The sequence below is a fragment of the Pseudomonas sp. CFBP 8772 genome (assembly GCF_014841665.1).
Taxonomy (GTDB): domain Bacteria; phylum Pseudomonadota; class Gammaproteobacteria; order Pseudomonadales; family Pseudomonadaceae; genus Aquipseudomonas; species Aquipseudomonas graminis_B.
Genome location: NZ_JACYUI010000002.1, coordinates 342,651 through 706,048, shown reverse-complemented (window position 1 = coordinate 706,048; position 363,398 = coordinate 342,651). Strand labels below are relative to the sequence as shown.

Genomic DNA, 363,398 nt, shown 5'->3' with positions numbered 1-363,398 from the left:
TTTAGCCGGGAAGAGGCCCGCATTTGCGCCCTCAATTTTTTGCGGTGTGGCGAATGACGCCTTCCAGGCTGGAGGCGGGCCTACAGGTTCGCTCCTCATCCCGTGCGTTAACTATTTAGCACCACGCGCTCCGGTGTTCTGATTGATTGATCGCTCGACGAATCATCGGGCTCTCGCCCGGCTCGCGCCTGCCATTTTGCGCAGAGCTCACTCAGGAATGCTTAACGCCATGGAAACATTTTCACCCAACCCGCCGGCGCTGGATCGGCTGACGACGCTGGCCACCGTACTCGACGCCGAGCTCCAGCATCTTCCGGATGCAGAGGCTTGCCTCAATACCCTGCCCCAGCCACTGAGCGCGGCGCACCAAAGGTTGTTGCTCTCGGCCATCGAGCGCTTTTGGGCCCACGCCAGCGCCCGTGACATTTCGCGCCGCGAGCTGTTCGTGACCTGCATCGAATTAACCCTGCGCGATGACCTGCTGCTGAACATCGAAGAAGGCGAACTGCACCGCGACTATGCGCGCTGCCTGCCTGGCATGGAGGCTCGGGAGCATGTCGTGTTCAGCGCACTTGAGCTTCAGCTCGATGCACAGCGCAGCATCGAATTCGCCGGAGCGATCGTTGCGACCGCCCAACCGGGGCACACGCTGCTCTGGTTGCCGGGACAAGCCGTCGAATGCTTCGTGTCGAACGAGGCATTGCGCCAAGAGCTCGCCCGTCGAACCAACCACCCACTTCTGCGGTTGCCCCTCCTGCGCCTGATGCAAGACAGCACGCGCGACGCCTGGCTCGAGATCTCATCCGGGGGCGATGTCTTTCTGGAACCGGCCCAGCCTTCGGACTTTCAACTGAAGCCCATCAAAGGCTCGCCCTACGACCATGCCTTTGATCGCCTGCTGGCCAGGCAGCGTGTGGACATTGACGCGCTGTTCGCGACCGCCCACAACCTGTCGCATCAAACCCTTCAGGCCCGACTTGAAGACCTGCTCCACCAGCCGAAATCCTGGGGCCCCGACGGCGCCATTGCCGCTGCAGAGGAACGCCGCGCCCACCGCGATCAACGCCGCGTACGCCCCGGCTGGCTGGAAATGGCCAGCACCGAGCAGCGGGAGCGTTATGCCTCGGGCCTGATGAATTACGAGCGCGCGCGCAGCGTGTTGATGAGCGTCATGGACGGTGCCGCGTCCCCGGAGCAGTTCGCACGCAGCCGTCTGCGCGCGCGACTGGCCAATGACTTGGGTATCGACGTCAATCCTGACGACATCCTGATCAGCACCCAACGAACGCTCCCCATCACCGGTACACCCTTCACAGCCATCCGTACGCTGACGAAGCTGGCGCTTTACGGCCTGCACCCGGGCGACGCAACGCCAGGTTCGGCATTCCAGATGAGCACCCGCCTGACCCGCAACGGCCAGCCGCTTGAGCCTGAATACAGTGCCCTGACGCCGGCCTACCTCGTCAACGTCGTCAACGAGCAGGACCTGCGGATCCAATTCGGGCCCGCGCAACGCGAATCCCTCGGCTCGCCGACCACCCAGCGTCTGATGGCCGAGGCCATGCATCATCAACTCATCGCTCAAGCCCGCGGTGCGGAGTTGCAAGGGCACATTCAGCCCTCCGATCTGGCCCTCATCGAGGCACTGAATCCGGACACCGTCGCGCCGAGAAACCCCGCAGTGGCCGTTCAGCAGATCAAGCTGAATGTGCACGATACCCTGAGCAGCGTGCTGCTGTTGCGTACGCTCGATGCCTCGGGGCAGTCGGACGGGTTGCTGATGTTTACCCCGGACAGCCCACTGCCTCGGCAGTTTTACCGCTTAGAGAACGAACGCCAATTGCTGGGCGAACTCGTGAGCTGGAGTCGGTCCGCAGATCTGAGTCGATTCTTGCTGGAGCAGATCACCGTCGGCAGACGCGAAGCCCTGGAAGACCAGTTGCGCGACTTGAGCGAAAAACCGGCGCCGGCTCAGGACTGGATCAGCTACGCGACCCTGCCCGATTACAACGCCGGTTTGCGCGCACTGGTGTCGGCACGGGTAAAGGTGAAACTGTCCGAACAACGGCTGCACACGCCTGACTGGTTCCTGCGAGCCTCCGCCGAACACCGCAGGCAACTGGTAGCACTGGAAGATGCGATTGTGGGTGCAGGTGAAATCTATCAGGCCGCTCCGCACACGCAGGTGACCGAGTTCGACGCCTACGCCCATCAGACAGCCACCCGCAAGATCAACGAGCTACTTGGTCTGCCGCCCGCCACGGTGGACCCTGACCGAATCATGATTCATACGCCCCGCGAAACCCTGTCCTACACCCAGATGCTGCGCGACGGTTACGACGACACGCTTGGGCTGCTCAAGGCATCTGCCGACACCACCGCCACCTTCAGTGGCCCCGAGGGCATCGACCTTACGCCACTGAGTCCGGAGAAAGTCGCCGGTTCGGTTCGTGGCCAGTGGCTGTCCGATCAGTACATCACGATGATTCGTCAGCAGCTGCTGGCGCCCGACAGCGAGGGTTATGACTGGCGCCGTCAACACAGCCTGGTGCTGACACAGCTGCAAATGCGCGCTGACGCGCTGCGCAGTTTTCTCCAGGGACACATCGACGCTTCACAACTGCGCTGGCTTAGCACTTCCATTCTCAACATGCATCAGGGCAGCCCGGCGGAGCGCCTGCACTACCCCGTCTATCCACTGAAGTTGAATGTGGACGTGATGGGCGTCGCCTCACGCGCCGAGACCATTCAAGGCTGTTTCCTGCTAACACCGCCTGAGGCGAGCACGCTGGGGCAGGTAACGCTGTATACGCCTCAGGCACCCGATGGCCGCGCCTTCCGACTGCTAAGCACTTTCAGCAACACCCTGTTGAGCCCGGGCATGGGCGACTACTACTTGAAGCGAGCCCGTGTGAAGGCCGGGATGCCGCTGGCATTTGCCCTGGCTGAACTGAAGAAAGGCGGCGGTCACAAACCTGCGTTGCCGAGCAAGCCGTTCAGCAACCTCCACGAGGTGTGCTTCAACCACGTTATCGAGCGCAAGATCCGCGATGTCGAGGACACCACGACCGGTCGTGCCGACATGCTCTGGCGACAGGTCTGGAGCAGCCTGGAGCTGATCGCGACCGCAGTGACCTTGCCCTTCCCCCCTGCCAGCTTTGCCGTCGGCATGGTCATCGCGGGCGCTGACGGTTATCGCGCACTGCAAGCCCTCGACGAGCGGGATCACGCGACCGCCAGCTTCTACGTGCTCAGCGCCTGGCTGAACACGGCGGGCGCTGCGGGTGATCTGCACTCGGGGATGAAAGGATTGGGCGGCGTGCTCAAAGACCTGACCGACCAAAATGCGGGCGGCAGGTATGCCCGGTCGGTTGCCCATGCCACCGATGAGACGCTGCAACCGATCGTGGTGGAGAACGAACTCTTCTGGGCCCCGCCACAATCTGCCAACCGCCACGTTCCGCTCCACAGAACCCGCGCGCTGATCCCCGAAACGCTTCAGCCCACCGGGCGTTATGCGCAAACCGATGTGACCGGTGTGTGGAGAGCCTTGCAGCAGGACAACCCGCCGGTGCGCGCCGCAGACACACTCGTCCATCCGCTTCACGCCGTTGATGTCTCTCTGGCGGACGCCGTGCCTCTGACCCGTCCGCACGGGCAGGGTGTCAGCGTCGTTCGCGGGAATTGCTACATTTCCCTGCAGGGCCAGACCTACCAGGTCCAGTACGACGCCCGGCTCGCCATTTGGCAGATCGTCGATCCGCGTAACCCGTTCGCCTTCTTTGGCCGCCAAACGGTGCGCCTCAACAGCCAGGGGCACTGGCAACTGCTTGAGCCAGCGCGGTTGCGCGGCGGCGTTCTGCCTTCATTCCGCCGGCTGGACGAAACCCCGGCAGGCCCCTCCACGGCGGTGGGTGACTTGAGCGATTACGAAATGCCGGAATCGCTGCAGCCCTACGTCTTCGGCATCGTCAGCCCAAAGCAGGCTGAACACTTTGAAGAAGGCCCGTTTGGTCTGCATGAGTTTTTCGACGACATTTTCCAGGGCGGTCGCTCGACCTACAGGACCCTGCGCCAGAATCTGTACCGCGATGCGAAAGCGTTCTTCGAGCAGCCGCCCCTCCCGGGCAAACCCGAGCTGCCAGTGCTCGCAGATGGCGTGACGACCCAGGGCTTCTTTGATGCAGTACTTGAGAAATCGAGCGGCCTGGTGATTGGTGAGGCACCGACGTCCATCGCCAGCAAGCAACTGCTGATCGATAACATGCCGTTGCTGGCAGAGCGCAAGGTCGAGGTGCTGTACATCGAGCATCTGCAGACCGACCAGCACACGCACAAGCTGCAGAAATACAAAGCGCTCGGCAGCAAGACGCGCAGCGGCTCCCACATGCTCAAGCATTATCTGGAGACCGTGAACGAGGGCGCACTCAAAAACGGCAGCGACCGATACGACTACTACCATCTGATCAAAGCGGCCCACCGAAACGGCATCGACGTTCGGCCGTTCAGCTCCTCGGTCAGCTATGACTACGCCGATAACGAAGTGGCGTCCGCTGCTGGTGACGCGCTTGCGCCGCAAAAGATGGCAGTTTTCTTCGGTCACAAAGTGATCAGTGGCGACGTGCAGACGCATCCTGGCAGGCGCTGGATCGCGCTGCTCGACCACCGCACCGCCAACACCTGGCAGCAACAGCCGGGTATCAGTGAACTGCAAGGCGTACTCAGCGTGCGCGTCGAAGACGTGCCGGTGGGCACACCACCCCAGATATCCCTGGACAGCGATGCCGTCATCAGCAGCGCTGCCTCGCGCGCAGATTTCAAAGTGCAGATCGGCAACCCGACTGTCCACAACGTGGCCGGCGCATCATCGCCCGACAGTCCGGCCGGCACGTCACTGGACGACGCGCTTTACAGCTTTTTCGAACGACGCTCGCCCATGGAATGGGGCCTGGACCCTAACCGCCGCGCCATCGTTTCCCATCGCAGAAGCGAGGTAAACCCGTACATCGGCGAGCACGGCTTTGAATGGAATCCGGCCGGTTACTGGACCCGCGCCGAGGCGGCGAACTGGAGCAGCGACTATCCTCTGGGCGCCATTCAGCAGTCACTGATCGATGACCGCTATCAACTGCCTGGCGACATGCAGAGCATCTTCCATGACCTTGCTCACTTCCGTCACAGAGGCCTGAATCCTGATTACTCTTTCATCGAAAGTCATTTGATCGAGGTGCGTGAACGGTTCTTCGAATTGGCGAATACGCTGCAAAAAGACGCGCGCTCGGTGCTCAACCTCGCCCTGCCTGAGCGCGTGATGTTGCCTGAAGTAAAAGCCGACACGCCGTTAAGCATGTTCATCGAAGAGTTGTACGAGAACACGTCCGGCGTGGTCATCGGGGAATCCCATTCGGCACGCGCCAGCAAGCGCTTCATCCTCGACAACATGGAACATCTGGCGCGCCAGGACGTGCGCACGCTGTACATGGAGCACCTGTTGACCGACCTCCACCAAGCCGATCTTGATCGCTTCGCTGAAACCGGCCTGATGAGCAAACGTCTGCTGCACGACCTCAAGCACATGGACAAAACATTTCTGACAGACCCGACTGGCGCCTACTCATTTGAGAATCTGGTGATTCAGGCCAAGCGGCACGGCATTGAAATCCGTGCCATCGACTGCACCGCCAGCTATTTCATCCGCCATTTGCCGAGCAGCTCCAACACCACGCGCCAACAGGTGCTCAGCTATTTTGCGTCTCGTACGATACGCAAGCACCAGCAGGTGATGGGGCCACACAAGTGGATTGCCCTGGTGGGTGAAAGCCATGCCAATACGTTCAAGAACAGCGTGCCGGGCATCGCTGAACTGGAGCAAGGGATTGGCGTGCGGGTGATGGACGTGGCCCCGGGCAAGGCGCGCGGCATCATGATCGATCCGGGTGAACAGGTCGCTGCGGGGCTGGGACACGAGCCGGTGCTGGTGAAGAATGACTTCCGCGTGGAGATCGAACTGCCCGCGCGACCTCAACTCGCGACCCCGGTGGGCGGCAGATTGCACAGTCCGGGCATGTTCCTGCTCGACGAATCCGTGGCCTTGCGGCCAACGATCGTGCATCGCTCAAGGGACCGCACGCTCAAGCACACGCCGGTGCGCTTCAATACCGCGGGCAAAGCCTACGTCGAGCGCGAGTCATGGCCGCAGGTCAATCGTCAGCCGTTCGATGACGTGCAGGCCCTGATCGACGCATTGGTGGAGATGAACCTCAATCACGTGAGCTGATGGGTCAGTCCGGCGCTTTTGAAACCGTCGGAATGCGCTGCTCCAGCAACTGGTGCAGCGCGCTGTCCGCCGGCCAGTTGCGCATGAAGCGCGCGCGATCTTTGGCGAACGCCGCCGCGAACGAGGTCTGGGAGCCATGCTGACACATGGCGTCCAGATCGATGAGCGACCAGCGATCGTTGTGCCAGAACACGTTGTGGCCTTTGAGATCGCCGTGGCTGATGCGCTCGCGGATCAACTGCGCAAACAACAGATCCAGCGCCTGCAACTCGGCTTCCGGCGCATCGCCGCTGGCCACGTAGGGCGCAAAGCGCTCGATGATGTCGGGGCCGGGCAGAAACTCGGTGACCAGGAACGCCTCTCGGCGCAGCCATACGAAGCGTTTTTCCAGCAGCGCCAGCGGTTTGGGCGTTGCGATGCCGAGGAACCGCAGCCGATTGCCTTCGCGCCATGAGTGCCAGGCGCGGGACGGTCGCCAGAACCGTTTGAGCCAATGCGCCAGGTTCTTGATGTTGTAACGCTTGATCACCAGCTCGCGGCCGGCGACGTCTACCTTGGCAACGCTGGCCGCCCCCCCGGTCTTGTACAGATGACCGCCCTCGACCAGCGCGTCGGCCTTTTCCAGCACCGGCAGCATTGACGCCACTTCCTCACGACGAATCGCGCGCAGGGCGAACGGCCCGTCTTCGACGCTGAACAGGCTGCATTCACGGCCGATCTTGTTCAGGTAATCCCGCAAGCGCCAACTGCGTACCTTGTCGATCTGCTTTTGCAGCGCTTCGACCGGCAAGCCGTGCTCGCCGTTGCTCAGCAGGTAATAGACGAGTAATTCTTCGGTGAACGGCTCCAGCGACTTGGGCAACTGGGCGAAGAACACGCCGAGGTTTTCCAGCACTTTTTGCCGCGACAACGGCTTGCCGGCTTCCTCAACGCGAATGCCTGCGCCGTCGATCACGTACAAGGTCGAGCCCTGGCGCAGCAGATTGTCCAGGTGCAGGTCTTCCTGCCACAGGCCTTTGGCGTGCATCTGGCCCACAACGGCGAGCGCATCGCCGAGCACCGACTGTTGTTCATCGGCCAGCGGCGGCAGCGCTTCCACCGATTTCCAGGCATCGCCCAGACTTTCGGCCTGATCCAGAAACTCGAACAGCAGCCAGCCGCCCTCACCTTCCTGCAGCCCGTCGGCCAAGAGCAACGGCGTTGGCAAGCCTTGCTTTGCCAGAGCCTGCACGCCGTCGCGCTCGCGCTGGAAATGCCGCGGGGCTTTCGGCCCGACCAGCAGCTTGGCCAGGACAGTGCGCCCGCGCCAGATGCCGGCGCCGACGTAGCGTTGCCCGGGCAGGACGCGCAGCAGGCTGAGCAATTGCAGCTCGGCAGGACCGGCCGCATCCTCCAGCGCAATGTTCATCGGCAGCGCCGGAGTCCGACCGGCGTTTTTCAGTTCAGACAAACGCATCGGCGCCCTCTTTGATCAAGCCTGTCCAGATTGCAGATCTGACAGGCAGTGAATCTCGTGTGTATCAAAACCGGAAATCACCGATCACGGCGCTTGTGACTGCCCCGCTTGGCAACCCGCTGCCACCAAGCGTCAACCAGCCCGCTGTCGGTCGGGGCGTGCAGATAAGCGCCGAGCAGTTCGCGGATTTCCGTTTCGTTCCAGACCGGTGCGCGGCGCAGCAAAGGCTCGATGTCCTTGACCCGGTCGCGCTGGCCGAAGATCGACTTGCGCGTCTTCTCCAGGTCGATCAGCTGCGCCATGTACTCGCCGCCCCGCGCACGGATGAAAATATGCTTGGGGTAGAAACAGCCGTGCACCTGGCCGGCCTTGTGCAGCGTGCGCGCCAGTTGCCCGCAGGCCTGCAGAATCGCCAGACGCTCGGTGGCCGGCCGCTCGTGCCAGTCCTGCAACAGCGTGTCCAGGTCTGTCCAGCCATCCAGCGCCCGGGTCATGAGAATCGCGCGGCGCTCGCCGTCGACTTTCCTGTCGGCGTAAAACACCGCATGCAGCGCCGGAATGCCCAGCTTCTGATACAGGCTGATGTTGCGAAACTCCCGGGAAAACGAAGGCTCGCCGAACGGGTGATGCAGGGTGTACGTCAGGTAGTTGCTCTGGCGCTTGAGGTAATAACCGGAGCCTTCCAGCTCCAGGCGAAACACACTGCTCCAGCCGCCGCGACCGGTGTTGGGTTCATCCACCGCGTCGAGTTCGACGTTCCACAACGCATCGAAGTCCGCCAGACCGTGCCGCTCCAGCAGCCCCCTGTCGGCGTCAGCAATGAAAACACTCATTCACGACCCTCAAAAAAACTGACGATGTGGCGGATGCGCTTTTTGTCTGATTCGTTCAAGCGTTCGCGCCCACGGTATTGCAGATAGAAGCGCAGACGCTGAGTGGCCGACAGATGATATTTAGCCACCTTGTCCAGGCACGCAAGGTCTTTGGTGATCCGGTAGCGCAGCATGAAGCTGACCCAGAACGCCCCGTTGGGGCAGTCGATCAAGAACACCGTTGCCTGATCGTCCACCAGCAAGTTGCGCCACTTCAGATCGTTATGGGTGAAGTGATGGTCGTGCATGGTTCGGGTGTAACGCGCCACCTGCTGGCTGACGCCGTTGACCCATGAACGGCTGTCCAGGCGCGTGTCGTTGACCCGCGCCAGTTCGGACAAATCTTCGGTGCGCGGCAGCTCGCGGGTGATCAGCGCGCCGCGATCATACGCAGCGCCGTTGCGCTCCAGGCCCCAGGCGACGACTTCTGCCGTCGGAATGCCCCACTTGGCGAAGCGCTTGAGGTTCTGCCATTCGGACTTGACCCGTGGCCGTCCCAGATACCGGCGCAAACCCTTGCCCGCCGCGACGTAGCGCTTGACGTAGTAGTTCACGCCACCGCGTTCGACGCGGATGACTTCGGACAACGGATCGCGGGTCAACCGCTCGCCTTTCAGGGCGAACACGGCATCGAGGGTGCCGAAGTCGTCCGTCAGCGCGGCGTAGCCAGGCTCCAGCTTCCAACCCGCCATCAGAGCGCATCCCCGTAACGCAGTTTGCGCTGATAGAGCTTCTCGGCCTTGCCTTCAAGCCAGCTCAACAGCGCCGATTCCTGGGCCAGGATCTGCCGCAGCGGCTGCTGGAAATAGCCCTTGAGAAAGCGCAGTTTGTCGCGCCGGGTCAGGCCGATGTCCATCGCAGAGAAATACAGCGCGGCGAGGTCTTTGTTGCGCCAGCGCTGGGTAATCGCCGGGCGCGTCTGGGCGCGGTGCAGGTCGATCACCGAGAGCCTGAAATCATCAGGCGTGACCGGCGTGTCGGTGTGCAGCAGAAAATGACAGATGTAGCAGTCGCGATGATTAACCCCGGCGCGGTGCATCATGCCCACCAGCCGAGCGACTTCAGCGATGTACGCGCGCTTCATGCGCGGCTCGGGCGGCTCGGTGCGCCAGTTGAGGCTGACGTCTTCCAGGCTCTCGGTCGGCGCCAGTTCTTCGGTGATGATGAACGAATGCTGCGTGGCTGGATTGTTGCCGCGCTCGCCGTACGCCACAGCGGTCATGGTCGGCACGCCGACTTCATGCAGACGGTTGACCGCGTCCCACTCCTGACCCGCGCCGAGCACCGGCAGTTTGGCGGTCAGCAGGTTCTTCGCCACTTCACCCCAGCCGATGCCGCGATGGATCTTGACGAAGTAACCGCGCCCGTTGACCTCGGTGCGCAACGTGCGCCGGTTTTCGAGCTCGCGATAGACCTGGCCTTCAAGCGCCTCGACGGCTTCGAACGCATCGCGCCCGGCCCAGAGGCTCTTGAAGGGTTCAGCAAGGATCAGTTTCATCCGTGGTGCTCCGCCAGAATCACATCCGCAGCGTGCTGCGGCATGCTGTAAAGATCAGCCGTGTCGGCGAATGTCAGCCCGTTGCGGCTCCAGGTGCTGCGCGCGGCGTCGTCCTTGAGGATGCGGGCCAGGTACTGATTGAGCTGGTTCTGTTCGAACGGCTCATCGAGCACCAGACCGCTGTCGGCCTCGGCGATGTAATGGGCGTAGCCGCACACCGCGCTGACCAGCACCGGGAGTCCTGCCACCAGCGCTTCAAGCAGCACGGTGCCGGTGTTTTCGTTGTACGCCGGATGAATCAACAGGTCAGCGCCCAACAGAAAACGCGGAATGTCGCTGCGCCCTTTCATGAAGGTGACGTGATCGCCCAGGCCCAGCGTCGTGCTTTGCAGCTGGAATACCTTGGGGTCGTCCTGGCCGATGACAAACAGTCGCGTGCGTTTTTTCAGTTCAGCAGGCAGCGCCGCCAGCGCCTTGAGGCTGCGGTCGACGCCCTTGGTCTTGAAGCCGGAGCCGATCTGCACGAGCAACAGGTCATCGTCGGCCAGCTTGAACTCGCGACGGAATTCAGCGCGGATTTCAGCCGCATTCGGCGGTGCGCGGCGGTCCTGAGAGATCCCCGGCGGCAGCAGATGAAAGCGCGCGAGCGGCGTGTCGTAATGCTTGATGAAAAGCGGCTGCTGCACTTCGGAGATCATCAGCACTTCGGTCTTGGCGTCTTTGCCGAACACCGCGCGTTCGTAGTCGGCGAAGTGACGGTAGCGGCCCCAGTATTTGTACAGGCCGTGGCGCAGGTTCTGGGCCTTGTCTTCGTAGCAGCCATCGGCGGCGTAGTACACGTCCAGACCGGGCATCTTGTTGAAGCCGATCAACCGGTCCACGGGACGCTTGGCCAGGTCGGCATTCATCCAGTCGGTGAGCTTTTCGTTGCGGCGGTGGTTGAAGATCGCCTTGACCGGCGCCACCAGCACTTCGAAGCCCGGCGGCACGTCGCCCTCCCAGATCAGCGTGTACACACGGATTTTATGGCCGCGCTGCTGGCACTCCAGGGCGATGCGCATGAAGTCACGCTGCAGGCCGCCGAAGGGGAAGTATTTATAAAGCACGAATGCCAGTTGCATCAGGGATGTTCCTTTGCCAGCAATAGCGCGCCTAACTGGTTCGCTACCCGCTCGGGATTCAGGCGAGTAAAGCACATGGGCCACTCGCGTTCGGTATCGACCTGACGCTGATCTTCAGGCGTCGGTCGGTAGGTGCATTTCTTTTGCAGGCACGGCGCGCAGGCGGGGTAATCGGCCGCCAGATGAACCTGCGACCGGCCGTAGGCGCCGGTCAGGCCCGGATTGGTCGGGCCGAACAACGAAAGCGTCGGTACGTCCAATGCGGCAGCCAGATGACCAAGACCGGTATCAACGGCGACGCAGCCCTGGGCGCTCGCCAGTACGCGAGCCACCCCTGCCAGATTGAGTTTGGGCAACACGACGGCATTATCAAGGCCATCGGCAATGCGCTCGGCACGCGCCTTCTCGGCCGGGTTGCCCCACGGCAGTCGCACTTCCAGTCCTTGGCCGATCATGCGTTCGGCCAATTGTCGCCAATACAGCTCGGGCCAGTGCTTGGTGTCCCACGTGGTGCCATGCAGGAACAGCACGAAGGGCGCGTCGTGTGTGGCAGTGAGCAGGCGGCTGCGATCAAGGCCGTAATCGCCCAGTCCCGCAGGCACCTGATAGCCCAGCGCCTGGCCGAACAGCTGACGCAAGCGCTCTACCGCATGCTGGCCCCGGGCAACGGCGTAGGGGCGATCGTAAAAACGAGCGGCCATGGGCTCGCGCGCAGAAGTCTTGCCCAGCCCGGCGACAGGCGCTTTGACATAGCGGGTGAGCCAGGCACTTTTCAGCAGGCCCTGAGCGTCGATCACCAGATCGTAGCGGGTGTCGCGCAGGCGCTGTTTGAACTGGCGCCATTCGCCATTCTTGACGGTCTGCCAGAGGTTCTTGCGCCAGCGACGGATCGCCACCGGAATCACGTTGGCGACCGCCGGATGCCAGGTCGGGATCTCGGAGAAGCCCTCTTCCACCACCCAGTCGAACTGGATGCCCGGCAGCGCGCCCATGGCGTCGGTCAGCGCGGGCAAGGTGTGGATCACGTCACCCAGTGACGAAGTTTTGATCAGCAGTACCCGCAAGTCAGGCGACCTCGACCGGGGCGGCGCCAATGCGGCCGAGGGCCTGGATCACCGAATCCGGCTCCAGCAGGCGCAGGCAGTTGTAATGGCCGAAGCGGCAGGTGCGCTCGAAACACGGGCTGCACTCGATGCCGAGGCGGACGATCTCGACTTCATCGGCCAGCGGCGGCGTGAAGCCCGGCGAGGTCGAACCGTACACCGCCACCAGCGGACGATTCAGCGCGGCGGCCACGTGCATCAGCCCCGAATCGTTGGAGACCACGGCGTCCGCGCAGGACAGCAGGTCAATGGCTTCGGCCAGTGACGTGCCGCCGCTGAGGTTCATGGATTCTTCGCGCAGGCCCGGAATCAGCCGCTCACGAATGCTTTCGCCCACCCCATGGTCGTTCTTGGAGCCGAACAGCCAGACTTGCCAGCCTTCACGAATCTTCGCTTCGGCGACCTTGGCGTAATGCTCGGAAGGCCAGCGCTTGGACTCACCGAACTCGGCGCCCGGGCACAGCGCGAGCACGGGCCGATCAAGGCTCAGACCGAACTTGGTTAGCGCCGCGTCACGGCTGGCGGTTTCGATTTGCAGGCTGGGTTTGGGATAAGGGCGCGGCAATTCAGCGCCCTTGTCGTAGGCCAGCGCCATGAAACGTTCGATCATCAGCGGGTAACGCTGTTTGTCGAGGGTGCGCACGTCATTAAGCAGGCCGTAGCGAAACTCGCCACGCCAGCCGGTGCGTTTGGGAATGCCGGCGAAGAACGGCACCAGCGCCGACTTCAGGGAATTGGGCAGCAGAATCGCCTGATCGTACTGGCCCTTGAGGGATTTGCCGATGCGCCGGCGCGTGGCCAGTTCCAGCGCGCCATGGCCGAGCGGGAAGCTCAAGGCCGTGCGCACTTCAGGCATGCGCTCAAGAATCGGCCGGCTCCACTCGGGCGCCAGCACATCGATTTCGCACTGCGGGTGACGCTGTTTCAGGCACTGGAACAGCGTCTGCGCCATCACCATGTCACCCACCCAGCTGGGCCCTACGATCAGAATTCTCATGCTCATCCAAAAACGACCAGAAACGAGCAGGGAGGCCCATCAAACTGCGTGATGCTTGCACACGCAGCCTGACGCCTCCCTGTCATAGCTTTATATAGATCCGTCAGATCCGGACCCTGCCAGCAATCAACCCAGCCCCAGCTGCCCCCAGAGCCGCATCACTTCGCGCCGCTCGGTGACGAACTGGTCGCCGGCCACAACACCCGGATCGTTCTGCAACGCCTGTCGGTGAGCGGCCGAGCGGTAGGCCTTGTAGGCCTCACGCAGCAGTCCGGCATCGGCGGCGGCCATCAAGCCCGCCTCTTCAAGGCCTTCGAGAATACGGATGTTATCGGTGTAACGAAGTAGCGCGGTGTGCTCTCTGGACCACGCCAGAGCCGCGTATTGCACCATAAATTCAATATCGACGATACCTCCGGCGTCCTGCTTGAGGTCGAACCGCGCCGTCGGTTCAAATGCATTCGCCCCCTTGCCGGCCGCCGTTGCGCGGGTGCCGAGGTTGTCGCGCATCTTGGCGCGCATCTCGCTGACCTCCTGACGCAGCTTCGGCAGATCCCGCTCACGGCCCAGCACCAAAGCGCGAACGGCTTCGAACTGCCGGCCGACATCGGTGCTGCCCACCAGCACCCGCGCGCGCACCAACGCCTGATGCTCCCACGTCCAGGCCTCGTTCTCCTGATACCGGGAAAACGCCCCGAGCGAGCTCACCAGCAAGCCCGCCGCGCCAGACGGGCGAAGGCGCATGTCGACTTCGTACAACTGCCCGGAGTTGGTCTGGGTGGTGATCAGGTGAATGATCCGCTGACCAAGCCGGGTGAAAAACTGCGCGCCATCGATCGGCTTGGCGCCGTCGGTCTCAGCCTGGGGATCGCCGTCGTGGATGAACACCAGGTCCAAATCAGAGCCGTGTCCCAGCTCAATGCCGCCGACCTTGCCGTAGCCGACGATGACAAAACCGGGATCGCACAAGGTGCCATCCGGACGCCGCGGCGCGCCATGGCGGGCAACAGTGTGGCGCCAGGCGAGCGCCAGCACTTGCTCCAGAATCGCCTCGGCGAGCCAGGTCAGGTAATCGCTGACTTTCATCAGCGGCAGGCTGCCGGTGATTTCCGACGCAGCCACGCGCAGACGGTGCGCCAGCTTGAAATGCCGCAGGGCTTCCATTTGCTGTTCGAGATCGTCCTCGGGAATTCGCGTCAGACGCTCGCGCAGCTCAGCCGCCAGTTCAAGCGCCTGGGGCGGGCTGAACAGGCGACCTTCGTTAAGCAACTCATCGAGCAGCAACGGAAAGCGGGCGATCTGTTCGGCAATCCACGGGCTGGCTGCGCACAGGGTCAGCAATCGACGCAGTGCGCCGGGGTTCTCGGTGAGCAACACCAGATACGCCGAGCGACGGGCCACCGCTTCCACCAGCGGCAGTACCCGCTCCAGCACCAGATCGGGATTGTCGTGCTCGACCGCTTGGGCGAGCAGGCGCGGAATAAAGGCATCAAGCCGTTCGCGCCCGAGACGCTGCATTGAGCGCAGCTGTGAACTGTTGCGCAGGTTGCTCAGATTTTTCAGGGCCTTTTGCGCGTCGGCGAATCCGCCCTCCTGAAGCTGGAGGCAGGCGCTTTCCTCGTTCTGCGACTCTTCCCACAGCGGCAGCCACTCGCCACCGACGATTTCTTCGCCGTGGTCCTGCTGCCCGTCTTCCTCGTCCGGGTCCGCGATGACCTGCCGGAAGTGCCACGCGACCCGCTCACGCCAGTACATCAGTCGTTCATGGAAACTCGCCCAGTCGGCAAAGCCCATCATGAAGGCGATGCGCGATTTATCCTGCGGGTCGTCGGGGAGCATTTGCGTCTGCCGATCGGCGATCGCCTGAATGGCGTGCTCGGTGTAGCGCAAAAACTGGTAGCCCTCACGCAACTCATCGATGACCGCAGCCGGCAAATAGCCCTGGCCTTCCAGGGTTTTCAGCACCTTGAGCAGCGGCCGCTGCTGCAGACTCAAATCGCGCCCGCCGTGAATCAGCTGGAACGCCTGGGCGATGAATTCCACTTCGCGGATGCCGCCGGAACCGAGCTTGATGTTCTCGGCCATGCCCTTGCGGCGGACTTCCTGCTGAATCAGCTGCTTCATGGTGCGCAGCGCTTCAATGGCGGAGAAATCCAGGTAGCGGCGATAGACAAACGGCCGCAGCATGTCGAGCAACTCGCTGCCCTTCTCCTGATCGCCGCCCACCACCCGCGCCTTGATCATGGCGTAGCGTTCCCAGTCGCGGCCCTGATCCTGGTAGTACTGCTCCAGCGCGTTGAAACTGAGCACCAAGGCACCGGAAGACCCATACGGCCGCAGGCGCATGTCGACACGAAAGACAAAGCCGTCGACCGTGACCGGGTCCAGCGCCTTGATCAATCGCTGACCCAGTCGGATGAAGAATTCCTGATTGTCCAGCGGCCGCTTGACGCCCTGGGTTTCGCCGCCTTCGGGGTAGGCAAAGATAAGATCGATGTCCGAGGACAGGTTCAGCTCGACGGCGCCCAGCTTTCCCATGCCGAGGATGACCATCTGCTGCGGCTCGCCGGTCCGACGGCCGGTCGGCGTGCCGAATTGCTGGCAATGCCGCTCGTACAGCCACTTGTAAGCCAGATCAATGCAGCCATCTGCCATGTCCGAGAGATCGCGGCAGGTTTCCACCAGATCGGCCTGCCGGGTCAGATCCCGCCAGATAATTCGCACTTGCTGGCGCGTACGTTGACGACGTAGATTACGCCCCAGTTCATCGTCGCTGGCAGCCTGAATGACGGCACTGGCGATGTGCCCAAGCAGCTCGCCGGGCGCAAAACTGCGCTCCAGCTCACCGGATTCAGCGAGGTCGAGCAACATCAGCGGATCGCGCGAAACCTGATCGGCAACAAAATCGCTGGCCGCACAGACGCGGTCGAACGCCTGCAGCCGCGCCTCCGGCCAGGTCTGAAACGACTGCCTGGCTTCACCTGTCAGGGAATCAAGCGCGGTGCGCCAGGATTGGCCGGCCCGCGCGACCAACGGCATAAGGACAGCCGGCAGCTCGGCCAGCAGGGGAAGGCTCATGTTCTATCCTTGATCGGCGTTCAATTGCCAGCCCGACAAGGCGGTCGTAAACACGCCACGGACGGACTGTCGAACAAAGGTTAAAAATTGCTGATGGCTGGCGTTTCTTGGCTGCCAGCAGGTTATATCAGGCGATTCGTCAGATTTTTGCACCGACAACACTGCTTTATCGGACACTGCAACACGAGCGAAAACATCGCTGCGCTGTAGTTTTACTACTGTATATACAAGTCAAAAAGCTGAATTAGCCCAAGATTTGTAGTAAAACTACACAACGCCGGGAACCCATCCGGCCATCCAAGAATTTACATCGTCTGCCCACAAGGCCAGTCGTAACAAACTCAGGCAACCGATTCTGGAAGCCTTTCCGCCCTGGAGCAAGCCATGCAAGACCTCGATCCCGTCGAAACCCAGGAATGGCTGGACGCCCTGGAATCGGTTCTCGACAAAGAAGGCGAAGACCGTGCTCACTACCTGATGACCCGTATGGGTGAGCTGGCCACACGAAGTGGTTCGCAACTGCCTTACGCCATCACCACGCCTTATCGCAACACCATCCCCGTTACCCACGAAGCACGCATGCCTGGCGACCTGTTCATGGAACGCCGCATTCGCTCGCTGGTACGTTGGAACGCATTGGCGATGGTGGTCAAGACCAACATCGGCGACCCGGATCTGGGCGGCCACATCTCCAGCTTCGCTTCCAGTGCAACCCTGTACGACATCGGCTTCAACTACTTCTTCCAGGCCCCGACCGACGAACACGGCGGCGACCTGATCTACTTCCAGGGTCACGCATCGCCAGGCGTTTACGCCCGTGCGTTCATGGAAGGCCGTATCACCGAAGACCAGATGAACAACTTCCGTCAGGAAGTCGATGGCAACGGCCTGTCGTCTTATCCACACCCGTGGCTGATGAAAGACTTCTGGCAGTTCCCGACCGTTTCCATGGGTCTGGGTCCGATTCAGGCGATCTACCAGGCGCGCTTCATGAAGTACCTGGAGCACCGCGGTTACATCCCTGAAGGCAAGCAGAAAGTCTGGTGCTTCCTGGGCGACGGCGAGACCGACGAGCCGGAATCCCTGGGCGCCATCGCCCTGGCCGGTCGCGAGAAGCTCGACAACCTGATCTTCGTCGTGAACTGCAACCTGCAACGTCTGGACGGTCCGGTTCGCGGCAATGCCAAGATCATCCAGGAGCTGGAAGGCGTGTTCCGCGGTGCTCAGTGGAACGTGAGCAAAGTCATCTGGGGCCGTTTCTGGGACCCACTGCTGGCCAAGGACGTCGACGGCATCCTGCAACGTCGTATGGACGAAGTCATCGACGGCGAATACCAGAACTACAAAGCCAAAGACGGCGCGTTCGTGCGCGAACACTTCTTCAACTCGCCAGAACTCAAGGCGATGGTTGCGGATATGTCCGACGACGAAATCTGGAAACTCAACCGTGGCGGTCACGACCCGTACAAGGTCTACGCGGCGTACCACGCAGCGGTGAACCACAAGGGTCAGCCGACCGTGGTTCTGGCCAAGACCATCAAGGGTTATGGCACCGGCGCCGGTGAAGCGAAAAACACCGCGCACAACACCAAGAAGGTCGATGTCGACAGCCTGCGTCACTTCCGTGACCGCTTTGACATCCCGATCAAAGACGATCAGCTCGAAGCCCTGCCGTTCTACAAGCCGGAAGAAGGCAGTGCCGAAGCGCGCTACCTGTCCGAGCGTCGCGCTGCACTGGGCGGCTTCGTGCCACAGCGTCGCGCGCAGAGCTTCAGCCTGCCGACCCCGCCACTGGAAACCCTCAAGGCGATCCTTGATGGCTCCGGCGACCGCGAAATCTCCACCACCATGGCCTTCGTCCGCATCCTGACCCAACTGGTCAAGGACAAGGAAGTGGGTCAGCGCATCGTTCCGATCATTCCGGACGAAGCCCGTACCTTCGGTATGGAAGGCATGTTCCGCCAGCTCGGCATCTACTCGTCCGTAGGCCAGCTGTACGAGCCGGTCGACAAAGAACAAGTGATGTTCTACCGCGAGGACAAGAAAGGTCAGATCCTCGAGGAAGGCATCAACGAAGCCGGTGCGATGTCTTCGTTCATCGCTGCAGGTACTTCGTACAGCAGCCACAACCAGCCGATGATTCCGTTCTACATCTTCTACTCGATGTTCGGTTTCCAGCGTATCGGCGATCTGGCATGGGCCGCAGGCGACAGCCGCACCCGTGGCTTCCTGATTGGCGGCACCGCCGGTCGTACCACCCTGAACGGTGAAGGTCTGCAGCACGAAGACGGCCACAGCCACATCCTGGCTTCGACCATCCCGAACTGCCGCACCTTCGATCCGACCTACGGCTACGAGCTGGCGGTGATCATTCAGGACGGCATGAAGAAGATGTTCGAAGAACAGCAGGACGTCTTCTACTACCTGACCGTGATGAACGAGTCCTATACGCAACCTGCCATGCCGGCCGGTTCCGAGGAAGGCATCATCAAGGGCATGTACCTGCTCGAAGAAGACACCAAGGAAGCCGCACACCACGTACAGCTGCTCGGTTCGGGCACTATCCTGCGTGAAGTGCGCGAGGCGGCGAAGATCCTGCGCGAGCAGTTCAACATTGGCGCGGACGTCTGGAGCGTCACCAGCTTCAACGAGTTGCGTCGCGACGGCCTGGCCGTAGAGCGCAGCAACCGCCTGAAGCCCGGCCAGAAGCCACAGTTGAGCTACGTTGAAGAATGCCTCAACGGCCGTAAAGGTCCGGTGATCGCTTCGACCGACTACATGAAACTGTTCGCTGACCAGATCCGTCAGTGGGTTCCGACCAAGGAATACAAAGTTCTGGGCACCGACGGCTTCGGCCGTAGCGACAGCCGCAAGAAGCTGCGCAACTTCTTCGAAGTTGACCGTCACTTCGTGGCGCTGGCCGCCCTGGAAGCCTTGGCCGATCGCGGCGATATCGAACCTAAGGTCGTGGCGGAAGCCATTGCCAAGTTCGGCATCGATCCTGAAAAGCGCAACCCGCTGGACTGCTAAGGTCTGCGTAACGATCGAATAGAGCGCTGAAATGTGCGCGAAACAGCCGCCGATGCGGAATTTACTTCGGTAAATGAGCATCCAGGCTGTTTCGTCGCAGATGAATCAGCGCAGTCGAGGAACAGGTTCTCCTAAGGAGAGACATTGTGAGTGAGTTAATTCGGGTACCCGACATCGGCAACGGTGAAGGTGAAGTCATTGAGTTGATGGTCAAGGTCGGTGATCGCATCGAAGCTGACCAGAGCGTGCTGACGCTGGAGTCGGACAAGGCAAGCATGGAAATCCCTGCGCCTAAAGCCGGTGTCATCAAGGCGATGAAAGTGAAGCTGGGCGACCGTCTGAAAGAAGGCGACGAACTGTTTGAGCTGGAAGTGGAAGGCGAAGCGGCGGCCGAGCCTGCTGCTGCACCTGCTGCCGCCGCGCCCGCCCCTGCTGCTGATAAGCCAGCCGAGAAGCCAGCCGAAGCCGAAGCAGCCCCTGCCGCAGCGGCTGCACCTGCTGCGTCGGATACGGTCCAGGATATTCACGTTCCGGACATCGGTTCGTCGGGCAAGGCTCGCATCATCGAGCTGATGGTCAAAGTGGGCGACAGCATTGAAGCTGATCAATCCCTGATCACTCTGGAATCCGACAAAGCCTCGATGGAGATCCCGTCTCCTGCCGCAGGCATTGTCGAAAGCATCAGCGTCAAGGTTGAAGACGAAGTCGGCACTGGCGACCTGATTCTGAAACTGAAAGTGGCGGGTGCTGCACCGGCTGCCGCGCCTGCTCAGGCAGCTGCACCGGCTCCGGCCAAGGCAGAAACGGCTGCTCCGGCTGCCGCTGCTCCCGCACCGGCTGCCAAAGCTGAAAGCGCTCCTGCACCTGCCGCTGCACCTGCGAACAATGGCGCCAAGGTTCACGCTGGCCCGGCGGTTCGTCAGTTGGCTCGCGAGTTCGGCGTCGAGCTGAACGCTGTTTCGGCAACCGGCCCTCACGGCCGTGTGCTGAAAGAAGACGTGCAGGCGTACGTCAAATCGATCATGACCAAGTCCAAGGACGCGCCTGCTGCTGGCGGCGCTGCCGGCGGCATGGGCATCCCGCCGATTCCGGAAGTCGATTTCAGCCGTTTCGGCGAAACCGAAGAAGTGCCGATGACGCGTCTGATGCAGCTGGGCGCAACCGGTCTGCATCGCAGCTGGCTGAACATTCCGCACGTCACGCAATTCGACCAGGCCGACATCACCGACCTGGAAGCTTTCCGTATCGCGCAGAAAGCCGTCGCCGAAAAAGCCGGCGTCAAGCTGACCGTGCTGCCGCTGCTGCTCAAGGCCAGCGCGCACATGCTCAAGGAGCTGCCGGACTTCAACAGTTCGCTGGCACCGAGTGGCAAGGCGATCATTCGCAAGAAATACTTCAACATCGGTTTCGCGGTGGACACACCGGAAGGGCTGCTGGTCCCGGTCATCAAGAACGTCGATCAGAAGAGCCTGCTGCAACTGGCGGCCGAAGCAGCTGAGCTGGCTGAGAAAGCGCGCTCCAAAAAGCTGTCGGCCAACGACATGCAAGGCGCCTGCTTCACCATTTCCAGCCTGGGTCACATTGGCGGGACCGGCTTCACGCCGATCGTCAACGCGCCGGAAGTGGCGATCCTTGGCGTGTCAAAGGCCACCATGCAACCGGTCTGGGACGGCAAGGCTTTCCAGCCGCGCTTGATGCTGCCGCTGTCGCTGTCCTACGATCACCGCGTGATCAACGGCGCCGCTGCTGCACGCTTTACCAAGCGTCTGAGCGAATTGTTGGCGGACATCCGCACAATTCTGCTCTAAGCCGCCAACGGACGGTAAAGGGGACTGATTTATTTACAACGCTCCACCGTAAATGAATCTGTCCCCGTTCAGCGCCCCCGTTCAGCGCCAGGTTTAACGAGCTGCCACGCTCGTACCTCAACCCCGCTCACTGGCGGGGCTTTTTTTGCCGTTTGAAAAGCACTCATTCACGGCAACAAGTTCCTACAGTATTCGGTCGCGCTGCCGATAGCTGATCATGCACAAACACCAGCCGCTTGACCCTCACCCCGACAATCCGACCAATTACCTCCAGTAAATCAACCGTCTGCCGACAGATTTATAGCACTAAGCCATCGCGCTCACTTGTCAGCCCGTGCGCCATGATGCAACCTTGCGGCACGCGACTTAAAGACGGGCTCCTTGCCCGCGCGACAGCACCCTGAAAGCGAGTTCCTTCCATGAAAAGCCAACCTGATGCTGCCGGAAGACCGGCGGCCGAGGTCGTGACGCAACTACCGGTGCCCTCGCGGCTCGGCATGCTGCGTTTCGAGCGGCTGAATGAACCCAGCTGGGCCATGCTGTACCTGGACCCGAACTGCGAAAAGCACTTCAGCATGCCTGCCGTCGAACTCTGCGCGCTGGTGGGTACGCCTTACGCCAGTCTCATGGAGCCCGAAGCGCGCTATCAATTGCACGACGCCGTGCAGATGCAGCTGGCGGGCAGCGCCCATTACCTGATCCGCTACACCCTGCACACGGCGCGCGGCCCATTGGGTCTGGTGGAGATTGGTGAAGGGTACAAGCAACACAATCGGCATCTGCTGCGAGGTTACCTGATGGTGGTCGATGGGCAGGTCGAGCCCGGCCAACTGATCATCAGCCCCGATCTGGAGGTGCAGAACTCCCGCCTGCAGATCGCGCTGGAACTCAATCAACGGGCCCAGCACGAACAGTTGCTGCATCTGGAGCGGGTCCGCGCGCAGCAAAGCCTGATCCTGCGCCTGGCGCGCCATCGTTACAGTTCGAACAATTCGCTGCAGGAAGCGGCGGAGCTGATCACCAAAAGCGCCTGCGAGATCTACAACATCTCCTGCGCCAGCCTGTGGAACCTCAACGGCAAAACCCTTGAGCCGATTGCCGAGTATCGCCGCGATACCAGCACATTCCCCAAGACCGGCGCGATAGATATCAGCGAATTTCCCAGCTATCTGGACGTGCTGCACACCAGCCGCGCCATCGACGTCAACGATGTCGAGCAGGACCCGCGCACGCGCGAGCTGGTTCAGCGACTGCGAACCCAGGACATCACCGCCATTCTCGACGCTGCTGTGCGCATCGATGGCCAGGTGGTGGGCGTGCTGTGCCTCGAGCAAACCGGTATGCCACGGGAATGGCAGTCCGATGAGATTGCTTTTGCCGGTGAGCTCGCCGATCAGTTTGCCCATGCGATCAACAACCACAACCGCCGCACCGCCACCAGCGCCCTGCACCTGTTTCAGCGTGCCGTGGAGCAGAGCGCCAATGCGTTTTTGCTGGTCAATCGGGACGGCGTGGTCGAGTACGTCAACCCGAGCTTCACCGAGATCACTCAATACCCCGCCGAGGAAGTCCACGGACAGCAACTCTCGGAGCTTCCGGCGCTGGAGAATCTCAGCACGCTGCTGCTCGATGCGAACTCCAGCCTGGTCAACGGAAACAGCTGGCAGGGCGAGTTCAAGAGCCGACGCAAAAACCTGGAACCGTACTGGGGCCAGCTGTCGATTTCCAAGGTGTACGGGGATAACCGCGAGCTGACCCATTACATCGGCATCTACGAAGACATCACTCAGGCCAAGCTCTCCCAACAGCGGATCGAGCGCCTGGCGTACACCGACAATCTGACCAGTCTGGGCAACCGTCCGGCGTTCATCCGCACCCTGGACGAGCACTTTGCCCGCGACGTCGAAACGCCGATCAGTCTTTTGCTGGTGGACATCGACAACTTCAAACGCATCAACGATAGCCTCGGCCACCAGACCGGCGACAAGCTGCTGATCAGCCTCGCCCGTCGTCTGCGCAACAGCCTGAGCCCGACCGGCATTCTGGCGCGCTTCGCCAGCAACGAATTCGCTGTACTGCTCGACGACACCAGTCCCGAAGAAGGCCAACGCGTTGCCAGCCAAGTGCTGAGCACGCTGGACAAGCCGATGTTCGTCGACAATCAGTTGATCAGCGTGACCGGCTCCGTCGGACTCGCCTGCGCCCCCATCCATGGCCGCGACCCGCAGACGCTGATGAAGAACGCCGGCCTGGCGCTGCACAAGGCCAAGGCCAACGGCAAGCATCAGGTGCAGGTGTTCACTGAAGCGCTGAACGCCGAAGCAAGCTACAAGCTGTTCGTCGAGAACAACCTGCGCCGCGCGCTGACGCAGAACGAACTGGAAGTCTTCTACCAGCCGAAACTATGCTTGCGCAGCGGCCGCTTGTTGGGCATGGAAGCGCTGTTGCGCTGGAATCATCCGGAAAAAGGCATGATCCGCCCGGACCAGTTCATCAGCGTCGCCGAAGAGACCGGCCTGATCATCCCGATCGGCAAATGGGTCGCGCGTCAGTCCTGCCGCATGAGCAAGCAACTGACTGCTGCCGGCTACGGCAAGCTGCATGTGGCCATAAACGTCTCGCCGAAGCAGTTTTCCGATCCGGAGCTGGTCTCGTCGCTGGCCAGCATTCTGCGTGACGAACAGCTCGACCCGTCCCTGCTGGAACTGGAACTGACTGAGGGCTTGCTGCTGGAAGCGACCGAGGACACGCGATTGCAACTTGAGTCGCTGAAAACCTTGGGCCTGACCTTGGCGATGGATGATTTCGGTACGGGTTATTCGTCGTTCAGCTACCTGAAGAAATTCCCCATCGACGTGATCAAGATCGACCGCAGCTTCATTCGGGACATCCCGGATGATCAGGACGATATGGAAATCACCTCGGCGGTCATCGCCATGGCCCACAACCTCAAGTTGACCGTGGTCGCCGAAGGCATCGAGACGGCGGAACAACTGGCGTTCCTGCGTCGCCATCGTTGCGATGTGGGTCAGGGCTATCTGTTCGACAAACCGATTCCTGGCGAAGAGCTGATCGAGAAGCTGCGTCGCTACCCGCGTGGCCCACTGGCCTGACCCCCTTCCCCGCATCACACCAGTGCGGCACACTTGCCGCCCTGCATTTGCATCAGCCGATTCTGACCCCATATACGGTTTTCACTGACAACGCATGTTGGTTGTCCTGCCCCAGAGAGGATGTGCCTCATGGTTTTGCGCTCGGAAATTCTTGTGAATAAAAACGCTCTCCCCACCGCTCAGCAGGCACTGCCAGGGCGCGAAACCCCCATGGCCCTGCCCGAAACCCATTTCGTCAACGGCACTCCTCTGCTTGGGCCGTTCTTCAACGACGTTGAGTTCGCGATCTTCGGTTTGGGCTGCTTCTGGGGGGCTGAACGGCGCTTCTGGCAGCAAGAGGGTGTGGTCAGCACCGTCGTGGGCTACGCGGGCGGCTTCACGCCGAACCCGACGTACGAAGAAGTCTGCTCGGGGCTGACAGGCCACTCCGAAGTGGTCCTCGTGGTGTACGAACCTGCGAAGGTCAGCTATGAGCAACTGCTGGCGATGTTCTGGGAATTGCACAACCCGACACAGGGCATGCGTCAGGGTAATGATATCGGCACGCAATACCGCTCGGTGATCTATGCGACAACGCCTGATCAACTGCAGGCGGCCAAGGCCAGCGCCGAGGTTTACCAGGCCGAGCTGAGCAAGGCCGGCCTGGGGGAAATCACCACCGAGATCGACCAGGCGCCCACCGTGTACTTCGCCGAGGCCTATCACCAGCAATACCTGGCGAAAAACCCCCAGGGCTACTGCGGTATTGGCGGCACCGGCGTCTGCATGCCGCCGAGTCTGGCGGGGAACTAAGCCAAAACCGCTGACATCCATGACACCGCGCGTAACCATTGTAGGACCGGCTTTAGCCGGGAAGACGCCGGATGTCACGCCGCAAATTTGATGGCGTTTATACCGGCCTCTTCCCGGCTGAAGCCGGTCCTACTGATCGATCGCGTATTCCTTGTAGGACTGGCTTTAGCCGGGAAGGTGTCGGTCGTCACGCTGCAGAATTGAGGGTGCTGCAACTGGCCTCTTCCCGGCTGAAGCCGGTCCTACTGAACATCACCGGCCGCCAGAAATCTTCTGACAATCACTCGCCATCCTTGAATCCGCTTTCTGCCTTTATTGTTTGCCCTCACACGAAGAGGAGCAATGGAATGCAGGAACTCAAACATGCTCGGTCTCTGCGCATCGGTCGAGCCTCCCAGCCAGGGAACGTCTATCTCGTGACCTCTGTGGTCAAGAATCGCCTGCCTATATTCAGTGATATTCAGATAGCTCGCAGGGTCGTCGCGGAAATGGAGCACCTGCATTCCTCAGACCTTGTGCACTCGATGGCGTGGGTAGTTATGCCCGACCATCTGCATTGGCTGTTCGAGCTCAAGTCAGGATTGCTGCCCACGCTCATGCAAGCACTGAAGGGTAGAAGTGCCTTCGCAGTGAACAAGGCTCACGGCACAAAAACACTCACATGGCAGAAGGGTTATCACGATCACGGGGTCAGGGCCGAAGAGGACCTCGTCGAGATGGCTCGCTACGTCGTGAATAACCCAATACGGGCAGGTCTGGTCAGGCAGAGGGAGGACTATCCATTGTGGGGTTGTGAATGGGTGCTCGAGTAGAACTGGCTTTAGCCGGGAAGACGCCGGTTGTCACGCCGTAGAATTGAGGGCGCTGCAACCGGCCTCTTCCCGGCTGAAGCCGGTTCTACTGACAGATCGCGTTTCCCTTGTAGGACTGGCTTTAGCCGGGAAGACGCCGGTTGTCACGCCGCAGAATTGAGGGCGCTGCAACTGGCCTCTTCCCGGCTGAAGCCGGCCCTACTGACACCGCGCGCAACCCTTGTAGGACTGGCTTTAGCCGGGAAGAGGCCGGTTGTCACGCCGCGGAATTGAAGGTGGTGCCACTGGCCTCTTCCCGGCTGAAGCCGATCCTACTGACACCGCGCGTAACCATCGTAGGACTGGCTTCAGCCGGGAAGGCGTCGGTCGTCACGCCGCAGAATTGAGGGTGCAGCAGCTGGCCCCTTCCCGGCTGAAGCCGTTCCTACGGACACCGAGCGTAACCCTTGTAGGACTGGCTTCAGCCGGGAAGACGCCGGTCGTCACGCCGCAGAATTGAGGGTGTTGCCACTGGCCTCTTCCCGGCTCAAGCCGGTCCTACGGACACCGCGCGTACCCCTGTAGGACTGGCTTTAGCCGGGAAGGCGTCGGTTGTCACGCCGCGGAATTGAAGGTGTTGCCACTGGCCTCCTCCCGGCTGAAGCCGATCCTACTGACACCGCGCGTTTCCCTTGTAGGACTGGCTTTAGCCGGGAAGGCGTCGGTCGTCACGCTGCAGAATTGAGGGTGTTGCAACTGCCTCTTCCCGGCTGAAGCCGGTCCTACTGACACCGCGCGTACCACTGTAGGACTGGCTTTAGCCGGGAAGACGTCGGTCGTCACGCCGCGGAATTGAGGGCGCTGCAACCGGCCTATTCCCGGCTGAAGCCGGTCCTACTGACACCGCGCGTAACCCTTGTAGGACTGGCTTTAGCCGGGAAGGCGTCGGTCGTCACGTCGCAGAATTGAGGGTGTTGCCACTGGCCTCTTCCCGGCTGAAGCCGGTCCTACTAACACCGCGCGTAACCCTTGTAGGACTGGCTTTAGCCGGGAAGGCGTCGGTCGTCACGCCGCAGAACTGAGGGTACTGCAGCTGGCCTCTTCCCGGCTGAAGCCGGTCCTACTGACACCGCGCGTAACCCTTGTAGGACTGGCTTTAGCCGGGAAGGTGTCGGCTGTCACTCCGCGGAATTGAAGGTGTTGCCACTGGCCTCTTCCCGGCTGAAGCCGGTCCTACTAACACCGCGCGTAACCCTTGTAGGACTGGCTTTAGCCGGGAAGAGGCCAGCCGTCACGCCGTGGAAATCAGGAGTGGTTACTCCGCAATCAGCCAATCCATCTTCCAGTCACCCTGGGTCTGGCCAAGCTTCTTCGCCAGCCATGGCATCAACTCGCGCAGCTCCTCTTCCAGCCCCCAAGGCGGATTGGCGATTGCCAGGCCGGAGCCGTTGAGGCTGTTGGGCGTGTCCAGCGGATGCACGAACAACTCGACCCGCAGCAGCTTCGGCGCGCCGGTTTCGGCCAGGTCCTGATAGAAGCGCTTGAGCGCGCGCTGGTCCTTGATCGGGTACCAGATGGCGGCGACGGTCTGGCGCATCCGTGCGATGGTTTCCTTGAGGGCGACGGAGCAGCGCTTCATCTCGTCGAGCTGCTCGAACGGGGGATCGATCAGCATCACCGCGCGCTTCTCGTGAACCGGCAACAACGCGCGGGGCACGTGCCAGCCTTCTCCCAGGTGCACGGCGACACGGCGGTCGTATTTCATGTTGTCTTTGAGCAGCGCGCCGTCTTCCGGGTGTTTTTCGTTAAGCAGCACGCGGTCCTGCTCGCGGGTCACGCGGCGGGCCAGTTCGGGAGAGCCCGGGTAATAACGCAGTTCACCGGTCTTGCGGTTCATGTGGCGGATCGCGTCGATGTAACCAGCCGCCATGTCAGGCACGTCATCGGCATCCCAGAGACGACCTATGCCTTCGATCCACTCGCCGGTGCGCGTGGCCTGATCACCCTGCAAGTCATACAGGCCGATGCCTGCGTGGGTGTCGAGGTAAGCGAGTGGCTGCTCCTTGCGCGACATGAGTGCGATCAAGCGAGTCAGAACGATGTGTTTGAAAACGTCGGCGTGGTTGCCGGCGTGGAAGGCGTGGCGGTAGTTCATGGCGGCTCCTGGAAGGCTGCGGAGTTTAGCAAAACAGCTGAAGCTGCGCAGACCGCTCATGCCCTGACAACCGGAGGAGCCCAAACGACAGGCAAAAAAATCCCCGGTTAAGCCGTTACAAAACCGGGGTGAGGCATTTTCGCGGGCCAGAGGGTGACCAAACCGTACCCCGCGCAATGTAAGTGATCGGATTATGCCAAATGAACTAAACAGTTACATAGCCGAAAACGACACGGTGATGTGTATGCCAGACATCCGCAACCTCGACACTTGCCGAGCCACCATCGGCGCGACCAGAATCGGTTCAATCTGAAAAAACGGAGCGCACGTCATGATGCACGCAGACCTCATCGACCAGGACGACCTGATCAGCCAGCTCAGGGCGATCGGTTTAGACGTGCCTTCCGGTCTCAGCGCCGAACAGGCGTGCGCCCAGGCGGTGCGCGGACTGAATGACGATCGCGCCCGCGAACTGCGCAAGCTGGTGGAGAAACTGCTGAGCGGCAGCGCGACGATCCTGCCGGCCGTGCGCCAGGCGATTGATCAGCAGTTGTTGCCCGCGTTGGCGGCATACAACAAAGACATTCCACGTTAGTCCATGCATTAAGACGGTCATCTACATAACGCCAGTTACAGGCAGGTCGTTGCACCGGGCTGGCAATATTGATCCGCCGGGGAATACACAAAACTGGCGCTTCCTGTAGACGCAGCGGGCAGCGCCATATGAACGATCGGCATGAACGCACCGCCCGTACTCCTGAAGAAATCCCACTGATCATGCCTTGCGCCCTTCAACCCACTCGACGCTGTATAAAAGAACGCCTGAATGGGAAGTCGGGTCGGAATGTTCTGTGCCCATGCCTGAACCATTATTTCGTTATAACGGTGTGGCAAACTGGCCGGCACCAAGTGCATGGCTTGCAGGGATTGATAGAACGACTCCGCTCCCAACTCGTTCATCGCATCTCGCACATCGAATGAACAGACATACCCGTAAATATTATTTTGACTTGCACCTGAAGGGCCTTTATCGAAATGAGCCTTCCACTGCTCTGCGGTCGAGATGCCCTGCGATTGGCAGCGCTTGCTCACGCCGGGGTACTGGGTGCTTTCGCCGCAACCCGGCTGAGCCCGTATCCAGGTGAAACCATCTATGGGAAAAGAACAGAGCACTTGCAGATGGTCCTTGCCAGCAGGGGCCGCGAAGGTGGGGTAGAGGATAAATCCATTGTCGATGTTGCCGGCCAGGTGATCGAAATTCGCGTCTTTACGCAGGTAGGAGAACGACACCCCCTGCTTCCCTGGTACGGGGTTCCACGCATGATAGTCGAAGGATTCATTAGTAGCCCTGAGCAATACACCCGAGCATAAAAACGCCGGCATCGACTCACTGCCGCAGTTGCGCCGAGTGTCCTGATAGTTCGCCTGAATGGCCGCCGCCACCGCCGGGCCATCTAATGTATTAACGCTCTGACTCTTCTGAGGAGGCATTGTTTGACTGGTGCAACCGCAGACCAGCGCAATGGATAAAAGCAGGACGGACAGTTTCATGATGAGCGCTCCTTGCCACAAACCAATTCCTTAACCAACGAAGGCCTTAAGGGTGTGGAAGTTTTTATACGCGCGCTATCGACTCACGAAAACTGTCAGAAATGACAGTGCCACCGAGATGGTTTTTTGAATTTAGCTACTTTTGCCGCAGGGGCCTGATTCCGTCATTCAGAACTGACCGGAGCGATCATTCAGGACGGGGAGCTATTTCGAATCAATCTAACTGGCAGGAAATACGCCGGGCGGGCATGTTCTGCCGGGGAAGAGCTCCCCGGACAGACTCACAGGTGTGATGGCCGTACTTTGCGTACCAGCCGCGGTATTACAACCGCACACTCGCAAACGTCGACTCGTTACGCGCCTGACTCAGCGCCGACAGCGGGCCTGACAACGGTGCGAGAACGATCGACTGCGGGATCGGCAGCATTGCCACCTGCTGCGTGGTATTGGAGCCGACGCGTTCGTCCCGTGGCGGAATGCCAAAGTATTCGCGGTAGCATTTGGAGAAGTGCGGCGTGGACACGAAGCCGCAGACCGAGGCCACTTCGATGATCGACATCGGCGTTTGCTTGAGTAACTGGCGGGCGCGGATCAGGCGCAGCTTGAGGTAATAGCGCGACGGCGAGCAGTGCAGGTATTTCTGGAACAGTCTTTCCAGCTGACGCCGGGACACGGCGACGTACACGGCAAGCTCATCCAGATCGATCGGTTCTTCGAGGTTGGCTTCCATCAGCGCAACGATTTCCTGCAGCTTCGGCTGATTGGTGCCGAGCATGTGCTTGAGCGGCACACGCTGGTGGTCCTGTTCGTTGCGGATGCGTTCGTAGACGAACATTTCCGAGATCGCGGCGGACAATTCGCGGCCATGATCGCGGCTGATCAGGTGCAGCATCATGTCCAGAGGCGCGGTGCCGCCGGAACTGGTGAAGCGGTTGCGGTCGAGGGTGAACAGCCGCGTGCTCATGGCGACGCGGGGGAAAGCTTCCTGCATCGCGGCCAGACATTCCCAATGCACGCTGCAATCGAAACCGTCCAGCAAGCCCGCGCAGGCCAGTGCCCAACTGCCGGTGCACACCGCGCCCAGACGACGGGACTGGCGCGCCTGGCTTTGCAGCCAACTGACGTGTTCGCGGGTCACGGTGCGCTGAATGCCGACGCCACCGCAGACGATCACGGTGTCAAGCACCGGTGCTTTGTGCATGGCGGCGTCCGGGGTGATCTGCAGGCCGTCGCTGGCCCAGACCTGGCCGCCATCCGCCGTCAGTGTGGTCCAGCGATACAGCTCGCGGCCCGAGAGCTGGTTCGCCATGCGCAGTGGCTCGACCGCTGACGCGAGGGAGATCAGTGTGAAGTTGTCCAGCAGCAGGAAGCCGATGGATTGGGGCGCACGGTTCTGGGGTTGAGCCCCGGAGTTGAACGTAGTCATCACACTTCTCCTCACGCGTAAAACGGTTGAAGGCCTCAGCAGAGGCTCTCGTTGTATCGCCCTCATCTGCGGAGAGCTTGGTCATTGCAACGCAAATGCCATGCCTAAAGTTGAATGGGCATTCAATAACTCCCGATTGCGACGTCGCGAAGCGTCTATTCGGGAGCGACACAACGATTCAAATCGCGACCCCCGGAACGGCTGGGGCGCAGGCGCGGCGGGCGGGATGAGCAATTCCGTAGCACTTGTGTGAACCATCGAATCGGCGGGCGGTCCGGGAGTGTCACCCGATGCACGGGGTGATCGACAGTCGGCGTTGGACCATGGGTACGGATGGCATCCCGCCAGCTCAAGAGTGAGCGCGCGCCAAAACGTAGCGGGCTCAGTGGGGCGTGGGCGAAAAGCGAGCAGGCGGCTCTTATGCACCTGCTCCTGTCCCGGGGCTGTCCCGGGCGCTGGCGTTACCGACTCAACATTCGACGGCGCTGACCGCCAGCCCGCCGCGGGACGTCTCTTTGTATTTGTCGTGCATATCGGCGCCGGTGTCGCGCATGGTGCGAATGACGCGGTCCAGCGAGATGAAGTGCTGACCGTCGCCGCGCAGGGCCATTTGCGCGGCATTGATGGCCTTCACTGCAGCGATGGCGTTGCGCTCGATGCACGGCACCTGAACCAGTCCGCCCACCGGATCGCAGGTCAGGCCGAGGTTGTGTTCCAGACCGATTTCAGCCGCGTTGCACAGCTGTTCGGGCGTGGCACCCAGAATGTCCGCCAGCCCGGCCGCCGCCATGGCGCACGCCGAACCGACCTCGCCCTGGCAGCCGACTTCGGCGCCGGATATCGATGCATTCTTTTTGCACAAAATGCCGATGGCCGCGGCGCCCAACAGGTAGTCGACCACGTTGGCTTCGCTGACCTCGTCGCTGAATTTGACGAAGTAATGCAGCACCGCCGGAATGATCCCCGCCGCGCCATTGGTGGGCGCCGTGACCATGCGACCTCCCGCCGCGTTTTCTTCGTTGACCGCCAGCGCGAACAGGTTGACCCACTCCATCGCGCTCAACGTCGAGCCAATCACGTTCGGCTTGTTCAATTCCAGAAGGCTGCGATGCAGACGCGCTGCACGACGACGCACGTTAAGGCCGCCCGGCAAAATACCCTCATGCTTCAGGCCCAGCTCGACGCACGCTTGCATGGCACGCCACAGGTGCATGAGCCCGGCACGGATTTCGTCTTCGCTGCGCCAGACCTTCTCGTTTTCCATCATCAGCTGCGAGACTCGCAAGCCGTGTGTTTCGCAGAGCACCAGCAGCTCATCGGCACTGGAGAAATCGTAAGGCAGCACGGTTTCGTCGCGATCCAGCACGCCACTGGCGGCCTGGGCTTCATCGACGACAAAACCGCCGCCCACCGAGTAGTAAGTGTCGCGATGAAATTCGCCGTGCTCATTGAACGCGACCAGAGTCATGGCATTGGGATGGAACGGCAGGTTTTCGTCGATGAGCAACATGTCGCGCTGCCAGACGAAAGGGATCGGGTGATCGCCGTTGAGCTTCAAGGTGTCGGTCTCACGCAGTTCGGCGATGCGCTGACCGATCAGCCCGGGATCAATCGCATCGGGCCATTCGCCCATCAGGCCCATGATCACCGCGCTGTCGCTGCCATGGCCGACGCCGGTTGCCGACAGCGAGCCATACAGCCGCACTTCAACGCGACTCACCTGCTCTAGTTGATCGCGTTCGCGCAGGCCCTGGACGAACAACGCGGCAGCGCGCATGGGGCCGACGGTGTGTGAGCTGGAGGGGCCGATACCGATCTTGAACAGGTCGAACACGCTGATAGCCATTAACCGCAAACCTCCGAAAACAGGGCTCCCGGCGCGCCGCGCGGCCGGCGACGGAGCTGCTACGCTCAAGCAGCGATCCATCGAGATGGCGGCATCATCAGCCTTTTGTTTTACGAGGCGGCGTCTCACACCGACTCACCCATGCCCACCAACGTCGCGTCTGCTTTAACCGATACCTGAACACGATCGGCTGCCGATTCCGGCACTTTTTGCCGTATCGTCACTCTGCTTTTGTCCCGGGAATCATTCGGCGAGCAGGGAAAAAACCTGTAAGCGACGTCACTGATACTGGATACGACGCCCTGTGTACTGGATACGACGCCCCCTGTAGGCGTTTGTTTTTCCCTGTTACATGATCGTTGTCGACTCAATCGCCAGACGCAGTGATGGAGCTGTTTTCCCAACTTGACTCGCCGACACCAGAAAACGCATCAGCTGCGGTTGATGCCGAGAAGAAAACACCAAAGGAGTCCAACATGAAAGGTTCACAAAGGCTGTTGCTGGGCGTTGCGCTGAGTCTTCCTATCCTGGCCCAGGCCGCAGAGCCCGCCGCTTGCCAGATGGTCAATTTTTCCGATGTGGGCTGGACCGACATCACGGCGACCACCGCCGTCACCAGCGTCGTGCTGCAGTCGTTGGGCTACAAAACCAAAACCACGATGATTTCCGTGCCCGTGACCTACAAGTCGCTGGCCGATGGCAAGAACATGGACATCTTCCTCGGCAACTGGATGCCGACCATGGAAAACGACATCAAGGCCTACCGCGACGCCGGCACCGTCGAAACGGTCCGCGCCAACCTTGAGAACGCCAAGTACACCCTCGCCGTTCCCCAGGCGCTGTACGACAAGGGGCTTCACGACTTCGCCGACATCGTCAAATTCAAGAAAGAACTCGACGGCAAAATCTACGGCATCGAGCCGGGCAACGACGGCAACCGCCTGATCCAGAGCATGATCGACAAGAACGCCTTCGGCCTGAAAGACGCAGGCTTCAAGGTCGTCGAGTCAAGCGAAGCGGGCATGCTGTCCCAGGTCGACCGCGCCTCGCGACGCAACACCGACGTGGTGTTCCTGGGCTGGGAACCGCACCCGATGAACACCCGATTCAAGATCAAATACCTCACCGGCGGCGATGACTTCTTCGGCCCCGACTTCGGCAAAGCCACCGTCTACACCAACGTGCGCAAGGGCTACACCACCGAGTGCAGCAACGTCGGTCAGTTGTTGAAGAATCTGTCCTTCACCCTGCCAATGGAAAGCGCGCTGATGGGCAATATCCTCGACGACAAGAAAAAGCCTGAAGTGGCCGCCAAAGCGTGGCTGAAAGCCAACCCTCAAGTACTCGACACCTGGCTGGCGGGTGTCACCACCGTGGACGGAAAACCTGGCCTGGAAGCCGCAAAAGCCGAGCTGACGAAGTAACTCGACAGGCAGGCGGGTACGCCCGCCTGTTGTCTTCTTTTCATCCCGCACGCGGACAACCGACATCATGCTGACTGATCATAAAATCCCTCTGGGCGAGTACATCGCCGGCTTCGTCGAATGGCTGACGCAGCACGGCGCCAGCACCTTCGACGCCATCGCTTCGTCACTGGAAACCATGATTCACGGCCTGACCGGCGGGCTGACCTGGTTCAACCCCTTCGTGCTGATCGGCCTGGTTGCCCTGCTCGCTCACTTCATTCAGCGCAAATGGGGCCTGACCGCATTTGTGATCATTTCCTTCCTGCTGATCCTCAACCTGGGGTACTGGCAGGAAACCATGGAGACCCTGGCGCAGGTGCTGTTCGCCACGGCGGTCTGTGTGGTGATCGGTGTGCCGCTGGGCATCATTGCCGCGCACAAGCCGATGTTCTACACCTGCATGCGACCCGTCCTCGACCTGATGCAGACGGTGCCTACGTTCGTTTACCTGATCCCGACCTTGACGCTGTTCGGCCTCGGCGTAGTACCGGGCCTGATTTCGACGGTGGTGTTCGCGATCGCTGCGCCGATCCGCCTGACCTACCTGGGCATCTGTGATGTCCCGCAAGAACTCCTCGACGCCGGCAAAGCTTTCGGCTGTTCGCGCCGTCAATTGCTCTCGCGCATCGAGCTGCCCCACGCCATGCCGAGCATCGCGGCCGGCATCACCCAGTGCATCATGCTGTCGCTGTCGATGGTGGTGATCGCCGCACTGGTGGGCGCGGATGGCCTGGGCAAACCTGTGGTCAACGCACTGAACACTGCTGATATCGCTCTGGGCTTCGAAGCGGGCCTGGCGATCGTATTGCTGGCGATCATGCTCGACCGGATCTGCAAACAACCGGACGCCAAAGTGAGGACCGACGCATGAGCATCATCAAATTCGATCAGGTTGACGTCGTCTTCTCCAAAGACCCGCGTGAGGCACTCAAGCTGTTGGACCAGGGCCTTACGCGGGCCGAAATCCTCAAGAAAACCGGCCAGATCGTCGGCGTCGAAAAAGCCACGCTGGAGATCAACAAAGGCGAGATCTGCGTGCTGATGGGCCTGTCCGGCTCGGGCAAATCCAGCCTGCTGCGCTGCATCAACGGCCTGAACACGGTCAGCCGCGGTTCGCTGTTCGTCGAGCACGAAGGGCAGCAGATCAATATCGCTGCCTGCACCCCCGCCGAGCTGAAGATGATGCGCACCAAGCGCATTGCCATGGTGTTCCAGAAGTTCGCCCTGATGCCGTGGCTGACGGTGCGCGAGAACATCAGCTTCGGCCTGGAAATGCAGGGCCGCCCCGAGAAAGAGCGGCGCGCACTGGTGGACGAAAAGCTGGAGCTGGTCGGCCTGACCCAATGGCGCAACAAGAAGCCGGATGAGCTGTCAGGCGGCATGCAGCAGCGGGTCGGCCTGGCCCGCGCGCTGGCGATGGACGCTGACATTCTGCTGATGGACGAGCCGTTTTCGGCCCTTGACCCGCTGATCCGCCAAGGTTTGCAGGACGAACTGCTGGCGCTGCAGAAGAAGCTGAACAAGACCATCGTGTTCGTGAGTCACGACCTGGACGAAGCGCTCAAGCTCGGCACCCGCATCGCGATCATGAAGGACGGCCGGATCATTCAGTACAGCGTGCCGGAAGAGATCGTGCTCAATCCCGCCGACGAGTACGTGCGTACGTTCGTCGCCCACACCAATCCGCTCAACGTGCTGTGCGGCCGGAGCCTGATGCGCCCGATCACCCAATGCACGCGCATTAACGGTTCTCAGGTCTGCCTGGACCCGAGCGACGACACGTGGATAGATCTCTCTGAAGGCAACGCCATCACCGGCGCCCACCAGCATGGCGCGACCCTTGATCTGCAAAGCTGGGAGCCGGGCCAGTCAGTGGAAAGCCTCGGCCGCAAACCGACCGTTGTCCACTCCGACATCGGCATGCGCGACGCCTTGCAGATCCGCTACCACACCGGCAACAAGCTCGTCTTGCAGGAGAACAACCAGTTGGTCGGCATCCTCGGCGACAGCGAGCTGTACCACGCATTGCTGGGCAAGAATCACGGCTGATTGCAGCTGCAAGCTTCAAGTTTCAAGCTGCAAGAAAAAGGCCGCCACGCCTCGACTCTTGCGGTTTGGAGCTTAAAGCTTGTGGTTGCCTTTCTGCGCCTGCAACTTTTTGTTGATTGAACGTTCAATTAAAAAGCTTTACAGTGAACGCCGTTTCCAGCCACCCACGATCACCCGGCAGATCAAGGAGCCCTACAGATGCCCAAGGTCGGTATGCAACCCATTCGGCGTCAACAGTTGATCCAGGCCACCCTTACGGCGGTCGATCAGGTGGGGATGGGCGATGCCAGCATTGCGCTGATCGCCAGACTGGCGGGGGTCTCCAACGGCATCATCAGTCACTACTTTCAGGACAAGAACGGCCTGATCGCCGCGACGATGCGCCACTTGATGAATGCGCTGATCGCCAGCGTCGCCGAACGGCGCCGGGCATTGAACGACGACAGCCCGCGGGCTCACCTGAAAGTGATCATCGAGGGCAACTTCGATGCCAGTCAGGTCAACGGTCCGGCGATGAAAACCTGGCTCGCCTTCTGGGCAACCAGCATGCATTCGCCCTCGCTGCACAGGTTGCAGCGGATCAATGATCACCGCCTGTATTCCAACCTCTGCTGCCAGTTCCGTCGCGTATTGCCGTTGGATGAAGCACGCAGCGCAGCCCGAGGGCTGGCGGCATTGATCGACGGATTGTGGCTGCGCGGCGCGCTGTCGGGCGACGCCTTCGACACCGAACAAGCGCAACGGATCGCCTACGAGTACATGGACTTTCAACTGGCAAAAGCGCCGAGCTGAAGCAGCCGGCATCACGACCAAGGCAGCGCACGGCGCACTCGGTCGTCACCCACCCAGATTACTGCGAGGATTTTATGGCCCGTTTCGAACTGCAAAAACTCTACATTGACGGCGGCTACGTGGACGCCAGCAGCAACGCGACCTTCGAGGCTATCAACCCAGCCAATGGCGAAGTCCTGGCCCAGGTCCAGCGCGCGACCCAAGAAGACGTCGAACGCGCTGTCGTCAGCGCTGAAAAGGGCCAGAAAATCTGGGCCGCCATGACCGCCATGGAGCGCTCGCGCATCCTGCGTCGTGCCGTCGACATCCTGCGTGAACGCAACGATGAGCTGGCCGAACTGGAAACCCTGGACACCGGCAAAGCGATCTCCGAAACCCAATACGTCGACATCGTCACCGGCGCCGACGTGCTGGAGTACTACGCCGGCCTGGTGCCCGCCATCGAAGGCGAGCAGATTCCGCTGCGTGACACTTCATTCGTCTACACCCGCCGCGAGCCGTTGGGCGTCACCGTCGGCATCGGCGCGTGGAACTACCCGATTCAGATCGCCCTGTGGAAGTCCGCCCCTGCGCTGGCAGCCGGCAACGCAATGATCTTCAAGCCGAGCGAAGTCACCTCGCTGACGACGCTGAAACTGGCCGAAATCTACACCGAAGCCGGCGTGCCGGACGGCGTGTTCAACGTGCTGACGGGCGCCGGCAGCGACGTCGGCAGCTGGCTGACCGAGCACCCGCGCATCGAGAAGATCTCCTTCACCGGCGGCGTACAGACCGGCAAGAAAGTCATGGCCAGCGCGTCGAGCTCGTCGCTCAAGGAAGTGACCATGGAGCTGGGCGGCAAGTCCCCGCTGATCATTTTCGACGACGCCGATCTGGATCGCGCCGCTGACATCGCGATGATGGCCAACTTCTACAGCTCCGGTCAGGTCTGCACCAACGGCACTCGCGTGTTCGTGCCGAGCGCCCTGAAGGCTGACTTCGAAGCGAAAATCCTTGAGCGGGTCAAACGCATCCGCGTCGGCAATCCGCAGGACGACACCATCAACTTCGGCCCGCTGGTGAGCTTCGCGCACATGGAAAATGTGCTCGGCTACATCACCAAGGGCAAGGAAGAAGGCGCCCGCCTGCTGATCGGCGGCGATCGTCTGACCGAGGGTGAGCTGGGCAACGGCGCGTTCGTTGCGCCGACCGTGTTCACCGACTGCACCGATGAGATGACCATCGTCAAAGAGGAAATCTTTGGCCCGGTCATGAGCATCCTCAGCTACGAAACCGAAGAAGAAGTGATCCGCCGCGCCAACGACACCGAAATGGGTCTGGCTGCGGGCATCGTGACCAAAGACCTGAACCGCGCGCACCGCGTGATCCATCAACTGGAAGCCGGTATCTGCTGGATCAACGCCTGGGGCGAATCCGACGCGAAAATGCCGGTCGGTGGCTACAAGCAGTCGGGCGTGGGCCGCGAAAACGGCATCAGCTCGCTGGCGCAGTACACACGCACTAAGTCTGTGCAGGTTGAGCTGGGCGACTACGCGTCGGTGTTCTAGAAGCAGTTTTAAGCGGCAAGCGGCAAGCGGCAAGCCTCAAGACAAAGCAACTGCAGTCCTGGTCTGCCGCTCACCCCCATCAATCTCGCAGGCGCCGTCTCGCTGCTTTTTCTTGCAGCTTGAGGCTTGACGCTTGCAACTCCCAAGGAGATTTATCTTGGAATACGACTACATCATCATCGGCGCCGGCTCGGCCGGTAACACCCTCGCCGCCCGTCTCACCGAAGACGCAGGCGTCACTGTGCTGTTGCTTGAAGCCGGCGGCCCGGACTATCGCGCCGACTTCCGCACTCAGATGCCGGCCGCGCTCGCATTCCCGCTGCAAGGCCGTCGCTACAACTGGGCCTACGAGACCGAGCCAGAGCCACACATGAACAACCGCCGTATGGAGTGCGGTCGCGGCAAGGGCCTGGGTGGCTCGTCGCTGATCAACGGCATGTGCTACATCCGCGGCAACGCCATGGACTACGACGGCTGGGCAAAAAACCCGGGCCTGGAAGACTGGTCTTACCTCGATTGCCTGCCGTACTTCCGCAAGGCCGAAACCCGCGACATCGGCCCTAACGACTACCACGGTGGCGAAGGCCCGGTCAGCGTGACCACGCCTAAAGCGGGCAACAATCCGCTGTTCGCCGCGATGGTCGAAGCAGGCGTGCAAGCCGGTTATCCGCGCACCGACGACCTCAACGGTTATCAGCAGGAAGGTTTCGGCCCGATGGACCGCACCGTCACGCCGTTCGGCCGTCGCGCCAGCACCGCCCGTGGCTATCTGGACGAAGCGAAGAAGCGCTCGACCCTCACCATCGTCACTCACGCGCTGACCGACCGGATTCTGTTCGACAACAAGCGCGCCGTCGGCGTGGCCTACATGGTGGGCGACAGCGACACCCGCATCGAAGCCCGCGCTCGCAAGGAAGTCCTGCTGTGTGGCGGCGCCATTGCTTCGCCGCAGATCCTGCAGCGTTCCGGCGTCGGCCCTGCGCCGCTGCTGAAGAAGCTCGACATTCCGGTCGTTCACGACCTGCCGGGCGTTGGCGAAAACCTGCAAGACCACCTGGAAATGTATTTGCAGTACGCGTGCAAAGAGCCGGTCTCGTTGTACCCGTCGCTGCTGTGGTGGAACCAGCCGGCCATCGGTGCCGAGTGGATGTTCCTCGGTAAAGGGATCGGCGCCAGCAACCAGTTCGAAGCGGGCGGTTTCATTCGTTCGCGCGAGGAATTCGAGTGGCCGAACATTCAGTACCACTTCCTGCCGGTCGCGATTAACTACAACGGCAGCAAGGGCGTGCAAGAGCACGGTTTCCAGGCGCACGTCGGCTCGATGCGTTCGCCAAGCCGTGGTCGCGTGCAGCTGAAATCGAAGAACCCGCGTGAATACCCGAGCATTCTTTTCAACTACATGGCGTCCGAGCAGGACTGGCAGGAATTCCGCGACGGCATTCGCCTGACCCGCGAGATCATGCAGCAGCCAGCGCTGGACCAATACCGTGGCCGCGAAATCAGCCCGGGCATCGACGTGCAGAGCGACGAGCAGCTGGACACGTTTATCCGTGAGCATGCCGAGACTGCGTATCACCCATCCTGCTCGTGCAAGATGGGCACCGATGAAATGGCCGTCGTCGATGGCGAGGGCCGCGTGCACGGGATGGAAGGGCTGCGCGTGGTGGATGCGTCGATCATGCCGCTGATCACCACCGGCAACCTCAACGCACCGACGATCATGATGGCCGAGAAAATCGCCGACAAGATCCGTGGCCGCGCCCCGCTGCCGCGCAGCACCGCCGACTACTACGTCGCCGGCGACGCGCCCGTGCGTGGCAAGCCGATGCGTAAAGTGGGCCCGTTGGCGCAGTAACAGGCGCGACGTGGGCATATGTCAGTCCCACTAACGGCGCGCAGTGTGTCAGTGGGACCGGCTTCAGCCGGGAAGAGGCCGGTGGATACACCCTCGATTTTGCGGTGTGACACATGGCGCATTCCCGGCTAAAGCCGGTCCCACAATGGTCGTGCGCTGTGTCAGTGGGACCGGTTTCAGCCGGGAAGAGGCCGGTGGATACACCCTCGATTTCGCGGTGTGACACCTGACGCATTCCCGGCTAAAGCCGGTCCCACAGTGGTCGTGCGCTGTGTCAGTAGGACCGGCTTCAGCCGGGAAGAGGCCAGTGGCTACACCCTCGTTTTTTCGGTGTGGCACCTGACGAATTCCCGGCTGAAGCCGGTCCCACAATGGTCGTGCGCTGTGTCAGTAGGACCGGTTTCAGCCGGGAAGAGGCCGGTGGATACACCCTCGATTTCGCGGTGTGACACCTGACGCATTCCCGGCTAAAGCCGGTCCCACAGTGGTCGTGCGCTGTGTCAGTAGGACCGGCTTCAGCCGGGAAGAGGCCAGTGGCTACACCCTCGTTTTTTCGGTGTGGCACCTGACGAATTCCCGGCTGAAGCCGGTCCCACAATGGTCGTGCGCTGTGTCAGTAGGACCGGCTTCAGCCGGGAAGAGGCCGGTGGATACACCCTCGATTTTGCGGTGTGACACATGGCGCATTCCCGGCTAAAACCGGTCCCACAATGGTCAAGCGCTGTGTCAGTGGGACCGGCTTCAGCCGGGAAGGGGCCGGTGGGTACACCCTCCATTTTGCGGTGTGACACCTGACGCTTTCCCGGCTGAAGCCGGTCCCACAATGGTCGTGCGCTGTGTTAGTAGGACCGGCTTCAGCCGGGAAGAGGCCGGTGGGTACACCCTCGATTTTTGCGGTGTGACACATGGCGCATTCCCGGCTAAAGCCGGTCCCACAATGGTCGTGCGCTGTGTCAGTGGGACCGGCTTCAGCCGGGAAGAGGCCGGTGGCTACACCCTCCATTTTGCGGTGTGACACATGGCGCATTCCCGGCTAAAGCCGGCCCCACAATGGTCGTGCGCTGTGTCAGTGGGACCGGCTTCAGCCGGGAAGAGGCCGGTGGATACACCCTCGATTTTTCGGTGTGACACCTGACGCATTCCCGGCTGAAGCCGGTCCCACAATGGTCGTGCGCTGTGTCAGTGGAACCGGCTTCAGCCGGGAAGAGGCCGGTGGATACACCCTCGATTTTGCGGTGTGACACTTGGCGCATTCCCGGCTGAACCCGTTCCCACAATGGGCACGCGCCGTGTCCGTGTCATCCATCCCTCCCCCGCTGCAGTGATCATCCGCGCTATGATTCGGGCCGTTGCCTGTCCGAATCGCCAAGGAGCCTTCCTGCATGTTCGACTTCTCCGCTCAGCTCAAGCAGCGGTTCGCCGCTCTGCAGAGCAGCGCCCCGTTTTTCTCCCTGCGTTACGTCAAACAGACCAGCCAGCATTTGTCGGTGCGCAAGAACGTTGCCGAGCCGCCGCAATTGAGCATCGACGAAGGCGCGATGCTCACCGTGCGCGTCAATGGCGTCGAAGCCTATGCGGCCACCAACGACATTTCCCAGCGCGGGCTTCAATCGGCGCTGGAACAGGCGGAGATTCAAGCGCGGCAACTGGCCCCGCATTCCCTCCTCGACCTGCACGACCACGCTGTCGCCACCGCCCGTGCCGATTACCTCTCGCCCCACCTGCAGAACGCGTTTCCATCGCTCAGTGATTGCTACGCCCTGCTCAATGCCGAATCCGCGTCGGTACCCAGGGACGAACGCCTGGTCAACTGGCAGGTGAGCCTGGGGCTTGAGAACGTCGAGCAGATCTACCTCAACAACGCCGGCGCCGAGATTCGCCAGGCCCAGCGATTCGTCTTCCCCGGCCTGACCGTCACGGCTTACGACGGCCAGGACAGCCAGACCCGCAGCCTCGGTCGCGAGAACTTCGGCCAGCAGGGTGGCGCGGAAGTCATCGCGTCCTGCGGGATCATTGGCGCCGCAGTCAACGTCGCCGATCAGGCGCTGCAACTGGTCATGGCGCCGAACACGCCCACCGGGCCGCGCGACCTGCTGCTGACGCCCGACCAGATGACCCTGCAAATCCACGAATCCATCGGCCACCCGCTGGAGCTGGACCGCATCCTCGGCGATGAGCGCAACTACGCAGGGACCAGCTTCGTCAAAGCCAGTGACTTCGGCAGCCTGCAATATGGCTCAAGCCTGCTCAACGTGACCTTCGACCCGGAGATCCCCGAGCAACTGGCGAGCTACGGCTTTGATGACGATGGCACGCCGGCGAGCAAGCAATTCCTGATCAAGGACGGCGTACTGGTGAGGCCGCTGGGCGGCGCGCTGTCGCAATACCGCAGCGGTATGGAAGGCGTCGCCAACAGCCGCGCGTCGAGCTGGAACCGCGCGCCCATCGACCGCATGGCCAACCTCAACATCGAGCCGGGCGACAAGTCGATGGCGCAGCTCATTGGCGACACCGAGCACGGCATTTTGATGAGTACCAATCGCTCATGGTCGATCGACGACGCGCGCAACAAATTCCAGTTCGGCTGCGAGTGGGGTCAGTTGATCGAGAACGGCGAACTCAAGGGCGTGGTGAAGAACCCGAACTACCGCGCGATCTCTGCCCAGTTCTGGCGCAACCTCAGCGCGGTCGGCGACGCCAGCACCTTCAAGGTCCTTGGCACACCCAACTGTGGCAAAGGCGAGCCCAATCAAGTGATCCGCGTGGGCCATGCCTCGCCCGCTTGCGTGTTCGCGAGCGTTGATGTTTTCGGAGGTGACGCATGATGTCCCATCAAGCGCAATTCAAGGCCCTGGCCGAGTGGCTGCACGGCGCAGTCACCGCGGACGAGCGCTATACCTTGAGCTACGACGCCGAAGCGTCGGACTTTATCCGCTTCAACCACGCCAAAGTGCGTCAGGCCGGCCGCGTGCAGCAGGCCAGCGTGACGTTCAAGCTGATCGCCGCAGGCCGTCACGCCAACCTTAACCTCACGCTGTCAGGCGACGGCGAGGTGGATCAGCAACGCCTGAGCGAAGCCCTGCTTCAGTTACGGGAAACCCTGACGCTGTTGCCGGAAGACCCGTATCTGCAACTGAACGACGAGGCGTGGCAGAGCAGCAACGTGCAGGAGACGCCGTTGCCGGACAGCGCCCATGTCGTCGAGCAGATCGCGCAACTGGGCGAGGGGCTGGATCTGGTCGGCATCTACGCGGCCGGGCCGATCTATCGCGGCTTCGCCAGTTCCAGCGGTGCGCTGGGCTGGCATCAGGCCAACAGCTTCAATGTCGACTGGAGCCTGTTCCACGAGAACGGCCAGGCGGTGAAAGCCAACTACGCCGGGCACACCTGGACCGACGACGGCTTTGCACGGCGCTTCGCCCTGGCCCGTGAGCAATTGACGTTTCTTGGACGCCCGGCCCACGTCCTCGCGCCCGGGCAATACCGCGCCTATCTGGCGCCTGCCGCGCTGGAAGAAGTGATGGGCATGCTGTGCTGGGGTGGATTCTCTGCGCAGTCGCTGGCCGACAAGACCAGCCCCTTGCAGCGGCTGTACGACGGCCAATCCACGTTGAGCCCGTTGGTGAGCCTGAACGAGCAGGTCAGCGGCTCGTTGTCCCCTGCGTTTTCCGGTGAAGGTTATCCGCGCATGGACCTGTCGCTGGTGGCCGGGGGCGTGGCCCGGGATCGCATGATCGACTCGCGCAGCGCCGCCGAATACGGCCTTGTGGCCAACGGCGCGGGCTGGGGCGAGTCGCCAAGCGCGCTGAGTATGGACGGCGGTTCCTTGGCGCTGGATGAGGTGTTGAAAGCATTGGGCACGGGCCTGTACATCAGCAACCTGTGGTACCTGAATTTCTCGGATCGCACCGCCGGACGCATCACCGGAATGACGCGCTTCGCCACGTTCTGGGTCGAAGACGGGCAGATCAAGGCACCGGTCAACACCATGCGCTTCGACGACAGTCTCTTCAGCCTGCTGGGCACGGCACTGGAACAACTGACCACAGAAAGGGAACTCCTGCTGTCGACGAGCACCTACAGTCAGCGCCAGACCGCCTCGAATCTGCTGCCGGGCGCGCTGCTGAGTGGGTTGACGCTGACGCTGTAACGCCGACGTCTACCTGTGGGAGCCGGCTTGCTGGCGAAAGCGGTGGTCAGTCACCTCAAGGGTGTCTGATTTAATGCGTTCGCCAGCAAGCCACCTCCTACGGAATGCGACCACAAGCGGGACCTGCCGCGCGACAGGCAGCCCGCGATAGCAACAATCGATCAAGCACGAGCAACCACAAGGACCCTCGATCCACATGCCGACCTCAACACCGCAGCTGGACGCCCGCACCCTGCGCTGGATGCCATGGGTCATTGCCATCGCCTTTTTCATGCAAAGCCTGGACGGCACGATCCTCAACACCGCGCTGCCTTCCATGGCCGGCTCGCTGGCGGAAAACCCGCTGCGCATGCAGTCGGTGATCATCGCTTACATGCTGACCATCGCCCTGCTGATTCCAGCGTCGGGCTGGATTTCCGACCGTTTCGGCATCAAGCGCATCTTCTTCAGCGCCATCCTGCTGTTCAGCTTCGGCTCGTTGCTGTGCGCGGTGTCCAACTCCCTCGGCATGCTGGTGGGCGCACGGGTGATTCAGGGCCTCGGCGGTGCGTTGATGATGCCGGTCGGCCGGCTCATCGTGCTGCGCGCCTATCCCCGAACCGAGCTGGTGCGCACCTTGAGCTTCATCACCATGCCCGCCTTGCTTGGCCCGCTGATGGGCCCGACGGTCGGCGGCTGGCTGGTGGAATACCTGAGCTGGCACTGGATCTTCCTGATAAATCTGCCGGTGGGGATTCTCGGCTGCTTCGCCGTGCGCAAGTTCATCCCCGATCTTCAGGGCGGCGGACGCACGCGCTTCGATCTGGCGGGGTTTGGGCTGTTTGGCGCCTCGATGGTGCTGATCACGATTGCCATGGAAGGGCTTGGCGAACTGAACCTCCCGCACTTGCGGGTGGTGATGCTGCTGTTTGGCGGCATGGCGTGTCTGGCGGCGTACTGGTTGCGCGCCAGTCACGTGGAAGCGCCATTGTTCTCTGCTCGGCTGTTCAAAACCCGCAGTTTTGCGGTGGGCATCATGGGCAATCTGTTTGCCCGTCTGGGCAGCGGCGCCTTGCCGTTTCTGCTACCGCTGATGTTGCAAGTCGCCCTGGGTTACTCGCCGTCTCACGCCGGTATGAGCATGATTCCCCTGGCCCTTGCGGCGATGTTCGCCAAGCCTCTGGCAACCAAAGCTATCGAGCGATTGGGTTATCGCATCGTGCTCACCGGTAACACGCTGCTGCTGGGTATTCTGCTGGCGAGCATGGCATTGGTCAGTGCCGACACGCCGTACTGGCTGCTGCTGATTCATCTGGCGTTTCTGGGCGGGGTGAACTCGCTGCAGTTCTCGGCGATGAACGCGGTGACGCTGATCGATCTCGATGACGCCAGTGCCGCCAGCGGCAACAGTCTGCTGTCAGTAGTTGCGCAGTTGTCCCTGAGTCTCGGCGTCGCCTGTGCGGCGGCGTTGCTCGGTGGGTTCAGCGACGACGTGGCCACGGGCGACGTCAGCGACGTACTCGGCGCGTTTCAGCTGACCTTCCTGTGCGTCGGCGTGCTGGCGATGCTGGCGGCGTCGATCTTCCTGCAGCTGTCGCCCCGCATGGCCCCCGAAGCACCGGCGCGCAAACCGCAACCGGAGCCCGAGATCGAGGCGTGATTGACTCACCATTTATCGCGCGCGCCCCCAAGGCGGGGGCCGCGACCTGATACACTGCGCGACATTTTGTTTTGCAGGCCCGTCCCGTGACTAACACCGCTTTTAACTCACTGCCCCTTTCCGCCGCCATGCTGGCTAACCTGGAGTCCCTTGGTTATGCCGAGATGACGCCGATTCAGGCGCAGAGCCTGCCGGTGATCGTCAAGGGGATGGACCTGATTGCGCAGGCCAAGACAGGCTCCGGCAAGACCGCTGCATTCGGCATCGGCCTGCTCAATCCGATCAATCCGCGCTACTTCGGCTGCCAGGCGTTGGTGCTCTGCCCAACCCGCGAGCTGGCCGACCAGGTGGCCAAGGAAATCCGTCGTCTGGCGCGTTCCGAAGACAACATCAAAGTCCTGACCCTCTGCGGCGGCGTGTCGTTCGGCCCGCAAATCGGCTCGCTGGAGCACGGCGCGCACATCATCGTCGGCACGCCGGGTCGCATTCAGCAGCATCTGCGCAAGGGTTCGCTGGTGCTGGACGGCCTGAACACGCTGGTGCTGGACGAAGCCGACCGCATGCTCGACATGGGTTTCTACGACGCCATCGCCGACATCATCGAGCAGACGCCCAAGCGTCGCCAGACTCTGCTGTTCTCGGCCACCTATCCGGTCGGCATCAAGCAGCTGTCCTCGAAATTCATGCGTGACCCGCAGACCGTCAAGGTCGAAGCGCTCCACGCCGACAGCCAGATCGAACAGATCTTCTACGAAATCTCCCCCGAGCAACGCCTCGAAGCGGTGGTCCGTGTGCTCGATCATTTCCGTCCGCAGTCCTGCGTGGCGTTCTGCTTCACCAAGCAGCAGGTTCAGGAAGTGGTCGATCACCTGACCGCCAAAGGCATATCCGCTGTCGGTCTGCATGGCGATCTGGAACAGCGTGATCGCGATCAGGTGCTGGCGATGTTCGCCAACCGCAGCACCTCGGTGCTGGTGGCCACCGACGTCGCCGCGCGCGGTCTGGACATCGATGGTCTGGACATGGTGCTCAACGTCGAATTGGCGCGGGATTCGGAAATCCACATCCACCGCGTCGGCCGTACCGGTCGTGCGGGTGAGACCGGCATCGCCGTCAGCCTCGTTGCTCCCGGCGAAAGCCAGCGCGCCCGCGCCGTTGAAGAGCTGCAGAAAGCGCCGCTCAACTGGCAGCAGTACGACCAACTGGAGCGCAAGGAAGGCGGCAAGCTGCTGCCACCGATGACGACGCTGTGCATCGGCTCGGGCCGCAAAGACAAACTGCGCCCTGGCGACATTCTTGGCGCGCTGACCGGCGAGGCAGGCATTCCAGGCACTCAGGTGGGCAAGATCGCGATCTTTGATTTCCAGGCCTACGTCGCCGTGGAACGCAGCATGGCCAAGCAGGCACTGGAGCGTTTGAACAACGGCAAGATCAAGGGCAAATCGCTGCGCGTTCGGATTCTGTAATTATCCGCAACACCGCATCACGCCCATTCGCGAGCAAGCGCGCTCCCACGGAGCCCCGCGAACCAGCGGGGGTGGAGTTCACTCACAAGTGAGCGACATCATGACTCCCTGTGGGAGCGAGCTTGCTCGCGAAGGCGTCAGCGCAACTTACATAGATCAATAGCTGTTAGAGGACACCGCTTTGCCCGTTACTGACGTTGTGATCATCGGCGCCGGCGCCGCAGGTTTGATGTGTGCATTCACGGCCGCCCGGCGCGGGCGCAAGGTCATGTTGATCGATCACGCCAACAAGCCAGGCAAGAAAATCCTCATGTCGGGCGGCGGGCGCTGCAACTTCACCAACCTGTACACCGAGCCCGCCAACTTCCTCTCGCAGAACCCGCATTTCTGCAAATCGGCGCTGGCCCGCTATACCCAGTGGGATTTCATCGAACTGGTGGGCAAGCACGGCGTGCCGTACCACGAGAAGAAACTCGGCCAGCTGTTCTGCGACAACAAGTCCAGCGACATCCTCAATCTGCTGCTCGCCGAATGCGACACCGCTGGCGTGAGCCTGCACATGGACACCTCGGTGCAGAGCATCGATAAAGCCGACAGCGGTTACCTGTTGAAAACCACCCTGGGTGAACTCCGTTGCGAGTCGCTGGTGATTGCGACGGGCGGTCTGTCGATTCCAACGCTGGGGGCGACCGGTTTCGGTTATCAGGTCGGCAAGCAATTCGGCCATACGCTGTTGCCTACCCGGGCGGGCCTGGTGCCGTTCACCATCACCGATCAGTTGAAAGAGCTGTGCACCGAGCTGACCGGCACGTCGGTCGACTGCCTGGTGAGCTGCAACGACGTCAGCTTTCGCGAAAACATCCTGTTCACCCACCGCGGTCTGAGTGGGCCGGCGATTCTGCAGATCTCGTCTTTCTGGCAGCCGGGCGATACGGTGGAAATCAACCTGATGCCCGACCACGACGCCCCCAGCTGGCTGACCGAGCAACAGGCCGAACGCCCGAACAGTGAACTGAAAACGCTGCTCGGCGAGATTTTTACCAAGAAAATGGCCAACCTAATTGCAGAGCAGTGGTTCGTGTCCAAGCCGATGAAGCAGTACACCCACGCCGAACTGGCCGACATCGCCACCAAACTGGCGAGCTGGCAGGTGGTACCGGCGGGCACCGAAGGGTATCGCACGGCGGAAGTGACACTGGGCGGCATTGACACCCGTGAAGTGTCGTCGAAGACCATGGAATCCCTTAAATCGCCGGGCCTCTACTTCGTCGGCGAGGTGCTGGATGTCAGTGGCCATCTGGGCGGTTTCAACTTCCAGTGGGCCTGGGCGTCAGCGTATGCGGCGGCGCAATTCGTCTGACACTTATCAGGGAGGCCCGCTACGACAGCTGCCGACCCCGATCCGTGGGAGTGAGCTTGCTCACGAATAGGCCGGTGCAGTCGATACATCTCCAGAGACCGGTCCTCAGCCTTCGTGAGCAAGCTCACTCCCACAGGTTTGTGTTCGCCAGCAGGATCGGAGGCGCCCCGGAATAAATTTTGCTAACCGGATGTACAGCGCGCATCCGGCGCTGTACATATCCCTCAGCAAAATCAATCGCGAACAAGGCCGTCAGCGTTCATGGCATCGACATCGTTGCGCAATACATTCCGCCGTCTCTGGGCGCTGGACAAGTTTTCCTACAGCGTGCGGGTTTTCATCGCGCTGACCGGCAGCATGGCGGTGTGCTGGTACCAGAACGAGATGTCCCAGTTGATCCCGCTGTTCCTCGGGATTATCGCCAGCGCCCTGTCGGAGACCGATGACAGCTGGCAAGGCCGCCTCAATGCGCTGGCCGTGACGCTGGTGTGTTTCAGCATCGCGGCGCTGTCCGTGGAGCTGCTGTTCCCCTACCCGGTGGTGTTCATCTGCGCGTTTGCCTTCGCGGCGTTCTGCCTGACGATGCTTGGCGCGCTGGGTGAGCGCTATGGCGCGATTGCCTACGCGACGCTGATTCTCTCGGTCTACACCATGATCGGCGTCGACCAGCGCGGCGGGGAAGTCACCGATTTCTGGCACGAACCCATGCTGCTGGTCGCAGGCGCCGCGTGGTACGGCCTGCTGTCGGTGCTGTGGCAGATGCTGTTTTCCAATCAGCCGGTGCAGCAGGCGCTGGCCCGACTGTTTCGCGAGCTGGGCCTGTACCTGAAGCTCAAATCAGAGCTGTTCGAGCCGATTCGTACTCTGGATATTGAAGCCAAGCGCCTGGAGCTTGCCAAGCAGAACGGCAAGGTCGTCGGCGCGCTCAACGTGACCAAGGAAATCATCCTTAACCGCGTCGGCAGCGGTCGCCCGGGCTCGAAGGTCAGTCGCTACCTGAAGCTGTACTTTCTGGCCCAGGACATCCACGAACGGGCCAGTTCGTCGCACTATCCCTACAACTCCCTGGCCGAAGCGTTTTTCCACAGTGACGTGCTGTTCCGCTGCCAGCGCCTGCTGCGCCAGCAAGGCCGCGCCTGCCGTGACCTGTCGGCGTCGATCCAACTGCGCCAGCCGTTCATCTATGACGACAGCTTCGCCCACGCGCTGAATGATCTGCGCGCCTCCCTCGAACACCTTCGGATTCAGAGCAATCCGGCGTGGCGCGGGCTGCTGCGTTCGTTGCGGGCGCTGGCCAATAACCTTGGCACCCTCGACCGGCTGCTCAGTGATGCGAGCAATCCCGACGCCCTGGCCGACGCTACCGACAGCAGCCTGCTGGACCGTTCGCCGCGCAACCTCAAAGACGTCTGGACGCGCCTGCGCCTGCAACTGACGCCGACCTCGCTGCTGTTCCGTCACGCCCTGCGCCTGCCGTTGGCGCTGGTCATCGGCTACATCATGGTTCACCTGATTCACCCGTCCCAAGGGTACTGGATCATCCTCACCACGGTGTTCGTCTGCCAGCCAAGCTACGGCGCCACGCGACGCAAACTCGGGCAGCGCATCATCGGCACGGCCATTGGCCTGACGGCGGGCTGGATTCTGTTTGACCTGATCACCACGCCGGTTCTGCAATCGATGTGCGCGGTGCTGGCCGGCGTGGTGTTCTTCGTCAACCGGACCACGCGCTACACGCTGTCGACGGCGGCGATCACGGTGATGATTCTGTTCTGCTTCAATCAGGTCGGCGACGGTTACGGCGTGTTCCTGCCGCGCCTGCTGGACACGCTGCTGGGCAGCCTGATCGCCGGCCTGGCGGTGTTCCTGTTCCTGCCGGACTGGCAAGGTCGCCGGCTCAACAAGGTGCTGGCCAACACGCTGTCGTGCAACAGCATTTACCTGCGTCAGATCATGCAGCAATACGCGAACGGCAAGAGCGACGACCTCGCCTATCGACTGGCCCGCCGCAACGCCCATAACGCCGACGCGGCGCTTTCCACCACACTGGCCAACATGCTCATGGAGCCGGGGCATTTCCGCAAAGAGGCCGACGTCGGTTTTCGCTTTCTGGTGCTGTCACACACCCTGCTCAGTTACCTGTCGGGGCTGGGCGCGCACCGCGACGCACCGCTGCCGCCTGAAGTGCGCGAGCAACTGATCGAGGGCGCCGCAGCAAGCCTTGCCGCGAGCATCGATGAGATCGCCCAAAGCCTGGCGATGCGTGAGCCGGTTGCCGTGCAAAGCGATGCCGAAGAAGCGCTGGCGACGAGCCTGGAACAGATGGCGGAAGAGATCGACGAGGGCCAACGACTGGTGCAAACCCAACTGGCGCTGATCTGCCGTCAGCTAGGCCCACTGCGCACGCTGGCGGCGCACTTGATCAAAGAGCCGGTCAAAGAACCCGACATCACAGACCGTGCAGCTTGATGAGCTTGTCGTACGTGCCGTCCGCTTTCATGTCGGCGATCGCCTTGTCGAAATCCATAACGATCTGCTGGTGATCCGCCCGCTTGAGGCTCACCAGCACATGCAGACTGTTTTCGCTGAGTGATTTGGGCAGGAATTCGACGTCGGCCTGCACGTCTGCAGGCTCGCGTTTGAGGGCAAACCGCGCAGCGTACTCGTCTTCCACCGTCAAGCCGACCCTGCCCGCAGCGAGCATCCTGACGGCGATCGAGAAACTCGCCACCGGCACCTTTTCCAGGTTGGCATCGGCGTCGAATTCCGGCGAATAGGCGTAGCCGCGCACCACTGCAATCGAATAGCCGTGCAGCTGGGACAGGTTCTGAAATTCAATGGAGGCGTCTTTGCGTTTCAGAAAACGCAGGCGGTTGATCAGGTACGGCGCGGAGAACACGCCAATGCGCGTGCGGTCTTCGCTGTACCAGGCGTTGATGACGATGTCATACCGCCCTTCGCTCAATCCGTGAATCGCCCGCGCCCACGGGACTTGTTCGTATTCGGTGTCATAACCGGCGCGGCCCAGTGCCGTGCGAATCAGGTCAGTGGAGAGCCCGTCGTGCAGCAATGACACGTCGGCATAGGGCGCCCACGCATCGCCGGCGAGACGCAATGTCTGCGCGACCGCGCCTTGGGCTATCAGCATCATTCCCAACAGCCCTGCGGCGCACAGCAAACGCGTCATGCTCAGCTTCCTTGTGGCAACTGGCCTTCAGTGAAGACTCATTTTGAGCTTTGCACAACTGGTAACACTGTGATGTTTGTGCAGCAGTTCAACAAAATGACACACCGTTAACCGCACCCTCCGTCTCGCCCGGTTTGCCCCGAATTTGGGCTTGCGCCGATATGCGTTTAGTATCCGGCATCCACTTCTTCTCGCAGGCCGGCGTCATGTCTATCAACTGGATTTGCAAACACCATACCGACCTTGGAAAAGAGCAGCTGTACGCCATCCTGCAACTGAGGGCGCAAGTGTTCGTGGTGGAGCAGAAATGCTGGTATCTGGACGTCGACGGTCAGGATTTGCTGGGCGATACCTGCCATCTGATGGCTTGGCAGGATGATCAGCTGGTCGCTTACCTGCGCCTGCTGGACCCGATTCAGCAGAACGGTGACGTGACCATCGGCCGGGTGGTAACTGCACCATCGATGCGCAACAAGGGAATGGGCCATGAGCTGATGGTTCAGGCGCTGAAGCACGCTGAGCTCCAATGGCCGGACCAGCCGATATTCCTCTCGGCCCAGGCGCATTTGCAGGGCTACTACAGCCGCTACGGTTTCAATCCGGTGGGCGAGGTCTACGTCGAGGACGGCATTCCTCACATCAGCATGCGTCGCGATCTGGACTGATCCGGCATCTGAACCCCGATGGCTCTTGCCGGGCCGGATCCATCCGGACTCGGACGACTTGTAGGACCAGTTGTAGGACCGTTGTAGGACCGGCTTTAGCCGGGAAGCTCTTGAATCAACGCCCCTGACACGACGTCACGGATACCCCAGCACCGTCTTGATGGTCTGCAGATTCCCTTCGATCCAGCGACGGTCAATCGCGCCCCAGTCACGAACCCGGTAACCGCCGGCATGATTGCGGGCGCCATCAAGTTGCTCGAACTCGCAGACAATATCCAGATCAGCCAGCGCCGCAATGGTGTCCTGGGCGGTGCGACGGGGCATGCCGGTGACGTCGGTCAGGGCCGGGACGCTGCTGGCGATGCCGCTGTCGATCAGATACGCCACATACAGGCGGCGATAAAAACTGCTCTTGGTCTTGCTGACTTCCATCAAAACTTCCTTGAAAAGCGTTAGCGGTTGATCAGCGCACGGCCGTCTGCATGTCTCGCCAGGTCAGGTAGATGCGCAGGTCGAATTCCAACTGGTGATAGCCCGGCTGCATGTGTTCGCACAATTGATAAAACGCCTTGTTGTGGTCCGACTCTTTGAAATGCGCCAGTTCGTGGACCACGATCATCTTCAGAAACTGCGGCGCCGCCTCCTTGAACAACGCCGCCACCCGGATTTCCTTTTTGGACTTGAGCTTGCCGCCCTGCACCCGCGACACCGTGGTATGCAGGCCCAGCGCTCGGTGGGTCAGGTCGAGGCGGTTGTCGAACAGCACTTTGTCGATGTTTGGCGCGTTGCGCAGGTATTCCTGTTTGAGCGACAGGGCGTAGGCATACAGCGCCTTGTCGCTCTGGATTTCGTGACGATCCGGGTAACGCTGCTGCAGATAATCCGTCAGCCGGTTCTGCGCGATCAGTTGCCGAACCTGATCCTGCAGGCCTTCGGGATAGGCCTGCAGGTATTTGAGCGGCATGGGCGTGGTGACAGTCATGGTCGAACCGGGTCGCAGGAAAAGCGCGAGTCTACCGCGTCAGTCCTGGCCGAGCAGCTGTAACGCGATCGGCAGGTCGACCGGCTCGACGAAACGCTCTGCCTCCAGGGGCGGCATCGGGTGAGCGATGAGAAAGCCCTGAATGATCTGGCAGCCGTTGTCGACCAGCCACTCATACTGCTCGTAGGTTTCGACGCCCTCGGCAATCACCTCGATATCGAGCATGCGACACAGGTCAATGATGCTGCGCGCGACGGCCAGGTCTCGGGGCGATCCCAGCATGCCGCCAATGAAGTGCCGATCGAGCTTCAGAGTGTCCAGATCGAGGTTGCGCAGGTGGGCAAGGGAGCTGTCGCCTGCACCGAAATCATCCAGCGACACCCGCACGCCGATGTCATGCAGGTTCTGCAGCTGCTTGCGACTGTGCACCAGGTTATGGACAAGCGATGGCTCGGTGAGCTCGATTTCCAGCTGCCGGGGTTTCAGGCCATGTATCTGCATCGCACGTTGCAGCTCGGCCGCGAGATTGGGCAGGCTGAATTGCGCCGGGCTCACGCTGACGCTCATGATCAGATCGTCCGGGAATACGTCGCTCCAGCGTTGGCGCTGCGCCGCACCCTGCTCGAAAATCCAGCTGCCGAGCTTGTTGATCAGCCGCGTCTCTTCCAGCAGTGGGATGAACACGCCTGACGGCACGTCGCCCGCGTCCGGATGGTGCCAGCGCAGCAGCGCCTCGAAGCCCCGGGTCTTGCCGGTGACGACATTGACCTGCGGCTGGTAGACCATGGAAAAGTCTTTGCCGTCGATTGCCGTGCGCACGCTCTCTTCGAGCATCAGACGCGAGCGCGCGCGACCGTTCATGTACTGATCGAAGAAACGATATTGCTGACGCCCTGCCCGCTTGGCTTCGTACATGGCAATGTCCGCCGCACGCAGCAGGCCATCCAGATTGGCGCCGCAGTCCGGGTAGACCGCGATGCCGATACTGGCTCCCAGCGTGGCTTCGACCCCGTCCACCAAACGCCGCGCGGACACACGCTCGATCAGCTTTTCGGCGACCTTGGCAGCGTGTTCGGGGAAATCCAGCCCGTCGATGACCACCACGAACTCGTCGCCGCCCATCCGCGCAAGCACGTCGTAAGGACGCAGGCAGTCTTTCAACTGCGCGCCGACCCACTGCAACACCTGATCGCCGGCGTCATGGCCCAGAGAGTCGTTCACATCCTTGAAGCCGTCGAGGTCCAGGTACAGCACAACCAGGTATTTGCCGGCATGCTCATTGCGCAGCAGCATCCCTTCGACCGTCTGATAGAAACCACGGCGGTTCAGCAGACCGGTGAGCGAATCCGTCACGGCCTGGTGCTCGAGCTGACTGTAGAGGTCACGCACCACTGACATGTCGAGCACGCTGAGCACCATGGCACGCTGCTCGGCGGGCAGCGGCGCGCAGGACAACGAAACCGGGACCTGACGCCCCTCGGGTGTTCGCAACACGGCGTCGTGGACGCGGTAGGTGTCGGCACGGCGATAGTGATGATAAAAGCCGGAGTCGACCCATTCCCCGACGCTGGGCTCGTGCAAATAGGCGCGCAACGCGGTGCCGCGCAGCTCGCCGTCAGTCATGCCCAGCAAGCGGCAGATCGCCGGATTGGCGAAACTGACAACGCCGTCTTCGGACACCACAAGAATGCCTTCGGCCACGTTCGCCAGCACCGAGGCGTTGAATGCCCGCGCCGATTCCAGCTCGCGGCTCAGCTTCTGCAGGGCACGCCGATTGTGCTGCTGCTCCAGAAGCGCCTGAACCTTGGGCCTGAGAATATTGGGATCGAAGGGCTTGAACAGGTAATCGACTGCGCCGCTGGCGTAGCCCTTGTGCACCGAGTCGCGGGATTGTTCGTTGGCAGTGAGGAAGATGATCGGCGTCAACCGCGTTCGCAGACTGCCACGCATAAGGCGGGCGACTTCGAAACCATCCATGTCCGGCATCTGCACATCAAGCAGCACCAGATCGACATCTCGGTCCAGCAAAATACCCAACGCTTCCATGCCTGAGGCGGCGGTGATGATTTCCCGGTCCTGTCGCTGCAGGACTGCGCACATGGTCACCAGATTTTCCGGGTAATCATCAACAACCAACAATACTGATTTGCCACTTAGTGGCAGGGACTGCACGCATTCCATGCTGCTACTCATCATTCACTTTACTGCCCGGGGAACGTCCCCGCTGAGGGCCTGATAGGCCATTACTCTAGCTTCGATTGGGGAAAAAAGAAGGCGGCCATAGTAGCGCCATCCAAAAAGTGCCATCCAACCGACTAACGGTAACGGCGCTGAATGTCAGGAGGACTCTGCGCTGCGGCTCAAATAGCGGCACTTTGACGTCAACCATCCGACAGATTCACGTTAACAAACGCGCCGTGGAACCGTATAAAAAGCTGCCCCCAACCCCCTTTCGCCCGCAACTTTGCTGGCAATGAGACATATCGGACGACTAGACATGATTGATTTGGGAACGTGGAATCTGAGCATTCCAGTGGGCTCGCCCCCCGCCACTATCGAGACACAGCAACTGCTTCAAGGTTACGACGGCAAGTACTTCAAGTCCGGCTCATCGAACATCACATTCTGGGCACCGGTCACCGGAAGCAAGACCGCCAATGCGATCTACCCACGTACCGAATTGCGCGAGACCTGGTCCAACGGCACGCTGCACAACTGGTACTACCAGGACGCCGACAATTACCTGAATGCCAAGCTCAAGGTCCTTCAGGTGCCGTCCTCCGGCAGGGTGGTCATCGGTCAAATCCACGTCTACGAAAGCACGCAGCCCCTGCTGAAGGTCGAATATCAGTACCTGGAAGCGACGCACATGGGCAACATCGTCGCAAAGGTCCGCTATCACCCCGACGACAAAAAAGCGCGCGTAATCACGGTGGCGGAAAACGTCAGCCTGAACGAGACGTTCAATTACGTGATCCACCTGAATAAAGCCGGGTTGCTCAGCGTGACCGCCCACGGGATGGGCTGGAACGACCGGATCAGCGCCACCTGGAGTAAACAGCAGCTTTACTTCAAGGCCGGGGTCTATACCCAGGATCACACTGGCTATACCAGCGAAGGCGGCAAGACCATGTTCTTCAACCTGGACGCCGACCACAACTAAATCGGGTGCGGTCGCTCAAGAGCCCGAGCGTTGACGTCGCGCGGGCTTTGAGCAGGCGGCCTTTACGCCGCCTTGTACTCTTTTTCTGCTGCTTCGAAGCGCGTCAGCATGCCCGGCGTCGGGCCTTTACCGACGACGCTGAACAGCACGATCGCGATGCTGGCGAAGATGAAGCCGGGGATGATTTCGTACAGGCCCAGCAGCTCGAAGTGCTTCCACACCACGACGGTAATCGCGCCGACGAGAATCCCCGCCAGCGCGCCGTTGCGGGTCATGCCTTTCCAGATCACCGAGATCAGCACCACTGGCCCGAATGCCGCGCCGAACCCTGCCCAGGCGTAGCTGACCAGACCCAGCACGCGGTTTTCAGGATTTGCGGCCAAGGCGATCGCGATCAGCGCAACCAGCAGCACCATGGCCCGGCCTACCCACACCAGCTCTGTCTGGGACGCGCTTTTGCGCAGAAAGGCTTTGTAGAAGTCTTCGGTCAGCGCACTTGAACAGACCAGCAACTGACAGCTCAGCGTGCTCATGACCGCCGCAAGAATCGCCGACAGCAGCACACCGGCGATCCACGGATTGAACAGGATCTTGGCCAGCTCGATGAAGACGCGCTCGTGGTTTTCAGTCACGGGCCCTGCCACCTCCGGATGCGCCGAAAAGTACGCGATGCCGAAGAAACCCACGGCAACGGTGCCACCCAGACAGAGGATCATCCAGGTCATGGAAATACGGCGGGCCTTGGCAATCGACCTGACCGAGTCAGCGGCCATGAAACGCGCCAGGATGTGCGGCTGACCGAAGTAGCCTAGGCCCCAGCCCATCAGCGAAATGATGCCGATGAAAGTGGTGTTCTTGAGCATGTCGAAGTTGCTCGGGTCCTGCGCTTCGATGGCCATGAACGTGGTGTCGACGCCACCGGTCGCCAGCAGCACGATGATCGGCGTAAGGATCAGCGCGAAGATCATCAGGGTGGCTTGCACGGTGTCTGTCCAGCTGACGGCCAGGAAGCCGCCGATGAAGGTGTAGGCGATCGTCGCCGCAGCGCCGGCCCACAAGGCGGTTTCGTAGGACATCCCGAACGTGCTTTCGAACAGCCGCGCGCCAGCGACGATGCCGGAGGCGCAGTAGATCGTGAAGAACACCAGAATCACGATGGCGGAAATCACCCGCAGCAGGCCGCTGTTGTCTTCAAAGCGGCTGGAGAAGTAATCCGGGAGGGTCAGCGCATCGCCGTTGTGCTCGGTCTGTACCCGCAGGCGACCGGCGACGAACAGCCAGTTCAGGTAGGCCCCGATGATGAGCCCGATGGCGATCCAGCTTTCCGACAGACCGGACATGTAGATCGCGCCCGGCAAGCCCATGAGCAGCCAGCCGCTCATGTCCGATGCACCGGCTGAAAGCGCCGTGACCACACTGCCGAGGCTGCGCCCGCCGAGAATGTAGTCCGAGAGATTATTGGTGGAGCGGTAGGCCATGAGTCCTATGAGGACCATCGCGGCGATGTAGATCACGAAGGTGATCAAGGTAGGGTTGCTGACACTCATCGGTTAGGTTCCGGCGTTGTTTTTATAGGCGCGAGCAGAGCGACGTTCTCCTGAGGCATCAGGTTCGCAGCAAGGCTGCTCGCGTATGTTGCGGGCTGGCAAAAAGTTCGCCGCTGCACACCGCTTGAATGCACCAAAGCGGCGCATCCTAGAGGACATCCCGGAGCAGGTGCAACCCGAAAAAAGACTTCACTGAGCTTTTTTACAAATTAGATCAAAGTGCCACATGTGCCGTGTTTACGGGGAGCCGCCAAATAGAGCCCTGCCCTGCGGGGCACCTCAACGGAGCTGAATCAGGGCGGTTCGGCTCAATACGGGGCACCCGTGAAACACTTTGAAAAAAGCGGTTGCACCCGGTTGCACCCTTGCAGTCGCACAGCTAATCTTGCCGCAGCTAAGCCACATGACCGTGGCTGTCATGAGGATAAGAAATGGCCACCACCACCCTCGGTGTCAAACTCGACGACCCCACCCGTGAGCGATTGAAAGCGGCGGCGCAGTCCATCGACCGGACGCCCCACTGGCTGATCAAGCAGGCGATCTTCAATTATCTGGAGAAGCTCGAGGGCGGTGCGACGCTGAATGAACTCAGTGGACAAGGTGGCAAAGACGCCGACGATCAGGGTGACCTGCCCGCCGACAATGGCCATCAGGCGTTTCTAGAATTCGCCGAAAGCATTCTTCCCCAGTCGGTGTTGCGCGCTGCGATCACCTCGGCCTACCGCCGCCCCGAGCCTGAAGTGGTGCCGATGCTCATCGAGCAGGCGCGCCTCCCTGCGCCGATGGCCGATGCAACGCACAAGCTCGCCGCGTCGATTGCCGAAAAGCTGCGTAACCAGAAGAGCGCCGGCGGGCGCGCCGGCATCGTCCAGGGCCTGCTGCAGGAATTCTCGCTGTCATCCCAGGAAGGCGTGGCACTGATGTGCCTGGCTGAAGCCTTGTTGCGCATCCCCGACAAAGGCACCCGCGACGCGTTGATCCGCGACAAGATCAGCACCGGCAACTGGCACCCGCATCTGGGCAACAGTCCGTCGCTGTTCGTCAACGCCGCCACGTGGGGCCTGCTGCTGACCGGCAAACTGGTCAGCACCCACAACGAGGCTGGCCTGACCTCCTCGCTCAGCCGCATCATCGGCAAGTCCGGCGAACCGATGATTCGCAAAGGCGTGGACATGGCCATGCGCCTGATGGGCGAGCAGTTCGTCACCGGCGAAACCATCGCCGAAGCCCTGGCCAACGCCAGCAAGTTCGAGGCGAAAGGTTTCCGTTATTCCTACGACATGCTCGGCGAAGCAGCGCTGACCGAGCACGACGCGCAGAAATACCTGGCGTCCTACGAGCAGGCCATCCACTCGATCGGCAAAGCTTCCCACGGCCGTGGCATCTATGAAGGGCCGGGCATCTCCATCAAATTGTCCGCCCTGCACCCGCGTTACAGCCGGGCGCAATACGAGCGCGTGATGGACGAGTTGTACCCGCGCCTGCTTTCGCTGACCTTGCTGGCCAAGCAATACGACATCGGCCTGAACATCGATGCCGAAGAAGCCGACCGCCTGGAGCTGTCGCTGGATCTGCTTGAACGCCTGTGCTTCGAACCGCAACTGACCGGCTGGAACGGCATCGGTTTTGTCATTCAGGCGTATCAGAAGCGCTGCCCTTACGTGATCGATTACGTCATCGACCTGGCACGCCGCAGCCGTCATCGCCTGATGATCCGTCTGGTTAAAGGCGCGTACTGGGACAGCGAAATCAAGCGCGCTCAGGTCGAGGGCCTGGAAGGCTACCCGGTCTACACGCGGAAGGTTTACACCGACGTTTCCTACATCGCCTGCGCGCGCAAACTGCTGTCGGTGCCGGAAGTCATCTACCCGCAGTTCGCGACCCACAATGCCCACACGTTGTCGGCGATTTACCACATTGCCGGTCAGAACTATTACCCCGGTCAGTACGAGTTCCAGTGCCTGCACGGCATGGGCGAGCCCTTGTATGAGCAGGTCGTAGGCAAAGTCGCCGACGGCAAGCTGAACCGGCCGTGCCGGGTGTATGCACCGGTCGGCACCCACGAAACGCTGTTGGCGTATCTGGTGCGTCGACTGCTGGAAAACGGCGCCAACACTTCCTTCGTCAACCGCATCGCCGACCAGTCCATATCGATACAGGAACTGGTGGCTGACCCAGTGTCCAGCATCGAGCGCATGGCGACTCAGGAAGGTGGTTTCGGCCTGCCGCACCCGCGCATTCCGTTGCCCCGCGACCTGTACGGCAGCGAACGCGCCAACTCGGCCGGCATCGACATGGCCAACGAACATCGTCTGGCGTCGCTGTCTTCGGCCCTGCTCGCCACGGCGCACAACGACTGGAAGGCCGGCCCGATGCTGGGCAGCCCGGTCAGCGTCGGCACTGAAGCGCCAGTCCTGAACCCGTCCGATCTGCGTGACGTGGTTGGCCACGTGCAGGAAGCGAGTCTGGAAGACGTCGATAACGCCCTGCTCAGCGCCCTCAGCGCCGGCCCGATCTGGCAAGCGACGCCGCCTGCCGAACGTGCCGCGATCCTTGAGCGCGCCGCCGACCTGATGGAAGCCGAGATTCAGCCGTTGATGGGCCTGCTGGCTCGCGAAGCCGGCAAGACCTTCGCCAACGCTATCGCCGAAGTGCGCGAAGCCGTGGATTTCCTGCGCTACTACGCGGTGCAGGCGCGCAATGATTTCAGCAACGACGCTCACCGCCCGTTGGGCCCCGTGTTATGCATCAGCCCGTGGAACTTCCCGCTGGCGATTTTCAGCGGTCAGGTCGCCGCAGCCCTGGCGGCGGGCAATCCGGTACTCGCCAAACCCGCTGAACAGACACCGCTGATTGCCGCGCAGGCCGTCCGCATTCTGCTCGAAGCCGGTATTCCCGAAGGCGTGGTGCAACTGCTGCCAGGCCGGGGTGAAACCGTCGGCGCGCGACTGGTCGGCGATGATCGCGTCAAGGGCGTCATGTTCACCGGCTCTACCGAAGTTGCCCGCTTGCTGCAGCGCAACGTCGCCGGCCGTCTCGATGCCCAGGGCCGGCCGATTCCGCTGATCGCTGAAACCGGTGGCCAGAACGCGATGATCGTCGATTCCTCGGCGCTGACTGAGCAAGTGGTCATCGACGTGGTGTCCTCGGCGTTCGACAGCGCCGGTCAACGCTGCTCAGCGCTGCGCGTGCTGTGCCTGCAGGAAGACTCCGCCGATCGTGTCATCGAGATGCTCAAAGGTGCGATGGCTGAGAGCCGCCTCGGCAACCCGGAACGCCTGTCGGTGGACATCGGTCCGGTGATCGATCAAGAAGCCAAGGCCGGTATCGAGAAACATATTCAGGCCATGCGCGACAAAGGCCGCACTGTGTATCAGGTCGCCATTGCCGACAGCGACGAGATCAAGCGCGGCACCTACGTGATGCCGACGCTGATCGAGCTGGACAGCTTCGACGAGTTGCAACGGGAAATCTTTGGCCCGGTACTGCACGTCGTGCGCTACAAGCGCCGTGAGCTGGACATGTTGATCGCCCAGATCAACGCCTCCGGTTATGGCCTGACACTGGGCGTGCACACGCGCATCGACGAGACCATCGCCAAGGTCATCGACAACGTCAACGCCGGCAACATGTACGTCAACCGCAACATCGTTGGCGCCGTGGTGGGTGTGCAGCCGTTCGGTGGCGAAGGTCTGTCGGGGACCGGTCCGAAAGCCGGTGGACCGCTGTATCTGTACCGTTTGCTGTCGACGCGCCCCGCCGACGCCGTGCAGAAATCCTTCGCCGCCCGCGATGCACAACAGGCGCCGGACACCCGCATGCAAGAGGCGATGCTCAAGCCGCTGAATGCGCTCAACGCCTGGGCAGGCACTCAGCAACTCAGCGGCCTGGAAGCACTGTGCAGCCAGTTCGCCGAGCAATCCCAAAGCGGCGTGACCCGCACGCTCATGGGCCCCACCGGCGAGCGCAATAGTTACAGCATCCTGCCCCGTGAACACGTGTTGTGCCTGGCCGAGGATGAGACGGATCTGCTGGCGCAACTGGCCGCCGTGATGGCGGTGGGCAGCACGGCGATCGTGCCGGACGTTGAGCCGGCCAAGTCGCTGCGCAACCGTCTGCCGAAGGACGTTCAGTCGCGCATCAAGCTGGTCGCCGACTGGCACAAGGACGAGGTCGCCATTGACGCGGTATTGCACCACGGTGATTCCGATCAGTTGCGCGCCATCTGCGAACAGGTCGCTCAACGCAGCGGCGCTATTGTCGGCGTTCACGGCTTGTCCAAAGGCGAAACCAACATTGCATTGGAGCGCCTGGTGATCGAGCGTGCGCTGAGCGTGAATACCGCAGCAGCGGGCGGTAACGCGAGTTTAATGACGATTGGTTGATCGTTTGATTGGCAATAAAAAAGAGTGCCTAGGCACTCTTTTTTATTTACACCTTGACAGTCACCCATGCACGCGCAGAGCAACATTTTCAGACCGGAAAAGTCACCAAAACAATACCCACTCCCGGAGACTCATAACCCTGCCCAGACAGAGGGTCACCTATCCAGTAGCTAAGCTGGACTAAAAGCCCTGCATTCTGCGTTATCACATGATTCGGTATGGTCCATTTAAGAGGGAAAGACAGAGGCGGCGTCAAAATCTCGGAACTCGCATTGGCTTTGGGCCCCTGCGCCTGGAATCGGATACCTTCAGACGGTAGCAACTCGATGGAATCCAACACCATGGCGGCGCCGGAAGGGTCAGTAAAATCCAACTTCGGGGGGGCTAGATCGGCTCGAACTTGATCATTCCTTGCGTCACTCATAATTAATACTCCTGTAAGAATCATAAAAATTCTGCCGCACCAGACAAAAAACTGGTACTTGATTTAGCTTAGCCGACAGCATTTCTTTCGCACATATAAAAAAAACACCCAGCCATTTTCAAAATCGCTGAAACTTATAAAAAACAAAGTATTGACCGCCACTATAAGATGCTTGGCTATAAGGTTAATCGCCAATTAATCTAATAAGTTATGCTTCGAGCAGGACCAGACCATGAAATGTCTCTCGACACACAATGTATTTCAGACCTGGTCTATTGAGCAGATTTTAGGAAAACCTGGATCTGATTATTTCAGGGGGGTCGGCAGGACCGGCTTTGGCCTTTGAATGGGCTCCGCCCATTCACAACATTGCCATGCGTAGGTAAGGAGATCTTCCGGGCTAGAGCCGGTCCCACGTTGAACTGCCCCTAACTCACCGTTCTGCCCGAGCATCACCCAAATCAATCTTGCTATTCACTTCATATAACCCCTCTTAGACTCGACGGCATTCCCAAGAAAGGTACGCCGCCATGTCCGAGACGCTGCTCAGTTCCCGCAATCTGGCTTTCGAGCTGTATGAAGTGCTGGACGCCGAGGCGCTGACCCAACGCGAGCGTTTCGCAGAGCACAGTCGGGAAACCTTCGATGCGGCGATCAGCACGGCACGCAACGTCGCGGAGAAATACTTCGCGCCCCACAACCGTAAAAACGACGAGAACGAGCCGCGCTATGAGAACGGCGCAGCGGTGCTGATCCCGGAAGTAAAACCCGCCGTGGACGCTTTCCTCGAGGCTGGTTTTCTCAATGCCGCCCGGGACTTCGAAGCCGGTGGCATGCAGCTGCCGACCCTGCTTTCTCAGGCCTGCTTTGCCCACTTCCAGTCCGCCAATGCCGCGACGGCGTCCTACCCCTTCCTGACCATGGGCGCGGCAAATCTGATCGAAAACTTCGGCACCGATGAGCAAAAGCGGCGCTTTTTGCAACCGATGATCGAGGGTCGCTTCTCCGGCACTATGGCTTTGACCGAGCCCCACGCGGGCTCGTCGCTGTCAGACATCCGCACCCGCGCCGAGCCCGCCGCAGACGGCAGCTATCGCCTGCGCGGCAACAAGATCTTTATCTCGGGCGGCGATCACCCGCTCTCCGAAAACATCGTCCACCTGGTCCTCGCCAAACTGCCCGACGCACCAGCGGGCGTTAAAGGCATTTCCCTGTTCATCGTCCCCAAGTTTCTGGTTAACGACGACGGCAGCCTCGGTGAGCGCAACGACGTCCTCTTGGCCGGCCTGTTTCACAAGATGGGCTGGCGCGGCACCACGTCTACCGCGCTGAACTTCGGCGACTACGGCAACTGCGTCGGCTTCCTGGTTGGCAAGCCCCATCAAGGCCTCAGCTGCATGTTCCAGATGATGAACGAGGCGCGCATCGGCGTCGGCATGGGCGCAGTCATGCTGGGTTATGCCGGTTATCTGTATTCACTGGAATACGCCCGCGAACGCCCCCAGGGCCGACTGCCTGACAGCAAGTCACCGGACGGCGCGCCGGTGTCGATCATTCAGCACGCCGACGTGAAACGTATGCTGTTGACGCAAAAAGCCTACGTCGAAGGCTCGTTTGACCTGGGTCTGTACGCCGCTCGCCTGTTCGACGACACGCAAACGGGCGAGAGCGAGGAGGTGCGCAAACACGCCCACGAGCTGCTCGACCTGCTGACGCCCATCGTCAAGTCCTGGCCCTCGGAGTTTTGCCTGAAGGCCAACGAACTGGCGATCCAGATTCTCGGCGGCCATGGTTACACCCGGGAGTACCCGGTGGAGCAGTACTACCGCGACAACCGCCTGAACCCGATTCATGAAGGCACCCACGGCATTCAGTCGCTGGACCTCCTGGGCCGGAAACTGGCGCAAAACGGAGGCGCCGGGCTCAAGCAACTGATTCGTTTGATCGCTGATACCTGCGAGCGCGCGCAGGCCCATGAATCGCTGACGGTATTGCGACAACCCTTGGAGCAACTGGTCACCCGCCTGCAAGGGGTCACCCTTGGATTGCTCACCGATCTGGGCCAGGGCAAGGTCAACGCGACACTGGCCAACTCGGCGCTGTACATGAAGGCGTTCGGGCACGCAGTGATTGGCTGGCGCTGGCTGGCGCAGGCGATTCGCGCCCAGGAAGGGTTGGAGAAGAACGACGAAGCCGATAGCGACTTCTACAAGGGCAAGTTGCAGGCCGCCCGGTACTTCCTGACATGGGAAGTACCGGCCTGCCATCATGAACTGGCGATCCTCGAGCGCCGGGATGATGCGTGCCTGACGATGCACGACGCGTGGTTCTGAGTGCCGCGCTCACCTGCTACCAGTCGTGTCCATTTCCGATTTCGACAGGCGCTTTGCGTTTGAACGGGAAGAAGTGATCCTGCAATGCTTCCAGCTGCCGCTGAAACGCGGCGGAGCGAACGGGCAGGTGACTGGGCGGATCGATGCCCAGGTGATAGTAGTCCGGCCGCTGCTCTCGCAACACATCGTTGAACAGCGCCGGGCCCGTCAGCTCGAACACGGTTTTGCGGTACCCCTTCATCGCCTGCGAGGTCAGCAACTCGGTGACCGGCGTGGAACGATCAACCGTGGGAGGGGGCGTCTCGAAAAACCCGGGCTGCGCCTGGTTTCGCAAGGCCAGCTCTTCGCTGAGACGAGCAAGCACAGGGTTTCCCGCATGACTGGCGAACAGGCTATTGCCATAGCCGCGAAAATCCAGCGAGGGCACAGCAACCGCTTTGCCGAGCAGCAAGTCGCCATGGGCCGCCTCAAGATGAACACCGTTGATGGAAGCGGTCAGCACATCATCGGAGTCCATGTAGATGCCTCCGTAGGCGTCGATCAGGGGATAACGGAGGATGTCGGAGGCGGCAGCATAGTTTTTACCTGCACCGCCTCGTGCCTCGCGATACAGCGCCTGATGCCTGCCGCGAAGGAACGCGGCGAAGAAATTCTCATCCTGCAGGTTCGACACCGCCAGCGACGGCGCACGACTTTTCACGCTTGCGCGAATGCGATTCAGCGTTTCCTGACTGTCGACATCCACATGCAAAACAGACTGAAAATCCGGGCTGCGATTTGCGTTTCTGATGAGGTTTTCCATGCGGGCTTCCTCCAGCGGCTGATCGCCCACCCAGATGTAGTGAATCTTTCTCGGTATCGGCTTGAGGTGAGTGGGCATCGTGGGCAGCCGTGGCAGTTCGACCACCTCGACGTTGGCGTGCGGGTTGATAGGCTGGGGTTCATCCAGCACGCTTCGCGACTGCCAGTCTCCATTCTGGTCCAGCCTCAGCCCTCTTGAGTCGGTGCCCGGAAGCTTCCAGGTTTTCGCGTCGTCATCGTAAATGACCCCGCGCTGTCTGCCATCGATCATGATCGAATAACGCCCGCCAGACGTGCTGACGCCGTCGATGGGAATCGCCACCTTGATCGCGGGGGCATCCGGCTGCAGGAAACCACTCTGGGTCGGTGGCAGGACCTCGGGCAGATCAACGATCGAGACGCCCTCAGTGGGGCCCGCCGCCTCTCCCCGGAGGTTTTCGCCACCCGGCTCGATTTTCAGTCGGTTGGCGAAGGGCAGATAAAACCGCTCCACTTCCTCCAGACGTTCCGAATACGCGACGGAGAGTATGTTGCTGGTCGCCCGATAGTTTCCGGTCAGCAGCCCCGCATAATCGGGCCGGGACGACTTAATGACGTCCAGGAACAAACCGGGTCCCGTGATACGGGACACTTCGGCGAGATACCTCTTGGCGTCCGAGGACGAATGTTTGAGGGCCCTCAACGCCTCTTCCCCCAGCTTGAATCTCTGGTGCAACGCTGTCTCCATCGCTCTGAGCACCGGATTATCCCGATGGCTGGCAAAGTGACTGTTTGCAGGGCCGACGTGCATGAGCGTTTCGGAGCTGACTGACCTGCCCACCAGCACATCGGAAGGGCCTGCGGCAAGTGCCTGGCCCTTGAACGACTGGGCCAGGACATCATCGCAATCCATGTAGATGCCCCCGTACTCCCTGATCAGGCGGTACCTGAGCACATCCGCAGCGGCCGCAAGGTTCTGGTTCTGGCCATGCCGGAAGTAGGCGTACGGCTCGGCACTTTCCTGCTCGTACAGGGAAAAGCCATCGAAGAACTGCTCGTCCTGGAGGCTCGAAATGGTCATCTGGGGAAAGCTGGAAAATTCAGCCTGCAACTGCTGCTCGGCGGTCAAGCCGTCCACTGTTGCGGAGTAATCGATATCGACATGAAGTGCGAACTTGAGATCCGGACTGGTCCTGATGTTCTGTTTGATCGTTTCGATCAGGTGTGGTCCGGGCAATCTATCGCCTAGCCAGATCTGATGAATCGTACGATCGATGGGCAAAGACTTCGCAGACACGCCTGGCAGCCGCGGAAATGTGTAAACCGTGTCATTCACACCGGCGCGAAGGCGGCCTTTGACGCTCAGATAACGACGCTCGTCCCCCACGCTCCACTTGCCGTTGTTATCCAGCCAAAGCAGCTCCTCAGTGACTTTATGTCTCCAGCACGCGACGTCAGCATCATAATAAACGCCCGTACCTTCCGGCGTATTCATGGCGTAAAACCGATGGACCTGATGACCGGAACTGTCAGTCAGCGTCCTCTGCTCAATGCCGTCCATCGGCACATCGATCTGAACCCGGGGCTGTGCCCGAACGCGCTCGACAGGCGCAGTCACGCCCTGGTCTTTCGTGGAAGCCGCTGTGACGGCATCGCCATAGCTTTCCCCTCCCCGCAGTCCTGGCCTCAGGTCCAGGTCTGAATAGAATCCATTAAGGCGCTTGATATAAGGACCTTTGATGGCCGCGTCTTCGGGAGAGAAAATCCTGTACTGCTTGACCGAATCGACCCGCTCGACCCGGTAGATCTTCGAATGAATCCTGGCGAAATAAACGGTCTCGCCTGACGCTGGATCGACGGATTTGTACACGGCGCCGACGTCATCGCGTGTCCAACTGCCCGAAAGATCAAGGGGCTCGCTGTACTCGAACCGGGTCAGTTCCGCCCGTAAACGTGGGGGTAACGATCGAAGGCCCTCTGGCTCAACACCAAACGCCTTCGCGCTGTCATAACCTGCTTCGTGCTGGGCTTTGCGCAGCAGGCGACTGTGCTCTTCCTGCGCCAGTCGGGCCTCTCGTGCGCTTGCATCTTCGTTGGCTCGCTCGTGCGCCTGCTGCGCAATCTCCTCATCGATCTCCTGCTGTTGTGCAGACGCTGCCGCTTTCTGCTCGGCGCTCCGACTGTCGATCACCTGCCCCACTTCATCTGCCGCACCCGGAACGACTTCGCCTGCACGCTGCGCCGCAGCCGCTGCGTCAATAATCTCCACGGCGCCCTGGGCAATGGCCGGCACCGCATTCAAAACACCGAAGACAAGGCGGCCAACACCGTTTTTTCGTTCTTCATAGGTCTTGCCCTCGATCACCTCGTCTGCCCCTAGCCCCAGAAGCGCGACCGACATCGCCGCCAATGGCAGCCACAGCTCGGGCACGACCATTGCGATGGCTCCCGTGACGCTGATGGCGGTGGACAACCGCTGCGCGAGCACCTCTTTGCGGTAGTCGCTTTGCGTGCGAATACTCAGCGCCGCATCAGAGCGCTGACGATCCTGCAGGCTTTGGCGAAAGTGGGAAAACGGCCAAGGGGAAAGTGCGGCCCCGAGCGCGATCTCCCGATAAGGGGGCCAACTGCCTGTCGCACCGTTCAGCAGGTGCGGAAAGACCGCAAGACCGGCCAGCGTCGTATGGAGACCGCTCAGAAAAAGACCGTCGCTGTCGTCTTCAAGTTTGAAGTGACGCTCCAGGGCCTGCCGTTTGCGGGTGTCTTTACACTGCAGCGCGATCCAGTTCTGTAGCGCTGTGAGATCGTTGAAGCCATGAAAAGGCGACGAGTTGCCGGGGATATAAACCACTAGCCGGCCTGTCTGTTCATCCCTGATCACAATGATGTCGGTCGCTGCATAGCGATACAGAATGAGTTCGCGGAACGTGAACGCATGGGAAAGAGGTGCATCGCGGAATGATTCGAATGTCAGTTGCTCCCAGGCTTGTGACGGATCGAGGCCCAGGGACTTGAGCACCAGCGCTTTGTCCTCCTGGCTCATCGAGCCTTCGGAATGCTGGATGTAGGCTGACTTGAGCAAGGCAGCCTTGAGAAGCAGGTTGTAGTCACCGCCATGCTGTTCCCAGAACGTGTCGAGCGTCCTCTCGTAGTGATCGAGCAATGCGTTATCCCAGACGAAGGCCTTGAACGCCTTGGGGTCGATGGACGTGTGGGTGGAGGCATCAAATCGCTGCGGGGAGGTTCTGCGATAAACGGCCTCATAGGCGAAACAATCCGGAAGGTTCAGAGGCGTGGGCGAGACACGTGCGGGATACCCTCCCTCGCGATACGACTGCACGTGACCCAGATGATCAAACCAGTCGCCGTTACCTGCCTGCTGCCAGTTATGCATCAGCGCGTCGGTCAGCGTGAAGGCGTGAGCGATGTTGGCTCGCTGGGGCGCAGCATCCTGACCATTGAGGTACAGCGTGGTGATCAGCAATTCATCAGGGTCAGTTTCTTCCGGGAAGTGCTGGAGCAGGTAGGCTTGCGCCTGCGTGCGTCCATAGTCATGGGGCGACTCGTACCGCACGTGCTGCTGACCGAGCCAGTCGCTCAGCAGCGTGGCGTGAGCGTCGACTTCTTGCCCGGGGGCAGGCTCGACGGGCCACCCGTCTTCGTCGCGCGGCACGGGTGGCTCATTCCAGCCACTGTCTTCCCAGTCTTCGCCTCGCTGGCCACCCCAGCCCGAAGGTCGCGAGCTGTCGCGGCTGCGCCCAGGCGCGTCAGCTCTGCGCTGCGGAGCGGTCGTATCCTTTCTGTCTTTCATAACCCGACATCCTGTCAGTGAGTGAGCTTTTAGAGTCCACCGACAGGCACGCCGGGCCGCCATAGATAATTATTGCTTACGAAATGAGCAGGCAGTTCAGGGTTGTTGAGACGGGAAAAAACAATCGACCAACACCCGCCCGGCGCTTCCCAGTCGGGCCGCGTAACCCTGGCGACTGAAAGGCTCTGCGGTTCGCATGTCGAGCAATTTTCGGCCCGGGACCGGACCGGTGACTTCGCGCAGCTGTACTTTCATGAACCGGTAAAACGTCCCGATCACTTGCTCGATGCTGTCGATCTGAAAATAGTGCCCGGGCAAAAAGATAGCCTCAGCCTCGTCCGGACTCGCGGAGAACGGCGCGATGGGTGCCGCGCTCAAGTACTGTTTTTCCGGCAGCACAAACACCACGCTGGTGTCGTCGAAACGGACCGGGGTATTCGTGGCACTGGCATGGGCGCCTGCCTGACTGCTGGCAAAAGTGCGCGCCTGATAGGGATTTTCGCTAAACGAGGTGATGTCGGTATTGACCAGCACATCGCCCACGGTCACCTCGCCGGTGCGAAAAAAGGCCCCCGACGTCCCACGCGCCCCACTGCCGCCGCGATACAGTGCGACGTCGTTGTTGTACCCCAGCGTGCTGACGTCCTCGACGAGCTTTTGTACCAGCGCGACTTGATCGGAATAGATCGCCACGCCGGTTCGCAAAAACTGGTTATACGCATCGTCTTCGTGGGTGTAGTGCTTGATGGAAGAGCCGACGTATTCACCGTCTGCGGTCTTGAACACGCGATGTCTGGCGCCCCACTGATCAAAATGCACGTCTTCACCCTCGGAGTCGGTCGAGACTATTTCCTGTGGCTCCATGCAGAACACTTCCACCACGGCCTTTTGCCGGGCCAGAGCGGCCTCGGAATACAGCTGCTCATCAAACAGGTTGAGCTGCATGAAGCGATCCCAGAATGCCGATTGCACGCTGGAAAAGGGCGTCGCAGGCGGCGAAGTGACCGCCAGGGCGCCGGCGTCCATGGGTGCACCGCCAGCAAGGCCCGGGATGGGAAGCCGTTCCCACCGGCCTTGCCCATCGAACCGAACCGGGCATCTGCCACTGAACGCAAACGGGTTCTGGGGATCGACGATGACCCAGCTGCCCAGGCTTTCATCGAGGCTCAAACGATGCGCCTGCCCGTCGATGAACGCCCATGTCTCGCCATTGCCCAGCCGATATGTCCCTTCATGGAGCCCTTGCTCCGAGACCGGCGTCAGCGATTCAAGGACAACGTTGTGGCTCATGCCGGACAAAGGATCGGTGGCCACGGGAGTCGGCATGGCATCGGCACCTGCGCTCATCCCCGTCGGGCTTCGGGGTCTCATGGGTTCCCTGACATCAGCCCCCAGGCGCGACAGCAGCGGCAGGTTCACGAACAGATAAATAGCGCTGGCGATGGCGCCCAAGATACCCCGCCTGCGTTGTTCGGCGTTTTTAGCGTTGACCGCCTGATCGATGCTTAATCCGGTGCTGATCAGGCTCGCGCCCACCACAGCCAATGCCAGCGGCCAACCCAGCGGCGCCAGATTGCCGAACACGGAGAGAAAGGCGTTCAGATACCCCAGCCAGATCTGCTTGCGAAGATCGCTGTTATCGGTCAGCAGGGTGGTGGCGTCAGCGGTCATGTCGTGACGGGCGACATCACGAAGATAGGCGAACGGATCACCCGGAATCGGTGCCGCCCCGCGATTGACGAGTCGATCGACCCCCGCGTTATCGTGGTCGCTCATCAGCAGTTGAGTCACATCGCGCTGAAACGCACCGCGGTGCGTGTCCCAATCGCTCGCCGAATGCAGAAAGCGAGCGCAAATAGCCTCTCGAGTGCCAAGGGAAAGGAACTGCGCCTTCAACCATTCGTACACCTGTTGATGGGTATCGAAGCAGTAGAAAGGGGTTTGCGCACCGCAGACATAGAGGATCTGACGGCCACCCTCATCGACAACACGCAAAATGTCCCGAGCCTTGAACGCGCCCAGTTCCAGATGGAACACCGATACCGCTGACGTCGCAGGCGCGGGCTCACGCAGCTGCTCAAGCGTCCCAGAGTCACCCCCGGCAGTCAGGGCGCTGCGCAGTGCGTCGAAATCCGTCGCCGACAACAGACCTCTGCTCAGGCTTTCTCCCGCAGACGCCAAGTAGCGCACCTTGGCAAGCACGCAGAAGTTGTCGCTGTGCTGAGCCCAGAACCGGTCCATCTGGCGCCGGTAGCCCGCACTGAAATCGAGGGCCCAGAAATCGTTGAGCACCTCTGCCGGAAGCATGCGCACTTCATTCTGTTCATTGAAAACGCCATGTTCGGGGCCGTCAGTGTAGAAACCGCCATACACCGCCAGCTCGTCCGGGGCTTGCTGCTCGCTAACGTCGAAACGGCGAATCACCAACTCGGTCATCGTCATCGACGCCACCGCCTTACCAGCATGCTGCCATCCGGTAAAAGACCGTGAACTGCTGCTGGCGGCTGAGAAACGATGCCAATACACCTGATCAGGATCCAGATGCTTACCGGTGTGCCTGAAAATGATGTTCTGCGCAGCGGACCTCGCCAGCGCGTTGAGATCGGGGTAATCGGCGACATAACGGCTCGCCATTTTTTTGAGCTGACGCTCATCCGATTCGGGTAATGGGTGGGCTTGGACGTTCATGGTGATCACTTCTTCTGGATAGAAAAAGAAGGTGACCAGAGTCCACGCCAGTGACTGGCATAAATATGTATTACCGCCGTCATCTGGGAAACGTGTATGCACAGCGGCATGCGAGTGGCAGGGCGGGCCCTGCGGCAACATTAGCCCACCCATCTGGAATTACGCTTTGACAGCCATGCAATTCAACAGGTTAAATCCCTTGGCACGCGGACTGCATGGTCAGTTCGCGCCCTCGTCTGTTTGAATTCGTTTTCTGGAGTACCGCCCTTGGATGCCACGACCATCAACAGCCTGTTCCTGATCGGCGCGTTGCTGGTGGGTGCAAGTATTCTGGTCAGCTCGCTGTCCTCCCGCCTCGGCATTCCCATTCTGGTGATCATCCTCGCCGTCGGCATGGTGGCGGGCGTCGATGGCGGCGGCATCATCTTCGATAATTACCCAACGGCCTATCTGGTCGGCAACCTGGCGCTGGCGGTCATCCTGCTCGACGGCGGCTTGCGCACGCGGGTGGCGAGCTTCCGGGTTGCACTTTGGCCCGCCTTGTCGCTGGCGACGGTCGGGGTGCTGATCACCACGGGGCTGACCGGCATGGTTGCCGCCTGGCTGTTTGACCTGAACATCATCCAGGGCCTGTTGATCGGCGCCATCGTCGGTTCCACAGACGCCGCCGCCGTGTTCTCGCTGCTGGGCGGCAAAGGCCTCAACGAGCGGGTGACCGCCAGCCTTGAAATCGAATCCGGCAGCAACGACCCGATGGCGGTGTTCCTCACGGTCACGTTGATCGACATGTTGTCCAGCGGACAAACCGGCCTGCACTGGAGCCTGCTGGGCCACCTGATTCAGGAATTCGGCATCGGCGGCATCATCGGGCTGGGCGGCGGCTGGATCATGCTGCAACTGGTCAACCGGATTAATCTGGCCAACGGCCTGTACCCAATCCTGGTGGTCGCCGGTGGTCTCGTCGTCTTCGCACTGACCAACGCCATCCACGGCAGCGGCTTCCTCGCGGTTTACCTGTGCGGTCTGGTACTGGGCAACAAGCCGATTCGCAGCCGCCACGGCATTCTGCACATGCTCGACGGCATGGCCTGGCTGGCACAGATCGGCATGTTTCTGGTGCTGGGCCTGCTGGTCACGCCCCATGATTTGCTGCCGATCGCGCTGCCGGCGCTGGGCCTGGCGTTGTGGATGATTCTGGTGGCGCGGCCGCTGTCGGTGCTGGCGGGGCTGCTGCCCTTCCGGGTGTTCCACGGTCGCGAAAAAGCCTTTATCGCCTGGGTAGGCTTGCGCGGCGCGGTACCGATCATTCTGGCGGTGTTCCCGCTGATGGCCGGCCTGCCCCATGCGCAGCTGTACTTCAACCTCGCGTTCTTCATCGTGCTGGTGTCGCTGCTGGTTCAGGGCACGAGCCTGCCGTGGGTGGCGAAATGGCTGAAAGTGACGGTGCCGCCTGATCCGGCGCCGATCTCCCGCGCGGCGCTGGAGGTGCATGTCACCAGCGAGTGGGAGCTGTTCGTGTATCGCCTTGGCGCCGAAAAGTGGTGCATCGGCGCCGCGTTGCGCGAGCTGAAAATGCCCGAAGGCACGCGGATCGCAGCGCTGTTCCGTGGTCAGCAACTGCTCCACCCGTCGGGTAGTACGGTGCTGGAAGTCGGCGATCTGCTGTGCGTCATCGGCCACGAACACGACCTTCCTGCACTCGGCAAGCTGTTCAGTCAGGCGCCGCAGCGGGGTCTGGATCTGCGCTTCTTCGGCGACTTCGTTCTCGAGGGAGACGCTGAGCTGGGGGCTGTCGCGGCACTCTATGGCCTGAAACTCGACGGGCTGGATCCGGGGATGCCGCTGAGTCAGTTCATCATTCAGAAGAATCGCGGCGCGCCGATCGTGGGCGACCAGATCGAATGGAATGGAACTATTTGGACGGTTGCGGTTATGGACGGGAACAAGATCCTCAAAGTGGGCGTCAGATTCCCCGAAGGAAGCCGCCCGGGCCCCGGGCTGTTCCTTTAAACTGCCCCCCATTTCTGCTCGCTCGACCCGGTGTCTATGTTCACGCTGCGAAACCTTTTTGCCTCGGCCCTGCTTGGGCTTTGCCTGTCGTCCGTACCGGCGCATGCCGCCGATACGCCTCCCCTGTCCAGCGAGGCCGTCCAGCGCAGTCTGGACAAGATCGCCGACCGCAAGCTGACCGCTGACGACCAGAAAGCGCTGCAGCAGGTGTTGGAACAGACGCTGACGTTTCTGTCCAGCCAGAAGGACAACCAGCAGAAGCTGGAAGACCTGAAAAAGCAGCTTGCCGATGCACCCCGACAGACCACCGAGAACCAGCGCGAGCTGACCAAGCTCAAAGCCAGCAAAGTCATACCGGTCGCGCAGCGTTACGCCAATCTGGACGTGCCGCAGCTTGAGCAAGTACTGAGTCAGCGCAGCGCCCAGCAGGCTGATCTGCAGAAAGCCCTCAATGATGCCAACAGCCTGACCATCACTGCGCAAACCAGACCAGAGCGCGCCCAGGCCGAGATCAGCAGCAGCCAGACGCGCATTCAGGCCATTAACAGCATCCTCAAGTCCGGCAAGGACGGTGGCAAGACCATCAACGCCGACCAGCGCAACGCCTTGAACGCTGAACAGGCCTCGTTGAATGCATTGATTGCCCTGCGTCGTCAGGAGCTCGCCGGCAACAGCCAGTTGCAGGACCTCGGCGGCAGCCAGCGCGATTTGCTCACGGAAAAGGTCAATCGCCAGGATCAGGAAATCCAGGACCTGCAAACGCTGATCAACGAGAAGCGTCGCGCCCAGTCCCAGGAAACCGTGGCGCAGTTGTCCCTCGAAGCGCAGAAAGCAGGCGGCAGCAGCCTGCTGGCGACCGAAAGCGCCGCCAACCTCAAGCTCTCGGACTACCTGCTGCGCGGCACAGACCGCCTCAACGAGCTGACCCAGCAGAACCTGAAAACCAAGACCCAGCTGGATGCCATCACGCAAACCGATCAGGCGCTGGACGAGCAGATCAACGTGTTGAGCGGCAGCCTGCTGCTGTCGAAAATCCTCTACAAACAGAAGCAGTCGCTGCCCAAGCTCAAGCTCGACAGCGGCCTGGCTGACGAAATCGCCGACATTCGCCTGTACCAATTCGAGGTCAATCAGCAGCGCGAGCAGATGAGCAGCCCAAGCGCTTACGTCGACACGCTGCTGGCGACGCAGAAGCCGGAAGACGTCACGCCTGCGCTGCGCAAGACGCTGCTTGATCTGGCGACCACGCGCAGCGACCTGCTGGAGCGGCTGAACCGCGAGCTCAGTGCGCTGCTCAACGAATCCATCACCCTGCAGCTCAATCAGAAACAGCTGGTCAGCACGGCCAACAGCCTGCGAGCCACCCTTGATGAGCAGATGTTCTGGATTCCGAGCAACAAGCCGCTGGACCTGGAGTGGTTCGAGCGCATTCAGCCGCGACTCGTCAAACAGGTCACCACCCTGCCCTGGACGTCCAGCGTCAGCGAGCTCTACGACGGACTGACCCAGCGTCCGCTGATCTTCCTGCCGCTGTTTCTGGTGATCGGCGCGCTGATGTGGAAACGCAAGGCGCTGTACGACAAGCTCAATCGACTGCACGCCGACATCGGCCACTTCAAACGGGACCGGCAGTGGCAGACGCCGCTGGCCATTTTCATCAACGTGCTGCTGGCGATGCCGTTGTCGCTGACCCTAGCGGTGTGTGCATTCGCGCTGCAGATCGACGCCCGCGGGCAGAACATCAATCTGGGTTCGGCACTGCTGCAAGTGGCGCTGGCCTGGCTGGTGTTCTACACCGCCTACCGGATTCTCGCGCCGGGCGGCGTGGCGCAATTGCACTTCCGCTGGGAAAAACCGCAAGTGGAATTCCTGCGCGGCTGGATCCGTCGTCTGGGGCTTGTGGTGCTGGCGCTGGTGACAGTGGTCGCGGTGGCCGAGCACGAACCTTCAGCGCTGGCCGACGACGTGATCGGCATCGCCGTGGTGCTGACGTGCTACGCCCTGATGACTTGGCTGCTCGCGCGCCTGCTGCTCACCAGCCCGACCCACCACAGCGCTTCACTGTTTCGCCGCGCAGTGGGGCTGGCCTTTACCGCCCTGCCCGTCGCGCTGTTCGTCGCCGTGTGCTTTGGCTATTACTACACCGCGCTGAAGCTCAGTGATCGCCTGATCGACACGCTGTACCTGCTGATGCTGTGGCTGGTCATCGAAGCCGCCTTCGTGCGCGGGCTGAGCGTCGCCGCGCGCCGTCTGGCGTATCAGCGTGCGCTGAGCAAGCGTCAGGCCGCGAAAGAAGCCGGAGAAGGCGAAACACTGATCGAAGAGCCGACGCTGGACATCGAGCAGGTCAACCAGCAGTCGCTGCGACTGATTCGTCTGGCACTCATCGCAGGCTTCATCGGCGCGCTCTACTTCGTCTGGGCCGACCTGATTTCGGTGTTCTCGTACCTCGATAACATCACGCTGTACGAGTACACCAGCGGCACCGGCGCCAACATCAGCATGGTGCCGATCAGCCTCGGCGATTTGATCGGCGCCCTGGTGATCATCGGCATTACCTTCGTATTGGCCGGCAACTTGCCGGGCCTGCTGGAGGTGCTGGTGCTGTCGAAGCTCAACCTCAAGCAGGGCAGTTCGTACGCGACCACCACGTTGCTGTCGTACACCATCGTCGGCGTGGGGTTTGTCTCCACGCTGTCGGCCCTCGGCGTGAGCTGGGACAAGCTGCAATGGCTGGTGGCGGCGCTGTCACTGGGCCTGGGTTTCGGCATGCAGGAGATCTTCGCCAACTTCATCTCCGGGATCATGATCCTGTTCGAGCGCCCGGTGCGGATCGGCGACACGATCACCATTGGCGCCCTGTCGGGTACGGTGAGCAAGATCCGCATCCGCGCGACCACCATTACTGACTTCGACCGCAAGGACATCATTGTCCCGAACAAGACGTTCATCACCGGACAACTGATCAACTGGTCGCTGACCGACACCATCACCCGCGTGACGCTGAAGCTGGGCGTGGATTACGGCTCGGATCTGGACCTGGTGCGCAGCCTGCTGCTCAAGGCCGCCCGTGATAATCCGCGGGTCTTGAAAGAGCCCGAACCGATCGTTTACTTCCTCAATTTCGGTGAAAGCGCCCTCGACCACGAGCTGCGCATGCATGTGCGTGACTTGGGCGACCGCAATCCAGTGCTCGACGAGATCAACCGGTTCATCAACAAGGAATTCAAGAAGCAGCACATCAATATCTCGTTCCGGCAGATGGAGGTTTACCTCAAGAATATGCAGGGACAGGAGTACAAGATGGTGCCGGTCGAGCCCGAGCAGAAAACCATCACGCCGACCACTGTTGTGTCTCCAGCGCCAAAAGATGCTCCGGAGCCGCCCGAAGTCAGGCTCGACTGACCATGGAAAACCCAGCAGAATGGTCGGACATTCTGCTGGAGGCATCCCTTGAAAGCCCTCGACGAGCTGACTTTCGATAATCGTTTTGCCCGTCTGGGTGATGCGTTTTCCACCACCGTGCTGCCCGAGCCCATCGCCGAACCGCGGCTGGTGGTTGCCAGCGAAGCGGCCCTCGCGTTGCTCGATCTGGACCTCGCTCAGGCAGAACAACCTCTGTTTGCTGAAATTTTCAGCGGTCACAAACTGTGGGCCGAAGCCGATCCGCGGGCGATGGTTTATTCGGGTCATCAATTCGGTTCGTACAACCCGCGCCTGGGTGATGGCCGCGGTTTGCTGCTCGGCGAGGTATATAACGACGCCGGCGAACACTGGGACCTGCACCTGAAGGGCGCCGGACAGACACCGTACTCGCGCATGGGCGATGGTCGTGCTGTATTGCGCTCGTCGATCCGCGAGTTTCTGGCCTCAGAAGCTCTGCATGCCTTGAGCATCCCGACCAGCCGCGCGGCCTGTGTGATCGGCTCCAGCACCCCGGTGTGGCGTGAAACCCAGGAGCGTGCGGCGATGGTGCTGCGATTGGCGCAAAGCCACGTGCGCTTCGGCAGCCTCGAGTATTTCTTCTACACCAAACAGCCGGAACAGCTGAAGCAACTGGCCGATCACGTGCTGTCCCTGCACTACCCCGAGTGCCTGGAACAGCCCGAACCGCACCTGGCGATGTTTCGCGTGATCGTCGAGCGTCAGGCCGAGCTGATTGCCAAATGGCAGGCCTATGGCTTCTGTCATGGCGTGATGAACACCGACAACATGTCGATTCTCGGCATCACCTTCGACTTCGGCCCGTTCGCGTTTCTGGATGACTTCGACCAGCATTTCGTCTGCAACCATTCCGATCACGAAGGCCGCTACTCCTTCAGCAATCAGGTCCCCATCGGCCAGTGGAACCTCAGCGCATTGGCGCAGGCGCTGACGCCCTTTGTCAGCGTCGAGGATTTGCGCGGGGCGCTGGACCTGTTTCTGCCGCTGTATCAGGCGCATTACCTGGACCTGATGCGCCGACGTCTGGGCCTCACAACGGCGGAAGAGGATGACGCTGAGCTGATCGCGCGCTTACTCCAACTGATGCAGAACAGCGGCGTCGACTACACCCTGTTTTTCCGCCAATTGGGGGAGGAGTCAGCCGACGTCGCGGCAGGCACGTTGCGCGGCGACTTCGTCGACATGCTCCGCTTCGACGCCTGGGCCGACGCCTACAAAGCCCGCATCGCCCGCGAACCCGAGTCCAGTCAGCAGGATCGCCGCACGCGCATGCACGCGGTCAATCCGCTATACATCCTGCGTAACTACCTGGCCCAACGCGCCATCGAAGCGGCCGAACAAGGCGATGACAGCGAAGTCCGCCGCCTGCATCAGGTGCTGTGCACACCGTTCGATGAGCAGCCTGGAATGGAGAGTTATGCACAGCGTCCGCCGGATTGGGGCAAGCATCTGGAGATCAGTTGCTCGTCGTGAGTGGGGGTGAGTTGAGGTCAGATAAAGACCTCTGCCGGCACGCCGAAACGTTCCGAAATCTTGCGGATCTGCTTGAGGGACAACTGGCGCTCGCCCGAGAGTATTTCGGAAATGACGGACTGATTCCCCACTTCAGGCATGTCGCCTTGGCCAAGGTTGTGCTCGTGCATCAGGTAACGCAGCGTCTCGGAGCCTGAGGCCATAGGCATGGGCCGATGCTCATGGTCATAGGCTTCAATCATTTCGCTGACCAATATGGCGAGACGATTCAGAGGGTGCTGCTCATCCTCTCCGATGATCTCCAACAGTTCGTCGAGCCCGCTGACAAGCAGGTCATATTCAGCTTCCGTTTCAGGCCGAGTCAGCAATGGCGCCAAGTGATGCCAGTGCTCCGCAGCCTGTTTAATGAGCGCGCTCATTGCTCATCCCTCCATTTACCTTTGTCGTATTCACGATGGTCGAACACATGCTTTATGTACAGCCGCTGCGCTGAGTAGTTAACCGACGCAATCAGCCGGATCTTGTTCCCGCCGATATCAAAAACATGAAATCTTCCCACTTTATCTGTAGAGGGCAACATCGTTCTCATCGCACTAAAATCGTTCAGCCTGGATGCTTTGATTAAGCGGTACCAAGCGTCCAGAGCCGTTGCCGATTGTGGCCATCTCTTTTTTGCCTCCCAGATTCGCTTTTCAGTGATGACGTGCATTTCCCTACCGTTGTGCGTGCAATATCCAGCTTAGCGACCCATCCGACCATTACCAACTGCAATGGCCGGAGCATTTTTTATCCTGCTGCCTTCTCATTCCTGGTCGTGGTACTCACTTGCTCAACTTGCGTACCGGCATTCGCAGCCGCTGGCTTTTCAAGCCCGTGCGCCGCCGTAGCTGGCTCAGGTGAACTACGAGGCGCGAACTTCTTCGTGTAGGCGATGTTGTTTGGGTCGGCTTTCTTGTCTTTGCTGGTGTCGACGATGCCGGCCAGAATGTCATAGAGGATCAATTTGCGGTCCGCCGCCTGACGTCCAAAAGCGCCCGGCAGGCTGGGCAGCGTCGGGTCACTCTTGATTCGCGCCTCCAGAATGGCTTGCGCTCCCTTGGGATAACTCACCGCCCTTTCAATCGCGGGCAGCGACTTGAGGTAGCTCAGAGCGTCGTTATAGAACCGGGATGCCTGGCCCGTCCGGGCTTGCTCGATCACTCCCCCGTTTATCGCAACCTTGCGCCAGTCCTCGTCCATCTTCTGCACGCCCTGCCAGGCCGCACGCCGTTCGTTGAGCGTGAAGCTTGCGCTGTCGTCAAAGGCAATCAGGTTCAGTTGTTCGCGGGAGAGATTCTCGAACAGGCTCTTGGCGTTCTTGTCGCCCGCCAGCGTCCGGGTCACGAACGCACTGGCCTCGCGCGCACGGTCCAGCAACTCAGGGTCGTTCGTCTTGGGCACTTCCATCGCCCGGGTGCCGCTGTTGGCCGCGCGGCCTTCGATCAAAAACTCATTGATGCGATTACGCCCGTATTGCCCCAATTCGGCATGGGTCATCCCTGCGTCTCTCTTCTCGGCTCGCGCTGCGCTCTCGTTCAACTGAGCCGCCAGTGTCGAAAACGTCGCTTTGTCGGCAGTCGCCGGTGCGGCCTTGTCGACAGCTTTTGGATCGCTGGTCGCGACAGTGCCGAGGGCTTGTGTTTTGTTCGCGACAACCGCTGCAACGGCGGCCTGGATCTGGCTGATCATGGGCGACTCCCTGGCTATGAGATGACAGGGGCCGACGCGCATATTCGTCAGTCAGCCCCTCGCGTCGACACTAACGACGGGCAGGGAGGGCGAACAGTTGGGCGAACGGGGGATGCTTTCGGATAATTAGCGCTTGGGGATTCGGCTTAACGCGCGCAGTCAGGGGCTGGGACCAAGGATGAAAGGGGAGCTTGTTGCTTCTTCAGGTTTGAGATTTTGTGAGCGAGGGGTACCCCAGCGAGGGATGAAAAGGTGAGCCAGCTCACACCTCGGATTTGAGGTGGCCAACGAAGCCAGCCATTTACGACGACCCGGCGATCACGGTGAAACCGTAAAGCTTGATAACTCACCCCGCCGGCTCCACCTAGTAGTCATCAACCCTACTCAGGCCTCTGCCATGTCCGATTCCCTGCTGATCCCCTGCCCGCATTGCAACGGGCTCAATCGCATCCCTGCCGCGCGGGTGTCCGACCAGCCGAAATGCGGGCGCTGCAAGCAGCCGGTTTTGCTGAGCAAGCCGTTCAACCTGACGCAGGGCGACTATGCCAGCCAGATCAAGGGCGATCTGCCGTTGCTGGTGGACGTCTGGGCGGAGTGGTGCGGGCCGTGCAAATCCTTCGCGCCGACGTTCGAGCAGGCGGCCACTCAACTGATCGGGCGTGTTCGCCTGGCGAAGCTGGACAGCGAGGCAAATCAGCAGCTTTCCGCGCAGCTGGGCGTTCGCTCGATCCCGAGTTTGATCCTGTTTAAGGACGGTCGTGAAGTTGCCCGGCAGAGCGGCGCGATGCCGTTGCAACAGCTGATGGCCTGGCTGACCAGTCAGGGAATATGAAAGGCGTTTCCTCGGCGATCGAAGTGCGTGACAGCCAGCGCTGTAGGGATGTTCTGAAAGCGCTTCTTTGCCCCGAGTCCGTCGAATTCTGCGTCTAGGCTTCGCCATTCCTATCGGCACCCTGGAGTGGTTAGCAATGACATACGTGGTCAGAGAGGGCGATTCAACGACAACCGGCGGCGTGGTGTTGAGCGCTTCAGGCTCGCACACATGGGAGGAGCGGCGCCTGGCGCGGATGGGCGATCCGGTCTGGTGCGAGGGCTGTGCACAGATCGGCTTCATTGCCCAAGGCAATCCGACCTTCATCGACGAACTCGTCGCCGTGGCGACCCACGGACAGACGGTGCGCTGCGGCTGCGCGGAAGGCACCCATCGCCTGATCGCCAGCCAAGATCAGCTTCAGGCCGACATGGACGCGACCATCGACATTCCCAAGGACATGGCCGAAAAGGCGCGCAAGCGAGCCAAGCACATGACCCGAGCCCGTCGGGAAAGCCACGCGCCGCTGGCCTGAGCCTTGATCTTGCCTCGCATCTCGTCAGTCAGCGATTCCCGGCACCCGTTTCCAGCAAATGATGCAGCTCAATAAACTGCTGAGTCAGCTTATGCCGCGGTTCCAGATGGATCAGCGGCATGTTGGCCTGGTGGGATTCACGCATCTTGATCGAGCTGGTGAGGTAGACCGGCAGCACCGGCAGCCCTTCCGCGATGAGTTCATCAAGGATCTGCTGGGGCAGGCTCGCCCGCGCCTGGAACTGGTTGACGATAATGCCCTCCACCTCCAGATCCTCGTTGTGATCTTCCTTGAGCTCTTCGATTTCTTTCAGCAGCCCGTAAAGCGCCTGACGGGAGAAACTGTCGCAGTCGAACGGAATCAGCACCCGATCCGCCGCGATCAACGCCGACACCGCGTAAAAATTCAGCGCCGGGGGCGTGTCCAGGTAGATGCGCTCGTAATCTTCGCTCAGCTCATCCAGCAGTTTGCGGAGCTTGTTGATCTTGTGCTTGGCTTCCAGCTTGGGCTGCAGATCAGCCAGCTCCGCCGTAGCGGTCACCACATGAAGGTTGTCGAAGGGCGTCTCGTAGATGTCAACCTGGTTCTTTTTAGCCCCAGGCCCGGACGACAAGGTCTGCTTGAAGAAATCGGCGATGCCCATGGGAATCTCGTCGCCAGTCAGCCCGGTCAGGTACTGCGTCGAGTTGGCCTGGGCATCAAGATCGATCAACAGCGTCCGATAACCTTCATGAGCACTGACAGCCGCCAGATTGCAGGCGATGCTGGATTTGCCAACGCCGCCCTTCTGATTGAACACCACACGCCGCATGTAAGACTCCCTGTTGCTGTCTAGCCGTGAAGGATCGCCTGCGACCCGATGAATGGTCCCGAGTCTAGGCAATCGCGATGAGTAGGGCGAGTCTCTCGGAAAAATCTGACGGCAAGCACCCAGCTTGGAACATCAGAAGTCTGGTTGCACCTACAAAATGATGTCAGACGCCACTGCTCTGCCCCTAAGAGTAGTCCTCAGTAAACTCACTATTTGTTTCAACGTTTGCCTCAGTGCGCTGGCATCGAGATAATGCCCGTCACTCGGTGATGGCGCCGCGCCATAGCCTGTGTCATTTCGGCGACTCGAAGCCCGGGAATACAAATTGTCGGCACACCTGGAAGGTAAAGCTTCATGATTCGCGCTTTGTTGCTGTTATGCGTGCTGTTAGTCAGTGGCTGCGCCAGCCATGCGCCGCTGCCTGCGCAAATACCTCACATCAAATTCCCCGTGCAGCTGCAGGTCCAGCGTGAGCAAGCCAGTCAGCGCGAAGAGTGGCTGATGACGATTCAGAAGGAGCGCCACGGCCTGCGCTTCTCGTTGCTGGACACCCTCGGTACTCCCGTGGCGCGTCAGCAGCTTCGCGAAGAGCGCTGGAAGGCAGACAGCCAACTGCCCCCCAACCACGAGGCAAGGGAGCTGTTCGCCGCCGTGCTTTTCGCCCTGACGTCCCTCGAGGAAGTGCGCTTTGACTACCCTGGCGTGCAGCTGCGTCCCTATGGTCGCAGCCTGGACGATCGCTGGTTTGTCGATTACGCCTCCGCGGGTGTGTTCCGGATCAGCATGGAGAGCGGTGAACTGAAATACGTGGTCACTCCACTCCAGGGCAAGGTGAGCAAATGACGGCGTTGCCCTGCACTCTGGACCATCTGCAATAACGCCTTCGGCTTCTACACCGTGCCTCGGTTCAGCCCGCCTTGCGCGTCACCAGCTCGACAAACGCCTTGGCCATGGGCGACTTCTGGTCCTTGCGTTGCACCAGCCACACCGCTGACGTCGCCTGGGCATCCAGCAGCGTCCGGTACACCACCCCCTCGATGCGCATGCGTTGATAGGACGCCGGCAGCACCGTCACGCCCAGTCCGGCTGCCACCAGACCAATGATGGTCATCGCCTCGCCCGCCTCCTGGGTGAACAACGGGCTGAAACCCGCCTCCCGCGCCAGATCCAGCAACTGTGCGTAGAGCCCGCTGCCGTAACTGCGCGGGAAGAACACAAACGGCTCACTGGCCAGTTCCCGCAGATAAATGCCGCGTTCCGAGCCCTCGGCCAGTGGATGGTCCGAGCGCAGGATTGCCACCAACGGCTCGTGCAACAGCTCCACGGCGACCAGTGAATCCGGCAGCGGCAGGGGCCGCATGATGCCCACTTGCATCGACTCGTTCTCGAGCCGCTCAGCGACTTCCCGACTGCTCATTTCCTGAAGTGCCAGGTGCACCGCCGGATAGCGCTGGCGAAACGCGAAAATGGCCTGCGGGATGCTTGAGGTGAAAGGGGCGGATGCCGTGAAGCCGATTTTCAGTTCGCCCAGCTCTCCCAACTGCGCGCGCCGAGCGACGTCCGAGGCCTTCTCGACCTGCGCCAGCACCAGACGGGCTTCATCGAGGAACAACCGGCCCGCCTCGCTCAGTTCCACCCGGCGATTGGTCCGCTCAAACAGACGCGCGCCGAGCTCTTGCTCCAGGGCCTGAATCTGCTGGCTCAACGGCGGTTGAGAGATGCCGAGCGCCTGAGCAGCGCGTCCAAAATGCAGCTCTTCAGCGACAGCGATGAAGTAACGCAGGTGTCGTAATTCCATGGTCATCCCAGTAGGTCGTGAAACCTATCAAACAGGTCGAACAATATATTGGAAGCAATCGTTAGCCGACTATATTCTTTTGCCACTGCTCCCCGCTCTCCCGTCTGAGGTCACCCGTGAATACTGCTGCATCCCCTTCTGCGTCCGCCGAGTTCACCACTGCGGCCATCCCGTTGGGCGACACGTACATCGAGAAGGACACGCCCGCTTTCATTCGCACGGTGCTGGCGCTGTTTTCTGGCGGTTTCGCGACGTTTGCGCTGCTGTACTGCGTGCAGCCGATGATGCCGGTGCTGTCGCGGGACTTCTCCATCAACGCCGCCCAGAGCAGCATGATTCTCTCGGTGTCCACCGCGATGCTGGCGATCGGGTTGCTCATCACCGGCCCCGTTTCCGACCGCCTCGGGCGCAAATTGGTGATGGTGTTCTCGCTGTTTTCGGCCGCCCTCTTCACCATCGCCAGCGCACTGATGCCGACCTGGGAGGGCGTGCTCATTACACGGGCGTTCGTGGGTTTGTCGCTGAGCGGCCTTGCCGCCGTTGCCATGACCTATCTCAGCGAAGAGATCCACCCGCAGCACATCGGCCTGGCGATGGGTCTGTACATCGGTGGCAACGCCATCGGCGGCATGAGTGGCCGGGTGATCACCGGGGTGTTGAGCGATTACGTCAGCTGGCACACGGCACTGTTGATCATGGGCATCATCGCGCTGGGCGCAGCCGGTGTGTTCTGGAAAATCCTGCCACCGTCGCGCAATTTCCGCGCACGACCGCTCAATGGCCGCAGCCTGCTGGAAGGCTTCGTCCTGCAGTTCCGTGATGCCGGGCTGCCGTGGCTGTTTCTAGAAGGCTTCCTGCTGATGGGCGCGTTCGTGACGCTGTTCAACTACATCGGCTACCGCTTGCTGGCAGACCCATACAACCTGAGCCAGGCCGTGGTCGGGCTGTTTTCGGTGGTGTACCTGTCCGGCATCTACAGCTCGGCGAAGATCGGCGCACTGGCCGATCAACTGGGCCGGCGCAACGTCTTGTGGGCCGTGATCGTGCTGATGCTCGTCGGCGTGGCGCTGACCCTGTTCACCCCGCTGCTGGTGGTGATCGTCGGCGTGCTGATGTTCACCTTCGGCTTCTTCGGCGCCCACTCCGTCGCCAGCAGCTGGATCGGCCGCCGCGCCATCAAAGCCAAAGGCCAGGCATCCTCGTTGTACCTGTTCAGCTACTACGTAGGCTCCAGCGTTGCCGGCACCGGCGGCGGCGTATTCTGGCACTACGCCGGCTGGAACGGCATTGGCGCCTTCATCGGCACCCTCCTGCTGATCGCCCTCGCCGTTGCGCTGAAACTGGCGAAGGTAAAACCGCTGGCGGTGAATGTGCAGGTTTGAGCCAAGGTCATATTGGGCAATGCGCGCGCTGTTTTAGTGGGACCGGCTTCAGCCGGGAAGAGGCCCTTATGCGCGCCGTCAATTTTGCGGTGTGACGCTTGACGTCTTCCCGGCTAAAGCCGGTCCTACATTTGCGTTCACAGGCGCTTTCACTGACTGCACGCGCTACCGGTTCGCGATCTAAGCTAACCGCAGCCTGAACCCCACACAAAAACGCCCGGCATGTGCCGGGCGTTTTCATAGCTGCAAAGCGCTTACTGGTGATACTTCGCCGACATTTCGTGAACCGCTTCGATGAAGGCGCCGGCATTGGCCGGATTGACTTCGGGGGTGATGCCGTGGCCAAGGTTGAAAACGTGGCCGGTGCCGCTGCCGTAGCTGGCGAGGATGTTCGAGACTTCCTGGCGGATGGCGTTTGGGTTGGCGTAGAGCACAGTCGGGTCCATGTTGCCTTGCAGCGCGACCTTGCTGCCGACGCGGCGGCGGGCTTCGCCGATGTCGCAGGTCCAGTCCAGGCCCAGCGCATCGGCGCCGGCGTCGGCGATGCTTTCCAGCCACATGCCGCCGCCTTTGGTGAACAGGATGACCGGCACTTTGCGCCCGTCGTGCTCACGGATCAGGCCGTTGACGATCTTGCGCATGTAAGCCAGTGAGAATTCCTGATACGCCGCAGCCGAAAGGCTCCCGCCCCAGCTGTCGAAGATCTGCACCGCCTGGGCGCCTGCCAGAATCTGGCCGTTCAGGTACGCCGTCACCGACTGCGCGAGCTTGTCGAGCAGCAAGTGCATGGCGTGGGGGTTGTCGTAGAGCATGGCCTTGGATTTGCGGAAGTCCTTGGACGAGCCGCCTTCGACCATATACGTCGCCAGGGTCCACGGGCTGCCGGCGAACCCGATCAGCGGCACACGGCCGTTGAGCTCGCGGCGAATGGTGCTGACCGCGTCCATGACGTAGCCGAGGTCTTTCTGCGCGTCAGGGATCGGCAACGCTTCGATGTCAGCCAGGGTGGTGACGGTTTTGCGGAAGCGCGGACCTTCGCCGGTTTCGAAGTACAGGCCCAGGCCCATGGCATCGGGAACGGTGAGAATGTCGGAGAACAGAATGGCGGCGTCGAGCGGATAGCGCTCAAGGGGCTGCAGGGTGACTTCGCAGGCAAACGCCGGGTTCATGCACAAGCTCATGAAGTCTCCGGCCTTGGCGCGACTGGCGCGGTACTCCGGGAGGTAGCGGCCGGCCTGGCGCATCATCCATACAGGCGTGACGTCAACAGGCTGCTTGAGCAGGGCGCGAAGGAAACGGTCGTTCTTCAGGGCAGTCATGTCGGCATCCGGAAAAAAAGTGCGGGCATTTTCTCAGACACCAACATAAAAGGCACGGTCGGTGCCGTGCCTTTTATTTATCGGGGCGATTTGTCGCATCAATTCAGCGGCAAGCGGCAAGCTTCAAGTAAAAGCAGATCAGCGTCTGCCATTGGCTTGTGGCTTGTGGCTTGGCGCTTGGCGCTTGGCGCTTGGCGCTTGGCGCTTGCAGCTTGCAGCTTGCAGCTTGCGTCAATCAGACGCCCAGATAATCCAGAATCCCTTCAGCCGCGTTGCGGCCTTCAAAGATCGCCGTCACCACCAGATCAGACCCGCGCACCATGTCGCCGCCGGCGAAGATCTTCGGGTTGCTGGTCTGGTGCTTGAACTGGCCCTGCTCCGGCGCCACGACACGGCCCTGGCTGTCGACCTGGATACCCTGCGGATCGAACCACAATGCCGGGCTTGGCCGGAAGCCGAAGGCGATGACCACGGCATCCGCCGGGATGATCTCTTCGGAACCCGGAATCGGCTCCGGGCTGCGACGGCCTCGCGCATCCGGCTCGCCCAGGCGCGTTTCGACGACTTTCACGCCTTCGACCCGATCCTCGCCCACGATGGCGATGGGCTGACGGTTGTACAGGAACCTTACGCCCTCTTCCTTGGCATTCTTCACTTCCTTGCGCGAGCCCGGCATGTTTTCTTCGTCGCGGCGATAGGCGCAGGTCACTGACTTGGCGCCCTGGCGGATCGATGTGCGGTTGCAGTCCATCGCCGTGTCACCGCCGCCCAGTACCACGACTTTCTTGCCCTTCATGTCGACGAAATCTTCCGGCGACTTTTCAAAGCCCATGTTGCGGTTGACGTTGGCGATCAGGAAATCCAGCGCGTCGTGCACGCCCGGCAAGTCTTCACCGGGGAAGCCACCCTTCATGTACGTGTACGTGCCCATGCCCATGAACACCGCGTCGTACTCTTCCAGCAACTGCTCGACGGTGATGTCCTTGCCGATCTCGGTGTTGAGGCGGAACTCGATGCCCATGCCGGTGAACACTTCGCGGCGATTGCTCAGCACGCTCTTCTCGAGCTTGAACTCGGGAATACCGAAGGTCAGCAGACCGCCGATCTCCGGGTTCTTGTCGAACACCACCGGCTTCACGCCGCCACGCACTAGAACGTCAGCGCAACCAAGACCCGCAGGCCCTGCGCCGATGATAGCCACGCGCTTGCCGTTGGGCACGACGCGGGACATGTCCGGGCGCCAGCCCATGGCGAAGGCCGTATCGGTGATGTACTTCTCGACCGAACCAATGGTCACCGCGCCGAAGCCGTCGTTGAGGGTGCACGCGCCCTCGCACAGACGATCCTGCGGGCACACACGGCCGCAAACTTCCGGCAGGGTGTTGGTCTGGTGCGACAGCTCGGCGGCCGCGAGGATGTTGCCCTCGGAGACCAGCTTCAGCCAGTTGGGAATGAAGTTATGCACAGGGCATTTCCATTCACAGTACGGGTTGCCGCAACCCAGGCAACGGTGCGCCTGATCGGCGGACTGCTGAGGCTTGAAAGGTTCGTAGATCTCCACGAACTCTTTCTTGCGCTGACGCAGCAGTTTCTTCTTCGGATCTTTACGCCCGACTTCGATGAACTGGAAGTCGTTACTGAGACGTTCAGCCATGGTGTTAGAACTCCTGACTACAGCCCCAAGCGCCACGCTTGGAGCTGCAAGAAAATCATGTTCGCAGGCACTCGCGCGCTGCCGTTAACTTGCGGCTTGAAGCTTGCCGCTCGCAGCTGCTGTTATTGCGGATTCGCGCGGGTGCTGGACAACAGCGACTTCAAGTTGGCGGCCTTCGGCTTCACCAGCCAGAAGCGGCGCAGGTAGTCGTCCAGGTTTTCCCAGAGATTGCGGCCCCACTCACTGTCGGTTTCGGTCACGTATTCGGCCAGCACGCGCTCCAGATGGCTGCGATAGGCTTCCATCGCTTCGCCGCTGATGCGCTGGATCTCGACCAGTTCGTGGTTGACCCGGTCAACGAAGGTGTTGTCCTGGTCGAGCACGTAGGCGAAGCCGCCGGTCATGCCTGAGCCGAAGTTGTAGCCGGTCTTGCCCAGCACGCAGACGAAACCGCCGGTCATGTATTCGCAGCAGTGATCGCCCGTGCCTTCCACAACGGTGTGAGCGCCGGAGTTACGCACCGCGAAACGCTCACCTGCCGTGCCCGCCGCGAACAGCTTGCCGCCGGTAGCGCCGTACAGGCAGGTGTTACCGATGATGGCGCTGTCCTGGGTCTTGAACGGGCTGCCTTTCGGCGGCACGATCACCAGCTTGCCAGCGGTCATGCCTTTGCCGACGTAGTCGTTGGCGTCGCCTTCCAGGTACATGTTCAGACCGCCTGCGTTCCACACGCCAAAGCTCTGACCGGCCGTGCCCTTGAAGCGGAAAGTCACCGGCGCGTCGTTCATGCCCTGGTTGCCGTGGAGCTTGGCGATTTCGCCGGAAATCCGCGCACCGATGGAGCGGTCGCAGTTGCAGATATCCAGTTCGTAGTCGCCGCCGCTCTTGGCCTGAATGGCAGAGATCGCCAGTTCCACCATCTTCTCGGCCAGCAGGCCTTTGTCGAACGGCGGGTTGCGATCAACCTGGCTGAACTGCGGTTTGTCGGCCGGAATGTGGTCGCTGCCCAGCAGGGGCGTCAGGTCCAGATGCTGCTGCTTGGCGGTTTCACCCGGCAGGATGTCCAGCAGGTCGGTACGCCCGATCAGCTCTTCCAGCGAACGAACGCCCAGCTTCGCCAGCCACTCGCGGGTTTCTTCAGCCACGTAGGTGAAGAAGTTGATCACCATGTCGACGGTGCCGATGTAGTGGTCCTTGCGCAGCTTGTCGTTCTGGGTCGCGACGCCGGTGGCGCAGTTGTTCAGGTGGCAGATGCGCAGGTATTTGCAGCCCAGCGCGATCATTGGCGCCGTACCAAAGCCGAAGCTTTCGGCGCCAAGGATGGCTGCCTTGATCACATCCAGGCCGGTTTTCAGGCCGCCGTCCGTCTGTACCCGGACCTTGCCGCGCAGGTCGTTGCCGCGCAGGGTCTGGTGGGTCTCAGCCAGGCCGATTTCCCATGGCGAGCCCGCGTATTTGATGGACGACAGCGGCGACGCACCGGTGCCGCCGTCATAGCCGGAGATGGTGATCAGGTCGGCGTAGGCCTTGGCCACACCGGCCGCAATCGTGCCCACGCCTGCTTCAGCCACCAGCTTGACCGAGACCAGCGCGGCCGGATTGACCTGCTTGAGGTCAAAGATCAGCTGCGACAAGTCTTCGATGGAGTAGATGTCGTGGTGCGGCGGCGGCGAAATCAGCGTCACGCCCGGCACTGCGTAACGCAGCTTGGCGATCAGGCCGTTGACCTTGCCGCCCGGCAATTGACCACCCTCGCCCGGCTTGGCGCCCTGGGCGACTTTGATCTGCAGCACGTCGGCGTTGACCAGGTACTCAGGCGTTACGCCAAAACGGCCGGTCGCGATCTGTTTGATCTTGGAGCTGCGGATGGTGCCGTAGCGCGCCGGATCTTCGCCGCCCTCACCGGAGTTGGAGCGCGCGCCCAGACGGTTCATCGCCTCGGCCAGCGCTTCGTGGGCTTCCGGCGACAGCGCGCCCAGCGAGATACCCGCCGAGTCGAAGCGCTTCAAAATGGCTTCAAGCGGTTCGATTTCATCGATGCCCAGCGGCGTGTCGAGCTCTCTGACCTTGAGCAGGTCACGGATCATCGACACCGGACGGTTGTCCACCAGCGCTGTGTATTCCTTGAATTTAGCGTAATCACCCTGCTGAACGGCGGCTTGCAGCGTCGCCACCACATCAGGGTTATAGGCGTGGTATTCGCCACCGTAGACAAACTTCAGCAGCCCGCCCTGCTGGATCGGCTTGCGCGCGCTCCAGGCTTCGAAGGCCAGAGCTTTCTGCTCGGCTTCGATATCGACGAAACGCGCGCCCTTGATGCGGCTCGGCACGCCACGGAAGCTCAGGTCACAGACTTCTTCCGACAGGCCAATGGCTTCGAAAAGCTGCGCGCCACGGTACGAAGCGACGGTCGAGATGCCCATCTTCGACAGGATCTTCAGCAGGCCTTTGGTGATGCCTTTGCGGTAGTTCTTGAAGACTTCGTACAGATCGCCCAGCACTTCGCCGGTACGGATCAGGTCGCCCAGCACTTCGTACGCCAGGAACGGATAGACCGCCGAGGCGCCGAAGCCGATCAGCACGGCGAAATGGTGCGGGTCGCGTGCTGTTGCGGTCTCGACCAGGATGTTGCTGTCGCAGCGCAGGCCTTTTTCGGTCAAACGGTGATGCACCGCACCGGTGGCCAGCGACGCGTGAATCGGCAGTTTGCGCGGCGCGATATGGCGGTCGCTCAAGACGATCTGGGTCTTGCCCGAACGCACGGCCTCTTCAGCCTGATCGGCGATGTTACGCACGGCCGCTTCCAGGCCCATGGCTTCGTCGTAGTTCAGGTCGATGATCTGACGATCAAAGCCCGGACGATCCAGGGTCATCAGCGAGCGCCACTTGGCCGGGGAAATGACCGGCGAGCTGAGGATCACGCGAGACGCGTGCTCAGGCGATTCCTGGAAAATGTTGCGCTCGGCACCGAGGCAGACTTCCAGCGACATGACGATGGCTTCGCGCAGCGGGTCGATCGGCGGGTTGGTGACCTGCGCGAACTGCTGACGGAAATAGTCGTACGGCGTGCGGACACGACGCGACAAGACCGCCATCGGCGTGTCATCGCCCATGGAGCCGACCGCTTCCTGACCCTGCTCACCCAGTGGGCGCAGGATCTGATCACGCTCTTCGAACGTGACCTGGAACATCTTCATGTACTGCTTGAGCTGATCCGGGTTGTAGAACGCCGAACCGTGGTCGTGGTCTTCCAGCGTCGCCTGAATACGCAGGGCGTTTTTGCGCAGCCACTGCTTGTACGGATGGCGCGACTTCAGACGGCTGTCGATGGCATCGGTATCGAGGATCTGCCCGGTTTCGGTGTCCACGGCGAAGATCTGGCCCGGACCGACACGGCCCTTGGCGATAACGTCTTCCGGCTTGTAGTTCCACACGCCGATTTCCGACGCGAGGGTGATGTAGCCGTTCTTGGTGGTGACCCAGCGCGCAGGGCGCAGGCCGTTACGGTCCAGCAGGCAGACCGCATGGCGACCTTCGGTCATGACGATGCCGGCCGGGCCGTCCCACGGTTCCATGTGCATGGAGTTGAATTCGTAGAACGCGCGCAGATCCGGGTCCATGGTTTCGACGTTCTGCCACGCCGGCGGCACGAGCATGCGCACGCCACGGAACAGGTCGATGCCACCGGTCACCATCAGCTCGAGCATGTTGTCCATGCTCGAAGAGTCGGAACCCACGCGGTTGACCAGCGGGCCCAGCTCGTCGAGGTCCATCAGGTCGTTGGTGAACTTGGTGCGACGGGCCTGGGCCCAGTTGCGGTTACCGGTGATGGTGTTGATCTCGCCATTGTGCGCGAGGAAGCGGAACGGCTGTGCCAGCGGCCATTTCGGCAGGGTGTTGGTCGAGAAGCGCTGGTGGAACACGCAGATCGCGGTTTGCAGGCGTTCGTCGTTGAGGTCCGGGAAGAATGCCGTGAGGTCACGCGGCATCATCAGGCCTTTGTAGATGATGGTCTTGTGGGAAAAGCTGCAGATGTAGTGGTCAGTGTCGGCGGCGTTGGCCACCGAGGAGCGACGACGTGCGCAGAACAGCTTGATTGCGAATTCCTGATCGCTCAGGCCTTCGCCGCCGATGAACACCTGCTCGATCTTCGGCAGACGCTCAAGGGCCAGACGACCCAGGACGCTGGTGTCGATCGGCACCTGGCGCCAGCCGATCAGGGTCAGGCCGGCCGCCAGGATTTCACGGTTCATGTTTTCGCGGGCGGCTTCGGCCCTGGCGTCGTCCTGATTGAGGAAGACCATGCCAGCGCAATACTGACGCGGCAGGTCAACGCCGAAATGCTCGGTGGCCACTGCACGCAGGAAGGTGTCCGGTTTTTGCATCAACAGCCCGCAACCGTCACCGGTCTTACCGTCGGCGTTGATACCACCACGGTGGGTCATGCAGGTCAGGGCTTCGATAGCCGTCTGCAACAGGTGATGACTGGGCTCGCCTTGCATATGGGCGATCAGGCCGAAACCACAGTTATCCTTGAATTCTTCTGGATGGTACAGACCTGCTTTCATAGACACATTCTCACCAGGCTGCCCCTTAACGAGGCAAATTTCTTTTCAATTCAACCATTTACCATCCACGCCGAACGTATGCCGGCTTTGCGGGAGCAAAAGGGAGGTCATTGTACACAGCGACACAAGTCCTCACAAATTTGACGACGAAGTGTCGCAAATTTATGTCGCATTCATGAAAGGTTTTATATCGATTCTCGTGCTAGCCAGAGCTTTTTTGCGAGTCTGACCAATGAGAGCCCGAAGATCAATGCGCGTCTGAGACGCAGACACCGCAAGGCGCGCTGCTCGTTGGCAGCGCGCTCATGCGTGATATCGGGAGGGCCAAGCGAGGGACCTGGATAAGGTCCCTGCGTCATCAGCGGGCGGCGGCGAGTTCCTGTTGGATACTGCCGACAGTACGAGGCCAAGGTTTACCAGCCTGAACCTTCTCTGGCAAGGCCTTGATAGCGGTCAGTGCCGCATTGCGGTCTGCGAAGCTGCCGTACGTCACCACGAACAGAGGCTTGCCCTGCAGGGTTTTCTTGAAGTAACGGTACTCGGCGCCCTGCTCTTTCACGTAGCTCTGAGCGGTGGCTTCGGAGCTGGTGCCGAGGATCTGCACCACGTAATGCGTCGGTGCCTGACCCGCATACCAGCCGCTGCCCGCCGCGCCAGACGCTGCAGCTGCCGGCTTGGCCGCCGGTGCCGGGGCAGGTTTGGCGGTGGCCACCTGGGTCGGCGCCGGCGCAGGTTTCGCGGCAGGGGCCGGAGCGGGCGTCGGCTTGGCGGCCGGGGCCGGACGCGTTGCCGGGACCGGCTGCTGCGCCACGGTCGGCGCAGGACTTGCCGTCGCGCCCACCGGTGGCGCAGTGGTGGTCACGGTCGGCGGCTGCAGCGATTGATTAGCCGCAGGACCGCCATCTTCGCCATCACCCTCGCCCGAGCCCGCAGCTTCAGCCAGCGGCGCGCGGGTCGCAGGCTGCGAGCCATTCATGGGCAGCGGCATCGGTTGCGAATTACCGGCGAACTCGATGGCCGGGCCACCGTTGTTCGATTGTTGCGCAGGCGCCTGGCCCTGACCCAGAGGCAGTTGAGCCTGGGAGTTGGCTGGCGCCGTGGCAGGAGCGTTGCTGCGGCCTGGAATCAGCCACGCCGCCAGAACGGCTGCGACAACAACCCCACCCAAAGCCAACACGTGTTTCTTAGGCATTTTGAACCCCATACTTGGACGCTTGACCGCAGAGCGGCTGGCAATCATGGCTTCGATCATCGAATCGCGCGCGACCTGGTTGATCGCGCCTGGCCATCCACCGGACTGCTCGTGGATATCAGTGATCTGCGCGGCGCTGAACAACTCAACACCCTGCCCTGCGCCGTCGAGACGCTGAGCCAGATACTCACGGGTTTCTTCTTCGGTATACGGCGCCAGCTCGATAACGTGGAAGCGTTCTTCCTCGGTACCGCTCTCGGCGCACAGCTGATCCAGGCGATCAATGATCGAAGCCTCGCCGAACAGGAAGACATGCGGACGCCCTTCCGGGGTGCCTGCTGCCAATCCCAACAACGCTTCGAGTGCGGATTCGCCCAGTTGTTCGGCATCGTCCACCAGGATGTAGACTTCCTGGCCGGTCAGCGCCAACTGCACGACCTGCGCCAGGATCGGGCGCATTTCCGCTTGAGCGACGTTCAGCGCCTGGGCAACCTGGCGCAGCACGCCCGTCGCATCACCGGCGCCACGCGCCGACACCACAACGCTCTGCACCGACTGCTTGTTGGTGCTCGCCACCAGCGCCTGACGCAACAGCGTTTTGCCGCTGCCCTGAGGCCCGGTCACGACCAGCAGCAGCTGGCTGTAGCGCGCGAGGTGATGCAGCTGGCCCAGCACGGGCTTGCGCTGTGCGGGGAAGAACTTGAAGCCGGGAACCCGCGTTGCAAAGGGGTCATGACTCAACTGGTAATGACCGAGGAAGGCCTCATCGGCGTGCAAACTAGTCATGGATTTCTCATTAACCTCTAAGCTGATCCACCAAGGCGCGGTAGTCCGCGACCAGTGTGGCCTGTAGTACTTCTTGTGGATATTCGTCAGTTACCACTGCTTCACCGATGCGACGCAACAGCACCAGACGCAGACGACCGTCAATGACCTTTTTGTCCACCGCCATGTGCTCGAGGAAGTGCTCGGGCGTCATGTCTTGCGGCGGAACCACCGGCAAGCCGGCGCGCTGAAAAATACGGATGCCGCGGTCACGTTCCTGCTCGCTGATCCAGCCCAGACGCGCCGACATTTCCAGCGCCATCACCGTGCCTGTCGCCACCGCCTCGCCGTGCAGCCACACGCCGTAACCCATGTGGGTTTCGATGGCATGGCCGAAGGTGTGGCCGAGGTTCAGCGTGGCACGCACGCCGGACTCGCGCTCATCGGCGCCAACGACAGCCGCCTTGGCGGCGCACGAGCGCTCGATTGCCCTCGTCAGAGTGACCTGATCCAGCCCGCGCAGCTTGTCCATGTTCTCTTCGAGCCACGTCAGGAACGGTTCGTCACAGATCAAACCGTATTTGATGACCTCGGCAAGACCGGCGGACAGTTCGCGTTCAGGCAGGGTGTTCAGCGACAACGTGTCGATCAGCACCGCATTGGGCTGATAGAAAGCACCCACCATGTTTTTGCCCAGCGGGTGATTGATGCCGGTTTTGCCACCGACCGAAGAATCGACCTGGGAGAGCAGTGTGGTCGGCACTTGAATGAATTCGACGCCGCGCTGGTAACAGGCAGCCGCAAAGCCGGCCATATCACCGATAACGCCTCCGCCCAGCGCAATCACCGTGGTGCGGCGGTCGTGGCGTGCGGTGAGCAACGCGTCGAAGATGGTTTGCAGGGTTTCCCAGTTCTTGAAGGCTTCACCGTCGGGAAGCACGATCGGCAAGACGCTGTAACCGGCGAGGGATCGGGTGAGGCGTTCCATGTAGAGCGGCGCAACGGTGGCGTTGGAGACGATCGCCACCTGTTTACCGGCAATGTACGGCTTGAGCAACTCGGGCTGATCCAGCAAGCCTTCGCCGATATGGATCGGGTAGCTGCGTTCGCCAAGCTCGACCTTGAGTGTCTGCATGTGTCCCCACGCTGTTAACAATTGGTTGCCTGTGCACGTCTTGAAAAACGCCAACACCGGCTATGGCGCAAGGCCATGTAGCGACCCCACTTTTGATGGTCGCCGAGGATAGCGCATTTCCGTCTGCGCTTTAACGGGGAGGAAGCTCGGCCAGCAGAGCGAGGATGTCGATAACCACCATTCGCGGGGGCCGCTCATCGGTTTCGATGATGACATCGGCGATCTCGCGGTACAGCGGATCGCGGATCGCCAGCAGTTCGCGCAGCACCCGGGCCGGGTCAGCCGTGCGCAACAATGGGCGATTGCGATCCCGCGAGGTCCGGCCCACCTGCTGCTCAACGGAAGCGTGCAAATACACCACCCGACCACCGGCATGCAGGGCGCGGCGATTTTCTTCGCGCATGACTGCGCCTCCGCCGGTGGCCACGACTACGCCGTCCAGTGCGGAGAGCTCGGCGATCATCGCCTGTTCACGATCACGAAAACCCGCCTCGCCTTCCTTGTCGAAGATCCAGGGAATATTGGCGCCCGTTCGCAGCTCGATTTCCTTGTCGGAATCCTTGAACGGCAGTCGAAGCTCTTTGGCCAGCAAGCGGCCGATGGTGCTTTTACCAGCCCCCATCGGCCCCACAAGAATTAAATTTCGCACAGAATCAACGACTCACAGCAATCGCCTGGTTGTTCATGATACGCGGAGTGAGAAACACCAACAGCTCGGATTTTGACTCCGAAACCACATCGCGCCGGAAAAGGCGGCCAACATACGGCACATCGCCTAAAAATGGCACCTTGTCGACGACTTTACTCTGCGTATTCGAGAACACGCCACCAATTACGATGGTCTCGCCATCGGCCACCAGCACCTTGGCGTTGACTTCGTTTTTCTTGATCGGTGGCACACCCAGCACCGTATTCACGTAGTCAGGCTCATCTTTCGTGACCTTGACCTCCATGATGATGCGGTTGTCAGGCGTGATCTGCGGGGTCACTTCCAGGGACAGCGACGCCTCTTTGAACGACACCGACGTCGCGCCGCTGGAACTGGCCTCCTGATACGGCACTTCCGTACCTTTCAGGATTTTCGCGGTTTCCTTGTCCGAGGTAACGACCTTCGGCTGCGAGACCACTTCGCCGTTGCCGCTCTTTTCCATCGCGGTCAGCTCAAGGTCAAGAATCGTGTTGTTGGTCAGGAAGCCCAGACCGATCGACGAGGTGGCGTCGGTTACGCCCATGTCGACATAGGGACCGTTGGTCGCTGCTGCGCCGGTCACGGTGCCGCTGCCGCCGGTGGTGAAATTGCCCTTGCTGCTCGAACCACCCCAGCGCACGCCCAGAGACTTGTCGTAATCGACGTTGGCCTCGACGATGCGCGCCTCGATCATCACTTGGCGCACCGGAATGTCCAGTTGCGAAACGATGCGGCGCAGCTCGTCCAGACGGTCCTGGGTCTGGTAGGCAATGATGTTGTTGGTGCGCTCATCGACCGTAATCGAACCGCGCTCATCGGTCTTCGATTCAGCGCTGGTGACCGACTGGAACAGCTTGGCGATGTCGGCGGCCTTGGCGTAGTTAACCTGCAGCAACTCGCGACGCAGTGGGGCCAACTCGGAAATCTGCTTCAGGGACTCCAGCTCTTGACGCTCCCGCGCGGCGATTTCGTCGGCCGGCCCGACCAGCAACACGTTGCCGATCTTGCGCTTGTCCAGGCCCTTGGTCTTGAGCACAAGATCCAGCGCCTGATCCCACGGTACGTTTTGCAGGCGAAGGGTGATGCCGCCCTGAACGGTGTCGCTGGCCACCAGATTGAGGTTGGTGAAATCAGCGATCAGTTGCAGCACCGAACGCACGTCGATGTCCTGGAAATTCAGCGACAGCTTCTCGCCGGTGTAGACCAGTTTTTCCGAATTGCGGCGCTCCTGATCTTCGTTGGTCAGGGGACGCACGCTGATGGTCAGCTTGTTGTCGGTCTGGTAAGCGGAGTAGTCGAACGCGCCGGACGGCTCGATGGAAATACTGGCCTTGTCACCCGTGGCGCTGGAATTGACGAACTGCACCGGGGTCGCGAAATCCTTGACGTCCAGACGTACGCGCAGGGGTTCAGGCAACTGGGTTTTGGCGAAGTCGACGCGGATCTTGCCGCCCTGCTCCTGAATGTCCGGGGCAATGCCGGTGTCGCTCAGCTCGATGATGACGTTGCCTTCACCCAACTCGCCGCGCTGGAAGTCGACGTTTTTCACCGACCGTGGGCCTGGCGCGTACGAGCGGGCAACAGGTTTTGCCGATTGCGCGGCAGGCACACTCACTCGCGCCGCGCCCATGGCGGTACTTGGCTGCGAGCCCTGGGCCGCAGCAGCGCCCTGGCCCACGACGACGAACAGGTTGTTGCCGTCGACACGCGAGCTATAGGGCGCGAGCGTGGTGAGGTTGATGATCACCCGCGTGCGGTCCTTGGCTTCGACGACCACAACGCTGTGGGCGTTGCCTGAACCCAGGTCACGGCTTTTGATCGCCAGTTGGCTGGTCACCCCAGGCAGGTCCAGCGCGATTCGTGCCGGCTGCTCGGTGGTGTAGCCGCGCGGCGCCGCCACCGGACCGTCGAAGGACAGTTTCAGTTCGACTCGATCCCCCGGCAATGCGGCGACATCCAGCGTCTTGAGGTTAGCCGCCTGGACAACCGGTGAAAGCATCGCCATCCCTAGCGACAGGCCGATAATCGAAAGAATCCTGTTCATGTTCACATTCCACCACTGTGCAGATCCGAAGGTGCTTCGCTTGCTTGCCGTCTTCATGAGCGTTCCTTGAGGGAAATACTGAGCGGTCGCTCAAGCCACGCGCCCTCTCCATCCGGAACGATTTCCATCACTTGCACCGCCGAGTCGGTGATCGCCGTGATCCGGCCATCGTTACGCCCCAGGTAATCGCCCACTTTCACCCGATGCACGCCCCCCGCTCCGCGAAGCAGCGCGAACGTGCCGGTTTCATTGCTCAACGTGCCGACCATTTCGAAGGAGTCGATGTTGAAGCCTTCGAGGAACTGCTTCACCCGCGTCGGATCAGGCTGCACCAGGTGCGAGCCCTTCGGACGGTTAACCAGATCGATCTTGATCGGCGGCTGAAACGGACTGCGCAAACTCGCCGCCGCATAGGTAAAGGCCTCATACGGCCGGAACTTGGGCATCGGCTCGATGGTGCCCACCGGCCGTGCGCGCACCTCGGCCATGAACTGCTTGAGATCGTCAAATTCGTTCGAGCTGTCGCAACCCGCCAGCCCCATCAGCGTGACGCCTACGCACAACCAACGCACCGCGCTCATTTCGCTGGCCCTTTCGTGTCGACGTTCTGAAGACCTTTGTCGTTATACCGGTAGGTCTTGGCAAGGATGCTCATGCGCAGCTTTCCGGGGGACTTGGCGTCCAGCGGTTTGATCTCGAAGTCATGCAGCGTCACGATTCGTGGCAGGCTGGCGACGCCACTGGCGAAGGTCGCGAGGTCGTGATAACTGCCTGTTACGGTAATCTGGATCGGCAATTCAATATAAAACTGCTGAGCCTCTTCAGGGAGCAGCTTGATCTCCTCGAACTCCAGGCCGCTGCCCAGACCGGTGCGGGTGATGTCTTCAAGCAGGCCGGGGACTTCAGTGTCGCTCGGCAACTGCCGCAGCAAGGCGCCGAAGGTGTTTTCCATCTCCACCATCTGGCTCTTGTAGGCCGCAAGGTTGGCAGCCTGGTAGGCCTTGGTCGCGAACTGCTCTTTCAGCGCCGTCTCTTCGCCACGGGCCTGATCGAGCTGAGTCTGCATGTCCTGGATATAGAAGAAGTACCCACCGGCCAGCACCAGCGCCAGCAACAGCGCGCCGGCAATGGTCTTGACCGCAGCAGGCCATGAACCCAGGTTATTGATGTCCAGGTCGTTAAGGTCGATCTTTTTGAGGCTATCGAGCCAATCATTCATGCTCATGGCTTGACCCCCTCAACGGCTGGCTGCGTCTGGCGCACCGTCAACTGAAAGGTGTTGGTCTGATCCACGCCACCCGCCGCAGTGTTCGCCTTGACCTCGGTCAGACTCGGCGACTCCAGCCAGTCAGAGGCATCCAGATTCCGCAGCAGGTCCGACACCCGGTTATTGGATTCGGCAGCGCCGGAAATGCTGATCATCTGGCCGGTCATCTTCACGTCGTTGAAATAGACGCCATCGGGGAGGGTACGAGCCATCTGATCGAAGATGCGCCCGATGATCGGCCGGTTGCCCTGCAGGTCCTGAATGATCTTCATCCGCTCCAGCAATTGTTTGCGACGCGCCTTGAGCTCACTGATCTCTTTGATGCGCGCGTCGAGCTGGACGATTTCGGTCCTGACGAATTGATTGCGGGCGTTCTGATGGGCGATGGCACTGCTCAAATATTGATCAGCCAAAAGAATGGCGCCGATGCCCAGCACCAGCACACCGGCCAGCGCCAGAATGAAGCGCTTCTTGCGCTCCTCGCGCTGCTGCTCACGCCAGGGAAGTAAGTTGATCCGTGCCATCAGTCGAAGCTCCTCAGGGCCAGACCGCACGCGATCATCAGTGCAGGCGCATCGCTGGCGAGCGCGCCGGCGTTAACCTTGACGCTCAGCGCCATGTCGGCAAAGGGGTTTGCCACCAGCGTTGGCGTGCCCAGGCGCTCCTGGATCAGCCGATCAAGACCGGAAATAGAGGCGGTGCCGCCGGCCAGCATGATGTAGTCGACGCGGTTGTACTGCCCGGCCGCGAAGAAAAACTGCAGCGAACGGGACACCTGCTGCACCACGGCGTCTTTGAACGGCTGCAGAACTTCCATGACGTAGTCGTCGGGGAGCCCGCCCTGCTTTTTCGCAAGCCCGGCCTCGCTGACGGACAAACCATAACGGCGCTGGATTTCTTCGGTGAGCTGGCGACCGCCAAATAATTGTTCGCGGGTATAAATGATGCGGCCATTGTGCAGCACGCTGAGGGTGGTCATGGTCGCGCCGATGTCGATGACGGCGACCGTCAACTGTTCGTGATCTTGGCCCAGTTGCGCAGACAACAGACCGAACGAGCGCTCCAAGGCATAAGCTTCAACGTCGACGACGCGAGCGGTCAGCCCGGCCAGTGCCAGCGCGGCTTCGCGCACTTCTACGTTTTCCTTGCGGCAAGCCGCCAGCAATACTTCGACGCGTTCGGGATTACGCGTCGAGTAGCCTTGGACTTCGAAATCGATGGCGACTTCTTCCAGCGGATAGGGAATGTACTGGTCGGCCTCGATCTTGAGCTGGTTTTCCATCTCGTCGTCGGAAAGGCCTGCGTCCATCTCGATGGTCTTGGTAATAACAGCCGAACCTGCAACGGCAACCGCCGCGATTTTGACGTTACTCTTGGCTTTTACCAGCAGGCGCGTCAAAGCACTGCCGACACCTTCGAGCTCCGCGATGTTCTTTTCGACCACTGCGTTGGCCGGCAGCGGTTCGACCGCATAAGACTCGACCTTGTAACGGTTGCCGGACCGACTTAGCTCCAGGAGCTTGACCGAGGTGGAGCTAATATCGATCCCTAGAAGGGTGTTGGCCTTCTTACTGAAGAGTTCGAACACAACCGATTCCCTATGCGTTTCCGTCACTTACGGATGATTTCTAGTCCAGTGCCACTGTCGGCTGACTTGACAGTAGCGCAAATAACGCTCGACGACGAAAAATGCTTATAATGCCCAGCGTTTTTTTCGTGTAGCGAAGCTTCAAGGCGTGTTCATTTGTAAATGCCTGCGTCTAACTCATTCTTTTTTCTGGAAATCCAAAAGCCTTGATACGCCTGCTGAAGTTTGTCTGGTGGTCCATCGTCGCGGTCGTCTGCGGGCTGGTGCTCGGCCTGAGCGGCGCCTTCCTCTACCTGGCCCCGAACCTGCCCTCGGTCGATGCGCTGCGCAATATCCAGCTGCAGATCCCGCTGCGAGTGTTCAGCAGCGACGGCAAGCTGATTGCAGAGTTCGGCGAAATGCGCCGCTCTCCCATCCGTTTCGCCGACATTCCCCCCAATTTCATTCACGCCTTGCTGTCTGCCGAAGACGATAACTTCGAGAACCACTACGGCGTGGACCCGAGCAGCCTGATGCGCGCGGCCAGCCAATTGGTCAAGAGCGGTCACATTCAGTCCGGCGGCTCGACCATCACCATGCAGGTCGCGAAAAACTATTTCCTGACCAGCGAGCGCAGTTTTTCGCGCAAAACCACCGAGATTCTCTTGGCCTTGCAAATCGAGCGCCAACTTACCAAGGACGAGATTCTCGAGCTGTACGTCAACAAGATCTATCTGGGTAACCGGGCTTACGGCATCGAGGCCGCAGCACAGGTGTACTACGGCAAATCCATCCGCGACCTGAGCGTTGCGCAGATGGCAATGATTGCCGGCCTGCCCAAGGCGCCGTCACGATTCAACCCATTGGCCAATCCGGTGCGCGCCAAAGAGCGCCGCGACTGGATTCTGGGCCGCATGTTCAAGCTGGGGAAAATCGACCAGAACACCTACCAGACCGCCCTTGTCGAGCCGATCAACGCCAGCTACCACGTTCAGAGCCCTGAAGTGAACGCGCCGTATATCGCTGAAATGGCGCGCGCCGAAATGGTGGGTCGTTATGGCAGCGCAGCCTACACAGAAGGCTTCCGGGTCACCACTACCGTGCCGAGCGGCTTGCAGGAAGATGCCAACAAGGCGGTGCAGGACGGCCTGATCGAATACGACCAGCGCCATGGCTATCGCGGGCCTGAGAGCCGATTCCCCGGCCTGACCCGCGAGGGCTGGGTGCAGGAACTGAGCAAACAGCGTCCGATCAGCGGTCTGGAGCCGGCCATCGTCACCCAGGTCGACAAGACCGGCATTCGCGTACTGACCCGCAGCGGCGAGAACGAAGAAACCGTCGCCTGGGACAGCATGAAGTGGGCCAAGGCGTTCCTGAACACCAACAGCGTCGGTGCCAATCCCAAGCAGCCTGGCGATGTGACCCACGTCGGCGATCTGGTGCGTTTGCAGCGTCAGCCGGACAACTCGCTCAAGTTCAGCCAGCTTCCGGTGGCGCAGAGCGCGCTGGTTTCGCTGGATCCGCAGAACGGCGCGATTCGCGCGCTGGTCGGCGGTTTCGCGTTCGAGCAGAGCAACTACAACCGGGCAATGCAGGCCAAGCGTCAGCCGGGCTCCAGCTTCAAACCGTTCCTGTACTCGGCAGCGCTGGATAACGGCTACACCGCCGCCAGCCTGGTCAACGACGCGCCGATCGTGTTCGTCGACGAAACCATCGACAAGGTCTGGCGCCCGAAGAACGACACGGGCACCTTCCTCGGTCCGATTCGGCTGCGCGAGGCGTTGTACAAGTCGCGTAACCTCGTGTCGATCCGCCTGCTGCAAAGCCTGGGCGTGAACACGGCCATCAACTACATCACGCGCTTTGGCTTCAACAAACAGGACTTGCCGCCCAACCTGTCCCTGGCCCTGGGCACAGCCACCCTGACGCCGATGGAAATCGTCGGCGGCTGGAGTGCGTTTGCCAACGGCGGCTACAAGATCAGCCCGTACCTCATCCAGAAGATTGAGGACCGTGAAGGCAAAACCCTGTTCGTCGCCAACCCGCCGACGGTGCCCGCCAATGACCCGAATCCGAAAGCGGTCAGCGAAGCGGCCATCAGCAGCGCAGCGACCTACGCAGCGCCAGACACGCCACCGCTGACTGCCAACGTTGTGCCGAACGCACTGGATACTTCGGGCGCAGCGCCGGCCCCTGTGGTCGCGGAGCGGATTGTTGACGGTCGTACGGTTTACATCCTCAACAGCATGCTGCAGGACGTGATCAAGCGCGGCACCGGTCGCCGCGCCCTGGCCATGAACCGTCCGGACATCGCAGGCAAAACCGGTACCACCAACGAATCGAAAGATGCGTGGTTCACGGGATACAACGCTGACTACGTGACCACGGTGTGGACCGGTTTCGATCAGCCTGAAAGCCTCGGTCGTCATGAGTTCGGCGGCACGGTCGCGCTGCCGATCTGGATGAAGTACATGAGCGCCGCGCTGAAGGACAAGCCACCACACGTTCAGGCAGAACCGGACGGCATCCTTAGCCTGCGCATCGATCCGGTCAGTGGCCGCTCTGCGACGCCAAGCACGCCGGGTGCGTTCTTCGAGCTGTTCAAGAGCGAAGACACGCCGCCTAGCGTGAACGAACTCGGCGGCAGCCCACCCCCAGGCAGCCCGCTGCCAGCGGACGAATCGGCGCCGATCGATCTGTTCTAGGGGAGCAGCCGCAAGCCTCAAGCGGCAAGCTCCAAGTAAAAGCAGCGGCGATCAGTTGCACTGCTGGTAGCCTCCAGCCATAAAAAAACCCAGCACTTGGCTGGGTTTTTTATGGGCGCTTGTATCAGCCGTTGAACACTTCGTCCACGCTCTTCAGCGGGTAGTGCTTTGGATACGGCAGGGTCGCGACACCGCTCTCGATGGCTGCCTTGGCAACTGCATCGGAGATCAAGCCCAACAGGCGTGCGTCCATTGGTTTCGGGATGATGTACTCACGACCGAATTCCAGGGCAATGCCGCCGTAGGCGTCGCAGACTTCCTGAGGCACCGGCAGCTTGGCCAGTTCGCGCAGAGCGTTGGCCGCTGCGATCTTCATCTCTTCGTTGATACGCTTGGCGCGAACGTCCAGTGCGCCACGGAAGATGAACGGGAAGCCCAGCACGTTGTTGACCTGGTTCGGGTAGTCCGAACGGCCGGTCGCCATGATCACGTCGTTGCGGGTGGCGTGAGCCAGTTCCGGCGAGATTTCCGGATCCGGGTTCGAGCAGGCGAACACGATCGGATTGGCCGCCATCGACTTCAGGCCTTCAGCGCTCAGCAGGTTCGGACCGGACAGACCGACGAACACGTCAGCGCCTTCCAGTGCATCGGCCAGCGTGCGCTTGTCGGTGGTGTGAGCGAACTGGGCCTTGTACTGGTTCAGATCGGTACGTCCGTCGTGAACCACGCCGCTACGGTCGATCATGAAAATGTTTTCGATCTTCGCGCCCATGCTCACCAGCAACTTCATGCAGGAGATGGCCGCAGCGCCAGCGCCCAGGCAGACGATCTTCGCCGTTTCCAGGGTTTTGCCAGCGATTTCCAGCGCGTTGATCATGCCGGCCGCGGTAACGATCGCGGTGCCGTGCTGGTCATCGTGGAAAACCGGAATGTCGCATTGCTCGATCAGCGCTTTTTCGATTTCGAAGCACTCAGGTGCCTTGATGTCTTCCAGGTTGATGCCGCCGAAGGTGATGGAGATGCGTCGCACAGTGTCGATGAAGGCCTGCGGGCTTTCCGAATCGACTTCGATATCGAACACGTCGATACCGGCAAAGCGCTTGAACAGCACACCCTTGCCTTCCATGACCGGCTTGGAGGCGAGAGGCCCGAGGTTACCCAGACCCAGAATCGCGGTGCCATCAGAGATCACCGCTACCAGGTTGCCTTTGCCGGTGTACTTGTAGGCAAGTTCCGGATCGCGACCGATTTCGCGGACCGGCTCAGCCACACCCGGGCTGTAGGCCAGCGACAGATCGCGAGCGGTTGCAGTGGCTTTGGTGAGCTCGACGCTGAGTTTCCCGGGACGGGGATGAGCGTGATATTCGAGAGCGGCAGTTTTCAAATCTGACATGGGGGCATTCCGCTTTTTTGCTGTTGGACAGACGGACCGCCGAGCATACGCAAGTCATAAAGTCCTAACAAGACTGGCGGGTCACCTGTGTCAAGAGGCCGCATCTACGACTTTCAGCGTAGAGACGCAGAACACAAGGCCTCCAGCGGCGACAATCCTGACCAAAACTGTCTACAATTTATTTATTGACTGTATCCAACATTGCAGGATGAGTGATCGGCATCATCCAGCGAGGCTGACCTGATTTAAGGCTGCCCCGACGCGAACGATCGACTACCCAGCCACGCGCCTCGATTCGCTGACCTTTCAAGCGCTGCAACGCGGCAGTGTCAAACTGGCCGAGCAGCCTGGGCGCAATGCGCAGCACCAGCGCATCGCCGAATTCGATCCACAGGCCGCCGCCATTGCGCTGCACGCTGGTCACGCGCCCAGTGACCAGCGCAAACCCGCCCGTGCTGATCTGCTCGACCAGCTGAACCGGCGAGTTGCGCCACAGGCCCCGTCCGGCCTGGCGTGCTGACGTCTCTGCGGCCTGCTGGCAGCTCACCAGTGCAACGTTAGGGGAGACTGCGACGAGATAGCCTAGGCCGTCCGCCAGCAGTTGCGCCTCGAGATTGGCGCCATCGCGGCCATAGACGTTGGCGAGGGTGCGTCCGTAGTGATCGGTTGGCTCTTCACCGACACGTAGCCTGACCTGCCCGTCACTGGCATCCACCAATGCCTGCAAACGACGCTTGGCCGCTTCGGCAAACGGTTGGGCGGACTGGCCCTTTTTGCCGGTTTCTGGCGTATTCAGGCCAATCATGCGAACGCTGCGACCATCGCTCAGGCGCACCGTGTCGCCATCGACCACTCGCTGCACCTGAACCACAGGCAGAGACGGCGGCGCAGGGCACAAGGCCTGGGCCGACGAAAGCCAAATCGCAGACATAAAAAAGGCGCCCGCGAGGGACGCCTTTTTAAGCAGCCTGGAGAAACGCATCGGCGACTCCAGAACGGCCAACCTTACTCTGCAGCAGCAGGAGCTTTGGTAGGACCGAACGCACCGAAACGCGACTTGAACTTGTCGACACGACCGCCGACGTCCAGAGTTTTTTGCTTGCCGGTGTAGAACGGGTGGCACTCGTTGCACACGTCCAGGCTCAGAGGCTTGGCCAGTGTGGAACGGGTTTTGATGACATTGCCGCAGCTGCAGGTTGCGTCAATGGCTTCGTAAACTGGATGGATATCAGCTTTCATGGGTATTTCCTCAGGCTATCGTGCCGCCACCCAACACTATTGTTGAATACCGCACGGAATTAGGCCGCGCATATTAACAGACAACGCCAATCACGCAAGGGAACGTTCACGCCGGTCGTCTGCTAAGATCGCGCCCTTCGTCATACTCCGTAACAGGATATCCCCCGCGTGCCCGATGCCATCTTGCGCCTCGCCCTGCCCTCGCCGCTGCGTCGCCTGTTCGACTACCTTGCCCCCGCAGGTGTGGCCCGCAGTGCCTTGCAGCCAGGGATGCGTCTGCGCGTGCCGTTTGGCCGTCGGGAAATGATCGGCGTGCTGGTGGAAGTCGTCGATCACAGCGACGTGCCGGCCGACAAGCTCAAGCCGGCCATTGCCGTGCTGGATGCCGAAGCGCCGCTGCCGCCCGCACTGTTCAAGCTGTGCCTGTGGACGGCCCAGTATTACCAGCACAGCCTGGGCGACACGTTCAACTGGGCGTTGCCGGTGTTGCTGCGCCAGGGGGAACCTGCGGAAGCGCGGCAGGAGCGGTTCTGGCACGCAGCCCCGGACGCCAGCGTCGATGACCCGCGCATCGCCCGGGCGCCGAAACAAAAGGAAGCGCTGCGCACCCTGGCCCAGCATCCCCACGGCGTGGCTCATCAGTTGCTGAGCAAGCTGATGCTCAACCGGGACAGCCTGAACTTGCTGCTCGCCAAAGGACTGGTGACCGTCGAGGTGCGCGGTCATGGCCCGGTCGAGCGGCACGAGCACTGGCTGGCGCAGCCGGAATTGCCGCTCAACACCGAGCAACGGGCCGCCTATGAAGCCATTCGGTCGGGGTTCGGCAGCTTTCACGCCTCACTGCTGGCGGGGATCACCGGCAGTGGCAAGACCGAGGTTTATCTGCAGCTCATCCGCGAGACGCTGGAAGCGGGCAAGCAGGCGCTGGTGCTGATTCCGGAGATCAACCTCGGCCCGCAGACCCTCGCGCGCTTCGAGCAGCGTTTCAACGCGCGCATCGCGCTGCTGCATTCGGCGGTCAACGATCGCGATCGGCTGGACGCCTGGCTGGCAGCACGCGATGGCGAAGCCGACATCATCATCGGCACCCGTTCGGCGCTGTTCACCCCCATGAAAAACCCCGGGCTGATCATCATCGACGAAGAGCACGACGGCTCCTATAAACAGCAGGAAGGCCTGCGCTATCACGCCCGGGACCTGGCGCTGGTGAGGGCGCATCAGGAGGACATCCCGATCGTGCTCGGCTCGGCGACGCCTTCGCTCGAAAGCCTGCACAACGCCCACACCGGTCGGTACGCGCTCCTGCGCCTGAATCAGCGCGCAGGCGGTGCGCAGCAACCTCGCTTCCTGCGGCTGGATGTGAAAAGTCGTCCCCTCGACAGCGGCATCTCGGGCCCCATGCAGCAAGCCATCGCCCAGACCCTGGCGGCGGGCCAGCAAGTGCTGGTGTTCCTCAATCGCCGCGGGTTTGCCCCTACTCTGCTGTGTCACGACTGTGGCTGGTTGTCGGAATGCCCCCGTTGCGACGCGCGCATGACCGTTCACCAGCGCTCGGGCGAGCTGCGGTGTCACCACTGCGGCCATGTCGAGCGCGTCCCACGCAATTGCCCGGCATGCGGCAAGGTTGATCTGCGCCCCGTGGGTGCAGGGACCGAACGTGCCGAGGAGCGGCTGGCGATTCTGTTCCCCGACTACCCGGTGTTGCGCGTCGATCGCGACAGCACTTCGCGCAAGGACGCAATGAATCAGCTGTTTGCGACCATCCAGAAAGGCCAGCCGTGCATTCTGGTGGGCACGCAGATGCTCGCCAAAGGGCATCACTTCCCGCGTGTGACGCTGGTGTCGATTCTCGACGCCGATGGCGGGCTGTTCTCCGGTGACTTCCGCGCCAGCGAGCGCATGGCGCAATTGATTGTGCAGGTCGCAGGCAGGGCCGGGCGCGCCGAAGAGCCGGGCAAGGTGATCATCCAGACCCACCTGGCCGACCATCCTTTATTGATTCAACTCACCGAGCAGGGTTATTTCGCCTTTGCCGAGCAGGCGCTGAGCGAACGTCGCGCCGCCGGGCTGCCGCCGTTTTCACACCTGGCGCTGTTGCGCGCGGAAGCGCACAAGCCGGGTCAGGCCGAAGGGTTTCTTGACGAAGCCTGCACCGAAGCCGAGCGGTTATTGAAGGACATGGCGCTGGGCGGCATCGAGCTGCTGGGTCCGGTTCCGGCACCGATGGAACGACGCGCCGGACGCTATCGCGCTCAGTTGCTGGTCCAGGCCAACGCCCGCGCGCCACTGCACAAGCTGCTCGCGACCTGGCTGCTGACGCTGGAAAACATGCCGAGCGGGCGCCAGGTCAGATGGTCGCTGGACGTGGACCCGGTGGACCTTTATTGATTCGCATCGATTGACCGCGCATCCAGCGCGGTTGGCAAGGCGGCTCCGGCCACGGATAATGCCCAGTTTTTCCACCCGCGCATCCAGGCGCGGCCGCGCTTGCGGTCGAAAGAGAGCACCATGAAAGACACCATCCGCCAGCTGATTCAACAAGCTCTGAGCCAACTCGTCACCGATGGCGTCTTGCCGGAAGGGCTGACGCCGGCGATTCAGGTGGAGAACGCCAAGGACAAGAAAAACGGCGACTTCGCCAGCAATATCGCCATGATGCTGGCCAAGCCTGCCGGCTTGAAACCTCGCGATCTGGCCGAGAAAATCGTCGCCGCGCTGCCCGCCGACGAGCAGATCACCCAGGTCGACATCGCCGGCCCCGGCTTCCTCAATTTTTTCCAGAACACCCAGGCCCTGGCTTCGCGCCTCGACGAAGCGCTGGCCGACGCGACCCTGTCCGTGCGCAAGAATGGTCCTGTTCAACGCGTTGTGGTCGACCTGTCCGCGCCGAACCTGGCCAAAGAGATGCACGTCGGCCACTTGCGCTCGACCATCATTGGCGACGGTGTGGCCAGCGTCCTTGAGTTCCTTGGCGACACCGTGATCCGTCAGAACCACGTGGGCGACTGGGGCACCCAGTTCGGCATGCTGCTGGCCTATTTGCAGGAAACCCCGGCGACCAGCGACGAGCTGGCTGACCTCGAAAACTTCTACCGCGCTGCAAAGGGCCGTTTTGACGAGTCGGAAGAATTCGCCGAGCGCGCTCGTGGGCTGGTGGTCAAGCTCCAAGCAGGCGACGCCGAGTGCCTGAGCCTGTGGACGCGCTTCAAAGACATCTCCCTGTCTCACTGCCAGGAAGTGTACGAACGTCTGAACGTCAACCTCACGCCGAAGGACGTCATGGGCGAAAGCGCCTACAACGACGACCTCGCCAATGTCGTCGCCGACCTGAAGAAAGCCGGCCTGCTGGTCGAAAGCAACGGCGCGCAATGTGTGTTTCTTGAAGAATTCAAAACCGCTGAAGGCACGCCGCTGCCGGTGATCGTGCAAAAGGCCGGTGGCGGTTATCTGTATGCCACCACCGACCTCGCCGCCATTCGCTACCGCAGCAACGTGCTGAAAGCTGATCGCGCGCTGTATTTCGTCGATCAGCGTCAGGCCCTGCACTTCCAGCAGGTCTTCGAAGTGGCGCGCCGCGCAGGCTTCGTCACCAACGGCATGCAGATGGAGCACATGGGCTTCGGCACCATGAATGGCGCCGATGGCCGTCCGTTCAAGACCCGCGACGGCGGCACGGTCAAGCTGGTCGACCTGCTCGACGAAGCCGAAGAACGCGCCTACACGCTGGTGAAAGAGAAAAACCCGGACGTCGCCGAAGACGAGTTGCGCTCGATCGCCAAGGCCGTGGGCATCAGCGCGGTGAAATACGCCGACCTATCCAAGCATCGCGCCAGCGACTACAGCTTCAACTTCGACCAGATGCTCAGCTTCGAAGGCAACACCGCGCCTTACCTGCTGTACGCCTACACCCGTGTGGCCGGCGTATTCCGCAAGCTCGAAGAAAAGGGCGAAACCTTCGACGCGAGCCAAGGCCAAATCATCCTGGACGCACCTCAGGAGCAAGACCTGGCCGCGCGTCTGGCGCAGTTCGGCGAGACCGTCAACACCGTCGCCGACAAGGGCACGCCCCATGTGCTCTGCGCCTATGTGTACGACCTCGCCGGTCTGTTCTCCAGTTTCTACGAGAACTGCCCGATCCTGGCGGCAGAAAGCCCTGAACAACAGCAAAGCCGTCTGCGCCTCGCCGCCCTGACCGGTCGCACCCTCAAGCAAGGCCTGCAGTTGCTGGGTCTGGACACTCTGGAGCGTATGTAAGTTGGCCGTTAAAAAGAAACCTGCTCCCAAGCGCGGCGCCAGCCGGTATCAGGCACCCGCAAAGACGCCGATTCCGGGTTGGGTGTGGATGGCGATCGGCCTGACCGTCGGCGCTTTCGTTGTTTTTCTGATGAAGCTCGAACCCGGCAGTGGCGACGATATCAAGCGCGTCAAGGCTGAAGCCAAGGCCGCGAAGATCGCCGAAGCGAACAAGACGCCGCCCAGCCCGACCGCGCCCGTGAAGCCGAAGTACGACTTCTACACGCTGTTGCCTGAGTCAGAAGTCATCGTGCCGAATGAAGCGGTGCCAGAGAAGACGCCACCGGTCGTTGCACCAAGCACGCCGGTTACGCCTGAAGTGGCCGCGAAGATCGATACGGCTCGCGCCCAGGCGGCACTCAGCGGTCTGACGCCACCGCCAGCGCCTCCGGTGGCCAAGCCGGCGGCCGTGACGACGTTCTTCCTGCAAGCGGGCTCGTTCCGCAAACAGGCCGACGCAGAGAAAGTGCGCGCGCAGATTATTCTGCTGGGGCAAACCTCGACCGTGGAGTCGGGCACGGTCAAGGATGAAACCTGGTACCGCGTGCTGGTCGGCCCGTTCAGCAACCGCGAACAGCTGACCATCGCGCAGAAGCAACTGGCGGGCGGCGGCTTCAGCAACCTGCTCCTGCAACAGCGCCAGGCTCGCTAGGGCACTGTCGCCCACCGCAGGACCAACGATCGGTCCCGCTCCACGCGGGCACGATCAGTTGTAGGAGTGAGCTTGCTCGCGATGACATTGGCACATCCAACATAATGGGTGCCTGATTCACCGCAATCGCGAGCAAGCTCACTCCTACACAAACTTGAAGCAACCTGACGCACCGCCATTCATCCCTCAACCCACTCAACGGTTGAAATACCCGCCCCCACCCCCATATGAGTTTCCATCAGGGCATTTTCGCCCCGCAGCGTGGAGACTCTCCCCTTGACCACCATCGTTTCAGTGCGCCGCCAAGGCAAAGTCGTCATGGCCGGTGACGGCCAGGTTTCCCTGGGCAATACCGTCATGAAAGGCAACGCCAAGAAAGTCCGGCGCCTTTACCACGGCCAGGTCATCGCCGGTTTCGCAGGCGCCACCGCTGACGCCTTCACCCTGTTCGAGCGCTTCGAAGCCCAACTGGAAAAGCACCAGGGTCACCTCATTCGCGCCGCCGTAGAGCTGGCGAAAGAATGGCGTACCGACCGTTCCCTGAGTCGCCTTGAAGCCATGCTGGCTGTTGCCAACAAAGACGCCTCGCTGATCATTACCGGTAACGGCGACGTGGTTGAGCCCGAAGATGGCCTGATCGCCATGGGCTCCGGCGGTGCCTTTGCCCAGGCCGCGGCCCGCGCGCTGCTGCTGAAGACCGAACTCTCTGCCCGTGAAATCGCCGAAACCGCCTTGCACATTGCCGGCGACATCTGCGTCTTCACTAACCACAACATCACCATTGAGGAGCAGGACCTCGCCGAGTAAGCCTGAGGTAATGGCCGCCGTTCATCGCGGCCTGCCCGACTTGCACTCTGCCGAGGACCGTTGAAAACCATGTCCATGACTCCCCGTGAAATCGTCCACGAACTCAATCGCCATATCATCGGCCAGGACGATGCCAAGCGCGCCGTCGCCATCGCCCTGCGTAACCGCTGGCGCCGGATGCAACTGCCTGAAGAGCTGCGCGTCGAAGTCACCCCGAAGAACATTCTGATGATCGGCCCGACCGGCGTCGGTAAAACCGAGATCGCCCGTCGTCTGGCCAAGCTCGCCAACGCGCCTTTCATCAAAGTCGAAGCGACCAAGTTCACCGAAGTCGGCTACGTGGGTCGCGATGTCGAGTCGATCATCCGTGATCTGGCTGACGCGGCGATGAAGCTGCTGCGTGAACAGGAGATCACCAAGGTCCGCCACCGCGCTGAAGACGCCGCCGAAGAGCGCATTCTCGACGCCCTGCTGCCACCGGCGCGCGCGGGCTTCAACGAAGACGCGACATCGGGCAGTGATTCCAACACCCGTCAGTTGTTTCGCAAGCGCCTGCGCGAAGGTCAGCTGGACGACAAGGAAATCGAGATCGAGGTCGCGGAAATGGGCGGCGTCGATATTTCCGCGCCGCCGGGCATGGAAGAGATGACCAACCAGCTGCAGAGCCTGTTTGCCAACATGGGCAAGGGCAAGAAGAAAAGCCGCAAGCTGAAAGTCAAAGACGCGATGAAGATGGTTCGCGATGAAGAGGCAGGCCGTCTGGTCAACGACGAAGAGCTGAAAGTGCAAGCGCTGGAAGCGGTCGAGCAGCACGGCATCGTGTTCATCGACGAGATCGACAAAGTGGCCAAACGCGGCAATGTCGGCGGCGCCGATGTGTCACGCGAAGGCGTTCAGCGCGACCTGCTGCCGCTGATCGAAGGCTGCACCGTCAACACCAAGCTGGGCATGGTCAAGACCGATCACATCCTGTTCATCGCGTCCGGTGCGTTCCACCTGAGCAAGCCGAGCGATCTGGTGCCTGAACTGCAGGGTCGTCTGCCGATTCGCGTCGAGCTCAAAGCGCTGAGCCCGCAGGATTTCGAACGCATCCTGACCGAACCCCATGCCTCGCTGACCGAGCAATACCGCGAGCTGTTGAAGACCGAAGGCCTGAACATTGCGTTCCTGCCGGATGGCATCAAGCGTCTGGCCGAGATCGCCTGGCAGGTCAACGAGAAGACCGAGAACATCGGTGCGCGTCGCTTGCATACGCTGCTTGAGCGGTTGCTGGAAGAGGTTTCTTTCAGTGCCGGTGATCTGGCGGGTGCGCAGGATGGCGGGACGATTCAGATTGACGCTGAGTACGTGAACAGCCACTTGGGTGAGCTGGCGGAAGACGAAGATCTGTCGCGTTATATCCTTTAAAGCAGCTGCAAGCGGTTAGCTTCAAGCGGCAAGCAGATTTCACTGGCTGCACGAATCTGCTTCGCTTGTAGCTTGTAGCTTGTAGCTTGTAGCTTGTAGCTTGTAGCTTGTAGCTGAGATTACCTCTATGACCCGCATGCCCACCGCTGTCCAGCTGCACAAAGCGTCGAAAGTCCTCAGCCTGAAATACGGGCCGGACGAGGAATACCGCCTGCCGGCGGAATTTCTGCGTGTGCACTCGCCTTCGGCGGAGGTGCAGGGCCATGGCAACCCGATTTTGCAGTTCGGCAAGCTGGGCGTCGGGCTTACCAAAGTGGAACCCGCCGGCCAGTACGCGCTGAAGCTGACCTTCGACGACGGTCATGACAGCGGTTTGTTTACTTGGGAATACCTGGAGCAACTTGCGCAACGCCAGGCGCAACTGTGGGAGGAGTACCTGGCCGAGCTCAAGGCCGCCGGCAAATCCCGCGACCCTTCCGAGCAAGTCATCAAGCTGATGCTCTAGCCGTCGCTCCAGACGTCAGGCGGTCAGCACCTTGTCCAGCTGCCGTTCAACTTCCGACTGAATCGAACCGCTCATGGCGGAGAGGAAGAAGTTGAGATCGATGTTCACCCGCACCCATTCATCTTCGACCGCGACAGTGCCCTTGGCGCCCTTGCCTTCCAGGGCCACGGTGTCGCCTGTCCACTCGTGCTCGATGCCGTACTTGTCGGACAGTTTCTGCAGCATGATCTCAGCCTTCTCGCGGGCCTTTTCCTTTCCCAGCGTGTGCTGGCGTTCCACGGTAATTCTGGCCACTGACGGGCTCCTGCTTCGGCTTAAATCGTGGAAGCACTATACCAGCGGCCCGAAGCGAAGAAACTGTTGGCCGTGCGCCTTGTCAAGACAAAGCCAGCCCCGACGATTAGAATGGCGCCACTTTATTCCGGTGACAGCGATATGAATGATCCGCGCAAAGGCAGCGATGCCGAACCCATCACCCACTTCGGTTACAAAAACGTACCGGAAAGCCAGAAGGCCGAGAAAGTCGCCGAGGTATTTCACTCCGTCGCGGCCAAATATGACCTGATGAACGACGTACTGTCCGGCGGCATGCATCGCCTCTGGAAGCGCTTCACCATCGAACTGTCCGGCGTTCGCAGCGGCAACCGCGTGCTCGACATCGCAGGCGGCACCGGTGATCTGGCGAAGAAGTTCTCCCATCTTGTCGGCCCGACCGGTGAGGTCGTACTGGCTGACATCAATGCATCGATGCTCAAGGTCGGTCGTGACCGCCTGCTGGATCGCGGGGTGGCCGGCAACATCAAGTTCGTCCAGGCCGACGCTGAAAAGCTGCCGTTCCCTGACAACCACTTCGACTGCGTGACCATCGCCTTCGGCCTGCGCAACGTGACGCACAAGGAAGACGCCATCCGCTCCATGCTGCGCGTGCTCAAGCCGGGTGGTCGTTTGCTGGTACTGGAATTCTCCAAGCCAACCAGCAAAGTCATGTCCAAGATCTACGACGCCTACTCGTTCGCTTTCATGCCGCTGGCGGGCAAGCTGATCACCAACGATTCGGAAAGCTACCGCTATCTGGCAGAGTCGATCCGCATGCACCCTGATCAGGAAACCCTGAAGTCAATGATGGTTCAGGCCGGTTTCGACCGCGTGACCTACCACAACATGACCTCCGGCATCGTGGCGCTGCACCGGGGCATCAAGCCCTGATGCTGATCAACGGCTTGCTCGCCAGTGCCGAACACGGCATCAACCGCGTGCTGCGCATGGACAGCACCGCCTTGCCGCGCCTTGACCGGCTGAGCGGCAAGGTCATCGCGATCGAGTGCACCAGCCCGACGTTTCATCTGCACGTGCTGCCCGGCGACGACGGCTTGATGCTGGCGGCGAACTGGGAAGGCGGTGCTGATGTGACCCTGCGCGCGCCCGCTGCGAGCCTGATGCGCCTGGCGATGAGCAAAGACAAAAATGCCGTGCTGCACAGCCCGGAAGTCGAGCTGGAGGGCGAAAGCGCCGTGCTGCTTGAGCTGGTGGGCGTGCTGCAGGACCTGGACCTCGATTGGGAGTACGAGCTGCAACGCTGGCTCGGCCCTGTCGCGGCGCCCCTGATCGGCGGGCACCTGCGCAACAGCGCGCGCTGGACCCGCGACAGCGCGGCCAGCCTCAGCCACAACCTGGCCGAATACCTGGCCGAAGAATCCCGCACGCTGGTCGGCAAACGCGAGGCCGAAGCCCGCTTCGCCGAACTGGATCAGACCAAACAAGACCTGGAACGCCTCGAAGCCCGCTTCGAGCGTCTGGCCCACTCCCTCACATCCAGCGATAACGCATGAGCCTGCTTGCCGTCCGCCGCCTGTTTCGCATCCAGCGTGTCGTAATCCGTTACCGCCTCGATGACCTGTTGTTCGCCCTGCCCTTGCCGTGGTGGCTGCTGGCTGTGCGCTTCGTGCTGCCATGGCGCTGGTTGCCGCGGCGCAAGAACGAACTGAGCCGTGGTGCCCGTCTGCGACTGGCGTTGCAGGACCTGGGGCCGATTTTCATCAAGTTCGGGCAGTTGCTGTCCACTCGCCGGGATCTGCTGCCTGAAGACGTGGCCGACGAGCTGATGATGCTGCAGGACCGCGTGCCGCCGTTCGACTCGGCCAAAGCCGTGGCGCTGATCGAGTCGCAGCTGGGCGCGAAGATCAGCGAAGTGTTCAGCCGTTTCGATGTGGCCCCGCTGGCCTCTGCTTCTGTTGCTCAAGTCCACGCCGCGCGCCTGAAGACTGGCGAGGAAGTGGTGGTAAAGGTCGTACGGCCAGGCTTGAAGCCGATCATCGGTTCCGATCTTGCGTGGCTGTTCATTCTGGCAAAGATTGCCGAGCGTGTTTCCGCAGACGCCCGCCTGCTGCACCCGGTGGACGTGGTCGCCGATTACGAAAAAACCATCTACGACGAGCTCGACCTGCTGCGCGAGGCGGCCAACTCCAGCCAGCTGCGCCGCAACTTCGAGGGCTCGCCCATGCTCTACGTGCCGCAGGTCTACTGGGACTGGTGCCGGCCGAAGGTGTTGGTCATGGAGCGCATTTACGGCGTGCAAGTGACCGATCTGGCGACCCTCGCCGATCAGCGCACCGACATGAAGAAGCTGGCGGAGCGCGGCGTCGAGCTTTTCTTCACCCAGGTTTTTCGTGACAGCTTTTTCCACGCCGACATGCACCCCGGCAATATTTTCGTCAGCACGGTCACGCCGTGGGATCCCCAGTACATCGCCATCGACTGCGGAATTGTGGGCAGTCTGACCCCTGAGGATCAGGACTACCTGGCGCGCAACCTGTTTGCCTTCTTCAAGCGCGACTACCGCCGTGTGGCTCAGCTGCACATCGACTCGGGCTGGGTGCCGGCCGAGACCAAGCTGAATGAATTCGAAGCGGCCATCCGTACAGTGTGCGAACCGATATTCGAGAAGCCCCTGAAAGACATTTCCTTTGGCCAGGTACTGATGCGCCTGTTCCAGACCGCTCGCCGCTTCAACATGGAAGTGCAGCCGCAACTGGTGCTGCTGCAAAAGACGCTCCTCAATATCGAAGGCCTCGGCCGTCAGCTGTACCCGGAGCTGGATCTCTGGGCGACTGCGCAGCCGTTCCTCGAACGCTGGATGCGCGAGCGCGTCAGCCCGAAAACCCTGCTGGGCAACCTGCAGTCCCAGGTTGAACAGATTCCGCATCTGGCCAACATGACCCGGGATTTGCTCGAGCGTCTGTCGCAGCCCCATCGGCACGATCCGCCCCCGCCCTACCGGCGCGATGGCGATCATTGGGCCCTTCGGCTGCTCGGCGCGGGCCTGCTGGCCGGCGGGGTGCTGCTGGCAATCACCCATACCCAGACCGGCGCAGCGCTGAACACCCTGAGTGCCTGGCCTGCCTTGCTGATGCTGGCGGCAGGCGTCTATCTGGTCGTTCGCCGATAGCCATCGGCGCAAGCCGCTGGCACACTAACCCTCCCCTGGAACGGCCGGAGCCGATGATGAAAGACTGGCTGGACGAGATTAAGTGGGACAAGGACGGCCTGGTGCCCGCCATCGCACAGGACCACAAGACCGGTCGCGTGCTGATGATGGCGTGGATGAACCGTGAAGCCTTGAGCCTGACTGCCAGCGAACAGCGCGCTATCTATTGGTCACGTTCGCGTGGCAAGTTGTGGCGAAAGGGCGAAGAATCGGGCCACGTGCAGAAGCTTCATGAGCTGCGTCTGGACTGCGATGCCGACGTCATTATCCTGATGGTCGAGCAAATTGGCGGCATCGCTTGCCATACCGGCCGCGAGAGCTGCTTCTACCGCGTCTACGATGATGCCGGCTGGAAGACCGTGGACCCGGTGCTCAAAGACCCGGAAGCCATTTACCGAGCAGGACACTGAACATGACTGATACCTTGTCACGCCTTGCCGAGGTGCTCGAATCACGCAAGGGCGCGGCTGCCGACTCGTCATACGTCGCCAGCCTGTATCACAAGGGACTGAACAAGATTCTGGAGAAGGTCGGCGAGGAGTCGGTCGAAACCATAATCGCTGCCAAGGACGCTGCCATCAGCGGTGACTGCAGTGATGTCGTCTACGAAACCGCCGACTTGTGGTTCCACAGCATGGTGATGCTTGCCCAGTTGGGCCAACACCCGCAAGCCGTGCTCGATGAGCTGGACCGCCGTTTCGGCCTGTCCGGCCACGCCGAGAAAGCATCTCGCTCGGCCGAATAAACACAGGGGCTGCGGCCCGAAATTTCTTGTGAGGAACGCGTTATGGGCATTTTTGACTGGAAACACTGGATCGTCATTCTTGTGGTTGTCGTGCTGGTCTTCGGCACCAAGAAACTCAAGAACCTGGGGACTGACGTGGGTGAGTCGATCAAAGGCTTTCGCAAGGCCATGAATGACGACGACAAACATCCGGAAGAGCCAACCGTGCAGCCGCCGGTTCAGCCACAGCCAACCGCGCAGCCTGTCCCTCCGACTCAGCCGCTGCACCAGCCGCACACCATCGACGCTCAGGCGCAACGAGTCGAAGACCCCCTCCGCAAAGACTAGGTCGTGACGCATGTTTGGTATCAGCTTTTCTGAACTGCTGCTGGTCGGCCTCGTTGCCCTGCTGGTTCTGGGGCCCGAGCGTCTGCCGGGCGCAGCACGGACGGCCGGACTCTGGATCGGCCGCCTGAAACGCAGCTTCAATGCGATCAAACAGGAAGTTGAGCGCGAAATCGGCGCTGACGAGATTCGGCGTCAGCTGCACAACGAGCATATCCTTTCGCTGGAAGAGGAAGCTCGCAAGATCATGCAGCCACAGCAAGCGCCTGTAGCTCCCGCGACGCCGGCACCGGCTGAACCCGCTGCCGAGACGCCGATTCCACCGGCTCCGGCCTCTACAGCGCCGGTCATGGGTGCGGCCTCACCGGCCCAGAGCGCCGACATTGGCCCGGCCGCTCCGGCGGAAAGCGCGTCGGTCACGCCGCCGCCCGTTCATGTCGAGCCTGCTGCGCCTGCACCTTCGCCTGTCGGGCCGGATTCTGCACCCGCACCTGCGCCGGTCATCACCCCTGCGACCGCGGTGCAAAGTGCGCCTTCTGCCAACGATTCGTCACTGCCACCACGAGCCCCATGAGCGAAATCCCGGAAAACGACCAGCAAATGCCGCTGGTCTCGCACCTGACAGAACTGCGCTCGCGCCTGCTGCGCTGCGTGCTGGCGATCTTCGTGATCTTCGGCGCGCTGTTCTACTTCACCCAGAAGATCTACACCTTTGTTTCAGCCCCGCTGCGCAAGTTTCTGCCTGACGGCGCCACGATGATCGCGACCGATGTGGCCTCGCCGTTCATCACACCGTTCAAGCTGACGATGATGGTGGCGCTGTTTCTGGCGATGCCGGTGATCCTGTATCAGATCTGGGGCTTCATTGCGCCAGGCTTGTACAAGCATGAAAAGCGCGTGGCAGTGCCGCTGCTGATCTCCAGCATCATCCTGTTCTACGCCGGGATGGCGTTTGCCTACTTCCTGGTCTTCCCGCTGATCTTCCACTTCTTCGCCAGCGTCACGCCGGAAGGCGTGTCGATGATGACGGACATCGCCAGTTACCTGGACTTCGTGATGACGCTGTTCCTGGCATTCGGGGTCGCGTTCGAGATTCCGGTGGCGGTTGTACTGCTGGTGTGGATCGGCATCGTCGACGTCAAATACCTGAAGAAGATTCGCCCGTACGTGGTGATTGGCTGCTTCGTGGTCGGCATGATCCTCACCCCGCCGGACATCTTTTCCCAGACCCTTCTGGCTGTGCCGATGTGGCTGCTGTTTGAAATCGGCGTGCTGTGCAGTTCGATGATCACCAAGCGCGGCGATCATGAAGACGACGAGAAAGCCGAAGACGAACAGAGCCAACCGCCAGCGACCCAGCCGTGAACCTGCTGTTGCTTGAGGACGCCGACTTCATCGCGGCGGATCGGGTCGTGCTGCGTGATCGGCGCCTCAAGCACATGCAGGAAGTGCATCGCAGCGAAGTCGGCGACAGCCTGCGGGTCGGTCGAGTGAACGGCTTGCTGGGCAGTGCGCAATTGCTGCGTCTGGAAACTCGTGAAGCCGAGCTTTCGGTGAGCTTCGAGCACGCCCCGCCGGCCAAACTCCCCCTGACGCTGATCCTCGCCCTGCCGCGCCCGAAAATGCTGCGTCGGGTGTTTCAGACCGTGGCGACGATGGGTGTCCCCCGAGTCATCCTGGTCAACAGTTACCGCGTCGAAAAAAGCTTCTGGCAGACGCCCTTTCTGGAGCCGGCTGCCATTCACGAGCAGTTGATTCTCGGACTGGAGCAGGCCCGGGACAGCGTGCTGCCTGAGATCGTCATCGAGAAGCGCTTCAAGCCGTTCGTTGAGGACCGCCTTCCCGCTGTGGTTGAAGGGACGCTTGGATTGGTCGGCCATCCGGGTGATTTCCCCGCCTGCCCACGCGCGGTCGAGCAGCCCGTCACCCTGGCCATCGGCCCCGAAGGCGGCTGGATTCCCTACGAAGTTGATTTGCTGCAGGCCTCGGGGCTGAATCCAGTCCAGTTGGGTGCGCGGATCCTGCGCGTTGAAACCGCCGTGACCGCGCTACTCGCCCGATTGTTCTAGAACATGGCGACACCGATTCCCCCACAGACATAGAACCTGTGGGAGCGAGCTTGCTCGCGAAGGCTCAGTTTCAGTCACCCGAGAACGTTACTGACTGTCCCGGCCTCGTCCTGAGCACGCTCAGTCCCACACACGGCCCATGTCTGCTGCTCCGCCGCGCGGTGTCAGAACGGCGGGCAATGTCCTTGCCCCCCCCGAGCTACCTCCCGTCCTCATCAAGCACTTCAGTTTGCCGCGCGACAGCCGATGCACAAGCGTCTATAAAAAAATTCGCAGGAATTATCATGTCTCGCTGGTTTACCCAACGCCTTGGAAATATGAGCGTCCGTCTCAAACTGGGTGTCGGTTTCGGCCTTGTGCTGTTGCTGACGCTACTTATCACGGCGACGGGCTGGTCCAGCGTGAAGGCGGTGATCGAGCGTGGCGACAAGCTGGGGATGATCTCGCAGATCAGTGAGCGGACGATGGATCTGCGCACGGCAGGCATGGTGTATGAAGCTCAATACACCGCTGAAGCCGCGACGGCGGTCATGACCGCGCTGGACAAGCTCGACGCTGACCTGAAAACCGGCCAGAGCATGGTCAAAGGCATCGGCGATCTCAAACTGATGGACGCTCAGGCTCAGGCCGCCAGCGAATACCGCCGTGCCTTTGGCGACATGACCAAAGCGATCCAGACCCGCGAAGCCAGCCGAACCATCTTGGGCGCGTCCGCCGACGCCGCTGTCGATACCGTCAACCAGATCGAACAGGCGTTGCTGCAGCACGACAACATCCTGCAATTCAACAGCGCGGTGGATGTCAGCAAACAGATCCAGCAGGCACGCTTCCAGGTGCGCGGTTACACCTTCAGTGGCAAACCGGATTTCGAAAAGAACGCCACCGCCGCCATCGATGAAGCCATCGTCGGGGTCAACACGCTGGCCGGCGACGTTTCCTCCCAGTACATCCCGCAGCTGCAAAAGGCCAACCTGGCGCTCAAAGGCTATCGCGACGCTGTCGGCCAATACCGTGAAGCGCAACTGGTCAGCGTTCAGGCCCTCGCCAAGATGACCGAGCTGGGGCAACAGCTGCTGGACGCCAGCGAACAACTGAACATTTCGCAAAACGCCAAACGCGAGGCAGACACCCGCCAGGCCCAATCGACCCTTGGCATTGCCACGATAGTGGCCCTGATCCTCGGTGTTTTCGCCGCCTGGGTCATCACCCGCCAAATCACGGTGCCGCTGGGGCAGACGCTTGTTGCGGTCGAGCGCGTGGCGTCCGGTGATCTGACCCACAACTTGAGCGTCGACCGGCGCGACGAGCTTGGCCAGTTGCAGGGCAGCATCCAGCGCATGACGGTGGAGCTGCGCCAATTGATCGGCGGCATCGGCGAAGGCGTGACCCAGATCGCCAGCGCTGCCGAAGAGCTGTCGGCGGTCACTGAGCAGACCAGTGCCGGGGTCAACAGCCAGAAGGTCGAGACCGATCAGGTAGCGACGGCGATGCACGAGATGACCGCCACGGTGCAGGAAGTGGCGCGTAACGCCGAAGAAGCGTCCGAGGCCGCCGTAGCCGCTGATCTCCAGGCGCGTGAGGGCGACAAGGTCGTCAACGAGGCCATCGCGCAGATCGAGCTCCTCGCGACCGAGGTCGGTCACTCCACCGAGGCGATGGCCGAACTCAAGCGCGAGAGCGACAAGATCGGCAGCGTCCTCGACGTGATCAAGTCCGTTGCGCAACAAACCAACCTCCTTGCCCTGAACGCGGCCATCGAGGCCGCCCGGGCGGGTGAGGCCGGTCGCGGATTCGCTGTGGTCGCAGACGAAGTGCGCAGCCTCGCGCAACGCACGCAAAAGTCCACGGAAGAGATCGAAGAGCTGATTTCCGGCTTGCAGAACGGCACCCGACAAGTCGCGACAATCATGGACAACAGCCGCGAACTGACGGTCAGCAGCGTCGAACTGACCCGCCGCGCTGGCACTTCACTGGAAAACATCACCCGGACCGTGTCTGCGATTCAATCCATGAACCAGCAGATCGCCGCGGCCGCCGAGGAGCAAAGCGCTACGGCCGAAGAGATCAACCGCAGCGTGCTCAACGTACGCGATGTGTCGGAACAGACCTCCGCCGCCAGCGAGGAAACCGCAGCGTCGAGCGTCGAGCTGGCGCGACTGGGCAGCCATCTGCAAGGGCTGGTGAGTCGCTTCCGGATCTGATCCGCTTGCCCGGTTCGCACCCGCATCAGCCACCGGCCTGCCGGCAAAGCCTCCAATAGGGGCGGAATCTGTGACACGCGTCACCCCTTCCCGCCCCTCGGAAATCTCCTACGACCTGATCAGGTCACGCCTCCGCCTCCCCTGCCGATGCGCGTTTATCGCCCATCCGCAGGAGACGCATCATGTTGCAACGCATCAACCGGGCGCTGGCCAACACCAGCGTCAAACTCAAACTCTCGCTGGGCTTTGGCCTGGTTCTGCTTCTGACCCTGGCCATTACCCTGACCGGGTGGCATGGGCTCGACACGATGATCGAGCGCTCGGAGTCACTGACCTCCATCGCTCAGCTCAACGCGATGACCAAGGACCTGCGCGCCGAGCGCATCGTCTTTCGGGTCGAAAACACTGCTGACAGCGCCTCGCGCGTCGTTGCCCGCATCAATGAAATCGAAGCGCATCTGGTGGTGCTGCGCGACGATGCTCCTCCCGCCGACATCCTCAAGCTGCTCAACAGCCAAAGCGACACGGTCAGGGCGCTCGAAGCCACCTTTGCCAATCTGACCACGCTGTTGAGTGCGCGAGCCGACTCGCGTGCGCAGCTGGCGGTTCTCTCGGACGAGGCGATCAAGTCCATCGGCCAAGTGGAAAGCGAGGTCTTGAAAGCCGTCAGCCAAGAGCAGGACAGCAGCGAGCGCCTCGGTGAGTTCACCAACATTCAGCAATTGCGCGAGCAAGTGCAGAACGCCCGTTACGAAGTTCAGGCGTACGTGTTCAGCGGTAAAGAGTCCTATGAAATTGCCGCCATTACCGCCATCGACGAAGCGCTGAAGGAGGTCGAGCAGATCGCCAGCGATCAAGCCGATGGCAACGTCAGTGAATTGCTCACGGCGCGTAAGACGCTGCTCAAGTACCGCGAGCACATGGGCCAGTTCAAAGACCTGCAGGTCAAGGTTGAAGCGGCCCAGGAGTCCATGGAGGCGCTGAGCGAGAGCCTGCTCACCTCGACCGGCGAGATCACTGCGCTGCAAGGCCAGCGGCGTGATGCCGAAGCCACTCAGTCGCGGCAGACGCTCAGTGGCGTGGCCGGGCTGGCGATGCTCCTTGGCCTGCTCGCGGCGTGGCTGATCACCCAGCAGATCATCGCGCCGCTACGGCTGACCTTGAGTGCGGCGGCGCGCATCGCCAACGGTGATCTCAGTCAGGACCTGGAGCTCGGCCGCCGCGACGAGATGGGCATGCTTCAGCGCAGCATGCAGGAGATGACCCTGAGCCTGCGCAAGCTCATCAGTGGCATCAGCGACGGCGTGACCCAGATCGCCAGCGCGGCCGAGCAACTGTCCGCTGTCACGGCGCAGACCAGCGTGGGCGTCAACAGCCAGAAAGACGAAACGGACTGCGTCGCGACGGCGATGAACCAGATGACCTCGACCGTGATGGAAGTGGCCCGCAATGCCGAAGAAGCCAGCGAGGCGGCGCGGCACGCTGATCAGCAGGCGCGGGACGGCGACAAGGTGGTCAACGACGCCATCGCGCAGATCGAGCGCCTGGCGCTGGAGGTGAATAATTCCACCGAAGCCATGGGCAAGCTGAAGCTGGAGAGCGACAAGATCGGCGGTGTGCTCGACGTCATCAAGTCAGTGTCGCAGCAGACCAATCTGCTGGCTTTGAACGCAGCGATCGAAGCCGCCCGGGCAGGCGAAGCGGGACGCGGTTTTGCGGTCGTTGCCGATGAGGTTCGCGGACTGGCCCAGCGCACCCAGGAATCCACCGAGGAAATCGAAGTGCTTATCGCGGCGCTGCAAAGCGGCACCCAGCAAGTGGTGATGACCCTCGATGCCAGCCGAACCCTGACCGACAGCAGCGTGGAGTTGAGTCGCCAGGCCGGCAGCGCGTTGGGACACATCACACGGACGGTGTCGACGATTCAGACGATGAACCAGCAGATCGCCGCGGCGGGCGAGGAACAGAGTAGCGTGGCGGAGCAGATCAACCGCAGTGTGCTGAACGTTCGGGATGTGTCCGAGCAAACCGCAGCGTCCAGCGAGGAGACGGCCGCGTCGAGCATCGAACTGGCGCGGCTGGGTGTGCAGCTGCAGGAGCTGGTCGGGAAGTTTCGGGTGAGTTGAGGCGAAACCGGCTGCGACGTCGAGTTGTAGGACCGGCTTTAGCCGGGAAGGCGTGTGCATTCACACCGCAGAATTAATAGCACGCGCGCTNGCCGAAGATCACTCTTCGGCGGCGTTTTGTTCAGCGTATGAATCAGGCGTTGACGAGGGTCGCGTCATTCACATGGGTCGCTGGCTGCAAAGGCAGCAGCGGCGCATGGGGATCGGCTTCCACCGACGCGCGCCAGGCATTGAGCCAAGCGGAATTGCCTTCGCTCCAGACCATTTCGTGCAACCGAGCCAGCGCAACCGGATCACTGAGCAATTGCAGGCGTTCGTGGTTGTTCAGCAGCTCAGGGCCACCCTTGATCGCGTGACGCACACGCTCGACACGCATCCACTCGATCGGCTCGGCCTCGCGATGGCGAGAAGTCGCCAGCGCGCAGGCCAAGGCGTTCTGCTGTGGATCGACCACGGCGCGAACAAAGCCGTCGTTCAGCGCATGCCAACGGTTCTCGTGGGTGTACTTGTCAGTGGACACCAGCTCTTGCGGCGGCGTGTGCTCTTCCGGGATCAGGAACAGCTTGGTGTCGCGCGCTTTCAGGCCCAGATTCGTGCGGCTGGAAATCACCGACACCGGGATCGACAGCATCAACGAACCCACGATCGGCACCAGCCACCACAGGAAGCTCGGGTTCAGCCAGGCCACCAGCAGCGCCCAGCAGAAGCCCAGCAGCGTCTGCGGCCCGTGACGTTTGACCGCTTCGCTCCACGGCGTCGAGTCATCATCACGCTGCGGCGAGTTCCACGTCGCAGCCCAGCCCAGGAACGCGGCCAGTACGAAGCGGGTGTGGAAGATCATGCGCACCGGCGCCAGCAGCATGGAAAACAGCATTTCCAGCAGCATCGACAGGGTGACCTTGATGCGGCCACCAAAACCGGTTGCGCCCTTGGCCCAGATCAGGATCACGCTGAGCAGTTTCGGCAGGAACAACAGCACGACGGTCGTGGAGAACAACGCAACGGCTTTTTCCGGGTGCCACTGTGGCCACAACGGATACAGCTGGCGCGGTTCCATGAAGTACGTCGGTTCCATCAGCGTGTTCACCGCCAGCAGCGCGGTCGACAGCACCAGGAAGAAGAACCATAACGGAGCCGACAGATAGGACATCACGCCGGTCAGGAACACCGCACGGTGCACCGGGTGCATGCCTTTCACCAGGAACAGGCGGAAGTTCATCAGGTTACCGTGGCACCAGCGACGGTCACGCTTGAGCTCATCCAGCAGGTTCGGCGGCAGCTCTTCGTAACTGCCCGGCAAATCGTAGGCAATCCACACACCCCAGCCGGCACGGCGCATGAGCGCAGCTTCAACGAAGTCGTGGGACAGAATTGCACCGGCAAACGCGCCCTTACCGGGCAGCGGCGCTAGGGCGCAGTGCTCGATGAACGGCTTCATGCGGATGATCGCGTTGTGACCCCAGTAGTGGGATTCACCCAACTGCCAGAAGTGCAGGCCGGCGGTGAACAACGGGCCGTACACCCGGGTCGCGAACTGCTGCATGCGTGCATACAGCGTGTCCATGCCCGAGGCACGCGGCGCGGTCTGGATGATACCGGCGTCCGGCGTCGCTTCCATCAAACGCACGAGGCTGGTAAGGCATTCGCCGCTCATCACCGAGTCAGCGTCAAGCACGACCATGTAGCGGTATTCACCGCCCCAGCGACGGCAGAAGTCATCGAGGTTACCGCTCTTGCGCTTAACGCGACGGCGGCGACGACGATAGAAGATCTTGCCGAAACCACCGGTTTCACGGCACACGTCGAGCCAGGCTTGTTGCTCGGCCACACAGATGTCGGTTTCGTTGGAGTCGCTGAGAATGAAGAAGTCAAAGCGGTCCAGATCGCCTGTGGCTTTGACCGATTCGAACGTCGCCCGCAGACCGGCGAATACGCGAGGCACGTCTTCGTTGCAGATCGGCATCACAAGCGCAGTGCGCGCGCCCGCTTCGATCGGCTCATTGCCCGCGCTGGCACCGGAAATACGGTACTTGTCGTGGCCAGTGAGCAGTTCGAGGAAGCCCATCAGCGCGGTCCAGAAACCGGCCGACACCCAGCAGAACAGAATCCCGAACAACAGAAGGATGCTGGTCTGCAGCGCATACGGCATGACCTGAACAGCGGTCTGCCACAGGGTTTGATGACTGATTTCGTCGAATGAAACCAGTGACCAGCCCTGATACGGCAGGATGCCCTTCATGTAGAAGCCGGCGACGATGGTCTGGCCCAGCATGAGGATCAACAGAATGTAGCGACGGATTGAACCGACGGTACGCCAGCGCGCCTTCGGCAGATCGCGTGGCAGATCGTCCTTGGGCGGAGGAGGATTGCTCTTGCCGGTCAGTCGACGCCAGCCGCGGTGCAGGATGTTGGTCCGCCACGGCTCCGGCACGACTTTGGTCCGACGAATCGGCGGCGTGGCTTTCAGGACAACGCGGCCACTGGCGTCGACACTCAGCATCTCGGCTTCGTGCAGCTCATCAGCGGTCGTCAGGGTCAGGCGACGACCCACCGAGGCCTGGGAGGCCTCGGCAGGATCAGCGACGGTTTGCGCCGAAAGGCGTTCGTGCAGCTCAGCGAACGAGGTGCAGCTGGCAAGTTCTGCCCGCTGCGCGTCGGTCATCGGCAGATGCGCCAGGTACTCGCTGAGAGACTCATTCAAAGGCTCTGGCACCGCGTGTGAATTACTCATCGGCTGGCAACTGGTAGCTCCAGGTTTCGGTCAGGATTTGTTGAATCATGGCCGGCCCCTGTTGGGTGGATGCAGCCTCTACCGCTGGCTGCGGGGTCTCTTTCATGCCTTTGTTGGCCTTGGCAGCGTCGCCCAGTGCGGCTTCAGGCTTGGACGCCTCATCCGACTTGGCTTCGGCTACCTTGGTAGCTTCGGCCGACTTGGCGGCATCTTTGCTGTCGGCTTTAGGGCCTTTAGCGTCCTTCATGTCTTTCGCGTCTTTCGCATCGCCGGCCTTCAAGGCATCGGTCTTAACGAGTTCAGCTTTCTCGTCCTTCGGTGCAGCAACCACTGGCGCCGCAGCAACAGCAGCCTTGGCATCAGCCTTGGCGGCCGGCTTCTTGTCCGACTTATCGGCAGTGATGACCGCTGGCTCCTTGCCCGGCTCGGCAGGGGTTTCGCGCAGCAGGTAAGCACGCATCTCAACCGCCTTGCCCGGATCCTTGACCTTCAGGCGAAGCGTCAGACGCCAGCCTTTGGTCACCGGGTTGTAGCGCAGGTTGTTCTCGACCAGATCGGTGTTGTCATCGGTGATGACCTGACTGCGGATCGACGGATCTTCGCCCAGCTTGGCGAGGGTCGGGCCAACGAAATCCACCAGATAAGCAACGCTGCCGTCCGGTTGACGAATCAGGTTCGACTGCTTCACGTCACCCGTCGAGCGCAGGGTCTGCTTGACCCAGCCCAGATCTGGCGAGTGAATGGCATCCTCATCCATGGTCCAGTGCAGACGGTAGTTGAAGTCAATCGACTGACCCGGCTCTGGCTGGGTTTCCGGCTTCCAGAACGCAACGATGTTGTCGTTGGTTTCGTCAGCAGTAGGGATCTCGACCAGGTCAACGGTGCCCTTGCCCCAATCGCCCTTCGGCTCGATCCAGGCGCTTGGACGTTTGTCGTAGCGGTCATCCAGATCCTCGTAATGGCTGAAGTTGCGGCCACGTTGCAGCAGACCGAAGCCGCGCGGGTTCTCTACGGAGAAGCTGCTGACCGAGAGGTGTTTAGGGTTGTTCAGCGGGCGCCAGATCCACTCGCCATTGGCTGCCTGGATCGACAGACCGCTGGAGTCGTGCAGCTCGCGACGGTAATTCAGGACTTTCGACGGCTGATTGGCGCCGAACAGGTACATGCTGGTCAGCGGCGCAACGCCCAATTTGCCGACCTTGTCACGCAAGTACATGCGCGACTGGACATCAACCAGTGTGTTGGTGCCCGGACGCAGGGTCAGCTTGTAAGCGCCGGTGGCGCGAGGGGAGTCGAGCAAGGCGAAGATGACCAGATGGTTGTCATCCGGGCTTGGCTTCTCGATCCAGAATTCGGTGAAGCGAGGGAATTCCTCACCTGATGGCATGGCCGTGTCGATCGCCATCCCGCGCGCAGACAAGCCGTAAACCTGACCTTTACCGATGACGCGGAAGTAGCTCGCGCCCAGCATGGTCATGATTTCGTCTTGCTTGTCGTCTTTGTTGATCGGGTAGGTGACGCGGAAACCGGCGTAGCCCAGGTTCTCGGTCGACTTGGGATCGAACTTCACGTCACCGAAATCGAAACGAGTCGGGTCGTACTTGATCTCGTTGACGGAGTTGGCGGTGACTTCGTTGATTTTGACCGGGGTGTCGAAGTGCATGCCCTGGTGGTAGAACGACACCTTGAACGGGGTCTTGTCATTCGCCCATTCGGCTTTGTCTTGCAGGAAGCGGATCTTTTGATAGTCCGCGAACTTCATGTCGCGGAATTCGGCCGGAAGATTGCTCTTCGGCGCGGTGAATTTCTGTCCGGCCAGATCTTTGGCCTTTGTCGCCACGTCGTCTAGATCGAACGCCCAGAGCTGACTGGCGCCGAACAGACAAAACAAAGCCGACCCTGCCAGCAGCGCGCTGCGCAAGCGCCCGCCCGGGTTCTTTGGTGCATTACATGGACTAACAATCACGAGCAACCCTCGCCGAAAACAGATGAAGAAACCAACGGCCAGCTATCAAATGCCGGGTTGGCGAGCACTGTTCCGACTCCAAAAGGGGCCAATGATTCCCCAAGCGGTGCCGGACCAGTCTGCGTTTTACCGATTTAACGGGCTTTGGCCCGTCCTTGTAGCGCGCGATTATCCAGTAGCTCGCGTTACAACGCATCAGGGGACGCAAACTATTTATTGCGTTTGAAGCCAGTAAATCCGGGGCCATCAAAAAGACCGGGGTGCTCAGGTTTCAAGCAAAAATGTCACAGGGCCATCATTGATCAGGTGCACCTGCATATCTGCACCAAACTGGCCCGTTTCCACCGTCTCGTGGGAGCTTTTGGCCTTCGTCACCAAATAGCCAAACAGCTCGGCGCCGAGGGCCGGGGGTGCAGCTTTTGAAAAGCTCGGCCGCATCCCGCTCTTGGTATCTGCCGCCAGTGTGAACTGAGAGACCAGCAGTAAGCCGCCATTAACGTCGATTAACGAAAGATTCATCTTCCCGTCGGCGTCACTGAATACCCGATAGTTAAGCAGCTTGTGCAACATCTTGTCGGCGCTGGCCGGCGTGTCTTGAGGCTCGATGCCAATCAGGACCATTAAACCTTGATCAATCGCACCAATGGTCTGGCCGGCAACGTCGACGCGCGCCTGGGAAACGCGCTGAAGCAAGGCCTTCATTTATGCCTCTTCCGGCGGCAGATCCAGCAAACGGCGCGCCACTTCTGACGCCGCCCGCACCAGCGCATCGGTGATGCCCGGCTCGGACGCCGAGTGACCGGCTTCGCGGATGACCTGCAGTTCACTGTTCGGCCACGCCTGGTGCAGCTCCCAGGCGTTGTCCAGCGTGCAGATCATGTCGTAGCGGCCATGGACGATGATGCCCGGCAGATGGGCGATTTTCGGCATGTCGCGAATCAGCTGGTTTTCTTCGAGGAACGCACCATTGGTGAAGTAATGGCATTCGATGCGCGCAATGGACAAGGCGCGATGGGGTTCGGTGAAGCGGTCGACCACCTGCGGGTTCGGACGCAATGTAGCGGTGCGCCCTTCCCATGTGGACCACGCCTTGGCGGCGTGCATCTGGGCGATCTGATCATTGCCGGTGAGGCGTTTGTGGAATGCGGCGAGCACGTCGTGGCGCTCGTCCGGCGGGATCGGCGCCATGTAGTCCTGCCAGTAATCCGGGAACAGCCGGCTCGCGCCTTCCTGGTAGAACCACTTGATGTCCTGGGGCCGGCTCAAAAAGATGCCGCGCAAAATCAAAGCATGGACCCGATCCGGGTGCTTCTGCGCGTAGGCCAGGGAGAGCGTCGAACCCCACGAGCCACCGAACACCACCCATTTGTCGATGCCCAGGTGGGTGCGGATGCGTTCGAGGTCATCGACCAGGTGCCAGGTGGTGTTGTTTTCCAGGCTGGCATGTGGCGTTGAACGACCGCAGCCGCGCTGATCGAAGGTGATGATGCGATAGAGATTAGGATCGAAATAACGGCGGCTCTGTGCATCGCATCCCGAACCCGGCCCCCCGTGAATGAATATGACGGGCAGGCCGTCCGGCGAGCCGCTTTCATCGACATACAGTACATGCGGCTCTTCCACCGCCAGATCGTGCCGGGCGTAAGGTTTGATCTGCGGGTACAAAGTCTGCATAGGTGCTCCAAAAGTCCAGTTCAGGGGCTGCGGTCTATCTGCCGTTGGGCATCATAAACCTGAATCGGCGAATGAACATGCCCGCCTCATTCCGGCCAACTGTTATCCCCTGTTTCACAGGCACATGCCCGCTGACAGCAAAACATGAGCAAGATCAACGCCAGAGTGGAACGATCAATGCAAGGCGTCTCCAGATACGGGGGAATGCGCCAGAGAATTGCCTTCGATGTGCAATGACGGCGAACCGGGGTAGCTTGTTCGAGTCGAACCGAGGGTTGTGCAACCGCGTATTTTCCGTCCGACCGGGAGGAAATAACCAGTGACACGCCCTACAGTCAACCCACCCATTTAATCGTCAAACCAACTTGAGGTCGTACCCGATGTCTCCGGAACCCAACGTTCGTGACGCTGAAGTGGCAGCCTTCCGAGAAGCTGTGCTGAACAAACTCGAGTATGCCGTCGGTAAAGACCCCGACCATGCCTTCGACCATGACTGGTTCATGGCCATCGCGCTGGCGACTCGCGACAAAATGGCCGAGCGCTGGATGAACCACACGCGCTACGTCTATCGGCAGGAAAAAAAGCGTGTCTATTACCTTTCCCTCGAGTTCCTGATCGGCCGTCTGATGTTCGACAGCCTGAGTAACCTGGGCATCCTCGAAACCGCGCGCGAAGCGTTGAAAGGCCTGAACGTCGACCTGGAGCAGATTCGCTCGCTGGAGCCTGACGCTGCACTGGGCAACGGCGGCCTCGGTCGTCTGGCCGCCTGCTTCATGGAAAGCATGTCGACCCTCGGCATTGCGGGCCATGGCTACGGCATTCGTTACGAGCACGGCCTCTTCCGTCAGGCCATCGTCGATGGCTGGCAGCAGGAGCAGACCGAGAATTGGCTGGACTTTGGTAACCCGTGGGAATTCGAACGTCCTGAAGTGATTTACCAGATCGGCTTTGGCGGCAGCGTGCAGCCTCTGCTTGATGCAGCCGGCGCACCTGTGCTGGACGCCTCGGGCGAAACCCGTCAGGTCTGGACCGCAGGCGAAACCGTTCGCGCGATTGCTTACGACACGCCCGTCGTGGGCTGGCGCGGCAAAGCGGTGAACACGCTGCGCCTGTGGCGCGCGCGCGCCGTGGAAGACCTGCATCTGGAACGCTTCAACGCCGGCGACCACGTCGGTGCGGTGGCGGAAGTGGTGCGGGCCGAAAGTATTTCCCGCGTGCTGTATCCAAACGACAGCACCGAGGCCGGCCAGGAACTGCGCCTGCGTCAGGAATTCTTCTTCGTCTCGGCGTCGTTGCAGGATTTGCTGCGCCGCCACAAGAACATGGGCTACAGCATCGGCAGCCTGCCGGAACACGTTGCCATCCAGATGAACGACACCCACCCGTCGATCGCCGTGGCGGAGCTGATGCGCGTCCTGATCGACCTGCACGACGTGGAATGGGATGAGGCCTGGCGCATCACCGTCGGCACCCTGGCGTACACCAACCACACGCTGCTGCCTGAAGCGCTGGAAACCTGGTCGGTCGGCCTGATGGAACGCATGCTGCCGCGCCACATGCAGATCATTTACATGATCAACGCCCAGCACATCGACAAGGTCCGCTTGGACTTCAAAGACGATCCTGGCCTGTTCGACCTGTTGCGCGCCGTCTCGCTGATCGAAGAAGACAACGGCCGTCGCGTGCGCATGGGTAACCTGGCGTTCCTTGGCTCACACAGTGTGAACGGTGTGTCGGCGCTGCACACGCAGCTGATGCGCAAGACCGTTTTCGCTCATCTGCACAAGCTGCACCCGGACCGCATCAACAACAAAACCAACGGCATCACCTTCCGCCGCTGGCTGTTCCAGTCCAACCCGCAACTCACTTCCATGCTGGTCAAGGAGCTCGGCGAGCAGGTACTCGACAACCACGAGACCGCGCTGCTGAAACTGGAGCCGCTGGCTGAAGACCCACGATTCCAGCAGGAATTTGCCGCTCAACGCCTGCAAAGCAAACAGGCTCTGGCCACGATCATTCAGGACCGCCTGGGCATCGTGATTAACCCTGAGGCGATGTTTGACGTACAGGTCAAGCGCATCCACGAGTACAAGCGTCAGTTGCTTAACCTGTTCCACACCGTGGCGCTGTATCAGGCCATGCGTGCCGACCCGAGCACCGATTGGGTGCCGCGCGTGAAGATCTTCGGCGGCAAGGCGGCGGCCAGTTATCACTCGGCCAAGCTGATCATCAAGCTGACCAACGACATCGCGCGCACGGTCAACAATGACCCGACGTTGCGGGGCCGTTTGAAAGTGGTGTTCATGCCCAACTACAACGTCAGCCTGGCGGAAAGCATCATTCCGGCGGCGGATTTGTCGGAGCAGATTTCCACGGCGGGCCTGGAAGCGTCCGGCACCAGCAACATGAAGTTCGGCCTCAACGGCGCACTGACCATCGGTACCCTCGACGGCGCCAACGTGGAGATGAGCGAGCAGGTCGGTCTGGAGCACATGTTCATCTTCGGCATGACCTCGCAGGAAGTCGAAGCACGCAAGCATGCCGGTGAGTTCAACGCGCATCAGGACATCGCAGCGTCCGGGCGCTTGAATGACGTGCTGCAAGCGATCCGGGGCGGGGTGTTCTCGCCGGATGATCCGTATCGCTACGCCGGGCTGATCGATCAGTTGATCAACTACGACCGCTTCTTCGTGTGCGCTGACTTCGAGTCGTACTGGCACGCCCAGGCCAAGGTCGAAGCGCGCTGGCACGATTCGAAAGAATGGTGGCGTTCGGCGGTGCTCAACACTGCGCGCATGGGCTGGTTCTCTTCGGACCGGACCATCCGCGAGTACGCGACCGAAATCTGGAACGCGCTGGATTAAGGGCGTGTGAGGTGATTGTCTCAACCGAGACGATCACCTCGATGTGACCGCTCGCTCTCGCAGCAAGTACAAATCCTGTGGGAGCTTGCTCGCGAAGACTTACTTTCATCCACCAGAAATGCTTGGCCGGGGACAGATTAATTTACGGTGAAGCGTTGTAAATAAATCAGTCCCCTTCCACCCCGCTTCCACCCCGGCCACACCGCTCGGTTTCGAGGCAGATGCAAATCCTGTGGGAGCGAGCTTGCTCGCGAAGACTTACTTTCATTCACCAGAAACGCTTGGGCGGGGACAGATTAATTTACGGTGAAGCGTTGTAAATAAATCAGTCCCCTTCCACCAGTAAATAAATCAGCCCCCTTCCACCAATCCCCCTTCCTCCGCACTTCCACCGCAGTCCTTTTTTACTTGGCTCCCCTCCCCAACACAAAATGTTTCCCCTTTCCTGATGCCCGATATACTTTTCGCCATCGCTGTTGATCGGCTGAAAAGGGATGTCGTCGCGTGCAATGGATTCTTCTGCTGGCCGGTCTGGTGATCGGAGCGCTTCTTGATGGGTCGCTGTTGGGCGGCGCGGTCGGGGCGGTCATTGGCCTGGCGGCGGGCTTGAGCTTCCGGCTGAGTGCATTGACGCGGGAAACCGCCGTGCAGAAAGCCGAACTTGCCAAGACCCGGCAGGACCTCGACGCCGTACAACAACGCCTCAGCCAGCTGGATTCCGCCGCCGCCCAGTTGCCGGATGCACCCGTGTCCGCGCCGTTGAATGTTCAGCCCATCGCAAACGATGGCCCGGAGCTGCTGTGGGATCTACCGGACCTCGAGCCGGCCGCCTCGGACGTTGGCGATTCGGAATGGAGTCGCCCTGCACCGGCGCCATCACCCACAGCCCCGAGCTACGCGCCCGCTGCTGCATCCGCCTCCCTGCCCGCTTCAACCCAGCCCGCCCCTGCCGAGCAAAACCTGTTCGACAGCGCCTTCATGCGCGCAAAAAACTGGCTGCTCGGTGGCAACACCGTGCTGCGGGTCGGCGTCGTATTGCTGTTTCTCGGCCTGGCGTTCCTGCTGCGCTACGCCACCGAAGGCATGGTCGTCCCGATCGAAGCCCGTTATGCCGGTGTCGCGGGGGCAGCCTTGGCGCTGCTGGGGTTGGGTTGGGGGCTGCGTCATCGCAATGAATCCTTCGCGCTGATGCTGCAGGGGACGGGCGTTGCGGTGCTGTACCTGACCGTGTTCGCCGCCATGAAAGTCCACACCTTGCTGGCGCCGGGGATGGCATTCAGCCTGCTGGTGGCGGTCACCGTGTTTTCGGCCATTCTCGCCGCCACGCAAAACTCTCTGGCCCTCGCCTGCGTCGCCGCTCTGGGCGGATTTACCGCGCCGCTGCTGACATCCTCCGGCGACGGCAGTCACGTCGCGCTGTTCAGTTATTTCGCCCTGCTCAACGCCGGGATTTTCGCCATCGCGTGGTTCAAGGCCTGGCGCCCGCTGAACCTGATCGGCTTCATCGGCACGTTCGGCATCGGCTTCGCCTGGGGCATGGGCGCGTACACGCCCGAGCTGTTCTGGAGCACGGAACCCTTCCTGATCCTGTTCTTCCTGATGTACTTGGCCATCGGCCTGCTGTTCGCCCGGCGCACGCTGCAAGAACACGCCGCCGGGCCCGACGACGACAGCCGGGAAGCCATCCTGCGCGGGTCCTCGCGTCAGACCCACTACGTCGACGGCAGCCTGTTGTTCGGCACACCCATCGTCGGCTTCGGCCTGCAGTACGCGCTCGTTCAACACAGCGAATTCGGCGCTGCGTTGAGCGCACTGGCGCTGGGCTTGCTGTACATGGGCATCGCTCGGTTCCTGGCCGGGCGCGCACCGGGTCGGGCGTTGCTGCTGGTCGAAACGTGCCTGTCGCTGGGCGTTGTCTTCGGCACGCTGGCGATTCCCCTCGGCCTCAGCGCGCAATGGACGACGGTCGCCTGGGCGGTCGAAGGCGCGGCGGTGTTCTGGCTCGGCATGCGTCAGAACCGCTTGCTGGCACGGGGTTTCGGCCTGCTGCTGCAACTGGGCGCGGGGATCGCGTTTCTGGGCGTGGTCGGGCGCTGGTATGTGCCGACGTTCAATAAGGGGGATTTCTGGACCCCCTTGATCATCGCACTCGCTGGTCTGGTCAGCGCGTTCTCCGTGGAGCGCATCGGGACTTTGCGTCTGTCGCTAAGCAAGCGTGTATTGCAACCTGCGTTGCTGATGTGGGGAACGCTTTGGTGGTCCGTAGCGCTGTTCATCATGACTGACTACGTAGCAGGCCCGAACGTGTTCTCGACGTTGCTGGTGCTGGGCGCCGTTAGCGTTGGGCTGTGGACCATGGCAGCCCTGCGCCTGAACTGGACCGGAATCGCTCAACTGTCCACGCTGCTGACGCCGATGAGCGCTGTGTTGCTCGTGCTGATGAGCTTCAACGCCTATTACAACCCTGCCGCCGATTGGGGCTGGCTGGGCTGGCTCGCGGTGTTTGCGGTTCACCTGTGTTCCTTGAAGAAGCTCGACAAACTGCTGCTCCCGCGCCTGCGCAGTGGAGCCCATGTGCTCGGCTGCTGGCTGATCATCAGCGTTTTCTCGCTGCAACTTCGTTACGGACTGCTGGTGTTGTCGGAGGCGTACAACGCCTGGCGCTGGCTGGGCTGGGCGTTGCTGCCGAGCCTGTACTTGCTGGCGATGACGGCTTCCCGCACGTGGCTCTGGCCTGTCAGTGCGTATCCGCGTGAGTACCGCGTCTGGGCTGCGGCGCCGCTGGCTGCATTGATGCTCGCCTGGTTCTGGCTGGCGAACGGGTTCAGCGAAGGCGCTGCCGCCCCCCTGCCCTATCTTCCATTGCTGAACCCGCTGGAACTGGGCCTGTTGATCACGCTGACCGGCATCGTCAGCTGGACCCGCCAGCAACTTCCGCAATTGGGCGTCAGCGAGGGGCGTGCTCAGAAAGCGGCGCTGGTCATTGCCGGCGCATCGCTGTTCGCACTGATCACCACCATGGTTTTGCGCACGGCCCATCACTGGGCCGGCGTGGCCTGGTACCCCGACGCGCTGTTTGAATCGATGCGTGTGCAGGCCGGGCTTTCCATCGTCTGGACGCTGACCGCGCTGGCGCTGATGATCGGCGGCCATCTGCGCGCGCGTCGGGACCTGTGGATTGCCGGCGCCGCACTGATCGGGGTCGTCGTGGCCAAACTGTTCTTCGTCGAGCTGAGCAATCGTGGTGGTCTGGAGCGGATCATTTCCTTTATCGGCGTTGGCGTTCTGTTGCTGGTGGTGGGATATTTCGCCCCCCTGCCGCCCCGGCATCCGGCTCGAAGCGAGGGTCTGACCGACGCCGACGCGGCGGACCGGGCATCGAAATGAAGCGCGTAAGGAGTGTTCAGTTGAGTCGTCAGTTCGTCATCAAGGCCGCCCTGCTTGCCCCGTTGCTGGGCTCGCTGCTGTGCGCGGCCCCGCTCAGCCAGGCGGAGGATCTGCCGGATGATTTCACCACCCACGCGCCGCTGACCGTCAGCGGCGAAGGGCCCTGGTATCGGCTGGAATTGCCCCTCGGCGTGCAGTTGAACGCGCGCCAGAGCACTCTCAACGATGTGCGCGTTTTCAACGCAGACGGCCAGGCCCAACCCTACGCAATCACCCAAAGCCCGCCCCAGCGTGCAGCCGACGCAAGCCCGGTCTCGGTGAAGTGGTTCCCGCTGTACAACAGTGATGCCGCGAAAGACGCCGAGCCGAAAATCCGCGTCGAGCGAACGCCCAACGGCACGCTGGTGGAGGTGCAGCCCCAGGGTGAGATCGAGGCGGGCGAAGAGATTCTGCGCGGCTGGTTGCTCGACACCAGCGCGATCAACGCGCCGCTGGATCAATTGATTCTGGACTGGAGCAGCGAGCGCGACGGCTTTCAGCGGTTCAGCATCGAGGCCAGCGACGACCTTCAGCACTGGCAGCGCTGGGGCGAGGGTCAGGTCGCGAGGCTGTCATTTGCTGAAGAGTTGGTTGAGCAGCGCGTCGTCAATCTGCCGGGGCGCAGCGCCCGCTATCTGCGTCTGCTGTGGAAATCGCCCCTGTCCGCGCCGACGCTGAACGCCGTGCAACTGATCAGCACGCAGCCCGGCGTGCTGCCGTTGAGCTGGTCGCCGGCCATCAATGGCCGCGTCGAAAAACCTGGCGTGTATGTGTGGCAACTGCCGGTGGCCCTGCCGCTGGAACGCATGCGGATCGACATCGCGCAACCCAACAGCCTCGCGCCTGCCACGCTCTATGGGCGTCGTGACAGCAACGCAGCGTGGGAGTTGATCGACAACGGCCTGCTTTATCGGCTCAGCCAGAACGGTCAGGACGTTGTGCAGGACGAAATGGAGCTGCCCGGCAATGTCGTGCAGCAGCTTAAACTTGAGGTCGATGACCGCGGCGGCGGCCTGGGCAATGACGCGCCGACGCTGAGCTTTGCCGTGCGCGCCACGCAACTGGTCTTCCTCGGTCGCGGCGCGCCGCCTTACAGCCTGGCCGTCGGCAACGCCACGGTGAAAAGCGCGGCGTTGCCACTGGCGACGCTGATTCCCGGTGTCAGCCCGGAGAAGCTGGCAGCACTGGGCAGCGCGTCCATGGCCGCCACACCTGTGGCGCCGGTTGCTCCGGCAGCGCCCGTGGAGGCCAGTGGTCCCGACATGAAGCGCATCGGTCTGTGGGCCGTGCTGATACTCGGGGTGATTTTTCTGGCATGGATGGCGCTTGGCACACTGCGCGGGTCGCGTAGAAAGTAACGCGCAAAACAACGCGCCAAATTATAAGTGTCGGGGTGATGACGCTGAATCGCCCCGGCATCGAAAAAATTGCAGACGATGCCCGCCAATTCGTCACCCTGATCGCGTTACGCTTAACGTACAACCGATGCGACTGGGTACGGCGATCCCTTGTGGGACCGGCTTCAGCCGGGAAGGCGTCGGTCGTCACGCTGCAGGATTTTTGGTGTTCACACTGGCCTCTTCCCGGCTAAAGCCGGTCCCACCAGGATGTAGCCCGTGAACTGAATCACTACCTACCCGGTCTGACAGGCAGTATTAAATTTCCGCTCACGCTAGACTGTGCGCGTTTTTATCCCCCATTTCGGAGCTCTCCATGTCCCGCGTTACCTTGAGTCGTTATCTGATCGAGCAGACCCGCACCAACAACACCCCTGCCGATCTGCGCTTTCTGATTGAAGTCGTGGCGCGCGCGTGCAAAGAGATCAGCCACGCGGTATCCAAAGGCGCCCTGGGCGGCGTGCTTGGCAGCATGGGCACTGAGAACGTGCAGGGTGAAGTGCAGAAGAAACTGGACGTGATGTCCAACGAGATTCTGCTCGAAGCCAACGAATGGGGTGGTCACCTGGCGGGCATGGCGTCCGAAGAAATGGACAACGCCTACCAGATCCCCGGCAAATACCCGAAAGGCGCCTACCTGCTGGTGTTCGACCCACTGGACGGCTCGTCCAACATCGACATCAACGCGCCGGTCGGCACGATCTTCTCGGTGCTGCGTTGCCCGAACGAGTACCTGAGCCAGAACGAAGCGCTGAACGAGAAGGCGTTTCTGCAGCCTGGCACTCAGCAAGTCGCCGCCGGTTACGCCATCTATGGCCCGCAGACCATGCTGGTGCTGACCCTGGGTGACGGCGTCAAAGGCTTCACCCTGGACCGTGAGATGGGCAGCTTTGTCCTCAGCCACGAAGACATCAAGATCCCGGAGTCCACTCAGGAATTCGCGGTCAACATGTCCAATCAGCGTCACTGGGAAGCCCCGGTCAAGCGCTACGTCGAAGAGCTGCTGGCGGGCGAAGACGGCCCGCTGAAAAAGAACTACAACATGCGTTGGGTCGCGGCGATGGTGGGCGACGTCCACCGCATCCTGACCCGTGGCGGTCTGTTCATGTACCCGCGCGATTCCCGCGAGCCGTCCAAGCCGGGCAAGCTGCGCCTGATGTACGAAGCCAACCCGATGTCGTTCCTGGTTGAACAAGCCGGCGGCGCGTCGACCGACGGCCATCAGCGCATCCTCGACATTCAGCCCGAAGGCCTGCACCAGCGTGTTGCTGTGTTCCTGGGTTCGAAAGAAGAAGTGGAACGCGCAACGGCGTATCACAAGGAATAAGGTTCTGAATGGCCGCCTTTTGCGGCCATCACCCTTGTTGGCGGATTTATGTCATTTCGCAATCTGAATTCCAGATCTCGCAACAGCCATGACCAAAGAACCGCGATAAAACGTTAATGACTGATGTGTAGCAGGCGCTTCGTCAGCTGCGAGACCATATCTCGGCGTACATCAATTATTGCGTGAATAAATACAAGCTCCTGCCTGATCTCATAAATAATGCGGTTTTTACCGGACACAACCTGGCGATATTCATTCAGGTTCAGCATCTCGATTTCTTCAGGGACGGCCCCTGCGTATGGGGCAACGGCCAGCAGCTGCATCGCTTTCTTTAGCTGCATCGAGGTATCTGACCATACTGAGTCAGAGAATCTGGCCAATACATAACTGCGGAGCTCTTTCAAATCCTGCTTTGCGGAGTTGAGAATGACGACCTTCAAACTCATTCCTTGCCAATCCTTTCTAGCTCATCAAAAACATCTTCAACGCTTTCATACTCGCCCTTCTCGATTTCCCTGCTTCCTAACGCCAATATTTTCAGCAGTGCGAAAGTTTCCATTTGCTCTTCGTAGGACTTGACGTCCATCACCACAAGCTTTGCCTCACCATTTTGGGTGATCAGCATAGGCTCCCTGCTTTCTGAGATGTTTTTTACGATTTCTGCAGTGTGACTTTTCAAATAACTGATCGGTTTGACTTGCGATGAAAATTTCATCTGTCCGACTCCCCTGCCAAAAAACTGATTTTAGTCTGAATTTGGTTCATACCGTGAGGCTGTTTGTCTGGTGGGGGGCACGCCCGATGGATAAATCTATGCCCCTCGGAACCAGTCCTCGCCTTTTCTCTTCTAAACTTGCGGCATCACGTCGGCGCTGTGCGGCTATCGCCGGGCGCTGCGTCGCTGCCTCCCCCATTGGATTCAGGAGTTTCATCTCATGTCTTTGCGCACTCTCGCGGTGTTGTCGTTCTGCGTATTGCTGGCGGCCTGCAGCAAAGTGACTCAGGAAAATTACTCGAAAATCTCGGCCGGCATGGCTAAGGCGCAGGTCGAGCAATTGCTCGGCAGTCCAACCGAGTGCTCCGGCGCGTTGGGGATGTCCAGTTGCACGTGGGGCGATGCGAAGACATTCATCAGCGTCCAGTACGCCGCCGACAAGGTCGTACTGTTCTCAGCGCAGGGGCTTGAATGAATATTCGTCAGGCACTGAAGCTCGGCGCCGTGGCGATAGCGGCAGTTTGGCTGGCTGGCTGTGCGGTCAAGCCTGAAAGCGAATCCATGGCGCCTAAGACGGTTGATCATGTCGATCTCAAGCGTTATCAAGGCACCTGGTACGAGGTGGCGCGGCTGCCGATGTTCTTCCAGCGCAACTGTGCGCAGTCCGAAGCGCACTACACGCTGAAGGCTGACGGGAACATTGCCGTCACCAACCGTTGCCGCACCCTCGAGGGCAAGTGGGAGCAGGCAACCGGGACCGCTTCACCGCAGATTCAGGGCAAGACCGACAAGCTGTGGGTCGTATTCGATAACTGGTTCTCGAACCTCTTCCCGGGCGTGGCGAAGGGCGATTACTGGGTGCTGTACGTGAGCCCCGACTACACAGTGGCGCTGGTGGGCAGCCCGAGCCGCAAGTTCCTGTGGCTGCTGTCGCGCACGCCTCACGTGCCGGATGGGGTGCGCAACGACCTGCTGATGAAAGCGCAGCAACAGGGTTACGACACGACCAAGCTGATCTGGCGGGTAGCGGATTCGAAAGTAGGCAAGGCTGCGGACTGACTCAGCCCAGCAACTCCCGCAACACCTGAGCGAACGCACGGCTGCTCTGCCCTTCATCGGCATGGTGGCCGTCGCGGATCACCCAGCGACCATTGACCATCACATCCCTGATCTGACGATCACTTCCGGCGAACAGCCAGCGATTGAGAATGGCATCACCCGAGGCGGTTGCCAGATACGGATCGTTGCCGTCGAGCACCAGCCAGTCCGCACGCTTGCCCACTTCCAACGCGCCCACCGGTTGCCCCATCGCCTGCGCACCGCCCACCAGCGCCGCGTCGTACAGCGTACGTCCGACCATCGGCTGATCCGGCCGGTACAGACGATTACGACGCTGATCGCGCAGACGTTGGCCGTATTCCAGCCAGCGCAACTCTTCGACCACGCTCAGCGACACATGGCTGTCGGAACCAATGCCCCAACGCCCGCCTTGTGCGATGTAATCCACCGCCGGGAATATCCCGTCGCCCAGATTTGCCTCGGTGGTCAGGCACAGCCCCGCGACCGCATGACTTTGCGCCATCAATGCCACTTCGTCCGGCTCGGCATGGGTCGCGTGAACCAGGCACCAGCGCCCATCGACCTCGACGTTTTCATACAGCCACTGCAGCGGCCGGCGACCGCTCCAGTTCAGGCAATCGTCGACTTCCTTTTGCTGCTCGGCAATATGGATGTGGATGGGGCAATGAGGGTCGCTGGCGGCCGTCACTTCGCTGATCTGCTGCGGCGTCACGGCGCGCAACGAGTGAAAGCACAGCCCCAGCGCCTGGGCGGGTTCCGCGGCGATGACGGGCTTCAGGCGGGACTGCAGATCCAGGTAACTGTCGTTGCTGTTGATGAACCGGCGCTGGCCCTCGTTCGGCGTCAGGCCGCCAAAACCAGAGTGGCTGTAGAGCACCGGCAGCAGGGTCATGCCGATGCCGACCGAACTCGCGGCCTGACTGACCTGCAGCGCCAGCTCGGCAGGGTCGGCGTAGGGCTTGCCGCTGGTGTCCTGATGGACGTAGTGAAACTCCGCGACCGAGGTAAAACCGCCCTTGAGCATCTCGATGTACAGCTGCCGCGCGATAACGCCGAGCTGCTGCGGGCTGATCTGCCCGACGAGGCGATACATCAGGTCGCGCCAGGTCCAGAAACTGTCATTGGGATTGCCGGCCACTTCTGCCAGACCGGCCATGGCGCGCTGAAAAGCGTGGGAGTGCAGGTTGGGCATGCCCGGCACGACCGGCCCGTTGAGCCACTCGGCGTCACCACGTTCGGCGTCGGTCTGCACCTGGCTCAGCAGGCCATCGGCACCGACCTCGAAACGTACGTTGCTGGCCCAGCCGGTGGGCAACAACGCGCGTTCGGCAAAGAAAACGGACATGACTCGGCACCCCTTGCGTGAAATTGTCTATACATATACAGACGTTTACATGGCCGGTAAACTGCGCCGCGCTTGTCGGCACACGTGTTAATGGTTAGCGTGGACGCTGTAACCTCTCTCGCCTGAATAACGCCATAACAAGGATTTCTCCGTGCCGACTCCGCCTGCCAATTTGCCGCTGGCTTCCCAGATGGGTGACAGTCCGGCGCCGCTGTACGCCAGGGTGAAGCACATGATCACCCAGCAGATTCAGAACGGCACCTGGCCGCCGCACCACCGCGTGCCGTCCGAGAGCGAACTGGTGACGCAACTGGGCTTCAGCCGCATGACGATCAATCGCGCCCTGCGCGAGATGACCGCCGAAGGGATGTTGGTGCGCATGCAAGGCGTCGGTACGTTCGTCGCCGAGCCCAAGACTCAATCCGCGCTGTTCGAAGTGCATAACATTGCCGATGAGATCGCCGCTCGCGGACATGTCCACACCTGCCAGGTCATCATTCTCACCGAAGAAGCCGCCGGTTCCGAACGCGCGCTGGCGCTCGACATGCGTGAAGGCCAGCGCGTGTTTCACTCGCTGATCGTGCATTTCGAAAACGATATTCCCGTGCAAATCGAAGACCGCTTCGTCAACGCCCTCGTCGCGCCGGACTACCTGCAGCAGGACTTCACCCAACAAACGCCCTACGCCTACCTTTCCCAAGTCGCGCCGCTGACCGAAGGCGAGCACGTGGTCGAGGCGATTCTCGCCGAGCCCGACGAGTGTAAATTGCTGCAGATCGAAAAGGGCGAACCGTGCCTGCTGGTGCGTCGGCGCACCTGGTCCGGCCGCCAGCCGGTGACTGCTGCCCGCCTGATTCATCCCGGCTCACGCCACCGCCTGGAAGGACGCTTCAGCAAATGACTCAACTGACTGTTCTGCGCGCTGCGGACTACCCGCGAATGCCTTGGAAAAACGGCGGCGGCAGCACCGAGGAAATCACCCGCGATGCCGGCGAAGGCCTGGAAGGTTTCGGCTGGCGGCTGTCGATTGCCGACATCGCCGAGTCGGGCGGCTTTTCGGTGTTCGCTGGCTATCAGCGCATCATCACCGTGCTGCAAGGTGCAGGCATGACGCTGACTATCGATGGGAAGGACAGCGAGCCACTGCTGCCGTCCGATCCGTTCGCGTTCAGCGGCGACAGCGCGGTGTCGTGCACGCTGCTCGACGGCCCGATCCGCGACTTCAACCTGATCTATTCGCCAGCCCGTTACCGCGCGCGCCTGCAGTGGATCGACGTGATGCAGCCCCAGCGGTTTTTCAGTTCGGCTGACGTGTTCGTGGTGTTCAGCACCGCCGAGCAGATGGCCGCCAATATCGGCGAGCACCCCCCGCAAATGCTCGAAAAACATGACTGCTTACAATTGGAGAACGCCCCGGGCGCGCTCGTGGAAGCGGTGCTCTACGCCCCGCGCCCCAGCCGCGTGTGCGTGATCGAGCTGTCGCGCGTCTGAGTCCAGCCGTCCCTGTGTTAGATTGCGTTTTTTTCGCCAGCACAAGGACGACCATGACGATGCTCAACGACAATAAAGAAAGCCCACGAGCCCTCGCCATTCTTGCCAGTTTCCTTGCATCGGAGTCGGCAGGCGGCCTTGTGCTGATGGGCGCCGCCCTCGCCGCGATCATCGTCGCCAACTCCCCCCTCGCCCCCTCGTATTTCGCCGCACTGCACAGTGTCTGGGGCGGGTTGTCGATCGAGCTGTGGATCAACGACGGGCTGATGGCGATCTTCTTTCTGATGGTCGGCCTGGAAATCAAACGCGAAGTATTGGCCGGCGGTCTCGCCAGTTGGGGTCAGCGTGCGCTGCCCGGTTTCGCGGCAGCGGGCGGCATGCTGGTGCCGGCGCTGATCTACATCGGCGTCAACATGGGCAACGCCGAAACCATGAGCGGCTGGGCGATCCCGGCAGCCACTGACATCGCCTTCGCCCTTGGCGTGCTGTCGTTGCTGGGCAAGCGGGTGCCGACCTCGCTGAAGGTGTTTCTGGCCGCGCTGGCGATTCTCGATGACCTGGGCGCCGTCACCATCATCGCGCTGTTCTACAGCACCGGCCTGAACATGCCGATGCTGGGCGCCTCCTTCGCGACGCTGGCCGTGTTGGTGATCATGAACCGCATGGGCGTGCAGCGATTGCTGCCATACCTGCTGCTCGGCCTGTTGTTGTGGTTCTTTGTGCTGCAGTCAGGCGTGCATGCAACGTTGGCGGGTGTAGCCCTGGCGCTGTGCATTCCGCTGGGCACGCGCAAGGAAGAAGCCCGCTCGCCGCTGCTGTTTCTTGAAGAGAAAATGCACTACTGGGTGGCGTTCGCGGTGGTGCCGATTTTTGGATTTGCCAATGCGGGCGTGTCCCTGTCGGGCATTACTCTCGGCAATCTGGTCGACCCGGTGCCGCTGGGTGTGGCGCTGGGGCTGTTTGTCGGCAAGCAGATCGGCGTGTTCCTCGCCGCGGTGCTGGCGATCCGGTCCGGGCTGGCGACGCTGCCGGAAGGCAGCAACTGGCCCCAGCTGTATGGCGTGGCCCTGCTCTGCGGCATCGGGTTCACCATGAGTCTGTTCATCGGCAACCTGGCCTTCCCGGGCGCAGCGCATCTGATCGATGAAGTGAAAGTGGGCGTGTTGCTGGGCTCGATCGCGTCGGCGCTGGCCGGGGTGTGGCTGTTGCGCAGCAAGCTGGCCCAGCACTGATTGAGTCCAGACACAACGGTATCGCGCTGCAGACACTGGCCCTGTGGGAGTGAGCTTGCTCACGAAGATGGCAGTACATCAGCAGGAGATTTTGCGGATGTATCAACCGCTTCGCGAGCAAGCTCGCTCCCACAGGTCAGTGGCTCCGTAAATAACTCTTCTGTTACCCCAGTCATGCACTGAGCTGGGGCGTTCGCACCGAAAAGTAACAATTCCCTTCTTTTCACCTTCCTTGAATCCGTAAGCCTTCGCACGGCTGAAACCTTGGCAAGCGCGCAGCAATGCGGGCCGAAGGGGTTTCTGCACCTGCAAAAGCAACGTTGGCCTCTTGGTTGCATATGCTTGTATGTACAAGTAAGCATGAGTCGATAAAAGCTGTTCCCAGCCGGTTCGGATTACAACGGCAGCACTCATGCAGAACCTTATTCCCACGTTCGTCACGGACTCCCGCGTCCAGGCCGGATCGATCATCGAGGACTGTTAAGTGACTACTGACCACAACACCCCTGCTCAGCAATGGACCAAACGCCGCGATGTGGAAATCCGCGCAGCCCGTGGCACGCAACTGACCGCCAAGAGCTGGATGACCGAGGCGCCGTTGCGGATGTTGATGAACAACCTCGACCCGGAAGTCGCCGAGAACCCGAACGAACTGGTGGTCTACGGCGGTATCGGTCGAGCAGCGCGCAACTGGGAGTGCTACGACAAGATCGTCGAGAGCCTGACGAACCTGAACGACGACGAAACCCTGCTGGTGCAGTCCGGCAAACCGGTCGGCGTGTTCAAGACCCACAGCAACGCGCCCCGCGTGCTGATCGCCAACTCCAACCTGGTGCCGCACTGGGCGAGCTGGGAGCACTTCAACGAACTGGATGCTAAAGGCCTGGCGATGTACGGCCAGATGACCGCCGGCAGCTGGATCTACATCGGTAGCCAAGGCATCGTCCAAGGCACCTACGAAACCTTCGTCGAAGCCGGTCGCCAGCATTACGACGGCAACCTGAAGGGCCGTTGGGTACTGACCGCAGGCCTGGGCGGCATGGGCGGCGCGCAGCCACTCGCGGCAGGGATGGCGGGCGCCTGCTCGCTGAACATCGAATGCCAGCAGAGCCGCATCGATTTCCGCCTGAAAACCCGTTACGTCGACGAGCAAGCCACGGACCTCGACGACGCCCTTGCCCGCATCGCCAAGTACACCGCCGAAGGCAAGGCGATCTCGATCGCCCTGTGCGGCAACGCCGCCGAGATCCTCCCGGAAATGGTCCGCCGTGGCGTGCGCCCGGACATGGTCACCGACCAGACCAGTGCCCACGACCCGCTCAACGGCTACCTGCCCAAAGGCTGGACATGGGAGCAGTACCGCGAGCGCGCCGCCACCGAGCCTGCCGCCGTGGTCAAGGCCGCCAAGCAATCCATGGCCGAGCACGTCGAAGCCATGCTGGCGTTCCAGAAAATGGGCGTGCCGACGTTCGATTACGGCAACAACATCCGTCAGATGGCCAAGGAAGTTGGCGTGACCAACGCGTTCGATTTCCCCGGTTTCGTGCCCGCTTACATTCGTCCGCTGTTCTGCCGTGGCGTCGGTCCGTTCCGCTGGGCCGCGCTGTCGGGCAATCCTGAAGACATCTACAAAACCGACGCCAAAGTCAAAGAGCTGATCCCGGACGATGCGCACCTGCACAACTGGCTGAACATGGCCCGTGAGCGCATCAGCTTCCAGGGTCTGCCGGCACGTATCTGCTGGGTCGGCCTGGGTCAGCGCGCCAAGCTGGGCCTGGCCTTCAACGAAATGGTCCGCAGCGGCGAGCTGTCGGCGCCGGTGGTGATCGGCCGTGATCACCTGGACTCTGGCTCCGTCGCCAGCCCGAACCGCGAGACCGAATCGATGCAGGACGGCTCCGACGCCGTGTCCGACTGGCCGCTGCTCAACGCGCTGCTCAATACCGCGAGCGGCGCGACCTGGGTCTCGCTGCACCACGGCGGCGGCGTCGGCATGGGCTTCTCGCAGCACTCGGGCATGGTCATCGTCTGCGACGGCACCGATGAAGCTGCCGAACGTATCGCCCGCGTCCTGCACAACGACCCGGCCACCGGCGTGATGCGTCATGCCGATGCCGGGTATCAGATTGCGATCGACTGCGCCAAAGAGCAGGGCCTGAACCTGCCGATGATCTGATACTTCAGTGGCCATCGCGCTGAACCCTGTGGGAGCGAGCTTGCTCGCGAATGCTGAATGTCAGACGCAGGTGATGCTGCGGATGTACCGTCCCCTTCGCGAGCAAGCTCGCCCCCACAGATCCGCGTAGAAATGTGCCTGACGACTAGCGCTTCCAGAACTGTTTCGGGGATGTTTGAGATGGCTGTTCCAGATGATCGTGCTGCACCTGCTTCCGTGATCGAGCGGCGTTCGATCGATTACATCCCTGATGCCGAACGACACGGCCGTCTGTTCAGTCAGTTCACCCTCTGGCTGGGCGCCAACCTGCAAATCACAGCGATTGTCACCGGGGCGCTGGCCGTGGTGCTGGGCGGCGATGTGTTCTGGTCGCTGATCGGGCTGTTCATCGGGCAACTCATCGGCGGTGGCGTGATGGCACTCCATGCAGCACAAGGCCCGAAGCTCGGTCTGCCGCAGATGATTTCCAGTCGGGTGCAGTTCGGCGTTTATGGCGCGGTGATTCCGCTGGTGCTGGTGTGCCTGATGTACATCGGTTTTTCCGCCAGCGGCTCGCTGCTCGCGGGCCAGGCGGTGGCACAACTGATCAACGTGCCGGACTGGCAGGGCGTGGTGATCTTCGCGGCGGCCATCGTGGTACTGACCATTCTGGGCTACCGGGTCATCCACCTGATCGGCCGGGTCGCCAGCCTCATTGGCGTGATCGCGTTCGTCTACCTGTTCGCCGCACTGCTGGCGGGCAACGACGTCGGCGCGCTGTTGGGCAATAAGCACTTCTCGCTGAGCAGCTTCCTGCTGGCGATTTCCCTGTCGGCGTCCTGGCAGATCGCCTTTGGCCCTTACGTCGCGGACTACTCGCGCTATCTGCCGCGTAGCACCTCAGCCGGCAAAACATTCTGGGCGGTAGGTCTGGGGTCGGTGATCGGCGCGCAGGCGTCGATGGTGTTCGGCGTGTTCGCGGCGGCGCTGGCCGGTAAAAACTTCGCCCATCACGAGGTCTCGTTCATCGTCGGCCTCGGCGGGACCGGCGCGGTCGCAGCAGCGCTGTATTTCAGCATCGCGTTCGGCAAGGTGACCATCACCACGCTCAACGCCTACGGTAGCTTCATGTCCATTGCCACCATCGTCAGCGGCTTTCGCGGCAACCGGCACATCTCCGGCGCGCTGCGGCTGACGTACATCTTCGCCATGGTCGGTATCGCCACGGCCCTGGCGCTGCTGGGCAAGGACTCGTTCCTCAAGGACTTCTCGGCGTTCATCCTGTTTCTGCTGGCGTTCTTCACGCCGTGGAGCGCGATCAATCTGGTGGATTTCTACTGCATCACCAAAGAGCGCTACGACATCCCGGCGCTGTCGGACCCGAACGGTCGCTATGGCCGCTGGAACGGGATGGGCATCGGGATATACGTGCTGGGCGTGCTGATTCAAATGCCGTTCATCTCCACGCATTTCTACACCGGCCCACTGGTGGCGAGCCTCGATGACACTGACATCTCATGGATCATCGGTCTCATCGTGCCTGCTGTGCTGTACTACGTGGCGGCGAAGACGTGGCCGGGCAACGTGGCCGATCGTTTGATCCTGCCAACGGAGCAAAACGCGTCTCCTGCAAGCGGCAGCGTTGCTCCTGCGCACGTCGAGGTGAACTGACCGTTCGTCATGCACGTCTGTTGCAGGGGGCATGTTGGAGAGAGAAGCGGGAAGAGGCCGACAAGTGCCTCTCCCCTTGGCTGGAAGCCGTCTGTTTTCGTTACTGCCGTCATCCACTACAAGACCGGAGCGTCACTCAATGAACACGAAAAAGGCCCTGCTATCCACGTTGCTCACCGCCGGCGTGCTCGCCAGTGGCGCCAGTCAGGCTGCAGGATGGTGTGAGTCCGGCAAGCCGGTGAAATTCGCCGGCCTGAACTGGGAGAGCGCAATGCTGTTGACCGATGTGCTGCAAGTAGTGCTGAACAAGGGCTATGGCTGCGAAACGGACAGCCTGCCGGGCAACTCCATCACCATGGAAAACGCCCTGAGCACCAACGATATTCAAGTGTTTGCCGAAGAGTGGGTCGGCCGCAGCGAAGTCTGGAACAAGGCTGAAGCCGCCGGCAAAGTGGTCGGCGTCGGTTCGCCGGTCAAGGGTGCGGTGGAAGGCTGGTACGTGCCGCGCTACGTGATCGAAGGCGACGCCAAGCGCAAGCTGGAAGCCAAGGCACCGGACCTCAAGTCCATCGCCGATCTGGGCAAATACGCAGCCCTGTTCAAGGACGCCGAAGAGCCGGAAAAAGGCCGTTTCTATAACTGCCCGGCCGGCTGGACCTGCGAGCTGGAAAACAGCGAAATGCTGAAGAGCTATGGCCTGGAAAGCAAATACACCAACTTCCGCCCAGGCACCGGCCCGGCGCTGGATGCGGCGATTCTGTCCAGCTACAAGCGTGGCGAGCCGATCCTGGCGTACTACTGGTCGCCGACCCCGCTGATGGGCCAGGTGGACATGGTGCGTCTGGACGAGAAAGCCGGCGTGAACAAGACCATCGAGATCAAGGTCGGCCTGTCCAAGGCGTTCCACGAACAGGCGCCTGAACTGGTGTCGGTGATGGAGAAGGTCAACATCCCGATCGACCTGCTCAACCAGAATCTGGCGCGCATGACCAAAGAGCGCATCGAGTCGCCGAAGCTGGCGAAAATCTTCCTCAAGGAGCACCCGGAAGTCTGGCATCAGTGGGTGAGCGAGGATGCGGCGAAGAAGGTGGATGCCTCTCTCTGACAGGCTCCGCTGTCTGTAGGAGCGTGGCTTGTCCCGCGAGCGGCCGGGAACCGGTCGTAGATAAGCCGAACGCGGTATGTCAGACACACCGCAGCGTTTGATTTTGCTGCCGCTTCGCGACAGATCGCGGGACAAGCCACGCTCCTACATGAACCAGGCCGCCACTCTAAACATCGAGATAACGATATGTTCCCCGAAAGCTTCACGTTCTCCATCGCCGACTGGGTCAATGACTGGGTCGACAAGCTGGTCACCAACTACGGCGACGTGTTCCGGCATATCTCCGACACGCTGCTGTGGGCCATCGTCAAGCTCGAAGGCCTGCTGCGCGTTGCGCCGTGGTGGCTGCTGCTGGCCATCGTCGGCCTGATCGCCTGGCACGCGACCCGCAAGATCACCACCACGGTGGTCATCGTCGGCCTGCTGTTTCTGGTCGGTGCCGTTGGCCTGTGGGACAAGCTGATGCAGACCCTGGCGCTGATGCTGGTCGCCACGCTGATCTCGGTGATTATCGGCATACCGCTCGGCATTCTGTCGGCGCGCAGCAATCGCCTGCGCTCGATACTGATGCCGCTGCTGGACATCATGCAGACCATGCCCAGCTTCGTGTACCTGATTCCGGTGCTGATGCTGTTCGGTCTGGGCAAGGTCCCGGCGATCTTCGCCACGGTCATCTACGCCGCGCCGCCGCTGATTCGCCTGACCGATCTGGGCATTCGTCAGGTCGATGGCGAGGTCATGGAAGCGATCAACGCCTTCGGCGCCAACCGTTGGCAGCAACTGTTCGGCGTGCAACTGCCGCTGGCCCTGCCAAGCATCATGGCCGGGATCAACCAGACCACGATGATGGCGCTGTCGATGGTGGTGATCGCCTCGATGATCGGTGCTCGCGGGCTGGGCGAAGACGTGCTGGTCGGCATTCAGACCCTCAACGTCGGACGCGGCCTGGAAGCGGGCCTGGCCATCGTCATTCTGGCGGTCGTGATCGACCGTATTACGCAGGCCTACGGCCGTCCACGGCATGAGGCGAACAAATGAGCGTCGAGACTATCAATCCAGCGAGCTCGGGCAATCCAGCGAACACAGGCGTTCCAGAGAACACGGGCGGCAAGATCGTCGTCAAGAACGTCTACAAGATCTTCGGCAACCGCGCCAAGGATGCCCTGGCGATGGTTCAGAACAACCAGAGCAAGGATCAGGTCCTGGCGCAGACAGGCTGTGTGGTCGGCGTGAACGACCTGTCGCTGTCTATCTCCAGCGGCGAGATTTTCGTGATCATGGGCCTGTCGGGCTCCGGCAAATCGACCCTGGTGCGCCACTTCAACCGCCTGATCGACCCCACCAGCGGCGAGATTCTGGTCGATGGCGAAAACATCCTGACCTACGACATGGAAGCGCTGCGCAACTTCCGTCGACACAAGATCAGCATGGTGTTCCAGAGCTTCGGCCTGCTGCCGCACAAGACCGTGATCGACAACGTCGCCTACGGCCTGACCATTCGTGGCGAGAGCAAAACGCAATGCGCCGAACGCGCGCAGCACTGGATCACCACGGTGGGCCTGAAGGGCTACGAGAAAAAGTACCCCCATCAGCTCTCCGGCGGCATGCGTCAGCGTGTCGGCCTGGCACGGGCGCTGGCGGCCGACACCGACATTATCCTGATGGACGAAGCGTTCAGCGCACTCGATCCGCTGATCCGCGCCGAGATGCAGGATCAGTTACTGGAGCTGCAATCGAACCTGAAGAAAACCATCGTTTTCATCACCCACGACCTCGACGAAGCCGTGCGCATCGGCAACCGCATCGCGATTCTCAAGGACGGACAGCTGATCCAGGTCGGGACACCGAAAGAAATCCTCTACTCGCCTGCCGACGATTACGTCGATCGCTTCGTGCAGCGGCGCGTGGCGACTCTCTAAGGACGCTGCGGTCATGTCGCGAGCAGAACAGATCATCATTGGCGAAGGCCCGCTCAGTTGGCGGGACGTGACCGCCGTTGCCCGCCATGGCGCAACGCTGTCGTTGTCCGAAGGCGCGTGGGCGCGGATCGACAATGCCCAGGCGATCGTGCAGCGCATCGTTGCCAGCGGCGAGCGCGCCTATGGCGTGAACACCGGCCTCGGCGCGCTGTGCAATGTGTCGCTGGCGGGAGAGCAACTCGGCCGGCTGTCGCGCAACACGCTGCTCAGCCATGCCTGCGGCGTCGGCCCGGCGTTGCCAGACGAGCAGACCCGCGCGATCACCTGCGCCGCGATCATCAATTACAGCCAGGGCAAGTCCGGGATTCACCGCCAAGTGGTCGAGGCCTTGCTCGCCTTGCTCAATCGACACATCACCCCGCAAGTGCCGTCCCAGGGGTCGGTGGGTTACCTCACTCATATGGCGCACATCGGCGTTGCCCTGCTCGGCGTGGGTCAGGTCAGTTATCGCGGGCAAGTGATGTCGGCGTTGCAGGCGCTCAGCGAAGAAGGCCTGTCGCCGGTGGAACTGGGTGCGAAGGACGGTCTGTGTCTGGTCAACGGCACGCCGTGCATGACCGGCCTCAGTTGCCTGGCGATTGCCGACGTGAATCGCCTGATGCAGTGGGCCGATGTCATCAGCGCCATGACCTTCGAAGGCCTGCGTGGGCAACTCGACGCCTTCGACGAAACCATCATCGCCCTCAAGCCGCACCCCGGCATGCAACAGGTCGGCAAAAACCTGCGCGGTCTGCTCGCCGGCAGCGAGGTGCTCGCCAACAGTCAGGGCATCCGCACCCAGGACGCCTTGAGCATCCGCTCTATCCCCCAGGTCCACGGCGCCACCCGCGACCAGTTGGCCCACGCGACGCGGCAGATCGAGATCGAGCTGAATTCCGCCACCGACAACCCGCTGCTGCTGGGCACACCGGAAGCGTATCGGGTGGTTTCCCAGGCCAACCCCCACGGCCAGTCCGTGGCGATGGCCGCTGATCTGTTGGCGATTGCCATGGCCGAACTGGGCTCGATTGCCGAGCGACGGCTGGACCGGCTGATCAACCCGACAGTCAGCGGGCTTCCGGCGTTTCTGGTCAGCCAGCCGGGGGTCAATTCCGGGATGATGATCACCCAATACGTCGCCGCCTCGCTGTGCGCGGAAAACCGCCAGCTGGCACAACCGGCGGTCATCGATAACTACGTGACGTCCGGCCTGCAGGAGGATCATCTGAGCATGGGCACCAGCGCCGCCTTGAAGCTGCACAAGGTGCTGGAGAACGTGACGCAGATCCTCGCCATCGAGTATTTGCTGGCCGCCCAGGCGTTCGAGTTTTTCAAGGGCCCGCGCTTTGGCGTCGGCACCGAGGCGGCTTGGCGTTTGCTGCGCGAACGCGTGCCGGCCTACGACGAAGACCGCTGGCTGGCCCCGGACATTGCCAGCAGCGTGACGCTGCTGAGGAACGAAGAGTCATTGGAAACCGTATTCCAGCGCTGCCGCGACTACGCGGCAGACGCTAGTCCCGACACCGACAACAACGGTCGCAGCGCAAGCGCCTCCCGCGCGGGACAGGCAGGAGCCGGTTCAGCGCAGACGACCGATACCCATTCAGGAGTAGCAGCATCGTGACCGACACCCAACAGGCGACCCCGCTGAATCTGATCCCTGGCCAGTTGAGCCTCGCCCAGCTGCGCGCGATTTATCAGCGACCCGTCACGCTGACCCTCGACGCCAGCGCCCATCGGCAGATCGAAGACAGCGTGGCCTGCGTCGAGCAGATCCTCGCCGAAAACCGCACCGCCTACGGCATCAACACCGGTTTCGGCCTGCTGGCCTCGACGCGCATCGCCAGCGCCGACCTCGAAAATCTGCAGCGCTCGCTGGTGCTGTCCCACGCCGCCGGCGTTGGCGGGCCGATCAGCGATGAGCTGGTGCGCCTGATCATGGTGCTCAAGGTCAACAGCCTGAGCCGGGGCTTTTCCGGGATTCGCCGTCAGGTCATCGACGCACTGATCGCCCTGATCAACGCCGAGGTTTATCCGCACATCCCGCTCAAGGGTTCGGTGGGCGCGTCCGGCGACCTCGCGCCATTGGCGCACATGTCGCTGGTGCTGCTGGGCGAAGGCAAGGCACGCCACAAGGGCGAATGGCTGAACGCCGTGGAAGCTCTGGCGATTGCCGGGCTCACGCCGCTGACGCTGGCGGCCAAAGAAGGCCTGGCGCTGCTCAACGGCACCCAAGTGTCGACGGCGTACGCGCTGCGCGGCCTGTTCGAAGCCGAAGACCTGTTCGCCGGTGCCCTGAGCTGCGGAGCGCTGACCGTTGAAGCCGTGCTCGGCTCCCGCGCGCCGTTCGACGCACGCATTCATGCGGCTCGCGGTCAGCGCGGCCAGATCGATTCGGCTGCGGCCTATCGCGAGCTGCTCGGCGAGGGGAGTCAGGTCTCCGACTCCCATCGCGACTGCGACAAGGTTCAGGACCCCTACTCCCTGCGCTGCCAGCCCCAAGTCATGGGCGCTTGCCTGACCCAACTGCGTCAGGCCGCCGAAGTGCTGGCGATCGAATCCAACGCAGTGTCGGACAACCCGCTAGTCTTCGCAGCCGAAGGCGAAGTCATTTCCGGCGGTAACTTCCACGCCGAACCGGTTGCCATGGCGGCCGACAACATTGCCCTGGCCATCGCTGAAATCGGCTCACTGAGCGAACGCCGCATCTCGCTGATGATGGACAAGCACATGTCGCAGCTGCCGCCGTTCCTGGTGGCCAACGGCGGCGTGAACTCAGGTTTCATGATTGCCCAGGTCACGGCTGCAGCGCTGGCGAGTGAAAACAAGGCACTGTCCCACCCGCACAGCGTCGACAGCCTGCCCACGTCTGCCAACCAGGAAGACCACGTGTCGATGGCGCCTGCGGCCGGCAAGCGGTTATGGGAAATGGCGGAGAACACTCGCGGCGTGCTGGCTGTAGAATGGCTGGCTGCGTGTCAGGGTCTGGACTTGCGCAACGGTCTGAAGACCTCTGAAAAACTGGAAATCGCCCGCACCACGCTGCGTGGCAAAGTCCCGTTCTATGAGAAGGACCGCTTCTTCGCCCCTGATATCGAGGCCGCCATCGAGCTGCTGGCTTCCAACTGCCTGAGCGACCTGGTTTCTGCTGACCTGCTGCCGAGTTTTTGATCGGGACAGGCCAGGATGGCCTGTCGTTGAAATGAGTGTGGGGGGATCGCCCCCCTGCAACCGCTCATTTCGCAGCAAAAAGTAAGACTAGGAACGTGTGAAATGACATCGCAAAACGCTACAGATCTTAAACGCGGGCTCAGCGCGCGTCACATACGCTTCATGGCGCTGGGCTCGGCCATTGGCACCGGGTTGTTCTACGGTTCCGCGTCGGCGATCAAGCTGGCTGGCCCCGCCGTGCTGCTGGTGTACATCATCGCCGGCGCTGCCGTTTACATGGTCATGCGCGCCCTCGGCGAGATGGCCGTGCGCAACCCGGTGTCCGGCTCGTTCGGCGAGTACGCCACCACGTACCTGGGCCCCCTCGCCGGGTTTGTCCTTGGCTGGACCTACGCGTTCGAGATGGTCATCGTCTGTCTGGCCGATGTCACCGCGTTCGGCATCTACATGGGCTTCTGGTTTCCCGAGGTCCCCCGCTGGATCTGGGTGCTCGGCATCGTCTTTCTGATCGGCGCGCTTAACCTGTGCAGCGTCAAAGTCTTCGGTGAAACCGAGTTCTGGCTGTCGCTGCTCAAGGTCGGCGCGATCATCGCGATGATCCTCGCGGGCTTCGGCATCATGCTGTTCGGCATCGGTTCGGTGTCGGGCGGCGGCGTCAGCAGCGTGAGCAATCTGTGGGCCTACGGCGGCTTCATGCCCAACGGCATCAGCGGCCTCGTGGCCTCGCTGGCGGTCGTCATGTTTGCCTTCGGCGGCATCGAAATCATCGGCATCACTGCCGGTGAAGCACGTAACCCGGAGCGGGTGATTCCCCGCGCGATCAACGCGGTGCCGCTGCGGATTCTGTTGTTTTACGTGCTCACGCTGTTCGTCCTGATGTCGCTGTACCCGTGGCAGCAGATCGGCAGCCAGGGCAGCCCGTTCGTCCAGATCTTCGATCACCTGGGGATTTCCTCCGCCGCCACCGTCCTCAACATCGTGGTCATCACTGCAGCCGTCTCGGCGATCAACAGCGACATCTTCGGTGCCGGACGCATGATGTACGGTTTGGCCATACAGGGTCAGGCGCCCAAGGGTTTTGCTCAGCTGTCTGCTCAGGGCGTGCCGTGGATGACGGTGCTGGTGATGGGCGTCGCGCTGCTCTGCGGCGTCGTGCTGAATTACCTGATTCCCGAAAACGTGTTCCTGCTGATCGCCTCGATTGCGACCTTCGCGACGGTCTGGGTGTGGCTGATGATTCTGGTCACGCAGATCGCCATGCGCCGCTCCATGAGCGCAGAAGAAGTCGCCCAGCTGAAATTCCCGGTGCCGTTCTGGCCCGTGGCGCCGATTGTTGCCACCTTGTTCATGGTGTTTGTGTTTGGCGTGCTGGGTTATTTCCCGGACAGCCAGGCCGCGCTGGTGGTGGGGGCGGTGTGGATCGGGTTGCTGGTGGTTGCGTACTGGATCTGGGTGAAGCCGAAGCAAAACCTGATCAAGGCCACATCAAACAGCTGAGGCAAAACGTGTAGGCGCCGGCTTGCAGGCGAACGTGTTGAATCAGGACAGGTTGCTTTGAATGACGCAGCCGGTTCGCCAGCAAGCCGGCTCCTGCGGTCCGTGTCTGAGGCAGGATCTATTTGTTCTCTGGAGGTACTGATGAAAACGCTCTGGCACCACTGTCACGCAGCAACCATGGCGAACGGCACGTACTCGATCATCGAGGACGCCGCCATCGTGACCGATGCAGCACAGATCGTCTGGATCGGTCCTCTCCACGAACTGCCGGATCAGGGCGACGTCAAGCGCGTCGACCTGAACGGCGCATGGGTGACGCCGGGCCTGATCGACTGCCATACCCACACCGTGTTCGGCGGTAACCGCAGCGGTGAATTCGAGCAGCGTTTGCAGGGCGTCAGCTACGCCGAGATCGCCGCAGCGGGTGGCGGCATCGCCAGCACCGTGCGCGCTACCCGGGCCGCCAGTGAAGAAGAACTCTACGCCAGCGCCGAACGTCGTCTGCTTCATCTGCTCAGGGATGGCGTGACCACGATCGAGATGAAATCCGGCTACGGCCTGGACCTCGCCAGCGAACGCAAAATCCTGCGGGTCATTCGCCAACTGGGCGAAAACCTGCCGGTCACCGTGCGCAGCACCTGCCTCGCCGCCCATGCCCTGCCCCCCGAATACAAAGACCGCGCCGATGACTACATCGCCCACATCTGCAGCGAGATGCTGCCGGCGCTGGCGGCGGAAAATCTGGTGGATGCCGTCGATGCGTTCTGCGAATACCTCGCCTTCTCGCCGGCACAGGTCGAACAGGTGTTCATCACCGCGGGCCAATTGGGCCTGCCGGTCAAGCTGCATGCCGAGCAGTTGTCCTCGCTGCATGGCTCGAGTCTGGCGGCGCGTTATCAGGCGCTGTCGGCTGACCATCTGGAATTCATGACCGAAGAAGACGCCATTGCGATGGCAGCCTCAGGCACGGTCGCCGTCTTGCTGCCGGGTGCGTTCTACTTCTTGCGCGAAACTCAGTTGCCGCCAATGGATGCCCTGCGCAAACACGGGGTGAAGATCGCCATTTCCACCGACCTCAACCCGGGCACGTCGCCGGGCCTGTCGCTGCGGCTGATGCTGAACATGGCCTGCACGCTGTTCCGTATGACGCCGGAAGAAGCCCTGGCCGGCGCAACCATCCACGCCGCTCAAGCGCTGGGCATGGCGGGGACCCATGGTTCGCTGGAGGTGGGCAAGACGGCGGATTTCGTCGCCTGGCACATCGAACGGCCTGCCGACCTCGCCTACTGGCTGGGCGGCGATCTGGACAAACGCGTCGTGCGTCATGGCGTGGAACGCACTCTCTAATCAGGGGAATACTGTGGACAAGGTTCTGAGTTTCACTCGCGGTCGCGTACCGCTGCTGATCAGCATGCCGCACCCGGGGCTGCACCTGACGCCCGTTGTGCGTGACGGTCTGGTGGATGAGGCCGTGAGCCTGCCGGACACCGACTGGCATATTCCGCGCCTGTACGACTTTGCGTCTGATCTGGGGGCCAGCGTGCTGTCGGCGGAATATTCGCGCTTCGTCATCGACCTCAATCGCCCGTCCGACGATACGCCGCTGTACGCCGGCGCGACCACCGGGTTGTTCCCCTCGACGCTGTTCGAGGGGGATCCGCTGTTCAGGGAGGGTTTGGCGCCGAGCAAGGAGGAACGCGCGAGCTATCTGGAGAAGATCTGGACGCCGTATCACGACACGCTGCGCAGCGAGCTCGAACGCCTGCGCGCCGAGTTCGGCTACGCACTGCTGTTCGATGCGCATTCCATTCGTGGGCACATCCCGCACTTGTTCGATGGTCGACTGCCCGACTTCAACCTGGGCACGTTCAACGGCGCGAGCTGTGATGAAGCGCTGGCCCAGCGTCTGGACACCGCATGCGCTGCCGCGAAGCTTTACAGCCATGTGCTGAATGGGCGCTTCAAGGGCGGCCATATCACCCGCCACTACGGCGATCCGGCCAACCATATCCACGCGGTGCAACTGGAACTGGCGCAGAGCACCTACATGGACGAGTTCGTGCCCTTCCACTACCGCCCGGATCTGGCCGAGCCAACGCAGGCGGTGTTGAAAGGCTTGCTGGAAGAAATGATCGCCTGGGGGCGGGAGAAGTACGGGAAGTAGCCCCGGGTTGATGATTTTCTTGATGGTTCCCACGCTCTGCGTGGGAACCAATCCCCCGGACGCTCCGCGTCAAAGGACGCGGAGCGTCCGCCACCCGCGTGCCCACGCAGAGCGCGGGCACGATCATCACTGGATGCGCACGCGGCGTTAGTGGGACCGGCTTTAGCCGGGAAGAGGCCTGACTGAGCACCATCAGTCTCCTGATGGTGAGTGTTACTTCTTCAACAACCGCAACCCGTTGGCCACCACCAACAGACTCACGCCCATGTCAGCGAACACCGCCATCCACATGGTCGCCATGCCGGCGAAGGTCACTGCCAGAAAGATCAGCTTGATCACCAACGCCAGCGCGATGTTCTGCTTGAGCACCGCCGCCGTGTCCCGCGACAGGCGAATGAAGCTCGGGATCTTGCGCAGGTCATCGTCCATCAGCGCCACGTCGGCGGTTTCGATGGCGGTGTCCGTGCCAGCCGCCGCCATGGCGAAACCGATCTCCGCCCGGGCCAGCGCCGGCGCATCGTTGATGCCGTCGCCGACCATGCCCACGCGATGGTTCTGCGCGTACAGGGCTTCGATGGCTTGCAGCTTGTCGGTCGGCATCAGATTGCCCTGGGCCTGATCGATGCCCACCTGAGCGGCGATGGCCTTGGCCGTGTGCGGGTTGTCACCCGTCAGCATCATCGTCTTCACGCCCAGCGCATGCAGCTGCTCAATGGCCTCGCGACTGCTGTCCTTGACCGTGTCGGCCACCGCAAACAACGCCAACGGGCCGGAGGCATCGAACAGCAGCACCACGGTTTTTCCCTGGCTTTCCAGCGCTTCAAGTTGCGCTTCCAGCTCCGGCGAGCAATACCCGGCGTCATGCACCAGACGGTGGTTGCCCAAATGGTACAAACGCCCTTGCACTTCGCCCTTCACGCCAAGCCCCGCAAGGGCTTCGAACGCCTCCACCGGCAACCGAGCGCCTTCCTGCGCGGCCTTGGCGATAGCCTGAGACACCGGGTGATCCGAGCGACCGGCCAGACTCGCCGAGATCGCCAGCGCCTGCTCGCCCAGTGACGCATCGAGCAACACGTAATTGGTCTGCACCGGCTTGCCGTGGGTGATGGTGCCGGTCTTGTCGAGGGCCAGGTAATCGAGCTTGTGCCCCATCTCCAGGTACACGCCGCCCTTGATCAGAATGCCTTTGCGCGCCGCTGCCGCCAGACCACTGACGATCGTCACTGGCGTGGAAATCACCAGCGCACACGGGCACGCGACCACCAGCAACACGAGCGCGCGGTAGATCCAGTCAAACCACACCGCCCCCATGAACACCGGCGGGATGATCGCAATCGCCAGCGCCAGCGCGAACACGGCGGGCGTGTAGATTTTGGAAAAGCTGTCAACGAAACGCTGAGTCGGCGCACGCGCACCCTGGGCCGCCTCGACAGCATGGATGATCCGCGCCAACGTCGAGTTGCTGGCGGCGGCGGTCACTTTGTATTCCAGCGAACCGTCCTGATTGATGGTGCCGGCAAAGACCTTGTCGCCCACGGTTTTCTCGACCGGCAGGCTTTCACCGGTGATCGGCGCCTGATCGATACTCGACTGGCCGGCAACCACTTCACCGTCCAGCCCGATGCGCTCGCCCGGCTTGACCCGGACGACGCTGCCCAACGCAATATCCTTGACCTCAAGCTCAAGCCACTCGCCGTTCTGCTGCACGGTGGCGGTTTCCGGCGTCAGCTGCATCAGGCCGCCGATTGCGTTGCGGGCACGGTCCAGCGACTTGGCTTCAATCAGCTCGGCGACGGTGAACAGAAACATCACCATCGCCGCTTCCGGCCATTGCCCGATCAGCACTGCACCGGTAACGGCAATGCTCATCAGCGCGTTTATATTCAGGTTGAAGTTTTTCAGGGCGATCCAGCCCTTTTTGTAGGTGGTCAGGCCGCCGCTGAAAATGGCGATCAGCGCGACGATGGCGACCACCCAGGTGGGTGCGGCGTTGGTGAAATGGATGACTTCCGCCGTCAACGCAGCGACACCCGACAACGCCAGCGGCCACCACGGTTTGTTGGCGGGCGGCAGCGACGCGGTTTCCTTGTCGGCGCCTTCCTCGATCAAGTCCGCCTGCATGCCCAGCGCGCCAATGGCGTCGCGGATGGGATCGGTAGACGGCAGCTCATGCCACACGCCCAGCACCCGGTTGATCAGATTGAATTCAAGCTTCTGAATACCCTTCATCTTGCCGAGCTTGTTCTGGATAAGCGTCTGCTCGGTGGGGCAGTCCATGGCTTCGATGCGGAAGCTGCTGAGCTGACCTTCAGCGTCTGATGCGCCATCGATGGTCACGACGGACGGTGCGCTGTCATGGGAGCAGCACGCGTGGGCAGCGTGGTCGTGTTTGTGCACGGGCGTGAGTTTGGCATGGCCGTGGTCATGACCGGCGTGATCGTGATCGGCGTGGTCATGGCCGGAATGATCATGGGCAGCGTGCTCGTGCTCGTGCTCGTGCTCGTGCTCGTGCTCGGCATGTTGGGGCGCGTCGTGAGCGGGTTTGTGCGAGGAAGATTTGTGTACAGAGTCACTCATGGATTGAGTCTCTAAATGTGCGTGTTGCCAAGTGAACACCCTGTAGCCACTATAGGGTCAAGCGTCCTATTGAGGTCTTGCGCATGAATCCTTCATTTAAAATCGGCGAACTGGCGAAAATGACGGACTGCCCGGTGGAAACCATCCGCTATTACGAGCGCGAAGGACTGCTCAGTGAGCCTGCACGCAGCGAGGGCAACTATCGGCTGTACACCCAAGAGCACGTCGAGCGCCTGACCTTCATCCGCAACTGCCGCAGCCTGGACATGACGCTCGACGAGATCCGCAGCCTGCTGGCGCTGCGCGACAGTCCGCGGGACCAGTGCGAGAACGTCAACGCGCTGATCGACGAACACATCCAGCACGTGAACGCCCGCGTCGCGAGCCTGCAAGCGCTGCAGGAGCAACTGGTTGACCTGCGCCAACGCTGCAGCGAAGGCGCGCCGGATCACTGCGGGATTCTGGATCGACTGGAAATCAGCGGGAGTGTCGTGGCTGCCGATGTCGAACACTCTCACGTAGGGCGCAGCCACGGGCATTGAACGGCTTGTGGTATGGCATACGACGCCTTCCCGGCTAAAGCCGGTCCTACGATGGATACGCGGTCCCACAAGTCAGGGCGCCAACCAGACCATTGAATGCACGCGAATGATTTAGTAGGACCGGCTTTAGCCGGGAAGAGGCCCGTCTGAGCACCATCACTTTTGCGGTGAGGCACCTGACGCATTCCCGGCTAAAGCCGGTCCTACAAGTCGGCGTTCCAGCCAGTCCTATTGAATGCACGCGAATGCTTTAGTAGGACCGGCTTTAGCCGGGAAGAGGCCAGTCTGCACACCGTCACTTTCGCGGTGTGGCATACGACGCCTTCCCGGCTAAAGCCGGTCCCACTGTCAGGATGGGCGTAGGAGCGCGCTTGCCCGCGAACGCAGTGTGTCAGGCAATGTCGAGGCGCAGGCAAATCGCAATCGCGGGCAAGCGCGCTCCTGCAGGTCCAGCGAATGGCTTCGGATCAGCGCTTAAACAGCCACTGGCGCCTTGATGCTCGGATCCGCGTTATAACCCACGATCTCGAAATCTTCGAATCGATAGTCATAGATGCTTTCAGGGCGACGCTTGATGCTCAGCTGCGGCAGCTGTCGCGGGGTGCGGGTGAGCTGCGTCGCGATCTGCTCCTCGTGGTTGGAGTAAGCGTGAGTGTCGCCCAGGCTGACGATGATCTCGTGGGGGATCAGGTCGCATTGCTGAGCCAGCATATGGGTCAGCAGCGCCAGCGCGGCGATGTTGTACGGCAGGCCGAGGAAGACGTCGGAACTGCGGATGTACAACTGCATCGACAGCTTGCCGTCGGCCACGAAGGCCTGGTACAGCAAATGGCACACCGCAAGCGCTTGGCGCCCGGCCTTGACGTTCTCCTGCGGCGACAGCTTCTCGTCTGGCAGGTATTCGGTATTCCAGCCGTGGAACAGGATGCGGCGGCTGTTTGGGTTGTTCTTCAGGCAGTCGACCATGTAGTCGATCTGGTTGATCTTGCCGCCATCCTTGGTTGGCCAGCCGGTCCACTGCGCGCCGTACACCGGGCCCAGATCGCCGTCTTCAGTGGCCCACTCGTCCCAGATGGTCACGCCGTTTTCGTTGAGCCATTTGGTGTTGGTGTTGCCGCTGAGCATCCAGATCAGCTCGTTGGCGATGCTTTTGAAGTGCAGCTTTTTGGTGGTCAGCAGCGGGAAGCCATCGGCCAGGTTGTGGCGAATCTGCCGACCGAACACGGCCGTGGTGCCGGTCCCGGTGCGGTCGCCCTTGCGGGTGCCGTTGTTGATGACGTCCTGCAGCAGTTCAAGGTATTGCTTCATGACCAGAGGCCCTCTGTTTCGGTGAATCCGCCGAACCCATAAGGTCCGGCGTTCAGCAGATGTACCCGGCGCGTCACACCGCAGCGTTGTTGGCAGCGGGCGCGCGGTGGTAAGCAAGCCAGATCAGCACCAGGCCGCCGATGATCATCGGCAGGCTGAGGATCTGCCCCATGGTGACCCAGCCCCAGGCCAGATAACCGAGCTGGGCATCCGGCACGCGGACGAACTCCACCACGAAGCGGAAGATGCCGTAGAACAGCGCGAACATCCCGGAAACAGCCATGGTCGGACGCGGCTTGCGGGAGAAGAAATAGAGAATGACGAACAGTGCCACGCCTTCCAGCGCGAACTGGTAGAGCTGTGATGGGTGGCGCGGCAGCTGCGCAGGGTCGGTGGGGAACACCATGGCCCAGGGCAGATCAGTCGGCTTGCCCCACAGTTCGGCGTTGATGAAGTTGCCGATGCGCCCGGCGCCCAGACCAATCGGCACCATGGGCGCGATGAAGTCCATGAGCTGGAAGAACGACTTGCCGTTGCGCTTGCCGAACCAGTACGTCGCGATCATCACGCCGATGAAGCCGCCGTGGAACGCCATGCCGCCCTTCCACACTTCAAAGATCAGCAGCGGGTTGGCGATGTAGTTGGGCAGATCGTAGAACAGCACGTAGCCCAGCCGTCCACCGACGATGACGCCCATGGCGACCCAGAAAATCATGTCCGAGAGCTTTTCTTTGGTCCACGTCGGGTCAAAGCGATTCAAGCGACGGGATGCCAGGTACCAGGCACTGCCGATACCGACCAGATACATCAGGCCGTACCAATGGATTTGCAGCGGACCGATGGCCACGGCTACCGGGTCAATCTGCGGGTAAGGCAGCATTGCGACTCCTTGAAATAGAAGCGCTCATTGAGCGACGAAGCAGAACTATGCGGCGGCGGCAGCAGGTCGTGCCACCCAATAATGATGAAATCTGGTGTAAGAGCGACCGCGATGAAAGCCTCGCACGCCGACGATGCCGCTCTCACTAGCACGGACATCTCTCAAAAACAGTGCGGCATGTTACCGGACCGCGCCGATCCGCTCTAGCAGCGTGCGATGGATGTCGGCGTGCGGGGTGGGTAAAGTGGCGCAAAAAGGAGTCATCCATGTGCCTTATCGTCTTCGCCTGGCGGCCGACGCACGCTCAGCCGCTGATTCTGGCGGCCAATCGTGACGAGTTCTACGCCCGTCCTACTCTGCCGCTGGCCCAGTGGGAAGACGCGCCGCAGGTGTATGCCGGGCGCGATCTAGAAGCGGGTGGAACGTGGCTGGGTATCAACGCTGGCGGACGATTCGCAGCGCTTACCAACATCCGCGAGCCGGGCAAGCCGCCTGGCCGTCGTTCGCGGGGCGAATTGGTTGCTCGTTTTTTGACCAGCGATGTGTCCATAGATGAGTACCTGAGTGAGATCGCAGCGAGATCAACGGAATACGGCGGGTTCAATCTGCTGGTGGGTGATCGTCAGCAGTTGCACTTCCTCAACGGCAACGATTCGACACCCCGCTGCTTGGAAGCAGGCGTTTACGGTGTGTCCAACGCCGGGCTCGACACGCCGTGGCCTAAGCTGGTGAAAGCCAAAGCCGCCCTGTTCGAACAGCTGAACAATCCTGATCCCGACGCGTTATTTGGCTTTCTCAGCGATCACGCGCCTGCGCCGGACGCTGAACTGCCAAGCACCGGCGTTGGGCTTGCGACGGAGAAATTGCTGTCGAGCGTGTTCATCACCAGCCCCAATTACGGCACGCGGGCGAGCACGGTGTTGCGGGTGAATGCGGATGGCAGCCGGCGGCTGATCGAGCGTAGCTTTGGGCCGTATGGCGGGAGATTGGGTGAGGTGGACCTGCAGATTTGACTCCACCTCTTCCCGGCTGAAGCCGGTCCCACTAAGAGCAGCGCAGCGCCAGCCCTTAGTGCCCCTTCACAGACCCCGGATTGATCATCCGCGACAGGCCCAGATTCCTCAGCGCCAGCTGCAGCGAGCTGCTGATGACTTGCGGGTTATCGTTCTTCATCAGTTGGGCCAACAGGTCCTTGGCCATGCTCAGGTTGATCTGACGCAGCATCCACTTCACTTTCGGCAAGTTGGTGGCGTTCATCGACAGGCTGTCGAAGCCCATCGCCATCAGCAGCACCGCCGCCGCAGGATCACCGGCCATTTCGCCGCAGATGCTCACCGGCTTGCCTTCGGCGTGGGCATCGCGCACCACGCTCTGCAGGGCCTGGAGCACCGCCGGGTGCAGGTAGTCGTACAAATCCGCCACCCGCGGGTTGTTACGGTCGACCGCCAGCAAATACTGGGTCAGGTCGTTGGAGCCGACAGACAGGAAATCCACCTGACGCGCCAGCTCACGGGTCTGATAGACCGCTGCCGGCACTTCAATCATCACGCCCACTGGCGGCATCGGCACGTCGGTGCCTTCATCGCGCACTTCGCCCCATGCCCGGTGGATCAGGTGCAGCGCTTCTTCGGTCTCGTGGGTGCCGGAGATCATCGGCAGCAGAATCCGCAGGTTGTTCAAGCCCTCGCTGGCCTTGAGCATGGCGCGGGTCTGCACCAGGAAGATTTCCGGGTGGTCCAGCGTGACGCGAATGCCGCGCCAGCCGAGGAACGGGTTGTCTTCCTTGATCGGAAAGTACGACAGCGACTTGTCGCCGCCGATGTCCAGCGTTCGCATCGTCACCGGTAACGGGTGAAACGCCGCCAATTGCTCACGGTAGATGGCGAGCTGTTCCTTTTCGCTGGGGAACCGCTGCTGAATCATGAACGGGACTTCGGTGCGGTACAGGCCGACGCCTTCGGCCCCTCGCTGTTGCGCGCGAGCAACGTCTGCCAGCAGACCGGTGTTGACCCACAGCGGCATACGGTGGCCGTCGAGGGTTACGCAGGGCAATTCACGCAGCGCGTCGAGGCCTTGAGAGAGCTGGCGCTCCTCTTCGACGACGACGGAATACTGTTTGATCAAAATCTCTGACGGGTTGGTGAAGACCTCCCCGTGGTAGCCGTCGACGATCAGCTGGATGCCGTCGACTTTCGAGTACGGCAGGTCCACAACGCCCATGACCGTGGGGATCCCCATGGCCCGGGCCAGAATGGCGACGTGGGAGTTACCCGAGCCGAGTACCGAAATCAGGCCTACCAACTTGCCTTCCGGCACCTCGCCGAGCATGGCGGGCGACAGCTCTTCGCTGACCAGGATGGTGTTGTCGGGGTAGACCAGTGTTTGCTGGCGCGCTTCCTGAAGGTAGGCGAGCAGGCGGCGACCGAGGTCTTTGACGTCCGATGCACGCTCACGCAGGTAGGCGTCGTCCATCAGCTCGAAGCGTTTGACGTGCTCGTTGACCACCGAACGCAACGCGCCCTGGGCCCACTGGCCGGTCTTGATGACGTTGGTGACTTCGCTGCCCAGCGACGCATCGTCGAGCATCATCAGGTACACATCAAACAACGCGCGCTCTTCTGGGCGCAATTGTGTGGCCAACTTCGCCGAAAGGGTGCGCATGTCATTGCGCACCCCTTCAAGGGCGGTCTGGAACAGTTTTAGTTCCGCAGTGATATCTGTGACGGTTTTGTCCGGCACGACTTCAAGGTCGGCCGGCGGCAGCATGACCAGCGCGGTACCGACGGCGGCTCCCGGCGAACCTGGCACGCCGACGAATCGGGCTTCCTGGATGCCCTTGCCCTGCCGACCCAGCCCGCGAATGGAGCCGGTGGCTTCTGCGTGGGCGATAACGCCTGCGAGCTGCGCGCTCATCGTCACAAGGAAGGCTTCTTCGCCCTCGTCGAACTGACGTCGCTCCTTTTGCTGGATGACCAGGACGCCCACTACCCTGCGGTGGTGGATGATCGGCGCACCGAGAAACGAGGCGTAGCGTTCTTCGCCGGTTTCGGCAAAGTAGCGATAACGAGGGTGATCGGCGGCGTTTTCGAGGTTGAGCGGTTCTTCACGCGTACCCACCAGACCCACGAGGCCCTCGTTCGGGGCCATGCTCACCTTGCCGATCGAGCGCTTGTTCAGGCCTTCGGTGGCCATCAGCACGAAGCGGTTCGCTTCAGGATCGAGCAGATAGACCGAGCAGACCTGGCTGCTCATGGCCTCTTTTACGCGCAATACAATAATGCCCAACGCCGCCTTGAGATCCTTGGCGGAGTTAACTTCCTGGACGATCTTGCGCAGCGTATTGAGCATGGCTCGGGGTCGAACTCCGTGTCAGTCGCGCGCCAACAGGCGCGGGGCAAGCTCTTTGAGTGCGCGGCGATATACCTCGCGCTTGAATGTCACCACCTGGCCCAGCGGGTACCAATAACTGACCCAACGCCAGCCATCGAACTCCGGTTTGCCGGTCAAATCCATCCGCACCCGCTGCTCGTTGGAGATCAGGCGCAGGAGAAACCATTTTTGCTTCTGGCCGATGCACAGCGGCTGGCTGTGGGTACGGACCAAACGTTGCGGCAGACGATAGCGCAACCAACCCCGGGTGCAGGCAAGAATTTCAACATCATGCCGTTCCAGCCCGACTTCTTCATTCAATTCACGGTAAAGCGCGTCTTCCGGGGTCTCCTGAGGGTTGATACCCCCCTGCGGAAACTGCCAGGCGTCTTGATTGATGCGCCGAGCCCATAAGACCTGGCCAGCATCATTTGTCAGAATTATCCCGACATTAGGGCGAAAACCATCGGGGTCGATCACGGCTACAACCTCGCAAACGCATGTCGCCGCATTGTTCCACAAAGATCGTGAAGGCAGCAACGAGGCTGCGACAGCTTATCGTGACAACTGCATTAATAGATGCGATCTCTCGGGGAAACCTCGTATTCTTGTGCTCTTTTTTCTGATATTTCAGCGAGTAAAGCCCATGCGTCTGGCCCTCTTCGACCTCGACAACACCCTCCTCGGCGGCGACAGCGACCACGCCTGGGGCGATTACCTGTGCGAGCGAGGCATCCTGGACGGTGCTGCGTACAAGGCACGCAACGACGCTTTCTATCAGGACTATCTGGCCGGCACGCTAAACCTGACCGACTACCTGAATTTCAGCCTGGAAATCCTCGGGCGCACTGACATGGCGCAGCTCGACGAATGGCACCGGGAATTCATGCGCGACTGCATCGAACCCCTGATCCTGCTGAAGGCCATGGCCCTCATCGCCAAACACCGCGACGCGGGCGACAAGCTGGTGGTGATCACGGCGACCAACCGTTTCGTGACCGCGCCAATCGTGGCCCGGCTGGGTATCGACACGTTGCTGGCAACCGAGTGCGAGGTCGTCGACGGTCGCTACACCGGGCGCACCACTGACGTGCCGTGCTTCCGCGAAGGCAAAGTCACCCGTCTGAATCGCTGGATCGAAGAAAACGGCTTCAACCTGGACGACAGCTGGTTCTACAGTGATTCGATGAACGATTTGCCACTGCTGGAGCAGGTGGCCAATCCGGTCGCAGTCGATCCTGATGAAAAGCTGCGCGCCGAAGCCACCCGTCGCGGCTGGCCGGTGATTTCACTGCGCGGTTGAAAAGCCTTCGCGAGCAAGCTCGCTCCCACTGTTCTTTGTCGGCAGGTTGAGCTGCGGTGCCGCCAGCTTTGATGACCGGGGGTTAAACCGGTTTGGCGCCCATCAGACCGGCGATCGCCACGAAGCAAACGACACTGAAGATGGCCAGGGCCAGGGTGAAGCGGGAATTACCCACGATCACCGGCCGGCGCAGGCGGTTCACCCGCACCGCCAGCCAGGCCCAGCTCAAGGCGCCGAAGAGATACAGCACGCTCGCCGCCAGCAGCCAGGTCTGTCCCAGCGGCCAACCGGCGTAGTGGACCAGCCACCAGCCGCTGATCGGCAGGGTTAACAGGCACACGCCCATCAGCACCCAGACAAATGCCCACGGCCGTTGCATGGCGCGGTTCTGCACCGTCGCATCGCCGGCCCGACGGCCACGCACGATCCACACGATCAGCCCCAGCGCGCAGATGAACAGCAGCACCGTGCTGGCGATGTGCAGGATTTTCAGTGCAGCGAAGTGTTCCATTGTGTTCGTGTCCCTGTGTCTGGCGGTGCTTGAAGATTAGCAGCCGGTTGCATGCCGCTGCCGCTGTTGATCCTGTAGGTCCGGGCATGAACCGCTGAAGTCAGCAGTGTCAGTCTTCGGAGCTCACCCCAAAAACAGCTTGTACGCCGGGTTCTTGGTCTCGTCCCAGTACGGGTAACCGATCTCCGCCAGCGCCTGGGGCACCAGATGCCGCTCATCCTCCGGCACCACTAACCCCGCCACCACTCGGCCATCCGCCGCACCGTGGTTGCGGTAGTGGAACATCGAAATATTCCATTTCCCGCCGAGCTTGTTCAGGAAGTTGAACAGCGCACCCGGCCGCTCGGGGAATTCAAAGCGCAGTACCACTTCATCGCTGACCCGCTCCGAATGCCCGCCGACCATGTGCCGTAAATGCAGCTTGGCCAGTTCGTTGTCGGTCAGGTCCAGCACCGGAAAACCCTGTTCCGTCAGGCTCGCGATCAGGGCTTTGCGGGGATCCGTGTCGGGGTGGGTCTGCACGCCGACGAAGATGTGCGCCTCGCGGTCGGTGTGGTAGCGGTAGTTGAATTCGGTGATCTGACGCTTGCCGATGGCCTCGCAGAAGGCCTTGAAGCTGCCCGCCTGTTCCGGAATGGTCACGGCAATGATCGCCTCGCGGCCTTCGCCCAGTTCGGCGCGCTCGGCGACGTGGCGCAGGCGGTCGAAGTTGACGTTGGCGCCGGAGTCGATGGCAACGAAGGTCTGCCCGGCGACTTCGTACTGTTCGGCGTACTTCTTGATCCCGGCCACGCCCAGCGCGCCGGCGGGCTCGGTGATCGATCGGGTGTCGTCGTAGATGTCCTTGATCGCCGCACAGATTTCATCGGTGCTGACGGTGATGACTTCGTCGACGTAATCCTTGCAGATGTCGAAGGTGTACTGCCCGATCTGCGCCACCGCCACGCCATCGGCAAACAGCCCGACCTGCTGCAGCACCACCCGCTCGCCGTAGGCCATGGCCTGTTGCAGGCAGTTCGAGTCATCCGGCTCAACGCCGATCACCTTGATTTCCGGGCGCAGGTATTTGACGTAGGCCGCAATGCCGGCGATCAGCCCGCCGCCGCCCACCGGGACAAAGATCGCGTCCAGCGGGCCCTGATGCTGGCGCAGGATTTCCATCGCCACGGTGCCTTGCCCGGCAATGGTGTCAGGGTCGTCGTAGGGGTGGACGTAGACGTAGCCGTGTTCCTCGACCAGCTTCAGCGAATACGCCAGCGCTTCGGGAAACGAGTCGCCGTGCAGTACGACCTTTCCACCCCGGGAGCGCACGCCTTCGACCTTGATCTCGGGGGTGGTCTTCGGCATCACGATGGTGGCCGACACGCCCAAGGTCTTCGCCGCCAGCGCCAGGCCTTGGGCATGGTTGCCCGCCGACGCCGTCACCACGCCCCGCGCCAGTTCTTCCGGGCTCAGCTGCGCCAGCTTGTTGTACGCGCCGCGAATCTTGAAGGAGTACACCGGCTGCAAGTCTTCGCGCTTGAGCAGCACGTTGTTGCCCAGACGTTGGGAGAGCTGGCGGGCGGCGTGCAGCGGGGTTTCCACGGCAACGTCGTACACGCGGGAGTTAAGGATCTTTTTGACGTAGTGCTCGAGCATCGGGGAAGAATCGCTGGCGAAGGGGCAAGACCCGGAAGTCTACCCCTCGTCCCGGCGCACGACCATATCAAGACTCAGGCTTTGGCCACGGCATGTCGTTATACTGCCGGCCCTCGGACCTATCGCTATTCCCTGTAACCGGAGCCCACCTCGCATGACCCAGGATCAACTCAAACAGGCCGTTGCCCAGGCCGCCGTCGATTTCATCCTTCCGAAGCTCGACGACAAAAGCGTCGTGGGCGTGGGCACCGGCTCTACCGCCAATTGCTTCATCGACGCACTGGCCCTGCACAAAGGCGCGTTCGACGGCGCGGTGGCGAGCTCCGACGCAACGGCCGCACGCCTCAAGGGCCACGGCATTCCGGTGTATGAGCTGAACACGGTCAGCGACCTGGAGTTTTACGTCGACGGCGCCGACGAAAGCGACGAGCACCTGAACCTGATCAAAGGCGGCGGCGCAGCCCTGACCCGCGAGAAGATCGTGGCCGCCGTGGCCAAAACCTTCATCTGTATCGCTGATGCCAGCAAGCTGGTGCCGGTGCTGGGCGCGTTCCCCCTGCCGGTTGAAGTGATCCCGATGGCCCGCAGCCACGTGGCCCGAGAACTCGTGAAGCTGGGCGGCGACCCGGTCTACCGCGAGGGCGTGCTGACCGACAACGGCAACATCATCCTCGATGTGCACAACATGAACATCACCAACCCGGTGGAAGCGGAAGCGCAGATCAACAACATCGTCGGCGTCGTCACCAACGGCCTGTTCGCCGCGCGCCCGGCGGATCTGCTGCTGCTGGGGACCCAAGAAGGCGTGAAAACCCTCAAGCGCTGATTGTTGCGGGGCAAGGCTGATTTTGCTGGACAGCGGTGGGCTCGGGATCTCGGTCACGCCTACCCGTGATGCGCAGCTCTCCCAACCTCGCCACATCCAGCGCCGGGTTAGCGTTTCTTGAACACATAAAACAGGTTCGGCTCGCTCACCACGTACAACGTGCCGTCTTCCCCCATGGCGATGCCTTCAGCCTGGGGCACGCTTTTGCTCAGGCCCATGCTGCCCTTGGTCAGTGACACGTTAGCGACGGGCTTGCCCTCAGTGTCCAGCTCGAGAATCTGCCGCGACTCATCCGACAGCGCCAGCAAGTGCCCGCTGCGCTCATCGAACTGCAGACTGGAAAGGTCACGGACGAACAGGCCGGCATCCCGCTGCTTGCTGGACGTCACTTCCAGGATGTTCGGGGAATGGGTTCCGGCGTCAGGAAAGCCGCGCACTTCGATGATCTGCACCGGCCGCCGCTCTTTGGCGACGAACAGGCGGCGGCCCTGATTATCGTAGGCCAGGCCTTCGAAGCCGTTATTGCCGCCGGCATCCATGCCCAGGGTCAACTGCTCGGCATCGGCGGCGTCGAGGAATGTCGTGTCGTCATCCACGTGAACCTTGATCAGCCGCTGACTGTGCTCGTCACTGATGACGTAAATCCCGGGGCTGATGTATTCGACCGCTTCAGCGTCTCCGAACCCGGTCAGGGGAATTCGTCTGAGAATCCGCCCTTCCAGGCTCAGCTCGACCAGCTCGGGATTTTTGTTGGTCACGGTAAAGAGGGTCTTGCGTTGCGGATCGAAGCTGAGGGCCGAGACGTTAGCCGTCAGGCCGTCGATGGCCCGCGCCTCAATCTCGACCTCATAGGCGTCGAGGCCCAGCGCTTGCGCGTCGCTGGATTGCCAGAACACGTACCAGTTGAACCAGAGCCGCTCGATGACCCGGTATTCGCGCGCCACGAAAAAGGACGCGGTCAGTATCAACAGGACAAGTAACGTGAGCAGGACGCTCTGGAACGGGGACACACGACGCATGCAGGGGGCTCGACTTCAGTGGGGCGGCTTTAATATCACCGTATTCTGAAGCCAAACTGAAAGCGATGTGACATCTCGTTCGACCTTTTCAGAGCTCAAGCGAAAGTGGGCAGACCATCAAGTCGAAACCGGCCCGGCGTCACTGCCGCTTGAAGGTGTAAAACAGGTTGGGCTCGCTGACCATGTAAATGGTGCCGTTCTCGTCCATCGCCACCCCTTCGGCGCGCGGGATGGTCTGGCTCAGCCCGTTGAAACCATGCAGCAGCGTCATGAAGCTGACCTGATTCCCCTTGCCGTCCAGTTCCAGCAGCATGTGCGACTCGGCGGACAGCACCAGCAAATGCCCGGTCCTCTGGTCCGCGTACAGGGACGACAGATTGCGCACGATCAGGTTGTCGTTGATCAGCTTGCGCTTCTCGCCCTTCACTTCGCTGCTGCCGTCGGCCTTCCAGCTGTACAACGCCGGCGGACGCTCTTCGCCAAACAGGAACTGCTGATCCCGAGGGTCCCAGGCGATGCCTTCGAAGGCTTTGTTCTGATCCTTCGACGGACCCAGGTCGTACTTGGGGAAGTCGGCGATGTTGAGGGTTTTGGTTTCAGGCGTGACGTGGACGATGGTCATCAGGTGCTGACGCTCATCGACGATGGCAATCAGGCCGTCGCCCAGAACGGCTACACCCTCAGGGTTGCCCCAGCCTACAAGCGGGATTTTGCGAATGACGTCGCCGGTCAGCGTGATCTCGGAAAGGAAAGGGTTTTTACCCATCACCGAATACAGGGTTTTGGTCGCCGGGTCGTAGGACAGGTCCGAGGCCTCGTCTTCTTCCATGCCGGCCAGCGGCTTGGCGTCGATGTCGACCTTGTAATCCGGCAGCCAGATGCCCGCTGCGCGCTCGGCCTGCGTGACGTTGCGCTCGCGCAGCCACAACAGGCCGCGATCGTCCCAGTGCCAGGCATAAGACAGACCGGCCAAAATCACCAGCGCTGCAACGAGCAACCACCACCAGCGGAAACGCGCACGGCTTTTACGCTGTGTCATCCGCGAACGTCGCTTTCGAAACGGCTCTGGCCAGTCAGCTCCAGCACGATCTCATCGCCAACAGTGAACGGTCCTACGCCTGCGGGCGTGCCGGTCATGATCAGGTCGCCGGCCTGCAGCGAGAACTGCGAGGCCATGTGCTGGATCATCGGCACGATCGGGTTGAGCATGTGGCTGCTGTTGCCGTCCTGGCGGACTTCGCCGTTGATGGTCAGGCGGATGGCGATGTCGGTCAGATCGGGGTAGGCGTCAGCGGATACGAACGGCGCAATGACCGCCGCGCCGTCGAACGACTTGGCGATTTCCCAGGGCAGGCCCTTCTCTTTCAGCTTCGACTGCACGTCACGCAGCGTCAGGTCCAGGCCCGGGGCGAAGCCGGAGATTGCGTCGAGGACTTCTTCGCGGCTCGGGTTCTTGCTCAGCGGCTTGCCGATCAGCACGACAATCTCGGCTTCGTAGTGCACCGAACCCCGGTCCTGAGGAATGCTGAAGCCCCCCTCAATACCGACCACGCAGCTGCCCGGTTTGATGAACAGCAATGGCTCGGTCGGTACCGGGTTGTCCAGTTCCTTGGCGTGCTCGGCGTAATTGCGGCCGATGCAAACGACTTTACCGAGCGGAAAGTGAACCTTGGTGCCGTCGACGTACTTGTGCTGATAGCTCATGAGCGCTCCTGAGAAGCTTGTTGTAATGGGGGAACCGCTTACACCGCGAAGATTTTGCCGGGGTTCATGATGCCGTTCGGGTCGAACACCGCTTTGACGGCCTTCATGTATTCGATTTCCACCGGCGAACGGCTGTAGTGCAGGTAGTCACGCTTGGTCATACCGACGCCGTGTTCTGCGGAGATCGAGCCGTTGTACTTCTGGACGATCTCGAACACCCACTTGTTCACCGTTGCGCACTTGGCAAAGAACTCGTCCTTGCTCAGGTTTTCCGGTTTGAGGATGTTCAGGTGCAGATTGCCGTCGCCGATATGGCCGAACCATACGATTTCGAAATCCGGGTAATGCTGGCCAACGATCGCGTCCACTTCAGCAAGAAACGCCGGGACCTTCGAAACGGTGACCGAGATGTCGTTCTTGTACGGCGTGAAGTGGGAGATGGTTTCAGAAATGTATTCGCGCAGTTTCCACAGATTCTGCAGTTGCTGTTCGCTCTGGCTCATCACGCCATCCAGCACCCAGCCCTGCTCAACACAGTGCTCGAAGGTTTCCAGCGCGTGGTTGGCCACTTCTTCGGTGGTCGCTTCGAATTCCAGCAGTGCGTAGAACGGGCACTCGGTTTCGAACGGGGACGGCACGTCACCGCGGGCCATGACCTTGGCCAGCGCCTTGTCCGAGAAGAACTCGAATGCGGTCAGGTCCAGCTTGCTCTGGAACGCGTGCAGCACCGGCATGATGGCGTTGAAATCGGTGGTCCCGAGGACCATCGCGGTGAGGTTTTTCGGCGCGCGGTCCAGACGCATGGTCGCCTCGACCACGAACCCGAGCGTGCCTTCAGCGCCAATGAATAGTTGGCGCATGTCATAGCCGGTGGCGTTTTTGATGAGGTCTTTGTTCAGTTCGAGAAGGTCGCCCTTGCCGGTGACGACTTTGAGGCCCGCGACCCAGTTGCGGGTCATGCCGTAACGAATCACTTTGATCCCGCCGGCGTTGGTGCCGATGTTGCCGCCGATATTACTGGAGCCTGAAGACGCGAAGTCCACCGGGTAATACAAGCCGTTTTCTTCGGCGAGATTCTGCAGCTGCTTGGTGACCACGCCTGGCTGGCAGATGGCAGTGCGGTCTGTCAGGTTGAGTTCGAGCACCTGATTCATGTAATCGAAATTGACGACCACCTCACCGTTGGCGGCAACGGCGGCGGCGGACAACCCGGTGCGACCACCCGACGGCACCAGCGCAACCTTGCGTTCGTTGGCCCAGCGGACGATCGCCTGCACCTGTTCGGTGGTCTTCGGAAAGACGATGGCGGTGGGCGCCGGGGCGAAATGTTTGGTCCAGTCCTTGCCGTAGGTTTCGAGGGAATCGGCGTCGGTCAGGACCTTGCCGGGCTCAACCAGGGTCTTCAGCTCATCTATCAGCGCAGGATGGGTCATCAACAGAACTCTCGAACAATTCATGGTCATCCTGAGAACGGCTCACGTCCAGGAATGGGGTGTTTCGCGGGGTGCATATGCTAGCATACGCCCCCCGCCAATCGAGCTTTCGGCCGATTTGCGCGCGCTTCACTTACTGCCATTTCTCTCCGGGACACAGGTTTACGCAGATGAGCAAGACTTCCCTCGACAAGAGCAAGATCAAGTTCCTTCTTCTCGAAGGCGTCCACCAGTCCGCGGTCGACGTCCTCAAGGCCGCCGGTTACACCAGCATTGAGTACCACACCAAGTCTCTGCCGGAAGCCGAACTGAAGGAAAAGATTGCCGACGCTCATTTCATCGGTATTCGTTCCCGCACCCAGCTGACTGAAGAACTGTTCGACAGCGCCAAGAAACTGGTCGCGGTCGGCTGCTTCTGCATCGGTACCAACCAGGTTGATCTGAACGCAGCCCGCGAACGCGGCATCGCTGTGTTCAACGCCCCCTACTCCAACACCCGTTCGGTGGCGGAGCTGGTGCTGGCCGAGGCCATCCTGTTGCTGCGCGGTATCCCGGAGAAGAACGCTTCCTGCCATCGCGGTGGCTGGATCAAGAGCGCAGCGAACTCGTTCGAAATTCGTGGCAAGAAGCTCGGCATCATCGGCTATGGCTCGATCGGTACTCAGCTGTCGGTCCTGGCTGAAGGCCTGGGCATGCAGGTGTACTTCTACGACACCCTGACCAAGCTGCCGCTGGGCAACGCCACTCAGGTATCGAGCCTGAACGAGCTGCTGGGCATGTCCGACATCGTCACCCTGCACGTTCCGGAAACCAACGAAACCCAGTGGATGATCGGCGAGAAAGAAATTCGCACGATGAAGAAGGGCGCCATCCTGATCAACGCAGCGCGCGGCACGGTGGTCGAGCTAGACGCCCTGGCTGAAGCGATCAAGGATCAGCACCTGATCGGCGCGGCCATCGACGTGTTCCCGGTCGAGCCCCGCTCCAACGACGACGTGTTCGAAAGCCCGCTGCGCGGCCTGGACAACGTGATCCTGACCCCGCACATCGGCGGCTCGACCGCTGAGGCCCAGGCCAACATCGGTCTGGAAGTGGCAGAGAAACTGGTCAAGTACAGCGACAACGGTACGTCGGTTTCTTCCGTCAACTTCCCGGAAGTGGCCCTGCCGGCTCACCCGGGCAAGCACCGCCTGCTGCACATCCACCAGAACATCCCGGGCGTACTGATGGAGATCAACAAGGTCTTCGCTGAAAACGGTATCAACATCTCCGGTCAGTTCCTGCAGACCAACGAGAAAGTCGGTTACGTGGTCATCGACGTTGACGCCGAGTACTCCGATCTGGCGCAAGAGAAACTGCAGCACATCAACGGCACCATCCGTAGCCGCGTTCTGTTCTAGGACGTTGGTTTCAGGGTGATAAAAAGGAGACCTTCGGGTCTCCTTTTTTTGTGCGCGAATCAGGCAACACGCCGGCTGTGCGCAAGACGCCCTTCTGCAACGTGTCATTTCACCGTGATGGTGATCTTCTGCGACTCGACCGGTGGATTCAGCGGAACGTGGTTCTTGTCGCCGACCAGCAGTTGCAGGGTGTGCTGACCCGGCGTGAGGTTCAGCTCGGTTTCGGTCTGGCCTTTGCCGAAGTGGCGGATGTTGTCGGTGGTCGGCAGCGGCGCGGTCATGTCGGGCTGATCCTTGACGTCGATCAGCAGGTGGTGATGACCGGTGTCCGGGACGTCCACACCGGCCGGGGCGACGCCCATGCCCTTGAGACCGAATTGCACCTTGAATGCGCCGTTGACGGTCGCGCCGTCCTTCGGCGAGATGATGTAAACCTCTGCGCCCGCTGGGGAGGCAGTACGCGGCATGTCGGCGGCCTGGGCCAGCAAGCTCGCCGCCAACAGCAGTCCGGTCAGGGCAGTTCTCGCGAATAACGTCTTCATGATTTCTCCGTTTTATCGATGTGCGGCTGGCGGGCTCGGGGCTTGAAGCCTCTTCATCCCGACAGCCAACCGCTCAGGAACGACCTTTACCTTAGCTGCGGTTGGACGCGAAGTATTTCGCTGAGTGGCGGGATGTAGAAGATTTCATGTTGGGCGGATGCAGACGGACAGCAAGCCAGTTACAACTCGAACGGCTCGTTCCCGCGCCGCCTGAACCAACCGGTCAGCGACAGCCGCTCACGGGTGGACGGCATGACTTCGTGGGGCATGTCGCCCGAGAGGAACACCACCAGACAGCCGCCGGTGGGCTGCACGTCATACTCGACGCCGTCCTTGAGGTACATCCGCAACTGGCCGCCGTGCTCCGGCAACCAGCCGTCGTTGAGATAAACAACCGCCGAGACCATGCGTTTGTCGTCATCGCGAAAACGGTCCACGTGCTTGAGATAGAAGGCCCCCGGCGGATAGAGCGCGAAGTGACTTTCGTAGTCCTCAAGGCCGAGAAACAGGCCTCGGTTCAGCGCCTGACGCAGGCTCTCCATCAGGTCCAGATAGCGATCGCACGGCTCGGCCTGCCCCGCTTCCAGCCACTGAATGTGATCGCCACGAATCCCCTCGCGAACCTCCTGCGCCGGCCCGCGCCCCACTGCGGCAGGCGCGAGCTCGCCCTGAACGGCACGCGTGCGGCATTCAAGCGCCAGCTCGCGGGTCAGGGTGTCGGGCAGGAAGATGTTCTGCTGCGACCAGCCACGCTCGGCCAAGTCGTCGACGATTCGCAACAGCAGCGGGTGATCAGGGGATATGCGCATGGCGCGCATAGTATCCATACGCCGATTAATCCGACAGGGCCTGCAGTCCGGCGAATGAGGAATATTTTTACGGGTTTGAATACGCCCGGCGGTTTTGCCCTACCGCTGATCGAACCTGAGGTTTTTAGCGGAGTCTGGCAAGTGTTAACTCGACAAATCCCCGCTGCCCCACCGAGAATGGCGGCCTGCCGACAGGAGTCTCTAATGCGCCGTCTGTTTTTCCTGCTGTTGATGTTCTGCACTTTGCCCGCCTGGGCAGACGGCCACGATCAGCTGTACACGCTCGCCGGCTGGCCGGAACAACGCGCTCATTTTGTCGATGCCCTCAAAGCCGCCCAGCAGCGTTACCGCAACAGCCTTCCACCGGCCGTGTTCGACGCTCTGGTGAGCAACAGCAATCAGCGTTTCGCGCCGCAGGCGATGGACCAGCGCGGGGAGCAAATGCTGCGCCAGACGCTGCAGGACCCGAACCCGGCGCTGCAGCTTTTCCAGTCGCCCCTTGGCCGCAAGATCGTCAATGCCGAGCTCACCGCCACGCGCCCGGACCAACTGGCCAAAAACGCCCAAGGCCTGCCGCACATTCAGGCGGATGACAATCGTCTGCTGATCATCGGCCACCTGGCCAACGCCCTTCCCGCCAAGGAAGCCGGCGCCGAGGTCAGCATGGCGATTGCTGGCGTCGCTGCCGACAGTCTGAGTTCGATGATTCCAGGCCTGATGGGTGGCGGAACGACCCAGGCGATGCTCGACAGTCAGCGTCAGCGGCTCATGGGGCAGATCGGCAAGGACGTGAACAACACGCTGCTTTATGTGTACCGCGACCTGTCGGACGGCGAGCTGGACGAGTTCGCGACCTTTGCCGAGTCCAACGAAGGCAAGGCCTATTACAAGGCGGCGCTGGCAGCCGTTCGCGCGGGATTGGCGGTCGGGCAGACGGTCAAATGACGTTGGTAGGACCGGCTTCAGCCGGGAAGGTGACTGTTGGCACACCCTCCATCCTCCGGTGTGACGACTCAGGCCTTCCCGGCTAAAGCCGGTCCTGCATTCGTTCTGTCAGCCGGCAAGCCGGCCTTGGAGCCCTACCCCATCCGCTGGGTCAGAAACTCAAAAAACCGCGCGCGCAGCTCCGGTGACTCGTTGACCAGATGGTGACGCGCTTCGGGCAACATGAAGATCTGCGGCTCGGCGAACTTGTCCTTGAGCACCGGCAGATTGTGTTTCCAGTCCACTGTCATGTCTGACTCGCCCTGCACGATCAGCGGGCTGCGGCGGCTGCGCGGCGCGCGTTCGATGCGCTCGATCCATTTCGCCAGCGCGCCCACCCACACCGTTGGCAAGCGTCGCGGCTGCAACGGGTCCGCGAGCAGAAAGGGCAGAAAGGTCGGGGCGTTTGAGTTTTCGCTGAAGCGCCGGTCGATGGCTTTGACGAAGCCGCGCAGCAGGTAATAGCTGAGTTTCGACAAGGCCCAGCCACGCGGTCTCACCAGCGGCGCCAGCAGGATGATCTGACCCTGCGCCGGGCTGGCGTCGCCATGATGAAGCAAGTGGTCGATGACAATCGCGCCGCCAGTGCTTTGCCCGCACAAGTGCCACGGCTTGGGCAGCGTGAGGCGCTCGGCTTCGACAAACAGCCGATCCAGCACCGCCTGATACTCCGCGAAGTCGGTAATGCTCGCCCGCGCCCCACTGGACAGTCCATGGCCCGGCAAGTCGCAGGCAATCACCGCCAGCCCAAGCCCCAACGCCCAGTCGATGACGTGACGGTACAGCCCGACGTGATCGTAAAAGCCGTGCATCAGCACCAGCGTCCCGACCGGCTGATCAGGCATCCACATCTGCGCGACGATGTCGTAGCCGCCCACTTCAACGCGCCCGATCCGGCTACTGGTCGCGCCATTGGGCCCGAGCGCATTCAAACCGTAGAAACGCTGATAAGCCTGGGCCTCTTCAGATGGCGCCTGCAACGTGCTCAGCGGCAAGAGCTCAGCACGCAAATGGTCGGGGTCGAACGTGTCGGACATCGGAATTCCAGATGGGGGAGTGTAGGAAGCGGCCGCACGGAAGTGTCATCTGTCCGCAGCGGCGTGGCAAGTTGCGCCACTTAAATCCATGGGCGCTCCGTCTACCCAGTCGCGAGACAAATCTGTAGCCTGCAAAACCTTCCCGATTCTCATTTGAGCCCCCGGATGAAACGCAGCCTTTACGTCGTCGTCGCAGTGTTGGTGCTCATCGGGGGCGCAGGCGCGTGGTACATCCACGGCAAGCAGCCGGTCCGCGATGGCGAGATGAGCCTCACCGGGCTGCAGGCCCCGGTCACCGTGCGTTACGACGAGCGGGGCGTGCCGCATATTCGCGCCGACAATCAGGACGATCTGTACCGCGCGCTGGGCTACGTCCACGCTCAGGACCGCCTGTTCCAGATGGAAATCCTGCGCAGGCTGGCGCGCGGGGAGCTCGCTGAAGTCCTTGGCCCCAAGCTGGTCAACACCGACAAGCTGTTCCGCAGCCTGCGCATCCGCGAACACGCCGATGCCTACGTCGCGCGCCAGGATAAAAACACGCCGGCGTGGAAGGCGCTGCAGGCGTATCTGGACGGCATCAATCAATACCAGGCGACGCATCCCAAACCGATCGAGTTCGACGTGCTGGGCATTCGCGAGCGGCCGTTCACGGCGCAAGACACCCTCAGCGTCGGCGGGTATCTGGCGTACAGCTTCGCGGCCGCTTTTCGCACCGAGCCGTTGATGACCTATGTGCGGGATCAACTGGGCCCGGAATACTTGAAAATCTTCGATCTGGACTGGCAGCCCAAAGGCGCGCTTGGGCAGTCTTCCGGGGGCAATCAAACGCCTGCGCTGACCGGCAACGACTGGGAAGGCCTCAATGACCTGGCGCTGCTCAGCCAGCAGGCACTGGAGAGAGCCGGCCTGCCGCAGTTCGAGGGTAGCAATGCCTGGGCGGTCTCCGGCAGCCGCACCCAGAGTGGCAAACCGCTGCTGGCGGGTGATCCGCACATTCGTTTCTCGGTACCGGCAGTCTGGTACGAAGCGCAGCTTACGGCGCCGGGCTTTGAGCTATACGGGCATTTTCAGGCGCTCAACCCCTTCGCCCTGCTCGGCCACAACCTGGACTTCGGCTGGAGCCTGACCATGTTCCAGAACGATGATCTGGACCTGATCGCCGAGAAAACCAACCCCGACAATCCCGATCAAGTCTGGTATCACGGCGCCTGGGTGGACATGACCTCCCGCACCGAACAGATCGAGGTCAAGGGCGAATCTCCCGTCATCCTGACCCTGCGGCAGTCACCCCACGGCCCGATCGTCAACGACGCGATGGGTGGCAATGGGGCGCAACAGCCGAGCGATACGCCGATTGCGATGTGGTGGTCGTTTCTCGAGTCGGACAACCCGATCCTCCAGGGCTTCTATGAAGCCAACCGCGCCGACACGCTGGACAAGATGCGCAGCGCCGCCGAGAAGATCCAGTCGCCGGGCCTGAACATCGTTTACGCCAATGCCAGGGGCGATATCGGCTGGTGGGCTGCGGCGCAACTGCCGAAGCGGCCTGCGGGGGTGAATCCGACGTTCATTCTCGACGGCGCCTCAGAGCAGGCTGACAAGAATGGCTTCTACCCTTTCAGCGCAAACCCGCAGGAAGAGAACCCGACACGGGGTTATATCGTCTCGGCGAACTTCCAGCCGGTGTCGCCTACGGGGATGGAGATTCCGGGCTATTACAATCTCCCCGAACGCGGTCGTCAGCTGAATAACCAACTGAGCAACGACAAGGTGAAATGGAATCTGGAGAACAGCAAAGCGCTGCAGCTCGGCACCCGGACGGATTACGCCGCACAGATGCTTACGCCGTTGATTCCGGTGCTGCGCCGGGTGGTGAGCGAGCCGGAGGAGCACGACTTGCTGGAGCGCATGGCGGCGTGGAACGGTGACTACTCAGTGGATTCGGTGGGGGCGACGCTGTTCAATCAGTTCCTGTTCAACCTGACCGATGAGGCTTTCCATGACGAGCTGAGCGACGGGCTGTTCACCACGCTGCTGTCGACCCGCCTCATTGACCTGGCGCTGCCGCGACTGGCGGCCGACGCGAATTCGCCGTGGTGGAACAATCGCCACTCTCGAGAGCCCGAGAGCCGCGACAACACGGTGAAGGTCGCCTGGCATGCCGCGGTCTCGCATTTGAAATCGCTGTACGGGCAGAACCCGGATGAATGGACGTGGGGCAAGGCGCACACGCTGACCCACGAACATCCGCTGGGCAAACAGCCGCCGCTGGACATGCTGTTCAATGTCGGGCCGTTCGCGGCGCCCGGTACCCATGAGGTGCCGAACAACCTGTCAGCGAGCCTGGGCCCCGCGCCGTGGCCGGTGACGTACGGGCCATCGACGCGCCGCCTCATCGACTTCGCCGACCCGGCCCATGCTCTGGGCATTAACCCGGTGGGCCAGAGCGGCGTGCTGTTCGACCAGCACTACGCCGATCAGGCGCAACGCTACGTCAACGGCGAGTACGTGCCGGAGCGGTTCAGTGAAGGGGATGTGGCGGGCAACAGCAAGGAAGTATTGAAGCTGGTGCCAGGGCGATAACCCATGAGACCTGTAGACCCGACTGGAGCCCCACTAACAGCATCGCGTGCATCCAGCGAGACCGGCTGGAACGCCAACTTGTGGGACCGGCTTTAGCCGGGAAGGCGTTGGGCGTTACGCTGCAAATCTATAGCGCACTCACCGGCCTGTTCCCGGCTGAAGCCGGTCCCACTAACAGCATCGCGTGCATCCAGCGAGACCGGCTTGCAGTGGTCTAATTTCCCCGGACACCTCGATAAGTGGAAAATACATTTATCGAGGTGTCTTTCATGACTAGAAAACGCAACAGGTTTGACGACAGCTACAAATTGGAAGTCGTAAAGATGGTCAAGGATCAGGGGCTGACCGTGCCCCAGGTTTGCCTGGACCAGAATCTCGGTGAGACGGCCGTGCGACGGTGGATCCGCCAATACGACGCTGAACAGTTGGGCCAGGCCGGGATAGGAAATCCGCTGACGGCCGAGCAGAAGCGCATTCGGCAGCTGGAGCAGGAAAACCGGCAGCTCAAAACGGACAACGACATCCTAAAAAAGGCTACCGCCTTCTTTGCCCGCGAACTGAAGTGACGTATCGGCTGGTTCGGCAGCTGCAACAGAAGGCTTATTCGGTGGCGCATGTCTGTCGTCTGCTGAACGTCAGTCGATCAGGGTTTTATGAGGCCCGTAGGCGTGCTCAAGCACCTGCTCCGCTAAGTTGTCCCGTTGTCGCGCAGCTTAAAGCATCGTTTGCGGCCAGTAACGGCTGCTCCGGCAGCCGCTCATTAAGCAAGGCTTTGCGGGCAGAGGGCATGCACGTAGGTCGCTATAAAGTCCGCCGCATGATGCGAGCCAACGGTTTACGCTCAGTCTGGAAGCGCAAGTTTGTGCACACGACTGACAGCAAACATAACTTGCCAATCGCCGAGAATGTGTTGAACCGTCAGTTTGAAATGCAGGCTGCGAACACCGCTTGGGTAGCCGACATTACCTACATACAAACCCGCAGCGGCTGGCTCTACCTGGCCGTCGTGCTGGACTTGTTCTCGCGCAAGATCGTGGGTTGGGCGATGGCCCCCAGCATGCCTGCAGAGCTGGTGTGCAGCGCAATGCAGATGGCCATAGCGCAGCGCCGACCGCCACCGGGCCTGATCGCCCACTCCGATCGCGGCAGCCAATATGCGAGCGCAATCTACAGATCGCTGCTGGCCAGGCACGGCATGCAGCAAAGCATGAGCCGTAAGGGCAACTGCTGGGACAATGCGGTGATGGAACGCTTCTTCCTGAGCCTGAAAATGGAGCGGGTATGGCGGCGCAATTACGCCAACCATGGCGAAGCGATACGCGACATCACTCAATACATCGTTGGGTATTACAACAACGAGCGGCTGCACTCAAAACTGGGGTATCTGCCACCGACCGTTTACGAACGGACGATGGCCTTGAAACAACCTATCGAGGTGTCCGGAATTAGTTGACCACTACAGCTGGAACGCCAACTTGTAGGACCGGCTTTAACCGGGAAGGCGTTGGGCGTTACGCCGCAAATCTATAGCGCACTCACCGGCCTCTTCCCGGCTAAAGCCGGTCCTACTAACAGCATCGCGTGCATCCGGTGAGACCGGCTGGAACGCCTACTTGTGGGACCGGCTTTAGCCGGGAAGGCGTTGGGCATTACGCTGCAAATCTATAGCGCACTCACCGGCCTCTTCCCGGCTGAAGCCGGTCCCACTAACAGCATCGCGTGCATCCAGCGAGGCCGGCTGGAACGCCAGCTTGTGGGACCGGCTTTAGCCGGGAAGGCATTGGGCGTTACGCTGCAAATCTATAGCGAACACACCGGCCTCTTCCCGGCTGAAGCCGGTCCTACTATCAAACCGACTCGACCACCTTCGCACGGCGTATGTCCGGCTGTTTCCAGCCGTCTGCGGCGGCTTCTTCGATGGCTTGCTGGATCGCGCGTTTGCGGTTGTTTTCCGCGCGGCGGCTGAAGAACCAGACTAGGAAGGTGGCAATCGACACCGCCAGCAGAATCAAGCTGGCAATCGCGTTGATCTCAGGCTTCACGCCCAGGCGCACTGCCGAGAACACTTCCATCGGCAGGGTTGTCGAGCCCGGGCCGGAGACGAAGCTCGCCAGCACCAGGTCGTCCAGCGACAGCGCGAAGGACATCATCGCCCCGGCTGCCAGCGATGGCGCGATCATCGGAATGGTGATCAAAAAGAACACCTTCCATGGCCGTGCACCCAGGTCCATTGCCGCTTCTTCGATGGACATGTCCAGCTCACGCAGACGCGCCGACACCACCACCGCCACATACGCCGCACAGAACGTCGTGTGAGCGATCCAGATGGTGACGATGCCACGCTCCTCGGGCCAGCCGAGCAACTGCGCCATCGCCACGAACAGCAGCAACAGCGACAGACCGGTAATCACTTCCGGCATCACCAGTGGCGCGGTGACCAGGCCGCCAAAGAACGTCTTGCCCTTGAATCGGGTGATGCGCGTCAGCACGAACGCCGCCATGGTGCCCAGCGCCACGGCAGCGATTGACGTGTAGAGGGCGATTTCCAGCGAGCGCATGACCGCGCTCATCAATTGCGTGTTGTCGAGCAGCCCGACATACCACTTCACCGACCAGCCACCCCAGACCGTTACCAGCTTGGAGGCGTTGAACGAGTAGATCACCAGAATGACCATGGGCGCGTAGATGAAGATCAGGCCCAGCACCAACATCAGGTTCGAGAATCGGAAGCCTCTCATGCCTTGCCCTCCAGCTCTTTGGCCTGACTGCGGTTGAACAGAATGATCGGGACGATGAGGATCAACAGCATCACCACCGCCAGCGACGACGCTACCGGCCAGTCACGGTTGTTGAAGAATTCCTGCCACAGCACTTTACCGATCATCAGCGTCTCGGGGCCGCCCAGCAGTTCGGGGATGACGAACTCGCCCACCACCGGAATGAACACCAACATGCAGCCGGCGATGATCCCGTTCTTGGACAGCGGCACAGTGATTTTCCAGAAGCTGTTGAAGGTGCTCGAACCCAGGTCCGATGCGGCTTCCAGCAGACTTTGATCGTGCTTCACCAGATTCGCGTACAGCGGCAGGATCATGAACGGCAGATACGAATACACGACGCCGATGTACACCGCGAGATTGGTGTTCAGGATCTGCAACGGCTCGCTGATCACGCCCAGCCACATCAGGAAAGCGTTGAGCAGGCCGTTGTTGCTGAGGATGCCCATCCATGCGTAGACGCGGATCAGGATCGCGGTCCAGGTCGGCATCATGATCAACAGCAGCAACACCGTCTGTATTTCTTTGCGGGCGATGGAGATGCCGTACGCCATCGGATAGCCGATCAACAAACACAACACCGTGCTGATGAACGCCATCTTCAACGAGCCGAGATACGCCGAGATGTACAGGTCGTCACTGGTCAGCAGCGCGTAGTTGGCGAAGTTGAGCACGATGTCGAGCTTCTGCTCGACGAAGGTGAAGATCTCGGTGTACGGCGGAATCGCCACATCGGCTTCAGCGAAGCTGATCTTGATAACGATCAGAAACGGCAGCGCGAAAAACAGAAACAGCCAAAGGAACGGCACGCCGATAACGGCCTGGCGCCCGGTGGGTTTTATTCGATTGAAAGCCCGTTTTATCTTTCGGATTTTCATGAGCGCAACACCACGCCGCTGTCGTCTTCCCACCAGACGAAGACTTCGTCGTCCCAGGTCGGCCGTGTGCCTTGGCGCTCGGCGTTGGCGACAAACGACTGCACCAGCTTGCCCGACGGCAGCTTCACATAGAACACCGAGTGACCGCCCAGATAGGCGATGTCGTGCACCTTGCCCCGGGACCAGTTGTGCTCGAACGACGGCTGTTCGGTGGTCACCAGCAGCTTTTCAGGGCGCAGCGCGTAGGTAATGCGCTTGTCTTCCACCGACGTGGTGACGCCGTGGCCGACATAGATCTTGCGCTCCAGCTCAGGGCTGCTGATCAGGGCGTGGCCTTCCATGTCTTCGATGACTTCACCGTCGAACAGGTTGACGTTACCGATGAACTCGCACACCAGGCGGCTGGTCGGCGTTTCGTAGATATCAATTGGGCTGCCGATCTGCGCGATCCAGCCCAAGTGCATGATCGCGATGCGCTCGGCCATGGTCATGGCCTCTTCCTGGTCGTGGGTCACCATCACGCAGGTCACGCCGACGCGCTCGATGATTTCCACCAATTCCAGCTGCATCTGCGAACGCAGTTTTTTGTCCAGCGCGCCCATGGGCTCGTCGAGTAGCAGCAGTTTCGGCTTCTTCGCCAGCGAACGCGCCAGTGCCACACGCTGACGCTGACCGCCGGACAACTGATGCGGCTTGCGCTTGGCGTACTGGGTCATCTGCACCAGCTTTAGCATCTCGGCCACGCGGGCCTCGACTTCGGCCTTGGGCAGCTTGTCCTGCTTGAGGCCGAAGGCGATATTGTCCGCCACGGTCATATGCGGAAACAACGCGTAGGACTGGAACATCATGTTGATCGGACGTTCGTACGGCGGCATGTCGGTGATGTCGACGCCGTCGAGGTAAATGCGCCCTTCGGTCGGGCGTTCGAAGCCGGCAAGCATGCGCAGCAGGGTCGATTTCCCCGAGCCGGAGCCGCCGAGCAGGGCAAAAATTTCACCCTTGTTGATCTGCAGAGACACGTCGTCCACAGCAATCGTCTCATCGAACTTCTTCGTGACCCGATCGATTTTGACCAGCACCTGTTTCGGTTGCTGACCACCCTCAAGGGATTTCTTGTAGGCGCCGGAGGCAACTGCCATGGGTGAAACTCCCAACTGTTTTTGCGCCCGGCCAATGGGGTCGGGCGCCAAGGTCTTTATTTACCGGTTTTGATCTTCGTCCAGCTGCGCGTCATGATGCGCTGGATCTTGGGCGGCAGCTCGGAGTTGACGTACAGGCGCGCCTGTATGTCCTTCGAAGGATAAACCGCCTCGTCGTTGCGAATGTCCTGATCCATCAAAGCGCCCGAAGCCGGGTTCGGGTTGGCGTAACCCACCTGGTCACTGACCTTGGCGATCACGTCGGGTTTGAGGATGTAGTTGATAAACGCGTGAGCGGCCTTCACGTCCGGCGCATCCGAAGGAATGGCGAGCATGTCGAACCACAGGTTGCCGCCCTCTTTCGGGATCGAGTAGGCAATCTTGACGCCCTTGCCGGCTTCTGCGGCACGGGCCTTGGCCTGGAAGACGTCACCGGAGAAACCGGCCGCGATGCAGATGTCGCCGTTGGCCAGGTCAGTGATGTACTTGGACGAGTTGAAATAGGTCACGTACGGGCGGACCTTGAGCAGCTTGGCTTCGGCCGCCTTGTAGTCTTTCTCGTCGGTGCTGTTCGGATTCATCCCCATGTAGTTGAGGACTGCGGGCAGCATCTCGTCAGCCGAGTCGAGGAACGCGACGCCACATTTCTGCAGCTTCTTGATGTTCTCGGGCTCGAACAGCGTGGCCCAGGAATCGATGGTGTCGACGCCCAGCACTTCCTTGATCTTGTCGACGTTGTAGCCGATGCCGTTGGTGCCCCACAGGTACGGCACGGCGTACTGGTTGCCCGGGTCGTTCTTCTCCAGGCGCTTGAGCAGTTCCGGGTCGAGGTTGGCGTAGTTGGGCAGCTGCGATTTGTCGAGCTTCTGAAACGCCCCGGCCTTGATCTGTTTGCCGAGGAAGTGATTGGACGGCACAACCACGTCATACCCGGTGTGGCCCGCCAGCAGCTTGCCTTCCAGGGTTTCGTTGGAGTCGAAGACGTCGTACTTGGTCTTGATCCCGGTGCTGGACGTGAAGTCCTCCAGCGTTGTGGTGCCGATGTAATCGGACCAGTTATAAATGCGAACGGTGGAATCCGCGTAGGCACCGGCAGCGAGCGTAAGCCCGGCCCCGAGTAGCAAGCCTTTTGAAAATAAAGAAATAGACACGTGTGCAGTCCTTTTTTAGTAGGTGGGCCTGTTGCCCGTACCGATGACAGTGACGACTGCCTGTGACACATCCGGCGCGCAACTTACCTTCGATAAACCCTTCTCGCAAAAAAACTTTTTGTGACGCGGGTGTCATGACGGCTGACGCAAAACCTGTAGGCGTGAGCTTGCTCGCGATTGCGGTGTGTCAGGCCTGCATTCATTTGAAGCAGTCAGCATTTGCGAGCAAGCTCGCTCCCACGGGTGCGCCGTACAGGACGGCGCACCCGGTCAGGCTTATTTACCCGATTTGATGTTGGTCCAGCTGCGGGTCATCAGGCGTTGAGTCGCCGCCGGCAAGTCGGCGATCGCGTACAACTTGGCCAGAACGTCCGCTGGCGGGTATACGCCCGGGTCAGACGTGATGTCCTTGTCGACGAACTCGGTGGCCGCCTTGTTGCCGTTCGGGAAGTGAACGGAGTTGGTGATTTCAGCCATTACCTTCGGTTGCAGGATGAAGTTCATGAACTTGTAGGCGCCTTCGACGTTTTCGGCATCTTTCGGGATGGCGACCATGTCGTAGAAGCTGCCTGCACCTTCTTTCGGAATGTTGTAGCTGACTTTGACCTTGCCACCCGCTTCTTCAGCGCGCGCCTTGGCCTGGTAGATGTCACCCGAGTAACCCACGGCGACGCAGATGTTGCCGTTGGCCAGGTCCGAGATGTACTTGGACGAGTGGAAGTAGGTGATCGAAGGACGAATCTTCTTGAACAGATCCTCGGCCTTCTGCAGGTCTTCCTTCTTCTGACTGTCGGTCGGCAGGCCCAGGTAATGCAGCGCCACTGGCAGCATTTCGGTTGGCGAGTCGAGGAAGCTGATCCCGCAGCCTTTCAGCTTGGCAGCGTTTTCCGGCTTGAACAGCAGGTCCCACGAGTTGACCGGTGCATCAGCGCCCAGGGCGGCTTTGACCTTTTCAGCGTTATAGCCGATGCCGATCGAGCCCCACATGTACGGGAATGCGTGCTTGTTGTCCGGGTCGCTGATCGACACAGCTTTCAACAAGGCAGGGTCGAGGTTTTTGTAATTTGGCAGCTTGGACTTGTCCAGCTCCTGGTAGACGCCGGCCTTGATCTGCTTGGCCAGGAAGTTGTTCGACGGTACGACGATGTCGTAACCCGACTTACCGGCCAGCAACTTGGCTTCCAGGGTCTCGTTGCTGTCAAACACGTCGTACACCACTTTGATGCCCGACTCTTTCTCGAAATCGGCGATGGTGTTGGGTGCGATGTAATCGGACCAGTTATAGACGTGCAGGACTTTGTCATCGGCGTGTGCAGCGGCGGCCACTGCGCCCATGAGGGACAAGGCCAGGAGGGTTTTGCCAAATTTCTTCATTCGTACGGCTCCAGTGTTTTTTATGTAAGCGGCGTCTAGACGGCGGACAGTCTGGCAATTTCCCGATAAAAATTCAGCCCTGCAATGACTCAAGCGTCAGGTCCAGGCACTTGCGCGCCTTTTCAATCAGCTCGTCGATCTCGGCGGAGGTAATCACCAACGGCGGCGAGATGATCATGGTGTCGCCCACGGCCCGCATGATCAGGCCATTGTTGAAGCAAAAAGTGCGGCAAATCATGCCTGCTCCTTTGCCGACATAGCGCTCCCGAGTGGACTTGTCTTTCACCAGTTCGATAGCGCCCAGCATGCCGACGCCCCGCACCTCACCCACCAGCGGGTGATCGCTCAGCTCGCGCAGACGCTTTTGCAAATAGGGTGCCGTTTGAGACTTCACCCGTTCGACGATCTTTTCTTCACTCAGAATGCGAATGTTCTCCAGCCCCACGGCTGCTGCCACCGGGTGACCGGAGTAGGTGAAACCGTGGTTGAAGTCGCCGCCCTCGTTCAGCACCTTGACCACTTCGTCGCGCACGATGACGCCACCCATGGGGATGTAGCCGGAGGTCAGGCCCTTGGCAATGGTCATGAGGTCAGGCTTGAGGTCGTAGAAGTCGCTGCCGAACCATTCGCCGGTGCGGCCAAAGCCACAGATGACTTCGTCGGCCACAAAGAGGATGTCGTATTTGGCCAGGATCTCTTTGATCTTCGGCCAGTAGGTGTCGGGCGGAACGATGACTCCGCCGGCGCCCTGAATCGGCTCGGCGATAAATGCGCCGACATTGTCCACGCCCAGTTCGAGAATCTTCTTCTCCAGCTGTTCGGCCGCCCAGACGCCGAACTCGTCGGGGGTCATGTCGCCGCCTTCACCGAACCAGTAAGGCTGCGGAATGTGCACGATGCCCGGAATCGGCAAATCGCCCTGCTCGTGCATGTAGGTCATGCCGCCCAGGCTCGCGCCGGCGACGGTCGAGCCGTGGTAACCGTTGACGCGGCTGATGATGACCTTCTTGCTCGGCTGGCCCTTGATCGCCCAGTAGTGACGCACCAGACGCAGCACCGTGTCGTTGCCTTCGGAGCCTGAACCGGTGAAGAACACGTGGTTCATGCCCTCGGGGGCAATGTCGGAAATGGCCTTGGCCAGTTGCAGTGCCGGCGGGTGAGCGGTCTGGAAGAACAGGTTGTAATAGGGCAGTTCGCGCATCTGCTTGCTGGCAGCATCCGCCAGTTCTTCGCGACCGTACCCGATAGCAACACACCAGAGCCCGGCCATGCCGTCGAGGATCTTGTTGCCTTCGCTGTCCCAGAGGTAAACGCCCTTGGCGTTGGTGATGATGCGCGGGCCTTTCTCTTTCAACTGCTTGAAATCGCTGAACGGCGCCAGGTGATGATCACTGCTGAGGGCTTGCCATTCGCGGGTTTGCGGGTTGTTGGAACTCATGAATCACTCCATTGTGGTATCGCGTGTGGAGCGCCGTCGACTCACTGGGAGTCCGGCGACGCCCCGGGACGTCAGACGGCAAAGAGCAGGAATTCCCGCTCCCACGAACTGATCACACGCTTGAAGTTCTCGTGCTCGGCGCGCTTGACCGCGACATAGCCGGTGATGAATTTCTTGCCGAGGTACTTCTCGACCGTCTTGCTGTTTTCCATGCGCTCCAGCGCGTCTTCGATGGTCAACGGCAAGCGCAGGTTGCGGCGTTCGTAACCACGACCGACCACGGGAGCACTGGGGTTGAGGCCCTCGACCATGCCGATGAAACCGCACAACAGGCTGGCGGCGATGGCCAGATACGGATTGGCATCGGCGCCGGGCAGACGGTTTTCCACGCGACGGTTCTGCGGGCCGGCATCGGGCACACGCAGGCCAACGGTGCGGTTTTCTTCGCCCCACTCCACGTTTACCGGCGCAGAGGTGTCCGGCAGGAAGCGGCGGAACGAGTTCACATTGGGCGCGAACAGCGGCAACAGCTCGGGGATCAACTTCTGCAGGCCACCGATGTGCTGCAGGAACAGCTGACTCATCGTGCCGTCTTCATTGGAGAAGATGTTTTTGCCGGTCTCGATGTCGATGATGCTCTGGTGCAAGTGCATGGCGCTGCCGGGCTCGCCGGTCATGGGCTTGGCCATGAAGGTCGCGGCCACATCGTGCTTGAGGGCGGCTTCGCGCATGGTGCGTTTGAACACCAGAATCTGGTCCGCCAGAGACAGCGCGTCGCCGTGACGGAAGTTGATCTCCATCTGCGCCGTGCCGTCTTCGTGGATCAGCGTGTCCAGGTCGAGGTTCTGCAGTTCGCACCAGTCGTAGACGTCTTCGAACAGCGGGTCGAATTCGTTGGCGGCCTCGATCGAGAACGACTGACGACCGGTTTCCGGACGACCCGAGCGACCCACCGGTGGCTGCAGCGGGTAGTCGGGGTCGTCGCTGCGCTTGGTCAGATAGAACTCCATCTCCGGCGCCACGATCGGCTGCCAGCCTTGGTCGGCATAGAGTTTGAGCACTTTCTTGAGGACGTTGCGCGGGGACAGCTCGATGGGGTTGCCTTGCTTGTCGTAGGTGTCGTGAATCACCTGCGCAGTCGGCTCGATGGCCCAGGGCACCAGAAACACCGCGCTCTGGTCAGGACGGCAAAACATGTCGATGTCTGCGGGGTCCAGCAATTCGTAGTAGATGTCGTCTTCGACGTAATCGCCCGTCACGGTCTGGAGCAATACGCTTTCCGGCAAGCGCATGCCCTTCTCGGCAATGAACTTGTTGGTCGGTGAAATCTTGCCCCGTGTGATACCGGTGAGGTCGGCGATCATGCACTCGACTTCGGTAATCCTGTGTTCTTTCAACCAATCGGTGAGCTGGTCGAGGTTGGTACTCATAAATACCTCAGGGTTTTAATTCCTGGTCGCCGTCATGGCGGTCAGGCGTTCTTTGAAGCGCTGGCGTCAGGGTGTCGCATGTTGAATTCAGGCATCGCCACATGCCTGGAAGACTCAAAGATAGTCGTGCTTGTGCAAAACGCGCGGTCGCGGATGCCGCAGACAGCCTGGGCCGGGTCAGTCAGCCGAAGCAAAAGACGCGCCCGGTGGAATGGGGGCGTGGATAAAGAGTAAGGTGTCGAGGTGCCACGCAGAGACATGCGCAGCGCCCGCCGCGCTGGCTGGACCGCTACACTGAAAGCGTGTGAAGTGAAAAGCCGGTGCCCGAATGGCTGAATGCAGGCGGTAAGGCCGATCAGCGGAAGGCGAAGCATGGGACCCCCGGTATTATTGCTGTTATGGGTTGCAATCGAGCTTAGCGTTGTTCATTTTTTTCCACAACACGCCCGTAAAAAATAAAACACGCCCTGCTCAAACCCGCAGTTTGCATCACGTTGAGTGCCTCCCATTTGCCCTAAAGTGCGGCGAAAATGGCTTTTTGGCGCCCTTTTAGGGCAAATCAGGGCTCCCTTGACTTCGTCTGGCCTTTCGGATTGACTGAAACCCGTAATGCTCGATGATTGATATTTTCAACAACAAAGGTGTTGCATCATGTCGGTACCCCCGCGTGCCGTTCAGCTCAACGAAGCGAACGCGTTCCTTAAGGAACATCCTGAGGTTCTATACGTTGACCTTCTGATTGCAGATATGAATGGAGTGGTGCGCGGCAAGCGCATCGAACGCACCAGCCTTCATAAGGTTTACGAGAAAGGCATCAACCTCCCAGCTTCCCTATTCGCACTGGATATCAACGGCTCGACGGTGGAAAGCACCGGTCTGGGTTTGGACATCGGTGACGCTGACCGAATCTGCTATCCAATTCCCGACACTCTCTGCAATGAGCCCTGGCAGAAGCGTCCTACCGCACAACTTCTGATGACCATGCACGAGCTGGAAGGCACGCCCTTCTTTGCCGATCCGCGCGAAGTGCTGCGCCAGGTTGTCAGCAAGTTCGACGAGATGGGCCTGACCATCTGCGCTGCATTCGAGCTTGAGTTCTACCTGATCGATCAGGAAAACGTGAACGGCCGCCCGCAACCGCCGCGCTCGCCTATTTCCGGCAAACGTCCGCACTCGACACAGGTTTACCTGATCGACGATCTGGACGAGTACGTCGACTGCCTCCAGGACATTCTGGAAGGTGCGAAAGAGCAAGGCATCCCTGCCGACGCGATCGTCAAGGAAAGTGCTCCGGCGCAGTTCGAAGTGAACCTGCACCACACCGCCGACGCGCTGAAAGCCTGTGATTATGCGGTGCTGCTCAAGCGCCTGATCAAGAACATCGCCTACGACCATGAGATGGACACCACCTTCATGGCCAAGCCTTACCCAGGCCAGGCAGGCAACGGTTTGCACGTGCACATTTCGATCCTTGATCGTGATGGCAAAAACATCTTCACCAGTGAGGATCCCGAGCAGAACGCCGCATTGCGTCATGCGATCGGCGGTGTGCTCGAGACCCTACCCGCGCAGATGGCGTTCCTGTGCCCGAACGTCAATTCGTACCGCCGGTTTGGTGCTCAATTCTACGTTCCGAACTCGCCGTGCTGGGGTCTGGACAACCGGACCGTGGCCGTGCGCGTACCGACCGGTACCGCCGATTCGGTCCGTATTGAACACCGGGTTGCCGGTGCGGATGCCAACCCGTATCTGCTGATGGCATCGGTGCTGGCAGGCATTCACCATGGCCTGACCAACCAGATCGAGCCCGGCCCGCCCGTGGAAGGCAACTCCTACGAGCAGAACGAGCAAAGCCTGCCGAACAACCTGCGTGATGCACTGCGCGAGCTGGACGACAGCGAAGTCATGGCCAAGTACATCGATCCGAAGTACATCGATATCTTCGTTGCGTGCAAGGAAAGTGAGCTGGAGGAGTTCGAGCACTCCATCTCTGACCTCGAGTACAACTGGTATCTGCACACGGTTTGATGGCTGCACGGGTTAAGAAAACGCCACCTTTTCGAGAGAATCGGTGGCGTTTTTCATTCATGAGCTGCGCGGACACCCTGTGGGACCGGCTTCAGCCGGGAAGGCAATCTCCCGGCTGCCACTGTAGAATGCCGTCGGCCCCGACCGAGAGAGCACTGATGACCCGCCTTGCCCCGCCCCGCAAACCTCGTGCACGCAGTCAGGCGCGGATCGACTCGATCCTCGATGCCGCACGTGCGCTGCTGGCCTCGGACGGCGTGGCGAGCCTCTCCATCTACAGCGTCGCCGAGCGCGCCGAGATCCCGCCCTCTTCCGTGTATCACTTCTTCGCCAGCGTTCCCGCGCTGCTCGAAGCGCTGACGGCCGATGTCCACGAAGCGTTTCGCGAAAGCCTGCAGCAGCCCATCGATCATGATCGGTTGAATCAGTGGCGCGATCTGTCGCACGTGGTGGAATCGCGCATGCTCGCGATCTACAGCGACGACGCCGCCGCGCGGCAGTTGATCCTCGCCCAGCACGGTCTGACCGAAGTCACCCAGGCGGATCGTCAGCACGACATTGAACTGGGCAACCTCATGCATGAGCTGTTCGCCCGGCATTTTCAACTGCCGACGCTGCCCGATGATGTCGAAGTGTTTGCCCTGGCGCTGGAACTTGCGGATCGGGTGTACGCGCGCTCGGTGCAACTGCACAACGCGATTACCCCACGCATGGCCGAGGAAGGATTGCGGGTGTTTGATGCGTATCTGGGTTTGTACCTGCCGCCGTATTTGCCGAAGCGCTCAACAGAGCAATAACGTGCATCCATTGAGCGCTGCGTAGGAGCGCGCTTGCGATTCAGCACCGATCACAGCTTGGCGATCGACACCTCGGTGGACTTCACGAAGGCGATCACTTCGCTGCCGACCACCAGTTCCAGCTCTTTCACGGAGCGGGTGGTGATGACGGAAGTGACGACGCCCGAAGCGGTTTGCACGTCGATCTCGGACAGCACGTCGCCGGTGACGATTTCCTTGATGGTGCCTTTGAACTGGTTACGCACGTTGATGGCTTTGATAGTCATGGTAAGGCTTCCTTTGTGAGATCAGTTCCGGGGGCGTGATTGCCTCTGGAGTTAGTTGGCCCAACGCAATTGCGTGGGCAGCGGTGAAGTCGGTTCGGGGTCGGGCGGGTTGCCGGGCAGCGACAACACGCGGTTGAGCACTTCGGTTTCCAGCGCGGCCAGTCGGTAAGAGCCACGCGCCCTTGGACGGGCCAGATCAACCTGTAAATCAAGACCGATGCGGCCTTCTTCGATCAGCAAGACCCGGTCGGCAATGGCCACCGCTTCGCTGACGTCGTGGGTGACCAGCAATACGGTGAAGCCGTGTTTCTTCCACAGGTTTTCGATCAGCTGCTGCATCTCGATTCGGGTCAGGGCATCCAGCGCACCAAGGGGCTCGTCGAGCAGCAACAAGCGCGGCTGGTGAATCAGCGCGCGGGCCAGCGCCACACGTTGTTTTTGCCCACCCGATAACGCCGACGGCCATTCATTGGCGCGCTCCGCCAAACCCACTGCCTCCAGCGCTTCCAGTGCTTTGCCGCGCCAGTCGCCGGTGAGGCCAAGGCCGACGTTGTCGATGATCTTTTTCCAGGGCAGCAAGCGCGCCTCTTGGAACATCAGTCGCGTGTCTTCCCGCGCATCCGACAGCGAGCCGTTACCGGCCAGCAATTGGCCGCTCGATGGCTGATCGAGGCCCGCCAGCAGGCGCAGCAAGGTGCTCTTGCCGCAACCGCTTCGGCCCACGACGGCGACGAACTGCCCGGCCGGGATGTGCAGATCGATGTCTTTCAATACCTCCCGCGAGCCGAAGGTCTTCTTGAGCTTGCGGACCTGCAAGGGAATCCCGCGCAACAGGTTTGCCGGTTGTTGGAGATTGCTCATTGCGCGCCACCTTTAGCCACTTGATACGCCGGGTGCCAACGCAGGCAGACCCGTTCCAGACCACGCGCCGCGAGGTCTGCCAGTTTGCCGAGGACGGCGTAAAGCACGATTGCCAGCACTACGACGTCGGTCTGTAGAAACTCCCGAGCATTCATCGCCAGATACCCGATGCCGGAGCTGGCCGAGATGGTTTCCGCAACGATCAGCGTCAACCACATGAAGCCCAGCGCAAACCGCACGCCGACCAGAATCGAAGGCATCGCGCCCGGCAGAATCACATGGCGGAACAGCCCGAAGCCGCTCAAACCGTAGCTGCGGGACATTTCCACCAGCGCCGGGTCGATGTTGCGAATGCCGTGATACGTGTTCAGGTAAATCGGAAACAGCGTGCCCAGCGCCACCAGAAATATCTTGGCGGTCTCATCGATGCCGAACCACAGGATGACCAGCGGAATCAGCGCCAGATGGGGCACGTTGCGGATCATCTGCACAGAGCTGTCGAGCAGGCGCTCGCCCCATTTCGACAGCCCGGTGATGAAGCCGAGCGCCAAACCAATCCCGCCGCCGATGGCAAAGCCGATACCGGCACGCCAGCCACTGATCGCCAGATGGGTCCAGATTTCGCCGCTGCGTACCAACGTAACGCCGGCCTCAATCACAGCGCTAGGCGCCGGCAGAATGCGGGTTGACAGCCAGCCCGCGCTGACCGCCAGTTGCCATATCGCCAACAGCAGGACCGGTAGCAACCAGGGCGCCAGTCTGTGGGTGATTCTTTCCACGCTCATGGAGTTGTCTCCTTCCAATGCCGGGCTTACTGCGCTTTCGCGACAGCAGCGGGTGGCGTCCAGATCACATCAGCAATGCGCAAAGGTTTAGGGATCAGCTTGAGCTGGTAGAAGGTGTCGGCGATTTTCTGTTGCGCAGCGACGGTTTCAGGCGTGATGAACAACGCCCCATAGCCCTGACGCTTCACCGACAGGCGGGTGATGTCTTCTTGCAGGCCGAGCAGCGGCGCGACCTGCTTGGTGACCTCTTCCGGGTTGGCCTTGGACCATTCGCCGACAGCGCGCACTTCTTCCACCAGGGTCTGGATCACCTTGGGGTGCTGCTGCGCATAGGGTTTGGTCGCCAGGTAGAACTGGTTGTTGTCGACGATGCCTTTGCCGTCGCGCAGGGTTCTCGCCTGCAATTGCTGTTCGGCGGCGGCCTGGTACGGATCCCAGATCACCCAGGCATCGACGCTGCCACGCTCGTAAGCGGCACGGGCATCGGCGGGCGGCAGGAAAACGGTCTGGATATCGGTGTACTTCAAGCCGGCTTCTTCCAGCGCGCGCACCAGCAGGTAATGCACGTTCGAGCCCTTATTGAGAGCGACTTTCTTGCCCTTGAGGTCTTTGACCGAAGAGATCGGCGAATCCTTGGGCACCAGAATCGCTTCGCTGGTCGGCGCCGGCGGTTCGGAGGCGACATACAGCAGATCAGCGCCAGCGGCTTGGGCAAACACGGGCGGGGTTTCGCCCGTGACACCGAAGTCGATCGAGCCCACGTTCAGGCCTTCAAGCAACTGCGGGCCACCGGGAAATTCGGTCCACTGGACTTGCACGCCTTGATCGGCGAGTTTTTTCTCGAGCGAGCCTTTGGCCTTGAGCAGCACCAGCGTGCCGTATTTCTGGTAACCGATGCGCAAGGTATCGGCCTGGGCCTGAGTAACGACGCCGAAAGAAACCGCCGCAGCAAACAGAGCGACCAGGCCTCGACGCAAAATAACGGTGCCCATGGCACGCTCCTTTGGTGTGTAGCTAAGAGGTGGCACCTGCTCGTCCGATGGCGGACCAGTAAGGCAGAAAGGGATTCATGGCCGGCAATCTCGCCAGAACGGAGAGACCATAACAGGGGATTGTTATTCTCTAAAATCATATTTATTCATTTGGTTAGCACCAAAAGGAATATATAGATTGCTAAGTTCTTCGGTAATACGCGATCCCGTGGGAGCGAGCTTGCTCGCGAAGACTGACCTTCATTCTCCAGAGAAAGTGGCTGCATGCCCCGGCCCCGTCGTGAGCAAGCTCACTCCCACATAGGTGGGAATTCCTTCGTGGATGGCGTTTACAGCATAAAAAAAGGACCGATAAATCGGCCCTCATTTAGTGCTCAAAGCGGGTGTATCAGCGATTCGGCTGTGGCGTCAGGCGCAGGTACGGCGTAACGGCTGTATAGCCTTTGGGGAAACGCTCCTTGATCTCCGCTTCGTCCTTGATCGACGGCACGATCACGACGTCTTCACCGTCCTTCCAGTTTGCCGGCGTGGCGACTTTGTAGTTGTCAGTCAGCTGCAGCGAATCGATCACCCGCAGGATCTCGTGAAAATTGCGCCCGGTGCTGGCAGGGTAGGTGATGGTCAGGCGGACCTTCTTGTTCGGGTCGATCACGAACAGCGAGCGCACGGTCAGGGTTTCGCTGGCATTCGGGTGAATCAGGTCATAGAGCTCGGAAACTTTGCGATCTTCGTCCGCCAGTATCGGGAAATTCACAAGGGTGTTCTGTGTGGTGTTGATGTCACCGATCCACTTGGTGTGGGATTCGGCCGAGTCAACGGACAGGGCAATCGCCTTGACGTTGCGCTTGTCGAATTCGTCTTTGAGTTTTGCGGTGAAGCCAAGCTCGGTGGTGCAGACAGGCGTGAAGTCGGCGGGGTGCGAAAACAGTACCGCCCATTTGCCGTCCAGCCATTCGTGAAACCTGATCGGTCCTTCGCTGGAGTTCTGTTCGAAGTCGGGTGCGATGTCGCCGAGTTTAAGGCCCATTGAGTCGTGCTCCTTGGATAATGAGTTATCAATCACTGTGCATCCCAGCATCTGAAAACAAAAGGAACGATTGGTGCTGGATAACATTATTTCGGGCATAAAAAAGCCCCGCCGAAGCGGGGCTCTTTTCAACACATCACGCTTATTTGAAGGCGTAGGTGTAGTTGAAGATCAGACGAGTCTGGTCGGTGTCTTGCTGGCTGGCGTAGAGGTCGGAGTCAGAACGCAGGTTGGCGCGACGCAGAGTCACACCAAAGCCTTTCATAGGACCGTCCTGGAACACGTAGTCTACGCGCATGTCACGTTCCCACTCGGAGCCACGGCCCAGCGATGCGTTCTGCAGACGAATCTGATCGCCATACAGATAAGCAATGGCAGCTTTCAGACCAGGAACGCCCAGGCGTGCGAAGTCGTACGAGTATTGACCGAACTTGGTCTGCTCACCGGCACGGGTGAAGTTGGTGATCATGCTGTCGGTGAACAGGTAAACGCTGTTACCGCCTTCACCTTCGTTACGACCGTTGGAGAGGTTATTACGGGTGACGTTGCCGTTGCTCATGATCGGCATGCCGCCGTCATCGCTCACAGACTGGTAACCTAACAGGAATGCGTTGCCACCCAGGGTATAGGTGAACATGGCAGTCCAGGTGTCGTTATCAACTTCGCCCTGACCATCTTTGCTGTAGCCGTTGGCGAAGCGGTAACCGCTGTTGACTTCCTGGTGGGCGTTTTTGCCATCAGAAGTGCTGTGGAAGTAACGCAGGTCAGTCTTGAACGATTGGTCTTCCGCGATCGGCAGAATGTGCACCAGGCCCAGGAAGTGCTGCTTGTAGTAGTCTTCCAGGTTCGCGTAGTAGTACTGAACAGTCAGGTCTTTGGTGACTTTGTAGTCGCCGCCAGCGAACTGGAAGTTGTTCGAACCTTTGTAGCCACCGGCCAGGGACATGTCAGCGTAGTTGCTGGATGCACGACCTGCTGCCTGAGTCAGCTTACCGGCAGTCAGTGTCAGACCGTCGAGTTCCTTGGAAGTAACGATGCCACCCTGGAAGGTCTGCGGCAGCAGACGACCGTCGTTCGATACAAGGATCGGCAGGTTAGGCTGCAGAGCGTTACCCACTTTCAGCTCGGTCTTGGACAGTTTGACCTTGGCGTTGGCGCCAGCGCGAGCCCAGTCAGCCACCGGCGTACCGTCGGAAGAAGTCGGGGAAACAGTGTTCGCCGTGCTGCCGTTAGGGTTGCGGTTATCGATACCGCCACCCAGGTTGATGCCGTACATGCCTTGAACGTCAAGACCAAAACCAACAGTGCCCGGTGTGTAGCCCGAGATGAAGTTGAACAGGAAACCCTGGGCGGTCTGACGCTGATCCTGCGCTTTACCGGTAGCCGGGTTCTCGCGCGGATCTTGTTCGAAATAAAGGGTACGGGAACTGAGTGTCGCTTTGCTGTCATCCAGGAAACCAGCTGCACCAGCCTGAGTAGCCAAGACACCTGCGTATACGGCCAAGGCCAGGGTGGACTTCTTCATTGTGTATCGCTCCTCATGAATCTAATTTTTGTAGTTCCCGGGCCCGAGCGTAAGGCTCAAAGCCGAGGATGCGCGATTAGCGCCGGACCTGACTCGGCGAGTCAATGGCCCCAAGACTAATTGACTAGACCGCGTTACAGCTGGCTGCAAGGTAAGGTAAATCCTTTAAACCCAAAAAGACTTGTTAGACCTGCTTTTATGCCAAGCAGTTATATGTCACAAGCCGTTTCAGCCGTCCGTTGCGGAGTGTATCGGCCCGAATCCCTAATTCCCAAAACATATTTCGGTGCCGTTCGTCAGATCGATACGTTTAGTGCTGTCGTACAACCGGAACTTGACCGGCAAGTCACGGTCCGCCTGCGAAACTGGGTGAGAACTGCCTTCCTAACTTACTGAAAACAATCAGATTTCATGTGCAGTAGACGCAAACATTGCAGTTGTCACCCTGCTGTCCGTCACTTTTCCGCTGACGCCGCAGAAAAATGGATAAAGCGCGTCATTCAGCCCGCTCATTCACCCATTGCGCTGATCAGCCGTCTAAATCTGCTCACAAGACGACCACACATCCCCGCAGCACATCCTTAAACAGGCGTCGCGATCGTATTTACAAATTGTGACGATTCGATGACCTCCCATCCCAGCAGGCGCTTTCTCAAGGACTCCATGCGGGGGAAGACACCTACCCGTATGGAAATAAACGCTAAGCACATTCCAAAAGGTTATTTATTTCGAGTTTCTTAGATCATTTACGCTCTGCGCCATTCGAAGGCGGTGTGCCTTGCCACGGAGCGTCACCATGAAACTGCTCAAGCCCCTACGCGTCCTCGCGGCCTTATCGCTCGCCGGCTCGGCGCTGTTCGTTCAGGCCGCCGACTTTACCGTCGCCTACCAGACCACCGTGGACCCGGCAAAGGTCGCCCAGGCCGATGGCGCCTATGAAAAGGCGACGGGCTCAAAGATTTCATGGCGTAAATTCGATAACGGGGCGGACGTGATCACCGCGATCGCGTCGGGTGACGTACAGATCGGCTATCTCGGCTCCAGCCCTCTCACTGCGGCGGCCACGCGAAAAGTACCCGTGGAGACGTTCCTGATTGCCACCCAGATCGGCGCTGCCGAGGCGCTGGTTGCGCGTAATGGCTCCGGCATCAACAGCCCACAGGATTTGATCGGCAAGAAGATCGCCGTGCCGTTCGTATCGACCGGCCACTACAGCCTGCTCGCCGCCCTGAAGCACTGGAAGATCGACCCGGCAAAAGTGACCATTCTCAACCTCGCCCCACCGGCCATTGCGGCGGCGTGGAAACGCGGTGACATCGACGCCACTTACGTCTGGGACCCGGCACTCGGCGTCGCCAAGGAGACAGGCAAAGTGCTGATCACGTCGGGCGAGCTGGCGAAGGTCGGCGCGCCGACCTTTGATGCGTGGATCGTGCGCAAAGACTTCGCCGACAAGCATCCTGAGGTCGTCAAAGCCTTCGCCAAAACCACCCTGGACGCCTACGCCGCCTACCGCAAGGATCCAGCGGCCTGGCTGGTCAACGCGAGCAACGTCGACAAACTGGTGAAGCTGTCCGGCGCCAAACCGGGCGACATCCCCGGCCTGTTGCAGGGCAACGTCTACCCACTGGCGGCCGATCAGGTCAGTGAGCTGGGCGCGCCAACCACCGACGCGATCACCAAGACCGCCGCGTTTCTCAAGGAGCAGGGCAAGGTCGACGCCGTGCTGGCCGATTACAGCCCTTATGTGAGCGCGAAGTTCGTCACCCCGTAAGCGCAAGCGTCCACCCGATACCGCGCCGGCTTCGACAGCCATGGTCGTTCATGCACATCTATCAGAAGCGGAGTCCATGCCATGGCCCTGTTACAACTGGAGCGCATCAGCGCACAGTATCCCGGTGCGGCCTCGCCGGTGCTGTCGGATATTTCCCTGACCCTCGGACCGCAGCAACTGCTGGTTGCCCTGGGCCCATCCGGCAGCGGCAAGACTTCGTTGCTGAACCTGATTGCCGGGTTCGTCGCGCCCAGCGCAGGCCGCATTACCCTCGATGGCGTGCCGGTGAGCGGGCCGAGCGCCGAGCGTGGCGTCGTGTTTCAGGATGACGCTCTGCTGCCTTGGCAGGATGTACTGGCCAACGTCGCATTCGGGCTGGAGCTGGCGGGCATCGCCCGTGAAAAACGCGAGGCCAAAGCGCGCGATATGCTGGCGCTGGTCGATCTCGCCGGCTTCGAGAAGCGGCGTATCTGGGAATTGTCAGGCGGGCAGAAGCAACGTGTGGGCCTCGCCCGCGCATTGGCGGCCGACCCACGTGTGCTGCTGATGGACGAGCCTTTCGGCGCGCTGGACGCCTTTACCCGTGAACAGATGCAAGAGCTGCTGCTGCAGGTCTGGCAACGCAGCGCCAAGCCGGTCTTCCTTATCACCCACGACATTGAGGAAGCGGTGTTCCTGTCGACCGATCTGATTCTGCTTGCGCCCAACCCCGGTCACATCGTCGAGCACCTGAAGCTCGACTTCGGTCAGCGTTACAGCGCAGGTGAATCGGCCCGCGCCATCAAGTCCGACCCTCGCTTCATCGAAACCCGCGAGCACGTGTTGGCACGGGTATTTTCCCAGCGGCAGAGCGTTCGGGAGCAACGGGCATGAGTCTTTATCAATCGCCGGAGCCGGCGCTCACCCGCGCGCCGGCAAACACCGCACGCCATCAGCCCTCTTCTTTTTATCTGAGCACGCGCACCATCAGCGCCCTTACCCTCGCCGTCCTGCTGGGCGGCTGGTGGGTGATCACAGCCCTTGAGTGGGTCGAACCGCTGTTTCTGCCGCCGCCCGCCGCTGTGCTGGAAAAAGCCTGGTTGCTGATGACCAAGGGCTATATGGACTCCACGCTCTGGCAGCACTTGGGCGCGAGTTTGCAGCGCATCGGCCTGGCGCTTTTCTTCGCCGTGCTGACGGCCATCCCCATCGGCATCGCCATTGGTCACAACCGAATCGCGCGAGGCATTTTCGACCCGCTGATCGAGTTCTATCGTCCGGTGCCGCCGCTGGCCTACCTGCCGTTGATCGTGATCTGGTGCGGCATTGGCGAATTCTCCAAAGTCCTGCTGATTTATCTGGCGATCTTCGCGCCGATCGCCATTGCCACCGCCACCGGTGTGCGCACGGTCGACAGCGCAAAACTGCGCGCGGCTCAATCCTTGGGTGCCACCCGCTGGCAGCTCATTCGCTACGTCATTCTACCCAGCGCCCTGCCCGACATCCTCACCGGCGTGCGCATCGGCCTCGGCGTGGGGTGGTCGACGCTGGTGGCTGCCGAGCTGATCGCCGCCACCAGTGGCCTGGGTTTCATGGTCCAGTCAGCCGCGCAATTTCTGGTGACCGACGTGGTAGTGCTGGGGATTCTGGTCATCGCGCTGATCGCTTTCGCGCTGGAAATGGGCCTGCGCGCGCTGCAACGCAAGCTCGTGCCCTGGCATGGCCAGAACCACTGAATCGACAACCTTATGACTGACTACGCCGACACCTCGGCGCCGAACACACGAGCACACTCGAGACCATCATGAGCATCGACATCCACCCGCTCAGCCCGGCACTGGGCGCACAGATCAGCGGCGTTGACCTCAGCCGCGACCTGACCGGCGAACAACGCAACGCTATCGAACAGGCGCTGCTTGATCATCAGGTGCTGTTCTTCCGCGACCAGCCGATCACGCCGCAGCAGCAAGCGCGCTTCGCCGCCAACTTTGGTGACCTGCACATTCATCCGATCTACCCGAACGTGCCGGAACAGCCTGAAGTGCTGATTCTCGACACCGCGGTCACCGACGTGCGCGACAACGCCATCTGGCACACCGATGTCACCTTTCTGCCAACGCCTGCGCTGGGTGCGGTGCTCAGCGCCAAGCAGGTGCCGGCTTACGGTGGAGATACATTGTGGGCGAGCGGCATCGCCGCGTTCGAAGCGCTGTCCGGGCCGATGCAGACCTTGCTCGACGACTTGACCGCGACCCATGACTTCACCCGGTCATTTCCGCTGGAGCGTTTTGGCAACACGGCTGAAGACCTCGCGCGCTGGGAGGAGACGCGCCGTAAGAACCCGCCGCTGTCGCACCCGGTCATTCGCACGCACCCGGTCAGCGGTCGCAAAGCGTTGTTCGTGAACGACGGTTTCACCACCCGGATCAATGAACTGGAAGCTGCTGAAAGCGAGGCGATTCTGAAGTTGCTGTTCGCCCATGGGACGCGCCCGGAGTTCACCCTGCGCTGGCGCTGGCAGGCAAACGACGTGGCCATGTGGGACAACCGCGTGACCCAGCATTACGCGGTGGACGATTACCGCCCGCAGCGCCGTGTGATGCACCGTGCGACGATCCTGGGTGATGCGCCGTTCTGATAAAAGGCCGGCAGATGCGCTGATGCTTTTAGTGGGACCGGCTTCAGCCGGGAAGAGGCCGGTGAGTGCGCTATAGATTTGCGGCTGATTTAGGGCGTGCATCACTTTGGTCACTCGACACGGGTAAATGCGCGAATAGCGTGCAAAAACGCTCATCAAACGTCCAACTCCGAAAGCCGATTCGAACCTTAGCTCGATGCAGGCATTGAAAAGGCACGGTCTCCAAGGCCCTAAACCCGACGCCTGCGGGACATTACGAATATTCCTACAGACTTTTCTCAAAACTGGCACGCAGGCTGCAATAGGTTATACATCACCAGTTTTGGGGACCTTGGTACAGGCAGGCCGGGGATTCCCCTCTTTTATTCCTCTCGGAGACTGACCTCCAGTCTCCAGCGCCCGTCCTGGGTTGCACCGCGCCAGTCGCCGTGCAGAGGACGGGCAGCCAGCAGGTTCAGCAACAATCCCTTATCGCTTCGTTGCACCCTCCAGCGCACGTCTTTGCCGTTGAGCTTCAGTTCGCCCTTCTGCGGCTGACCCTGGGCGTTGAACAGCAACGCCACCGCGCCATCGATGTGTTCACCGTGGAGCTGCGGCTCGCGGTTGAACCACACGGCAACGCCGCTGGGTAACACTTCGATGCTTTGCAGCTGAATGGGGTCCGGGGTCGTCACGCGGCCGATCATCAGCCCGACCATGACGCCGACGATCGCCACCGAGCCCAGAAACTTGGGCCACAGCTTCGGTCTGGGGTCTTCTTCAGGGGTAGAATGCATCCCGTCCTTTCGTTCGGAGCCGTGCATGTTTCACGTGATCCTTTTTCAACCAGAAATTCCGCCGAATACCGGCAACATCATCAGGCTCTGCGCCAACAGCGGCTGCAGCCTGCATTTGATCGAGCCGCTGGGCTTCGAGCTGGATGACAAGCGCCTGCGTCGAGCCGGCCTTGATTACCACGAATACGCCACGCTGCATCGTCACGCCGACCTGCCGAGCTGCCTTGAAAGCATCGGCCATCCGCGGTTGTTCGCTTTTACCACAAAGGGCTCACGGGTTTTCCACGATGCGCAATTTGAGGAGGGTGATGCCTTTCTCTTCGGCCCGGAAAGCCGAGGCCTGCCACCGGAGGTGCTGGATCCGCTGTCGAGCGATCAACGCCTGCGCCTGCCGATGCGCGAAGGCTGCCGCAGTCTGAATCTGTCGAATACTGTCGCGGTTGCGGTGTATGAGGGCTGGCGGCAGTTGGGGTTCAAGTAGCCGTTACGCGCCGAAAGTCATACGCCGCCCACAAAAAAGCGCCCATCACAGGCGCTTTTTCATTGCAGCGACAACGCTTACTGAACGGTAGGCGTTGGCGTTTCGCCGCTTTCCTGCATGCGTTGCAGTTCTTGCGCGTACAGGGCGTCGAAGTTCACCGGGGCCAGCATCAGCGCAGGGAACGAGCCACGGACAACCAGGCTGTCGATGGTTTCGCGAGCGTACGGGAAAAGGATGTTCGGGCAGAACGCGCCCAGGGTGTGGCTCATCGAGCTGGCATCCAGGCCCTTGATCAGGAAGATACCGGCTTGCTGCACTTCAGCGATGAAGGCGATTTCTTCGCCATTCTTCACTTCGACCGACAGGGTCAGCACGACTTCGTAGAAGTCATTTTCCAACTGCTTCTGGCGGGTGTTCAGGTCCAGGCTGACGCTCGGGGTCCATTCCTGACGGAAGATCGCCGGGCTTTTTGGCGCTTCGAACGACAGGTCGCGAACATAGATGCGCTGCAGGGAAAACTGCGGTGCTTCTTCTTCGTTGGAAATGGCGCCGTTATTCGGTTGATCAGTCATCTCAAATCCTTACATTGAGGTCTTGTAGGCTTCCGGGCTGTGCGACGAACCATCGCTTCCACATCCCGGCTCGAATTCAGGCGCTCAGCAGCTTATCCAGCTTGCCGGCGCGCTCCAGGGCGAACAGGTCGTCGCAACCGCCCACATGGACCGAGCCGATCCAGATCTGCGGAACCGAGGTACGCCCGGATTTTTTGGTCATTTCAGCGCGAATCTGTGGCTTGCCGTCGACCTTGATCTCTTGGAAGCCGACGCCCTTGCCCGCCAGCAGCGACTTGGCGCGGGAGCAATATGGGCAGTAATCGCTGGAGTAGACGACGACGTCGGTCATGTCACTTCACCAACGGCAGGTTGTCGCCGCGCCATGATGAGACACCACCGGACAGCTTGGCGGCGTTGAAGCCCGCTTTCAGCAGCTCACGGGCGGTGTGGCCGGCGTGCTGGCCAGCGGCATCAACGATAATGAGTGTTTTAGGCTTGAATTTCTCCAGCTCCGCGGTGCGGGTCAGGATTTTGTCCTGAGGGAAATTCACGGCACCGACGATGTGGCCAGCCGTGAAGTCTTTCTTGGCGCGCACGTCGATAACAACGGCTTCATCGCGGTTGACCATGGCGGTCAGTTCACCGGTGCTCAGGCTGCGGCCACCTTTGCTAAGCTCCGTTGCGATCAGCAGGCCCAGCAGGATGACGAAAGCACCCGTCAGCAAATAGTGGTTCGTGGCAAATTCAATCAGGTGAGCAACCATCATCAGGTTCCAGGGCGTTAAAATGTCGGCCAGTATACACAGCCCCCAAGGTGGGCCAAAGCCCGTACGGCAGTCACTCCGTTTAGCTTGTCGCTGATTTGAACTTGTCCCTAAACTGTCGATCTTTTTTCTACTTCACCTATTAGCCAAGAGTGGGATTCATGACTACCACGCCTAAACCTTTGGTTCTGATCATCCTGGACGGCTTCGGTCACAGCGACAGCCACCACGGCAATGCGGTCTACGCAGCGAAGATGCCGGTCTTCGATCGCCTGTACCAGACCATGCCAAACGGCTTGATCTCCGGGTCCGGCATGGATGTCGGTCTGCCTGACGGGCAGATGGGCAACTCCGAAGTCGGCCACATGAACCTGGGCGCCGGCCGAGTGGTGTATCAGGACTTCACCCGCGTGACCAAAGCGATCCGCGACGGTGAGTTCTTCGAAAATCCCGCCATCTGCAAAGCCGTCGATCAGGCCGTGGGCGCTGGCAAGGCCGTGCACATCCTCGGCCTGTTGTCCGACGGCGGCGTTCACAGCCATGAAGATCACCTGGTGGCGATGGTTGAACTGGCTGCCCAGCGCGGCGCAGACAAGATCTACCTGCACGCCTTCCTCGATGGGCGCGACACGCCACCGCGCAGCGCCCATCAATACCTCGCCACCATGGAAGCCGCTTACGCGCGCCTGGGCAAAGGTCGCACCGCCACGATCATCGGCCGTTATTTCGCCATGGACCGCGACAATCGCTGGGACCGTGTCGAGTCGGCCTACAACCTGATTGTTGACGGCACGTCGGAATTCCACGCCGACACCGCCAAGGCCGCGCTGGACGCTGCTTATGAGCGCGGCGAAAACGACGAATTCGTCAAAGCCACCCGCATTGGTGCGCCGGTGACAGTGGAGGACGGCGACGCGGTGGTGTTCATGAACTTCCGCTCCGACCGTGCCCGCGAATTGACCCGCGTGTTCGTCGAAGACGATTTTGCAGACTTCGCCCGTCGTCGTCAGGCCAGACTGGCCGGCTTCGTGACGCTGACCAAGTACGCCGCCAACATCGACGCACCCGCGGCGTTCGAAAAAGCCGGCCTGCACAACGTGCTCGGCGAATACCTCTCGAACAACGGCAAGACGCAGCTGCGCATCGCCGAAACCGAGAAGTACGCCCACGTGACGTTCTTTTTCTCGGGCGGCCGTGAAGAACCCTTCCCCGGCGAAGAACGCATCCTGATCCCGTCCCCGAAAGTCGCGACCTACGACCTGCAGCCGGAAATGAGCGCGCCGGAAGTCACCGACCGAATCGTCGACGCCATCGAGCATCAGCGTTACGACGTGATCGTCGTCAACTACGCCAACGGCGACATGGTCGGCCACAGCGGGATCATGGAAGCAGCGGTCAAGGCAGTCGAATGCCTGGACGTCTGCGTCGGCCGCATCACCCAGGCGCTGGAAAAAGTCGGCGGCGAAGCGCTGATCACGGCCGACCACGGCAACGTCGAACAGATGACCAACGAGGAGACCCACCAGCCTCACACTGCTCACACCACTGAGCCGGTGCCTTTCGTTTATGTCGGCAAGCGTGACCTGAAGGTGCGCGAAGGCGGCGTGTTGGCCGACGTGGCACCGACCATGCTGATGCTGCTCGGCATGGAAATCCCGCAAGAGATGACCGGCACCCCGATTCTGGTCGCCAAGTAAGCCTCTTGAACTGGCCCGCCAGTCGCTGGCGGGCCGGTTTTGTATGAAATGTCTGACGGCCACGTCGTCCGAGCGTTTTTTTTGCAGCCACCGCCGGGCATACTAGGCCCGTCTTTACTCCTGGTATCGCCCAACCTCATGCTTCGCGCCCTGATCACCCTCGCCTTGATTTGTCTGCTCAATCCGGCCTTCGCCGACGATGATCGCGCACAAACGCAGAAACAGCTGGATGCCACGCGTCAGGACATCACCGAACTGAAGAAAGCGCTGGGCCAGTTGCAAGAAGAAAAGTCCGGGGTCCAGAAAGACCTGCGCTCCACTGAAACCGAGATGGGCAAGCTGGAAAAGCAGGTGGAGGCCCTGCAAAAGGAACTAAAAAAGAGTGAAAGCGAGCTGCAACGGCTCGACCAGGAGAAAAAAAAACTCCAGAGCGCACGCGTTGAACAACAACGATTGATCGCCATCCAGGCCCGCGCTGCTTATCAGAGCGGCCGCCAGGAATACCTCAAACTGCTGCTCAATCAGCAGAACCCCGAAAAATTTGCCCGCACCCTCACCTATTACGATTACCTGAGCAAGGCACGCCTGGAGCAGTTGCGCAGCTTCAACGAAACCCTGCGCCAGCTGGCCGGCGTCGAGAAAGACATCGACCTGCAGCAAGCGCAGCTTCTGGTGCAGAAGAGTTCGCTGGATGACCAGAAAGCCCAGCTCGACACCGTCCGCCAGGAACGTCAGGTGGCGCTGGCCAAGCTGAATCAGGATTACAAAGCCCGCGACCAGAAGCTGCAGTCGCGGCAGCAGGATCAGGCCGACCTGACCAAGGTCCTCAAGACCATTGAAGAAACCCTTGCCCGTCAGGCCCGCGAAGCCGAAGAGGCGCGTCAGAAAGCGCTGTTGGCGCAGCAAGAAGCCGAGAAACGGCAACGCGAGCAAGAAGCGCTGGCGAAAAACCGCGCGAAAGACGACGCGAAGGACGACAGCGATGTGGCCCCTCGGCGCCCGACCAAGGCGCCCGGCGCGATGGTTTCCAGTGCCGGTCAGTCTTACGGCGGCGCTTTTGAGCAAGCAAGGGGAAAACTTCCTTGGCCCGTCGATGGTCGATTGTTGGCGCGATTCGGCGAAAGCCGTGGCGATGACGAGCGCACCAAGTGGGACGGTGTGTTGATCAGTGCGGCTGCAGGCAGCCAGGTCCGCGCGGTGCACGGTGGTCGGGTGGTCTTCGCCGACTGGTTGCGCGGCGCCGGGCTTCTGGTCATCCTCGACCACGGCAATGGTTATTTGAGTCTGTACGGTCACAACCAGAGCCTGTTGAAAGAGGCCGGTGACGTCGTAAAAGCCGGAGAAGCGATCTCCACTGTCGGTAACAGTGGTGGCGGTCAGGACACTCCGGCGTTGTATTTCGCTATTCGTCAGCAGGGTCGCCCCAGTGATCCGGCCCAATGGTGTCGCACTCAAGGATAAGTCGACACCTCACTCAGGAGTTCGTAAGACATGCTGTTTTCGTCCCGCCTCACCTCGCTGGCCCTGACTATCGCCGTGGTTATCGGCGCTCCTCTGGCCCAGGCTGCCGGCGCCACCCCGGCTGCTGTGCCTGCCGCCACTGCGCCCGCCAACGCCGCGAATATCAAGGCGCCGCTGCCGCTCGACGAGCTGCGCACTTTCGCCGAGGTCATGGACCGGATCAAAGCGGCTTACGTCGAGCCCGTTGATGACAAGACTCTGCTGGAAAACGCCATCAAGGGCATGCTCAGCAACCTCGACCCGCACTCCGCTTATCTGGGCCCGGAAGACTTCCAGGAGCTGCAGGAAAGCACCAGCGGCGAGTTCGGCGGGCTGGGTATCGAAGTGGGCGTCGAAGACGGCTTTGTAAAAGTCGTCTCCCCCATCGATGACACCCCTGCGTCCAAGGCTGGTATCGAGGCTGGAGACTTGATCGTGAAGATCAACGGCACGCCGACCCAGGGCCAGACGATGCAGGAAGCCGTGGACAAGATGCGCGGCAAGCTGGGCGAGAAAATCACCCTCACGCTGGTGCGTGACGGCGGCAATCCGTTCGACGTGACACTGGCGCGCGCCACCATCCAGGTCAAAAGCGTGAAAGCGCAGATGCTGGAGCCGGGTTACGGCTATATCCGCATCACCCAGTTCCAGGTCAAAACGGGTGAAGAAGTCGGCAAGGCACTGGCCAAGCTGCGCAAAGACAACGGCAAGAAGATGAGCGGCCTGATCCTCGACCTGCGCAACAACCCGGGCGGTGTGTTGCAGGCGGCAGTTGAAGTGGCTGACCACTTCCTGACCAAGGGCCTGATCGTCTACACCAAAGGCCGCATCGCCAATTCCGAACTGCGCTTCTCGGCAGACCCGGCCGACGCCAGCGAGGGCGTGCCTCTGGTTGTGCTGATCAACGGCGGCAGCGCCTCGGCGTCTGAAATCGTCGCCGGCGCGTTGCAAGACCAGAAGCGCGGCATCCTGATGGGTACCGATACGTTCGGCAAAGGCTCGGTGCAGACCGTTCTGCCGCTGGCCAACGACCGTGCGCTGAAGATCACCACCGCGCTGTATTACACGCCTAACGGTCGGTCGATTCAGGCACAGGGGATCAACCCGGACATCGAAGTCAAACGCGCCAAGCTCACCGCCGAAGCCGATGGCGACAACTACAAAGAGGCCGATCTGCTCGGCCACCTGGGCAACGGCAACGGCGGCGCAGACAAGCCGACCACCAAGGCGAAGGCTGGCAAGGCGCGTCCGCAGGACGATGACTACCAGATGAACCAGGCCCTCAGCTTGCTAAAGGGTTTGAGTGTCACGCGCGGCAACTGAGATGCGCGTCTGGTTGACCGGGCTGATCTGCGCCCTTGCCTTCACAACGGGTGCTGCACATGCAGCGCCCGCCGAATACTCAGCGACCGTCGGCAAAGCGCCGAAGGTCGCCTATCTCAGTTTGATCATCGACGATCTCGGACAGAACCCTGATCGGGACAGCCGCGCGCTGGCCCTTCCCGGCCCCGTGACGCTGGCAATCATGCCCGACACGCCCCACGCCACCGAGTTTGCCCGTCAGGCGCACAAGGCTGGCAAGACCGTCATGCTGCACATGCCCATGGACCCCGCGACTGGGCCGTACGCCTGGCATCCCGAACTGCCACTCCCCGAACTCGAATCGCGTCTGAACGCCGCGCTGCTGAAAGTCCCTTTTGCCGCTGGCATCAACAACCACATGGGCAGCCGCATGACGGCAGAGCCGGTGGCCATGGGCTGGCTGGTGGGCGAATTGCAGCGCCGCCATTTGTTTCTGGTCGACAGCCGCACCAGCGCCAAAACCGTTGCCGCTGCCGAGGCGCAGAAGATCGGTCTCGCCAGCGTGTCCCGCGACGTCTTCCTGGACGACGAGCGCACCGCAGAGGCCATTAGCGGCCAGCTCCAGACGGCGATCAAACTGGCGCACAAGCAGGGCTCGGCCGTGATGATCGGCCACCCCTATCCAGTGACGCTCGATGTGCTCGAGCGCGAGCTGCCCAAGCTTAAATCCCAAGCTATAGAGCTGATCGAGATCCGCCACATGGTCACTGAGCGCGGAAATGAGGCGATGGCCGGCCATGGCAAGAACGGGCGTTATCGCTAGGCCGAAGGCGCTTCGCCAGAGGTGCTGGCAGTCCTTAGAGATATTCGGCGAAAATCGAATCGACCACGCCTTCCTTGCGCAGCTGATCCAGCGCACGTTGCAGCCGCTGGACTACTGCATCCGGGGTGTCTTTATTCAATGCCAGGAACAGTTCGGCGCTGTTGAAACGCAGCACGGTTTTCAATCCCGTGATGCCCTCTTGCCGGGCCAGGTAGCGCCCCGCCGGATCGCCGGTGGCCCACAGGTCGAGCTGACCGTCGACCAGCTTCCGGGCGTTATCCTTGTCGCTGAGCACCGTGATCGGCTTCATGCCCTGACGCGCAAGCTCCATCGCAATGGCGTCGCCCTTGTAGGCGCCGATTCGATAAGACCGCGCGGCTTCAAGCGTGCTCAGCTGGATTGGGCTGTCAGCCCGCGCCAGCAGAATCCAGTCGTCCGGGCCGATCGGTCCGACCCACTTGAAGAGCTTTTCGCGCTCGGGCAATCGCGCGGTCACGAACACGCCGTAGCCGGGATTTTCCATCGCCAGTTTGTAGATGCGATCCCAGGGGAAACGCAGGGTCAGGTTGTAGCCGATACCGGCGCGCTTGAAGGTCTCGCGCACCACCTCGACGGCGATGCCCTTGATGTTGCTTTCCTGGGCGAAGTTTTTCCCGTCCGTGGCCATGTTGTAAGGCGGGAAGTTCTCTGTCAGCAGGACAAACGAGGTGTCCGCCCGCGTGCTTCCGCCAGCAGAGCCGTTCAGCTCTTCTGCATGAATCACTGCGCTTGCAACACAACCGAACAGCGCAAAAAGAAAAGCTGAAATTCTCAGCATTTGACTCATCTCTATCCATGACTTCGCACAGGGTGCAGGCCCTCCGCACCGTTGTCCAGAGCCTTCGGCCGGCAGCCGTGCTTTGTCGCTGAAGCCATAAATATGTATGTGACCCGAGCGCATTTTATCTGACTACCTGACGGCCTCTTTCCAACGGCCCGCACCAGACGCGGGCGCCAACAGACCAGACAGGTATTCAATGAAAAATCTCACACATACTGTGTGCAGCGTCGCGCTCATCAGCCTCATGGGCGCAGGCGTTACCCAGGCAAACGATTATGGCCAGGGACTGGAGAATGACTCGGCGGCCATCCCTCTCGATAACGCGCAAAACCGTCACGCCCCATGGAGGGCGGTAGGCCGTCTGCAACCCAGCAAAGAGAGGCCCGACATCCATTGCAGCGCGTCCTTGATTGATTCACGCAACGGCAGTCCGGTTGCATCAGGGCCTGCTTACATCCTCACCAGTGGCCATTGCGTGAGTCAGGACGCCATGAATATCTCGAGCGACATCCCTTTGGATGGCCATATCGATTTCGATTACTTCCTGGGCAACCTGCAAAACACCATGCGTTCCCGGTTGAAAAGACTGGTGCGAGCGACCACCCGTGGTGCAGACCTGGCCATTATCGAGTTGGACACATCGCTGCAGTCGCTGCTCGACAAAGGCATCGAGCCACTGAGCATCAGTACCCATGCACCTGGCAACGGCGTGAATCTGGTGATCGTCGGCGTCCCTTCAGGCCACGAAGACGCACCTGCATTACGCCTGTCGGCATGCCCACTGGAAGGTAGCGCGGACCTGCTGGAGGATGTGTATGTCTTCCGCGGATTTCATAAACATCGCTGCCAGGGTGTGGCGCCGGGAAGTTCGGGGAGCCCCGTGCTGGACCGGGTTTCCAATCAGATCGTTGGCGTACTCAGCACGTCCACGAAGGGCGTCAAAGAGGAAAATCGCTGCCAGCCGAACGCGCCCTGCGAGATCAACAACGGGCAACCGGTGCTATCCCCAGACACCTCTTATTCCAGCCCGGCGCTGGGCCTCAAGACCTGCTTCAGCCAAGGCGTATTCAACCCGCTGGACATTGAATGCACGTTGCAATCGACGCTCAAGATGACATTGGGGGCGAGCTACTCGCCAAACCCCTATAGCCGGGTAACCCTCGACGATCAGGGCCGTACCGTTTTGCCCACGTGGTCGTGGCCGTTCTCGCTGGACACCCCTCTCTACCGCTACAAAGCCGTTCGCACGCCGACGGAATGTGAAAGCCCGCATCACTACAGCAACGCCCAGGGCGCCACGCAGGCGTTGATCGATGATCGCGTAGGCCCGGAGGCCGGCCTGTATTTTCTGTGCATCATCGGTGTGGACTCCCCTGACCAGCGACCCGCGCAAGAGATGATGAACAAGCCGGTGATTGTGGCAAAGGAAATCGCGCCGCCGGGTCCGACCCGAATGCCGGAACTGACCATCGAGCGCATGGCCGATGGCGGCTACAAAGTGATGCCGTACTACTCCAACCCGACGCTTTGGGTGTACACGTTCAAATCCGGCCCGGCTGACACGGTGCAGTGCGATGACCCGCAGGGATACAGACCTGAATTCGACGAGGTGATGATCATCGAGGCGACACCATCACCGATGAAGCTGTGCTCCAAGGCCTACGACATGGCCAGTCAGGCATCGTCGCCGCGCACCGATCTATTGCTGCCCTGATCGGAGAGTCGCCGGGTAAGCTGGATCGAGGAAGTGGCGCTGGCTGACCAGGCTATGGTCAGCCAGCGCATCAGGGTCAGCGAACCACAATCCCTTGCCTGGCCATGAACGCCTTGGCTTCTGGCACGGTGTATTCGCCGAAGTGGAAAATGCTCGCTGCCAGCACCGCGCTGGCATGACCTTCCAGCACGCCATCTGCCAGATGCTGCAGATTGCCGACGCCACCGGAAGCAATGACCGGGATGCCGAGGGCATCGCTGATCGCCCGGGTCACGCCCAGGTCGAAGCCGCTCTTCATGCCGTCCTGGTCCATGCTGGTCAGCAGGATTTCGCCGGCACCGAGGTCTTCCATCCTCTTCGCCCACATCACCGCGTCCAAGCCGGTCGGCTTGCGACCGCCGTGAGTGAAGATTTCCCAGCGTGGGGTTTCGCCGGGCAGCGAAACCTTCTTGGCGTCGATGGCCACGACGATGCACTGCGAGCCGAACCGCGCAGCGGCTTCACCGACGAACTCGGGGTTGAACACCGCAGCGGTATTGATCGAGACCTTGTCGGCACCGGCGTTGAGCAGGTTTCGAATATCCTGCACGGTGCGCACGCCGCCACCCACGGTCAGCGGGATGAACACCTGACTGGCCATGCGCTCGACGGTGTGCAGCGTGGTGTCGCGACCGTCGACGCTAGCGGTGATGTCGAGGAAGGTAATCTCATCGGCACCCTGCTCGTCATAACGCCGGGCGATCTCGACCGGATCACCGGCGTCGCGGATGTTCTCGAACTTCACGCCCTTGACCACGCGGCCGTTATCGACGTCCAGGCAAGGGATGATGCGTTTGGCGAGGGCCATGGTTAGTCCTTAAGTAACAAGCTTCAAGCTTTAGGCTGCAAGTAGAAGCGGATCGAGGTCAGCTTGCAGCTTGAAGCTTACTGCTCGGAGCTGACTGCGTAGCTGTCACAAAACGCCTGAGCCTCGGCCACATCCAGCGTGCCTTCATAGATCGCACGGCCTGTGATTGCGCCGATGATGCCCGGTGCTTTTGCGTCGAGCAGCGCCTTGATGTCGCCCAGGTTATGAATGCCGCCCGAAGCGATCACCGGAATGCGGGTCGCGGCAGCCAGCGCGGCGGTGAACGGGACGTTGCAGCCCTGCATCATGCCGTCTTTGGCGATGTCGGTATAAACGATGGCCGAGACGCCGTCTGCTTCAAAGCGCTTGGCCAGGTCGATCACCTGCACGGTGCTGACTTCAGCCCAGCCGTCGGTGGCGACGAAGCCGTCTTTGGCATCCAGGCCCACGATCACTTTGCCCGGGAACGCGCGGCAGGCTTCGGCGACGAAGTCAGGGTCCTTGACCGCCTTGGTACCGATGATCACGTAACTTACGCCGGCTTTGACGTAGTGCTCGATGGTGTCCAGCGAGCGGATACCGCCGCCGATCTGGATCGGCAGGTTCGGGTAACGGCGGGCAATCGCGGTCACGACATCACCATTGACCGGCTGGCCTTCGAATGCGCCGTTCAGGTCAACCAGGTGCAAGCGACGGCAACCGCCTTCGACCCACTTGGCAGCCATGCTCACCGGATCATCGGAGAACACCGTGGAATCTTCCATCCGACCCTGGCGCAGACGTACACATGCGCCGTCTTTAAGGTCGATCGCGGGAATAATGAGCATCAGCTTTTCCTTCGTCTAAAAGCCGCGAACCGCACGCCATAAGCTGCAAGTCGCATCTCTACTAATTCTTGCAGCTTGAGGCTTGACGCTTCTAGCTGCTCTTCTCCAACGCCCACAAGTCGCTTTCGATGCTTTCGAAACGCTCCTTGAGGTGCGTCTGAACATCGAAGATCGCCCGGTTGTAGTAATGCGGTGCGATCTCGCGGGTGAACAATTCCAGAATTTCAGCCGCCTCGAACGAACCCAGGTCCAACTCGAAACGGTCTTCCATGAACCGCTTGATCGTGTGGCACGCCTCGCTCTCCTGCTCGGGAGTGAGGGTCAGGATCGGCGGCTTGGTCTTCTTGCTCATTACCGGCTGCCGTCCCACGCCGCGAAGTTCTGCAGTAACTGCAGGCCATGGGTATGGCTCTTCTCGGGGTGGAATTGCACGGCGAAACGTGAGCCATCGGCCAAGGCGGCGGCGAAGTCATGACCATAATGGCCACGTCCGACAATCTGCTGCGGGTTGGGCGATTCGATGTAGTAACTGTGTACGAAATAGAACCGCGCCATGTCCGGAATGTTGGCCCAGAGCGGATGATCCACGGCCTGCGCCACCTCGTTCCAGCCCATGTGCGGGACTTTCAGATGCTGGCCGTCTTCGTGAAGATCCTTGCCGAAAAAGCGCACCTGACCGGGCAATACGCCGATGCAATCGACGCCGCCACTCTCTTCGCTGCGCTCCATCAGCGCCTGCATGCCCACGCAGATGCCGAGAAACGGACGGTCCTGACTGACTTCACGCACCAGGGCATCGAAGCCCAGGCGGCGGATTTCAGCCATGCAGTCACGAATCGCGCCGACCCCGGGGAACACGACACGGTCGGCTTCACGGATGACGTCGGCGTTGCTGGTGATCAGCACGCGACCGGCGCCAACGTGCTCCAGCGCCTTGGCCACCGAGTGCAGATTGCCCATGCCATAGTCGATAACAGCGACGGTCTGCATTACAGCACGCCTTTGGTCGACGGCATCTGGCCAGCCATGCGGTCATCAAGCTCCACTGCCATGCGCAATGCACGGCCGAACGCCTTGAAGACGGTTTCGATCTGGTGGTGGGTGTTGTGGCCGCGCAGGTTGTCGATGTGCAGCGTGACATTGGCGTGGTTGACGAAGCCCTGGAAAAACTCCTGGAACAGGTCCACATCAAAGCCGCCGACGGTGGCGCGGGTGTACGGGACGTGCATCTGCAGGCCAGGCCGACCGGAGAAGTCGATGACCACGCGCGACAGCGCTTCATCCAGCGGGACGTAGGCGTGGCCGTAGCGACGGATGCCCTTTTTGTCGCCGATGGCTTTGCTGAACGCCTGACCCAGCGTGATGCCGACATCTTCCACGGTGTGGTGATCGTCGATATGCAGGTCGCCTTTGCATTCGATGTCCAGATCGATGAGCCCGTGACGGGCGATCTGGTCGAGCATGTGTTCAAGAAAAGGAACGCCGATATCAAATCGGGACTTTCCGGTGCCATCCAGGTTGATCGAGGCTTTGATCTGGGTTTCCAGGGTGTCGCGCTCGACGAACACCATACGTTCGGCCATCACCAGCTCCGCTAAATCATTGGGCGAAAAGGCGGCCATTATAGGCGTGTGGCGGGGAAACAGAAACATGAAGCGAGCGATGCCGGACCGAGGGAAATGCCGGCCGCATGCGATAGACATGTGTGTACAAGCAAATACATTCAGGCAAAAAAATGTGGGAGCGAGCTTGCTCGCGAATAGGCCCTGACGTTCGACATCTCTGTCGACTGTTAGACCGTCTTCGCGAGCAAGGTGGATCGCCACCCCGGTCGCGCCCACAGGTTTCAGGTCAGCCTGATACATCTCAGGCTGCCTCGATCAGCTTTAGTGAAACAACACCGCAGTCTTCTGCAGAGTGATCCACACGCCCCACGCCAACGGAATGCCAACTGCCAGCCAGGCCAGAATCGCCAGTGGCTTGGTGCTTGGATCGGCTTTCCATTCCAGCGAAGTGCTGTGATCGGCACCGACATCGTGACCGAAAGCTTGCTCAGCCTTCAACTGCTCGTCAGTCATGAAGTACTTGTCGGCCACCGGACGCACCAGCAGGTTGCAGATGAAGCCCAATACCAGCAGACCCGCGAGGATGTACAGGGTGATGTCGTAAGCATCGGCGCGTGCAACGCCGTGGCTCAGCTGATACTCACGCAGGTAGTTCACCAGCACCGGACCGAGCACGCCAGCGGCAGCCCAGGCGGTCAGCAGACGACCATGGATCGCGCCGACCATTTGCGTACCGAACAGGTCGGCCAGGTACGCCGGAACGGTTGCGAAACCACCGCCGTACATCGACAGCACGACGCAGAACGCCGCCACGAACAGCGCAACGCTGCCCAGGTGACCCAGTGTCGGTACCGATGCGTAGAGCAAAAAGCCCAGGGCAAAGAACACGAAGTAGGTGGCTTTACGGCCGATGTAGTCCGAGAACGATGCCCAGAAGAAACGTCCGCCGATGTTGAACAGGCTCAGCAGACCGGTGAAGCCCGCTGCGATGGCCGCGATGGCCGCCAGTTGCGAGGCATCCAACTGCCCGAAAGGCTGATCGTTGCCCAGCAGTTTGCCGCCGAACACTTCCTGCAGCAGGGGCGAAGCCATGCCCAGGATGCCGATACCTGCCGAAACGTTCAGGCACAGCACCAGCCAGACCAGACGGAACTGCGGGGTCTTCCACGCAACGCTGACGTGCACGTGACGGTTGGTGATCATCGCGCTGTTGGCTTTCTTCGCAGGAGCGGTCCAGCCTTCAGGTTTCCAGCCGGTCGGCGGAACGCGATAGGACAGTGCACCGCCGATCATGAAGACGAAGTAAATCACCGCCATCACCGCGAAGCTCTGCCAGACACCGACGCTGTCAGGCGTGGCGAAGTGGCTCATCAGTGCGGTTGCCAGCGGAGCGCCAACCATCGCGCCACCGCCGAAACCCATGATCGCCATGCCGGTCGCCATGCCGCGCTTGTCCGGGAACCACTTGATCAGCGTCGAGACCGGCGAGATATAACCCAGGCCCAGACCGATACCGCCGATCACGCCCGAGCCGATCCACATCAGCCAGATCTGGTGCGTATAAACGCCCAGCGCCGAGATCAGCAGACCACCACACCAGCACAGTGCCGATACAACACCGGCCTTGCGCGGGCCTGCGTGTTCCAGCCAGCCGCCCCAGATCGCTGCGGAGCAACCCAGGAAAATGAAGAACAGGGTATAGATCCAGCCGAGCATGGAAATCGGCCAATCACAGCTGGACGAAATGACTTGCTCGAAGAAACCCATGTCAGCCGGGCAGGCGACAGCGGTCTTGATGCCGATTGCCTTGGACAGCGGCAGCCAGAACACCGAGAAGCCATAGGCCATGCCGATACACAAGTGGATTGCCAATGCAGCTGGCGGAACCAGCCAACGGTTGAAACCGCGCTTGGCGATAATGCGCTCTTTGGACAAGAACGCAGGCTGAGCGGCAGTACCGCCCAGAGCAGTGCTCGTAGTCATCTTATTGTTGCCCCCAATTTATAGTTGTATCCCGCAAGAACAGCGACATAGCCCCACCACCACTCTTAAAGCACGCAGGCCTCGGTGGTTTATCGGCAGGACATCTCTTTACGTGACAATTCGACGCAGCACGGCTGGCGAATGGCGCGAGATTACCATTTGCGGCCTAAAAGAAAGCATTCTGCTACTACCTTTTTAGTGCCGTCTGTCACTGTGCAGGTCGCCGCCAACTCGATCGGCAACGTCTATGGCGATCCAAAACCCGGTGCTTGCGTGAGAACGCTATACTCGCGGGCTAAATTTTGAACGACTCGACACAAGGACTCGCCCATGAAAGCGTTCGGCAAAATCCTGGGGCTCACCCTTCTCGGGCTGTTGCTGATCATCGTGGCTCTTGGCTTTGCCCTGACCCACTTTTTTGATCCCAACGACTACAAAGACGAGATTCGAAAACTGGTTCGCGATCGCGCCCATGTCGAGCTGACGCTCAATGGCGACATCGGCTGGAGCCTGTTTCCATGGCTTGGCCTGGAGCTGCACGACGCCAGCGTTGCCACCTTGAGCGAGCCGACCAAACCCTTCGCCGACTTGCAGATGCTCGGGCTGTCCGTGCGCGTGCTGCCGCTGCTGCGCAAAGAAGTTCAGATGAGCGACGTGCGCGTCGAGGGCCTGAATCTGACGCTGACCCGCGATGAAAACGGCCACGGCAACTGGGAAGACATCGGCAAAGTGCCCGCCACCGCGGCCAATCCAGCCCAGCCCCCCGCCACGCCGGATGCGCCAACTGATACCGCGTCGGCCAAGCCCGACAAGCCGTGGCAGCCGCTCAAGCTGGACATCGACAGCCTGACCGTGAACAACGCGCGGATCGATTTCAACGATATTCCCAAGGCCCGGCAGTTCACCGCCGAGAGCATTCAGCTGAGCACCGGCCCGATCCACAACGCGACCGATATCCCGCTGAAACTGACCGCATTCCTCAGCACCAATCACCCCGTCGTGCGCACCAAAACCGAACTGACGGGCAAGCTGCGCTTTGATCGCGCCCTCAAGCGTTATCAGCTCGACGACATGCGTTTCTCGGGTGATGTGACGGGCGATCCACTTCAGGGCAAGACGCTGACGTTCTCGGCCCAGGGCCAGTTGCTGGCAGACATGTCCGCCAACGTCGCGGAATGGACCAACCTGAAGCTGTCCGCCAACCAGCTGCGCGCCATCGGCGAGCTGCATGTGCGTGACCTGGACAAGACCCCGCAGCTCACGGGGGGCATTTCGATTGCGCAGTTCAACCTGCGCGACTTCCTCGACAACATCGGCCAGCCTGCGCCGACCCTTGGTGACGGCAGCCTGAACAAACTGGAACTGGTCACCCGCATCGCGGCGACGCCGAACAGCGTGGCGCTGGACGACCTCACGGTGAAACTCGACGACAGCACCATCAGCGGCCACATCGCCGTGGAGGACTTCGCCAAGCAATCCCTGCGCCTGCAACTCAAGGCCGACACGTTCGACGCCGACCGCTATCGCAAGCCAGAAGGCGAGCAGGCGAAGAGCGCGGGCGCCGCTCGCAGAGCCGAAGTTCAGGGCGCCGAGGCCGAAGCCATGGTGGCCTCAGGCACCTCGCCTCTGCCGAATCAGCCGACCCAAGGCGCCTGGAGCGACGCGAAGCTGCTGCCGCTTGAGCGCCTGCGCAAACTGGATGTCGACGCCGATCTGAGCTTCGGCAAACTGACCCTGGAGAAACTGCCGATCCAGAATGCGGCGCTGAAAACCTCGGCGCTCGATGGCGTGATAACTGTCAACAGCCTGCGCGGCGATCTGTACAACGGTAATTTCGAGGTCAAGGGCAATCTCGACGCGCGTCCCGAGGTGCCGTTGGCCAGCGTGCAGACCCGTATCGCCAAAGTGCCGGTGGAACACTTCATTCAGAGCCAGGGCACCACGCCGCCTCTGCGCGGCCTGCTCAACCTCAACAGCGATGTGACCGCCAAAGGCAACAGCGAGAAGGCGCTGGTCGAGAGCCTCAACGGTACTGCCAGTTTTGCGCTGAACGACGGCGTGCTGGTCAACGCTAACCTCGAGCAGCAGCTCTGCCGCGGCATCTCGACGCTCAACCGCAAGAGCTTGAGCGGCGAGCCGCGTGGCAAGGACACGCCCTTCCAGCAGTTGAATGGCAATCTGGTGTTCCGCAACGGCGTGGCCAGCAACCCGGACCTGAAAGTCCGTACCCCGGGCCTGACCGTCAACGGCGATGGCGACATCGACCTGCGCGTCATGGGCATGAACTATCGCGTCGGGGTGATCATCGAAGGCGACAAGAGCGACATGCCGGACCCTGCCTGCGAAGTGAACCCGCGCTTTGTCGGCATCGAATGGCCGGTGCTCTGCCGTGGCCCGCTGGAAATGGGCGCGAAGGCCTGTCGTCTGGATAACGACGGCCTGGGCAAGGTCGCTGCAAAGCTGGCAGGCGACCGGATTGGCGACAAGATCGATGAAAAGCTGGGGGACAAGGTCAGTCCCGAGCTTAAGGACGCGATCAAGGGATTGTTCAAGCGTTAAGCCTGACTAACAGGCGCCGCGCAGTTAAGTGGTGGGAGTGAGCACACTCCCACATTCATTTTGACTGGCCGCCGACAGCGCGGCGTCTGGCTGCGGATATAGCAACCCAACTTCTTTGATCACCGGAACCCTTGATGCAACCCGAGCAGTTCTCCTCCGCCGTTCTCGACTGGTACGACCGCCACGGCCGTCACGACCTCCCCTGGCAACACGACATCACCCCGTACCGCGTGTGGGTGTCGGAAATCATGCTGCAGCAAACCCAGGTCAGCACCGTGCTTGGCTATTTCGACACGTTCATGGAAGCGCTGCCTACCGTGCAGGCTCTGGCCGACGCGCCGGAAGATGAGGTCCTGCATCTGTGGACCGGGCTGGGTTACTACACCCGCGCGCGCAACCTGCAGAAGGCCGCGAAAATCGTGGTGGCCGAGCACGGCGGAGAATTCCCCCGCGACGTGGAAAAGCTCGTCGAGCTGCCGGGTATCGGCCTCTCAACGGCCGGCGCGATTGCCAGCATCAGCATGGGCCTGCGCGCGCCGATCCTTGATGGCAACGTCAAGCGCGTACTCGCCCGCTTCACCGCCCAGGAAGGCTATCCCGGCGAGCCCAAAGTGGCGAAGCAGATGTGGACCACGGCCGAGCGCTACACGCCGCACAGCCGGGTCAATCACTACACCCAGGCGATGATGGATCTGGGTGCCACGCTCTGCACCCGGACCAAACCCAGCTGCCTGCTCTGCCCCCTCGAGCGTGGCTGCGAAGCCCACATGCTGGGCCAGGAAACCCGTTATCCAATTCCTAAGCCGCGCAAGGTCGTGCCGCAAAAGCGCACCTTGATGCCGATCTTTGCCAACGGCGAAGGCGCGATTCTGCTGTATCGCCGCCCTTCGACCGGGCTGTGGGGCGGGCTATGGAGCTTGCCGGAACTGGACGACTTCAACGACATGCAGCATCTGGCCAACCAGCACGCCCTTGAGCTGGGCGAGCATCAAGCCTTGCCGGGCCTGATCCACACGTTCAGCCACTTTCAGCTAAGCATCGAACCCTGGCTGGTCCGGGTCCGCGCGTCCGCCCATCACGTGGCCGAGGACGACTGGCTCTGGTATAACCTCGCCACCCCGCCGCGCCTGGGCCTTGCCGCCCCGGTGAAGAAACTGCTGAAAAACGCAGCCGACGTATTGAATGCAGGAGAGTCCTCATGACCCGCACCGTGATGTGCCGCAAATACAAAGAAGAATTGCCTGGCCTGGACCGTCCGCCGTATCCGGGCGCCAAAGGTGAAGACATCTACAACCATGTCTCGCAGAAAGCCTGGGGCGACTGGCAGAAACACCAGACCCTGCTGATCAACGAGCGTCGTCTGAACATGATGAACGCCGAAGATCGCAAATTCCTGCAGACCGAGATGGACAAATACCTGTCCGGCGAGGAATACGCCAAGGCCGACGGCTATGTTCCCCCTGCCGAATAACCCTTCGCAGACAGTGTTCGTCGTAAGCGGAGGAAATAATTCAGATTTTTTTCGACACCCCGCTTGACGACCTCCTGAAAAACACGTTTAATGCGCCCCGTTGCCCAGATAGCTCAGTCGGTAGAGCAGGGGATTGAAAATCCCCGTGTCGGCGGTTCGATTCCGTCTCTGGGCACCACCTTTCGTTTTCAGGTGATGCCAAGCACACCTGAAAACACACAAGAAGCCCGCCTCGTGCGGGCTTTTTGTTGTCTGTGGTTACCCACCATCCTTAATAAAATAAGCCCAAACAGATGTGCGCAGATTCGTAAGTAGACCAAGTTCGGTCTATAAATTTACTCACACACGCCGGGAATGCACCAGCGCAGCATGCAGGGGGCCAGCTCCCACTTTCCGATGCCACCATCCGCACTGCCAAAACAATTGACAAGCTCTACCGGCTGACCGATGCCAGCAGCCTCTGCCTCGAAGTCGCCCCCTCCTCCGGCTCAAAGCCGGCTTCGGAAGTAGCGGGGGTCAACCGCAAGTGTCCCGGGACTTAGTGCAAACGTTGGTGTCGTTGCGGGAATGCTTAAAGAAGCCTTGCCGATTCAACAGAAAGCAGCTGATCTGCTTGCATCGCCCCGTCCCTGAAACCTCCTCAAGCCCTATGTTGCGGCGCGCACAGCCGCGGCGCAACACGCACATGGCCTAGCCCATACGAGCAGAACAGGCAGTGCATGCCCTGCAACTGGGGCACCCAGGTAGCTGGCCCTATTTGTAAGCATTCTCCTACGACACCTATCGGGAAAAAGGATCAGAAGGAGTCTATTTTTTGCGCTACAGTCTCCCGGTCGATTTAGGTTTCCGGATAAGCGGCCGCTGCTGGGATGGTTAAAGATTGACTTATGGCTGCCGATAAACATAATCGCGAGCCTCAGATTCACCGCCGCAATTCACGCAACATAGGAGGTCCCAATGTCGATGAAAACAGCAGCTCAAGGAATGATCGTTGCTGCGTTTGCGTTGATCGGGGATTACTCGACTGTTGCCACTCCGCAGTATCAGATGCCTCCGTTCGAGGTTTCTGCCAAACAAAATCGCCTCAACCAGCTGCGTAAAGAGCTTGCTGAGCTGAACTCTGGCTGGATGGATCTAGACCGGATTTATAGCGAAGCCTTGCAGGTCACGCTGAAGCGCGGGATATTCGAAGACGAGAAATTCCTACGAAATAGCCAGCTTCTTAGCGCGATTCGTGTGCTTGAATCTGGCCTTAGGGATGCGGTCGTGCCCGTGGAGCTGTCTGCTGACCACCTATCTCTGCGTCGCACGGTTGCCAAAACCCGCAATCGTTTGGCCACGCTCGACACCTACTACCGCCAGTTCTTCATGATTCCTGAAGAATTTGAAAGCGCGGCCGATTCCAAGGCGCTTAGGGCGCTGGCCGACCACACCACTCGCAGAATTCAGGAACTCGCCTAAGGCACGAAATGGAGGTCGAGGTAGAGTTTCATAAAGGGACCTTTGCTGAGTTCTTTGAGCCTGTAGAGCTGAAGCACGCACGGTTGTCGGAAATCCTAAAAACAGAATTCACTGAATACGTACGGTCGGGGCGCATGCGCACACCCAGCATATTTGGTCGTGACGCCCCCTATACGCAGCCTCCTCAAGCTCTTCAGGCTTGCCTGATGCACATCCATATCAAGATCCCACCCGCCAGATTCCCCCAAGGCGTTGCGCAGCATGATAGGTGCTGTCCTCGAAACCGACCCGGCGAGGATGCAGCACTTGTGTACGTTCCAGGCGAGCTTGAGGAGCACAGATTTCTGTTGCTTGCCTTTCTATGGCCTGATGCCCATGGTAGGGCTCGCGATCGGAATACCATGAAATACTTGGCACGCTTGGCGCGTGACTGGCGGGACAAAAACTAATAAGAAGCCTCACATCGCCCTGAAAGTCGTTTTAAAGGCGGACCATTCGAATCCAAGGCGTGAGCTGAATACCGAAGACGGCTGCTGCAGAGCACTCGGGACAATCCATCCGCGCTTTGTATACGCGACCTATGGATGGCGGTTCGACCCCGTCTCTGGGCACCATAAATACCGAAAAACCCCTGCATCGAAAGATTCAGGGGTTTTTTATTGGGCGCAATTTATTAACATCGCAGGCTTGAGCTAACCAAGGAAGCTTCGTGATGGCATCCGTCAGCAAGCAACAAAAACGAGCCAAGCGCGCCAAGACCAAAGCCAAAGAGCAGCGTGTCGCTCGCCAGCATCCGCAGACTCCCAACCCGATCGTCCCGGATTACTTCATGCCTGATTTCGTCTCGGACGACGACGCAGCGCTGCTGGACGACGATACCCTGCTGAAGAATTTCGTAGAGCCGGACATCCTTGAAACCATGGACGAAGAAGAGCGGGAGGCGATGGCGGCGGTGATAAGAGGCGAGTCCGACGAGATGTCGATCACTGAGGACGAAATGCTGATAGCGGAGGTGTATCACTCCCCTGCGCCGGAGCCTTCTCAGGAGCAACGCCTCGCGCATTACGAAGTGCTCAAGCTTGCCGAGCAGCAAGGGTTCCTCGATCTGCTCGATGCCTTTGCCAGAGGTCCCATAGCCGCCCACGCTTTCTACGACATCGACTTCGACGACTACCTCGACGTGCTGGTGAACACGCTTGGCGCTTACTTGATGTGGGCCCACGGACTGGATGAGGCTACCGTCAGGGCGCGCATTCACGACGATGACTTCTACGAGGCCTTCCGCGCGATTCTCGACGAGATCGAGATGGAATCCACGATGGAGATGCTGGGGATCGACCGCAACAAGCACGACGAACCGGCGCAAGACTGAATACAATACGCGCCCGATGATCCTGGGCCATGCGAATGGCTGCACCGCACAAGGAACCGCCGTAATGGCCTCCCCCGACAAACAGCAAAAACGCGCCCAGCGTGCAAAGGCCAAAGCCAAGCAGAACCGTTCCGGCAAGGCCCGGCCGAGCGTTATTCACCCTGTGCTCAACCATGCCTTCGTCAACGAGCCTTTCGATGACGTCGAGATCGACCTGAGCACGTTTGATTTCAAAGACATCGAAGAAAACGGTTTCGACCCTGCGGATTTCGACGACCTGTTCGAAGCAATGAAGCAGGCCGAATCAGTCAGCTTGCTGGCGCTGTGCGTGGTCTTCCTGCAATACCCGGTGCTGGAGCTGGTGATTGCCGAAGAAGACGAAGAGCCGGCGACCGACTTCATGATGGGCCTGCTGATCACCTACCGCGGGCTGTTCCACGATGAAGATGAAGACTCGGCCGTTGAATGGATCGGCAGCGACGCCTTCCAGACTGCCTACAACGAAGCGTCCGTGATTCTGCAGAAAAAGAACGCGAAAGGTGCAGGCGGGCGTTCTTAAAACGTTTTTTGATTTACATGACCCCGGTCAAAACGGTAGCTTTGCGCCATTACGAGAATGCAACTCCTTCTCAACTAAAGGCTGGCCGTTTTGACACCTCTAAACACCGCTTTGCCGGCACCGACGTCAGGCGAAACGAGCATTTACTCCCGAACCCGAATTTTCCTGCATTGGCTGTCCGCGGCCGTCATCCTGTGGGCGACATTCAGCGGCTTCGGCGTGGCATTGCTCGACCAGAGCGACCCGTTTCGGCAATGGGTCGAGTCGTTTAATCCCCAACTGACCAGCCTGTTTATTCCGTTCTTTGCCTGGCGTTTGTGGCTGGCGGTGAAAGCCCCTGCGCGGCCCTCCGCTAAAAACGTCCAGGCGCGACTGGCCAGCGCTGCGCACAAAGCGATCTACGGGGCAGTAGCCGGCGTGTTGATTACCGGGGTGCTGATGATGAGCCACCCGGTCATGCTGCTGGCGCTGGTGCCGCTGCCACAGCTCATCCATTCAAAAATCGCGCTGCTGGAGCTGCATCAGTTGCATCACGTCCTGTGCGCGGCATTGGCAGGGTTGGTGGCGCTGCATCTGGCCGCAGTGGTGCTGCATCAAGTGCGGGGGAAATCGGTGCTGCGCAGGATGCGCTGAGACACTGACCCCCACCGCGACCCGATCATCGGGACGAAAAAAAACCGCCATCATCCCTGATAGCGGCTTCTCGACAGCGGTCGGTCACAACCGACTCACTGCTCCATCAATTCAGCACAACCTTGCCTGCCTTCCCCGCTTTGCGACGGCTCGACACGATCAGGCCAGCAGCCACGACCATCAGGCTCAGCAGCCCGGTGGCAATGATCTCCATGCGGTGGCCTTCCTGGAACAGCATGATGGTCAGCACGGCGACGATGAACACGATCACTGCCCAGGTCAGGCCGGGGAACAGCCACATGCGGAAGTCGACGGCCTGGCCTTCTGCTTCACGCTTGCGGCGCATACGCAGCTGAGACACGGCGATGACCAGATACACCAGCAGTGCGATGGCGCCCGAGCTTGCGAGCAGGAAGTCGAACACCGCCGCAGGTGCGACGTAGTTGGCGAACACGGCAGCAAACGCAGCGCCGGTCGACAGGAGCACCGCCCAGTAAGGCGTGCCGGCTTTGGTGGTGCGCTGGGAAACAGCAGGGGCGTCGCCACGTTTGCCGAGGGAAAAGAGCATGCGTGAAGCCGTGTACAGCGCCGAGTTCAGGCAACTGGTCACGGCGACCAGCACGACGATGTCGACGATCAGCTTGGCGTTTGGAATGCCCATCAGATCGAGCACGGTCTGGTACGAACCCACTTCAGCCAGACGGCTGTCGTTCCAAGGCACCAGCGAAACGACGAGGAAGATCGAAAGCAGATAGAACAGGCAGATCCGCCAGATCACCGAGTTGGTGGCCTTGGTGATTTGCTGGCCGGGATTCTTCGATTCTGCCGCCGCGATGGTGACAATCTCCGTCCCCATAAACGAGAACATGGTGGTCAGCATCGCCGCCAGCACCGCCCCCATGCCGTTAGGCAGGAAACCCTGCGTGTCATACAAATGACTGACGCCGCTGACCTGGCTGTTCGGCAGAAGTCCCATCACCGCCGCAATGCCGAGCACCACAAAGCCGATGATCGCGAGCACTTTGATCAGCGCGAACCAGAACTCGAACTCTCCGTAGTTCTTCACGCTGAAGAGGTTGGTCGCGGTAAGCAGCAGGGTGATCACTAACGTGAACGCCCAGATCGCCACGTTCGGGAACCACGCGTGCAGGATGGTCGCGGCGGCGTTGGCTTCCAGCGGGATGACCAGCACCCAGAACCACCAGTACAACCAGCCGATGGTGAAGCCGGCCCAGTGCCCGATCGCGCGGTCGGCGTAGGTCGAAAAAGAACCGGTGTCCGGCGAAGCGACGGCCATTTCCGCCAGCATGCGCATCACCAGCACCACCAGCGTACCCGCGGCGCCGTAGGCCAGAAGCACAGCCGGCCCGGCTTCGGCAATCGCGTGGCCGGAGCCGACGAAGAGGCCAGCGCCGATGACGCCCGCGATGGACAGCATGGTGATGTGCCGCGGTTTGAGCCCTTGTTCAAGGTTTGAAGCGTTGGGTGTACTGCTCATGGAACCAACCTTAGAAGGATTTCTGTACGGATCAGGACGCGTGGCGGCTCTTCGTAAAGAGAACACAACAGCTCTGTTATTTATTTTTTACGCAAGAATTACGCCAGGATGTTTCAGATACGACGTCGCAGCGGGATACGCGCGCTCCAGACCATTTACGCAAGTCCATGAATGCAATAGCAATTCGCCAGTCGCGTAGGAAACGTTACCTGGAGCAACAGGAGGGTGACGATTAGCCGCACCGAAAATACACACTCAAGATGAAATAGCACCAAATAAGCGCACATTAACGGCCGTCAATCCCCGCAATGGCCGGAACACCCTTCCCCACGGCGGTTAAAGCTGGCACCATCGCGCCCTTTTTGCGCAACGGCGTTCTGCGCCGGCGCTCATCAAGCTCATCCTCAAAAGGCCTCGCGCAGCATGGCTGCTGCCGCCGCCAGGTTGCGTCCACTCGACAACCCGATGAGCCCACCGAATACACGAGGACTGAACATGGCCGAGGCCACGCCCGCCCTGGAAATCCGCAATCTGCACAAGCGCTACGGCGAACTCGACGTGCTCAAGGGCATCTCGCTGAGTGCGCGCGATGGCGACGTGATCTCGATTCTGGGTTCCTCCGGCTCAGGCAAGTCGACGCTGCTGCGCTGCATTAATCTGCTGGAGAACCCGCATCAGGGGCAGATTCTCGTGGCAGGCGAAGAGCTCAAGCTCAAAGCCACCCGCAAAGGTGAACTGATCGCTGCCGACAACCGTCAGATCAACCGCCTGCGCAGCGAGATCGGCTTTGTCTTTCAGAATTTCAATCTCTGGCCGCACATGACCGTCCTCGATAACATCACCGAGGCGCCGCGCCGCGTGCTGGGGCAGAGCAAGGCCGAGGCCACCGAAGTTGCCGAAGCATTGCTGGCCAAAGTGGGAATCGCCGACAAGCGTCATGCGTATCCGGCACAGTTGTCGGGCGGTCAGCAGCAACGTGCCGCGATTGCGCGCACGCTGGCGATGCAGCCCAAGGTCATTCTGTTCGATGAGCCCACGTCTGCCCTCGATCCCGAGATGGTGCAGGAAGTGCTTAGTGTTATTCGTGGCCTGGCCGACGAAGGCCGGACCATGCTGATGGTGACCCACGAAATGAATTTCGCCCGGCAGGTGTCCAGCGAAGTGATCTTCCTGCACCAAGGGCTGATAGAAGAACAAGGTTCGCCAGACCAGGTCTTCGATGACCCGCAGTCGGCGCGCTGCAAACAATTCATGTCCAGCAATCGCTAACGGAGCAACATCGATGCAGACCCTGAGAAACATTCTGTTGGCCGCTGCCGCCACCCTGGCCATGGCCTCCAGCGCCTTTGCTGCCGACACCCTGAAAATGGGCATCGAGGGCGCCTATCCGCCGTTCAACAACAAAGACGCCAGCGGTCAGGTGGTGGGCTTTGACGTGGAGATCGGCAACGCCCTGTGCGCCAAGATGAAAGTGACCTGTGAGACCGTCACCTCCGATTGGGACGGCATCATTCCAGCCCTGAATGCGCAGAAGTTCGACTTCCTGATCTCGTCGATGTCGATCACCGAAGAACGCAAGCAGGCCGTGGATTTCACCATTCCGTACTACTCCAACAAACTGCAATTTGTCGCGCCTAAGACTACGAACCTCAGCGGCGACCTGGCCGCCATCAAGGAAACGTTGAAGGGCAAGACCATCGGCGCCCAACGCGCGACCCTGTCCGGGACGTGGCTGGAAGACAACTGGGGCGACGACGTGACCGTCAAGCTGTACGACTCCCAGGAAAACGCCTTCCTCGACCTGGCGTCGGGCCGCCTCGACGCACTGCTCGGCGACAAATACGCGAGCTACGAGTGGCTGAAAGGCAAGGAAGGCCAGAGCTTCGAGTTCAAAGGTGATGCGCTTCCGGTTGACGACAAGATCGGCATCGCGGTGCGCAAAGACGACCCGCTGCGCGACAAGCTGAGCGAAGCCTTGAAAGAAATCATCGCCGACGGCACCTACAAGAAGATCAACGACAAGTACTTCCCGTTCAGCATCCTCTGACCTGCCTGACCATCGCCGCCGTTTACCCGCGCAGACGGCGGCGTCTGTCCTCTAGACAAACAACGCCATGAACTTCGATCTCTATGGATTCGGCCCGCCCCTGGCCGCCGGCATGCTGATGACCCTCCAACTTGCGCTGTCGGCCCTGTGCCTGGGGCTGGTCCTCGGCCTGCTCGGGGCGCTGGCGAAAACTTCGCCGAATCGAGCCCTGCAGTGGCTCGGCGGCACGTATTCCACGCTGGTCCGCGGCATCCCTGAATTGCTGTGGGTGTTGCTGATCTACTTCGGCACGGTCAGCTCGATGCGGGCGATCGGCAAGCTGTTCGATATTCCGAACCTGTCGCTCAGTGCGTTCGCAGCTGGCGTCATTGCGCTAGGCCTGTGCTTCGGCGCGTACGCCACCGAGGTGTTTCGCGGCGCCATGCTGTCGATCCCGAAAGGTCATCGCGAGGCGGGGCTGGCGCTGGGCATGTCCCGCTCACGCATCTTCTTCAAGCTGGTGATGCCGCAGATGTGGCGCATTGCGCTGCCGGGGCTCGGCAACCTATTCATGATCCTGATGAAGGACACGGCGCTGGTCTCGGTCATCGGGCTTGAAGAGGTCATGCGTCACGCGCAGATCGCCGTCACGTCCACCAAGCAGCCTTTCACCTTCTATATGGTCGCGGCGCTGATGTATCTGTGCATGACCGCGCTGTCGATGATAGGCCTGGCGTGGCTGGAGAAACGCGCGTCGGTGGGCTTTGCGAGGAGCGCGTCATGAGCTGGGAATTCGTCCTCAAATGGCTGCCGAAACTGCTGCACGGCGCCACCGTCACGCTGGAACTGGTCGCCGTCGCGGTGATTGCCGGCCTCATCCTCGCCATTCCGCTGGGCATCGCCCGCGCTTCGCGTAACGCCTATGTCCGGGCGCTGCCCTACGCTTACATCTTCTTCTTTCGTGGCACACCGCTGCTGGTCCAGCTGTTTCTGGTCTATTACGGCCTGGCGCAATTCGACGCCGTCACCAAGGGTCCGCTGTGGCCTTACCTGCGCGATCCGTTCTTCTGCGCGGCGCTGACCATGACGCTGCACACCACCGCCTACATCGCGGAGATACTGCGCGGCGCCATTCAGGCCGTGCCGCCCGGTGAAATCGAAGCGGCCCGCGCACTGGGCATGTCCAGAGGCAAAGCGCTGCTGTACATCATCCTGCCCCGCGCCGCACGCATCGGCCTCCCCGCCTACAGCAACGAAGTCATTCTGATGCTCAAGGCCAGCGCACTGGCGAGCACCGTGACCCTGCTCGACATCACCGGCATGGCCCGCACCATCAACGCGCGAACCTACATGCCGGAGCAGACCTTCCTCATCGCCGGGTTGATCTATCTGGTGATGTCGTTCGTGCTGGTGCAAGGCTTCAAGCTACTTGAGCGCTATCTGCGAGTGGATGCCAGCCAAGGGCGCTGAGGATCGCCGCGCGCTCCCGCAGAGAACACGGTCCAGGTGGGAGCGAGCTTGCTCGCGAAAGCGGTATTTCAGCCGCCGAAGATTGCCGAGCCTGATAAACGCGCTCAGGCACTGATTCACCGTATGCTGCACATCACCGCTCAACTGCCATAACCCAATGCCACTCACACCCGCGCAACTCCAATCCCGATTCGCCGCGCTTGATGCCTTCCTCCTGGAGCATCAGGCCCTGTGGCGCCCACGACCTTTCACCCATCGCCACCTGCCGTGGGAGTCCCAGCACCCTGAGCTGTCACGCTGGCTGCGACAACGTTCGCTCGAAGAGGCAGAAGCGGCGCACAACCACCCCGAACAACTCAGTGCGCCGCAGCCCTTTGCTCAGCTAGCTTTACAGTCGAGGGCGTTAAGCGAGATCGACCCGCTGCCTCCCGTCAGCCTGGAGCCCGTGTCATCGCGCATGAGCGTCGACGTGCCCGGGCGCAAGTGGCAACAGATCGAAGCCTTCGCCAGCCGTTTAAGCTTTCAGCGACAGCCAACCCACTGGCTGGACTGGTGCTCGGGCAAAGGCCATCTGGGTCGGCGCCTCGCCCATGGCGGCCAAGCGCTCACCTGCCTGGAATACGATGCGCACCTGGTTGAATCGGGAAGGCAACTCAGCGACAAACTGGGCATCACCGCAAACCATCTGCATCAAGACGTCATGGCCGACGATGCAGCCGGGCGCCTCGAAGCCCATCACACGTCCGTCGCCCTCCACGCCTGCGGCGACCTTCATGTGCGCCTCATGCACCTCGCCAGCGACGCGCGCTGCCAACAACTGGCCATCGCACCCTGCTGCTACAACCGCATCGCCGGCGAGCACTACGTGCCCATCTCCGAGCAGGGCAAAGCGTCCGCGCTTACGCTCTCCATCGACGACCTCGGCCTGCCCCTCAGCGAAACCGTCACTGCTGGCGCCCGCGTGCGCCGCCAGCGCGACATCTCCATGGCCCGACGCCTCGCCTTCGACCTGCTGCAGCGAGAGCTGCGCGGCATCGACGACTATCTGCCAACGCCATCGCTCCCCAGCGCCTGGCTAGACAAACCCTTCGCCGACTACTGCCGCGACCTCGCCGAGCTCAAGCAACTGCCCTCCCCCGGCATTCAGGACTGGACCGCCCTTGAAGCCGCGGGCTGGGCGCGTCTGGCCGAAGTGCGCAACCTCGAATTGCTGCGCAACCTCTTCCGCCGGCCGCTGGAAATGTGGCTCATCCTCGACCGCGCGCTTTATCTGACTGAGTGCGGGTACGACGTACGTATCGGCACCTTCTGCGACAGCCAAGTCACTCCGCGGAATCTGCTCATTCTCGCAGAACGGCCGTGAGCTTTTTTTGACGCGCGCGCCTGTGGATAAGTCTGTTGATGGAATCCCAGCGAACGCCCGGAAATCCTGCTTTGGGAGGGATGTAACCATTTGTTCATTTTTTAGGCAGCATAAAATTGGCGCTAAAACAGTAGCTTGCGAACGATTGAGAATGGTTCCTGAATCTGACCGATCGTCGCCTTCGGTTTGTGCGGATTGTGAATAACGGTAATCACCTTCCGGCATAAGGGCCGCGAAAAAACTGAAATTAGGGCTTTACTCGCCAGATCAAATCCCTATAATCAGCGCCCACAACGCCGGTATAGCTCAGTTGGTAGAGCAACTGACTTGTAATCAGTAGGTCCCGGGTTCGACTCCTGGTGCCGGCACCATACAAATCAAGGGCTTGCAGCGATGCAGGCCCTTGTTGTTTGCGCAATACGTAACAAGCGACGTAACAACGGTGCGGAACGACTTGGGGTATGGCTATGGAGTGGCTAAAAACTTTTTCCACCGATTATGCGAATGCGGTAACTGCCGCTATTGCCCTGATCGCGCTTGTACTTGCGAGCGTCACTCTTTTTTACCTTCGACGTGAGTATCGGGCGAAGTACCGCCCTTATGTCGTACCCGTCGTGGCCGTTGAGCAGCTTGATCGCGGCGAGGGTGAGATTATCTATAGCGTGTCCGTCCGCCCGTTGAACGTGGGCCCGCACCCATGCTTTGTGATGATGACCGCTACACAGCTTCAGATCGGTGATGAGACCTATGACACACCTAGCCAGAAAGGCTGGGCGTTAATTGGGCAAAGCGGTGCTGCGTACACATTCCCGGTAGGCCATGTAAACCAAATCGGCATCCAAGGCGTTCGCGAGGGTCGATATCGCTGTAACAGGATCGAGGTCCGGTTCCAACTGCACCTTAAGTCTGTCGATGACACTCACAAGCAGAGTCAGCAGTTCATCTTTGAAATAATCGCTCAGGACCCACCGGTGGCAGTGATCCGATCTGAGTGGGTCAGCGATGTGTAAGCCGGCGCTACGGAGCAGTTGGATGAAGCTTCATGAGAGCGAGCAGTTACGCGGACAAGGCTCTGACAACCCCTCCCCCTAAGCGATTTCCCAATTTATGTTCACCCCCGGGAAACTGGTTAGTTAAGGCAGGTTTTGTCTGCCGCCTCTGGAAGCCACGGATTTAAAGGGCTATAGAGTTTCGACAAGGGTTAGCTTTATAGACAGGATAGGTTAGAAACTAACCTTTTCTAGCTGTTAGAAACCAGTAATAAAATATCCTTATAAATCAACGACCTAACCACTACCCCTCATTTCTCCTAACCCTATTCTAACCTCGCAAAATAAGCGTTTACCCCCCGTGGTCATTGGGTTTGGTCTCCCGCGCAGTGCCTCAAATAAAAACTAACCCTTTTCCCGTGGCTGAACCTAGAAACAGCCCTCAGAGATCGCGCCTACAGGGCGTTCGAAAATAGGGGGGCGTGCAGGGATCTGCAGGGTTTTCTCAGCTTCAACTCGCGCAGGAGAGGCCCGGCGCGGGCTGTGGGGAGAGGTCTGCAGGTGCGCAGAAAACTAGACCTATTTAGCCCGCAGGCGTGGCGGGGGGACGACGGCGCGCGCCAAGTGGGAACTGGGGAGCGCAGGTCGGTGCAGTGGTTCGGTGTAGGCAAAGGCGGATACCGGCAGCGGCCGACGGCAAGCAGCTCACTCCCAGGACGTGATGGAACGCCACATGCTTATGCGGCTTAACGCTGCGGGCTACCGTATTCGCCGGCTAGGCGAGCGTCTACATCAGCCCATAGCCCTACGATCCAACCTCTCCTCGCAGACCAAGCGGCAGCCCTGTGTGGATTGATGCTCCGCACCGGGAAAATGGGGCTCTCTGCGCAGTCCAACGGGACCCGCTAAATTCGCCGTGATCGCGGATCGAACCGATGCGAAGGCTGGCTCGCCTCCCATCCCACTCAGCTGTAATTGCATGATCCTCAGCCGCCCAAGGCGCGATGCCTGCTCAAGGCACTTCGAGTGCTGCCCTGCCCTGCTCATTCCAAGTCAGTCAACTGCGAGGCTTTCTGAAAAAAGTAGATCCCAAGCGCTCGGCTCTGGCAGTATGCAAGCTTTATGAACACGATCAAACACGTTCTTCCTCATATCCATAATCAACGTTCAAAGGGAGCCTCATATGGCACAGTGGACGGCGAAAGCAGACCCTACTAAAGACTTTTTTATAGATATGATCACTCGAGATATCGGACTAGACGAGTGCATATTCGATCTTTTGGACAATAGTATCGACGGGGCGTCCAGGCATGCTCAGCGGCATGATCGCTCTAACTTATCTGGATATTTCGTCGACGTTCAATTGTCAGACTCTGAATTTGCAATAAAAGATAATTGTGGCGGTATGTCTTTGGTTGACGCTACAGAGTATGCATTTCATTTTGGCCGACGCTCTACTGCGCCGAAAGATGCGGAGAATTCCATCGGCCTTTATGGCATAGGAATGAAGAGGGCAATATTCAAAATCGGTAGACAAATTCAGATAAAAAGCGCAACTACCGATACTCCTGACGAAGCATTTGTGATGACGATTGACGTAGCGGCGTGGGCCGCCAAAAAAGAGTGGGAATTTCCACTCGAACACTTTGAGCCAGAAGGCTTTGTAGGTACTGAAATTATAGTAAGCGAGTTAAGGCCAGCCACATCTTCCGAATTTTCAGACCAGATTTTTATTAACAACATGCGGAAAGATGTAGGAAAATATTATTCTTTTTTCTTGCAGAGCGGCTTCGAGATAAAGATCAATGGAGTCTCTGTCAAGCAGCATGTTTATGGTGTCCGTGACGGCGAGGATATATCCCCTTACGTTCACGAATATGTGGACGCTGAAACCGGTGTACAGGTGCGCATCATTTCAGGGGTGGCAGGCACACCGCCCGAAGATTCGGGGGACCCGTCCACCCTTACGAAAGACACCGAAAGCTGGGGCTGGTATGTGGTATGCAATGATCGGGTCGTATTGGCCGGAGATAAGACTGAAAAAACAATCTGGGGCGACGGCTTTCCGACTTGGCACCCGCAATACAACGGTTTCATGGGGCTAATTTTCTTTTCATCTGAAAACCCTGGGGAGTTGCCTTGGACTACAACCAAGCGACAAATTGACGAAACCTTGCCTGTATTTAGAAGAGCAACATCCTTCATGCGGGATGCAACACGAAAGTACCTTGATTACACCAATACTCGAAAGGCAAATTTAGAACAGGCCAAGTCCGCGGAGTCGAGTGCTGCGATAAAACCTATCGCGCAAATCGAGGCTCGCTCAGCCGCACCTGCGTTAATGAAACTCCCTACTTTTGACACCGCGCCAAAGATCAGAATGGGTACTATATCCTACCAGCAGCCTTTAACGTTACTGAACAAAGTTGCGCAGTCTTTTGGCAATAGCCAAATGAGCTACAAGCAAATCGGTCAAAAAACTTTTGAATATTACTTAGAAAATGAGGTCGGCGAGTAATGGCCTCATTTGAAGCAATCAATTACTCTCTGCGGCCTAACAAATGCGTAGAAAGGAAGATTATATTTGAAACACTGGTTGGCCTTTCTAGTACCTTTGATTTCTCCCAATACCAGTACCTAGGCATGGGGTCAATGTGGTTCGTGGACTTCGTTATGGCTCACAAACAACTAGGTATCGAAAAACTGGTCTCTTTCGAGCTCGCAGAGTATTCGCCAAGGGCTACTTTCAATCGTCCTTACAAGAATATCAAGGTCTTCGCGGGCCCCGCAGCCGAAGGCATCGAAGAAACTGACTGGTCTAAACCCTCTATTGTATGGCTTGACTATGACTGCGGCCCGGAGAATTCAGCTGTATTTGACGACAGTGCGACGGTGGCTTCAAAAATCTCCTCTGGCTCGATACTCATGGTTACCGTAAATGCGCATCTGGGCAGAATTCCTGGCCAAGACTCGGAAGGAAACACACTTAACAGGCATGAAGGTTTAAAGCTCATATTGAAAGATGCAGCACCAAGCTCTGAAGAATTCAAACATATAAATCAGAAAAACTACCATAACGTGTTAGCTACATGCCTTACACGGCATATCGAACGTGCTCATAGGCGTTCAGGGCGCGGTGGGAAGTTCGTATCCTTCCTGAATTATTACTACAAGGATAATGCTCCAATGATTACCATTGGAGGAATGTTTGTTGATGAAGAGTCAGACACGAAGCTTCGTGAAAACAGATGCTTTTTGAACTCCGAATACATTGGCCCAGCTCTTTATCCTATACAAGTGCCCCCTTTGACACACCGCGAGCGAATATCGCTAGATGCCCTTCTACCTTCAATTGAGCAACTTACCGAAGATGACGTCCTGAATAGGTTAGGCTTCAGGCTCGACCAAAGCCAGCTTGATGACTATTCTAAATTCTATAAACTTTACCCTTCATACGGCGAGGTAACTTTATGACCGTTTCGTTTTTGCATAAAAATCGTATATAATGCATGTTTGACATAAATCGGGTGATGGGTTTGAGCAGGCCAACCTTCGTTGACTTATTCAGTGGGTGCGGAGGTTTTGGCCTTGGAGCTGAACTAGCGGGCTTCAAGAATATAGCGTCAATCGACATCGACCCCAATTTGCAGCATTCATACAAGTTGAACTTCCCCAATGCCCAAGTCCATTTGGCAGACATCTCCACCTTGGACTCCAATTTTTGGGAATTTGCCATTGGTAATATTCGGCCTGACTTAGTGATTGGAGGTCCTCCATGCCAAGGTTTCAGCCGCATTGGATTGAGGAAACCGGAAGATCCTAGAAATAGTCTAATTACCCATTTTTTCAACCAAATTCTTTTACTAAAACCAAAGTTGTTTGTAATGGAAAATGTTGAAGGAATCTTAGATCGGCAGAACAGGCCTATATTAGATGATGCGCTAAGTTTGGTAAGCGGAGGATATAATATCCTCGGGCCTTTCAAATTGAACGCTCTGGATTGTGGGGCAGCCACATCACGAAAACGAGTTATCGTGATCGGGTATCGGGACGAGATCTCTCTAACACCAGTTCATCACCGCCTCATTGCCCCCTCCGTCCCGGCGGTGACGGTCATGGAAGCCATAGGAGATCTACCTTCACCTAGCAATTCCATCATATGTAGGGAAGCGCACTACGACTGGTGGGCATATGAAGCTGAAAGGCATTCGAGTAAATACGCCCGAAGTCTAAAGAAAGCTGCGGTAAACGTTGGAGCGGAACTTTCGGCTCGAATGCTCAGCGCAGGGCTCGTCACGGGGTTGATGCGAACTAAGCACACCGAAGCAGTCGTGTCTCGATTCGCCGATACCGCTCCCGGCTCGATTGAGCAGACTAGCCGCTACCCCAAGCTGTCTTGGGAGGGGCACTGCCCAACTCTAAGAGCTGGTACTGGGAGCGATAAAGGAAGCTTTCAGGCAATGAGACCTATCCATCCAGAGGAGCCTCGCGTCATCACGGTCAGAGAAGCCGCCCGTTTACAAGGCTTTCCAGACTGGTTTCTATTTCACCCCACGATTTGGCACTCATTTAGGATGATAGGTAATAGCGTGTCGCCAATGATGTCTAGGTATGTCCTCGGGCTGCTGTGGGAGTGCTTTGATTTGGAGGTAGCCGCTTAGAGTTAACGTACGCTAACGTGACGCGCTTTCATCCAACCACGTATCAGCATCAAAGGCAGCGATACACTGGGTATTCCAAGTTCATAGACCTGTTTCAAGGGTACAACGCGAATGGCTGGAATCGCACCACCTCTTCGCCCAGCCAATCGTTGATCTGCTGCAGGCGGGCCTGAACAGGTTCGAGCTCGTTCATGGCCCAGATCTGGGCGGCTTCCTTGATTGAGCCGAAGCCACCAGCGTTCTGCGGGACGATGCCCATGAGTTGCGGCGGGATACGCAGCGCGGCCAGCATGTCGTCGCGGCTGATGTTTTTGATCGAGGCGAACTCGTCCTTTGCCGCGACTTCGCTGACGGGAATCAGCTGAATGCCGTCCTTCTTGCCGCCAGGCGCGTACATGAACAGATTGCGGAAGTTGCCCGGCCCTTTTGCGGCCTTCAGCGCGCTGCGCAGCGCCGCAACGTCTGTTTCGTTCTGGGCCGTGTCGGTCATGTACATGATGAAACCGGCGTGACTGCCGTTGTTGTAATACTTGCGCCGGAACAGCGTGGCGGACTCGTTCAGCAACGCGCTTTGCAGCGCCGGGAGCCACTCCGGAAGACCATAGATTTCCTGATTGATATCGGCTTCACGCTGATGAAAAACGGTCCCCTTCTTGAACTCGTGTTCATCGCTCCACCCACGAACCTGGTAATAGGTGTCCAGTTCAACGCCGCGCCGCATGTACTTGCCCAAGGCAGGCTGCAAGCCGAGCGTGCTTCGCATCATGCTGTCGCGCTTTTCGAGATAGCCGTTGCCGCACCAAAGGAAGTCCAGGGCGAACTGTTCGAACGTTTGCCGCGTGAGCAGCTTGTGAGGGATGAAAGTACGAGCCAGCATGTTCCGTTTGAAGTTCAGCCCCGACTGCAGGAACACGCTGGCCCTGGACGACTTCGCAAGACCATCAAGGGACATCGGCGGCTCGTACCATCGCCCGTTGAGCCAGCACTCCAGGTAATCCAGTATTCCCCGCTCATCAAGCACGGGCGTGGGGTCGCCGAAAGTGAACGCCTCCATCTTGCCGCCGGCCGCAGGCAGCAGATCCCCCTCGATCGGGGGCTGGGTAACGGCGCTGGTTTGCGTGTTTCTGCTGCGGCGGTTGCTCATCAGTAAATCTCCATGAAGCCAGTATTCGTTGAGGTCTGGCCCTCAAGCGGTTCGTTCTGCAGTGCGTGGAAGAGCGCCCAGGCGAGATCCGCGTGTCCGGTCTCGTCGGTGCGGCCTGCGGTATAGGTGAATTGCCGGCCGCTGGCCGTGATGGTCTTGCGGATCGCCATCAACGACTGCGCCATGTCGGTCCAGCCGGCGTCGAATTCGAGGCGACCCTTGTGAATCACGTCGTATGCCTTGAGCACCAGGCGCGTTTTCACCTCGGGCGAGTAGCTGAACGTGGTGACGTTCGGAAAGAATTGGCGCACCAGTTGGGCCACGCCCGAGCCCATGCCGGTAATGTCGACGCCGATGTAGGTGACCCAGTACCGCAGGGTGACCTGCCGGATCGCTTCGGCCTGCGCCGCGAAATCCATTCCCCGGAACTGATGGCGCTCGAGCACGCGGAATTTACCGCCGGGCACAAGCGGCGGGGCAACAACGATCAGGCCGGAGCTGTCGCCTGTTTCCGCCGGGTCATAGCCCACCCAAACCTGCCGATCGGCAAACGGCCGCGACGCGAATGGCTTGTAGTCCTCGGACCACTCGACCCAACTGTCGACCATGCACGGCTGCAGGACGTTGAGCGGGAAGATGCTGGCCCCATCGTCGACGAACTGACACATGAGCAGATTCGCGAACGCATCTGCGTTGTATTCGAGCCGCAGCTCTTCCAGGTCGAAGAGATCGCAGCCGCGCTGTTCGGCGTCCAGGATGGTGACGATCTGACGCCAGATCCGGTCCTCGCAAAGCCTGCCCTGCTGCAGCGCGTCGTGGGAAACGTCCAGATTGAGCCGCTGCGCCGCCGGCTTGCCTTTGTTGAACCGCTCACCGGTCCAGAACGTGTACGCCTCATGCGCCATGCTCGATGGCGTTGAAAAGTAGGTGCGTCGGTACTGTTTCTGCATCGCCATGCCGCTGGCGACCTTGTTCAGTTCGCTGAACTTGAACGTCCAGAAGAATTCGTCAAAGTAGAAATTACCGTGATAACCCTGAGCGGTTCGGGCGTTCGTGCCGAGGAAATGCAGCTCGGCGCCGTTCGCAAGAATGATCGGATCGCCAGTCAGTTCAACGCCACACACTTCACGCGCAAACCCTTGAATGTAAGCCTTGAAGATGTGCGCCTGGTTTTTCGAAGCCGACAGGAATATCTGGTTGCGGCCAGTGACCAGGGCGTCAATGAACGCCTCACGGGCAAAGTAGTAAGTCGCGCCGATCTGCCGGCTTTTGAGGATTGCCCTGGTGCGCTGATTGCTCGCCCGGTACCAGTCCAATTGATAGCCAAAACAGCCGTCCTTGAACGCCTCGGTCAGCTGCTCGATCTGCTCCTCGCTGAACTCGTTGCGCGCCGCCTTCTTCTTCGGTCCCTCGTTACGCTTCGCCAGATTCGGATTGAGATCAGTGTCGGTACCGCCCGCCTTGTACCGCTGGATGCGAGCCTGCCGTTCCAGCTGACGATGGAGCAGGTCAATTTCCTTGAAGTCCCCGCCGGTCTTTCCGTCTTTCAGGATCAACTGCACCAGGCGCGCTTCGAGAGCCCCGCCGATCCGCTCGATGTTGTCAGCCCGGTCCCACTCGTCGCGCGTCTTCCAGGCGTGAACGGTCTTTTCTTTCTCACCCAACATTTCGGCGATCGCGCAGATCCGCAGGCCGGTCCAGTAAAGGAATTTGGCCTGACGGCGGTTATCGCGGATGGGAGTGGCTTCGGTTGTCGTCATGGCGGCGATGCTGACGCCACGCGCGTGTGAAGGCGTAGTGACGGGCCGTGTAGCGCCCCGGATTACAACTGGCGCCGATTGCTCATAAAAGCGCCAATGTCGACGATGCACCTCAACGCAACTGCACCCGCAGCAACGCTTTGAGGACCCGCTCGATGAGTAAGAAATTTCGATCCAAATGGTTTCGCGTCGCCGTAGAAGGCGCGACCACCGACGGCCGCCAGATTGAGCGCCAGTGGCTGGTCGACGCTGCCGAGACCTATAGCCCGAACACCTACGCAGCACGCGTCTGGATGGAGCACTACCGCAGTGTTCTGCCTGACAGCCCGTTCCGTGCTTACGGCGACGTGCTGGCCGCGAAGACTGAAGAAGTCGACGTCAATGGCGTGAAGAAGCTGGCCCTGTTCGTCCAGATCGAACCGACGGCGGACCTGATCGCCATGAACAAGGCGCGTCAGAAGCTGTACACCAGCATCGAGATCGCGCCGAAGTTTGCAGATACTGGTCGCGCTTACCTGGACGGGTTGGCCGTCACCGACTCGCCGGCGAGCCTGGGCACTGAAATGCTGACGTTCAGCGCGCAGAACCCGGACGCATCCCCGCTCAAGGCACGCAAGAACAAGCCGGACAACCTGTTTTCCGAGCTGCTGGAAGCGAAGCTCGAATTCGACGAGATCGAAGAGACCCCCGGCAGATTCGAAGAGCTGTTCTCACGCATCGCCGAACTGCTCGGCGCGACCAAAGAAAAAGACAAGCCGGTCGAGATCGAGAAGCCCGAAACCGACGACGGAAAGTTTTCGAAGCTGAACGACGCCGTGGGTGCGCTTGCCGGCCACGCTGCCGAGCAAGCCAGGCTGTTTACCTCGATCGAGGAATCCCACAGTTCTCTGCAGGGCAATTTCGACAAGCTCAGCACCGACTTCAACGACCTGATCAAGCGCCTGGGCGAGACCCAGGACCACAGCCAGACGAGCCGTCCACCCGTAGTCGGCGGCGACGGCGCTGTGCTGACTGCCTACTGATCGAACCGCTCACCCAAAGGTTTACCTGGAGAACACCATGCGTAACGAAACACGACTTGCCTTCAACGGCTTCAGCAAGCAGGTGGCACTGCTCAACGCCGTCGCCTCGGCGGCTGAGAAATTCACTGTCACTCCGACGGTGCAACAAACCCTCGAAACCGCCATCCAGGAATCGAGCGATTTCCTGAAACAGATCAACGTCATCGGCGTCGATGAGCAGGAAGGTGAAGCGATCCTGCTGGGCGTGGGTTCAACGATTGCTGGCCGTACCGATACCTCGGTCAAAGCTCGCGATCCGCGCAGCGTTGGCGCGCTGAAGACCGACACCTACAGCTGCAAGAAGACCGACTTCGACACCTACGTGAAGTACCAACTGCTCGATGCCTGGGCAAAGTTCAAGGATTTCCAGGCACGCCTGTCGGGCGCGATCGTCGGGCAGCAAGCACTCGACCGCATCATGATCGGTTTTAACGGGAAAACCGTTGCCGCCGACACCGACCGCGCCGCCCATCCATTGCTGGAAGACGTAAACATCGGCTGGCTTGAGAAGTACCGCACCAAAGCACCGGAGCGTGTTCTGAGCAGCGGCAAAGTTGCCGGCAAGATCACGATTGGCCCGAACGGCGACTACAAAACCCTCGATGGTTTGGTGTACGACGCGATCCAGTTGCTGGACCCGTGGCACCGCAAGCGTCCCGATCTGGTCGTTTTGGTCGACCGCAACCTCCTGCACTCCAAGTTCCTGGCGAACATCGAAGGCGCAGCAGACAACGAGAACGAGCTGGCTGCGGCCCGCATCCTTGCGAACGGCACCCTGGGCGGTCTGCCCTACGTTGATGCCCCGTTCTTCATTGACGGCGGTGTGTTCGTGACCACCCTCAAGAACCTGTCGATCTACTTCCAGATCGGCGCCCGTCGCCGCATGACCCGCGAAGAACCGGAGCGCGATCGCATCGCGGACTACCAGTCGTCGAACGAGGCTTACGTCGTCGAAGACTTCGGCCTGGGCGCTCTCGTCGAACACATCGAAGAGGCCAAGTGACCATGGGCCTTTCTCTCGCTCAACGTCACCGGCTGCAGGCGCTTGCGTCACAGGAAGCCGCTGCTGCTACGCCGTTGGTATCGATGGCGGGCGGAACGGCCTACGAAATGCAGCTGGCCCAGCTTCTCCAGGATCGTCTGCGCCTCAAGCAGATCCAGTCGAATGAAGGGAAAGCCTCGCTGAAGTTGCAGCTTCTGCCGGCCTATATCCCCTACGTCGACGGTGTGTTGTCTGCCGGCAACGGCGCCCAGGACGAAGTGCTGACGACGATCATGATCTGGCGCGTGGACGCCTCGGATTATGCCGGCGCGCTCCAAATTGCAGCGTATGTGTTGCAGCACAACCTGCTCATGCCTGACCGGTTCGAACGCACCACCGGCTGCCTGATTGCTGAAGAAATCGCGGAAGCGGCTTTGAAAGCACAGAAGACCAACGGGACGTTCGACCTCGCCATCTTGCACCGCGCAATGGAGTTGACCGCAGACCACGACATGCCCGACGAGGCCAGGGCGAAGCTGTACCTCGCAACCGGCCGCGCCACTGTGGCAGGTCTGGACGCGGATAACCCCGGCCAACCCGGTCAGGTAATGGCCGGCATTGAGCTGCTCAAACGTGCCATAGAGCTGAACAGCAGCTGCGGTGGCAAAAAAGACCTGGAAGGCGCCGAGCGCCTTCAGAAAAAGATTGCTCCCCCACCAGGGAGCTGACCGAGCGTACCCCGCAACCCCGGCGGCCCGAGGCTGATCAGCAGGTTCTCTCCTTTCCTTGCTGCGACGCCTCGGCCACCGCCGACTTAGGGCAGAAACATGAGCGGATTCATTGCCACTGGCACGAACACTACTGCCCCGTACCCCATCACGAACGACGGATTCTGGCCGGACATCGATGGCGCCCATGTGCGCGCATCTTTAAGGATCGATGGCAGCGTTACCGACGCGCGTCTTGAGGTAGCGATTGTCAACGCGCTGATTCAAGTCAACGGCGAGTTGAGCGCAGTCAAGAAAGGCTACAAAGCCGAAGGACACGACACGCTGGAAGCGGTACCAGCGGACGAGATCAAGGGCATCAGCCTGCTCGTCCACCTCTATCGCCGATCCATCTATTGCAGTGCCGGCGCCGAACTCACCGAGCGGTACCGCAGCTATGACACCTCGACCGAGGGCAACAAAAACGCTGACGAACTGACGCCGTCAGTCGACGAATACCGCCGCGATGCCCGGTTCGCGATTCGCGATCTGCTGGGTGTTCCGCACTCGACAGTGGAGCTCATCTGATGGCGACGATCGTGTATGCCCAACAGCACGACACCGTCGACGCGCTCTGCTGGCGGGTGTATGGCCGCACTACCGGCGTCACAGAGGCGGTGCTAAACGCAAACCCCGGCCTAGCGGATCTGGGCGCCGTCTTGCCACACGGCACGGCGGTAATCCTGCCGGACGTAGCCCCCCAGGCTCAGGTGCTGCAAATGGTGAATCTATGGGACTGATTCATCACACCACCTTCACGGATGACCTTCCCATTCCACCCTCAGATAGCGGATCAAAGCGCATGCCTGACAAACCGGATTCATGGGCCTGGTTCGCTGCCTGGCTCCAACAAAACTGGCCTGCGTTTTACGCAGGTGGACTGGCCGCCGTGATCGCGGCCCTACGCATCATGTACGGCGGCGGCACATGGCGACGGGTTCTGCTGGAGGCTCCTTTGTGCGGGCTGCTGGCCCTTTCGGCGAGCCACGGCCTGTCGCTGTTGGGCATCCCCACGACGACCGGTCCGTTCTTCGGTGGGGTGATCGGCCTGCTGGGCGTTGAAACCACGCGTGCCATTGCCAAATCTTTACTCAATCGCAAGGTGGAACAAGTATGAGCGTCTTACGTCACGGGAATCGCGGCCACGAAGTCCGCGTATTACAGCAACGCCTGAACCTTAAAGGCGCCGGGCTTAATCCTGACGGCATCTACGGCGATAGCACAGAGGCCGCGGTTCGCGATTACCAGCGCAAAGTTGGCCTGGTAATCGACGGTATAGCGGGCCAGAAGACGGTCATCGCCTTGTCCGGCAACAATTGCTCAAACCTCCTGCAGCACGCCTCCCTGGTGAGCGCGGCAGCGAGACTGGGCGTCGACCTCGCCGTAGTGATGGCTGTGAACGAAGTTGAAAGCCAGGGTAGCGGCTTCCTGGATAACGGCAAGCCGAAGATCCTATTCGAGCGCCATATCATGTACCGCCAGCTCGAAACCCCACGCACGCAGGAAGACGACGCAGCGGCGCTGAAAAAACATGCTGACCAACTAGCTGCCTCCCAGCCCAACCTGGTTAATCCCAAGGCCGGCGGGTATGCCGGCGGATCCGCCGAGCATCAGCGCCTGGCGAACGCGCGTTTGATCGACGACGTATGCGCGTTGGAATCGGCCAGTTGGGGCGCCTTCCAGGTGATGGGCTACCACGCGGTGCGGCTCGGCTACGGCAGCGTCCAGGACTTTGCGTCGCGCATGTCCATGAACGAAAACGAACAGTTCGAAGCCTTCGTGCGTTTCGTTGAAGCGGACGCGGGCCTGCTGAAGTCGTTGAAGGGCAAAAAGTGGGCTGCGTTCGCCAAGGAATACAACGGCCCGGACTACGCCCGGAATCTGTACGACACCAAGCTCGAACGCGCTTATCAGCGTCACGCTCTCGGTTGCCCAGTGCCGGAGGCCGCATGATCGATCGTCACCAAATCCGCAAGCTGAGCCCCGTCGACGGCGATATCTTCACGCTGCCGGCAAATACCCCCTTTGAACTCGCCCAGCACCTCGGTGAAGCGATCACGATCGCCAAGCCCGGCATCAAGGCCATCGTGATCTGTGCCGACCTTCGCCAGGCCGATGTGGCCGTGATGAATGCCGCCGGCTGGTACCGGAAATGAGCACGCTGCGCCAGGCGCTGTACGGGCTGGCGTTGCTCTGCGCTTTGGGGTTGTTGCTCTGGGCCCAGTCCGAGCGGATCGAGATCGCAGACAAAAACGTCGAGCTGGCCCAAGGCGCCACAACCGCCGCGCTCGGCAGGGCCACCCGTAGCGAAGCTGTGGCCGCCCAGATGACCGGCGCGCTGGTTGCAGAGCGAAAGGCGCAAGCGGCGCTGCGCCTCCTGCAGAACGACCTTCGCAAAGCGCTCTCAGATCGAAAGCAGACAATTGAGGACTTGAAACGTGAGAACGAAGAGCTTCGGCTATGGGCTGATCAGCCTCTCCCTGACGCTGCTCGCCGGCTGCGCGACCGCCCCGCCATCACCGGAGCCGCTGCTTATCGAGACTGGTTGTCCGGCCGTCGTGCCGTGCGTCCTGCCGGCGACGCGACCGCTCAGTAACGGCGCGCTTCTGGACGACCAGGACGCGATCGAGACGGCATGGGCTGACTGTGCGGCGCAAGTCGATACCGTCTATCAGCATCAGCTGGAACAGGCTCGGAAACCATGAACAAGCACGAATCACTGCGCGCGCACCTGCTCGCGGCCGTTCCGGATCTGGCGCAGAATCCTGACCGGCTGATGATCTTCATCGACAACGGGAAAATCCGCAGTACCGCCGCGTTTGGTCTGTCCTTCGAATACATCTACACGCTCAATCTGATTCTGACCGACTACGCAGGCCACCCCGATGCCGTCGCCATCCCTCTGCTGGCGTGGGTCCTGGTCAATCAGCGAGATCTGATGGAAAACGTCGATCGCAGCAAGGATTCGATCGTTTTCGAGGCGGATGTCCTGGACAACAGCAAGGTCGACCTGTCGATCAAACTGCCGCTAACCGAGCGGGTAATCGTCAAACGCCAGGACGATGGAACCCTGCAGGTCAGTCATCCGCCCGAGCCCGTCGTTGCCGACGATCCGTTCGACCTCGAAAACCTCGATCTCTTCACATCAGACGGGGTGTTCATCACGCGCTGGAACCGCCCATGAGCCAGGACCTTCGCGCCCTGGAACAATGGGCCAGCGTACTGCTGGCGAAATTAAGCGATGCCGAGCGCCGAAAACTGCTCGGCACGATGGCCCGTGATCTGCGGCGCAGCCAGCAGAAGCGGGTGACAGCCCAGTGCAATCCGGACGGTAGTTCGTTCGTGCCTCGTAAGCCAAAGGATCTGCGCGGAAAGAAGGGGCGCGTCAAAACGAAGATGTTCACCAAGCTTAAAACCGCGCGCTACCTGCGCACGGAAAACAACGCCGGCGGCTTCTCGATCGGCTTTGTCGGTCGCGTTGGACGGATCGCACGAATCCACCAGTACGGACTGCGCGACCGGCCGGCCAAAGGTCAAGCAGACGTGCAGTACGACACCCGAGAACTGCTGGGTTTCTCCGGTGAAGAGCTGGAAACGATCCGGAATTCGCTGATCGATCACCTCGCCGGCTAACGCCGCCTTGTAGCCCCCCCTCCTACACCGTCCCGGTGATGCGGCACGCACGCGCGAGCCGCACCATCTGCGTCATGGACTCCCTCACTGATGTAATTCGACGCCTAGAAAACCTGATCCGCGCCGGCACCATTGCCGCGATCGATCCGGCGATCCCTCGTTGCCAAGTAAAAACCGGGGGCCTGCTCACGGACTGGTTGCCGTTCTACACGCTGCGTGCCGGCGAGGACAGTGACTGGGATCCGCCAAGCATCAATGAGCAGTGCCTGGTGCTTTCGCTCTCCGGCAATCCAGCCCATGGCTTTGTTATCGCCGGCTTCAACAGCGACCTCTTCCCTTCGCCTGATCAGAGCCTCACCCGCCGTCGCCGCCGGTACCGCGACGGCGCGACCGTGGATTACGACACCGAAACCCACACCCTGACCGCAACGCTGCCAGACGGCGGCAAGGCGGTGCTGGTTGCGCCCGGCGGCGTACACATCACGGGCGACGTAGTGATCGAGGGCCTTGTGACTGTCAGCCAGGACGTCGTTGCGGGGCCGTTGGGAATCAGCCTGGTCAACCACCGAACGGCGGGCGTGAAGCGCGGCAACGAAGTTTCGGATGGGCCCATCCCATGATCGGCATGAACAGCAAAAACGGTAAGACGTTGACCGGCAGCGCGCATCTTGCTCAATCCATCAGCGACATTCTGAGCACGCCGCTGGGCACGCGAATCATGCGCCGGGACTACGGCAGCCAGCTGGCTGACCTCGTCGACTGGCCGTTGAACAACGCAACCAAGCTACAGGCGTATGCCGCCGTCGCGATCGCGTTGATGCGCTGGGAACCTCGCATTCGGCTGAGCCGGGTGCAGTTGTCACTCGGCGAGCAGCCCGGGCAAGCAATCCTCGACATCGAAGGCGCTGTGGTCGACACCAACGAACCTCTCAGCCTCCGCGTACCCCTGAGCCTGGGAGCGTCTGCATGAACACCTTTACTCCTATCGATCTGACCCTGCTGCCCGACCCGGACGTGGTCGAGCGCATTGATTACGAAGAGATCCTGGCCGAGCGCAAAGCATATGCCGTCACCCTCTGGCCGGCCGATCAGCAGGCGGAAGTCGCGGCAACCCTGGCCCTTGAGTCGGAGCCACTCACAAAGTTGCTTCAGGAGAATGCCTACCGCGAGACGCTGTGGCGTCAGCGGGTCAACGAAGCGGCACTTGGCACCATGCTCGCCAAGGCCAAAGGCAAAGATCTGGAACAGGCGGCGGCGAACATGGACGTCGAGCGACTCACCGTGGCGCCGGCTGACCCGAGCACGATTCCTCCGACCCCCGCTGTGATGGAATCGGATGACAGCCTGCGCGAGCGAGCGCAGATGGCATGGGAAGGTCTATCAACGGCAGGCCCGAAAAACAGCTACATCCTGCATGCCCGCAGCGCTGACGGTCGTATCGCAGACGCCACCGCCGAGAGCCCCTCCCCGGCCGTTGCAGTGGTGACAGTGCAGGCGCTCCTGGGCGACGGCTCCGTCGACCAGGCCGTGCTCGATATCGTCTATGCCTACCTGAGCGATGAAGACCGGCGCCCGGTGGCTGATCGGCTGACCGTCCAATCCGCCGAGGTGTTGCAGTACGGCGTCGACGCGACGCTATATCTCGCTACCAATGGTCCCGAAGGCGAGCCGATCCGCGCTGCAGCCCAGCAAAAGCTCTCGGGGTTCGTCACCCAGCGTCGCCGCTTGGGGGTTGAGATTTCGGAATCCGCAGTCCATGCGGCGCTGCATGTTGAGGGCGTCCGCAAGGTCGTCCTGCACAACTGGACAGACATCAAGCCGACGCCATACCAGGCGGCCTATTGCACCAGCGTCAGCGTCGTGGTCGGTACCGAACTATGACGCCCCTCTTACCGCCCAACGCCCGATCGCTGGAGCAGCTGGCCGCCTCGGCATTGCAGCAGATCGAGCGCGTCCCGATCCCTATCCGTGACCTATCCAACCCTGATCGGTGCCCACTTGCACTGCTGCCCTACCTCGCGTGGGCATTTTCGGTCGATCGATGGGACGAGCGCTGGCCGGAGGCGATTAAGCGCAAGGTCATCAAGTCTTCGTACTTCGTGCATTCCCGCAAAGGAACGATCGGCGCGTTGCGCCGGGTCGTGGAACCGCTGGGTTACCTGCTCGATGTCCAGGAGTGGTGGCAGCTCATGCCCGAGGGCGTCCCAGGCACGTTCCAGCTGAAAGTCGGCGTTCTGGACACGGGCATCACTGACGAGATGTACCAGGAGCTGAGCGCGCTGATCGAAGACGCCAAGCCCCTCACCCGCCATTTGATCGGGCTGGCTATCAGCCTCGAAACCAACGGCCGCACCTATCTGAGCGCCTCTATCAGCGAGGGCGATGTAATTGACGTTCACCCACCGCAACAGCGAGACATCGATGTCTCGGGTGTGATCGGCCGGGGTGGGCGCGAAACCACTATTGACACCCTGGACGTGTATTCATGACTGACCAAACCTCGCAGTTCTTTGCCATCCTCACGAATATCGGCGTCGCAAAGCAGGCCAACGCAGACGCGCTCGGCATCGCCTGGAAGATCACCCAGATGGGGGTGGGTGACGCCAACGGCACGGATCCGCAACCTGATGCCAAGCAGAAGTCGCTGATCCGGGAATGGCGCCGCGCGCCGCTCAATGAGCTCAAGCAAGACCCAAGCAACCCGGCCATCATCATCGCCGAGCAGGTCATCCCTGCAGAGATTGGCGGCAACTGGATCCGCGAGATCGGCCTATATGATGCTGACGGCGACCTGGTGGCCGTAGCGAACTGCGCGCCTTCTTATAAGCCAACGCTTGCGCAGGGATCCGGCCGCACACAAGTGGTCCGCATGAACCTGATTGTCAGTAACACGGCCAGCGTCGAGTTGAAGATCGACCCAAGCGTGGTACTCGCCACGCGGGAATTCGTCTTGAGCGAGCTCGCCAAGCAGGACTTCAAGAGTTCGGTGATGGCGTGCGCCCCGGGTAGCATCGTGCTGAGCGGACTGCAGACCATCGACGGCGTGGCCGTACCGGCAGGCAAGCGCGTTTTGGCTCCCTTTCAGACCGCCGCCAAGGATCGCGGGATCTGGGTTACCTCGGCGAATGCATGGGCCCGTGCAACGGATGCAGACACCAATGACGACGTGACGCCAGGTATGCTGGTTTTGGTTGAGCAAGGCACGCTGTACGGCGACAGCGCCTGGCAATTGGTCACTGACGCACCGATTACCCTGGGCGTGACCGCGCTGACGTTTGAGATGGCATGGGGCCGGACCGGCGTTGCCCCGGGCGAATACCGCAGCGTCACGGTCGACAATTACGGGCGCGTTCTGGCGGCCCACAACCCGACGACTGTGGCCGGCTACGGTCTGACGGATGTCTACACCAAGACGCAGATCGACAGCGCGCTACAGGCCAAGGCGAACACGGCCAGCCCGACTTTCACCGGTATTGCGAAGGCCCCGACGCCGGCGGTATCGAACAACAGCGATCAGATCGCGACGACGGCGTTCGTTCAGGCCATGTTCACCTCGCTGGTCGGCGCGGCGCCGGAGACGCTGAACCAGATCAACGAAATCGCGGCGGCGATGGGGAATGATCCGAACTTTGCAGCCACGGTGATGACCGCGATGGCCAAGCTGGCGCCGCTGCTGTCTCCGGTGCTTACTGGTGATCCGAAGGCACCGACCCCGGCGCTGGGCGACAACGACACCAGCATTGCCACGACCGCATTTGTGCAGGCTGCTTTGCGCGCTTTCGGCATCGGCTCGGCGGACAACGGAACCGGCAACACGCTGGACTTTAACCAGGCGCCCTGGGGCTCGTTCATCAAGGCCGAAGGCGTCGAGTCGGACGCAGCACTATACAACCGGCCGGTAACCGGTGCGGCGGGTAATGCGCCGGTTTGCTTCGACGTGCTGACGTTCGGTCTGGCGGGGCGAACTACCCAGCACGCCACGCAACTGTTTGCCCCGGGCGGTCGCGGCCGGACGTTTACTCGCGTGCAGCACGACTCGACGTGGTTTCCGTGGCGCGAAATCGCCATGACCGATTCGCCGGCGCTTCTCGGTGCGCCGACGGCCCCGACGGTTCCGTTCAATACGGAAAATGCCCAGCTGGCGAACATGCAGGCCCTTGGCGATGCGAAGCAAGGCTGGCGAGGCGTGGGCATTGGCTACACCGCGTCGGCGGTGCTTAACCCTACTTCCGTTGGGCGCTGGCATCGGGTGACGGTGGCAGGCGTTACGCTAACGCTGCCGTCCAAGTCAGAAGTGGAGGCGGGCAAGGCGCTGGCTATTCACAACGCCTCGGCCGGTAATATAACGATCAAGGCAACCGGGACGGAGGTTATTGCGATTCCCGGGGGCGGTTCCTCGATGACGCTGGCGCCCAACGAGTGGGTGCAGTTTGCGTACAACTCCGACGCCATTTACTTACCGGGCGGTCGCGGAAAGCTGGTTGAGACCGCTGCGATTGATTCGCCGGTGTTTATCGGTGATCCGAGAGCACCGACCGCGCCCGTGGGTGACAGCGACACCACGATTGCCACGACAGCGTTTGTACAGATGGCGCTCGCGGCTTTCGGTGTCGGGACGTGGACCGGCCCGCTCTCAGCCGACTTGAACACGACCATACTGGGAGGGTTCTTTCGTACCAACAGTGCAACGGCAAACTCGCCGCTTACCGGGAACATGTCGGGAATCGTGATTCCCTACAACAACGGCGGTTGCATGCAGATCGCGGCGCTGCTGTCGAGTAATACGGCCATGGCAAGGATCTACTTCAGGACTCAATCGTCCGGGGCATGGTCGGCGTGGAAAGAGTTCGGGGTTACCGATAGTCCTGTGTTGCTTGGGAATCCAACAGGCCCAACCCCGGCGCCCGGTGACAGCAGCAAGTCGCTGGCCACTACTGAGTTTGTCCGCAGCGCTGCGGGCGACATGGTGGGCATGGTGGGCATGTTTGCCATGCCTACACCGCCAGACGGATGGCTCAAGCGAAACGGGGCGGCAGTATCGCGCACCACCTACGCGGCTCTGTTCGCAAGAATCGGCACGCTTTGGGGCGCAGGCGATGGGTCGACGACCTTTAACCTGCCCGATGCTCGCGGCTACTTCGACCGTGCATGGGATGACGCGCGGGGCATCGACCCGAACCGCGCCTTTGCTACCAATCAGGCCACGCAGAACCAAAGCCACGGGCACAGCGGCACCGCCTTGAGTGCTGGGGCGCACACCCATAACACGACGTTTGTCAGAGAAATGATCTACGCACCTGACGCGGGTTCCGGCAACGCCGTTTTGGGTGACCAGCTGGGCGATGGGTATCAATACATGACGTCAGATTCGGCGGGCGCGCACACGCATACGTTGAGCATTGCCGCCTCTGGTGGCAATGAGTCACGGCCGCCTAACCAAGCGTATCTGGCGTGCATCAAGTTCTGATTAACAGCGAGTGGAAATTCAAATGACCGAAGGTAAAGAGAGCCTGATGCCGCCTGCAGTTGAGGCGCCTGTAGGACGTTGGTGGGAGCAAGACGGCGTTTTCGCCCCCACCGTCTGCCACGTATCGCCGTTGACTGGCGAATTTATGGGAATGGGCGTTGCCGATCCGAGCCCATTAGAACCAGGTGTATGGCTCATGCCGGCGCATACATACCAGGGCGACGCGCCAATCGTGTTCCCAGGGTGTGCGGCGGTCCGAGGCGACGCTGATGGCATGTGGCATCAAGTGCCCGACTATCGAGGCAAAACCGTTTACGACAAAGACACTCGGGCCGCGAGCAAGCATCAAGAGCTCGGCGAGCTCCCGGAACTCTTCACGCTTTCTGCGCCCTCCTCTGACTTCGATGTCTGGCAAGGTGGGCAATGGGTGCTCGATGTCGCAGCCAAAAATGCGGCGTTGACGAATCTGGCTGGATTGAAGAAAGCGCTGCTAGCTCAGTGTGCCGGCAGCGTGATTTCGACCCTGCAATACGCGGTGGACAAGGGCATCGCCGACGAAGCAGAGATAGAGCTGCTGGATGCTTGGCGAACGTACACCGTTACATTGGGCCGAGTCGCACCAGGGCCCGATGTCGTGTGGCCCGTCAGTCCGGATGACCCTGCAACCGTCGCATTCCTCCAATCGCGCGGCTACGACGACGTCGCCGTTTAACCGTATGGGCTTGCAACTCGCCTTGTGAGCCCTTTCCCTACAAGCCCCCCCGCTACATTCCTCGACGCGCGCGCGTCAACCTGCGCTCTACCGCCATCAACGCGCAGGATCCCCCATGCCATCCGATTATCATCACGGCGTCCGAGTCGTCGAAATCAACGAGGGCTCACGCCCTGTACGCACAGTCGCCACCGCCGTGATCGGCATGGTCTGCACCGCCGAAGACGCGGATGCGGCGACCTTCCCGCTCAATAAGCCCGTGCTTCTGACTGACGTGCTGACCGCCAGCGGCAAAGCCGGCGGGAAAGGCACTCTTGCACGAAGCCTGGATGCGATCGCCGATCAGTCCAGCCCTGTCACTGTCGTCGTGCGTGTCGCCGAGGGCGCAGACGCCGCCGCCACCAGCTCCAATGTGATCGGCGGCGTGAATGCCAATGGTCAGTACACAGGTTTGAAAGCGCTCCTGGCCGCAGAGGCCCAGTTGGGCGTTCGTCCCCGCATTTTGGGTGTTCCTGGTCTGGACAGCCTCCCGGTGGCTACCGAGCTGGTCGCTATCGCTCAGAAGCTTCGCGGGTTTGCGTACGCCAATGCCTGGAACTGCGAAACAGTCTCTGAGGCCATCGCCTACCGCGAGAACTTCGGCGCCCGCGAGCTGATGACCATCTGGCCCGACTTCATCAACTTCGACACCGCGCTGAACGCCGACGCTACCGCATCTGCCGTAGCGCGCGCATTGGGCCTGCGAGCGAAGATCGATCAGCAAGTGGGCTGGCACAAGACCATCTCCAACATCGCGGTCAATGGCGTCGCCGGTTTGAGCAAGGACGTGTACTGGGACTTGCAGAGCCCCGACACCGATGCAGGGCTGCTGAACGCCGCTGACGTGACCACGCTGATTCGCCGCGACGGCTTCCGCTTCTGGGGCTCGCGCACCTGCAGCGACGATCCGCTGTTCGCCTTCGAGAATTACACGCGAACCGCCCAGGTACTGGCCGACACGATGGCCGAGAACCACTTCTGGGCCGTGGACAAGCCGATGCACCCGAGCCTGGTGCGCGACATCGTTGAAGGCATCAACGCCGCATTCCGTGACCTGGTGCGCCAGGGGTATCTGATCGGCGGCGAGTGCTGGTACGACGAGGCCGCAAACGACAAGGACACCCTCAAGGCCGGCAAGCTCTTCCTGGACTACGACTACACGCCCGTACCGCCGCTGGAGAACTTGGGCCTGCGTCAGCGCATCACCGATCGGTACCTGGTCGACTTCGCCAGCCGCGTAAACGGCTGATCCCTTATTGAATAGCGCGGCCACGGCCGCGCCTGCAGGAGAGCGCCACTATGGCTCTGCCCAAAAAGCTCAAGAACATGAACCTGTACAACGACGGCGTCAGCTACGTCGGCCAGTGCAAGACCGTCACCCTGCCGAAGCTGGGCCGCAAGCTGGAAGCCTGGCGCGGCGGCGGTATGGATGGCCCGGTGAAGGTCGACCTCGGCCACAGCGACGACGGTATCTCGATGGAATGGACGCTCGGCGGCTGGGACCTCACCGCACTGCGCCAATACGGCGCCGTATCTGTCAGCGGCGTCCAGTTGCGATGGGCTGGATCGGTCCAGCGGGACGATGACGAGCAGGTATCTGCTGTGGAAGTGGTTGTTCGCGGCCGGCATGAAGAGATCGACATGGGCGACTCGGAAGGCGGCGAAGACACCGAGCACAAATTCAACACCGCCTGCAGCTACTACAAGCTGACGATCGACGGAAACGTCGAGGTGGAAATCGACCTGCTCAACTTCATTTTCGTCGTCAACGGCGAGGACAGGCTCGCCGCACACCGAAAGGCGATCGGCCTGTAAGCACGCCTTAACGCGCCGGCTCTCCCGGCGCTTCACCCTCCTTAACGAGTACCAATTATGACCACCACCGAGACCGCCAACGAAATCACCGCCGTCGAGCCGAACCCGAACACCATCATTCTGGACAGCCCGATCAAGCGCGGATCGTCCGAGATCAACGAGGTCACTCTTCGCAAACCCATGGCAGGCGAACTGCGCGGGGTGACGCTGACTGACCTTCTGCAAATGGACGTCCTGGCCCTGCGCAAAGTACTGCCGCGCATCACGAACCCGACCTTGACCGAACACGAAATCGGCCAAATGGATCCTGCCGACCTGGTGCAGCTGGCGAGCCTGGTAACTGGTTTTTTGTTGCCGAAGTCGGCGAAGGCGGATGCGTCCCTCGTTGCGTAGATGACGCAATGGCGGACATCGCCGTGATTTTCCACTGGGGACCAGCGGCGATGGATCCGCTGTCCCTGACCGAGCTGATGGACTGGCGCGAACGCGCCCGCGTGCGAAGTGGGGCTAAGGATGAGTGACAAGCTGCGGCTGGAAGTACTGCTGTCGGCGATCGACAAGGTAACTGGCCCCCTGAAACAGATCAGCGCCGGGAGTACTTCCACTTCGCGCGCGCTCAAAGCGGCCCGGGACCAGCTCAGAGAGCTGAACGCCCAACAGTCCAATATCTCCACCTACACACGTCAGAAGGAGGCCGTTCGGCAGTCCTCCGAAGAGCTCGCCAAGGCGCAGAACAGATTGCGCGCGCTGCGCGAGCAGCTGCAGGGCATGGACGCGCCCACCGCCGCCTTCCAGAAATCGTTCGTCAACGCGAGCAGCGCTGTCGAAAAGCTGACCAACAAACATAGTGCCCAGCGATCCGAGCTGCAGCGGCTTATCCCGCTGATGCGATCGACGGGCGCTGACACCCGCAACCTCGGAGCCACCGAGCGCCGTCTAAAGAGCGAGATCGAGGCGGCGAACATCGCCATCCAATCGCAGAAAGACCGGCTATCCGCGCTCGCCAAGCAGCAGGAGCGCGTGTCACGAGCACAGAAGAACTATTCCAAGGGCAAGGAATTAGCCGGCAACGCGGCCGTGGCGGGCGCGAGTGCGGGCGCAGTCGGCGCCGCCGCTGGCATGCCAATTCTGAGCATGGTCAAAAACTACGCCTCCTACGAAGACGCCATGGCAGGCGTCGCGAAGCAAGTCAGCGGCGCCCGGGATGACAATGGGCAACTGACAGCGACCTATTACGAAATGGGCGCGGCCATCAAGAAGATGTCCGAGACCATCCCCATGGCGACGACCGATATCGCCGCCCTGGTGGAAGGGGGCGCCAGGATGGGCGTCGAAGGTAAAGACAATCTGCTCGAGTTCGCGCGCGTGGCGGCGACAGCGGCAACTGCCTTCGAATTGCCGGCCGAGCAAGTTGGCGAAAACCTTGCGCGAATTGCCCAGCTTTACCATCTGCCGATCAAGAACGTCAGCCAGTTGGGTGATGCGATCAACTACCTCGACGACAACGCCATGTCCAAGGGCAAAGACATCATCGACGTGATGCAGCGCACTGCAGGCGTCACGGCCTCGGTCGGGATGTCGTTCAAGGATGCGGCGGCGCTGGGCTCCACGTTTCTGACACTGGGGGCATCGTCAGAGATCGCAGCAACTGCAACGAACGCCATGATTCGCGAGCTGGCTATCGCCACCCAGCAGCCCAAGCGCTTCGTCAAAGGTCTGCAGGCGATCGGGCTGGAAGCGAAATCCGTCCAGGACGGCATGACCAAAGACGCCACCGGCACGATTCAAAAGGTGCTGGAGGCAGTCAATAAGCTGCCGAAAAACAAGCAGCTGGGGGTCATGACTCAACTGTTCGGTAAAGAATACGGGGACGATGCCGCCAAGCTCGCGTCGAACCTGGGCGAATATAAGCGCCAGCTCGATCTAGTGAATGGCGCAAAAGCCGCGCCTAAACGCGACGGCTCGATGCAGCGCGAGGGCGACATTCGGGCCGACCTGCTTTCAGCTCGCTGGCAGATGGCACAAAACCGCATGTTCAACCTGAGCAGCGCGCTCGGCGCCACCTTGCGGCCGGCACTGATCGAGCTGGTCAACGGTTTGAACGGTGTCATGGCGCGCCTCACGGCCTGGGCAGACGCCAACCCTGGCCTAGTACTGGGTATTCTGAAAGTTGTCGCCGGCATCGCCGCTCTGTCGATCGGATTCAGCTCTGTCGCGCTCGCCCTGGCGACCACGCTCGGCCCTTTCCTGGCGGTGCGCTACGGTTTGTCGCTGATTGGGATCAAGCTGCCGTCGCTCATTGGGATGATGATTAACCTGGGGTCAAAGGTGCTGCCATTTGTGGGGCAGGCTTTCATGTGGCTCGGCCGGCTGTTTTTGACCAACCCGATCGGCCTGGCCATCTCCGCGATCGCACTCGCGGCATACCTGATCTATGCCAACTGGGACAAGGTGAAAACCTACTTCGCAAGCGCCTGGGAGGAAATCAAACAGGGCTTCAGCGGGGGCATCGGAAGCATCCTGAAGACGATCGCAAATTTCAGCCCGATCGGCCTGATCTATCAGGCGTTCGCGGCGGTGATGAGCTACATGGGTGTTGAGCTGCCCAACCGGTTCACTGAATTCGGCGGAATGATCATGACCGGCCTAGTCAACGGCATCCGGAACGCCATGGGCAGCGTGAAGACAGCTATTTCCGATGCCGGTACCGAAACGATCAGTTGGTTCAAGGAAAAGCTCGGGATTCACAGCCCGTCGCGGGTGTTTGCCGAGCTCGGTGGCTTCACCATGGCCGGTCTTGCACAGGGGCTGACTCAGACACAGAGCGGCCCGCTCGAGGCGGTTGCGACCATTGCAAAGCGCGTCGCTCAAGCCGGCACTATCACGATCGGCACCAACGTGACGCCACCTGCAGCACTGCCAAGGGCGCCGGTGCTTCCTGCTGTTTCAGGGGCTCCTGCCCCGGGTAAATCGCAGGGGCTACTGTCCAGCATCACCGACGCGGGGAAGACGATGGCGAACGCCGGGCTGAGTGCGATCACAGCGCTGTCGTCTGCCGCGTCGCAAGCCGGCCTATCTAACACGCCTGCCAGCATGGTACTGAGCGTGGTGTCGACCTTGGGCAAGAGCTTGGCGCAACTGGGTGGGACGCCGAATCAAGCTGCACCCGCCCAAACGATGCTGCCGGTCCAGGGCGCGCCAGAGAGTGCGGCCGGAACGCCGCTGATCCAACCCCAGCCGAGCCTGTGGGCGACACAACCCATCCAGAAACCCCGCGACGGAGCTGCTGTAACGCAGGCCCCGGCCGCACCTAAAACGTCGCCCGACATGCTCGGGGTGCTTGTAGGCATTGGGAAGCGAGTCGCGCAGGTCGGGCAAATCGCGATCGGGATGGCCGGAGCAGGTCGCCCGGCCGGCGCGGCCCCTTCCGAGGCACCTGAAGGCTTTGGAGTGCTCGATGCAATCAGCGTGATGGGCAAGAACTTGACTCAAGCAGGAGCCATCGCAGTGGGAATGACCGCAGCGCCGGCATCCATTGCCGTCGACAGCCGGCCACCTATCGCCTCAGTCGCGCCACAGCCGGTCGTGCAATCGGCCCCGGACCATATCGAAATCAACATTCACGCAGCCCCGGGAATGGATGCGGCCGCAATCGCCCGAGCGGTTTCTGCCGAGCTGGATAAACGTCAAAACGCAAAGCGGGCTCGGGCACGTAGTTCGCTGTATGACCAGGAGTAAACGACCATGATGATGGCCCTCGGCATGTTCATCTTCAGCCTTGAAACGTTGGTGTACCAGGAGCTGCAGCGGCAAACGGAATGGCGGCACGGATCCACCTCCCGCATCGGCACCAATCCGGCACGTCAGTTTCTCGGACGCGGCGACGATTCGATCACGCTTCCCGGCGTTCTCCTGCCGGCACTCGCTGGCACGCCGTTGAGCGTCGACACGCTGCGTTACATGGCCGACACCGGCAAGGCTTACCCGTTGGTCGAGGGGACCGGCCGCATTCTCGGCATCTGGGTGATCGAAAGCATCAACGAGACGCGCACGCTGTTCTTCCAGGACGGCGCAGCGCGTCGAATTGAATTCACTATCGCGTTGAAGCGCATCGACGACGGCCGCGTTGATTTGCTCGGCTCTGCCGTAAGCAGCGCGGGCAACATTTTGAAGGCCGTCCTGTGATCGATGAGGCTATTGACCAAGTCGACCGCTACTTGGACAGCGCGCAGAAATCCATGCGCGAGGCCAAGGCTTATCCCCGCCCTATCTGCCGTCTGATGGTCGACGGCCGCGATATTACGGCGGCGGTAGAAAAGCGCCTGGTCAGTATTGAGCTCACTGACAACCGCGGACTCGAGGCGGACCAGCTGGACGTGACGCTTTCCGACCATGACGGCCTACTAGTGATCCCGCCCAAGGGTGCCACGCTTCGAGTCTGGCTCGGGTGGAGTGATACCGGGCTGGTCGATAAGGGAACGTTTACGGTCGATGAAACTGAACACAGCGGCGCTCCGGATCAATTGAGCATCCGAGCGAGGAGCGTCGACCTGCGCGCGGGGCTCAAGGTCAAGCGTGAGCGTAGCTGGCACCGTCAGACGATAGGCGCAGTAATCACAGCGATCGCAGGGACTTACGGGCTCGCACCAGTCATTAGCGCGGTGTTGAACGTCATCGAGCTGGTGCACCTCGACCAGGCGAATGAATCGGATGCGAATTTGCTGACGCGTCTGGGCCAGGAGTACGACGCAATCGCGACGGTCAAGGCTGACAGATTGCTGTTCCTGCCGATCGGCAAGGCGACCAACGCGAGCGGGTTGAATTTGCCACACGTCACACTCACGCGGCTCGATGGTGATCAGCACCGCTTCCTGCAGGCGGACCGTGACAGCTACACCGGCGTGCGGGCCTTCTACTACGACGTCAACAGCGCCGAGAAAAAAAGCGCCATTTCCGGTGGCGGGGAGAACATCAAGGATCTGAGGCACTCTTTCACGGATCGAAAAAGTGCCCTCGTGGCGGCGCGTGCGGAGTGGAACAGACTGCAGCGCGGGGCTGCGACTCTGAGCTATACGCTCGCCCACGGCCGACCCGATCTTGCGCCGGAACTCACATACACGCTGACAGGAATCAAGCAGGAAATTGCCGACATCATTTGGCTCGGCGGCAATGTGAAGCACAGTTTCACCTCGGACGCCTTCACCACCAGTCTGGAGCTGGAATCGCAATTGCCCGATGGGGATGAGGTTGCCGAGCTAGCGGAGGATGGCAAAAGCTACACGGGCATCATTGCCTGGTACCGGGAATCTAAGACCGCGAAACAGCACACTGTCACGGCAGGCGACCAGGCGCAGCCACGACGGCTAACGCACCTGTACGAAAGCAAGGCGACGGCGAAGCGGGCAGTTGAAAGGGAATATAAACGGCTGCAGGCAAAAAACAGTGCGCCTACTGCCGGAGCTCCGGCGTGAGCAGCCGGAGCGCGGTTGCGCAACGGGGGCCTATTTCGTCCGGGCCAGCATTTCTGCCAGGCGCTGCAGGTGCGCCTGATCGGTTTCCGACATCAGTCGGTACCGCTGGAGCAACAAATACTCCAGTTGGGTCAACTTCAAGTCGGGACAATCGTTGTTTCGAGCATCCTGCTCAAGCTTCTCCAAAACGCCTCGATCCAACATGCTCAATACTCCTGGGAAACGGAAAGCATCAACAGTTTCGCAGGATTCTAAATAGCCCAAAGTCGCTACTTTCAGCGATTGGCGATGGATGCAGTTATCGGTCAGTTGTGGGATGTCTATTCGGGTTCAGTTGCAGGATTGACGCGCCCGGTATTCATTTCTGCAAGGCCGGTTACAACGCGTCGGGCCACGGCCTGATCCGCAGGACTCAACGAGCGGATAGAGCAAATCAGCTCGGCCTCAATCCCCGATTGGGCTTCGACGGCATGGTCGCGTCTTCCGAAAAGCACGTACATCACATCGACCCCAACTTTCGCGATAGCCAACAAATACGCCGTGTCCGGGTTCTGTCGGCCGCGCTCATAGTTGCCCTGGGAGTTGCGTTTAACCCCTCCAACGTCAGCCAGCTCGTTCTGGTTTATGCCAAGCCGGTCGCGCTCTTCCCGGAGCCGCTCGCCCAAAGTTTTTTCCAAGGAATCTCCAGACACACAAATATTTGGCATTCGCCACTTTACACACACAATTTCTTGGTCATAATGATGGCACACACAACACGATTGAACACACATGAACACTATGCCCGTCCTCCTAACAGCCGAGCAAGCCCGCGCAGAACTTGACCGAAATGGGGTAACGATCGCCGAGTTCTGCCGGAAACATGCTCTGAACAAAAGTTTGGTCAGCGATCTATTGAACGGTCGGAAAAAAGGCGTTCGAGGCGAGGCACGACGAGCAGCTGTGCTCCTGCGTATCAAAGACGGCGTGATATCAAACTAATTGCAGTTCTGCCGGTGAGAAACCAGAAGATGAAACGCACCGTTCTAGAAACCCGCCGCCAAGTCGTCAGCGCAGTGATCTGTGCTTACCCGGGCGGGCGTGACTGCGCAGCACCGCGACTCGGTATGTCGGTCAAGAAGTTTGATAACCACGCTTATGAAAATGCCGGCAGTCGCCCGTTGACGGACGAGCAGATCTGCCTTCTGGAAGCACAGACCGGGACCACCCACCTGCCGGACTTCGTCTGCGGCCTGTACGGCGGGGTTTTCGTCCCCGTTGCCGAGGCAGGTCAGCTGGACAACCTTGATCTATATGCACGCTCGATCAACACCTCAATCAAGCGTGGTTTGGTCGACGCCATCATTGCCAAGGCCCTCGAAGATGGGGTCATCAACGATAGCGAAGTGCAGGAGATCCTAACCGCGCACCGCGCGCATGTTGCGGCCAGCCATGAAGAGATCACCGCCGTGATCGTTTTGCACCGGGAACGCCCGGGCACGTAGGAACCGAAGTAGGCGCAGGAAGCGCCGCCAATTCTCGGCGTCAGCCGAAGGCCGCAACTAGCGGCGGGGAGAACAAGTGAGCACGTACAAATTGGTATGTCCGCATTGCCATGGGCGGATGCGGATCCGCACAAGCGAAGGTACGCATATTTTTCTGCGCATCACTTACATGCAGTGCACCAACGAGGCATGTAGCTGGTCAGTTCGGGCTCAGTTTGAGATGACTCACGAAATGAGCCCCTCCGGTATACCAAACCCATCGGTTCGCCTGCCTGTCGCGCCGGTCGCGATGCGCCGGCATGCGATGAAAAAGGATGGCGAGCAACAGATGGATCTACTGGGATTGGAGACGGCTTGATGAAAATCTTACTGAAAGCGCAGAACCCTGAACTGGAGTACCGCTCGACGATGCAGAGCGCTGCCCTGTGCTTCATGCAGCGTCACCAGGGCGAACACCTGGACAATGACCACCAGCTCTTCGTCCGGGCTGTGACCTATCTGCAGACCTCTCTCGAAGTGCCCCTTTATCTCGCAGAAACGCTCGCGGCCCTTGCCTACAGCGAGCTGTGCTCCACTGGCGATCAGCGCCGGCTGGACCTCGCCAACAGCAGCGAATCCGTGGCGGTGCTCACTGACCCCACCAGCGGCAATGCATACGCCATCCCCGTCGCTCATATCTTCGAGCAATTGATCGACTTGCCCGGGCAGCGACAGACACCCCCGACCATCTGAACAAATAGCACGACCCAGAGCGTGTGGGTTTGGGCGAATTGCGCCCGAAATCAGGGATACAGCCATGAGCACAGCACTTTCGATCCGGATGAACCTGAGCAAGAACCTTGCAGAAGCCCTGCAGCACGAGCTGCGAGAGCGGCTGCGCCTCGGAATTCAAGAGCACTGGTATTCGGATGAGTTTCGGCGCGTCCCTGACGGTCTGCGCTCCGGCGCGATCCTTTCCGCTTACCCGGCCCTGGCAGCACAAAAAACCACTCTCGGCGCCTTACAGGCCGCCATAAGTAAGCAGGCTTGACGATGGAAGACGTAATCCGGGCTGACGTATTGACCCGACTCGAAAATGACTACGGGCTGAAGCATCGTGCCGGCACGGATTTCATGCGCGGCGGTGTATGCCCGGCATGCGGCAAAAAAGAGCTCTACTCCAGCTTCGTGAACCCGTGGTTCATCAAGTGCGGCCGGGAAAGCAAGTGCGGTCAGCAGTGGCACGTTAAAGAGCTGTACGACGACATTTTCGACGACTGGAGCAAACGGGCGCCGGCAACTGATGATCAGCCCACTGCCACGGCTCGCGCCTACCTGGAGTTCGCTCGCGGGTTCAAGATGAACCTGGTCGCAGGCCTGTTCACTCAGGAGAGCTACTTTGATCGGGATTTGGAGATCGGATCGGCAACCGTGCGCTTCCCTCTGGAGCGCGGCGGTTATTGGGAGCGCCTGATCGACCGACCTCACCGGTTCGGAAAGAAGAAGGCTCGGTTCAAGCCAAAGGAATCGTACAGGGGCTATTGGTGGTGTTCACCTCACGTCGACCTCTCCAACACCCGCGAGCTCTGGATTGTCGAGGGGATCTTTGACGCCATTGCCCTGCAGCACAACGATATCGACGCTGTCGCCGCGATGTCGTCCAACGCCTTCCCGGAAGCTTCGCTCAAGGCGCTGATCACGCTACGGGCTGGCAGTCTCCCAAGGCTCGTATGGGCGCTGGACAATGAACCAGGCGCGCACAAGTACACGCGCAAATGGGTGGCAATGGCCCGTGCGATGGGGTTTGAGTGTACTGCCGCGCAGATCCCGCAACGTGATGCGCGAAAGGTGGACTGGAACGATCTGCATCAGCGCTGGGCGTTTATCGACGACGAAGCCGAACGGCAAAAGCGGTTGGATGGCGACATCGCCGAAGCGCGTCACCACGGCGCCCTGCTGATCGCGGAGAGTGCTTCGGAAAAAGCGCTGCTGATGTACGACTGGCGCGAGCGGGAGGAATTTCACTTTGGCTTCGAGTCCCGTCTGTACTGGTGGAAGCTGGACATCAGTAAGTTCAACAGCGCCATGCAAGCGCTGGAGACGAGCGAAAACCACGAAGAGCAGCAGCTGAACAACAAGGCAATGCGAGAGAAGGCGCTGCGCATGTCCGGCTGCGTGGTCGAGATCGCCAACTGCTACCCGCAGGCCCTGTATTTCCAACGCAACGAGATCACCGACGAGTCCTGGTACTTCTTCCGAGTCGACTTCCCCCACGACGGCGTGTCGGTAAAGAACACGTTCACCGGCGGCCAGGTCGCGGCCGCGAGCGAATTCAAGAAGCGCCTTCTGGGCATGGCTGCAGGCGCCGTGTTCACTGGCAGCGGTCAGCAGCTCGACAAGATCATGAAGGACCAGCTATTTGCGATCAAAACGGTCCAGACGATCGACTTCGTTGGCTACAGCAAAGAGTACGCCTGCTATGTCTATGGAGACATGGCGATCAAGGATGGTCAGGTCGTGGCTGTCAACGACGAGGAGTTCTTCGAGTTCGGAAAACTGCGACTCAAGACTTTGCAAAAGGCGGTGCCGGTCCGTATTCAGCGCGATCCAAAGGAATACAGCGATGAATGGGCAAAGCTGCTTTGGACGTGCTTCGGCGCTCAGGGCGTGGTCGCGCTGACGTTCTGGTTCGGATCACTGTTCGCCGAGCAGATCCGGGCTCGTTACCAGTCGTTCCCTTTTCTGGAAGCAACGGGCGAAGCCGGCGCCGGTAAAACCACGCTGCTTAACCTGCTGTGGAAATTGCTTGGCCGGTCTGGCTATGAGGGTTTCGACCCCTCCAAATCGACCAAGGCCGGCAGGAGCCGGTTGATGGGTCAAGTTTCCGGGATGCCGGTGGTACTGCTGGAATCTGACCGAAGCGGCGATGACAAATCACACGCCAAGAACTTCGAATGGGACGAGCTGAAGGATTACTTCGGCGGCGGCACATTGGCGACCAAAGGCGTCAAGACGGCCGGTAACGAAACCTACGAGCCGCCGTTCCGGGGCACGATCGCGATCAGCCAGAACGCTCCGGTTGTAGCGTCCGAAGCCATCATGACGCGGATCGTTAAGCTTCATTTCGTCCGCCCAGCTGTCACTCCGGCAAGCCGCGAGGCTGCTGACAAGCTCACAGCGCTGGACGGCAACAAGCTCAGCCATTTCCTGCTGCAGGCGGTCAAGCGTGAAGGCGATGTCATGTCCACCCTTGCGGACAAGATCCCGGCTCACGAAGCCCGTCTGCGCCGGCTGCATACCCATTGCGTCAGCTGCGATACGGCGTACACGCCTGATAGCGAAAAGTCTGCGTGCCAGAAGTGCGGCAACCAGTTGCGCGGATACATTCGGGTCGAGCGGATCGTAAAGAACCACGCACAGCTTCTCGGCCTGGTTGACTGCATTCGTTCGCTGGTCCCACTGACTGACGCACAAATCACCGCGACACAACGCTGCATCGTCGGCATGGCGATCGAGCGCCAGAGCTCAATCAGCGCAGACCACCCGGTAGTAGCCGAATTCTGGGAGGTTTACGACTACCTGCAGAGCCTGGATGCCGAAGGCCCAGTGGTAAACCACAGCAAAAAAGACAACGTCATCGCCATCAACCTCAACGAGTTCGTCGAGCGCGCCGCCGAGCATCGCCAGAAGCTGGCCGACGTCAGCGAGCTGCGCGATCGCCTCAAGGAATCCCGCCGGCACAAATTTCTGGAATCGAATAAGTCGGTGGACAGCAAAGTCCGGGCTCACCACGCCATGCGACATAACAACACGATCACCAAATCACCGATCGTCAAGTGCTGGATTTTTCAGGCGTAGGGCTGCAACCCACGTCGAACAGCCCTGAAAGGAGAGAACCATGCAAATTCAAGTCGTCGCCGGCACGGCGCACGCGCAACAAAGCCGCGTTACCGAGCTGCTCGACGAACTGGGTAATGACCAGCGCAAAACCGTCCAGGCGGAAGCCTATGGTCCCAGCGGACTCGTCGACATTCTGGAGGTCCGTGGCGCCGATGGTCAGCGAGAGATCCTGGTGCTCAATTGCACGCGGCGGCAAATTGAATCGGTGCTGGATTGGCAGTCATGCGAGGAAGACAACGACCAGTTTTTAGACCTGGTGCTGCACCTGGTGCGATTGCCAGACAGCGACCTGTGACGCCGGCTGCAACCGGCAACCCCTGAAAGGAGAGGACCATGCGAAACACCGAACCACTTGAACAAGCCGCACGCGGCGCCCTACTGGGACATTTGTTGGGCGCAGTACTTACTGTGACGCTGATCGCAATTGTCGCGGTGCAGGTTCCGGATCTGATGATCTGGATCCTTCGCTAGAAATCAAAATGAAGTCGGTGCCATGGGGCTGCAACCCCATGGCACCTACCACCCCTGAAAGGAGAGAACCATGCAAGCTCAAACCCTCAACGGCAGCGCGGCCGAGGCTACCATGAACACGATTGTGGATGGACATACGTTCAAGCTGAGCGAGGTGCTTGATGCCTAAGCAAGCCACTGCCCGCCAACGACCAACGATGGCGAGCCACCGACTCGATCTGCCGAGCATTTGCGACATTTGCGGTAGAGCTCGATCGACTCACACCCATCAAAGCTGCAGCCGCATTAGGCAAAAAAGAAAAGAGGATGAATGGACGGAGCTGATGGCTGAGAAGGTTGCTGCGAGATTGGCCCGAGGCAGACGCTATTCCCGGTAGGCTTTCCTCCAGAAGATCGCTCACTTTTTTCTAACAACTATGCCCCGGCACACTGACTACACTGACCGGGGCATAAGAGATCCTAAGGCAACCATGTCGAGCAATGTCTTGATATTCGAAGACCTGCAGCGCATTACCGGATATCAGCGCCGGTCTGACGTTGAACGGTCACTCATTGAGCAGGGCGTCCGCCTGTTTCGAGGCCGTACCGGCCCGTGGACAACTCTGGACCTTATCAATCAAGCAGCTGGGCTGACCCCAGCATCGAACGAACGGTACGAACCCGACATTTTATGAAGCGAGCGAGGAAGCGGAAGCACAATCCGAACATCCCTGCCCACGTCGATCAGGCCGCCCTTCCGGCGGCCATTTTCTTCGACCAGCGCGGCAACGGAGTTTGGTACACCCTCCACAGGGACGAAACCGGCAAACAGCGGCGCCGCAATGTGGCGCCTGCAGACGTGTCTCTGGCAGAACTACATCGGATCATGGATGAAGCGTCGAACGTCGACAGAGGCACACTCCGTTACGTCTGTGAGAAGTTTCACGAAAGCGATCGCTATAAGAAACTCAAGCCAAAGACGCACGACGACTACTGCTACTCCCGAGACGTACTGCTGAACATTCCCACCAAATTGGGCAAGCCGCTGGGCGACCTCGCTGTGAAGAAGTTTACCGCCGCCCTGGTGCAACGCATCGTCGATCGGCTTGCAGACGAGGGCACCCCTTCAAAAGCCGCGCATGCCCTCCGATATCTGCGCCGGGTTCTGCAGTGGGGGCGCAACCGAGGTTATCTAGAAATCAATCCAGCGCTGGGCATCGAGGCGCCGATCGAACGCAAACAGCGCCGGCTGCCGACACAAAGCGTCATGGACGATCTGATCGATCGGGCAACAGCTCGCGGCCGGCTCGCGCGCAACGAACCCGGTGGCTGTCCGGAATATCTACCGATCGTGATGGAGCTGGCGTATCTGTGCAGGCTTCGAGGTATCGAGGTCGTCACCCTCACAGACGCCAATGAGCTGGAAGAAGGGATTTTGACAAACAGGCGCAAGGGCAGCAGGGACAACATCGTTCGTTGGACGCCGCGCCTGCGGGCCGTGTGGGACAGTGCAAAGGCGTACCGATCACGCACCTGGGAAAAACGCAGAACACCTATTCCGATAGCACCAGATAGAAGACACATCATCGTCGCGAGCCATGGCGGTACTCTGCGCAAGTCGAGTCTTGATACCGCCTGGCAGCGTTTCATCACACTGGCACTCAAGGACGACGTGATCACGCCCGAGCAGCGTTTCGCGTTGCACGACTTGAAGCGAAGGGGCATCACAGACACCGCTGGCAACCGAGCGGGCAAGCAGGAGGCCAGTGGTCACCGTGACCCGAAGATGATGGACATCTACGACCACAGCCTGCCCGTGGTTTCACCTTCTGCGGACTAATTGATAATAGGGAGCAAGGCATGAACTTTGTGGAGTGTTATTTAGAAGGCGCGGTAAAGCCGAACGACATCGGCTGGTATGTCGAAGCCTGGCATGCGGGGCTTGGCGGCGCGGGCATGCAGCTGCACGAGTATTTGGGCTTTTCATGGGAAGAGTATGTGTTGTGGTCCACAACTCCATCAGCGCTTCAATCAATCCTCAACGCCCGCACCGGGACAGTTGACGCGTAACCCTCCCCTTCGGATCAGGGGCCCACTCATCGCGGCCCCACACACTGAGCAATCCTCGCGTAACAAGCGCACCTGGGCCCGCGTATTTAGCGGGTTTCGGCGCATCAGCACGTAACAAGGAATCACGTAACCTATTGATTCTATTGTTTGAACCACCTTCCTTGTAATCAGTAGGTCCCGGGTTCGACTCCTGGTGCCGGCACCAGATTTAGCAAAAGGCTCACCGAAAGGTGGGCCTTTTTTGTTTGTGCCAAATGCCACACCGCCAATCCCCGTAGGAGCGCGCTTGCCCGCGAAAGCGCCCTCCGCCGCACTACCGCCCTACCTCCCCGCCCAACCCCCACAAAAAGTCCGAAATCCCGTAGGACGCTTCTGAAATTAAGCGATATCCTCCCGACCGCTTGAACGTGTCTGATCCGGCGACTACCTTCCCGGGTGTCGTTGCAAACAACGACCGGGTTTAGTCGCCCGAACACGTCAGGCGCGTAACGCCCCATAACCTGAGCCGCTGTCATCGACACCGGTTCTGTCCTTTTATGGTGGCTGTACGAGGGGCACCTTCGGGTGCGCCGGGTGCCTGACTTCCCGGTCGACTAACCCGCGTACAGCCGCCACCTATTCGTTTAGTCGCGAACGGCGTCGGTCTCATCAAGTCAGGAGAGACACCATGATTAGATCCACCCCTCACCCACCCGAAACACCCGCCCTACAATCAACCTGCACCAACGCCAACCTCGGCAACCTGAGCCTGTTCTCGGTCAAGCCCGGCGTCAGAGTTGAGGACGCATTGCTCACCGCCTCCGAATACCTCGCCTGCGCCGCAGCCACCGCCTACGAAGTCGCAGATAACTGCACGCTGGAATTCCGCCCGTTGGCGCGCTCGGTGGTGCATCAGCTTGATGCAGCGCGGGCATTAATTGAGGTGTCGATCGCCAAGGTGGGCGGTTCGTCTTTGTAGCTGCCCTGCTGCGATCTATTCGCATAGGCATTTCCTTGCGCCAACCTGCGCCCGTCTCTTTCTCCCGGAAAGAGACGGGCGCTCCTACCGCTGCTGCAGCCCAACGCGTACAAGGCTTTGCGGCATTTCCCTCGTGACAATCGGCGTGACAAATACTGAATTCACCAGCAACAGCGATGCAGATGATGGTGCCGCAGCCCAGGGAATGGATTGCACCTGACTGACAGTCAGGCATGCCCCGGTCATCGCAGTGCTGCTTTTACCTGGCTCAGGATCTCGCGGCGTTGGATTCGTCAGCCGATGCAGCCTCCACCCGCCCACTTCCTCGGAAATGTTCAGGAGACCAGATCATGAGATGCCCAAGCTACCGGTCGTAAAGAGCCGCCAGTCCCGCATTAGTGGACAACCCTCACAGGTCGCAGGGGCCTTGATCCCTGATAACACTCAACATTCGTGGCGGGATGACGTGAGGAAGGTTTGAACGTTTTGGCTTCGAGAGGAGTTCGATCATGGCACTGGTGGGCAGACGAAATGGGCGCAATTTGGCTATGGGCGACAACTGAGTTACGCCGGACCGCAGGCGCTAAAAGATCTATTTGGCGACGGGCATTACGGAACGGTCAAGGCGCGCAGTGATCGCTGGCAGGCATTTGTACGCTGGTGTCGGTCGGAGGATGGGCCCGGGTTTAACGATGCGCGGCAGATTGATCGGCAGACCTTGTTGGACTACGCCGGACATCTACGTCAGCAACGTTGAACAAGGTGAGTTCGCCATCGCCACCGCGCAAAACCGATTGTCTAGCGTGAACAGGACCATGGCGGCGCTTAGCGGTGATCAGTATGCTGTTCCTGGTGGGCGTTCTGACCGGATCGCATTCCACCCGCAAGCGTCATCTTCGTCAGGCGAAGGCCATCCAAGAAGCAATTGCTGAGCGTTGGCAACGCGACAATCCCTGGGCTTGGCAGCGAAAGCATCTCCTATGGTTCCTGGATCACTACCTGAACAAACATGCAGGAGCAACGTGCTATTACTACGTTTTAACCATGCAACTGATCACCGTACGCCTAGGAAAACCTTGGCAGTTCAAATGTCACAGCAAGGTCAGCATCTTGCTGCAAAAACGAACAAAAAAATGGTTGGGTACCCAGTATCGGACTCCATCTGAGACTAGATCGCTCCGCGAATGCCGATTCTGCAGTTGTAGTGGCATAATGTTGGGATTGCGCCAAGCACCATGTGCTTAGACATGGTAGGTTCGTACTACAGCGCTGCTCTTGCAAAAAAGGAGTCGAAGATGCCATTGAAGGTACGTTTTTTAAAGGCGCTGCATGGCGATGCGATTTTCATCACTGCTATAGATGAAGATGGAGTCTCGACCATTCTTATTGATGGGGGCCCCCCCTCAGCTTTCACACCTCGGGAAGTAGGTGACCATCGTGATGGCGCACTAAGGAAAATGCTTGATGAGCTCGCAGGTAACGGCGGGCAAATAGATTTGCTCATCATGACCCATGTTGATGAAGATCATATTGGTGGCCTCATAAAAGGCTTCGAGCCCCCCCATCACCTACGAAATCTTACTAGATCAGTAGTTTTTAATTCAGGCCAGCTCATTCATGAACACTTTAAATTAGCTGACGTAAGCCAGAATGTATTACGCGGCAACTTTAGCGGGTCTTCACTAACGAGCATCAAGCAAGGGATAACATTCGAAAAGCTGATTACAGATGCTGGAATATGGAAAAGAGAACTGTTCTTACAGTCAATGGAGCACGATCTAAAAAATGTTAAAATTCGTTTTTTATCACCAGATGAAGCAGGCATAAAGCGATTACTAATAAAATGGGAAAAAGAACAGACATCACCATTTACTTCAAAACACAACACAGACTATAAACAAACATACGAACAACTATTAAATAATGATACATTTATTGAAGACAATTCAATACACAATAATAGCTCAATAAGTTGCATTATAGAATTCCAAAGCAAAATAATTTTGTTATTAGGTGACGCCCCACCGAGTAAAATATTAGATGGACTGCGATCATTTAACTATTCAAAATCCAATCCCATCACCGCTGATCTCGTGAAATTATCTCATCATGGCAGCAAAGCGAATACTAGCCCAGAACTATTAGACCTTATAAATTGTGACCATTACGTAGTAAGCACGGATGGTTCTCGACACGGCTTACCAAACAAGCTTACCTTTGCACGCATTCACCATCACAATCCAAACGCCACAATTTACTTCAATTATCCCGAAATAATTAAAACCATCTATACACAACAAGAAATAGAAAAACTAGAAGGTAAACTAAAGGGTTTGAACGGGGATTTTTGTCTTGGCTGACTTTTCAGAAAAAATGCGTGACCATACAGTACGTGTGAATGGCGGAAGCGGGGTAGTCATCCAGCCCTCGAACGATCGTTATACATACATACTCACAGCAAAACATGTGATAGAGACTGCCGAAGATAGTGGCGAGCATTTTGATGTTGGCCAGATAACTGTTACAACATACAACGAATTAGAAATCGAGCTATCCAACAGAATTGTAGACCCTGATAATGATATTGCGATTCTCAAGACCAGAGAAAAAATACCGTCAAGTTTACTCAGGTGTATAGACGAGATTGACCGGGATCAAATAGTACATGTATGTGGCTATCCAGAAACCCGAGAAGACCAAGTTGGCGAAAGGCAGCTCAACGAATTTCGTGGAGTCACTGGAAAAATTAGACCCGATCACTTTGTTGTCACTCTTGAAAACAAACCAGGTCACGATCAGATAGTTGGTGTTTCAGGGGGAGGTGTATTTAGAGATTTAGAAATTGATATTTTTCTTTGCGGCATAGAGTCAAAAGTCGAAGGTAACTCTACCCGTGAGTTTCATGGGAAAATAGAATGTATCCCGCTGGAAGCAATAGATCGGCTCTTGGAAAAAAATGATGACTATGAGCCAATTCTTGCCCCTCACTTACACTCATTTTCCAACATAATAAGTAGGACATTTCAATTCCGAGGCATTTCAACACCGACCGGGGCTGATTTTTTAAAAAGTATATTACACGACTTTGCTGCAGAGCTTGATCGACAAGATCTCCCCACGCCGAAAGATATACACGAGCGTTATAAAGAACAACTGCTCATCCGCAACTCACCTAGTGAACATGCTCTTGAAGTCATGCTTTGGATAGGTTATCTAGAGCTAATTATTATAGCGGCACTAATTGATGAAGTAAAAACAGTAGATTTTGGCTATCTCGAAAAAAACTCATCCCAGCGACGCTTCCTGTTCAAAGCAACAAAAGAAAATTGGATGTGGTTATTAAGAGATATCTACACCTCTGACCTAAGAGGGTTACAGCCTGGAGGTATCATCATTGTAAGCACGGCAGATTCAGAGGGAATGTACACCCCACCTCCAGAGGCGCTAGATCAAGTTATCGCGGATATTGGGAAAGTCTACCCTACTGAAACCAGGATAGACTCTCCGATGATAAACCCCGTGACGGAGTTTAAACTTTATCATTGGGCCGGCCTTCACCACGAATGCGTGACTTTAAATCAAAGTTTTTATGTTAAAGGCAACCAATTCTCTGAAGAACATAATGCCGCTTGCTTGTTGAAAGAACTCAAGGAGCACTATAGTGATTTTATCAGAAAGCAGTAAAAATATTAACTTCCTTACCGAATCATTCCCAGAACTAGACTTCAAACTTTTCGATACTAAAACCACAGACTCAATCAATTGTTTTGTCTGCAGTGGGAATACGAATGTCACGTTATTGAAGTATTGGAGCCAGATTACAAGCTGCATAGCAACAGAGTTCCAAGCAAAATTAAACAACAAGTATCTAGCTTGGAATATTTACCTTGTATTTCTTTGCACAGAAACCATTGATAAGACCTTAAAATATAAGATTGAGAATGACAAATTCTCGTTGCGAAAACTGGTTATTGACATTCCCCACATCCAAAACGACATTGACAAACTACTCAACAACGAAATACTTGGTAATGATTTAGAGTTAATAAATCAAAAAGACATACTAGAAGCAAATGCAGAACATAAAAAAAGCGAGCTCCAAATAATTATTGAGTCTCTTGATGAAATACCTCCCGGTTCTAAAGACGACGTAGCCTCCCAACGCTTATTGCAACTAGACAAGCTTGTCTCATTGGTGAACCACGATGAAGATTAAAAATGTTGAAATTGTCGGATTTAGAGCATATGCCGACGAAGGAGATGGCAATTTCAATTTTTCTACAAAAAACGTAGAAGCAGCCAACTTCGTTTCGATCTACGCCCCCAATGGATTTGGCAAGAGTTCATTGTACGATGCTATCGAATGGGCCATCACTAATAATATAGGGAGATACATTCGCGACGGCCTCAGATCTAATAATGACAGTACCTCGTTGTATCTGAATACTGCAGAAAGCGGCCAGAGTATCCTTCGGAATAGATATATCAGTGAAGATGCTCCGTCTTACGTAAAAATCAATGTAACAGGGAATGGAAAATTTGAGCGTGATGTAAGAAAAGCTGCACTGGGTCGACGTGACTATGCTTTTAAACCCGAAAACACTGATGAAAGCACAAAGCACCTCACGGATATATTCTTGTCACAAGACGCTATTGATGCCTTTTTAAAGGAGGAAAAGCCGGAAGTAAGATATGAGAAATTCGTTAAGCATTTTGGAGGCAATGATGAAAAGTATCGAGCCAAATTAAATGCGTTACGAAAAACATGCAACGCCCAGATCAAAAAACTGACTACCGACTCTGTTGACCTTAAGGCAGTAATTGAGGAGCCAATAGAGGAAAAGGCTATTGAGTTAGTAAACAACACTATAGACTCACTGAATGAATTAGGCGAAAACTTCGATAAAATTTTGCCAATCTATGACTCCACCTTGGAGCTCGACTACAAAAATAGAATTACGAAAAGAACACTAGAAATATCAGAAAAAATAGATAAACACAAACGCATACTAGAAGTGATAAACTCATGCTTAACAGGCCTGCCTGATTATTACAGAGCAAAAAATTCAACTAACAGTGCCTCACAAAGACTTCAGGCCCTTCAACAAAATAATATATTACTTAATGAGCAAATCAGGCTTCAGTCTACATTACCTGAGCTTCGTACAAAGCTCAGCCAGATAGGTGAACTGCTCAGCAAACATGATTCAGCAGCATCCCAACTCGATCAATACATCGTTGAAACAACAGCCTTGGAGAAACACAGACATAATGAGAGCGCACTTTTAGCTGATCGTAATGTGCAAGAAGCGAACAGTAATCGACTGAAAGCTCAACAGCAGGAAATACAATCAGCTAAACTGGCAATCGAAAATCGTCTGGCAGAAATTACCAGGCTTGAATTAGCTGTCAACCCTATACATGAGCAGATAATACTTACTCAGAGGGACATTAACGACCATACTGTACAACTCGACCTCTCTATTAAACGGCTTAATGGCAGCATAGCAGCGAGAGATGCATTCGAAACAGAGATTAATCGAATAAATTCAATTCCAGAAGATAGAAATATTCTTTACTCTTCTGATTTAGCCACCCTAGGTGCACCACAAACATTTCCAAGTGAACTTTCTCAGGCACTCAGCAACATCGAATCCTACCAAACACAAATCACCTCACATGAAAAAAGTTTAGCTCGCATAGCAGCGGATACGGAAACATTAGAAAAACTTATTAGCCTTGCCTCTGAGTTAATAGGGATCGAACATTCAGATAAATGTCCTGTTTGCAGCCATAAACATGAGTCTTATGAAGCGCTATCGCAAAAAATCCTGAATAACAGTAAATTTTCTTATCAACAACAGTCGATCATCAAAGCAAAAAATGAGGTCGAACGTAAACTTCAGGAAAATGAAAGCTACCTGACTCAAGCCTTCAAATATATTAACGAACTAAAGGCCAAAAAAATAGCAGCCCTGAGATCGGAACTGGGTAGAGTGCAAGATGAATGCCTCAACCACACGAATCAGCAGCAACTTCTGAAGCTGACAATAGAATCATTAACCGCTCAACTTCAAGAACTCAGAGCAAAATTATTATTCCTCGACAAAGAAGAGTTTCTACAGCGCTGTCGTGAAGACTCCGCGCAACTTACGCAAAAAGATGTCGAGCTAAACTCTCAAAACAAAGCAAACGAATTAAAAGCGACTGAGATATTAGTTGCACTTCAAAAAGTGCGAGAGGATATTGAATGGGTATCAGCCACAATAGCCCACCTTTCAAAATCGCCGTCGATACAAACTGTAGGCACCTACCTACAACAGCATGCAGTCGCAAGAAACGAAGAGCATGCTTTCTTTAGTGATAGGTCTCGAAAACTAAAATCTCAAGCAGTCGAGCTTTCGGAAAAAATCGTCAATGAAAATCAAAATTTAGAAAAAATAACCAAAACCATTGGCGAGTCAACGGGGATATTTGAGCAAAATCAACTTTCAACTATGCTTGATGCCATGACTGTTGAGCTGAACAAAAGCGAAGAAACCATTATACCGCTTACATCCAATTTACGGCTTCTTGATCTTAACTCTGAAATCTCAGAGTCATTATTAAAGGCGAGCCTGGTTGAACTTGAACAGTCGAGCCTTAACACCCTTGAAGCTCAACGAAAACTTGCATCTTTTATAGAAGTTTTCTCTGGCCAATTAGAAAATATACTACCAGCAATTAATAAATCGAACGCCCGAAAAGAATTAGCATCAATTCTAGATCAACTAAACAGCTACTCAGTCCTAAATATTAAACTTGGCGAAGAATTTGTAAACGTCGAAGGCCGTTTAAAAAAAACGAATAGATAGCTTCTTTTATACGGAACTAATAAACCGTATTTATCTAAAAATTGATCCACACCCTTCGTTTAAAATTGTAAAATTCGAATGCATATTCCCTGACGACAAACCCAGACTAGAAGTATATCTAGAAGAGGAAGATGGCAAAAGAGTTGCGCCTAATCTGTATTTCAGCGCAGCGCAGTTAAACATACTTAGCTTAAGTATCTTCCTCGCTCGGGCGCTTCATGTACAACACGAGGGAAAGCCCGTTGAAACCATTCTTATAGATGACCCAATTCACTCCATGGATTCAATCAACGTTCTATCCACCATCGATTTACTTCGTAATATAGCCGTTCGCTTTGACCGACAGATCATTCTTTCTACTCATGACGAAAATTTTTTCGAGTTGCTTAAAATCAAACTTCCTTCGGAAACTTACGAATCTAAGTTCATAAAGCTTGAGTCTTTCGGAAAAGTCGAAAAGACTTAGTCCGACGGTATACCCAAGAGTGGTTTTTCGTATCTATACATGCTGAGGGGCTAGTAATTCTAGCCCCCTTTATCTTCAGGTAGCTCTTGACCTTAGACTTATCAATGAGCGTTACAGTTTCATAAGGTAATAAGGGTAGTTTAGAGGTAGTAATCTATACTTTATTATACAAATACTAGTACTAATAGAACGTTATTAATGAGTTCGACTCCTGGTGCCACCAGATTCAGCAAAAAAGCCCACCGAAAGTTGGGCCTTGTTTTTTTGGGCTTTTCAGAGTGGAAGTTGCGGCACGAATTTACCAACTCAAAAGCCTCAGCCATCCCGGCACTGCCCCTGATTGTCCCGACCTCAATCCACAGGCATCATCGTGGTTCGACATAAGGACGCGTCTCCATGGCCAACCCCACCCTCCACCTCCTGTGCGGAAAGATCGCCTCCGGGAAATCCACCCTAGCGAACTCCTTAAAAGCCGACCAAGCAGCGATCCTGCTGACCGAAGACCATTGGCTCTCAAGGCTCTACCCAGACCAGATCCACTCGGTCGCAGACTACGTAACGCTCTCAAGAAGACTGCGAGATGTCGTAGGCCCCTTGGTCATCGACATCCTAAACGCCGGCATCAATGTGGTGCTTGATTTCCCCGCAAACACTCCTGCAGACCGCCACTGGTTACGCGATCTGGCTGACACCGCCCAGGCCTCGCACAGCCTTCACTTCATCGACGTCGACGACGACACTTGCCGAGCCCGGCTGCACCTCAGAAACAAGCGCGGTGAACACGACTTCGCAGCAACCGACGCTGAATTCGATTTGATCACCAGCTACTTCCAAGCCCCAGATAAAGAAGAAGGGCTCAACGTAGTCATTCACCAGGATCGCTCTTAAACGGCTGCCACCCTGAGCGAACCAAACCGTCGGCTTCAAACGGCGCCCTAAGATTCAGAGCGCCCCCTCCCCCATCCCGCCCCCATCGAGTAACGTATACCCATCCAACGGGCCCTCGCGTCTGCGTCAGGACAGCGACCCGTCATCAGAAACACGACAGAAGGCCCAACCGTGCACAAAGTCCGATTGATCAAGTACGTCTGGACCCACCAGACCCCGGAGATTTCGTCTGAATGGTCCAAGCTGCTCTACGAAGTGGAGCTGCCGTTCGTCCCTTTCCATGGCTTGAACATTCAGTTGCCGATGCAGCGCGTCTGGCGCATTCGGGATGTTGAGTGGAACGTCGAGGAGCAGACCTTTCGGTGCCATATCGAAGATCAATTCATGAACTTGCTGGATGTGGATGACTCGTACGAAGACTGGATCGAGATGTTGGTGGAGTGTGGCTGGGAGATGAGCGGTCGCTACACCAATGAGCACAACAAGACCTGAGTCGCCGCCACCTGAGTATGTTCTCTGCAGTAGACGCAGGACGCGCACTGCGACCGGCAGAAATGAAGATCGATGCCAGACTGGATAACAAACCTGGCACAAGGGCTGTCCTGGCGCCTTATTTCCCCTGAGCATAACTGCCATGAAATGGATTTCCTGTTGTACCCGTTATGCGGCCAGCGCGCTGTTGGCGTGCTCGTCAGCGGCATTTGCGCTGCCGGTCGTTGACGTGTACGTGGCCGAAGCGCCGCCGCTGACCATGGTCAGTCAAGGCGACCATCACGGGATCGCGGGCGACATCACCCTGCAGGCCATGGCGATGGCCGGGTATTCCGCCCACCTGCTGTCGCCGCCGTGGCCGCGGGCGCAGCGGGATGTGGAGCTTGGCACCAACAAGCTCATCGCGCCGCTGACCCGCACGCAAAGTCGCGAAGACAGCTTCATCTGGATCGCGCCGGTGATGACAATGGACCGGGCGTTTTTCAGCCTTGATCGTCACGTCGAGACGTTTGAGGATGCGCGCAAGGCCTTCAAGATGATCGCCGTGGGCAGTGGCTCGGCGCAGGAGACGCGTCTACGTGAGGAAGGTTTTTCAGCCGCGCAGATTTATCCGCTGAAGATTGGCGAGAACCCGGCGCTGATGCTGCTCAAGGGCCGGGTGGACGCGTGGTTCAACGGCGTGCCGGAAACGCTTTATATCTGGAAGCAGATCAGTGATCGCCCGCTGATGATGAGCCGGGCATTGATGACTGCCGATTTGTATCTGGCGTGCTCGAAAGACTGCGACCCCCAGATGGTCGAGAAGCTGAAAACCGCGATCGAGACGCTGCGGTCAAACGGCTCGATCAAACGCGTCCAGCATGACTACCTCAAAGGGCTACCCGTCCAGTAATCCGGCAGCCCCTGCCCCAAGATTCGGGCTTGCCTGTCACGGCAGCAGAATGACCTTGTCGGCGCCGCCCTGATTCACTTCCGCATAACGCGCCAGGCCTTCTTCCAACGGCGACTCAATCAGCCCGGTTGGCAGCGGCAAGGTGCCGTCGTCGAACTGTTTGCCAAACTGCTCCAGCATCCGTGCGCAGGCTTCGACGCCATACAGCAGCGAGTTGATCCCCACCACCGAACCGCCCTTGCGGTAAAGCGCCAGCGCAGGCAGTTGCACGTGGCCGTCCACCGGCGCGGCGATGATTGCGATGCGACCGAACTGGGCCAGCGCAGGCACAGAAGCCGGCAGCCAGAAGCCCGTGGTGTCGAAGATCACGTCGGCGCCGCCTGGAAAAACAGCGTTCACTTGAGCACCCAGGTCTTCCGGCTTGTTGAGCTGGATCGCGTTGAAGCCTTGCTCTTGCAGCACTTTCAGCTGATCAGGTTTACGCACCGCTGCCAGCACCTGTGCACCACGCACTTTCGCCAGCGCGATGGCGGCGCTTCCCACTGCGCCATTGGCGCCGATGACCAGCAACCGGGTGCCGGCCTGCACGAGGCTGCGCTCAAGCGCGTCCCAGGCGGTGGTGTACGGGACGCCCAGACTGGCGGCCTGAGTAAAGCTCAGCGAGGCAGGCTTGATCGCCACGCCTTTGGCCGGCAGCGTGATGTAGCCGGCGTGGGAGCCGTCGCGGACAAAGCCGATTTCCTTGCCGGTGCCCCATACTTCCTTGCCGATCAGTTCCTGCGGGCCTTCCACGACCACGCCCGCGAAGTCACGCCCCGGAATGCGTGGCATCGTGGTGTAGGGGAAGCGGCCCAGGACGTTTTTGACGTCGCTGGGGTTCAGGCCCGCTGCTTTTATCTGCACCAGAACTTCGCCGGCCGCCGGGACTGGCGTGGGCAGATCGACGACTTCCAGCGCAGCCAGGTCGCCGGTGCGGAAGAATTGCAGTGCTTTCATGATGGGTTCATCCAGAGTGAGGAAAGGGGGTCGTCGGTTCAGGAGGCCAGATGGGAGAAGAACTGCTTGCCCACCGGCCACAGCCATTCACCGGCCTGCATGCCAAGCAAGCCAACCACTGCGAGCAGAGGCGCGACGGCGTTAAGCGATGACCAGAGTGTAAGGGGGGCCGGCAAGGTCTACCGGCCAAGAGCTTCTGAATTTCGGACAGTATCGGCGCAGGCGTTAGTGAGATGGATCAACCACCGGGTACTGAGAAGGCGCCATGCCCAGTTCGCGGCGAAACATGTCGCTGAAGCTGCTCGGCGAATACCCCATTGAACGAGCGATGGCGTTGACCGGCACGCCCTGGATGATCTCCGCCACCGAGGTCGCCAGTTGCACCTGCCGCCGCCATTCGGCGAAGCCCATGCCAAGCACCGCCTGAAACAGCCGGGACAACGTTCGCACGCTGGCGCCGGCGTTTTCTGCGTGCTGCTCGAATGACACGTCGATGGACGGCTCGATCATCACCGCCTGACAAACGCTCATCAGCCTGCGGTCGCTGTCATCGGGCATCGGCACTCTCAGCAGCGAACGCCGGGCGCGTTTGAGTTCGAGCAACGCCAGATTAACGACGGCCTCGTAGTAGTCCGATTCCTTGTCCTGCTCGGCCACAAGGCCGACGATCAACTCGCGCAGCAATCGGCCGACTTCCAGTACCTGAACGGTGGCGTCGAGGGTTCGGGCGAGCGCCGGCCGCAGGTAGATGTTGCGCATTTCCAGATCCGACACCACGCGAATCCCATGGGGCACGCCGGGCGGCAACCAGACCGCGCGCTGCGGCGGCACGACCAGCGCTTCGTTGGGCGTCTCCACCCACATCACCCCCGACATCGCATACAACACCTGCCCCCACTCGTGCTCATGGGGCTCGATGTACAACCCGCGGGGATACGTCCGTGACAGAGGCTGCACAGGGACGGCGGTGTTGGAGAGGTCGGGCGGCGCGGCGATTGCCATGGTGAAACCGGCTGGAGTGGGATACGGCGATGGTAGCGGGAGAGCGGGCAGGATCGCCAGTTCAGTGAACCCTCATACCCGAACGCCCCGATCTTGCGACCGGGGCGTCTGGGTGAAGCCGTCAGTTCTTCAGCCGTTCGACATCAAAACACGTTGATCGGGTAATCGACGAAGATCCGCGTTTCGTTACCGCCGACGTTGTACTGGTCCACATCGTTGGAGACGCGCAGGAACGAGTTGCGCAGGCGTACCGAGAGGTCTTTGACCGGGCCGCTCTGGACCACGTAGGTCAACTGGCTGAACAGTTCGCGCTCTTCGCCACGCCCACGGTCGCTGCCGTCGTCGATGTTGTCGCCGCGCACGTAGGCCACGCGGTAGCTGAGGCCTGGCGTCACGACGGTGCCCAGGTTCACGCCATAGCCCAGTTGCCACGAACGCTCGTCCTTGCCGTTGAAGTCCGACCAGTAGGAGTTCGCCAGGTAGATGGTGTTGCCGCCATCGCCGGTGCCGCCTGCGTTGCGGTAGCCGCCGTAGGTGTAACCGGTCTCGCCGGTGCTGCGCTGATGCGCGAGGGTGAATGAGTGGATGCCCACCGCCCAGGTCGCCGCCAGGCTCCAGATCTTGTTGTCGCGGGCGTCGTCGACGGCGAAGTCTTTGTCCAGCTTGGTCTTGTAGCCGTTGAAGTCGAAGGTCAGTGACTGATCTTTCGGCATCGCCCAGACGTAGTTCAGGTTCACGTACTGCTTTTTCAGCACGTCTTCGTCGTCGGAGGCGTAAAACGCGGCGCTGAGGGCCTCGGTGAATTTATAGCTGCCGCCGTACACGTTGATGCTCTTCAGATCACCGCTGTCGCGGCCTTCGGCGCTCTTGCGGGCCTCGGCGGTGAAGCGGCCGGCCACCAGCGTGAGGCCCTTGATCTCTTTGGAGGTGATCATGGTGCCGGTGTAGGACTCAGGCAGCAGGCGCGAGCCGTCGTACGTCAGCACGGGCAGCTCGGGCATCATGTCGCCGTACTTCAGTTCGGTATTGGACACCCGGAATTTGACCGCACCGCCGAAACGCGACAGGTCGTCCGCCGCATTGCCGCTGTCGCCCTGCTTGAAGAAGTCGATACCGCCTGCGCCGCTCTTGCCCTTGCCACCGTCCAGACGCGCTGCGTAGAGGCCGAAAGCATCAACGCCGACGCCCACCAAGCCTTGGGTGAAACCGGATGTGTAGCCGGCCATGAACGCCTGCCCCCATTCCGAGCGGTCCTGTGGTCCGTTTTTGTAATCGCGATTGATGTAGGCGTTACGCAGGTTGATCTTCAGGCTGCTGTCTTCAACAAATCCTTTGGAATCTGCCTGACCGTCCGCCATGGCGTGAGTGGCGGCGAGAATGCTCAGGGCGAGCAGGCCGATACGCTGTTTCATCTTGTTGTCCTTGTGAGCGGATTAATCGCGCGCTGTGGCAAATGCCCGGTGTGGGCAATTGCGTCTTCCGGCTCTGAAACAGTCCCGGAAGCCCGCACGAAATCATCACAGTGGAGGACTGATGCACGTACATGGCGCTAGGCCACAGGCGGTGGAGGCGCGAATGCTATCCCCCGTCTGCGGAAGGTGTCAATTTGATGGGAGTCAAACGGAGCCTCTGCAGTGCCTGATGCCGCCCTTCGTCAGCTGTGGAGCACGCCCAGCAGCGCTTCGATTTCCGCGTCATTGATCAACCCGCTGGGGTATCGCCTGGACAGCATCTTGCGAAAATCACCGCGTTGTTTCAGCGCCTGCAGCTCTTGCATGCGCACCAGCGGGATCCGGGTCGTCCGTAACCAGTCCGCCATCATCTGCCGTGCTTCACTGCTCGCAGAAAAACCTCGAGCCACTCGCAACTCATGACCTGCGTTCATAAGGACAACCTCTTATGTCGTGGACTGCGAAATCTACGGAGCTTTTGTTACAGACGGACGACCCCGCAAGGGCATTTACGCGCTGCTGGGACCCCGTCTTCCTACGACCGGCTTGAAACCGTCCAGCCATAAAAAAGCCCATCGTCTGATGGGCTTGATAACAGCAAGAAGCGAACCAACTCAGCTGCGGTGGGGCGCCGGCTGCTGCTGCGTCAGGCAGTGAATGTTGCCTCCACCCAGCAACATTTCGCGGCCCGGGACCATGACCACCTCGTGTTCAGGGAACAGCTGCTGGAGAATCTGGCGCGCCGTGTCATCCATCGGATCGTCGAAACACGGGGCAATGATGCCGCCATTGACGATCAGGAAATTCACGTACGAACCGGCCAGACGCACCGATGGGTTGCGCTCCTGACTGCCGTGCACCTGATCCACCCCCGCGCACTCTTCTTCGGTGGCAAACAGCGGGCCCGGGATCGGCATCTTGTGCACGACGAACGGGCGTCCCTTGGCGTCGCGGGCGTTTTCCAGCACCGCCATGGCCGCCTGGCAACGCGGGAAATTGGGGTCTTTCGGATCATCTGTCCAGGCGAGTAACACTTCACCGGGACGCACGTAGCAGCAGAAGTTATCCACATGCCCGTCGGTCTCGTCGTTGTACAGACCGTCCGGCAGCCAGATGATCTTCTCGACCGACAGGTGATCGCGCAGCACGGCTTCGATGTCTTCGCGCGACAGATGCGGGTTGCGATTGCGATTGAGCAGGCATTCTTCGGTGGTGATCAGCGTGCCCTCGCCATCGACGTGGATCGAGCCGCCTTCCAGCACGAAACCTTCAGTGACGTAGCGGGGGCAGCGCTCGATTTCCAACACTTTGCTGGCGACCTGTTCATCCAGGTTCCACGGCGCGTACAGCCCGCCGTCGAAACCGCCCCAGGCATTGAAGCCCCAATTGACTCCACGGACCTCGCCCGCGTCGTTGATGACGAAGGTCGGCCCGCTGTCACGCACCCAGGCGTCGTTGCTGCTGATCTCGACGACGCGAATGTTGGGCACATTCAGGCGGGCGCGGGCGTTGTCGTACTGTGCAGCCGAGACGCCGACGCTGACAGGCTCAAACCGGGCGATGGCCTTGGCCACAGCAACATGATCGTTCTGCACCGGCTTGCCGCCCAGACGCCAGTTGTCAGGGCGCTCGGGCCAGATCATCCAGGTTTGCGTCTGCGGCGCCCACTCGGCAGGCATATAGAAACCATCGGCGCGGGGGGTGCTGTTGAGAGTGGTCACAGTAATCAGAACTCCATGAAACGACGAGGGCGTCTGCGGCAAAAGAAGACAGACGTTATAGACGATAAAAATCGGATTTAAAAACACTAATCAAGCAATCGGGGCATATCCGGGCATCTAAAGCCGATATATATCGGAATAAAGTCCAATCGTGACGGATAAGAGCCCACTCAGCTCTTCAGTTCGCTCAGCACCTTCGACACGCTGTCGACAAAGAAGTCCACGCTTAGCCGGGTGGTGACCATGGGCGGCTTGATCTTGAGAACATTCAGATAATCCCCCGTAGGTTGCATGAAGATCCCCAGCTCACGGAGACGATCACACAGGTAGGTCGTTTCCTCGGTTGCAGGCTCCAGCGTCTCTCGATTGCGGACCAGTTCAAGCCCAAGATAGAACCCCGAACCATGGACGGCCCCGGCCAGCGGATGTTTGTCGATCAGCGCCAGCAGGCGTTCCTTGAAATAGCCGCCAACCACTTGGGCGTTTTCCCACAGCTTTTCTTCTTCCATGACGTCGAGTACCGCCATGCCGATGCGGCAACTCACCGGGCTGCCACCGGACGACGAAAAGAAATAGCCCTCAGCCTCCAGCGCTTCAGCGATTTCGCGACGGGTGATAACGGCGCCGAGGGGATGACCGTTGCCCATGCCTTTGGCCATCGTAATGATATCCGGCACTACGCCCTGCTCTTCGAAGCCCCAGAAGGAGTGACCGAGACGGCCATACCCCACCTGCACTTCATCGGCGATGCACACGCCGCCCTGGGCGCGGACTTTGTCGTAGCCCTGCTGCAAATAGCCCGGCGGCAGCGAGATTCCGCCGGCGTTGCCGTACACCGGTTCACAGATGAAACCCGCCACTTGCCGCCCCTGCTCGGCCAGCGCAGTCAGATGCGCGTCCACGCTGCGCAGGTAGAACGGTGTGCTGTCCGCGCCACGAAACTCACCGCGATACGTGTTGGGCGCAACCACGGGATGCACCCAATCCGGGCGCGTGCTCAGCGCTTGCGGGTTGTCGGCGATGGACGTCGAAATGGCATCGGTCGCCACCGACCAGCCGTGATAAGCCTCCAGCACGCTCAAGACATCGCGCCCGCCGCTGTAGGCCCAGGCCAGACGAATCGCCAGGTCATTCGCCTCGGTGCCGCTGTTCACCAGAAACACCCGATCCATCCCGGCGGGCGCCAGCTTCAGCAGGCGCTCTGAAAACTCGGCGATCGCCGCGTAATGAAAGCGTGAGTTGGTATTGAGCAGCGACCACTGCCGCGCGGCGACTTGGGCCATGCGTGGATGACCATGACCGAGCACCGCGACGTTGTTGAGCATGTCCAGGTAAGAGCGGCCTTGCATGTCGATCAGGTGGTTGCGCCAGCCGCGCTCGATCTGCGGCGGGGCCTGGTAATAATGCTTTTGTGAACGGGCGAAGCTGGCATCCCGGCGGGCGAGCAGCGCAGCTGAATCTGCCAACGTCGGGGCATCGCAATCGAAACCCAGCAGCCCTTTGGGTGACGGACACAGCGCACGCCAGGCTGCGGCTCGCGAAGGCGTGGTGAACAGCGGCGGGCTCACGTCCGGCTCCGAACACAGCTGCACGATCAACGCGCCGCCGCCCTGCCCGATCACGTCGCCCGCGCCGAACTCGACACCGGCGTCAAAATCAGAGCGCACGCCCCACAGACGCAGGTTCACTTCAGCGCCCACCAACTGCAACGCGCCGTCGGCCGTGTGACGCAGGCTGCCGGCAAATGGCGCATGAACAGCGGTGCCGTGGGGGATCTGCAATTCGGTATGCAGCGCGAAGGTGTCCGGTTCTTTTGCACTGTCCGGCAGCGTGCGGGACAGCCGGTATTCGCCATAGCGACTGGCGGCCAGACCATGTTCGGCCGCCTCTTTCAGCAGTTGCTCGTCGATGCCGCTTTGTTCCCAGTTGCCCGCGACGAAATGCTCGCTGAGCACACCCAGATCGACCAAAGCAAAACCCTGCCCGCTCAAGCTCGGCAACAGCGGCGAGAACGGCTCGGCCTCTTTGTCCGCTTCCCATTCACCCACCGCGTCGAGAATCGCCGCTTCCATTAACGCAATCGGCACGGAGGTGGCGACGTCGAAGATGTTCCACTCGCTGGCCAGATTGGCCTGGATGTAAGCATTGTCCGGTTCAATGCTCGCCTGTTGCTCGCTGCTCAAGACCAGTACGGCCGAGCGCGCAACGATCAATGGCCACAGCGCCAGCAGTTCCTCGCTTTGAAGCGGGTTGATCTGGTGATAGGCCTTAATGGCGGGGAGGATGAAAAACGGATCGCCCTCGGCATGGTGCAGCAGCGCGGCGCAGGTCACCGAGAGGTCAGCGATGCGCCACGTGCGCACCAGATCACCAAAGTCGATCAGCCCTTGAAGCTGCCACTGGCGATGGGCATCTCTCGCCCAGACCACGTTGTACTCGGTGATGTCCATGTGAATGGCCTGCACCGGCAGCGACGCCACCAGCGGCAGCAAATAGGCCTGGGCCTGCTCGGCGGCCTCGGCGATACAGGCGCGCTTGTCGGCATCGGCGATGACCGGGAGCAGGTGCTCGATCAACGCGAAAGCGTGACGCGGGTCCCACTGCAACACACGGTCCAGGCCTGGGTGCTCGAACCCGGCCAGCGCCGCGTCGACACGGGCACAGAGCTGCGCCAATCCGGTCACGATGTGCCGGTTCAGATGCGCGACGTGAGCCAGTGACTGCCCGTCGATAAACTCCAGAACGCGCAGGTGCACGGCATTGCCGTTGTGCTCGACGGACAGCAAGTCCTCACCCTTCAGCGCCGGCATCACTGCCGGAACGCGCATTTGCGGCGCAGCGCCCAGATGCCGCAACGCTGCATGTTGCGCCGCAAGTTCGGTGGCTGAGTAAGCACCGTGGCAGATCTTCAGGACGAAACGTCGCCCGTCACCGCCGTCCAGCAGGAAGTTTCGGTCTTGATGGCTGCCCAATGCCTTCAACGTCCCCGACAGCCCGTAACACGTCGTCAGCCATTCGGCGGCCTGCGCGGCGTCGACGTCCGGGCATGGCAGGCTGGAGCGACGAATCAAAGTGTCGAGCGACATGGGGGGAGTCCTGAGAGATAGAGGCACACTGACAATATCGCCAGTTGCGCGACCGTTAATCAACCCCGCGACCTGCGCCAGTCAAGAAATGGCTTATGAGACCGATACATAGGCCAGGCGTTAAACTCGTGCAACACCTGCGGCGGTTTAATGGCGCTAATTACGATGGGCCATCAATTAATATCATCGCTCGTCGGTGGATTGCTTCTTGCGCCAGTCAGCAAGGCCCCACAAGCTATGCTCCATCGTCCTACGCCTTTATCGTCTTACGTCTTTCCAGGGAAGAAGGTTTATCCATGCGAATACTTGTTACCGGTGGCGCCGGCTTCATCGGCTCTGCGCTGATCCGTCATCTGATCAACAACACCGATCACGACGTTCTCAATTTCGACAAGCTGACCTACGCCGGCAATCTTGAGTCGCTGCAGGGCATCGCCACGAACACTCGGTATGAGTTCGTGCAACAGGACATCGTTGATCAGGCCGCCGTGAGTAAAGTCCTCGCGCGCTTCAAGCCTGACGCGATCATGCACCTGGCGGCTGAATCCCACGTCGACCGCTCGATTGACGGCCCGTCGGAGTTCATCCAGACCAACATCGTCGGCACCTACAGCCTGCTGGAAGCGACCCGCAGCTACTGGCTGACTTTGCCCGACGCCGAGCGCGCCGCCTTCCGCTTTCACCACATCTCCACTGATGAAGTGTATGGCGACCTGCACGGCGTGGACGACCTGTTCACCGAAACCACGCCCTACGCGCCAAGCTCGCCGTACTCGGCCAGCAAAGCGGCGTCGGACCATCTGGTTCGTGCCTGGCAGCGTACCTACGGGCTGCCGGTGGTTGTCACCAACTGCTCGAACAACTACGGCCCGTTCCATTTCCCCGAGAAGCTCATCCCGCTGGTGATTCTCAACGCCCTGGCCGGGAAGCCGCTGCCGGTGTACGGCAACGGCCTGCAAGTGCGTGACTGGCTGTTCGTCGAAGATCACGCCCGCGCACTGCTCAAAGTGGTAACCGAGGGCAAGGTCGGCGAGACCTACAACATTGGCGGCCACAACGAACAAAAGAACATCGACGTCGTGCGCGGCATCTGCGCGCTGCTCGAAGAGCTGGCGCCGGAACAGCGCAAAGGCGTGGCGAACTACGCGGACCTGATCACCTACGTGACCGACCGCCCCGGCCATGACATGCGCTACGCCATCGACGCCAGCAAAATCGAACGCGAACTGGGCTGGACACCGGAAGAGACATTCGAATCCGGCCTGCGCAAAACCGTGCAGTGGTATCTCGACAACCTTGAATGGTGCCGCAACGTGCAAGACGGCAGTTATCAGGGCGAACGCCTGGGCACCAACGTGAAGGAACTGATTGCATGACTAAAGGAATTGTTCTGGCCGGCGGCTCTGGCACGCGCCTGCACCCGATCACCCTCGGGGTCTCCAAACAGCTGTTGCCGATCTACGACAAGCCGATGATCTATTACCCGATCTCGGTGCTGATGCTGGCCGGGATCAAAGACATACTGGTCATCTCGACGCCGCTGGACCTGCCGCAATACAAGGCGCTGCTGGGTGACGGCAGTCAGTTCGGCGTGCGCTTTCATTACGAGGAGCAGCCCAAGCCGGACGGCCTCGCGCAGGCATTCCTGATTGGCGAAGAGTTCATCGGCGATGACTCGGTGTGCCTGATTCTGGGCGACAACATCTTCCACGGTCAGCACTTCAGCGAGCAGCTCAAGCGTGCGGCGGACAACACCGCTGGCGCGACCGTGTTTGGCTACTGGGTCAAGGATCCGGAGCGTTTCGGCGTGATCGATTTCGATGAGCACGGCCACGCGCTGTCCATCGAAGAGAAGCCCAAGGCGCCTAAATCGAGCTACGCCGTGACGGGCTTGTACTTCTACGACAACGAAGTCATTCAGATCGCCAAGGACGTCAAGCCGTCCCCGCGCGGCGAGCTGGAGATCACCGACGTCAACAACGCCTACCTCAAGCGCGGCGACCTGCGCGTCGAGCGCTTTGGCCGCGGCTTCGCCTGGCTCGACACGGGTACCCATGACAGCCTGCTGGACGCATCGCAGTACGTGCAAACCATCGAGCATCGTCAGGGCCTGAAAGTCGCGTGCCTGGAAGAAATCGCTTTCCAGAACGGCTGGATTGACCGCGCTCACCTGTTGAACAGGGCTGACTATTTCGGCAAGACCGGCTACGGTCAGTACCTGTTCAAGATCGCAGGGGAAAGTCAGTGAAAGTGGTTGCCAGCAAGTTGCCTGAAGTCCTCATCATCGAACCCAAAGTGTTCGGCGATGAGCGTGGCTTCTTCTACGAAAGTTTCAACGCCCGGGCCTTCGCCGAGGCCACCGGCGTCGCCGATCAGTTCGTGCAGGACAATCACTCGCGCTCGCAAAAAGGCGTCCTGCGCGGGCTGCATTACCAGATCGAAAACCCGCAGGGCAAACTGGTGCGCGTGACCACTGGCCGCGTGCTGGACATCGCCGTCGACATCCGTCGCAGCTCGCCGCAGTTCGGCCAGTGGTTCGGTCTGGAGCTGTCTGCCGAGAACGCTCGTCAGCTGTGGATTCCCAAGGGTTTCGCCCACGGCTTCGTGGTGTTGAGCGACTATGCCGAGTTCCTCTACAAGACCACCGACTACTACACGCCGTCGGCCGAGCGCTGCATTCGCTGGGACGATCCTGAGCTGGGCATCGACTGGGGCTTGAGCGAAGCGCCTCAACTGTCGGCCAAGGATCAGGTCGGCAAGCTCTTGAAAGACGCGGACCTGTTTCCGTGAGCGGGCCGCTGCGGATTCTGATCAGCGGGCAACAGGGCCAGGTGTCCCAGGCGCTGCAGCAACGCCTGCAGAACATGGGCGAGCTGATCGTGCTGGGTCGCGATCAGCTGGATTTGAGTCAGCCGGAATCCATCCGCCCGGTGGTTCGCGACATCAAGCCTGACCTGATCATCAACGCTGCCGCACACACGGCGGTGGATCAGGCCGAAAGCGAGCCGGACCTGGCCTTCGCCATTAACGCGACGTCTCCCGGTGTGTTTGCTGAAGAAGCCGCCGCGCTAGGCATTCCGCTGGTTCACTATTCCACCGATTACGTGTTCGACGGCAGCAAGGCCGGCGCGTGGGTTGAATCGGACGCGCCTAACCCGCTGGGCGTCTACGGCAGCAGCAAGCTGGCGGGCGAGCGGGCCATCGCCGCAGCCGGCGGGCAGCACCTGATTTTGCGCACGAGCTGGGTGTATTCCCTGACCGGGCGCAACTTTCTGCTGACCATGCAGCGCTTGCTCCAAGACCGCGAGAAGCTGTCGATTGTTGCCGACCAGATCGGCGCACCCACCTGGGCCGGCACCATCGCCGCCAGCACCGGCGCGCTGATTGAACGCTGGCGTGATGGGGCGCCGGGCGCCTGGGGTGTTTATCACCTGACCGCCAGCGGCGAGACGTCCTGGTTCGGGTTCGCTGAAGCGATCGGTCAGCAATTGATCAACAGCGGCAAACCCTGCGCAGTACTTGAGCCGATCGCTTCAAGCGCGTACCCGACGCCGGCCGCACGTCCGCTCAATTCACGCCTGGATTGCAGCCTGTTGCAGCGCGAGTGGGGTGTCAGCCAGCCCGACTGGCACGATGCGTTGCTGGAGTGCTTAGCGCAGCAGCGGTAGGCATAATGGGCCGACTCGATGTTGAGCGGCTGCGGAATACTGATTCATCCGCAGCCGCCCTGCATCGCAACGCACCCACCGGCGATTCCATGATCAGCACTAACGCCCTTCCCCGCCGTCCTCGCTGGCGCAGCCTTGCCTTGCTGGCGCTGATCCTCGCCCCGCTGCTGTGGCCGCTCGAACGCCTGGCCGAACACTATTACCGCAATGAGCTGCTGAGCCAGAATCGCCAGACCCTCGACCTGTACGTTGCCAACCTGCTGGGCACGTTGCACCGCTACGAAGTGCTGCCGCAGATTCTCGGCGACCTGCCCGGGCTGCGCGCCATGCTGGCGAACCCGCAGGACAAACAGGCCCAGGCCCAGGCGAACGTGCTGCTGATGAACACCGCCAGCCAGACCGGCGCGGAGGTGATCTACCTGATGGCGCCCAATGGCGAGACCCTCGCTGCGTCGAACTGGGACAAACGCGACAGCTTCGTCGGCCGCAACTTCGCCTTCCGCCCGTATTTCAGCAACGCCATGGCCGGCAACCTCGGCCGCTTTTTCGGTTTGGGCACGACCTCGGCCAAACGCGGCTACTTCTTCGCCGCCGCCGTGCGCGACGGCGATACCGTGATTGGCGTGCTGGTGGTCAAGGTCGATCTGGACCTCACTGAAACGTTGTGGGGCAAGACGCCAGAGCAGTTGCTCGTCACCGACCACAACGGCGTGGTGATCCTCACCTCCAACCCCAACTGGCGTTTCCGCGCCACGCGCCCGCTCAGCGAGGAAGAAAAGCAGGCCATCGTCGCCATTCAGCCCTACCCGACCCGCGATCCGCGCCCGCTGCAGCTGGATGAAAACGGCTGGCTGACGCAAACCCAGCAGATCGACGAAACCGGCTGGAGCGTTAACATCCTCGCGCCCAAGGTGCTCCTGTCGAGGCCTGTTCGAACCGTCGTGGCGATTGGCGGCGCGGCGTTGCTGGTCTTGATGTTGCTGCTGGGGCTAATGATGCAGAGGCGCAGGCATTATCTGGATCGCATCAACTTCGAGGCCAAGGCGCGCCGTGAACTGGAAGTGCGAGTCGCCGAGCGGACCTGTGACCTGGAAGGCGTCAACCAGCGACTGCGCCAGGAAGTGCTCGAACGCGAGCAGGCGCAGCAAGAACTGTTTCGCGCCCAGGACGAACTGGTTCAGGCCGGCAAGCTGTCGGCGCTGGGCACGATGTCGGCGAGCATCAGCCATGAACTCAACCAGCCGCTGGCGGCCATTCGCAGCTACGCCGAAAACGCTGAAGTGCTGCTCGATCACCAGCGCACCGAAGACGCGCGCGGTAACCTCAAGCTGATCAGCGAACTCACCGGGCGCATGGCGTCGATCATTGCGCACCTGCGCGCCTTCGCCCGCCGCGACCGGCATGCGCCCGAAAGCGTGGCGTTGCAACCGGCGCTGGACGATGCACTGGCCCTGCTTGCCAAGCGACGGCGAGCGATGGAAGTGGAACTGATTCGTGACCTGCCCGCCGCCACCTTGTGGGTGCAGGCCGGCGAGACGCGCCTGCGTCAGGTGCTGGGCAATCTGCTGGCGAACGCGCTGGACGCACTGACCGAGAAAGGCCCGCCGCGCAAATTGTGGATCAGCGCCGAGTACAACGCCGAGGGTGTCAATCTGTTCATCCGTGACAACGGCCCGGGCTTTTCACAAGAGGCACTGGAGCACGCCCGCGAGCCGTTCTTCACCACCAAGACACGCACACAGGGACTCGGCCTGGGCCTGGCGATCTGCGATACGCTGATGCGCGCCCTGGGTGGCGAGCTGCTGTTCGCCAATCACCCGGAAGGCGGCGCGCTGCTGACGTTGCGGATGCGCACCGGCGCCTCGGGCGTCAACCTTCAACCGTCTGAGGACTTATCTGCATGAGCACCGACGCCATCGACAGCCGCATTCAGGTGGTGCTGATCGACGACGACCCGCACCTGCGCCAGGCGCTGAGCCAGACGCTGGACCTCGCCGGCCTGAAAATCCTGCCGCTGAGCGACGCCAAAGGGCTGCAAGCGCGCTTCGAGCGCGACTGGCCGGGCGTCATCGTCAGCGACATTCGCATGCCGGGGATTGACGGCCTCGAACTGCTCCACCAGCTGCACGCCCAGGATCCTGAGCTGCCGGTGCTACTGATCACCGGCCACGGCGACGTACCGCTGGCAGTGCAGGCCATGCGCGCGGGTGCTTACGATTTTCTGGAAAAACCCTTCGCCAGCGACGCACTGCTCGACAGCGTGCGGCGGGCTCTGGCGCTGCGCCGGCTGGTGCTGGACAACCGCAGCCTGCGCCTTGAGCTCAGCGATCGTCAGCAACTGAGCACGCGACTGGTGGGGTTGTCTGCCCCCATTCAGCGCCTGCGCGATCAGATCGGGGCGCTGGCCGCGACCAAGGCCGACGTGTTGATTCTCGGTGAAACCGGTGCCGGCAAGGAAGTGGTCGCCCGCGCCCTTCACGATTTGTCCAATCGCAGAAACGGTCCGTTCGTGGCGATCAACGCAGGGGCGCTGGCCGAGTCGGTGGTGGAAAGCGAGCTGTTCGGCCACGAGTCGGGGGCTTTTACCGGCGCGCAAAAGCGGCGCATCGGCAAGTTCGAATTCGCCAACGGCGGCACGCTGTTTCTGGATGAAATCGAAAGCATGAGCATGGACGTTCAGGTCAAGCTGCTGCGCTTGCTGCAAGAGCGCGTGGTCGAGCGCCTGGGCGGGAATCAGCAGATCCCGTTGGACATCCGGGTGATCGCGGCGACCAAGGAGGACCTGCGTCAGGCCGCGGATCAAGGGCGTTTCCGGCCCGACTTGTATTACCGCCTTAACGTCGCCCCATTGCGCATTCCGCCGCTGCGCGAGCGTGGCGAAGATGCACTGGTGCTGTTCCAGCATTTCGCCGACACCGCCAGTTTGCGCCACGGCCTGCCACGCCATGAACTGCAGCCTGGGCATCGTGCGCTGCTGCTGCGCCACACCTGGCCGGGCAACGTTCGTGAACTGCAGAACGCCGCCGAGCGTTTCGCTTTGGGCCTTGAGCTGGAACTGGAAGGCGAGGCGCAGCCAGATCTGGTGGCGTCCAATGGCGGGCTGAGCGAGCAGGTCGAGGCGTTCGAGCGAGCATTGATCGCCGCCGAATTGACCCGCCCGCACACCTCGGTCCGTAGCCTCGCCGAAGCGTTGGGCCTGCCACGCAAAACCCTGCACGACAAACTGCGCAAGCACGGGCTGACCTTCAACGGCGCGGGGTCCGACGACAATGACTGACCTGCATCGCTTGTCTGCTGAAGACCTGGAAGCGGTGCTGCACCGGGACATTCCCCTCACCCGGGAGATGGGCATCAAGGTGCTGGGCTGGCAAGACCATCAACTCCGTCTGCACCTGCCGTTGGCGCCCAACGTCAATCACAAGAACACCTTGTTCGGCGGCAGCCTGTATTGCGGCGCGGTACTGGCAGGATGGGGCTGGTTGTATTTGCGGCTCAAAGAAGCCGGGATCGACGACGGGCACATCGTGATCCAGGACGGCCAGATCAGTTATCCCCTGCCGGTCACCCGCGACGGAGTTGCCGTTTGTGACGCACCGGATGAAGCGAGCTGGGAGAAATTCCTCAAGCTCTACCAACGCCGCGGCCGCGCACGACTGGCGCTGCACACCCGGATCGTGGCGGAAGATTCAGAAGAAACAGCAGTGGAATTCGTCGGGCAGTTCGTGCTGCATCGCTGAACACACGCTCCTACGAGGGAACCGAAAGCTTCAGGTCAGCGCCAGCGCCAGCAACGCGTCGCGCCACGTGGCTTCCCCCGGTAGCGCCAGGAAGTACGAATTCAGCAGTGTCTCCCGCGCTGGATATTCGAACGTCGTGCCGTCCAGGTTCAATACCACGCCGCCCGCGCCTTCCACGACACCTTGGGCCGCAGCCGTGTCCCACTGAGAGGTGGGCGCCAGACGCGGGTAGCAATCGGCAGCCCCTTCGGCCAACAGGCAAAACTTCAGCGAGCTGCCGATATTGGCCAGCTCCAATTCACCCACCACTTCCGACAAACCGGCCAGCAACTTCTGTTGCTCGGGGCTTGAGTGACGCCGGCTGGCGACCACGGTGAACGCTTCCCCCGCGCCCGGCTCATTGCGCACGCTGATCGGCGCCAGGTGCTGCGAATCGTCACTGCGCCACGCGCCCAGCCCGGCGCCACCGAAATAGCAGCGGTTGTTGGTCGGCATCGACACCACGCCAAACACCACGCGACCGTTCTCGATCAGCGCCACGTTGACGGTGAACTCTTCACTGCCGGCAATGAATTCCTTGGTGCCATCCAGCGGGTCCACCAGCCACCAGCGCTGCCACTGACTGCGCTCGCTCAACGGAATATTCGCGTCCTCTTCGGACAGAATAGGAATGCTCGGACCCAGCGCCTTGAGCCCCGCCACCAACAGCTCATGGGCGGCCAGATCAGCAGCCGTTACCGGCGAGTCGTCCGACTTGACCGCGACCTCCACGCCTGCGCGCCAGAACGGCAGAATAACTTCCCCAGCCTGGCGGCAAAGCTCGATGACGGGGACAAGCAGCGGGTGCGGCAATGGCGCGAATGTCGGGTTCATGGCAGGAAATCCCCACGCTCGGCCAGCAGGTCGCGGGCAAGGTACAACGCAGCCAGCGCGCGCCCCTCAGTGAACTGCGGGTTCTGAACCAGAGCGGCAAGCTCGCGCAGATTGACCTTGTCCACACGCATCGGCTCAGGCTCGTCGCCGGGCAGCGTTTCTTCATACAAATCGGTGGCCAGCACGACCTGGATTTTCTGGCTCATGTAGCCCGGCGAAAGCGACAGTTCGGTCAGGTGCACCAAGGTCCGCGCGCCATAACCGGCTTCTTCCTTGAGCTCGCGATTGGCTGCGGCCAGCACGTCCTCGCCCGGCTCGATCAAGCCCTTGGGCAGCGACAGCTCGTACTGGTCAGTGCCGCCGCAGTATTCCTCGATCAGCACGGCGTGATCGGCGTCGAGCATGGCCACGATCATTACCGCGCCATAACCGCTGCCGCTGCCGACCAACCGCTCGTAGGTGCGCTCGACGCCGTTGGAAAAGCGCAGCTGCACTTCTTCAACGCGGAACAGGCGGCTGCTCGCGACGATTTCGCGAGAGAGGACGGTAGGTTTCTGCTGCATGACGAGCTCCTTGGCGTAGTCGGGTTACTATACCGTGGCTTTTGCGGATGTCTTCGCCGCAAACCCACGCGACCCCTCCAACGCCGAGAGACCTGCATGCCTTCTTTGCCCTGGCGCGATATCGACACCGTTCTGCTGGATATGGACGGCACCCTGCTCGACCTGCATTTCGACAATCACTTCTGGCTGGAGCATCTGCCCAGGCGCTACGCCGAAGTGCACGGGGTCAGCCTGGCAATGGCGCAGCTGGAGCTGATGCCGCTCTTCGAAAAAAACGCCGGCACCCTCAACTGGTACTGCACCGACTTCTGGAGTTCGGAGTTGAACCTGCCGGTGAAAGACCTGAAAGTCGAGATCGCCCACCTCATCGCCTTGCGCCCCGATGCCGAGACGTTTCTGGCCGCCATCAAGCAGGCCGGCAAACGGGTGATCATGATTACCAACGCTCACCGTGACTCGCTGTCGCTGAAGATGGAAAGACTGGAACTGGCGCCCTACTTCGAACGTTTAATCAGCTCCCACGACTATGGCTATCCCAAGGAACACCCGCAGTTCTGGGATGCGCTGCAGGACGACATCAAGTTTGACCCGGCGCGCAGCCTGTTCATCGACGACACCTTGCCGATCTTGCGCAGCGCTGGGCGATACGGGATCGGCCACTTGCTGGCCGTGCGCGAACCGGACAGCCGCAAAGGGCCCAAAGACACCGAAGAATTCGAAGCCGTTGAGGATTATCGGGCGTTGATGAAGGGGTTATAAGCGCAAAACGCAGCAGGAGCACGCTTACCCGCTTAACTCGCACACCCCACCCAAACATGGGTCGGGATGTCCGAATGTCGCCGGTAAGGGCGCTCCTGCAAGAGTCGGCGTACGGTCAGTAAGACCGCCGCGTTACTCAGGAATACGCAGAGACTGACCTGGGTAGATCTTGTTTACGTCCTTCAGCATCGGCTTGTTGGCGTCGAAGATCTTCTGATACTTGTTGGCATCGCCATACACGCGCAACGAGATGGCGCTGAGGGTATCGCCCTTCTGCACAGTGACCAACGTCGCAGCAACCACAGCAGGCGCCCCAGCCGCGATGGTCAGTTGATCATCAACACTGCCAACACCGGCGATGTTACCGGCAGCCAGCACGATCTTCTCTTTCTCTTCCTGACTGGCGACTTCGCCCGTCAAGGTGATCTTGTCGCCGTCGACCGTCGCATGTACGTTGGGATTGCCCAGCCCGACAGACTCGATGTGCTTTTTCAGCTCTTCGCTGGCGTTGGCGTTTCCTGGGGTGAGCAGGTCGATAAGCTTCTCACCGGCTTCCTTCACAAAACTGAACAGACTCATGGGTTTCTCCTTGGTGACGTCGTAGTGTCGTTGTGGTTTCCCGCGCAACATCTGTTCCGCTGACATTGCCCGACAAACCTCCGACCCGTGGCCGGGTCTCAAGGTTTCAAGCCATTGGACGTTCGGTCGCGATAGACTTCGCCGGGCCAGCCTGTGCCTCAAGGAATGAAGATGGACATTAAACAGCTGAAATTTCTGATCGCCCTCGACGAAACCCGTCACTTCGGGCAAGCGGCTGCGCGTTGCCATATCACGCAACCGACACTGTCGATGCGTCTGCGCAGCCTCGAAGAAGAGCTGGACCTGCCGCTGGTCAATCGTGGCCAACGTTTCGAAGGATTCACCGCCCCGGGCGAACGCGTCCTGGCCTGGGCGCGCACGGTGCTGGCGGCCTACGACGGTTTGCAGGCTGAAGCGGCCGCCTGTCGCGGGAATCTGGTTGGCACATTACGGCTGGGCGTGGTGCCGCTGTCGAATTTCGATCCATTGCCCTTGCTGCAACGTCTGCATTCTCTGCACCCGAGCATGCGCTTTGAGCTTTCATCGCTGAGCTCCGAGCAGATCCTCGATCAACTCGCCAGCAACCGCCTGGACCTCGGGGTTTCGTACCTCGACCGACTCGACTCCGAGCGCTTCGACTCATTGGAACTGGCCGAAACCCGCATGGGGGTGATGTACGACCAGCGTTATTTCAGTTTTACCGAAGCGACATCGAGCTGGGAAAGCCTGACCGAACTGCCCCTTGGGCTGCTCACCAGTGGCATGCATTTTCGGCAATCCATCGATCACAACTTTCACAGCCGCGGCCTTCATCCGCAGCCGATCATCCAGACCGATGCGGTCCATCAGCTGCTGCAAGCGGTGCATGGCGGGTTCTGCTGCGCGATCATGCCGCTGGACGGCGGCCTTGAATCACTGACCGAGCACCTCCGACTGCAGCCGATTGAAGAGGCACAAACCCTGGCGCGGCTCGGCTTGATCATGCGTCGCTCGGCACCGCGGTCGGCACTGGCTGAAGCCTGCCTGGCGCTTTACCACACGATGATGGAGGCGTCTTGATCGACATCATCTATCGGTGCATCAGTACTAGCGATTAGACGTAATCCGACCGGAGGCCTAGGCTTAAGCCTAATCAATCTGCCGGTCACCCCCGATGCACGCCAAGCACATGGATATCACGGCGCCCGCACAACAATTGCCCGCGCCCGCCGCAAGCCAGTCCTACAGCTATACGAACCTCGAACACGATGTCAGCGAGCCCAATGTGCTTGCCGAGGAAGTCGCGTTGGCGATTGCCTATAACGGCATCAGCCAGGCGGTCATGCTGGTCACGCCCACTGACCTGGAAGATTTCATCGTCGGCTTCAGCGTCGGCAGCGGTCTCATCGAATCACCGGATGAGATCTACGACATCAAGCTCGGTGGCTGCGGCTCTGCGCAGACCGCAGAAGTCGAAATCGCCAGCCGCGCCTTCTGGAACCTCAAGACCCAACGTCGGCAACTGGCCGGCACCAGCGGTTGCGGCCTCTGTGGCGTCGAAGCCGTCGAGCAGGCATTGCCCGAGCTCAACGTGCTGCCCGGCGCGCCCCTTCCCCCCGCCGAATGGCTGAAAGGTCTGCGCGAGCGTATGGGCCAATTTCAGCCGTTGGGCGAACACTGCGGCGCGGTCCATGCGGCGATGTTTATGGACGCTCGAGGCGAAATTCTTTTAGGTCGTGAAGACATCGGCCGACATAACGCTCTGGACAAGCTGATCGGCGCGCTGATTCGTCAGGACATCCCGACCACGGGCGGTCTGGCCATCGTCACCAGCCGCTGCAGTCTGGAGCTCATTCAAAAAGTATTACGTGCCGGCATTCAGACCCTCGTCAGCCTGTCATCGCCCACCGGCCTGGCGCTGCAATGGGCTCGCCGCCACAACCTAAACCTCATTCATCTGCCTAAACACAGTGCGCCGCGGGTTTACAGTCCTGCGTTGGAGAATCAAGCGTGAGCATGCATAAAGAAGCCGACAAGGTATCGACCCCCCGCTACAAGCCCTACAAAGGCCCGGCCGGCGGATGGGGCGCATTGATCAGCGTCGCCCACTTCTGGCTGACCAGCGACAACGCCCTGAAGAACATCCGCACGATGCTCAAGACCAACCAGAACGGCGGCTTCGACTGCCCGGGTTGCGCGTGGGGTGATTCGCCGGAAAGCGGCATGGTCAAGTTCTGCGAGAACGGCGCCAAGGCAGTGAACTGGGAAGCGACCAAGCGCCGCGTCGATGCGTCCTTCTTCGCCCGCTACAGCGTCAGCTCGCTGCTTGAGCAAAGTGATTACTGGCTGGAATATCAGGGCCGTCTGACCGAGCCAATGGTCTACGACGCCCAGACCGATCGCTACAAGCCGATTGCCTGGGACGACGCCTTTGCGCTGATTGCCAAGCACCTGAACAATCTGCCGAACCCGAACATGGCCGAGTTCTACACCTCGGGCCGTGCCAGCAACGAAGCGGCGTATCTGTATCAGCTGTTCGTGCGTGCCTTCGGCACCAACAACTTCCCCGACTGCTCGAACATGTGCCATGAAGCGAGCGGCGTTGCTTTGTCGCAAAGCGTGGGCGTGGGCAAAGGCACCGTAACGTTTGATGACTTCGAGCACGCGGATGCGATTTTCGTCCTCGGTCAGAACCCGGGCACCAACCACCCGCGCATGCTGGAACCGCTGCGTGAAGCGGTCAAACGCGGCGCGCAAGTGGTGTGCGTCAACCCGCTGAAAGAGCGCGGTCTGGAGCGTTTCCAGCACCCTCAGCACCCGCTGGAAATGCTCAGCAACGGCTCCGAGCCGACCAACACGGCGTATTTCCGTCCGGCACTGGGCGGCGACATGGCCCTGCTGCGCGGCATGGCCAAGTTCCTGCTGCAGTGGGAACGCGAAGCCCAGGCGAACAACGAGCCATCGGTGTTCGATCACACCTTCCTCAACGAACACACCAATGGCGTGCTGGAATACCTCGCTGCCATTGACGACACCTCGTGGGAATTCATCGTCGAGCAATCGGGTCTGCCACTGACCGACATCGAACTCGCCGCGCGGATGTATGCCAAAGGCAAAAACGTGATCATGTGCTGGGCGATGGGCATCACTCAGCATCGCCATTCGGTGCCGACCATCCAGGAAGTCTCCAACCTGATGCTGCTGCGCGGCAACATCGGTCGGCCAGGCGCAGGCCTGTGCCCGGTGCGCGGTCACAGTAACGTGCAGGGCGACCGCACGATGGGCATCAACGAACGTCCGCCGGCGTTTTTCCTCGATGCGCTGGAGAAACGTTTCCAGTTTAAAGTGCCGCGTGAAAACGGCCATAACGTCGTCGAAGCGATTCACGCGATGCTCGAAGGCCGCGCGAAAGTCTTCATCGGTCTGGGCGGCAACTTCGCTCAAGCCACCCCGGACAGCCCGCGCACTTTCGAAGCCCTGAGCAACTGCGACCTGACCGTCCAGATCAGCACCAAGCTCAACCGCAGCCACCTGGCCCACGGCAAGGAAGCGCTGATTCTGCCGTGCTTCGGCCGTACCGACATCGACATCCAGGCCGAAGGCCCGCAAGCGGTAACGGTTGAAGATTCGTTCAGCATGGTCCACGCGTCCAACGGTCAGCTGAAGCCGCTGTCGCCGCAGATGCGTTCCGAGCCTGCGATCCTGGCGGGCATTGCCAACGCAACACTGGGCAAGCAGCCGGTGGACTGGCTGTGGCTGGTGGCGGACTACAGCCGCATTCGCGACCTGATCGCCGACACCATTCCGTCATTCCAGAACTTCAACGAGAAGATCAAAAACCCGGGCGGCTTCTACCTGGGCAACGCCGCAGGCTCCCGTCGCTGGAACACGCCGAGTGCGCGGGCCAACTTCAAGGCGAACGTATTGCCGAGCGACCTGGTGCATGAAAGCATTCGCGGGACAGGCATCGTGCCGGACCTGATCATGCAATCGATGCGTTCTCACGATCAGTACAACACCACCATCTATGGCCTGGACGACCGTTACCGCGGCGTGAAAGGTCAGCGTGACGTGATGTTCGTGAACGAGGCCGACATCATTCGTCTGGGCTTCGTACCCGGTCAGAAAGTCGACATCGTGTCGATCTGGGGCGATGCCATCGAACGTCGCGTGAAGGGCTTCACACTGCTGCCGTTCGACATTCCGGCCGGCCAGGCTGCAGCGTATTACCCGGAAGTGAACCCGCTGGTACCGCTGGAAAGCGTGGGCGACGGCAGCAGCACGCCGACGTCCAAGTTCGTGGCGATCAAGCTGGAACGGCATACGGAGACAGCGCGGATTATTTGATCCTGAGCTGAAGAACCTTGTAGGAGCACGCTTGCCCGCGAAGACCTGCTTTCAGCCTCCGGAGAAAAAGGCTGAAGGTCCCGGCCCCTTCGTGAGCAAGCTCACTCCCACAGGTTCCTTGCGGCGATAGCAGGATATATCGCCACAAAAAAAAGGCCCGAATCGCGAGATTCGGGCCTTTATCAAGTAGCGTATGACTCACCAATACGACTTCGGTTCCCAAGCCAAAACAATAAGTTAGCGTTTTGTATACAGGTCGTGTTATTCGTCGGATTTAGATTGTGACATTTTCTTCATGATCGCAGGATCGCGGCGTCATCCCTATGAGCATCCATACATGAAGTATTCCTCGATTCTGTTGTTATCGTTCTCACTGGTCAGCGGTTTTGCCTCAGCAGGCGATAACGTGACGGCCGGCGTGGGCGGCGCATTGGGTGGGGTACTCGGCTCCGTCGTTGGCCAACAGGTCGGCGGCAGCACAGGTTCGGCAATCGGAGCCGGCCTTGGCGGCGCGGCTGGTGGCGCAGTGGGCGCAAACCGCCGGAACCGTACCGAAGCCGCCATAGGCGGCGGCCTGGGTGCTGCTGGCGGCAACGTAGTCGGTCGCAGCGTCGGTGGCAGCACCGGCAGTCTGATTGGCGCAGCAGCAGGCGGCGGCGCGGGCGGCGCACTCGGCAACTACATGGGCGACGAAAGCCGCCGTGACGATGACCGAGGCCGTGGCTACCGTGGCGATCGCCGCGACTACAAACACGGTCGCGGCCACGCGCACGGTCATCGCAAACACCATCGTGACTGATGCCGTCGAGCCCGACTCGCGCACCTGACCCGATGAACACCGGCCGCCCATAAAGCGGCCGGTATCATTTTCAGACCACCAAACGCTCAAGCGCCTGCCGCAACGCCGCAGGGATCGGCACCGGCTGATTGGATGCCCGATCCACGAATACATGCACGAAGCGTCCTGCCGCCCGCGCCTCGTCTTCCCCCGCCTTGAACACCGCCAGCTCATATTGCACCGAGCTGTTGCCCAGCTTGCCAACCCGTAGCCCGACCTCGATCGGCTCCGGATAGGCAATCGACGCAAAGTAATCGCACGACGAACTCACCACAAAACCCAGCGCTTCACCGTCATGGATATCCAGTCCGCCCTGTTCGATCAGGTAGGTATTCACCGCGCTGTCAAAGAAGCTGTAGTACGTGACGTTGTTGATGTGGCCGTACACATCGTTGTCGTGCCAACGCGTCACGATTGGCTGGAAGTGGCGATAGTCGGCGCGCTGCGGGGTGTCGTTCATGGGGTTCCCTCCGGTTTGTCTGCTGTGCTTCCTGGTTGATGAAATCCGTGACCGCTATTGAATCTGGCGCTGAATCCATTCCCGCACGTCCGCATACGGGTAAGCCTCCAGCGCCGCGAAACCGCCGATGTTCCGGGCCTTGAGCCGGGTAAACATCGGCACGCTAATCCCACACAGAAACCGCGTCAGGCACTCCGCGCCCGGCTCATGCCCTCGGGCCTCGAGGTGCTTGCCGACGAACTCGCTGCATAGATCCGCGAAGTCCTGCTCGCTCAACGGCGTCAAGGCTGGCGGCTCGGGGAGCACCGCCACATGCCCCTCACACACCGAGCAGTGGCCGCAATGCGCGGGCGCACGGTCGTCGCCAAAGTATTGAGCCAGACGATGACTGAGGCACTGCTGGCTGGCAAACAGCTCGAGCATGGCGTGGATGCGCGCGACCTCGGTTTTTTCGTGGTGGACGAAGTAGTCATGCAACTCTTCGCTCAGGGCCTGGGCGTCGAAGTCGGCGGCGATCAGGCTGAAGACCTCGGTCATCTGCTTGCTTTCGAGTTCGATCCAGCCCTTCTCCTGAAAGAAATCCAGCGCCGTTACCACGCGCCCGCGCTCGGCCTGATACTGCTGGTACATGGCGTCGAAGTTGACGGTTGCCCACGTCCGCGCCCGGCTTGACGTCTCGGTCAGCGCCTGCACGAATTCGCGTCGTTCGCCTTGAAAGCGCTGCACCAGCACCTGCGGTTCAATCAGGTATTTGAAGCGGTATTCCGCGAAGTACGAATAACGCGGCGCAATGATCCCGCGCAGCTCCAGTTGCACCAACAGCGTTTTGAGCGGCAGTTGACGGATATTGCTGAGGTCCGACAAGGGCGCCAGCAGAAACTCCCACTGACTGTCGTTACGCGCGCCCTGCAGATCTTCCAGCACCAGCCGGATGCCTTCCTGCTCCGGTGTGTCGCCGTACACGAAGTTCTCCAGCACGTTCAGGCTGTCGCGATTGGCCAGCACCAGACACTCCGACGTCGCCCCGTCCCGGCCCGCACGACCGATCTCCTGGCTGTAGTTCTCGATGGATTTGGGCAAATCGAAATGCACGACGTTGCGGATGTCACTCTTGTCGATGCCCATCCCGAAAGCGATGGTGGCGACGATGCAGTTCAGACGCCCGTCCATGAACTGCCGCTGGATCGACTCGCGCTTATCGTGGGGCAGACCGGCATGGTAGGCGTACGCCGGGATGCCGTTCTGCGACAGGTGAGCCGCCACGAACTCGGCGGTCTTCTGCAGCGTAACGTAGACAATGCTCGGCTGACCGGCCCGTTCGCCAAGCCACTCCACCAGACGCCGGCGCTTGTCCCGGCCTGCAACCGGCTCGACCCGCAGCGTGAGGTTGGGCCGGTAGAAACCCGTTGTCACCACATCGTCCAGGGCGATGCCGAACTTGCTCTGCATGTCACTGATGACTTGGGGCGTCGCTGTCGCTGTCAGGAGCAGCGCCTGGGGGATATTGAACTCGCGCTGGTAGTCAGGGAGCTTCAGATAATCAGGCCGGAAGTTGTGGCCCCACTCGGAAATGCAGTGGGCCTCGTCCACTACAAGCAGCGAAATCGGCACCTGAGTGATGAAATGCCGGAAGCGCTCGTTCTTCAGGCGCTCGACGGAGATCATCAGGATTTTCAACTCGCCGGAGCGCGCCCTGGCCATGACGTCGGCGACGTCATCACGACTTTGCGCGGAGTCGATGCTCGCCGCCGCAATGCCGTGTCGCTGAAGGAAAGCCAGTTGGTCCTGAATCAGCGCCAACAGCGGTGATACCACCAGCGTCAGATGCGGCAGCAGCAATGCCGGCAGCTGGTAGCAGAGGGATTTACCGGACCCCGTGGGAAAGATCGCTGCGGCGGAGCGCCCTGCCAACACGGCACTGATGGCGGCCTCTTGTCCGGCGCGAAACTGCCGATAACCGAAAACCTGCTCAAGGGTTTGATGCATGTGCTGCCACTCCTTTGACCGTCGCAAGGGCGTGAACCATAGCGCGGTGGGTCCGGGCGCAATACACCTAAACCATTACAGAAATATCGGACAGGATACAGCGCGGACAAATACCGCGCGCCATGCTGGCAAAACGTCATGCCGAGGATTAATCTCGCGCGACGCGTATTCAAGCGCTGTACGTCAGCCACCCCGATTGACTGCAAACCGGTCGACAACACACGATTCGCCAAGGAGAGGCAATGCAATCCACGCCACAGCCCGAGGATGACGGGCTTACCATGCAACGGCTGGCCCCCGGCCAATTCGACGTTGTGCTCGGCTCGCATCCTGCCCGGCGAGCTGCCGCATCCGGCAACGGCAACTGGCCGCTGAGTAGCGTTCTGATCTGCCTCGCGCTGCTGATCGCGATTATCTTTCTGATCACGCAAATGTTTCGCACGCCCAAGCCTGCAGCAACGGTCATTCCTGCGCCGCCCATCGCAGAGGTGGTCAGTGAGACTGACCCAGAGCCCGTCGCTCAGGTGCGCAACGTCGAACAAGTGGTTTATATCGCCCCCAAAGTTGAAGTCTCCCAACCCGCCACGGCGCGGCCGCTCGACGCCTGCCTGAAAGACGGCAACGTGATCGACCGGGATGTCATCAATTGCCGCTTCGGTGAAGCTCAGGCCAACGACTCCCAAGCCACTCGACCCCAAGGCATGGTTTCAGATCGTTACATGGCGACCTACAAGGCCGCCGCCGCCAAACCCAAAACCGAGCCCGCGCGGCGCTATGAAGTAGCAGGTGTGTTCATCCGTGAAATAGACGGGCGAAATCGCTATGAAGCCCGCTATCGCATTTCCAACAACCATATTGAAACCAGCAGTGTCTGCATGAACTTCCTGGCCGACAGTGTCGAACACCGTGAATGCCGTCGCGCCGCCGTACCCTACTTCAAAGACATGTGCAGCGACTGGAGCAAACGCGTCACCAAAGATAAGAGCGACAAGAACAAACTGGCGCAAGAGCAGTACTGCACAGCGGCCCGGGATTATTCAGCGTGATGGAAAAACAATTTACGTCACCAGATAGTCATTAGCGCTCCACTGAACATGAAGTAACAACAACAGCGGACGCGTCCACAATCAGTCTTCTAACCTCGTGATTCCTATCCAACAACGAGGTTATAAACATGACAACTTTTACAATTTTCTTTTGCGGCACGGGCTCGACTAAATACGACCATCTGCACAAGAACTACTGGAACGGTGAGCTGGTCGCGACGCTGGCCAATAACATCGACGGTCACGAGTTCGCCGAGTGGATCGTCATTGACGGGCCGGGTAGCGGCAATATGCAGGCCGATGAGCTGTTCACCGAACCCAAAGCATTCGGGTGGACTGGCCCCGCTTTCGGCAAAGGCTGGCACGAGAATGTGCAGCATGCCGTCAACATCATTCAGGGCAAATTCGACTGGCAAAGAACCAAGCTGTCGGAAGCCGATTACCAGCGCCTCAAGCGAGCCGATGTGCCTATTCCCGACGCCCAGGCGCACGGCTCGTGGTTCTGGCGGCAGTACGACTACGGCAATCGCATCAGCCCGCAGGAACTCCAGCAACAGCTGATCAAGAACCTGAGAAAAGGCGGCTTGATCCCAAAGCAAATCAATCTGGTGGGCTGGAGTCGTGGCGGCGTCAGTTGTCACATGCTCGCCAATGCGCTGCTGGCTAATCCGGCCACGCGTCATATACCGGTCAACATATTTGCGGTGGACCCGGTGCCCGGCCCCTTTAATTATCAGCTTGAAAAAGTTTCTCTCGGCAGCAACGTCAAAGAATATGTGGCGTTCTACGCCCGCGACGAACGCTCTAAAGGATTTTCCTGCATCATTCCTAAAACAGCTCCCAAGACCAAAGTCAGCATCTATCCCATGGCCGGACGTCACGCGACGCTGGTGGGTAACGCGTCGCTCTCGGGAGCGAGTGGGCCAGGTGACCTGACAGAGCCTGGTAAGTTGGTGCGGCATTACGCCGAAGTGTGTCTGACCCGATGGGGAACGAAGTTACAAAGAAAACTCAACTTGTCGGCCATCGACATTGGCAAACTGCACCAAAGTATCGTTATGCATGAAGCCAAGTTCATCAAGATGCGAAGCCACTCATACACTGTTTTGGTTGAAGACCACAAAACAGAGCGGTATGTCAGTTATGCCGACAAGGGAACCGGTTTCAGCATGGTAGCGGGAACGCCGTTTAAACCTGCGGAAGGACTGGCGGCGAACCTCGCGAAAGGAGCCAGCGCGTACAAAGATATCTCTTGAGGTTCGATCCACAGCCATAACGCGTCCCGCCGTTCAGGTTTCTGACTGCACGGATCAACGCCAACGCCCTCCTGGCTGAGCGCTGCGCTGGCGAAAAAGAATTCCCCAAGAAACCGCCCCCACTGAGGGCGGTTTCTTCGTTCCGTTTTTTGTCATCGCCTCATTGACCCGCCGGCGCATTCTGCGGTCATAGGAGGCTAGAGTCAGAGACAACCGCAGCGATTACGGACGGAACAACATGCCTCAAGCAGCCCCGCGAACCCATACACGCCTGCTACCGCTGTTACTCGCAGTCACCGCCGCTCTTCTTTCGGGCTGCGGCGATGAAGCCAAGACAGCCGGGACGGCGACCGCAAGTGCGTCGACCCTTCAGAAGAGCATGATTGTCGACGTCAGTGGCGCGCTCAACCTGCACTACGAGGCAAAAGGCGATCAAGTAGCCGTTGGCTTCCTGCCCGGCAAACTGCCCGGCTCCAACTGGCTGACACTCAGCGCGGATCAGGAAGCCGAAGGCGACCGCAATGAGGTGAGCATCGGCCCTATCCTCGGGTTCTCTTTCGACAACCCTGATCAAGAGAAGAAAGCGATCATGTTTCAGGGTGGCCGCGTCGAAGTGGCCCACGATGAAAACAGCGCGTCCTACGACACCGGTTCGTACTATCAGTATTTCGACACGGACAAGGGTGGGGGCAACAGCAACGTCCAGCTCGTCTTCAGCAAAATCGAGAAACTCACCTCCCCCAACAAACTGCTCGACCGCTATCGGTTGATCGGCACGTTCCAGTTCAACGCGGCGCTTTCCCCTGAACAGCCCACCGACGAATGTACTCGGGAAGCCGCTGCGTACGCGGCCGAGCACGGCGAACGCCACCCGGGGTTCGATGCCAAGCTGTGTAATGCGAAGAGCGTTGTGGCGAAGGGCAGCTTCGACATCACCCAGGACTTTCCGGTGACGACGAAGACTGGCGGCTAGCTAGCGCGCAGGTGTAAAAAAACCGCCCCGAAGGGCGGTTTCTTTTTAGCAGGTACCGATCTTACAGCTTCGGGCCCGCTGCCTTGATCGCGTCGCTCACTTCGAACTTCTTGAAGTTCTCGATGAACAGGCCGGCCAGTGCTTTGGCGGCTTCGTCGTACGCCGCTTTGTCAGCCCAGGTGTTGCGCGGGTTGAGCAGTCCGGTTTCGACGCCTGGCACGGAGGTCGGGACGTCCAGGTTGACGGTGTCGAGGTGCTCGGTTTCTGCACCGATCAACGCGCCGCTCTGAATGGCCGCGATGACGCCACGGGTGGTCGGAATGTTGAAGCGTTTGCCAACACCGTAGCCGCCGCCGGTCCAGCCGGTGTTGACCAGGTAGACCTTGGAGCCGAAACCGCGGATGCGCTTGATCAGCAGCTCTGCGTATTCGCCCGCCGGACGCGGGAAGAACGGTGCGCCGAAGCAGGTAGAGAACGTCGACTTGATGCCGGCGCCCGAACCCATTTCAGTGGAACCGACCAGTGCGGTGTAACCCGACAGGAAGTGGTAGGCCGCTTGTTCTTCGCTGAGGATCGACACCGGCGGCAGCACGCCAGTCAGGTCGCAGGTCAGGAAGATCACCGCGTTTGGCTCGCCGCCCAGGTTCTTCTCGGAACGCTTTTCAACGTGCTCGAGCGGGTAAGCGGCGCGGCTGTTCTGAGTCAGGCTGCCGTCGGCGTAGTCGGCATGACCGGCTGCGTCCAGCACCACGTTTTCCAGCACGGCGCCGTGCTTGATGGCCTTCCAGATAACCGGCTCGTTCTTCTCGGAGAGGTCGATGCACTTGGCATAGCAACCGCCTTCGATGTTGAAGACAACGCCTTCGCCCCAGCCGTGTTCGTCGTCACCGATCAGGTAACGGGTCTCGTCGGCGGACAGCGTGGTTTTACCGGTGCCGGACAGACCGAAGAACAGTGTCACGTCGCCGTCTTCACCGATATTGGCCGCGCAGTGCATTGGCAGCACATCGGAAGCCGGCAGCAGGAAGTTCTGCACCGAGAACATGGCTTTCTTCATTTCACCGGCGTAACGCATACCGGCAATGAGGACCTTCTTCTGGGCGAAGTTGATGATGACGCAACCGTCGGAGTTGGTGCCGTCACGCTCAGGCACGCACTCGAAGTTAGCCACGTTGAGCACTTGCCATTCTTCACGGCCGGCCGGGTTGTACTGGGCCGGATTGATGAACAGGCAGCGACCGAACAGGTTCTGCCAGGCAGTCTGCGTGGTCATCTTGACCGCAAGGTAGTGATCTTCGGCGGCGCCTACGTGCACGTGGGAAACGAAGTGTTCCTGAGCGTTGTTGAACGCCTCGACACGCGCCCATAGGGCATCGAACTTGTCGGCCGGGAACTTGCGGTTGATCGGCCCCCAGGCGATCGCAGCCTGGGTGGAGGGTTCGTCTACGATGAAGCGGTCGACAGGCGAGCGGCCTGTGCGGTGGCCTGTTTCCACGACGAGTGCGCCAGTATCGGACAGCACGCCTTCTTCGCGTTTGAGGGCTTCTTTAACCAGATCGTCGACACTGAGATCGGTGTGAACGGCGTTATTGGCTTGCGTCATGAGATTCCCCGTCGGCTCGATGGCCGAGTGCTCCAAACGTTTTGTAGTAGAAAAACCAACACTACTACAGCTAAAAAGTGGCCGGATTATGCCAGAAAAGCCCAAAAAAGGTAGGGCCCTCCTGTCAGAACTACATGAAGAAGAGTCAAGCGGGCCGGGCGGAAAGCTTTCAGCGCAGGACCCGCACTACATTAATGGCGGGTATCGGAAGGGGTATCTACCCCGCCCCCTGCAAACAGCTGCGCTACATCCGTTGCATCGAACAGATAGCGCTGATTGCAGAACTGACAGTCGATCTCCACCGCACCGTGATGCTCGATCACCAACTGCTGTGCATCTTCCAGACCAAGACTGACCAACGCATTGCCAGAACGTTCGCGCGAGCAGCTGCAACGGAACACCAGTGGCTGGACGTCGAACATCCGCACGACGTCTTCGTGGAACAGGCGTTTCAACACGGTTTCGTTGGTCAGGCTGAGCAGTTCTTCGGCGGTCAGGGTGTCAACCAGCACATTGACATGCTGCCAGCTGGCTTCACGCTCATCCTGATCTTTCAGCTTCTCAGCCGGCAGTTGTTGCAGCAGCAGCCCACGTGCGCGTTTGCCGTCGGCCTTGATCCAGAAACGCGTCGGCAATTGCTCCGACATCACAAAGTATTCGGACAGGCAGGCCGACAGGTCGACGCCGTCCAGGCCCACGATGCCCTGATAGCGTTTGCCCTGACGCGGGTCGATGGTCATGGTCAGGTCGCCATCGGGCATCAGGTCGAGCAGCGTGGCGTCCGGCTTCACCAAGGCCTCGTCGTAACGCGCAATCCCGCGCAGTTCACGCTCGCTGGAGCACTCGACCATCAGCAACGACACCGGTCCAAGGGACCGAGCCTGTAGAACCAGCAGGCCGTCGAACTTCAGCGTGCCCACCAACAGCGCAGCGGCGGCGAGCATTTCGCCGAGCAACTGAGCCACTGGCTCGGGATACGGGTGCTTGGCAAGGACCTCGGCGTAGCTGCGCTCAAGGGCCACGAGCTCGCCGCGCACGTCGCTCTCGTCAAAGATGAAACGCTGGGTGTAATCGGTATCCGCAAAGTCTGACATAGGAGAAGGTATCTGAATGGATGACAAAATGATGACAAGCGCCTATAAAGCGCGGTTTCGCACCGCTTGGTGCACTGCCATGCCGATGGGGGCATTTTATGGACTATCCCGCATTGTTCCAACCCAAGTGGAACGCCAAAAAATTCCTGCTGTGTAATCTGGTGGCGCTGGGCCTGCTACTGCTGTGGGTGTGGCCCACGGGACACGCGGCTTTCACGCACTTCGACGAAGGCCTGTTTCACTTGCTGAACCGCCCGCTTGAGCAAAACAAGGCGTGGCTGTGGGTCTGGACGATTGCCAGCATGCGACCCTTCGACATCGTCGTCGGCCTGATTCTGCTCACGCTGCTCATAAAGGGCGACTGGGTGTTCAAATCCTTGCAAACGCGTGCCGCGCTGATCGGCTTTGTGCTCACGCTGATCCTGCTGCTGATCATCCGCACGGTGTTTTCCAAAATCATCGACCACAGCGCGCTGCAACATGACAGCGCGTCAGTGATGATCCCCGATGCCATCAAGCTCAGCGACATATTCCCGGAGCTGGAGGACAAGTGGCAGCTCAAGGATCGTTCCAGCCAGAGCTTCCCGGGCGACCACGCTTCGGTGCTGCTGATCTGGGCGATGTTCATGAGCGTCTACAGCCGCACAGTCGGCCAGCGCGTGGTCATCTGGGCCCTGGCGTTTCTGTTCATGATGCCGCGCCTGGTCGCCGGGGCCCATTGGGGTCAGGACGACTACATTGGCGGTGTAATGATCGCATTGCTCGCGCTGGGCTGGAGCTGCTACACCCCGTTCGTGGCCACCGTTACCGGGGTTCTGTTTCGACTGACGGCACCAGTCTTCAACGTGATGGGCCGCCTGCCGCTGCTCAAATGCCTGAGCATCATGAAGCAGGGCTCTCATTTGTAAGCTGCCTGTTGCTACAGAGCAGTCCGGGGTCGATCAATGCGCGATCCCGGAAAGCGGCGAGATCGTCAGTCGTCACCCGAACGAAAATGAAACAATTGCCGACGCTGCTTTTTGGTCGGCCTGCCGTCAGTGGTCACGCCCAGGCTTCCGGCCTTGCGCATCTCGGCGGCTTGCTCGCGTTTGGCGAGGCTCTCCGGGGTTTCGCTGTACAGCAACTGCGCCTCGGGGGCGCCACGGCGGACAATCGACAACGCCTGGACCACAACGGTCCGCTCATCGAAACCCGCTCTGATCTGGAACTCGTCCCCTACCCGCGGCTCTTTCCCCGGCTTGCAACGCTCGCCGCGGCAATGAACCTTACCGCTTTCAATGGCGGCTTTTGCCAGCGCACGCGTCTTGAAGAAACGCGCCGCCCAAAGCCATTTGTCCAGACGGACTTTGTCGTCCTCGTCTGACTTCTGTGTCATCTGAATTCCTCAATCGTGTAATGGTCAGAATCGTACTACGTCACGCCGGGGACGCAGTAACCGCCACCCTCGTTTACACTGCCCACCAGACTAAAGCGCCGGCTTCAGGAGAACGACGTGACAGACTTCCCAACGTCATTGACTGGTGGGTGCCAGGGCTGCAGAGAAAGCTCCGCACTGGATTTCGAATTTGAATTCGCCTATCAGCCCATCGTGGACGTCCGCGACCGCTCGGTATTCGCTCACGAGGCGTTGGTACGAGGCGTCAACGGCGAGGGTGCCCTGTCTGTCCTGAACCAGATCGACGACACCAACCGTTACCGTTTCGATCAATTGTGCCGAACCCGCGCGATTTCAACTGCCGCCCGGCTGGGAATGGACGAATACCTGTCGATCAACTTCCTGCCCAACGCGGTGTATCGCCCCGACCTGTGCATTCGCAGCACCCTTGAAGCGGCCCGCGCCCACAACTTTCCGCTGGACCGGTTGATCTTCGAGACCGTCGAAACCGAGCACGTCTGCAGCAACAGCCACCTGACCAACATTCTTCGGGAGTACCGCCAGTTCGGCTTCAAGACCGCCATCGACGACTTTGGCGCCGGGCACTCCGGACTCACCCTCCTCGCCGACTTTCAGCCTGACCTGATCAAGCTCGACATGGCCCTGGTGCGCAACGTCCATCTGGACCCTGCACGGCAGGCCATCGTGCGCGGCATTGTCACAATGTGTACGGACCTGAACGTTACAGTGATCGCCGAAGGCATCGAAGATGCGGGCGAACGGGACTTCCTCGCCGACTGCAACATTTACCTCATGCAGGGCTACTGGTTCGCCAAGCCTGCATTCCAGGCGCTGGCGCACATCGATGCCGGCGCCTGGCAGAACGTGTAAACGAACGGAACCGATTTGAAAACATTTGACCATCTGACAGTCATCGGCCTGCGCGAATGGGTGGCTTTGCCCCATCTGGGCGTCGCCGGGCTGCGCGCAAAAATCGACACCGGTGCCAGCACTTCCAGCCTGCACGCGACAGAAATAGAGCCGTTCGAACGGGACGGTGAGAAATGGGTGCGCTTCAACGCTCATCTGGGGACGGTGGTGCAGCTGCGTCACCGTCGCTGTGAGGCTCAATTGGTGGCGATGAAAACCATCAAAAGCTCCAACGGCCACGCCCAGGTTCGCTACGTTATTCGTACGACGCTGGCGCTGGGGGACAGGGTCTGGCCGGTGGAATTCACGCTGGCCTGCCGCAAGGCCATGCGCTACCGGCTGCTGCTGGGTTCCAAAGCCCTGATTGACGGCCAGTTGGTGGTCAATCCGGGTGTGACATATATTCAGGACAAGCCGGTGTTCCCGGCTTCAAATCTCTCTGCCACAGGTGCTGCATGAAGATCGCTGTGCTTTCGCGAAACCCGCGTCTGTATTCAACTCGTCGTCTGGTCGAAGCTGGAATCCAGCGCGGCCATGAGGTCGTGGTGGTCGATACCCTGCGCGCCTATATGAACATTGCCAGTCATAAGCCGCAGATCCACTACCGAGGAAAACCCCTGGAAGGCTTTGATGCGGTGATACCCCGCATCGGCGCCTCCGTGACCTTCTACGGCTGCGCCGTGCTGCGTCAGTTTGAAATGATGGGCGTGTTCCCGCTCAACGAATCCGTCGCCATCGCGCGCTCCCGCGACAAGCTGCGCTCGCTGCAGCTGTTGTCACGTCGAGGCATTGGCTTGCCCGTCACCGGCTTCGCCCACTCACCGGATGACATCCCTGACCTGATCCAGATGGTCAACGGCGCGCCTCTGGTAATCAAGGTGCTCGAGGGGACGCAAGGTATTGGCGTGGTGCTGTGCGAAACCGCGACCGCGGCCGAATCCGTGATTGAGGCCTTCATGGGGCTGAAACAGGACATCATGGTGCAGGAGTACATCAAAGAAGCCGGTGGCGCCGATATCCGCTGCTTCGTGGTGGGTGACAAGGTCATTGCGTCGATGAAGCGCCAGGCGAAACCGGGGGAGTTCCGCTCCAACCTGCATCGCGGCGGCACCGCCAGCCTCATCAAGATCACCCCGGAAGAGCGCATGACAGCCATTCGCGCGGCCAAGGTCATGGGCCTGAGTGTGGCAGGCGTCGATATCCTGCGTTCCAACCACGGGCCACTGGTGATGGAGGTGAACTCATCGCCAGGTCTTGAAGGCATTGAAACCACCACCGGCAAGGATGTCGCGGGGATAATCATCGAGTACATCGAGAAAAACGGCGGGCCGCACATGACCCGCACCAAAGGCAAAGGATAACCCCCAAGCCCGTCTCTGCACGGAGGCTATGGTCGCGAGTACCCCACCCGCCCACGGCCTCCAGGCAGAATCACGAACGAATCAATCGGCATCCCGCGGCAGCAACAACCCCAACGGCAGGCGAACTCTGGCCTCCAGCCCGCCTCCCGAACGATTACGCAGCTCGACATTACCGCCGTGCATTGCGGCAATGCGCTTGACGATCGCCAGGCCAAGCCCTGTCCCCTTGCCGCTTCTGGCGCGGTCACCACGGATGAAGGGATTGAAAATACCTTCCAGCTCCGACGGATCGATCCCCATGCCCCTGTCCAGCACACTCAGCACCACGTAGGGCGCGCCGCTGTCGCCGGAAACATAGGCCGCGACTTCAACCCCGTCACCGGCATGGTGCATCGCATTGCCAATGAGGTTGTTGAGCAAACGTTTCATGGAAACCCGTCGCAACGGGAAAGGCGGAATGGACTCCAGGCACAGCCGTACTTGCTCCACCGGGTTGTTGTACGGCGCGACGACTTCATGGACCAGCTCGACCAGATCGACTTCTTCGACCTCTTCATCACGCCCGTCCCGGATGAATGCCAGGAATTGATCGAGGATCGCGTCCATGTCTTCGATGTCGCGAACCATGCCTTCCATGAACTCGTTATTGGTCGGCATCAGCTCAAGGGACAGACGCAGCCGGGTCAGCGGCGTCCGCAAATCGTGAGACACCCCGGCCAGCATCAGTTCGCGCTCCTGCCCGGCCTGCTCCACGTCTTCGGCCATCTGGTTGAACGCGCGGTAGACCTCGGTTATCTCGCTGGGCGTGTCACCCACCGGCAAACGCACGCTGCGGCCCTGGCCCAATTGGCGGGCCGCAAACACCAGGCGCTTGAGCGGCTGATTGAGCTGGCTGACGAAGATCCAGGCCGAGGCCGTCGAGAGTAATCCGATCGCCAGGAACCAGCCCAGCACGCTCCAGATTTTCTGCCCGCGCAACGGATGCGGGTACAGCGGCACTTTCAGCCAGCCATCGCCAAGACTCGGCGCCCTCACCCATAGCGCGGGGGGCGCGTGGACACGCAGGCGCACCTCGGTGTCCGCGCCCAGCTCATCCTGCATCTGCCGTTGGTAGATTTCGGAGTACGGCCAGTGCTGCTCGCCTTCCGGTACACCACCGCCCACCACGCGGATCAGTCCGGCGGCGTCAGCGATGGTCTGCCGGTCACTCTCATCGGCCGCCCAGTAAGCCCGCAAAGTGAGTGCAACGCCGTGGCTGTATTGACGATCGACCAGAACATCCTCGTTCATCAGCAAATAGACGAGGGTCAGCGCCTTCGAAAACAGCACGACAATGAGCACCAGCCACAGGGTGCGGGAGAAAAAACTTTGCGGGAACCAGAGCGGTGTCTTCATAACAGCAGCTACACACTTTGCGGAAGCGAGCCGGGCTCGCGAATTTGCGGAACACATGACACAGCAAAAACCAGTCACGCCAATGGCCGCTTTCGCGAACATCGAGGTGACTGGCTAACGTAGGCGGGCGTGAGACAGGCCCGGCAGGTTACCGTCGAACTTGCTGTTACTGCTTGTTGGCACCGTCTGGCACGAAAACATAACCCACTCCCCAGACCGTCTGAATGTAACGCGGCTTGGCAGCGTCCACTTCAATCAGACGGCGCAGACGGGAGATCTGGACATCGATGGAGCGCTCCAGAGCGTCCCACTCACGGCCCCGAGCCAGGTTCATCAGCTTGTCTCGCGTCAGCGGCTCACGGGCGTGCATGACCAATGCCTTCAACACGGCGAATTCACCGGTCGTGAGCATGTGCACTTCGTCGCCACGCTTGAGCTCGCGGGTGGCGAGGGACAGAGCGTAGTCGCCAAAGGTGACGGTTTCGTCTTCCGTGGCAGGCGCGCCAGGTACGGGTGCGGATTGACGACGCAGCACAGCGCGAACGCGGGCCATCAGTTCGTCAGGGTTGAAAGGTTTTGCGAGGTAGTCATCAGCGCCGAGCTCGAGGCCCTTGATGCGACTGAGCTCGTCGCCCTTGGCGGTGAGCATGATGATAGGGACTTGATTGTTCGCGGCGCGCAGGCGGCGGCAGGCGGACAGCCCGTCTTCGCCCGGCAGCATCAGGTCCAGCACCACGAGGTGAAACACTTCGCGCGCCAGCAGCCGATCCATTTGCTCCACGTTGGGCACAGCCCGGGCGCGGTAGCCCTTGCTGTTGAAAAAGCGTTCTAGCAGGCTGCTCAAGCCCGGGTCATCGTCAACGATGAGGATTTTCTCGCCTTCAGCCGTTTGTGCAGTGCTGCTCATTGGAAGCTCCTTTGATCTCGGCGCGCATTATGGCGTAGCTGCAGTGATGCGCACCGTGTGCATTGTTAGCAGATTTTTCCTGAATCCACATGGGTGCTCTCGTTGAGTCACTTAAGGCTGATTCACGGCGGCTACGCGGGCTGAAACCGGCGTATCGACCGGGCAATCCCCTATTCAAGGCTCACTGGGTATAATGCGCCGCCCTCAAGGTCAGGCAACGCTCGTTCAAGGCGGTTCGCCAGCCGCTGATTTTATGCACACACATTTGCCAGGTGGTTTTATGGACAGTATCAACAGCCGCATCGCCGAGGAACTCGGCGTCCGCCCGCAACAGGTCGAAGCGGCCGTCGCGCTACTGGATGAAGGCTCAACGGTGCCTTTCATCGCTCGTTACCGCAAGGAAGTCACTGGCAGCCTCGATGACACGCAGCTGCGTCATCTGGAAGAGCGCCTGCGCTACCTGCGCGAACTCGACGAGCGCCGCATCAGCATCCTTGCCAGCATCGAAGAGCAAGGCAAGCTGACCCCTGAACTGGCGCGCGACATCAAGCTCGCCGACACCAAGACCCGCCTTGAAGACTTGTATCTGCCGTACAAGCAGAAGCGCCGCACCAAAGGCCAGATCGCGCTGGAAGCCGGCCTGGGCGAGCTGGCCGACGGGATCTTCAACGACCCGACGCTTACTCCCGAAGCCGAAGCCGCGCGATTCGTCGATGCCGAGAAAGGCTTCGCCGACGTCAAGGCCGTGCTCGAAGGCGCCAAATACATTCTGATGGAGCGCTTTGCCGAAGACGCGACGCTGCTGGAGAAGCTGCGCAGCTTCCTCAAGCACGAAGCCGTGATCAGTGCCCGGGTGGTCCCGGGTAAAGAGGAAGAAGGCGCCAAATTCCGCGATTACTTCGAACACGACGAGCCGCTCAAGAGCATGCCGTCGCACCGCGCGCTGGCGATCTTTCGGGGTCGCAACGAGGGCGTGCTGAGCTCGGCGCTGAAAGTCGGGGAAGAATTGCCCGGCACCCTGCACCCCTGCGAAATGATGATCAGCGAGCGCTTCGGCCTGCAGAACCAGAACCGCCCTGCAGACAAGTGGCTGGCCGAAGTCGTGCGCTGGACCTGGAAGGTCAAGCTGTACTCCAGCCTCGAAACCGACCTGCTCGGCGAGCTGCGCGAAGGTGCCGAGACCGAAGCGATCAACGTATTCGCTCACAACCTGCACGACCTGTTGTTGGCCGCGCCAGCAGGACCCCGCGCAACGCTGGGCCTCGACCCGGGCCTGCGCACCGGCTGCAAGGTCGCCGTGGTCGACAGCACCGGCAAACTGCTGGACTACGCCACGGTCTACCCGCACGTACCAAAAAACCAGTGGGATCAGACGATCGCCGTGCTGGCAGCCCTGTGCGCCAAGCATTCCGTTGACCTGATCGCGATCGGCAACGGCACCGCAAGCCGCGAAACCGACAAGCTAGCCGGCGATCTGATCAAAAAGTATCCAGGTCTGAAGATGACCAAAGTCATGGTCTCTGAAGCCGGCGCTTCGGTGTACTCGGCTTCGGAACTCGCTGCCAAGGAATTCCCGGACCTCGACGTTTCGATCCGTGGCGCGGTGTCCATCGCCCGCCGCTTGCAGGACCCGCTTGCCGAACTGGTGAAAATCGACCCGAAATCCATTGGTGTTGGCCAGTACCAGCATGACGTCTCACAACTCAAACTCGCCCGCGGCCTCGACGCGGTGGTAGAAGACTGCGTGAACGCCGTGGGTGTGGATGTGAACACCGCCTCCGTGGCCCTGCTGGCGCGGATTTCCGGCCTGAACACCACGCTGGCGCAGAATATCGTTTCCCACCGCGACCAGAATGGCGCGTTCAAGACCCGTGCGGCGCTGAAGAAAGTCCCGCGCCTGGGCGAGAAAACCTTCGAACAGGCCGCAGGCTTTCTGCGCGTCATGAACGGTGACAACCCGCTGGACTCGTCCGCCGTTCACCCTGAGGCGTACCCCCTGGTGCAGCGCATTGCCGCCCAGACCGATCGCGACATCCGCTCGCTGATCGGCGATGCAGGCTTTCTGAAGCGTCTCGACCCGAAGAAATTCACAGACGAAACCTTCGGCCTGCCGACCGTCACCGACATCCTTCAAGAACTGGAAAAACCGGGCCGCGATCCGCGTCCGGGATTCAAGACCGCTGAGTTTCAGGACGGCGTTGAAGACTTGAAGGACCTTCAGCCGGGCATGATCCTCGAAGGCGTAGTCACCAACGTTACCAACTTTGGTGCGTTCGTTGATATCGGCGTGCATCAGGACGGTTTGGTGCACATCTCTGCGCTTTCGGAGAAATTCATCAAGGACCCTCGCGAAGCGGTCAAAGCCGGCGATGTGGTGAAGGTCAAGGTGATGGAAGTGGACATTCCGCGTAAGCGCGTCGGTCTGTCGATGCGCATGAGCGACACGCCGGGCGAGAAAGTCGACGGCGCTCGCGGTGCCCGTCCTGGTGCGGCGCCGCGCCAGCAGCACAGCAATGCCCCCCGTAAGGAAGCCCCCACCCCGGCGCCGAGCAACAATCCGATGGCGTCGCTGTTCGCCAACGCCAAGCAATTGAAGAAGCGCTGATGGATATCCCTGATGAATTGACTCAGAGCGCCTACTTCAAGACGCTCGGCTGCCGGGTGGTGCAGTTGAATGAAGGTGTCGCCGTCGTGGCCTTGCCGCTGGAGCCGCACCTGCGCAATCGCGGCAATGTCATGCACGGCGGCGCGCTGTTCAGTCTGGTAGACATCACCATGGGGCTGGCCTGCTCCAGCACCCACGGCTTCGACAAGCAAAGTGTCACCGTGGAATGCAAAATCAATTACATGCGTGCTGTGGCCGAGGGTGAAGTCATCTGCACCAGCACCGTGCTGCATGCCGGACGCCGAACCCTGGTGGTCGAAGCCGACGTTCGCCAGAACGACAAGCTGGTTGCCAAAGCGCAGGGCACGTTTGCGATCGTCTAGCTGTCCGATAGCGTTATGAGTTAATTTCGGCACTGTTCAGCAGTGTCGAAATTATCTGATTTCCTTGTAGGAACGATCAGCGACGGGCATCGGCGTTAGGGCCATCGACGAGGCGAAAACGCCAGTTCCTTTCTTCACCCTTGTAGACCGCCATATCGCCCCCATATAGGGCCGACTGACGCGTGAAGGATTCCAACTTGAGCGAACTTCTCAACCGCCGCCTGACTCTGCTTGGCGAGCACTCCAACCTCTCCCTTCTGGAGAAGTGCTTGCACGGCATCGAGCGTGAATGCCTGCGCGTTACGGGCGAAGGCCGTCTGGCACAAACCCCGCACCCTGAAGCCCTCGGCGCGGCGCTGACCAACGAGCAAATCACCACCGATTACTCCGAGTCGCTGCTGGAGTTCATCACTCCCGCCCTGGCCGACCCTGCTCAAACGCTGGAAAGCCTGGATAAAATCCATCGCTTCGCGTACAGCAAACTGGGCAGCGAATACATCTGGAGCCCTTCGATGCCGTGCCCGCTGCCGGCCGAAGCAGATATTCCGATCGCCTATTACGGCACCTCCAACATCGGCAAGCTCAAGTACGTCTACCGTCAGGGCCTTGCCTTGCGTTACGGCAAAACCATGCAGTGCATTGCCGGCATTCACTACAACTTCTCGCTGCCCGAAGCCATCTGGCCCGTGCTCAAGCAAGACGCGAAATTCGAAGGCGATGACCGCGATTTCCAGTCCGAGAGCTATATCGGCCTGATTCGCAACTTCCGTCGTTACAGCTGGCTGCTGATGTACCTGTTCGGCGCGTCGCCGGCGCTGGATGCCAGTTTCCTGCGCGGCCGCTCGCATCAGCTTGAGCAATTTGACGCCGAAACGCTGTATCTGCCGTACGCGACCAGCCTGCGGATGAGCGATCTGGGTTACCAAAGCAACGCCCAGGCGGACCTGACGCCCTGCTACAACGACCTGCTGACGTACACCGATAGCCTGCGCCGCGCGGTGGCAACGCCCTACGCGCCTTACGTCGAAATCGGCACGCACAAGGATGGCGAGTGGATTCAGCTGAACACCAACGTGCTGCAGATCGAGAACGAGTACTACTCGACGATCCGCCCGAAACGCGTCACCTATTCCGGTGAGCGTCCGATTCAGGCGCTCGTCGCGCGCGGGGTGCAGTACGTGGAAGTCCGTTGCCTGGACATCAACCCGTTCCTGCCGGTGGGCATCGACCTTGAGCAATCGCGCTTCATCGATGCGTTCATTCTGTATTGCGCGCTGCACGACAGCCCGCAGCTGGCGAGCAACGAGTGCGGCAACGCCAGCACGAACTTCCTGACCGTGGTCAAGGAAGGTCGCCGTCCCGGCCTGCAACTGAACCGCAACGATACGACGATCGACTTGAAAGTCTGGGCCAACGAGATGCTGGACACGATCAGGCCGATCTGTGAACTGCTCGATGCCAGCCAGGGCACGGATCAGCACGTCAAATCGCTGGACGCTCAGCGCGCGAAAGTGGCGGACGCCTCCCTGACGCCTTCGGCACAGGTGCTGGCGGCCATGACCGAGCACAAGGAAGGCTTCACGGCCTTCTCGCTGCGCCAGTCACAGGTTCACGCTGATCATTTCCGCAGCAATCCGCTGAGCGCAGAGGACCAGACGCATTTTGAGAGCAAGGCGCGTGAGTCCCTGGCTCAGCAAGCGGAGCTGGAACAGACCGAAGAGAAAGTGGATTTCGACACGTTCGTGGGTGCGTATCAGGCGAGCATTCTGGCGATCAGCAACTGACGCCAGACCCGTTGCAAACGGTGGGACGACCGGGGTGGCGCTCCACCTTGCTCGCGAAAGCGGTGTCTCAGGCGAGGGAGATGTATCGTCTGACCTGCCCCTTCGCGAGCAAGCTCGCTCCCACAAGGGTTGTATCGAACCGAAAATGCGCGTCAGGCTTCAGGCCCTGACGCGCTTCGCTTAGATCGCCTTCTCGAAAATCTTCGAATTACGCTGGTAGTTGTACAGTGACGCACGTGCGCTGGGCAGGCGATCGACGCTGCTGGCCTCGAAACCGCGCTCCTGGAACCAGTGCGCCGTACGCGTGGTGAGGACGAACAGGGTTTTCAGACCCAGCGCCCGGGCGCGTTCTTCGATGCGTTCAAGCAGCTCGTCGCCGCGCCCGCCGTGGCGATACTCGGGATTCACTGCCAGACATGCCAACTCACCCGCGTCGGAATCGGCAATCGGGTACAGCGCCGCGCAGGCGATGATCAGGCCTTCGCGCTCAACCACGCTGAACTGCTCGATTTCCCGCTCCAGCACTTCCCGCGACCGACGCACCAGGATGCCCTGCTCTTCCAACGGCGTGATGAGGTCGATGAGCCCGCCGACATCGCCGATCGACGCTTCGCGCACCAGCTCGAACTGCTCCTGGGCCACCAGTGTCCCGCCGCCGGCTCGGGTGAACAGCTCGGAGAGCAGCGCGCCGTCTTCGGCATAGCTGACGATATGGCTGCGCGCCACACCACCGCGACAGGCCTGGGCCGCGGCATCCAGCAGTTCCGCCTGGTAGTTGCTGCCCAGGCGCTGTAGGTGCGCGGGGACCTGTTGTGGACGCAGCTCACGGACCAATCGGCCCTGCTCGTCCAGCAAGCCTGACTCGGCGCCAAACAGCAGCAGCTTTTCCGCCCCCAGATCAATGGCCGCGCGCGTCGCGACGTCTTCGCAGGCCAGGTTGAAGATCTCGCCGGTGGGCGAGTAACCCAGCGGTGAAAGCAACACGATGGAGCGTTCGTCGAGCAGCCGGCTAATACCCTTGCGGTCGATACGGCGCACTTCGCCGGTGTGCTGGAAATCGACGCCCTCGAGGACGCCGATCGGGCGCGCCGTGACGAAGTTGCCACCGGTCACGCGCAACCGCGAGCCCTGCATCGGCGAAGCGGCCATGTCCATCGACAAACGCGCCTCGATGGCAATTCGCAGGGCGCCGACGGCGTCGATCACGCATTCAAGGGTGGCGAAATCAGTCACGCGCATGTCGTGATGGAAATGCGGCGTCAGGCCACGGGCCTGCAAGCGGCTTTCGATCTGCGGGCGGGAGCCGTAAACCAGCACGAGGCGCACGCCGAGGCTGTGCAGCAACACGAGGTCGTGGACGATATTGCCGAAGTTCGGGTGCGCCACGCCATCGCCCGGAAGCATAACGACGAAGGTGCAATCCCGGTGGGCATTGATGTAGGGAGACGCGTGGCGGAGCCAATTGACGTAATCGGGCATATCCGAAAGGAGCCTGTAGTGGATGGACGAAGGGGTGGAAGCACTCAAGACGGCATGAGCGTTATCGTCGGAACAGGCATCGCAACACGCGTACTCTCCTTTTCGGGTAATTCTCAGACAGGCCCTGACTCAACCAGCACGTGGGCGCATTCAAGGGCACTCAAGGGGTAGCCAGGCAGTAATTTTCGATCAATTGACGTAACAGACGCACTGTAGGCTGCAAACGTGACATTTCAAGATACTCACCGGGCTGGTGCGCACAGGCAATATCCCCGGGCCCCATCACGATGGTTTCACAACCAAGGCGCTGAAGATAAGGCGCTTCGGTGCCAAATGCCACTGCTTCGGCCGCATGACCGGTCAGACGCTCCGCGATTCGCACCAGTTCCGCATCGGCCCGTTCTTCAAAGGGAGACACCTCCGAAAACAGCGGCGCGTAGTCGATCTGTACTTGGTGCAGTTCGGCGACGGGCTGCAGTTTCTGCCGGATCGCGGCGCGCAGCACCTCGGGGTCCATCCCCGGCAGCGGGCGCAGGTCGAACTCCAGCGAGCATTGCCCGCAGATGCGGTTCGGGTTGTCGCCGCCATGGATGCAACCGAAGTTCAGGGTGGGTTGAGGCACGCTGAACTGCGGATTGCGGTATTGCTCCTGCCACTGTCGGCGTAGGCCTTTCAGTTCGCCAATGGCGTCGTACATGGCTTCCAGGGCGCTACGCCCCAGGCTCGGGTCAGAGGAGTGACCGCTGCGGCCGAGAATCTCGATGCGCTCCATCATCACGCCTTTGTGCAGGCGGACCGGCTTGAGGCGAGTCGGCTCGCCAATAACCGCCGCGCGGCCGAGCACGCCGCCCGCCGCAGCCAATGCCTTGGCACCAGCCATGGAGCTTTCTTCATCGCAGGTCGCGAGGATGATCAGCGGCTGTTTGAACGGCTGATCGAGCAGCGGCTGAAGCGCCTCAATGGCCAACGCGAAGAAGCCCTTCATGTCGCAGCTGCCCAGTCCTACCCAATTGCCGTCGACTTCGGTCAGTTTCAGCGGATCGGTCTTCCACAGCGCATCGTCGTAAGGGACCGTATCGCTGTGGCCCGCGAGCACCAACCCGCCGGGGCCGGTGCCATACGTTGCCAGCAGATTGAATTTGCCAGGGCTCACGTGCTGGATGTCGCAGGCAAAACCCAGATCGCCCAGCCAACCTGCCAGCAGATCAATGACGGCGCGATTGGACTGGTCGAGCGCGGGCTGCGTACAGCTCACAGACGGCGCGGCGATCAGGGCGGCGAACTGGTCTTTCATGGACGGCAACGGCATAGGCGACTCCGGTAATGGGGTACGACACGCCGGCCATCATAGGTCGATTGGCCCGCATGAATAAACTGTCACGGTTGATGTCCTGTACACTGCACGGCCCACGCAGCTGTGTCGATTCCGGCTGCGACCCCGTTATCAGCGATAGAGCGTTTGGATTCTCCGGCCATGCAGAAAGAAACCGAAATCAAACTCCGCGTCAGCCGCGAAACCCTCATAGCCCTGCGCGAGCACCCGTTGCTGAAGAAGCGCAACAAGAGCGGCTGGGAGCGGTTGGAGCTGTTCAATCAGTACTTCGACACCCCCGAGCGCGAGCTGGCCCATGCCAAGGTTGCGCTGCGCCTGCGCCGCGACGGCGACGCAATCATTCAGACCCTCAAGACCCGCGGCCAGAGCGTGGCGGGCCTGTCCGAGCGTAACGAATACAACTGGGATGTACCCAAAGCCAAATTGGACCTGAAGAAGCTCGACGGCGAATGCTGGCCCGAGCAACTGGCAGATCTGGACAAGAAAACCATCAAGCCGGTGTTCACCACTGATTTCGTCCGCGAGAAAGCGGAAATCGCCTGGGGCCGTGGCAAGACCAAGGTGGTGATCGAAGCGGCGCTGGACCTGGGCAAGGTCGTCGCCGGCAAGCAGCAGGAAGAAATCTGCGAGCTGGAGCTTGAACTGCGCGAAGGCGACCCTGCTGCGCTGCTGGAATTGGCTGCAGAGCTGGCCGAGAAGCTGCCGCTGATGCCCTGCGATATCAGCAAGGCCGAACGTGGCTATCGCCTGTTCGACGCCAGCAGCTACTCGATCAAGTTGCCGTCACCCGAGCTGCATGGCGAACTCTCCGTAGACGACGCGTTCAGCGCCATCGCCTGGTTCCTGCTCGGCAGCAGCCAGCGTCTGGCCGAGCAGTACCGTTTCAACGGTCACTGGAGCCTGTTGCAGGAATGGGTCGAAGTGCTCGCTGAATTGCGCGCTCTGGCCGGCAGCCTCGGTCAGGCCGCTCCGCGCGCCACGACCCATGACCTGCGCGCCGCGCTGGACGCTTTGCTGGAAGACTGGCGCACGCTGGTGCTGGCTGGCCAGGAAGACGGCGACGTACGCGCCGCCGCCCATGAGCAGTTCATCGAAGAATTGCAGGACACTCGCTGGGGTCTGTTCTCGCTGACCACCTCGCGCTGGTTGATGGCGCACAGCTGGACGGTGGAGCGCAACAACCGTGGCAATCGTCAGGGCCACGCGATGCTCAGCAGCTGGGTACCGCGTTTCCTGTGTGACGAAGCCACCGCGCTGAACCTGCCGCGCTACCAGCAGCAGCCGGAAGATCTGGCCGAGCAACTGCCACGCATCGAACGCCTTCAGGTCTGGCTGCATTACGCCCGCCAGGCCCTCGACCTGCCTGAGCTGGATCGCTTGTACGGCGAGTTGAACAAGCTAGAGCAACTGGCGCACCTGGACATCACCGACGAAATCCTCGATGCCCGCGTCCAGCAAACCATCACCGTGCTGCAAAGCCGGGCGTGGAAGACATTGTTGAAATTGTAAGGCGCTGGCAGTAGGACCGGCTGACGCTGTTTTGGTAGGACCGGCTTCAGCCGGGAAGAGGCCAGTGGCCGCACCTTAATTTTTGTGGTGTGTCCACCGGCGCCTTCCCGGCTGAAGCCAGTCCCACTAAAGGCACGCGGCGTGTCAGTAGGACTGGCTTTAGCTGGGAAGTGGCCAGTAACAGCACCCTCAATTTTTGCAGTGTGCCTACCGACGCCTTCCCGGCTAAAGCCAGTCCTACGAAAGGCATGCGTGTGTCAGTAGGACCGGCTTCAGCCGGAAAGTGGCCAGTGGCCGCCCCTCAGTTTTTGCAGTGTGCCTACCTACGCTTTCCCGGCTAAAGCCAGTCCTACGAAAGGCACGCGGTGTGTCAGTAGGACCGGCTTTAGCCGGGAAGAGGCCAGTAACAGCACCCTCAATTTTTGCAGTGTGCCTACCTACGCTTTCCCGGCTAAAGCCAGTCCTACGAAAGGCATGCGTGTGTCAGTAGGACCGGCTTCAGCCGGGAAGTGGCCAGTGGCCGCCCCTCAATTTTTGTGGTGTGCCTACCTACGCCTTCCCGGCTGAAGCCGGTCCCACTAAAGGCAAGCGGTCCTACGAAAGGCATGCGTTGTGTCAGTAGGACCAGCTTCAGCCGGGAAGAGGCACCCTATCGGCCAATCGGCAAGCTCGTCGTCGATTTGATCTCAGACAGCGCCACTGTCGAGTTCACTTCCTGAATGCCCGGTACCAGCGAGAGCTTTTCGAAGAAGAATCGCTCATACGCCTCGATATCCGGCGTGACGATGCGCAGCAAAAAGTCCACCGACCCCATCAGCACATAACACTCCAGCACTTCGGGAAAGCCACGGATCGCTTCGGTGAATTCAGTGAAATTGGACCGACCGTGGGCGTTGAGCTTTACCTCTGCAAAAATCTGCGTATTCAGGCCAATCTTCTTGCGATCCAGCAGCGTCACCTGCCGCCGGATCACGCCCTCCTCCTTGAGCCGCTGGATCCGCCGCCAACAAGGAGACTGCGACAGGCCGACCTGCTCGGCAATCTGCGCGCTGGACAGCGACGCATCCTCCTGCAGCAGCGCCAGAATCTTCCGGTCGTAGGCATCCAGCTCGATTTGCATAGTCAATTCCTGAAAGCAGTCCAGTGCACATAAACAAGTCCCATATAGCCTAATACAGCGCATCTTCGATCAGAAATTTCTTTTCCCGCGTGTAAAACTTTCTGCCAATCAACGTCATTGCAACGACGAGGTCGTCAGGAGATTCCCATGCCGCATTTCGAACCCGCCAGCCCCGCCCCCTTTCGCCACGATGCCTGGTCTGTCGGCAACGCTCACTGCCTGTCGCGCTATCAAATCCTTGCCGAGGCAGAAGCTGACGTACTCTGCCGGCTGCTCAACCTGTTCGCGATGCAGTACCTGATCCCCCAACAGGTCAGCGTGCTGCAGCAGGACGGCATGCTGATGGTGAATGTCGAGGTGGGCGGCATGACGTGGCACCGCGCTCAGGTGATTGGCGAAAAAATGCGCAACCTGATCAGTGTTTGCTCGGTCGAACTTGAACCCATGGGTGATTTGCACGTCGTAACCGAGGTTGTCTCACTTGCCGCCAGTTGAGCGCACCGAAAATATTGGCAACGCTTCGCTACCGGCAGGGCGTCACAACTGGCACGCTTGGGACTACTCTTGCTCATCACCGAAGTAAGCCGTCTCGTCCGAAGGAGCCCGCATGTCCGTCCTCGCCTCATCATCTCAGGACCGCTGGCTGGATCTGAACGAAGTATTGCGTGACCTCGTCGCGCAGGGATACCTCGACCAGGACAACGCCGAATATGCGCTCACGCTGCGCCGAGCCGCGCAGAATCTCCACGCCCACCCACTCGAACTCATCGCCACCCAGCAGTTCGATAACCACAAGCGGCCCGGCAAAAAACTCGACCTCGAGACCCTCACTGCCTGGCTGGCTGAGCAAGCCGGCCAGCCGTATCTGCGCATCGATCCGCTGAAGATCAACGTCGCCGCCGTCACGCCGTTGATGTCCTACGCCTTCGCCCAGCGCCACAAGATTCTCGCGGTGGATGTCGATCGCGACGCGGTGACCATCGCCAGCGCCCAACCGTACGTGAGTGCGTGGGAAGCCGATCTGACCCACGTACTGAAGATGCCGATCAAGCGCGTCGTCGCCAATCCCGTCGACGTGCAGAAACTGGCCGTGGAGTTTTACCGGCTGGCGAAATCGGTCAGCGGCGCGAGTGCCAGCGATCAGAAAATCAGCAACATGGGTAACTTCGAACAGCTGCTCAAGCTCGGCGCCAGCGATCAGGAGCCGGACGCCAACGACGCGCACATCGTCAATATCGTCGACTGGTTGTTCCAGTACGCCTACCAGCAGCGGGCGAGCGATATTCACATCGAGCCCCGCCGCGACGCCGGTACTGTCCGCTTCCGCATCGACGGCGTGCTGCACAACGTGTATCAATTCCCGCCGCAAGTGGCGATGGCCGTCACCAGCCGCCTGAAAAGCCTGGGCCGCATGAACGTGGCCGAGAAGCGCAAGCCGCAGGACGGCCGGGTGAAGACCAAAACGCCTGACGGTGGCGAGGTGGAGCTGCGGCTGTCGACGCTGCCCACGGCCTTCGGCGAAAAGATGGTCATGCGGATTTTTGACCCGGAAGTGCTGCTCAAGGACTTCGACCAGCTCGGATTCTCCGGCGATGACCTGCGTCGCTGGGAGGGCATGACCCGACAGCCCAACGGCATCATTCTGGTGACCGGCCCGACCGGTTCCGGCAAGACCACCACGCTGTACACAACGCTGAAGATGCTGGCGACGTCGGAGGTGAACCTCTGCACCATCGAGGACCCGATCGAGATGGTGGAGCCGGCATTCAATCAGATGCAGGTGCAGCACAACATCGACCTGACCTTTGCCAGTGGTGTCCGCGCGCTGATGCGGCAAGACCCGGACATCATCATGATCGGCGAGATTCGCGACCTGGAGACCGCAGAAATGGCGATCCAGGCGGCGCTGACCGGTCACTTGGTGCTGTCGACGCTGCACACCAACGACGCGCCCAGCGCCATCAGCCGTCTGCTGGAGCTGGGCGTGCCGCATTATCTGCTCAAGGCGACGATCCTCGGCGTGATGGCGCAACGTCTGGTGCGGACGCTGTGCCCGCACTGCAAGGCGCCGATCGAAATGGATGAGGTCGACTGGCAAACCCTGACGCGGCCTTGGCAGGCGCCCGTGCCAAGCGGCGCGCACCGGGCAGTGGGTTGCGCGGAGTGCCGCGACACGGGTTATCGCGGGCGTGCGGGGGTGTACGAGATCATGCTGATGTCCGACGCCGTGAAGTCGCTGATCACGGCGGACCTGGACCTGACGGCGTTGCGTCGCCAGGGCTTCAAGGACGGCATGCGCAGCCTGCGGTTGTCCGGCGCGCAAAAGGTCGCGGCAGGGCTGACGACGGTCGAAGAGGTGCTGCGTGTGACACCGCAGAGCGAGCAGCGTTAGTTACTGGTCCGGCACCCCGAAATCCAGCACGACTTTCATCGCTTGCTGCTTGTCCCCGGCCAGCTCGAACGCCTGGACCGCGTCGTGAAACGCGAGGGTGTGGGAGATCACTGGCGTGACGTCGATGACTTTGCGATTGAGCAAGTCCACCGCCTGGGCGAATTCGGGGTGGAAGCGAAAGGTGCCGCGCAGGTCGATTTCCTTGCCCACCACCAGATTCAGCGGAATCGCCACATCGCCACCGAGCCCGACCGTCACCACAATCCCGCGCGGGCGCATGCAGGTCAGGCCATCGCGCAAGGCGTGGGCGCTGCCGGAGGCCTCGAACATCACGTCGAAATAACCCTTGTCGGCGGTATAGCGCGCCAGTGCTTCGGGCTCGTCGCGCAGGTTGTGGGTTTCGCTGGCGCCCATGCGCCGCGCGCATGCCAGCGCGCTGTCGCTCAGGTCTGCGGCAATGATCTGCAACGCACCCGCCGCGCGCAGGCTGCCGATCAGTAAGTTGCCGATCGGGCCGCAGCCGGTCACCAGCACGCGCTTGCCGAACACGCCGCCGGCGCGCTGGATCGCGTGAAGCCCGACCGACAAAGGCTCGGCCAGTGCGCCTTCAGCCAGCGTAGTGGTCGGCGCCAGCACATGAGCCTGGCTTGACTCGATCACCAAGTGCTCGCGAAACGCGCCCTGAATGTGCGGAAACGGCATCGCGCTGCCGTAAAAACGCATGTTCAGGCAATGGTTGGGCAGGCCTTCGTGACAGTATTTGCAGTCTCCGCACGGCCGTGACGGTGACACGGAGATCCGTTGCCCGACGCTGAAAGCACTCTGCGCGTCGCCGACCTCCTCGATAACCGCCGAGATTTCATGGCCGAGGACCATCGGCTCTTTCAGCCGAACCGCGCCGAAACCGCCGTGCTGGTAGTAGTGAAGGTCCGAGCCGCAGATACCGCCGCGAGCAACGCGAACCCGCAACTGGCCGGCAGAAAGCGGCAATGCTTCGTTGCCGGGCTCGACACGCAGGTCTTTCGCGGCATGGCAGACAATCGCTTGCATGGTCATTCTCCGGATTACAGCGATGCCGTGATGGCACCGTCGACGTAAAGGATGTGGCCGTTGACGAAGCTGGCCGCGTCAGAAGCCAGAAACACCGCCGCGCCTGCCAGTTCAGACACTTCGCCCCAACGGCGGCTCGGCGTCCGCTGCACCAGCCAGTCGCTGAATTCGGCGTTGGCCACCAGCGCAGCGTTCAGTTCGGTCTTGAAGTAGCCCGGCCCGATTCCGTTGACGTTGAGGCCGAACGGGCCCCAGTCGATCGCCATGCCCTTGGTCAGCATCTTCAGCGCGCCCTTGCTTGCCGTGTACGGCGCAATACCCGGGCGGCCCATCTCGCTCTGCACCGAACAGATGTTGATGATGCGCCCGCGCCCACGGGGGATCATGCAGCGCGCGACCGCTTGACCGACGAAGAACGCGCTGTCGAGGTTGGTGCGCATCAGCTCGTGCCAGTCCGCTTCGGCGAACTCCGCCAGCGGCCCGCGCCGCTGGATGCCCGCGTTGTTGACCAGGATTTCCAGCGGCCCGACGCGCGCCTCGATGTCCTGAACCGCAGCGGCGACCGCCGCGCTGTCCGTCACATCAAAACGCTGGGTGTGAACCGCATGCCCCTCGGCCGTCAACGCTTGGCCGGCCGAATGCAATGTCTCGGCGCTGCGGCCGTTGAGCACGACGGTGGCGCCCGCTTCGGCCAGGCCTCGCGCGATCGCCAGTCCGATGCCTGCGCTGGAGCCGGTGATCAGGGCCACCCTGCCGTCGAGACGAAAACTTTCCAGAACAGCCATGACGCTCTCCTATTGTTTTTGTGGCGTGAAGCTCGATTGGCTGCGCCAGCTGATCTTCCTGTCAGATACGGAAGGTTCGCTGCGCAGAGTGCAGTCACCTTACTCTGCCCGATCAACTTCCCACCGTCATCAACGGTGACTCCATGAACGTTGATGAACTCCAGGAACCGGGCATTTTTGCAGAGCGGGGTGCTATGACCCCCTGTGGGTGGGGAACTAGAACGGGAGATGGCGTATCAAATCGTTTCAGAACAAACCAACATCGGAGTACCCGTCATGCGTCTTAAACTTGCTGTAGCCACGTTAGCCTTGCTTTCCCTGCCGGTCGGTTCAGCAATGGCCGACGGTTTTCTGCGGGATGTGCTTTCGTCTGGTGCCACAACCGGCTCCACCTACCTCACCTTTCGTCACCACAAGCTGATCGTCGCGGCGCAAGACGACGCTGGCAGCTTCGTGGCCAGCAACGGCGAAATCCGTGGCCCGTACCTTGAAGCGGCTATGGATCAAGTGCGCAAAGATAACCCGGCCCTGAAGGCATCGGACATGGACCTGGCAAACGCCATCCTGGCGAAGAATCTGGTTGCCGAGCAATAAGTCAGACACATCGGGATGAATTGGCGTTCTGACGCCGATATCGCTCGCAAAAAAAGCCGCTCATGTGAGCGGCTTTTTTGTGCCTGACCGATGGGCTTATTCGGCGATCAGCGCCTTGTAGCCGGCTGCGTCGAGCAGCTTGTCCAAGTCTGCGGCATTGGCTGGCTTGACCTTGAAGATCCACGAATCGTAAGGCGAGTTGTTCAGTGCCTCTGGCTCACCCGACAGCGCCTCGTTGACTTCAACGACTTCGCCGGCCACGGGCGAGTAGATGTCAGACGCAGCCTTTACCGACTCAACGACACCGGCCTGATCACCTGGTGCCGAGAAAACTTTACCCACTTCAGGCAGCTCGACGAACACGACGTCACCCAGCGCTTCCTGCGCATGATCGGAAATACCGACAACGATCAGATCACCCTCTTGCTTGGCCCACTCGTGGCTCTTGGCAAAACGCAGTTCGGCGGGAATAGTGCTCATGTTCTTATCCTCTCTACTTCATCAGGTCAGCGGAAAAACCCGCCAGGGATGGCTTTCAAATCAGGTTATATCAGGGCCTTGCCGTGACGCACGAATGCGGGTCGAACCACTCGGACCGGGTACCACTTGCCCCGGATTTCCACCTCGGCACGGTCAGCGGTGGCCATCGGCACTCGCGCCAGCGCGATCGACTTGCTTAGCGTAGGAGAGAAACTACCACTGGTGATCTCTCCTTCGCCAACTTCCGCTATCCGGACGACCTGATGAGCGCGCAAAACGCCCCGCTCTTCGAGGACCAGTCCTACAAGCCTTGATGAGATGCCTCGCTTTCGCTCCGCATCGAGTGCAGAGCGCCCGATGAACTCGCGCTCTTCAGGCATCCACGCCACCGTCCAGGCCATGTTGGAGACCAGCGGCGAGACCTGCTCGTCGATTTCCTGACCATACAGGTTCATGCCCGCTTCCAGACGCAGCGTATCGCGTGCGCCCAGTCCGATCGGGGAAATGCCGGCGCCGACCATGTCGTTGAAGAAACTGCAGGCTTCGGTGGCTGGCAGGATGATCTCCAGGCCGTCTTCACCGGTGTAGCCCGTGCGGGCGATGAACCAGTCGCCTTCCTGCTGACCTTCGAAGGGTCTGAGGGTGTGGATAAGCGCGGTGCGTTCCTGATTGACCAGTTCGCCGATTTTCTGACGGGCGTTCGGTCCCTGAATGGCGAGCATCGCAAGCTCCGAGCGGTGCTTGACGCGCACGTCGTAGCCGGCAAGGTTGGCGTTCATCCAGTCCAGATCCTTGTCGCCGGTGGCTGCGTTGACCACCAGTCGATAACCCTCGTCGGTCAGGTAGACGATCATGTCGTCGACGATACCGCCGTGGGTGTCGAGCATTGCGCTGTAAAGCGCCTGCCCGGTCTGTTGCAATCTACCGACGTCGTTGGCCAGCAGATGCTGCAGCCAAGGCTTGGCCTGACTGCCGGATACGTCGAGCACATGCATGTGCGACACGTCGAAAATCCCGCAGTCCCGGCGCACCTGATGGTGCTCCTCAACTTGGGAGCCGTAGTGCAAGGGCATGTCCCAACCACCAAAATCGACGAGCTTCGCGCCAAGCGCGAGGTGCAGGTCAAAGAGGGGCGTACGCTGTCCCATGGGTTTCTCCTTCCGGGCGTGGCGAAGACGCGGTCAATGACAATCCCGCAAATCCCCCGTGAATTGGGGTCTGAAACCTTTGCTAATCTGAGGAATTGTCTGACAGACCGAGTCGATTGCGGCGCATTGTAGCCGCAAGGTTGGGACCCCGCACCTAACCAATCGGCTTGGCCGAACGTCTGATCAAACCGATGACCGGGAGCAGCCCGACCAGCACCAGGGTCAGCGCAGGCAAAGCCGCACGCGCCCACTCACCTTCGCTGGTCATTTCGAAGACGCGCACGGCCAGCGTGTCCCAGCCAAACGGGCGCATGAGCAGCGTGGCGGGCATTTCCTTGAGGACGTCGACGAAGACCAGCAGCGCAGCGCTCAACGTGCCGGGTATGAGCAGCGGCAGATAAATCCTGAAAAACAATCGTGGCCCGCTGACCCCCAGACTGCGCGCGGCTTCGGGCAGTGACGGGCGAATCCGCGACAGGCTGTTCTCGAGCGGCCCGTACGCGACCGCGATAAAACGCACCAGATACGCAAGCACGAGCGCCCCCAGGCTGCCCAGCAGCAACGGTCGGCCAGCGCCGCCCAGCCAGCTAGATAAGGGCACGACCAGTTCCCGATCCAGGTAACTGAACGCCAACATGATTGACACCGCCAGCACCGAGCCGGGCAGCGCATAGCCAATGTTGGCCAAGCTGACGCCCGAGCGAATGGCGCGGGTGGGGGCGAGACGCCGGGCAAACACAAGGATCATCGCCACGCAGACCGTGACCAGCGCAGCGATGCCGCCCAGATAAAGCGTGTGCAGAATCAACCCGGCGTAGCGCTCGTCGAGGTCGAAACGCCCGCGCTGCCAGACCCAGACAACCAACTGCAACAGCGGCACCACAAACGCGCAGGCGAACACCAGTCCACACCACGTGCTGGCGGCGGCGGCTTTTAATCCGTGCAGGTGATACAGCGCCTTGACCCGCGGGCGCTCGTTGCTTGGCCGGCTCGCGCCCCGCGCGCGATGCTCGCCGTACAGCAGGACCATGACCGCCAGCAGCAACAGGCTCGCCAGCTGCGCGGCGCTCGACAGGCTGAAGAAGCCATACCAGGTTTTGTAGATCGCAGTGGTGAAGGTGTCGAAATTGAACACCGACACCGCGCCGAAATCCGCCAGGGTTTCCATCAACGCCAACGCGACACCGGCACCGATCGCCGGCCGCGCCATGGGCAATGCCACGCGCCAGAACGCTTGCCACGGCGACTGCCCCAAAATGCGCGCGGCCTCCATCAGGCCTTTGCCCTGGGCCAGAAATGCCGTGCGCGCCAACAGATACACGTAGGGATAGAACACCAGCACCAGCACGATAATCACGCCGCCGGTGGAGCGCACTCGCGGCAGACGCAGGCCGGAACCGAACCACTCGCGCAGCAGCGTCTGCACCGGGCCTGCGAAATCCAGCAAACCCACAAAGACAAACGCCAGCACATATGCCGGGATGGCAAACGGCAGCATCAGTGCCCAGTCGAGCCAGCGGCGCCCTGGAAACTCACAAAGCGCCGTCAGCCACGCCAGACTCACGCCCAGCAGCGTGACGCCCAGCCCCACGCCAATCACCAACGTCAGGGTGTTGCCCAGTAACCGCGGCATCTGGGTTTCCCAGAGGTGGGACCAGATCTGCTGATCGATGGTTTGCCAGGAAAACAGCAGAACGCTTAACGGCAGCAGCACCAGCGCGGCAATGCTGAAAACCAGGGGGTACCAGCGACGCTGGGGGGAGTGGGCCAAGGGGGTTACTCATGGAGAGTTGCGGGTTGCCGAAGCCCTCGGTGGGAGTGACCGTGGCGCTCCCACAGGGTCTTTGTCAGGATGCAAAGCCGGCGTTAACCCGGCCTTCTTTCGCGAAAGATCAGTTCCAGCCAGCGCGGTCCATCATGCGAATCGCCTCGGCCTGCCGCCGACCGGCCACTTCAACCGGGATGGTGTCCGCCTTGAATGCGCCCCAGCTCGCCACTTCTTCAGAAGGCGCCACTTTCGGGTTAGCCGGGAATTCCTGATTGGTGCCGGCGAATATCGTCTGAGCTTCAGGGCCTGTCATCCACTCCACCAGCGCTTTGGCGGCGTCTGGATGGGGCGCGTATTTGGTCAGGCCAATGCCGGAAAGATTGACGTGCACGCCACGATCCGACTGGTTGGGCCAGAACAGGCGCACGGCAAGATCCGGATTATCCTTGTGCAAGCGACCATAGTAGTAGGTGTTGACGATACCGACGTCGCATTGGCCGGCATTGATGGCTTCCAGGACAGCGATGTCATCGGAAAACACGTCGGTCGACAGGTTATTCACCCAGCCCTTGAGGATCTTCTCTGACGCCTCGGCGCCATGGGTTTCGATCAGCGTGGCGGTCAGCGACTGGTTGTAAACCTTTTTGGCGGTACGCAGGCAAAGACGCCCTTCCCACTGTTTGTCGGCCAGGGCTTCGTAGGTGGTGAGTTCTTCAGGTTTGACGCGATCGGTGGAGTAGGCAATGGTCCGCGCGCGCAGGCTCAGGCCGGTCCAGCTGTGGGTGGAAGAGCGGTACTGGGACGGAATGTTGGCGTCGATGACCGGCGAAGTGAACGGCTGCAGGATGCCCATTTGCTCAGCTTGCCAGAGGTTGCCCGCGTCGACGGTGAGCAGCAGGTCAGCGGTTGCGTTCTGGCCCTCGGCCTTGATGCGCTGCATCAGCGGCGCTTCCTTGTCGGTGATGAATTTGACCTTCACGCCGGTCTTGGCGGTGTAGGCATCGAACACCGGTTTGATCAGCTCATCGATTCTGGAGGAATACACCACCACTTCATCTGCGGCCTGGGCGGTGCTGCCGAGCACGGTTAATGCCAGGGCAGCCAAAAGACGCTTGCTAGCCTGCATGCAGGTTCTCCTGATTCGAGAGAGGGGAAAAACGAGGCGAAATGGTAGTGAATCGCATCTGCCATCTCAACCGAAGTCAGGATTGAGGCGTTACCGGATGTTGCGAGGTGCCGGCGGTGCCACACCCGGAACCACTGAACGCACGCGCAGTTACAGTGGGACCGGCTTCAGCCGGGAAGAGGCCAGCTTGAACGCCATCAGATTCGCGGCGTAACGAATGGCGCGTTTCCGGCTAAAGCCGGTCCCACGGTGAAGCGCGCGGACAGAAAGTGCCGTGTTGTCAGAGCCGTGCCAGCGTCGGGAGGTCCCCGGTCAGGCCCAAGGCCTGGCGCACGAACAACGCTTTGGCCTCTGCCGAACGATCGACCATCTTCAGCCCGGCGTTGCGTAACAGACGAACCGGCAGCGCGTCAGCCTGGAACAGTCGCTCGAAGCCTTCCATCGCCGCCATCAAGGTCAGGTTATGCGGCATGCGCCGACGCTCGTAACGGCTCAACACGCGCTCATCGGCCAGACGTTCGCCGCGCTCCACCGCACCGCGCAGCACTTCGGCCAGCACCGCTGCGTCGAGAAAGCCCAGGTTGACGCCCTGCCCCGCCAACGGATGGATGGTGTGCGCGGCATCGCCGATCAGCGCAAGGCCGGGCGCTATGTAGCGCTTGGCGTGGCGTTGACGCAGCGGCACGCAAAGCCGCGGATCAACAGAAATCACCGGTCCGAGACGGCCTTCGAACGCATTCTCCAGCTCACGGCAGAAGCGTTCGTCGTCGAGCTTCATCAAACGCTCGGATTGCTCCGGCGTCACCGACCAGACGATGGAGCACCAATGCTCACCCTCTCGGTCGAGCGGCAAAAAGGCCAGCGGGCCACTGTCAGTGAAGCGCTGCCAGGCGGTTTTACGGTGGGAGTCCGCCGTTTGCACGCTCGTCACGATGGCGTGGTGCAGGTAGTCCCACTCCCGCGTCGCGGTGCCGGTCATGCGTCGTACAGTCGAGTTAGCGCCATCGGCGGCCACCACCAGCGGCGCACGCAATGTGCGGCCGTCGGAGAGCGTCAGGAGCCAGTCATCGCCGGAGTGACGCATCTGCTCCAGACGCACGTCTGCCAACAAGCCGATGTCGCTGGCATGCAGACGTTCGACCAGCGCATCCTGCACCACGCGGTTTTCGACGATGTGCCCAAGCACCTGAGCGTGAACGCTGGAAGCAGAAAAATGCACCTTGCCCGTGCCGCTGCCATCCCACACGTGCATGTCGCTGTAGGGGCTGACGCGACGCGCAACGATGCCATCCCAGACGCCAAGCCGCTCAAGAATGCGCTGACTGGCGATGGACAACGCACTGACCCGGGCTTCGAAGGGGGCATCAGCCACGAACGGTTTGACCGTCAGGGGACCGCCATCCACCACAAGGATGTTCAGCCCACTGTCTCGCAGCGCCAGCGCGAGCGCACTCCCCACCATTCCGGCCCCGACAATCAGCAGATCTGCGCGCGTTTCCATGCTTTAAATCGTTCTCGACTGTGGCGAAGGCCACGAATGAATGGAGTGTTCAGACATCGCTTCGCGTTCCCAGGCCCATGGCCTGACGGGCGAACCAGCTCTTGGCCGAAGGCAACAGATCCAGGCCCAGGAGGCCCAGATTGCGGCCTGCAGTCACGACCGACTGCTGACTGCTGAACAGCCGGGTGACCTGATCGGAAAAGCCGACGGTCAGTTTTTGATCAACCCGCTGGCGCTCGCGATACACCTGCAACGTCGACAGCTCGCCCAGCGGTGCATCACTGGCCAGCAGCGCCTCGGCCAGGGAGGCAGCATCACGCAGCGACAGGTTGAAGCCCTGGCCCGCAATCGGATGAAGACTGTGGGCGGCATTGCCGAGCACCACCAGATGGGAGCGGATCTGCTCTTCGGCCTCGATCAGCGCCAGCGGATAGCTGTGGCGCGCCCCCACTTGCTTCAGTGCGCCCAGCCGGAAGCCGAAGACGCCCTGCAGTTCTTCCAGGAAGCTTCGGTCGTCCAGCGCCATCAGCCGTTGAACGTCATCGCCGGTGCGCGTCCAGACCAGCGCGCAACGATTATCCGGAAGCGGCAGCAACGCCATGGGGCCATTTTCGGTAAACCGCTCGAAGGCCTCACCACCGTGTGGGTCTCCCGGCGTGATGTTGGCGATCAGCGCGCTTTGATCGTATGGCGTGTGTCGCACGGCAATGCCCAACTGCTCGCGCAGGCTGGAACGGCCGCCATCGGCCAGCACCGCCAGGTCGCAGGTGAGCTGAGTTTCGTCATTGAGCGTGAGTTGGTAGCCATCGGGCAGCGCCTGCATCTGCGTGACTTCGGCCGGGACCCGCCAACTGATCACATCCTTGTCCAGCGCCTGCCACAGGCATTGGCCCAGCCAGGCGTTTTCAACCACGTAGCCCAGGGCCGGAACGCCTTCTTCCATCGAAGACAGGTGCGCGGCGCCAAACCGGCCTTTGTCGGAAACGTGAATGTTGAGGATCGGCTCGGCGCGGCGGCTGATCTGCTGCCACAGGCCCAGGCGCTCGTAGATCTGCCGCGCGCCGAAAGACAGCGCTGAAGAGCGCGCGTCGTAGCTAGGTTGGTACGTGTCGCCGGGCGCAAACGGCTCGATCAGGACGATTTTCCAGCCTCGCGCCTTCGCCCCGGCTTGCAGGGCCAGGGCCAGGCTTGCGCCGACCAGTCCGCCACCCACGATGGCCAGATTAAAGCGGCTCATGCGGCTTGGGTTCGTGCTGCGGCCATCAGGGCCTCGATCTCGGCAACGGTTTTTGGCACATCGCCCGTCAGGATTTCACAGCCTTTTTTGGTTACCACGACGTCATCCTCGATTCGCACGCCAATCCCGCGCCACTTTTTGGCGACGGTCTGATTGTCCGGGGACACATAAATGCCGGGCTCGACCGTCAGCGCCATCCCGGCCTCCAGAACACGCCACTCTCCGCCGACCTTGTATTCGCCGACGTCGTGCACGTCCATGCCCAACCAGTGTCCGGCGCGGTGCATGTAAAAAGCTTTGTACGCTTCGGCGGCAATCAGTTCATCCACCGCGCCTCGCAGCAGCCCCAGCTCAACCAGCCCTTCGGTGATGACTCGAACCGTAGCCTCGTGGGCCTGATTCCAGTGATTGCCGGGTTTGATTGCTGCAAACGCCGCTTCCTGGGATTTGAGCACCACCTCGTAAATCGCCTTCTGTTCGGCGGAGAATTTGCCGCTTACCGGGAAGGTACGGGTAATGTCACTGGCGTAACAGTCGATCTCGCAACCGGCATCGATCAGTACCAGGTCACCGTCTTTGAGCGGCGCGTCGTTCTCCTGGTAATGCAGGATGCAGGCGTTGCGCCCCGAGGCGACGATGGAGCCATAGGCCGGCATCTTCGCGCCGCCCTTGCGGAATTCGTAATCAAGCTCCGCTTCCAGGCTGAACTCGTACAGCCCGGCGCGACTGGCCTGCATGGCTCGCACATGGGCACGGGCCGAGATCTGCGCGGCCTCACGCATCACCTTCACTTCGGCCGCCGATTTATACAGGCGCATGTCGTGAAGCAAGTGATCCAGCGCAACGAATTCTTTGGGCGGCTGCGCACCCAGGTGCGCCTTGGAACGGATGACGTTGATCCACTCCATCACATGGCGGTCGAATTCAGGATTGCTGCCCATGGACGAATACACCCGATCGCGACCCTCGATGAGGCCGGGCAGGATGTCGTCGATGTCGGTGATAGGGAAGGCATCATCGGCGCCGTACTCGCGCATCGCGCCGTCCTGGCCCGCGCGCAGGCCGTCCCACAACTCTCGCTCGGGATTGCGTTCGCGACAGAACAGGACGTACTCACCGTACTCGCGGCCAGGGATCAGTACGATCACCGCTTCCGGTTCGGGGAAGCCACTCAGGTACTGAAAGTCGCTGTCCTGGCGGTACACATGCTCGACGTCCCGATTTCGAATCGCCACAGCCGCCGCTGGCAGGATGGCGATGCTGTTGGGCTCCATCTGCTCCATCAACGCCTTGCGGCGGCGGGCATATTCGGCTTTCGGGATATGAATCGTGGGCAAGTGCGGTTCTCCGGGAGATGCGCTTCGGCCACCGCCGCGCAAGGGCGGCATGGCCGAAGCCGCGATGACGCGCTGTCAGTGCAAAGAAGGCTTGGCTTCGTCGTCAGCATCGGTTTTCTGGTTGAACTCGGTGAACAGCAGCAACGGCGCAACGCGCAGGTACTCCATGACTTCCATGTAGTCGCTCTCGCCATCTTCGGACTCGTCCAGCGCGTCATGAACCTGCGCGATGGCGGCCAAGTCTTGCAGCACGTCCCTGGCATCATCGCTCAGTGACTGGCCACCCACCCGGGCAAAGCCGCTGAGAAAGCCCTGGCACCACTGGGCCATGGCGGCGGTGCGTGCAGCCAGGGGCTCATCATCGCCGGGCAACAGCAACACGACGGTCATGTCGTCACCGGTCAGTTCGCTTTTGACCATTGCCTGCAGGCCGATCAGGGCCTGACGCACTTTGTCGTCTGGCTCTGTTTCGAGCAGCAGATGAGCGTCGGACAGCCACTCTTCTGCATCGAAGCCTGCGCCGGCGCAACTGCGGCCCAGCAAGAGGCCGTGCAATTCGGCAGGAGATACATGATGACCACTGCTGGCAAGCAGGGCGGCGAAGCCGTTGTACGGGGAATTCTGAATAGGCATGGGCAACTAGGCGCCAAGCGGCGCAATGTCTAGAATGAAGGCCTTGTATCGTAGCACCGGCAGACGCGCCCAAGCTATCAGGCGATGTCCGGGGCGAATCCAGACGCCAGCGCCTGCACCACTCATCTGAAAGTAATCAGTGGAAAACAATGGAAGACAAAGACCTGCAAGCGCTGATGGCTCGACTGGAGTTATTGATCAATCGTGTCGAGCAACTAAAAAGTCAAAACGGACTCCTATTAGCTCAGGAAAAATCCTGGCGCGAGGAACGCGCTCAACTCATTGAAAAAAACGAAATCGCCCGGCAAAAGGTCGAGTCCATGATTTCGCGCCTCAAGGCCCTGGAGCAAGACTCATGAGTAATGGCAACAGCATCACCGTGCAAATCCTCGACAAAGAATATTCGATCATCTGCCCGCAAGAGGAGCGCACCAATCTGGTCAGCGCCGCGCGTTATCTGGACGGCAAAATGCGCGAGATCCGCAGCAGCGGCAAAGTCATCGGCGCCGACCGTATTGCGGTGATGGCCGCACTGAATATTACCCATGACCTTCTGCACAAACAGGAACTGCCACCCGCAAAGGCCCAGGCCAATGGTGCCAACAGTGAGCAGGTTCGCGATTTGCTGGACCGTGTAGACCTGGTCCTTGCCACGGATTCGGATAAAGCACAAGGCTGATTGTTCGGACATGATTGGGTATACTTGCGACCGCTCCCTGGAGTGCTTGCCAGTCGGTCATGTCCCTGAGCCGATACGCACAACCACGGGGGTTGCACGTTGGGGTTGGTGTGCATGTCCGCTCGACGGAAAGCCTTAAAACCTCCTGCAATCTCCACCTTGAACTTTCGGGTTCAAGGGCTACATCGACAGCGGTTCGTCGGGGAGTCTCGAACCTTCTACCCATCGCCAGGCGCCCCGTCTGGCGGTGGGCATCGTGAATCTGCCTGATTCCACGACATCACTATCCAACGCCTCACGGACCCGCCAGCATGACCTCATCCGGCGCCGCTCCCCTTCCAGATCCTTCAAGCCTCTCTCGACCACAGTTGCGTCGGCTTCTTCGCCATAATCGTCGCGCGCTCAGCCCGGCAGAACAGCGACAGGCGGCGCAGGGCCTGTACCGTCAACTGGCGCAAAACCCGCTGTTTCGCCGCGCCCGTCATGTTTCGCTCTACCTTCCGATGGACGGTGAAATCGACCCGCGCCTGCTCCTCCGTGCCGCTCAAAAACGCGGCAAGACCACGTACCTGCCGGTGCTCAGTGCCTGGCCTCGAACCAAAATGGTGTTTCAGCGCGTGCGCCCCGGGGAGACGTTCAAGCCGAACCGGTTCCGCATCCCGGAGCCACGTACCAATGCCAGGCGACAGCGCAAGATCTGGACGCTCGACCTGGTGCTGATGCCGCTCGTGGGGTTCGATCCGGACGGGGGACGTCTTGGCATGGGTGGCGGCTTTTACGACCGCAGCCTGGCTTATCTCGCGCGTCGTAAAACCTGGCGCAAGCCGGTGCTGCTGGGACTGGCCCACGAGTGTCAGAAAGTCGGGAAGCTGGCGGTCGCCAGTTGGGATGTTCCGTTGGCAGGAACGGTGACGGGTACGCGTTGGTATATGGCGGGGTGAATCGTCAGCAATGCGCGCTTGGGTGAAAAAAAGCGCGCTGCGAAAAAGCGGTTTAGCGGCGGAGCTGTGGCTGCTGTTGCTGAGTGATTTCAACCGGCGCGTCTGCCTTGGCAGCCCACAGACTTTGCGCATAACCGGTGGTGACGATGCCCAAGCCGAACAAAATTGCCAAAATCCACAGTACATCCGGCTTGCGTCGCATTCATCGTCCCCTTTGTAACGAATCAGAATCTGAAATCGATAACGTTTAAACAAGGCCGCCAGATAGTGCAGCCCTTAAAATGCCGGCATTCTGCGGCAACGTGACGCAACACGCAAATACTGGCGCCAGCCGACTGTCGGTTTGTCATCAAATCGTAGGACAACTTTCCCAAGACCTGTTCAGGAGCCTTATAAATGGCCTATTGGCTGATGAAATCCGAGCCCGACGAGCTCTCGATCAGCGGGCTGAAAAAGCTCGGGCAGACGCGCTGGGACGGTGTACGCAACTACCAGGCCCGCAACTTTATGCGCGCGATGGCCGTGGGCGATCAGTTCTTTTTCTACAATTCCAGCTGCCCCGAGCCCGGGATCGCCGGCATCGGAGAAATCGTCAAGGCCGCGTATCCCGATCCCACTGCGCTGGACGAAAAAAGCCACTACTTCGACGCCAAGGCCACCGAGCAGAAAAACCCCTGGAGCGCCCTTGATGTGGCATTCGTCGAGGCGTTTCCGAACGTGCTGGGCCTGAGTTTTCTGAAGCAACAAGCCGCACTGGAGCAGATGCCACTGGTGCAGAAAGGCAGCCGCTTGTCCGTCATGCCGGTGACGGACGAACAATGGGCCGCCGTGCTGGGCCTGCGCTGAGTTCAGAACGCGGCGTTATTGGGCAATGAAGTTGTTGAACAGCAGGTCATCAACCACGGGCTTGCCGGTTTCCTGGGTCAGCACTTGCTGGGTCTGCTTCAGGGCTTCCTGACGCAGTTTCTCCTTGGCATCGACGTTGCCCATGCTGTCGACCGTTTGCTGAGTGAACAGCGCCACCAGCTGATTGCGAATCAGCGGCTCGTTCTGCTTCACCAGCTTCTGCGCTTCGGCGCCGGTCACGCGCAAGGCGACGTCGGCCTTATAGACGTGCAGTTTCGGGCCGCCATCCAGTGAGTAGTTGCCTACGAAGGGTGGCGTCAACGCCACGTAGGAAACCTTGTTCGGATCTTCCTTCTCCCCGCCCTCTTCGGCCAGCGCCACAACCGGCATCGACAATGCCATCAACATCAGAATCCACGCTTTCACAGTCCGCTCCTCAATCCGTTTTGCCGCATAGCTTACTTCAGCTTATGCACGCCTATCAGGCCGGGCCATGCTCATTGACCCCACAACCTCGCTACCTGTACTTATCGGCCATCCCCGAAAAAGGAATAGCCCTCGATGAAAGCCGTGCTTTGTAAAGCCTTCGGTCCCGCTGCAGGTCTGGTGCTGGAGGAAATCCCCAGCCCGGAGCCGAAGAAAAACGAGATTCTTCTGGACGTGCACGCTGCCGGGGTCAACTTCCCGGACACGTTGATCATCGAAGGCAAATACCAGTTCAAGCCGCCTTTTCCGTTTTCGCCTGGAGGTGAAGCGTCGGGCGTTGTGACCGCTGTCGGTGAAAAGGTCAGCCATGTGCGTGTCGGTGACCGGGTAATGGCGCTGACAGGCTGGGGCAGCTTCGCTGAACAGATCGCCGTGGCCGCTTACAACGTCCTGCCCATCCCCGAAACGATGGACTTCACCACCGCCGCCGCCTTCAGCATGACCTACGGCACGTCCATGCACGCCCTCACACAGCGCGCCAATCTGCAAGCGGGCGAGACGCTCCTCGTGCTCGGCGCCTCCGGGGGCGTCGGCCTGGCTGCCGTGGAGATCGGCAAAGCCATGGGCGCTCGAGTGATTGCCGCCGCCAGCAGCGCAGAAAAGCTGGAGGTCGCCAAAAACGCAGGCGCCGACGAGGTAATCAACTACAGCGAAAGCAATCTCAAGGATGAAATCAAACGCCTCACCAACGGTAACGGCGTCGATGTGATCTATGACCCGGTGGGCGGCGACCTTTTTGATCAGGCCGTTAGGGGCATCGCCTGGAACGGGCGACTGCTGGTCGTCGGTTTCGCCAGTGGCCGCATTCCTGAGCTGCCGGTCAATCTCGCGCTGTTGAAAGGGGCCTCGGTTGTAGGTGTGTTCTGGGGCTCATTTGCCCAACGCCAGCCCCAGGACAACGCGGCGAATTTCCAGCAACTGTTCACCTGGTTCAGCGAGGGCAAGCTGAAGCCGCTGGTGTCGAAGGTTTACCCGCTGGAGCAGGCAGGGGAAGCCATTGAATCGTTGGCGCAGAGGAAAGCGGTTGGCAAAGTGGTGGTTAGCGTCAGGTAGCGTGCATCGGGATCGCCTCCAATCTGAAAGGGCTGACCACGCGCTCACAGCATCATCCTCACTTGATCAGGTAACACGTCCTTGTAACGCAGTTCCGGATTCGCCCGGCATCGCTGAATGATCTCCGGAGCTGCATCTGCCAGCGCATCCCCCAGCGCGAACCGTCGCTCGTCGGACAGCCTGCGGTAAGTGGCGACCCTCGCCAGCACTTTGAAGGTGTGCCGGAACACGCTCATGTCGATCTCTTCAAGACCGGATGAGTTTTGCTGGAAGTCGTCCAGTCGCTTGTTGAATCGGGCGCAGGTCATGTGTCGCAGGCTGCGATGAAGCCAGGGCACGGGGGCATTTCCTTCACGCGGGTGGACGAAGTAATGCTCCTGGCGCAGCGAGATAACCGCCGGACGCTGATCACTGACCACCCAGGGTTTTACGCGCCATATCGGCGCAACGTTTACCACGGAGAGGGAAAACAGAGGGTGCGAGCTGTCCAGCACCTCAGGCGCGGAAACCTTTCCATCGTGGTGCGCCTTCAGGTTGTAGACGACCCACCCGGATACTCCCGATTTTGAAAGCGAATACGGCCAGGCGGGCGCCCTGCGGTAATCAAACTCAACACTGCGCTCGTCTGCATGAACCTTGATACACACCGCAAGCATCACCCATAAAACCCACCTGCTCATCACTGCCGTCACCTGCGCGCTTCTTCCTGTGTGCCCCCTGCTTGAGTGCAAAGGGCCGGCGCGCATTTTGTGTGTTGGGCTGCGGCGGCAATAGCTCATGACTTCCCAGAGCTGCGTAGGATCGATCCCAAAATCAACACCTCGCGAAACAACCCGCGACGGCGCCCGATGTGTTCCGTATATTTCACGCCCGATACATACCGAACGGGCCCTCATTCGGTATCGACTCCAATACGAATTGCGGACCCAGTATTGATGACCGTCACTCTGATATTGATATCGCTGTACGCGCTGTCGATCGCGATATTTTGCCTCGCCACCCAGCGTTTACCGATCCTCTCCCAAGACGCGCTCCATCGCGTTTCGTCGCTGGACGGCCTGCGTGGCGTGCTCGCAACCGCAGTCATCGTTCACCACTTCATCGTCAGTTATTACTGGCACGTCAACGGAGCTTGGGAAACCACGGACAGCCGCGTGCTGAACAACATGGGCACGGTGCCGGTGTCGCTGTTTTTCATGATCACGGGTTACCTGTTTACCGCGAAGATCTACCGCAGCGAGCCGAAATGGCGTCAGATCCTGTCGTCACGGGTGCGGCGAATCTTCCCGATGTACCTCTTCAGCGTCGCGCTGATCACGGCCATCGCGCTGTACCAGTCTGCAGGCATCGGCGCGCCGGTCATGGACACGATCAAGGCGCTCGGCCGATGGGTGATTTTCATCGGCAGCCCCATCAACGGTTTTCCAGACACCGTGCGTATCAACGCCTCGGTGCAGTGGACGCTGCTCTATGAAGCGGTCTTCTACCTGTCGCTGCCAGTGCTGTACTGCCTGCTTCGGCGCAAGCTCCCCGGCATGTCAGTCGTAGTCTCGCTGATGGTGCTGGCGTGCCTGTGGGGCGAATACCACCATCACTTTCACAACCGGTTCATCAAACTGTTCGCTGTCGGCATCGCGGTGGCGGTGTTTGAAGACCGGATGCGCCAGTGGCGAATCGACTTCACGGGCGTGCGCTGTACGTTGGTTGCGGTCGTGATACTGCTGATCTGCATGAAGCTCAAATCGTATTCGACGCTGCAGATGCTGATCCTCGGCATTCCGTTTGCGCTGTTTGTGCTCGGCAACAGCTTGCACGGGTTGCTGGAGATTCGAGGATTGAAGATTTTGGGCGAGGCCAGCTTCAGCATTTACCTGCTGCACGGCATCGTCATCTACAGCATGTTCAGCTTGCTGGGCGCGTATGACTTCGCCACACCGGATCCGCGCAGTTACGCGCTGTATTTACCGCTGATCATCCTGCTGACCAGCAGCATCAGCGTCGCGACGTACTGGTGCATCGAGCATCCATTCCTGCGCAAGGCAACGCCAAGCACCGATGCCGGTTTGCCGAGGGCTTAAGATTCGTTAACGGGTAACCGAGGCGGGCTGGCCGGCGACGAACTGAAAACCTCGTTCGCCCAGCTCGCCATGCTGTAGCGCTGCACGACCTGTTCGGGCGGATCCACGTATTCACCGGCGATGAAGGCTTCAGGGATCACGGGGTTATCGCTGTCGATGATCAGAATGTTGCGCGGATCGTAGAAGTCGTAATCCGCCACCGATGCATTGTTTGTGATCATTTTCTTGCGATAGAGCAGTGCTTCGAAGAACCGGAAGCTCAAACCCGCGTGCCCCGGCCGGACGATGTCTATAAGTATTTCCGAACGCCTGACGTATTCGGCCGTTTCATCGATGTCCATGCGCTGCCGAAAGAAGGTCAGTAATGGACTGGCCCCCAACACTGGCTTGCTCTGCACCAGGAACTTGCAGGTGTTGGTGTAGCCCAGTTGTTCAAACGCCCGAGCGACCCTCCCGAGTACATCCACACGGTGCTTGCCGCCCATCACGACAAAAGCCTTGAAGTCGGACGTCGTTCTGAAATCGGCGTGTTCTTCGTAGATGTAGTTGTAGAGCTTGCGCAGTTGATACTCGCGGGCATCAGCGCCATCGAAGGTGTAGACCTTGTCAAAGGTCGCCAGTTGATCAATCGGCATCGACAATCGCGCAATCCCGTCAGACAGATAGGCGACGCTGAGCGCCGCCGCAGCCTGGGCCAGTGTGACCAAACCCTGATCCAGCTGGCTTGGATTCACAACCAGCAGCGCATCGACATGGCCCGCCGCCCGAATCGCCGCACGAGCACGCTTAACGATCAGGTACTTTTTCAGCCATCGGCGCAGCTTCCCCGGAAGCCATGGCAGTTCTTTCGCGCCATGGGTCAGGTCAAGGAATACAACGTCGTTCGACTTGCCGAGAAAGGTGCTGAGCCGGCCAAGGTATCCGCCAACATCGCGGCACAGGATGATGATTTTTTTATTCCGAATCCCAAGCGGGGGTGACTGCATGAGGGTTTGCCAATCGTGAGCGCGTGAGCGCGCACTTTACCTGTCCCAGACACCGAAACCCACCTATGGACAGCACTGTACAAACGGGATGTTCGCAAAGGAATTCCCTCTCGGCCCGTGTTTACGTCCTTTTTATCCGATGAGAAGCCTTCCTATTTTCTGTAACGAAAATGTAATATTCGGATTCGCATAACAATAAAATAAATGGAGTGTCCCGATGTTTGCCTTTTTCCGTCCTGCCGCACATCAGGCTCCGCTGCCTGAGGAGCGTGTCGACTCTACCTACCGCCGCCTTCGCTGGCAGATTTTCGCCGGCATCTTCTTCGGCTACGCTGGCTACTATTTGCTGCGCAAGAATTTCTCGCTGGCCATGCCCTACCTGATCGACGAGGGATATACCCGTGGCCAACTGGGCCTCGCGATCTCAGCGATTGCCATTGCGTACGGGCTGTCGAAATTCCTGATGGGGCTGGTGTCGGATCGCTCCAACCCGCGCTACTTCCTGCCATTCGGACTGGTGATTTCCGCGCTGGTGATGTTCGTGTTCGGATTCGCACCCTGGGCGACGTCCAGCGTAACCATCATGTTCATTCTGCTGTTCATCAATGGCTGGGCCCAAGGCATGGGCTGGCCGCCGAGCGGACGCACGATGGTGCACTGGTGGTCGCAGAAGGAGCGTGGCGGCGTGGTCTCGGTATGGAATGTGGCGCACAACGTCGGTGGTGGCTTGATCGGCCCGCTGTTCCTGCTCGGGCTGGGTTGGACCAACGACTGGCACGCCGCGTTTTACGTGCCTGCGGCGGTTGCCCTGTTCGTCGCCCTGTTCGCCTTCGTCACCATGCGCGACACCCCACAGTCCGTGGGCTTGCCGCCGGTCGAGGACTACAAGAACGACTACCCGGAAGGCTACGACGCGAGCCACGAAGAGGAATTCACCGCCAAAGAGATCTTCGTCAAATACGTCCTGCGTAACAAAATGCTCTGGTACATCGCGCTGGCCAACGTCTTCGTCTACCTGCTGCGTTACGGCGTGCTGGACTGGGCGCCAACGTACTTGAAAGAAGCCAAGCACTTCGACGTCGACAAGACGTCCTGGGCCTACTTCTTCTATGAGTGGGCAGGCATTCCGGGCACGCTGCTGTGCGGCTGGATGTCCGACAAGATCTTCCGTGGCAACCGTGGTCTGACCGGCATTGTGTTCATGGCGATGGTGACCGTTGCGACGCTGGTCTACTGGCTAAACCCACCCGGCAACCCCACCGTCGACATGATTGCTCTGGTCTCGATCGGCTTCCTGATTTACGGCCCGGTCATGCTGGTCGGCTTGCAGGCCCTTGAGCTGGCACCGAAGAAGGCCGCCGGCACCGCAGCGGGATTCACCGGCCTGTTCGGCTATCTCGGTGGCTCGGTCGCCGCCAGCGCGCTGATGGGTTACACGGTCGACCACTTCGGCTGGGACGGTGGCTTCGTGCTGCTGGTGTCCGCTTGCATCCTCGCAATAGCGTTCCTGATACCGACGCTGCGGCATACGCGGGTGGCGAGCCAGTCGCGAGAGGAGATGGCTTAAGTCTCAAACGAAAAGGGCTTGGTCAGTGCGATGATCAAGCCTTATTCGGACCAGAAGCTATATCGCCAACAACACCGGCCTGCACCGCTTGAACCGCGCTTCCAGGCTCAGGTCCGGCATGGCGTGGGTGCGCAGTGCGCGGATGGTTTGCTCGACGTATTCCCACGTGGTCCCGTAACGGCCGCTGGCATTGGCCAGCACCTGGGTGAGCACGCTGTCGGGCAGGTTGCCAGCGTAACTCGGCAGATGCCGCTCCAGCACAAATCCCAGCGCCTGCACCTTGGTGCCGTCTTCAAGTCGGCAGTTGAGCCAGTGCGGGCGGTAGGACGGGAACGGCATTTCTCTCTGCCACAGCGCCAGCAGGGACTCGTCGATATTGTCTTCGGGCAACCGGTAGGCGAATCCGCTGCAGGAGCCGCCGCGGTCCAGACCGAATACCAGCCCTGGCTGCTCGGGCGTGCCACGGTGTTCGTGGGACCAGAGATAGAGACCGCGATGATAGCCGTGGACCCGTCCGCGCTGACGCTCGACGGCGCTGCACTCGGGTCGCCAGATCAATGATCCATACGCGAACAACCAGATCGGGCCGCCCTGGTGACGGCTCATCGTGGCGTGGATGGAGGCAAGAAGCTGCTCGCGGCTCAGTTTCGGCCCAAGATCGATGACCGGCGGGTAGGACAACCCCAAGCCATCATGGACAGCTTCCGCCAGGATATTGATTTGATTCCCCATCTGGTTCCCCCCACCGGCAAGACTGACGCCGGTGCAACGCTGAACACTCATGAAACGGGTCTGGCAACAACGAATGAACAATCAGACGGCATCGCAGGCAGTGTGACGTTGTGACTCGGCCACCGGCGCACGGGTCACGCCGGAAAAGCCGATATCTGACAAACAGCCATGCAATACGCTGTCCACATCCAGCCCGGCGAGTGGCTGCGCTTCAGGGCCTCGGCGCATACGCGAACACATCGGCACGCATCTGATGCGCATCCATGCCCGCCAGCACCAGCGCATCGAGGGTCGAATAGACCATGGCCGGGGAGCCGCTGGCATACACATAAAGCGGCTTCAGATCGCTGAAGTCCTCGCAAACCGCCTCATGCAGCATGCCGCAGCGCCCTTCCCAACCGCACAGATCACTGACGATCCTGTGCAGGAACAGATTAGGCAGCGTCTGCCACTCCTCCCAATGCGTGAGCTGGTAGAAATCTTCCGGACGGCGCATTCCCCAATACACATGCACCGGATAGGGGAAACCTTTGGCGCGGCAATGCTCGATCAGGCTGTGCATCTGCCCCATACCGGTGCCTGCCGCAATCAATACCAGCGGGCCATCGGGCAATTCGCCCAGATGAGTATCGCCGAAGGGCAAGTCAACCCGCGCCATGCCCTCGCGCTGCAGCTGCTTGATCAGGTTTTGCGCACTGGCCTCGCGGGCGAGGACGTGAATTTCGAGATCACGCCCGCTCTCCGGCGCTGACGCCATGGAAAACGCCGATTTTTCGCCGTCGTCCCGATGGATCATCAGGTACTGACCGGCGTGATAACGCGGCGGCTTGCCGGCAGGCGCACGGAGCATCACGCGCCAGACATCGCCGCCGACTTCAACACACTCGCTGACCTGGCAGGCGAACGTACGCACCGGCAGCTCGCCGAGCGCCAGCACGCTGTCCCACAGCACAACGCAGTCTTCCTGCGGCACCGCCAGGCACGTGTAGATTTCGCCGTGGTTGCGGATCTCTCCGGCCTGCTCGACGCTGCCTTCAACCAGCAGCGCGGAACAGATGTGGCAATTGCCGTTGCGACAGCTCTGAGGGCATTCATAGCCCAGACGCTGGGCGGCGTCGAGGATCCGTTCGCCTGGCAATGTCTCGATGACCGCGCCCGAGGGCTGCAAAGTTACACGCATCAATCAATTCCCAGCTGAGTCCAGATTTCATCGATCCGGCGGGTCACCGCTTCGTCCTTGACGATAGCGCGACCCCATTCACGGGTGGTTTCGCCCGGCCACTTATGGGTGGCATCGAGCCCCATTTTCGAGCCCAGACCGGACACCGGCGAGGCGAAGTCGAGGTAGTCGATTGGCGTGTTGTCGATCATCACCGTGTCGCGCTTGGGGTCCATGCGCGTGGTGATCGCCCAGATGACGTCATTCCAGTCACGGGCATTGATGTCGTCGTCGGTGACGATAACGAACTTGGTGTACATGAACTGTCGCAAAAACGACCAGACCCCCAGCATCACGCGCTTGGCATGGCCGGGGTACTGCTTCTTGATCGTCACGACCGCCATGCGGTACGAGCAACCCTCGGGCGGCAGGTAGAAGTCGACGATTTCCGGGAACTGCTTCTGCAGAATCGGCACGAAGACTTCGTTTAGCGCAACGCCCAGGATGGCCGGCTCGTCAGGCGGCCGGCCCGTGTAGGTGCTGTGGTAAATCGGCTTGATGCGGTGGGTGATGCGCTCGACCGTGAAGACCGGGAAGCTGTCGACCTCGTTGTAGTAGCCGGTGTGGTCGCCGTACGGACCCTCGTCGGCCATTTCGCCGGGATGAATCACCCCTTCAAGGACGATTTCGGCGCTGGCGGGGACCTGGAGGTCGTTGCCACGGCACTTGATCAGTTCGGTACGGTTGCCACGCAGCAGGCCGGCGAATGCGTATTCGGACAAGCTGTCGGGCACCGGCGTGACGGCGCCCAGAATGGTAGCGGGGTCAGCGCCCAAGGCCACGGACACCGGGAATGGCTGACCCGGGTGCTTGTTGCACCAATCCCTGAAATCCAGCGCGCCGCCGCGGTGGCTGAGCCAGCGCATGATCACCTTGTTGCGGCCGATCACCTGCTGGCGATAGATACCCAGATTCTGCCGTTCTTTGTTGGGCCCGCGAGTGACCGTCAGGCCCCACGTAATCAGCGGGCCGACATCGCCGGGCCAGCAGGTCTGCACGGGCAGCATGCCAAGGTCGACGTCGTCGCCCTCGATCACGATCTCCTGACACGGCGCGTCCTTGACGACTTTCGGCGCCATGGCGATCACTTTTCTGAAGATGGGCAGCTTGGACCAGGCGTCCTTCAAGCCCTTGGGCGGCTCGGGCTCTTTAAGGAAAGCCAGCAGCTTGCCGATTTCCCGCAGTTCGGACACCGACTCGGCGCCCATGCCCATAGCGACGCGCTCGGGCGTGCCGAACAGGTTGCCAAGCACCGGGATGTCGAAACCCGTCGGCTTTTCGAAGAGCAGCGCCGGCCCCTTGTTGCGCAGGGTCCGGTCGCAGATCTCGGTCATTTCCAGTACAGGGGAAATGGGCACCTGAATGCGTTTCAACTCTCCGCGCTGCTCAAGCTGCTGCACGAAATCCCGTAGATCCTTGAATTTCATTAACCCGGCCACTCACCAAATAGATGCACATCCTACCTGCTCTGACCGCAGAGGGCAGCTTGTGTCCAACTCAAATGCGCGGTGTTTCGCGCAACAGCGGCGCGAACAGCAGTTGCATCTTCTCGCCGCCCAGGTCCGACAGGTGATCTTCGTCCTTGTACAGAGAACGCCCGTCAACTTCGGCACGGCACAGACCGCCCTCACACAGCAGCGGTTTAGGGTCGATCAGGTGAATGCCTGCATCCGCACGGCTGAGGGTGTCGAACAGCTGGTTGATAAACGCCTGCCGCCCATCAAGCTCCGCAGCCGGACGCCCGACCTCTGCAGCCGAACGTCCAACCCTCGCCAGGCTGCTCAATCGCTCGATGGTGCCCTTGCGCTGCTGCGGCACTTCCTTGAACAACCAGACCTGCGCCCCCGCTGCTCGCAATTCAGCGATCTGAGCTTTCAAAGCATCGGCGAAATACGCTTCGTTTCGGGGAATGGATTCGTGTTTCAGCAGCACGTTGCTTTTGTTGCCATCTTCCAGGCCGTAGATGTACAAACTCCAGCGCGCGGCCAGCGTCACGTCAGGGATTTTCTGTGCTCGAACGCGCTCGACGTTCAGGGCGTTGAAGTCCTGACAGCGCTTGCTTGTTGCGGTGCTGACCAGCGGCGGACATCCGCTCATGCTTGCCAGCCAGACAGGCACATGGACTTGCTCGGCCGCGCTTCTGACGCCTGGCCACAGGGCTGCCGCATGACTGTCGCCCCAGACGAGATGGGACGGCGCGGCATCGGCATTGCCACCCGCCCGACAGAGCTTGTCCAGACCTTCGCTGTGCTTTGATCCGAGCAGGAAACAGTCCATCTGCCCGGCGCTCCACTCCCGCGACTGCGCATATTGCAAGGCCTGGCCGGAAAGGCGTTGCGGTACGCCGTCACTGGAGCGCACCGCCTGCCCCATCAGCGCCAATACGGCCAGCGTCAGCAGTCCGCCCATCAGTACCGGCTTGCGGCCGGCCAGCAGGCGGCGTTCACGGAATGGCAGCTCGACAAAGCGCCAGCTGATCCAGGCAAGCGCGCCGGCCAGAAGGATCCAGCCAATCGCTTCAAGGTCAGAAATCCCGTCAGCTGAAATTGCATTGGCATAGACATGAATAGGCCAATGCCACAGGTACAGCGAGTAGGAGATAAGCCCGATTGCCACCAGCGGTTTGATGCTCAGAAAACGCCCGACCCATGACGCGGGATGACCGTTGGCCCAGATCATCGCTGTGGTGCCCATCACAGGCAGCAGCGCCGCCCAGCCGGGGAATTGCGTGGTTTTGTCAAAACTCAGCATCGCCAGCACGACCGCCGCAAAACCGCTCAGACTGACTGTTTGATACATCCAGCTCGGCAGCGGGCGTTTAGGCGCAGGGGCGACGGCCAGCATCGCCCCGCACAGCAGTTCCCATGCACGCATCGGCAGCAGAAAGAATGCTGCCTCGGGTTTGTGCTTGATCGCCCAGATGTTCAGCCCGAACGACAGCACCAGCAGGCCGAGCAGCAACCAGCGCCAGTGCCGCACGTACCGCGTCGCCAGCACCATCAGCAGCGGGAAGAAAATGTAGTACTGCTCCTCCACCGCCAGCGACCAGGTGTGAAGAAGCGGTTTGAAATCTGACGCGGAATCGAAGTAGCCGTCCTGCCGCATGAACAGCAGGTTGGACATGAACATCGACTGATACCGCACTTCCCGGCCCAGCTCGGCGTAGTCCTTGGGCGTCAGCAATATCCAGCCAAACGCCAACGTGGCCAGCACGACAACGGTGACGGCAGGGACGATACGTCGCGCGCGACGGGCCCAGAAATCGACGAAGCTGAATCGCCCCGCGCTGATCTCGCGGAAGATGATGGACGTGATCAGGTAGCCGGAGATGACGAAAAACACGTCGACGCCGACGAAGCCGCCGCTCAGGCCCAGACCGAAGTGAAACAACAGCACCGGGACCACGGCCAGGGCCCGCAGCCCATCGATATCACGGCGATTGCCAAACGTGTGCATGACGCTCCTTGTCTACGGGAGAGATCTACAGAAAAGGTCAAAAAAAATGGTGTCCAGAAGGACACCATTTTTCTACGGTCGGTTCAGCGCAGGGTGTTACTTGCGCTTCATCGACAGGAAGAACTCATCGTTGGTCTTGGTCTGTTTCAGCTTGTCGATCAAGAACTCGATGGCCGCGACCTCATCCATAGGATGCAGCAGCTTGCGCAGGATCCACATGCGCTGCAACTCGTCGTCGGCCGTCAGCAACTCTTCGCGGCGTGTGCCGGAGCGGTTGATGTTGATGGCCGGGAAGACGCGCTTCTCTGCGATCTTGCGATCCAGAGGCAGCTCCATGTTGCCGGTGCCTTTGAATTCTTCGTAGATCACTTCGTCCATCTTCGAGCCGGTTTCAACCAGCGCGGTAGCGATGATGGTCAGCGAGCCGCCTTCTTCGATGTTACGTGCCGCACCGAAGAAACGCTTTGGCT

General features: G+C 60.3%; 309 protein-coding genes, 2 tRNA genes, 1 other RNA gene and 3 pseudogenes (1 of these 315 only partly in view). 186 read left to right on the top strand and 129 right to left on the bottom strand.

What is annotated here, in order from left to right:
- Window positions 1–229: 229 nt before the first annotated feature.
- The gene (locus IFT99_RS06775) at window positions 230–6,277 is read left to right on the top strand and encodes a membrane-targeted effector domain-containing toxin (RefSeq protein WP_192130990.1); all 6,048 of its coding nucleotides are present in this window, start codon (window positions 230–232) and stop codon (window positions 6,275–6,277) included.
- 4 nt (window positions 6,278–6,281) lie between these two features.
- On the opposite strand, the gene IFT99_RS06770 is transcribed toward IFT99_RS06775, so the two are convergent.
- The 8 genes from IFT99_RS06770 to glnE form a co-directional block, all read right to left on the bottom strand.
- Window positions 6,282–7,733, bottom strand: a complete 1,452-nt coding sequence (locus tag IFT99_RS06770; protein WP_192130988.1) for a lipopolysaccharide kinase InaA family protein — start codon at window positions 7,731–7,733, stop codon at window positions 6,282–6,284.
- Between the two features lie 77 nt (window positions 7,734–7,810).
- A complete protein-coding gene (locus IFT99_RS06765; RefSeq protein ID WP_192130987.1) occupies window positions 7,811–8,566 on the bottom strand; it encodes a lipopolysaccharide kinase InaA family protein in 756 nt (251 codons plus the stop codon).
- Window positions 8,563–9,297 (bottom strand): lipopolysaccharide kinase InaA family protein, encoded by a 735-nt coding sequence (locus tag IFT99_RS06760; RefSeq protein WP_065987853.1) that lies wholly within the window; start codon window positions 9,295–9,297, stop codon window positions 8,563–8,565. Before IFT99_RS06760 ends, IFT99_RS06765 begins: the two co-directional genes overlap by 4 nt.
- A complete protein-coding gene (gene rfaP / locus IFT99_RS06755) occupies window positions 9,297–10,103 on the bottom strand; it encodes a lipopolysaccharide core heptose(I) kinase RfaP (protein ID WP_065987854.1) in 807 nt (268 codons plus the stop codon). Before rfaP ends, IFT99_RS06760 begins: the two co-directional genes overlap by 1 nt.
- Complete coding sequence (locus IFT99_RS06750; protein WP_065987855.1) at window positions 10,100–11,224, bottom strand: glycosyltransferase family 4 protein; 1,125 nt, start codon at window positions 11,222–11,224, stop codon at window positions 10,100–10,102. The genes rfaP and IFT99_RS06750 overlap by 4 nt, the downstream gene beginning before the upstream one ends.
- The gene (waaC, locus tag IFT99_RS06745; protein WP_192130984.1) at window positions 11,224–12,288 is read right to left on the bottom strand and encodes a lipopolysaccharide heptosyltransferase I; all 1,065 of its coding nucleotides are present in this window, start codon (window positions 12,286–12,288) and stop codon (window positions 11,224–11,226) included. Before waaC ends, IFT99_RS06750 begins: the two co-directional genes overlap by 1 nt.
- A 1-nt stretch (window position 12,289) precedes the next feature.
- On the bottom strand, window positions 12,290–13,324 hold the full coding sequence (gene waaF / locus IFT99_RS06740; protein WP_192130982.1) for a lipopolysaccharide heptosyltransferase II: 1,035 nt from the start codon (window positions 13,322–13,324) through the stop codon (window positions 12,290–12,292).
- A 126-nt stretch (window positions 13,325–13,450) separates the two neighbouring features.
- Window positions 13,451–16,402: a bifunctional [glutamate--ammonia ligase]-adenylyl-L-tyrosine phosphorylase/[glutamate--ammonia-ligase] adenylyltransferase gene (glnE, locus tag IFT99_RS06735; protein WP_192130980.1), complete on the bottom strand. Its 2,952-nt coding sequence runs from the start codon at window positions 16,400–16,402 to the stop codon at window positions 13,451–13,453.
- 384 nt (window positions 16,403–16,786) lie between these two features.
- Here glnE and aceE point away from each other — a divergent pair, with 384 nt between their 5' ends.
- The 5 genes from aceE to IFT99_RS26670 all read left to right on the top strand — a co-directional run bounded on the left by aceE (window position 16,787) and on the right by IFT99_RS26670 (window position 25,957).
- Window positions 16,787–19,432 carry a pyruvate dehydrogenase (acetyl-transferring), homodimeric type gene (aceE, locus tag IFT99_RS06730; RefSeq protein WP_065987859.1) on the top strand — a complete coding sequence of 882 codons (2,646 nt, stop codon included), beginning with the start codon at window positions 16,787–16,789 and terminating at the stop codon, window positions 19,430–19,432.
- Between the two features lie 146 nt (window positions 19,433–19,578).
- Window positions 19,579–21,240: a dihydrolipoyllysine-residue acetyltransferase gene (aceF, locus tag IFT99_RS06725; RefSeq protein WP_192130978.1), complete on the top strand. Its 1,662-nt coding sequence runs from the start codon at window positions 19,579–19,581 to the stop codon at window positions 21,238–21,240.
- Window positions 21,241–21,659: 419 nt separating this feature from the next.
- Window positions 21,660–24,353, top strand: coding sequence for a putative bifunctional diguanylate cyclase/phosphodiesterase (locus IFT99_RS06720; RefSeq protein ID WP_192130976.1), 2,694 nt, complete (start codon window positions 21,660–21,662; stop codon window positions 24,351–24,353).
- 129 nt (window positions 24,354–24,482) lie between these two features.
- Entirely contained in the window at window positions 24,483–25,145 is a 663-nt protein-coding gene (msrA, locus tag IFT99_RS06715) for a peptide-methionine (S)-S-oxide reductase MsrA (protein WP_192130974.1), read from the top strand.
- A 347-nt stretch (window positions 25,146–25,492) separates the two neighbouring features.
- Window positions 25,493–25,957 (top strand): REP-associated tyrosine transposase, encoded by a 465-nt coding sequence (locus tag IFT99_RS26670; RefSeq protein ID WP_065987863.1) that lies wholly within the window; start codon window positions 25,493–25,495, stop codon window positions 25,955–25,957.
- A 1,294-nt stretch (window positions 25,958–27,251) separates the two neighbouring features.
- Here the strand turns inward: IFT99_RS26670 and IFT99_RS06705 are convergent.
- Window positions 27,252–28,091: a 23S rRNA (adenine(2030)-N(6))-methyltransferase RlmJ gene (locus tag IFT99_RS06705; protein ID WP_192130972.1), complete on the bottom strand. Its 840-nt coding sequence runs from the start codon at window positions 28,089–28,091 to the stop codon at window positions 27,252–27,254.
- A 331-nt stretch (window positions 28,092–28,422) separates the two neighbouring features.
- Here IFT99_RS06705 and IFT99_RS06700 point away from each other — a divergent pair, with 331 nt between their 5' ends.
- Entirely contained in the window at window positions 28,423–28,686 is a 264-nt protein-coding gene (locus tag IFT99_RS06700) for a hypothetical protein (protein WP_065987865.1), read from the top strand.
- A gap of 35 nt (window positions 28,687–28,721) precedes the next feature.
- On the opposite strand, the gene IFT99_RS06695 is transcribed toward IFT99_RS06700, so the two are convergent.
- From IFT99_RS06695 to IFT99_RS06685, 3 genes are all read right to left on the bottom strand, one after another.
- A complete protein-coding gene (locus tag IFT99_RS06695; RefSeq protein ID WP_192130970.1) occupies window positions 28,722–29,642 on the bottom strand; it encodes a halovibrin HvnA in 921 nt (306 codons plus the stop codon).
- Between the two features lie 322 nt (window positions 29,643–29,964).
- Window positions 29,965–31,068: a choline metabolism transcriptional regulator GbdR gene (gbdR, locus tag IFT99_RS06690; protein WP_065987867.1), complete on the bottom strand. Its 1,104-nt coding sequence runs from the start codon at window positions 31,066–31,068 to the stop codon at window positions 29,965–29,967.
- A gap of 469 nt (window positions 31,069–31,537) precedes the next feature.
- Entirely contained in the window at window positions 31,538–32,914 is a 1,377-nt protein-coding gene (locus tag IFT99_RS06685; RefSeq protein WP_192130968.1) for an L-serine ammonia-lyase, read from the bottom strand.
- 476 nt (window positions 32,915–33,390) lie between these two features.
- Here IFT99_RS06685 and IFT99_RS06680 point away from each other — a divergent pair, with 476 nt between their 5' ends.
- The 12 genes from IFT99_RS06680 to yccS all read left to right on the top strand — a co-directional run bounded on the left by IFT99_RS06680 (window position 33,391) and on the right by yccS (window position 51,707).
- Window positions 33,391–34,338 carry a choline ABC transporter substrate-binding protein gene (locus tag IFT99_RS06680; protein ID WP_074892161.1) on the top strand — a complete coding sequence of 316 codons (948 nt, stop codon included), beginning with the start codon at window positions 33,391–33,393 and terminating at the stop codon, window positions 34,336–34,338.
- Window positions 34,339–34,402: 64 nt separating this feature from the next.
- Entirely contained in the window at window positions 34,403–35,251 is an 849-nt protein-coding gene (gene choW, locus IFT99_RS06675) for a choline ABC transporter permease subunit (RefSeq protein WP_192131039.1), read from the top strand.
- A complete protein-coding gene (choV, locus tag IFT99_RS06670) occupies window positions 35,248–36,429 on the top strand; it encodes a choline ABC transporter ATP-binding protein (protein ID WP_065987871.1) in 1,182 nt (393 codons plus the stop codon). Before choW ends, choV begins: the two co-directional genes overlap by 4 nt.
- 198 nt (window positions 36,430–36,627) lie before the next feature.
- On the top strand, window positions 36,628–37,221 hold the full coding sequence (betI, locus tag IFT99_RS06665; RefSeq protein ID WP_065987872.1) for a transcriptional regulator BetI: 594 nt from the start codon (window positions 36,628–36,630) through the stop codon (window positions 37,219–37,221).
- 74 nt (window positions 37,222–37,295) lie between these two features.
- Entirely contained in the window at window positions 37,296–38,768 is a 1,473-nt protein-coding gene (betB, locus tag IFT99_RS06660) for a betaine-aldehyde dehydrogenase (protein ID WP_192130967.1), read from the top strand.
- 157 nt (window positions 38,769–38,925) lie between these two features.
- A complete protein-coding gene (gene betA / locus IFT99_RS06655) occupies window positions 38,926–40,623 on the top strand; it encodes a choline dehydrogenase (RefSeq protein WP_197985871.1) in 1,698 nt (565 codons plus the stop codon).
- Window positions 40,624–42,005: 1,382 nt separating this feature from the next.
- A complete protein-coding gene (locus tag IFT99_RS06650) occupies window positions 42,006–43,448 on the top strand; it encodes a TldD/PmbA family protein (RefSeq protein ID WP_192130965.1) in 1,443 nt (480 codons plus the stop codon).
- Window positions 43,448–44,773 (top strand): TldD/PmbA family protein, encoded by a 1,326-nt coding sequence (locus IFT99_RS06645; RefSeq protein WP_192131035.1) that lies wholly within the window; start codon window positions 43,448–43,450, stop codon window positions 44,771–44,773. Before IFT99_RS06650 ends, IFT99_RS06645 begins: the two co-directional genes overlap by 1 nt.
- 196 nt (window positions 44,774–44,969) lie before the next feature.
- Window positions 44,970–46,412, top strand: coding sequence for a multidrug transporter subunit MdtD (mdtD, locus tag IFT99_RS06640; RefSeq protein WP_192130963.1), 1,443 nt, complete (start codon window positions 44,970–44,972; stop codon window positions 46,410–46,412).
- A gap of 86 nt (window positions 46,413–46,498) precedes the next feature.
- Window positions 46,499–47,878, top strand: coding sequence for an ATP-dependent RNA helicase DbpA (gene dbpA / locus IFT99_RS06635; RefSeq protein WP_083233000.1), 1,380 nt, complete (start codon window positions 46,499–46,501; stop codon window positions 47,876–47,878).
- A 181-nt stretch (window positions 47,879–48,059) separates the two neighbouring features.
- Window positions 48,060–49,238, top strand: a complete 1,179-nt coding sequence (locus IFT99_RS06630; protein ID WP_192130961.1) for an NAD(P)/FAD-dependent oxidoreductase — start codon at window positions 48,060–48,062, stop codon at window positions 49,236–49,238.
- 261 nt (window positions 49,239–49,499) lie between these two features.
- On the top strand, window positions 49,500–51,707 hold the full coding sequence (yccS, locus tag IFT99_RS06625; protein WP_192130959.1) for a YccS family putative transporter: 2,208 nt from the start codon (window positions 49,500–49,502) through the stop codon (window positions 51,705–51,707).
- On the opposite strand, the gene IFT99_RS06620 is transcribed toward yccS, so the two are convergent.
- Window positions 51,688–52,425, bottom strand: coding sequence for a substrate-binding periplasmic protein (locus IFT99_RS06620; RefSeq protein ID WP_192130957.1), 738 nt, complete (start codon window positions 52,423–52,425; stop codon window positions 51,688–51,690). The two genes, yccS and IFT99_RS06620, sit on opposite strands and share 20 nt — an antisense overlap.
- 206 nt (window positions 52,426–52,631) lie before the next feature.
- Here IFT99_RS06620 and IFT99_RS06615 point away from each other — a divergent pair, with 206 nt between their 5' ends.
- The gene (locus IFT99_RS06615; protein WP_192130954.1) at window positions 52,632–53,090 is read left to right on the top strand and encodes a GNAT family N-acetyltransferase; all 459 of its coding nucleotides are present in this window, start codon (window positions 52,632–52,634) and stop codon (window positions 53,088–53,090) included.
- Between the two features lie 135 nt (window positions 53,091–53,225).
- Here IFT99_RS06615 and IFT99_RS06610 read toward each other — a convergent pair whose 3' ends face one another.
- Genes IFT99_RS06610 through IFT99_RS06600 form a run of 3 tightly spaced genes read right to left on the bottom strand, consistent with a single transcriptional unit; the run spans window position 53,226 to window position 56,268 of the window.
- Window positions 53,226–53,522 carry a winged helix-turn-helix domain-containing protein gene (locus IFT99_RS06610; protein ID WP_192130952.1) on the bottom strand — a complete coding sequence of 99 codons (297 nt, stop codon included), beginning with the start codon at window positions 53,520–53,522 and terminating at the stop codon, window positions 53,226–53,228.
- 31 nt (window positions 53,523–53,553) lie between these two features.
- Complete coding sequence (locus IFT99_RS06605) at window positions 53,554–54,054, bottom strand: YgjP-like metallopeptidase domain-containing protein (protein WP_410928351.1); 501 nt, start codon at window positions 54,052–54,054, stop codon at window positions 53,554–53,556.
- Window positions 54,055–54,111: 57 nt separating this feature from the next.
- Entirely contained in the window at window positions 54,112–56,268 is a 2,157-nt protein-coding gene (locus IFT99_RS06600; protein WP_446731117.1) for a putative bifunctional diguanylate cyclase/phosphodiesterase, read from the bottom strand.
- A 301-nt stretch (window positions 56,269–56,569) separates the two neighbouring features.
- On the opposite strand from IFT99_RS06600, the gene IFT99_RS06595 reads away from it, so the two are divergent.
- Entirely contained in the window at window positions 56,570–57,235 is a 666-nt protein-coding gene (locus tag IFT99_RS06595) for a polysaccharide lyase family 7 protein (protein WP_065986578.1), read from the top strand.
- Between the two features lie 62 nt (window positions 57,236–57,297).
- On the opposite strand, the gene putP is transcribed toward IFT99_RS06595, so the two are convergent.
- Window positions 57,298–58,782, bottom strand: coding sequence for a sodium/proline symporter PutP (putP, locus tag IFT99_RS06590; RefSeq protein ID WP_192130947.1), 1,485 nt, complete (start codon window positions 58,780–58,782; stop codon window positions 57,298–57,300).
- Window positions 58,783–59,213: 431 nt separating this feature from the next.
- Between putP and putA the strand changes: the two genes are divergently transcribed.
- Complete coding sequence (gene putA, locus IFT99_RS06585) at window positions 59,214–63,167, top strand: trifunctional transcriptional regulator/proline dehydrogenase/L-glutamate gamma-semialdehyde dehydrogenase (protein WP_192130945.1); 3,954 nt, start codon at window positions 59,214–59,216, stop codon at window positions 63,165–63,167.
- A 954-nt stretch (window positions 63,168–64,121) separates the two neighbouring features.
- Entirely contained in the window at window positions 64,122–65,924 is a 1,803-nt protein-coding gene (locus IFT99_RS06580; RefSeq protein WP_192130943.1) for an acyl-CoA dehydrogenase, read from the top strand.
- A 16-nt stretch (window positions 65,925–65,940) separates the two neighbouring features.
- Here IFT99_RS06580 and IFT99_RS26555 read toward each other — a convergent pair whose 3' ends face one another.
- Together IFT99_RS26555 and IFT99_RS06570 are read right to left on the bottom strand one after the other, a co-directional pair.
- Window positions 65,941–70,377: a dermonecrotic toxin domain-containing protein gene (locus IFT99_RS26555; protein ID WP_192130941.1), complete on the bottom strand. Its 4,437-nt coding sequence runs from the start codon at window positions 70,375–70,377 to the stop codon at window positions 65,941–65,943.
- A gap of 234 nt (window positions 70,378–70,611) precedes the next feature.
- Window positions 70,612–73,203 carry a dermonecrotic toxin domain-containing protein gene (locus IFT99_RS06570; RefSeq protein WP_192130939.1) on the bottom strand — a complete coding sequence of 864 codons (2,592 nt, stop codon included), beginning with the start codon at window positions 73,201–73,203 and terminating at the stop codon, window positions 70,612–70,614.
- 267 nt (window positions 73,204–73,470) lie between these two features.
- Here IFT99_RS06570 and IFT99_RS06565 point away from each other — a divergent pair, with 267 nt between their 5' ends.
- The 3 genes from IFT99_RS06565 to selO are packed head-to-tail and all read left to right on the top strand — an operon-like array spanning window position 73,471 to window position 80,130.
- Window positions 73,471–75,213, top strand: a complete 1,743-nt coding sequence (locus tag IFT99_RS06565; RefSeq protein WP_065986589.1) for a potassium/proton antiporter — start codon at window positions 73,471–73,473, stop codon at window positions 75,211–75,213.
- A 36-nt stretch (window positions 75,214–75,249) separates the two neighbouring features.
- On the top strand, window positions 75,250–78,618 hold the full coding sequence (mscK, locus tag IFT99_RS06560) for a mechanosensitive channel MscK (protein ID WP_192130937.1): 3,369 nt from the start codon (window positions 75,250–75,252) through the stop codon (window positions 78,616–78,618).
- 48 nt (window positions 78,619–78,666) lie between these two features.
- Entirely contained in the window at window positions 78,667–80,130 is a 1,464-nt protein-coding gene (gene selO / locus IFT99_RS06555; protein WP_192130936.1) for a protein adenylyltransferase SelO, read from the top strand.
- Window positions 80,131–80,147: 17 nt separating this feature from the next.
- Here selO and IFT99_RS06550 read toward each other — a convergent pair whose 3' ends face one another.
- The 3 genes from IFT99_RS06550 to IFT99_RS06540 all read right to left on the bottom strand — a co-directional run bounded on the left by IFT99_RS06550 (window position 80,148) and on the right by IFT99_RS06540 (window position 81,858).
- Window positions 80,148–80,549, bottom strand: coding sequence for a helix-turn-helix domain-containing protein (locus IFT99_RS06550; RefSeq protein ID WP_065986595.1), 402 nt, complete (start codon window positions 80,547–80,549; stop codon window positions 80,148–80,150).
- Window positions 80,546–80,839, bottom strand: coding sequence for a type II toxin-antitoxin system HigB family toxin (locus IFT99_RS06545; protein ID WP_192130934.1), 294 nt, complete (start codon window positions 80,837–80,839; stop codon window positions 80,546–80,548). The genes IFT99_RS06550 and IFT99_RS06545 overlap by 4 nt, the downstream gene beginning before the upstream one ends.
- A 77-nt stretch (window positions 80,840–80,916) precedes the next feature.
- A complete protein-coding gene (locus tag IFT99_RS06540; protein ID WP_192130931.1) occupies window positions 80,917–81,858 on the bottom strand; it encodes a hypothetical protein in 942 nt (313 codons plus the stop codon).
- A gap of 397 nt (window positions 81,859–82,255) precedes the next feature.
- Here IFT99_RS06540 and trxC point away from each other — a divergent pair, with 397 nt between their 5' ends.
- Both trxC and IFT99_RS06530 read left to right on the top strand, forming a co-directional pair.
- Window positions 82,256–82,690 (top strand): thioredoxin TrxC, encoded by a 435-nt coding sequence (gene trxC, locus IFT99_RS06535; RefSeq protein ID WP_192130929.1) that lies wholly within the window; start codon window positions 82,256–82,258, stop codon window positions 82,688–82,690.
- Between the two features lie 136 nt (window positions 82,691–82,826).
- On the top strand, window positions 82,827–83,204 hold the full coding sequence (locus IFT99_RS06530; RefSeq protein WP_192130928.1) for a PAAR domain-containing protein: 378 nt from the start codon (window positions 82,827–82,829) through the stop codon (window positions 83,202–83,204).
- A gap of 28 nt (window positions 83,205–83,232) precedes the next feature.
- Here the strand turns inward: IFT99_RS06530 and IFT99_RS06525 are convergent, their stop codons facing one another.
- The gene (locus IFT99_RS06525) at window positions 83,233–84,015 is read right to left on the bottom strand and encodes a ParA family protein (RefSeq protein ID WP_065986605.1); all 783 of its coding nucleotides are present in this window, start codon (window positions 84,013–84,015) and stop codon (window positions 83,233–83,235) included.
- A 354-nt stretch (window positions 84,016–84,369) separates the two neighbouring features.
- On the opposite strand from IFT99_RS06525, the gene IFT99_RS06520 reads away from it, so the two are divergent.
- The gene (locus IFT99_RS06520) at window positions 84,370–84,858 is read left to right on the top strand and encodes a DUF3261 domain-containing protein (RefSeq protein WP_065986606.1); all 489 of its coding nucleotides are present in this window, start codon (window positions 84,370–84,372) and stop codon (window positions 84,856–84,858) included.
- Between the two features lie 64 nt (window positions 84,859–84,922).
- On the opposite strand, the gene IFT99_RS06515 is transcribed toward IFT99_RS06520, so the two are convergent.
- Window positions 84,923–85,813, bottom strand: coding sequence for a LysR family transcriptional regulator (locus IFT99_RS06515; protein WP_192130926.1), 891 nt, complete (start codon window positions 85,811–85,813; stop codon window positions 84,923–84,925).
- A gap of 116 nt (window positions 85,814–85,929) precedes the next feature.
- Here IFT99_RS06515 and IFT99_RS06510 point away from each other — a divergent pair, with 116 nt between their 5' ends.
- Window positions 85,930–87,195 (top strand): MFS transporter, encoded by a 1,266-nt coding sequence (locus IFT99_RS06510; protein WP_192130924.1) that lies wholly within the window; start codon window positions 85,930–85,932, stop codon window positions 87,193–87,195.
- 254 nt (window positions 87,196–87,449) lie between these two features.
- Here the strand turns inward: IFT99_RS06510 and hemE are convergent, their stop codons facing one another.
- The 11 genes from hemE to IFT99_RS06455 form a co-directional block, all read right to left on the bottom strand.
- Window positions 87,450–88,514 carry a uroporphyrinogen decarboxylase gene (gene hemE, locus IFT99_RS06505; protein WP_192130922.1) on the bottom strand — a complete coding sequence of 355 codons (1,065 nt, stop codon included), beginning with the start codon at window positions 88,512–88,514 and terminating at the stop codon, window positions 87,450–87,452.
- A gap of 235 nt (window positions 88,515–88,749) precedes the next feature.
- Window positions 88,750–90,168, bottom strand: coding sequence for an FAD-dependent oxidoreductase (locus IFT99_RS06500; protein ID WP_065986613.1), 1,419 nt, complete (start codon window positions 90,166–90,168; stop codon window positions 88,750–88,752).
- Between the two features lie 122 nt (window positions 90,169–90,290).
- The gene (gene gltB, locus IFT99_RS06495; RefSeq protein ID WP_192130920.1) at window positions 90,291–94,736 is read right to left on the bottom strand and encodes a glutamate synthase large subunit; all 4,446 of its coding nucleotides are present in this window, start codon (window positions 94,734–94,736) and stop codon (window positions 90,291–90,293) included.
- A gap of 358 nt (window positions 94,737–95,094) precedes the next feature.
- Window positions 95,095–96,714, bottom strand: coding sequence for an SPOR domain-containing protein (locus IFT99_RS06490; RefSeq protein ID WP_192130918.1), 1,620 nt, complete (start codon window positions 96,712–96,714; stop codon window positions 95,095–95,097).
- 10 nt (window positions 96,715–96,724) lie between these two features.
- The gene (gene aroB, locus IFT99_RS06485) at window positions 96,725–97,828 is read right to left on the bottom strand and encodes a 3-dehydroquinate synthase (protein ID WP_192130917.1); all 1,104 of its coding nucleotides are present in this window, start codon (window positions 97,826–97,828) and stop codon (window positions 96,725–96,727) included.
- Between the two features lie 130 nt (window positions 97,829–97,958).
- The gene (gene aroK / locus IFT99_RS06480) at window positions 97,959–98,477 is read right to left on the bottom strand and encodes a shikimate kinase AroK (protein WP_065986620.1); all 519 of its coding nucleotides are present in this window, start codon (window positions 98,475–98,477) and stop codon (window positions 97,959–97,961) included.
- 4 nt (window positions 98,478–98,481) lie between these two features.
- Window positions 98,482–100,560, bottom strand: a complete 2,079-nt coding sequence (gene pilQ, locus IFT99_RS06475) for a type IV pilus secretin PilQ (protein WP_192130915.1) — start codon at window positions 100,558–100,560, stop codon at window positions 98,482–98,484.
- Window positions 100,561–100,613: 53 nt separating this feature from the next.
- Complete coding sequence (locus IFT99_RS06470) at window positions 100,614–101,141, bottom strand: pilus assembly protein PilP (protein WP_192130912.1); 528 nt, start codon at window positions 101,139–101,141, stop codon at window positions 100,614–100,616.
- Window positions 101,138–101,785 (bottom strand): type 4a pilus biogenesis protein PilO, encoded by a 648-nt coding sequence (gene pilO / locus IFT99_RS06465; RefSeq protein ID WP_065986624.1) that lies wholly within the window; start codon window positions 101,783–101,785, stop codon window positions 101,138–101,140. Before pilO ends, IFT99_RS06470 begins: the two co-directional genes overlap by 4 nt.
- Complete coding sequence (locus IFT99_RS06460) at window positions 101,782–102,351, bottom strand: PilN domain-containing protein (protein WP_192130910.1); 570 nt, start codon at window positions 102,349–102,351, stop codon at window positions 101,782–101,784. Before IFT99_RS06460 ends, pilO begins: the two co-directional genes overlap by 4 nt.
- The gene (locus IFT99_RS06455; RefSeq protein WP_065986628.1) at window positions 102,351–103,415 is read right to left on the bottom strand and encodes a pilus assembly protein PilM; all 1,065 of its coding nucleotides are present in this window, start codon (window positions 103,413–103,415) and stop codon (window positions 102,351–102,353) included. The genes IFT99_RS06460 and IFT99_RS06455 overlap by 1 nt, the downstream gene beginning before the upstream one ends.
- 209 nt (window positions 103,416–103,624) lie before the next feature.
- Between IFT99_RS06455 and IFT99_RS06450 the strand changes: the two genes are divergently transcribed.
- A complete protein-coding gene (locus IFT99_RS06450) occupies window positions 103,625–106,099 on the top strand; it encodes a penicillin-binding protein 1A (protein WP_446731119.1) in 2,475 nt (824 codons plus the stop codon).
- Between the two features lie 124 nt (window positions 106,100–106,223).
- On the opposite strand, the gene IFT99_RS06445 is transcribed toward IFT99_RS06450, so the two are convergent.
- The 3 genes from IFT99_RS06445 to rpmE all read right to left on the bottom strand — a co-directional run bounded on the left by IFT99_RS06445 (window position 106,224) and on the right by rpmE (window position 108,731).
- Window positions 106,224–107,492, bottom strand: a complete 1,269-nt coding sequence (locus IFT99_RS06445) for a malic enzyme-like NAD(P)-binding protein (RefSeq protein WP_065986631.1) — start codon at window positions 107,490–107,492, stop codon at window positions 106,224–106,226.
- A 178-nt stretch (window positions 107,493–107,670) separates the two neighbouring features.
- Window positions 107,671–108,474: a thermonuclease family protein gene (locus IFT99_RS06440; protein ID WP_192130907.1), complete on the bottom strand. Its 804-nt coding sequence runs from the start codon at window positions 108,472–108,474 to the stop codon at window positions 107,671–107,673.
- 23 nt (window positions 108,475–108,497) lie between these two features.
- Window positions 108,498–108,731 (bottom strand): 50S ribosomal protein L31, encoded by a 234-nt coding sequence (rpmE, locus tag IFT99_RS06435; protein WP_065986634.1) that lies wholly within the window; start codon window positions 108,729–108,731, stop codon window positions 108,498–108,500.
- Window positions 108,732–108,899: 168 nt separating this feature from the next.
- On the opposite strand from rpmE, the gene IFT99_RS06430 reads away from it, so the two are divergent.
- Entirely contained in the window at window positions 108,900–111,119 is a 2,220-nt protein-coding gene (locus IFT99_RS06430) for a primosomal protein N' (protein ID WP_192130905.1), read from the top strand.
- Here the strand turns inward: IFT99_RS06430 and IFT99_RS26445 are convergent.
- On the bottom strand, window positions 111,113–111,241 hold the full coding sequence (locus tag IFT99_RS26445; protein ID WP_274605108.1) for a hypothetical protein: 129 nt from the start codon (window positions 111,239–111,241) through the stop codon (window positions 111,113–111,115). The genes IFT99_RS06430 and IFT99_RS26445 overlap by 7 nt on opposite strands.
- On the opposite strand from IFT99_RS26445, the gene argS reads away from it, so the two are divergent.
- From argS to IFT99_RS06405, 5 genes are all read left to right on the top strand, one after another.
- On the top strand, window positions 111,240–112,985 hold the full coding sequence (gene argS, locus IFT99_RS06425; protein ID WP_192130903.1) for an arginine--tRNA ligase: 1,746 nt from the start codon (window positions 111,240–111,242) through the stop codon (window positions 112,983–112,985). The two genes, IFT99_RS26445 and argS, sit on opposite strands and share 2 nt — an antisense overlap.
- A gap of 1 nt (window position 112,986) precedes the next feature.
- Window positions 112,987–113,676, top strand: coding sequence for an SPOR domain-containing protein (locus IFT99_RS06420; protein WP_065986637.1), 690 nt, complete (start codon window positions 112,987–112,989; stop codon window positions 113,674–113,676).
- Between the two features lie 276 nt (window positions 113,677–113,952).
- Window positions 113,953–114,483, top strand: a complete 531-nt coding sequence (gene hslV, locus IFT99_RS06415) for an ATP-dependent protease subunit HslV (protein ID WP_065986638.1) — start codon at window positions 113,953–113,955, stop codon at window positions 114,481–114,483.
- Window positions 114,484–114,552: 69 nt separating this feature from the next.
- On the top strand, window positions 114,553–115,890 hold the full coding sequence (hslU, locus tag IFT99_RS06410; RefSeq protein WP_065986640.1) for an HslU--HslV peptidase ATPase subunit: 1,338 nt from the start codon (window positions 114,553–114,555) through the stop codon (window positions 115,888–115,890).
- A gap of 127 nt (window positions 115,891–116,017) precedes the next feature.
- Entirely contained in the window at window positions 116,018–116,395 is a 378-nt protein-coding gene (locus IFT99_RS06405; RefSeq protein ID WP_192130901.1) for a gamma-butyrobetaine hydroxylase-like domain-containing protein, read from the top strand.
- Window positions 116,396–116,410: 15 nt separating this feature from the next.
- Here IFT99_RS06405 and IFT99_RS06400 read toward each other — a convergent pair whose 3' ends face one another.
- On the bottom strand, window positions 116,411–116,689 hold the full coding sequence (locus tag IFT99_RS06400; RefSeq protein WP_065986644.1) for a polyhydroxyalkanoic acid system family protein: 279 nt from the start codon (window positions 116,687–116,689) through the stop codon (window positions 116,411–116,413).
- A gap of 141 nt (window positions 116,690–116,830) precedes the next feature.
- Between IFT99_RS06400 and ubiE the strand changes: the two genes are divergently transcribed.
- The 12 genes and pseudogenes from ubiE (at window position 116,831) to IFT99_RS06345 (ending at window position 127,344) form a co-directional block, all read left to right on the top strand.
- Entirely contained in the window at window positions 116,831–117,601 is a 771-nt protein-coding gene (gene ubiE, locus IFT99_RS06395; RefSeq protein ID WP_065986646.1) for a bifunctional demethylmenaquinone methyltransferase/2-methoxy-6-polyprenyl-1,4-benzoquinol methylase UbiE, read from the top strand.
- Window positions 117,601–118,224, top strand: a complete 624-nt coding sequence (locus tag IFT99_RS06390; RefSeq protein WP_065986648.1) for a ubiquinone biosynthesis accessory factor UbiJ — start codon at window positions 117,601–117,603, stop codon at window positions 118,222–118,224. The genes ubiE and IFT99_RS06390 overlap by 1 nt, the downstream gene beginning before the upstream one ends.
- On the top strand, window positions 118,221–119,840 hold the full coding sequence (ubiB, locus tag IFT99_RS06385) for a ubiquinone biosynthesis regulatory protein kinase UbiB (protein ID WP_192130899.1): 1,620 nt from the start codon (window positions 118,221–118,223) through the stop codon (window positions 119,838–119,840). Before IFT99_RS06390 ends, ubiB begins: the two co-directional genes overlap by 4 nt.
- Before the next feature lie 56 nt (window positions 119,841–119,896).
- A complete protein-coding gene (hisI, locus tag IFT99_RS06380) occupies window positions 119,897–120,289 on the top strand; it encodes a phosphoribosyl-AMP cyclohydrolase (RefSeq protein WP_192130897.1) in 393 nt (130 codons plus the stop codon).
- 2 nt (window positions 120,290–120,291) lie between these two features.
- Entirely contained in the window at window positions 120,292–120,624 is a 333-nt protein-coding gene (locus IFT99_RS06375) for a phosphoribosyl-ATP diphosphatase (RefSeq protein WP_065986654.1), read from the top strand.
- 42 nt (window positions 120,625–120,666) lie between these two features.
- Complete coding sequence (locus IFT99_RS06370; RefSeq protein ID WP_065986662.1) at window positions 120,667–120,951, top strand: twin-arginine translocase TatA/TatE family subunit; 285 nt, start codon at window positions 120,667–120,669, stop codon at window positions 120,949–120,951.
- A gap of 10 nt (window positions 120,952–120,961) precedes the next feature.
- On the top strand, window positions 120,962–121,522 hold the full coding sequence (gene tatB, locus IFT99_RS06365) for a Sec-independent protein translocase protein TatB (protein WP_192130895.1): 561 nt from the start codon (window positions 120,962–120,964) through the stop codon (window positions 121,520–121,522).
- On the top strand, window positions 121,519–122,313 hold the full coding sequence (gene tatC, locus IFT99_RS06360) for a twin-arginine translocase subunit TatC (RefSeq protein ID WP_065986665.1): 795 nt from the start codon (window positions 121,519–121,521) through the stop codon (window positions 122,311–122,313). The genes tatB and tatC overlap by 4 nt, the downstream gene beginning before the upstream one ends.
- Window positions 122,310–123,017, top strand: coding sequence for a 16S rRNA (uracil(1498)-N(3))-methyltransferase (locus IFT99_RS06355; protein ID WP_192130892.1), 708 nt, complete (start codon window positions 122,310–122,312; stop codon window positions 123,015–123,017). Before tatC ends, IFT99_RS06355 begins: the two co-directional genes overlap by 4 nt.
- A 179-nt stretch (window positions 123,018–123,196) precedes the next feature.
- Window positions 123,197–124,315 (top strand): annotated as a pseudogene (locus IFT99_RS26665) (methyl-accepting chemotaxis protein); the annotation flags it as partial.
- Between the two features lie 39 nt (window positions 124,316–124,354).
- Complete coding sequence (locus tag IFT99_RS26660) at window positions 124,355–125,218, top strand: methyl-accepting chemotaxis protein (protein WP_446731118.1); 864 nt, start codon at window positions 124,355–124,357, stop codon at window positions 125,216–125,218.
- A gap of 182 nt (window positions 125,219–125,400) precedes the next feature.
- Window positions 125,401–127,344, top strand: a complete 1,944-nt coding sequence (locus tag IFT99_RS06345) for a methyl-accepting chemotaxis protein (protein WP_192130888.1) — start codon at window positions 125,401–125,403, stop codon at window positions 127,342–127,344.
- A 133-nt stretch (window positions 127,345–127,477) separates the two neighbouring features.
- Here the strand turns inward: IFT99_RS06345 and mdoH are convergent, their stop codons facing one another.
- The 4 genes from mdoH to pip form a co-directional block, all read right to left on the bottom strand.
- A complete protein-coding gene (gene mdoH, locus IFT99_RS06340) occupies window positions 127,478–130,075 on the bottom strand; it encodes a glucans biosynthesis glucosyltransferase MdoH (RefSeq protein ID WP_192130886.1) in 2,598 nt (865 codons plus the stop codon).
- Window positions 130,068–132,047 carry a glucan biosynthesis protein gene (locus IFT99_RS06335; protein ID WP_083233003.1) on the bottom strand — a complete coding sequence of 660 codons (1,980 nt, stop codon included), beginning with the start codon at window positions 132,045–132,047 and terminating at the stop codon, window positions 130,068–130,070. Before IFT99_RS06335 ends, mdoH begins: the two co-directional genes overlap by 8 nt.
- A 258-nt stretch (window positions 132,048–132,305) precedes the next feature.
- On the bottom strand, window positions 132,306–132,743 hold the full coding sequence (gene dtd, locus IFT99_RS06330) for a D-aminoacyl-tRNA deacylase (RefSeq protein ID WP_065986671.1): 438 nt from the start codon (window positions 132,741–132,743) through the stop codon (window positions 132,306–132,308).
- A complete protein-coding gene (gene pip / locus IFT99_RS06325; protein ID WP_065986673.1) occupies window positions 132,744–133,715 on the bottom strand; it encodes a prolyl aminopeptidase in 972 nt (323 codons plus the stop codon). It lies immediately after the preceding gene.
- A 380-nt stretch (window positions 133,716–134,095) separates the two neighbouring features.
- On the opposite strand from pip, the gene IFT99_RS06320 reads away from it, so the two are divergent.
- The 4 genes from IFT99_RS06320 (at window position 134,096) to IFT99_RS06305 (ending at window position 142,729) form a co-directional block, all read left to right on the top strand.
- Complete coding sequence (locus IFT99_RS06320) at window positions 134,096–136,579, top strand: glycogen/starch/alpha-glucan phosphorylase (protein WP_192130884.1); 2,484 nt, start codon at window positions 134,096–134,098, stop codon at window positions 136,577–136,579.
- A 504-nt stretch (window positions 136,580–137,083) separates the two neighbouring features.
- Window positions 137,084–139,966, top strand: coding sequence for a DUF2339 domain-containing protein (locus IFT99_RS06315; RefSeq protein ID WP_192130882.1), 2,883 nt, complete (start codon window positions 137,084–137,086; stop codon window positions 139,964–139,966).
- 50 nt (window positions 139,967–140,016) lie between these two features.
- Window positions 140,017–141,363 carry a DUF3999 domain-containing protein gene (locus IFT99_RS06310; RefSeq protein WP_244656918.1) on the top strand — a complete coding sequence of 449 codons (1,347 nt, stop codon included), beginning with the start codon at window positions 140,017–140,019 and terminating at the stop codon, window positions 141,361–141,363.
- 355 nt (window positions 141,364–141,718) lie between these two features.
- Window positions 141,719–142,729, top strand: coding sequence for a class 1 fructose-bisphosphatase (locus tag IFT99_RS06305; protein ID WP_065986681.1), 1,011 nt, complete (start codon window positions 141,719–141,721; stop codon window positions 142,727–142,729).
- A gap of 113 nt (window positions 142,730–142,842) precedes the next feature.
- On the opposite strand, the gene IFT99_RS06300 is transcribed toward IFT99_RS06305, so the two are convergent.
- Entirely contained in the window at window positions 142,843–143,175 is a 333-nt protein-coding gene (locus IFT99_RS06300) for a type II toxin-antitoxin system RelE/ParE family toxin (RefSeq protein WP_122533959.1), read from the bottom strand.
- A complete protein-coding gene (locus IFT99_RS06295) occupies window positions 143,172–143,444 on the bottom strand; it encodes a type II toxin-antitoxin system Phd/YefM family antitoxin (RefSeq protein WP_065986686.1) in 273 nt (90 codons plus the stop codon). Before IFT99_RS06295 ends, IFT99_RS06300 begins: the two co-directional genes overlap by 4 nt.
- A 220-nt stretch (window positions 143,445–143,664) precedes the next feature.
- Between IFT99_RS06295 and bamE the strand changes: the two genes are divergently transcribed.
- Window positions 143,665–143,919 carry an outer membrane protein assembly factor BamE domain-containing protein gene (bamE, locus tag IFT99_RS06290; protein WP_192130878.1) on the top strand — a complete coding sequence of 85 codons (255 nt, stop codon included), beginning with the start codon at window positions 143,665–143,667 and terminating at the stop codon, window positions 143,917–143,919.
- Complete coding sequence (locus tag IFT99_RS06285) at window positions 143,916–144,503, top strand: lipocalin family protein (protein WP_065986689.1); 588 nt, start codon at window positions 143,916–143,918, stop codon at window positions 144,501–144,503. The genes bamE and IFT99_RS06285 overlap by 4 nt, the downstream gene beginning before the upstream one ends.
- Window position 144,504: 1 nt before the next feature.
- Here the strand turns inward: IFT99_RS06285 and IFT99_RS06280 are convergent, their stop codons facing one another.
- Complete coding sequence (locus IFT99_RS06280) at window positions 144,505–145,869, bottom strand: formimidoylglutamate deiminase (protein WP_192130876.1); 1,365 nt, start codon at window positions 145,867–145,869, stop codon at window positions 144,505–144,507.
- Window positions 145,870–146,059: 190 nt separating this feature from the next.
- Between IFT99_RS06280 and hutC the strand changes: the two genes are divergently transcribed.
- The 13 genes from hutC to hutG all read left to right on the top strand — a co-directional run bounded on the left by hutC (window position 146,060) and on the right by hutG (window position 162,313).
- Window positions 146,060–146,770, top strand: coding sequence for a histidine utilization repressor (hutC, locus tag IFT99_RS06275; RefSeq protein ID WP_167355769.1), 711 nt, complete (start codon window positions 146,060–146,062; stop codon window positions 146,768–146,770).
- The gene (locus IFT99_RS06270; RefSeq protein WP_192130874.1) at window positions 146,767–147,360 is read left to right on the top strand and encodes a HutD/Ves family protein; all 594 of its coding nucleotides are present in this window, start codon (window positions 146,767–146,769) and stop codon (window positions 147,358–147,360) included. Before hutC ends, IFT99_RS06270 begins: the two co-directional genes overlap by 4 nt.
- A gap of 59 nt (window positions 147,361–147,419) precedes the next feature.
- Complete coding sequence (nhaA, locus tag IFT99_RS06265) at window positions 147,420–148,592, top strand: Na+/H+ antiporter NhaA (RefSeq protein ID WP_410928353.1); 1,173 nt, start codon at window positions 147,420–147,422, stop codon at window positions 148,590–148,592.
- Between the two features lie 484 nt (window positions 148,593–149,076).
- Window positions 149,077–150,768: a urocanate hydratase gene (gene hutU / locus IFT99_RS06260; protein ID WP_192130870.1), complete on the top strand. Its 1,692-nt coding sequence runs from the start codon at window positions 149,077–149,079 to the stop codon at window positions 150,766–150,768.
- 180 nt (window positions 150,769–150,948) lie between these two features.
- The gene (locus IFT99_RS06255) at window positions 150,949–152,418 is read left to right on the top strand and encodes a purine-cytosine permease family protein (RefSeq protein ID WP_192130867.1); all 1,470 of its coding nucleotides are present in this window, start codon (window positions 150,949–150,951) and stop codon (window positions 152,416–152,418) included.
- Window positions 152,419–152,557: 139 nt separating this feature from the next.
- On the top strand, window positions 152,558–153,523 hold the full coding sequence (locus IFT99_RS06250; RefSeq protein WP_192130865.1) for an ABC transporter substrate-binding protein: 966 nt from the start codon (window positions 152,558–152,560) through the stop codon (window positions 153,521–153,523).
- A 186-nt stretch (window positions 153,524–153,709) separates the two neighbouring features.
- Complete coding sequence (locus tag IFT99_RS06245) at window positions 153,710–154,561, top strand: ABC transporter permease (RefSeq protein ID WP_192130864.1); 852 nt, start codon at window positions 153,710–153,712, stop codon at window positions 154,559–154,561.
- Window positions 154,558–155,442: a quaternary amine ABC transporter ATP-binding protein gene (locus IFT99_RS06240; protein WP_244656901.1), complete on the top strand. Its 885-nt coding sequence runs from the start codon at window positions 154,558–154,560 to the stop codon at window positions 155,440–155,442. The genes IFT99_RS06245 and IFT99_RS06240 overlap by 4 nt, the downstream gene beginning before the upstream one ends.
- 13 nt (window positions 155,443–155,455) lie before the next feature.
- The gene (gene hutH / locus IFT99_RS06235; RefSeq protein WP_192130861.1) at window positions 155,456–157,105 is read left to right on the top strand and encodes a histidine ammonia-lyase; all 1,650 of its coding nucleotides are present in this window, start codon (window positions 155,456–155,458) and stop codon (window positions 157,103–157,105) included.
- The gene (hutH, locus tag IFT99_RS06230; protein WP_446731116.1) at window positions 157,102–158,652 is read left to right on the top strand and encodes a histidine ammonia-lyase; all 1,551 of its coding nucleotides are present in this window, start codon (window positions 157,102–157,104) and stop codon (window positions 158,650–158,652) included. The genes hutH (IFT99_RS06235) and hutH (IFT99_RS06230) overlap by 4 nt, the downstream gene beginning before the upstream one ends.
- 102 nt (window positions 158,653–158,754) lie before the next feature.
- Window positions 158,755–160,149: an amino acid permease gene (locus IFT99_RS06225; protein WP_192130859.1), complete on the top strand. Its 1,395-nt coding sequence runs from the start codon at window positions 158,755–158,757 to the stop codon at window positions 160,147–160,149.
- A 141-nt stretch (window positions 160,150–160,290) separates the two neighbouring features.
- A complete protein-coding gene (gene hutI, locus IFT99_RS06220) occupies window positions 160,291–161,496 on the top strand; it encodes an imidazolonepropionase (protein WP_192130857.1) in 1,206 nt (401 codons plus the stop codon).
- Between the two features lie 13 nt (window positions 161,497–161,509).
- Window positions 161,510–162,313, top strand: coding sequence for an N-formylglutamate deformylase (hutG, locus tag IFT99_RS06215; RefSeq protein WP_065986714.1), 804 nt, complete (start codon window positions 161,510–161,512; stop codon window positions 162,311–162,313).
- 213 nt (window positions 162,314–162,526) lie between these two features.
- On the opposite strand, the gene IFT99_RS06210 is transcribed toward hutG, so the two are convergent.
- Window positions 162,527–164,890 (bottom strand): heavy metal translocating P-type ATPase, encoded by a 2,364-nt coding sequence (locus IFT99_RS06210; protein WP_192130855.1) that lies wholly within the window; start codon window positions 164,888–164,890, stop codon window positions 162,527–162,529.
- Between the two features lie 83 nt (window positions 164,891–164,973).
- On the opposite strand from IFT99_RS06210, the gene cadR reads away from it, so the two are divergent.
- Window positions 164,974–165,432 carry a Cd(II)/Pb(II)-responsive transcriptional regulator gene (gene cadR, locus IFT99_RS06205; protein ID WP_192130852.1) on the top strand — a complete coding sequence of 153 codons (459 nt, stop codon included), beginning with the start codon at window positions 164,974–164,976 and terminating at the stop codon, window positions 165,430–165,432.
- A gap of 474 nt (window positions 165,433–165,906) precedes the next feature.
- Here cadR and IFT99_RS06200 read toward each other — a convergent pair whose 3' ends face one another.
- Window positions 165,907–166,740 (bottom strand): thymidylate synthase, encoded by an 834-nt coding sequence (locus tag IFT99_RS06200; protein WP_065986719.1) that lies wholly within the window; start codon window positions 166,738–166,740, stop codon window positions 165,907–165,909.
- A gap of 73 nt (window positions 166,741–166,813) precedes the next feature.
- Complete coding sequence (lgt, locus tag IFT99_RS06195) at window positions 166,814–167,620, bottom strand: prolipoprotein diacylglyceryl transferase (RefSeq protein WP_065986720.1); 807 nt, start codon at window positions 167,618–167,620, stop codon at window positions 166,814–166,816.
- Between the two features lie 266 nt (window positions 167,621–167,886).
- Here lgt and IFT99_RS06190 point away from each other — a divergent pair, with 266 nt between their 5' ends.
- Window positions 167,887–168,633 (top strand): NRDE family protein, encoded by a 747-nt coding sequence (locus IFT99_RS06190; protein WP_192130850.1) that lies wholly within the window; start codon window positions 167,887–167,889, stop codon window positions 168,631–168,633.
- Window positions 168,634–168,688: 55 nt separating this feature from the next.
- Here IFT99_RS06190 and ptsP read toward each other — a convergent pair whose 3' ends face one another.
- Together ptsP and IFT99_RS06180 are read right to left on the bottom strand one after the other, a co-directional pair.
- Complete coding sequence (ptsP, locus tag IFT99_RS06185) at window positions 168,689–170,968, bottom strand: phosphoenolpyruvate--protein phosphotransferase (RefSeq protein ID WP_065986723.1); 2,280 nt, start codon at window positions 170,966–170,968, stop codon at window positions 168,689–168,691.
- A gap of 21 nt (window positions 170,969–170,989) precedes the next feature.
- On the bottom strand, window positions 170,990–171,469 hold the full coding sequence (locus IFT99_RS06180) for an RNA pyrophosphohydrolase (protein WP_062379340.1): 480 nt from the start codon (window positions 171,467–171,469) through the stop codon (window positions 170,990–170,992).
- 166 nt (window positions 171,470–171,635) lie between these two features.
- Between IFT99_RS06180 and IFT99_RS06175 the strand changes: the two genes are divergently transcribed.
- Window positions 171,636–172,292 (top strand): histidinol-phosphatase, encoded by a 657-nt coding sequence (locus IFT99_RS06175; RefSeq protein WP_192130848.1) that lies wholly within the window; start codon window positions 171,636–171,638, stop codon window positions 172,290–172,292.
- Window positions 172,293–172,374: 82 nt separating this feature from the next.
- Here IFT99_RS06175 and IFT99_RS06170 read toward each other — a convergent pair whose 3' ends face one another.
- Together IFT99_RS06170 and ilvA are read right to left on the bottom strand one after the other, a co-directional pair.
- A complete protein-coding gene (locus IFT99_RS06170) occupies window positions 172,375–172,803 on the bottom strand; it encodes a DUF2269 family protein (protein WP_065986727.1) in 429 nt (142 codons plus the stop codon).
- A 123-nt stretch (window positions 172,804–172,926) separates the two neighbouring features.
- Window positions 172,927–174,441, bottom strand: coding sequence for a threonine ammonia-lyase, biosynthetic (gene ilvA, locus IFT99_RS06165; protein WP_192130846.1), 1,515 nt, complete (start codon window positions 174,439–174,441; stop codon window positions 172,927–172,929).
- A gap of 154 nt (window positions 174,442–174,595) precedes the next feature.
- Between ilvA and rpiA the strand changes: the two genes are divergently transcribed.
- On the top strand, window positions 174,596–175,267 hold the full coding sequence (gene rpiA / locus IFT99_RS06160) for a ribose-5-phosphate isomerase RpiA (RefSeq protein WP_192130844.1): 672 nt from the start codon (window positions 174,596–174,598) through the stop codon (window positions 175,265–175,267).
- Window positions 175,268–175,374: 107 nt separating this feature from the next.
- Here the strand turns inward: rpiA and IFT99_RS06155 are convergent, their stop codons facing one another.
- The 4 genes from IFT99_RS06155 to IFT99_RS06140 form a co-directional block, all read right to left on the bottom strand.
- Complete coding sequence (locus IFT99_RS06155) at window positions 175,375–176,286, bottom strand: SdiA-regulated domain-containing protein (protein WP_065987346.1); 912 nt, start codon at window positions 176,284–176,286, stop codon at window positions 175,375–175,377.
- 139 nt (window positions 176,287–176,425) lie between these two features.
- Window positions 176,426–177,325 carry an SdiA-regulated domain-containing protein gene (locus tag IFT99_RS06150; RefSeq protein ID WP_192130842.1) on the bottom strand — a complete coding sequence of 300 codons (900 nt, stop codon included), beginning with the start codon at window positions 177,323–177,325 and terminating at the stop codon, window positions 176,426–176,428.
- Window positions 177,322–177,990: a fumarylacetoacetate hydrolase family protein gene (locus tag IFT99_RS06145; RefSeq protein WP_065987348.1), complete on the bottom strand. Its 669-nt coding sequence runs from the start codon at window positions 177,988–177,990 to the stop codon at window positions 177,322–177,324. The genes IFT99_RS06150 and IFT99_RS06145 overlap by 4 nt, the downstream gene beginning before the upstream one ends.
- Window positions 177,991–178,028: 38 nt before the next feature.
- A complete protein-coding gene (locus tag IFT99_RS06140) occupies window positions 178,029–179,423 on the bottom strand; it encodes an FAD-binding oxidoreductase (protein WP_192131029.1) in 1,395 nt (464 codons plus the stop codon).
- A gap of 170 nt (window positions 179,424–179,593) precedes the next feature.
- Here IFT99_RS06140 and serA point away from each other — a divergent pair, with 170 nt between their 5' ends.
- Window positions 179,594–180,823: a phosphoglycerate dehydrogenase gene (serA, locus tag IFT99_RS06135; protein WP_065987350.1), complete on the top strand. Its 1,230-nt coding sequence runs from the start codon at window positions 179,594–179,596 to the stop codon at window positions 180,821–180,823.
- A 104-nt stretch (window positions 180,824–180,927) separates the two neighbouring features.
- Here serA and IFT99_RS06130 read toward each other — a convergent pair whose 3' ends face one another.
- Entirely contained in the window at window positions 180,928–181,365 is a 438-nt protein-coding gene (locus IFT99_RS06130; protein ID WP_192130840.1) for a DUF4399 domain-containing protein, read from the bottom strand.
- Between the two features lie 179 nt (window positions 181,366–181,544).
- Complete coding sequence (locus IFT99_RS06125; RefSeq protein ID WP_065987352.1) at window positions 181,545–182,183, bottom strand: 2OG-Fe(II) oxygenase; 639 nt, start codon at window positions 182,181–182,183, stop codon at window positions 181,545–181,547.
- A 195-nt stretch (window positions 182,184–182,378) separates the two neighbouring features.
- Between IFT99_RS06125 and IFT99_RS06120 the strand changes: the two genes are divergently transcribed.
- Window positions 182,379–183,119 (top strand): DUF2059 domain-containing protein, encoded by a 741-nt coding sequence (locus tag IFT99_RS06120; RefSeq protein ID WP_192130838.1) that lies wholly within the window; start codon window positions 182,379–182,381, stop codon window positions 183,117–183,119.
- Window positions 183,120–183,253: 134 nt separating this feature from the next.
- Here IFT99_RS06120 and IFT99_RS06115 read toward each other — a convergent pair whose 3' ends face one another.
- Complete coding sequence (locus IFT99_RS06115) at window positions 183,254–184,195, bottom strand: alpha/beta hydrolase (protein WP_192130836.1); 942 nt, start codon at window positions 184,193–184,195, stop codon at window positions 183,254–183,256.
- Between the two features lie 165 nt (window positions 184,196–184,360).
- Here IFT99_RS06115 and IFT99_RS06110 point away from each other — a divergent pair, with 165 nt between their 5' ends.
- Together IFT99_RS06110 and IFT99_RS06105 are read left to right on the top strand one after the other, a co-directional pair.
- A complete protein-coding gene (locus IFT99_RS06110; RefSeq protein ID WP_192130834.1) occupies window positions 184,361–186,778 on the top strand; it encodes a penicillin acylase family protein in 2,418 nt (805 codons plus the stop codon).
- 269 nt (window positions 186,779–187,047) lie between these two features.
- A protein-coding gene (locus tag IFT99_RS06105) for an IS3 family transposase (RefSeq protein WP_197985867.1) occupies window positions 187,048–188,231 on the top strand; the annotation gives its coding sequence in 2 pieces (ribosomal slippage) (window positions 187,048–187,312 and window positions 187,312–188,231; 1,185 coding nt in all).
- A gap of 394 nt (window positions 188,232–188,625) precedes the next feature.
- Here the strand turns inward: IFT99_RS06105 and IFT99_RS06100 are convergent.
- The 7 genes from IFT99_RS06100 to IFT99_RS06070 all read right to left on the bottom strand — a co-directional run bounded on the left by IFT99_RS06100 (window position 188,626) and on the right by IFT99_RS06070 (window position 196,965).
- A complete protein-coding gene (locus IFT99_RS06100) occupies window positions 188,626–189,516 on the bottom strand; it encodes an ABC transporter permease subunit (protein WP_065987356.1) in 891 nt (296 codons plus the stop codon).
- The gene (locus IFT99_RS06095) at window positions 189,513–190,433 is read right to left on the bottom strand and encodes an ABC transporter permease subunit (protein ID WP_065987357.1); all 921 of its coding nucleotides are present in this window, start codon (window positions 190,431–190,433) and stop codon (window positions 189,513–189,515) included. Before IFT99_RS06095 ends, IFT99_RS06100 begins: the two co-directional genes overlap by 4 nt.
- The gene (gene potA / locus IFT99_RS06090) at window positions 190,430–191,572 is read right to left on the bottom strand and encodes a polyamine ABC transporter ATP-binding protein (RefSeq protein ID WP_074889771.1); all 1,143 of its coding nucleotides are present in this window, start codon (window positions 191,570–191,572) and stop codon (window positions 190,430–190,432) included. Before potA ends, IFT99_RS06095 begins: the two co-directional genes overlap by 4 nt.
- Before the next feature lie 56 nt (window positions 191,573–191,628).
- Window positions 191,629–192,723, bottom strand: coding sequence for a polyamine ABC transporter substrate-binding protein (locus IFT99_RS06085; protein ID WP_065987359.1), 1,095 nt, complete (start codon window positions 192,721–192,723; stop codon window positions 191,629–191,631).
- 276 nt (window positions 192,724–192,999) lie between these two features.
- Window positions 193,000–194,097 (bottom strand): polyamine ABC transporter substrate-binding protein, encoded by a 1,098-nt coding sequence (locus IFT99_RS06080; RefSeq protein WP_065987360.1) that lies wholly within the window; start codon window positions 194,095–194,097, stop codon window positions 193,000–193,002.
- A 73-nt stretch (window positions 194,098–194,170) separates the two neighbouring features.
- Entirely contained in the window at window positions 194,171–195,535 is a 1,365-nt protein-coding gene (locus IFT99_RS06075) for an aspartate aminotransferase family protein (protein ID WP_192130832.1), read from the bottom strand.
- Window positions 195,536–195,606: 71 nt separating this feature from the next.
- Complete coding sequence (locus IFT99_RS06070; RefSeq protein ID WP_037016227.1) at window positions 195,607–196,965, bottom strand: glutamine synthetase family protein; 1,359 nt, start codon at window positions 196,963–196,965, stop codon at window positions 195,607–195,609.
- 651 nt (window positions 196,966–197,616) lie between these two features.
- Here IFT99_RS06070 and IFT99_RS06065 point away from each other — a divergent pair.
- Window positions 197,617–198,993 carry a glutamine synthetase family protein gene (locus tag IFT99_RS06065; RefSeq protein WP_065987362.1) on the top strand — a complete coding sequence of 459 codons (1,377 nt, stop codon included), beginning with the start codon at window positions 197,617–197,619 and terminating at the stop codon, window positions 198,991–198,993.
- A gap of 158 nt (window positions 198,994–199,151) precedes the next feature.
- Entirely contained in the window at window positions 199,152–199,790 is a 639-nt protein-coding gene (locus IFT99_RS06060; RefSeq protein ID WP_192130830.1) for a TetR/AcrR family transcriptional regulator, read from the top strand.
- 50 nt (window positions 199,791–199,840) lie between these two features.
- On the opposite strand, the gene IFT99_RS06055 is transcribed toward IFT99_RS06060, so the two are convergent.
- From IFT99_RS06055 to IFT99_RS06030, 6 genes are all read right to left on the bottom strand, one after another.
- Window positions 199,841–200,056, bottom strand: coding sequence for a TOBE domain-containing protein (locus IFT99_RS06055; protein WP_037016233.1), 216 nt, complete (start codon window positions 200,054–200,056; stop codon window positions 199,841–199,843).
- Window positions 200,057–200,107: 51 nt separating this feature from the next.
- A complete protein-coding gene (gene ssuB / locus IFT99_RS06050; RefSeq protein ID WP_192130828.1) occupies window positions 200,108–200,917 on the bottom strand; it encodes an aliphatic sulfonates ABC transporter ATP-binding protein in 810 nt (269 codons plus the stop codon).
- Complete coding sequence (gene ssuC / locus IFT99_RS06045; RefSeq protein WP_122533999.1) at window positions 200,914–201,702, bottom strand: aliphatic sulfonate ABC transporter permease SsuC; 789 nt, start codon at window positions 201,700–201,702, stop codon at window positions 200,914–200,916. Before ssuC ends, ssuB begins: the two co-directional genes overlap by 4 nt.
- 26 nt (window positions 201,703–201,728) lie before the next feature.
- Window positions 201,729–202,694: a sulfonate ABC transporter substrate-binding protein gene (locus IFT99_RS06040; RefSeq protein WP_192130826.1), complete on the bottom strand. Its 966-nt coding sequence runs from the start codon at window positions 202,692–202,694 to the stop codon at window positions 201,729–201,731.
- A gap of 388 nt (window positions 202,695–203,082) precedes the next feature.
- Entirely contained in the window at window positions 203,083–203,721 is a 639-nt protein-coding gene (locus tag IFT99_RS06035) for a peroxiredoxin (RefSeq protein ID WP_065987367.1), read from the bottom strand.
- Between the two features lie 142 nt (window positions 203,722–203,863).
- On the bottom strand, window positions 203,864–205,246 hold the full coding sequence (locus tag IFT99_RS06030; protein ID WP_065987368.1) for an OprD family porin: 1,383 nt from the start codon (window positions 205,244–205,246) through the stop codon (window positions 203,864–203,866).
- Window positions 205,247–206,042: 796 nt separating this feature from the next.
- Here IFT99_RS06030 and tauA point away from each other — a divergent pair.
- The 4 genes from tauA to tauD all read left to right on the top strand — a co-directional run bounded on the left by tauA (window position 206,043) and on the right by tauD (window position 209,637).
- Complete coding sequence (gene tauA, locus IFT99_RS06025; protein ID WP_192130824.1) at window positions 206,043–207,020, top strand: taurine ABC transporter substrate-binding protein; 978 nt, start codon at window positions 206,043–206,045, stop codon at window positions 207,018–207,020.
- An 81-nt stretch (window positions 207,021–207,101) separates the two neighbouring features.
- Window positions 207,102–207,893: a taurine ABC transporter ATP-binding subunit gene (gene tauB, locus IFT99_RS06020; RefSeq protein ID WP_192130822.1), complete on the top strand. Its 792-nt coding sequence runs from the start codon at window positions 207,102–207,104 to the stop codon at window positions 207,891–207,893.
- Entirely contained in the window at window positions 207,890–208,735 is an 846-nt protein-coding gene (tauC, locus tag IFT99_RS06015) for a taurine ABC transporter permease TauC (RefSeq protein WP_065987371.1), read from the top strand. Before tauB ends, tauC begins: the two co-directional genes overlap by 4 nt.
- 68 nt (window positions 208,736–208,803) lie before the next feature.
- Window positions 208,804–209,637, top strand: coding sequence for a taurine dioxygenase (tauD, locus tag IFT99_RS06010; protein WP_192130820.1), 834 nt, complete (start codon window positions 208,804–208,806; stop codon window positions 209,635–209,637).
- A gap of 362 nt (window positions 209,638–209,999) precedes the next feature.
- Here tauD and IFT99_RS06005 read toward each other — a convergent pair whose 3' ends face one another.
- Window positions 210,000–210,440 carry a hypothetical protein gene (locus IFT99_RS06005; protein WP_192130818.1) on the bottom strand — a complete coding sequence of 147 codons (441 nt, stop codon included), beginning with the start codon at window positions 210,438–210,440 and terminating at the stop codon, window positions 210,000–210,002.
- On the opposite strand from IFT99_RS06005, the gene IFT99_RS06000 reads away from it, so the two are divergent.
- Window positions 210,439–210,894, top strand: a complete 456-nt coding sequence (locus IFT99_RS06000) for a tRNA (cytidine(34)-2'-O)-methyltransferase (protein ID WP_037016260.1) — start codon at window positions 210,439–210,441, stop codon at window positions 210,892–210,894. The two genes, IFT99_RS06005 and IFT99_RS06000, sit on opposite strands and share 2 nt — an antisense overlap.
- 77 nt (window positions 210,895–210,971) lie before the next feature.
- Here IFT99_RS06000 and secB read toward each other — a convergent pair whose 3' ends face one another.
- The 3 genes from secB to IFT99_RS05985 form a co-directional block, all read right to left on the bottom strand.
- Entirely contained in the window at window positions 210,972–211,466 is a 495-nt protein-coding gene (secB, locus tag IFT99_RS05995; protein WP_065987376.1) for a protein-export chaperone SecB, read from the bottom strand.
- Window positions 211,467–211,542: 76 nt separating this feature from the next.
- Window positions 211,543–211,797 carry a glutaredoxin 3 gene (grxC, locus tag IFT99_RS05990; protein WP_065987377.1) on the bottom strand — a complete coding sequence of 85 codons (255 nt, stop codon included), beginning with the start codon at window positions 211,795–211,797 and terminating at the stop codon, window positions 211,543–211,545.
- A gap of 1 nt (window position 211,798) precedes the next feature.
- Window positions 211,799–212,212 (bottom strand): rhodanese-like domain-containing protein, encoded by a 414-nt coding sequence (locus IFT99_RS05985; protein WP_065987378.1) that lies wholly within the window; start codon window positions 212,210–212,212, stop codon window positions 211,799–211,801.
- A 161-nt stretch (window positions 212,213–212,373) separates the two neighbouring features.
- Between IFT99_RS05985 and gpmI the strand changes: the two genes are divergently transcribed.
- The 4 genes from gpmI to IFT99_RS05965 all read left to right on the top strand — a co-directional run bounded on the left by gpmI (window position 212,374) and on the right by IFT99_RS05965 (window position 217,534).
- Window positions 212,374–213,909 carry a 2,3-bisphosphoglycerate-independent phosphoglycerate mutase gene (gene gpmI, locus IFT99_RS05980; RefSeq protein ID WP_065987379.1) on the top strand — a complete coding sequence of 512 codons (1,536 nt, stop codon included), beginning with the start codon at window positions 212,374–212,376 and terminating at the stop codon, window positions 213,907–213,909.
- Window positions 213,910–214,047: 138 nt separating this feature from the next.
- A complete protein-coding gene (locus tag IFT99_RS05975) occupies window positions 214,048–215,370 on the top strand; it encodes a murein hydrolase activator EnvC family protein (RefSeq protein ID WP_065987380.1) in 1,323 nt (440 codons plus the stop codon).
- Between the two features lie 30 nt (window positions 215,371–215,400).
- On the top strand, window positions 215,401–216,732 hold the full coding sequence (locus IFT99_RS05970) for a S41 family peptidase (protein ID WP_065987381.1): 1,332 nt from the start codon (window positions 215,401–215,403) through the stop codon (window positions 216,730–216,732).
- A gap of 1 nt (window position 216,733) precedes the next feature.
- On the top strand, window positions 216,734–217,534 hold the full coding sequence (locus IFT99_RS05965) for a divergent polysaccharide deacetylase family protein (RefSeq protein ID WP_192130816.1): 801 nt from the start codon (window positions 216,734–216,736) through the stop codon (window positions 217,532–217,534).
- A 34-nt stretch (window positions 217,535–217,568) separates the two neighbouring features.
- On the opposite strand, the gene IFT99_RS05960 is transcribed toward IFT99_RS05965, so the two are convergent.
- The gene (locus tag IFT99_RS05960; RefSeq protein WP_065987513.1) at window positions 217,569–218,351 is read right to left on the bottom strand and encodes a substrate-binding periplasmic protein; all 783 of its coding nucleotides are present in this window, start codon (window positions 218,349–218,351) and stop codon (window positions 217,569–217,571) included.
- Window positions 218,352–218,550: 199 nt separating this feature from the next.
- On the opposite strand from IFT99_RS05960, the gene IFT99_RS05955 reads away from it, so the two are divergent.
- Window positions 218,551–220,068, top strand: coding sequence for a trypsin-like serine peptidase (locus IFT99_RS05955; protein ID WP_192130814.1), 1,518 nt, complete (start codon window positions 218,551–218,553; stop codon window positions 220,066–220,068).
- A 76-nt stretch (window positions 220,069–220,144) separates the two neighbouring features.
- Here IFT99_RS05955 and hisF read toward each other — a convergent pair whose 3' ends face one another.
- From hisF to IFT99_RS05925, 6 genes are all read right to left on the bottom strand, one after another.
- Window positions 220,145–220,915 carry an imidazole glycerol phosphate synthase subunit HisF gene (gene hisF, locus IFT99_RS05950; protein WP_192130812.1) on the bottom strand — a complete coding sequence of 257 codons (771 nt, stop codon included), beginning with the start codon at window positions 220,913–220,915 and terminating at the stop codon, window positions 220,145–220,147.
- A gap of 77 nt (window positions 220,916–220,992) precedes the next feature.
- A complete protein-coding gene (gene hisA, locus IFT99_RS05945; protein WP_192130810.1) occupies window positions 220,993–221,742 on the bottom strand; it encodes a 1-(5-phosphoribosyl)-5-[(5-phosphoribosylamino)methylideneamino]imidazole-4-carboxamide isomerase in 750 nt (249 codons plus the stop codon).
- 91 nt (window positions 221,743–221,833) lie between these two features.
- Window positions 221,834–222,094, bottom strand: a complete 261-nt coding sequence (locus IFT99_RS05940) for a DUF2164 domain-containing protein (protein ID WP_037016295.1) — start codon at window positions 222,092–222,094, stop codon at window positions 221,834–221,836.
- Window positions 222,094–222,732 carry an imidazole glycerol phosphate synthase subunit HisH gene (gene hisH, locus IFT99_RS05935; RefSeq protein ID WP_192130808.1) on the bottom strand — a complete coding sequence of 213 codons (639 nt, stop codon included), beginning with the start codon at window positions 222,730–222,732 and terminating at the stop codon, window positions 222,094–222,096. Before hisH ends, IFT99_RS05940 begins: the two co-directional genes overlap by 1 nt.
- Entirely contained in the window at window positions 222,732–223,325 is a 594-nt protein-coding gene (hisB, locus tag IFT99_RS05930) for an imidazoleglycerol-phosphate dehydratase HisB (protein ID WP_065987388.1), read from the bottom strand. The genes hisH and hisB overlap by 1 nt, the downstream gene beginning before the upstream one ends.
- A gap of 303 nt (window positions 223,326–223,628) precedes the next feature.
- On the bottom strand, window positions 223,629–225,290 hold the full coding sequence (locus IFT99_RS05925) for an OFA family MFS transporter (RefSeq protein ID WP_065987389.1): 1,662 nt from the start codon (window positions 225,288–225,290) through the stop codon (window positions 223,629–223,631).
- Window positions 225,291–225,620: 330 nt separating this feature from the next.
- On the opposite strand from IFT99_RS05925, the gene IFT99_RS05920 reads away from it, so the two are divergent.
- The 9 genes from IFT99_RS05920 (at window position 225,621) to IFT99_RS05880 (ending at window position 233,345) form a co-directional block, all read left to right on the top strand.
- Window positions 225,621–227,849 (top strand): AsmA family protein, encoded by a 2,229-nt coding sequence (locus IFT99_RS05920; protein WP_192130806.1) that lies wholly within the window; start codon window positions 225,621–225,623, stop codon window positions 227,847–227,849.
- 134 nt (window positions 227,850–227,983) lie between these two features.
- Window positions 227,984–229,051: an A/G-specific adenine glycosylase gene (gene mutY, locus IFT99_RS05915; RefSeq protein WP_192130803.1), complete on the top strand. Its 1,068-nt coding sequence runs from the start codon at window positions 227,984–227,986 to the stop codon at window positions 229,049–229,051.
- Window positions 229,048–229,320 carry an oxidative damage protection protein gene (locus tag IFT99_RS05910; RefSeq protein ID WP_192130801.1) on the top strand — a complete coding sequence of 91 codons (273 nt, stop codon included), beginning with the start codon at window positions 229,048–229,050 and terminating at the stop codon, window positions 229,318–229,320. Before mutY ends, IFT99_RS05910 begins: the two co-directional genes overlap by 4 nt.
- Before the next feature lie 102 nt (window positions 229,321–229,422).
- Window positions 229,423–229,498, top strand: a tRNA-Phe gene (locus tag IFT99_RS05905).
- Between the two features lie 779 nt (window positions 229,499–230,277).
- Window positions 230,278–230,781: a hypothetical protein gene (locus tag IFT99_RS05900; protein WP_192130799.1), complete on the top strand. Its 504-nt coding sequence runs from the start codon at window positions 230,278–230,280 to the stop codon at window positions 230,779–230,781.
- An 8-nt stretch (window positions 230,782–230,789) separates the two neighbouring features.
- Window positions 230,790–231,230 (top strand): type II toxin-antitoxin system YafO family toxin, encoded by a 441-nt coding sequence (locus tag IFT99_RS05895; RefSeq protein ID WP_192130797.1) that lies wholly within the window; start codon window positions 230,790–230,792, stop codon window positions 231,228–231,230.
- Between the two features lie 263 nt (window positions 231,231–231,493).
- Window positions 231,494–232,153: a hypothetical protein gene (locus IFT99_RS05890; RefSeq protein WP_192130795.1), complete on the top strand. Its 660-nt coding sequence runs from the start codon at window positions 231,494–231,496 to the stop codon at window positions 232,151–232,153.
- Between the two features lie 64 nt (window positions 232,154–232,217).
- On the top strand, window positions 232,218–232,712 hold the full coding sequence (locus tag IFT99_RS05885) for a hypothetical protein (RefSeq protein ID WP_192130793.1): 495 nt from the start codon (window positions 232,218–232,220) through the stop codon (window positions 232,710–232,712).
- A gap of 90 nt (window positions 232,713–232,802) precedes the next feature.
- Window positions 232,803–233,345, top strand: coding sequence for a cytochrome b (locus IFT99_RS05880; RefSeq protein WP_192130791.1), 543 nt, complete (start codon window positions 232,803–232,805; stop codon window positions 233,343–233,345).
- A gap of 106 nt (window positions 233,346–233,451) precedes the next feature.
- On the opposite strand, the gene gabP is transcribed toward IFT99_RS05880, so the two are convergent.
- Window positions 233,452–234,843: a GABA permease gene (gabP, locus tag IFT99_RS05875; protein ID WP_065987397.1), complete on the bottom strand. Its 1,392-nt coding sequence runs from the start codon at window positions 234,841–234,843 to the stop codon at window positions 233,452–233,454.
- A gap of 495 nt (window positions 234,844–235,338) precedes the next feature.
- Here gabP and IFT99_RS05870 point away from each other — a divergent pair, with 495 nt between their 5' ends.
- The 10 genes from IFT99_RS05870 to IFT99_RS05825 all read left to right on the top strand — a co-directional run bounded on the left by IFT99_RS05870 (window position 235,339) and on the right by IFT99_RS05825 (window position 245,352).
- Window positions 235,339–236,112 carry an ABC transporter ATP-binding protein gene (locus tag IFT99_RS05870; protein ID WP_192131027.1) on the top strand — a complete coding sequence of 258 codons (774 nt, stop codon included), beginning with the start codon at window positions 235,339–235,341 and terminating at the stop codon, window positions 236,110–236,112.
- Between the two features lie 13 nt (window positions 236,113–236,125).
- Window positions 236,126–236,890, top strand: a complete 765-nt coding sequence (locus IFT99_RS05865) for an ABC transporter substrate-binding protein (RefSeq protein ID WP_065987399.1) — start codon at window positions 236,126–236,128, stop codon at window positions 236,888–236,890.
- Window positions 236,891–236,957: 67 nt separating this feature from the next.
- A complete protein-coding gene (locus tag IFT99_RS05860; RefSeq protein WP_192130789.1) occupies window positions 236,958–237,653 on the top strand; it encodes an ABC transporter permease in 696 nt (231 codons plus the stop codon).
- Window positions 237,650–238,339, top strand: a complete 690-nt coding sequence (locus IFT99_RS05855; RefSeq protein WP_074889863.1) for an ABC transporter permease — start codon at window positions 237,650–237,652, stop codon at window positions 238,337–238,339. Before IFT99_RS05860 ends, IFT99_RS05855 begins: the two co-directional genes overlap by 4 nt.
- 157 nt (window positions 238,340–238,496) lie before the next feature.
- Window positions 238,497–239,702, top strand: a complete 1,206-nt coding sequence (locus tag IFT99_RS05850; protein WP_192130787.1) for a methyltransferase — start codon at window positions 238,497–238,499, stop codon at window positions 239,700–239,702.
- A 295-nt stretch (window positions 239,703–239,997) separates the two neighbouring features.
- Window positions 239,998–240,073: transfer RNA gene (locus tag IFT99_RS05845), tRNA-Thr, on the top strand.
- A gap of 90 nt (window positions 240,074–240,163) precedes the next feature.
- A complete protein-coding gene (locus IFT99_RS05840; protein WP_192130785.1) occupies window positions 240,164–240,712 on the top strand; it encodes a hypothetical protein in 549 nt (182 codons plus the stop codon).
- Window positions 240,713–241,874: 1,162 nt separating this feature from the next.
- Entirely contained in the window at window positions 241,875–243,209 is a 1,335-nt protein-coding gene (locus tag IFT99_RS05835; protein ID WP_192130783.1) for an ATP-binding protein, read from the top strand.
- A complete protein-coding gene (locus IFT99_RS05830; protein WP_192130781.1) occupies window positions 243,209–244,165 on the top strand; it encodes an O-methyltransferase in 957 nt (318 codons plus the stop codon). Before IFT99_RS05835 ends, IFT99_RS05830 begins: the two co-directional genes overlap by 1 nt.
- Window positions 244,166–244,200: 35 nt before the next feature.
- Entirely contained in the window at window positions 244,201–245,352 is a 1,152-nt protein-coding gene (locus IFT99_RS05825) for a DNA cytosine methyltransferase (RefSeq protein WP_244656900.1), read from the top strand.
- Between the two features lie 94 nt (window positions 245,353–245,446).
- Here IFT99_RS05825 and IFT99_RS05820 read toward each other — a convergent pair whose 3' ends face one another.
- On the bottom strand, window positions 245,447–246,496 hold the full coding sequence (locus tag IFT99_RS05820; protein ID WP_192130779.1) for a phage portal protein: 1,050 nt from the start codon (window positions 246,494–246,496) through the stop codon (window positions 245,447–245,449).
- Window positions 246,496–248,256, bottom strand: a complete 1,761-nt coding sequence (locus IFT99_RS05815) for a terminase ATPase subunit family protein (RefSeq protein ID WP_192130778.1) — start codon at window positions 248,254–248,256, stop codon at window positions 246,496–246,498. Before IFT99_RS05815 ends, IFT99_RS05820 begins: the two co-directional genes overlap by 1 nt.
- Before the next feature lie 155 nt (window positions 248,257–248,411).
- On the opposite strand from IFT99_RS05815, the gene IFT99_RS05810 reads away from it, so the two are divergent.
- From IFT99_RS05810 to IFT99_RS05695, 25 genes and pseudogenes are all read left to right on the top strand, one after another.
- Window positions 248,412–249,278 (top strand): GPO family capsid scaffolding protein, encoded by an 867-nt coding sequence (locus IFT99_RS05810; RefSeq protein WP_192130777.1) that lies wholly within the window; start codon window positions 248,412–248,414, stop codon window positions 249,276–249,278.
- Window positions 249,279–249,315: 37 nt separating this feature from the next.
- Complete coding sequence (locus IFT99_RS05805; protein WP_192130776.1) at window positions 249,316–250,320, top strand: phage major capsid protein, P2 family; 1,005 nt, start codon at window positions 249,316–249,318, stop codon at window positions 250,318–250,320.
- A gap of 2 nt (window positions 250,321–250,322) precedes the next feature.
- A complete protein-coding gene (locus IFT99_RS05800; protein WP_192130775.1) occupies window positions 250,323–251,027 on the top strand; it encodes a phage terminase small subunit in 705 nt (234 codons plus the stop codon).
- 99 nt (window positions 251,028–251,126) lie between these two features.
- Window positions 251,127–251,594: a head completion/stabilization protein gene (locus tag IFT99_RS05795; RefSeq protein WP_192130774.1), complete on the top strand. Its 468-nt coding sequence runs from the start codon at window positions 251,127–251,129 to the stop codon at window positions 251,592–251,594.
- On the top strand, window positions 251,594–251,806 hold the full coding sequence (locus tag IFT99_RS05790; RefSeq protein WP_192130773.1) for a tail protein X: 213 nt from the start codon (window positions 251,594–251,596) through the stop codon (window positions 251,804–251,806). The genes IFT99_RS05795 and IFT99_RS05790 overlap by 1 nt, the downstream gene beginning before the upstream one ends.
- 62 nt (window positions 251,807–251,868) lie before the next feature.
- A complete protein-coding gene (locus IFT99_RS05785) occupies window positions 251,869–252,183 on the top strand; it encodes a phage holin, lambda family (RefSeq protein ID WP_192131023.1) in 315 nt (104 codons plus the stop codon).
- A complete protein-coding gene (locus tag IFT99_RS05780) occupies window positions 252,180–253,019 on the top strand; it encodes an N-acetylmuramidase domain-containing protein (RefSeq protein WP_192130772.1) in 840 nt (279 codons plus the stop codon). Before IFT99_RS05785 ends, IFT99_RS05780 begins: the two co-directional genes overlap by 4 nt.
- Entirely contained in the window at window positions 253,016–253,222 is a 207-nt protein-coding gene (locus IFT99_RS05775; RefSeq protein WP_192130771.1) for a hypothetical protein, read from the top strand. Before IFT99_RS05780 ends, IFT99_RS05775 begins: the two co-directional genes overlap by 4 nt.
- Window positions 253,219–253,662 carry an Rz-like lysis system protein LysB gene (gene lysB, locus IFT99_RS26250; protein WP_192130770.1) on the top strand — a complete coding sequence of 148 codons (444 nt, stop codon included), beginning with the start codon at window positions 253,219–253,221 and terminating at the stop codon, window positions 253,660–253,662. Before IFT99_RS05775 ends, lysB begins: the two co-directional genes overlap by 4 nt.
- A pseudogene (gene lysC / locus IFT99_RS26165) lies at window positions 253,577–253,771 on the top strand (Rz1-like lysis system protein LysC); the annotation flags it as partial. The gene lysB and the pseudogene lysC, both read left to right, overlap by 86 nt.
- Window positions 253,768–254,250, top strand: a complete 483-nt coding sequence (locus IFT99_RS05765; protein WP_192130769.1) for a phage tail protein — start codon at window positions 253,768–253,770, stop codon at window positions 254,248–254,250. The pseudogene lysC and the gene IFT99_RS05765, both read left to right, overlap by 4 nt.
- Window positions 254,247–254,699: a phage virion morphogenesis protein gene (locus IFT99_RS05760; protein ID WP_192130768.1), complete on the top strand. Its 453-nt coding sequence runs from the start codon at window positions 254,247–254,249 to the stop codon at window positions 254,697–254,699. The genes IFT99_RS05765 and IFT99_RS05760 overlap by 4 nt, the downstream gene beginning before the upstream one ends.
- Window positions 254,700–254,773: 74 nt before the next feature.
- Window positions 254,774–255,319: a phage baseplate assembly protein V gene (locus IFT99_RS05755; RefSeq protein WP_244656899.1), complete on the top strand. Its 546-nt coding sequence runs from the start codon at window positions 254,774–254,776 to the stop codon at window positions 255,317–255,319.
- Window positions 255,316–255,669, top strand: coding sequence for a GPW/gp25 family protein (locus IFT99_RS05750; protein WP_110950433.1), 354 nt, complete (start codon window positions 255,316–255,318; stop codon window positions 255,667–255,669). The genes IFT99_RS05755 and IFT99_RS05750 overlap by 4 nt, the downstream gene beginning before the upstream one ends.
- Complete coding sequence (locus IFT99_RS05745; RefSeq protein ID WP_192130766.1) at window positions 255,666–256,580, top strand: baseplate J/gp47 family protein; 915 nt, start codon at window positions 255,666–255,668, stop codon at window positions 256,578–256,580. The genes IFT99_RS05750 and IFT99_RS05745 overlap by 4 nt, the downstream gene beginning before the upstream one ends.
- The gene (locus IFT99_RS05740; protein ID WP_192130765.1) at window positions 256,577–257,188 is read left to right on the top strand and encodes a phage tail protein I; all 612 of its coding nucleotides are present in this window, start codon (window positions 256,577–256,579) and stop codon (window positions 257,186–257,188) included. The genes IFT99_RS05745 and IFT99_RS05740 overlap by 4 nt, the downstream gene beginning before the upstream one ends.
- Window positions 257,185–260,166: a phage tail protein gene (locus tag IFT99_RS05735; protein ID WP_192130764.1), complete on the top strand. Its 2,982-nt coding sequence runs from the start codon at window positions 257,185–257,187 to the stop codon at window positions 260,164–260,166. The genes IFT99_RS05740 and IFT99_RS05735 overlap by 4 nt, the downstream gene beginning before the upstream one ends.
- 22 nt (window positions 260,167–260,188) lie before the next feature.
- Complete coding sequence (locus IFT99_RS05730) at window positions 260,189–260,878, top strand: tail fiber assembly protein (protein ID WP_192130763.1); 690 nt, start codon at window positions 260,189–260,191, stop codon at window positions 260,876–260,878.
- 115 nt (window positions 260,879–260,993) lie between these two features.
- Window positions 260,994–262,166 (top strand): phage tail sheath protein, encoded by a 1,173-nt coding sequence (locus tag IFT99_RS05725; protein ID WP_192130762.1) that lies wholly within the window; start codon window positions 260,994–260,996, stop codon window positions 262,164–262,166.
- A gap of 50 nt (window positions 262,167–262,216) precedes the next feature.
- Entirely contained in the window at window positions 262,217–262,732 is a 516-nt protein-coding gene (locus tag IFT99_RS05720) for a phage major tail tube protein (RefSeq protein WP_192130761.1), read from the top strand.
- A 57-nt stretch (window positions 262,733–262,789) separates the two neighbouring features.
- Entirely contained in the window at window positions 262,790–263,125 is a 336-nt protein-coding gene (locus tag IFT99_RS05715) for a phage tail assembly protein (RefSeq protein WP_192130760.1), read from the top strand.
- Window positions 263,126–263,133: 8 nt separating this feature from the next.
- Window positions 263,134–263,253, top strand: a complete 120-nt coding sequence (locus IFT99_RS05710) for a GpE family phage tail protein (RefSeq protein ID WP_110950425.1) — start codon at window positions 263,134–263,136, stop codon at window positions 263,251–263,253.
- The gene (locus tag IFT99_RS05705; RefSeq protein WP_244656898.1) at window positions 263,246–266,470 is read left to right on the top strand and encodes a phage tail tape measure protein; all 3,225 of its coding nucleotides are present in this window, start codon (window positions 263,246–263,248) and stop codon (window positions 266,468–266,470) included. The genes IFT99_RS05710 and IFT99_RS05705 overlap by 8 nt, the downstream gene beginning before the upstream one ends.
- 6 nt (window positions 266,471–266,476) lie before the next feature.
- Entirely contained in the window at window positions 266,477–266,917 is a 441-nt protein-coding gene (locus IFT99_RS05700) for a phage tail protein (protein WP_192130759.1), read from the top strand.
- Window positions 266,914–268,203 (top strand): phage late control D family protein, encoded by a 1,290-nt coding sequence (locus IFT99_RS05695; protein WP_342214606.1) that lies wholly within the window; start codon window positions 266,914–266,916, stop codon window positions 268,201–268,203. Before IFT99_RS05700 ends, IFT99_RS05695 begins: the two co-directional genes overlap by 4 nt.
- Window positions 268,204–268,233: 30 nt before the next feature.
- On the opposite strand, the gene IFT99_RS05690 is transcribed toward IFT99_RS05695, so the two are convergent.
- Window positions 268,234–268,407 carry a hypothetical protein gene (locus tag IFT99_RS05690; RefSeq protein WP_192130758.1) on the bottom strand — a complete coding sequence of 58 codons (174 nt, stop codon included), beginning with the start codon at window positions 268,405–268,407 and terminating at the stop codon, window positions 268,234–268,236.
- A gap of 116 nt (window positions 268,408–268,523) precedes the next feature.
- Window positions 268,524–268,880, bottom strand: a complete 357-nt coding sequence (locus IFT99_RS05685; protein ID WP_244656897.1) for a helix-turn-helix domain-containing protein — start codon at window positions 268,878–268,880, stop codon at window positions 268,524–268,526.
- A gap of 103 nt (window positions 268,881–268,983) precedes the next feature.
- On the opposite strand from IFT99_RS05685, the gene IFT99_RS05680 reads away from it, so the two are divergent.
- The 20 genes and pseudogenes from IFT99_RS05680 (at window position 268,984) to IFT99_RS05590 (ending at window position 286,636) form a co-directional block, all read left to right on the top strand.
- Window positions 268,984–269,184 (top strand): DNA-binding protein, encoded by a 201-nt coding sequence (locus IFT99_RS05680; protein ID WP_192131019.1) that lies wholly within the window; start codon window positions 268,984–268,986, stop codon window positions 269,182–269,184.
- Between the two features lie 29 nt (window positions 269,185–269,213).
- On the top strand, window positions 269,214–269,687 hold the full coding sequence (locus IFT99_RS05675) for a YmfL family putative regulatory protein (RefSeq protein ID WP_192130756.1): 474 nt from the start codon (window positions 269,214–269,216) through the stop codon (window positions 269,685–269,687).
- Between the two features lie 76 nt (window positions 269,688–269,763).
- Window positions 269,764–270,045, top strand: a complete 282-nt coding sequence (locus IFT99_RS05670; RefSeq protein WP_192130755.1) for an ogr/Delta-like zinc finger family protein — start codon at window positions 269,764–269,766, stop codon at window positions 270,043–270,045.
- Window positions 270,045–270,419 (top strand): hypothetical protein, encoded by a 375-nt coding sequence (locus IFT99_RS05665; RefSeq protein WP_192130754.1) that lies wholly within the window; start codon window positions 270,045–270,047, stop codon window positions 270,417–270,419. The genes IFT99_RS05670 and IFT99_RS05665 overlap by 1 nt, the downstream gene beginning before the upstream one ends.
- Before the next feature lie 64 nt (window positions 270,420–270,483).
- Window positions 270,484–270,717 carry a hypothetical protein gene (locus IFT99_RS05660; protein WP_192130753.1) on the top strand — a complete coding sequence of 78 codons (234 nt, stop codon included), beginning with the start codon at window positions 270,484–270,486 and terminating at the stop codon, window positions 270,715–270,717.
- A 2-nt stretch (window positions 270,718–270,719) separates the two neighbouring features.
- On the top strand, window positions 270,720–273,524 hold the full coding sequence (locus IFT99_RS05655; RefSeq protein WP_192130752.1) for a toprim domain-containing protein: 2,805 nt from the start codon (window positions 270,720–270,722) through the stop codon (window positions 273,522–273,524).
- Between the two features lie 40 nt (window positions 273,525–273,564).
- A complete protein-coding gene (locus IFT99_RS05650) occupies window positions 273,565–273,861 on the top strand; it encodes a hypothetical protein (protein ID WP_192130751.1) in 297 nt (98 codons plus the stop codon).
- A 38-nt stretch (window positions 273,862–273,899) separates the two neighbouring features.
- Window positions 273,900–274,037: a hypothetical protein gene (locus IFT99_RS05645; protein ID WP_192130750.1), complete on the top strand. Its 138-nt coding sequence runs from the start codon at window positions 273,900–273,902 to the stop codon at window positions 274,035–274,037.
- 470 nt (window positions 274,038–274,507) lie between these two features.
- Complete coding sequence (locus IFT99_RS26240) at window positions 274,508–274,711, top strand: hypothetical protein (protein WP_110950414.1); 204 nt, start codon at window positions 274,508–274,510, stop codon at window positions 274,709–274,711.
- Window positions 274,708–275,856: a site-specific integrase gene (locus tag IFT99_RS05640; RefSeq protein ID WP_192130749.1), complete on the top strand. Its 1,149-nt coding sequence runs from the start codon at window positions 274,708–274,710 to the stop codon at window positions 275,854–275,856. The genes IFT99_RS26240 and IFT99_RS05640 overlap by 4 nt, the downstream gene beginning before the upstream one ends.
- 20 nt (window positions 275,857–275,876) lie before the next feature.
- Window positions 275,877–276,086 carry a hypothetical protein gene (locus IFT99_RS05635; protein WP_192130748.1) on the top strand — a complete coding sequence of 70 codons (210 nt, stop codon included), beginning with the start codon at window positions 275,877–275,879 and terminating at the stop codon, window positions 276,084–276,086.
- Window positions 276,087–276,753: 667 nt separating this feature from the next.
- Window positions 276,754–277,044: a DUF6124 family protein gene (locus IFT99_RS05630; RefSeq protein WP_065987403.1), complete on the top strand. Its 291-nt coding sequence runs from the start codon at window positions 276,754–276,756 to the stop codon at window positions 277,042–277,044.
- Window positions 277,045–277,553: 509 nt separating this feature from the next.
- Window positions 277,554–277,886: pseudogene (locus IFT99_RS05625) on the top strand (integrase domain-containing protein); the annotation flags it as partial.
- A 453-nt stretch (window positions 277,887–278,339) separates the two neighbouring features.
- Window positions 278,340–279,404, top strand: a complete 1,065-nt coding sequence (locus IFT99_RS05620; RefSeq protein WP_192130747.1) for a ComEC/Rec2 family competence protein — start codon at window positions 278,340–278,342, stop codon at window positions 279,402–279,404.
- A complete protein-coding gene (locus IFT99_RS05615; protein WP_192130746.1) occupies window positions 279,397–280,728 on the top strand; it encodes an ABC-three component system protein in 1,332 nt (443 codons plus the stop codon). Before IFT99_RS05620 ends, IFT99_RS05615 begins: the two co-directional genes overlap by 8 nt.
- The gene (locus IFT99_RS05610; RefSeq protein ID WP_192130745.1) at window positions 280,706–281,260 is read left to right on the top strand and encodes an ABC-three component system middle component 1; all 555 of its coding nucleotides are present in this window, start codon (window positions 280,706–280,708) and stop codon (window positions 281,258–281,260) included. Before IFT99_RS05615 ends, IFT99_RS05610 begins: the two co-directional genes overlap by 23 nt.
- Window positions 281,250–283,898, top strand: coding sequence for a hypothetical protein (locus IFT99_RS05605; RefSeq protein ID WP_192130744.1), 2,649 nt, complete (start codon window positions 281,250–281,252; stop codon window positions 283,896–283,898). Before IFT99_RS05610 ends, IFT99_RS05605 begins: the two co-directional genes overlap by 11 nt.
- An 862-nt stretch (window positions 283,899–284,760) precedes the next feature.
- A complete protein-coding gene (locus tag IFT99_RS05600; protein ID WP_192130743.1) occupies window positions 284,761–285,252 on the top strand; it encodes an AAA family ATPase in 492 nt (163 codons plus the stop codon).
- A gap of 171 nt (window positions 285,253–285,423) precedes the next feature.
- Window positions 285,424–285,744, top strand: a complete 321-nt coding sequence (locus IFT99_RS05595) for a hypothetical protein (protein WP_065987406.1) — start codon at window positions 285,424–285,426, stop codon at window positions 285,742–285,744.
- Between the two features lie 142 nt (window positions 285,745–285,886).
- Window positions 285,887–286,636: a substrate-binding periplasmic protein gene (locus tag IFT99_RS05590; RefSeq protein ID WP_192130742.1), complete on the top strand. Its 750-nt coding sequence runs from the start codon at window positions 285,887–285,889 to the stop codon at window positions 286,634–286,636.
- Between the two features lie 36 nt (window positions 286,637–286,672).
- Here the strand turns inward: IFT99_RS05590 and IFT99_RS05585 are convergent, their stop codons facing one another.
- The 7 genes from IFT99_RS05585 to IFT99_RS05555 all read right to left on the bottom strand — a co-directional run bounded on the left by IFT99_RS05585 (window position 286,673) and on the right by IFT99_RS05555 (window position 294,892).
- Window positions 286,673–287,632, bottom strand: coding sequence for a quinone oxidoreductase family protein (locus IFT99_RS05585; protein ID WP_192130741.1), 960 nt, complete (start codon window positions 287,630–287,632; stop codon window positions 286,673–286,675).
- Window positions 287,633–287,670: 38 nt separating this feature from the next.
- On the bottom strand, window positions 287,671–287,808 hold the full coding sequence (locus IFT99_RS05580) for a hypothetical protein (RefSeq protein ID WP_192130740.1): 138 nt from the start codon (window positions 287,806–287,808) through the stop codon (window positions 287,671–287,673).
- Between the two features lie 49 nt (window positions 287,809–287,857).
- Window positions 287,858–288,634 carry an AraC family transcriptional regulator gene (locus tag IFT99_RS05575; protein ID WP_192130739.1) on the bottom strand — a complete coding sequence of 259 codons (777 nt, stop codon included), beginning with the start codon at window positions 288,632–288,634 and terminating at the stop codon, window positions 287,858–287,860.
- Window positions 288,635–288,777: 143 nt separating this feature from the next.
- A complete protein-coding gene (locus IFT99_RS05570) occupies window positions 288,778–290,046 on the bottom strand; it encodes an OprD family porin (RefSeq protein WP_192130738.1) in 1,269 nt (422 codons plus the stop codon).
- Window positions 290,047–290,288: 242 nt separating this feature from the next.
- Window positions 290,289–290,519 (bottom strand): hypothetical protein, encoded by a 231-nt coding sequence (locus IFT99_RS05565; RefSeq protein WP_083233037.1) that lies wholly within the window; start codon window positions 290,517–290,519, stop codon window positions 290,289–290,291.
- A gap of 180 nt (window positions 290,520–290,699) precedes the next feature.
- On the bottom strand, window positions 290,700–291,806 hold the full coding sequence (aguA, locus tag IFT99_RS05560; RefSeq protein ID WP_192130737.1) for an agmatine deiminase: 1,107 nt from the start codon (window positions 291,804–291,806) through the stop codon (window positions 290,700–290,702).
- Between the two features lie 170 nt (window positions 291,807–291,976).
- Window positions 291,977–294,892 carry an aminotransferase gene (locus tag IFT99_RS05555; RefSeq protein ID WP_192130736.1) on the bottom strand — a complete coding sequence of 972 codons (2,916 nt, stop codon included), beginning with the start codon at window positions 294,890–294,892 and terminating at the stop codon, window positions 291,977–291,979.
- Between the two features lie 296 nt (window positions 294,893–295,188).
- On the opposite strand from IFT99_RS05555, the gene rfbB reads away from it, so the two are divergent.
- The 7 genes from rfbB (at window position 295,189) to IFT99_RS05520 (ending at window position 302,297) form a co-directional block, all read left to right on the top strand.
- Complete coding sequence (rfbB, locus tag IFT99_RS05550; protein ID WP_192130735.1) at window positions 295,189–296,268, top strand: dTDP-glucose 4,6-dehydratase; 1,080 nt, start codon at window positions 295,189–295,191, stop codon at window positions 296,266–296,268.
- Entirely contained in the window at window positions 296,265–297,140 is an 876-nt protein-coding gene (gene rfbA, locus IFT99_RS05545) for a glucose-1-phosphate thymidylyltransferase RfbA (protein ID WP_192130734.1), read from the top strand. Before rfbB ends, rfbA begins: the two co-directional genes overlap by 4 nt.
- On the top strand, window positions 297,137–297,682 hold the full coding sequence (gene rfbC / locus IFT99_RS05540; protein ID WP_192130733.1) for a dTDP-4-dehydrorhamnose 3,5-epimerase: 546 nt from the start codon (window positions 297,137–297,139) through the stop codon (window positions 297,680–297,682). The genes rfbA and rfbC overlap by 4 nt, the downstream gene beginning before the upstream one ends.
- A complete protein-coding gene (gene rfbD / locus IFT99_RS05535; RefSeq protein ID WP_192130732.1) occupies window positions 297,679–298,560 on the top strand; it encodes a dTDP-4-dehydrorhamnose reductase in 882 nt (293 codons plus the stop codon). The genes rfbC and rfbD overlap by 4 nt, the downstream gene beginning before the upstream one ends.
- 89 nt (window positions 298,561–298,649) lie before the next feature.
- Window positions 298,650–300,464, top strand: a complete 1,815-nt coding sequence (locus IFT99_RS05530) for a sensor histidine kinase (protein ID WP_192130731.1) — start codon at window positions 298,650–298,652, stop codon at window positions 300,462–300,464.
- Window positions 300,461–301,837, top strand: coding sequence for a sigma-54-dependent transcriptional regulator (locus IFT99_RS05525; protein WP_192130730.1), 1,377 nt, complete (start codon window positions 300,461–300,463; stop codon window positions 301,835–301,837). Before IFT99_RS05530 ends, IFT99_RS05525 begins: the two co-directional genes overlap by 4 nt.
- Window positions 301,830–302,297: a YiiD C-terminal domain-containing protein gene (locus IFT99_RS05520; protein WP_192130729.1), complete on the top strand. Its 468-nt coding sequence runs from the start codon at window positions 301,830–301,832 to the stop codon at window positions 302,295–302,297. Before IFT99_RS05525 ends, IFT99_RS05520 begins: the two co-directional genes overlap by 8 nt.
- 30 nt (window positions 302,298–302,327) lie before the next feature.
- Here the strand turns inward: IFT99_RS05520 and cysQ are convergent, their stop codons facing one another.
- Together cysQ and nudE are read right to left on the bottom strand one after the other, a co-directional pair.
- Window positions 302,328–303,170, bottom strand: coding sequence for a 3'(2'),5'-bisphosphate nucleotidase CysQ (gene cysQ / locus IFT99_RS05515; protein ID WP_192130728.1), 843 nt, complete (start codon window positions 303,168–303,170; stop codon window positions 302,328–302,330).
- Complete coding sequence (gene nudE / locus IFT99_RS05510; RefSeq protein ID WP_065987420.1) at window positions 303,167–303,733, bottom strand: ADP compounds hydrolase NudE; 567 nt, start codon at window positions 303,731–303,733, stop codon at window positions 303,167–303,169. Before nudE ends, cysQ begins: the two co-directional genes overlap by 4 nt.
- A 96-nt stretch (window positions 303,734–303,829) precedes the next feature.
- Between nudE and yrfG the strand changes: the two genes are divergently transcribed.
- On the top strand, window positions 303,830–304,492 hold the full coding sequence (yrfG, locus tag IFT99_RS05505; RefSeq protein WP_065987421.1) for a GMP/IMP nucleotidase: 663 nt from the start codon (window positions 303,830–303,832) through the stop codon (window positions 304,490–304,492).
- A gap of 132 nt (window positions 304,493–304,624) precedes the next feature.
- Here the strand turns inward: yrfG and lysM are convergent, their stop codons facing one another.
- On the bottom strand, window positions 304,625–305,071 hold the full coding sequence (lysM, locus tag IFT99_RS05500) for a peptidoglycan-binding protein LysM (protein ID WP_192130727.1): 447 nt from the start codon (window positions 305,069–305,071) through the stop codon (window positions 304,625–304,627).
- A 171-nt stretch (window positions 305,072–305,242) separates the two neighbouring features.
- Here lysM and IFT99_RS05495 point away from each other — a divergent pair, with 171 nt between their 5' ends.
- From IFT99_RS05495 to IFT99_RS05480, 4 genes are all read left to right on the top strand, one after another.
- On the top strand, window positions 305,243–306,130 hold the full coding sequence (locus IFT99_RS05495; RefSeq protein ID WP_192130726.1) for a LysR family transcriptional regulator: 888 nt from the start codon (window positions 305,243–305,245) through the stop codon (window positions 306,128–306,130).
- Between the two features lie 94 nt (window positions 306,131–306,224).
- Complete coding sequence (gene fdhD, locus IFT99_RS05490; RefSeq protein WP_065987424.1) at window positions 306,225–307,064, top strand: formate dehydrogenase accessory sulfurtransferase FdhD; 840 nt, start codon at window positions 306,225–306,227, stop codon at window positions 307,062–307,064.
- 2 nt (window positions 307,065–307,066) lie between these two features.
- Window positions 307,067–309,397 carry an FdhF/YdeP family oxidoreductase gene (locus tag IFT99_RS05485; protein ID WP_167355775.1) on the top strand — a complete coding sequence of 777 codons (2,331 nt, stop codon included), beginning with the start codon at window positions 307,067–307,069 and terminating at the stop codon, window positions 309,395–309,397.
- Between the two features lie 337 nt (window positions 309,398–309,734).
- Window positions 309,735–310,196: a glycine zipper domain-containing protein gene (locus tag IFT99_RS05480; RefSeq protein WP_065987426.1), complete on the top strand. Its 462-nt coding sequence runs from the start codon at window positions 309,735–309,737 to the stop codon at window positions 310,194–310,196.
- A 70-nt stretch (window positions 310,197–310,266) separates the two neighbouring features.
- Here IFT99_RS05480 and IFT99_RS05475 read toward each other — a convergent pair whose 3' ends face one another.
- Window positions 310,267–310,695: an acyl-CoA thioesterase gene (locus IFT99_RS05475; protein WP_192130725.1), complete on the bottom strand. Its 429-nt coding sequence runs from the start codon at window positions 310,693–310,695 to the stop codon at window positions 310,267–310,269.
- Between the two features lie 54 nt (window positions 310,696–310,749).
- On the bottom strand, window positions 310,750–312,681 hold the full coding sequence (locus IFT99_RS05470) for a RecQ family ATP-dependent DNA helicase (protein ID WP_192130724.1): 1,932 nt from the start codon (window positions 312,679–312,681) through the stop codon (window positions 310,750–310,752).
- Window positions 312,682–312,923: 242 nt separating this feature from the next.
- Between IFT99_RS05470 and IFT99_RS05465 the strand changes: the two genes are divergently transcribed.
- The 3 genes from IFT99_RS05465 (at window position 312,924) to IFT99_RS05455 (ending at window position 315,956) form a co-directional block, all read left to right on the top strand.
- Window positions 312,924–313,727, top strand: a complete 804-nt coding sequence (locus tag IFT99_RS05465) for a hypothetical protein (protein ID WP_192130723.1) — start codon at window positions 312,924–312,926, stop codon at window positions 313,725–313,727.
- Window positions 313,728–313,855: 128 nt separating this feature from the next.
- Window positions 313,856–314,983 carry a hypothetical protein gene (locus IFT99_RS05460; protein ID WP_192130722.1) on the top strand — a complete coding sequence of 376 codons (1,128 nt, stop codon included), beginning with the start codon at window positions 313,856–313,858 and terminating at the stop codon, window positions 314,981–314,983.
- Window positions 314,984–315,221: 238 nt separating this feature from the next.
- Window positions 315,222–315,956, top strand: coding sequence for a hypothetical protein (locus tag IFT99_RS05455; protein WP_192130721.1), 735 nt, complete (start codon window positions 315,222–315,224; stop codon window positions 315,954–315,956).
- A 61-nt stretch (window positions 315,957–316,017) separates the two neighbouring features.
- On the opposite strand, the gene IFT99_RS05450 is transcribed toward IFT99_RS05455, so the two are convergent.
- Both IFT99_RS05450 and hslO read right to left on the bottom strand, forming a co-directional pair.
- On the bottom strand, window positions 316,018–317,559 hold the full coding sequence (locus tag IFT99_RS05450; RefSeq protein ID WP_065987432.1) for a phosphoenolpyruvate carboxykinase: 1,542 nt from the start codon (window positions 317,557–317,559) through the stop codon (window positions 316,018–316,020).
- 191 nt (window positions 317,560–317,750) lie between these two features.
- Entirely contained in the window at window positions 317,751–318,653 is a 903-nt protein-coding gene (hslO, locus tag IFT99_RS05445; protein ID WP_065987433.1) for an Hsp33 family molecular chaperone HslO, read from the bottom strand.
- A 98-nt stretch (window positions 318,654–318,751) separates the two neighbouring features.
- On the opposite strand from hslO, the gene IFT99_RS05440 reads away from it, so the two are divergent.
- Entirely contained in the window at window positions 318,752–319,561 is an 810-nt protein-coding gene (locus IFT99_RS05440) for a phosphatase PAP2 family protein (protein ID WP_192130720.1), read from the top strand.
- A gap of 65 nt (window positions 319,562–319,626) precedes the next feature.
- On the opposite strand, the gene IFT99_RS05435 is transcribed toward IFT99_RS05440, so the two are convergent.
- The gene (locus tag IFT99_RS05435; RefSeq protein ID WP_065987435.1) at window positions 319,627–320,028 is read right to left on the bottom strand and encodes an RNA-binding S4 domain-containing protein; all 402 of its coding nucleotides are present in this window, start codon (window positions 320,026–320,028) and stop codon (window positions 319,627–319,629) included.
- 117 nt (window positions 320,029–320,145) lie between these two features.
- Here IFT99_RS05435 and rimA point away from each other — a divergent pair, with 117 nt between their 5' ends.
- Genes rimA through rimK form a run of 3 tightly spaced genes read left to right on the top strand, consistent with a single transcriptional unit; the run spans window position 320,146 to window position 322,319 of the window.
- Entirely contained in the window at window positions 320,146–320,919 is a 774-nt protein-coding gene (rimA, locus tag IFT99_RS05430; protein WP_192130719.1) for a S6 modification regulatory phosphodiesterase RimA, read from the top strand.
- 15 nt (window positions 320,920–320,934) lie between these two features.
- The gene (rimB, locus tag IFT99_RS05425; RefSeq protein WP_065987437.1) at window positions 320,935–321,417 is read left to right on the top strand and encodes a retropepsin-like aspartic endopeptidase RimB; all 483 of its coding nucleotides are present in this window, start codon (window positions 320,935–320,937) and stop codon (window positions 321,415–321,417) included.
- Window positions 321,414–322,319 carry a 30S ribosomal protein S6--L-glutamate ligase gene (rimK, locus tag IFT99_RS05420; protein ID WP_065987438.1) on the top strand — a complete coding sequence of 302 codons (906 nt, stop codon included), beginning with the start codon at window positions 321,414–321,416 and terminating at the stop codon, window positions 322,317–322,319. The genes rimB and rimK overlap by 4 nt, the downstream gene beginning before the upstream one ends.
- 81 nt (window positions 322,320–322,400) lie before the next feature.
- On the opposite strand, the gene IFT99_RS05415 is transcribed toward rimK, so the two are convergent.
- Together IFT99_RS05415 and ompR are read right to left on the bottom strand one after the other, a co-directional pair.
- Window positions 322,401–323,714 (bottom strand): ATP-binding protein, encoded by a 1,314-nt coding sequence (locus IFT99_RS05415; protein WP_065987439.1) that lies wholly within the window; start codon window positions 323,712–323,714, stop codon window positions 322,401–322,403.
- A gap of 166 nt (window positions 323,715–323,880) precedes the next feature.
- Entirely contained in the window at window positions 323,881–324,621 is a 741-nt protein-coding gene (gene ompR, locus IFT99_RS05410; protein WP_065987440.1) for an osmolarity response regulator transcription factor OmpR, read from the bottom strand.
- Window positions 324,622–324,901: 280 nt separating this feature from the next.
- Between ompR and IFT99_RS05405 the strand changes: the two genes are divergently transcribed.
- The 3 genes from IFT99_RS05405 to gshA all read left to right on the top strand — a co-directional run bounded on the left by IFT99_RS05405 (window position 324,902) and on the right by gshA (window position 329,393).
- Window positions 324,902–327,226 carry a Tex family protein gene (locus IFT99_RS05405; RefSeq protein WP_192130718.1) on the top strand — a complete coding sequence of 775 codons (2,325 nt, stop codon included), beginning with the start codon at window positions 324,902–324,904 and terminating at the stop codon, window positions 327,224–327,226.
- Window positions 327,226–327,609, top strand: a complete 384-nt coding sequence (locus IFT99_RS05400; protein ID WP_065987442.1) for a PaaI family thioesterase — start codon at window positions 327,226–327,228, stop codon at window positions 327,607–327,609. Before IFT99_RS05405 ends, IFT99_RS05400 begins: the two co-directional genes overlap by 1 nt.
- A 197-nt stretch (window positions 327,610–327,806) precedes the next feature.
- Window positions 327,807–329,393: a glutamate--cysteine ligase gene (gshA, locus tag IFT99_RS05395; RefSeq protein ID WP_192130717.1), complete on the top strand. Its 1,587-nt coding sequence runs from the start codon at window positions 327,807–327,809 to the stop codon at window positions 329,391–329,393.
- A 180-nt stretch (window positions 329,394–329,573) separates the two neighbouring features.
- Here the strand turns inward: gshA and argA are convergent, their stop codons facing one another.
- A complete protein-coding gene (gene argA / locus IFT99_RS05390; RefSeq protein ID WP_065987444.1) occupies window positions 329,574–330,872 on the bottom strand; it encodes an amino-acid N-acetyltransferase in 1,299 nt (432 codons plus the stop codon).
- A 160-nt stretch (window positions 330,873–331,032) separates the two neighbouring features.
- Entirely contained in the window at window positions 331,033–332,181 is a 1,149-nt protein-coding gene (argE, locus tag IFT99_RS05385) for an acetylornithine deacetylase (RefSeq protein WP_192130716.1), read from the bottom strand.
- Between the two features lie 165 nt (window positions 332,182–332,346).
- Here argE and IFT99_RS05380 point away from each other — a divergent pair, with 165 nt between their 5' ends.
- On the top strand, window positions 332,347–333,714 hold the full coding sequence (locus IFT99_RS05380; RefSeq protein WP_192130715.1) for a CYTH domain-containing protein: 1,368 nt from the start codon (window positions 332,347–332,349) through the stop codon (window positions 333,712–333,714).
- A gap of 649 nt (window positions 333,715–334,363) precedes the next feature.
- Here IFT99_RS05380 and IFT99_RS05375 read toward each other — a convergent pair.
- The gene (locus IFT99_RS05375) at window positions 334,364–334,834 is read right to left on the bottom strand and encodes an Lrp/AsnC family transcriptional regulator (protein WP_065987447.1); all 471 of its coding nucleotides are present in this window, start codon (window positions 334,832–334,834) and stop codon (window positions 334,364–334,366) included.
- 147 nt (window positions 334,835–334,981) lie between these two features.
- On the opposite strand from IFT99_RS05375, the gene IFT99_RS05370 reads away from it, so the two are divergent.
- Complete coding sequence (locus IFT99_RS05370; RefSeq protein WP_192130714.1) at window positions 334,982–335,329, top strand: hypothetical protein; 348 nt, start codon at window positions 334,982–334,984, stop codon at window positions 335,327–335,329.
- A gap of 112 nt (window positions 335,330–335,441) precedes the next feature.
- The gene (locus IFT99_RS05365; RefSeq protein WP_065987449.1) at window positions 335,442–337,226 is read left to right on the top strand and encodes a GspE/PulE family protein; all 1,785 of its coding nucleotides are present in this window, start codon (window positions 335,442–335,444) and stop codon (window positions 337,224–337,226) included.
- Here the strand turns inward: IFT99_RS05365 and IFT99_RS05360 are convergent, their stop codons facing one another.
- Both IFT99_RS05360 and IFT99_RS05355 read right to left on the bottom strand, forming a co-directional pair.
- On the bottom strand, window positions 337,227–338,276 hold the full coding sequence (locus IFT99_RS05360; RefSeq protein WP_192130713.1) for an L-idonate 5-dehydrogenase: 1,050 nt from the start codon (window positions 338,274–338,276) through the stop codon (window positions 337,227–337,229). It lies immediately after the preceding gene.
- A 14-nt stretch (window positions 338,277–338,290) separates the two neighbouring features.
- Window positions 338,291–339,061 carry a glucose 1-dehydrogenase gene (locus tag IFT99_RS05355; RefSeq protein ID WP_192130712.1) on the bottom strand — a complete coding sequence of 257 codons (771 nt, stop codon included), beginning with the start codon at window positions 339,059–339,061 and terminating at the stop codon, window positions 338,291–338,293.
- A 276-nt stretch (window positions 339,062–339,337) separates the two neighbouring features.
- Here IFT99_RS05355 and IFT99_RS05350 point away from each other — a divergent pair, with 276 nt between their 5' ends.
- On the top strand, window positions 339,338–339,655 hold the full coding sequence (locus IFT99_RS05350; RefSeq protein WP_065987516.1) for a DUF2388 domain-containing protein: 318 nt from the start codon (window positions 339,338–339,340) through the stop codon (window positions 339,653–339,655).
- A gap of 96 nt (window positions 339,656–339,751) precedes the next feature.
- On the opposite strand, the gene gcvH is transcribed toward IFT99_RS05350, so the two are convergent.
- The 8 genes from gcvH to IFT99_RS05310 all read right to left on the bottom strand — a co-directional run bounded on the left by gcvH (window position 339,752) and on the right by IFT99_RS05310 (window position 348,885).
- Window positions 339,752–340,135 (bottom strand): glycine cleavage system protein GcvH, encoded by a 384-nt coding sequence (gene gcvH / locus IFT99_RS05345; RefSeq protein WP_192130711.1) that lies wholly within the window; start codon window positions 340,133–340,135, stop codon window positions 339,752–339,754.
- A gap of 65 nt (window positions 340,136–340,200) precedes the next feature.
- Window positions 340,201–341,283 carry a glycine cleavage system aminomethyltransferase GcvT gene (gcvT, locus tag IFT99_RS05340; protein ID WP_192130710.1) on the bottom strand — a complete coding sequence of 361 codons (1,083 nt, stop codon included), beginning with the start codon at window positions 341,281–341,283 and terminating at the stop codon, window positions 340,201–340,203.
- Between the two features lie 154 nt (window positions 341,284–341,437).
- Window positions 341,438–343,054: an ABC transporter permease gene (locus IFT99_RS05335; protein WP_192130709.1), complete on the bottom strand. Its 1,617-nt coding sequence runs from the start codon at window positions 343,052–343,054 to the stop codon at window positions 341,438–341,440.
- Window positions 343,055–343,175: 121 nt separating this feature from the next.
- Window positions 343,176–344,177: an extracellular solute-binding protein gene (locus IFT99_RS05330; RefSeq protein WP_192130708.1), complete on the bottom strand. Its 1,002-nt coding sequence runs from the start codon at window positions 344,175–344,177 to the stop codon at window positions 343,176–343,178.
- Between the two features lie 280 nt (window positions 344,178–344,457).
- Window positions 344,458–345,678: a 2-octaprenyl-3-methyl-6-methoxy-1,4-benzoquinol hydroxylase gene (locus IFT99_RS05325; RefSeq protein WP_065987456.1), complete on the bottom strand. Its 1,221-nt coding sequence runs from the start codon at window positions 345,676–345,678 to the stop codon at window positions 344,458–344,460.
- Window positions 345,679–345,727: 49 nt separating this feature from the next.
- Window positions 345,728–346,915 carry a 2-octaprenyl-6-methoxyphenyl hydroxylase gene (ubiH, locus tag IFT99_RS05320; protein ID WP_192130707.1) on the bottom strand — a complete coding sequence of 396 codons (1,188 nt, stop codon included), beginning with the start codon at window positions 346,913–346,915 and terminating at the stop codon, window positions 345,728–345,730.
- On the bottom strand, window positions 346,912–348,243 hold the full coding sequence (pepP, locus tag IFT99_RS05315) for a Xaa-Pro aminopeptidase (protein WP_296308197.1): 1,332 nt from the start codon (window positions 348,241–348,243) through the stop codon (window positions 346,912–346,914). The genes ubiH and pepP overlap by 4 nt, the downstream gene beginning before the upstream one ends.
- Before the next feature lie 84 nt (window positions 348,244–348,327).
- Window positions 348,328–348,885, bottom strand: coding sequence for a YecA/YgfB family protein (locus IFT99_RS05310; RefSeq protein ID WP_192130705.1), 558 nt, complete (start codon window positions 348,883–348,885; stop codon window positions 348,328–348,330).
- Window positions 348,886–349,034: 149 nt separating this feature from the next.
- Here IFT99_RS05310 and IFT99_RS05305 point away from each other — a divergent pair, with 149 nt between their 5' ends.
- From IFT99_RS05305 to IFT99_RS05290, 4 genes are all read left to right on the top strand, one after another.
- Window positions 349,035–349,244, top strand: coding sequence for a TIGR02449 family protein (locus IFT99_RS05305; protein WP_192130704.1), 210 nt, complete (start codon window positions 349,035–349,037; stop codon window positions 349,242–349,244).
- Window positions 349,241–349,564: a cell division protein ZapA gene (locus IFT99_RS05300; RefSeq protein ID WP_065987460.1), complete on the top strand. Its 324-nt coding sequence runs from the start codon at window positions 349,241–349,243 to the stop codon at window positions 349,562–349,564. The genes IFT99_RS05305 and IFT99_RS05300 overlap by 4 nt, the downstream gene beginning before the upstream one ends.
- A gap of 31 nt (window positions 349,565–349,595) precedes the next feature.
- Window positions 349,596–349,774, top strand: a non-coding RNA gene (gene ssrS / locus IFT99_RS05295) — 6S RNA.
- Between the two features lie 101 nt (window positions 349,775–349,875).
- On the top strand, window positions 349,876–350,505 hold the full coding sequence (locus IFT99_RS05290; RefSeq protein ID WP_192130703.1) for a 5-formyltetrahydrofolate cyclo-ligase: 630 nt from the start codon (window positions 349,876–349,878) through the stop codon (window positions 350,503–350,505).
- Window positions 350,506–350,557: 52 nt separating this feature from the next.
- Here IFT99_RS05290 and IFT99_RS05285 read toward each other — a convergent pair whose 3' ends face one another.
- A complete protein-coding gene (locus IFT99_RS05285; RefSeq protein WP_122534092.1) occupies window positions 350,558–350,707 on the bottom strand; it encodes a hypothetical protein in 150 nt (49 codons plus the stop codon).
- Window positions 350,708–350,901: 194 nt separating this feature from the next.
- On the opposite strand from IFT99_RS05285, the gene IFT99_RS05280 reads away from it, so the two are divergent.
- Window positions 350,902–351,351, top strand: a complete 450-nt coding sequence (locus tag IFT99_RS05280) for an EVE domain-containing protein (RefSeq protein ID WP_192130702.1) — start codon at window positions 350,902–350,904, stop codon at window positions 351,349–351,351.
- A gap of 15 nt (window positions 351,352–351,366) precedes the next feature.
- Here IFT99_RS05280 and IFT99_RS05275 read toward each other — a convergent pair whose 3' ends face one another.
- Window positions 351,367–351,777, bottom strand: a complete 411-nt coding sequence (locus IFT99_RS05275; protein WP_065987463.1) for a flagellar basal body-associated protein FliL — start codon at window positions 351,775–351,777, stop codon at window positions 351,367–351,369.
- A 135-nt stretch (window positions 351,778–351,912) separates the two neighbouring features.
- Between IFT99_RS05275 and IFT99_RS05270 the strand changes: the two genes are divergently transcribed.
- Complete coding sequence (locus IFT99_RS05270; RefSeq protein WP_192130701.1) at window positions 351,913–352,890, top strand: NADPH:quinone oxidoreductase family protein; 978 nt, start codon at window positions 351,913–351,915, stop codon at window positions 352,888–352,890.
- 44 nt (window positions 352,891–352,934) lie between these two features.
- On the opposite strand, the gene IFT99_RS05265 is transcribed toward IFT99_RS05270, so the two are convergent.
- Window positions 352,935–353,582: an energy transducer TonB gene (locus tag IFT99_RS05265; protein WP_192130700.1), complete on the bottom strand. Its 648-nt coding sequence runs from the start codon at window positions 353,580–353,582 to the stop codon at window positions 352,935–352,937.
- A 243-nt stretch (window positions 353,583–353,825) separates the two neighbouring features.
- On the opposite strand from IFT99_RS05265, the gene IFT99_RS05260 reads away from it, so the two are divergent.
- The gene (locus tag IFT99_RS05260) at window positions 353,826–354,968 is read left to right on the top strand and encodes an acyltransferase family protein (protein WP_192130699.1); all 1,143 of its coding nucleotides are present in this window, start codon (window positions 353,826–353,828) and stop codon (window positions 354,966–354,968) included.
- On the opposite strand, the gene IFT99_RS05255 is transcribed toward IFT99_RS05260, so the two are convergent.
- Window positions 354,965–355,954 (bottom strand): hypothetical protein, encoded by a 990-nt coding sequence (locus IFT99_RS05255; protein WP_192130698.1) that lies wholly within the window; start codon window positions 355,952–355,954, stop codon window positions 354,965–354,967. The two genes, IFT99_RS05260 and IFT99_RS05255, sit on opposite strands and share 4 nt — an antisense overlap.
- A 217-nt stretch (window positions 355,955–356,171) precedes the next feature.
- Between IFT99_RS05255 and glpT the strand changes: the two genes are divergently transcribed.
- Window positions 356,172–357,521, top strand: coding sequence for a glycerol-3-phosphate transporter (glpT, locus tag IFT99_RS05250; RefSeq protein WP_192130697.1), 1,350 nt, complete (start codon window positions 356,172–356,174; stop codon window positions 357,519–357,521).
- Window positions 357,522–357,578: 57 nt separating this feature from the next.
- Here glpT and IFT99_RS05245 read toward each other — a convergent pair whose 3' ends face one another.
- From IFT99_RS05245 to rho, 5 genes are all read right to left on the bottom strand, one after another.
- Complete coding sequence (locus tag IFT99_RS05245; RefSeq protein ID WP_192131015.1) at window positions 357,579–358,253, bottom strand: gamma-glutamylcyclotransferase; 675 nt, start codon at window positions 358,251–358,253, stop codon at window positions 357,579–357,581.
- 211 nt (window positions 358,254–358,464) lie between these two features.
- Window positions 358,465–359,433: a CDP-6-deoxy-delta-3,4-glucoseen reductase gene (locus tag IFT99_RS05240; protein ID WP_192130696.1), complete on the bottom strand. Its 969-nt coding sequence runs from the start codon at window positions 359,431–359,433 to the stop codon at window positions 358,465–358,467.
- Window positions 359,433–360,899, bottom strand: a complete 1,467-nt coding sequence (ubiD, locus tag IFT99_RS05235; RefSeq protein ID WP_065987470.1) for a 4-hydroxy-3-polyprenylbenzoate decarboxylase — start codon at window positions 360,897–360,899, stop codon at window positions 359,433–359,435. Before ubiD ends, IFT99_RS05240 begins: the two co-directional genes overlap by 1 nt.
- Window positions 360,900–360,969: 70 nt before the next feature.
- Window positions 360,970–362,928 carry an acyltransferase family protein gene (locus IFT99_RS05230; RefSeq protein ID WP_192130695.1) on the bottom strand — a complete coding sequence of 653 codons (1,959 nt, stop codon included), beginning with the start codon at window positions 362,926–362,928 and terminating at the stop codon, window positions 360,970–360,972.
- A 96-nt stretch (window positions 362,929–363,024) separates the two neighbouring features.
- Window positions 363,025–363,398: the 3' end of a transcription termination factor Rho gene (rho, locus tag IFT99_RS05225; protein WP_037016529.1), read on the bottom strand. 886 nt of this gene lie beyond the right edge of the window; only the last 374 of its 1,260 coding nucleotides appear in the window; the start codon falls outside the window, past its right edge — the gene reads right to left on this strand; the stop codon is at window positions 363,025–363,027.

Bases quoted from the DNA above. Each gene is read 5' to 3' on its own strand.
- IFT99_RS06775 (WP_192130990.1), top strand. From the start codon at position 230: ATGGAAACATTTTCACCCAACCCGCCGGCGCTGGATCGGCTGACGACG.
- IFT99_RS06770 (WP_192130988.1), bottom strand. From the start codon at position 7,733: ATGCGTTTGTCTGAACTGAAAAACGCCGGTCGGACTCCGGCGCTGCCG.
- IFT99_RS06765 (WP_192130987.1), bottom strand. From the start codon at position 8,566: ATGAGTGTTTTCATTGCTGACGCCGACAGGGGGCTGCTGGAGCGGCAC.
- IFT99_RS06760 (WP_065987853.1), bottom strand. From the start codon at position 9,297: ATGGCGGGTTGGAAGCTGGAGCCTGGCTACGCCGCGCTGACGGACGAC.
- rfaP (WP_065987854.1), bottom strand. From the start codon at position 10,103: ATGAAACTGATCCTTGCTGAACCCTTCAAGAGCCTCTGGGCCGGGCGC.
- IFT99_RS06750 (WP_065987855.1), bottom strand. From the start codon at position 11,224: ATGCAACTGGCATTCGTGCTTTATAAATACTTCCCCTTCGGCGGCCTG.
- waaF (WP_192130982.1), bottom strand. From the start codon at position 13,324: ATGAGAATTCTGATCGTAGGGCCCAGCTGGGTGGGTGACATGGTGATG.
- glnE (WP_192130980.1), bottom strand. From the start codon at position 16,402: ATGAGCCTTCCCCTGCTGGCCGAGCTGCCGGCTGTCCTTATGCCGTTG.
- aceE (WP_065987859.1), top strand. From the start codon at position 16,787: ATGCAAGACCTCGATCCCGTCGAAACCCAGGAATGGCTGGACGCCCTG.
- IFT99_RS06720 (WP_192130976.1), top strand. From the start codon at position 21,660: ATGAAAAGCCAACCTGATGCTGCCGGAAGACCGGCGGCCGAGGTCGTG.
- msrA (WP_192130974.1), top strand. From the start codon at position 24,483: ATGGTTTTGCGCTCGGAAATTCTTGTGAATAAAAACGCTCTCCCCACC.
- IFT99_RS26670 (WP_065987863.1), top strand. From the start codon at position 25,493: ATGCAGGAACTCAAACATGCTCGGTCTCTGCGCATCGGTCGAGCCTCC.
- IFT99_RS06705 (WP_192130972.1), bottom strand. From the start codon at position 28,091: ATGAACTACCGCCACGCCTTCCACGCCGGCAACCACGCCGACGTTTTC.
- IFT99_RS06700 (WP_065987865.1), top strand. From the start codon at position 28,423: ATGATGCACGCAGACCTCATCGACCAGGACGACCTGATCAGCCAGCTC.
- IFT99_RS06695 (WP_192130970.1), bottom strand. From the start codon at position 29,642: ATGAAACTGTCCGTCCTGCTTTTATCCATTGCGCTGGTCTGCGGTTGC.
- gbdR (WP_065987867.1), bottom strand. From the start codon at position 31,068: ATGACTACGTTCAACTCCGGGGCTCAACCCCAGAACCGTGCGCCCCAA.
- IFT99_RS06685 (WP_192130968.1), bottom strand. From the start codon at position 32,914: ATGGCTATCAGCGTGTTCGACCTGTTCAAGATCGGTATCGGCCCCTCC.
- IFT99_RS06680 (WP_074892161.1), top strand. From the start codon at position 33,391: ATGAAAGGTTCACAAAGGCTGTTGCTGGGCGTTGCGCTGAGTCTTCCT.
- choV (WP_065987871.1), top strand. From the start codon at position 35,248: ATGAGCATCATCAAATTCGATCAGGTTGACGTCGTCTTCTCCAAAGAC.
- betI (WP_065987872.1), top strand. From the start codon at position 36,628: ATGCCCAAGGTCGGTATGCAACCCATTCGGCGTCAACAGTTGATCCAG.
- betB (WP_192130967.1), top strand. From the start codon at position 37,296: ATGGCCCGTTTCGAACTGCAAAAACTCTACATTGACGGCGGCTACGTG.
- IFT99_RS06650 (WP_192130965.1), top strand. From the start codon at position 42,006: ATGTTCGACTTCTCCGCTCAGCTCAAGCAGCGGTTCGCCGCTCTGCAG.
- IFT99_RS06645 (WP_192131035.1), top strand. From the start codon at position 43,448: ATGTCCCATCAAGCGCAATTCAAGGCCCTGGCCGAGTGGCTGCACGGC.
- mdtD (WP_192130963.1), top strand. From the start codon at position 44,970: ATGCCGACCTCAACACCGCAGCTGGACGCCCGCACCCTGCGCTGGATG.
- yccS (WP_192130959.1), top strand. From the start codon at position 49,500: ATGGCATCGACATCGTTGCGCAATACATTCCGCCGTCTCTGGGCGCTG.
- IFT99_RS06620 (WP_192130957.1), bottom strand. From the start codon at position 52,425: ATGACGCGTTTGCTGTGCGCCGCAGGGCTGTTGGGAATGATGCTGATA.
- IFT99_RS06615 (WP_192130954.1), top strand. From the start codon at position 52,632: ATGTCTATCAACTGGATTTGCAAACACCATACCGACCTTGGAAAAGAG.
- IFT99_RS06610 (WP_192130952.1), bottom strand. From the start codon at position 53,522: ATGGAAGTCAGCAAGACCAAGAGCAGTTTTTATCGCCGCCTGTATGTG.
- IFT99_RS06605 (WP_410928351.1), bottom strand. From the start codon at position 54,054: ATGCCGCTCAAATACCTGCAGGCCTATCCCGAAGGCCTGCAGGATCAG.
- IFT99_RS06600 (WP_446731117.1), bottom strand. From the start codon at position 56,268: ATGATGAGTAGCAGCATGGAATGCGTGCAGTCCCTGCCACTAAGTGGC.
- IFT99_RS06595 (WP_065986578.1), top strand. From the start codon at position 56,570: ATGATTGATTTGGGAACGTGGAATCTGAGCATTCCAGTGGGCTCGCCC.
- putP (WP_192130947.1), bottom strand. From the start codon at position 58,782: ATGAGTGTCAGCAACCCTACCTTGATCACCTTCGTGATCTACATCGCC.
- putA (WP_192130945.1), top strand. From the start codon at position 59,214: ATGGCCACCACCACCCTCGGTGTCAAACTCGACGACCCCACCCGTGAG.
- IFT99_RS06580 (WP_192130943.1), top strand. From the start codon at position 64,122: ATGTCCGAGACGCTGCTCAGTTCCCGCAATCTGGCTTTCGAGCTGTAT.
- IFT99_RS06570 (WP_192130939.1), bottom strand. From the start codon at position 73,203: ATGAACGTCCAAGCCCACCCATTACCCGAATCGGATGAGCGTCAGCTC.
- mscK (WP_192130937.1), top strand. From the start codon at position 75,250: ATGTTCACGCTGCGAAACCTTTTTGCCTCGGCCCTGCTTGGGCTTTGC.
- IFT99_RS06550 (WP_065986595.1), bottom strand. From the start codon at position 80,549: ATGAGCGCGCTCATTAAACAGGCTGCGGAGCACTGGCATCACTTGGCG.
- IFT99_RS06545 (WP_192130934.1), bottom strand. From the start codon at position 80,839: ATGCACGTCATCACTGAAAAGCGAATCTGGGAGGCAAAAAAGAGATGG.
- IFT99_RS06540 (WP_192130931.1), bottom strand. From the start codon at position 81,858: ATGATCAGCCAGATCCAGGCCGCCGTTGCAGCGGTTGTCGCGAACAAA.
- trxC (WP_192130929.1), top strand. From the start codon at position 82,256: ATGTCCGATTCCCTGCTGATCCCCTGCCCGCATTGCAACGGGCTCAAT.
- IFT99_RS06530 (WP_192130928.1), top strand. From the start codon at position 82,827: ATGACATACGTGGTCAGAGAGGGCGATTCAACGACAACCGGCGGCGTG.
- IFT99_RS06525 (WP_065986605.1), bottom strand. From the start codon at position 84,015: ATGCGGCGTGTGGTGTTCAATCAGAAGGGCGGCGTTGGCAAATCCAGC.
- IFT99_RS06520 (WP_065986606.1), top strand. From the start codon at position 84,370: ATGATTCGCGCTTTGTTGCTGTTATGCGTGCTGTTAGTCAGTGGCTGC.
- IFT99_RS06515 (WP_192130926.1), bottom strand. From the start codon at position 85,813: ATGGAATTACGACACCTGCGTTACTTCATCGCTGTCGCTGAAGAGCTG.
- hemE (WP_192130922.1), bottom strand. From the start codon at position 88,514: ATGACTGCCCTGAAGAACGACCGTTTCCTTCGCGCCCTGCTCAAGCAG.
- IFT99_RS06500 (WP_065986613.1), bottom strand. From the start codon at position 90,168: ATGGCTGAACGTCTCAGTAACGACTTCCAGTTCATCGAAGTCGGGCGT.
- gltB (WP_192130920.1), bottom strand. From the start codon at position 94,736: ATGAAAGCAGGTCTGTACCATCCAGAAGAATTCAAGGATAACTGTGGT.
- IFT99_RS06490 (WP_192130918.1), bottom strand. From the start codon at position 96,714: ATGACTAGTTTGCACGCCGATGAGGCCTTCCTCGGTCATTACCAGTTG.
- aroB (WP_192130917.1), bottom strand. From the start codon at position 97,828: ATGCAGACACTCAAGGTCGAGCTTGGCGAACGCAGCTACCCGATCCAT.
- pilQ (WP_192130915.1), bottom strand. From the start codon at position 100,560: ATGAACAGGATTCTTTCGATTATCGGCCTGTCGCTAGGGATGGCGATG.
- IFT99_RS06470 (WP_192130912.1), bottom strand. From the start codon at position 101,141: ATGAGCGCGGTGCGTTGGTTGTGCGTAGGCGTCACGCTGATGGGGCTG.
- pilO (WP_065986624.1), bottom strand. From the start codon at position 101,785: ATGAGCATGAATGATTGGCTCGATAGCCTCAAAAAGATCGACCTTAAC.
- IFT99_RS06460 (WP_192130910.1), bottom strand. From the start codon at position 102,351: ATGGCACGGATCAACTTACTTCCCTGGCGTGAGCAGCAGCGCGAGGAG.
- IFT99_RS06445 (WP_065986631.1), bottom strand. From the start codon at position 107,492: ATGTCAGATTTGAAAACTGCCGCTCTCGAATATCACGCTCATCCCCGT.
- IFT99_RS06440 (WP_192130907.1), bottom strand. From the start codon at position 108,474: ATGCGTTTCTCCAGGCTGCTTAAAAAGGCGTCCCTCGCGGGCGCCTTT.
- rpmE (WP_065986634.1), bottom strand. From the start codon at position 108,731: ATGAAAGCTGATATCCATCCAGTTTACGAAGCCATTGACGCAACCTGC.
- argS (WP_192130903.1), top strand. From the start codon at position 111,240: ATGAAAGACACCATCCGCCAGCTGATTCAACAAGCTCTGAGCCAACTC.
- IFT99_RS26445 (WP_274605108.1), bottom strand. From the start codon at position 111,241: ATGGTGCTCTCTTTCGACCGCAAGCGCGGCCGCGCCTGGATGCGCGGG.
- hslU (WP_065986640.1), top strand. From the start codon at position 114,553: ATGTCCATGACTCCCCGTGAAATCGTCCACGAACTCAATCGCCATATC.
- IFT99_RS06405 (WP_192130901.1), top strand. From the start codon at position 116,018: ATGACCCGCATGCCCACCGCTGTCCAGCTGCACAAAGCGTCGAAAGTC.
- ubiE (WP_065986646.1), top strand. From the start codon at position 116,831: ATGAATGATCCGCGCAAAGGCAGCGATGCCGAACCCATCACCCACTTC.
- IFT99_RS06390 (WP_065986648.1), top strand. From the start codon at position 117,601: ATGCTGATCAACGGCTTGCTCGCCAGTGCCGAACACGGCATCAACCGC.
- ubiB (WP_192130899.1), top strand. From the start codon at position 118,221: ATGAGCCTGCTTGCCGTCCGCCGCCTGTTTCGCATCCAGCGTGTCGTA.
- hisI (WP_192130897.1), top strand. From the start codon at position 119,897: ATGAAAGACTGGCTGGACGAGATTAAGTGGGACAAGGACGGCCTGGTG.
- IFT99_RS06375 (WP_065986654.1), top strand. From the start codon at position 120,292: ATGACTGATACCTTGTCACGCCTTGCCGAGGTGCTCGAATCACGCAAG.
- IFT99_RS06370 (WP_065986662.1), top strand. From the start codon at position 120,667: ATGGGCATTTTTGACTGGAAACACTGGATCGTCATTCTTGTGGTTGTC.
- tatB (WP_192130895.1), top strand. From the start codon at position 120,962: ATGTTTGGTATCAGCTTTTCTGAACTGCTGCTGGTCGGCCTCGTTGCC.
- tatC (WP_065986665.1), top strand. From the start codon at position 121,519: ATGAGCGAAATCCCGGAAAACGACCAGCAAATGCCGCTGGTCTCGCAC.
- IFT99_RS26660 (WP_446731118.1), top strand. From the start codon at position 124,355: ATGACGGTGGAGCTGCGCCAATTGATCGGCGGCATCGGCGAAGGCGTG.
- IFT99_RS06345 (WP_192130888.1), top strand. From the start codon at position 125,401: ATGTTGCAACGCATCAACCGGGCGCTGGCCAACACCAGCGTCAAACTC.
- mdoH (WP_192130886.1), bottom strand. From the start codon at position 130,075: ATGAGTAATTCACACGCGGTGCCAGAGCCTTTGAATGAGTCTCTCAGC.
- dtd (WP_065986671.1), bottom strand. From the start codon at position 132,743: ATGAAGGCCTTGCTTCAGCGCGTTTCCCAGGCGCGCGTCGACGTTGCC.
- pip (WP_065986673.1), bottom strand. From the start codon at position 133,715: ATGCAGACTTTGTACCCGCAGATCAAACCTTACGCCCGGCACGATCTG.
- IFT99_RS06320 (WP_192130884.1), top strand. From the start codon at position 134,096: ATGTCTCCGGAACCCAACGTTCGTGACGCTGAAGTGGCAGCCTTCCGA.
- IFT99_RS06305 (WP_065986681.1), top strand. From the start codon at position 141,719: ATGTCCCGCGTTACCTTGAGTCGTTATCTGATCGAGCAGACCCGCACC.
- IFT99_RS06300 (WP_122533959.1), bottom strand. From the start codon at position 143,175: ATGAGTTTGAAGGTCGTCATTCTCAACTCCGCAAAGCAGGATTTGAAA.
- IFT99_RS06295 (WP_065986686.1), bottom strand. From the start codon at position 143,444: ATGAAATTTTCATCGCAAGTCAAACCGATCAGTTATTTGAAAAGTCAC.
- bamE (WP_192130878.1), top strand. From the start codon at position 143,665: ATGTCTTTGCGCACTCTCGCGGTGTTGTCGTTCTGCGTATTGCTGGCG.
- IFT99_RS06285 (WP_065986689.1), top strand. From the start codon at position 143,916: ATGAATATTCGTCAGGCACTGAAGCTCGGCGCCGTGGCGATAGCGGCA.
- IFT99_RS06280 (WP_192130876.1), bottom strand. From the start codon at position 145,869: ATGTCCGTTTTCTTTGCCGAACGCGCGTTGTTGCCCACCGGCTGGGCC.
- hutC (WP_167355769.1), top strand. From the start codon at position 146,060: ATGGGTGACAGTCCGGCGCCGCTGTACGCCAGGGTGAAGCACATGATC.
- IFT99_RS06270 (WP_192130874.1), top strand. From the start codon at position 146,767: ATGACTCAACTGACTGTTCTGCGCGCTGCGGACTACCCGCGAATGCCT.
- nhaA (WP_410928353.1), top strand. From the start codon at position 147,420: ATGCTCAACGACAATAAAGAAAGCCCACGAGCCCTCGCCATTCTTGCC.
- IFT99_RS06255 (WP_192130867.1), top strand. From the start codon at position 150,949: ATGGCTGTTCCAGATGATCGTGCTGCACCTGCTTCCGTGATCGAGCGG.
- IFT99_RS06250 (WP_192130865.1), top strand. From the start codon at position 152,558: ATGAACACGAAAAAGGCCCTGCTATCCACGTTGCTCACCGCCGGCGTG.
- IFT99_RS06245 (WP_192130864.1), top strand. From the start codon at position 153,710: ATGTTCCCCGAAAGCTTCACGTTCTCCATCGCCGACTGGGTCAATGAC.
- IFT99_RS06240 (WP_244656901.1), top strand. From the start codon at position 154,558: ATGAGCGTCGAGACTATCAATCCAGCGAGCTCGGGCAATCCAGCGAAC.
- hutH (WP_192130861.1), top strand. From the start codon at position 155,456: ATGTCGCGAGCAGAACAGATCATCATTGGCGAAGGCCCGCTCAGTTGG.
- IFT99_RS06225 (WP_192130859.1), top strand. From the start codon at position 158,755: ATGACATCGCAAAACGCTACAGATCTTAAACGCGGGCTCAGCGCGCGT.
- hutI (WP_192130857.1), top strand. From the start codon at position 160,291: ATGAAAACGCTCTGGCACCACTGTCACGCAGCAACCATGGCGAACGGC.
- IFT99_RS06210 (WP_192130855.1), bottom strand. From the start codon at position 164,890: ATGAGTGACTCTGTACACAAATCTTCCTCGCACAAACCCGCTCACGAC.
- cadR (WP_192130852.1), top strand. From the start codon at position 164,974: ATGAATCCTTCATTTAAAATCGGCGAACTGGCGAAAATGACGGACTGC.
- IFT99_RS06200 (WP_065986719.1), bottom strand. From the start codon at position 166,740: ATGAAGCAATACCTTGAACTGCTGCAGGACGTCATCAACAACGGCACC.
- lgt (WP_065986720.1), bottom strand. From the start codon at position 167,620: ATGCTGCCTTACCCGCAGATTGACCCGGTAGCCGTGGCCATCGGTCCG.
- IFT99_RS06190 (WP_192130850.1), top strand. From the start codon at position 167,887: ATGTGCCTTATCGTCTTCGCCTGGCGGCCGACGCACGCTCAGCCGCTG.
- ptsP (WP_065986723.1), bottom strand. From the start codon at position 170,968: ATGCTCAATACGCTGCGCAAGATCGTCCAGGAAGTTAACTCCGCCAAG.
- IFT99_RS06175 (WP_192130848.1), top strand. From the start codon at position 171,636: ATGCGTCTGGCCCTCTTCGACCTCGACAACACCCTCCTCGGCGGCGAC.
- IFT99_RS06170 (WP_065986727.1), bottom strand. From the start codon at position 172,803: ATGGAACACTTCGCTGCACTGAAAATCCTGCACATCGCCAGCACGGTG.
- ilvA (WP_192130846.1), bottom strand. From the start codon at position 174,441: ATGCTCGAGCACTACGTCAAAAAGATCCTTAACTCCCGCGTGTACGAC.
- rpiA (WP_192130844.1), top strand. From the start codon at position 174,596: ATGACCCAGGATCAACTCAAACAGGCCGTTGCCCAGGCCGCCGTCGAT.
- IFT99_RS06155 (WP_065987346.1), bottom strand. From the start codon at position 176,286: ATGCGTCGTGTGTCCCCGTTCCAGAGCGTCCTGCTCACGTTACTTGTC.
- IFT99_RS06150 (WP_192130842.1), bottom strand. From the start codon at position 177,325: ATGACACAGCGTAAAAGCCGTGCGCGTTTCCGCTGGTGGTGGTTGCTC.
- IFT99_RS06145 (WP_065987348.1), bottom strand. From the start codon at position 177,990: ATGAGCTATCAGCACAAGTACGTCGACGGCACCAAGGTTCACTTTCCG.
- IFT99_RS06140 (WP_192131029.1), bottom strand. From the start codon at position 179,423: ATGACCCATCCTGCGCTGATAGATGAGCTGAAGACCCTGGTTGAGCCC.
- serA (WP_065987350.1), top strand. From the start codon at position 179,594: ATGAGCAAGACTTCCCTCGACAAGAGCAAGATCAAGTTCCTTCTTCTC.
- IFT99_RS06130 (WP_192130840.1), bottom strand. From the start codon at position 181,365: ATGAAGACGTTATTCGCGAGAACTGCCCTGACCGGACTGCTGTTGGCG.
- IFT99_RS06125 (WP_065987352.1), bottom strand. From the start codon at position 182,183: ATGCGCGCCATGCGCATATCCCCTGATCACCCGCTGCTGTTGCGAATC.
- IFT99_RS06120 (WP_192130838.1), top strand. From the start codon at position 182,379: ATGCGCCGTCTGTTTTTCCTGCTGTTGATGTTCTGCACTTTGCCCGCC.
- IFT99_RS06115 (WP_192130836.1), bottom strand. From the start codon at position 184,195: ATGTCCGACACGTTCGACCCCGACCATTTGCGTGCTGAGCTCTTGCCG.
- IFT99_RS06110 (WP_192130834.1), top strand. From the start codon at position 184,361: ATGAAACGCAGCCTTTACGTCGTCGTCGCAGTGTTGGTGCTCATCGGG.
- IFT99_RS06100 (WP_065987356.1), bottom strand. From the start codon at position 189,516: ATGAGAGGCTTCCGATTCTCGAACCTGATGTTGGTGCTGGGCCTGATC.
- IFT99_RS06095 (WP_065987357.1), bottom strand. From the start codon at position 190,433: ATGAAAATCCGAAAGATAAAACGGGCTTTCAATCGAATAAAACCCACC.
- potA (WP_074889771.1), bottom strand. From the start codon at position 191,572: ATGGCAGTTGCCTCCGGCGCCTACAAGAAATCCCTTGAGGGTGGTCAG.
- IFT99_RS06080 (WP_065987360.1), bottom strand. From the start codon at position 194,097: ATGAAGAAATTTGGCAAAACCCTCCTGGCCTTGTCCCTCATGGGCGCA.
- IFT99_RS06075 (WP_192130832.1), bottom strand. From the start codon at position 195,535: ATGAGTTCCAACAACCCGCAAACCCGCGAATGGCAAGCCCTCAGCAGT.
- IFT99_RS06070 (WP_037016227.1), bottom strand. From the start codon at position 196,965: ATGAGTACCAACCTCGACCAGCTCACCGATTGGTTGAAAGAACACAGG.
- IFT99_RS06065 (WP_065987362.1), top strand. From the start codon at position 197,617: ATGTCGGTACCCCCGCGTGCCGTTCAGCTCAACGAAGCGAACGCGTTC.
- IFT99_RS06060 (WP_192130830.1), top strand. From the start codon at position 199,152: ATGACCCGCCTTGCCCCGCCCCGCAAACCTCGTGCACGCAGTCAGGCG.
- IFT99_RS06055 (WP_037016233.1), bottom strand. From the start codon at position 200,056: ATGACTATCAAAGCCATCAACGTGCGTAACCAGTTCAAAGGCACCATC.
- ssuB (WP_192130828.1), bottom strand. From the start codon at position 200,917: ATGAGCAATCTCCAACAACCGGCAAACCTGTTGCGCGGGATTCCCTTG.
- ssuC (WP_122533999.1), bottom strand. From the start codon at position 201,702: ATGAGCGTGGAAAGAATCACCCACAGACTGGCGCCCTGGTTGCTACCG.
- IFT99_RS06040 (WP_192130826.1), bottom strand. From the start codon at position 202,694: ATGGGCACCGTTATTTTGCGTCGAGGCCTGGTCGCTCTGTTTGCTGCG.
- IFT99_RS06035 (WP_065987367.1), bottom strand. From the start codon at position 203,721: ATGGGCCTTAAACTCGGCGACATCGCACCCGACTTCGAACAGAACTCC.
- IFT99_RS06030 (WP_065987368.1), bottom strand. From the start codon at position 205,246: ATGAAGAAGTCCACCCTGGCCTTGGCCGTATACGCAGGTGTCTTGGCT.
- tauA (WP_192130824.1), top strand. From the start codon at position 206,043: ATGAAACTGCTCAAGCCCCTACGCGTCCTCGCGGCCTTATCGCTCGCC.
- tauB (WP_192130822.1), top strand. From the start codon at position 207,102: ATGGCCCTGTTACAACTGGAGCGCATCAGCGCACAGTATCCCGGTGCG.
- tauC (WP_065987371.1), top strand. From the start codon at position 207,890: ATGAGTCTTTATCAATCGCCGGAGCCGGCGCTCACCCGCGCGCCGGCA.
- tauD (WP_192130820.1), top strand. From the start codon at position 208,804: ATGAGCATCGACATCCACCCGCTCAGCCCGGCACTGGGCGCACAGATC.
- IFT99_RS06000 (WP_037016260.1), top strand. From the start codon at position 210,439: ATGTTTCACGTGATCCTTTTTCAACCAGAAATTCCGCCGAATACCGGC.
- IFT99_RS06005 (WP_192130818.1), bottom strand. From the start codon at position 210,440: ATGCACGGCTCCGAACGAAAGGACGGGATGCATTCTACCCCTGAAGAA.
- secB (WP_065987376.1), bottom strand. From the start codon at position 211,466: ATGACTGATCAACCGAATAACGGCGCCATTTCCAACGAAGAAGAAGCA.
- grxC (WP_065987377.1), bottom strand. From the start codon at position 211,797: ATGACCGACGTCGTCGTCTACTCCAGCGATTACTGCCCATATTGCTCC.
- IFT99_RS05985 (WP_065987378.1), bottom strand. From the start codon at position 212,212: ATGGTTGCTCACCTGATTGAATTTGCCACGAACCACTATTTGCTGACG.
- gpmI (WP_065987379.1), top strand. From the start codon at position 212,374: ATGACTACCACGCCTAAACCTTTGGTTCTGATCATCCTGGACGGCTTC.
- IFT99_RS05975 (WP_065987380.1), top strand. From the start codon at position 214,048: ATGCTTCGCGCCCTGATCACCCTCGCCTTGATTTGTCTGCTCAATCCG.
- IFT99_RS05970 (WP_065987381.1), top strand. From the start codon at position 215,401: ATGCTGTTTTCGTCCCGCCTCACCTCGCTGGCCCTGACTATCGCCGTG.
- IFT99_RS05965 (WP_192130816.1), top strand. From the start codon at position 216,734: ATGCGCGTCTGGTTGACCGGGCTGATCTGCGCCCTTGCCTTCACAACG.
- IFT99_RS05960 (WP_065987513.1), bottom strand. From the start codon at position 218,351: ATGCTGAGAATTTCAGCTTTTCTTTTTGCGCTGTTCGGTTGTGTTGCA.
- IFT99_RS05955 (WP_192130814.1), top strand. From the start codon at position 218,551: ATGAAAAATCTCACACATACTGTGTGCAGCGTCGCGCTCATCAGCCTC.
- hisF (WP_192130812.1), bottom strand. From the start codon at position 220,915: ATGGCCCTCGCCAAACGCATCATCCCTTGCCTGGACGTCGATAACGGC.
- hisA (WP_192130810.1), bottom strand. From the start codon at position 221,742: ATGCTCATTATTCCCGCGATCGACCTTAAAGACGGCGCATGTGTACGT.
- IFT99_RS05940 (WP_037016295.1), bottom strand. From the start codon at position 222,094: ATGAGCAAGAAGACCAAGCCGCCGATCCTGACCCTCACTCCCGAGCAG.
- hisH (WP_192130808.1), bottom strand. From the start codon at position 222,732: ATGCAGACCGTCGCTGTTATCGACTATGGCATGGGCAATCTGCACTCG.
- hisB (WP_065987388.1), bottom strand. From the start codon at position 223,325: ATGGCCGAACGTATGGTGTTCGTCGAGCGCGACACCCTGGAAACCCAG.
- IFT99_RS05925 (WP_065987389.1), bottom strand. From the start codon at position 225,290: ATGACTACGAGCACTGCTCTGGGCGGTACTGCCGCTCAGCCTGCGTTC.
- IFT99_RS05920 (WP_192130806.1), top strand. From the start codon at position 225,621: ATGAAAGCGTTCGGCAAAATCCTGGGGCTCACCCTTCTCGGGCTGTTG.
- mutY (WP_192130803.1), top strand. From the start codon at position 227,984: ATGCAACCCGAGCAGTTCTCCTCCGCCGTTCTCGACTGGTACGACCGC.
- IFT99_RS05910 (WP_192130801.1), top strand. From the start codon at position 229,048: ATGACCCGCACCGTGATGTGCCGCAAATACAAAGAAGAATTGCCTGGC.
- IFT99_RS05900 (WP_192130799.1), top strand. From the start codon at position 230,278: ATGTCGATGAAAACAGCAGCTCAAGGAATGATCGTTGCTGCGTTTGCG.
- IFT99_RS05895 (WP_192130797.1), top strand. From the start codon at position 230,790: ATGGAGGTCGAGGTAGAGTTTCATAAAGGGACCTTTGCTGAGTTCTTT.
- IFT99_RS05890 (WP_192130795.1), top strand. From the start codon at position 231,494: ATGGCATCCGTCAGCAAGCAACAAAAACGAGCCAAGCGCGCCAAGACC.
- IFT99_RS05885 (WP_192130793.1), top strand. From the start codon at position 232,218: ATGGCCTCCCCCGACAAACAGCAAAAACGCGCCCAGCGTGCAAAGGCC.
- gabP (WP_065987397.1), bottom strand. From the start codon at position 234,843: ATGAGCAGTACACCCAACGCTTCAAACCTTGAACAAGGGCTCAAACCG.
- IFT99_RS05870 (WP_192131027.1), top strand. From the start codon at position 235,339: ATGGCCGAGGCCACGCCCGCCCTGGAAATCCGCAATCTGCACAAGCGC.
- IFT99_RS05865 (WP_065987399.1), top strand. From the start codon at position 236,126: ATGCAGACCCTGAGAAACATTCTGTTGGCCGCTGCCGCCACCCTGGCC.
- IFT99_RS05860 (WP_192130789.1), top strand. From the start codon at position 236,958: ATGAACTTCGATCTCTATGGATTCGGCCCGCCCCTGGCCGCCGGCATG.
- IFT99_RS05855 (WP_074889863.1), top strand. From the start codon at position 237,650: ATGAGCTGGGAATTCGTCCTCAAATGGCTGCCGAAACTGCTGCACGGC.
- IFT99_RS05850 (WP_192130787.1), top strand. From the start codon at position 238,497: ATGCCACTCACACCCGCGCAACTCCAATCCCGATTCGCCGCGCTTGAT.
- IFT99_RS05840 (WP_192130785.1), top strand. From the start codon at position 240,164: ATGGCTATGGAGTGGCTAAAAACTTTTTCCACCGATTATGCGAATGCG.
- IFT99_RS05835 (WP_192130783.1), top strand. From the start codon at position 241,875: ATGGCACAGTGGACGGCGAAAGCAGACCCTACTAAAGACTTTTTTATA.
- IFT99_RS05830 (WP_192130781.1), top strand. From the start codon at position 243,209: ATGGCCTCATTTGAAGCAATCAATTACTCTCTGCGGCCTAACAAATGC.
- IFT99_RS05825 (WP_244656900.1), top strand. From the start codon at position 244,201: ATGTTTGACATAAATCGGGTGATGGGTTTGAGCAGGCCAACCTTCGTT.
- IFT99_RS05820 (WP_192130779.1), bottom strand. From the start codon at position 246,496: ATGAGCAACCGCCGCAGCAGAAACACGCAAACCAGCGCCGTTACCCAG.
- IFT99_RS05815 (WP_192130778.1), bottom strand. From the start codon at position 248,256: ATGACGACAACCGAAGCCACTCCCATCCGCGATAACCGCCGTCAGGCC.
- IFT99_RS05810 (WP_192130777.1), top strand. From the start codon at position 248,412: ATGAGTAAGAAATTTCGATCCAAATGGTTTCGCGTCGCCGTAGAAGGC.
- IFT99_RS05805 (WP_192130776.1), top strand. From the start codon at position 249,316: ATGCGTAACGAAACACGACTTGCCTTCAACGGCTTCAGCAAGCAGGTG.
- IFT99_RS05800 (WP_192130775.1), top strand. From the start codon at position 250,323: ATGGGCCTTTCTCTCGCTCAACGTCACCGGCTGCAGGCGCTTGCGTCA.
- IFT99_RS05795 (WP_192130774.1), top strand. From the start codon at position 251,127: ATGAGCGGATTCATTGCCACTGGCACGAACACTACTGCCCCGTACCCC.
- IFT99_RS05790 (WP_192130773.1), top strand. From the start codon at position 251,594: ATGGCGACGATCGTGTATGCCCAACAGCACGACACCGTCGACGCGCTC.
- IFT99_RS05785 (WP_192131023.1), top strand. From the start codon at position 251,869: ATGCCTGACAAACCGGATTCATGGGCCTGGTTCGCTGCCTGGCTCCAA.
- IFT99_RS05780 (WP_192130772.1), top strand. From the start codon at position 252,180: ATGAGCGTCTTACGTCACGGGAATCGCGGCCACGAAGTCCGCGTATTA.
- IFT99_RS05775 (WP_192130771.1), top strand. From the start codon at position 253,016: ATGATCGATCGTCACCAAATCCGCAAGCTGAGCCCCGTCGACGGCGAT.
- lysB (WP_192130770.1), top strand. From the start codon at position 253,219: ATGAGCACGCTGCGCCAGGCGCTGTACGGGCTGGCGTTGCTCTGCGCT.
- IFT99_RS05765 (WP_192130769.1), top strand. From the start codon at position 253,768: ATGAACAAGCACGAATCACTGCGCGCGCACCTGCTCGCGGCCGTTCCG.
- IFT99_RS05760 (WP_192130768.1), top strand. From the start codon at position 254,247: ATGAGCCAGGACCTTCGCGCCCTGGAACAATGGGCCAGCGTACTGCTG.
- IFT99_RS05755 (WP_244656899.1), top strand. From the start codon at position 254,774: ATGGACTCCCTCACTGATGTAATTCGACGCCTAGAAAACCTGATCCGC.
- IFT99_RS05750 (WP_110950433.1), top strand. From the start codon at position 255,316: ATGATCGGCATGAACAGCAAAAACGGTAAGACGTTGACCGGCAGCGCG.
- IFT99_RS05745 (WP_192130766.1), top strand. From the start codon at position 255,666: ATGAACACCTTTACTCCTATCGATCTGACCCTGCTGCCCGACCCGGAC.
- IFT99_RS05740 (WP_192130765.1), top strand. From the start codon at position 256,577: ATGACGCCCCTCTTACCGCCCAACGCCCGATCGCTGGAGCAGCTGGCC.
- IFT99_RS05735 (WP_192130764.1), top strand. From the start codon at position 257,185: ATGACTGACCAAACCTCGCAGTTCTTTGCCATCCTCACGAATATCGGC.
- IFT99_RS05730 (WP_192130763.1), top strand. From the start codon at position 260,189: ATGACCGAAGGTAAAGAGAGCCTGATGCCGCCTGCAGTTGAGGCGCCT.
- IFT99_RS05725 (WP_192130762.1), top strand. From the start codon at position 260,994: ATGCCATCCGATTATCATCACGGCGTCCGAGTCGTCGAAATCAACGAG.
- IFT99_RS05720 (WP_192130761.1), top strand. From the start codon at position 262,217: ATGGCTCTGCCCAAAAAGCTCAAGAACATGAACCTGTACAACGACGGC.
- IFT99_RS05715 (WP_192130760.1), top strand. From the start codon at position 262,790: ATGACCACCACCGAGACCGCCAACGAAATCACCGCCGTCGAGCCGAAC.
- IFT99_RS05710 (WP_110950425.1), top strand. From the start codon at position 263,134: ATGGCGGACATCGCCGTGATTTTCCACTGGGGACCAGCGGCGATGGAT.
- IFT99_RS05705 (WP_244656898.1), top strand. From the start codon at position 263,246: ATGAGTGACAAGCTGCGGCTGGAAGTACTGCTGTCGGCGATCGACAAG.
- IFT99_RS05700 (WP_192130759.1), top strand. From the start codon at position 266,477: ATGATGATGGCCCTCGGCATGTTCATCTTCAGCCTTGAAACGTTGGTG.
- IFT99_RS05690 (WP_192130758.1), bottom strand. From the start codon at position 268,407: ATGTTGGATCGAGGCGTTTTGGAGAAGCTTGAGCAGGATGCTCGAAAC.
- IFT99_RS05680 (WP_192131019.1), top strand. From the start codon at position 268,984: ATGCCCGTCCTCCTAACAGCCGAGCAAGCCCGCGCAGAACTTGACCGA.
- IFT99_RS05675 (WP_192130756.1), top strand. From the start codon at position 269,214: ATGAAACGCACCGTTCTAGAAACCCGCCGCCAAGTCGTCAGCGCAGTG.
- IFT99_RS05665 (WP_192130754.1), top strand. From the start codon at position 270,045: ATGAAAATCTTACTGAAAGCGCAGAACCCTGAACTGGAGTACCGCTCG.
- IFT99_RS05660 (WP_192130753.1), top strand. From the start codon at position 270,484: ATGAGCACAGCACTTTCGATCCGGATGAACCTGAGCAAGAACCTTGCA.
- IFT99_RS05655 (WP_192130752.1), top strand. From the start codon at position 270,720: ATGGAAGACGTAATCCGGGCTGACGTATTGACCCGACTCGAAAATGAC.
- IFT99_RS05650 (WP_192130751.1), top strand. From the start codon at position 273,565: ATGCAAATTCAAGTCGTCGCCGGCACGGCGCACGCGCAACAAAGCCGC.
- IFT99_RS05645 (WP_192130750.1), top strand. From the start codon at position 273,900: ATGCGAAACACCGAACCACTTGAACAAGCCGCACGCGGCGCCCTACTG.
- IFT99_RS26240 (WP_110950414.1), top strand. From the start codon at position 274,508: ATGTCGAGCAATGTCTTGATATTCGAAGACCTGCAGCGCATTACCGGA.
- IFT99_RS05640 (WP_192130749.1), top strand. From the start codon at position 274,708: ATGAAGCGAGCGAGGAAGCGGAAGCACAATCCGAACATCCCTGCCCAC.
- IFT99_RS05635 (WP_192130748.1), top strand. From the start codon at position 275,877: ATGAACTTTGTGGAGTGTTATTTAGAAGGCGCGGTAAAGCCGAACGAC.
- IFT99_RS05630 (WP_065987403.1), top strand. From the start codon at position 276,754: ATGATTAGATCCACCCCTCACCCACCCGAAACACCCGCCCTACAATCA.
- IFT99_RS05620 (WP_192130747.1), top strand. From the start codon at position 278,340: ATGCCATTGAAGGTACGTTTTTTAAAGGCGCTGCATGGCGATGCGATT.
- IFT99_RS05605 (WP_192130744.1), top strand. From the start codon at position 281,250: ATGAAGATTAAAAATGTTGAAATTGTCGGATTTAGAGCATATGCCGAC.
- IFT99_RS05600 (WP_192130743.1), top strand. From the start codon at position 284,761: ATGGCCAACCCCACCCTCCACCTCCTGTGCGGAAAGATCGCCTCCGGG.
- IFT99_RS05590 (WP_192130742.1), top strand. From the start codon at position 285,887: ATGAAATGGATTTCCTGTTGTACCCGTTATGCGGCCAGCGCGCTGTTG.
- IFT99_RS05585 (WP_192130741.1), bottom strand. From the start codon at position 287,632: ATGAAAGCACTGCAATTCTTCCGCACCGGCGACCTGGCTGCGCTGGAA.
- IFT99_RS05575 (WP_192130739.1), bottom strand. From the start codon at position 288,634: ATGGCAATCGCCGCGCCGCCCGACCTCTCCAACACCGCCGTCCCTGTG.
- IFT99_RS05570 (WP_192130738.1), bottom strand. From the start codon at position 290,046: ATGAAACAGCGTATCGGCCTGCTCGCCCTGAGCATTCTCGCCGCCACT.
- IFT99_RS05565 (WP_083233037.1), bottom strand. From the start codon at position 290,519: ATGAACGCAGGTCATGAGTTGCGAGTGGCTCGAGGTTTTTCTGCGAGC.
- IFT99_RS05555 (WP_192130736.1), bottom strand. From the start codon at position 294,892: ATGTCGCTCGACACTTTGATTCGTCGCTCCAGCCTGCCATGCCCGGAC.
- rfbB (WP_192130735.1), top strand. From the start codon at position 295,189: ATGCGAATACTTGTTACCGGTGGCGCCGGCTTCATCGGCTCTGCGCTG.
- rfbA (WP_192130734.1), top strand. From the start codon at position 296,265: ATGACTAAAGGAATTGTTCTGGCCGGCGGCTCTGGCACGCGCCTGCAC.
- IFT99_RS05530 (WP_192130731.1), top strand. From the start codon at position 298,650: ATGATCAGCACTAACGCCCTTCCCCGCCGTCCTCGCTGGCGCAGCCTT.
- IFT99_RS05525 (WP_192130730.1), top strand. From the start codon at position 300,461: ATGAGCACCGACGCCATCGACAGCCGCATTCAGGTGGTGCTGATCGAC.
- IFT99_RS05520 (WP_192130729.1), top strand. From the start codon at position 301,830: ATGACTGACCTGCATCGCTTGTCTGCTGAAGACCTGGAAGCGGTGCTG.
- cysQ (WP_192130728.1), bottom strand. From the start codon at position 303,170: ATGAACCCGACATTCGCGCCATTGCCGCACCCGCTGCTTGTCCCCGTC.
- nudE (WP_065987420.1), bottom strand. From the start codon at position 303,733: ATGCAGCAGAAACCTACCGTCCTCTCTCGCGAAATCGTCGCGAGCAGC.
- yrfG (WP_065987421.1), top strand. From the start codon at position 303,830: ATGCCTTCTTTGCCCTGGCGCGATATCGACACCGTTCTGCTGGATATG.
- lysM (WP_192130727.1), bottom strand. From the start codon at position 305,071: ATGAGTCTGTTCAGTTTTGTGAAGGAAGCCGGTGAGAAGCTTATCGAC.
- IFT99_RS05495 (WP_192130726.1), top strand. From the start codon at position 305,243: ATGGACATTAAACAGCTGAAATTTCTGATCGCCCTCGACGAAACCCGT.
- fdhD (WP_065987424.1), top strand. From the start codon at position 306,225: ATGCACGCCAAGCACATGGATATCACGGCGCCCGCACAACAATTGCCC.
- IFT99_RS05485 (WP_167355775.1), top strand. From the start codon at position 307,067: ATGCATAAAGAAGCCGACAAGGTATCGACCCCCCGCTACAAGCCCTAC.
- IFT99_RS05480 (WP_065987426.1), top strand. From the start codon at position 309,735: ATGAAGTATTCCTCGATTCTGTTGTTATCGTTCTCACTGGTCAGCGGT.
- IFT99_RS05475 (WP_192130725.1), bottom strand. From the start codon at position 310,695: ATGAACGACACCCCGCAGCGCGCCGACTATCGCCACTTCCAGCCAATC.
- IFT99_RS05470 (WP_192130724.1), bottom strand. From the start codon at position 312,681: ATGCATCAAACCCTTGAGCAGGTTTTCGGTTATCGGCAGTTTCGCGCC.
- IFT99_RS05465 (WP_192130723.1), top strand. From the start codon at position 312,924: ATGCAATCCACGCCACAGCCCGAGGATGACGGGCTTACCATGCAACGG.
- IFT99_RS05460 (WP_192130722.1), top strand. From the start codon at position 313,856: ATGACAACTTTTACAATTTTCTTTTGCGGCACGGGCTCGACTAAATAC.
- IFT99_RS05455 (WP_192130721.1), top strand. From the start codon at position 315,222: ATGCCTCAAGCAGCCCCGCGAACCCATACACGCCTGCTACCGCTGTTA.
- IFT99_RS05450 (WP_065987432.1), bottom strand. From the start codon at position 317,559: ATGACGCAAGCCAATAACGCCGTTCACACCGATCTCAGTGTCGACGAT.
- hslO (WP_065987433.1), bottom strand. From the start codon at position 318,653: ATGTCAGACTTTGCGGATACCGATTACACCCAGCGTTTCATCTTTGAC.
- IFT99_RS05440 (WP_192130720.1), top strand. From the start codon at position 318,752: ATGGACTATCCCGCATTGTTCCAACCCAAGTGGAACGCCAAAAAATTC.
- IFT99_RS05435 (WP_065987435.1), bottom strand. From the start codon at position 320,028: ATGACACAGAAGTCAGACGAGGACGACAAAGTCCGTCTGGACAAATGG.
- rimK (WP_065987438.1), top strand. From the start codon at position 321,414: ATGAAGATCGCTGTGCTTTCGCGAAACCCGCGTCTGTATTCAACTCGT.
- IFT99_RS05415 (WP_065987439.1), bottom strand. From the start codon at position 323,714: ATGAAGACACCGCTCTGGTTCCCGCAAAGTTTTTTCTCCCGCACCCTG.
- ompR (WP_065987440.1), bottom strand. From the start codon at position 324,621: ATGAGCAGCACTGCACAAACGGCTGAAGGCGAGAAAATCCTCATCGTT.
- IFT99_RS05405 (WP_192130718.1), top strand. From the start codon at position 324,902: ATGGACAGTATCAACAGCCGCATCGCCGAGGAACTCGGCGTCCGCCCG.
- IFT99_RS05400 (WP_065987442.1), top strand. From the start codon at position 327,226: ATGGATATCCCTGATGAATTGACTCAGAGCGCCTACTTCAAGACGCTC.
- argA (WP_065987444.1), bottom strand. From the start codon at position 330,872: ATGCCCGATTACGTCAATTGGCTCCGCCACGCGTCTCCCTACATCAAT.
- argE (WP_192130716.1), bottom strand. From the start codon at position 332,181: ATGCCGTTGCCGTCCATGAAAGACCAGTTCGCCGCCCTGATCGCCGCG.
- IFT99_RS05380 (WP_192130715.1), top strand. From the start codon at position 332,347: ATGCAGAAAGAAACCGAAATCAAACTCCGCGTCAGCCGCGAAACCCTC.
- IFT99_RS05375 (WP_065987447.1), bottom strand. From the start codon at position 334,834: ATGCAAATCGAGCTGGATGCCTACGACCGGAAGATTCTGGCGCTGCTG.
- IFT99_RS05370 (WP_192130714.1), top strand. From the start codon at position 334,982: ATGCCGCATTTCGAACCCGCCAGCCCCGCCCCCTTTCGCCACGATGCC.
- IFT99_RS05365 (WP_065987449.1), top strand. From the start codon at position 335,442: ATGTCCGTCCTCGCCTCATCATCTCAGGACCGCTGGCTGGATCTGAAC.
- IFT99_RS05360 (WP_192130713.1), bottom strand. From the start codon at position 338,276: ATGCAAGCGATTGTCTGCCATGCCGCGAAAGACCTGCGTGTCGAGCCC.
- IFT99_RS05355 (WP_192130712.1), bottom strand. From the start codon at position 339,061: ATGGCTGTTCTGGAAAGTTTTCGTCTCGACGGCAGGGTGGCCCTGATC.
- IFT99_RS05350 (WP_065987516.1), top strand. From the start codon at position 339,338: ATGCGTCTTAAACTTGCTGTAGCCACGTTAGCCTTGCTTTCCCTGCCG.
- gcvH (WP_192130711.1), bottom strand. From the start codon at position 340,135: ATGAGCACTATTCCCGCCGAACTGCGTTTTGCCAAGAGCCACGAGTGG.
- gcvT (WP_192130710.1), bottom strand. From the start codon at position 341,283: ATGGGACAGCGTACGCCCCTCTTTGACCTGCACCTCGCGCTTGGCGCG.
- IFT99_RS05330 (WP_192130708.1), bottom strand. From the start codon at position 344,177: ATGCAGGCTAGCAAGCGTCTTTTGGCTGCCCTGGCATTAACCGTGCTC.
- IFT99_RS05325 (WP_065987456.1), bottom strand. From the start codon at position 345,678: ATGGAAACGCGCGCAGATCTGCTGATTGTCGGGGCCGGAATGGTGGGG.
- ubiH (WP_192130707.1), bottom strand. From the start codon at position 346,915: ATGAGCCGCTTTAATCTGGCCATCGTGGGTGGCGGACTGGTCGGCGCA.
- IFT99_RS05310 (WP_192130705.1), bottom strand. From the start codon at position 348,885: ATGCCTATTCAGAATTCCCCGTACAACGGCTTCGCCGCCCTGCTTGCC.
- IFT99_RS05305 (WP_192130704.1), top strand. From the start codon at position 349,035: ATGGAAGACAAAGACCTGCAAGCGCTGATGGCTCGACTGGAGTTATTG.
- IFT99_RS05300 (WP_065987460.1), top strand. From the start codon at position 349,241: ATGAGTAATGGCAACAGCATCACCGTGCAAATCCTCGACAAAGAATAT.
- IFT99_RS05290 (WP_192130703.1), top strand. From the start codon at position 349,876: ATGACCTCATCCGGCGCCGCTCCCCTTCCAGATCCTTCAAGCCTCTCT.
- IFT99_RS05285 (WP_122534092.1), bottom strand. From the start codon at position 350,707: ATGCGACGCAAGCCGGATGTACTGTGGATTTTGGCAATTTTGTTCGGC.
- IFT99_RS05280 (WP_192130702.1), top strand. From the start codon at position 350,902: ATGGCCTATTGGCTGATGAAATCCGAGCCCGACGAGCTCTCGATCAGC.
- IFT99_RS05270 (WP_192130701.1), top strand. From the start codon at position 351,913: ATGAAAGCCGTGCTTTGTAAAGCCTTCGGTCCCGCTGCAGGTCTGGTG.
- IFT99_RS05260 (WP_192130699.1), top strand. From the start codon at position 353,826: ATGACCGTCACTCTGATATTGATATCGCTGTACGCGCTGTCGATCGCG.
- IFT99_RS05255 (WP_192130698.1), bottom strand. From the start codon at position 355,954: ATGCAGTCACCCCCGCTTGGGATTCGGAATAAAAAAATCATCATCCTG.
- glpT (WP_192130697.1), top strand. From the start codon at position 356,172: ATGTTTGCCTTTTTCCGTCCTGCCGCACATCAGGCTCCGCTGCCTGAG.
- IFT99_RS05245 (WP_192131015.1), bottom strand. From the start codon at position 358,253: ATGGGGAATCAAATCAATATCCTGGCGGAAGCTGTCCATGATGGCTTG.
- IFT99_RS05240 (WP_192130696.1), bottom strand. From the start codon at position 359,433: ATGCGTGTAACTTTGCAGCCCTCGGGCGCGGTCATCGAGACATTGCCA.
- ubiD (WP_065987470.1), bottom strand. From the start codon at position 360,899: ATGAAATTCAAGGATCTACGGGATTTCGTGCAGCAGCTTGAGCAGCGC.
- IFT99_RS05230 (WP_192130695.1), bottom strand. From the start codon at position 362,928: ATGCACACGTTTGGCAATCGCCGTGATATCGATGGGCTGCGGGCCCTG.